This is a genomic window from Pseudomonas sp. TMW22090 (genome assembly GCF_022496665.1).
Classification (GTDB): domain Bacteria; phylum Pseudomonadota; class Gammaproteobacteria; order Pseudomonadales; family Pseudomonadaceae; genus Aquipseudomonas; species Aquipseudomonas gregormendelii.
Genome location: NZ_SCFH01000003.1, coordinates 56,749 through 510,118, shown reverse-complemented (window position 1 = coordinate 510,118; position 453,370 = coordinate 56,749). Strand labels below are relative to the sequence as shown.

The 453,370-nt window shown below is 60.4% G+C and carries 414 protein-coding genes, 1 tRNA gene, 1 other RNA gene, 5 pseudogenes and 1 riboswitch (2 of these 422 running past the window's edge); of the genes and pseudogenes, 219 read left to right on the top strand and 202 right to left on the bottom strand.

From position 1 onward, the window contains the following. Nucleotides 1-357: the final stretch of a CobW-like GTP-binding protein gene (locus tag EQV97_RS11620; RefSeq protein WP_240888954.1), read on the top strand. Its footprint begins 606 nt before the window's first position; 357 of the gene's 963 nt are visible here — the last part of the coding sequence; the start codon falls outside the window, past its left edge; the stop codon is at nt 355-357. Here the strand turns inward: EQV97_RS11620 and EQV97_RS11615 are convergent. Continuing rightward, nucleotides 354-767 carry a DUF3301 domain-containing protein gene (locus EQV97_RS11615; protein ID WP_240888953.1) on the bottom strand — a complete coding sequence of 138 codons (414 nt, stop codon included), beginning with the start codon at nt 765-767 and terminating at the stop codon, nt 354-356. The two genes, EQV97_RS11620 and EQV97_RS11615, sit on opposite strands and share 4 nt — an antisense overlap. Nucleotides 768-882: 115 nt before the next feature. Between EQV97_RS11615 and pdxY the strand changes: the two genes are divergently transcribed. Further along, nucleotides 883-1,755, top strand: coding sequence for a pyridoxal kinase PdxY (gene pdxY / locus EQV97_RS11610; protein ID WP_122840950.1), 873 nt, complete (start codon nt 883-885; stop codon nt 1,753-1,755). Nucleotides 1,756-1,888: 133 nt separating this feature from the next. On the opposite strand, the gene EQV97_RS11605 is transcribed toward pdxY, so the two are convergent. Beyond that, nucleotides 1,889-2,371, bottom strand: coding sequence for an acyl-CoA thioesterase (locus EQV97_RS11605; protein ID WP_045060843.1), 483 nt, complete (start codon nt 2,369-2,371; stop codon nt 1,889-1,891). Between the two features lie 203 nt (nt 2,372-2,574). Between EQV97_RS11605 and EQV97_RS11600 the strand changes: the two genes are divergently transcribed. After that, nucleotides 2,575-4,338 (top strand): cation:proton antiporter, encoded by a 1,764-nt coding sequence (locus EQV97_RS11600; protein WP_122840951.1) that lies wholly within the window; start codon nt 2,575-2,577, stop codon nt 4,336-4,338. 58 nt (nt 4,339-4,396) lie between these two features. On the opposite strand, the gene EQV97_RS11595 is transcribed toward EQV97_RS11600, so the two are convergent. The 3 genes from EQV97_RS11595 to uvrD all read right to left on the bottom strand — a co-directional run bounded on the left by EQV97_RS11595 (nt 4,397) and on the right by uvrD (nt 8,296). Further along, nucleotides 4,397-4,804, bottom strand: a complete 408-nt coding sequence (locus tag EQV97_RS11595) for an SMI1/KNR4 family protein (protein WP_034149364.1) — start codon at nt 4,802-4,804, stop codon at nt 4,397-4,399. A 136-nt stretch (nt 4,805-4,940) separates the two neighbouring features. Continuing rightward, nucleotides 4,941-5,813, bottom strand: a complete 873-nt coding sequence (locus tag EQV97_RS11590) for a TIM44-like domain-containing protein (RefSeq protein ID WP_240888952.1) — start codon at nt 5,811-5,813, stop codon at nt 4,941-4,943. Nucleotides 5,814-6,112: 299 nt separating this feature from the next. Further along, a complete protein-coding gene (uvrD, locus tag EQV97_RS11585; protein ID WP_122840952.1) occupies nt 6,113-8,296 on the bottom strand; it encodes a DNA helicase II in 2,184 nt (727 codons plus the stop codon). Nucleotides 8,297-8,554: 258 nt separating this feature from the next. Between uvrD and EQV97_RS11580 the strand changes: the two genes are divergently transcribed. The 3 genes from EQV97_RS11580 to EQV97_RS11570 all read left to right on the top strand — a co-directional run bounded on the left by EQV97_RS11580 (nt 8,555) and on the right by EQV97_RS11570 (nt 12,831). Beyond that, on the top strand, nt 8,555-11,422 hold the full coding sequence (locus tag EQV97_RS11580; protein WP_240888951.1) for an EAL domain-containing protein: 2,868 nt from the start codon (nt 8,555-8,557) through the stop codon (nt 11,420-11,422). Nucleotides 11,423-11,575: 153 nt separating this feature from the next. After that, complete coding sequence (gene hexR / locus EQV97_RS11575; RefSeq protein WP_122840954.1) at nt 11,576-12,442, top strand: transcriptional regulator HexR; 867 nt, start codon at nt 11,576-11,578, stop codon at nt 12,440-12,442. Between the two features lie 176 nt (nt 12,443-12,618). Beyond that, nucleotides 12,619-12,831: a hypothetical protein gene (locus EQV97_RS11570; RefSeq protein ID WP_045060836.1), complete on the top strand. Its 213-nt coding sequence runs from the start codon at nt 12,619-12,621 to the stop codon at nt 12,829-12,831. On the opposite strand, the gene EQV97_RS11565 is transcribed toward EQV97_RS11570, so the two are convergent. Then, on the bottom strand, nt 12,773-13,735 hold the full coding sequence (locus EQV97_RS11565; protein WP_122841280.1) for a LysR family transcriptional regulator: 963 nt from the start codon (nt 13,733-13,735) through the stop codon (nt 12,773-12,775). The genes EQV97_RS11570 and EQV97_RS11565 overlap by 59 nt on opposite strands. A 187-nt stretch (nt 13,736-13,922) precedes the next feature. Between EQV97_RS11565 and EQV97_RS11560 the strand changes: the two genes are divergently transcribed. Both EQV97_RS11560 and oadA read left to right on the top strand, forming a co-directional pair. Then, nucleotides 13,923-15,338, top strand: a complete 1,416-nt coding sequence (locus EQV97_RS11560) for an acetyl-CoA carboxylase biotin carboxylase subunit (RefSeq protein WP_045060835.1) — start codon at nt 13,923-13,925, stop codon at nt 15,336-15,338. 11 nt (nt 15,339-15,349) lie between these two features. Then, on the top strand, nt 15,350-17,158 hold the full coding sequence (gene oadA, locus EQV97_RS11555; protein WP_045060834.1) for a sodium-extruding oxaloacetate decarboxylase subunit alpha: 1,809 nt from the start codon (nt 15,350-15,352) through the stop codon (nt 17,156-17,158). A gap of 152 nt (nt 17,159-17,310) precedes the next feature. Here oadA and EQV97_RS11550 read toward each other — a convergent pair whose 3' ends face one another. From EQV97_RS11550 to EQV97_RS11540, 3 genes are read right to left on the bottom strand one after another with little or no spacing between them, the layout of a single operon-like run. After that, the gene (locus EQV97_RS11550; RefSeq protein WP_122840955.1) at nt 17,311-17,982 is read right to left on the bottom strand and encodes a GNAT family protein; all 672 of its coding nucleotides are present in this window, start codon (nt 17,980-17,982) and stop codon (nt 17,311-17,313) included. A gap of 17 nt (nt 17,983-17,999) precedes the next feature. Continuing rightward, complete coding sequence (locus EQV97_RS11545) at nt 18,000-18,446, bottom strand: GNAT family N-acetyltransferase (RefSeq protein ID WP_240888950.1); 447 nt, start codon at nt 18,444-18,446, stop codon at nt 18,000-18,002. 9 nt (nt 18,447-18,455) lie between these two features. Next, nucleotides 18,456-19,079 carry an FMN-binding negative transcriptional regulator gene (locus EQV97_RS11540; protein ID WP_122840957.1) on the bottom strand — a complete coding sequence of 208 codons (624 nt, stop codon included), beginning with the start codon at nt 19,077-19,079 and terminating at the stop codon, nt 18,456-18,458. Between the two features lie 90 nt (nt 19,080-19,169). On the opposite strand from EQV97_RS11540, the gene EQV97_RS11535 reads away from it, so the two are divergent. Continuing rightward, nucleotides 19,170-20,720 (top strand): PLP-dependent aminotransferase family protein, encoded by a 1,551-nt coding sequence (locus EQV97_RS11535; protein WP_225568905.1) that lies wholly within the window; start codon nt 19,170-19,172, stop codon nt 20,718-20,720. A gap of 110 nt (nt 20,721-20,830) precedes the next feature. Here EQV97_RS11535 and EQV97_RS11530 read toward each other — a convergent pair whose 3' ends face one another. The 6 genes from EQV97_RS11530 to aspA all read right to left on the bottom strand — a co-directional run bounded on the left by EQV97_RS11530 (nt 20,831) and on the right by aspA (nt 28,713). Further along, complete coding sequence (locus EQV97_RS11530) at nt 20,831-21,931, bottom strand: polyamine ABC transporter substrate-binding protein (protein WP_240888949.1); 1,101 nt, start codon at nt 21,929-21,931, stop codon at nt 20,831-20,833. Between the two features lie 13 nt (nt 21,932-21,944). Continuing rightward, entirely contained in the window at nt 21,945-22,976 is a 1,032-nt protein-coding gene (locus EQV97_RS11525; RefSeq protein ID WP_122840960.1) for a histone deacetylase family protein, read from the bottom strand. Between the two features lie 134 nt (nt 22,977-23,110). Beyond that, a complete protein-coding gene (locus EQV97_RS11520) occupies nt 23,111-24,103 on the bottom strand; it encodes an AraC family transcriptional regulator (protein ID WP_045057792.1) in 993 nt (330 codons plus the stop codon). A gap of 155 nt (nt 24,104-24,258) precedes the next feature. After that, on the bottom strand, nt 24,259-25,263 hold the full coding sequence (locus EQV97_RS11515) for an asparaginase (RefSeq protein ID WP_240888948.1): 1,005 nt from the start codon (nt 25,261-25,263) through the stop codon (nt 24,259-24,261). Between the two features lie 161 nt (nt 25,264-25,424). Beyond that, a complete protein-coding gene (locus tag EQV97_RS11510; protein WP_225568901.1) occupies nt 25,425-26,876 on the bottom strand; it encodes an alanine/glycine:cation symporter family protein in 1,452 nt (483 codons plus the stop codon). A gap of 412 nt (nt 26,877-27,288) precedes the next feature. After that, nucleotides 27,289-28,713, bottom strand: a complete 1,425-nt coding sequence (gene aspA / locus EQV97_RS11505; RefSeq protein WP_045057795.1) for an aspartate ammonia-lyase — start codon at nt 28,711-28,713, stop codon at nt 27,289-27,291. A gap of 180 nt (nt 28,714-28,893) precedes the next feature. Between aspA and EQV97_RS11500 the strand changes: the two genes are divergently transcribed. From EQV97_RS11500 to EQV97_RS11480, 5 genes are all read left to right on the top strand, one after another. Continuing rightward, the gene (locus tag EQV97_RS11500; RefSeq protein ID WP_045057796.1) at nt 28,894-29,802 is read left to right on the top strand and encodes a LysR substrate-binding domain-containing protein; all 909 of its coding nucleotides are present in this window, start codon (nt 28,894-28,896) and stop codon (nt 29,800-29,802) included. 307 nt (nt 29,803-30,109) lie between these two features. Continuing rightward, nucleotides 30,110-30,601 (top strand): 5-(carboxyamino)imidazole ribonucleotide mutase, encoded by a 492-nt coding sequence (gene purE, locus EQV97_RS11495; protein ID WP_017341565.1) that lies wholly within the window; start codon nt 30,110-30,112, stop codon nt 30,599-30,601. An 11-nt stretch (nt 30,602-30,612) separates the two neighbouring features. Next, the gene (locus EQV97_RS11490) at nt 30,613-31,695 is read left to right on the top strand and encodes a 5-(carboxyamino)imidazole ribonucleotide synthase (RefSeq protein WP_225568900.1); all 1,083 of its coding nucleotides are present in this window, start codon (nt 30,613-30,615) and stop codon (nt 31,693-31,695) included. A 107-nt stretch (nt 31,696-31,802) separates the two neighbouring features. After that, nucleotides 31,803-32,048, top strand: a complete 246-nt coding sequence (locus tag EQV97_RS11485) for a GlsB/YeaQ/YmgE family stress response membrane protein (protein ID WP_045057799.1) — start codon at nt 31,803-31,805, stop codon at nt 32,046-32,048. An 86-nt stretch (nt 32,049-32,134) separates the two neighbouring features. Then, entirely contained in the window at nt 32,135-32,671 is a 537-nt protein-coding gene (locus tag EQV97_RS11480; protein ID WP_122840964.1) for a DUF3299 domain-containing protein, read from the top strand. A 22-nt stretch (nt 32,672-32,693) separates the two neighbouring features. Here EQV97_RS11480 and EQV97_RS11475 read toward each other — a convergent pair whose 3' ends face one another. Together EQV97_RS11475 and EQV97_RS11470 are read right to left on the bottom strand one after the other, a co-directional pair. Then, a complete protein-coding gene (locus EQV97_RS11475) occupies nt 32,694-33,593 on the bottom strand; it encodes a D-hexose-6-phosphate mutarotase (RefSeq protein WP_240888947.1) in 900 nt (299 codons plus the stop codon). Between the two features lie 70 nt (nt 33,594-33,663). Next, on the bottom strand, nt 33,664-34,068 hold the full coding sequence (locus tag EQV97_RS11470) for an acyl-CoA thioesterase (protein ID WP_003176975.1): 405 nt from the start codon (nt 34,066-34,068) through the stop codon (nt 33,664-33,666). Nucleotides 34,069-34,433: 365 nt separating this feature from the next. On the opposite strand from EQV97_RS11470, the gene EQV97_RS11465 reads away from it, so the two are divergent. The 8 genes from EQV97_RS11465 (at nt 34,434) to EQV97_RS11430 (ending at nt 45,230) form a co-directional block, all read left to right on the top strand. Beyond that, the gene (locus EQV97_RS11465; protein ID WP_122840966.1) at nt 34,434-35,732 is read left to right on the top strand and encodes an MFS transporter; all 1,299 of its coding nucleotides are present in this window, start codon (nt 34,434-34,436) and stop codon (nt 35,730-35,732) included. A gap of 241 nt (nt 35,733-35,973) precedes the next feature. Beyond that, entirely contained in the window at nt 35,974-36,975 is a 1,002-nt protein-coding gene (locus EQV97_RS11460) for a phosphate ABC transporter substrate-binding protein PstS (RefSeq protein WP_122840967.1), read from the top strand. Between the two features lie 230 nt (nt 36,976-37,205). Further along, nucleotides 37,206-39,488, top strand: coding sequence for an ABC transporter permease subunit (locus EQV97_RS11455; protein ID WP_122840968.1), 2,283 nt, complete (start codon nt 37,206-37,208; stop codon nt 39,486-39,488). A gap of 15 nt (nt 39,489-39,503) precedes the next feature. Continuing rightward, a complete protein-coding gene (gene pstA / locus EQV97_RS11450; protein ID WP_122840969.1) occupies nt 39,504-41,174 on the top strand; it encodes a phosphate ABC transporter permease PstA in 1,671 nt (556 codons plus the stop codon). Between the two features lie 181 nt (nt 41,175-41,355). Further along, on the top strand, nt 41,356-42,189 hold the full coding sequence (gene pstB, locus EQV97_RS11445) for a phosphate ABC transporter ATP-binding protein PstB (protein ID WP_045057806.1): 834 nt from the start codon (nt 41,356-41,358) through the stop codon (nt 42,187-42,189). Nucleotides 42,190-42,259: 70 nt separating this feature from the next. Continuing rightward, the gene (phoU, locus tag EQV97_RS11440) at nt 42,260-43,021 is read left to right on the top strand and encodes a phosphate signaling complex protein PhoU (protein ID WP_122840970.1); all 762 of its coding nucleotides are present in this window, start codon (nt 42,260-42,262) and stop codon (nt 43,019-43,021) included. 166 nt (nt 43,022-43,187) lie between these two features. Continuing rightward, nucleotides 43,188-44,087 carry a response regulator gene (locus tag EQV97_RS11435; protein WP_122840971.1) on the top strand — a complete coding sequence of 300 codons (900 nt, stop codon included), beginning with the start codon at nt 43,188-43,190 and terminating at the stop codon, nt 44,085-44,087. A 246-nt stretch (nt 44,088-44,333) separates the two neighbouring features. Continuing rightward, nucleotides 44,334-45,230, top strand: coding sequence for a peptidoglycan DD-metalloendopeptidase family protein (locus EQV97_RS11430; protein ID WP_122840972.1), 897 nt, complete (start codon nt 44,334-44,336; stop codon nt 45,228-45,230). A gap of 102 nt (nt 45,231-45,332) precedes the next feature. Here EQV97_RS11430 and EQV97_RS11425 read toward each other — a convergent pair whose 3' ends face one another. From EQV97_RS11425 to phoB, 3 genes are all read right to left on the bottom strand, one after another. Continuing rightward, the gene (locus tag EQV97_RS11425) at nt 45,333-46,673 is read right to left on the bottom strand and encodes a hemolysin family protein (RefSeq protein WP_045057810.1); all 1,341 of its coding nucleotides are present in this window, start codon (nt 46,671-46,673) and stop codon (nt 45,333-45,335) included. 123 nt (nt 46,674-46,796) lie between these two features. Next, nucleotides 46,797-48,119 (bottom strand): phosphate regulon sensor histidine kinase PhoR, encoded by a 1,323-nt coding sequence (gene phoR / locus EQV97_RS11420; RefSeq protein WP_122840973.1) that lies wholly within the window; start codon nt 48,117-48,119, stop codon nt 46,797-46,799. 101 nt (nt 48,120-48,220) lie between these two features. After that, a complete protein-coding gene (phoB, locus tag EQV97_RS11415) occupies nt 48,221-48,910 on the bottom strand; it encodes a phosphate regulon transcriptional regulator PhoB (protein ID WP_008150066.1) in 690 nt (229 codons plus the stop codon). A 152-nt stretch (nt 48,911-49,062) separates the two neighbouring features. On the opposite strand from phoB, the gene EQV97_RS11410 reads away from it, so the two are divergent. After that, nucleotides 49,063-49,449, top strand: coding sequence for a hypothetical protein (locus EQV97_RS11410; protein WP_045057812.1), 387 nt, complete (start codon nt 49,063-49,065; stop codon nt 49,447-49,449). A gap of 126 nt (nt 49,450-49,575) precedes the next feature. On the opposite strand, the gene ubiA is transcribed toward EQV97_RS11410, so the two are convergent. Together ubiA and EQV97_RS11400 are read right to left on the bottom strand one after the other, a co-directional pair. Continuing rightward, complete coding sequence (gene ubiA / locus EQV97_RS11405) at nt 49,576-50,466, bottom strand: 4-hydroxybenzoate octaprenyltransferase (protein ID WP_122840974.1); 891 nt, start codon at nt 50,464-50,466, stop codon at nt 49,576-49,578. Further along, the gene (locus EQV97_RS11400) at nt 50,466-51,029 is read right to left on the bottom strand and encodes a chorismate lyase (RefSeq protein WP_240888946.1); all 564 of its coding nucleotides are present in this window, start codon (nt 51,027-51,029) and stop codon (nt 50,466-50,468) included. The genes ubiA and EQV97_RS11400 overlap by 1 nt, the downstream gene beginning before the upstream one ends. A 200-nt stretch (nt 51,030-51,229) precedes the next feature. On the opposite strand from EQV97_RS11400, the gene EQV97_RS11395 reads away from it, so the two are divergent. The 4 genes from EQV97_RS11395 (at nt 51,230) to EQV97_RS11380 (ending at nt 53,746) form a co-directional block, all read left to right on the top strand. Then, nucleotides 51,230-51,397 carry a rubredoxin gene (locus EQV97_RS11395; RefSeq protein WP_007954349.1) on the top strand — a complete coding sequence of 56 codons (168 nt, stop codon included), beginning with the start codon at nt 51,230-51,232 and terminating at the stop codon, nt 51,395-51,397. 19 nt (nt 51,398-51,416) lie between these two features. Continuing rightward, complete coding sequence (locus tag EQV97_RS11390; protein WP_122840976.1) at nt 51,417-52,565, top strand: FAD-dependent oxidoreductase; 1,149 nt, start codon at nt 51,417-51,419, stop codon at nt 52,563-52,565. A gap of 192 nt (nt 52,566-52,757) precedes the next feature. Further along, a complete protein-coding gene (locus EQV97_RS11385; protein ID WP_003195589.1) occupies nt 52,758-53,033 on the top strand; it encodes an HU family DNA-binding protein in 276 nt (91 codons plus the stop codon). A 329-nt stretch (nt 53,034-53,362) separates the two neighbouring features. Continuing rightward, the gene (locus tag EQV97_RS11380) at nt 53,363-53,746 is read left to right on the top strand and encodes a helicase (RefSeq protein WP_240888945.1); all 384 of its coding nucleotides are present in this window, start codon (nt 53,363-53,365) and stop codon (nt 53,744-53,746) included. A 124-nt stretch (nt 53,747-53,870) separates the two neighbouring features. Here the strand turns inward: EQV97_RS11380 and EQV97_RS11375 are convergent, their stop codons facing one another. The 6 genes from EQV97_RS11375 to exbB form a co-directional block, all read right to left on the bottom strand. Continuing rightward, nucleotides 53,871-55,271 (bottom strand): aminoacyl-tRNA deacylase and HDOD domain-containing protein, encoded by a 1,401-nt coding sequence (locus EQV97_RS11375; RefSeq protein WP_240888944.1) that lies wholly within the window; start codon nt 55,269-55,271, stop codon nt 53,871-53,873. A 78-nt stretch (nt 55,272-55,349) separates the two neighbouring features. Further along, complete coding sequence (gene recG / locus EQV97_RS11370; protein ID WP_240888943.1) at nt 55,350-57,425, bottom strand: ATP-dependent DNA helicase RecG; 2,076 nt, start codon at nt 57,423-57,425, stop codon at nt 55,350-55,352. Between the two features lie 9 nt (nt 57,426-57,434). Next, complete coding sequence (locus tag EQV97_RS11365) at nt 57,435-58,364, bottom strand: hydrogen peroxide-inducible genes activator (protein WP_045057820.1); 930 nt, start codon at nt 58,362-58,364, stop codon at nt 57,435-57,437. A 175-nt stretch (nt 58,365-58,539) separates the two neighbouring features. Continuing rightward, the gene (locus tag EQV97_RS11360; RefSeq protein WP_045057821.1) at nt 58,540-59,289 is read right to left on the bottom strand and encodes an energy transducer TonB; all 750 of its coding nucleotides are present in this window, start codon (nt 59,287-59,289) and stop codon (nt 58,540-58,542) included. Further along, a complete protein-coding gene (gene exbD, locus EQV97_RS11355) occupies nt 59,286-59,714 on the bottom strand; it encodes a TonB system transport protein ExbD (RefSeq protein WP_045057822.1) in 429 nt (142 codons plus the stop codon). The genes EQV97_RS11360 and exbD overlap by 4 nt, the downstream gene beginning before the upstream one ends. 6 nt (nt 59,715-59,720) lie before the next feature. Beyond that, a complete protein-coding gene (exbB, locus tag EQV97_RS11350; RefSeq protein WP_122840980.1) occupies nt 59,721-60,698 on the bottom strand; it encodes a tonB-system energizer ExbB in 978 nt (325 codons plus the stop codon). 189 nt (nt 60,699-60,887) lie between these two features. On the opposite strand from exbB, the gene EQV97_RS11345 reads away from it, so the two are divergent. Then, the gene (locus EQV97_RS11345) at nt 60,888-61,745 is read left to right on the top strand and encodes an SDR family oxidoreductase (protein WP_122840981.1); all 858 of its coding nucleotides are present in this window, start codon (nt 60,888-60,890) and stop codon (nt 61,743-61,745) included. Between the two features lie 106 nt (nt 61,746-61,851). On the opposite strand, the gene EQV97_RS11340 is transcribed toward EQV97_RS11345, so the two are convergent. From EQV97_RS11340 to EQV97_RS11315, 6 genes are all read right to left on the bottom strand, one after another. After that, nucleotides 61,852-62,592 carry a hypothetical protein gene (locus EQV97_RS11340; RefSeq protein ID WP_122840982.1) on the bottom strand — a complete coding sequence of 247 codons (741 nt, stop codon included), beginning with the start codon at nt 62,590-62,592 and terminating at the stop codon, nt 61,852-61,854. 70 nt (nt 62,593-62,662) lie between these two features. Next, nucleotides 62,663-63,043, bottom strand: coding sequence for a RidA family protein (locus EQV97_RS11335; protein WP_003437778.1), 381 nt, complete (start codon nt 63,041-63,043; stop codon nt 62,663-62,665). 25 nt (nt 63,044-63,068) lie between these two features. Next, entirely contained in the window at nt 63,069-65,174 is a 2,106-nt protein-coding gene (gene spoT, locus EQV97_RS11330; RefSeq protein WP_045059196.1) for a bifunctional GTP diphosphokinase/guanosine-3',5'-bis pyrophosphate 3'-pyrophosphohydrolase, read from the bottom strand. Between the two features lie 57 nt (nt 65,175-65,231). After that, nucleotides 65,232-65,495: a DNA-directed RNA polymerase subunit omega gene (gene rpoZ, locus EQV97_RS11325; RefSeq protein ID WP_007894670.1), complete on the bottom strand. Its 264-nt coding sequence runs from the start codon at nt 65,493-65,495 to the stop codon at nt 65,232-65,234. Nucleotides 65,496-65,662: 167 nt separating this feature from the next. After that, a complete protein-coding gene (gene gmk / locus EQV97_RS11320; protein ID WP_122840984.1) occupies nt 65,663-66,283 on the bottom strand; it encodes a guanylate kinase in 621 nt (206 codons plus the stop codon). 13 nt (nt 66,284-66,296) lie between these two features. Beyond that, nucleotides 66,297-67,160 (bottom strand): YicC/YloC family endoribonuclease, encoded by an 864-nt coding sequence (locus EQV97_RS11315; protein WP_122840985.1) that lies wholly within the window; start codon nt 67,158-67,160, stop codon nt 66,297-66,299. 271 nt (nt 67,161-67,431) lie between these two features. On the opposite strand from EQV97_RS11315, the gene rph reads away from it, so the two are divergent. Together rph and EQV97_RS11305 are read left to right on the top strand one after the other, a co-directional pair. Continuing rightward, complete coding sequence (gene rph, locus EQV97_RS11310; protein WP_010465211.1) at nt 67,432-68,154, top strand: ribonuclease PH; 723 nt, start codon at nt 67,432-67,434, stop codon at nt 68,152-68,154. 29 nt (nt 68,155-68,183) lie between these two features. Further along, nucleotides 68,184-68,552, top strand: a complete 369-nt coding sequence (locus tag EQV97_RS11305) for a DUF4870 domain-containing protein (RefSeq protein WP_045059193.1) — start codon at nt 68,184-68,186, stop codon at nt 68,550-68,552. 86 nt (nt 68,553-68,638) lie between these two features. On the opposite strand, the gene EQV97_RS11300 is transcribed toward EQV97_RS11305, so the two are convergent. After that, nucleotides 68,639-69,418 (bottom strand): exodeoxyribonuclease III, encoded by a 780-nt coding sequence (locus tag EQV97_RS11300; protein WP_007934608.1) that lies wholly within the window; start codon nt 69,416-69,418, stop codon nt 68,639-68,641. 82 nt (nt 69,419-69,500) lie between these two features. On the opposite strand from EQV97_RS11300, the gene pyrE reads away from it, so the two are divergent. Further along, nucleotides 69,501-70,145, top strand: a complete 645-nt coding sequence (gene pyrE, locus EQV97_RS11295) for an orotate phosphoribosyltransferase (protein ID WP_122840986.1) — start codon at nt 69,501-69,503, stop codon at nt 70,143-70,145. Nucleotides 70,146-70,246: 101 nt separating this feature from the next. Here pyrE and argB read toward each other — a convergent pair whose 3' ends face one another. The 4 genes and pseudogenes from argB to coaBC form a co-directional block, all read right to left on the bottom strand. Further along, nucleotides 70,247-71,152, bottom strand: coding sequence for an acetylglutamate kinase (argB, locus tag EQV97_RS11290; protein ID WP_045059191.1), 906 nt, complete (start codon nt 71,150-71,152; stop codon nt 70,247-70,249). Nucleotides 71,153-71,191: 39 nt separating this feature from the next. Next, a pseudogene (locus EQV97_RS11285) lies at nt 71,192-72,568 on the bottom strand (phosphomannomutase/phosphoglucomutase); the annotation flags it as partial. A 357-nt stretch (nt 72,569-72,925) separates the two neighbouring features. Further along, nucleotides 72,926-73,381 (bottom strand): dUTP diphosphatase, encoded by a 456-nt coding sequence (gene dut, locus EQV97_RS11280; RefSeq protein ID WP_045059189.1) that lies wholly within the window; start codon nt 73,379-73,381, stop codon nt 72,926-72,928. Between the two features lie 5 nt (nt 73,382-73,386). Then, a complete protein-coding gene (gene coaBC, locus EQV97_RS11275; protein WP_122840988.1) occupies nt 73,387-74,595 on the bottom strand; it encodes a bifunctional phosphopantothenoylcysteine decarboxylase/phosphopantothenate--cysteine ligase CoaBC in 1,209 nt (402 codons plus the stop codon). 135 nt (nt 74,596-74,730) lie between these two features. Between coaBC and radC the strand changes: the two genes are divergently transcribed. Beyond that, entirely contained in the window at nt 74,731-75,405 is a 675-nt protein-coding gene (radC, locus tag EQV97_RS11270; protein WP_122840989.1) for a DNA repair protein RadC, read from the top strand. A gap of 120 nt (nt 75,406-75,525) precedes the next feature. On the opposite strand, the gene EQV97_RS11265 is transcribed toward radC, so the two are convergent. Then, nucleotides 75,526-77,112 carry an ABC transporter substrate-binding protein gene (locus EQV97_RS11265; protein WP_122840990.1) on the bottom strand — a complete coding sequence of 529 codons (1,587 nt, stop codon included), beginning with the start codon at nt 77,110-77,112 and terminating at the stop codon, nt 75,526-75,528. A gap of 446 nt (nt 77,113-77,558) precedes the next feature. Here EQV97_RS11265 and rpmB point away from each other — a divergent pair, with 446 nt between their 5' ends. Both rpmB and rpmG read left to right on the top strand, forming a co-directional pair. Continuing rightward, nucleotides 77,559-77,792 (top strand): 50S ribosomal protein L28, encoded by a 234-nt coding sequence (gene rpmB / locus EQV97_RS11260; RefSeq protein WP_003176907.1) that lies wholly within the window; start codon nt 77,559-77,561, stop codon nt 77,790-77,792. A gap of 11 nt (nt 77,793-77,803) precedes the next feature. Beyond that, nucleotides 77,804-77,959 carry a 50S ribosomal protein L33 gene (gene rpmG, locus EQV97_RS11255; protein WP_007894709.1) on the top strand — a complete coding sequence of 52 codons (156 nt, stop codon included), beginning with the start codon at nt 77,804-77,806 and terminating at the stop codon, nt 77,957-77,959. Nucleotides 77,960-78,042: 83 nt separating this feature from the next. Here the strand turns inward: rpmG and EQV97_RS11250 are convergent, their stop codons facing one another. Then, on the bottom strand, nt 78,043-78,405 hold the full coding sequence (locus tag EQV97_RS11250; RefSeq protein WP_045059184.1) for a cupin domain-containing protein: 363 nt from the start codon (nt 78,403-78,405) through the stop codon (nt 78,043-78,045). A 228-nt stretch (nt 78,406-78,633) separates the two neighbouring features. Here EQV97_RS11250 and EQV97_RS11245 point away from each other — a divergent pair, with 228 nt between their 5' ends. Further along, on the top strand, nt 78,634-80,127 hold the full coding sequence (locus EQV97_RS11245) for an aldehyde dehydrogenase (RefSeq protein WP_045059183.1): 1,494 nt from the start codon (nt 78,634-78,636) through the stop codon (nt 80,125-80,127). Between the two features lie 186 nt (nt 80,128-80,313). After that, nucleotides 80,314-81,456: an MFS transporter gene (locus tag EQV97_RS11240; RefSeq protein WP_122840991.1), complete on the top strand. Its 1,143-nt coding sequence runs from the start codon at nt 80,314-80,316 to the stop codon at nt 81,454-81,456. Nucleotides 81,457-81,557: 101 nt separating this feature from the next. Here the strand turns inward: EQV97_RS11240 and EQV97_RS11235 are convergent, their stop codons facing one another. Together EQV97_RS11235 and EQV97_RS11230 are read right to left on the bottom strand one after the other, a co-directional pair. After that, the gene (locus EQV97_RS11235) at nt 81,558-83,126 is read right to left on the bottom strand and encodes a phospholipase D family protein (RefSeq protein WP_240888942.1); all 1,569 of its coding nucleotides are present in this window, start codon (nt 83,124-83,126) and stop codon (nt 81,558-81,560) included. Nucleotides 83,127-83,186: 60 nt separating this feature from the next. Further along, complete coding sequence (locus EQV97_RS11230) at nt 83,187-84,620, bottom strand: PLP-dependent aminotransferase family protein (RefSeq protein ID WP_240888941.1); 1,434 nt, start codon at nt 84,618-84,620, stop codon at nt 83,187-83,189. Between the two features lie 178 nt (nt 84,621-84,798). Here EQV97_RS11230 and EQV97_RS11225 point away from each other — a divergent pair, with 178 nt between their 5' ends. Beyond that, nucleotides 84,799-85,044, top strand: coding sequence for a hypothetical protein (locus EQV97_RS11225; RefSeq protein WP_240888940.1), 246 nt, complete (start codon nt 84,799-84,801; stop codon nt 85,042-85,044). 136 nt (nt 85,045-85,180) lie between these two features. On the opposite strand, the gene EQV97_RS11220 is transcribed toward EQV97_RS11225, so the two are convergent. Then, nucleotides 85,181-86,494: an FAD-binding oxidoreductase gene (locus EQV97_RS11220; protein ID WP_240888939.1), complete on the bottom strand. Its 1,314-nt coding sequence runs from the start codon at nt 86,492-86,494 to the stop codon at nt 85,181-85,183. A 149-nt stretch (nt 86,495-86,643) separates the two neighbouring features. Here EQV97_RS11220 and EQV97_RS11215 point away from each other — a divergent pair, with 149 nt between their 5' ends. Then, nucleotides 86,644-86,997: a YkgJ family cysteine cluster protein gene (locus tag EQV97_RS11215; protein ID WP_045059177.1), complete on the top strand. Its 354-nt coding sequence runs from the start codon at nt 86,644-86,646 to the stop codon at nt 86,995-86,997. An 18-nt stretch (nt 86,998-87,015) separates the two neighbouring features. Here EQV97_RS11215 and EQV97_RS11210 read toward each other — a convergent pair whose 3' ends face one another. Continuing rightward, nucleotides 87,016-87,504 (bottom strand): Lrp/AsnC ligand binding domain-containing protein, encoded by a 489-nt coding sequence (locus tag EQV97_RS11210; RefSeq protein WP_010465173.1) that lies wholly within the window; start codon nt 87,502-87,504, stop codon nt 87,016-87,018. 157 nt (nt 87,505-87,661) lie between these two features. Here EQV97_RS11210 and dadA point away from each other — a divergent pair, with 157 nt between their 5' ends. The 6 genes from dadA to EQV97_RS11180 all read left to right on the top strand — a co-directional run bounded on the left by dadA (nt 87,662) and on the right by EQV97_RS11180 (nt 93,860). Beyond that, nucleotides 87,662-88,966 (top strand): D-amino acid dehydrogenase, encoded by a 1,305-nt coding sequence (gene dadA, locus EQV97_RS11205; RefSeq protein WP_045059199.1) that lies wholly within the window; start codon nt 87,662-87,664, stop codon nt 88,964-88,966. After that, nucleotides 88,938-89,291 carry a RidA family protein gene (locus tag EQV97_RS11200; protein ID WP_045059176.1) on the top strand — a complete coding sequence of 118 codons (354 nt, stop codon included), beginning with the start codon at nt 88,938-88,940 and terminating at the stop codon, nt 89,289-89,291. The genes dadA and EQV97_RS11200 overlap by 29 nt, the downstream gene beginning before the upstream one ends. Nucleotides 89,292-89,378: 87 nt before the next feature. Beyond that, nucleotides 89,379-90,452 carry an alanine racemase gene (alr, locus tag EQV97_RS11195; protein ID WP_122840996.1) on the top strand — a complete coding sequence of 358 codons (1,074 nt, stop codon included), beginning with the start codon at nt 89,379-89,381 and terminating at the stop codon, nt 90,450-90,452. 128 nt (nt 90,453-90,580) lie between these two features. Next, complete coding sequence (locus tag EQV97_RS11190) at nt 90,581-91,129, top strand: cupin domain-containing protein (RefSeq protein WP_122840997.1); 549 nt, start codon at nt 90,581-90,583, stop codon at nt 91,127-91,129. Between the two features lie 182 nt (nt 91,130-91,311). Continuing rightward, complete coding sequence (locus EQV97_RS11185; protein ID WP_122840998.1) at nt 91,312-91,725, top strand: c-type cytochrome; 414 nt, start codon at nt 91,312-91,314, stop codon at nt 91,723-91,725. A 212-nt stretch (nt 91,726-91,937) separates the two neighbouring features. Beyond that, entirely contained in the window at nt 91,938-93,860 is a 1,923-nt protein-coding gene (locus tag EQV97_RS11180; RefSeq protein ID WP_205891726.1) for an acetyl-CoA hydrolase/transferase C-terminal domain-containing protein, read from the top strand. A gap of 129 nt (nt 93,861-93,989) precedes the next feature. On the opposite strand, the gene EQV97_RS11175 is transcribed toward EQV97_RS11180, so the two are convergent. Further along, a complete protein-coding gene (locus tag EQV97_RS11175; RefSeq protein ID WP_016772573.1) occupies nt 93,990-94,562 on the bottom strand; it encodes a xanthine phosphoribosyltransferase in 573 nt (190 codons plus the stop codon). Nucleotides 94,563-94,632: 70 nt separating this feature from the next. Next, on the bottom strand, nt 94,633-96,642 hold the full coding sequence (rep, locus tag EQV97_RS11170; RefSeq protein WP_122841001.1) for a DNA helicase Rep: 2,010 nt from the start codon (nt 96,640-96,642) through the stop codon (nt 94,633-94,635). Between the two features lie 264 nt (nt 96,643-96,906). Between rep and EQV97_RS11165 the strand changes: the two genes are divergently transcribed. Continuing rightward, nucleotides 96,907-98,577 carry a bifunctional diguanylate cyclase/phosphodiesterase gene (locus EQV97_RS11165; RefSeq protein WP_122841002.1) on the top strand — a complete coding sequence of 557 codons (1,671 nt, stop codon included), beginning with the start codon at nt 96,907-96,909 and terminating at the stop codon, nt 98,575-98,577. Between the two features lie 45 nt (nt 98,578-98,622). On the opposite strand, the gene EQV97_RS11160 is transcribed toward EQV97_RS11165, so the two are convergent. After that, nucleotides 98,623-100,020: a NorM family multidrug efflux MATE transporter gene (locus EQV97_RS11160; protein ID WP_122841003.1), complete on the bottom strand. Its 1,398-nt coding sequence runs from the start codon at nt 100,018-100,020 to the stop codon at nt 98,623-98,625. Between the two features lie 159 nt (nt 100,021-100,179). Here EQV97_RS11160 and EQV97_RS11155 point away from each other — a divergent pair, with 159 nt between their 5' ends. The 3 genes from EQV97_RS11155 to EQV97_RS11145 all read left to right on the top strand — a co-directional run bounded on the left by EQV97_RS11155 (nt 100,180) and on the right by EQV97_RS11145 (nt 104,678). Next, the gene (locus tag EQV97_RS11155) at nt 100,180-101,100 is read left to right on the top strand and encodes a LysR substrate-binding domain-containing protein (RefSeq protein ID WP_045059315.1); all 921 of its coding nucleotides are present in this window, start codon (nt 100,180-100,182) and stop codon (nt 101,098-101,100) included. A 185-nt stretch (nt 101,101-101,285) separates the two neighbouring features. Next, nucleotides 101,286-103,262 carry a methyl-accepting chemotaxis protein gene (locus tag EQV97_RS11150; protein ID WP_122841005.1) on the top strand — a complete coding sequence of 659 codons (1,977 nt, stop codon included), beginning with the start codon at nt 101,286-101,288 and terminating at the stop codon, nt 103,260-103,262. A gap of 204 nt (nt 103,263-103,466) precedes the next feature. Then, nucleotides 103,467-104,678 carry an aldose 1-epimerase family protein gene (locus tag EQV97_RS11145; protein WP_122841006.1) on the top strand — a complete coding sequence of 404 codons (1,212 nt, stop codon included), beginning with the start codon at nt 103,467-103,469 and terminating at the stop codon, nt 104,676-104,678. Between the two features lie 305 nt (nt 104,679-104,983). On the opposite strand, the gene EQV97_RS11140 is transcribed toward EQV97_RS11145, so the two are convergent. Beyond that, nucleotides 104,984-106,477 (bottom strand): YifB family Mg chelatase-like AAA ATPase, encoded by a 1,494-nt coding sequence (locus EQV97_RS11140; RefSeq protein ID WP_240888938.1) that lies wholly within the window; start codon nt 106,475-106,477, stop codon nt 104,984-104,986. A gap of 343 nt (nt 106,478-106,820) precedes the next feature. On the opposite strand from EQV97_RS11140, the gene EQV97_RS11135 reads away from it, so the two are divergent. Then, a complete protein-coding gene (locus tag EQV97_RS11135; RefSeq protein ID WP_122841008.1) occupies nt 106,821-107,084 on the top strand; it encodes an addiction module antidote protein, HigA family in 264 nt (87 codons plus the stop codon). 4 nt (nt 107,085-107,088) lie between these two features. Here EQV97_RS11135 and EQV97_RS11130 read toward each other — a convergent pair whose 3' ends face one another. Continuing rightward, the gene (locus EQV97_RS11130) at nt 107,089-107,610 is read right to left on the bottom strand and encodes a Bro-N domain-containing protein (RefSeq protein ID WP_122841009.1); all 522 of its coding nucleotides are present in this window, start codon (nt 107,608-107,610) and stop codon (nt 107,089-107,091) included. A 712-nt stretch (nt 107,611-108,322) separates the two neighbouring features. Beyond that, nucleotides 108,323-108,583 carry an accessory factor UbiK family protein gene (locus tag EQV97_RS11125; protein WP_122841011.1) on the bottom strand — a complete coding sequence of 87 codons (261 nt, stop codon included), beginning with the start codon at nt 108,581-108,583 and terminating at the stop codon, nt 108,323-108,325. Nucleotides 108,584-109,000: 417 nt separating this feature from the next. Between EQV97_RS11125 and glnK the strand changes: the two genes are divergently transcribed. The 4 genes from glnK (at nt 109,001) to sutA (ending at nt 111,780) form a co-directional block, all read left to right on the top strand. Continuing rightward, nucleotides 109,001-109,339, top strand: a complete 339-nt coding sequence (gene glnK, locus EQV97_RS11120; protein ID WP_002555808.1) for a P-II family nitrogen regulator — start codon at nt 109,001-109,003, stop codon at nt 109,337-109,339. 37 nt (nt 109,340-109,376) lie between these two features. Then, a complete protein-coding gene (locus EQV97_RS11115; protein WP_122841012.1) occupies nt 109,377-110,714 on the top strand; it encodes an ammonium transporter in 1,338 nt (445 codons plus the stop codon). Nucleotides 110,715-110,928: 214 nt separating this feature from the next. Then, nucleotides 110,929-111,354, top strand: coding sequence for a secondary thiamine-phosphate synthase enzyme YjbQ (locus tag EQV97_RS11110; protein ID WP_225568883.1), 426 nt, complete (start codon nt 110,929-110,931; stop codon nt 111,352-111,354). A gap of 102 nt (nt 111,355-111,456) precedes the next feature. Next, nucleotides 111,457-111,780 (top strand): transcriptional regulator SutA, encoded by a 324-nt coding sequence (gene sutA, locus EQV97_RS11105; RefSeq protein WP_045059697.1) that lies wholly within the window; start codon nt 111,457-111,459, stop codon nt 111,778-111,780. Nucleotides 111,781-111,855: 75 nt separating this feature from the next. On the opposite strand, the gene EQV97_RS11100 is transcribed toward sutA, so the two are convergent. Genes EQV97_RS11100 through EQV97_RS11075 form a run of 6 tightly spaced genes read right to left on the bottom strand, consistent with a single transcriptional unit; the run spans nt 111,856 to nt 116,469 of the window. Continuing rightward, nucleotides 111,856-112,563 (bottom strand): HAD-IA family hydrolase, encoded by a 708-nt coding sequence (locus tag EQV97_RS11100; RefSeq protein WP_122841014.1) that lies wholly within the window; start codon nt 112,561-112,563, stop codon nt 111,856-111,858. Further along, entirely contained in the window at nt 112,560-113,459 is a 900-nt protein-coding gene (gene xerC, locus EQV97_RS11095) for a tyrosine recombinase XerC (protein WP_045059695.1), read from the bottom strand. Before xerC ends, EQV97_RS11100 begins: the two co-directional genes overlap by 4 nt. Nucleotides 113,460-113,461: 2 nt before the next feature. After that, nucleotides 113,462-114,187: a DUF484 family protein gene (locus EQV97_RS11090; protein WP_122841015.1), complete on the bottom strand. Its 726-nt coding sequence runs from the start codon at nt 114,185-114,187 to the stop codon at nt 113,462-113,464. 13 nt (nt 114,188-114,200) lie between these two features. After that, entirely contained in the window at nt 114,201-115,031 is an 831-nt protein-coding gene (gene dapF, locus EQV97_RS11085) for a diaminopimelate epimerase (protein WP_240888937.1), read from the bottom strand. Between the two features lie 4 nt (nt 115,032-115,035). Beyond that, nucleotides 115,036-116,283, bottom strand: a complete 1,248-nt coding sequence (lysA, locus tag EQV97_RS11080) for a diaminopimelate decarboxylase (RefSeq protein ID WP_122841017.1) — start codon at nt 116,281-116,283, stop codon at nt 115,036-115,038. A 9-nt stretch (nt 116,284-116,292) separates the two neighbouring features. Then, nucleotides 116,293-116,469: a lipoprotein gene (locus EQV97_RS11075; protein ID WP_045059691.1), complete on the bottom strand. Its 177-nt coding sequence runs from the start codon at nt 116,467-116,469 to the stop codon at nt 116,293-116,295. Between the two features lie 329 nt (nt 116,470-116,798). Here EQV97_RS11075 and cyaY point away from each other — a divergent pair, with 329 nt between their 5' ends. The 3 genes from cyaY to rnk all read left to right on the top strand — a co-directional run bounded on the left by cyaY (nt 116,799) and on the right by rnk (nt 118,025). Then, nucleotides 116,799-117,131 carry an iron donor protein CyaY gene (gene cyaY / locus EQV97_RS11070; protein ID WP_045059690.1) on the top strand — a complete coding sequence of 111 codons (333 nt, stop codon included), beginning with the start codon at nt 116,799-116,801 and terminating at the stop codon, nt 117,129-117,131. A gap of 3 nt (nt 117,132-117,134) precedes the next feature. Beyond that, nucleotides 117,135-117,362: a DUF1289 domain-containing protein gene (locus tag EQV97_RS11065; protein WP_240888936.1), complete on the top strand. Its 228-nt coding sequence runs from the start codon at nt 117,135-117,137 to the stop codon at nt 117,360-117,362. Nucleotides 117,363-117,614: 252 nt separating this feature from the next. Then, a complete protein-coding gene (gene rnk, locus EQV97_RS11060; protein ID WP_240888935.1) occupies nt 117,615-118,025 on the top strand; it encodes a nucleoside diphosphate kinase regulator in 411 nt (136 codons plus the stop codon). 6 nt (nt 118,026-118,031) lie between these two features. Here rnk and EQV97_RS11055 read toward each other — a convergent pair whose 3' ends face one another. The 3 genes from EQV97_RS11055 to EQV97_RS11045 form a co-directional block, all read right to left on the bottom strand. Then, nucleotides 118,032-120,878 carry a class I adenylate cyclase gene (locus EQV97_RS11055; RefSeq protein WP_240888934.1) on the bottom strand — a complete coding sequence of 949 codons (2,847 nt, stop codon included), beginning with the start codon at nt 120,876-120,878 and terminating at the stop codon, nt 118,032-118,034. Between the two features lie 194 nt (nt 120,879-121,072). Next, the gene (locus EQV97_RS11050) at nt 121,073-121,318 is read right to left on the bottom strand and encodes a TIGR02647 family protein (protein ID WP_122841019.1); all 246 of its coding nucleotides are present in this window, start codon (nt 121,316-121,318) and stop codon (nt 121,073-121,075) included. A 241-nt stretch (nt 121,319-121,559) separates the two neighbouring features. Further along, nucleotides 121,560-121,844, bottom strand: coding sequence for a hypothetical protein (locus tag EQV97_RS11045; RefSeq protein WP_045059685.1), 285 nt, complete (start codon nt 121,842-121,844; stop codon nt 121,560-121,562). A 124-nt stretch (nt 121,845-121,968) separates the two neighbouring features. On the opposite strand from EQV97_RS11045, the gene EQV97_RS11040 reads away from it, so the two are divergent. Next, complete coding sequence (locus tag EQV97_RS11040; protein ID WP_122841020.1) at nt 121,969-122,628, top strand: glutathione S-transferase; 660 nt, start codon at nt 121,969-121,971, stop codon at nt 122,626-122,628. Nucleotides 122,629-122,743: 115 nt separating this feature from the next. On the opposite strand, the gene argH is transcribed toward EQV97_RS11040, so the two are convergent. Then, entirely contained in the window at nt 122,744-124,138 is a 1,395-nt protein-coding gene (argH, locus tag EQV97_RS11035; protein ID WP_045059683.1) for an argininosuccinate lyase, read from the bottom strand. Nucleotides 124,139-124,598: 460 nt separating this feature from the next. Here argH and EQV97_RS11030 point away from each other — a divergent pair, with 460 nt between their 5' ends. The 7 genes from EQV97_RS11030 (at nt 124,599) to rsd (ending at nt 131,027) form a co-directional block, all read left to right on the top strand. Next, entirely contained in the window at nt 124,599-125,345 is a 747-nt protein-coding gene (locus EQV97_RS11030) for a LytTR family DNA-binding domain-containing protein (RefSeq protein ID WP_045059682.1), read from the top strand. A gap of 138 nt (nt 125,346-125,483) precedes the next feature. Beyond that, nucleotides 125,484-126,425, top strand: a complete 942-nt coding sequence (gene hemC, locus EQV97_RS11025; RefSeq protein ID WP_122841022.1) for a hydroxymethylbilane synthase — start codon at nt 125,484-125,486, stop codon at nt 126,423-126,425. Beyond that, entirely contained in the window at nt 126,422-127,189 is a 768-nt protein-coding gene (locus tag EQV97_RS11020) for a uroporphyrinogen-III synthase (RefSeq protein ID WP_122841023.1), read from the top strand. Before hemC ends, EQV97_RS11020 begins: the two co-directional genes overlap by 4 nt. Nucleotides 127,190-127,205: 16 nt before the next feature. Further along, nucleotides 127,206-128,360 carry a uroporphyrinogen-III C-methyltransferase gene (locus tag EQV97_RS11015; protein ID WP_122841024.1) on the top strand — a complete coding sequence of 385 codons (1,155 nt, stop codon included), beginning with the start codon at nt 127,206-127,208 and terminating at the stop codon, nt 128,358-128,360. Further along, nucleotides 128,357-129,595 carry a heme biosynthesis protein HemY gene (locus EQV97_RS11010; RefSeq protein WP_122841025.1) on the top strand — a complete coding sequence of 413 codons (1,239 nt, stop codon included), beginning with the start codon at nt 128,357-128,359 and terminating at the stop codon, nt 129,593-129,595. Before EQV97_RS11015 ends, EQV97_RS11010 begins: the two co-directional genes overlap by 4 nt. A gap of 243 nt (nt 129,596-129,838) precedes the next feature. Continuing rightward, nucleotides 129,839-130,390 carry a disulfide bond formation protein B gene (locus EQV97_RS11005; RefSeq protein WP_225568878.1) on the top strand — a complete coding sequence of 184 codons (552 nt, stop codon included), beginning with the start codon at nt 129,839-129,841 and terminating at the stop codon, nt 130,388-130,390. A 178-nt stretch (nt 130,391-130,568) separates the two neighbouring features. Continuing rightward, entirely contained in the window at nt 130,569-131,027 is a 459-nt protein-coding gene (gene rsd / locus EQV97_RS11000) for a sigma D regulator (RefSeq protein ID WP_122841027.1), read from the top strand. Between the two features lie 62 nt (nt 131,028-131,089). Here rsd and EQV97_RS10995 read toward each other — a convergent pair whose 3' ends face one another. Beyond that, nucleotides 131,090-131,755, bottom strand: a complete 666-nt coding sequence (locus EQV97_RS10995) for an FKBP-type peptidyl-prolyl cis-trans isomerase (protein WP_122841028.1) — start codon at nt 131,753-131,755, stop codon at nt 131,090-131,092. 192 nt (nt 131,756-131,947) lie between these two features. Here EQV97_RS10995 and EQV97_RS10990 point away from each other — a divergent pair, with 192 nt between their 5' ends. Beyond that, complete coding sequence (locus EQV97_RS10990; protein WP_240888933.1) at nt 131,948-133,102, top strand: AlgP family protein; 1,155 nt, start codon at nt 131,948-131,950, stop codon at nt 133,100-133,102. On the opposite strand, the gene EQV97_RS10985 is transcribed toward EQV97_RS10990, so the two are convergent. Further along, nucleotides 133,099-133,563, bottom strand: coding sequence for a TIGR02444 family protein (locus tag EQV97_RS10985; protein ID WP_240888932.1), 465 nt, complete (start codon nt 133,561-133,563; stop codon nt 133,099-133,101). The two genes, EQV97_RS10990 and EQV97_RS10985, sit on opposite strands and share 4 nt — an antisense overlap. A 50-nt stretch (nt 133,564-133,613) precedes the next feature. On the opposite strand from EQV97_RS10985, the gene EQV97_RS10980 reads away from it, so the two are divergent. The 5 genes from EQV97_RS10980 to EQV97_RS10960 all read left to right on the top strand — a co-directional run bounded on the left by EQV97_RS10980 (nt 133,614) and on the right by EQV97_RS10960 (nt 139,549). Then, nucleotides 133,614-135,524 carry an ATP-binding cassette domain-containing protein gene (locus tag EQV97_RS10980; RefSeq protein ID WP_045059672.1) on the top strand — a complete coding sequence of 637 codons (1,911 nt, stop codon included), beginning with the start codon at nt 133,614-133,616 and terminating at the stop codon, nt 135,522-135,524. Continuing rightward, entirely contained in the window at nt 135,524-136,105 is a 582-nt protein-coding gene (locus tag EQV97_RS10975) for a mechanosensitive ion channel family protein (protein WP_045059671.1), read from the top strand. Before EQV97_RS10980 ends, EQV97_RS10975 begins: the two co-directional genes overlap by 1 nt. 141 nt (nt 136,106-136,246) lie before the next feature. Next, complete coding sequence (gene rhtB / locus EQV97_RS10970) at nt 136,247-136,879, top strand: homoserine/homoserine lactone efflux protein (protein WP_122841034.1); 633 nt, start codon at nt 136,247-136,249, stop codon at nt 136,877-136,879. 215 nt (nt 136,880-137,094) lie between these two features. Next, the gene (locus EQV97_RS10965; protein WP_201147870.1) at nt 137,095-138,993 is read left to right on the top strand and encodes an FTR1 family protein; all 1,899 of its coding nucleotides are present in this window, start codon (nt 137,095-137,097) and stop codon (nt 138,991-138,993) included. 100 nt (nt 138,994-139,093) lie between these two features. After that, a complete protein-coding gene (locus EQV97_RS10960; RefSeq protein WP_045059668.1) occupies nt 139,094-139,549 on the top strand; it encodes a YaiI/YqxD family protein in 456 nt (151 codons plus the stop codon). A gap of 158 nt (nt 139,550-139,707) precedes the next feature. Here EQV97_RS10960 and elbB read toward each other — a convergent pair whose 3' ends face one another. Beyond that, a complete protein-coding gene (gene elbB / locus EQV97_RS10955) occupies nt 139,708-140,376 on the bottom strand; it encodes an isoprenoid biosynthesis glyoxalase ElbB (protein WP_045059667.1) in 669 nt (222 codons plus the stop codon). A gap of 265 nt (nt 140,377-140,641) precedes the next feature. Beyond that, a complete protein-coding gene (locus EQV97_RS10950) occupies nt 140,642-141,274 on the bottom strand; it encodes a DedA family protein (RefSeq protein WP_122841040.1) in 633 nt (210 codons plus the stop codon). A gap of 208 nt (nt 141,275-141,482) precedes the next feature. On the opposite strand from EQV97_RS10950, the gene hemB reads away from it, so the two are divergent. Further along, nucleotides 141,483-142,496, top strand: a complete 1,014-nt coding sequence (gene hemB, locus EQV97_RS10945) for a porphobilinogen synthase (protein WP_122841041.1) — start codon at nt 141,483-141,485, stop codon at nt 142,494-142,496. Between the two features lie 18 nt (nt 142,497-142,514). Further along, nucleotides 142,515-144,737 carry a polyphosphate kinase 1 gene (gene ppk1 / locus EQV97_RS10940; protein WP_122841042.1) on the top strand — a complete coding sequence of 741 codons (2,223 nt, stop codon included), beginning with the start codon at nt 142,515-142,517 and terminating at the stop codon, nt 144,735-144,737. Between the two features lie 114 nt (nt 144,738-144,851). On the opposite strand, the gene ppx is transcribed toward ppk1, so the two are convergent. The 5 genes from ppx to EQV97_RS10915 form a co-directional block, all read right to left on the bottom strand. After that, complete coding sequence (ppx, locus tag EQV97_RS10935) at nt 144,852-146,354, bottom strand: exopolyphosphatase (protein WP_122841045.1); 1,503 nt, start codon at nt 146,352-146,354, stop codon at nt 144,852-144,854. Nucleotides 146,355-146,588: 234 nt separating this feature from the next. Continuing rightward, on the bottom strand, nt 146,589-147,326 hold the full coding sequence (locus tag EQV97_RS10930) for an amino acid ABC transporter ATP-binding protein (RefSeq protein WP_240888931.1): 738 nt from the start codon (nt 147,324-147,326) through the stop codon (nt 146,589-146,591). Continuing rightward, complete coding sequence (locus EQV97_RS10925) at nt 147,313-147,963, bottom strand: amino acid ABC transporter permease (protein WP_122841046.1); 651 nt, start codon at nt 147,961-147,963, stop codon at nt 147,313-147,315. The genes EQV97_RS10930 and EQV97_RS10925 overlap by 14 nt, the downstream gene beginning before the upstream one ends. Beyond that, a complete protein-coding gene (locus tag EQV97_RS10920; RefSeq protein ID WP_045059660.1) occupies nt 147,960-148,628 on the bottom strand; it encodes an amino acid ABC transporter permease in 669 nt (222 codons plus the stop codon). Before EQV97_RS10920 ends, EQV97_RS10925 begins: the two co-directional genes overlap by 4 nt. A 21-nt stretch (nt 148,629-148,649) precedes the next feature. Beyond that, entirely contained in the window at nt 148,650-149,435 is a 786-nt protein-coding gene (locus tag EQV97_RS10915) for a transporter substrate-binding domain-containing protein (protein ID WP_122841047.1), read from the bottom strand. Between the two features lie 256 nt (nt 149,436-149,691). Between EQV97_RS10915 and EQV97_RS10910 the strand changes: the two genes are divergently transcribed. The 6 genes from EQV97_RS10910 to EQV97_RS10885 all read left to right on the top strand — a co-directional run bounded on the left by EQV97_RS10910 (nt 149,692) and on the right by EQV97_RS10885 (nt 155,928). Then, a complete protein-coding gene (locus EQV97_RS10910; RefSeq protein ID WP_045059658.1) occupies nt 149,692-150,396 on the top strand; it encodes a FadR/GntR family transcriptional regulator in 705 nt (234 codons plus the stop codon). 123 nt (nt 150,397-150,519) lie between these two features. Beyond that, nucleotides 150,520-150,849, top strand: coding sequence for a thioredoxin TrxA (trxA, locus tag EQV97_RS10905; protein WP_003206727.1), 330 nt, complete (start codon nt 150,520-150,522; stop codon nt 150,847-150,849). Nucleotides 150,850-151,097: 248 nt separating this feature from the next. Next, entirely contained in the window at nt 151,098-152,357 is a 1,260-nt protein-coding gene (gene rho, locus EQV97_RS10900) for a transcription termination factor Rho (RefSeq protein WP_007942421.1), read from the top strand. A gap of 139 nt (nt 152,358-152,496) precedes the next feature. After that, nucleotides 152,497-153,963 carry a 4-hydroxy-3-polyprenylbenzoate decarboxylase gene (ubiD, locus tag EQV97_RS10895; RefSeq protein ID WP_045059657.1) on the top strand — a complete coding sequence of 489 codons (1,467 nt, stop codon included), beginning with the start codon at nt 152,497-152,499 and terminating at the stop codon, nt 153,961-153,963. Beyond that, nucleotides 153,963-154,931 carry a CDP-6-deoxy-delta-3,4-glucoseen reductase gene (locus EQV97_RS10890; RefSeq protein WP_122841048.1) on the top strand — a complete coding sequence of 323 codons (969 nt, stop codon included), beginning with the start codon at nt 153,963-153,965 and terminating at the stop codon, nt 154,929-154,931. The genes ubiD and EQV97_RS10890 overlap by 1 nt, the downstream gene beginning before the upstream one ends. Before the next feature lie 328 nt (nt 154,932-155,259). Continuing rightward, entirely contained in the window at nt 155,260-155,928 is a 669-nt protein-coding gene (locus tag EQV97_RS10885; protein WP_122841049.1) for a gamma-glutamylcyclotransferase, read from the top strand. Here the strand turns inward: EQV97_RS10885 and glpT are convergent. Together glpT and EQV97_RS10875 are read right to left on the bottom strand one after the other, a co-directional pair. Further along, the gene (gene glpT, locus EQV97_RS10880; RefSeq protein ID WP_122841050.1) at nt 155,904-157,253 is read right to left on the bottom strand and encodes a glycerol-3-phosphate transporter; all 1,350 of its coding nucleotides are present in this window, start codon (nt 157,251-157,253) and stop codon (nt 155,904-155,906) included. The genes EQV97_RS10885 and glpT overlap by 25 nt on opposite strands. A 373-nt stretch (nt 157,254-157,626) precedes the next feature. After that, nucleotides 157,627-158,604, bottom strand: a complete 978-nt coding sequence (locus tag EQV97_RS10875; protein WP_240888930.1) for an NADPH:quinone oxidoreductase family protein — start codon at nt 158,602-158,604, stop codon at nt 157,627-157,629. Between the two features lie 150 nt (nt 158,605-158,754). Between EQV97_RS10875 and EQV97_RS10870 the strand changes: the two genes are divergently transcribed. After that, the gene (locus tag EQV97_RS10870; RefSeq protein ID WP_045059652.1) at nt 158,755-159,162 is read left to right on the top strand and encodes a flagellar basal body-associated protein FliL; all 408 of its coding nucleotides are present in this window, start codon (nt 158,755-158,757) and stop codon (nt 159,160-159,162) included. Nucleotides 159,163-159,268: 106 nt separating this feature from the next. Here EQV97_RS10870 and EQV97_RS10865 read toward each other — a convergent pair whose 3' ends face one another. Then, entirely contained in the window at nt 159,269-159,718 is a 450-nt protein-coding gene (locus EQV97_RS10865) for an EVE domain-containing protein (RefSeq protein WP_240888929.1), read from the bottom strand. A 194-nt stretch (nt 159,719-159,912) separates the two neighbouring features. Between EQV97_RS10865 and EQV97_RS10860 the strand changes: the two genes are divergently transcribed. After that, nucleotides 159,913-160,065, top strand: a complete 153-nt coding sequence (locus EQV97_RS10860) for a hypothetical protein (protein ID WP_122841054.1) — start codon at nt 159,913-159,915, stop codon at nt 160,063-160,065. 108 nt (nt 160,066-160,173) lie between these two features. Here the strand turns inward: EQV97_RS10860 and EQV97_RS10855 are convergent, their stop codons facing one another. The 4 genes from EQV97_RS10855 to EQV97_RS10840 form a co-directional block, all read right to left on the bottom strand. After that, entirely contained in the window at nt 160,174-160,788 is a 615-nt protein-coding gene (locus EQV97_RS10855; RefSeq protein ID WP_240888928.1) for a 5-formyltetrahydrofolate cyclo-ligase, read from the bottom strand. 84 nt (nt 160,789-160,872) lie between these two features. After that, nucleotides 160,873-161,051, bottom strand: a non-coding RNA gene (gene ssrS / locus EQV97_RS10850) — 6S RNA. 30 nt (nt 161,052-161,081) lie between these two features. Next, a complete protein-coding gene (locus EQV97_RS10845) occupies nt 161,082-161,399 on the bottom strand; it encodes a cell division protein ZapA (protein WP_007942435.1) in 318 nt (105 codons plus the stop codon). Next, the gene (locus EQV97_RS10840) at nt 161,396-161,605 is read right to left on the bottom strand and encodes a TIGR02449 family protein (RefSeq protein ID WP_003213954.1); all 210 of its coding nucleotides are present in this window, start codon (nt 161,603-161,605) and stop codon (nt 161,396-161,398) included. Before EQV97_RS10840 ends, EQV97_RS10845 begins: the two co-directional genes overlap by 4 nt. 222 nt (nt 161,606-161,827) lie before the next feature. Here EQV97_RS10840 and EQV97_RS10835 point away from each other — a divergent pair, with 222 nt between their 5' ends. The 10 genes from EQV97_RS10835 (at nt 161,828) to gcvP (ending at nt 174,322) form a co-directional block, all read left to right on the top strand. Then, nucleotides 161,828-162,388, top strand: coding sequence for a YecA family protein (locus EQV97_RS10835; RefSeq protein WP_045059649.1), 561 nt, complete (start codon nt 161,828-161,830; stop codon nt 162,386-162,388). A 27-nt stretch (nt 162,389-162,415) separates the two neighbouring features. Next, nucleotides 162,416-163,750: a Xaa-Pro aminopeptidase gene (pepP, locus tag EQV97_RS10830; protein ID WP_045059648.1), complete on the top strand. Its 1,335-nt coding sequence runs from the start codon at nt 162,416-162,418 to the stop codon at nt 163,748-163,750. Continuing rightward, nucleotides 163,747-164,934 carry a 2-octaprenyl-6-methoxyphenyl hydroxylase gene (ubiH, locus tag EQV97_RS10825; protein WP_045059647.1) on the top strand — a complete coding sequence of 396 codons (1,188 nt, stop codon included), beginning with the start codon at nt 163,747-163,749 and terminating at the stop codon, nt 164,932-164,934. The genes pepP and ubiH overlap by 4 nt, the downstream gene beginning before the upstream one ends. Further along, nucleotides 164,927-165,412 carry a DUF4442 domain-containing protein gene (locus tag EQV97_RS10820; protein ID WP_122841057.1) on the top strand — a complete coding sequence of 162 codons (486 nt, stop codon included), beginning with the start codon at nt 164,927-164,929 and terminating at the stop codon, nt 165,410-165,412. Before ubiH ends, EQV97_RS10820 begins: the two co-directional genes overlap by 8 nt. Before the next feature lie 8 nt (nt 165,413-165,420). After that, complete coding sequence (locus EQV97_RS10815) at nt 165,421-166,638, top strand: 2-octaprenyl-3-methyl-6-methoxy-1,4-benzoquinol hydroxylase (protein ID WP_163019523.1); 1,218 nt, start codon at nt 165,421-165,423, stop codon at nt 166,636-166,638. 233 nt (nt 166,639-166,871) lie between these two features. Continuing rightward, nucleotides 166,872-167,876 (top strand): extracellular solute-binding protein, encoded by a 1,005-nt coding sequence (locus EQV97_RS10810; protein ID WP_045059644.1) that lies wholly within the window; start codon nt 166,872-166,874, stop codon nt 167,874-167,876. Between the two features lie 141 nt (nt 167,877-168,017). After that, complete coding sequence (locus tag EQV97_RS10805; RefSeq protein WP_122841059.1) at nt 168,018-169,634, top strand: iron ABC transporter permease; 1,617 nt, start codon at nt 168,018-168,020, stop codon at nt 169,632-169,634. 156 nt (nt 169,635-169,790) lie between these two features. Further along, nucleotides 169,791-170,873, top strand: coding sequence for a glycine cleavage system aminomethyltransferase GcvT (gene gcvT, locus EQV97_RS10800; RefSeq protein WP_240888927.1), 1,083 nt, complete (start codon nt 169,791-169,793; stop codon nt 170,871-170,873). 49 nt (nt 170,874-170,922) lie between these two features. Beyond that, on the top strand, nt 170,923-171,306 hold the full coding sequence (gene gcvH / locus EQV97_RS10795; protein ID WP_122841061.1) for a glycine cleavage system protein GcvH: 384 nt from the start codon (nt 170,923-170,925) through the stop codon (nt 171,304-171,306). A 142-nt stretch (nt 171,307-171,448) separates the two neighbouring features. Then, the gene (gene gcvP, locus EQV97_RS10790; RefSeq protein ID WP_122841062.1) at nt 171,449-174,322 is read left to right on the top strand and encodes an aminomethyl-transferring glycine dehydrogenase; all 2,874 of its coding nucleotides are present in this window, start codon (nt 171,449-171,451) and stop codon (nt 174,320-174,322) included. A 110-nt stretch (nt 174,323-174,432) separates the two neighbouring features. On the opposite strand, the gene EQV97_RS10785 is transcribed toward gcvP, so the two are convergent. The 5 genes from EQV97_RS10785 to EQV97_RS10765 form a co-directional block, all read right to left on the bottom strand. Beyond that, the gene (locus EQV97_RS10785; RefSeq protein WP_122841063.1) at nt 174,433-174,750 is read right to left on the bottom strand and encodes a DUF2388 domain-containing protein; all 318 of its coding nucleotides are present in this window, start codon (nt 174,748-174,750) and stop codon (nt 174,433-174,435) included. Nucleotides 174,751-174,818: 68 nt separating this feature from the next. Next, entirely contained in the window at nt 174,819-175,268 is a 450-nt protein-coding gene (locus EQV97_RS10780; RefSeq protein ID WP_122841064.1) for an NfeD family protein, read from the bottom strand. An 8-nt stretch (nt 175,269-175,276) separates the two neighbouring features. Further along, nucleotides 175,277-176,197, bottom strand: a complete 921-nt coding sequence (locus tag EQV97_RS10775; protein ID WP_045059637.1) for an SPFH domain-containing protein — start codon at nt 176,195-176,197, stop codon at nt 175,277-175,279. A 111-nt stretch (nt 176,198-176,308) separates the two neighbouring features. Next, nucleotides 176,309-178,093 (bottom strand): GspE/PulE family protein, encoded by a 1,785-nt coding sequence (locus EQV97_RS10770; RefSeq protein ID WP_045059636.1) that lies wholly within the window; start codon nt 178,091-178,093, stop codon nt 176,309-176,311. A gap of 90 nt (nt 178,094-178,183) precedes the next feature. Then, a complete protein-coding gene (locus EQV97_RS10765) occupies nt 178,184-178,522 on the bottom strand; it encodes a hypothetical protein (RefSeq protein WP_122841066.1) in 339 nt (112 codons plus the stop codon). A gap of 127 nt (nt 178,523-178,649) precedes the next feature. Here EQV97_RS10765 and EQV97_RS10760 point away from each other — a divergent pair, with 127 nt between their 5' ends. Continuing rightward, nucleotides 178,650-179,120 carry an Lrp/AsnC family transcriptional regulator gene (locus EQV97_RS10760; protein ID WP_045059634.1) on the top strand — a complete coding sequence of 157 codons (471 nt, stop codon included), beginning with the start codon at nt 178,650-178,652 and terminating at the stop codon, nt 179,118-179,120. Nucleotides 179,121-179,208: 88 nt separating this feature from the next. On the opposite strand, the gene EQV97_RS10755 is transcribed toward EQV97_RS10760, so the two are convergent. Beyond that, on the bottom strand, nt 179,209-180,576 hold the full coding sequence (locus EQV97_RS10755) for a CYTH domain-containing protein (protein WP_122841067.1): 1,368 nt from the start codon (nt 180,574-180,576) through the stop codon (nt 179,209-179,211). 156 nt (nt 180,577-180,732) lie between these two features. Between EQV97_RS10755 and argE the strand changes: the two genes are divergently transcribed. Then, entirely contained in the window at nt 180,733-181,893 is a 1,161-nt protein-coding gene (gene argE, locus EQV97_RS10750; RefSeq protein WP_240888926.1) for an acetylornithine deacetylase, read from the top strand. A gap of 245 nt (nt 181,894-182,138) precedes the next feature. Then, nucleotides 182,139-183,437, top strand: coding sequence for an amino-acid N-acetyltransferase (gene argA, locus EQV97_RS10745; RefSeq protein WP_122841070.1), 1,299 nt, complete (start codon nt 182,139-182,141; stop codon nt 183,435-183,437). A gap of 47 nt (nt 183,438-183,484) precedes the next feature. Here the strand turns inward: argA and tauA are convergent, their stop codons facing one another. Next, a complete protein-coding gene (gene tauA / locus EQV97_RS10740; protein WP_240888925.1) occupies nt 183,485-184,471 on the bottom strand; it encodes a taurine ABC transporter substrate-binding protein in 987 nt (328 codons plus the stop codon). A 351-nt stretch (nt 184,472-184,822) separates the two neighbouring features. On the opposite strand from tauA, the gene EQV97_RS10735 reads away from it, so the two are divergent. From EQV97_RS10735 to EQV97_RS10695, 9 genes are all read left to right on the top strand, one after another. Beyond that, on the top strand, nt 184,823-186,151 hold the full coding sequence (locus EQV97_RS10735; protein ID WP_240888924.1) for an OprD family porin: 1,329 nt from the start codon (nt 184,823-184,825) through the stop codon (nt 186,149-186,151). A 368-nt stretch (nt 186,152-186,519) separates the two neighbouring features. After that, the gene (locus EQV97_RS10730) at nt 186,520-187,863 is read left to right on the top strand and encodes an OprD family porin (protein WP_240888923.1); all 1,344 of its coding nucleotides are present in this window, start codon (nt 186,520-186,522) and stop codon (nt 187,861-187,863) included. 183 nt (nt 187,864-188,046) lie between these two features. Further along, on the top strand, nt 188,047-188,685 hold the full coding sequence (locus EQV97_RS10725; protein ID WP_122841074.1) for a peroxiredoxin: 639 nt from the start codon (nt 188,047-188,049) through the stop codon (nt 188,683-188,685). 281 nt (nt 188,686-188,966) lie between these two features. Continuing rightward, a complete protein-coding gene (gene ssuE / locus EQV97_RS10720) occupies nt 188,967-189,560 on the top strand; it encodes an NADPH-dependent FMN reductase (protein ID WP_201146803.1) in 594 nt (197 codons plus the stop codon). A 101-nt stretch (nt 189,561-189,661) separates the two neighbouring features. Continuing rightward, nucleotides 189,662-190,627, top strand: a complete 966-nt coding sequence (locus EQV97_RS10715) for a sulfonate ABC transporter substrate-binding protein (RefSeq protein WP_225568863.1) — start codon at nt 189,662-189,664, stop codon at nt 190,625-190,627. 25 nt (nt 190,628-190,652) lie between these two features. Beyond that, nucleotides 190,653-191,801, top strand: coding sequence for an FMNH2-dependent alkanesulfonate monooxygenase (gene ssuD, locus EQV97_RS10710; protein WP_122841078.1), 1,149 nt, complete (start codon nt 190,653-190,655; stop codon nt 191,799-191,801). An 8-nt stretch (nt 191,802-191,809) separates the two neighbouring features. Beyond that, a complete protein-coding gene (gene ssuC / locus EQV97_RS10705; RefSeq protein WP_045059748.1) occupies nt 191,810-192,592 on the top strand; it encodes an aliphatic sulfonate ABC transporter permease SsuC in 783 nt (260 codons plus the stop codon). Further along, a complete protein-coding gene (ssuB, locus tag EQV97_RS10700; protein ID WP_240888922.1) occupies nt 192,589-193,395 on the top strand; it encodes an aliphatic sulfonates ABC transporter ATP-binding protein in 807 nt (268 codons plus the stop codon). The genes ssuC and ssuB overlap by 4 nt, the downstream gene beginning before the upstream one ends. Nucleotides 193,396-193,425: 30 nt before the next feature. Further along, nucleotides 193,426-193,641, top strand: coding sequence for a TOBE domain-containing protein (locus tag EQV97_RS10695; protein ID WP_003229256.1), 216 nt, complete (start codon nt 193,426-193,428; stop codon nt 193,639-193,641). Nucleotides 193,642-193,842: 201 nt separating this feature from the next. On the opposite strand, the gene EQV97_RS10690 is transcribed toward EQV97_RS10695, so the two are convergent. Both EQV97_RS10690 and EQV97_RS10685 read right to left on the bottom strand, forming a co-directional pair. Beyond that, nucleotides 193,843-194,481, bottom strand: a complete 639-nt coding sequence (locus EQV97_RS10690) for a TetR/AcrR family transcriptional regulator (protein WP_122841081.1) — start codon at nt 194,479-194,481, stop codon at nt 193,843-193,845. Between the two features lie 223 nt (nt 194,482-194,704). Further along, nucleotides 194,705-196,081 carry a glutamine synthetase family protein gene (locus tag EQV97_RS10685; RefSeq protein WP_122841083.1) on the bottom strand — a complete coding sequence of 459 codons (1,377 nt, stop codon included), beginning with the start codon at nt 196,079-196,081 and terminating at the stop codon, nt 194,705-194,707. A gap of 278 nt (nt 196,082-196,359) precedes the next feature. Here EQV97_RS10685 and EQV97_RS10680 point away from each other — a divergent pair. The 8 genes and pseudogenes from EQV97_RS10680 to EQV97_RS10645 form a co-directional block, all read left to right on the top strand. After that, nucleotides 196,360-196,609, top strand: a pseudogene (locus EQV97_RS10680) (gamma-glutamyl-gamma-aminobutyrate hydrolase family protein); the annotation flags it as partial. Nucleotides 196,610-196,687: 78 nt separating this feature from the next. Beyond that, nucleotides 196,688-198,046, top strand: a complete 1,359-nt coding sequence (locus EQV97_RS10675) for a glutamine synthetase family protein (protein WP_045059752.1) — start codon at nt 196,688-196,690, stop codon at nt 198,044-198,046. 58 nt (nt 198,047-198,104) lie between these two features. Further along, nucleotides 198,105-199,469, top strand: coding sequence for an aspartate aminotransferase family protein (locus EQV97_RS10670; RefSeq protein WP_045059753.1), 1,365 nt, complete (start codon nt 198,105-198,107; stop codon nt 199,467-199,469). Between the two features lie 182 nt (nt 199,470-199,651). Then, a complete protein-coding gene (locus EQV97_RS10665; RefSeq protein WP_122841084.1) occupies nt 199,652-200,749 on the top strand; it encodes a polyamine ABC transporter substrate-binding protein in 1,098 nt (365 codons plus the stop codon). A 236-nt stretch (nt 200,750-200,985) separates the two neighbouring features. After that, entirely contained in the window at nt 200,986-202,083 is a 1,098-nt protein-coding gene (locus tag EQV97_RS10660; protein WP_122841085.1) for a polyamine ABC transporter substrate-binding protein, read from the top strand. Nucleotides 202,084-202,150: 67 nt separating this feature from the next. Then, the gene (gene potA, locus EQV97_RS10655) at nt 202,151-203,293 is read left to right on the top strand and encodes a polyamine ABC transporter ATP-binding protein (RefSeq protein WP_045059756.1); all 1,143 of its coding nucleotides are present in this window, start codon (nt 202,151-202,153) and stop codon (nt 203,291-203,293) included. Beyond that, a complete protein-coding gene (locus tag EQV97_RS10650; RefSeq protein WP_122841086.1) occupies nt 203,290-204,210 on the top strand; it encodes an ABC transporter permease subunit in 921 nt (306 codons plus the stop codon). Before potA ends, EQV97_RS10650 begins: the two co-directional genes overlap by 4 nt. Further along, nucleotides 204,207-205,097: an ABC transporter permease subunit gene (locus EQV97_RS10645; RefSeq protein ID WP_122841087.1), complete on the top strand. Its 891-nt coding sequence runs from the start codon at nt 204,207-204,209 to the stop codon at nt 205,095-205,097. Before EQV97_RS10650 ends, EQV97_RS10645 begins: the two co-directional genes overlap by 4 nt. A gap of 183 nt (nt 205,098-205,280) precedes the next feature. Here the strand turns inward: EQV97_RS10645 and EQV97_RS10640 are convergent, their stop codons facing one another. Beyond that, nucleotides 205,281-205,922 (bottom strand): HD domain-containing protein, encoded by a 642-nt coding sequence (locus EQV97_RS10640; protein WP_122841282.1) that lies wholly within the window; start codon nt 205,920-205,922, stop codon nt 205,281-205,283. A gap of 282 nt (nt 205,923-206,204) precedes the next feature. Between EQV97_RS10640 and EQV97_RS10635 the strand changes: the two genes are divergently transcribed. Then, nucleotides 206,205-207,170, top strand: coding sequence for a DJ-1/PfpI family protein (locus tag EQV97_RS10635; RefSeq protein ID WP_122841283.1), 966 nt, complete (start codon nt 206,205-206,207; stop codon nt 207,168-207,170). 144 nt (nt 207,171-207,314) lie between these two features. On the opposite strand, the gene EQV97_RS10630 is transcribed toward EQV97_RS10635, so the two are convergent. Next, entirely contained in the window at nt 207,315-209,720 is a 2,406-nt protein-coding gene (locus EQV97_RS10630) for a penicillin acylase family protein (RefSeq protein ID WP_240888921.1), read from the bottom strand. Nucleotides 209,721-209,833: 113 nt separating this feature from the next. Then, nucleotides 209,834-210,415, bottom strand: coding sequence for a DUF6436 domain-containing protein (locus EQV97_RS10625; RefSeq protein ID WP_045059761.1), 582 nt, complete (start codon nt 210,413-210,415; stop codon nt 209,834-209,836). 98 nt (nt 210,416-210,513) lie between these two features. Here EQV97_RS10625 and EQV97_RS10620 point away from each other — a divergent pair, with 98 nt between their 5' ends. Beyond that, nucleotides 210,514-211,461, top strand: coding sequence for an alpha/beta hydrolase (locus EQV97_RS10620; protein WP_122841090.1), 948 nt, complete (start codon nt 210,514-210,516; stop codon nt 211,459-211,461). Nucleotides 211,462-211,504: 43 nt separating this feature from the next. Here EQV97_RS10620 and EQV97_RS10615 read toward each other — a convergent pair whose 3' ends face one another. After that, on the bottom strand, nt 211,505-212,251 hold the full coding sequence (locus tag EQV97_RS10615; RefSeq protein ID WP_240888920.1) for a DUF2059 domain-containing protein: 747 nt from the start codon (nt 212,249-212,251) through the stop codon (nt 211,505-211,507). A gap of 109 nt (nt 212,252-212,360) precedes the next feature. Between EQV97_RS10615 and EQV97_RS10610 the strand changes: the two genes are divergently transcribed. Together EQV97_RS10610 and EQV97_RS10605 are read left to right on the top strand one after the other, a co-directional pair. Then, nucleotides 212,361-212,993, top strand: a complete 633-nt coding sequence (locus EQV97_RS10610; RefSeq protein WP_045059764.1) for a 2OG-Fe(II) oxygenase — start codon at nt 212,361-212,363, stop codon at nt 212,991-212,993. Between the two features lie 2 nt (nt 212,994-212,995). Next, the gene (locus tag EQV97_RS10605; protein ID WP_122841093.1) at nt 212,996-213,481 is read left to right on the top strand and encodes a DUF523 domain-containing protein; all 486 of its coding nucleotides are present in this window, start codon (nt 212,996-212,998) and stop codon (nt 213,479-213,481) included. A 111-nt stretch (nt 213,482-213,592) separates the two neighbouring features. On the opposite strand, the gene EQV97_RS10600 is transcribed toward EQV97_RS10605, so the two are convergent. Continuing rightward, nucleotides 213,593-214,180: a transporter substrate-binding domain-containing protein gene (locus tag EQV97_RS10600; protein WP_240888919.1), complete on the bottom strand. Its 588-nt coding sequence runs from the start codon at nt 214,178-214,180 to the stop codon at nt 213,593-213,595. 134 nt (nt 214,181-214,314) lie between these two features. Between EQV97_RS10600 and EQV97_RS10595 the strand changes: the two genes are divergently transcribed. Beyond that, nucleotides 214,315-214,740, top strand: coding sequence for a DUF4399 domain-containing protein (locus tag EQV97_RS10595; RefSeq protein WP_045059767.1), 426 nt, complete (start codon nt 214,315-214,317; stop codon nt 214,738-214,740). 62 nt (nt 214,741-214,802) lie between these two features. On the opposite strand, the gene serA is transcribed toward EQV97_RS10595, so the two are convergent. Further along, nucleotides 214,803-216,032, bottom strand: a complete 1,230-nt coding sequence (gene serA / locus EQV97_RS10590; RefSeq protein WP_122841096.1) for a phosphoglycerate dehydrogenase — start codon at nt 216,030-216,032, stop codon at nt 214,803-214,805. A gap of 202 nt (nt 216,033-216,234) precedes the next feature. On the opposite strand from serA, the gene EQV97_RS10585 reads away from it, so the two are divergent. The 4 genes from EQV97_RS10585 to EQV97_RS10570 all read left to right on the top strand — a co-directional run bounded on the left by EQV97_RS10585 (nt 216,235) and on the right by EQV97_RS10570 (nt 220,504). Continuing rightward, entirely contained in the window at nt 216,235-217,629 is a 1,395-nt protein-coding gene (locus tag EQV97_RS10585; protein ID WP_122841099.1) for an FAD-binding oxidoreductase, read from the top strand. A 37-nt stretch (nt 217,630-217,666) separates the two neighbouring features. Beyond that, nucleotides 217,667-218,332 (top strand): fumarylacetoacetate hydrolase family protein, encoded by a 666-nt coding sequence (locus EQV97_RS10580; protein ID WP_122841100.1) that lies wholly within the window; start codon nt 217,667-217,669, stop codon nt 218,330-218,332. Nucleotides 218,333-218,538: 206 nt separating this feature from the next. After that, nucleotides 218,539-219,468: an SdiA-regulated domain-containing protein gene (locus EQV97_RS10575; protein ID WP_240888918.1), complete on the top strand. Its 930-nt coding sequence runs from the start codon at nt 218,539-218,541 to the stop codon at nt 219,466-219,468. A 118-nt stretch (nt 219,469-219,586) separates the two neighbouring features. Further along, nucleotides 219,587-220,504 (top strand): SdiA-regulated domain-containing protein, encoded by a 918-nt coding sequence (locus EQV97_RS10570; protein WP_122841102.1) that lies wholly within the window; start codon nt 219,587-219,589, stop codon nt 220,502-220,504. Between the two features lie 125 nt (nt 220,505-220,629). On the opposite strand, the gene rpiA is transcribed toward EQV97_RS10570, so the two are convergent. Further along, nucleotides 220,630-221,304, bottom strand: coding sequence for a ribose-5-phosphate isomerase RpiA (rpiA, locus tag EQV97_RS10565; protein ID WP_045059773.1), 675 nt, complete (start codon nt 221,302-221,304; stop codon nt 220,630-220,632). 198 nt (nt 221,305-221,502) lie between these two features. Between rpiA and ilvA the strand changes: the two genes are divergently transcribed. Together ilvA and EQV97_RS10555 are read left to right on the top strand one after the other, a co-directional pair. Further along, nucleotides 221,503-223,017 (top strand): threonine ammonia-lyase, biosynthetic, encoded by a 1,515-nt coding sequence (ilvA, locus tag EQV97_RS10560; RefSeq protein WP_122841104.1) that lies wholly within the window; start codon nt 221,503-221,505, stop codon nt 223,015-223,017. A gap of 39 nt (nt 223,018-223,056) precedes the next feature. Continuing rightward, nucleotides 223,057-223,482 carry a DUF2269 domain-containing protein gene (locus EQV97_RS10555; protein WP_045059775.1) on the top strand — a complete coding sequence of 142 codons (426 nt, stop codon included), beginning with the start codon at nt 223,057-223,059 and terminating at the stop codon, nt 223,480-223,482. Nucleotides 223,483-223,533: 51 nt separating this feature from the next. Here EQV97_RS10555 and EQV97_RS10550 read toward each other — a convergent pair whose 3' ends face one another. Next, entirely contained in the window at nt 223,534-224,190 is a 657-nt protein-coding gene (locus EQV97_RS10550; RefSeq protein ID WP_240888917.1) for an HAD family hydrolase, read from the bottom strand. Between the two features lie 143 nt (nt 224,191-224,333). Between EQV97_RS10550 and EQV97_RS10545 the strand changes: the two genes are divergently transcribed. Both EQV97_RS10545 and ptsP read left to right on the top strand, forming a co-directional pair. Further along, the gene (locus EQV97_RS10545) at nt 224,334-224,813 is read left to right on the top strand and encodes an RNA pyrophosphohydrolase (protein WP_007945562.1); all 480 of its coding nucleotides are present in this window, start codon (nt 224,334-224,336) and stop codon (nt 224,811-224,813) included. Between the two features lie 22 nt (nt 224,814-224,835). Continuing rightward, on the top strand, nt 224,836-227,115 hold the full coding sequence (ptsP, locus tag EQV97_RS10540; RefSeq protein WP_045059777.1) for a phosphoenolpyruvate--protein phosphotransferase: 2,280 nt from the start codon (nt 224,836-224,838) through the stop codon (nt 227,113-227,115). 130 nt (nt 227,116-227,245) lie between these two features. On the opposite strand, the gene EQV97_RS10535 is transcribed toward ptsP, so the two are convergent. Continuing rightward, entirely contained in the window at nt 227,246-227,992 is a 747-nt protein-coding gene (locus EQV97_RS10535) for an NRDE family protein (RefSeq protein WP_122841107.1), read from the bottom strand. A 133-nt stretch (nt 227,993-228,125) separates the two neighbouring features. On the opposite strand from EQV97_RS10535, the gene EQV97_RS10530 reads away from it, so the two are divergent. The 3 genes from EQV97_RS10530 (at nt 228,126) to EQV97_RS10520 (ending at nt 230,818) form a co-directional block, all read left to right on the top strand. Next, on the top strand, nt 228,126-228,908 hold the full coding sequence (locus tag EQV97_RS10530) for a sulfite exporter TauE/SafE family protein (protein ID WP_240888916.1): 783 nt from the start codon (nt 228,126-228,128) through the stop codon (nt 228,906-228,908). 83 nt (nt 228,909-228,991) lie between these two features. Further along, nucleotides 228,992-229,798 (top strand): prolipoprotein diacylglyceryl transferase, encoded by an 807-nt coding sequence (gene lgt / locus EQV97_RS10525; RefSeq protein ID WP_045059780.1) that lies wholly within the window; start codon nt 228,992-228,994, stop codon nt 229,796-229,798. A 48-nt stretch (nt 229,799-229,846) separates the two neighbouring features. After that, nucleotides 229,847-230,818 carry a thymidylate synthase gene (locus tag EQV97_RS10520; protein WP_045059781.1) on the top strand — a complete coding sequence of 324 codons (972 nt, stop codon included), beginning with the start codon at nt 229,847-229,849 and terminating at the stop codon, nt 230,816-230,818. A 37-nt stretch (nt 230,819-230,855) separates the two neighbouring features. Here EQV97_RS10520 and cadR read toward each other — a convergent pair whose 3' ends face one another. Beyond that, nucleotides 230,856-231,305, bottom strand: a complete 450-nt coding sequence (gene cadR, locus EQV97_RS10515; protein ID WP_122841109.1) for a Cd(II)/Pb(II)-responsive transcriptional regulator — start codon at nt 231,303-231,305, stop codon at nt 230,856-230,858. Nucleotides 231,306-231,391: 86 nt separating this feature from the next. On the opposite strand from cadR, the gene EQV97_RS10510 reads away from it, so the two are divergent. From EQV97_RS10510 to EQV97_RS10480, 7 genes are all read left to right on the top strand, one after another. Further along, entirely contained in the window at nt 231,392-233,659 is a 2,268-nt protein-coding gene (locus EQV97_RS10510) for a heavy metal translocating P-type ATPase (protein ID WP_240888915.1), read from the top strand. A gap of 16 nt (nt 233,660-233,675) precedes the next feature. Continuing rightward, on the top strand, nt 233,676-234,539 hold the full coding sequence (locus EQV97_RS10505) for a LysR family transcriptional regulator (RefSeq protein WP_225568849.1): 864 nt from the start codon (nt 233,676-233,678) through the stop codon (nt 234,537-234,539). Nucleotides 234,540-234,657: 118 nt separating this feature from the next. Beyond that, on the top strand, nt 234,658-235,734 hold the full coding sequence (locus EQV97_RS10500) for a putative 2-aminoethylphosphonate ABC transporter ATP-binding protein (RefSeq protein ID WP_045059785.1): 1,077 nt from the start codon (nt 234,658-234,660) through the stop codon (nt 235,732-235,734). Next, nucleotides 235,734-237,458 (top strand): putative 2-aminoethylphosphonate ABC transporter permease subunit, encoded by a 1,725-nt coding sequence (locus tag EQV97_RS10495; protein WP_240888914.1) that lies wholly within the window; start codon nt 235,734-235,736, stop codon nt 237,456-237,458. Before EQV97_RS10500 ends, EQV97_RS10495 begins: the two co-directional genes overlap by 1 nt. Before the next feature lie 27 nt (nt 237,459-237,485). Then, nucleotides 237,486-238,511, top strand: coding sequence for a putative 2-aminoethylphosphonate ABC transporter substrate-binding protein (locus EQV97_RS10490; protein WP_225568847.1), 1,026 nt, complete (start codon nt 237,486-237,488; stop codon nt 238,509-238,511). 206 nt (nt 238,512-238,717) lie between these two features. Beyond that, complete coding sequence (locus EQV97_RS10485; RefSeq protein ID WP_240888913.1) at nt 238,718-239,848, top strand: TIGR03364 family FAD-dependent oxidoreductase; 1,131 nt, start codon at nt 238,718-238,720, stop codon at nt 239,846-239,848. A 2-nt stretch (nt 239,849-239,850) separates the two neighbouring features. Further along, nucleotides 239,851-240,411, top strand: a complete 561-nt coding sequence (locus tag EQV97_RS10480) for a phosphonate degradation HD-domain oxygenase (protein ID WP_122841116.1) — start codon at nt 239,851-239,853, stop codon at nt 240,409-240,411. Nucleotides 240,412-240,565: 154 nt separating this feature from the next. Here EQV97_RS10480 and EQV97_RS10475 read toward each other — a convergent pair whose 3' ends face one another. Beyond that, the gene (locus tag EQV97_RS10475) at nt 240,566-241,942 is read right to left on the bottom strand and encodes a GTPase/DUF3482 domain-containing protein (protein ID WP_225568845.1); all 1,377 of its coding nucleotides are present in this window, start codon (nt 241,940-241,942) and stop codon (nt 240,566-240,568) included. Beyond that, complete coding sequence (locus EQV97_RS10470; RefSeq protein WP_122841118.1) at nt 241,935-243,305, bottom strand: DUF2868 domain-containing protein; 1,371 nt, start codon at nt 243,303-243,305, stop codon at nt 241,935-241,937. The genes EQV97_RS10475 and EQV97_RS10470 overlap by 8 nt, the downstream gene beginning before the upstream one ends. A gap of 99 nt (nt 243,306-243,404) precedes the next feature. On the opposite strand from EQV97_RS10470, the gene EQV97_RS10465 reads away from it, so the two are divergent. Then, the gene (locus EQV97_RS10465) at nt 243,405-243,917 is read left to right on the top strand and encodes a dihydrofolate reductase (RefSeq protein WP_240888912.1); all 513 of its coding nucleotides are present in this window, start codon (nt 243,405-243,407) and stop codon (nt 243,915-243,917) included. A gap of 122 nt (nt 243,918-244,039) precedes the next feature. Here the strand turns inward: EQV97_RS10465 and EQV97_RS10460 are convergent, their stop codons facing one another. Then, nucleotides 244,040-245,431 carry an L-cystine transporter gene (locus tag EQV97_RS10460; RefSeq protein WP_122841120.1) on the bottom strand — a complete coding sequence of 464 codons (1,392 nt, stop codon included), beginning with the start codon at nt 245,429-245,431 and terminating at the stop codon, nt 244,040-244,042. A 240-nt stretch (nt 245,432-245,671) separates the two neighbouring features. On the opposite strand from EQV97_RS10460, the gene EQV97_RS10455 reads away from it, so the two are divergent. Next, complete coding sequence (locus EQV97_RS10455) at nt 245,672-246,727, top strand: haloacid dehalogenase-like hydrolase (protein ID WP_122841121.1); 1,056 nt, start codon at nt 245,672-245,674, stop codon at nt 246,725-246,727. 176 nt (nt 246,728-246,903) lie between these two features. Here the strand turns inward: EQV97_RS10455 and ilvD are convergent, their stop codons facing one another. The 4 genes from ilvD to EQV97_RS10435 all read right to left on the bottom strand — a co-directional run bounded on the left by ilvD (nt 246,904) and on the right by EQV97_RS10435 (nt 252,381). After that, the gene (ilvD, locus tag EQV97_RS10450) at nt 246,904-248,745 is read right to left on the bottom strand and encodes a dihydroxy-acid dehydratase (protein ID WP_240888911.1); all 1,842 of its coding nucleotides are present in this window, start codon (nt 248,743-248,745) and stop codon (nt 246,904-246,906) included. A 307-nt stretch (nt 248,746-249,052) separates the two neighbouring features. After that, complete coding sequence (locus EQV97_RS10445) at nt 249,053-250,279, bottom strand: MFS transporter (protein ID WP_240888910.1); 1,227 nt, start codon at nt 250,277-250,279, stop codon at nt 249,053-249,055. 198 nt (nt 250,280-250,477) lie between these two features. Continuing rightward, nucleotides 250,478-251,674, bottom strand: coding sequence for a class I SAM-dependent rRNA methyltransferase (locus EQV97_RS10440; RefSeq protein WP_122841123.1), 1,197 nt, complete (start codon nt 251,672-251,674; stop codon nt 250,478-250,480). Between the two features lie 167 nt (nt 251,675-251,841). Then, entirely contained in the window at nt 251,842-252,381 is a 540-nt protein-coding gene (locus EQV97_RS10435; RefSeq protein ID WP_122841124.1) for a type 1 glutamine amidotransferase domain-containing protein, read from the bottom strand. A gap of 207 nt (nt 252,382-252,588) precedes the next feature. Between EQV97_RS10435 and EQV97_RS10430 the strand changes: the two genes are divergently transcribed. Genes EQV97_RS10430 through EQV97_RS10420 form a run of 3 tightly spaced genes read left to right on the top strand, consistent with a single transcriptional unit; the run spans nt 252,589 to nt 254,634 of the window. Further along, nucleotides 252,589-253,404: an HDOD domain-containing protein gene (locus EQV97_RS10430; RefSeq protein ID WP_205940129.1), complete on the top strand. Its 816-nt coding sequence runs from the start codon at nt 252,589-252,591 to the stop codon at nt 253,402-253,404. Nucleotides 253,405-253,445: 41 nt separating this feature from the next. Continuing rightward, on the top strand, nt 253,446-254,258 hold the full coding sequence (gene mutM, locus EQV97_RS10425) for a bifunctional DNA-formamidopyrimidine glycosylase/DNA-(apurinic or apyrimidinic site) lyase (protein WP_240888909.1): 813 nt from the start codon (nt 253,446-253,448) through the stop codon (nt 254,256-254,258). 52 nt (nt 254,259-254,310) lie between these two features. After that, entirely contained in the window at nt 254,311-254,634 is a 324-nt protein-coding gene (locus EQV97_RS10420) for a hypothetical protein (protein ID WP_045059800.1), read from the top strand. Between the two features lie 23 nt (nt 254,635-254,657). Here the strand turns inward: EQV97_RS10420 and EQV97_RS10415 are convergent, their stop codons facing one another. The 5 genes from EQV97_RS10415 to EQV97_RS10395 all read right to left on the bottom strand — a co-directional run bounded on the left by EQV97_RS10415 (nt 254,658) and on the right by EQV97_RS10395 (nt 259,407). Next, nucleotides 254,658-254,909, bottom strand: coding sequence for a YfhL family 4Fe-4S dicluster ferredoxin (locus EQV97_RS10415; protein WP_028621174.1), 252 nt, complete (start codon nt 254,907-254,909; stop codon nt 254,658-254,660). Nucleotides 254,910-255,087: 178 nt separating this feature from the next. Continuing rightward, on the bottom strand, nt 255,088-255,567 hold the full coding sequence (coaD, locus tag EQV97_RS10410; RefSeq protein ID WP_045059801.1) for a pantetheine-phosphate adenylyltransferase: 480 nt from the start codon (nt 255,565-255,567) through the stop codon (nt 255,088-255,090). Nucleotides 255,568-255,682: 115 nt separating this feature from the next. Next, nucleotides 255,683-257,278, bottom strand: coding sequence for a GMC family oxidoreductase (locus EQV97_RS10405; protein WP_240888908.1), 1,596 nt, complete (start codon nt 257,276-257,278; stop codon nt 255,683-255,685). A gap of 127 nt (nt 257,279-257,405) precedes the next feature. Continuing rightward, nucleotides 257,406-257,951, bottom strand: coding sequence for a twin-arginine translocation pathway signal protein (locus EQV97_RS10400; protein WP_122841127.1), 546 nt, complete (start codon nt 257,949-257,951; stop codon nt 257,406-257,408). Between the two features lie 25 nt (nt 257,952-257,976). Next, nucleotides 257,977-259,407: a coniferyl aldehyde dehydrogenase gene (locus EQV97_RS10395; protein WP_240888907.1), complete on the bottom strand. Its 1,431-nt coding sequence runs from the start codon at nt 259,405-259,407 to the stop codon at nt 257,977-257,979. Nucleotides 259,408-259,556: 149 nt separating this feature from the next. Here EQV97_RS10395 and EQV97_RS10390 point away from each other — a divergent pair, with 149 nt between their 5' ends. Both EQV97_RS10390 and EQV97_RS10385 read left to right on the top strand, forming a co-directional pair. Next, nucleotides 259,557-260,246, top strand: coding sequence for a TetR/AcrR family transcriptional regulator (locus EQV97_RS10390; RefSeq protein WP_240888906.1), 690 nt, complete (start codon nt 259,557-259,559; stop codon nt 260,244-260,246). A gap of 15 nt (nt 260,247-260,261) precedes the next feature. Beyond that, nucleotides 260,262-261,116, top strand: a complete 855-nt coding sequence (locus tag EQV97_RS10385) for a sulfurtransferase (RefSeq protein ID WP_240888905.1) — start codon at nt 260,262-260,264, stop codon at nt 261,114-261,116. Between the two features lie 104 nt (nt 261,117-261,220). Here EQV97_RS10385 and EQV97_RS10380 read toward each other — a convergent pair whose 3' ends face one another. From EQV97_RS10380 to EQV97_RS10365, 4 genes are all read right to left on the bottom strand, one after another. After that, on the bottom strand, nt 261,221-262,213 hold the full coding sequence (locus EQV97_RS10380) for a hydrolase (protein WP_240888904.1): 993 nt from the start codon (nt 262,211-262,213) through the stop codon (nt 261,221-261,223). A gap of 62 nt (nt 262,214-262,275) precedes the next feature. Further along, a complete protein-coding gene (gene rsmD, locus EQV97_RS10375) occupies nt 262,276-262,890 on the bottom strand; it encodes a 16S rRNA (guanine(966)-N(2))-methyltransferase RsmD (RefSeq protein ID WP_122841131.1) in 615 nt (204 codons plus the stop codon). Continuing rightward, nucleotides 262,890-264,380 carry a pitrilysin family protein gene (locus tag EQV97_RS10370; RefSeq protein WP_122841132.1) on the bottom strand — a complete coding sequence of 497 codons (1,491 nt, stop codon included), beginning with the start codon at nt 264,378-264,380 and terminating at the stop codon, nt 262,890-262,892. The genes rsmD and EQV97_RS10370 overlap by 1 nt, the downstream gene beginning before the upstream one ends. Continuing rightward, nucleotides 264,373-265,728: a pitrilysin family protein gene (locus EQV97_RS10365; RefSeq protein WP_045059810.1), complete on the bottom strand. Its 1,356-nt coding sequence runs from the start codon at nt 265,726-265,728 to the stop codon at nt 264,373-264,375. The genes EQV97_RS10370 and EQV97_RS10365 overlap by 8 nt, the downstream gene beginning before the upstream one ends. A 343-nt stretch (nt 265,729-266,071) precedes the next feature. Between EQV97_RS10365 and ftsY the strand changes: the two genes are divergently transcribed. The 4 genes from ftsY (at nt 266,072) to rpoH (ending at nt 270,217) form a co-directional block, all read left to right on the top strand. Continuing rightward, complete coding sequence (gene ftsY, locus EQV97_RS10360) at nt 266,072-267,562, top strand: signal recognition particle-docking protein FtsY (protein ID WP_240888903.1); 1,491 nt, start codon at nt 266,072-266,074, stop codon at nt 267,560-267,562. Continuing rightward, nucleotides 267,559-268,230 carry a cell division ATP-binding protein FtsE gene (gene ftsE, locus EQV97_RS10355; RefSeq protein ID WP_045059812.1) on the top strand — a complete coding sequence of 224 codons (672 nt, stop codon included), beginning with the start codon at nt 267,559-267,561 and terminating at the stop codon, nt 268,228-268,230. The genes ftsY and ftsE overlap by 4 nt, the downstream gene beginning before the upstream one ends. Then, nucleotides 268,227-269,249 (top strand): permease-like cell division protein FtsX, encoded by a 1,023-nt coding sequence (gene ftsX, locus EQV97_RS10350; protein ID WP_122841134.1) that lies wholly within the window; start codon nt 268,227-268,229, stop codon nt 269,247-269,249. The genes ftsE and ftsX overlap by 4 nt, the downstream gene beginning before the upstream one ends. A 113-nt stretch (nt 269,250-269,362) precedes the next feature. Next, nucleotides 269,363-270,217 (top strand): RNA polymerase sigma factor RpoH, encoded by an 855-nt coding sequence (rpoH, locus tag EQV97_RS10345; protein WP_045059814.1) that lies wholly within the window; start codon nt 269,363-269,365, stop codon nt 270,215-270,217. A gap of 149 nt (nt 270,218-270,366) precedes the next feature. Here the strand turns inward: rpoH and mtgA are convergent, their stop codons facing one another. Beyond that, a complete protein-coding gene (mtgA, locus tag EQV97_RS10340; protein ID WP_122841135.1) occupies nt 270,367-271,089 on the bottom strand; it encodes a monofunctional biosynthetic peptidoglycan transglycosylase in 723 nt (240 codons plus the stop codon). A 73-nt stretch (nt 271,090-271,162) separates the two neighbouring features. Here mtgA and EQV97_RS10335 point away from each other — a divergent pair, with 73 nt between their 5' ends. From EQV97_RS10335 to trmB, 4 genes are all read left to right on the top strand, one after another. Beyond that, entirely contained in the window at nt 271,163-271,534 is a 372-nt protein-coding gene (locus EQV97_RS10335) for a DUF423 domain-containing protein (RefSeq protein WP_122841136.1), read from the top strand. A 185-nt stretch (nt 271,535-271,719) separates the two neighbouring features. Beyond that, nucleotides 271,720-271,920 carry a sulfur carrier protein ThiS gene (gene thiS / locus EQV97_RS10330; protein ID WP_007897898.1) on the top strand — a complete coding sequence of 67 codons (201 nt, stop codon included), beginning with the start codon at nt 271,720-271,722 and terminating at the stop codon, nt 271,918-271,920. Nucleotides 271,921-271,980: 60 nt separating this feature from the next. Further along, nucleotides 271,981-272,775, top strand: a complete 795-nt coding sequence (locus EQV97_RS10325; RefSeq protein ID WP_122841137.1) for a thiazole synthase — start codon at nt 271,981-271,983, stop codon at nt 272,773-272,775. 9 nt (nt 272,776-272,784) lie between these two features. Continuing rightward, on the top strand, nt 272,785-273,510 hold the full coding sequence (trmB, locus tag EQV97_RS10320; protein ID WP_045059818.1) for a tRNA (guanosine(46)-N7)-methyltransferase TrmB: 726 nt from the start codon (nt 272,785-272,787) through the stop codon (nt 273,508-273,510). 128 nt (nt 273,511-273,638) lie between these two features. On the opposite strand, the gene EQV97_RS10315 is transcribed toward trmB, so the two are convergent. The 9 genes from EQV97_RS10315 to EQV97_RS10275 form a co-directional block, all read right to left on the bottom strand. Next, entirely contained in the window at nt 273,639-273,962 is a 324-nt protein-coding gene (locus tag EQV97_RS10315; RefSeq protein WP_122841138.1) for a DUF3392 domain-containing protein, read from the bottom strand. Nucleotides 273,963-273,984: 22 nt separating this feature from the next. After that, nucleotides 273,985-275,190, bottom strand: coding sequence for a radical SAM family heme chaperone HemW (hemW, locus tag EQV97_RS10310; protein WP_240888902.1), 1,206 nt, complete (start codon nt 275,188-275,190; stop codon nt 273,985-273,987). Beyond that, nucleotides 275,187-275,783 carry an RdgB/HAM1 family non-canonical purine NTP pyrophosphatase gene (gene rdgB / locus EQV97_RS10305; RefSeq protein ID WP_240888901.1) on the bottom strand — a complete coding sequence of 199 codons (597 nt, stop codon included), beginning with the start codon at nt 275,781-275,783 and terminating at the stop codon, nt 275,187-275,189. Before rdgB ends, hemW begins: the two co-directional genes overlap by 4 nt. Then, nucleotides 275,780-276,214, bottom strand: a complete 435-nt coding sequence (locus EQV97_RS10300) for a DUF4426 domain-containing protein (RefSeq protein WP_045059821.1) — start codon at nt 276,212-276,214, stop codon at nt 275,780-275,782. Before EQV97_RS10300 ends, rdgB begins: the two co-directional genes overlap by 4 nt. A 26-nt stretch (nt 276,215-276,240) precedes the next feature. Next, nucleotides 276,241-276,861: a methionine biosynthesis protein MetW gene (metW, locus tag EQV97_RS10295; RefSeq protein ID WP_045059822.1), complete on the bottom strand. Its 621-nt coding sequence runs from the start codon at nt 276,859-276,861 to the stop codon at nt 276,241-276,243. Nucleotides 276,862-276,868: 7 nt separating this feature from the next. After that, entirely contained in the window at nt 276,869-278,008 is a 1,140-nt protein-coding gene (locus tag EQV97_RS10290; protein ID WP_240888900.1) for a homoserine O-acetyltransferase, read from the bottom strand. Nucleotides 278,009-278,201: 193 nt separating this feature from the next. Next, entirely contained in the window at nt 278,202-278,792 is a 591-nt protein-coding gene (locus EQV97_RS10285) for a YggT family protein (RefSeq protein ID WP_045059824.1), read from the bottom strand. 10 nt (nt 278,793-278,802) lie between these two features. Next, nucleotides 278,803-279,621 carry a pyrroline-5-carboxylate reductase gene (proC, locus tag EQV97_RS10280; protein WP_122841141.1) on the bottom strand — a complete coding sequence of 273 codons (819 nt, stop codon included), beginning with the start codon at nt 279,619-279,621 and terminating at the stop codon, nt 278,803-278,805. 24 nt (nt 279,622-279,645) lie between these two features. Continuing rightward, nucleotides 279,646-280,338: a YggS family pyridoxal phosphate-dependent enzyme gene (locus tag EQV97_RS10275; RefSeq protein WP_122841142.1), complete on the bottom strand. Its 693-nt coding sequence runs from the start codon at nt 280,336-280,338 to the stop codon at nt 279,646-279,648. 57 nt (nt 280,339-280,395) lie between these two features. Between EQV97_RS10275 and EQV97_RS10270 the strand changes: the two genes are divergently transcribed. Continuing rightward, nucleotides 280,396-281,430 (top strand): type IV pilus twitching motility protein PilT, encoded by a 1,035-nt coding sequence (locus tag EQV97_RS10270; RefSeq protein WP_122841143.1) that lies wholly within the window; start codon nt 280,396-280,398, stop codon nt 281,428-281,430. 131 nt (nt 281,431-281,561) lie between these two features. On the opposite strand, the gene EQV97_RS10265 is transcribed toward EQV97_RS10270, so the two are convergent. Then, nucleotides 281,562-282,170 carry a C40 family peptidase gene (locus EQV97_RS10265; RefSeq protein ID WP_240889003.1) on the bottom strand — a complete coding sequence of 203 codons (609 nt, stop codon included), beginning with the start codon at nt 282,168-282,170 and terminating at the stop codon, nt 281,562-281,564. 250 nt (nt 282,171-282,420) lie between these two features. Between EQV97_RS10265 and EQV97_RS10260 the strand changes: the two genes are divergently transcribed. After that, a complete protein-coding gene (locus EQV97_RS10260) occupies nt 282,421-282,840 on the top strand; it encodes a TM2 domain-containing protein (RefSeq protein ID WP_122841145.1) in 420 nt (139 codons plus the stop codon). 88 nt (nt 282,841-282,928) lie between these two features. On the opposite strand, the gene EQV97_RS10255 is transcribed toward EQV97_RS10260, so the two are convergent. The 7 genes from EQV97_RS10255 to gshB all read right to left on the bottom strand — a co-directional run bounded on the left by EQV97_RS10255 (nt 282,929) and on the right by gshB (nt 289,008). After that, complete coding sequence (locus tag EQV97_RS10255) at nt 282,929-284,200, bottom strand: dihydroorotase (protein WP_240888899.1); 1,272 nt, start codon at nt 284,198-284,200, stop codon at nt 282,929-282,931. Further along, entirely contained in the window at nt 284,197-285,201 is a 1,005-nt protein-coding gene (locus tag EQV97_RS10250) for an aspartate carbamoyltransferase catalytic subunit (RefSeq protein WP_007913665.1), read from the bottom strand. Before EQV97_RS10250 ends, EQV97_RS10255 begins: the two co-directional genes overlap by 4 nt. 27 nt (nt 285,202-285,228) lie before the next feature. Continuing rightward, nucleotides 285,229-285,735 (bottom strand): bifunctional pyr operon transcriptional regulator/uracil phosphoribosyltransferase PyrR, encoded by a 507-nt coding sequence (gene pyrR / locus EQV97_RS10245; RefSeq protein WP_240888898.1) that lies wholly within the window; start codon nt 285,733-285,735, stop codon nt 285,229-285,231. A 97-nt stretch (nt 285,736-285,832) separates the two neighbouring features. Then, nucleotides 285,833-286,270 carry a Holliday junction resolvase RuvX gene (gene ruvX, locus EQV97_RS10240; RefSeq protein WP_005792259.1) on the bottom strand — a complete coding sequence of 146 codons (438 nt, stop codon included), beginning with the start codon at nt 286,268-286,270 and terminating at the stop codon, nt 285,833-285,835. Next, the gene (locus tag EQV97_RS10235; protein ID WP_122841148.1) at nt 286,270-286,842 is read right to left on the bottom strand and encodes a YqgE/AlgH family protein; all 573 of its coding nucleotides are present in this window, start codon (nt 286,840-286,842) and stop codon (nt 286,270-286,272) included. The genes ruvX and EQV97_RS10235 overlap by 1 nt, the downstream gene beginning before the upstream one ends. A 192-nt stretch (nt 286,843-287,034) precedes the next feature. After that, nucleotides 287,035-287,934, bottom strand: a complete 900-nt coding sequence (locus EQV97_RS10230) for an energy transducer TonB (RefSeq protein WP_122841149.1) — start codon at nt 287,932-287,934, stop codon at nt 287,035-287,037. Nucleotides 287,935-288,051: 117 nt separating this feature from the next. Then, nucleotides 288,052-289,008 carry a glutathione synthase gene (gshB, locus tag EQV97_RS10225; protein ID WP_122841150.1) on the bottom strand — a complete coding sequence of 319 codons (957 nt, stop codon included), beginning with the start codon at nt 289,006-289,008 and terminating at the stop codon, nt 288,052-288,054. Nucleotides 289,009-289,353: 345 nt separating this feature from the next. On the opposite strand from gshB, the gene pilG reads away from it, so the two are divergent. The 7 genes from pilG to EQV97_RS10190 all read left to right on the top strand — a co-directional run bounded on the left by pilG (nt 289,354) and on the right by EQV97_RS10190 (nt 300,022). Continuing rightward, nucleotides 289,354-289,758, top strand: a complete 405-nt coding sequence (pilG, locus tag EQV97_RS10220; protein ID WP_122841151.1) for a twitching motility response regulator PilG — start codon at nt 289,354-289,356, stop codon at nt 289,756-289,758. A 57-nt stretch (nt 289,759-289,815) separates the two neighbouring features. After that, entirely contained in the window at nt 289,816-290,181 is a 366-nt protein-coding gene (pilH, locus tag EQV97_RS10215) for a twitching motility response regulator PilH (RefSeq protein ID WP_101209186.1), read from the top strand. 10 nt (nt 290,182-290,191) lie between these two features. Further along, on the top strand, nt 290,192-290,725 hold the full coding sequence (locus EQV97_RS10210) for a chemotaxis protein CheW (protein ID WP_122841152.1): 534 nt from the start codon (nt 290,192-290,194) through the stop codon (nt 290,723-290,725). Between the two features lie 89 nt (nt 290,726-290,814). Then, nucleotides 290,815-292,848 carry a methyl-accepting chemotaxis protein gene (locus EQV97_RS10205; RefSeq protein ID WP_225568985.1) on the top strand — a complete coding sequence of 678 codons (2,034 nt, stop codon included), beginning with the start codon at nt 290,815-290,817 and terminating at the stop codon, nt 292,846-292,848. 37 nt (nt 292,849-292,885) lie between these two features. Beyond that, the gene (locus EQV97_RS10200) at nt 292,886-298,777 is read left to right on the top strand and encodes an Hpt domain-containing protein (RefSeq protein ID WP_240888897.1); all 5,892 of its coding nucleotides are present in this window, start codon (nt 292,886-292,888) and stop codon (nt 298,775-298,777) included. Then, entirely contained in the window at nt 298,770-299,225 is a 456-nt protein-coding gene (locus tag EQV97_RS10195; RefSeq protein WP_122841155.1) for a chemotaxis protein CheW, read from the top strand. The genes EQV97_RS10200 and EQV97_RS10195 overlap by 8 nt, the downstream gene beginning before the upstream one ends. Nucleotides 299,226-299,404: 179 nt before the next feature. Continuing rightward, entirely contained in the window at nt 299,405-300,022 is a 618-nt protein-coding gene (locus EQV97_RS10190; RefSeq protein ID WP_045059841.1) for a hemolysin III family protein, read from the top strand. 82 nt (nt 300,023-300,104) lie between these two features. Here the strand turns inward: EQV97_RS10190 and EQV97_RS10185 are convergent, their stop codons facing one another. Together EQV97_RS10185 and EQV97_RS10180 are read right to left on the bottom strand one after the other, a co-directional pair. Next, nucleotides 300,105-300,824, bottom strand: coding sequence for a 16S rRNA (uracil(1498)-N(3))-methyltransferase (locus tag EQV97_RS10185; protein WP_240888896.1), 720 nt, complete (start codon nt 300,822-300,824; stop codon nt 300,105-300,107). Nucleotides 300,825-300,979: 155 nt separating this feature from the next. Then, nucleotides 300,980-302,386 carry an adenosylmethionine--8-amino-7-oxononanoate transaminase gene (locus EQV97_RS10180; protein WP_240888895.1) on the bottom strand — a complete coding sequence of 469 codons (1,407 nt, stop codon included), beginning with the start codon at nt 302,384-302,386 and terminating at the stop codon, nt 300,980-300,982. Between the two features lie 222 nt (nt 302,387-302,608). On the opposite strand from EQV97_RS10180, the gene EQV97_RS10175 reads away from it, so the two are divergent. The 3 genes from EQV97_RS10175 (at nt 302,609) to EQV97_RS10165 (ending at nt 305,882) form a co-directional block, all read left to right on the top strand. Then, entirely contained in the window at nt 302,609-304,360 is a 1,752-nt protein-coding gene (locus EQV97_RS10175; RefSeq protein WP_240888894.1) for a flavin monoamine oxidase family protein, read from the top strand. 344 nt (nt 304,361-304,704) lie between these two features. After that, complete coding sequence (locus EQV97_RS10170) at nt 304,705-305,256, top strand: cytochrome b (RefSeq protein ID WP_122841159.1); 552 nt, start codon at nt 304,705-304,707, stop codon at nt 305,254-305,256. Beyond that, on the top strand, nt 305,256-305,882 hold the full coding sequence (locus EQV97_RS10165; protein ID WP_177328554.1) for a YceI family protein: 627 nt from the start codon (nt 305,256-305,258) through the stop codon (nt 305,880-305,882). Before EQV97_RS10170 ends, EQV97_RS10165 begins: the two co-directional genes overlap by 1 nt. Before the next feature lie 187 nt (nt 305,883-306,069). Here the strand turns inward: EQV97_RS10165 and EQV97_RS10160 are convergent, their stop codons facing one another. From EQV97_RS10160 to ahcY, 4 genes are all read right to left on the bottom strand, one after another. Continuing rightward, the gene (locus tag EQV97_RS10160; RefSeq protein WP_122841160.1) at nt 306,070-307,950 is read right to left on the bottom strand and encodes a DEAD/DEAH box helicase; all 1,881 of its coding nucleotides are present in this window, start codon (nt 307,948-307,950) and stop codon (nt 306,070-306,072) included. A 223-nt stretch (nt 307,951-308,173) separates the two neighbouring features. After that, complete coding sequence (locus EQV97_RS10155; protein WP_240888893.1) at nt 308,174-308,989, bottom strand: transporter substrate-binding domain-containing protein; 816 nt, start codon at nt 308,987-308,989, stop codon at nt 308,174-308,176. Between the two features lie 189 nt (nt 308,990-309,178). After that, nucleotides 309,179-310,024, bottom strand: coding sequence for a methylenetetrahydrofolate reductase [NAD(P)H] (gene metF / locus EQV97_RS10150; protein WP_122841162.1), 846 nt, complete (start codon nt 310,022-310,024; stop codon nt 309,179-309,181). Between the two features lie 179 nt (nt 310,025-310,203). Next, a complete protein-coding gene (gene ahcY / locus EQV97_RS10145; RefSeq protein ID WP_122841163.1) occupies nt 310,204-311,613 on the bottom strand; it encodes an adenosylhomocysteinase in 1,410 nt (469 codons plus the stop codon). Between the two features lie 23 nt (nt 311,614-311,636). Beyond that, a riboswitch (S-adenosyl-L-homocysteine riboswitch) is annotated at nt 311,637-311,738 on the bottom strand. A 198-nt stretch (nt 311,739-311,936) separates the two neighbouring features. Here ahcY and EQV97_RS10140 point away from each other — a divergent pair. Both EQV97_RS10140 and EQV97_RS10135 read left to right on the top strand, forming a co-directional pair. Beyond that, the gene (locus tag EQV97_RS10140) at nt 311,937-312,329 is read left to right on the top strand and encodes a hotdog domain-containing protein (protein ID WP_045059851.1); all 393 of its coding nucleotides are present in this window, start codon (nt 311,937-311,939) and stop codon (nt 312,327-312,329) included. Nucleotides 312,330-312,591: 262 nt separating this feature from the next. Next, entirely contained in the window at nt 312,592-313,473 is an 882-nt protein-coding gene (locus EQV97_RS10135; RefSeq protein WP_240888892.1) for a formate/nitrite transporter family protein, read from the top strand. On the opposite strand, the gene EQV97_RS10130 is transcribed toward EQV97_RS10135, so the two are convergent. Further along, complete coding sequence (locus tag EQV97_RS10130; protein ID WP_122841165.1) at nt 313,474-314,736, bottom strand: sodium:proton antiporter; 1,263 nt, start codon at nt 314,734-314,736, stop codon at nt 313,474-313,476. It abuts the gene before it with no gap. 267 nt (nt 314,737-315,003) lie between these two features. Between EQV97_RS10130 and EQV97_RS10125 the strand changes: the two genes are divergently transcribed. Genes EQV97_RS10125 through EQV97_RS10115 form a run of 3 tightly spaced genes read left to right on the top strand, consistent with a single transcriptional unit; the run spans nt 315,004 to nt 318,278 of the window. Beyond that, nucleotides 315,004-316,545, top strand: a complete 1,542-nt coding sequence (locus EQV97_RS10125) for a multicopper oxidase domain-containing protein (protein WP_122841166.1) — start codon at nt 315,004-315,006, stop codon at nt 316,543-316,545. Between the two features lie 11 nt (nt 316,546-316,556). Beyond that, nucleotides 316,557-317,699 carry a hypothetical protein gene (locus EQV97_RS10120; protein WP_122841167.1) on the top strand — a complete coding sequence of 381 codons (1,143 nt, stop codon included), beginning with the start codon at nt 316,557-316,559 and terminating at the stop codon, nt 317,697-317,699. 3 nt (nt 317,700-317,702) lie between these two features. Continuing rightward, nucleotides 317,703-318,278, top strand: coding sequence for an SCO family protein (locus tag EQV97_RS10115; protein WP_201148150.1), 576 nt, complete (start codon nt 317,703-317,705; stop codon nt 318,276-318,278). Nucleotides 318,279-318,331: 53 nt separating this feature from the next. Here the strand turns inward: EQV97_RS10115 and EQV97_RS10110 are convergent, their stop codons facing one another. Further along, a complete protein-coding gene (locus EQV97_RS10110) occupies nt 318,332-319,501 on the bottom strand; it encodes an MFS transporter (RefSeq protein ID WP_122841169.1) in 1,170 nt (389 codons plus the stop codon). 35 nt (nt 319,502-319,536) lie between these two features. Beyond that, complete coding sequence (locus EQV97_RS10105; protein WP_122841170.1) at nt 319,537-319,761, bottom strand: hypothetical protein; 225 nt, start codon at nt 319,759-319,761, stop codon at nt 319,537-319,539. 46 nt (nt 319,762-319,807) lie between these two features. Between EQV97_RS10105 and EQV97_RS10100 the strand changes: the two genes are divergently transcribed. Together EQV97_RS10100 and EQV97_RS10095 are read left to right on the top strand one after the other, a co-directional pair. Further along, on the top strand, nt 319,808-320,641 hold the full coding sequence (locus EQV97_RS10100; protein WP_122841171.1) for an EamA family transporter: 834 nt from the start codon (nt 319,808-319,810) through the stop codon (nt 320,639-320,641). 39 nt (nt 320,642-320,680) lie between these two features. Further along, nucleotides 320,681-321,064: an MAPEG family protein gene (locus tag EQV97_RS10095; RefSeq protein WP_122841172.1), complete on the top strand. Its 384-nt coding sequence runs from the start codon at nt 320,681-320,683 to the stop codon at nt 321,062-321,064. 117 nt (nt 321,065-321,181) lie between these two features. Here the strand turns inward: EQV97_RS10095 and EQV97_RS10090 are convergent, their stop codons facing one another. After that, nucleotides 321,182-322,354, bottom strand: coding sequence for an MltA domain-containing protein (locus tag EQV97_RS10090; RefSeq protein ID WP_122841173.1), 1,173 nt, complete (start codon nt 322,352-322,354; stop codon nt 321,182-321,184). Nucleotides 322,355-322,481: 127 nt separating this feature from the next. Here EQV97_RS10090 and EQV97_RS10085 point away from each other — a divergent pair, with 127 nt between their 5' ends. Further along, entirely contained in the window at nt 322,482-322,931 is a 450-nt protein-coding gene (locus tag EQV97_RS10085) for a cytochrome c (protein ID WP_122841174.1), read from the top strand. Between the two features lie 82 nt (nt 322,932-323,013). Here EQV97_RS10085 and EQV97_RS10080 read toward each other — a convergent pair whose 3' ends face one another. The 4 genes from EQV97_RS10080 to EQV97_RS10065 form a co-directional block, all read right to left on the bottom strand. Continuing rightward, nucleotides 323,014-323,409 carry a DUF1090 domain-containing protein gene (locus EQV97_RS10080; RefSeq protein ID WP_045059859.1) on the bottom strand — a complete coding sequence of 132 codons (396 nt, stop codon included), beginning with the start codon at nt 323,407-323,409 and terminating at the stop codon, nt 323,014-323,016. A gap of 99 nt (nt 323,410-323,508) precedes the next feature. Continuing rightward, nucleotides 323,509-325,176 carry an NAD-dependent DNA ligase LigB gene (gene ligB, locus EQV97_RS10075; RefSeq protein ID WP_122841175.1) on the bottom strand — a complete coding sequence of 556 codons (1,668 nt, stop codon included), beginning with the start codon at nt 325,174-325,176 and terminating at the stop codon, nt 323,509-323,511. A gap of 207 nt (nt 325,177-325,383) precedes the next feature. After that, on the bottom strand, nt 325,384-326,574 hold the full coding sequence (gene metK, locus EQV97_RS10070) for a methionine adenosyltransferase (protein ID WP_045059861.1): 1,191 nt from the start codon (nt 326,572-326,574) through the stop codon (nt 325,384-325,386). Nucleotides 326,575-326,592: 18 nt separating this feature from the next. Then, on the bottom strand, nt 326,593-327,588 hold the full coding sequence (locus EQV97_RS10065; RefSeq protein ID WP_045059862.1) for a metalloregulator ArsR/SmtB family transcription factor: 996 nt from the start codon (nt 327,586-327,588) through the stop codon (nt 326,593-326,595). Between the two features lie 273 nt (nt 327,589-327,861). On the opposite strand from EQV97_RS10065, the gene tkt reads away from it, so the two are divergent. From tkt to fba, 6 genes are all read left to right on the top strand, one after another. Next, nucleotides 327,862-329,859: a transketolase gene (gene tkt, locus EQV97_RS10060; protein ID WP_045059863.1), complete on the top strand. Its 1,998-nt coding sequence runs from the start codon at nt 327,862-327,864 to the stop codon at nt 329,857-329,859. Between the two features lie 153 nt (nt 329,860-330,012). After that, nucleotides 330,013-331,077, top strand: a complete 1,065-nt coding sequence (epd, locus tag EQV97_RS10055) for an erythrose-4-phosphate dehydrogenase (protein WP_122841285.1) — start codon at nt 330,013-330,015, stop codon at nt 331,075-331,077. 17 nt (nt 331,078-331,094) lie between these two features. Further along, nucleotides 331,095-332,258 carry a phosphoglycerate kinase gene (locus EQV97_RS10050; RefSeq protein ID WP_033060390.1) on the top strand — a complete coding sequence of 388 codons (1,164 nt, stop codon included), beginning with the start codon at nt 331,095-331,097 and terminating at the stop codon, nt 332,256-332,258. A gap of 35 nt (nt 332,259-332,293) precedes the next feature. Next, complete coding sequence (locus EQV97_RS10045; protein WP_045059866.1) at nt 332,294-332,515, top strand: lipoprotein; 222 nt, start codon at nt 332,294-332,296, stop codon at nt 332,513-332,515. Nucleotides 332,516-332,571: 56 nt separating this feature from the next. Continuing rightward, nucleotides 332,572-332,901 (top strand): MliC family protein, encoded by a 330-nt coding sequence (locus EQV97_RS10040; protein WP_122841176.1) that lies wholly within the window; start codon nt 332,572-332,574, stop codon nt 332,899-332,901. A gap of 218 nt (nt 332,902-333,119) precedes the next feature. Further along, nucleotides 333,120-334,184 (top strand): class II fructose-bisphosphate aldolase, encoded by a 1,065-nt coding sequence (gene fba / locus EQV97_RS10035; protein WP_008151974.1) that lies wholly within the window; start codon nt 333,120-333,122, stop codon nt 334,182-334,184. A 129-nt stretch (nt 334,185-334,313) separates the two neighbouring features. On the opposite strand, the gene EQV97_RS10030 is transcribed toward fba, so the two are convergent. Next, nucleotides 334,314-334,982, bottom strand: coding sequence for a polysaccharide lyase family 7 protein (locus EQV97_RS10030; RefSeq protein WP_122841177.1), 669 nt, complete (start codon nt 334,980-334,982; stop codon nt 334,314-334,316). Nucleotides 334,983-335,305: 323 nt separating this feature from the next. On the opposite strand from EQV97_RS10030, the gene EQV97_RS10025 reads away from it, so the two are divergent. From EQV97_RS10025 to EQV97_RS10015, 3 genes are read left to right on the top strand one after another with little or no spacing between them, the layout of a single operon-like run. Then, on the top strand, nt 335,306-337,429 hold the full coding sequence (locus EQV97_RS10025) for an EAL domain-containing protein (RefSeq protein ID WP_240888891.1): 2,124 nt from the start codon (nt 335,306-335,308) through the stop codon (nt 337,427-337,429). A gap of 45 nt (nt 337,430-337,474) precedes the next feature. Further along, nucleotides 337,475-337,966: a M48 family metallopeptidase gene (locus tag EQV97_RS10020; protein WP_240888890.1), complete on the top strand. Its 492-nt coding sequence runs from the start codon at nt 337,475-337,477 to the stop codon at nt 337,964-337,966. 50 nt (nt 337,967-338,016) lie between these two features. Continuing rightward, the gene (locus EQV97_RS10015) at nt 338,017-338,307 is read left to right on the top strand and encodes a winged helix-turn-helix domain-containing protein (protein ID WP_045059871.1); all 291 of its coding nucleotides are present in this window, start codon (nt 338,017-338,019) and stop codon (nt 338,305-338,307) included. A gap of 119 nt (nt 338,308-338,426) precedes the next feature. Here the strand turns inward: EQV97_RS10015 and EQV97_RS10010 are convergent, their stop codons facing one another. Beyond that, entirely contained in the window at nt 338,427-338,879 is a 453-nt protein-coding gene (locus EQV97_RS10010) for a GNAT family N-acetyltransferase (RefSeq protein ID WP_240888889.1), read from the bottom strand. Between the two features lie 168 nt (nt 338,880-339,047). Here EQV97_RS10010 and EQV97_RS10005 point away from each other — a divergent pair, with 168 nt between their 5' ends. Continuing rightward, nucleotides 339,048-339,785: a transporter substrate-binding domain-containing protein gene (locus tag EQV97_RS10005; protein WP_122841181.1), complete on the top strand. Its 738-nt coding sequence runs from the start codon at nt 339,048-339,050 to the stop codon at nt 339,783-339,785. Between the two features lie 21 nt (nt 339,786-339,806). Here the strand turns inward: EQV97_RS10005 and yccS are convergent, their stop codons facing one another. Together yccS and EQV97_RS09995 are read right to left on the bottom strand one after the other, a co-directional pair. Continuing rightward, a complete protein-coding gene (gene yccS / locus EQV97_RS10000) occupies nt 339,807-341,990 on the bottom strand; it encodes a YccS family putative transporter (protein ID WP_240888888.1) in 2,184 nt (727 codons plus the stop codon). A gap of 235 nt (nt 341,991-342,225) precedes the next feature. Next, a complete protein-coding gene (locus tag EQV97_RS09995) occupies nt 342,226-343,404 on the bottom strand; it encodes an NAD(P)/FAD-dependent oxidoreductase (RefSeq protein WP_122841183.1) in 1,179 nt (392 codons plus the stop codon). A 23-nt stretch (nt 343,405-343,427) separates the two neighbouring features. On the opposite strand from EQV97_RS09995, the pseudogene EQV97_RS09990 reads away from it, so the two are divergent. After that, nucleotides 343,428-343,544, top strand: a pseudogene (locus tag EQV97_RS09990) (outer membrane lipoprotein carrier protein LolA); the annotation flags it as partial. A gap of 73 nt (nt 343,545-343,617) precedes the next feature. Here the strand turns inward: EQV97_RS09990 and dbpA are convergent. Both dbpA and mdtD read right to left on the bottom strand, forming a co-directional pair. Further along, entirely contained in the window at nt 343,618-344,955 is a 1,338-nt protein-coding gene (dbpA, locus tag EQV97_RS09985; protein ID WP_236695861.1) for an ATP-dependent RNA helicase DbpA, read from the bottom strand. A 156-nt stretch (nt 344,956-345,111) separates the two neighbouring features. Beyond that, nucleotides 345,112-346,539, bottom strand: a complete 1,428-nt coding sequence (mdtD, locus tag EQV97_RS09980; protein ID WP_240888887.1) for a multidrug transporter subunit MdtD — start codon at nt 346,537-346,539, stop codon at nt 345,112-345,114. 52 nt (nt 346,540-346,591) lie between these two features. Here mdtD and EQV97_RS09975 point away from each other — a divergent pair. Then, nucleotides 346,592-346,669 (top strand): annotated as a pseudogene (locus EQV97_RS09975) (outer membrane lipoprotein carrier protein LolA); the annotation flags it as partial. A 13-nt stretch (nt 346,670-346,682) separates the two neighbouring features. Here EQV97_RS09975 and EQV97_RS09970 read toward each other — a convergent pair. The 5 genes from EQV97_RS09970 to betI form a co-directional block, all read right to left on the bottom strand. Beyond that, on the bottom strand, nt 346,683-348,020 hold the full coding sequence (locus tag EQV97_RS09970) for a TldD/PmbA family protein (RefSeq protein ID WP_240888886.1): 1,338 nt from the start codon (nt 348,018-348,020) through the stop codon (nt 346,683-346,685). Then, a complete protein-coding gene (locus EQV97_RS09965) occupies nt 348,020-349,462 on the bottom strand; it encodes a TldD/PmbA family protein (protein WP_240888885.1) in 1,443 nt (480 codons plus the stop codon). The genes EQV97_RS09970 and EQV97_RS09965 overlap by 1 nt, the downstream gene beginning before the upstream one ends. Nucleotides 349,463-349,773: 311 nt before the next feature. Continuing rightward, on the bottom strand, nt 349,774-351,477 hold the full coding sequence (betA, locus tag EQV97_RS09960) for a choline dehydrogenase (RefSeq protein WP_122841186.1): 1,704 nt from the start codon (nt 351,475-351,477) through the stop codon (nt 349,774-349,776). 151 nt (nt 351,478-351,628) lie between these two features. Then, nucleotides 351,629-353,101: a betaine-aldehyde dehydrogenase gene (gene betB / locus EQV97_RS09955; RefSeq protein WP_045059881.1), complete on the bottom strand. Its 1,473-nt coding sequence runs from the start codon at nt 353,099-353,101 to the stop codon at nt 351,629-351,631. A 117-nt stretch (nt 353,102-353,218) separates the two neighbouring features. Further along, nucleotides 353,219-353,812: a transcriptional regulator BetI gene (gene betI / locus EQV97_RS09950; RefSeq protein WP_122841187.1), complete on the bottom strand. Its 594-nt coding sequence runs from the start codon at nt 353,810-353,812 to the stop codon at nt 353,219-353,221. Between the two features lie 380 nt (nt 353,813-354,192). On the opposite strand from betI, the pseudogene EQV97_RS09945 reads away from it, so the two are divergent. Together EQV97_RS09945 and EQV97_RS09940 are read left to right on the top strand one after the other, a co-directional pair. Further along, nucleotides 354,193-355,738 (top strand): annotated as a pseudogene (locus EQV97_RS09945) (BCCT family transporter). 44 nt (nt 355,739-355,782) lie between these two features. Next, on the top strand, nt 355,783-356,142 hold the full coding sequence (locus EQV97_RS09940) for a hypothetical protein (RefSeq protein WP_205940125.1): 360 nt from the start codon (nt 355,783-355,785) through the stop codon (nt 356,140-356,142). A gap of 198 nt (nt 356,143-356,340) precedes the next feature. On the opposite strand, the gene choV is transcribed toward EQV97_RS09940, so the two are convergent. The 3 genes from choV to EQV97_RS09925 all read right to left on the bottom strand — a co-directional run bounded on the left by choV (nt 356,341) and on the right by EQV97_RS09925 (nt 359,388). Further along, entirely contained in the window at nt 356,341-357,519 is a 1,179-nt protein-coding gene (gene choV, locus EQV97_RS09935; RefSeq protein ID WP_122841189.1) for a choline ABC transporter ATP-binding protein, read from the bottom strand. Further along, nucleotides 357,516-358,361 (bottom strand): choline ABC transporter permease subunit, encoded by an 846-nt coding sequence (gene choW, locus EQV97_RS09930; RefSeq protein ID WP_240888884.1) that lies wholly within the window; start codon nt 358,359-358,361, stop codon nt 357,516-357,518. The genes choV and choW overlap by 4 nt, the downstream gene beginning before the upstream one ends. A gap of 76 nt (nt 358,362-358,437) precedes the next feature. After that, nucleotides 358,438-359,388 carry a choline ABC transporter substrate-binding protein gene (locus EQV97_RS09925; protein ID WP_122841191.1) on the bottom strand — a complete coding sequence of 317 codons (951 nt, stop codon included), beginning with the start codon at nt 359,386-359,388 and terminating at the stop codon, nt 358,438-358,440. A 435-nt stretch (nt 359,389-359,823) separates the two neighbouring features. On the opposite strand from EQV97_RS09925, the gene EQV97_RS09920 reads away from it, so the two are divergent. Both EQV97_RS09920 and EQV97_RS09915 read left to right on the top strand, forming a co-directional pair. Further along, nucleotides 359,824-361,200 carry an L-serine ammonia-lyase gene (locus EQV97_RS09920; protein WP_122841192.1) on the top strand — a complete coding sequence of 459 codons (1,377 nt, stop codon included), beginning with the start codon at nt 359,824-359,826 and terminating at the stop codon, nt 361,198-361,200. A 540-nt stretch (nt 361,201-361,740) separates the two neighbouring features. Further along, the gene (locus EQV97_RS09915; protein WP_045059887.1) at nt 361,741-362,844 is read left to right on the top strand and encodes a GlxA family transcriptional regulator; all 1,104 of its coding nucleotides are present in this window, start codon (nt 361,741-361,743) and stop codon (nt 362,842-362,844) included. 38 nt (nt 362,845-362,882) lie between these two features. Here the strand turns inward: EQV97_RS09915 and EQV97_RS09910 are convergent, their stop codons facing one another. From EQV97_RS09910 to EQV97_RS09885, 6 genes are all read right to left on the bottom strand, one after another. Beyond that, on the bottom strand, nt 362,883-363,146 hold the full coding sequence (locus EQV97_RS09910; RefSeq protein ID WP_045059888.1) for a hypothetical protein: 264 nt from the start codon (nt 363,144-363,146) through the stop codon (nt 362,883-362,885). A gap of 370 nt (nt 363,147-363,516) precedes the next feature. After that, entirely contained in the window at nt 363,517-364,680 is a 1,164-nt protein-coding gene (locus tag EQV97_RS09905; protein ID WP_122841193.1) for a gamma-butyrobetaine dioxygenase, read from the bottom strand. 14 nt (nt 364,681-364,694) lie between these two features. Then, nucleotides 364,695-365,171 carry a thioesterase family protein gene (locus tag EQV97_RS09900; RefSeq protein WP_122841194.1) on the bottom strand — a complete coding sequence of 159 codons (477 nt, stop codon included), beginning with the start codon at nt 365,169-365,171 and terminating at the stop codon, nt 364,695-364,697. A gap of 63 nt (nt 365,172-365,234) precedes the next feature. Beyond that, nucleotides 365,235-366,200, bottom strand: coding sequence for an L-carnitine dehydrogenase (locus EQV97_RS09895; protein ID WP_240888883.1), 966 nt, complete (start codon nt 366,198-366,200; stop codon nt 365,235-365,237). Nucleotides 366,201-366,276: 76 nt separating this feature from the next. Further along, the gene (locus EQV97_RS09890) at nt 366,277-367,164 is read right to left on the bottom strand and encodes a 3-keto-5-aminohexanoate cleavage protein (RefSeq protein WP_225570266.1); all 888 of its coding nucleotides are present in this window, start codon (nt 367,162-367,164) and stop codon (nt 366,277-366,279) included. 90 nt (nt 367,165-367,254) lie between these two features. Next, nucleotides 367,255-368,199, bottom strand: coding sequence for a choline ABC transporter substrate-binding protein (locus EQV97_RS09885; RefSeq protein ID WP_240888882.1), 945 nt, complete (start codon nt 368,197-368,199; stop codon nt 367,255-367,257). 207 nt (nt 368,200-368,406) lie between these two features. Here EQV97_RS09885 and EQV97_RS09880 point away from each other — a divergent pair, with 207 nt between their 5' ends. Beyond that, a complete protein-coding gene (locus tag EQV97_RS09880) occupies nt 368,407-369,351 on the top strand; it encodes a GlxA family transcriptional regulator (protein ID WP_122841198.1) in 945 nt (314 codons plus the stop codon). 30 nt (nt 369,352-369,381) lie between these two features. Here EQV97_RS09880 and EQV97_RS09875 read toward each other — a convergent pair whose 3' ends face one another. Both EQV97_RS09875 and EQV97_RS09870 read right to left on the bottom strand, forming a co-directional pair. Continuing rightward, the gene (locus tag EQV97_RS09875; protein ID WP_045059894.1) at nt 369,382-369,798 is read right to left on the bottom strand and encodes a DUF3010 family protein; all 417 of its coding nucleotides are present in this window, start codon (nt 369,796-369,798) and stop codon (nt 369,382-369,384) included. 68 nt (nt 369,799-369,866) lie between these two features. Next, entirely contained in the window at nt 369,867-370,781 is a 915-nt protein-coding gene (locus EQV97_RS09870; protein ID WP_122841200.1) for a LysR family transcriptional regulator, read from the bottom strand. A gap of 182 nt (nt 370,782-370,963) precedes the next feature. On the opposite strand from EQV97_RS09870, the gene EQV97_RS09865 reads away from it, so the two are divergent. Beyond that, nucleotides 370,964-372,298, top strand: coding sequence for a nucleobase:cation symporter-2 family protein (locus tag EQV97_RS09865; protein ID WP_122841201.1), 1,335 nt, complete (start codon nt 370,964-370,966; stop codon nt 372,296-372,298). A gap of 62 nt (nt 372,299-372,360) precedes the next feature. Continuing rightward, a complete protein-coding gene (locus EQV97_RS09860; protein ID WP_225570264.1) occupies nt 372,361-372,870 on the top strand; it encodes a nucleoside deaminase in 510 nt (169 codons plus the stop codon). A 185-nt stretch (nt 372,871-373,055) separates the two neighbouring features. Here EQV97_RS09860 and EQV97_RS09855 read toward each other — a convergent pair whose 3' ends face one another. After that, on the bottom strand, nt 373,056-373,457 hold the full coding sequence (locus EQV97_RS09855; RefSeq protein ID WP_122841202.1) for a lysozyme inhibitor LprI family protein: 402 nt from the start codon (nt 373,455-373,457) through the stop codon (nt 373,056-373,058). Nucleotides 373,458-373,704: 247 nt separating this feature from the next. On the opposite strand from EQV97_RS09855, the gene EQV97_RS09850 reads away from it, so the two are divergent. From EQV97_RS09850 to EQV97_RS09825, 6 genes are all read left to right on the top strand, one after another. Further along, a complete protein-coding gene (locus EQV97_RS09850; protein ID WP_008033250.1) occupies nt 373,705-374,682 on the top strand; it encodes a dipeptidase in 978 nt (325 codons plus the stop codon). Nucleotides 374,683-374,760: 78 nt separating this feature from the next. Beyond that, the gene (locus EQV97_RS09845; RefSeq protein ID WP_034116150.1) at nt 374,761-375,291 is read left to right on the top strand and encodes a DUF5943 domain-containing protein; all 531 of its coding nucleotides are present in this window, start codon (nt 374,761-374,763) and stop codon (nt 375,289-375,291) included. A gap of 15 nt (nt 375,292-375,306) precedes the next feature. Next, nucleotides 375,307-377,367 carry a dimethylglycine demethylation protein DgcA gene (gene dgcA, locus EQV97_RS09840; protein ID WP_122841203.1) on the top strand — a complete coding sequence of 687 codons (2,061 nt, stop codon included), beginning with the start codon at nt 375,307-375,309 and terminating at the stop codon, nt 377,365-377,367. 143 nt (nt 377,368-377,510) lie between these two features. Beyond that, nucleotides 377,511-379,463: a dimethylglycine demethylation protein DgcB gene (dgcB, locus tag EQV97_RS09835; RefSeq protein WP_122841204.1), complete on the top strand. Its 1,953-nt coding sequence runs from the start codon at nt 377,511-377,513 to the stop codon at nt 379,461-379,463. Next, complete coding sequence (locus EQV97_RS09830; protein WP_122841205.1) at nt 379,463-380,683, top strand: electron transfer flavoprotein subunit alpha/FixB family protein; 1,221 nt, start codon at nt 379,463-379,465, stop codon at nt 380,681-380,683. Before dgcB ends, EQV97_RS09830 begins: the two co-directional genes overlap by 1 nt. Nucleotides 380,684-380,698: 15 nt before the next feature. Then, nucleotides 380,699-381,469 carry an electron transfer flavoprotein subunit beta gene (locus EQV97_RS09825; RefSeq protein ID WP_240888881.1) on the top strand — a complete coding sequence of 257 codons (771 nt, stop codon included), beginning with the start codon at nt 380,699-380,701 and terminating at the stop codon, nt 381,467-381,469. A gap of 695 nt (nt 381,470-382,164) precedes the next feature. On the opposite strand, the gene gbcA is transcribed toward EQV97_RS09825, so the two are convergent. Further along, the gene (gene gbcA / locus EQV97_RS09820; RefSeq protein WP_045059905.1) at nt 382,165-383,460 is read right to left on the bottom strand and encodes a glycine-betaine demethylase subunit GbcA; all 1,296 of its coding nucleotides are present in this window, start codon (nt 383,458-383,460) and stop codon (nt 382,165-382,167) included. 295 nt (nt 383,461-383,755) lie between these two features. Between gbcA and gbcB the strand changes: the two genes are divergently transcribed. Beyond that, complete coding sequence (gene gbcB / locus EQV97_RS09815) at nt 383,756-384,856, top strand: glycine-betaine demethylase subunit GbcB (RefSeq protein WP_045059906.1); 1,101 nt, start codon at nt 383,756-383,758, stop codon at nt 384,854-384,856. Between the two features lie 158 nt (nt 384,857-385,014). Here the strand turns inward: gbcB and EQV97_RS09810 are convergent, their stop codons facing one another. Next, a complete protein-coding gene (locus EQV97_RS09810; RefSeq protein ID WP_045059907.1) occupies nt 385,015-386,055 on the bottom strand; it encodes a low specificity L-threonine aldolase in 1,041 nt (346 codons plus the stop codon). Between the two features lie 132 nt (nt 386,056-386,187). Here EQV97_RS09810 and EQV97_RS09805 point away from each other — a divergent pair, with 132 nt between their 5' ends. The 8 genes from EQV97_RS09805 to fdhA all read left to right on the top strand — a co-directional run bounded on the left by EQV97_RS09805 (nt 386,188) and on the right by fdhA (nt 396,265). Beyond that, the gene (locus EQV97_RS09805; protein WP_240888880.1) at nt 386,188-386,904 is read left to right on the top strand and encodes a TraX family protein; all 717 of its coding nucleotides are present in this window, start codon (nt 386,188-386,190) and stop codon (nt 386,902-386,904) included. A 282-nt stretch (nt 386,905-387,186) separates the two neighbouring features. After that, nucleotides 387,187-388,440 (top strand): serine hydroxymethyltransferase, encoded by a 1,254-nt coding sequence (gene glyA, locus EQV97_RS09800; protein ID WP_122841208.1) that lies wholly within the window; start codon nt 387,187-387,189, stop codon nt 388,438-388,440. Nucleotides 388,441-388,463: 23 nt separating this feature from the next. Next, the gene (locus EQV97_RS09795; RefSeq protein WP_007947735.1) at nt 388,464-389,714 is read left to right on the top strand and encodes a sarcosine oxidase subunit beta; all 1,251 of its coding nucleotides are present in this window, start codon (nt 388,464-388,466) and stop codon (nt 389,712-389,714) included. 14 nt (nt 389,715-389,728) lie between these two features. Continuing rightward, a complete protein-coding gene (locus EQV97_RS09790) occupies nt 389,729-390,058 on the top strand; it encodes a sarcosine oxidase subunit delta (protein WP_122841209.1) in 330 nt (109 codons plus the stop codon). Beyond that, complete coding sequence (locus EQV97_RS09785) at nt 390,055-393,072, top strand: sarcosine oxidase subunit alpha (RefSeq protein WP_122841210.1); 3,018 nt, start codon at nt 390,055-390,057, stop codon at nt 393,070-393,072. The genes EQV97_RS09790 and EQV97_RS09785 overlap by 4 nt, the downstream gene beginning before the upstream one ends. Before the next feature lie 130 nt (nt 393,073-393,202). After that, nucleotides 393,203-393,835 (top strand): sarcosine oxidase subunit gamma family protein, encoded by a 633-nt coding sequence (soxG, locus tag EQV97_RS09780; protein ID WP_122841211.1) that lies wholly within the window; start codon nt 393,203-393,205, stop codon nt 393,833-393,835. A 156-nt stretch (nt 393,836-393,991) separates the two neighbouring features. Then, nucleotides 393,992-394,849: a formyltetrahydrofolate deformylase gene (gene purU / locus EQV97_RS09775; protein ID WP_122841212.1), complete on the top strand. Its 858-nt coding sequence runs from the start codon at nt 393,992-393,994 to the stop codon at nt 394,847-394,849. Nucleotides 394,850-395,065: 216 nt separating this feature from the next. Beyond that, nucleotides 395,066-396,265 (top strand): formaldehyde dehydrogenase, glutathione-independent, encoded by a 1,200-nt coding sequence (gene fdhA, locus EQV97_RS09770; RefSeq protein WP_053163059.1) that lies wholly within the window; start codon nt 395,066-395,068, stop codon nt 396,263-396,265. A 139-nt stretch (nt 396,266-396,404) separates the two neighbouring features. Here fdhA and EQV97_RS09765 read toward each other — a convergent pair whose 3' ends face one another. Genes EQV97_RS09765 through EQV97_RS09755 form a run of 3 tightly spaced genes read right to left on the bottom strand, consistent with a single transcriptional unit; the run spans nt 396,405 to nt 398,370 of the window. Beyond that, nucleotides 396,405-397,079 (bottom strand): anti-sigma factor, encoded by a 675-nt coding sequence (locus EQV97_RS09765; protein WP_122841213.1) that lies wholly within the window; start codon nt 397,077-397,079, stop codon nt 396,405-396,407. Then, on the bottom strand, nt 397,076-397,720 hold the full coding sequence (locus tag EQV97_RS09760; RefSeq protein ID WP_122841214.1) for a sigma-70 family RNA polymerase sigma factor: 645 nt from the start codon (nt 397,718-397,720) through the stop codon (nt 397,076-397,078). The genes EQV97_RS09765 and EQV97_RS09760 overlap by 4 nt, the downstream gene beginning before the upstream one ends. Before the next feature lie 56 nt (nt 397,721-397,776). Next, nucleotides 397,777-398,370: a fasciclin domain-containing protein gene (locus EQV97_RS09755; RefSeq protein ID WP_122841215.1), complete on the bottom strand. Its 594-nt coding sequence runs from the start codon at nt 398,368-398,370 to the stop codon at nt 397,777-397,779. Nucleotides 398,371-398,689: 319 nt separating this feature from the next. Between EQV97_RS09755 and EQV97_RS09750 the strand changes: the two genes are divergently transcribed. Next, nucleotides 398,690-399,247, top strand: coding sequence for a DUF2780 domain-containing protein (locus tag EQV97_RS09750; protein ID WP_122841216.1), 558 nt, complete (start codon nt 398,690-398,692; stop codon nt 399,245-399,247). 1 nt (nt 399,248) lies between these two features. Here the strand turns inward: EQV97_RS09750 and EQV97_RS09745 are convergent, their stop codons facing one another. Continuing rightward, nucleotides 399,249-400,136 (bottom strand): acyltransferase, encoded by an 888-nt coding sequence (locus EQV97_RS09745; protein ID WP_240888879.1) that lies wholly within the window; start codon nt 400,134-400,136, stop codon nt 399,249-399,251. A gap of 311 nt (nt 400,137-400,447) precedes the next feature. On the opposite strand from EQV97_RS09745, the gene EQV97_RS09740 reads away from it, so the two are divergent. Beyond that, nucleotides 400,448-400,954 (top strand): ATP-dependent zinc protease, encoded by a 507-nt coding sequence (locus EQV97_RS09740; RefSeq protein ID WP_045059918.1) that lies wholly within the window; start codon nt 400,448-400,450, stop codon nt 400,952-400,954. 194 nt (nt 400,955-401,148) lie between these two features. Here the strand turns inward: EQV97_RS09740 and EQV97_RS09735 are convergent, their stop codons facing one another. From EQV97_RS09735 to EQV97_RS09700, 8 genes are all read right to left on the bottom strand, one after another. Beyond that, nucleotides 401,149-401,778 carry a glutathione S-transferase gene (locus EQV97_RS09735; protein WP_122841287.1) on the bottom strand — a complete coding sequence of 210 codons (630 nt, stop codon included), beginning with the start codon at nt 401,776-401,778 and terminating at the stop codon, nt 401,149-401,151. Nucleotides 401,779-401,996: 218 nt separating this feature from the next. After that, complete coding sequence (locus EQV97_RS09730; RefSeq protein WP_045059919.1) at nt 401,997-402,176, bottom strand: hypothetical protein; 180 nt, start codon at nt 402,174-402,176, stop codon at nt 401,997-401,999. Next, entirely contained in the window at nt 402,173-403,303 is a 1,131-nt protein-coding gene (locus EQV97_RS09725) for a PepSY-associated TM helix domain-containing protein (protein WP_122841218.1), read from the bottom strand. Before EQV97_RS09725 ends, EQV97_RS09730 begins: the two co-directional genes overlap by 4 nt. Before the next feature lie 71 nt (nt 403,304-403,374). After that, complete coding sequence (locus tag EQV97_RS09720; protein WP_240888878.1) at nt 403,375-405,804, bottom strand: TonB-dependent siderophore receptor; 2,430 nt, start codon at nt 405,802-405,804, stop codon at nt 403,375-403,377. Nucleotides 405,805-405,952: 148 nt separating this feature from the next. Beyond that, the gene (locus EQV97_RS09715; protein WP_122841220.1) at nt 405,953-406,924 is read right to left on the bottom strand and encodes a FecR family protein; all 972 of its coding nucleotides are present in this window, start codon (nt 406,922-406,924) and stop codon (nt 405,953-405,955) included. Then, a complete protein-coding gene (locus EQV97_RS09710) occupies nt 406,921-407,439 on the bottom strand; it encodes an RNA polymerase sigma factor (RefSeq protein ID WP_122841221.1) in 519 nt (172 codons plus the stop codon). Before EQV97_RS09710 ends, EQV97_RS09715 begins: the two co-directional genes overlap by 4 nt. A gap of 112 nt (nt 407,440-407,551) precedes the next feature. Next, complete coding sequence (locus tag EQV97_RS09705) at nt 407,552-408,259, bottom strand: 3'-5' exonuclease (RefSeq protein ID WP_122841222.1); 708 nt, start codon at nt 408,257-408,259, stop codon at nt 407,552-407,554. Continuing rightward, a complete protein-coding gene (locus EQV97_RS09700) occupies nt 408,256-410,196 on the bottom strand; it encodes a putative nucleotidyltransferase substrate binding domain-containing protein (protein WP_240888877.1) in 1,941 nt (646 codons plus the stop codon). The genes EQV97_RS09705 and EQV97_RS09700 overlap by 4 nt, the downstream gene beginning before the upstream one ends. A 249-nt stretch (nt 410,197-410,445) precedes the next feature. Here EQV97_RS09700 and EQV97_RS09695 point away from each other — a divergent pair, with 249 nt between their 5' ends. Continuing rightward, nucleotides 410,446-410,892 (top strand): response regulator, encoded by a 447-nt coding sequence (locus EQV97_RS09695; RefSeq protein WP_122841224.1) that lies wholly within the window; start codon nt 410,446-410,448, stop codon nt 410,890-410,892. Nucleotides 410,893-410,978: 86 nt separating this feature from the next. Here EQV97_RS09695 and EQV97_RS09690 read toward each other — a convergent pair whose 3' ends face one another. Then, complete coding sequence (locus tag EQV97_RS09690; RefSeq protein ID WP_240888876.1) at nt 410,979-413,156, bottom strand: malate synthase G; 2,178 nt, start codon at nt 413,154-413,156, stop codon at nt 410,979-410,981. A gap of 531 nt (nt 413,157-413,687) precedes the next feature. Between EQV97_RS09690 and EQV97_RS09685 the strand changes: the two genes are divergently transcribed. Next, nucleotides 413,688-414,206, top strand: coding sequence for a glycine cleavage system protein R (locus EQV97_RS09685; protein ID WP_045059928.1), 519 nt, complete (start codon nt 413,688-413,690; stop codon nt 414,204-414,206). Nucleotides 414,207-414,421: 215 nt separating this feature from the next. On the opposite strand, the gene rarD is transcribed toward EQV97_RS09685, so the two are convergent. From rarD to EQV97_RS09650, 7 genes are all read right to left on the bottom strand, one after another. Then, the gene (gene rarD, locus EQV97_RS09680; RefSeq protein WP_122841226.1) at nt 414,422-415,309 is read right to left on the bottom strand and encodes an EamA family transporter RarD; all 888 of its coding nucleotides are present in this window, start codon (nt 415,307-415,309) and stop codon (nt 414,422-414,424) included. A gap of 132 nt (nt 415,310-415,441) precedes the next feature. Beyond that, the gene (locus EQV97_RS09675) at nt 415,442-416,416 is read right to left on the bottom strand and encodes a serine/threonine protein kinase (protein ID WP_045059930.1); all 975 of its coding nucleotides are present in this window, start codon (nt 416,414-416,416) and stop codon (nt 415,442-415,444) included. 198 nt (nt 416,417-416,614) lie between these two features. Further along, nucleotides 416,615-418,516 (bottom strand): PhoX family phosphatase, encoded by a 1,902-nt coding sequence (locus EQV97_RS09670; RefSeq protein ID WP_122841227.1) that lies wholly within the window; start codon nt 418,514-418,516, stop codon nt 416,615-416,617. 58 nt (nt 418,517-418,574) lie between these two features. After that, on the bottom strand, nt 418,575-419,339 hold the full coding sequence (locus EQV97_RS09665) for a TOBE domain-containing protein (protein WP_122841228.1): 765 nt from the start codon (nt 419,337-419,339) through the stop codon (nt 418,575-418,577). Nucleotides 419,340-419,446: 107 nt separating this feature from the next. Then, complete coding sequence (locus tag EQV97_RS09660; protein ID WP_240888875.1) at nt 419,447-420,751, bottom strand: hypothetical protein; 1,305 nt, start codon at nt 420,749-420,751, stop codon at nt 419,447-419,449. Then, nucleotides 420,741-421,238 carry a hypothetical protein gene (locus EQV97_RS09655; RefSeq protein WP_240888874.1) on the bottom strand — a complete coding sequence of 166 codons (498 nt, stop codon included), beginning with the start codon at nt 421,236-421,238 and terminating at the stop codon, nt 420,741-420,743. The genes EQV97_RS09660 and EQV97_RS09655 overlap by 11 nt, the downstream gene beginning before the upstream one ends. A 384-nt stretch (nt 421,239-421,622) precedes the next feature. Beyond that, nucleotides 421,623-422,357, bottom strand: coding sequence for a ComF family protein (locus EQV97_RS09650; protein ID WP_122841230.1), 735 nt, complete (start codon nt 422,355-422,357; stop codon nt 421,623-421,625). Between the two features lie 89 nt (nt 422,358-422,446). On the opposite strand from EQV97_RS09650, the gene bioB reads away from it, so the two are divergent. The 10 genes from bioB to EQV97_RS09600 all read left to right on the top strand — a co-directional run bounded on the left by bioB (nt 422,447) and on the right by EQV97_RS09600 (nt 434,919). Continuing rightward, nucleotides 422,447-423,502: a biotin synthase BioB gene (bioB, locus tag EQV97_RS09645; RefSeq protein WP_240888873.1), complete on the top strand. Its 1,056-nt coding sequence runs from the start codon at nt 422,447-422,449 to the stop codon at nt 423,500-423,502. A gap of 173 nt (nt 423,503-423,675) precedes the next feature. Beyond that, complete coding sequence (bioF, locus tag EQV97_RS09640; protein WP_122841231.1) at nt 423,676-424,854, top strand: 8-amino-7-oxononanoate synthase; 1,179 nt, start codon at nt 423,676-423,678, stop codon at nt 424,852-424,854. Then, complete coding sequence (locus EQV97_RS09635) at nt 424,847-425,578, top strand: alpha/beta fold hydrolase (protein ID WP_122841232.1); 732 nt, start codon at nt 424,847-424,849, stop codon at nt 425,576-425,578. Before bioF ends, EQV97_RS09635 begins: the two co-directional genes overlap by 8 nt. Next, a complete protein-coding gene (gene bioC, locus EQV97_RS09630) occupies nt 425,571-426,383 on the top strand; it encodes a malonyl-ACP O-methyltransferase BioC (protein WP_240888872.1) in 813 nt (270 codons plus the stop codon). Before EQV97_RS09635 ends, bioC begins: the two co-directional genes overlap by 8 nt. After that, nucleotides 426,380-427,060, top strand: coding sequence for a dethiobiotin synthase (gene bioD, locus EQV97_RS09625; protein WP_122841234.1), 681 nt, complete (start codon nt 426,380-426,382; stop codon nt 427,058-427,060). Before bioC ends, bioD begins: the two co-directional genes overlap by 4 nt. A gap of 107 nt (nt 427,061-427,167) precedes the next feature. Then, nucleotides 427,168-427,464 carry a pyrroloquinoline quinone biosynthesis protein PqqE gene (locus EQV97_RS09620; RefSeq protein ID WP_122841235.1) on the top strand — a complete coding sequence of 99 codons (297 nt, stop codon included), beginning with the start codon at nt 427,168-427,170 and terminating at the stop codon, nt 427,462-427,464. 277 nt (nt 427,465-427,741) lie between these two features. After that, complete coding sequence (locus tag EQV97_RS09615; RefSeq protein ID WP_122841236.1) at nt 427,742-429,547, top strand: phenylacyl-CoA dehydrogenase; 1,806 nt, start codon at nt 427,742-427,744, stop codon at nt 429,545-429,547. 230 nt (nt 429,548-429,777) lie between these two features. Next, nucleotides 429,778-431,067, top strand: a complete 1,290-nt coding sequence (locus EQV97_RS09610) for a GGDEF domain-containing protein (RefSeq protein WP_122841237.1) — start codon at nt 429,778-429,780, stop codon at nt 431,065-431,067. Between the two features lie 90 nt (nt 431,068-431,157). Beyond that, complete coding sequence (locus EQV97_RS09605) at nt 431,158-432,954, top strand: acyl-CoA dehydrogenase C-terminal domain-containing protein (protein ID WP_240888871.1); 1,797 nt, start codon at nt 431,158-431,160, stop codon at nt 432,952-432,954. 186 nt (nt 432,955-433,140) lie between these two features. Then, nucleotides 433,141-434,919, top strand: coding sequence for an acyl-CoA dehydrogenase C-terminal domain-containing protein (locus EQV97_RS09600; protein ID WP_122841239.1), 1,779 nt, complete (start codon nt 433,141-433,143; stop codon nt 434,917-434,919). A 238-nt stretch (nt 434,920-435,157) separates the two neighbouring features. On the opposite strand, the gene EQV97_RS09595 is transcribed toward EQV97_RS09600, so the two are convergent. Beyond that, the gene (locus EQV97_RS09595; protein WP_122841240.1) at nt 435,158-436,054 is read right to left on the bottom strand and encodes a LysR family transcriptional regulator; all 897 of its coding nucleotides are present in this window, start codon (nt 436,052-436,054) and stop codon (nt 435,158-435,160) included. A 169-nt stretch (nt 436,055-436,223) separates the two neighbouring features. On the opposite strand from EQV97_RS09595, the gene EQV97_RS09590 reads away from it, so the two are divergent. Further along, complete coding sequence (locus EQV97_RS09590; protein WP_240888870.1) at nt 436,224-437,507, top strand: aminotransferase class III-fold pyridoxal phosphate-dependent enzyme; 1,284 nt, start codon at nt 436,224-436,226, stop codon at nt 437,505-437,507. Between the two features lie 193 nt (nt 437,508-437,700). Then, nucleotides 437,701-437,859: a YqaE/Pmp3 family membrane protein gene (locus tag EQV97_RS09585; protein ID WP_033050408.1), complete on the top strand. Its 159-nt coding sequence runs from the start codon at nt 437,701-437,703 to the stop codon at nt 437,857-437,859. 89 nt (nt 437,860-437,948) lie between these two features. Here EQV97_RS09585 and EQV97_RS09580 read toward each other — a convergent pair whose 3' ends face one another. The 10 genes from EQV97_RS09580 to EQV97_RS09535 form a co-directional block, all read right to left on the bottom strand. Beyond that, nucleotides 437,949-439,778, bottom strand: a complete 1,830-nt coding sequence (locus EQV97_RS09580) for a S9 family peptidase (protein WP_240888869.1) — start codon at nt 439,776-439,778, stop codon at nt 437,949-437,951. After that, on the bottom strand, nt 439,744-440,886 hold the full coding sequence (pqqE, locus tag EQV97_RS09575) for a pyrroloquinoline quinone biosynthesis protein PqqE (protein ID WP_163019526.1): 1,143 nt from the start codon (nt 440,884-440,886) through the stop codon (nt 439,744-439,746). The genes EQV97_RS09580 and pqqE overlap by 35 nt, the downstream gene beginning before the upstream one ends. A gap of 4 nt (nt 440,887-440,890) precedes the next feature. After that, nucleotides 440,891-441,166, bottom strand: coding sequence for a pyrroloquinoline quinone biosynthesis peptide chaperone PqqD (pqqD, locus tag EQV97_RS09570; RefSeq protein ID WP_045059948.1), 276 nt, complete (start codon nt 441,164-441,166; stop codon nt 440,891-440,893). Continuing rightward, nucleotides 441,163-441,915, bottom strand: coding sequence for a pyrroloquinoline-quinone synthase PqqC (gene pqqC / locus EQV97_RS09565; RefSeq protein ID WP_240888868.1), 753 nt, complete (start codon nt 441,913-441,915; stop codon nt 441,163-441,165). The genes pqqD and pqqC overlap by 4 nt, the downstream gene beginning before the upstream one ends. Before the next feature lie 138 nt (nt 441,916-442,053). Further along, nucleotides 442,054-442,965, bottom strand: coding sequence for a pyrroloquinoline quinone biosynthesis protein PqqB (pqqB, locus tag EQV97_RS09560; RefSeq protein WP_122841245.1), 912 nt, complete (start codon nt 442,963-442,965; stop codon nt 442,054-442,056). A gap of 76 nt (nt 442,966-443,041) precedes the next feature. Further along, complete coding sequence (gene pqqA / locus EQV97_RS09555; RefSeq protein ID WP_009045898.1) at nt 443,042-443,116, bottom strand: pyrroloquinoline quinone precursor peptide PqqA; 75 nt, start codon at nt 443,114-443,116, stop codon at nt 443,042-443,044. Nucleotides 443,117-443,272: 156 nt separating this feature from the next. Beyond that, on the bottom strand, nt 443,273-445,699 hold the full coding sequence (gene pqqF / locus EQV97_RS09550) for a pyrroloquinoline quinone biosynthesis protein PqqF (RefSeq protein ID WP_240888867.1): 2,427 nt from the start codon (nt 445,697-445,699) through the stop codon (nt 443,273-443,275). A gap of 48 nt (nt 445,700-445,747) precedes the next feature. Next, a complete protein-coding gene (locus EQV97_RS09545; protein WP_045059952.1) occupies nt 445,748-446,542 on the bottom strand; it encodes a carbon-nitrogen hydrolase family protein in 795 nt (264 codons plus the stop codon). A gap of 11 nt (nt 446,543-446,553) precedes the next feature. Then, the gene (locus EQV97_RS09540) at nt 446,554-448,251 is read right to left on the bottom strand and encodes an NAD(P)/FAD-dependent oxidoreductase (RefSeq protein ID WP_122841247.1); all 1,698 of its coding nucleotides are present in this window, start codon (nt 448,249-448,251) and stop codon (nt 446,554-446,556) included. Between the two features lie 215 nt (nt 448,252-448,466). Continuing rightward, nucleotides 448,467-448,928: an Lrp/AsnC family transcriptional regulator gene (locus EQV97_RS09535; RefSeq protein ID WP_122841248.1), complete on the bottom strand. Its 462-nt coding sequence runs from the start codon at nt 448,926-448,928 to the stop codon at nt 448,467-448,469. A 259-nt stretch (nt 448,929-449,187) separates the two neighbouring features. On the opposite strand from EQV97_RS09535, the gene EQV97_RS09530 reads away from it, so the two are divergent. Further along, nucleotides 449,188-449,841, top strand: coding sequence for a peptidase M41 (locus EQV97_RS09530; RefSeq protein ID WP_240889002.1), 654 nt, complete (start codon nt 449,188-449,190; stop codon nt 449,839-449,841). A gap of 80 nt (nt 449,842-449,921) precedes the next feature. Here EQV97_RS09530 and EQV97_RS09525 read toward each other — a convergent pair. Together EQV97_RS09525 and EQV97_RS09520 are read right to left on the bottom strand one after the other, a co-directional pair. Then, nucleotides 449,922-449,998: transfer RNA gene (locus EQV97_RS09525), tRNA-Ile, on the bottom strand. 15 nt (nt 449,999-450,013) lie between these two features. Continuing rightward, nucleotides 450,014-453,370: the 3' portion of a bifunctional diguanylate cyclase/phosphodiesterase gene (locus EQV97_RS09520; RefSeq protein WP_122841249.1), read on the bottom strand. Its footprint extends 390 nt past the window's final position; 3,357 of the gene's 3,747 nt are visible here — the last part of the coding sequence; its start codon lies beyond the right edge, outside the window; the stop codon is at nt 450,014-450,016.

Sequence of the window (453,370 nt, the reverse complement as noted above, 5' to 3'; positions counted from 1 at the left end):
GATAACTTCATCGCGCACAAGGGGCTGGGACAGCTGCCGGCACTATGGACTGACCCTGCAACGCCGATTTGTCTCTGTCAGGAACAGCAGGGCAGCTGGAGCGTTGGCTGGCGCTGGCACCCGAGCCAGACGTTCCAATTGGCCCACGTCAGTCGATGGCTTGAGGGCATGGTGTGGCGGCGGGCAAAGCTGGTCATTCACAGCGATGCAGGTTGGGTGTCCGCCAATGCGCTGGATAACTCGCCGCTGCAATGGCGGCCCAGTGAGTGGCGCCTGGATTCGCGCATCGAGTTGATCTTTGATGCCCCAGGGGATGTGGTGACGCTACAAGAGACGTTGGCTGATTGCCTGCTCTAAGGTCTCCACTTGTTGTGATCCTGGCGCCATTGGCTCAGTTCGATCACTTCAGCGCGGGGTTTGACGATGTCGACCACCGCCGGTGATTCATCGAACGGCATCGGGTAGGGCGCCAGTTCGATCTGCGCGCTGTGGACGCCGAATTGGGTGATCGTGCCGTTATGACGGCTTTCGCCGGTTACGGTGAATTCAAAGTTATACACACGGGCCAGGCGCCGGCGGTCGTTGGCATCCTTCATGAAGCCAATTTTTTTCAGCGCGACATTGCCGTCCAGCAACTCGATACCCAGCTTGGCGCAGTGCTGCTTGACCCGCTCAAGTGCGCGTTCGCGCAAACCATGGTTATGCCATAGCCACGCGCCAGCGGTGGCCAGCAGCATCAGCACGAAGATATTTCCGAGGGTCAGCATCAACAGGGTGCTCCAACAAGATAGTGTCAGCTTAACTGTGTCCCCGGTCTGTCGTACAGGCTGCGTTTAGTCGCATACTGCGCGGCTCGAATTTCGTTTGACGGAAACTCAGCGCATGAAACGTACACCCCATCTGCTCGCCATCCAGTCCCACGTGGTATTCGGCCATGCTGGCAATAGCGCCGCGGTTTTCCCGATGCAGCGGGTCGGGGTAAACGTATGGCCGCTTAACACTGTGCAGTTCTCCAACCACACCCAGTACGGCCAATGGGCCGGGGAAGTCTTGTCGCCGCAGCAGATTCCGGCGTTGGTGGAAGGCATCGCGGCGATCGGTGAGCTGGGCAATTGTGATGCGGTGCTCTCCGGGTACCTGGGCAGTGCGGCCCAGGGACGGGCGATCCTGACCGGTGTGGCGCGGATCAAGTCGATGAATCCCAAGGCGTTATACCTGTGCGACCCGGTGATGGGTCACCCGGAGAAGGGCTGCAGTGTGCCGCAGGAGGTCAGCGATTTCCTTCTGGAAGAAGCGGCAGCCGTGGCCGACTTCATGTGCCCGAACCAGTTGGAGCTGGACAGCTTTTCAGGGCGCCGCCCGCAATCGCTGTTCGACTGCCTGGCAATGGCGCGAGCACTGCTGGCCCGTGGCCCCAAGGCAGTGTTGGTCAAGCACCTGGACTACCCCGGGAAATCGGCGGATGTGTTCGAGATGCTGCTGGTCACAGCCGAGAACAGCTGGCATTTGCGCCGTCCGCTGTTAGCGTTCCCGCGGCAGCCGGTGGGCGTGGGCGACCTGACTTCAGGGTTGTTCCTGGCACGAGTGCTGTTGGGGGACAGTCTTGTGGCGGCGTTCGAATTCGCGGCGTCGGCGGTGCATGAGGTGCTGCTGGAGACCCAGGCGTGTGCCAGCTATGAGTTGGAATTGGTACGTGCTCAGGACCGCATTGCGCATCCGCGGGTGCGGTTTGAGGCGACTGCGATCAGCCTCTGATTTTGCGTTGAACCCATTCGCGCGCAAGCCCGCTCCCACTAGAAATCTGCCGGGTGCACAAATATTGTGTCCACTGACAATCTCTGTGGGAGCGCGCTTGCCCGCGAAAGCTTTCTAAGGCCGGAACCAGACCTCAGGCGTCGCCCTTGATCTCCTGATAACGCTTTTCCAGCTCCTGACGAATCTGCCGGCGTTGCTGGGCCTGCACATATCGGCGTTTGTCTTCGCTGTTCTGTGGTTGCAGCGGTGGAACGGAGGCCGGCTTGCGGTCGTCATCTACCGCCACCATGGTGAAGAAACAGCTGTTGGTATGCCGCACCGAGCGTTCACGAATGTTCTCGGTTACGACCTTGATCCCGACTTCCATCGACGTGTTGCCGGTGTAGTTCACCGAGGCCAGGAAGGTCACCAGCTCGCCGACGTGAATGGGTTCGCGAAAGATCACCTGGTCCACCGACAAGGTCACCACATAGCGGCCGGCATAACGGCTGGCGCAGGCATACGCGACTTCGTCGAGGTACTTGAGCAGAGTGCCGCCGTGAACATTGCCAGAGAAGTTGGCCATGTCGGGGGTCATCAATACCGTCATCGACAGTTGGGCGTTTCCGGGTTCCATAGAGTGCTCACGGTTCAAGGCAGGTTATTGGGGGCGCACCTCTGCGGGTGCCTTGTCAGCTTTTTTCAAACCAACAGTTATCGGGACGCCGGGCGGGTGGCTGCCGTCACGCCCTGGCCGATCTGTTTCCATATATTGCACCGCCTTTCTGGCGGAAGTCGCGGTGTTACGCTCCAAAAGTCGACCCCAAGGAGCCCCACACCATGCATGCGATCAGTTTTATCCAGGATCTGGCAGTGATCATGTTGGTCGCCGGGGTGGTCACGGTGTTGTTCCACAGGCTTAAACAACCTGTGGTCCTGGGCTACATCGTTGCCGGCTTCATCATTGGCCCGCACACCCCGCCGTTCGGCCTTATCCACGATGAAGAAACCATCAAGACCCTGGCCGAACTCGGTGTGATCTTCCTGATGTTCTGCCTGGGCCTGGAGTTCAGCCTGCGCAAGCTGTTCAAGGTGGGCGCCACAGCGTTTATCGCAGCGTTCCTGGAAATCGTGCTGATGATCTGGATCGGCTATGAAATCGGCCGCTGGTTCGACTGGAACACCATGGATTCGCTGTTCCTTGGCGCGATCCTGGCGATTTCCTCGACCACTATCATCGTCAAGGCGCTGAACGACTTGAAGATGAAGAACGAGCGCTTTGCACAGTTGATCTTTGGCGTGTTGATCGTCGAGGACATCCTCGGCATCGGGATTATCGCCTTGCTGTCGAGCATCGCGGTGAGCGGTACCGTGAGCTCCGGGGAAGTCTTTTCTACGGTCGGCAAGCTGTCGCTGTTCATGATTGTCGCGTTGGTGATCGGCATTCTGCTGGTGCCGCGCCTGCTGGCTTACGTGGCCAAATTCGAAAGCAACGAAATGCTCTTGATCACCGTGCTGGGGCTTTGCTTCGGCTTCTGCCTGCTGGTGGTCAAGCTCGAGTACAGCATGGTGCTGGGAGCGTTCCTGATTGGCGCGATCATGGCGGAATCGCGGCAACTGCTGAAGATTGAGCGCCTGATTGAACCGGTGCGTGATTTGTTCAGCGCAATATTCTTTGTCGCCATCGGGTTGATGCTCGATCCGATGATCCTGCTGCAATATGCCTGGCCCATCGCGGTGATCACTGTTGCGGTGGTGCTGGGCAAGATGCTGTCCTGCGGCTTGGGCGCGTTTATCGCAGGCAATGACGGACGCACTTCACTGCGGGTTGGCATGGGGCTTTCGCAGATTGGCGAGTTCTCCTTCATCATCGCAGCGCTGGGCATGACGTTGCAGGTGACCAGTAATTTTCTGTATCCGGTGGCCGTTGCCGTGTCGGTCATCACCACGCTGCTGACGCCGTATCTGATCCGCGCGGCGGACCCCCTGTCGATCAAGCTGGCAGCGGTGATGCCTCAGCGACTGGGCCGGGTATTGGGCATGTATGGCGAATGGTTGCGCAGCATCCAGCCCCAAGGCGAGGGTGCGCTGCTGGCGTCGATGATCCGGCGGATTCTGTTGCAGGTCGGCGTCAACCTGGCGCTGGTGATTGCGATTTTCTTCTCGGGGGCATTTTTCGCCGAGCGCATGTCTGCCTACCTGCAGGACTGGATCAGTGATCCGAGCTGGCAGAAGGCGTTGATTTGGGGTGGGGCGTTGATCCTTTCGCTGCCATTTCTGATCGCTGCCTACCGCAAGCTCAAGGCGCTGTCGATGCTGCTGGCGGAAATGGGCGTCAAGCCGGAGATGGCGGGGCGTCATACGCAGCGGGTACGACGGGTGATCGCTGAAGTGATTCCGATCCTGTCGCTGCTGGTGATTTTCCTGCTGCTGGCGGCCTTGTCGGCGAGTATTTTGCCAACCAACAAGCTGCTGGTGTTGATCGTCGTAGTGGCGGCCGCTGTGGCTGCCGTATTGTGGCGCTGGTTCATTCGCGTTCACACGCGGATGCAGGTGGCCCTGCTGGAGACTCTGGACAATCACAAGGAATCGTCAGGCCATTGATTGAACCTGCAGCCAGCGGGCCGCTGCGCGGGCTGATGGCTGCAGAATACTGCGAGGCTCAGCTTTCCAGCCAGACGTCTCGGGCCCAGTGCCATACCGATTCCCAGGTTTCTTCGGCAATCAGCTCTTCTTCGGCTTGCCAAAGCACCACGGTGCCGTCTTCTTCGACGCAGTAGTAGTCGTCGCCGTCCTGGCAGATCGGGATCAGGCTGCGATCGACGCCCGCATCCCAGGCATTGGCCGCCACGTCCGGCAGGTAGGTGTGGGACTGCGGGTCGGTAACCGTCACCGGCTCCAGGCTGCCGTAGACCACGTCGCTGACGGTCAGCAAAAATTCTCTGAAGACGAATGGAATGTCGATGAACAGTTGCTCTTCGATCTCTACCAGCATGTCTTCGTCAGGCAGTTCCAAGGGGACTGGTACCGGTTCGTTGGCTTCACGCAGTTGTTCGATGATTTCTTCCACGTCCGGGATCCTCTTGCTGTTGGCGCGGTTTGGTTGGGGCGGTTTATACAGTAGCTTGCTATAGATGCAACCGCGAAATAGAAAACCCCAGCCGGGGCTGGGGTTTTTATTACAGCATTTTTAAAGCAGCGGGTGATCAGCCGTTCTGGCGGATACCGGCTACCAGCCAAGGCTGGTTCTCGCCTTGTGGACGTTCCATGTTCCAGCTTTCGCTGAACACTTCGCCCTGGTCGAAGCGCGAGGTCTTCGACAGACCGCTGAAGGTCAGGGTGGCGATGGTTTTGTCCGCACGGTCATCCACGCCGTCCAGTTGCACATTGAGGTTATCAATGTAGGTGGACTGGAAGCTGTCGCCCAGATCAGCGCGCTCGCGCTTGAGGAACTCCAGCAGTTGCGGGGTCACGAACTCGGCGATCTTGTCCATTTCGTTAGCGTCCCAGTGCTGCTGCAGGGACTGGAAGTGGTTGCGAGCTGCTTCAATGAAGTTGTTTTCATTGAACCAGGCTGGCGCATTGATCACCGGACGTGCGGCAACCGGCGCTGCTGCACCGCCGAAGATCGAACCCATGCCAGCAGGCTTCTGCTCGAACGCTTCACGCTGCATTGGCGCGCCGGCCGGGGCCAGGTGCTCCTGCTGCTTGCGGCGACGAGCGGCGATGAAGCGGAAGACCAGGAAGGCGATGACCGCCATGATCAGGATGTCGAAGATCTGCATCCCCTGGAAGCCGCCGCCCATGAACATGGAGGCCAGCAGGCCACCGGCAGCGATACCGGCCAGAGGGCCGAGCCAGCGCGACGCACCGCCGGCTTTGGCAGCGGCGCCAGCGGCACCGGCCGCGCCGGCAGTGGCAGCAGCGCCACCGGCAGCAGAAGAAGGAGCCATTTGGCTGGTCTGGTGAGTCGGCGCAGCGCCGGAGCTCTTGCCGCCACCAAAGCGCTTGGCGTTGGCGTCGAGGCTCATCGTCAGGCCGATGCACAACGCCATGGCGATGCTAAGAAAACGTTTCATAAAGGGAATTCCCATTTGTGGAAGGCACGCGCGCCATGTTGCACAGCTGAAGTGTTACTGGCTAGCGGCAGAGTGTTTCGGGCTTTTGCCTGACAGGTTCGGTTCAGCTTCGTCGAGGCAATAAGGTTATGTACTTTTGTCTGTAGGAAAAAGGGATAGGTTCACAGAGAAATGAAAACCTGTAGGAGCGGGATTGCCCGCGAAAGCCGTTTAGTACCTGGCATGGATGCCAGCTGATACACGGTATTCGCGAGCGAGCCGCACCGCCGCTCCCACCTGCAAGACCTGCTTGCAGGTCCCTAGACGGCTTCCAGCTTGGCGTAGCCGAGCATCAGCCATTTGCTGCCTTCGCTGAAGTTCACCTGCACCCGGGCCTGGGCGCCGGCGCCTTCGAAGTTGAGGATCACGCCGTCGCCAAAGATTGAGTGACGCACCGTCTGACCCAGGCTGAAGCCGGTTTCCGGAATTTCACTGCCACTGAACAGGTTGCTGCCACTCATCGACTGGTTGCCGCCGAAGGGCCGGCTGACGCTGTTCGACAAGCGTACTTCCTGAATAAGACCCTTCGGGATCTCACGTACGAACCGCGACACCTTGTTGTAGGTCTCGCTGCCATACAGACGGCGGGTTTCGGCGTAGGTCATCACCAGGTTCTGCATGGCCCGGGTGATGCCGACGTAGGCCAGGCGCCGTTCTTCTTCAAGGCGTCCTGGTTCTTCCAGGCTCATCTTGTGCGGGAACAGGCCTTCTTCCATGCCCACCAGGAACACATAAGGGAATTCCAGGCCCTTGGCGCTGTGCAACGTCATCAGCTGAATGCTGTCTTCGTGTTCGTCGGCCTGGGTATCCCCGGCCTCCAGCGAGGCGTGGCCGAGGAATGCGGCCAGCGGCGTGAGGTCCTCATCTTCCTCGGTGTTTTCGAAGTTGCGGGCAGCGCTGACCAGCTCCTCAAGGTTTTCCACCCGTGCCTGGCCTTTTTCACCTTTTTCCGCTTCGTGGTACGCAATCAGCCCGGACTGCTCGATCACAGTCTGGGTCATCAGGTGCAGCGGCATTTCCATGCATTTGGCGGCGAGGTTCTCGATCAGCTCGATAAAGCCTCCCAAGGCGCCGGCAGCACGTCCGGTAAGGCCCTTGTTGGCCACCAGCAGGCGCATGGCTTCCCACATCGAGACGTCGCTATGGCGCGCATGCTCGCGGATCGCTTCGACGGTTTTCTCACCGATCCCACGGGCGGGCACGTTGATCACCCGTTCCAGGGCGGCGTCGTTGCCTCGACCTTCCAGTAACCGCAAGTACGCCATGGCGTTCTTGATTTCTGCACGCTCGAAGAAGCGCTGGCCGCCATAGATGCGATACGGGATGCGTTCGCGCAGCAAGGCTTCTTCCAGAACGCGAGATTGGGCGTTGGAGCGATACAGAATTGCGATATCGCTGCGTGCCAGTCCGGTTTTCAGCGCGCTTTCGATGGTTTCGACAACGTAACGCGCCTCATCGTGCTCGTTGAAAGCCGCGTACAGGTTGATCGCCTCGCCATCGCCGCCGTCCGTCCACAGTTCTTTGCCCAGGCGCCCGGTGTTGTTGGCGATCAGGGCATTGGCCGCTTTGAGGATGCCGGCCGTGGAGCGGTAGTTCTGCTCCAGTCGGATGGTTTGCGAGTCCGGGAAGTCGGAGGAGTACTGATGAATGTTTTCGATTTTCGCGCCGCGCCAGCCGTAAATCGACTGGTCGTCGTCGCCTACAACCATCAGGCTGTCGCCGCCCTTGCCCAGCAGGCGCAGCCAGGCGTACTGCACGGCGTTGGTATCCTGGAATTCGTCCACCAGAATGTGCCGGAAGCGTTTTTGATAATGCGCCAGCAGGCCTGGGTGATCACGCCACAGGTCGAGTGCGCGCAGCAACAGTTCGGAGAAATCGATGACACCTGCGCGCAGGCAAGCGGCCTCATAGGCTTCGTAGATGCTGCGCATGGTCGCCAGGAACAGGTCGCCACTGGCCTGGATGTGCTGTGGCCGCAGGCCTTCGTCTTTTTGCCCGTTGATGAACCATTGCGCCTGGCGCGCTGGCCAGCGTTGTTCGTCCAGCCCCAGCTCGCGGATCACCCGCTTGACCAGCCGCTGCTGGTCGTCGCTGTCGAGAATCTGGAAGGTCTGGCTCAGGCCGGCTTCCTGCCAATGCGCCCGCAACAAGCGGTGCGCCAGGCCGTGGAAGGTGCCTACCCACATGCCGGCCGGGTTGATACCCATCAGCTGCTCGATGCGATGACGCATCTCGGCAGCGGCCTTGTTGGTAAAGGTCACCGACAGGATCGAGTGGGGTGAGGCGTTCTCGACCTGGATCAACCAGGCGATACGGTGCACCAGCACTCGGGTTTTACCGGAACCAGCACCGGCCAGGACCAACTGACGACCCACGGAGGCAGCTACGGCCTGGCGTTGGGCATCGTTGAGGGAGTTCAGCAGAAGGGAGAGATCATCGCGCATCGGGGCATTCTAGGGTGCGCCGTCACACCGGGCAAACCGAGCTTTGCATTAGCCGATGAAAGACGCACGGATGACGACCGGTCAGTCACTGCCTGCAAGCGCTGGCGGGGCTTGCTCTGCGGCTTTTCAAGGGGCAAGTGCAACCGCAGATTTCATGTTTTTTATAGTGGGCGGCGGTTTGGTCCAGCCACGTGCTTGTGTATGCTCCGTCGACGATTCGGGCACAAGCTCACCATTATAAGAACAAGAATATTGCCTATGACCTTCAGCATCGACCTGTCGGGCCCCTCCGTGGAGCCCCGGGTTATCCGCAGACAATACGCCATGGAAATGGCGGTGGAGCGCACGCGTCTGCTTTACCAGGGATCGCTGCTGCCTACTTTGTTCATGCTGATCAATGGCCTGGTCTGCGCCGGCCTGCTCTGGAGCCCGCAACGCTACTTTCTGGTCAGCATCTGGCTGGTGTGGTTGCTCTCACTGGTGGCGTTGCGGGTTATCCAGGTCGCGGCTTTCGACTCAGCGATCCCCAACCGTCAGGCGCATCCGGTCTGGCGCCGCATGTTCATGCTCGGCTCGGGTCTGACCGGCTTGACCCTGGCGGGTGCCGGTATCGCGCTGGTCCCGGCGGACACCTTCATCCAGCAAGCCTGGGTATTTGGTCTGATCGGGGCCGCTGCGCTGTCGGCGAGCGTGGCCTACGCCGTCAGCCTCCCGGCGTTTCTTTCCTTTACGTTGCCCTGTCTGTTGCCGGCGATCGCCTATCTGTTCTGGGGCGGCGATGAGCAAGGCCAGGGCTGGGGCTGGTTCGGCCTGATTTTGCTGGGGGCGTTGAGCGTGGTTGCCTGGCAGGTCAACCGGCTGATCGATCGCGGCTTGTTGCGTCGCTTCCAGAATCAGGCACTGATCGAGCACCTGCAGCAGGCTCAAACCAGCAGCGATCAACTGAATAAGAAGCTGGCCAGGGAGATTGAGCAGCGTAGTTGCGCTGAAGCTGAACTACGGGCCATTCAGGCCGGGCTGGAAGGCCGTGTTGCCCAGCGCAGCCTCGAACTCGACCTGGCCAACCAGGCCCTCAGTAAAAGCGAGGCGCGTCTGGCATTGGCGCTCAAAGCCAGTGAGCTGGGGTTGTGGGACTGGAACCTGCAGACGGACGAAGTCCACCACACGCAGCTTCAGGAATTGTTCGGCCTGGAGCCAGAGTTAGTGACGGCCATGCTGCGCCATCTCAAGCCACGCCTGCACCCCGAGGACGTGCCGGCGCTCAAGCGCGCATTGGTTGAACACCTGAAGGGTCGCAGCGAGGACTATCAGATCGAATACCGCGTGCGTCACTGTGACGGTCACTGGGTATGGATCGAGGACCGTGGACGGGCGGTGGAGCGCGGCGAAAATGGCCGGGTGGTGCGCATGGTCGGGACTCGGCGCAACATCAGCGTCAGCAAGCACCAGGAAGCGCAACAGCAACTGGCTGCGACGGTCTTTGAAGCGGCCAGTGAAGGTATTGTGATTTTCGATCCCAGTTACGCCCTGATCGCCGCTAATCAGGCCTTCTGCCGAGTGACCGGCTATGAGATCGACGACATGCTCGGACTGAGTGTGGTCGATCTGCCGTGCAGTCGTGACGCTCGCCGGCACTACAGCGCCATCCGCCAGGCACTGGAGCAGCATGGCAGCTGGCAGGGCGAACTGGTGGAGACGCGGAAAAATGGTGAGTTGTATCCGCAGTGGTTGCAGCTAAGTGCGGTGCGTGATAGTCGGGGAAATGTAAGTCATCTTGTAGGCTTCTTCGCTGATCTTTCGGCCAGGCGCGAATCCGAAGAACGCATGCGGTTTCTCACCCATTACGACGAGTTGACGGGCCTGGCTAACCGCTCGCTGTTCCGCGAGCGTCTGCGCGAGGCTCATCAACGGATGCGTCAGGGCGGACGCAGCCTGGCGTTGCTGCATATCAATCTGGACCGGTTCAAGTTGCTCAACGAGAGCCTGGGCCATGACATTGCCGACGAGCTATTGCAGAAAATCGCTCGCAGGCTGGTGAGTGCACTGCCCGAGGCCGATACCATTGCACGCTTGTCCGGCGACGAATTTGCCGTGCTGTTTGACAGCTACGCCAACCTCTCCAGCCTGGCCCGGGTGGCGACACGGGTGTCCGCCAAGTTGCGTTTGCCTTTGAACATCGACGGACATGAGCTGGTAGTCAGTGCGTCGATGGGCATCAGTATGCTGCCGGACAACGCCCGGGAAATCTCAGCGCTGGTCAGCCAGTCGAACATGGCCATGCAGCATGCCAAACACTTGGGCGGCAATAATTTCCAGTTCTACACCGAGAGCCTCCAGGCCAGCACCCTGGAGCGATTGCAACTGGAAAACCAGCTGCGCAAAGCGATCGATGAGAAGCAGCTCAAAGTGTTCTACCAACCCAAGCTCTGCCTCGCCACGGGGCGCCTGAATGCCGCCGAAGCCTTGGTGCGCTGGGATCATCCCGACAGGGGCAGGGTGTCGCCTGCAGAGTTCATTGGCCTGGCCGAGGAAACCGGATTGATCGGTCCGATCGGCGAGTTCGTGCTGCGTCAGGCCTGCTGGCAAGCGTGCGAGTGGCAGCGCCAGGGGCTCGAGCCGATTCGTGTGTCGGTCAATCTGTCTGTGCATCAGCTGCGTCAGGGCAAGTTGGTCAGCCTGGTTCGGCAGGTGCTGGAAGAAACCGGGCTGGCGCCGCAATACCTTGAGCTTGAACTGACCGAAAGTCAGTTGCTGGACAGCGTCGAGCACATCATTTCGACGTTCCAGCAGCTACGGGACCTGGGGGTAAAACTGGCGATCGACGACTTTGGCACCGGCTATTCGTCATTGAGTTACCTCAAGCGCATTCCGGTGGACTACGTGAAAATCGATCAGACGTTTATACGCGGCCTGGGCGAGGGGCAGATGGATGCCGCGATCACCCGCGCGATCATCGCCATGGCCCATGGCTTGTCGTTGAAAGTGGTGGCTGAGGGAGTGGAGCGGCCCGAGCAACTTGAGTTCCTGCGAGGCGAACATTGTGATGAGGTTCAGGGCTACCTGATCAGCAAGCCCGTTGAGGCGCAACAGCTTGCGAGCCTTCTGCAGTTGCAGGGCTCGAAGTAATTCCGCGGAGGCGTGATTGGCGCTACATGCAGCCATGCTCTGCTGAAAACGAGGGATTCGGTTACGGATTGAGCAGGCAAAAAGCCAATTCATGTAGTATAACTACAAGCTCGCTACATCACGGCGCCTGCCAATAACAAAGAGTCCAGACCTTTGAATCTGTTGCAACACATCGCCCAGTCACGCCACCTCTTACGCAAGTCGGAGCTCAAGGTCGCCGACCACGTGCTGCTTGACCCGGCGGCGGTGATGCACAGTTCCATGGCAGACCTGGCCCACAGCGTGGGCATCAGCGAACCGACCATCGTGCGGTTTTGCCGGGCCATCGGCTGTTCCGGGTTCCAGGACCTGAAACTCAAGCTGGCGCAGAGCCTGGCGGCGGGCGCGAGTTTTGGACAGTTCGCGATTCACGAAGACGATTCGGTCGCCGACTACAGTCTGAAAATCTTCGACACCACCCTGCATACCCTGATGGAAGTGCGCGAGCGGCTCGACCCGATCGAGTTGCAGCGCGCAGTGACACTCATGTCCCAGGCCCAGCGGGTGGAGTTCTACGGCTTTGGTGCGTCGGGCGCAGTGGCAGCAGATGCCCAGCACAAATTCTTTCGTTTGTTGCTGACGGCGGCGGCGTATTCCGACCCGCACATGCAGGCCATGTCGGCGGTGACCCTCAAACCCTCCGATGTAGCCATCTGCATTTCGCAATCCGGGCGCTCGAAGGATTTGCTGATCACGGCTAACCTGGTGCGTGAAAGCGGCGCTTCGCTGATCACCCTGTGCCCGAGCCAGACCCCGCTGGCCGAGCTGTCGACCGTCAACCTGGCGATCGATGTGCACGAAGACACCGAGATCTACACGCCGCTGACTTCACGTATTGCCCACTTGGTGGTGATCGATGTGTTGGCGATGGGCGTGGCCATGGCGCGCGGCCCGAGCCTGGTGAACCACCTCAAGAGCGTGAAGCGCAGCTTGCGCAGCTTGCGGTTGTCGCCCAAGTCGGTGAAGGCGCTGGACGATTAAGATCAAGGATCGCAGCCTTCGGTAGCTCCTGCGGGGATTCACGTACCCTGTAGGAGCTGCCGAAGGCTGCGATGTTTTGATCTGTAAATGTTCACACCCCTGTAACGCGCATGCCGCCAAACCGTCATCCCCCGCGCCTATCTTGAAACTCCCGTAATCGCCTTGGGAGACTCGAAATGGCCCAGCCCTACGAAGAACGCAACAGCGCCGTCAGAACCCGTCGTCAGCAGGAAGACCAGCGCCGCATGGAGTTTCGCCGCGCTATCGAAGACCGCTGCGAGCGCCGCCAGCTGCTGGCTGAAATCGGCGGCTTTCCTGACGAACTCGAACTCAACTACTGGCAGGCTGCGCCCGCAGCTTCCCGTCGAAACGCTCAACCAGGGCGCTGATCTGTACCCGCTCGCTGCGGATAAACGCAAGGAATGCGTGAGCCACTGGTGACAGGCGCTTCGCCTTGGCCTGCACCAGGCACCAGCTGCGGTACAGCGGTAGTTCTTCCACTGGCAGCTCGATCAGTCCGCCGGTCGCCAGTTCCAGGTTCAGGGCATGACGCGTCAACAGCGCCACGCCCAAACCTGCCAGTACACACTCGCGCTGGGCTTCGGCCGACGAGACTTCCTGGGTCTGGTTGAAGTGCACGCGCTTTTCCTTGAAGTACTCCTCGCAGGCCAGGCGAGTACCGGAGCCGGGTTCGCGCAGCAGCAAGGTATAAGGTTCCAGATCCTGCAAACGCAGCGGTCCCAAATGGCACAGCGGATGGTCCGGCGGCGCCACCGCGACTATCGGGTTGTTCAGGAAAGGCAGGAATTCGAGCCCCATGTCCTGTGGCACCATGGACATGATCACCAGGTCATCGCGGTTATCCGACAGGCGCCGAATCACCTGCCCGCGATTGACCACCGTCAGCTGCAAATTGACCTCGGGGTGTTGGCGCTTGAAGGCGGCAAACAAGTGCGGCACGAAATACTTGGCGCTGGATTCCACTGCCAGCTTGAGCTGCCCCTGCAGCGATCCCTGCATGTCCGACAGCTGCATGTCGAGGTTTTCCAGGCGGCCGAAAATGTCCCGGCTGGCTCGCTGGAGTGCTTCGGCGGCCTCGGTCATGTAGAGTTTTTTGCCAACATAATCAAACAAGGGCTGCCCGATCAGTTCTTCGATCTGCCGAATCTGCAGGCTGACGGCTGGCTGTGTCAGCGACATTTCCTCGGCTGCACGGCTGTAGGACCGTAGATCACACACCTCATTGAAGATCTGAAGTTGACGTAATGTCATTCGCATCAAGGACTTACGCATTTTTTCTTCGCTCTGACCATGGCTGGTATTCTGACTATAAGTCTTTACTTATGCCTGACCCAATAATTATTCATTTTTGTTAATCCCTTGTGAGCGCTAGTGTGGGTTCGCGACCAGATGGAAACATTTGGTCACGTCGACCTGGTCTAGCAGGTTGTGGGTACCACCGGCTCAAGGGAAATTCCAAGTGATAAAAAAGATCCTGATCGCCAACCGTGGTGAGATTGCCGTACGAATCGTACGTGCCTGCGCCGAGATGGGCATTCGCTCGGTCGCGATCTACTCCGACGCCGATCGGCACGCGTTGCACGTGAAGCGTGCAGACGAAGCCCACAGCATTGGTGCCGAACCTCTGGCCGGCTACCTGAATGCGCGCAAGCTGGTGAACCTGGCGGTAGAAACCGGCTGCGATGCACTGCACCCCGGCTACGGTTTCCTTTCGGAAAACGCCGAACTGGCAGACATCTGCGCCGAGCGCGGGATCAAGTTCATCGGTCCATCGGCTGAAGTGATTCGGCGCATGGGCGACAAGACCGAAGCGCGCCGCAGCATGATCAAGGCCGGAGTACCGGTCACACCCGGTACTGAAGGCAACGTCGCGGATATCGCGGAAGCGCTTATCGAAGGCGATCGCATCGGTTATCCGGTGATGCTCAAGGCGACCTCCGGTGGCGGTGGCCGTGGTATCCGACGTTGCGACAGCCGGGACGAACTTGAACAGGCATTCCCGCGAGTGATTTCCGAGGCCACCAAGGCCTTCGGTTCGGCAGAAGTGTTCCTGGAAAAATGCATCGTCAACCCGAAGCACATCGAAGCGCAGATCCTCGGCGACAGTTTCGGCAATGTCGTGCACCTGTTCGAGCGCGACTGCTCGATCCAGCGACGCAACCAGAAGCTCATCGAGATTGCCCCGAGCCCGCAACTGACCCCGGAACAGCGCGCCTACATCGGTGACCTGTCCGTACGTGCGGCCAAAGCCGTGGGTTACGAAAACGCCGGTACCGTGGAGTTCCTGCTCGCCGAGGGCGAGGTGTACTTCATGGAAATGAACACCCGGGTGCAGGTGGAGCACACTATCACCGAAGAAATCACCGGCATCGACATCGTGCGTGAGCAGATCCGCATTGCGTCCGGCTTGCCGCTTTCGGTGAAACAGGAAGACATCCAGCACCGCGGTTTTGCCCTGCAGTTCCGGATCAACGCCGAAGACCCGAAAAACAATTTTCTGCCGAGCTTTGGCAAGATCACCCGTTACTACGCACCCGGCGGTCCCGGCGTGCGTACCGACACGGCAATCTATACCGGCTACACCATTCCACCGTTCTACGACTCCATGTGCCTCAAACTGGTGGTCTGGGCGTTGACCTGGGAAGAAGCGATGGACCGTGGCTTGCGTGCCCTCGACGACATGCGTCTGCAAGGGGTCAAGACCACCGCCGCGTACTACCAGGAAATCCTGCGTAACCCGGAATTCCGTAGTGGCCAGTTCAATACCAGCTTCGTGGAAAGCCACCCTGAACTGACCAACTACTCGATCAAGCGCAAACCCGAAGAGCTGGCCCTGGCCATCGCCGCCGCCATCGCCGCCCACGCAGGCCTGTGAGGAATATAACAATGAGCAAGAAAATCCACGTCACCGACACGATCCTGCGCGACGCCCACCAATCGCTGCTCGCGACCCGCATGCGCACCGAAGACATGCTGCCGATCTGCGACAAGCTCGACAAGGTCGGCTACTGGTCGCTGGAATGCTGGGGCGGTGCGACATTCGACGCCTGCGTACGCTTCCTGAAAGAAGACCCGTGGGAGCGCCTGCGCCAACTGCGCGCCGCGCTGCCTAACACTCGCCTGCAAATGCTCCTGCGTGGCCAGAACCTGTTGGGCTACCGCCACTACAGCGACGATGTGGTCAAAGCCTTCGTCGCCAAGGCTGCGGTCAATGGCATCGACGTCTTCCGCATCTTCGACGCGATGAACGACGTACGTAACCTGCGCACGGCCATCGAAGCCGTGAAGGCTGCCGGCAAGCATGCCCAGGGCACCATCGCCTACACCACCAGCCCGGTGCACACCATCGATGCGTTCGTGGCCCAGGCCAAGCAGATGGAAGCCATGGGTTGCGACTCGGTGGCGATCAAGGACATGGCCGGTCTGCTGACCCCTTATGCCACTGGCGAACTGGTCCGTGCGTTGAAAGCCGAGCAGTCCCTGCCGGTGTTCATCCACTCCCACGACACCGCGGGCCTGGCTACCATGTGCCAGCTCAAGGCGATCGAGAACGGTGCCGACCACATCGACACCGCGATCTCCAGCTTCGCCTCCGGCACCAGCCACCCGGGCACCGAGTCGATGGTCGCCGCCCTTAAAGGCAGCGAGTACGACACCGGCCTGAACCTGGAACTGTTGCAGGAAATCGGCCTGTACTTCTACGCCGTGCGCAAGAAGTACCACCAGTTCGAAAGCGAGTTCACCGCCGTCGACACCCGTGTGCAAGTCAACCAGGTGCCGGGCGGGATGATTTCCAACCTGGCCAACCAGTTGAAAGAGCAGGGCGCCCTCAACCGCATGGCCGAAGTGCTGGCCGAGATCCCGCGTGTTCGCGAGGACCTCGGTTTCCCGCCTCTGGTGACGCCGACTTCGCAGATCGTCGGCACCCAGGCCTTCTTCAACGTGCTGGCCGGCGAGCGCTACAAGACCATCACCAATGAAGTGAAGCTCTACCTGCAAGGTGGCTATGGCAAGGCGCCGGGCACCGTCAATGAAAAACTGCGTCGCCAGGCGATCGGTAGCGAGGAAGTGATCGACGTGCGCCCGGCTGATCTGCTCAAGCCGGAAATGACCAAGCTGCGCGCTGAAATCGGCTCGGTGGCCAAGTCTGAAGAAGACGTGCTGACCTACGCCATGTTCCCGGACATCGGGCGCAAATTCCTCGAAGAGCGTGCCGCCGGCACCCTGACGCCTGAGGTGTTGCTGCCGATTCCAGAGGCCGGTGGCGTGACCTCGGCCGGTGGCGAAGGCGTGCCGACCGAGTTCGTGATCGACGTTCACGGTGAAACCTACCGAGTCGATATCACCGGTGTCGGCGTCAAGGCCGAAGGCAAGCGTCACTTCTACCTGTCCATCGACGGCATGCCGGAAGAAGTGGTGTTCGAACCGCTCAATGAGTTCGTCAGCGGCGGCAGCAGCAAGCGCAAGCAAGCCACGGCGCCTGGCCATGTCAGCACCACCATGCCGGGCAACATTGTCGACGTGCTGGTCAAGGAAGGCGACGTGGTGAAAGCCGGCCAGGCCGTGCTGATCACCGAAGCGATGAAAATGGAAACCGAAGTCCAGGCCGCCATCGCCGGTAAAGTCACCGCCATTCACGTGGCCAAGGGCGACCGGGTGAACCCGGGCGAAATCCTGATCGAGATCGAAGGCTGATTAACAGCCTCGGTACACCGCTTTAAACCTCGGGGGGGCATGTGCTCCCCTTTTTTTTGGCTGTCGTTTGGGCGGTTGCCGACAAGCGTCTAGCATCTGCATTACTTCGATTGCGATGGCTCACGCGCCACCGCCGGTAAGCCGATCAGTCCCTAACCCCGGCACTGCGCCAGCGTCCTCAACTGACCCGACGTCGTCTGGTTTTCATCCGACAACCACCGCTCGAAGCCCGCGCCGATGGCCGGCCACTCCGAGTCGAGGATCGAATACCAGGCGGTGTCGCGGTTCTGGCCCTTGACCACCATGTGCTGGCGGAACACCCCTTCAAAGCTGAAGCCTAGCCGCTCGGCCGCGTACTTGGAGCGAGCGTTGCCGTTGTTGCACTTCCACTCCAGGCGGCGGTAACCCAAGGCAAAGGATTCCCTGGCCAGCAGATACACAGCCTCGGTGCTTTTCGGCGAGCGTTGCATCGGTGCGCCAAAGGTCACGTGGCCGATCTCGATGCGGCCCTGGGCCGCAACGATCGACATCAGGCTGAGGATGCCCTGCACCTCACCGCTGGCGCGGTCGATCACGCTGAAAAAACAGGGGTCGCTGTGGGCCGCATGATTGTTCAACCAATCGTCGAACACGCTGCGCTCTGGAAACGGTCCGTAAGGCAGGTAATCCCACAGCTTGGGATCGGCGCCCGGACCTTGCAGGGCTTTGAACAAGCCATCGGCGTGACGGGCCGGATCGAGTTTCTCAAGGCGGATAAACCGACCTTCGATGGTTTGAACCGAGGGGGCCGGGACGCCTTTCCAGTCCGCGAGTGAAGTCGCCATGCTGTTCTCCTTGAACCTTAAAGGGCTTTACGAAACTGGATAAGACCCGGCCGCTCGGCGATACGCTCGTAGAGCTGGATCGCGGTGGCGTTGGTCTCGTGAGTCAACCAGTGGACCTTGCAGCAGCCATCGTTTTTGGCGGTGGCGTAGACGAATTCGATCAACTGGCGGCCGACGCCCGTGCCGCGGGTGTGTGGTGCCACCAGCAGGTCCTGCAGGTAGCAGGAATTCTCGATGCTCCAGTTTGATCGATGGTAGATGAAATGCACCATGCCCACCGCTCGGCCATCCGCCCAGGCCAGCGCGGCGTGGGTCGGCTCGCCTGGATCGAGGATGCGCTCCCAGGTGCTTTGGGTGACCGTTTCAGGCAGCTGGGTGTTGTAAAAATCCAGATAGGCTTGCCACAAGGGTAGCCAGGCGGCGTGATCGTCGGCGGTGACCTGGCGGATGTCGAGCTGACTCATGTTGGTTCCTTAACGCATCAAGTGAGCGAGAGCCTGATCATGCGCATCGGGGCTGGCGCCGAGCCCCTCGCGCACGCCGGCATAATCGGCGGGGCTACGGTTCTGGCCGAGTTTGCGTTTACCTTCCAGGCGCTGGATTGGCAGGGCAAAGCCGACGATGGCCTTGAGCATCCCGTCAATGTAGTCGGCCGGAGCGTCGCTCACTTTCCACGGCTGCGCGCGGGCCGCTTCATGACGATCGGTCAAGCTGCTGACCAGCTCCAGCAGGCGCCCGGAATCGCTGAACACCTCGGCAGTGCCGTACGCGTGCACGGCGATGTAGTTCCAGGTGGGCACGACTTTGCCGTGCTCGGCTTTGCTGGGGTAAAAATCGGGGCTGACATAGGCATCGGCACCGGCAAATATCACCATCGCTTCAGCACCATTGTGCAGTTCCTTCCACTGTGGATTGGCCCTGGCGAAATGACCGTAGAGCGTGCCATTGGGACCTTCGTCGCCGCGCAGCAACAGGGGCAGGTGACTGGCTTGCAAGCCTTGTTCGCCATGGGTCACGACCAGGGCGAGGCGGGTGGCGAGTATCTGCTGCTGCAGTTCGTCCAAATCGTGGATGGCAAAGCTGCTTGGGTTGTACATGGAAAAATTCCTTGGCGAATGCCTGCATCCTAGGCAGGCTATTGGTCTGTTGTAAGAGCCATTAACGACCAATTTCATAGGTCCATTACCATGAGCCAGTCGCTGCTTTCCCTGTCGTTCAATCCGGCTGGTATCGAACTCGATCGACGCCAGGGTTTGAGTCGACAGCTTTACCAGGCTTTACGACTGCGCGTGCTGGATGGACGGCTGGCCAGTGGCACCCGATTGCCTGCAACACGCGAACTGGCGTCGGCGCTGGCAATTTCCCGCAATAGCGTGGTGCGGGCGTACGATCAACTGTATGCCGAAGGGTTTATCGAGGGGCGAGTGGGAGACGGGACTTATGTCGCGCAATTGCCCCAAGCGGACTCGCTCGACAAAAAACTATCCACAAAAGTATCCACAGGGTTTTCAACAGGCTTGTCCACAGCCTTATCCACAAATTGGCAGGAATTACCTGTAATTTCATCCAGTAAAGTTATCCACAATGGTGCTTTGGAACGGGTCGAAAAGAACCATTTAGCGACACCACCCAGCGGGCCGCCTCGGGCATTTCGGGTGGGTGTGCCGGCGTTCGACCTGTTCCCTTTTGAGATATGGGCCAAGCTGAACGCGGCTTTCTGGCGTAAGCCGGACTTGCAGCAGCTGTGCTACGGGGATCCGGCCGGCGATGCGCGATTGCGAGGGATGATTGCCGCGTATTTGCGTAGCTCTCGGGGAATGCAGTGCACCGCTGAGCAAATAGTGATCACCAGTGGTGCGCAACAGGGAATTAGCCTTTGTGCACAGCTGCTGGTGGATCCGGGGGACGGGGTGGCTCTGGAAAATCCGGGGTACCGGGCAGCGGGCCATGCGTTCGCAGTGGCCGGTGCGCGGTTGCATGGGGTGGCGGTGGACAATGAGGGTATTGATTGTAACCAGCTGGCCAGCCTTGACGATTGCCGCCTCGCCTACGTAACGCCTTCTCATCAATACCCCACAGGGGTGGTGATGAGCCTGGCGCGGCGATTGGAGTTGCTGGCCTGGGCTGAGCGCAACGGAGGCTGGATCGTCGAGGATGACTATGACGGAGAATACCGTTACAGCGGCGCCCCCCTGGCACCGCTGGCGGCACTCGATCGCCACGGCCGGGTCTTGTACGTCGGCACCTTTGGCAAAGTCGCCTTTCCGGCGCTGCGCCTGGGATACCTGGTGTTGCCGCCGGCACTGGTGCAGGCGTTTTCCCAGCGTCGAGCTGTGGACGTGCGACATTCCGAGGTCAGCACCCAGGCGGTCATGGCCGAGTTCATGGCCGCCGGGCATTTCCAGCGGCACATCCGCCGTATGCGCCGCGCCGCTCTTAGCCGACGTAATACCCTCCTGGCTGGTTGGCCGCAGGCGATTGCCGGTATCGGCAGCCTGCCCGGCGTGGCCGCCGGGCTGCATCTGACGGTGGCGGTCGACTCGCCGCGCCGAGAGCAGGAGCTGGTCGAGCAGGCCGCCAGCGTCGATGTGGAGATCAATCCGCTGAGCAGCTATTGGTTGCCGGACTCTTCACCCCCCCTGGACCAGCGGGCCGGACTGGTCCTGGGTTTCGCGGCGGTTCCAGAGCAAGCCATCCGCGCTGCACTGGGCCGCCTGGAAAAGGTTTGGCGCCCGTAGCCGTTACGAGGCGGTATTCGCCAAGGGTTCCAGGTCCAGATAGAGCTTGCGCAGTGCCGGCTCATTGAGTTTGCGTAACAGGCCATCGACAGGTTCAGCTCAATGATTACTCAGGTGCCTGACTTGATTTTGGTCCAGGCACGGGTGCGTGCCCGTTCGGCATCGCGCGGCAGAGGTTGCAGGGTATAGAGCGTGCTCATCGCCGAGTCGGTCGGGTACAGGTTGGGGTTGTTGCGAATCGCCGGGTCGACCAGTTCGGTAGCGTCCTTGTTCGGGTTGGGGTAACCGACGAAGTCGCTGACCGGCGCAATCACCTGCGGCTGCAGCAGGTAATTGATGAAGGTGTAAGCGTCTTCGGAGTTCTTCGCACCCTTTGGAATAGCCAGCATATCGAACCAGATCGGTGCGCCTTCCCTGGGCAGGCGCATGTCGACGCTCACACCATTGTTGGCTTCCTTGGCGCGGTTGGCGGCCTGGGAGAAGCTGCCCGAGTAGCCGACGGCAACGCAGATGTCACCGTTGGCGATGTCGGCCATGTACTTGGAGGAGTGGAAGTAGGTGACATAGGGCCGGATTTTCATCAGCAGAGCTTCAGCCTTGGCGTAGTCCGCTGGCTGCTTGCTGTTAGGGTCCAGGCCGAGGTGTTGCAGGGCCAGTGGCAGGATCTCCGATGGCGAATCCAGCAGGGCGACTCCGCATTGCTTGAGCTTACTGATGTTTTCTTCCTTGAAGATCAGGTCCCAACTGTCGACAGGCGCCTTGTCACCCAGGGCGGCCTTGACTTTGTCCGGGTTGAAACCGATCAGGATGGTGCCGTACATGTAGGGCACCGCAAATTTGTTGCCCGGGTCGTTAGCTTCGATCAGTTTCATCAACTTGGGATCAAGGTGACTCCAATTCGGCAGTTTGCTGCGGTCCAGCGGCTGGAACACGCCTGCCTCGATCTGCTTGGCGAGGAACACGTTGGACGGCACCACCACATCGTAGCCGGAGTTACCGGTCAGCAACTTGGCTTCGAGCGCTTCATTGGTGTCGAAGATGTCGTAGACCAGTCTGGTCTGGGTGTTTTGTGCCTTGAAGTCTTCCAGGGCCTTGGGGGTGATGTAGTCGAACCAGTTGTAGACGCGCAAGGTTCGCTCTTCAGCGTGAGCTGCGCCGCCGAGCACCGTGGCGCACAACACTGGCGCAATAAGACGCTTGAGTCTGTTCATTGTTATTGTTTCCTCATTGAGCGCGTTCGAAACCTTCAAGAACGTTCACCGCATTGATGCCGATTTCCTCCACGGCATAACCGCCTTCCATCACGAACAGGGTCGGCACCCCCAGCTTGGCGATGCGCTCGCCCATCGCCAGGTAATCCGGGCTGTCGAGCTTGAATTGAGAGATCGGGTCGTCCTTGAATGTATCGACACCCAAGGACACCACAACGATGTCGGCACCGTATGTTTCGATTTCTTCGCAGGCTTGTTCCAGCGCCGCGCTCCAGGCATCCCAGCCGCTGCCAGCGGGCAATGGGTAGTTGAAGTTGAAGCCTTCGCCTGCGCCTTCACCCAGCTCGTCATCGTAGCCGAGAAAGAACGGAAACTCGGCTTCCGGATGGCCGTGGATCGAGGTGAACAGTACGTCGCTGCGCTCGTAGAAAATCGATTGGGTGCCGTTGCCGTGGTGGTAGTCGACGTCGAGGATTGCGACTTTCCCATGGCCTTGGTCGAGGAAGGCTTGGGCGGCAATGGCGGCGTTGTTGAGGTAGCAGTACCCACCCATCAAGTCGCTGGCCGCGTGGTGCCCCGGTGGGCGGCAAAGGGCAAAGGCACTGTGGGCACCGGCCTGGATCTGGGCCTGTGCGGTGAGCGCAACTTGCGCTGCGCTGTAGGCCGCCTGCCAGGTGCCGGCGGTAATAGGGGCGCCGCCGTCGAAGCTGTAGTAGCCGAGTTGGCCGTGCAGACTGGTGGGTTTGATTGCACGCAAGGTCCGCGCTGGCCAGGTGTACGGCAGCAAGTCGCCATCAGTATTAAATTCAGTCCAGCGTGTCCAGGCGCCCTTGAAGAAGTCCAGGTAGTCGCGGCTGTGGATACGGGCGATGGGGTCGATGCCGAAATCTTTCGGCGCATGCACGGGGCCGAGGTTCTGGTTCTGCACGCGTTGCAGCACGTGGTCTGCACGCGAGGGCATTTCAAAGCAGGGCTTGAGTTGCCCGTCGATCAGTTCGCAGCGGCCGTGGTGCAGGTGATGGTCGTCAGAGTAGATGGTCAGCATTTCTTGTTCTCCGCAGGCTGATTCGGTTGAACACAGTCTTGCTCGCGCAGGGCAATTCGGAGAACGGCAGGAAAGGCCAAAAGGGGATCAATATGGCCAAAAAACGTGACCGAAATTCGCCCCTAAACGATTTATCAAGGGCGGAACTGGCTTGGCGCTACGCCACTCCAGCGCACGAACGCATGTCGAAAACTGGCGGTCTCGCTGAAGCCCAGCGCTTCAGCAATCCGGTAGATCGGCATCTGGTCTTCGCACAACATGTGTTTGGCCTGTTCGAAGCGCAACTCGTCGAGCAGTTCCTGATAGCTGCACCCCAACTCCTTGAGATGGCGACGTAACGTGCGCGCCGAGCAATTCATCTGCTGCGCCAGGCCTTCGAGGCCCGGTGCGGCATTGAGCTGTGCGCGCAGCAACTGCCGGATCCGCCCCAGCCACGCCTGCCGTCCAGTGAATTCGAGATTCTGCTTGCGGCAGCGCTCGGCCATGGCCTGATGGGTGATGGTGTCCGCCAGTGGCAGGGGGTGGTCCAGCCAGCGCTTGTCGAAGGCGAATGCGTTGTCCCGCGCGTCGAAGTGCAGGGCGCAGTCGAAGTGCTCGGCGTAGATCGCCTGATAGTCAGGCGCCGGGTGTTCCAGGCGCGCCGCCAGCAACGGCAGGGGGTGCCCCAGGAGGTCGTCGCAGATGACTTTCAACGACACCAGGCAAAACTCGGCGTTGAACACCGCCAGTGCCGGATTCTCCCGGTAATCGGCGGCGACGAACCAGATGCGCTCATCGTCCTCTTCCAGGCTCAACTCGAAAAGTGTTCCCAACAGCGCCGGATAGCGCATCGCCAGGCGCAAAGCGTCACCGAAGGTGGCACTGGTGAGCAGGGCATAACCGAGCATGCCGTAGGATGAAACGTGCATTCTCCTGCCCAGTTCCAGGCCGATATCACGCTTGAGCGCGACCGCGTTGGCGCAGACCTGCATCTCCTGGTTGGTCGTGATGCGCGTGTCCGCCCGGTTCAGATCCGCCGCACTGATACCGCTGCCGGCGAGCAGTGCATCGCTGGACAGGCCTTTGGCCTTGAAGGCGTCGAGCACCAGGGAAACGGCGTTGAGGGTGGTGAGGTGGGAGTGGAGCATGGGCGGCTTCCAGCCTGGGGATGGCTGGAACGCAGCAAGTTATGTGCCCAATGATGAACCTGTGGGAGCGGGCTTGCCCGCGATGCGGCGGCACATTCAACACTGAGGTGACTGACATTCCGCTATCGCGAGCAAGCTCCCGCAGGTTTTGTATGTCAGCTGAGCTCGCCGCACAGGTCCAGCTCGACCAGCCGCTGTACCTCAGCGGTGTCCAGGCCGGCACCCAGTAACGCATGCAACTTGCCGAACGCTGCTTCTCGGGTCATGCCGCCGCCGGAAAGCACGCCAACACCGCGCAATCGGCTGCCAGCTTCGTACACGTCCAGCTCTACGCCACCTTCATGGCACTGGGTTACCGCGACCACCACCACACATTTATCGCGGGCCCGCGACAGCGCGGCGAGAAACTCGGGGTTGTCGCTCGGCCCGGTGCCGCTGCCGTAGCACTCCAGCACCAGGCCTTGAATGCCGCTGTTGAGCACGCCGTCCAGTTGCTCGGCGCCAATCCCTGGGAATAGCGGCATCACTGCCACTTTCGCCAGCTGCCTGGGTTGCTGGTAGCCAAGCTGCATCGGCACAGCAGACGCTTTCGCACCACCACCCTGACGCTCCAGACGCTTGAACGGGTGTCGACCGAAACTGCGTACTTTCGCGCAACGAGTCGGGTCCAGCAGTTCGCCATGGAAGTACAAATGCACACCTGGGGCCACGCCATGCCCAAGCGCCACCAATGCTCCGCCGAGATTTTCCCAGGCATCGCTGTCAGCGACGCCGGCCGGGAGCATCGAACCGGTGAAACATACCCGGGCCTGCAGGCCAAGCAACTGAAAGCTCATCGCCGCCGCGCTGTAGGCGAGCGTGTCGGTGCCATGCAGGATCAACACGCTGTCGCATCCCTGTACATCGACGGCGTCAACCACCGCTTCACGCAGTTGCTGCCAATACGTCGGGCTCATATTGGCGCTGTCGATCAGCGGCGACATCTCGCGAAAACGCCACTGGGGCACCACCAGCTCAGGCTGGTTGTGCAGGTATTCGCGCATTCGTGCTTCGAAACCGGACGCCGGGGCCAGGCCGTTGGCACTGGCCTGCATGCCGATGGTGCCGCCGGTGTAGAGCACCATGACGTGCTGGGCGGCAGGGTAGGAACTGGGAACCATGGGCAAATCTCCACAAGACATGACGTGTGGGCGTGAGCCTGCTCGCGATAGCGCACTGGCAGTCGACATTGCACTGTCGTAGCGCTATCGCGAGCAGGCTTGCTCTCACAGGTTTTACATTTTAACTGACGAGCGCAGGGGATGCGCCCGTCATTCACCGATCAGCGTTGCGCTGCGGGTACGCCTTGCGCTTCAGCTTCAGCCTGGGTGGCCGCGGCTGGTGGATTGGCAGGCCAGGCGTTCAGGTCGAGGTCCAGGTCCGGGAACTTGCTCGAATCGAACACCGGCGTCTTGATGCCGGCAGCGCGCTGGTCGTCGTAGTCGCGCAGGATGCGCATGCCGACGTTAAACAGCAGGAACAGCGCGATCAGGTTGACGAAGGCCAGCATGGTCATGGTGATGTCGGCGAATGCGAACACCGTGCCCAGGTTTTCGATCGCGCCCCAGAAGATCAGCACCAACACCAACGCGCGGTAACCCATCAGCGCCTTGCGGTTTTCACCGATCAGGAAGCGCAGGTTGCTCTCGCCCAGGTAGTAGTTGTAGAGGATCGAAGTGAACACAAACAGGGCCAGCGCCACGGAAATGAACATCCGGCCCCACTCGCCCACTACGGCTGCCAGCGAGTTCTGGGTCAGGGCAATGCCATCGCCTTCGAAACCAGGGGTGTAGAAACCCGAGAGCAGGATCAGCAGAGCAGTACAGGTGCAGATCACGAAAGTATCCAGGAACACACTGAACGCCTGCACCACGCCTTGTGCCACCGGGTGCTCGACCGAGGCCACCGCCGCCACGTTAGGCGCACTGCCCAGGCCGGCTTCGTTGGCGAACACGCCGCGCTTCACGCCCATGATGATCGCGCTGCCGATGAGGCCGCCGAACGCCTGGTCGAGACCGAATGCGCTTCTGACGATGGTCATCAACATGCCTGGCACTTGATCGAACTGCAGCACGATCACGTAGATGGTCACGCCGATGTACACCAGGGTTTTCACGGGAACCAGCAGGTCGGCGACCTTGGCGATACGCTTGATACCACCAATGAACACCAGGCCCAGCAGCACTGCCAGACCGATCCCGGTGTAAGTGGTGTCGAGCCCGAATGCGTTGTTCAGTGAATGGGTCACGGCGTGGGACTGCAAGCCGTTGAAGGCGAAGCCGAAGGTGATCAGCAGCAGGAATGCCATGATCATGCCCAGCCAGCGTTTCTGCAGGCCGTGCTGGATGTAGTAGGACGGACCGCCACGGTACTGGCCTTCGGAATCGCAGCGCTTGTAGAGCTGGCCGAGGGAACATTCGAAGAAGCTGCTGGACATGCCGACCAGTGCAGTTACCCACATCCAGAACACAGCGCCCGGGCCACCCAGGGTCACGGCGATGCCGACCCCGGCGATGTTGCCTGCACCGACGCGGCCGGCGAGGCTGAGCATCAGGGCCTGGAACGAACTCAATTGCCCGGCGCTGCTTTTGAGGCTGTCACGGAACACCGCGAACATGTGGAAGAAGTGGCGCAGTTGTACGAAACGCGAGCGGATCGTGAAGTAGCTACCGAGCCCGACAATGAGCACGATCAGTACTTTTCCTGAGAGGAAGTCGTTAATGACTTCGAGCATGGATTATTCCTCGCTGTTTTTTTGTGTAGGCAAATGCTGGGCGGGGCAGAAACATCGCGTTACACCGATTTGCGCACGGCAAAACAGGCGAGGCGAAGTTTTCGTCCCGGTTCCAAATCGCGGGTTTGTTATTAGTTCGGGTTTCGCATGGGTTTGGGTCTCGTTACCGACGACCGCTCACGCGAAGAGGGGCGGCACTATACCCATGCTTTTGTGTGGGAGCGAGCCTGCTCGCGAAAGCGGTTTATCCGTCCCATCTAATCCAGGTTTGCCACCGCCATCGCGAGCAGGCTCGCTCCCACGGGTTTTTCGGTAAAAAAAAGGGCCTGGGGAGCAAGTCCCCAAGCCCTCAAAAGGTGAGAGGTGTCTAGTCCCTCGACCTGGTGAGTGGTACTGCAAACAACGTGTCGGCTCAGGCTTTAAGCGGGACCAGACGCGGAGCAATCATGTTTTCCGGGCGCAGGATGTCGGCGAGCATTTCGTCGTCGAGCAAGCCTTCTTCACGTACCAGCTCCAGCACGCCACGGCCGCTTTCCAGGGCAATACGGGCGATGCGGGTGGCGTTTTCATAGCCGATGTACGGGTTCAGTGCGGTGACCAGGCCGATCGAGTGCTCGACCAGTTCACGGCAGCGTTCTTCGTTGGCGGTGATGCCGACGATGCAGTGCTCGCGCAGCATGTCCATGGCGCGTTGCAGAAGGCGGATCGAGTCGAAGATCTTGAACGCGATCAGCGGCTCCATCACGTTCAACTGCAGCTGGCCGCCTTCGGCCGCGATGGTCAGCGCCAGGTCGTTGCCGATGATCTGGAATGCAACCTGGTTCACTGCTTCCGGGATTACCGGGTTGACCTTGCCGGGCATGATCGAGCTGCCTGGCTGACGTGCCGGCAAGTTGATTTCGTTGATGCCGGTGCGCGGGCCGCTGGACAGCAGGCGCAGGTCGTTGCAGATCTTCGACAACTTGACGGCGGTACGTTTGAGCATGCCGGAGAACAGCACGAAGGCGCCCATGTCCGAGGTGGCTTCGATCAGGTCGGCAGCCGGTACCAGCGGTTGTCCGCTGATCAACGCCAGGCGCTGAACGGCCAGGTGCTGGTAGCGCGGGTCGGCGTTGATGCCGGTACCGATGGCTGTGCCGCCCAGGTTCACTTCAGTCAGCAACTCGGGAGCCAGTGTCTTCAGGCGTGCCAGGTCTTCACTCAGGGTGGTGGCGAAGGCGCGGAATTCCTGGCCGAGAGTCATCGGCACGGCGTCTTGCAGCTGGGTACGCCCCATCTTCAATACGTGGCTGAATTCTTCACCCTTGGCGGCGAACGCCTGGATCAGGCTGTCGAGGCTGGCCAGCAGTGCGTCGTGACCCAGCAGCAGACCCAGGCGGATCGCAGTCGGGTAGGCGTCGTTGGTCGACTGCGCCATGTTCACGTCGTTGTTCGGGTGCAGGTATTGGTATTCGCCTTTCTGGTGACCCATGGCCTCCAGTGCGATGTTGGCGATGACTTCGTTGGCATTCATGTTGGTCGAAGTGCCAGCGCCGCCTTGAATCATGTCCACCACGAACTCTTCGTGGAAATCACCGCGGATCAATCGTGCACAGGCTTCGCTGATGGCAGCGTGCTTGGCTTCGCTCAGGTGACCCAGCTCGCGGTTGGCGTCAGCGGCGGCCTGTTTGACCATTGCCAAGCCGACGACCAGCTTCGGGTAATGCGAAATCGGAACGCCGGAGAGACGGAAATTATTCACCGCTCGCAGGGTCTGGATGCCGTAATACGCTTGAGCAGGTACTTCAAGTACGCCAAGCAGGTCTTTTTCTGTGCGGAAAGATGCAGCGGAGGACATGATAGAAATCATCTCAATATGGACCCGGGCTGTGCCGGAACACTGCAAATGCTAGGCTTGTAGAGAGTTTTCGGCCAATGCTGTTAAACACTGACCTATGCAAATTCGGCATAATGGGAATGTGACGCTGTGTTCGAAAAGAGCGTGTGACCTAATTTGGTGCGTGTCCGGGAGGACTTGATGAATCTGGAAAGTAAATGGCTTGAGGACTTCAGTGCCCTGGCCGCTACCCGAAGTTTCTCCCAGGCCGCCGAACGCCGCTTCGTGACGCAGCCTGCCTTCAGCCGGCGCATCCGCAGCCTGGAAACGGCACTGGGCCTGCAGCTGGTCAACCGCTCGCGCACGCCGATAGAACTGACGGCGGCGGGACAGTTGTTTCTGGTCACCGCGCGAACGGTGGTCGAGCAACTCGGTGAAGTGCTGCGCCACCTGCATCACCTGGAAGGCGGGCAGGGTGAGGTCATGCAAGTCGCTGCGGCGCACTCGTTGGCCCTGGGCTTTTTTCCGCGCTGGATTGCGCAGTTGCGCAACGAAGGCCTGAACATCGCCACTCGACTGGTCGCCACTAATGTGGGTGACGCGGTGCACGCGTTGCGCGAAGGCGGCTGCGATCTGATGCTCGCGTTCTATGACCCTGACGCTGCGATGCAGATGGACCCCGAGATTTTCCCGTCTCTACACTTGGGCCAGACCGAAATGCTCCCGGTGTGTGCCGCCGATGCCGATGGCAAGCCACTGTTCGATCTCGAAGGCGAAGGCAGTGTGCCGCTGCTGGCCTACAGCGCCGGTGCATTCCTCGGGCGTTCGGTCAATATGCTGCTGCGCCAGCGGGCACTGCGCTTCACCACCATCTATGAGACGGCGATGGCCGACAGCCTCAAGAGCATGGCACTCGAAGGCCTGGGGATAGCGTGGGTGCCGCAACTGAGTGTGCGCGCCGAGCTGGCGCGCGGGGAGCTGGTGGTATGCGGCGGCCCGCAATGGCATGTGCCGCTGGAAATTCGTCTGTATCGCTGTGCGCTGGTTCGCAAGGCGAACGTGCGGTTGTTGTGGCGCAAGCTGGAAGGCGGTGCGGCGCAGGGTTCATAAACTGCGCTGTGTTTACGGACGCCAAGATCGCAACCTTCGGCAGCGCCTGCAGAGATCGGCGCAGGAGCTGCCGAAGGCTGCGATCTTTTGATCTTTTTGGCTGACCTTCAGGTCAATAAAACCGGCACTTTGCGCCGTAGGACAGATGGTCGTTTCGGGGGCTGTTTATCTGCTTCATTACGGTATACTGCGCGGCCTTTGGCCGGTTCGACCGGCCTGAATTCGTACAACAAGCCACGCCGGATTTCCCGCGTGGCTTGTTGTTTTTTGACGCGCCTGCGGGCGCCCAGAGAGAAGAGGCACGACGATGAGTGCACTGGTTGGCGTGATCATGGGCTCCAAGTCCGATTGGTCCACCCTTAGCCACACCGCCGATATGCTGGAAAAGCTCGGCATTCCTTACGAGGTGAAAGTGGTCTCTGCCCACCGTACCCCGGACCTGCTGTTCCAGTATGCCGAAGAGGCCGAGGCGCGTGGCATCGAGGTGATTATCGCCGGTGCCGGCGGCGCGGCGCACCTGCCAGGCATGTGTGCGGCCAAGACCCACCTGCCAGTGCTGGGCGTGCCGGTGCAGTCGTCCATGCTGTCGGGCGTCGACTCGCTGCTGTCCATCGTGCAGATGCCTGCGGGCATTCCGGTCGCCACGCTGGCCATCGGCAAGGCCGGTGCAATCAACGCAGCCTTGCTCTCGGCAAGCATCCTGGGCGCCAAGCACCCGCAGTTCCATGCGGTGCTGAAAACATTCCGCGCTGAGCAGACAGACAGCGTCCTGGAAAATCCAGACCCACGCATCGCCTGAGGTTGTTGACGATGAAGATCGGTGTAATCGGTGGCGGCCAGTTGGGTCGCATGTTGGCGTTGGCGGGCACCCCGCTGGGTATGAACTTCGCTTTCCTGGACCCTGCGCCGGATGCTTGCGCAGCCGCCTTGGGCGAGCATCTGCGGGCCGATTATGGCGATCAGGATCACCTGCGCCAGCTGGCAGATGAAGTCGATCTGGTGACTTTCGAGTTCGAGAGCGTACCGGCGGAAACCGTCGCATTTCTCTCTCAGTTCGTTCCGGTGTACCCGAGCGCCGAAGCCCTGCGAATCGCGCGTGATCGCTGGTTCGAGAAGAGCATGTTCAAGGACCTGGAGATACCGACGCCAGCGTTCGCCGACATCCAGTCGCAAGCCGACCTGGACGCCGCAGTGGCGTCCATCGGCCTGCCTGCCGTGTTGAAAACCCGCACCCTGGGTTACGACGGCAAGGGCCAGAAAGTCCTGCGCAAACCCGAAGATGTAACAGGCACATTTGCCGAACTGGGCAGCGTGGCCTGCCTGCTGGAAGGCTTCGTGCCTTTTACCGGGGAAGTTTCGCTGATTGCCGTGCGCGCTCGCGATGGCGAAACCAGGTTCTACCCGCTGGTGCACAACACTCATGACAGCGGCATCTTGAAGCTGTCCGTGGCCAGTACCGATCACCCCCTGCAGGGCCTGGCCGAAGATTACTCCAGCCGCGTGCTCAAACACCTGGATTACGTGGGCGTGATGGCGTTCGAGTTCTTCGAGGTTGACGGTGGTCTCAAGGCCAACGAAATCGCCCCTCGCGTGCACAACTCCGGACACTGGACGACGGAAGGCGCCGAGTGCAGCCAGTTCGAGAACCATCTGCGCGCCGTTGCCGGCTTGCCGCTGGGCTCGACGGCCAAGGTCGGTGAGAGCGCCATGCTCAACTTCATCGGCGTCGTGCCGCCGGTCGAGAGAGTGATCGCCATCGCCGATTGCCACCTGCATCACTATGGCAAGGCGTTCAAGGCTGGTCGCAAGGTCGGTCATGCCAACCTGCGCTGCGCCGACAAGGCCACGCTGGAGCAGCAGATCATCAAGGTCGAAGCGCTCATCGCCGAATAGTTTCACCTGACAGCGGCGGAACCATTCAAGGCCCGCCGTTCTCTGATGGCAGTATGCGAAAGTCTGACTAGTCTTCTGCATAGCCATTCAAATCAGAGGGAAATGTCATGGGAATTATTGGAACCATCTTTATCGGCTTGATCGTCGGCCTGCTGGCGCGTTTCCTGAAACCGGGCGATGACAGCATGGGCTGGATCATGACCATCTTGCTCGGTATCGGCGGTTCGCTGGCGGCCACTTATGGCGGCCAGGCGTTGGGCTTCTACCAGGCCGGCGAAGGCGCAGGTTTCCTGGGCGCGCTGGTCGGTGCCGTGATTTTGCTGGTGATCTACGGCCTGATCAAAAAGAACTGATTCAAGCGACAAAGCCCTCTCTGCGCGGCGTGCAGAGAGGGCTAGAATGCTCGGCGTTCCAACACTCCCCAAACCCGAGCACCTCCATGCGCCGCACTCTGTTGACTGTACTTTTATTGGGCGCCGGCCTCGTCCATGGCAGCGAGCTGCCGGAAACCGACTGGCTGGAATTGATGCCCAAGTCCGACCAGAAGGCCCTCGAGGCCATGCCGGAAATCGATCACGACTCTCCCGAAGGCGATGGCACCTTTACCGAAAAAGGTGGCATGAAGCAGAGCAAGGGCTTGCCCGCAGTGATGTATTCGACCAAAACCGTAGCGTCGATGAACGACAAAAAGATTCGTATCGGTGGTTATCCGGTGCCGCTGGAGAGCGACGCCAAAGGTCGGAGCACGCTGTTCTTCCTGGTGCCCTATCCAGGCGCCTGCATCCACGTGCCACCACCGCCGCCCAATCAGCTGGTGCTGGTGCGTTACCCAAAAGGCTTGAAGCTGGATGATATCTACACGCCGCTGTGGGTCACCGGCACGCTGAAAGTCGAGCAGGTCAATAACGACCTGGCTGATGCGGCGTATGCCCTGGATGCCGCCACAGTGCGGGTGGTGCAGGAGTCGGATTTGTAGGTGTCTGGTTAAAGCGAAGCTTTTAAAGCGGCTTGCTGGCGATGTTCACACCAAGCGTGTGACTCGACCCCGGCGCCAGCACCACCACATCGTCCATCACATTCGCCGTCTCGATGCACAGCATGCGCTGCCAGCCATCGTCAGCCATGTCGCTGAACGCTGCCGCGCGCTCAACCCACGGATTCCAGATCACCGCCGAGCGCGAACCGCTGCTGCGCAGCTCGATCCGCCGTTCCCAAGCCGGGTCAACAATGCTCAGCGTTTGGGGCGTATCGAGATAGATGCGATCAGTCTCGCCGGTGAACTGCAGGTCACCGATCTGCTTCACGGTTTTCCAGGCATCCAGCGTCTCGATGTAGTTCAAGCCATCCAGGCCCTCGACATGCACCGTGCGCACATCGCTGACCGCGAAATAGCTGTGCAATGCCTGGCTGATCGTGACGCTTGAGTTGCCGCGGTTATGACTGGTCAGGCCGATGTGCAGCTGCTCATCCAGGCGAATGCTCAGCTTCAGATCCACCTCATGCCGCCAGCCTGGAAAGCCGCCATCGGGGTTGGGCAGGGCGAACTCGACCTTCAGGCTTTCACCTTCGGTCTCGATGCCGGCCAGCTCCCAGTCCATCGCCCGGACAAACCCGTGGGCCGTCGCCGGCTCCTGGCTGGAACGCATGGCCTGAACGCTTTGCGGGTTGCGCGCCAGATTGCCGAACCATGGCCAGCAGACGGGCACACCGGCACGAATGCTCTTGCCGGTCTTGAACACTGCCTCATCGTTGAGCCAGATCAGCGGCGGTTGGCCTGCCAACTGATAGCTGAGGATTTGCGCGCCTTGCTGGGCCACCAGCAATTCGGCCCGACCGTGGCGGATGCGCCAGCAGTTCAGTTCATCCAGTTTCATGGCTTCAACGTTGGGCGTGCTCATGGGGCGACTCTCAATCTGGAACAGGGCTGCAATGGACCGCAAAACGCTCCCGGCGTTTGACGCTTTAAGGCTATCGAGCTCTGGACGGAACCGAACGGGTACGCCCACTGCCGTCGATGGCAACGAACACGAACACCGCTTCGGTGACCTTGCGCCATTCGCTGGACAGCGGATCGTCGCTCCACACCTCAACCATCATCTGGATCGAGCTACGGCCGATTTCCAGGGCCTGGGTATAGAAGGAGAGCTGGGCGCCTACCGCGACCGGTACCAGGAACGCCATGCGATCGATCGCCACGGTAGCTACACGTCCGCCCGCGACCTTACTGGCCATCGCAGTGCCAGCCAAATCCATCTGCGCCACCAGCCAACCGCCGAAAATATCGCCGAAGCCGTTGGTTTCGCGCGGCAATGCAGTGATTTGCAGGGCCAGGTCGCCTTGCGGGATTGGATCTTCTTGTTCGAGCTCTATCATGCCGGGGGTGCCTCTGACCCGTGAGTCTTCATTGGTACTTCAGGTGAATAGCCGTCCTAAGAAAAAACGATTCAGCCCCGAACATACTACGTTCGTCACGTTTTTCGAAAGGCGCCTAAAAGGGAAACTCTGCGAAATCGCCTATGTACCCCGGCAGGCGTTTTCGCACAGCAACCCAGTCAAATCGTTGCAAGATTGCGAGTATATCGGTCGGTAGACTCCGAGACGACCGTCGGGTTCTCATTTTGACCGTCAAATATGCACATCCATGTGCTTTTTCGAACAATTTGCTATCGTGCCGGACCTGCCCAAGCCTCGGCCAGAGCTGTTGAGGTTGCAGATTCGACTATAAGAGAAGCCTTGCCATGACCACAGCGCCCTCGAGCGTCGCGCAGCCAACACAACCCGCACGTCCGCTGACTCGTAATGACTACAAGACCCTGTCGCTGTCCGCCCTCGGTGGTGCGCTGGAATTCTACGACTTCATCATCTTCGTATTCTTCGCCACGGTGGTGGGCAAACTGTTCTTCCCGGCCGACATGCCCGAGTGGCTGCGGCTGATGCAGACCTTCGGCATCTTCGCTGCGGGTTACCTGGCGCGCCCGTTGGGCGGCATTGTCATGGCGCACTTCGGCGACCTGCTGGGCCGCAAGAAAATGTTCACCTTGAGCATTTTCATGATGGCGGTGCCGACCCTGATCATGGGTCTGCTGCCAACCTACGCGCAGATCGGCATGTGGGCACCGATTTTGTTGCTGCTGATGCGGGTCATCCAGGGCGCGGCTATCGGCGGGGAAGTGCCCGGCGCGTGGGTTTTCGTTTCCGAGCATGTGCCCCAGCGTCACATCGGCTACGCCTGCGGCACCCTGACCAGCGGCCTGACCGCCGGCATCCTCCTGGGCTCATTGGTTGCTACCGCGATCAACAGCCTTTACACCCCCACCGAAGTCGCTGATTACGCCTGGCGTATCCCGTTCCTGCTGGGGGGTGTGTTTGGCCTGTTCTCGGTTTACCTGCGTCGCTGGCTGCACGAGACCCCGGTATTTGCCGAGCTGCAACTGCGCAAAGCGCTGGCCGAAGAAGTGCCGCTCAAGGCCGTATTGCGTGACCATCGTGGCGCTATCCTGATTTCCATGCTGCTGACCTGGTTGCTGTCTGCCGGCATCATCGTCGTCATTCTCATGACCCCGACCGTGCTGCAGACCGTCTACCATTTCGCACCAACCGTCGCCTTGCAGGCCAACAGCCTCGCCATCGTCTTCCTGAGCCTGGGCTGTGTTGCGTCCGGTGCACTGGCGGACCGCTTTGGCGCAGGTCGGGTATTCGTGTTCGGCAGCGCCGCGTTGCTGATCAGCTCGTGGACCTTCTATCACAGCCTGTTCAACCACCCCGACTGGCTATTCCCTATGTATGCCCTGACCGGCTTGCTGGTAGGCACCATCGGTGCGGTGCCCTACGTGATGGTCAAGGCCTTTCCGGCGGTGGTGCGCTTCAGCGGGCTGTCGTTTTCCTACAACCTCGCCTACGCCATCTTCGGCGGCCTGACGCCGATGGTGGTGACCCTGCTGCTCAAGGAAAGCCCGATGGGGCCGGCCTACTACGTCGCAATTATTTGTGGAGTAGGGATAGTGGTGGGCGGGTACCTCTGGAGGAAGGGGCGCTGACGCGCAATCTTCTTCAATCTTGCCGAGCCCAACGCGAGCAGGCTCGCTCCCACACTGACTCTGTAATCACTTCAGAACCGCTGTGGGAATGAGCCTGCTCGCGATGCGGGCAACGCGGGTCTCCCTTCCGGCATCGGATGATGGCCTTTCATCCAATTGTCATATTTCAGCCATAGAGTGTTCACACGGCCTGCTAATACTTGGCTCCGACTTAACACACCCTATCTGCTAGGAGTAAGGCATGAAACTGAAGCGTTTGATGGCGGCAATGACTTTTGTCGCTGCTGGCGTTGCGACTGCCAACGCGGTTGCCGCTGTTGACCCTGCTATCCCGAGCTACACCAAGACCACTGGTGTGTCGGGCAACCTGTCCAGCGTCGGCTCCGATACCCTGGCCAACCTCATGACCTTGTGGGCCGAGAACTACAAAAAAGAATACCCGAACGTAAACATCCAGATTCAGGCCGCTGGTTCCTCCACCGCGCCACCTGCGCTGACTGAAGGCACCGCCAACCTGGGCCCGATGAGCCGCAAGATGAAGGACAACGAGCTGCAGGCCTTTGAAACCAAGTACGGCTACAAGCCAACCGCCATCCCGGTTGCCGTGGACGCCTTGGCTGTGTTCGTGCACAAGGACAACCCGATCCAGCACATGACCATGGAACAAGTCGACGCGGTATTCTCGTCGACTCGTCTGTGCGGTGGTAAAGCCGACGTTAAAACTTGGGGCGACCTGGGTGTGACCGGCGACCTGGCGAACAAGCCGGTTCAGTTGTTCGGTCGTAACTCGGTATCGGGCACCTACGGCTACTTCAAGGAAGAAGCCCTGTGCAAAGGCGACTTCAAGCCTAACGTCAACGAACAACCTGGTTCGGCTTCGGTCGTGCAGTCCATCAGCTCCTCGCTGAACGGCATCGGTTACTCGGGCATCGGTTACAAGACTGCCAGCGTGAAGACCGTGGCACTGGCCAAGAAAGGCAGCACCGACTTCATCGAAGACACCGAAGAAAACGCCCTGAACGGCAAATACCCGCTGTCGCGCTTCCTCTACGTTTACGTCAACAAAGCGCCGAACAAGCCTCTGGCCCCGCTGGAAGCCGAGTTTGTGAAGCTGGTCCTGTCCAAGCAAGGCCAGGAAGTCGTAGTGAAAGACGGCTACATCCCACTGCCAGCCAAAGTTGCCGCCAAGGCATTGGCTGACCTGGGTCTGCAGGAAGGCGGTGCTGAAGTCGCAAAAAAGTAAAACCCTGAGTCCGGGGTAACCCCGGGCTCTGTAGGAGCTGTCGAGTGAAACGAGGCTGCGATCTTTTGATCTGGCTTCGAACTGCAAGATCAGAAGATCGCAGCCTCGGTTCCCTCGACAGCTCCTACACCCCCCCAATTCCCGCTCCGCTGCCAGTTTCCACAGGCGGCGGATTTGTCGCGTCACTGCACTGTCATCTTTCTGTCATACAGGATCGCTAGGGTGTGCGAATGAATGATCTGGCCAATTCCACAATGACTACAAATCCCCCCAAGCGAATTGATTTCAATACGCCTGAGTTGCAACGCAAGCGCCGTATGCGCGCGCTCAAAGACCGCCTGACGCGTTGGTACGTCCTCATTGGCGGCCTTGCCGTGCTTGGGGCGATCACGCTGATTTTCTTCTTCCTGGGCTACGTTGTCGCGCCGCTGTTCCAAGGCGCCGACCTGACGGCCAAGGACTCGATCACGCCCGCCTGGATGCAGGACGCCGGCAAGCCGCTGATGATCTCCCTGGAAGAACAGAACAAGGTGGCCATGCGGGTGTCCGACAAGGGCCAGGCGTTGTTTTTCGACATCGACAGCGGCGCAGAGCTGCGTCGTGTCGACCTGCCGGTCCCGGCTGGTAGCCAGGTCACTTCTATCGGTGAAGACCAGCCGGGTTCCCCATTGGTTGCGGTCGGCTTTTCCAACGGCCAGGCTTTGGTGTTCCGCCACACTTACAAAGTTAGCTATCCCGACGGCAATAAGACCATCTCGCCAGCCATTGAATACCCGTATGGCGAGACCCCGATCGCGTTGAACGAAGCGGGCGGGGCGCTGGAGCATATCAGCCTCAACGCCACAGATTCGACCCTGTTGCTGGTGGGCTCCACGGGTGCGCAGCTCAACGTGTTGTCGCTCACCAGCGAAGAAAACATGATGACCGGCGAAGTCACCAGCGAGCAGAAGCGTATCGATCTGCCGCAGATGACCGAGACGGTGAAAAACATCTTCGTCGACCCGCGCCAGCAGTGGTTGTACGTAATCAACGGGCGTGCCCAGGCCGACGTGTTCAGCCTGCGCGACAAGAGCCTCAACGGTCGTTACAAGCTGCTTGAAGATGGCGAGGCGCAGATCACCGCCAGCACTCAGCTGGTGGGCGGTATCTCGCTGATCCTCGGCGATTCCAAGGGTGGCCTGGCCCAGTGGTTCATGGCTCGCGACCCGGATGGCGAACAGCGCCTGAAACAGATTCGCACCTTCCAGATGGGCACCACGCCCATCGTTGAGATCACTGCCGAAGAGCGTCGCAAAGGCTTCATCGCCCTGGATGCATCCGGCAAGCTCGGCGTGTTCCACAGCACCGCGCACCGCACCCTCCTGGTGGATCAGGTCGTCGACGGGCAGGGCATTTTTGGCCTGTCACCACGGGCCAACCGCGTGATCGTCGAGGCCGGCGGCAAGATTCAACCACTGCTGCTCGATAACCCGCACCCGGAAGTTTCCTGGAGCGCACTGTGGAGCAAGGTCTGGTACGAGAACTACGACGAGCCTAAGTACGTCTGGCAATCGACCGCCGCCAACACCGATTTTGAACCCAAGCTGAGCCTGTCCCCGCTAACGTTCGGTACCCTCAAAGCCGCCTTCTACGCCATGCTGCTGGCCGCGCCACTAGCCGTAGCGGCCGCGATCTACACCGCCTACTTCATGGCGCCGAGCCTGCGCCGCAAGGTCAAGCCGGTGATCGAGCTGATGGAAGCGATGCCGACGGTGATCCTCGGCTTCTTCGCCGGCCTGTTCCTGGCGCCCTACGTGGAAGGACACTTGCCGGGTATCTTCAGCCTGTTGATGCTCCTGCCGATCGGCATTCTGGTGGCGGGTTTCGTCTTCAGTCGCCTGCCTGAATCCGTGCGCCTGAAAGTGCCTGACGGTTGGGAAAGCGCGATTCTGATCCCGGTCATCCTGTTCGTGGGCTGGCTGTCGTTGTACATGAGCCCGTACATGGAAAACTGGTTCTTCGGCGGCGACATGCGCATGTGGATCTCCCACGACCTGGGCATCACCTACGACCAGCGCAACGCCCTGGTGGTAGGCCTGGCCATGGGTTTCGCGGTCATCCCGAACATCTATTCCATTGCCGAAGATGCCGTGTTCAGCGTGCCTCGCGGCCTGACCCTCGGTTCCCTGGCCCTCGGCGCCACGCCTTGGCAGACCATGACTCGCGTGGTGATCCTCACCGCCAGCCCGGGGATTTTCTCGGCGCTGATGATCGGCATGGGGCGTGCGGTCGGTGAAACGATGATCGTGCTGATGGCCACCGGTAACACCCCGGTCATGGAAATGAACCTGTTCGAAGGCCTGCGCACATTGGCCGCCAACGTTGCGGTGGAAATGCCCGAATCGGAAGTTGGCGGCAGCCACTACCGCGTGCTGTTCCTCTCGGCCTTGGTGCTGCTGCTGTTCACCTTCGTCATGAACACCCTCGCGGAACTGATTCGTCAGCGTCTGCGCAAGAAATACTCGTCGCTTTAAGAAAGGTAGAAGTCTGTGAAACAGAACTCCCTGAACGGATGGTTCAAGAGCGGCGCCCCGGGCGTCTGGATCAGCGGTGGCGCGGTGTCCATCGCGGTCATCATGACGATCGGCTTGCTGGCCGTGATCGCCGTGCGCGGCCTGGGCCACTTCTGGCCGGCGGACTTGATCCACGCCAGCTACGACGTGCCAGGCCAGGCCAATCACCTGGTCATCGGCGAAGTGGTGCAGAAAGAAGAAGTGCCCCGTGAGCGCCTCAAAAGCGCTGGCCTGCCGGTGCCCGAGCAGGGTCCGGAGTTCATGACCCGTGAGCTGATAAAGGTCGGCAACCGTGACTTGAACGGCAATGACTTCACCTGGATCGTCGGCGAGTGGCTGACTAACCAGAAGACGCCGCCGGAGCTGATGGCGATCGAACGCCGCGAGTGGGGCAACTTTTACGGCTACCTGGTCAACGTCAAGCAGGATGGCAAAGTCATCGCCGAAGGCGAGGCGGCGTGGCCTGAGTTGCAGGCCCGTGTCGACCGCGTGAACAAGCTGGCAAGCGAGCTCAAGACCGTGGAGAAGTCCGACATTGGCGCGATCAACGCCGGACTGGAACGCATCCGCCTGCATGGCCGCAAACTGGAACTGGACGGCAAGCTGGACGCTACCGCGCAAGCGGACATGGAGTCCGAGCGCGCCGAGCTCAATGCCCGTTATCAGGCCATCGAAGCGCGCCTGGCCGACCTGCATGCCCAGTTCAATCGCGACAGCCTGACGGCCCGCGATGCCAACGGCAAAGAGATCGAAATCGGCATCGGCAAAGTGGTTCATGCCTACCAGCCGAACGCCATGGGCACCATGACCAAGATCGGCTTCTACTTCAGCAAGGTCTGGGAATTCCTGAGCGACGATCCGCGTGAAGCGAACACCGAAGGCGGGATCTTCCCGGCGATTTTCGGCACCGTGATGATGACGTTGATCATGGCGATGATCGTAACGCCGTTTGGCGTACTGGCTGCGGTGTACCTGCGTGAATACGCCAAGCAGAACACCATGACCCGGTTGATCCGCATCGCGGTGAACAACCTGGCAGGTGTACCGGCCATCGTGTACGGCGTATTCGGCCTGGGCTTCTTCGTTTATGTTCTGGGTGGCTCGGTTGACCGGTTGTTTTTTCCTGAAGCCCTGCCGGCGCCGACTTTCGGTACTCCGGGGTTGCTTTGGGCATCCCTGACCCTGGCGCTGCTGGCGGTGCCGGTGGTGATTGTGGCCACTGAAGAAGGCCTGGCGCGGATTCCTCGCACCGTGCGCGAAGGCTCGCTGGCCCTCGGCGCGACCAAGGCGGAAACCCTGTGGAAGATCGTACTGCCGATGGCCAGCCCGGCGATGATGACCGGCATGATCCTCGCCGTTGCCCGTGCCGCGGGTGAAGTGGCGCCGCTGATGCTGGTGGGTGTGGTGAAACTGGCGCCGTCGCTGCCGCTGGACGGTAATTACCCGTACCTTCACCTCGATCAGAAAATCATGCACCTGGGCTTCCATATCTACGACGTCGGCTTCCAGAGCCCGAACGTCGAAGCCGCGCGCCCACTGGTCTACGCCACGGCGTTGCTGCTGGTGCTGGTGATTGCGACCTTGAACCTGTCGGCGGTCTATATCCGTAACCACCTGCGCGAAAAATACAAAGCGTTAGACAGTTAAGACAAACCCTGTGGGAGCTGGCTTCAGCGATGGCATTAGCGCGGTGTAACTGAAACACCGCATCGCCTGCATCGCTGGCAAGCCAGCTCCCACAGGGTCGGCACAAGCCACAGATTTTCAGTCACCCATTGGCAAGGCCAGTGGCTCAACGAACCGAATTTGTTAGCACAGGGAGCCTCCCATGCAACACGAAACACATACTCACGGCATCAACATGTCGGCCCTGGGTCGCGACAAACAGAGCCTGAACCTCGAGCAGGAAACCGTGGCTATCGAAGTGCCGGGCCTGAGCCTGTTCTACGGTGACAAGCAGGCGTTGTTCGACGTCAGCATGAACATCCCGAAACAGCGCGTCACAGCCTTTATCGGCCCGTCTGGCTGCGGCAAATCCACGCTGCTGCGTACTTTCAATCGCATGAACGACCTGGTCGACGGTTGCCGTGTGGAAGGCGCCATCAACCTGTACGGCAACAACATCTACCGTAAAGGCGAAGACGTTGCAGAGCTGCGTCGACGCGTCGGCATGGTGTTCCAGAAGCCGAACCCGTTCCCCAAGACCATCTACGAAAACGTGGTCTACGGCTTGCGCATCCAGGGCATCAACAAGAAGCGTGTACTTGATGAAGCCGTGGAGTGGGCGCTCAAGGGCGCGGCTTTGTGGGACGAGGTAAAAGATCGCCTGCACGAATCCGCACTGGGCCTTTCCGGTGGTCAGCAGCAGCGTCTGGTGATTGCCCGTACCATCGCCGTGGAGCCGGAAGTGCTGCTGCTCGACGAACCCTGTTCGGCTCTGGACCCGATCTCCACGCTGAAGGTTGAAGAGCTGATCTACGAGCTGAAATCGAAGTTCACCATCGTCATCGTGACCCACAACATGCAACAGGCCGCGCGGGTCTCCGATTACACAGCGTTCATGTACATGGGCAAACTGGTGGAATTCGGCGACACCGATACCCTGTTCACCAATCCGGCGAAGAAGCAGACCGAAGACTACATTACCGGTCGTTATGGCTAGCCATTGTGGTTGTTCACTGAACTGACGCTGCGGTCCACCGCACCTTACCGGACGCTCCAAGGACGCCAACATGATTAGTAAAGAAGGCCTTACCCATCACATCTCCGCGCAGTTCAACGCCGAGCTCGAGGAAGTGCGCAGCCACCTCCTGGCCATGGGCGGACTGGTGGAGAAGCAGGTCAATGACGCGGTCACCGCGCTGATCGAAGCCGATTCCGGCCTGGCTCAACAGGTTCGCGAAATCGATGACCAGATCAACCAGATGGAACGCAACATCGACGAAGAATGCCTGCGCATCCTGGCCCGTCGTCAACCTGCTGCGTCCGACCTGCGTTTGATCATCAGCATTTCCAAGTCGGTGATCGACCTGGAGCGCATCGGTGACGAGGCGACCAAGATCGCCCGCCGGGCCATTCAGTTGTGCGAAGAAGGTGAAGCGCCGCGCGGTTATGTCGAAGTGCGTCACATCGGCGACCAGGTGCGCAATATGGTCCGTGACGCACTGGACGCTTTTGCCCGCTTCGATGCCGACCTGGCGTTGTCGGTAGCCCAGTACGACAAGATCATCGATCGCGAATACAAGACCGCCCTGCGTGAACTGGCGACCTACATGATGGAAGACCCGCGCTCTATCTCGCGGGTCTTGAGCATCATCTGGGTGCTGCGTTCGCTGGAGCGAATCGGCGATCACGCGCGCAACATCTCCGAGTTGGTGATCTATCTGGTGCGCGGCACCGATGTGCGTCACCTGGGTTTGAAGCGCATGAAGGAAGAAGTTGAAGGCACAAGCGGCGAAACCGCTAATGTTCCGGGTGCAGCTGACGATAAGTAAGTTTGCCCAAGAGAAACGCCCGGCCTTTTGGTCGGGCGTTTTTGTTTGTGGCGTACGAATTCGAAGCAGCACCCCGCGAACGAAAAGTCCCGGCGTGACTGAGGGTTTATGGCAGTGTGCCATCAGCAAAGCGCTATGCTTGCCGGGGTTTTGGAAGGGGTGATGGATGAGTAAGGTCAGTGTTTTGGTCGTGGACGATGCGTCATTCATTCGTGACCTGGTGAAAAAATGCCTGCGCAACTACTTTCCGGGCATTCGGATCGAGGACGCCGTCAACGGCAGGAAGGCCCAGGTCTTGCTGGCCAGGGAAACGTTCGACCTGGTCCTGTGTGACTGGGAGATGCCGGAAATGTCCGGCCTGGAACTGTTGACCTGGTGCCGCGAGCAGGACCGTCTCAAGACCATGCCGTTCGTGATGGTGACCAGCCGTGGCGACAAGGAGAACGTTGTCCAGGCGATCCAGGCAGGCGTTTCCGGCTACGTCAGCAAGCCCTTCAACAACGAGCAGTTACTGACCAAGGTCAAGCAGGCCCTGAACAAGGTCGGCAAGCTCGACGCGTTGATGAGCAGCGCGCCGGTGAAGATGAGCTCCGCCTTCGGCAACGATTCCCTCAACGCCTTGACTGGTGGCCAGGCGACCGTGGTTGCCGCGCCTGCGATGCCGACGCCGACACGTGGCCTGCTCAGCAACCCGCCCCCCAAGGCCGCTGCTGCACCGTCTGCTTCGGCAGGCCGCGGCCATGGGCAGTTGCGCCTGCCCAGTGGTAACCAGCAGTGCGTGATCAAGGCCTTGAGCCTCAAGGAGGCCTTGTTGGTGGTGAAGCGTACTGACACGTTGCCGCAGGTGCTCGACAGTGCCGTGCTCGACCTGGAGCAGGGCGACAATGCCGAGATCGCGCGACTCAACGGCTACCTGCATGCCATCGTCGCCTACGAACCCAGGCCTGACAGCGAGTGGTTGCAGCTAACCTTCCGGTTTGTGGACCAGGACGCTCAGAAGCTCGATTACATATCGCGATTGATAGCACGTGGTACGGTACAGAAGCACTTTGTGCCCGGTGCTTAAATCCTTGGTGGCCTGAAGCTTCCATCGCGAGCAGGCTCGCTCCACAGGGCACTGCGCTGCAACAGAGACTCCTGTGAAAAACAGGCCCACAGAAAATCCTCTGTGGGCGCGAGCCTGCTCGCGATGGCGTCATCCTGTTCACCGCCCATCCATTGATCTGCCGATTTTGAAACATCTGCCGCCTACCCAGGTCCATTGCAGCTGCTAGGCTCCCTCCCAGGCCTCTCCTCGACAGAACCTCTGCCCATGCTCGCGCGCTTGCTGTTTTTCTGTGGTCTTTTCCTGGCCTCCACCTCGGTTGTGGCCATGACTATCTACAAGTCCAAGGACGCCAACGGCGTGGTCTCCTACAGCGACCGCCCCTCGAAAGGCGCCAAGGTATTCGTTTTCCGCGATCGCATGGTCGAGCGCCTTGAAGGCCAGGTGTACCTCGACATCAAGAAACAGCGGGGCGCTGATAGCGTATTTGTGCGCAATGACTTGTACGCGCCGGTCGAAATCGAATTGAGTTTTGCCGGTCTGAAGAACGTCAGCGGTGCGCCGAGCCGCCCGATCCGCCGGGTGCTGCCGGCACGCAGCAACCTGCGCCTGGCGTTGCTCACGGCCACGCGGGCAGGAAAGCCGCTGGTGTATACCCCGGCGTTCAAATATTCCCTGGGCGACCCTGCAGGGGCTGCCATGGCTTATCGCTACCCATTGCCCTGGCGCGGTGGGCCATTTCGGCTGAGCCAGGGTGCCAACGGCCAATACAGTCACTTCGGCGCGAAAAATCGCTACGCCATGGACATTGCCATGCCTGAAGGCACGCCGATCATTGCGGCGCGAGGCGGGATGGTGGTGAAGACCGAGAATAACCAGACCGGCCGGGGGACCGACCCATCAGGCAACTTCGTACGGGTGCTGCACGACGACGGGACCATGGGCGTGTACCTGCACCTGATGCAAGGTTCGGTCAGCGTCCGGGAAGGTCAGCGGGTTGGTGTGGGCACTGCGTTGGCGCTGTCGGGCAATACCGGCAACAGCAGCGGGCCGCATCTGCACTTTGTGGTACAGCGCAATACCGGGATGGGGCTGGTGTCGATACCGTACCGGTTCAATCAGCCGGTAGGTGCATTACCCAACTTTGCGTTGGGTAAACAGTGAGGCTCTGAAAGCAAAAGATCGCAGGCTGCGGCAGCGCCTGCAGGAAATTGCGATCCCCTGCAGGCGCTGCCGGAGGCTGCGATCTTTTGGGGTCAATGCAAATTAATCGAGCATCAACACCTTGGCCAACACAATCTTCGGCCCTTTCATCTTCTTGATGATGATCCGCAGGCCTTCGACCTCCAGGACCTCCTCCTCTTCCGGCACCCGCTTCAGGCTGTCATACACCAGCCCGGCAAGGGTTTCGGCTTCAACGTGGTCCAGGTCGATGCCCAGCAGTCGTTCCACCTTGAACAGCGGTGTATCGCCGCGTACCAGCAGCTTGCCCGGTTGATACGCGAGGATTCCGCGTTCGGCCTTGCGGTGTTCGTCCTGAATGTCGCCCACCAGCACTTCCAGCACGTCTTCCATGGTCAGGTAGCCAATGATGTTGCCGTCGGCCTCCTCAACCAGTGCGAAGTGCGAGCCACCCTTGCGGAACTGCTCCAGCAGCTGCGACAGCGGCATATGGCGCGATACGCGCTCCAGCGGACGGGTCAGCTCAGCAAGGTTGAACGACTCGGGAATATGGTCCAGTGCCGCCAGTTCCAGCAGCAGGTCCTTGATGTGCAGCAGTCCGACGAACTCCTGTGTATCACTGTCGTACACCGGATAACGGCTGAACTTGTGGCGACGGAACATCGCCAGGATTTCCTTGAGCGGCGCATTGAACTCCAGCGTCACCAGGTCTTCCCGGGAATTGGCCCAGTCAACCACTTCCAGCTCGCCCATTTCCACCGCCGACGCCAGCACGCGCATGCCCTGGTCGCTCGGGTCCTGACCGCGGCTGGAGTGCAGGATCAGCTTCAGTTCTTCGCGGCTGTAATGGTGGTCGTGATGAGGGCCGGGTTCACCCTGGCCAGCGATGCGCAGTATGGCGTTGGCGCTGGCGTTCAGCAGGTAGATGGCCGGGTACATGGCCCAGTAGAACAGGTACAGCGGCACCGCAGTCCACAACGACAGCAGCTCGGGTTTGCGGATGGCCCAGGATTTTGGAGCCAGCTCGCCGACCACAATGTGCAGGTAGGAAATGATGAAGAACGCGGTGAAGAACGACACGCCCTTGACCACTTCGGCGGACTCGACGCCTACGGCACTCAGGACCGGTTCGAGGATATGCGCGAACGCCGGCTCACCGACCCAGCCGAGGCCGAGGGATGCCAGGGTGATACCCAGTTGGCAGGCCGACAGGTACGCGTCGAGCTGACTGTGAACGGTGCGCAGGATATGTCCGCGCCAGCCGTTCTTTTCTGCAATGGCTTCGACCCGGGTCGAGCGCAATTTGACCATGGCGAATTCCGCTGCAACGAAAAAACCGTTGAGCAAAACCAGGATCAGAGCAAAAAGAATCATGCCGAAATCGGCGAAGAGTGTCGCGAGGGTCAAGCCAGGGGATGGGTCCATGATGGAGTTTTGCGGGTTCCGTGTATTCGAAAGGGGGGACAGCTGTGCACCTGAAAGGCAGGCACAAGTCAGCCAATGTAGCGGCTGACTGGGCGATTGCCTAGTGGCGCGTGCTGGCCGGTATCAGTCGGCGGCGTTGATGGTCAGGGATTTGCTGACCTGAGCTGGGGCGAAATGACAGGTAAACGTGCTGCCGTGCCCGGGTACGCTACTGATTTCCATGCGTGCACGGTGGCGCAACAGCACGTGTTTGACGATCGCGAGCCCCAGGCCGGTGCCGCCTGTATTGGAGTTGCGGCTGGAATCGACCCGGTAAAAGCGCTCGGTCAGGCGCGGCAGGTGCTTGCTGTCGATACCGATGCCCGAATCCTGGACGCTCAAGTGCGCGCCCTGTTCGTCGCCCCACCAGCGAATGCGGATATTGCCTTCGGCCGGGGTGTATTTGACGGCGTTGAACACCAGGTTCGAAAACGCACTGCGCAATTCCGCCTCGCTGCCCTTGAGCAGGATCTGCGGGTCCGCTTCGAGGGTGATGTGCTGGTTTTTCTGGCCGGACAACTGCTGTGCGTCACTTTTGATCGATTGCAGCAAAGTGTCGATAGGCACCGGTGCATTGTCCGACGGGTAATCGGTGGCTTCCAGTTTGGCCAATAACAGCAGGTCATTGAGCAGCGTCTGCATGCGCCCCCCTTGCTGTTGCATCTGCTGCAAGGCACGGGACCAGCGCGGGTTTACGTCTTCGACGTTATCCAGCAGCGTCTCCAGGTAACCGCAGATCACTGTCAGCGGTGTGCGCAGTTCGTGGGAGACGTTGGCGATGAAGTCTTTGCGCATCTGCTCCAGCTGATGAATGCGTGTGACGTCGCGCACCAGCATCAGGTGCTCGTTATTGCCGTAGCGGGTGATGTACAGCTGGATGCGTACCCGATCATTGGTGGGCGACGGGATTTCCAGCGGCTCGGAGTAACTGTCCTGCTCGAAATACTCCTTGAAGCGCGGATGGCGCACCAGGTTGGTGACGGGCTGGCCGCTGTCTTGCGGGGTCTTGAGGCCCAGCAGGGTTTCGGCGGCGCGGTTCCACCATTCCAGGTTGCCGTCGGTGTCGAGCATGATCACCGCGTCCTTGAGGGCCGCCGTGGATTCCTGAACCCGGTCTATCACCGCTTGCAGGCGCCCCCGCACGCGCTGGTCGCGGCGTTGCAGGTGGTAGATGCTGTCGAACACTTCGCCCCACAGGCCGTAGCCGTCGGGTGGTGCTTCATCGGGTTTGTGCAGGCGCAGCCACTCGTGCAGGCGCAGCAACTGCTTGAGGGTCCAGGCCAGGTACAGGGCCAGGCCTGCAGCCAGGCTCCAGCCGTAGTAGCCGGTAATCAGGCCGATCACCAGGCAGGCGGTGACCAGCAAAAGCATGTGGCGAATCAGGGTGCCATGCCAGTTTTGATTCACGGAGCGTCCTTAGCGCAGCTCAAGTTTCAAGCTGCAAGCTTCAAGTAGGGGATCGGCTGTGCTTCTGCTGGCCGCTTGTAGCTTAATGCCTGCCGCTGCTTTTATGCCTTCGTGGAAAACCGGTATCCGGTGCCACGCACGGTTTGTACCAGATTTTCGTAGGCATCGCCGAGGGCTTTGCGCAGGCGACGGATGTGCACGTCGACGGTGCGTTCCTCGACATAAACGTTGCCGCCCCAGACCTGATCCAGCAACTGGCCGCGGGTGTAGGCGCGTTCCTGGTGGGTCATGAAGAACTGCAGCAGACGGTACTCGGTGGGGCCCATCTCGGCGGGCTTGCCGTCGATGGTCACGCGGTGGCTGATGGGGTCCAGCAGCAGGCCACCGACTTCGATCGGCGTCTCGCCATCGGTCGGGCCGGCGCGGCGCAGCACGGCTTTGAGCCGCGCTACCAGCTCGCGTGGGGAGAACGGTTTGGTGATGTAGTCGTCGGCCCCGACCTCCAGCCCCTGGATCTTGTTGTCCTCTTCGCCCTTGGCGGTGAGCATGATGATCGGGATGTCCCCGGTCAGCTCGTCGCGCTTGAGGCGGCGGGCCAATTCAATGCCGGATGTACCCGGCAGCATCCAGTCGAGCAGGATCAAGTCCGGCTTGCGGTCGACGATGATGGCGTGGGCCTGCTGGGAGTTCTCAGCCTCCAGGCAGTCATAGCCGGCCATTTCCAACGCAACGGCGATCATTTCGCGAATGGGCGCTTCGTCGTCGACGATCAGAATGCTCCTGCCAACCATGCGTATATCCTCTTGTCATTTAACTGTCTTGCGCCGCATTAGATAACGGAATTATTGCAGTCGTGTGACAGTATTTTAGTCGCCCGGCGATCGCAGGGATCCTGGACTAAGCTCTAAGTCCGAATCCTGACAACCACAAAAGGAAGGTTTCCATGAAGCACATCGCGCAATCCTGGAAGGCACTATTGGTTAGCGCAGCGCTATCGCTGCCGACAATGGCCTTCGCGGCAGACCCGGGCATGGTCAAGGACGGCATGTTGGTCGACCATAAGGGTATGACGTTGTACACCTTCGATAACGACACGGGTGGCAAATCGGCCTGTACCGGTAAGTGCGCAGAAAACTGGCCGCCGCTCAAAGCGACCGAATCCGATAAGCCCGAAGGAAAATGGACCGTTATCAGCCGTGACGACGGCACGATGCAATGGGCCTTTGACGGCAAACCGCTGTACTACTTCGTTCAAGACAAGAAGCCAGGCGACATGACTGGCGACAAGAAAATGGACAAGTGGCACGTCCTTCAAGGGCCGAAGATGTAGGCCATCTTCCGTAAGAGCGAGTTTGCTCGCGAAAAACTTGAACGATGACCCGGTGTTTTCGCGGGTTCACGCGTCGATCTCGGGTTCATCGCGAGCAAGCTCGCTCCTGCAAGGGGCGTGTGTTCGTCAGCGCAACGCGTAATCCAGGACGATGCCGATAAAAATCGCCAACCCGGCCCAATGGTTGTGCAGGAACGCCTTGAAGCAACGCATGCGGTCCTTGCTGCGGGTGTACCAGAACTCCCAGGCAAAACAGCCCGCCGCCGCCAGTAATCCCAAGTGGAACCAGCCGCCCAGCTCGAATTTCGACCCGGCCAGAAGCAGGCAGCCCAGCGCCAGGCCCTGCAGCGTCAGGATGATCACCCGGTCCGCCTCGCCGAACAGGATGGCAGTGGATTTCACGCCGATCTTCAGGTCGTCATCACGATCAGTCATGGCGTAGTAGGTGTCGTATCCCACGGTCCACAGCAGATTGGCGATCCACAGTAGCCAGGCCGCAGCTGGCAACTCACCGGTCTCGGCGGTGAACGCCATCGGCATCCCCCAGGAAAATGCCGCGCCCAGCACCACTTGCGGGTAGTAGGTGTAACGCTTCATGAACGGGTAGGTGAAAGCCAGCGCCAGGCCACCCAACGATAGCCAGATCGTAGGCGCGTTGGTGCACAGCACCAGCAGAAAACTCAAACCCATCAGCAGCGCAAAGAACACCAGCGCCTCTTTCGAGCTGATTCTGCCGGCAGCCAGAGGGCGTTGTGCGGTGCGTTTGACGTGGCCATCGACCTTGCGGTCCGCCCAGTCGTTGATCACGCATCCACCCGCGCGCGTCAGCACTACCCCGAGGACAAAAATCGCGATGTTGGCCAGCGACGGCGAGCCCTTGCCGGCAATCCATAGCGCCCACAGCGTCGGCCACAGCAGCAGGTAGATGCCGATGGGCTTGTCCATTCGGGTCAGCTGAATGAAATCCCAGGCCCTGGGGTTCAGGCGGTTCAGGGACTTGAGCAGGCTCTGGTACATCAGCAGTTCTCCGGATGAGAGCGGGCGGCGGTCCACAGGCTTGGCAGAAAGATTTCGGCCACCAGCACACTCAGGGCGCCCCGGTCGAAGCGCGAGCGGCGCCCCCACAGTTGTGGTGCCCGGCACTCTTCAGGTAGCCATTGCTCAGGATAGTGACAAACCTCGATGGCACGGCGCTCAAACGCCTGGTCGCAAAACAGCAGCTCACCCAGGGAACGGCTGCCCAGTTCGTCCATGTGCAAGCCATCGCCCTGCAGCGCATTGCGCGACGCCACGCTGCGGGCAAATACCCAGGCCTCGCCGTGGCCGCGCAGGTACACCTCGCGCACCCAGCCTTCGCTGCCTTCGGCCAGGTCCAATGCGGCGCATTCATCGGCGCGCAGCGCTTGCCAGCCTTCGAACAGCGGCGTGACGCTGAAAGCGTCATTCGACAAACGGGTCAGGCGCCGGGTCAACGAGCCTTCGTCGAACAGCCAGTCGAGGGAAAAAGCGTCGGGGAGGGGAGCGAGCTGGCCTTGGGGTAGCCAGAGCGGGGCCGTTCGGGGGGTATTTGAGTGCGGCACAGTGAGTCATTATTGGCAGCAAATGAGGCGGCGAGCTTACCATGTCGGTCGGCGATTTTGATTGATCGGGCATGGCGCTGCGTCGAACAGGCTTGCATCTGCCGGGCTCGATCAGTACAAAACGCCCTGAGCCGGACGGCAGTGCTGCAACCATCGACCGTTCGTGCCGGCAAAAGCCTGAACTCTGAGGAAATACCTGAATGAAAAAGTGGCAATGTGTGGTCTGCGGCCTGATCTATAACGAAGCCGACGGCTGGCCGGACGACGGCATTGCGCCGGGCACCCTGTGGCAGGACGTGCCGGAAGACTGGCTGTGCCCCGACTGCGGCGTGGGCAAGATGGATTTCGAAATGATCGAAATCAACTAAGACATTAGGGGAGTAGAGAATGAACGCACCTGTCGTGATCGTAGGCACCGGGCTGGCTGGCTACAACCTGGCCCGGGAGTTTCGCAAACTCGATGGCGAAACCCCGCTGCTGCTGATTACCGCAGATGACGGACGTTCCTACTCCAAGCCGATGCTCTCCACCGGCTTCGGCAAAAACAAGGACGCCGATGGCCTGAGCATGTCCGAGCCAGGCGCCATGGCCGAGCAGCTGAAGGCCGAGGTGCGCACCCATACGCGCATCAGCGGCATCGACCCGGGCCACAAGCGTCTGTGGATCGGCGAAGAGTCGGTGATGTACCGCGACCTGGTGCTGGCCTGGGGCGCAGAAACCGTGCGTGTGCCCATCGAAGGGGATGCCGCAGACTGCGTGTTCCCGATCAATGACCTGGAAGATTACGCGCGCTTTCGTGCAGCCGCTGTCGGCAAGCGCCGGGTATTGCTGCTGGGCGCCGGGCTGATCGGCTGCGAATTTGCCAACGACCTGATGCTCGGTGGCTACGAGGTGCAACTGGTCGCCCCGTGCGAACAGGTCATGCCCACTTTGCTGCATCCCGCCGCCGCTGCTGCGGTTCAGGCCGGCCTGGAAAGCCTCGGTGCACGCTTCCATCTCGGCCCTGTGCTCAACCGCCTGCAACGCGTGACGGACGGGCTGGAAGCGCACCTGTCCGATGGACAGGTGATTCCCTGCGACCTGGTGGTCTCGGCCATCGGCTTGCGCCCGCGCATCGACCTGGCCGCAGCGGCTGGCGTGCAGGTCAATCGGGGCGTGGTCGTCGACCGCCACCTGCAGACCTCCCACGCCAACATCTACGCCCTGGGCGACTGCGCCGAGGTCGATGGGCTGAACCTGCTGTACGTAATGCCCCTCATGAGCTGCGCCAGAGCACTGGCCCAGACCCTGGCCGGCAATCCCACGACCGTCAACTATGGCGCGATGCCGATCACTGTCAAAACCCCCGTCTGCCCCTTGGTCGTTTCCCCGCCACCGCGCGGTGTGGAAGGCGTCTGGACCGTCGAAGGGCAGGGCGCAGACATCAAGGCACTGTGCCGCGATGCTGGTGGAAAACTGCTCGGTTACGCCCTCACAGGCGCGGCAGTCATGGAAAAATTGGCACTGAACAAAGAGCTTCCGGCACTGCTGGCGTAAATACTGGTCGTTCTGTCGGAATCACCCCGCTTTTGCCCCCACAAACGTCGCGCCGAGACTGGCGCGGCACCCCGCTGCGTGCCATTCTCACTCCCGTCTGCCGCAGAGTAGAGCACCTGCGGCGCTTTTGGCGCTGTTCCAACGAGAACAGCACGGACATAACAACAAAAAACCGTCAAAGGGGCTTCACTAATGCGTAAACCAGACCTCGCCGCAGCAATCGCTGAAAAAGCAGATCTCACCAAAGAGCAGGCCAACCGCGTCCTCAACGCCGTTCTCGAAGAAATCACCGGCGCTCTGCACCGCAAGGACAGCGTCACGCTGGTGGGCTTCGGCACCTTCCTGCAACGCCACCGCGGCGCCCGCACCGGCAAAAACCCGCAAACCGGTGAGCCAGTCAAAATCAAGGCCAGCAATACTGTTGCGTTCAAGCCAGGCAAGTCGTTGAAGGACAGCGTTAATCCGTAATTGCGACGAACTCCTTGGGTGAACCGGGAGGGGCGTTGGAAAAAGGGCATGCCGATTAGATCGGGTGCCCTTTTTTTATGGGGCGCGGGTGAGTGGGGTCGGGCATGACGGTCTGTAGTCCGGAGATCGGAAAAGCCCAAAGAGTTGTGGGGCTTAACATCAAAGGATCGCGGCCTTCGGCAGCTCCTACAGGGGGTTTTCATTAGTGACTTGGTAGTCATTGGCGTCAAAAATAGGGTCATTTTCCGCTAAAGTTACGCGATGGTGGCGTTCTTGGGTGAAGCCGCTACACTGCGCCGGCCGTTCATTTTTCTCTTGAGGCTGTGCGCATGAAATTTCGTTTTCTTCTGTGGATGCTGGGTTTGTTGATGGCCAAGGCCAGTAGGAAAAATCCTGCGTTCCAACAGCAGTTGGGGGACAAGGATCTGGTCTTTCAGCTACAGACACTGGACGGAAAAGTGGCCCGGCACTTTCGCGTGAAGGATCAGCGCATTACCAGCAAGTCCGGTGTGTATCCCGAGCCGGCGTTTGCGATTGCATTTAAAGACGCTGCCTATGGCTTCGCGACCCTGCAGGCAAAGAATAAGCAATTGGCGTTCATGACGGGGATTCAGGACAAGTCGATCCAGATCAAGGGCAACCCGGCGCTGGTGATCTGGTTCCAGGGTTTGACCAAGTACTTGAAACCGCGCAAGGCCAAAGCGAAGGTTTGAGACGCATTGATAGCTTGGGAGCGTTACAACACTTCAGACCGAGTTGAGCCCATCGCGGGCAAGCCTTGCTCCCACAGGATTGTGAATCACCCTGTGTGCGGGCAAAGCTTGCTCGCGATCGCTTTCAGGGCTGGCCGAATTGCGAAGCCAGTTCACGCAACAACACTTCCGCATCCAGCACTTTACTGGTCACATCATTGGCCTTGTCGCGGCTCAGGCCCAGGCGGTCCAGCAGGGCGTCGGGGATTTCCTCGACCGGACCTGAGCCGATGCCGCGGCTGCGCAGCAGGCGCACGGCCAGGCACACCAGGTTCGGGTACTCGGCGTAGATGCCGTCGTAGCTTGGGTCATGCTGGAAGCGCAGGGCGGTGGCCAGTTCGTCGGGCATGTCCCAGTAGCGCATCAGCCAGGCGCCGATTTGCTCGCGGGTGATGCCCAGCAGGTGTTGCTCGATGTAGCTATGGGACAGATGCGGGTTGACTTCCAGGTGGCGGCAGATCAGCGAGAAGTGCGGCGGGAATACATGTGCCAGCAGCAGATAGCCGAAGTTGTGCAGCAGGCCGGCCAGGTAGGTGAGGCCGGCTTCCGGACGCTGTGCGCGGGGCATGGCTCGGGTCAGGCCTTCGATGACGGCGGCGGTGTAGATCGACTGTTGCCAATAAGGTGTTGCTTGTTGCGGGTGATCTTTGGGCAGGCTCATGGTTTTGCCCAGGGCCAGGCCCAGCGCCAGGTTGATCACCAGGTCGAAACCCAGCACCCGCACTATCGCGTCTTCCACTGAACGAATCTTGCCCGGCGAGGCATAGTACGGCGACGCTGCCCAACTGACGACTTGCGCGGCCAGGGCCGGGTCGGTCTCTACGACGCTGGTGATGTCGTCGATGGTGGCGTTGGGGTCGACCCGCAGCTTGATGATTTTTTGTGCCGTCGAAGCCAGCGGCGGGATTTCGATGGTGGCTTCCAGTCGTTGCTGAATGCGTCGCGCCGTGAAGGCCTGGACGGCCTGGGTGATTTCCTCGCGGTCGTCGTCGGGGCGGTCGAGGTTTGGACGGATGCTGGTTAGCGCCTCACCGAAGCGGGCGGCGCTGGCCTTGCTCAGCAGGGTCTTGAAATCGTCGCAGGCTATTTCCAGCAGCACGCCCGGTACGCCCGAATTGATCAGCAACTTGGGTTCGCGCAGCAAGCTGTCTTCGTAAAGGCACGGTGCCGCAGTGAGCGAAGGCAAGCCGGGCAACAGGCTCTGGTTGTGCTTACCGAGCAGGCGCTCCAGGCGCTCAGGCGAAACCGCAGTGAGGCGGCGGCCGGTGAGCTCGGCGAGGCGATTGAGGTCCAGCAGCTGGCTTTGCGGGAACAGCATCATGAGCGAGCCGACGGCATCGTCCAGCAGCACTGCCTGCACTTTGCGCGCAGCATTCAGGCCGTGGTGGTCGAGGACTTCATCAAAGGCTATGTCCAGCTTGCCCAGCAGCAGCCGAACTGCAGACGTAGCGTGCGGGGTTTCGGGAGCGAGGGCAGCGTCGATCATGGTTTGGATCCGTTCTCAAACAGTTGCAAGAGTATAACCATCATGTTTAACACGGTGGTCCGGAAACTGCGACGGTGCTCACACTTGGCCGTATTGCTGCCCATGACGCAACCAGCGATCCAGCAACGGGTTGACGTGATCCGGCCACCGCTCAAGCAGCGCCTGCGCCGCGTCGCGCACGGCGGGAAGCAGGTCGGCATCGCGCATCAAATCGGCGACCTTGAACTGCAGCAGGCCGGTCTGGCGGGTGCCGAGCATTTCGCCGGGGCCGCGTAGCTCAAGGTCTTTTTCGGCGATGACAAAGCCATCGTTGGTTTCGCGCATGATGCCCAGGCGCTGGCGGCCGATCTGCGACAGCGGCGGGTGATACAGCAGCACGCAGTGGCTGGCGGCGCTGCCCCGGCCGACTCGACCGCGCAACTGATGAAGTTGCGCGAGACCCAGGCGCTCGGGGTTTTCAATGATCATCAGGCTGGCGTTCGGTACGTCGACGCCCACTTCAATGACCGTGGTCGCCACCAGCAACTGCAGGTTGCCGGCCTTGAATTCGGCCATGACTGCGGCTTTTTCCACAGGCTTCATGCGCCCGTGAATCAACCCGACCTTGAGCTCGCCGAGGGCGGCGGTGAGGTCTTCGTAAGTAGTTTCGGCGGCCTGGCAGGTCAGCTCTTCCGATTCTTCGATCAGCGTGCAGACCCAGTAGGCCTGCCGACCTTCGGCGCAGGCCCCACGAACCCGCTCGATCACCTCCACGCGCCGGGTGTCAGTGATCAACACAGTGTTTACCGGGGTGCGCCCGGGAGGCAGCTCGTCGAGGACCGACGTATCGAGGTCGGCGTAGGCGCTCATGGCCAAGGTGCGCGGGATCGGCGTGGCGGTCATGATCAACTGGTGTGGGCACATGCGCCCGCCGACGCCTTTTTGCCGCAGTGCCAGGCGTTGCTGCACGCCGAATCGATGCTGTTCGTCGATGATCACCAGTGCCAGGTTCTTGAACTGCACTTCGTCCTGGAACAGTGCGTGGGTGCCCACCACCATCGGGGTGCCGCTGGCGATCTGCTCCAGCGCAGCCACGCGGTTTTTGCCCTTGAGCTTGCCGGCCAGCCACGCGACTTCGATGCCCAGCGGTTCGAGCCAGCGCTTGAAGGTGATGAAATGCTGCTCTGCGAGGATCTCGGTGGGGGCCATCAGCGCGACCTGATAGCCAGCTTCCAGTGCCTGCAAGGCGGCCAGGGCGGCGACTACGGTTTTGCCCGCGCCAACGTCACCCTGGATCAGGCGCAGCATGGGCTCGGGCTGGCTGAGGTCGTAGGCGATTTCATTGCCAACTCGTTGCTGGGCCCCGGTCGGCGCGAAGCCGAGATTGGCCAGGTACCTGGCCGGCAGTTTTGTCGCCTTGGGCATCGCCGGTGCGCGCAGCGAGCGCATGCTTTCGCGCAGGCGCTGCTGGGACAGTTGATGGGTCAGCAATTCTTCGAAGGCCAGCCGGTGCTGGGCCCAGTGATGCCCTAGCGCGAGTTCGTCGACATCGGCATCGGCGGGCGGGTGATGCAGGTAGCGGATCGCGTCGGCCAGCGGGGCGAGTTGATAGTCCCGGGCCAGTTCGGTAGGCAGCCAGTCGGGCAGGCTGCTGGGTCCCAGCAGCGTCAGGGTCTGCATGCACAGTTGGCGCAGACGCTGCTGGGTCAGGCCTTCGGTGAGCGGGTAGACCGGGGTCAGGGTTTCATCGACCGGCGGCGGCTCGTCACCGGTGATGGCGCGATACTCCGGGTGGTAGATCTCCAGCCCCGAGGCACCAGGCCGCGCTTCGCCGTAACAGCGAATCCGTGTGCCACGCTTGAGTCCTTCTTTCTGGGCGTTGCTGAAATGGTAGAAGCGCAGGCTGAGTCCACCCGTTCCATCCTGCAGCCGAACGACCAGGCTGCGGCGGCGGCCCATGACCACATCGGCACCGCTGACGGTACCTTCGATCACGGCGTCCTGGCCAGGGCGCAAGTGGCCGATCGGGACTACGCGAGTGCGGTCCTGATAGCGCAACGGCAGGTGAAACAGCACGTCCTGGAGGTTCTCCAGGCCGACCTTGGCGAGCTTCTCGGCCATGGCTTCGCCAACACCCTTGAGTGCCGTCACCGACACTTGCGACAACTCGGTCATGGCAGCGGCTTAGCCGGCAACGACCGGCGCTGGCGGCTTGGCGACCGAGCACAGGCGAATCGAGTCAGCGAGGATCTCAATCGCTTTGGGACGTGGAAAGCTGGCGCGCCAGGCGATGGCTACCGTGCGGAAAGGCACCGGTGGCGTCAGTGGGCGCACTTCGAGCACGCCGGGAGCGTAGTGGTGACTGTCCACGGCCGAGAGCGGCAGGATCGAAATGCCCAGGCCGGAGGCAACCATATGGCGGATGGTTTCCAGGGAGCTGGATTCCACGGTGGTGTGTTTGGCGCCGTCCTTGCCATTGGCAAGGGTCGGGCAGGCTTCCAGCACCTGGTCGCGGAAGCAGTGACCTTCACCTAGCAGCAGCAGGCTCTTGTCGTTGAGCAGGGCGGCGTCGATGGATTCTTTTTGCGTCCATGGGTGCTGGGCCGGCATCAGGACGTAGAACGGCTCGTCGTAGAGCTGCAGGGTCAGCACGTCCGCTTCGTTGAACGGCAGGGCGATGATGATCGCGTCGAGCTCGCCGTTGCGCAGCTTGTCGCGCAGGATGTGGGTGAAGTTTTCTTCGATGTACAACGGCATCTGCGGGGCGACCCGGTGCAGTTGTGGAATCAGGTGCGGAAACAGGTAGGGCCCGACGGTGTAGATGGCGCCGACTTTCAGTGGGGCCGTCAGCTGGTTCTTGCCGGCCTGGGCCAGTTCACGGATGCCTTGTGCCTGCTCCAGCACTTTCTGCGCCTGGGCGACAATGCCCTCGCCGACTGGCGTGAGGCGCACGGCACTTTTGCTGCGCTCGAAAATCAGCACACCGAGTTCGTCCTCAAGCTTCTTCACGCCTACCGACAAGGTCGGTTGACTGACGTGGCAACGCTCGGCGGCATGGCCGAAGTGCTGCTCCTGGGCGAGAGTAACGATGTAGCGTAATTCTGTGAGGGTCATAGCAGGCGTCCATGAAGTTGCGCGCCAAGCATACCGGCTGCAATCGATAGACGCACGTTATGTAGGAGCGAGCTTGCTCGCGAAAAACCTGAGACCGCTGCGGGGTGTCAGTGTTCAAGCGTTATCGTTCGATTCCATCGCGAGCAAGCTCGCTCCTACAGGGTTTCAGGGTTGCTTAGCGGCGACCCTTTTCCAGCGAGTAGACGAAAGGCGCATAGAGTTCAATCGGGCCGTTTTTCACCATGTCCGCAGGTGGCTTGGGCAGCGGTTGGGCGCGGCGGATCATTTCCAGAGTAGCGCGATCCAGATCGGCATTGCCGGATGCACCCACCAGTTCGAATGACAACACGTTGCCTTCGGCATCTACCACGAACCGCAGGCGGTTAACGCCGGTCTTGCCCCTGGCCTGAGCGCTGGCCGGGTACTTTTTGTACTTGGCCAGGTGAGCGAGCAGGGTGTTTTGCCAGCTGGCCTTGGCCGCTTGCTGCGCCGGTGATGGTCCAGGTGCCGGTTGTGCGGATTTCTCCGTGGGTGCCTGGGTCGGTTGAGCGTCAGCCGGTTTTTCCTCGGAAGGCTTCTCCTTTGGCGGTTCCGGTTTCTTCTCCACAGGCTTTGGCGGTTGCGGTTTGGGCTTGGGTTTTACCGGCTTGGGTACGGTGATCTCGGCCTTTGGCGCTTCAGCCAGTTTCGGGATCGGCAGTTCTTCCACCGGTGCCGGTGGTTGTGGCGGCGTTATCACTTTCGGCGGGGCCGGTGGTGGCGGGGCCGGTACTGGCGCCAACTCGACCATCATTGCCTGGGGCGGCAATGGGATCGGCTGGCGCGAGGTCCAGTTCAGTGCCAGCGCGATGGCCAGCGCGTGCACGCCCAGCACCACGGCCAGGCTCCCGCTGTAACGCGTCAGCTTATGGCGCGTCGTGATCATTTTTTGGCTGCCGTCTCAAGACCCACCAGGCCAACCTTCAGGTAGCCGGCGGCGCGCAGGGCGTCCATCACGCTCATCAGGTCGCCGTAGTCCACGCCCTTGTCGGCCTGGAAGAAGATGGTCGTGTCTTTTTTGCCTTTGGTCCGGGCGTCCAGAGTGGCGCCCAGTGCTTCGGCCTTCACTTCGTCTTCGCCCAGGAACAGGCGTTGATCAGCCTTTACGCTGAGGAACACCGGTTTTTCCGGCCTTGGCGCAGGTTTTGCGCTGGAGGCTGGCAGGTCGACCTTGATGTCCACGGTAGCCAGGGGAGCGGCCACCATGAAGATGATCAGCAGCACCAGCATCACGTCGATAAACGGCGTGACGTTGATTTCGTGATTCTCGGCCAGATCGTCGTCTGCGCCTTCTTTCAAATGCAAGCCCATGGCTGATTACCCTACTTTGACCACGTGGGGTTGCGCGGAGCGCTCGGTGGTCGGCAGGTGATCGAGGTCGCGGCTGACCAGCAGCAGGACTTCAGCCGAGGCATCCGAGACTTGTGCCTTGTAACCGGCGATGGAGCGGGCGAAGACGTTGTAGATCACGACCGCAGGAATCGCTGCAACCAGGCCCAATGCCGTGGCCAGCAGGGCTTCGGCGATGCCGGGTGCCACTACTGCAAGGTTGGTGGTCTGGGTTTTGGCGATGCCGATGAAGCTGTTCATGATGCCCCACACGGTGCCGAACAGGCCGACGAATGGCGCGGTGGAACCGATGGTGGCAAGCACGCCGGTGCCGCTGCTCATGTTGCGACCGCAGGCCGCGACCAGGCGCTCTAGGCGAAACGCGACGCGCTCCTTGATACCTTCTTTTTCGCGGCTGTTGACCGACAGGCGCATCTCTTCCAGGGCGTCATGCACCAGTACATTGGCGAGCGTGCCTGGCTTGGTCGCCGTGGCGCTGGCTTCCTTGAGGGTGGTGGCCTTTTTCAGGTGGACGATTTCACTGCGCAGACGACGCTTGGCGCCCATCAGCTCGAAACCCTTGGCGATCCAGATGGTCCAGGTGATGATCGACGCGATGGCCAGGCCGATCATCACGATTTTCACGATGATGTCGGCGTTCTGGTACATGCCCCATGGCGACAGGTCGTGGGCCATGCCCAGGGTGTTGTCGGCTTCAAGTACTTCCGGAGCGTCTGCGGCTGTGGTGTCTACTGCCTGGGCCGGGTCGGTGACAACCGGTGTGGTGGCCGGGGCAGCGGGAGCCGGCGCGGCTGCAGGTGCCTCGGCGGCTGCCGGGGTGGCAGGCGACTGGGCGTCGGCGTAAGCAGCAGTGGGGACCAGCATTACGCTGAGCAACAGTGCAGCCATTGCGCTCCAGGCGCGAGGTCGTTTGGTTGGCGAAGCGGGAGATTGATTGCGTGTCATGCTGGCCGGACCTGAGAGAGAAAGACGGTAAATGTTCTTCCAGGCCTCGCGAGGCCGAGAACAAAAGTGGCGGGCATTATTGCAAGTAATTCTTGTTAACAAAAGTAATAGAGTATCTTTTTTTCCTGCATTACTAGCCGCTCGTCCTTTGCCGACGCTAGTCTGTGCCTTTGCCAGAGGAGTTTTCTGATGTCCGCGCCTTCTGTTTTGATTGCCGGTTGCGGCGATGTGGGTAGCCGCCTGGCCACGCAATTGCTGGCTCGCGGCTGGGAAGTTCACGGTCTGCGCCGGGATGTTTCTCGTTTGCCTGAGGGCGTGATTGGCGTGGCCGGTGACTTGTTTAATGAAGACTGCCCGGCGACCTGGCCGATTGGTGCGGTGGATTACCTGGTGTATTGCGCCGCAGCCACCGATCACGATGAGGCAGGCTACCGCGCTGCTTACGTGCAGGGTTTGCAGAATGTACTGAGCTGGCTGGACGACTATGGGCAGGTGCCTGATCGACTGCTGTTTGTTTCCAGTAGCAGTGTTTATGGCCAGCAGGACGGGGACTGGGTCGATGAAACGTCACCCACCGTAGCTGGCGGTTATTCCGGCCGGCTGATGCTGGAGGCGGAGCAAGTAGCGCTCCAGAGCGGCATTCCCGCGAGTGTCGTGCGCCTGACCGGTATTTATGGTCCGGGCCGTGAGTGGCTGCTGACCCAGGTTCGTCGCGGCTATCGCGTAGCGATCGACCCGCCGTTGTATGGCAACCGGATCCACGCCGACGATGCGGCGGGGTTGCTGGCGTTTCTGCTGGAGCAGGATCAGCAGGGTGTGGGTCTCGATGACATCTATATCGGTGTCGATGACTCACCGGCGCCGCTTGCCGAGGTGGTGGGCTGGTTGCGCGAGTATCTGGGTGTGACCGAATGGGCCGAGGATGCGAGCGTGCGTCGGGCGGGGAGCAAGCGGTGCAGTAATGCGCGAGCGAAAGCTCTGGGCTGGGAGCCGAAGTACCCGAGTTATCGTGAGGGGTATGCGGCGATTCTTGAAGGTCGCTGCTGACTTTGTGGGTGCCGGCTTGCTGGCGAATGCGCTGGATCAGGCAATGGGTTCATTGGCTGGACGGACGCTATCGCCAGCAAGCCGGCTCCTGCAAGGTTTCGCGGTGTTACTGCTTTTCGAGCAACCACTTGCGCTCGCCCGGTGTGAACTGGGGCATCTCGTCTTCCCTGGCAGTGTTGGTGGCCTGGAAAATCTCCATTTCCTTGCCCTTGCGCGCAAAAATCCAGGTGTTGCCCTGGCCATTCTGTTGCAGCCACATGTTGTCGTTGCCGCCGCTCATCGACGCGCAATCACCCGCCAGGCACAGGGCGTAGCGATCGGCGCCGGGCAGGCCGGCCACTTGGCCATCGGCCTGGAACTGCACGGTATTGCCTTCCCCTGGGCCACTGACGACCTGCCAGCTGCCACCCATGTAGGCGGTATACAGCGCACGCTCGAAACTGGCGCCCAGCGGTGCGCCTTCCGGCACAGGGATCACCGCGCGGTCAAAGACCTGCTCGGGTTCATTGTCGCTGGCGGCCTGGCTCAGTTGCTTGCCGTCACGCTTGAGCACGCTGGCAGAGCTGCCATAAAAATCGACTTTCCAGGCGCCGGACTCTTCGCCGAGCAACTTGCCGTCGACGTTTTCAAAACCGTTGGTGTAGCGAGCCTGTGCGGCCCTGGTGTTAACGTCCCATTCCAGATTCGGGCCATAAGCCTGGAGCGCTTCACGTAATGGGCTGCCTTTGGCGGCTGCATCGATGGCCACCTGATTGATCCAGGTGCCGCTGATGTCACGATCGGCAGGGTTGCTGGCACATCCGCCCAGGAACAGGGCGACCAGCGAGAGGGCTAGCGCATGGCGCATGGTGGAATCCTTTCAGAACGCTTTCTTTACGACATCAGCGGCGCAGCCTTGGGAGGCTGCGCCAGATGCATTACTCGATGACCAGAATGGCATCCATTTCAACCTGCGAACCCTTTGGCAGGGCGGCCACGCCAATGGCGGCGCGGGCAGGGTAAGGCTGCTCGAAGTACTTGCCCATGATCTCGTTGACCTTGGCAAAGTGGCTCAGGTCGGTCAGGAAGATGTTCAGCTTGACGATGTCCTTGAACGAACCGCCCGCTGCTTCAGCGACAGACTTCAGGTTCTCGAATACCTGAATGGTCTGGGCTTCAAAGCCTTCAACCAGTTCCATGGTTTTTGGGTCCAGCGGAATTTGACCCGACATGTAGACGGTGTTGCCAGCCTTGATCGCCTGGGAGTAAGTACCGATGGCAGCCGGGGCCTTGTCGCTGGTGATAACAGTCTTGGTCATGAATGACTCCTTGTAATAGGTTGGCTTAGGCGCGCATGCGAGTGATGCGAATCACCCCGGTCAATGCGCGCAGTTTCTTGATCACACGGGCCAGGTGCACGCGGTCGTGCACGCTGACCACCAGTTGGACCACGCTGATACGACCATCGCGTTCGTCCATGCTGATTTTCTCGATATTGCCGTCGGCCGCGTTGACGCTGCTGGCCAGCAGCGCGATCAGGCCGCGCTGGTGTTCCAGCTCGACGCGCAGCTCGACGTTGAATTCCCCGGTGACGTCCTTGGCCCACGAAAGCTGGATGCATTTTTCCGGGTTATGGCGGATTTCGCTGATGTTGCGGCAGTTGTCCAGGTGCACGACCATGCCTTTGCCCGCCGACAGGTGACCGACAATCGGGTCGCCCGGGATCGGCGTGCAGCACTTGGCATAGCTGAGTACCAGGCCTTCGGTGCCGCGGATCGCCAGCGGGCCTTCCGGGCTTGGCAATTGCTCGCCTTCGCCTAGCAGGCGTCGGGCGACTACGTAAGCCATGCGATTGCCCAGGCCGATGTCTTCGAGCAGGTCTTCGATCAGTTCGAGACGGTACTCCGTGAGCATCGCCTTGACCCGTTCGGCCGGGACTTTTTCCAGCGAGCTGTCGAAGCCGTTGAGTACCTTGTTCAGCAGGCGTTCGCCCAGGCTGATGGATTCGGAGCGGCGTTGCAGTTTCAGCGCATGGCGGATGTGCGTTCGCGCCTTGCCGGTCACCACGAAATTGAGCCACGCCGGATTCGGCCGAGCGCCGGGAGCACTGACGATCTCGACCGTGGAGCCGCTTTGCAGCGGTTCGGACAGCGGTGCGAGACGACGATTGATCCGGCAGGCAATGCAGCTGTTACCTACGTCGGTGTGCACCGCGTAGGCGAAGTCGACCGCCGTGGAGCCTTTGGGCAGCTCCATGATCCGGCCTTTGGGCGTAAACACGTAGACCTCGTCCGGGAACAGGTCGATCTTCACGCTCTCAATGAATTCCAGCGAGTTGCCGGCGCGTTGCTGCATTTCCAGCACGCCCTTTACCCACTGCCGCGCGCGGGCGTGAGTGCCTTTTGGCTGCTCGTCGCCGCTGGATTTGTACAGCCAATGGGCAGCGATGCCGTTGTTGGCCATCTCTTCCATTTCGCGGGTGCGGATCTGGATCTCGATTGGTACGCCATGCATGCCGAACAACGTTGTGTGCAGCGACTGATAACCGTTGGCCTTGGGAATCGCGATGTAGTCCTTGAAGCGTCCAGGCAGCGGTTTGTACAAATTATGAACAGCACCCAACACGCGGTAGCAGGTATCCACCTTGTCGACGATGATCCGGAACGCATACACGTCCATGATCTCGTTGAAGGCCCGACGCTTGCCGCGCATTTTCTTGTAGATGCCATAAAGGTGTTTCTGGCGGCCGCTGACTTCGCCCTGAATCTCGTCGATCGCCAGGCAATGGCTCAGCGACTCCTCGATCTTGTTGACGATTTCCTTGCGATTGCCCCGGGCGCGCTTGACCGCCTGGTAGATCCGCGCAGAACGCATCGGGTGCATGGCCTTGAAGCCGAGGTCTTCGAATTCTATGCGGATGGCATGCATGCCCAGCCGATTGGCAATGGGTGCATAGATTTCCAGGGTTTCCTTGGCGATGCGCCGGCGTTTTTCGCCGGACAGCACTTCCAGCGTGCGCATGTTGTGCAGGCGGTCGGCCAGCTTGACCAGGATGACGCGGATGTCCCGAGCCATGGCCATGGCCATCTTCTGGAAGTTTTCCGCCTGGGCTTCAGCTTTGGTCTCGAAGTTCATCTGGGTCAGTTTGCTGACCCCGTCGACCAGTTCGGCCACGGTTTCGCCGAACTGCGCTTGCAGCGCTTCCTTGGCAATACCGGTGTCTTCGATCACGTCATGCAGCATGGCCGCCATCAGGCTCTGATGGTCCATATGCATGTCGGCAAGAATATTCGCCACCGCGAGGGGGTGCGTGACGTACGCCTCGCCACTGCGTCGGCGTTGGCCGTCGTGGGCTTGTTCGGCGTAGAAATACGCTCGGCGGACCAGGTTGACCTGGTCCTTGCCGAGATAGGTCGATAAGCGATCGGCGAGGGCGTCTATGCTCGGCATGATGACTCCTGCCGTTCGTTGTGACCCCGCGCCGTGCTACGTCGACCAGGCATAGGCTTAGACGGCCTCGTTGGACTCGTCCTCGAACGCTGCGAACAGCGGTTCGTCTTCGACGATTTCAGCGTTGGCAATGAACTCGTAGCTCATCAAGCCTTCCGCGATTTCACGCAGGGCTACAACGGTAGGCTTGTCGTTTTCCCACTGGACCAGAGGCTCTTTGCCGCCGGTGGCCAGTTGACGGGCACGCTTGGTGGACAGCATGACCAGCTCAAAGCGGTTTTCCACGTGGTTCAGGCAGTCTTCAACGGTTACGCGGGCCATGGTATTCCTCGGAGCGAATGCAATATGCGCGCTGCCCGGTTGGGCGAGCGGACTCAACAGTTTAAAAAAACACCAGCGTTTAGGGAAGCGCTGATTTTTTGGCCAAGCTCTTCAACGCGCTGCAAGTGCCAATGTAAAGCCCCCGCAGCGGTTTTGGGAAGAGCTGTTTAGCCGAGCAATTCGGCCAAAAGTTTTCCATTGCGCTGCTGCTGACGCTTCTGATGCAGCTGGTTGGCCCGGAAAATCGCTTTCAAATCGTCCAGCGCATGGGCGAAATTGTCGTTAATGATGAGGTAGTCGTATTCCACGTAGTGGCTCATCTCGCTGACGGCTTCACGCATCCGCCCAGCAATAATCTCGTCACTGTCCTGGCCGCGATTGGTCAGGCGCTGGTGCAAGGCCTCCAGGGAGGGGGGCAGGATGAAGATCGAGCGCGCCTGGGGCATCAACTTGCGCACTTGTTCGGCGCCTTGCCAGTCAATCTCCAGAATCAGGTCGTGACCTGCGTCCAGGGTTTGCTGCAGATGGCTCTGCGAGGTGCCATAGAGATTGCCGAACACTTCGGCGCGCTCCAGGAAGTCACCATGTTCACCCATCTTCACGAATGCTTCGCGCGAGACGAAGTGATAGTTCACGCCGTCCACTTCACCCGGGCGCATGGCGCGGGTGGTGTGGGAGACGGAGACGCGGATATCCTGGTCGGCGTCGGTGAGGGCCTTGACCAGGCTGCTCTTGCCCGCGCCCGAAGGGGCGGAAATGATGTACAGGGTGCCGGTGCTGTGGGTCATGTCAGGGGTAGCCTTACTCAATATTCTGCACTTGTTCGCGCATCTGCTCGATCAACACTTTGAGGTTGACCGCAGCCTGCGTGCTGCGCGGGTCGAAGGCCTTGGAGCCTAATGTGTTGGCCTCGCGGTTGAGTTCCTGCATCAGGAAGTCCAGGCGCCGACCGGCCGCGCCACCGGATTTGAGCACCCGGCGAACTTCGATGATGTGAGTGCTCAAGCGGTCCAGTTCTTCGGCGACGTCGCTCTTTTGAGCGAGCATGACCATTTCCTGCTCCAGGCGCTGAGGGTCCATCTCGGCTTTCATGTCGGCGAAGCGGTCGAGGACTTTTTGGCGCTGGGTGGCGAGCATCTGCGGGACCAGTTCGCGCAGGGTCACGACGTCGCCTTCAATCGCGCTCAGGCGTTCGTTGATCAAGCGTGCCAATTCCGCGCCTTCGCGCTCACGGCCGGCCTTGAGTTCCTTGAGGCCTTCGTTGAACAGCGCCAGTGCCTCGGCGTTCAACGCTTGCGGGTCGTCCGCGTTGCCCACCAGTACGCCGGGCCAGGCCAGCACTTCCAGCGGGTTCAGCGCCGCCGGATTCTTGATCAGGCCGGCGATGGTCTCGGCGGCGGCAACCAGTTGGGCGGCGCGCTCGCGATCTACTTGCAGGGGTTTATCGGTGTTTTCTTCGGTGAAGCGCAGGGTGCACTCCAGCTTGCCCCGGGACAGGCCCTGTCGCAGCGACTCGCGGACCGCGCCTTCGAGGTCGCGGAACGACTCCGGCAGGCGCAGATGCGGTTCCAGGTAGCGGCTGTTGACCGAGCGCAGCTCCCAGCTCAGGGTACCCTGGGTGCCGGCTTTTTCGACGCGGGCGAAAGCGGTCATGCTGTGCACCATGGAGGTACCTCGCAATGCAGATCCCAGCGTTACCCAGAACCCGCTATCTATGAATTTAAGCCGACAGGCAGCAAAGGCGCAGGATTGTAGCGCAGTGGGGCGTATGGGCCCAAACACACCGCGTGACAAAGAGCTGCAGGCCGTCGGTAAAGCACTGTTCTAAGCTTGAGTCAGTGCCTCAATCGTCGGGCGGATTTTTTAGAAGTGCCCACGCCCGGCGCGCGGCTCTATAATGCTCGGCAGTTTTCCGTCCCCAGTACAGGTATTCCCTATGAAACGTCCAAGTGGTCGCGCTGCCGATCAGCTCCGCTCGATCCGCATTACCCGCAACTACACCAAACACGCCGAGGGTTCTGTGCTGGTCGAGTTTGGTGATACCAAGGTCATCTGCACGGTCAGCGTCGAAAACGGCGTGCCGCGCTTTCTCAAGGGTCAGGGCCAGGGCTGGCTGACCGCCGAATACGGCATGCTGCCACGGGCCACTGGCGAACGTAACCAGCGTGAAGCGAGCCGCGGCAAACAAGGCGGTCGCACTCTGGAAATCCAGCGTCTGATCGGTCGCTCGCTGCGCGCTTCGCTCGACATGTCCAAGCTGGGCGACGTGACCCTGTACGTCGATTGCGACGTCATCCAGGCCGACGGTGGCACTCGCACCGCATCCATCACCGGCGCCATGGTCGCGCTGGTCGATGCCCTGAAAGTCATCAAGAAACGCGGCGGCCTCAAGGGCGGCGACCCGCTCAAGCAGATGATCGCTGCCGTTTCGGTTGGCATGTACCAGGGCGAGCCTGTGCTCGACCTCGACTACTTGGAAGACTCGGCTGCCGAGACTGACCTGAACGTGGTAATGACCAGCACCGGTGGCTTCATCGAGGTGCAGGGCACTGCTGAAGGCGCGCCATTCCAGCCAGAAGAGTTGAACGCTATGCTGGAACTGGCGAAGAAAGGCATGACCGAAATCTTCGAACTGCAGAAAGCTGCATTGGCCGACTGATCGGACCCGTTCCCAGCAAGGAGGACGCCATGAGTGACGAACAACAGCTGCTTCCCGTCCCGAGCAAGGAAGTTCGGCAATGGGCGATGTTTTGTCACCTGTCCGCCCTGCTGGGGATATGGATTCCATTTGGCACGCTCATCGGCCCGCTGATTCTTTGGCAGATGAAACGTGAAATGGACCCGTTCGTCGATGCGCAGGGCAAGGAGGCGCTGAACTTCCAGATCACCGTCGCCATTGCATCGGCTATCTGTTTTCTGTTGATGGTGGTGATTGTCGGGTTTTTCCTGTTGGGGCTGGTGGCAATCGGTGCCTTGGTGCTGACGATCATTGCTGGCGTCAAAGCCAATGAAGGGCTGCCTTACCGGTATCCCTTTACCTGGCGTTTGATCAAATAACGATCAACACAGCTCCCACATCGAAAATCATTGCGCACAAAAAAGCCGACATCGCTGTCGGCTTTTTTGTGTCTGCGAAACGACGCCTAGATAGTCAGCGTCCAGTCGTAGTCCACGATCAGCGGTGCGTGCTGCGAGAACCGTGGCTGACGCGGCAGGCGTGCGCTGCGTACGAAGCGGCGTAGGCCCGGGGTCAGCAGCTGGTAGTCGAAACGCCAGCCGAGGTTGAGCATTTCAGCTTGTTCGTTGTCCGGCCACCAGCTGTACTGGTCGCCTTCGCGGCTGACTTCGCGCAGGGCGTCGACATAACCCATGTTACCGACAATCTCGTCCATCCAGGCACGCTCAGGCGCCAGGAAACCCGGGGATTGCTGGCTGTCGCGCCAGTTCTTGATATCCAGCTTCTGTTGCGCCACGTACAGCGAGCCACAATAAATGTACTCGCGACGTTTGCGCCGCTGTTTATCCAGATAACGGGCGAAATCGTCCATTAGCTTGAACTTCTGGTTCAAGTCTTCATCGCCGTTCTGCCCCGAAGGGAGCAGCAAGGTCGCGATGCTGACCTTGTCGAAATCGGCTTGCAGGTAGCGCCCGTAGCGGTCGGCCGTCTCGAAACCGAGACCGCTGATGACTGCCTTCGGCTGCAACCGCGAATACAAAGCCACGCCACCCTGGGCGGGAACTTCGGCTTCGCAGGCATAAAGGAAGTAGCCATCCAGTTGGAAGGCTGGATCGTCCAGTTCAAAGGCGGAGGCGCGGGTGTCCTGCAGGCAGATGACGTCGGCATTCTGTGCTTGCAGCCAACTGAGCAACCCTCGCTCCACTGCAGCCTGAATACCATTGACGTTCACACTGATGATCCGCATAAATGGCCCCAAAAATCGCGTGCGTGTATGATACACGGCGTCAACCTAATTAGCTAAATCCGTGGTATTTGGGGTTTTTTTCATGCAAGCGTATCAGCGCGATTTCATTCGTTTTGCCATCGATCGCGGCGTTTTGCGCTTCGGCGAGTTCACCCTGAAGTCCGGGCGCACCAGTCCTTACTTCTTCAATGCCGGCCTGTTCAATTCGGGCTCGGCCCTGGCGCAGCTGGGTCGTTTCTATGCGGCGGCCATCATTGAGAGCGGTATTTCGTTCGACGTGCTGTTCGGTCCGGCCTACAAGGGCATCCCTTTGGCGGCCACCACTGCCGTGGCCCTGGCCGAGCACCATGACCGTGACCTGCCATGGTGCTTTAACCGCAAGGAAGCCAAGGCTCACGGCGAAGGCGGTAGCCTGGTCGGTGCGCCATTGACGGGCGAAGTGCTGATCATCGATGACGTGATCACCGCCGGCACCGCGATCCGCGAAGTGATGCAGATCATCGCTTCCCAGGACGGTGCCAAGGCGGCCGGCGTATTGATTGCGCTGAACCGTCAGGAGCGGGGCAATGGTGAGTTGTCAGCGATTCAGGAAGTTGAGCGTGACTTCGGTATTCCGGTGATCAGCATCGTTTCGCTGAACCAGGTGCTGGAGTTTTTGGCGGACGACCCGCAGCTCAAGCAGCATTTGCCAGCCGTGGAAGCGTATCGCGCCCAATTCGGCGTGTAGCGCAGCTCCCGCAAAGGGTTCTACAAATCCAGCAGGGATTGCAGGCAAAAAAAGACCCCGCTCAGCCAGGCCGAGCGGGGTCTTTTTGTGTGTGCTATCGCTTACGGACGCTTGCGATTGCTGATCAGAGTGCCCACGCCAGTATCGGTGAAGATCTCCAGCAGGATGGCATTCGGCACCCGACCGTCGATGATCAGCGAACTGCCGACCCCGCCCTGGACTGCTTCCAGCGCACAGCGAATCTTCGGCAGCATGCCACCGTAGATCGTGCCGTCCGCGATCAGCTCGTCGACCTGTTGGGTTGTCAGGCCGGTGAGGACCGTGCCCGATTTGTCCATCAGGCCCGCGATGTTGGTCAGCAGCATCAGCTTCTCGGCCTTCAGCGCTTCGGCCACCTTGCCGGCCACCAGGTCAGCATTGATGTTGTAAGACTCGCCGTTGGCACCGACGCCGATAGGGGCGATCACCGGGATGAAATCGCCTTTGACCAGCAGGTTCAGCAAGTCGGTGTTGATCCCGACGACTTCGCCTACCTGGCCGATGTCGATGATTTCCGGTTGGGTCATCTCCGGCGTCTGGCGGGTGACGGTGAGTTTCTTCGCACGAATCAGCTCGGCGTCTTTACCGGTCAGGCCGATAGCGCTGCCGCCATGACGGTTGATCAGATTGACGATGTCCTTGTTGACCTGCCCGCCGAGGACCATCTCAACAACGTCCATGGTTTGCGCGTCGGTCACGCGCATGCCATCGATGAAGTGGCTTTCGATCGACAGACGCTTGAGCAGATCGCCGATTTGCGGGCCGCCGCCATGCACGACCACCGGGTTGATACCTACGGCTTTCATCAGCACGATGTCGCGGGCGAAGCCGGTTTTCAGCTCCTCGCTCTCCATCGCGTTGCCGCCGTATTTGATCACCAGCGTCTTGCCGACATAGCGGCGGATGTAAGGCAACGCTTCGGACAGGACCTTGGCGGTATTGGCGGCGGCTTCGCGTTCGAGGGTCATTCAGGGCTCCGGCACTTCGATAAATGGCGCTTCAATAAATCAAAACGGTAGTTGGAGATCAGGTGCAACACGCTTCAGCTGGACTTTGAATACGTCCTTGATGCGCTGCAGTTCAGCCTCGTCATCGGCCTCGAAGCGCAGCACCAGCACCGGTGTGGTATTGGATGCGCGCACCAGGCCCCAGCCTTTGGCGTAGTCGACTCGCACGCCGTCGATGGTGGTCAGGTCGGCGCCTTCACCCCACTTCGCGTCGTGCAATGCATCAATGATGCTGAATTTGCTCTCTTCGGTCACATGGATATTGATTTCAGGCGTGGAAATATCGTTCGGGAAGGTCGCGAACAGCTCTTCCGCCGTGGATTTTTCCTTGCTGAGGATCTCCAGCAGACGCGCGGCGCTGTAGATGCCGTCGTCAAAACCGAACCAGCGCTCCTTGAAGAAGATGTGCCCGCTCATTTCACCGGCCAACAGGGCGCCGGTTTGTTTCATTTTCTTTTTGATCAACGAATGACCGGTCTTCCACATTAACGGACGACCGCCATACTCCTTGATCAGCGGCGTCAGGCGACGGGTGCATTTGACGTCGAAGATGATCTCGGCGTCAGGGTTGCGCTCCAGCACGTCGCGGGCAAACAGCATCAACAGGCGGTCCGGATAGACGATGCTGCCGGTGTTGGTCACTACGCCAACGCGGTCGCCATCGCCGTCGAAAGCTAGGCCCAGGTCGGCGTTGGTTTCCTTGACCTTGGCGATCAGGTCGATGAGGTTTTCAGGCTTGCCCGGGTCCGGATGGTGGTTCGGGAAGTTGCCGTCTACTTCGCAGAACAGCGGGATCACTTCACAGTTCAGCGCTTCGATCAGTTGCGGGGCGATCACGCCGGCGGCGCCATTACCGCAGTCCACGACAACTTTCAGGCGGCGGGCCAGCTTGATGTCCTGGACGATTTCGGTGTTGTAGCGGTCGAGAATTTCGACCTGGGTGATGCTGCCTTTGCCGCTGGTCAGGTTGTTGGTCTTGAGGCGGTCATGCAGGGCCTGGATTTGCTCGTTGGCCAGGGTATCGCCAGCGATGACGATCTTGAAGCCGTTGTAGTTCGACGGGTTATGGCTACCCGTCAGCATTACTCCGGATTTGCCAGCCAGTACGTTGGCTGCGTAGTACAGCGCAGGCGTCGGTACCAGGCCTACGTCGCTGACGTGGCAGCCGCTGTCAGCCAGGCCTTTGATCAATTGTTCGACCAACTCAGGGCCCGACAGGCGCCCATCGCGGCCGACCGAAACATTGGGCTCGTTTTGCGCCAGGCTCTGGGCTCCGATGGCGCGGCCGAGCCAATAAGCGGTCTCAGCGTTGAGAAATTCCGGGACAGTGCCGCGAATGTCGTAGGCGCGGAAAATGCTGTCGGGGAATTTCGGTGCGACTTGGGCTGGGTTGCTCATCTGTAGAAATGCTCCATCTCGAAAGTGGCTGGACTGGCCTGCGAAATATTCGTTGGCCGGTTCAAACTGAAGGGTATGACGGCGTTTTCCACAGAGAGTTCGTGGTGCGAAAAGGCCATGCCAGCGATTTCAGTGAGCTTTTGGCCGTCCATTGCCTTGGTTTTCAGAGCGATCTGTTGCGCCGATACTGGCGCAATTCTTGTCGTGAGACCGCTGTACCGTAGGAGCTACCGCAGACTCGGGCTGCTATCTCTGATCTCAAGGACCAGAATCAAAAGATCGTCCGATCGCGGCTCGAGCCTGCGGCAGCTCCTACGGGGATGTGGCGTCATTCGATCAACGGGTACCGGTATGGCCAAATCCGCCAGCGCCGCGTTCGGTTTCCACGAATTCTTCAACCATTTCGAAGTGCGCCTGAACCACGGGCACCAGAACCAATTGGGCCAGGCGTTCGCCCACTACCATGTTGAAATCGGTCTGGCCGCGGTTCCAGCAGGACACCATCAGTGGGCCCTGGTAGTCGGAGTCGATCAGACCGACCAGATTGCCCAGCACGATGCCGTGCTTATGGCCCAGCCCGGAGCGCGGCAGAATCAGTGCCGCGAGGCCCGGATCGCCGATATAGACCGACAGGCCCGTAGGAATCAGCAGGGTTTCGCCCGGCTTGATGACGGTGTCCTGTTCCAGCATGGCGCGCAGGTCCAGGCCGGCGGAGCCTGGTGTGGCGTACTGCGGCAGCGGAAATTCGGTACCGATGCGGGGGTCGAGGATCTTGGCTTGCAAAGCGTGCATGTAAATTAAACCTGGTTCAGACGTTCGGCGATAAAAGTGATCAGCTGACGAGCAATCTTGCTCTTGCTGGTCTGGGCGAAAAGTGTTGCATGGAGCTCGCGATCGATCACGCTGCAGGCGTTTTCTTCGCTGTTGAAGCCGATGCTCGGGTTCGCAACGTCGTTGGCGACGATCAAATCGAGGTTCTTGTCCTTGAGTTTGCGCGCGGCGTAATCGAGCAGGTGTTCGGTCTCGGCGGCGAAACCGACACTGAAAGGTCGATCGGTGCGGGTGGCAATCGAGGCCAGAATGTCTGGATTGCGCACCATTTGTAGTAACAAGCCGTCGCCGCTCGTAGGATCTTTCTTAAGTTTTTGTGGTGCGACTACCTCGGGTCGGTAGTCCGCTACTGCTGCCGAGGCGATGAACAGGTCGCAGGGGATCGCCGCTTCACAGGCCGCGAGCATGTCGCGGGCGCTGACCACATCGATTCGGGTCACGCGATCAGGGGTTGGCAGGTGCACCGGGCCGGTGATCAGGGTTACCCGAGCCCCCGCTTCGACGGCCGCTTCAGCCAGTGCAAAGCCCATTTTGCCCGAGCTGTGGTTGGTGATGTAGCGCACCGGGTCGATGTTTTCCTGAGTCGGGCCAGCGGTAATCAGCACGTGCTTGCCGGTTAATGCCTGGCGCTGGAAGCAGTCCGCCGCGCACTGTACTAGGTCGTTGGCTTCGAGCATCCGTCCCATGCCGACGTCGCCACAGGCCTGGCTGCCCGAGGCGGGGCCGAAGACTTTCAGGTCGCGGCTTTCCAGAAGTTGCAGGTTGCTCTGGGTCGCAGGGTCACGCCACATGGCCTGGTTCATGGCCGGGGCAACGGCCACCACAGCGTCGGTGGCCAGCACCAGTGTGGTCAGCAAATCATCGGCAATGCCCTGGGCCAGGCGCGCGATCAGGTCCGCCGTGGCGGGGGCGATCAGCACCAGGTCGGCCCATTTGGCCAGTTCGATGTGGCCCATCGCCGCTTCGGCTGCGGGGTCCAGCAGATCCAGGTGCACCGGATGGCCGGACAGGGCCTGCATGGTCAACGGTGTGATGAACTCACTGCCACCACGGGTCATGACCACGCGCACTTCGGCGCCCTGGTCGATCAGTCGGCGAACCAGTTCGGCGCTCTTGTAGGCAGCGATGCCGCCGCCGACGCCCAGAACAATGCGTTTCCGATACAGCCGCTGCATAGGTCAGCCTTTCAATTCGTTGGTGACTGCATGGCGAAACCCCCTCCCCAGGGATGAATTCGCCCGCAAAAAAGATGGGCTAAGATATCACAGCGACCGCTATGGAACAGCGGCGCCCACAGACAGGGAGGTGCTATGAGTATTCGTGATTGGCCGGCGGCCGAGCGACCCCGGGAAAAGCTGCTTGAGCAGGGCTCGGCGAGCCTTTCGGATGCAGAGTTGCTGGCCATATTTTTGAGAACAGGTGCCGCGGGCAAAAGCGCCGTGGACCTGGCGCGTCACCTGCTGGGCAAGTTTGGCAGCCTGCGGGCGTTACTGGAGGCCGATCAGCCGGCGTTCAGTGCGGAATTGGGGCTGGGGCCGGCAAAATTTGCGCAACTGCAGGCGGTGCAGGAAATGAACCGGCGGCATCTGGCGGAACGGTTGCGTGTGCGTTCGGCGCTGGAAAACCCCCAGGCCGTTCGCGATTATCTGAAATCGATGCTGCGCCACGAGCAACAGGAAGTGTTCGGTTGTCTGTTTTTGGACTCGCGGCACCAGGTGCTGACCTTCGAAGCGTTGTTTCGCGGCTCCATCGACAGTACCGCCGTCCATCCCCGGGAGGTGGTCAAGCGCGCACTGGCCAACAACGCCGCTGCGCTCATCCTGTGCCACAACCATCCCTCGGGCAACGCCGCCCCCAGCCAGGCGGACCGCCAGCTGACCAGGCGGCTGCAGGAGGCCCTGCAGCTGATTGATGTGCGGATACTCGATCATTTCATCGTGGGCGATGGGGATCCGTTGTCGATGGCCGAGTACGGCTGGATGTAGTGGCGCTAAACCCTGTGGGAGCTGGCTTGCCAGCGATAGCGTCAGTTCAGTCAGCGAATTCATGCCTGATCCACCGCCATCACTGGCACGCCTGCTCCCACGGGGTGTGCGGTGGTGCGGTTACTTCACGCTTACCTTCGAATAATCCTGGCGACCAAACGGGCTCACCGAATACCCCTCGACGTTTTTGCGCAGCAAGGCAAAGGCGGTGGGGTGCGCCAGTGGCAGCCAGAGAGCCTGTTGCTGGATTTGCGCCTGGGCCTGTTCATACAGCTTGGTGCGCACACCCTGCTCGGACGTGGTCTTGCCGGCGCTGATCAGCTTGTCCAGGTCCTGGTTGCAGTAGCGGGCAAAGTTGGTGCCGGACTTGACCGCCGCGCAGGAAAACTGCGGTGTCAGGAAGTTGTCCGGATCGCCGTTGTCACCCGCCCAGCCCATGAACAGCAGGTCATGCTCGCCCGCCTTGGCGCGTCGGATGACCTCGCCCCATTCGATCACGCGAATCTCGGCCTGGATGCCAATTTCCGCCAGGTCCGACTGCAGCATCTGCGCGCCAAGACTTGGGTTGGGGTTCAGCAGGCTGCCGGAAGGGCGGGTCCAGATGGTGGTCTGGAAGCCATCCTTGAGCCCGGCCTTGGCCATCAATGCCTTGGCCTTCGCAATGTCGTGGGCGTAGCCCGGCAAGCCTTTGGCGTAACTCCAGGTATTAGGCGGGTAGGGCCCGGCGGCGGGTTCGGCCGTGTCTTCGAACACCGCCTTGACGTAATTGGCCTTGTCGAAGGCGAGGTTGATCGCCTGGCGCACTTCAACCTTGTCCAACGGCGGATGCTGGCTGTTGATGGCGACGAATGCCGTCATGAAGGCGTCGGTCTTTTCCACTTTAAGGGTCGGCTCTTTCAGCGCGGCCTGTACGTCCAGCGGTTTGGGTGACAGGGCGATCTGGCACTCGTTGCGGCGCAGCTTCTGCAGGCGAACGTTGGCGTCCGGGGTGATGGCAAATATCAGCGGATCAACCGAGGGCTTGCCACGGAAGTAATCCGGGTTGGCCTTGTAGCGAATGGAGGCGTCTTTCTGAAAGCGCGTGAAGACGAACGGGCCGCTGCCGATGGGCTGACTGTTGAGCTTCTCCGGCGTGCCGGCTTTCATCAGCTTGTCCGCGTACTCGGCGGAATAGATCGAAGCGAAGCCCATGCTCAGAGTCGGCAGGAAGGTCGAATCCGGGTGGTCGAGGGTGAAGCGCACTGTAAGCGGGTCCAGCGCATCGATCTTCTTGATCAGCGCCGGCAGTTGCATCGACTGTGCATGCGGGAAGCCGCTCTGCGCCACTTTGTGCCAAGGGTTTGCCGGGTCCAGCATGCGATCGAAACTGAACTTCACATCTTCGGCAGTCAGCTCCCGGGTGGGCGTGAAATAGTCGGTGCGGTGGAATTTCACCTGAGGATGTAATTTGAACACGTAGCTCAGGCCGTCCGCAGAAACTTCCCAGCTGTCGGCAAGGCCCGCAACCACTTTGCCGCTGGCCGTATCGAAGTCCACCAGGCGATTCATCAGCACATCGGCTGATGCATTGGTGGTGGTCAGCGAGTTGTATTGCACCACGTCGAACCCTTCAGGGCTGGCCTCGGTGCAGACGCTCAGGGCCGCAGCCATGGCGTGCGGGGCCAGCAGGAGAGGGGCGAGCAACAACGGTAGGGCAGCGAGGCGCATGGTCGGTTTCCTTTACAGATCGAAGGCCCATCTGCAAGTGCAGTCTGGAAAAGGCTTACCCTAGATGGCTCCTTTGCAAATGACTATCCCCATTTTCATTTTAGGGAGACTATGTGCGACTGATTTCCGTGTGCGGCGATCTGTGAAACCGCAAAACGGGCCGTCGGCTGATTCTCTGCGACGAGCGGTCAATATCCGCCACAGCCTTTATCCAAGGCGCTCAAAGCCTGAAAAACACGGTTTTTATCGACTCAAGGCACACGGAATGTTGTTGCTCTGCGGTCTTTCTGGTATAAAGCAGCGCTCTTTTCTAGGGGCCCGGTTCCTTCACTTGTAGGTGTAGCCGGTAAGACCCTTAAAGAAACGCGGCGCCTGGCGCCAAATGACTGAGAGATTAAGCGGCCAACCCATGCCGGGTTGGGCATGTGGTTTTAGAGGGCTGAGGCATGTCGAGAGTCTGTCAAGTTACCGGTAAGGGTCCGGTGACTGGGAATAACATTTCCCACGCAAATAACAAAACCCGTCGTCGTTTCCTGCCGAACCTGCAGCATCACCGCTTCTGGGTTGAAGAAGAGAAACGTTTCGTGCGTCTGCGCGTATCTGCCAAAGGCATGCGCATCATCGACAAGCGTGGCATCACTGTCGTGCTGGCCGAAATCCGCGCCGCTGGCAAGATCTAAGGGAGCTAATCATGCGTGAATTGATTCGTTTGATTTCGAGCGCCGGTACTGGTCACTTCTACACTACCGACAAGAACAAGCGTACTACTCCGGACAAAATCGAGATCAAGAAATTTGATCCGGTTGTTCGCAAGCACGTGATCTACAAAGAAGGCAAAATCAAGTAATTGATTTTCTCTCTCTTACGAAAAAGGCCCCTATCGCGAGATACGGGCCTTTTTTGTTGCCTAACCATAGGCAGCCTGAATCCTCAGGCCTTCTGTTCGAACGCTACGTAGATCTTGCGGCACGGCTCCAGCACCTCCCAGGTGCCTTTGAAGCCTGCCGGGATGACAAAACGATCTCCCGCACGCACGGTTTTGCTGTTGCCGTCATTGTCGCGCAGCACTGAAACGCCTTGAACGATTTCGCAGTACTCGTGTTCGGTGAAATTCACCAGCCACTGGCCAACTGCACCCTCCCACACACCTGCACTCAGCTGGCCGCAAGGGCTGTTGTAGTGGTTGTACACGGCTTGCTCGGGATCGCCCTTGAGGATTCTGGCGTCGTCCGGCCGATAGCGATCGGGCTGGATGTCGGCCTGGCTGAAATCGGCGATGTCCTGGATGTTCATTGTTGTAATCCCCAGTGATTGCGTTGGAAAGCCCGAAGTCTATGTTTATTAAAATGAACATCGCAAGGCCGTTTGCCGGCCTTATGTCAAATATATTGAAACTTCACCTGCCGCTGGTTTAGGGTGGCGGTTGCCTTGGGCCGAACATGCGGGATGGCCGGGCGGAATTCCTGAGAACGTCCGCGAAGAACGCAGGGCGCTCGTATTCAACAAGAGGAGGACACTCGTATGACCACCCTGACTCGTGCCGATTGGGAACAACGGGCTCGCGATCTGAAGATCGAAGGCCGTGCCTACATCAATGGTGAATACACCGATGCGGTCTCTGCCGAGACCTTCGAGTGCATCAGCCCGGTAGATGGCCGCCTGCTGGGCAAGATCGCCAGCTGTGACGCCGCCGACGCCCAGCGCGCTGTTGAAAACGCTCGCGCCACTTTCAATTCCGGTGTGTGGTCGCGCCTGGCACCGACCAAACGCAAAGCCACCATGATTCGTTTTGCCGGCTTGCTTAAACAGCACGCCGAAGAGTTGGCCCTGCTTGAAACCCTGGACATGGGCAAGCCGATCAGCGATTCCCTGCACATCGACGTTCCTGGCGCGGCGCAAGCCCTGAGCTGGAGCGGTGAAGCCATCGACAAGATCTACGACGAAGTCGCTGCCACTCCGCACGATCAACTGGGTCTGGTCACTCGTGAGCCGGTTGGCGTTGTCGGTGCCATCGTGCCGTGGAACTTCCCCCTGATGATGGCCTGCTGGAAGCTCGGCCCGGCGTTGTCCACCGGTAACTCGGTGATTCTCAAGCCGTCCGAAAAATCGCCGCTGACTGCCATCCGCATCGCGGCGCTGGCCGTTGAGGCCGGTATTCCCAAAGGCGTGCTGAACGTCCTGCCGGGCTACGGTCATACCGTTGGCAAGGCGCTGGCCCTGCACAACGATGTCGACACGCTGGTGTTCACCGGTTCGACCAAGATTGCCAAGCAGCTGCTGATCTACTCGGGCGAGTCGAACATGAAGCGCGTATGGCTGGAAGCGGGCGGCAAGAGCCCCAACATCGTTTTCGCCGATGCCCCGGACCTGCAAGCCGCTGCCGAGTCGGCGGCTGGCGCCATCGCTTTCAACCAGGGCGAAGTTTGCACCGCCGGTTCGCGCCTGCTGGTCGAGCGTTCGATCAAGGACAAGTTCCTGCCGCTGGTGATCGAGGCGCTGAAGACCTGGAAGCCGGGCAACCCGCTGGACCCTGCGACCAACGTCGGTGCGCTGGTAGATACCCAGCAAATGAACACCGTGCTGTCCTATATCGAATCCGGTCATGCCGACGGCGCCAAACTGGTCGCGGGCGGCAAGCGAATCCTTCAGGAAACCGGTGGTACTTACGTTGAACCGACGATTTTCGACGGCGTGAGCAATGCGATGAAAATCGCCCAGGAAGAGATCTTCGGCCCAGTGCTGTCGGTCATCACCTTCGACAGCGCCGAGGAAGCGGTGCAAATCGCCAACGACACGCCGTACGGCCTGGCTGCAGCGGTATGGACGGCGGACATCTCCAAGGCACACCTGACCGCCAAGGCGTTGCGTGCCGGTAGCGTCTGGGTCAACCAATATGACGGCGGCGACATGACCGCGCCGTTCGGCGGCTTCAAGCAATCGGGTAATGGTCGCGACAAATCGCTGCATGCGTTCGACAAGTACACCGAGCTGAAGGCGACCTGGATCAAGCTGTAAGTCTGTGTGGAGCCTGATGACCTATCGGGCTCCTGAACGACTCTGATCCCCTGTGGGAGCGGGCTTGCCCGCGATAGCAATCTGACAGCCAACCCATGTTGAATGTCAGGGCGCCATCGCGGGCAAGCCCGCTCCCACAGTGTTTTGTGTTGTTAGTTAAAAATAATATCCACAGGAGCGTGGACCATGCGTTGGGCGACGTATTTCGCCGTGTTGGCGTCTGTCTTGAGTGTTGGCCTGGCCCTGGGCGTCAGCATGCCGCTGGTGTCGTTTCGCCTGGAAAGCTGGGGATATGGGTCTTTTGCGATCGGTGTGATGGCGGCAATGCCGGCGATCGGCGTGTTGCTGGGGGCGAAGATTTCCAGTCACTTGGCAGCGCGTTTCGGCACGGCCAACCTGATGCGTCTTTGCCTGTGGGCGGGGGCGCTGTCCATTGGCTTGCTGGCGTTGTTGCCGAGTTATCCGGTATGGCTGGCGTTGCGGCTGATGATCGGGGTGATCCTGACCCTGGTGTTTATCCTCGGTGAAAGCTGGATCAATCAGCTGGTTATCGAGCAATGGCGCGGACGCCTGGTCGCGCTGTATGGCAGCGCCTATGCGTTGAGCCAACTGGCCGGCCCGTTGCTGCTGGGGGCCGTTGGCACCGATCATGATTACGGATTCTGGGTCGGGGTCGCCCTGCTGATGATTGCGCCGTTGTTGTTGCTGGGCCGCAGCGGGGCACCCAGCAGCGAAGCGTGCAGTGTGACTTTCAGGGACTTGTTGGGTTTTTGCCGCGGTTTGCCGGCGATTGCCTGGGCGGTGTCGCTGTTTGCAGCGTTTGAAGCGATGATTTTGACCTTGCTACCGGTTTATTGCCTGCGTCAGGGCTTCACCACGGAAATCGCCCTGGCGATGGTCAGTACGGTGGTGGTGGGGGATGCACTGCTGCAGTTGCCGATCGGTGCACTGGCGGATCGGTTGTCCAGGCGCACGCTGTTTACCGGGTGTGCGGTGATCCTGCTGGTGTCGAGCCTGGCGATTCCGTTCCTGATCGACACCCTGCTGATCTGGCCATTGTGGGTGCTGTTTGGCGCGAGCGCGGGCGGCTTGTTCACCTTGTCGCTGATCCTCATTGGCGAGCGCTATCGGGACGATGCGCTGGTGCGCGCCAATGCGCATATTGCCCAGTTGTGGGGGATCGGCTGTCTGGTCGGGCCACTGGTTGCCGGGGCCGGCAGCCAGTGGATCAGTGGTCATGCGTTGCCGCTGTTGATGGCAGCGGGAGCGTTCGGGTTGGTGATTCTGCTGTCGCGGCAGGGGGCATTTGGTGCCGTGCAACCGGCTTAGATCAAAAGATCGTCCGAACGCGGCCCGAGCCTTCGGCAGCTCCTGCAGGAAATTGCGTTTTCAATCGCATGAGCTGCCGAAGGCTGCGATTTTTTGCCGTTCTACAACATCCGCTCCAGGCCTACGGCCGTGCTGAACCATGCATTGAAGCGACGCCACCAGCTGCCAGGTTCTTTGGTCAGCACGTGCATCTTGCCGTCATCTTCGGTCACCCAGACGATCTGATCGTCCTGCAGTTTCACCTGGTAACTCAAGGCCGGCGCCATGCCCTCCAGCGCCGATTTGCGCACATGCGCAGCGAGTTCAGGGCTGTCGACCAGTACGCCGACTTCGGTATTCCACAGCACCGAGCGCGGGTCGAAGTTGAAGGATCCGATAAACGACTTCTGCTGATCGAAAATGATCGCCTTGCTGTGCAGGCTGGAGTCGGAGCCGCGGTAGGACTTGCTGGAGAAAATGTGTGGGCCGCTACCGCCGCCTTCGCCCGGCTGACGGCGTAACTCGAACAACTTCACGCCGTGTTCAAGCAACGCTCGGCGGTACGGCGCGTAGCCGCCATGCACCGCCGGCACATCGGTGGCTTCCAGTGAGTTGGTGAGCAAGGTCACCGAGACGCCCGCATCGGCCCGACCGGTCAGGTATACAAGGCCCGGCTGGCCCGGCACGAAGTAAGCCGAAATCAGGATCAGCTCCTTGCTCACCCCGTTCAATTCCGGCGCCAACTGAGTGGTCAGCAGCAGCTGCGGATCTGGCTCGCCTTTTGCCAACACCTTGCTTGGCGCATCCCACAGCGCCTGGTTCCAGGCCCAAATCAGCTCCCGGCGCCAGATGTCCATGCGCGGATTGGTGTTGTAGGTCATCAAATGCTGGTAGAGCGCGTGATTCTGCTTGCGGGTTTCTTCCAGGGATTGCTCAAGCCGGGTGCGGGTGTCTTGCAGGTCTTTGTGCGTCGGCCGGCTCGACAGGAACTGGTCGATCGGTTTGCTCAGCGCGCTGTTCCAGTACTGATCGAAGCTGTGCCCCAGCTGTTCGGCCACCGGGCCGACGCTGAGCATGTCGATGTCGGTGAAATTGAGGTTGGGCTCGGCGTCGAAGTATTCATCGCCCAGATTGCGCCCGCCGACGATGGCCACGCTGTTGTCCGCCAGCCACAGCTTGTTGTGCATGCGTCGGTGCTGTTGCGAAAGGTTGAACAGGCGGCCCATGTTGCGCGTCACGCCCGTGGAGCGGCCCAGGTGGAGCGGGTTGAACAGGCGGATCTGAATGTGCTCGTGCGCCGCCAGGGTCGCGATCACCCAGTCCAGACCATCACTGGTGGTGTCGTCGAGAAGGATTCTGACCCGCACACCACGGTCTGCCGCCTTGAGCAGCTCTTCGATCAGCATTCGCGTGCTGATACCGTCGTGGACGATGTAGTACTGCAGGTCGAGGCTGCTCTGGGCATTGCGGATCAGCTCTGCGCGCGCCATGAACGCTTCACTGCTGTTGGACAGCAGGCGAAAACCTGACCTGCCTTCATGAGGTGCTGCCTGGGCCTGGATCGACCGGCCGAACGCCGAATCGCTCGCGGTCAGGGCCTGGCTGGGTTCGCGTGTCACATCCAGGCTGGCGCAGCCTCCCAGGAGCGAGGCGAGGAGCACAAGAGCGAGCAGGGGGTGTCTGACTCTCACGTAGGATCGATCCGATTGGCGGCTGGGGACGGCATATGGACGCTGGTTTAGGCAGAAAGGTCAGTCGTGGATGTGATCAGTTTCCGCCAGCAGCCTGATCGCCGCCGCGCCGACCTTTCGCACCGCTTCTTCGATGAGCGGTGTTGGTTTGGCAGCGTAGTTCATCCGCAGGCAATTACGGTATTTGCCGGAGGCGGAGAAAATGCTGCCCACGGCAATCTGTACGCCCTGATCGTGCAAGGCGCGATTCAGTTTCAGGGTGTCGAAGCCGTCCGGCAACTCGACCCACAGCATGAAACTGCCTTGCGGCCGGCTGGCGCGAGTGCCCGCAGGGAAGTAGCGCGTAACCCAGTCGATCATGAGGTCGCGGTTGCGTTGGTATTGGCTGCGCATGCGGCGCAGATGCGGCTCGAAATGCCCGGACTTGAGAAATTCGGCGATGGCGATCTGTGGCTGCGGCGCCGTAGAACCGGTGCTGATGTATTTCATGTGGAGCACCCTTTCCAGATACCGTCCGGGCGCTACCCAGCCAATGCGCAGACCCGGCGCCAGGGTCTTGGAGAATGAACTGCACAGCAGGACGCGGCCGTCTTCATCGAAGGATTTGATGGTGCGCGGTCGCGGGTAGGTGTAGGAAAGTTCGCCATACACATCGTCCTCGATAATCGCCACGTCGAAGCGCTGGGCGAGCGTCAGCAATGCGCGTTTACGCGACTCCGGCATGATGTAGCCCAGCGGGTTATTGCAGTTGGGGGTCAACTGTATGACCTTGATTGGCCACTGTTCCAATGCCAGTTCCAGCGCATCCAGGCTGATCCCGGTGATAGGGTCAGTCGGGATTTCAAGGGCCTTCATGCCCAGGCCCTTGAGGGTTTGCATGGCGCCATGAAAACTCGGCGAATCCACCGCCACAATATCTCCCGGCTCGCAAATCGCCCGGATACTGGTGGATAACGCTTCATGGCAGCCAGTGGTGACGACCAGATCGCCAGCGCTTAGCTGACAGCCGGAATCGAGCATCAGCCGTGCAATCTGTTCGCGCAGCTCGAGTGTGCCGTGGATGTTGTCGTAATACAGGCCGGGCATGTCCTGGCGCCGGCTGATGCGTGCAAGGTTGCGCAGTAACGGTTTCATGGTCGGGGTGGTGATGTCGGGCATGCCACGCCCCAGTTGCACCACATCCTTGCGCGGTACTGCGCGAATCAGCTCCAGCACTTGGTCCCACTGGGAAATATCCACCGGCCGCTGCGCCGGCCGGCCTACCGCTGGCAGCTCCGGAAGCTCCCGGCTGGCGGGCACAAAGTAGCCCGACTTGGGCTTGGGCATCGCCAGGCCACTGTCCTCGAGGACGCGATAAGCCTGTTGAACCGTGCTCAGGCTCACCCCGTGCTCGACACTCAGCGCCCGCACCGAAGGCAGCCTATCGCCGGGGCGATAGAAGCCCTGTTCAATACGCGTGCCGAGCAATTCGGCAAGGTTGACGTAGAGGGTCATGGCGCAGTCTCGCTATGGATTGTTCGGTCGACCAGTACAGATCAGCTGAAATTCGACAATTCAGAGCCAATTCGTCCAATCTGTATGGATTTAATACCCAAAGTTTGGATCTGTCACGGTTTTGCTCGTCCGCGCATCATCAAACCTCTTGCTACCCAAGTAAACAGGAGTCAACACGATGAACGGCTTAAGCGATGTGCGGCTGACGTTACACAGTCAGGAACTGGCGAAAGGGCAGGAAAACGGCACGCGCGAGGCGAACATGCGCAACGCGCCGTCCGGCCTGAGTCGCTGGGATCTGTTCTGGCATCGTCTGCACACGCGCAAGGCGTTGCTGGGACTTTCGGCGGAGCAGCTTCGGGATATCAGGCTGAGTCCGGAGCAGGCGCGGGAGGAGGGGCTCAAACCGTTTTGGCGGATCTGAGATGTGCACTGTTCTCATCGGCCTCATCGCGGGCAAGCCTTGCTCCCACAGGTATGGAGTCAATCACATAATTGTCGCCGAACCTGTGGGAGCAAGGCTTGCCCGCGATGAGGGCCGAAAGTACACAGACAAATGATCAGACCAACTCTTTCAGCCGATGCCACAACATTCCCAACGCCAGCAACGGCGAACGCAAATGCTTGCCGCCAGGGAACGTCATGTGCGGCACCTTGGCAAACAGATCGAACCCACCCCCCTGCTGGCCGCTGATGGCCTCGGCGAGCAGCTTGCCCGCCAGGTGGGTCGCGTTCACCCCATGACCCGAATAGGCCTGGGCGTAATACACGTTCGGCTGATCCTTGAGCCGGCCTATTTGCGGCAGGCGGTTGGCACCGATGCCAATCATGCCGCCCCATTGATAATCGATCTTCACGCTCCCCAACTGTGGGAAGACCTCGAGCATCTTCGGTCGCATGTAAGCCGCGATGTCGCCTGGATCGCGCCCCGAGTAATGGCAGGCGCCGCCAAACAGCAGGCGCCGATCCGCCGAGAGCCGGTAGTAGTCCAGCGCCACCCGTTGATCACACACCGCCATGTTCTGCGGCAGCAGTGAATGAGCCTGCTCTTCGCTCAGGGGTTCGGTGGCGATGATGTAGCTGCCCGCAGGCAGCACTTTGCCGCTGAGTTCAGGGTTGAGACCGTTGAGGTAGGCGTTGCATCCCAGGACCAGGGTCTTGGCGCGGACAGAACCGTGGAGCGTGTGGACTTTGACTTGCGGGCCATACTCGATGCGGGTCACCGCCGACTGCTCAAACAACCGGGCGCCCAATTGCTGCGCGGCAGCCGCTTCGCCGAGCGCCAGGTTGAGCGGGTGCAGATGCCCGGAGCCCATATCGATGAGGCCGCCCACATACCGATTGGAGCCCACCACCGTGTGCATTTCTCCGGCTTGTAACAGCCGGGTTTCGTAGCGATAACCTAGCTCATGCAACTCGGCGGCATCTTCGGCGAAACCTTGCAGATCACCGGGCTTGTTGGCGAGGTCGCAATAACCCCAGGTCAGGTCGCACGGAATCTGGAAGCGTTCGACCCGCTGGCGGACGATGTCCACCGCCTCCAGGCCCATGAGTTTCATCTGGCGCACGCCGTCGGCGCCGATCACGTTGGCGAACTGGTCGATCCCGTGGCCCACTCCGCGAATCAGCTGCCCGCCGTTGCGGCCACTGGCTCCCCAGCCAATCTTATGGGCTTCGAGCAGCACCACATTGAAGCCGCGCTCGGCCAATTCCAGTGCCGTGTTCAGCCCTGAGAAGCCCCCGCCAACCACGCAGACGTCAGCCACCACGTCGCCCTGCAACATCGGATGATCAGGTTGCGCCAGGCTGCTGGCGGCGTAGTAAGAGCGCGTGTGCTGGTGGCTCGCGACCGGTTGCTGAGCACGGGCATTCATGTGCGTGTTCCTGATTCGGGTGTCTGGAAAATTTGACCGAGCATAAGCCGGACCTTCAAGGCCGGGCAACACTGGTCGGCTCGCGCTGTCTGGATGGGCGCTTTTGCTGCACAATTGCGCTCTATTCCGCTGCTTTGGTCACTGTTTCGATGAGCTGCAACAGTCAGAAAATTCGCGCCCTGCGCCAGCAGATACCCTCGTTCGAGTGCGTGCCCGGCTGCCATGACTGCTGTGGGCCGGTGACCACCTCGCCGGAAGAAATGTCCCGCCTGCCGCGCAAGACCCGCGCCGAACAGGACGCGGCAATGGATGAGCTCAACTGTGTGCACCTGGGCCCGAATGGTTGCACGGTGTATGGCGAGCGGCCGCTGATCTGCCGGCTGTTTGGCACCACCAAAACCTTGCCGTGCCCCAATGGTCGTGGGCCTGTGGAGTTGATTCATCCACGGGTGGAGAAGCAGATTCATGAGTACATGGCGTCGACCCGACAGGTGCTGGTTTAAACGTCGAAAGTCAAAAGATCAATCCGGAATCGGCAAACACAGGCTCTCCTTCACCTCTTCCATCACGATGTAGCTCTTGGACTCGCGCACATGCGGCAGCTTGAGCAGGATGTCTCCCAGCAGTTTGCGGTACGAAGCCATCTCGGAAATCCGCGCCTTCACCAGATAGTCGAAATCTCCTGACACCAGGTGGCACTCCAGCACGTGCGGCAGTTTCAGCACGGCACGGCGAAACTCCTCGAATGTATCTCCGGATTTGTAGTCCAGGCTGATCTCGACGAACACCAGCAGGCTCCCCTTGAGGTGCTGCGGATTCAGGCGGGCGTTATAGCCCATGATGATCCCTTCGCGCTCCAGGCGCCGGACACGCTCGGTGCAGGGCGTAGTCGAGAGCCCGACCTTCTCCCCCAGCTCGGTAAACGAGATGCGCCCGTCCGCTTGGAGGATCCGCAGGATGTTGCGGTCGATCTTGTCCAGCTCACGTTTGGTCTGAGTGTTGGTACGCATAGGGGATGCGCCTCCGTGAAAAGGGTTTTTGCCGAGAATTGTCGCCAAATATAGGCACTTATATAGTGAAAAGCACTGCCTAATCTTTTTTACACTGCGCACATCATTGCTCGAACACAACAAACGTCAGCGGCGTGCCGCGATGAGGGATATGAAAATGCGCGTTATGGTCTTGGGTAGCGGCGTCATCGGTACCGCCAGTGCTTATTATCTGGCTCGAGCCGGGTTTGAAGTGGTGGTCGTGGATCGTCAGCCGGCCGCTGCCATGGAGACCAGTTTCGCCAACGCCGGCCAGGTGTCGCCGGGTTATGCCTCGCCGTGGGCGGCACCGGGTGTACCGCTCAAGGCGATCAAGTGGCTGCTGCAACGCCACGCCCCGTTGGCGATCAAGGCCACCGCCGACATCGACCAGTACTTGTGGATGGCGCAAATGCTGCGCAACTGCACCGCCAGCCGTTATGCGGTGAACAAGGAGCGCATGGTCCGCCTTTCCGAGTACAGCCGTGACTGTCTCGACGAATTGCGCGCCGAAACAGGCATTGCCTACGAAGGTCGCAGCCTCGGCACGACTCAACTGTTCCGTACCCAGGCGCAACTGGATGGCGCGGCAAAAGACATCGCCGTCCTCAAAGAGTCCGGCGTACCGTTCGAATTGCTCGATCGCGCTGGCATCGCCCGGGTCGAACCGGCCCTGGCCAGCGTTACCGATATCCTCGCCGGTGCCTTGCGCCTGCCGAACGACCAGACGGGCGACTGCCAGATGTTCACCACCCGCCTGGCCGAAATGGCCGTGAAATTGGGCGTTGAATTCCGCTTTGGTCAGGACATCCAGAAGCTCGACTACGCCGGCGACCGCGTCAATGGCGTGTGGATCGACGGCAAGCTGGAAACCGCTGACCGCTATGTACTTGCGCTCGGCAGCTACTCGCCGCAGCTGCTTAAGCCGCTGGGCATCAAGGCCCCGGTGTATCCGCTCAAGGGTTACTCCCTGACCGTGCCGATCACCAACCCGGCCATGGCGCCGACCTCGACCATTCTCGACGAGACCTACAAGGTCGCGATCACCCGTTTCGACAACCGCATCCGGGTCGGCGGCATGGCGGAGATTGCCGGTTTTGACTTGTCGCTTAACCCGCGTCGGCGTGAAACCCTGGAGATGATCGTCAACGACCTCTATCCTCAGGGCGGCGATCTGGCCCAGGCAAGTTTCTGGACCGGCTTGCGTCCGACTACCCCGGACGGTACGCCGATCGTGGGCGCTACCCCGTTCAGCAATCTGTTTTTGAACACCGGTCACGGCACCCTGGGTTGGACCATGGCGTGCGGTTCCGGTCGCTTGCTGGCCGATCTGATGGCGAAAAAAACGCCGCAGATCAGTGCCGAAGGCCTCGATATTTCTCGTTATGGCCACAAAATTCAGGAGTCCGCAAAACATGTCAATCCAGCGCCAGCTCACCAATGAGCGCATGAGCCAAATCGTCGTCCATAGCGGTACCGTGTACCTGTCAGGGCAAGTCGGCGATGATATGAGTGCCGGGATTGAACAGCAGACCCGCGAAACACTGGCCAATATCGAGCGTTTGCTCGATCTGGCGGGGACCGACAAGAGCCGCCTGTTGTCGGTCACGATTTACCTGAAAGACATCGACGCGCATTTCGCCGGCATGAACTCGGTGTGGGACAAGTGGCTGCCAAAGGGCGTCGCCCCAGCCCGTGCCACGGTCGAGTCGAAGCTGTGCGAACCGCAAATCCTGGTTGAGCTGTCGGTGGTGGCCGCTCTGCCTTAAGCAAGATCCCTCTCCCGGTGCGACTGGCGGTGTACGCCACCAGCCGCGCCGGTTTTTCGTCCACTGACCGACCAGAAGTCTGCCGCCATGCGTCCTGCCCGTGCCCTGATCGACCTTCAAGCCCTGCGCCACAACTACCAACTGGCCCGTGAAGTCACGGGGGCCAAAGCCCTCGCAGTGATCAAGGCCGATGCCTACGGTCATGGCGCGGTACGGTGTGCCCAGGCCCTTGAAGCCGAGGCGGACGGGTTTGCCGTGGCCTGCATCGAAGAAGCTCTGGAATTGCGGGCTGCAGGCATTCGCGCGCCGGTCTTGTTGCTCGAAGGCTTTTTCGAAGCCGATGAGCTGTCGCTGATCGTCGAGCACGATTTCTGGTGTGTTGTGCATTCGCTGTGGCAACTCGAAGCCATCGAAAAAGCCTCTGTAAGTAAGCCGATCACGGTATGGCTCAAGCTTGACTCGGGCATGCACCGGGTCGGCCTGCATCCGGCGGACTACCAGGCGGCGTATCAGCGGCTGCTCGCCAGCGGCAAGGTCGCGAAGATTGTGCTGATGAGCCACTTCGCCCGTGCTGACGAGTTGCATGATCAATCCAGTGCTGAACAAGTCGCGGTGTTTGAGGCGGCCCGCCAGGGGTTGTCGGCGCAAATCAGCCTGCGCAATTCCCCGGCGGTGATGGGCTGGCCGCAGGTTCCCAGCGACTGGGTACGCCCAGGCATCATGCTGTACGGCGCGACGCCGTTCGAAGAAGCCAACACGGTGGCCTCGCGCCTGCAACCGGTGATGACCCTCGAGTCGAAAGTCATCTGCGTGCGTGAGCTTCCGGCCGGCGAGCCGATTGGCTATGGCGCCCGTTTTGTCACCCCGAGGCCGATGCGCGTTGGGGTGGTAGCCATGGGTTACGCCGATGGTTATCCGCGCCAGGCACCCACCGGCACGCCGGTCATGGTCGCCGGGCAGCGCAGCCAGTTGATTGGCCGGGTGTCGATGGACATGTTGTGCATCGACCTGACCGACGTGCCACAGGCTGGCCTCGGCTCAACCGTCGAACTGTGGGGCAGGAACGTCCTTGCCAGCGAAGTCGCAGCGGCCGCTGACACGATTCCTTACCAGATATTCTGCAATTTGCGTCGGGTGCCAAAGCTCTATTCCGGGGTTTGACGCAAGGCACGGTGTGCACAATATCGCCTCACCCAACAGGATTCAGGTCCAAGTGTTGTAAATACTGAACGCTGTCGCCATGATAACGCTCAATATTCCAACAACCTGAATTCCTGGAGGCTCCTGCATTGGACGTCGGTGAACGACTGCAATCCATCCGTAAGCTCAAGGGGCTTTCCCAGCGTGAGCTCGCCAAGCGCGCGGGTGTTACCAACAGCACCATCTCGATGATCGAGAAGAACAGCGTCAGCCCCTCGATCAGTTCGTTGCGCAAGGTGTTGGGCGGTATTCCCATGTCCATGGTCGAGTTCTTTTCCGAAGAAATCCTGCAGGAAAAACCGACCCAGATCGTCTACAAAGCCAATGAGCTGATCGATATCTCCGATGGTGCAGTGACCATGAAGCTGGTCGGCCGGGCTCATCCTAGTCGCGCCATTGCGTTCCTCAACGAAATCTACCCGCCGGGCGCCGACACCGGTGACGAGATGCTCACCCATGAAGGTGAGGAGACCGGGATTGTGCTTGAGGGTCGACTGGAATTGGTGGTCGGGCTTGAAACATTTGTGCTCGAAGCGGGCGATAGCTACTACTTTGAAAGTACCAAGCCGCACCGTTTCCGTAATCCGTTCGATGCGCCGGCGCGACTAATCAGCGCAGCGACACCGGCGAATTTCTGACGCAAGAGGCGTCCTGCCAGTACCGCCGAGGCGCCCGAAGCGTTTTAACGCCATGGAACAAGACCCCTTCGACTTTGGGGTTGTTTCAGTGTGGCGGGCTTACCGTTATACTTGCGCCCGCCTGCGAACCGTGGCCGTGGGCGTGACTAGCCACCATTGAGGGTGAACGCGTGAACCTAATTATGAAAATGCTGGCTGTACCAGCAACCGTACTGGCCCTATGGGCTGTCAGCGCTCAAGCTGCGACGAATGACGATATTGCCAAGCGCCTTGAACCCGTCGGCAAGGTCTGTGTAACAGGTCAAGAGTGCAAAGGCATGGAAGTCGCTGCTTCTGCCGGCGGCGGTGATGCCAAGACCCCTGACTCGATCATTGCAAAACATTGCAACGCTTGCCACGGCTCCGGCCTGCTGGGCGCACCAAAAATTGGTGACACTGCAGCCTGGAAAGAACGTGCGGATCACCAGGGCGGCCTCGACGGCATCCTGGCCAAAGCGATCACCGGGATTAACGCAATGCCGCCAAAAGGCACCTGTGCCGACTGCTCCGATGCAGATCTCAAAGGCGCCATCGAGAAAATGTCCGGCTTGAAATAAGCGTTCATCTTCAGCAAAAAGCCGCTTTCGGGCGGCTTTTTTGTGCCTGCAGGAGCGAGCTTGCTCGCGATGATCGTCAACGATGACGCCGGTGACCTGACGCCCCGCGCAAGCGTGCTCCGCCAATTTTCCACTGTTCCAGACTGTTCAATGCAGCAAAGAGCAGGCAAGCTCGGTCCAACCCTGACTCACGGAATGTAAGGGAAGATCAGATGGTTCAGCTGTGTTCTATCGAGCAAGCGGTCGATGACGTCCTGGCACGGTTGCCGGCGCACATTCACATGGGCCTGCCCCTGGGCCTGGGCAAACCCAACCATTTCGTCAATGCGCTGTATCACCGTGTGGCGCAGCTGCCCGAACGCCAGCTGACCGTCTACACCGCGTTGTGCTTGGGCCGACCGGTGCTGGGCGATGGCTTGCAGCGGCGCTTCCTCAAGCCTTTCATCGAGCGGGTGTTCGGCGATTATCCGGAACTGGATTTCCTCGCGGATTTGCTCAAGGACAGCCTGCCGGCCAACGTGCATGTGCAGCAGTTCTTCATGCAGCCAGGCAGCCTGCTCCACAGCGAATCGGCGCAGCAGGATTACGTCAGCAGCAACTACAGCCACGCCGCGCGGGACATCAATGCCGCCGGCTTGAACCTGATCGCCCAGCTTGTGGCCAGCCACAGCGAGCATCCCGATCGCCTGAGCCTGAGCTGCAATCCAGACATCACCCTCGACTTGCTGCCCATGGTGGAAAAACGCCGGGCAGCGGGGGAGACGATCCTGGTGGTCGGGCAGGTGCATAACGATTTGCCTTATATGCCAGGCGACGCTGAAATCGGTATCGATGTCTTCGACCTGTTGATCGATGCCAAGGACGACACCACGCTGTTCTCCACACCCAACATGCCGGTGGGCTTGCAGGACCATTTCATCGGGCTGCACGCCAGCGCACTGGTGCGCGACGGCGGTACGTTGCAGATCGGCATCGGCTCGATGGGCGATGCGCTGACCGCGGCGTTGCTCGCGCGTCAGGCCGACAGTGACGGCTACAAAGCGCTGTTGGCAGACATCAATCTCAGCCAGTGGGCGCAACTGATCGAGCGCGAAGGCGGTATCGAACCGTTCGCCAGAGGCTTGTACGGTTGCAGCGAAATGTTCGTCAACGGCCTGCTGGTGCTGGCGGATGCCGGGATCGTGCGGCGCAAGGTCTACCCGGATGTGCCGACTCAGCAACAGGCCAATGCCGGCACACTGGATGAGGCCGCACAGACCGATGGCATCTCGGTGCATGGCGGGTTTTTCCTCGGGCCGCGCAGCTTCTACGAGCGCCTGCGCGAGTTGCCGCAGAGCAAGCGGCTCGAATTCAACATGACCCGCATCAGCTACATCAATGAGCTATACGGTCAGGAGGAGCTCAAGCGCCTGCAACGCCTGGATGCTCGTTTCATCAACACGGTCTTCACCATGACCCTGCTGGGTGCCGGCGTGGCCGACCAGCTGGAGGACGGGCGCGTGCTCAGCGGCGTGGGCGGCCAGTACAACTTTGTCGCCCAGGGTCATGCACTGCAAGGCGCGCGCTCGGTGCTGATCCTGCGCAGCTGGCGCGAGGCGGGTGGGGAGGTCAGTTCAAACATCGTCTGGGAATATGGCCATTGCACCATTCCGCGGCACCTGCGCGATATCGTGGTGACCGAATACGGCATTGCCGATCTGCGGGGCAAAACCGATGCGGCGGTGATCGAGGCGCTGCTGAATATCAGCGACTCGCGCTTTCAGCCGGGGCTGATCGAGCAGGCGCAGAAGGTGGGCAAGTTGCCGAAAGACTTCCGCATCGATCCGCGATTTGCTGACAATACACCGCAACGGCTGCAGGCGATTCAGGCGCGGCATCCGCAGTTGTTCCCGGAATATCCGCTGGGGTGCGATTTCACTGAGGTGGAGCGGGATTTGTTGCGGGCTTTGAACTGGTTGAAGAGCAAGTTCAAGCTGGCGGAAATCCTGGAGCTGGGCAAGGCGGCGCTGGATGCGCCAGAGGCGTCGCAGTTTCCGGTGCACCTGGAACGGATGCAGCTGACTAACCCGGACGGATTGAAAGAGGATCTGTTCCAGCGGTTGTTGCTCACCGGCCTCAAGGCCACCTCGCAATAACGCCCCACACAAGACCCGCTGTGGGAGCCAGCCTGCTGGGGATGGCTGTCTGTCAGTCATTAAGATGTTGACTGACACGATGCCATCGCCAGCAGGCTGGCTCCCACAGAGAGAACACAATGCCGCAGGTTACTCGATGAAGGTTACAACGCCATCCTTCAGCGACTGCACGCGCGCCAGCGACTCGACGCGATAACCCTGCGAATCCAGCTCGGCCCGCCCGCCCTGGAACGACTTCTCGATCACGATCCCCAGGCCGGCCACGGTCGCACCGGCTTGCTTGATGATCGAGATCAGCGCCTGGGACGCCTTGCCGTTGGCCAGAAAGTCATCAATGATCAGCACGCGGTCGCTGCTGGTCAGGTGGCGCGGGGAGATCGCCACGGTGCTTTCGGTCTTCTTGGTGAACGAGTAAACGGTCGCTGACAGCAGGTTTTCGGTCAGGGTCAGGGACTGTTGCTTGCGAGCGAAGATCACCGGCACGCCGAGGTTCAGCCCGGTCATGATCGCCGGCGCAATCCCCGAGGCTTCAATGGTGACGATCTTGGTGATACCCGAGTCCTTGAACAGCGCGGCAAATTCGTCGCCGATCAGCTTCATCAGGGCCGGGTCGATCTGGTGGTTCAAAAAGGCGTCAACCTTCAGGACCTGATCGGAAAGCACGATGCCTTCTTCGCGGATTTTCTTGTGCAGTGCTTCCATGAAGCTTTCCTCTACTGGCGCGAGATGCGCCTAGCTTGTCAAAAAGTGTTTGGTTAAAAAGTATTCGATTCTAGCGCTTTAACATCGCCCGTATATCCGCCAATGCGGTATTGCCGCGAACGGCTTTGACTTCAACGGGGGTGTCGTCATTGCCTTCCCACGCCAGGTCGTCCGGCGGCAGCTCATCGAGGAAGCGGCTCGGCGCACAGTCGATGATCTCGCCATATTGCTTGCGCTTGGCCGCGAAGGTGAAGGCCAGGGTCTGGCGCGCGCGGGTAATGCCCACGTAGGCCAGGCGGCGTTCTTCTTCGATGGTGTCGGCTTCGATGCTGGAGCGGTGGGGGAGGATTTCCTCTTCCATGCCCATGATGAACACGTAGGGGAATTCCAGGCCCTTGGAGGCATGCAAGGTCATCATCTGCACACCTTCGGCGCCGTCTTCCTCTTCCTGCTGACGTTCCAGCATGTCGCGCAACACCAGTTTGCCGATGGCGTCTTCGACGGTCATCTCGCCTTCTTCGTCCTTCTCGAGGGTGTTTTTCAATGCCTCGATCAGGAACCAGACGTTGCCCATCCGGTAATCGGCCGCCTTGTCGCTGGAGCTGTTGGTGCGCAGCCAGTTCTCATAGTCAATGTCCATCACCATGCTGCGCAGCGCCGAAATCGGATCTTCGCCGGCACACTGCTCGCGGACCTTGTCCATGAAGCGCTTGAAGCGCGACAGGCGATCGGTGAACCGCGTGTCCAGGTGTTCGCCCAGGCCGATTTCGTCGGTGGCCGCGTACATCGAGATCTTGCGTTCGGTGGCGTAGTTACCGAGTTTTTCCAGGGTGGTCGAGCCGATTTCCCGGCGTGGGACGTTGATCACTCGCAGGAAGGCGTTGTCGTCGTCCGGGTTCACGATCAGGCGGAAGTAGGCCATCAGGTCCTTCACTTCCTGGCGCCCGAAGAAGCTATTACCGCCCGACAACCGATACGGAATCTGGTGGTGTTGCAGTTTCAGCTCGATCAGCTTGGCCTGGTAGTTGCCGCGGTACAGGATCGCGAAATCGCTGTAGGGCCGGTCAGTGCGCAGGTGCAGGGTCAGCAGTTCCACGGCCACGCGCTCGGCTTCGGCGTCTTCGTTACGGCAGCGGATCACGCGGATCTCGTCGCCGTGGCCCATCTCGCTCCACAGCTGCTTTTCGAACTCGTGGGGGTTGTTGGAGATCAGCACGTTGGCGCAGCGCAGGATGCGGCTGGTGGAGCGGTAGTTCTGCTCGAGCATGACCACTTTCAGGGACGGATAATCGTCCTTGAGCAGCATCAGGTTTTCCGGCCGCGCGCCACGCCAGGCGTAGATCGACTGGTCGTCGTCGCCCACCACGGTGAACTGGTTGCGCGTACCGATCAGCAGTTTCACCAGCAAATACTGGCTGGCGTTGGTGTCCTGGTACTCGTCCACCAGCAGGTAGCGGACCTTGTTCTGCCACTTTTCGAGGATGTCGGCGTGTTCCTGGAACAGCTTTACCGGCAGCAGGATCAGGTCGTCGAAATCCACCGCGTTGAACGCCTTGAGCGTACGTTGATAGTGGGTATAGACGATGGCGGCGGTCTGCTCCTTGGGATTGCGCGCGTTTTCCAGGGCCTCGGCAGGCAGGATGAGGTCGTTCTTCCACGAGCCGATCATGTTCTTGATCTCGTCGACGCCGTCGTCGCCCGCGTATTCCTTCTGCATGATGTCGGTCATCAAGGATTTGACGTCGGTTTCGTCAAAAATCGAGAAGCCGGGCTTGTAGCCCAGGCGAACATGTTCCTTGCGGATGATGTTCAGGCCCAGGTTGTGGAAGGTGCACACCGTCAGGCCGCGGCCTTCGCCGCCCTTGAGCAGGGTGCCGACCCGTTCCTTCATCTCGCGCGCAGCCTTGTTGGTAAAGGTCATGGCGACGATGTACTGGGCGCGGATGCCGCAGTTCTGGATCAGGTGCGCAATTTTGCGCGTGATCACGCTGGTCTTGCCGGAGCCTGCGCCGGCGAGCACCAAAAGAGGGCCGCCGACATAGCTCACGGCTTCTTGCTGCCGGGGATTGAGTCGGGACATACGGAATCAGGGAGTCGTTTGCGAAATGGGCCGGCATTTTAACAGGCTCAGCAATTTGTGCTGCTCTCTCCGACTTGTGACGCACCACGCTAACTGTATTTGCCGGTTTTGTTACTTTCACGCAGGATACGTGAGGTATTTGCGTCTAATGTTCGTAATTCCTGATACAAAAGCCACGTCTGATAACTGATGTCATTTGGTCATTGGTTGGCGGCCCGGCATAATGCCCGGCGCGTACACCACTGCAGAGTCTAGGGAGCTAGCTTGTCTACGCCTGTCGAACCCTTGCGTTTGCTGCTACTGGCAGAAGAGCCAGCGTGGACAGCGTTGTTGCGCGAGTGTCTGGCTCCAATGGGGAGCTCGGCCGTGCTCATCAGCGCTCCGAATTGGGAGTCTGTCAGCAGTCTGTTCGATGACAACCGCAGCGCGGTGTTGTTGACGATTCCTGCTTTGCAACCACTTCCCGGTCGTTGCACCTTGCCAACGGTGTTGCTGCTCGAACACGAGCCGGCGTCGCCGCCCGATGGCGTGAGTGACTGGTTGGTGCGCGATCTGCTTGATACAGGCATGTTGCAGCGCTGTCTGCGCCATGTGCGCGAACGGGGGCTGCTGGAGACCACCCTGCAGCGTCTGGCCGAGCAGGACCCCTTGACCGGCATCGCCAATCGCCAGGGTTTTCAGACTTTGCTGGCGGCCCGGCTGGTGGAAAACGATGGCCGTGGCCTGGCACTCGGGCACCTGGACCTCGACAACTTTCGTCACGCCAACGACGCGTTGGGGCATCAGGCGGGCGACCGGTTGATCCTGCAAGTCGTTGCCAGGCTCAAAAGCCAGCTTGAGGTGGGTGATCAGCTGGCGCGGTTGGGCAGCGACGAATTTGCACTGCTGATCGACACCCGCCGGGCACCCCAGCGCGCCGAGTGGATGGCCGAACGAATCACCGAAGCACTGGCCGAACCCTACTGGGTCGACGGCGAAAGCCTGTTGATCGGGTCCAGCCTGGGCATCGCCCATGCTCGCGCCCAGGCCGGCGCCGACCCGCTGATGTGGCACGCGCACATCGCCATGCAGCAGGCCAAGAGCACCCAGGGCTGCACCTTTCATATCTTTAACGAACGCATCAATCGCAATGCGCGCAGCATGGCCGACCTGGAAAGCGAACTGCGACGGGCATTGCGCCGGGATGAGCTGGAGCTGCACTACCAGCCGCGGCTGAACCTCGAAGACGGGCAGATCGTCGGCCTCGAAGCGCTGGTGCGCTGGCGTCATGCCGAGCGCGGTTTGCTGCCGCCAAGCGAATTTGTGCCCTTGGCCGAGCAGAGCGGCTTGATCGTGCCCCTGGGTTACTGGGTGATTTCCCGTGCACTGCGTGACATGCAGGCCCTGCGCGAGCGCGGGCTGCCGGCGCTGCACATGGCGATCAACCTGTCGTTTCGGCAGTTCCAGGACAGCCAGTTGCTGCCCACCCTCAGCCGCCTGATCATCGAGCGCGGAGTCGAGGCGCAGTGGCTGGAATTCGAACTGACAGAGACCGCAGTGATGCGCCGCAGCGATCTGGTCAAGCAGACCATGGATGCCCTCGGGCGCCTGGGCGTGCGCTTTTCCCTGGATGACTTCGGTACCGGCTTCTCGTCATTCGTGCACCTCAACAGCCTGCCGATCGCCTTGCTGAAGGTCGACAAGAGTTTTGTCGGCGGGATGGAAGAGCGCGAGGAGAATCGCAAACTGGTGCATGCGATGATCAACCTGGCGCACAACCTCAATCTTGAAGTGGTGGCCGAAGGCGTGGAAACCCCGGAGCAGCTGGATCTGTTGCGTGGTTTTGGCTGTGATCAGGTGCAGGGGTACCTGATCAGCAAGCCGTTGCCGTTGGTGGAGCTCGTTGAATACCTGACCTTCGGTTCCAGCCAACAGGCCGTTGTGGAGGCCATTTAAAAGATCGTCCGAACGCGGCCCGAGCGTTTGGACGATCTTTTGATCTTAATCCGGTTGAATCACCCTGAAACTTGCCTGCACCGCAGGCTCACGCCGAATCATGCGCTTCATCTTCCACTCAAACGCCAGCGTCAGGCTCACTGCCGCACACGCCAGACCCAGCGCCAGGCCCCACCAGACGCCCGTTGGGCCCCAGTCGAGATGGAATGCCATCCACCAGGCTGCCGGCGCGCCGATCAGCCAGTAGCAGGCCAATCCAACCAGGAAGGTGGTCTTGGCATCTTTGAGCCCGCGTATGCAGCCCATGGCGATGGTCTGCGTGCCGTCGAACAGCTCGAACCAGGCGGCGACGGCCAACAGGCTCACGGCCAATTCGATGACCGGGCGGAACGCTGGATCATTATGGTCCAGGAACAAGCCAATCAATTGATGCGGCAGCAGCCAGAAAACCATCGCGAAGCCGAGCATCGCCGCCGCTCCGAACACAATACCAACCCGTCCTGCCAGCCGTGCATCCAGCAGTTGCCCGGCACCGTAGTGCTGGCCGATGCGCATGGTGATAGCGTAGGACATGCCGGCCGGCACCATGAAGGCCACCGAAACGATCTGCAGGGCAATCTGGTGCGCACCCAGTTGCGTGCTGCCCATGGTGCCCATGCACAGCGCCGCGAAGGCAAACAGCCCGACCTCCACCGCGTAGGTGCCGCCGATGGGCAGGCCCAGCCGCCACAGCTCCTTCAGGTACTGACGGTTGGGCCGCGACAGGCCTTCACGCAATGGATAAGCGTCATACGCCCTATGCCGCCGAATATGCAGGGCCAGCGCCAACGCCATCAGGTTGGCGACGATGGCCGTGACCAGCCCTATCCCCACCAGCCCCATCTTGGGCAGGCCGAACATGCCGGTGATCAACGCATAGTTGAGCAGGAAGTTCGCCACCGTGCCGGCGAGGCTGATCACCATCACCGGTGTCGCCCGGCCGATCGCACTGGTGAAGCCGCGCAGGGCCATGAAGCTCAAGTAGCCGGGCAGGGCGAACGGCAGGATCATCAGGAATTGCCCGGCCATATGGACGTTGCTTTCGGTCTGGCCGAACAGCAGCAGCACGGGCTTGAGGTTCCACAGCAACAGGCCGGCGGCCAGTGCCATCAGCCACGCCAGCCACAAACCTGCCTGGGTCAGCCGGGCGGCGCCAACGATATCGCCCGCACCCTGACGGATAGCTACCAGGGTGCCGACTGCCGCAATCACCCCAATGCAGAAAATCGACACAAAAGAGTAGGTGGCCGCACCCAGGCCGCCGCCGGCAAGCGCCTCGGGGCTAATGCGCGCCATCATCAAGGTGTCGGTGAGGACCATCAGCATATGCGCCAACTGCGAGGCAATCAGCGGCCCCGCCAGCCGCAGAATGGCCCAGAGTTCAATACGCGCTGGATGCTTCATGATCATCACGCTCGATTTTCAGAGGGAACAGTAGACCGTCGATTTTCGGCGCTCTGGAGGATTTCCACAAAGGGATAAAAAGGATGGATGGCATGACTAAAACTCATCATGGATGAGTTTCTGCTAAGTTGTTGCCATTGCGCTGTAGGAGCTTTCTGAATGTCTCGTCGTCTTCCTCCGTTGTATGCCCTGCGTGCCTTCGAAGCGGCCGCTCGCCACAGTTCGTTTACCCGTGCCGCGCAAGAGCTGTCGATCACCCAGAGCGCGGTCAGTCGGCATATTCGTACGCTCGAAGAGCACTTTGCCTGCCGATTGTTTCACCGCAGTGGCCGCAACCTGCAACTGACCGAATCGGCCCGGTTGTTGCTGCCCGGCATCCGCGAAGGCTTCACCGCCCTGGAGCGGGCGTGCAACACCCTGCGCGCCGAAGATGACATCCTGCGCATGAAGGCGCCTTCGACCCTGACCATGCGCTGGTTGCTGGCGCGCCTGAGCCGCTTCCGTCACCTGCAACCGGGCAATGAGGTGCAGCTCACCAGCGCCTGGATGGACGTCGATTCGGTGGACTTCAACGACGAGCCCTTCGACTGTGCCGTGCTGTTGAGCAACGGCCATTTCCCACCTGACTGGGAGGCCAGTTATCTGTTCCCCGAAGAACTGATCCCGGTCGGTGCGCCGAACCTGCTGAGCGAGCAGCCTTGGGACGTGACGCGCCTGGCCAATACCGAACTGCTGCACCCCACACCGGACCGCCGCGACTGGCGCAACTGGCTGGAACGCATGGGCCTGGCTGAACAGGTGTCGCTCAAGGGCGGGCAGGTGTTCGATACGCTGGAGCTGGGCATGATCGCCGCCGCCCGTGGCTACGGCGTGTCGATGGGCGACTTGTTGATGGTGGCCGAGGATGTCGCTCAGGGGCGCCTGAGTTTGCCGTGGCCGACTGCCGTCGCCAGCGGTGAGAAATATTACCTGGTCTGGCCGAAAACCCGGCCGGGCGGTGAACGGATGCGCCGCCTCAGTGACTTCCTGCAGGGCGAGGTCAGGGCCATGGAGTTGCCGGACGTCGAGCACCTGAGCTGAATCGATAGAGCCTGTGCAGCGACAGGCTCCGGCAATATCCCGGTATTCGGCTCAAGTATTCAGGTTTACCGCCGAAGAGATGCAGGTGGAACCTTCGTGCAGGTTCGACGTAACCCCATTATTAGAAATGTCGCTGAGTGTGCAGCCCGATCAAGGAGGATTCGGACGCTTGGCCAGGAGCTGTCATGTCTCAACCTCGAGCCCGCATCGCCTCACAGCTGGGTATCGCGCTTGCCGTGATACTGGCGATCGTCATCAGCTGCAGCACTGTGTTTGCCCTGCGCTCGCTGGACACCGCCAACCTTGCCACCCGCGAGGAACACCTGGCCAGCGAAGCAAGGCTGCTGGCCGATCAATTGAGCACCTTCCACGGTACGCTGCGTGAGAGTACCCAGCGCCTCAGCGGCTTGTTCGAGAAGCGCTTCAGCGCCGGCCTGAGTCTGCACCCGGAGCAGCCGGTGACGGTCGCGGGCGTGCAGACCCCAGGCTTGCACCTGGGCAGCGAAGTGCTGAACAACAACTTCCAGGAAGTGGACGAGTTCAAGCAGATGACCGCCGGGGTTGCCACGTTGTTCGTGCGTAACGGCGACGACTTCATCCGGGTCAGCACTTCCCTGAGCAAGCAGGACGGCACGCGCGCCATTGGCACGCTGCTCGATCACGCGCACCCGGCTTATGCGCGCCTGATGGCGGGGCAGAGCTACGTCGGCCGGGCCCTGTTGTTTGAACGGTCCTACATGACTCAGTACACCCCCGTACGCGACAGCGGCGGCAGGGTGATTGCGGTGCTGTTTGTAGGGTTCGATTACACCGACGCGCAGAACGCGCAATTTGCCAATCTCAAACGCTTCCGCATCGGCCAGACCGGCTCCCTGGCGTTACTCGACGAACAGGGCAAATGGCTGGTCCCGATTGCGGGCGTGCAGGCGTTGGAGCAGGCGGCGCCGACCCTTGCCGCGCTGGCAAAAACGCCTGGTAAAGGTGAGTTCTGGAGCGACAAATCCGAAGACTTTTACAGCGTCGCCGTACCGTTCGAGGGTGGCCCATGGTCGGTGGTGGCGAGCATGCCCCAAGCGGAAATTCGCGCCGTGACCTGGAGTGTCGGCATTCAATTGGCGATTGGCAGCCTGCTGGCCATGCTGATCGCCGTGGGCGCGGCTGTCTGGTTGTTGCGCAGCAAGCTGGCGCCACTCGGTGATCTGGTGCGTCAGGCCGAGGCGCTGGGCGCGGGGGATCTGAGCGTGCGCCTGAATGTCTCGAGCCATGATGAAATCGGCCAGTTGGCCCGTGCCTTCAACCAGATGAGCCAGGCCCTGTCGACCATGGTCGAGCACATCCGCAAAGCCTCGCAAGAGGTCAACAGCCGTGCCCAGGCCTTGTCTGGTTTGTCCGGTGGTGCTTACGAAGGCATGGAGCAGCAGTCGGGCGAGATCACCAGCATGGCTGGCGCGGTGGAGGAATTCAGTGCCACTTCCCTGAACATCGCCGACAACATGGGCAGCACCCAGCTGCTGGCTCAGGAAAACGCACAGCAAACCCGGATCGGTCGTACGTCGATGGACGAAGCGTCTTCGTCTCTTGAACAAATTGCGGGCGCGCTGAACAGCACGGCGACGGTGATCAACACGCTGGGCCAGCGCTCTCAGGAAATTGGCGGCATCGTCGGGGTGATCACCTCAATCGCCGAGCAGACCAATCTGCTGGCACTCAACGCGGCCATTGAAGCCGCCCGCGCCGGCGAGCAAGGCCGGGGCTTTGCGGTGGTGGCCGATGAAGTGCGCAATCTGGCTTCCCGTACTCGCCAGGCGACGGATGAAATTTCGCTGATGATTCAGAGCATCCAGCAGGAAACCGGCAACGCCATCAGCACCATGGAGCAGGGCAAGGTGCTGATGCAGGAAGGCTTGTCGCGCAACGCCAATGTCGCCTCGGCCCTGGCGCGGATCGATGAGCAGAGTCGCTCGGCTGGCCAGCAGTTTTCGGCAATCACCACGGCCACCCAGGAACAAAGCAGCACCGCGACGTTGCTCAGCAGCAACCTGCAAAGCATTGCGCTGGCCAATAGCGAGCAGCGCGAGGTGGTGTCGCACCTGGCCGTGACGGCCAAGGAGCTGGAGAGCCTGGCGGCAGAGTTGCGGCACGAGGTTGACCGGTTTCGCTGAGGTGCCCCGGCTATGGCAATCGCGAGCAGGCTTGCTTTCACAGGTGTCATTGGCGTTCACAAGTTCTGCGTCTACCGACATTCCTGAGTAGGCGTGAGCCCGCTCGGTTTTATCAAGACATCGGGCCAATTGTTGGTTTTTACGCTTGATGAATCGTTTCAGCCGGTCTATAAAAACGGCACAACTCCAAGAAAGGCTTGTGCCATGACTCCGCTCAAACTCATCGTCGCCCTCGGCGCGCTGTCCGCTGCCTCCCATGCCATGGCGTGGGACTATGTTTTGCTCGACTCCGACAAAGCGGCCGCCAACTGGTCAATCACCAGTCAGCAACTCGGAGTCAAGACCGACAAACCCTTCTCCGTGACCCTGCGTACGCTGCATGGCGGTCGGCAAGAGGGCGTCAGCATCGTCGACATTGATAACGGCACGCTCAAGCTCTCGGTGGTACCGACCCGCGGCATGAACGTCCTGCAGGCCTCGGTGGGGTCTGTGCGCATGGGCTGGGATTCGCCGGTGAAAGAGGTGGTCAACCCGGCCTTTATCGAACTCAACGGTCGGGGCGGGTTGGGCTGGCTGGAAGGTTTCAACGAACTGGTGACCCGCTGCGGTTACGAATGGGTCGGCCACCCTGGCGTGGACAATGGCGAGTTGCTGACCCTGCACGGCCGCGCCGCCAACATTCCGGCCAGCAAAGTCACCTTGCACATCGACGAAAAACCGCCTTACGCCATCAGCCTGCGCGGTGAGTTGAAAGAGCAGGCGTTCAAGAAAGTCGACTTCTCCGTCGCCACCGAACTGGTCACCGAACCCGGCAGCGTGCGCTTCAGCCTCAACGACACCCTGACCAACAATGGCGACTATCCGAAGGAATACCAGGCGCTGTACCACAGCAACTTCAGTACCCCATTCCTGGAACAGGGCGCTCGATTCGCTGCGCCGGTAAAACAGGTGTCGCCGTTCAACGACAAGGCCAAGGGCGAACTGTCGGACTGGCAGACCTACCGCGGGCCGACCAAGGACTACGACGAGACGGTCTACAACGTGGTGCCGTATGCCGATGCAAAAGGCGATACATTGACCGTGCTGCACGACAAGGCCGGCAGCCTGGGCGTCTCGGTGGGTTTCAACACGCAAACCCTGCCCGTGTTCTCCCTGTGGAAAAACACCGATACCCAAGGGCAGGGCTATGTCACCGGACTTGAGCCAGGCACGAGCTTTTCCTACAACCGCCGGTATCAACGGCCACTGGGCCTGGTGCCGACGATCGCGCCAAACGAGCAGAAAGAGTTCCGCATCAGCTACAGCCTCTTGGCGGACAAAGGGGCGGTGGATCAGGCGTTGAAGCGGGTGAGCGAAATTCAGGCCGGGCGGGAAACCGAGGTGCGGCAGATGCCGTTGGTGGATTTGAGCAAGTAGTGATGCCTGAGTGGCTTGTTATTTCAGATCGCTGAAAGCTTCCTCGATTGCGCGCGCAACACGCTCCCATACGAGCGACGAGCCCTATCTCGCTGCTGACCGGAAACGGTTGTACTGGAGATATCTTGTATTCCTGAGATAGCCAGAGAGCTGATGGCGGACATAAATTCGCTTACTCGTGCTTAAAAACGGTTAAAAACACGAGATTCATCGAAAAAACAGTTACAACAATTGGATTTGGCGAGCGCTTGTAATCATATGAAGGTGAATAAAATGGCTTGTCTCGTTAAAAAAACGCTTACTGACTAGGCGGTCGACGGCCTGTATTGAAGTGCTTCAGCCAAGTGTTCGCGTTGGATGGCATCGACCTGCTCAAGGTCCGCCAAGGTGCGCGCTACCTTGAGCAGCCGATGGGCCGAGCGTAGCGACAGGGTCAATCTTTCGCAGGCGGATTCCAGCCAGGTTTCATCGGCTGTGGATAACTTGCAGTTTTTGCGCAGGCCTGGCAGGTCGAGAAAGGCGTTGGCGCAGCCCTGGCGCTTGTGCTGCCGTTCCCTGGCGTCGGCTACCAGCACTGCCGCGCTGGCGGAGTCATCGCCGGGTTTTGCTGAAGGGTTTAGCGCTGTGGCTTCCCGCGCCACGGTCAGGTGCAGATCGATGCGGTCCAGCAGCGGGCCGGACAGTTTGTTGCGGTAGCGCTGGACCATGTCCGGGGTGCATGAACACTTGCCCGTTGGCTCGCCGAGATATCCACAGGGACAGGGATTCATCGCCGCGACCAGTTGAAAACGCGCCGGAAAACGCACGCGATCCCGGGCCCTGGATATCACGATATGGCCGGACTCCATAGGCTCACGCAACACTTCCAAAACCCTGCGATCAAACTCCGGTAGTTCATCAAGGAATAGCACGCCATGGTGGGCGAGGGTGATTTCCCCGGGCTGAGGCTTTGACCCGCCACCCACCAGCGCCGGGCCCGACGCTGAGTGGTGAGGTTGGCGAAAAGGACGTTGTGGCCAGTGACTCAGGGGCGCGCAACTGGCCACCGACTGAATAGCCGCGACTTCCAGCGCCTCGCTTTCGGCCAAGGGTGGCAGCAGCCCCGGCAGTCGACTCGCCAGCAGTGTTTTGCCTGTTCCCGGTGGCCCACTGAGCAGCAGGTTGTGAGCGCCTGCTGCGGCAATCAGCAGCGCCCGTTTTGCCGCGAGCTGACCCTGTACTTCACTCAGGTCAGGGTAGGGTTTGCTGGCGTGCATCAAGCCGTCGGACACGTATGGTGCGATGGGCTGGTGCCCGTTGAAATGAGCCACGGCCTCCAGTAAATGATCCACGGCGATCACCTGCAGGCCCGATGCCAGGCAGGCCTCTTCGGCGTTCGCCCGCGGGACCAGCAACGTTCGACCCGCTTTGCGCGCCGCCAGGGCGGCAGGCAATACGCCGCGCACCGCCCGCACCGCTCCCGACAACGCCAATTCCCCCAGGCATTCCACGTCATCCAGTGTCAGCGCTGGCACCTGAACGCTGGCCGACAGAATCCCCAAGGCAATCGCCAAATCAAACCGACCCCCATCCTTGGGCAAATCCGCCGGGGCGAGATTGAGCGTGATGCGGCGCGCGGGAAACTGCAGCCCGGAATTGATAATCGCACTGCGCACCCGGTCTTTGCTTTCCTTCACTGCAGTTTCGGGCAAACCGACCATCGTCAGTGACGGCAAGCCATTGGCGAGATGGACCTCCACGGTGACGGCGGGTGCATCCACACCAATCTGGGCGCGGCTGTGGACGATGGAAAGGGACATGGTCGTTCCTTGAGCTGACGGAGACCGCTTCCTGCGGTGGTTTAAAGGGTAGACGGGGATGGTGTCTGCGGGACAGGGAAAGCTTCGCAGGATGTTGCCGGTGTCAGCTACCGCCCCGCGCAGGCGTCAAACTCACTTTCACAGCGTGCAATTGGTTGCTTTCTGGATCCATCCACAGAAGTTAGCGGAGCAAAACGAGGGGACGAAATCAGCTCCAGCACGAAGTTTTTGTAGGACCGTTCTGAAATGTTTGAAGGGCATTGCCTGAACCGTCGGGGCGCTCTTGTTTGCTGGGGGGGGTTGCTTATGATCATTGCAGATCAAGCCACCCGGAGAAGGGAAGATGGACAGTAATGGAATGCGCTCGATTTATTCCGCAGAAGCTCCAGAGCAGGAGCTTCTTGATCCATCGGATGCCGCGGGGGTTGATCTTGCAGGCCAGCGTTCAGGTTATGAGGTTGAACTGACAAGGCTTGTCGCGCAAAGCGCAGGCGTCAGTCCGGACCTGGCCAGGAAGCTGGCTGTTCACTTCGATACCACGCCCGATTTCTGGCTGAATCTGCAATCGCATTACGACGCGCTCAGCGACGATATCGAGCGTGGTTAGCTGCCTATAGCGACTGCAATGCTCGCGAGGCTTTTTTCCACCATGGCACGTTGACGACGTGTTGCACCGGTTCTTCATCAGGCAACAGATGCGGCACATCCTGCAGCCGAATCCACGGCTGGTTGTTCCAGTGCAGCAAGTTCAGCGACATCTCTGGCCAGTTCAGTCGACTCAGGATCGGGCGCTCGGTTGAGTCGGATTCCTGGGCATCCCTTAGCGCGGGCACTACTTCGTGGGTCAGCCACTCGCGCAGACTGCGGTATTCCGGGCAGTAGTGGTACACCAGCAGGGCGTAGACGCCAGATTCGCTAATGAGCAGTGTGTTTTCGATCTTGCCGTGAATAAGTATTCGCAGGGACTGGTGCTGGTCCGGGTCGAGTTTTCGCACTGCGCGTTCATCGAGGAAGATGCGCAGTAGACGGCCGAGGTCGCGGGCGCTGAACCAGGGTTGGTTTTGCAGGAGGAGGGCGTGGAGATGGAGTTTGTGGCGCGTGAAGACTTCAGGGGTTAGATAGTTTTCGTCCATTGTGTAGTTCTCGGGGGTCGAGTGAAGACTACCGCCTGTTCGTCGCCAAACGAAAAGGTGGCAGCTATGCGCGGGTTGGCGAACCGGTAATCCCCGACATCCGGCAGACCCGAGGGTCTCCCACGCAGAGCCGCCATAATTCGAGACGGGAAAATTCCCTATTCGAATGTGGTTGCGATATGTCGAGGTTTCCAGGTCGCCAAACCCGGTGCTGAATGTTCAGCAGAAGCGAGCTTAGGAGATCGTGTCGTATGGCGCAATCCGAAATCGCGCAGGCCGTGGCCGTGCCCCCGTCGCCAGCATGCGCGGAACATCCTGCAAACGAACCCACGGCAGGTTTCCAGTAAAAGAGCGCCCAGAGGGTGATTGTGGCGAGTGAAGACGTGGGGGGCAGATAAGCTTCATCGCAGTTCATTGAGGCAGCTCTTTTTGCTCAATGGGCTGCCAGCCGTCATCGCCAAACGAATGGGTGGCAGTTGTACGCGGGTTGGCGAACCGGAGCAAAAGGAACCCGGCAGACCCGAAGGTCTCCCACGCACAACCGCCATGACTGGGGTCGATGATCGTAGTGCACCTTTGGCTTCCAGGTCGCCAAACCCTGGGATCAAAAGATCGCAGCCTTCGGCCGCTCCTACGCAAGGAGGTGATTCGGGTCGGGAGGGGAGGCGGGCCTTTTCGCGAATATGCCCGCTCCCACAGGGATTTGCGGTGTTTATTCGGTTGGCGGGTTGAGCTTCGCTTCCATCTCGGCCACTTTTGCTTCGAGGCTTTCCAGGCGCGCCCGGGTCCGTGCCAGCACGACCATCTGGCTATCGAATTCTTCACGGCTCACCAGGTCCAGCTTGCTGAAGCCGCTCTGCAACAATGCCTTGAACTGGCTTTCGATTTCGCTTTTCGGCAATGGCGTGTCGCCGCTGAAAAGGCGCGAGGCGGTACCCGTGAGGGCGTCGAGGAAGTCTTTGGGCGCGAGCATGGGAAAGGTCCTGGAAACAATGGCGAGCAGTGTATCACGCAGTGTCTATAGTCAATCCCGAGCACGGGGATGCACGGTTTTCGCGCATGGGGACGAACGGCATCGCACCGTTGTTGTGCGTATACGTCGCATGTTTTTTGCCCATTCGGCTGCACGCCCGGCCAAGGGGTTGAATTCAGGCGCTTTTCAAGAGATGGCAAGCTTTCTGCTAAGAGCCTAGTAACCCATGCACTGATGCAGTCGCTGTGACGAATGCAGTGCGCCGGGCGAAACGGGGAAGTGTTTCGCCAGGAGCGGTTAACTGGCGTCGGACGGGCAGGTAGGGCCGACGATGCGTTACAAAGCCAGGCACTGCGCTTAGACTTGAGTCGGGTTTGTTTTCCTGGGGCAAGTCCACCAATTCGGGAGAGAGTTTTCATGAAGCTAGTCACTGCCATCATCAAGCCGTTCAAACTGGACGACGTGCGCGAGTCTTTGTCCGAGATCGGCGTGCAGGGCATTACCGTTACTGAGGTCAAAGGCTTCGGTCGGCAGAAGGGTCACACCGAGCTGTATCGCGGCGCGGAATACGTGGTCGATTTCCTGCCAAAGGTGAAGATCGATGTCGCCATTGACGACAAGGATCTTGATCGGGTTATCGAGGCGATAACCAAGGCAGCCAACACCGGCAAGATCGGTGACGGCAAGATCTTCGTGGTCAATCTGGAACAGGCGATTCGCATCCGTACCGGCGAAACCGATACCGACGCAATCTAAAAGCCGCCACAAACCCAACGCCCCAGGAGAAAACAATATGACTCTGCGTAAATTCGCAGGGCTAGGAGCCCTGTTGTCCCTCGTAATGCCCAGCCTGGCTATGGCGGCAGACGAAGTGGCGGCCCCAGTCCTCAATTCCGGCGACACCGCCTGGATGCTGACCTCTACAGCCCTCGTGCTGTTCATGACCATTCCCGGCCTCGCGCTGTTCTACGGCGGCATGGTTCGCTCCAAAAACATTCTTTCCGTGATGATGCAATGCTTCGCCATTACCGGTCTGATCAGCATCCTGTGGGTCATTTATGGCTACAGCATTGCGTTCGACACCACCGGCATGGAGCAGGGCGTCGTCAACTTCAACTCGTTCTTCGGCGGCATGGGCAAGGCGTTCCTCGCCGGTGTCACGCCATCGAGCCTGACCGGTCCTGCGGCGCTGTTCCCTGAGGCGGTGTTCATCACCTTCCAGATGACGTTCGCCATCATCACGCCTGCGTTGATCGTCGGTGCTTTTGCCGAGCGGATGAAATTCTCCGCCATGCTGATCTTCATGGGCATCTGGTTCACCCTGGTGTATGCACCGATCGCGCACATGGTCTGGTCCGGCAACGGCGGCCTGATGTGGGACTGGGGCGTGCTCGACTTCGCGGGCGGCACCGTGGTGCACATCAACGCCGGTGTGGCTGGCCTGATCTGCTGCCTGGTACTGGGCAAGCGCAAAGGTTTCCCGACCACGCCAATGGCTCCGCACAACCTCGGCTACACCCTGATGGGCGCTGCGATGCTGTGGGTCGGCTGGTTCGGCTTCAACGCCGGCTCTGCGGCTGCTGCCAACGGCACTGCGGGCATGGCGATGCTGGTTACCCAGATCGCTACCGCTGCCGCCGCCCTGGGCTGGATGTTTGCCGAGTGGGTCACCCACGGCAAGCCTAGCGCACTGGGTATTGCCTCGGGTGTCGTAGCCGGTCTGGTGGCTGTCACTCCGGCCGCTGGTACCGTGGGCCCGATGGGTGCCCTGGTGATCGGCCTGGCTGCAGGCGTGGTGTGCTTCTTCTGCGCTACCACCCTGAAACGCAAACTCGGCTACGACGACTCCCTGGACGCCTTTGGTGTGCACGGTATCGGCGGTATTCTCGGCGCGATCCTCACCGGTGTGTTCGCCGCACCGGCCCTGGGTGGTTTCGGCACTGTGACCGATATCGGCGCACAAGTCTGGATCCAGCTCAAAGGTGTAGGCTTCACAGTGATCTACACCGCGATCATCACCTACATCATCCTCAAGGTCCTGGACGCCGTCATGGGTCTGCGAGTGACTGAGGAAGAAGAGGCGGTGGGTATCGACCTGGCCCTGCACAACGAGCGTGGCTACAACTTGTAAGTTTTGCGCAAAAAATAATGCCCGGTTCGCCGGGCATTTTTTTGCCCCGGATTCGTCACTGGAAGGGAAGCTGAAAGGTTTTTTCCTCGAGCTTTGGCTACCTTTGTACCGAGCGATTTTGTGCGGCCAATGGCTTACAACAACGAAGGAATATTAGGGCCTTTGTTTTTTCCCAGAGCGCGCTAGAATGCGCCCCGAACGTGCGGAGAACTGTATGTGGCAACAGACTCTGATTACCTTGCGGGCGAGGCCCCGGGGCTTTCATCTGGTAACGGACGAGTTACTCGCCGGTTTGCCTGAACTCAGGGCATGCCGGGTCGGTCTGTTGCACTTGTGGCTGCAGCACACCTCGGCGTCGTTGACCATCAACGAGAACGCCGATCCGGCGGTACGTCGCGACTTCGAACGATTTTTCAATCGTCTGATCCCACAAGGAACAGACGGCTTTGAGCACAACGACGAAGGCCTGGACGACCTCCCGGCGCATTTCAAGGCCAGCGTGCTCGGCTGTCAGCTCAGTTTGCCGATTTCGGCAGGCCGACTGGCGTTGGGAACCTGGCAAGGCGTTTATCTGGGCGAGCACCGTGATCATGGCGGTGCTCGTAAAGTCCTCGCCACCTTGCATGGTGAAGGGGCATAAGCCATTGGTCATCAATGGCGGTTGAATTTTTTCTGGCAGCCGTCGACAGGCGGCAAAGCTGGGCTATAACTAATCTGCTTTTCGCAAGTCATGAGGTAGAACATGAGCGACGATGATCTGGAAAACGACGACCTCGAAGTAGGCGACGACGACGAAACCGAAGAAGGTCTGGAAGCAGCGGCGGAAGACGTCGCTGAAGACGACGGCGGTGAAACGCCCGTTCCGACCGCCAAAGGCAAGGCCAAGGCTGCGGTTTCGGTCGATGAGCTGCCGAGCGTCGAAGCGAAAAACAAAGAGCGCGATGCGCTCGCCAAAGCCATGGAAGAGTTCCTGGCCAAAGGCGGCAAGGTGCAGGAAGTGGAGGCCAATGTGGTCGCCGATCCTCCCAAGAAGCCTGACAACAAGTACGGCAGCCGGCCTATCTAGGCGCTTGCCCTTGCTTGCTGAAAAAGCCCGCCGTCGCTGCGGGCTTTTTCATGCCTGAAAATCAAAAGCCGCGCCTCAAATTTTTGTCGCACTCCACCGCGCCAGCAACGCCGGCAACTCGGTCAGGCTGCGGATTTCGGCGTCCGGGGCCTTTTCGGCTTCCCACACCTTGCCCGCCGGGTTGAACCAGATGGCCCGCAGTCCTGCCTGTTGTGCTCCGGCAATGTCGTCGCCCGGATGATCGCCGATGTGCACGGCGGTCTGCGCCGTCGCACCTCCACGTTGAAGCGCCTCATGAAACAGGCGCGCGTCGGGCTTGGCGATGCCGATGTCCTCGGCACACAAGGCGAACTTGAAATAATCCGCCAGCCCCAGCCGTCGAACGTCGGCATTGCCGTTGGTCACGACCCCGAGGGCGTAGTGCCTGGCCAGCGTCTCCAGGGTCGGCGCTACTTCGGGGAAGATTTCCAGCTGATGGCGCGCATGCAGAAACACTTCAAAACTCTGGTCAGCCAGATCTGAGGCTTCTGCGTGGGTGTAGCCAGCGTCCTCCAGAGCATGGAACAGGACACGGCGGCGCAGGGCGCTGATGCGGTGCTTGAGGCCGGGTTCGTTGCCCAGGATGCGCTCGCGAATTGCCCACAAGTGCTCGACCGGTACGGCGCCCAGGTTCGGCGCGTGTTCGGTGAGCCATTGGCGCAACACGGCTTCGGCGCTGACAATCACCGGGGCGGTGTCCCACAGGGTGTCGTCGAGGTCGAAAGTGATCAATTGGATCGTCATGAATCATCGCCCTTAATGCGTTTGGCCCGTGGGTGGGCATTGTCGTAGACCGTCGCCAGGTGCTGGAAGTCCAGGTGGGTATAGATCTGGGTGGTCTTGATGTCCGAGTGGCCGAGTAGTTCCTGCACGGCGCGCAGGTCCTGCGAAGACTCCAGCAGGTGGCTGGCGAAGGAGTGCCGCAGCATGTGCGGATGCAGGTTCTGCCCCAACTCGCGTTCACCGGCGGCTTTCACCCGAACCTGAATCGCCCGTGGACCAAGGCGCCGGCCCTGTTGGCTGACAAACACCGCGTCATCTGCGGGGTTGGCCATGGCGCGCAATGGCAGCCACAACTCCAGCGCTTCACGGGCTTTCGCGCCGACGGGCAAGAGTCGGGTCTTGCTGCCTTTACCGAGCACCTGGACCATGCCGTCGGCCAGGTCCAGTTGATCGAGGTTGAGCCCGGTCAGCTCCGACAGCCGCAGGCCGGAGGAGTAGAACAACTCCAGGATCGCCTGATCGCGGCGTGCCAGAAAATCATCTTCCACCCCACCCTCGAGCAGTTGCAATGCCCGATCGGTGTCCAGGGTCTTGGGCAGGCGACGCTCGCCCTTGGGCGGTGCCAGGCCATTGGCCGGGTCGTGATCGCACAGCCCTTCGCGGTTCAGGTAGTGATAGAGCCCGCGCACTGCCGACAGCAGGCGCGCGAGGCTGCGGGATGATTGGCCCTGGGAGTGCAGGCGGGCGATCAGGCCTCGCAGGCGCTGGATGTCCAGGGCCGCCCAGCTGGCGATGTTCTGTTTGACGCACCAGCCCAGCACTTTGTCGAGGTCGCGACGATAGGCCTGCAACGTGTGAGGCGACACCTGCCGCTCACTGCGCAGGTGTTCGCAGTAAGCGTCCAGTTGTCGCTCCACGATCAGCGTACCGAGCGCAGCGGATTGTTGACCCGTGGCAGCACGCGGCCCATGACTTCGGCGATGTAGCTGAGGAACAGCGTTCCTACCGAGCTTTTGTAGTGCTGCGGATCACGGCTGGCGATGGCCAATACGCCGTGGATGCCTTGATGGCTGATCGCGACGACAGCGGTCGAACCGATCTGCTTGCGTTGCTCCTCGCCGAAGAGGAAATCCAGCTCGTGCTCACGCAGGCTGCCGGCGACGCTCTTGTCCTCGGACAGCAACCCACCGATGGCGGCCTGGGCGTCGGCATGGGTTACCCAGCGGCCGACCGGCATCGGGTTGTCACCGAGCAGGATCAGGCTGACAAAGGGCACCTGGAAGTCCTGGCGCAGGCTGTCCTCGACGCTGATCACCACATCCTCGAGGCTGGCAGCATCCATCAGGGCGAGAATCAGGCGCCGGGTCTTGTCGAAGAGACGATCATTGTCCCTGGCCACGTCCATCAAGTGCGACAGGCGATGTCGCAGTTCAATGTTGCGGTCGCGCAGAATGGTCATCTGGCGTTCGACCAGCGAGATGGTGTCGCCGCGCTGATGCGGAATGCGCAAGGCTGGGAGCAGTTCTTCGTGCTCGATGAAGAAATCCGGATGAGCCTCCAGGTACGCGGCAATTGCCGCCGCCTCAAGGCTTTCGGAAGGGGATTCGTCGGGCTGTAGGGCGGGTACCTGGGGCTTGTCGGTCATCGGATTGACTCACTCAAAGACGTACTTGTCCTTCGTAAACACGAACTGCCGGGCCGGTCATCATCACCGGTTGGCCAGGGCCTGCCCATTCAATGGACAGGCGCCCGCCGGGCAGGTCGATCAATAGCGGCGAATCCATCCACCCCTGGCTGATCGCGGCCACTGCGGCTGCGCAGGCACCGGTACCGCAGGCCTGGGTTTCCCCGACGCCGCGTTCCCAGACGCGCAGTTGCGCGCGGTTGCGGTCGATGACCTGGAGGAAGCCGACGTTTACCCGTGCCGGAAAGCGCGGGTGACGTTCGATCTTCGGTCCCAGTTCATGCACCGGTGCATTGTTGATATCGTTGACCCGCAGTACCGCATGGGGGTTGCCCATGGACACGGCGGCCAGGTCGACCTCGGTACCGTCCACTTCGATCTGGTAGCTGAGCGCCTGCTCAGGCGCTTCGAACGGGATGTCGGCCGGCACCAGGCGCGGCGCGCCCATGTTCACGCTGATCTGTCCGTCGCTGCGGATATCCAGTTCGATGATGCCGCTCTTGGTCTCGACGCGGATCTGCCGTTTTGCGGTCAGGCGTTTGTCGAGCACAAAGCGGGCGAAACAGCGCGCACCGTTGCCGCACTGTTCCACTTCGGAGCCGTCGGAGTTGAAGATCCGATAGCGGAAATCCACGTCCGGGTTGCTCGGGGCTTCGACGATCAGCAACTGGTCGAAACCGATGCCGGTGTGCCGGTCGCCCCATTGCTTGGCGTGCTTGGGCAAAATGTGCGCGTGCTGGCTGACCAGGTCGAGGACCATGAAATCGTTGCCCAGGCCGTGCATCTTGGTAAAACGCAGCAGCATGGTCTTACTCCGGCAGCAGGCTTTCGCCAGCGAACAACTCGGCTACCGTTTCACGGCGACGCACTTCAAATGCCTGATCACCGTCCACCAGCACTTCAGCGGCGCGGCCGCGAGTGTTGTAGTTGGAACTCATGACAAACCCATAGGCGCCCGCCGAATGTACGGCCAGCAGGTCACCTTCTTCCAGGGCCAGCTGACGATCCTTGGCCAGGAAGTCGCCGGTCTCGCAGATCGGCCCGACGATGTCGTAGGCGCGGCCAGCGGTGTCGCGCGGGCGCACTGCGGTGACGTCCATCCAGGCCTGGTACAGCGCCGGGCGGATCAGGTCATTCATGGCGGCATCGACGATGGCGAAGTCCTTGTGCTCGGTGTGCTTGAGGTACTCGACCTGGGTCAGCAGCACGCCGGCGTTGGCCACGATGAAGCGGCCCGGCTCGAACACCAGCGCCAGATCGCGGCCGTCCAGACGCTCGCGCACGGCCTTGATGTAGTCGGCAGCCAATGGCGGCTCTTCATCGCGATAACGCACACCCAGGCCACCACCGAGGTCGATGTGACGCAGGTAGATGCCACAATCGCCGAGACGGTCGACCAGGCCCAGCAGGCGATCGAGGGCGTCGATGAACGGCGGCAGGGTGGTCAGCTGGGAGCCGATGTGGCAATCGACGCCGACCACTTCCAGGTTTGGCAGTTGAGCGGCGCGGACATACACGTCTTCGGCGTCGGCGATGGCGATGCCGAATTTGTTTTCCTTCAGCCCTGTGGAGATGTAGGGATGAGTGCCGGCATCGACGTCCGGGTTGACGCGCAGCGAGATCGGCGCGCGAACGCCCAGCTCGGCTGCCACGACTTGCAGCCGTTCCAGCTCGTCGGTGGATTCGACGTTGAAGCAGTGCACGCCGACTTCCAGGGCGCGGCGCATATCGTCACGGGTCTTGCCGACTCCGGAGAACACGATCTTGTCAGCGCTGCCGCCAGCGGCCAGCACACGTTCCAGCTCACCACGGGAGACGATGTCGAAACCGGCGCCCAGACGCGCCAGGACATTCAGTACACCCAGGTTGGAGTTGGCCTTGACCGCAAAACACACCAGGTGTGGCGTGCCAGCCAGCGCGTCGGCGTAAGCCAGGTACTGGGCTTCGATGTGCGCGCGCGAGTAGACGTAAGTCGGCGTGCCAAAACGCTCGGCGATGGCGGACAGGGCAACACCTTCCGCGAACAGCTCACCGTCACGGTAGTTAAAAGCGTCCATGAGGTTCCCTTATTGGTAGACGTCGTGCTTGTGGGCTTTCGACGCAGGCTGCTGCTGCGACGACTTGGCCTGCTCGACAGGATCCTGGGAATCGTCAGGCAGGTACAGCGGGCCTTTTTGCCCACAGGCCGACAGCAGGCAGGCAACCGCAGCGAGCGCAGCAAGGGAAGAGATCAGGCGCTTCATGGCGAAATCCTTGAAAATGCTTTAATTGCGCCGGAGTATACCGGCCACCCGGCAGCTTGCCTATGCGACGGCCCTCCCGTCCGGCGGGGCTGTGCACGATCCACGGAACGGTGCCGCAATGCCTGTGGGAGCGGGCTTGCTCGCGAAAGCGGTGTGTCAGTCAACAAAGATATTGAATGGGCTGGCCCCTTCGCGGGCAAGCCCGCTCCCACGGGTACAGTGTTTTATGTACCTGAATCGACCCTTGATCGTTATCCTTTGCAATCACCGGGGCTCGCCCGTATCGTGCGGCGCTTGAGCGCGAGTAGACACTTTTTGAGGTTGCCGTAATGAGTTTGACCGAAGCCCGTTTCCACGATCTGGTCGATGCCACCCAGCAAACGCTGGAGGATATCTTTGACGACAGCGACCTGGACATCGATCTGGAGAGTTCGGCTGGCGTGTTGACCGTGAAGTTCGAAAACGGCAGCCAGTTGATCTTCAGCCGTCAGGAGCCGTTGCGTCAGCTGTGGCTGGCAGCGGTGTCCGGTGGGTTCCACTTCGACTACGACGAAGAGAGCGAGCGCTGGATGTGCGACAAGAGCGAAGAGCAGCTCGGCGAGATGCTCGAGCGCATCGTCAAGCAGCAGGCCGGTGCTGAATTCGATTTCGAAGGTTTGTAAAAAGTGGCCGAGCCTGCATCTGTTCGTCCGCCCAAGCCGCTCTACAGCAACGTCAGCGGGGCAGTCCCGTCGCCGTGCAGTGGAGTCTGCCGGCTGGACGAGCAAAAGGTTTGCCTGGGGTGTTTTCGCCACGTCGAAGATATCCGCGAATGGCGCTCGGCCGACGATGATCGCCGCCGGGTTATCTGCGCCCAGGCCTCAAATCGCAAAGCCACCACCAATATCCTGTAGGAGCTGCCGCAGGCCGCGATCTTTTGATTTTGTTCTTCAGCGAACTCAGTATCGCTAAAAATCAAGATCAAAAGATCGCAGCCTTCGGCAGCTCCTACGGGGGGCAAAGCCGTCCGCCGCCACTGGCTTGTATATTTATTGAGCTGTGATAGTGTCCGGGTACGCCTCAACCCATCGAGGCTCGTGAAAACCCCGCCTTTTTGTGGCGGGGTTTTGCTTTTTTCGTGCAGAAGAAAGGAGTCTGCCCTGATCATGACCGCACCTTCCATCACCCTTACCCGTCTGGACGTGCAACGTCTGGAGCGCCTGATCGACAGCCTGGATGACACGCTGCCGGGCGTTATCGCGCTGCAAACCGAACTGGATCGCGCCGATACCCTGGTCGGACACGAAGATGTGCCTGCCGACGTCGTGACCATGAGTTCCAAAGTGCATTGCCGGGAGGAAAGCAGCGGCAAGGACTACCACCTGACCCTGGTCTACCCCAAGGATGCGAACGCCGACGAAGGCAAGATTTCCATCCTGGCACCTGTCGGCAGCGCGCTGCTGGGTCTCAAGGTGGGTCAGCACATCGACTGGCCGGCACCGGGTGGCAAGACCCTGAAGCTGACCCTGCTGGAAGTTGAATCCCAACCTGCCAATGGCGGTGATTTCCCGGAGTAAGACTCCTCAGACCTGCTCGAGCGCCTCGTTCAAGGCGCGCTCCAGGTCGGCCTTGTAACCCAGGTACACATTGCTTGAGCGCTGATCATCACCGGCCAGGCCCGACAGGTCCAGATCGGTGATGTAGCACCGATAACGTTCGGGTTCCCGGCGTTGCTCGACGATTTCCCGGGCCACCACCCTGAACAGATGATCACCATGCTCCAACTCCGAAAACTCGCGCTGATTACAGTACAGGGTGACCTGCACCCTGTCGGCCCCGGCTTTGCCAACGATGGCTTGCACGTCATAGAACGGCTGGTTCGGCGCAAGCACCGGCGCCGGTCGGTTTTCGACCCGCCGAGCCCGCGCCGGGCCTGACGGTAACACCTGGTAATACTGTAGTTCGAGGCTCGACGGCTGTACGCCACTCATGGGCAGCAAGGCTTCGCGTCGAAACCCGATGGACTGAAGGAAACGCTGCAGTGGCACCAGCAGGCTTTGATCGTCGTGATAGGGCAGACGCTGCTGCCACAAGGCGTTGAACTCATCCAATACGTAGATATCTGCCTGGTCTTCATGGACCCGGTAGAACACCTGGATGCAGGCTGGCTGGCCCATTGGCAGGATCAGCGCCAGGTCATGGTCGGCAAGGGCCATGGGGTCCAGGTGCAGCGGGCTGTAGCTCGTCTGTTGCCTGGCAAGGTAGTCGACCAGTTCGGCCAGCGTGGCCAAGGCAACATGTTTGACCTGTCCCGGCACCAGCTCCAGCACGTGGTAGTGCTGCTGGACCTGAAGCAGGTAGCGATGATTGAGGCGGCTCAGCAGCAGGTCATGCGCACTGTCGATGATCTCTTCGACCCGCTGGGCGATGAACTGCGCGCGGTTGTGACAGAAGCAGCGCACGCGCAACCGGGGTTGCTGCCGGCCTTCCGGCAAATGGTTGAGGTAGTCGCACAGGCAGTCGAGCAAAGCGTGGGGACCGTCGAAACGGTTGACCAGCACTTCGTTCCAGCTGTTGAGCGTTACCTGATCCAGGGTCAGCACCAGGTTCTCCCGCACCCCGGCGTAGCTGAGGGAGTCGGTGCGTTCGGTGGTCATCAGGATATTGAGGTCGCGATGATGCTTGAGCGGATCCACTCCCACGTTAATCAGGAGTAACACTTCGCTCGGTACGGCGGCGCGCAGCAGCGGTTCTTCGGCGACGGCGGTCAGGGGCAGGGCGATGCTCTGTTGCAGGCTGCCGAGCAGGTTGAACAGCTCGAATTCGCTGAGGTCGCTGGCGCCCGGGTGCAGCGCCAGGCGCGTGCTGTTGTCGATCACGCCGTTGCGATGGCACCAGGTGAGCAATTCCAGCAAATGGCGGCTGCGCTTGATCGGCGCGAAATGCTCCCACTCGTGCGCCGCCAGGCTGCCGTTGTACAGGCCCCATTGGGATTGCCCCGTTTCCTTCTTGCCCGGTGCGAACACCAGCGTCAACGTGTCTTCGGCCAGGTCCGGAGCAATCCCCGGATTGATGAATTCGACCTTGTTCGACTTGCGCTCGAAGGCTGCATACAGCCGGCGCCCCAGCACATTAAGGTCGCGTTTGTTAATCAGGCTGGCGGTTTGTTCATCACGGGCGAAGCGGGTCAGGAAGCGATAGCTGTAGTTGAGTTCGCTGACCAGGGCGCGGCGTTCAGTGCCGACCTGGCGCACTTTCCACTGGCTGCGGCTGTCGAGCAGGGCCAGGTGCCGGTCGTCCCAGTTCCACTCATGGGCCAGGCGTTCGAGCAGAGAACGTTGCCAGCTGCGGGTGCGATTGTTGCTGGCGGTCAGCTTGCGGGCGACCTTCAGGTACAGCGCGCGACGCACCAGCTCCAGGCGCTCCGATTCCCCTCGGGCCTTCAGGTATTCCTCGATGCGCCGATAGACCACGACGTAGGGGTCGAGCTCGTCCAGGTCGAGCTGGTTGGCGAACACCGCTTGTTTGAAGCGCAGGCTGAGGCAATTGACCCTGGGATGTTCGCTGGCGTAAACCTCGATCAATAGCAGCTTGAGCACTGATTTGTAGGGCGAGTCGATGCCCTTGAACAACTGCCACAGGCCTGCGCCGATGAATTCGCCAGGCGGGATGTACGCCATATGACCCAGGTCCAGAGTCTCGTCGGCGCGGATGAAGCGCTTGGAGATCAGCGCGTGGGTATACCGTTCGTAGTTCACCTCTTCGTACACCGGCACCAGCCACCAGATGGGGGTGCGGCCGGCCAGCCAGATGGCGGTGCGATAGAACTCGTCCAGCAACAGGTAGTGCTGAGTGGTGCCGCAGTCTTGCGAGCTGAGCTGGTTATCCCGCTCGCCGCGAACAAAGCGCGCCGCGTCGATCAGGAAAAAGTGCGCCTCGGCCCCCTGGCTCGCGGCCCAGGTTTCCAGCAACTGACACTTCTTGCGCAGCTCGGCGAGTTCGTTCTCGCCCAGATCCGTTGCGTGGCACACCCAGACATCCATATCGCTCTGGTCCGCCTGGGCCAGGGTGCCGAGACTGCCCATCAGGAACAGGCCATGGATGGGGCGTGGCGGGTTGCTGCCGTGGCGCGGCTTGTAGGAAAACGATCGGGTCAGGCGCTGGGCATCGGCGAGGGTGGTGGCGTCCGGCTCGTAATTCGACAGCCCGGCCGGTGTATTGCCCGAGACGTAGCCGGGCAGCAGCGGATGATTGACGTGAAAGAACAGTGGCAGCAGCGTCAGCACAGCCTGCTGACGGCTCGACAGGCCTTCGAGCGCACGGGCGATACGGCCTTCGTTGAGCGTTAGAAAACGTGCGCGCAGCTGGCTGAGAACCTTGCGGTCAATGCCATCGTCCAGGTCGGGGCGGATTTCATGGTTGCGGGTCATGTCAGCTCAAACCGGCTCGGTAGGCACGGGCGCAGGAGATCTCGGGATAAGCGCAGTTTAGCGCCTCGGTCCCGGGACATTTAAGCTGATTTAGGTTTTCTGGCGTCAGATTTTTATCGTGCCGCGCCGACGTATGACAGAGGGTGCCCGCGGAAATCCCGTAACAGGGGTTTCCGTGGGCGATACAGTCACATTCAGGCTGTTTCTTCGACGTTCAGGATGGTCAGTAGTATTTGGATATTTTGTGCGGCGTCACGTCCGAGGCTGGTCAGATAACCGCCGTCAGGCTGATCGATCAGCTCTTTGTCGTACAGGCGCTTGGCAGCGGCAATGGCTTTTGGGGCAGCGGTCTGATGAATTTTCAAACCTTCCTGGGAACTGTCCAGGTTGAAGAGTGCGAGGATTTCCAGTTCGGCAACCAACTCAGGGGTAAGCGACATAAGGACTCCAGACTTTCTAGGAATTGGACGATAGCGCCCCTAAGGTGAGCCGAGTTGTGCGGCATGTCCAGTGCTTGCAGTGGGGTTTTTTTGCTGCGGGAGAGGCAATAGTGATATTGCGGATGCTTTTCTGTAGGAGCGAGCGTGTTCGCGAAGATCGTGAACGAAAACGCGGTTAGCCAGATGCTCAGCGGCGCTCTTGAGTTTTTCGCGAGCGAGCTCGCTCCTACAGTGGATTGGGTTATTTCTTTTCTGGTGGCAGCTCGGGCAGGGCGCGCAGGGCCGTTTCGTACCATTCGGTGTTGAACGCGCGGTCTTCTTCGAGGATTGCGTCAATTTCTACTGCCAGCACGTGGGCCATCAGGTTAAGAATTTCTTCGCGCTCGTAACCCACCAGTGTCAGCTTGTTGAAGGTGGCCTTGGCCGCAGGCGGGTTGTCGCTTTCAATCTGGTTTTCGATCGCTTCGACCAGAGTGTTCTCGGCGAATTCTTCTTCGTCGATCTCGATATCTGTTGGCTCGCTCATGGCAGGCTCCTCAAGTTAAGACGGCCAGTTTACCTGCATTCAGCGCTGTGATGCTGCTGGCAAGAACTGCAGGGGCGTTCTATAACTGGCGCTGCCAACCCCTGCACGGCCTGGAGGCTTTGTGATGCTCAAGCTTTACGGATTTTCTGTCAGCAACTATTACAACATGGTCAAACTGGCACTGCTGGAAAAGGGTCTGCCGTTTGAGGAAGTACCGTTTTATGCCGGCACCAGTGCCGAAGCCCTGGCGATCAGCCCGCGCGGCAAAGTGCCGGTGCTGGGCGTCGAGCAGGGGTTCGTCAATGAAACCGCGGTAATCCTCGAGTACATAGAGCAGAGCCAGGCGGGCAAGCCACTGCTGCCGAGCGATCCCTTCGAGCGGGCCCAGGTGTTGGCGCTGGCCAAGGAAATCGAGTTGTATATCGAATTGCCAGGCCGCGCGTGCTATCCCGAAGCATTTTTCGGCATGCCGGTAGCGGATGCGATCAAGGAAAAGACCAAGGCGGAGTTGCTGCTGGGGTTTGCCTCGCTGGGCAGGCACGCCAGGTTCGCTCCTTACGTAGCGGGTGACAGCCTGAGCGTGGCGGATCTGTATTTCCTGTACAGCGTGCCGCTGGCGTGCGCAGTGGCGAAGAAGCTATTCGACCTGGATTTGCTGGCGGAGCTGCCGGCGGCCAGGCTTCTGCTGGAGCGGCTGGAGCAGAATCCGCATGTGCAGCGGATTGCAAAGGACAAGGAAGCGGCCATGCCGGCGTTTATGGCGATGGTCGCGTCCAAGAGGTAGGTTTTGTAGCCCTTTGAAGTCAGTCATCGCGGGCGAGCCCGCTCCCACAAGGATCCCTGTTGGCCAACGATCTGTGGCCACCAGAGAAACCTGTGGGAGCTTGCCCGCGATGTTTCTAGCGGCTGGCGAGCAGTGCCTGGCCGCGAACCACAGCCTTTTTCACCTGCGCTGGTGCAGTCCCGCCGATATGGTCACGGGCATTCACCGAGCCTTCAAGGGTCAGCACCGCGAACACGTCCTGGTCGATCTGGTCGCTGAACTTGCGCAGCTCTTCCAGGCTCATTTCCGCCAGGTCCTTGCCACTTTCAACGCCGTATTTCACGGCATGGCCAACAATTTCGTGGCAGTCACGGAATGGCAGGCCACGACGGACCAGGTAGTCGGCCAGGTCAGTCGCAGTGGAAAACCCGCGCAGGGCCGCTTCGCGCATCATGGCGTGCTTGGGTTTGATCGCCGGGATCATGTCGGCGAACGCCCGCAGCGAGTCGCGCAAGGTGTCGGCGGCGTCGAATAGCGGTTCCTTGTCTTCCTGGTTGTCCTTGTTGTAGGCCAGGGGTTGGCCTTTCATCAGGGTCAGCAGGCCCATCAATGCGCCGAATACGCGGCCGGTCTTGCCGCGAACCAGTTCGGGCACGTCCGGGTTCTTCTTTTGCGGCATGATCGAGCTGCCGGTGCAGAAGCGGTCCGGCAGGTCGATGAACTGGAACTGCGCGCTGGTCCAAAGCACCAGTTCTTCGGAAAAGCGCGACAGGTGCATCATCGCGATACTGGCGGCCGAACAGAATTCGATGGCGAAGTCACGATCGGAAACGTTGTCCAGCGAATTACCGCCGACAGCGTCGAAATTCAGCAGCTGGGCGGTGTACTCGCGGTCGATCGGGTAGGTGGTGCCGGCCAGCGCGGCGCTGCCCAAGGGCATGCGGTTGGTGCGCTTGCGGCAGTCGACCAGGCGCTCGTAGTCACGGCTGAGCATTTCGAACCAGGCCAGCATGTGGTGCCCGAAAGTCACCGGCTGCGCGGTTTGCAGGTGGGTGAAGCCCGGCATGATGCTGTCGGCTTCGCGCTCGGCCTGCTCCAGCAGCCCTTGTTGCAGGCGGGTGATTTCGGCGAGGATCAGGTCGATCTCGTCACGCAGCCACAAGCGGATGTCGGTTGCGACCTGGTCGTTACGGCTGCGCCCGGTGTGCAGTTTTTTTCCGGTCACGCCGATGCGATCGGTCAGGCGCGCCTCGATGTTCATGTGCACGTCTTCGAGGTCAATGCGCCAGTCGAATTGTCCGGCCTCGATTTCACCCTGGATGGTGTTCAGGCCATCGATGATGCTGTCGCGTTCGGCGTCGGTCAGTACGCCGACCTTGGCCAGCATGGTGGCGTGGGCGATCGAGCCCATGATGTCGTGGCGATACAGGCGCTGGTCGAAGGTGACGGAGGCGGTGAAGCGGGCGACGAAGGCGTCGACGGGTTCACTGAAGCGGCCGCCCCAGGACTGATTGGTCTTGTCAGTGCTCATGAATTCGCTCGTATCGGGTGAAATAAAGTGACGTTGGAAGCTGTGGCGGATAATAACAGGGTTGCCAAGCCTGTCGCTGACACTGGTCGACAGGAATGATTTCAGAGGCTGCCGAGCCGGGGCCGGTCCGACTTTCAATAATTCGCACAACGATATTTTTCGATTGAGCAATATCGCGCCGGCAACCGTCTACAGTTGGACAGAGGGATCAGCGCACTTCCGGGCGCTGCAACTGGCTATAAAAAGAGGGGGTGTGCATATTGTGTATCAGCAAACCCTACGGCGATGCCTCGCCAACGCGGGCCTGGGCCGATAATTGCCCGGATGATGAAAATTTAGCCGTCGTTCCAGCGGCACTTTTTGGCCCTCGCGCTAGTCTTAGCGTGGATCGCGGTGACGGACGTCACTTCACCTGTCTACGCTATCCTTGTGCGAGACTCACGCAGGAATCCAGCGCAATATGAATGTCCTGATCGTTGATGACGAACCCTTGGCCCGCGAGCGCCTGAGCCGAATGGTTGGCGAACTCGAGGGATACAGCGTCCTGGAGCCTAGCGCCACGAACGGCGAAGAGGCGTTGGCACTGATCGACAGCCACAAGCCGGATATCGTGTTGCTCGATATCGGCATGCCAGGCCTTGATGGCCTGCAAGTGGCTGCAAGATTGTGCGAACGCGAAACCCCGCCCGCCGTGGTGTTTTGCACAGGGCCCGATGAATTTGCCGTGGAAGCCTTACAGGCCAGCGCCGTAGGCTATCTGGTGAAACCTGTGCGCACCGAACACTTGCAAGAAGCGTTAAAAAAAGCCGAGCGCCCCAATCGCGTCCAGCTCGCTGCACTCACCCGTCCTGCCGCCGAGACTGGCAGCGGCCCGCGAAGTCATATCAGCGCCCGAACCCGTAAGGGCATCGAGCTGATCCCGCTGGGCCAGGTGGTCTATTTTATCGCCGACCACAAATATGTGACGTTGCGCCACGAAGGCGGCGAAGTGCTGCTCGACGAGCCTCTCAAGGCGCTTGAGGATGAATTCGGCGACCGGTTCGTGCGTATCCATCGCAATGCGCTGGTGGCTCGCGAGCGAATTGAACGCCTGCAACGTACGCCTCTTGGGCATTTCCAGCTGTACCTCAAGGGCTTGAATGGTGATGCGCTGATCGTCAGTCGCCGCCATGTGGCGGGCGTGCGAAAAATGATGCAGCAGCTTTAACTCGCGGTTCACAGGCGTTTTGTCCAGCGGCTTGCAGGACATCCGAGGCCAGGGAGGCCACTACGTTTCTGATACAAGTCAAAGTGGATTTGGCTGAGCTGTTATTATCCGCCGTATCTATTCAGTACGGATTGATCCATGTCCTCTCGCGAAATCCGCATCGCCACCCGCAAAAGTGCTCTCGCCCTGTGGCAGGCCGAATATGTCAAAGCCCGCCTGGAACAGGCCCATCCGGGACTGCTGGTGACACTGGTGCCAATGGTCAGTCGCGGCGACAAGCTGCTCGACTCGCCGCTTTCGAAAATCGGTGGCAAAGGCCTGTTCGTCAAGGAACTGGAAACGGCGCTGCTGGAAAACGAAGCGGACATCGCCGTGCACTCAATGAAAGACGTGCCAATGGACTTCCCCGAAGGCCTGGGGCTGTTCTGCATCTGCGAGCGCGAAGACCCGCGCGACGCTTTCGTCTCTAACACCTACGCCAGCCTGGACGAACTGCCTGAGGGCAGCATCGTCGGTACCTCCAGCCTGCGTCGCCAGGCCCAGTTGCTGACTCGTCGCCCGGATCTGGAAATCCGTTTCCTGCGCGGCAACGTCAACACGCGACTTGCCAAGCTCGATGCAGGTGAATATGACGCGATCATCCTGGCAGCTGCCGGCCTGATTCGACTGGGCTTCGAAGACCGCATCACCTCGGCCATCAGCGTCGACGACAGCCTGCCTGCCGGCGGTCAGGGCGCAGTGGGCATCGAGTGCCGCAGCGTCGATACGCAAATCCACGCCTTGCTGGCGCCGTTGCACCATCAGGACACGGCTACCCGTGTCACCGCCGAGCGAGCCCTGAACAAGCATCTGAATGGCGGCTGCCAGGTGCCGATCGCCTGCTACGCCGTGCTTGAAGGCGAGCAGGTCTGGTTGCGCGGCCTGGTGGGTGACCCAAGCGGCGGCCTGTTGCTCAGCGCCGAGGCACGTGCACCACGCAGCGAGGCCGAGGCCCTTGGCGTGCAAGTGGCTGAAGACCTCCTGAGCCAGGGTGCCGATGACATCCTCAAGGCGGTCTATGGCGAGGCAGGTCACGAGTGACTTGCTGGCGCCTGTTGCTGACGCGTCCAGCCGATGAGTCGATGGCACTGGCTGGCGTGTTGATGGACGCGGGAGTTTTCAGCAGCAGCTTGCCGCTTTTGGACATAGAGCCTCTTCCCGTTTCTGCCAACATGCGCGAGGTGATCCAGAGGCTGGATCGCTTCGATGCGGTGATCGTGGTCAGCAAACCCGCCGCCAGGATCGCCGTCGAGTTGCTCAGCCAGTATTGGCCAGAGCCACCGGCCTTGAAGTGGTTCAGCGTCGGCGCAGCTACCGCGCAGATACTCGATAAGCATCGTCTGGACGTCAGCTTTCCCGAGCAGGGCGATGACAGCGAAGCATTGCTTGAGCATGACGCGTTTCGCCAGGCAATCGCCGGGCCTGCTTCGCGTGTGTTGATCATGCGCGGGGAGGGCGGGCGCGAGTTGCTCGCTGAGCGTTTGCGCGGGCTTGGTGCTAGTGTCGAGTATCTGCAGTTGTACCGTCGCGAATTGCCCCACTACCCGCCGGCAACGCTGCCTGAGCGGATCTGCGCGGAACGCTTGAACGGGCTGGTGGTCAGCAGTGGACAGGGTTTTGAGCACTTGCATCAATTGGCTGGCGATTCCTGGCCGCACTTGGCGCAGTTGCCGTTGTTTGTACCGAGCCCCCGGGTCGCCGAAATGGCACGTGCTGCCGGGGCGCAAATAGTTGTGGATTGTCGTGGCGCCAGTGCCGCGGCCTTGCTGACGGCGTTACGGGAGCATCCCGAACCCGTTCTCTAATGCAAAGGATGGATACGTGAGCGAAACAGCCTTGCCAAAAGATGACGTCCAGCCAGTGCTGCATGCCCCGGTTGAAGATCCGATTGATACCGTACCTCCTGCTCCCGTGCAGCGCCGTGGCAATGGCCTGGCAATCGTCGCGCTGTTGCTGGGTGCTACCGGCGTTGCTGTCGGTGGTTGGGGTGTCTGGCAGGTGCGTCACCTGCAGGCCAATAACCAGCAACAGCTGAGCCAGGTGCAGGCCTTGAACGATCAGGCGCAGAGCCTGAAACTCAATGAGCAACGCCTGAGCGCTCGGTTGGAGCAACTGCCCCCTGCTGATGAACTTGAAGCCCGCAGCCGCTTGGTGGCTCAGTTGCAAGGCGATCAGCAGCGCCTGAACCAGCGCCTGGAGACCATCCTCGGTGCCAGCCGCAAGGACTGGCGCCTGGCTGAGGCGGAGCATTTGTTGCGTCTCGCCAGCCTGCGCCTGTCTGCTTTGCAGGACATCAGCAGCGCTCAGGCCCTGGTCCAGGGTGCCGACGAAATTCTGCGCGAACAGAACGATCCGGGCTCCTTCGCTGCCCGCGAGCAAGTGGCCAAGACCCTGGTCGCGCTGCGCAGCACCGAGCAGCCGGACCGCACCGGACTGTTCCTGCGCCTGGGCGCATTGCGCGACCAGGTGATTAACCTCACCGAGCTGGCGCCGGAGTACAAGGACCGTGGCGAGTCGTTGCTGGGCCTGACCGCCGATGGCGATGGCGCAAGCCGCTGGGCTCAATGGTGGGACCAGATCTCGCGCTACATCCGCCTCGACTTCAACGCCGACAAGAATGTTCGCCCATTGCTGGCAGGCCAGAGCCTCAGCCAGGTGCGCCTGGCGCTTAGCCTGGCCCTGGAGCAAGCCCAGTGGGCTGCACTGAATGGTCAGGCCCCGGTGTACACCCAGGCCCTGGCCGAAGCCCGGGACATACTCAAGGGCAACTTCAACCCGGACAACCCGCAGAGCAAAGTGATGCTTGAGCAGGTGGGTGAGCTGAGCAAGCAGCCGGTGACCGTGGTGACCCCGGACCTCACTGGCGCACTGAGCGCGGTGCAAGGGTACCTGGAGCGACGCAACGTCAACGCCGAGGACTCCGTCAAGCCGATGGCCAAGCCTGCCGCTGACACCGCGCAGGAGGCCACGCCATGAAACGCCTGTATGTGATCGTGTTTCTGGTGATAGCAGCTGCGGCCGCGCTGGGCCTGGCGATTGCCGAGCATTCCGGCTACGTGCTGATCGCCTACAAGAGCTTTCGTTTCGAATCGAGCCTGTGGGCTACCCTCGCGCTGGTGGCCGTTTTGTGGCTGGTGATTTGGGGCATCAAGGCGCTGATCGAACTGGTGATGACATCCAGTGGCGTGGTCAATCCCTGGTCGCGACGCAATCGCAGTCGCCGCGTGCAGGTCGCGATCGAACATGGCCAGCTGGATCTGGCCGAGGGCCGCTGGGCCAGTGCGCAGCGTCACCTGCATCGAGCTGCGGAAGCCGAGCGCCAACCGCTGCTTTACTACCTCGGCGCTGCCCGCGCGGCCAACGAACAAGGCAAGTACGAAGAGAGCGACAACCTGCTCGAGCGGGCGCTCGAGCGCCAACCACAGGCCGAGCTGGCGATTGCCTTGAATCATGCGCAACTGCAGACCGATCGAGGCGACACCGAGGGTGCCCTGGCGACGCTTCAAGCCATGCACGAGCGCCATCCGCATAACGTGCAGACGTTGCGCCAGCTGCAACGCCTGCATCAACAACGGGGCGATTGGTCGGCAGTGATCCGGTTGTTGCCGGAATTGCGCAAGGACAAGGTACTGCCACCTGCCGAGCTGGCCGACCTGGAACGCCGTGCCTGGGGTGAGAACCTGTCCCTGGCAGCGCAGCGGGAAGAGGACGGCACTGTCGGCCTGCAGTCGCTCAACAGCGCCTGGCAGAAGCTGACATCGGCCCAGCGCCAGGAGCCGCAACTGGTGCTGGCCTACGCCGAGCAGCTGCGCCAACTGGGTGCCCAGGTGGAAGCGGAAGAGGTGCTGCGCACAGCGCTCAAGCGTGATTACAACAGCCACCTGGCGCGTCTTTACGGGCTCGTGCGCGGTAGCGACCCGGTGCGGCAGCTGCAAACTGCCGAGGGCTGGCTCAAGGATCATCCGGCCGATCCGAGCCTGCTCCTGACACTGGGCCGCCTGTGCCTGCAAAGCAGTTTATGGGGCAAGGCGCGAGACTATCTGGAGAGCAGCCTGCGAGTGCAGCGTAATCCGGAAGCCTGTGCAGAACTGGCGCGGTTGCTGGCGCAATTGGGTGATACCGAACGCAGCAATCAGCTGTTCCAGGAAGGGTTGGGCCTGCTGGACGAACGCTTGCTGGCGGCACCGTTACCCGTACCGATCCACGCTTGAGTTCGAAGTAGGGAGCTCGAGATGAGGGGGCTCGCTCCCTCGTCAAAAAGTACCCTGCTGCTGTCAGATTATTCCCCTCAATGTGCCGAGTCGGCTTATTCCTACAGACGGTTACGTCAGATCCTAGCGCATCTGTCGTGGTTTCCCACCCTCGCTGTGGAACTCTCCCTGCTGTAGTACCTTGAAAGATCCGCGCGCTTTCCTCTAACGTAATTGCCTGTCTCTTACTGTTACGGAAATGCCATGTCTTTGGCCCGCACACGCTCCTTGTTCTTCATGGTTTTCGTCGCAGGTGCCCTGGCGTTAGGCATTTCCTATTACCTGCAATACGCAGTCGGCCTCAGGCTGTGCGGCCTGTGCATCCTGCAGCGCGGCTGCCTGTGGTTGCTCACGGGGGTGTGCTTGTCTGCTTGCCTGCATGGCCCTGGCCGTGCGGGTACGCTGGTGTATGGGTTGCCGGTGTTGATCAGCAGTGTGGCGGGAACGGTTACGGCATGGCGTCAAGTCGTGCTGCAGAGCGATCCGCTGCATCACCTGTCCGACTGCTCCGCGAGCCTGGCTGATGCTTTTGCCAATACATCCTGGTCGGGCGCACTGAAGCAGATGTTCGAAGGTACTTTCGATTGTGCCGAGATTTCATGGACGCTGTTCGATCTGAGCATCCCGGAGTGGAGCCTGCTGTTCTTCTTTGCAGTGACAATTGTGGTTGTTTTTCAACCGCTCGGGCTTCTGTGGCGCACCTTTCGGCGACCACTCAGCGGCGAGTCGTCGCAGGGCAGTCTGGCGCGCGATTAAACACTTGTATGAACTTTATCTCCTGCGTACCTTGAAGCCACAGTCGCGCGGGCATAATCTGGCCCGCACGTGTCATTGGAATTATGTTGCTCGAATGACGCTCTGCCTGACCGATCCTTGACCTTCAAGTGCGTGACAGGTGTAGGGCAGCATGACCCACAAGGGAAGAGAGATCACCATGCTCGAAAGTTGTCAGAATGCTCAAGAACGATGGGGTGGAGTGCATCTGCTGATCGATCGCTGGTTGCAGGAGCGTCACGAACTGGTGCGGGCTTATGACGATCTCGGCGAAAAGCCCGAGGCGCTGAGCGAGAACCGCAAGCCTTTGCAGGAATTCTGCGGTGTGCTGGTCGATTACGTCTCAGCCGGGCATTTCGAGATCTACGAACAACTGACAGGGGAGGCCAAAGCCTTCAATGACAAGCGTGGGCTGGAACTGGCCGAGACCATTTACCCGCGAATCGACGTCATCACTGAGAAGCTGCTGGCGTTCAACGACCTGTGCGATGCAGGTCAGTGCGTGGCGGAGAAGTTCAAGGAGCTCGGTGGCTTGTTGCACGAGCGCTTCGAACTGGAAGACTGCCTGATCGAAGTGTTGCACACCGCGCACAAGGAAGAAGATCCGGTTCAGGCCTGAATTTCTTTGTGCAGTACCTTAAAAAACGGTGCGCTTGGCGCGCCGTTTTTTGTGCCCGGAATTCAGCCTTTCGCGTCGCGTAATTCCACCTCGAATACCAGGGGCGTGAAGGGCGCAATCAGGTCCCCGGCACCTTCGGCGCCATAGGCTTGCGCCGATGGAATCACCAGTCGCCATTTCGCGCCCACCGGCATGTTCTGCAGCGCCGTACGCCAGCCCGAGATCACGCTGTCCAGGCTGAACCATTGCGGCTGGCTGTTTTGATCGAACACCGTGCCGTCGGGGAGGCGTCCGATGTACAGCACCTGTACCTTGCCATTCGGACCGGCCTTTGCTCCGGCACCTGGCGTCAGTTCCGTCAGCAGGATGCCGTCCTCGATTTCCCGAGCGCCAGGTCGGGCCTTTTCCGCGGTGAGAAAACGCTGTTCTTTTTCGAGGGCAATTTCGCTTTGCGGCACTGTCGGTTGCTCGGCAATTTGCGCTTCATGTTCGGCCAGGATCTGCTCGATCTGTTCGTCTTTCAGTGCCAGGGGCTTGCCCTGATAAGCCTGCTGCAAACCGTCGAGCAGTGCCTGCACTTGAAGGTCAGGTACCTCCTGGCGCAGCCGTTCGCCGAGGCTCGCCCCCAGGCTGTAGGCGAGATTGTGAGCGTCGGTTTCGGTGGTTTTTTCCGCAGCCTGAGCCACTGAAAAAAACACGCACAACGATAAAAAAAGATAACGCGACATGGGCACTCTCCGGCCTGAGATGCGGCCGATTATGCCAGTGCGAATGCAATGAACGGTGAACTGCTTTCGGGCGGGAGCAGAAGTTTTGCTGTCAGGTGCAACGCAACGCTTTCGATACTGTCAACATGGCCTAGCGGCGGTGTCTGCAGAGGTCTAGTATGAGCCGCACCCACGTAAGCCAGGAGGTAAACCATGTCGGCCACCAAGAAGCCTGTAAATACTCCGTTGCACTTACTCCAACAATTGTCGGGCAGCTTGCTCGAGCATTTGGAAACTGCTTGTTCGCAAGCCTTGGCTGATGCTGAAAAACTGCTCGCCAAACTGGAAAAACAGCGCGGTAAAGCGCAGGAAAAATTGCACAAATCCCGTACCAAATTGCAGGACGCTGCGGCGGCCGGCAAGGCTAAGGCGCAAGCCAAGGCCAAGGATGGAGTCAAGGAACTTGAAGACCTGCTCGATGCCCTCAAGGATCGTCAATCCGAGACCCGCAACTACATCCTGCAACTCAAGCGTGATGCTCAGGAAAGCCTGAAACTGGCCCAGGGTGTCGGTCGTGTTCAAGAGGCTGTCGGCAAGGCGTTGTCCCTGCGTTCGGCCAAGCCTGCTGCGGCACCTGCCAAAAAAGCCGCAGCCAAATCGACAGCTGCAAAAGCACCCGCCAAGGCTGCTGCCAAACCAGCCGCGAAAGCACCGGTGAAAGTGGCTGCTAAAAAACCAGTGGCTGCCAGTGCTGCCAAGCCGGCTGCTAAATCGGCTGCGGCAAAACCAGTTGCCAAGCCAGCGGCCAAAACTGCTGCGGCAAAACCGGTAGCCAAGCCGGCGGCGAAAACCGCTGCAGCCAAACCTGCTGCTAAATCCGCAGCGGCAAAACCAGCTGCTGCAAAAGCGCCTGCCAAACCTGCCGCTAACAAACCGGCTGCAGCAAAAAGCGCAGCAGCCAAACCAGCTGCTAGAACTGCAGCCGCGAAGCCTGCTGCCAAACCTGCTGCAGCTAAACCGGCCGCGGCGAAACCTGCTGCCAAGCCGGCCGCCAAACCTGCTGCAAAAGTGGCGACCAAGCCTGCTGCCAAAACGGCCGCTGCGAAACCTGCTGCCGCTGCCAAGCCAGCCACCGCTGCAAAACCAGCTGCTGCCAAGCCAGCTGCGAAACCTGCAGCCAAGCCAGCGGTGAAAAAACCCGCCGCTGCGAAGCCGACTTCGACCCCTGCTGCCAAGCCGGCAGCGCCTGCATCATCGTCGAACTCAGGTCCGGCTTCGCCAACCACCGGCAGCACTTCGGCCCCTGCGGCGGCGCCAACGCCAGCTGCATCGTCGAACACAGGCACTACCCCAACCAGCGCTTCCTAAGTGCCGGTCACCGCGACGCGCAGCTGATGCAGCGCGTCGCGGCCAACGTTGGTGGTGTCCGCCGCGACACCTTCCAGCCAGGCCGTTGATCCGGCCTTGTCATTCTGCGGCCACTGCTGCGCGGTTTTTTCCAGTCGCGACAAAAGAATCCGCTCGCCTTCAAGTTCCAGCGCCTTGACTTTTTCCCGCAAGATATTGAGGTCTGTATCGTCAGCTGCGGCGGCTTTCCATTGGCCGCGTAATGCACGAAGGGGCTGAATCACGCCCGCATCCCAGCCTTCGACTACTTCCCGCAGTTGCAGCAATCGCAGTTCGTTAAAGACTACCCCTCGGTGTTCCAGCCACAATCCGCACAGCAGCAGGCACACGTTCGTGCCCGCCGATTGCAGTTGCAGGCACGCCCGCTCAGCGCCGGGCCTCGCGTAAGCGTCAAGGGAAAAGCTCCACAGGTCAGAGGACATAGTGCTACTCGCGCCAGTTGCGAGCGAAGCTGGTAGACTCCGCCGCCATTATGATTCGACTTCAGAACCTGACTTTACAGCGTGGCCCGCAACGTCTGCTAGAAGACGCCGAGCTGACCCTGCACGCCGGCCACAAAGCCGGCCTCATTGGTGCCAATGGCGCCGGCAAATCGAGCCTGTTCGCCCTGCTTCGGGGTGAGCTGCACCCGGACTCGGGTGACTGCTTCCTGCCGGCCGACTGGCGCATCGCCCACATGCGCCAGGAAATCGAGACGCTCGAACGCATTGCGGTCGACTACGTGCTCGATGGCGACCTTCGCCTGCGTGAGGTGCAACATGACCTGGCGGCGGCGGAAGCGGCGCACGACGGTGCCGCTCAGGCCCGCCTGCACTCTGAACTCGACAGCGCCGATGGCTACACCGCTGATGCCCGGGCTCGCAAGCTGCTGGCCGGCCTGGGGTTCACCAACGAACAGATGGATCGTCAGGTCGGGGATTTCTCCGGTGGCTGGCGGATGCGCCTGAACCTGGCGCAGGCACTGATGTGCCCCTCGGACTTATTGCTGCTCGACGAACCCACCAACCACTTGGACCTCGACGCCATCATCTGGCTTGAGGAGTGGCTGAAAAGTTATCCGGGCACCTTGTTGCTGATCTCCCACGACCGGGATTTCCTCGATGCGGTGGTCGACCACGTGGCCCACGTCGACCAGCGCAAAATCACGCTGTATCGCGGTGGCTACACCGCGTTCGAGCGTGCCCGTGCCGAACGCCTGGCCCAACAGCAACAGGCCTACGAGAAGCAGCAGGCGCAGCGAGCGCATATGGAAAGCTACATCGCGCGCTTCAAGGCCCAGGCCACCAAGGCCCGTCAGGCCCAAAGCCGGATCAAGGCGCTGGAGCGGATGGAAGAGTTGTCTGCGGCCCATGTCGATTCGCCGTTCGACTTCGTCTTCCGCGAATCGACGAAGATTTCCAGCCCGCTGATCGACCTGTCCGATGCCCGTTTGGGCTACGGCGAGAAAACCGTGCTGGAGAAGGTCAAGCTGCAACTGACCCCTGGCGCACGGATCGGTTTGCTCGGCCCTAATGGTGCCGGTAAGTCGACCCTGATCAAGAACCTTGCGGGTGAGCTGGAGCCCTTGGCCGGTCGACTGACCCGTGGCGAAAACACGGTCGTTGGTTACTTTGCCCAGCATCAGCTTGACTCCCTGGACTCCAAGGCCAGCCCGTTGCTGCACTTGCAGCGCCTGGCGCCTACCGAGCGCGAACAGACGTTGCGGGACTTCCTCGGGGGGTTCGACTTCCGCGGTGCGCGCATCGACGAGCCGGTGCTGAATTTCTCCGGGGGCGAGAAAGCGCGCCTGGCCTTGGCATTGATCGCCTGGGACCGGCCGAACCTGCTGCTGCTCGACGAACCCACCAACCACCTTGACCTGGAAATGCGCCTGGCGCTGACCATGGCCTTGCAGGAATTCACTGGTGCGGTCCTGGTGGTCTCCCACGACCGCCACCTGCTCAAAAGCACCACTGACAATTTCTACCTGGTCGCCGATGGCAAGGTCGAGGAGTTCGACGGCGATCTGGACGACTACACCCGTTGGCTGGTGGAGTATCGCCAGCGCAATGCGCCGGTCAGCAACACGCCGGTCAATCCGGACAAGACCGACAAGAAAGCCCAGCGCCAGGCCGCCGCTGCCTTGCGCCAGCAGTTGGCGCCGCACAAGCGCGAGGCCGACAAGCTCGAAGCCGAACTGGGCAAGCTGCACGAAAAGCTGGCCAAAATCGACGTGAGCCTGGGCGACAGCGATATCTACGAGCCGGCCCGCAAGAACGATTTGCGTGACCTGCTGGCCGAACAGGCAAAGCTGAAAGTGCGTGAAGCCGAGCTCGAGGAGTCCTGGATGGAAGCCCTCGAGTTGCTCGAAAGCATGCAGGCGGAGCTGGAGGCGTTGTCCTGATGGAGGCCTTCAGGCTGCCGCTGTCTGCCATGTGGATAGAGCCGCTGTGGCTGGTGCTGCAGATCCTGCTGATTTTGCTCGCGGGTTACATCGCCCAGCGCTTTGTTGCCAAATGCCTGAACCGCCTGGGGGAGCGTTATCCGTTTCCCCCTCAGCTGCTGCTGCCGCTGCGAGGCGGCCTGCGCTGGCTGATCATGGGCAGTGCGCTGATTTTCGTGCTGGAGCGCCTGGGCGTGTCCGCGACAGTGCTGTGGACAGCATTGTCCGGTTTTGTTGCGGTCGCGGCGGTGGCGTTCTTCGCCATGTGGAGCGTGCTGTCCAACTTGCTGTGCGCGATCCTGATCTTCACCGTGGGGCCGTTTCGCATTGGCGACGTGGTCGAACTGGTCGATACCACCGACAAGCCGGGCGTGAAGGGGCGGGTGATCGCGATCAATCTGCTCTACACCACCTTGATCGAGGCCGAAGAGCTGGGCACCGGCAGTGCCATGGTGCAAGTGCCCAACAGCCTGTTCTTCCAGCGTTCGGTTCGGCGGTGGCGGGGGAGTGATGTGTTTCCTTCGAGCGGGTTCGAGAAGTAATCCTCAAGATCACAGCCTTCGGCACCTCCTACAGGAGGCGCGTTTCCATGCAGGAGCTGTCGGAGGCTGCGATCTTTTGCTTTTCCCCCCGAGCCGCATTAGCTTAGAGACCTGTCAAAAGAGTCTCGGTCGAGGTGTGCAATGGAGCTTCAAACATGGCTGGCGTTCTTTGCCGCCTGCTGGGTGATCAGCCTGTCTCCCGGTGCCGGCGCCATTGCGTCGATGTCCAGTGGTCTGCAATACGGTTTCTGGCGCGGTTACTGGAACGCCCTGGGCCTGCAGATCGGCCTGGCGGTGCAGATTGCCATTGTGGGTGCCGGTGTTGGCGCGATCCTCACAGCGTCGGCCACAGCCTTCCATGCGATCAAGTGGTTTGGCGTCGCCTACCTGGTATTCCTCGCGATCAAGCAATGGCGCGCATTGCCCAATGACATGAGCGACGATGCCGCAGTGCGCCAGATCGGCAAGCCGATGGCCCTGGTGTTCCGTGGTTTCCTGGTCAACATCAGCAACCCCAAGGCCCTGGTGTTCATGCTGGCGGTGCTGCCGCAGTTCATCGACCCCCATGCGCCACTGCTGATCCAGTATTTAGTGATCGGCGCCACCATGGTCTGCGTCGACCTGATCGTCATGGCCGGTTACACCGGCCTGGCGTCCAAGGTGCTGCGCATGTTGCGTACTCCCCAGCAGCAGAAACGCATGAACCGCACGTTTGCCGGTTTGTTTATCGGCGCGGCAGCGTTCATGGCGACGTTGCGCAAAGCCGCAGCGTAAAGCCCCGATGCTGGAAAAAAAGCGACCTGCGGGTCGCTTTTTTGTTGAATGCCCATCCGTATAACCCGAAGCCGAAAGCTGATTACCGCACGGTGCGCGGGACAAGCAATCGCAAAATAACCAGACAATCGGCATCGAGCCTGCGAACAACGCTTGAGTGAATCTCATTCGAAGTGAACAATATGTAACTTCGTATTTCCTACTGAGATTCATTCATGATTGCCCCGTCGCGATTCCTGGCCTGGCTGTTAATCCCCTTGGCAGCCTTATGCAGCACCAGACTGCTGGCCGACCCCGTGGACGGCGCCCCACAGGCGCTGCATGGGCTCGATTACATCGCAGCGGATTACCCGCAGACGGTGCAGGCAGGCAGGGTGGTCAAGGAGTCCGGTTATCGAGATCAGCTCGATTCGCTCCAGGCCGTGCAAGGCCTGATCAGTGCAATGCCGGCCAAACCGGAGCAAGCCGCTTTGCTGCAGGGCGTCAATTCGCTGCGCAACGCCATTACCGAGCGTCAGGATGGCACCGACGTGGCTCGTCAGTCCCGGCAGCTCGCGGCAAAGCTGGCAGTGGCCTATGAAATCAGCCAGGCACCGATCATTACCCCCGATCCGACCCGAGGTGCGCCGTTGTACGCCCAGCATTGCTCGGTGTGCCATGGTGATGCGGGAGCCGGCGATGGCCCGGCAGGCGTCGGCCTGACACCGCCACCGTCGAATCTGCGCGACAGCGTGCGCATGGATCACCTGAGCCTCTATGCGATCTATAGCACCCTGGGCCTGGGTATCGAGGGCACCGACATGCCAGCGTTCGCCGATCAACTGGATGATCGCCAGCGCTGGGACCTGGCCACCTACATTGCCAGCTTCAGCGCCGCCCCGGATGCTGGCGCTGTTGAAAAGACCTACAACATTGCCGACCTCGCCCGTCAGACGCCTGCCGAAGTGCAGGCTGGCGAAGGTCCGCAGGCCGCCGCGGCCTATCGTGCGCAGCGCGCTCAGCCGCCGCAGGTCAAACGTGGCCCGGCGCAACTGCTCGATTACACCGCAGCCACGCTGGACAAGAGCATCGCTGCCTACCGGGCCGGGGATCACGATCAGGCCTATGACTTGTCGGTGGCGGCGTACCTGGAAGGGTTTGAGCTGGTCGAGAGCTCCCTGGACAACGTCGACGCCAATGTACGCAAAGACACCGAAAAATCCCTGATGGCCTACCGCCAGTCCCTGCAGGATGGCTTGCCGGTGGCCCAGGCCCAGCAGCGCCTGGATACTGCGAAAGGTAAATTGAAAGAGTCTGCCGGCCTGTTGGGCAGCGATGGCTTGAGCTGGTCCCTGAGCTACATTTCCGGGTTGTTGATTTTGCTGCGCGAAGGTCTGGAAGCGATTCTGGTGCTGGCGGCGATCCTCGCATTCCTGCGCAACACCGGCCAGCAATCTGCGGTACGCAGCGTTAACGTCGGTTGGGGCCTGGCGCTGCTGGCCGGCCTTGCCACCTGGGGCCTGGCCGCCTACGTTATCGACGTCAGCGGCTCGCAGCGCGAGTTGCTTGAAGGTGCCACCGCGCTGTTCGCCAGCGTGATGGTGCTGTGGCTCGGGGTGTGGATGCACGATCGTCGCCACGCCGCGGCCTGGCAGAATTACATCAAGAGCAGCCTGGTGGGCGGCGGCGGACGGTTCGGGTTTGCAACCCTGGCGTTCTTCTCGGTTTATCGTGAGTTGTTCGAAGTGATCCTGTTCTACGAGACCCTGTGGCTGCAGGCGGGTCCTGCCGGGCATAACGCAGTGCTCGCAGGCGGTGCCACTGCGCTGGTATTGCTGGTGGGGCTGGCCTGGGTGATCCTGCGCGGCTCGGCCAAGCTGCCGCTGTCGTTGTTCTTCAGCATCAACGCCGCGTTGTTGTGCGCGCTATCGGTGGTGTTTGCCGGTCATGGGGTCAAGGCATTGCAGGAGGCGGGGATTTTCGGCACGCGTCCGGTGCCATTCTTCGAATTCGACTGGCTGGGCATTCACGCGGATGCCTACTCGTTAAGTGCCCAGATGGTGGCGATTATCGCGATAATCGTGCTGTATGGGCGTAGCTGGTTGGCGCAGAAGCGTCGGGTTCAGGTTTCCTGACCCGAGTAAACTTGGAAAGATCGTAGCCTGCGGCAGCTCCTACAGGGAGTAGGCATGTCGATGCCGGCTGCGATCTGTTCGGTTTTTCAGAGGAAATGTGATGCGCGTTTGGATAGATGCCGACGCCTGCCCACGGGCGGCCAAGGACCTGGTAGTGAAGTTCGCTCTCAAGCGCCAGTTTGAAGTGGTGCTGGTGGCCGGCCAACCGCAAATCAAGCCGGGCCTGTCACTGGTGAAATTGATCGTGGTGCCCAGCGGCCCGGATGCAGCGGACGATTATCTGGTGGAACACGCAGTGCCGGGCGAGCTGGTGATTTGCAGTGACGTACCGCTGGCCGACCGATTGGTGAAGAACGGCGTCACCGTGCTGGATCCGCGAGGCAAGGAGTTTGACGCGCAGAACATGGGCGACCGGCTGGCTGTACGTAACCTGTTCACCGACCTGCGTGAACAAGGCCAGATGAGCGGGGGGCCAGCGCCCTTTGGCGAACGTGAGAAGCAAGCGTTCGCCAATTCGCTGGACCGTATCCTGACTCGACTGTCCCGCAAGCCCTGAGCCCACCTCCAACCTGAGACGAAATCCTGTGAGCGGCCCCCTGTGGAAGCGAGCCTGCTCGCGATGACACCGGCACAGTCAACATCGCTTGCGGCGGCCACTCCGCTATCGCGAGCAGGGTCGCTTCCACACTGCCCATGCCCACACTCATGCCTGCATCACACGTCGTTTTCGTGAGTCAGTTCGAGCACGCGATCCACCAGTTTGTTAATCCCTGAGGCCGCTTCACTGATCGACTGCGCCAGCATGTACGCTGGCGTGCTCACCAGTTTGCGCGCCTTGTCTTCGACAATGTCGGTGACCGCGCACTCGGCATGGGTCGCCCCCATCTTGTTCATGGCCGCGGCGGTATCGGCATCGTTGCCGATGGTGCAGGTCACACCTGGGCCGTAGATCTTCGCCGCCAGGGCGGGCGAGATGCAGATCAGCCCGACTGGCTTGCCTGCTTCGGCAAAGGCTTCAGTCAGCGCCAGGACGTCAGGTTGCACGGTACAGCCGGCACCTTCGATGGCGAAGTTCGACAGGTTCTTCGCCGCACCGAACCCGCCAGGCACGATCAGCGCATCGAAGTCCTCGACGCTGGCCTCGCGGATGTCCTTGATGTTCCCACGGGCGATCCGCGCCGATTCAACCAGCACGTTACGCGACTCGGGCATTTCCTCGCCCGTGAGGTGGTTGATCACATGCAACTGCGAGATATTGGGGGCGAAACACTGCACCTGAGCGCCACGCTGGTCCAGCCGCAACAGGGTGATCACGCTCTCGTGGACCTCGGCACCGTCGTAGACGCCACAACCGGAAAGGATCACTGCGATTTTTTTGCTCATGGGCTTTTCTCCTTGTTCATGGCGTTAAATGTCCACTAATTCGCCACTCGTTGCCATAGGGATAATGTGCGGTAACAACCAGGGCGCGCCGCCCCAACATGGGGCTGGCCCGGAGCAGAAGGCTTTCTAAATGGATCGCAACGAAGCCAGGGTGTTCATTATTTGCGAGCGTCTGTCACGCGGCGTGGCGACGCGCGCAGGGGGGCGACGTGCGGGGGGCGCATCGGGTGAGCAGGAGCGGTCTCTACGGGGTGCAGGGACCGTTTTATTCGGTGGGCGTCTTGGGCGCTGCGGCCTTGGCCTGTTCAGCTTTCAATGCCTGCTCGTCGGCATAGACTTTTTTTGCCAGCTGGGCGTTCTTGAAGCGCCGGCGCAGCCACAGGCCCACGCCCAGGACCAGCAGGGCGCCCAGCACCCATAGCTCGTACTTCTTGACGCTGCCAAGCATGCCTTCCAACACGGCACCAAAATGATACGCGGCCGCCGCCAGTGCCGAAGCCCAGATCGCCGCGCCAATCCCGTTCAGCAACAGATAACGTCCCGGTGGATAGCCCGACAGACCGATCGCCACGGGCATTACCGTGCGTAACCCGTAGACGAAGCGGAAGCTCAGGACCCAGATGTCCGGGTGCTTGCGGATGTGTTCCAGCGCCCGATCGCCCATCAACTGCCAGCGCGGCTTGCGCGCCAGCAATTTGCGCCCGTGCTTGCGGCCAAGGAAATACCACAGCTGATCGCCCGCATAACTGCCACAGAACGCGACTATGGTGACGATCTTGATGTCCATGTAACCGCGGAACGCAAGGAAGCCCGCGAGTACCAGAATGGTTTCGCCTTCGAAGAACGTGCCGAGAAAGAGGGCGAAATACCCGAATTCCTGAAGAAATTGCTGGAGCATTGTCTGGGTGCTGGCGAAATGAACGCGCAGCCTAACCCTTCGGGCACATTCATGAAAGTGTCCAAATGTGTCTCGACGTGAACATTTCCTGCAAGGACAATGGAATGCGACTACCTGTCACAGGTGTGCACATAACTGTAATACGACGGTCATAATGGCAGCTTATAACTGTCACGCTCGCCCGCCAGCGCGGGCTCAGGAGTCTGCCGTGAGCTTTACCCCCGCCAACCGCCTGTTCCCAGCCACCCGTCTGCGACGCAATCGTCGTGATGATTTCTCGCGCCGCCTGGTTCGTGAAAACGTCCTCAGCGTCGACGATCTGATCCTGCCGGTATTTGTACTGGACGGTGAGAATCGTCGCGAAGCGGTGGCGTCAATGCCGGGCGTCGAGCGCCTGACCATTGATCTGTTGCTTGAAGAGGCCGCCAAGTGGGTCGAGCTGGGTATTCCCGCGCTGGCGTTGTTCCCCGTGACGCCGGCGGAGCTCAAGTCGCTGGACGCGGCCGAAGCCTGGAACCCGAATGGCATTGCCCAGCGCGCCACCCGCGCATTACGTGCGCAGTTCCCCGAGCTGGGTGTGATCACCGACGTTGCCCTGGATCCGTTCACTACCCACGGCCAGGACGGTATTCTCGATGAAGAAGGCTATGTGCAGAACGACATTACCGTCGATGCACTGGTCCGCCAGGCCCTGTCCCATGCCGAAGCCGGCGCCCAGGTGGTGGCGCCGTCCGATATGATGGACGGGCGCATCCAGGCGATCCGCGAGGCGCTGGAGCTGGCCGGTCACGTTAACGTGCGAATCATGGCCTACTCGGCAAAATACGCTAGCGCCTATTACGGTCCCTTCCGCGATGCGGTGGGTTCGGCGCTGAACCTGGGCAAGGCCAACAAGGCTTCCTACCAGATGGACCCGGCCAACAGCAACGAGGCGCTGCACGAAGTGGCGGCGGACTTGTCAGAAGGCGCGGACATGGTCATGGTCAAGCCAGGCATGCCGTATCTGGACATCCTGTGGCGGGTCAAAGAAGAATTCAAAGTGCCGACGTTTGTTTATCAAGTCAGCGGCGAATACGCCATGCACATGGCGGCGATCCAGAATGGCTGGTTGAGCGAAGGGGTGATACTCGAATCCCTGACCGCTTTTAAACGCGCAGGCGCCGACGGCATCCTGACCTACTTTGCCGTCCGTGCCGCTCAATTGTTACGAGAGCAAAAATAGCCCTCCCAGGAACATTCCATGAATACCGAAGGACTCACTGAAGTTGCCGTAAAAGAGGCTCAACCCGTGGTGGAGCAAGTCGCCGAAACACCGCCGGAGCTGGAGCCAGCGCCACCCGCAGTGGTCGTCGAAGCCGCGGTGGCGGCACCGGCGATTGCCATTCCCGGCCTGGATGACAGCAGCCTGTACATCCATCGCGAGCTTTCGCAGCTGCAGTTCAACATTCGCGTGCTGGAACAGGCACTGGATGAGTCCTACCCGTTGCTGGAGCGGCTGAAGTTCCTGCTGATCTTCTCCAGCAACCTGGACGAGTTCTTCGAGATTCGTGTGGCCGGCCTGAAGAAGCAGATCACCTTCGCCCGTGAGCAGGCGGGCGCCGATGGCCTGCAACCGCATCAGGCCCTGGCACGCATCAGCGAGCTGGTGCATGGTCATGTCGACCGCCAGTACGCCATTCTCAACGATATTCTGCTGCCGGAGCTGGAGAAACATCAGGTCCGCTTCATCCGTCGCCGTCACTGGACCACCAAGATCAAGACCTGGGTGCGCCGGTTCTTCCGCGACGAGATTGCGCCGATCATCACGCCGATCGGCCTTGACCCGACTCACCCGTTCCCGTTGCTGGTGAACAAGAGTCTGAACTTCATCGTCGAACTGGAAGGCATCGATGCGTTTGGCCGCGACTCTGGCCTGGCGATCATCCCTGCTCCGCGCCTGCTGCCGCGAGTGATCAAGGTGCCGGAGGAGGTGGGCGGCTCCGGTGACAACTATGTGTTCCTGTCGTCGATGATCCACGCGCACGCCGATGACCTGTTCCAGGGCATGAAGGTCAAGGGCTGCTATCAGTTCCGCCTGACCCGTAACGCCGACCTGGCGGTCGACACTGAAGACGTTGAAGACCTGGCCCGCGCGCTGCGTGGCGAGCTGTTCTCCCGTCGTTATGGCGATGCGGTGCGACTGGAAGTGGCTGACACTTGCCCCAAGCACCTCTCCGACTACCTGCTCAAGCAGTTCAATCTGCACGAGACCGAGCTGTATCAGGTCAACGGGCCGGTCAACCTGACCCGTTTGTTCAGCATCACCGGCCTCGACAGCCAGCGCGAGCTGCAATACCTGCCATTCACCCCGCAGATTCCGAAACTGCTGCAGAACAGCGAGAACATCTTCAGCGTGATCAGCAAGCAGGACATCCTGTTGCTGCACCCGTTCGAGTCGTTCACCCCGGTGGTCGACCTGTTGCGCCAGGCCGCGAAAGACCCGCATGTATTGGCCGTGCGCCAGACGCTGTACCGCTCCGGTGCCAACTCGGAAATCGTCGACGCGCTGGTGGATGCTGCCCGTAACGGCAAGGAAGTCACCGCGGTGATCGAATTGCGCGCGCGGTTCGATGAAGAGTCCAACCTGCAACTGGCCAGCCGCCTGCAAGCGGCCGGTGCAGTGGTGATCTACGGCGTGGTGGGGTTCAAGACCCACGCCAAGATGATGCTGATCCTGCGTCGCGAGGCCGGGGAGATCGTGCGGTACGCTCACTTGGGCACCGGCAACTACCACGCAGCCAACGCCCGTCTGTACACCGACTACAGCTTGCTGACCTCCGACGATGCGTTGTGCGAGGACGTGGGCAAGCTGTTCAGTCAGTTGATCGGCATGGGCAAGACCCTGCGCATGAAGAAACTGCTGCATGCGCCGTTCACCCTGAAAAAGGGCATGCTCGACATGATTGCCCGGGAAACGCAGTTCGCCCTGGAAGGCAAGCCGGCACACATCATTGCCAAGTTCAACTCGCTGACTGATCCGAAGATCATTCGCGCGCTGTACAAGGCCAGTCAGTCCGGGGTGCGCATCGACCTGGTCGTGCGCGGCATGTGCTGCCTGCGCCCGGGCATCGCCGGGGTTTCGCACAACATCCATGTGCGCTCGATCATCGGGCGCTTCCTGGAGCATACGCGGGTGTTCTACTTCCTCAATGGCGGGGAAGAGCAGATGTTCCTCTCCAGCGCCGACTGGATGGAGCGCAACCTCGACAAGCGGGTCGAGACTTGCTTCCCGGTAGAAGGCAAGAAGCTGATTATGCGGGTCAAGAAAGAGCTGGAGCTGTACCTGACTGACAACACCCACAGCTGGAGCTTGCAGTCGGACGGCCGTTACATCCGCAACACGCCTACCGGCAACCAGAACCCGCGCAGTGCGCAGGCGACGTTGCTGGAGCGGTTGGGCAGCCCGATCCTGGCAGTGCGTTAAGCCTCAAGGGGCATAAAAAATGGCGATCCCTGCGGATCGCCATTTTTTTGTCCCTGTGAAGGCAAGACTCGCCGGCAGTGGCATTCGCAAGATTGCGGCATTCCCTGTAGGGCACTACCGGACGTTGAGGGTGAAGCCCACCCGGGTAAGCCACTCCGCTTCCAGGGCAAAATCCGCCTGGGTCAGCTGGTTTTCATCCAGCCAGTTGGCCGGGAACAACACATCCAGGCTGTCGCCATTGGCCCGCAGGACCACCTGGGGCATTTCCTGGGTGCCACGGATGTGGTGGAACAGGATCGCGAAGCGCAGCAGCACGCACAGGCGGATCAGCTTGCTGCCGTCACTGCCGAACTCGGCAAACTTGTCCCGGGGAATGTTACGGCGATGGCCGCGCACCAGCAGTGCGAGCATCTGCTGGTCTTCGCGGGAGAATCCGGCGAGGTCCGAGTGCTCGATCAGGTAGGCGCCATGCTTGTGGTAATGATAGTGAGCGATGTCCAGGCCCACTTCGTGGACCTTGGCCGCCCAGCCCAGCAGTTCGCGCCAGACACCGTCATCCAGGTCCCAATCTTCGGCTACCTGGTCGAAGGCGTGCAGCGCCTTGCGTTCTACCCGCGCCGCTTGCTCCAGGTCGACGTGATAACGCTCCATCAGCGAGCTCAGGGTGCGCTCACGGACGTCTTCGTGATGATGACGGCCCAGCAGGTCGTAGAGCACCCCTTCACGCAGTGCGCCTTCACAGTGGTCCATGCGTTGCAGTTCAAGGGCGTCGAAGATGGCTTCGAGGATCGCCAGGCCGGCCGGGAAGATTGCGCGACGGTCGGGCTTGATGCCTTCGAAATCGATTTTGTCGGCGTCCCCCAGCTTGAACAGCTTGCGCTTGAGCCAGGCCAGGCCCTCGGCGTTGACTTCGCCGCTGCCATGCCCGCCGGCCTTCAGTGCCAGGCCGATCGCGCGGATGGTGCCCGAGGAGCCAATGGCTTCGTCCCAGGTCAGGCGGTGCAGAGCATGTTCAATGCTCATGATCTCGAGCCGCGCCGCCGTGTAAGCCTGGGCGTAGCGAGCCGGTGTGACCTTGCCGTCCTTGAAATAGCGCTGGGTGAAGCTCACGCAGCCCATTTGCAGGCTTTCGCGCAGCAGTGGCTCGAAGCGCTGGCCGATGATGAACTCGGTACTGCCGCCGCCGATGTCGGCCACCAGGCGCTTGCCCGGGGTGTCGGCGAGGGTGTGGGACACGCCAAGGTAGATCAGGCGCGCTTCTTCCCGGCCGGAGATGACTTCCACCGGGTGACCGAGGATTTCCTCGGCGCGACGGATGAATTCATTGCGATTACGCGCTTCGCGCAGGGCGTTGGTGCCCACGATGCGCACGGCGCCCTGGGGCATACCGTTGATCAGTTGGGCAAAGCGTTTCAGGCAGTCGAGCCCGCGCTGCATGGATTCTTCGTTGAGCTGGCGCTCTTCGTCGATACCTGCTGCCAGCTGAACCTTCTCCCCGAGACGCTCGAGAATACGGATTTCGCCGTTCTGGGCCTTGGCCACGACCATGTGAAAGCTGTTGGAGCCCAGGTCGATTGCGGCGATCAGGGACAGATTCTTGGCTTGGGATTGCGGCATGGTCTGGAGGTCTCGGTCGATAACCTCGACATCGTGCCACGATCAAAGGCTGACGCCAACGCGCAGTGTTCAAACCCTTGATCCTGCGCAACCCTGTAGATGACCGCTGCGCAGGCAATCGCGGCAAGCCCGCTCCCACAGGTTTTGGCGTCGAACACACAATCCTGTTTCAACACATGATCCTGTGGGAGCGGGCTTGCCCGCGATAAGGCCATCACAGGCCCTGCAGAACTTTCAGACTGTCGCCTCCACGGTCCCAATAAAGTTCGCCAGCTCTGCCGTCTGCGGGTTGGCAAACAAGATCTTCGGGTCTCCCACCTCATGCACCCTGCCCAGGTGCATGAACACCAACTTATCCCCAACCTCCCGGGCAAAGCGCATTTCGTGGGTGACCATGATCAGCGTCATACCGTCTTTGGCCAGTTGCCGAACCACACTCAGCACCTCATTGACCAATTCCGGGTCCAGCGCCGAGGTGATTTCGTCGCACAGCAACACCTTTGGCGACATCGCCAATGCCCGGGCGATTGCCACGCGTTGCTGCTGCCCGCCGGACAACCGATCCGGGAATGCATCAAACTTTTCCCCGAGCCCGACCCGCTCCAGCATTTCGCGCGCCAGTTCCCGGGCTTTGGCCTTCGGTACCTTCTGCACAACTTGCGGGGCGAGCATCACGTTTTCGCCAACGGTCAGGTGGGGGAACAGGTTGAACTGCTGAAACACCATCCCGACCTTCTGTCGCAGAGTGCGCAGGTCGGCACGGGCGGCGTCGAGGTATTCGCCGTCGACTTCAATCACGCCATCATTGATCGACTCCAGGCCATTGAGCGTGCGCAGCAAGGTCGATTTGCCCGAGCCACTGCGGCCGATGATGGCCACCACCTGGCCTTCCTCGACACTGAGGTCGATGCCTTTGAGCACGTGGTGATCGCCGTAATATTTATGCAGGGCGGAAATTCTAAGCAGAGGCATGCAGTCTCCTTTCCAGGTAGCGCGCACTGAGGGACAAGGGGTAGCAAAGCAGGAAGTAACCGAGGGCGACGAGGCCATAGACCATGAACGGTTCGAAGGTCGCGTTGGCGAGCATGCCTCCGGTTTTGGTCAGCTCGGTGAAGCCGATGATCGAGGTGACCGCCGTGCCTTTGACCACTTGCACCGAAAAGCCCACGGTTGGCGCCACGGCGATGCGCAGCGCTTGCGGCAGGATCACGTAGCGCAATTGCTCCAGCGGGTTGAGCGCCAGGCTCGATGAGGCTTCCCATTGGCCGTTGGGGATCGAGTCGACGCAGCCGCGCCAGATCTCCGCCAGGTAGGCACTGGTAAACAGGGTCAGTGCTACGGCCGCGGCCATCCACGCGGAGATTTCCACACCCGCCAGCGCCACACCGAAAAATACCAGGAACAACTGCATCAGCAGCGGCGTGCCCTGGAACAGTTCGATGTAGGTGCGCGCGATATTGCGCGGCAAGGCTTTCTTCGAGATGCGCATGACCATGACCAGCAGGCCGATCAGCCCGCCGCCAATGAACGCCACGAGCGACAGCGCCAGCGTCCATTGCAGGCCCGTGAGCAGGTTGCGCACGATGTCCCAGAAGGTGAAATCGCTCATTGGCTGCTCCTTGCGATGTAACGACGGCCGATCCAGTTCAGCAGCTGGCGAATCAGCAACGCCATGCACAGGTAGATCAGCGTGGTCAGGGCATAGGTTTCAAAGGCGCGGAAGTTGCGCGACTGAATGAAGTTGGCGGCGAAACTCAGCTCTTCGGTGGCGATCTGCGAGCAGACCGCCGAGCCGAGCATGACGATGATGATTTGGCTGCTCAGGGCTGGCCAGACCTTGCCCAGCGCCGGCAGCAGGATGACGTGGCGAAACGCTTCGAAGCGAGTCATCGCCAGCGCTGCGGCGGCTTCCAGCTGGCCTCGGGGGATCGCCTGAATGCCGGCACGGATGATTTCCGTGGAATAGGCGCCCAGGTTGATCACCATCGCCAGTACGGCGGCCTGCCATTCGGAAATCTGCACACCCAGTGACGGCAGGCCGAAGAAGATGAAAAACAACTGCACCAGGAAGGGTGTGTTGCGGATCAACTCGACGTAAACCCCGAAAATCACCGAGAACGGGCGAATGTTCCACGCCCGTACCAGCGCGCCGACGATGCCGAGCGCCACCCCGAATACCGCGCCAATGGCGGTCAGTTCAAGGGTGAACAACGCACCGCGCAGTAGCAGGTCGGTATTTTGCACCACCGGTAGAAAGTCGAACTGATAAGCCATGTCAAATCTCCCGAGCGACGATCAGAGATCGGCCGGCAGTGGCTCTTTCAGCCAGGTCTGGGAGTTTTTCTCCAGTGCGCCGTCTGTTTTAGCAGTAGCGAGGATCTGGTTGACCTTGCCCAGTAGCGCCGGCTCGTTCTTGTTCACCCCGACGTAGACCGGCGAATCCTTGAGCTTCACTTTCAAAGCCGGCACGCGCTTGGGGTTCTTCTCGCTGATCGCCACCATCACCACGTTGCCGCTGGCGATCAGATCGACCTGGCCGGCGAGGTAGGCGGCGATGGTCGAATTGTTGTCTTCAAAGCGCTTGATGGTCACGCCTTGCGGGGCCACCTTGGTCAGCTCGATGTCTTCGATGGCGCCACGGGTGACGCTGATGGTCTTGCCCTTGAGGTCATCCAGCGTCTCGATCGTGGCCTCTGGCGGGCCGAACACCGCGAGGTAAAAGGGCGCGTAGGCGCTGGAGAAGTCGATGACCTTCTCGCGTTCGGCGTTCTTGCCAAGGCTGGAAATCACCAGGTCGACCTTGCCGGTGGTCAGGAACGGAATGCGGTTGGTGCTGTTGACCGGGGTCAGTTCGAGTTTGACCTTGAGCTGGTCCGCCAGCAGCTTGGCAGTGTCGATGTCCAGGCCGCGAGGCTTCATGTCCGGGCCCACCGAGCCGAAGGGCGGGAAGTCCTGTGGCACGGCTACTTTGAGGACGCCGCGCTTGACCACGTCCTCCAGGCCATCGGCGTGGGCGGGCGCCTGGCTCAGCATCAGGCTGGCAAACAGGGCTGCGAGGAGGGCGCTGTAACGCTGGGTCATGGCAAATCTCCGAATCGGCGAGAAGTGATTTCTGCGGATCGACAGAGCACGGGCCATGCCAAGTATCGGTTTCGGGTGGCACAGCCCCCGGGTTTACTGGGTTTGCTCGGTCTTACTGGTCTGAACAGTTGAGCCCTGATTCGCACCCTGATAGCGCATCGTCATAACTCTGCGAACCCCCATGGGGCACGACTTGCCGGACGCTGCGAATAGCTTTAAAACTGTCCGCTCATTCATCCGGTTCGTCTGAAAAACCATGAATTCCATCTCCCGAGCCGTTCCTGAAGTGGCGCTGCAAGCCATCCGTAAACTGATCACCGAGCAGGGGTTCGGGCCGGGGGATGCCTTGCCCTCGCAACGGGACCTGGCGGTGCAATTGGGCGTGAGCCGGGCGTCGTTACGCGAAGCGCTGTCGTCGTTAAGTGCCCTGGGGCTGATCAGCATCCAGCCGGGCAAAGGGGTGTTTGTGCAGGCGCCCGTGGACCTGGCGCGGTCCGACGCGGCGTTGAGCTGGCCCTTCGCGGCACAGGCGTCGCCCCTGGACATCTTCCAGTTGCGCTATGCCCTGGAGGGGTTTGCTGCGGGCTTGGCAGCGGTGACGTTAAGTACTGTCCAGCTCGATGCGCTGGAAGACAACGTGGCCGCGATGCGCAACGAGTTGAAGGTGGGCGACTTTGAAGCGGCGGCGCGCCTTGATTTCGAGTTTCACCGGCGCATCCTGCTGGCCAGCGGCAATCAGGCGATGCTGAGTATCCTGACCGCCAGTGCCGACATCTTCCTGGAGAGCCAGAAGCTACCGTTCATCCGGGCCGAGCGCGCCATGGAAACCTGGCAGGAGCACCGCAAGATTCTCCGCGCACTGGCACGCCGGGCGTCCGGGGCCGCACAGAAGGCGATGCAGGAACACGTGCGCAATGCCGCGCTGCGCACCGGAATTGCCTTCATCGCCCCCGCCGCCTGATGAATTGAGCTATACCCAAACTCATGCGGCACCATAGCAAGAGTCAATCATCTGCAGCTTCCTGAACGAGGGAAGGGCGGCTATGATGGGCCACGTTTTTTTGCTTACAACCTGGAGACTTCCATGAGCAGCGATCTTATCAAACACGTTAGCGACGCTAGCTTCGAGGCCGATGTACTGAAGGCCGAAGGCGCTGTGCTGGTCGACTACTGGGCTGAATGGTGCGGCCCTTGCAAAATGATCGCTCCTGTCCTGGACGAGATTGCAGAAACCTACAAAGGCAAGCTGACCGTTGCCAAGCTGAACATCGACGAAAACCAGGAAACCCCGGCCAAGCACGGCGTGCGCGGTATCCCGACGCTGATGCTGTTCAAGAACGGTAACGTTGAAGCGACCAAGGTCGGCGCACTGTCGAAGTCGCAATTGGCCGCTTTCCTGGACGCCAACATCTAAGCGTCGTCATAAAGTGTCTGAAAAAAGGCCCCGCTATTTGCGGGGCTTTTTCGTTATCGAGGGCTAGACGCTCCGAAACTCAGGTGGTACATTCGGCCCCGCACTGGTTTCTCCTTTGCCCCCTGCTAGCCGTCGCCGACGCACTCCTTTTCGAATAAGTACGCGATCCTGTCGCCTTCTCTGCGGCGCGGCCTCATTAAGCCAAAAGCTTAATTTCCCCCCTCCATAAATGATTACGTCATTCCTATATGAATCTGACTGAACTCAAGCAAAAGCCGATTACCGAACTGCTCGAATTGGCCGAACAGATGGGCATAGAAAATATGGCCCGTTCGCGCAAGCAGGACGTGATTTTCTCCCTGCTCAAAAAGCACGCGAAAAGCGGCGAGGAAATCTCCGGTGATGGCGTGCTGGAGATTCTCCAGGACGGCTTCGGCTTCCTTCGCTCCGCTGACGCTTCCTATCTCGCTGGCCCAGACGATATCTACGTCTCGCCAAGCCAGATTCGTCGCTTCAACTTGCGCACCGGTGACACCATCGTTGGCAAGATCCGCCCTCCCAAGGAAGGCGAGCGTTATTTCGCGCTGCTCAAGGTCGACACGATCAACTACGATCGTCCCGAGAATGCGAAAAACAAGATTCTCTTCGAGAACCTGACCCCGTTGTTCCCGACTGTGCGCATGAAGATGGAAGCCGGCAACGGTTCCACCGAAGACCTCACCGGTCGGGTCATCGACCTGTGCGCCCCGATCGGCAAAGGCCAGCGTGGTTTGATCGTGGCACCGCCGAAAGCCGGTAAGACCATCATGCTGCAGAACATCGCAGCCAACATCGCGCGTAACAATCCTGAAGTTCATCTGATCGTGCTGCTGATCGACGAGCGTCCGGAAGAAGTAACCGAAATGCAGCGCACCGTGCGTGGCGAAGTGGTTGCCTCGACGTTCGATGAGCCGCCAACCCGCCACGTGCAGGTTGCCGAGATGGTGATCGAGAAGGCCAAGCGCCTGGTCGAACACAAGAAAGACGTGGTGATCCTGCTCGACTCCATCACGCGTCTGGCTCGTGCCTACAACACCGTGATCCCGAGCTCCGGCAAGGTACTCACCGGTGGTGTCGATGCCCACGCCCTGGAGAAACCGAAACGTTTCTTCGGTGCCGCGCGGAACATCGAGGAAGGCGGTTCGCTGACCATCATCGCCACCGCGCTGGTTGAAACCGGCTCGAAGATGGACGAAGTGATCTACGAGGAATTCAAAGGCACGGGCAACATGGAACTGCCGCTGGATCGTCGTATCGCTGAAAAGCGCGTCTTCCCGGCTATCAACATCAACCGTTCCGGCACTCGCCGCGAAGAGTTGCTGACGGCCGATGACGAGTTGCAGCGCATGTGGATCCTGCGCAAGCTGCTGCACCCGATGGACGAGATCGCTGCCATCGAGTTCCTGGTCGACAAGCTGAAAACGACCAAGACCAACGATGAGTTCTTCCTGTCGATGAAACGCAAGTAAGTCGATAGATCAGCAAAAGCCGGGGAAACCCGGCTTTTTGCTATCTGATTTTTGATCAATGGCAGTTCGTGGTTCTGAACAGCGGGGTTCGGCGCTAAACTGCCTCCCCCGAACGCCACGGCCAAAACGAGGCTCACGCATGCAGTATCGCGACTTGCGCGACTTTATCAGCGGTCTGGAAAAGCGCGGCGAGCTCAAGCGCATCCAGGTTCCGGTGTCCCCTGTGCTGGAAATGACCGAGGTGTGCGATCGCACCTTGCGCGCCAAGGGCCCCGCGCTGCTTTTCGAAAACCCGACGGGTTATGACATCCCGGTGCTCGGCAACCTGTTTGGTACGCCTGAGCGCGTGGCGCTGGGCATGGGGGCGGAAGCCGTCAGCGAGTTGCGCGAGATCGGCAAGCTGCTGGCCTTCCTCAAGGAGCCCGAGCCGCCCAAGGGCCTGAAAGACGCCTGGTCCAAGCTGCCGATTTTCCGCAAGATCATCGCCATGGCGCCAAAAGTCGTCAAGGATGCGGTCTGCCAGGAAGTGGTCATTGAAGGCGACGACGTCGACCTCGCGATGCTGCCAGTGCAGACCTGCTGGCCAGGCGACGTCGGCCCGCTGATTACCTGGGGCCTGACCGTCACCAAAGGTCCGAACAAGGACCGCCAGAACCTCGGTATTTACCGTCAGCAAGTGATCGGCCGCAACAAGGTGATCATGCGGTGGCTCAGTCACCGGGGTGGTGCGCTGGATTACCGCGAGTGGTGTGAGAAGCATCCTGGGCAGCCGTTCCCGGTTTCCGTAGCGCTTGGCGCTGATCCGGCGACCATTCTCGGCGCCGTGACACCGGTGCCGGACAGCCTGTCTGAATACGCCTTCGCCGGTTTGCTGCGCGGCAACCGCACCGAACTGGTGAAGTGCCGTGGCAATGACCTGCAAGTGCCGGCCACCGCCGAGATCATCCTTGAAGGTGTGATCCATCCGGGTGAGATGGCGGATGAAGGTCCGTACGGTGACCACACCGGCTACTACAACGAAGTCGACAGCTTCCCGGTGTTCACGGTGGAGCGCATCACTCACCGCATCAAGCCGATCTACCACAGCACCTACACCGGCCGTCCGCCGGATGAACCGGCGATTCTCGGCGTGGCCCTGAACGAAGTGTTCGTACCGATTCTGCAAAAGCAGTTCCCGGAGATCACCGACTTCTACCTGCCGCCCGAAGGCTGCTCGTACCGCATGGCTATCGTAACCATGAAGAAGTCATATCCCGGCCATGCCAAGCGGGTAATGTTGGGTGTCTGGTCGTTTTTGCGACAGTTCATGTACACCAAGTTCGTTATCGTCACTGATGACGATATCAACGCGCGAGACTGGAACGACGTGATCTGGGCCATCACCACGCGCATGGACCCCAAGCGCGATACGGTGATGATCGACAACACGCCGATCGACTACCTGGACTTCGCTTCGCCGGTATCCGGCCTGGGTTCGAAGATGGGGCTCGATGCCACGCATAAATGGCCGGGTGAAACCACTCGCGAGTGGGGCCGGGTCATCGTCAAGGACGAAGCCGTGACCAAACGGGTCGATGCCATCTGGAATCAGTTAGGAATAGATTGATGCGTGTAACTTTGCAGCCTTCCGGAGCGGTGCTACAGATTCTGCCCGGCGAGCGGATTCTCGATGGGGCGCGGCGCCTGGGCTACGACTGCCCGCAAAGCTGTCGCAACGGCAACTGTCATGTGTGCGCCGCGCTGCTGGTGGAAGGCCGCGTCGAGCAGAGCGGCGATGTGCGCGATCACGGTGAGTTCTACACTTGCATTGCGCAGCCGCTGGAAGACTGCGTCGTGCTGTGGGATGGGGTGCTCTCGCTGGGAGAATTACCTGTGCGTAGCTTGGCGTGTCAGGTCATCGAGTGCCGGGACGTGGGTGGCGACACCTGGCGCGTCAGCTTGCGAGCGCCTGCCGGCAAGCCGCCGCGCTATCACGCCGGGCAGTATCTGATGATCGAGCGGGAGAATGGCGAGAAGTCGGCCTTTTCCCTGGCCTCGGCGCCCCATTCGGGCCGGGACCTGCAAATACACGTGCTGGCGCGCGAAAGCAGTGCGCTGAGCCTGGTAGATCAGCTGCAACGCAAGGCGATGGTGCGCATCGAGATGCCATTTGGCGACACCCACCTGGCGGAGTTGCCCGACGGCCCGCTGGTGCTGATCGCTGCGGGAACCGGCATGGGCCAGATTCATAGCCTGATCGAGCACTGTCGAGCCGCAGGTTTCAAGCATCCGGTCCACCTGTATTGGGGCGTGCGTCGGCCTGAAGATTTCTATGAAATCGAGCACTGGGACGAATGGCTGAAGCTGCCCAACCTGTTCCTGCATAAAGTCGTGAGCGATCAATGCGGCTGGGAAGGGCGTTGCGGCATGCTGCACGAGGCGGTCTGCGAGGACTTCGCCGACCTGAAGCCGTTGCATGTCTACGCAAGTGGCTCGCCAGCGATGGTGTACGGCACGCTGGACGCGCTGGTAGAAGCCGGGATGGACGCGCATCAGATGCGTGCGGATGTATTTGCGTATGCGCCGCGATCTTGATCCGCGATCTTGATCCTCGATCTTGACCTGCGATTCTGACCTTGCCCTTGTAGGAGCTGCCGCAGGCTGCGATCTTTTGACTTTGCCTTGAAAATCAAAAGATCGCAGCCTTCGGCAGCTCCTACGCTTTGTATCCTTATAACCTCCTATATAGCTGATCGGTATTTATAGATTATTATAAATACCGGTAGGTTATATCTCATCAAGGCAATCATTTAAGAACTCTGCCATGGCACTTAAATTGCCTTAAAACATATGTGCCTTATTGTTACAGCGGTGCGTTCTATTAAGTAATTCTTCACTCGCGGGGAGCTGAACGCTAATCGCCATGAGCGCCATTGAATCTGCTTTTCTGAATCTGGCTTACCCTCCGCAGCTCGATCTGGGGCCGCAGCTCACTCACGAACAATTGCTCAGCTCGATGCAGTCCACCATGGCGCGCCACAAAGGTGGGCCGGTATGGCTGTTCGCTTACGGTTCCTTGATCTGGCGGCCCGAGTGCCCGGCTGTAGAGCGGGTACGCGGTCGGGTGCATGGCTATCATCGCGGTTTGTACCTGTGGTCGCACGAGCATCGCGGCACGCCTGAAGTGCCCGGGCTGGTATTCGGCCTGGATCGCGGCGGCTCCTGCAGCGGCTTCGCCTATCGCCTGCCGGAAGAACAGCTGGATGCCTCGCTGTATGCGCTCTGGCAGCGTGAAATGCCATTCCCTTCCTATCGCCCACACTGGCTCAACTGCCGTCTCGAAGACGGAAGTCAGGTCCAGGCATTGGGGTTCGTGTTGGAGCGACACTTGCCCAGCTACGCCGGCAACTTGCCGGACCACGTGCTGAGTCAGGTATTCGAAAATGCTTGCGGGCGCTACGGCACTACTCGCGATTACGTCGAGCAGACCGCCCACGCCTTGCGTAGCCACGCCATGCCAGACCGGAATCTGGAGGCGCGGCTCAAGCGCTGCAAGTCCTCAGTGGATCAGGCGACCGCTTCGCGGCTCTGACTGGCCACTTGCTTGTGCCACAGCGTGGGTGCCAGGAAGGCCATGGCCAGCAGGCACGCGCCGATCAATAGCACGAAGCCGCCGTCCCAGCCGAAGTGGTCCACCGTGTAGCCCATCGCCGCACTGGCCGCCACCGATCCACCCAGGTAGCCAAACAGGCCGGTAAAGCCCGCCGCCGTACCGGCTGCCTTCTTCGGCGCCAGTTCCAGTGCCTGCAGGCCGATCAGCATGACCGGTCCGTAGATCAGGAAGCCGATCGAAACCAGCGCGATCATGTCGACGGTCGGGTTGCCGGCCGGGTTCAGCCAATACACCAGAGTGGCCACGGTCACCAGTGCCATGAACACCATGCCGGTCAGGCCGCGGTTGCCGCGGAAGATCTTGTCCGACATCCAGCCGCACAACAGCGTGCCCGGGATACCAGCCCACTCGTAGAAGAAGTATGCCCACGAGGTTTTATCAACGGTGAAACCCTTGGCTTCCTTGAGGTAGGTCGGTGCCCAGTCCAGCACGCCGTAGCGCAGCAGGTAGACGAAGACGTTGGCCAGGGCGATGTACCAGAGCATTTTGTTGCGCAGCACGTACTTGACGAAGATTTCCTTGGCGCTGAATTCTTCTTCATGGCTGGCGTCGTAGCCTTCCGGATAATCGTTCTTGTACTTCTCGATGGGCGGCAGGCCGACCGATTGTGGCGTATCGCGCATGGTGGCAAAGGCAAATACCGCCACGGCCAAGGCTACGGCTGCTGGCACATAGAAGGCCGCATGCCAGTCATTGAACAGGCCCATGCCCAGCAGGAACAGCGGGCCGATCAAGCCGCCGCCGACGTTGTGCGCCACGTTCCACAGCGACACCACGCCGCCGCGTTCCTTTTGCGACCACCAGTGGACCATGGTCCGGCCACTCGGCGGCCAGCCCATGCCCTGGGCCCAGCCGTTGATGAACAGCAGGATGAACATAATGGTCACGCTGGACGTCGCCCATGGCGCGAAACCGAAGATGAACATGACCCCGGCCGACACCAGTAGCCCGAACGGCAGGAAGAAGCGCGGGTTCGAGCGGTCGGAGACGATGCCCATCAGGAATTTCGACAGGCCATAGGCAATGGCGATGGCAGACAGCGCCAGGCCCAGCTCGCCGCGGGTGTAACCCTCTTCGATCAGGTAGGGCATGGCCAATGAGAAGTTTTTGCGCAGCAGGTAGTATCCGGCGTAGCCGATAAAGATACCGGCAAAGATCTGCCAGCGATGGCGTCGGTAAGTACTGTCTATTTTGTCTTCAGGCAAAGGAGCCTGATGTGCGGCAGGACGAAAGAAAGCAAACATTCAAGAGCTCCAGATTCTTGTTTTGACTGCGGATGCGAATGTTACAGTTTCGTTACCGAAAATAGCACCGGTTGCCATCGACCAAACAGCGGAAATGTTCGAGATCGCATGTTCTTTTACGAACATGTCGCTCAGGCATAAATGAAGGACGTTGCAGGAAGGATTGCTTTGGCTGCGCTCACGCACTCGGGCGCACGCTTTAGCCAGGTTTCAGGAGAAATGTCCTGCGTGCGTACCGGAAGTCATTACGTTCTTTTTCGGTTTTTCGGCCTGTAAACGATGCAGGAAGCCGTTCGCGAATCGATTCATGGAGGAAGTCCGGCTGAGGAGTTGACCTGGACGGGGTGGGTCCAGGCCAGACCGCTCCAGAGCTTTAGCGAACTTGCACCACCACCTTGCCGACCGCCTTGCGCTGTCCAAGGTCATTGATTGCCTGTGCCGCATTGCTGAGCGGATACACCTGCGACACCAGAGGCTTCAATTTGCCTTCAGCGAACCAGCCAAACAGCTGCTGGAAGTTCGCCGCATTGTCTTGCGGCTGGCGTTGGGCAAACGAGCCCCAGAACACCCCGACTACCGCTGCGCCCTTGAGCAACGCAAGGTTCACCGGCAGTTCCGGAATGCGCCCACTGGCAAAACCCACTACCAGCAGGCGGCCGTTCCAGGCGATGGCGCGGATGGCCTGGTCGAACAGGTCGCCGCCGACCGGGTCGTAGATCACGTCGGCGCCCTGGCCATCGGTCAGGCGTTTGATCTCATCCTTGAGGCTGGTTTCGCTGTAGTTGATCAGCTCATCTGCGCCGGCCGCCTTGGCCACTGCAAGCTTTTCCGCGCTGCTGGCGGCGGCGATCACCCGTGCGCCCATGGCTTTGCCGATTTCCACGGCGGCCAGGCCGACCCCTCCGGAGGCGCCCAGTACCAGCAGGGTTTCACCCGGCTGCAGGTTGCCTCTTTGCTTGAGCGCGTGCATTGAAGTGCCGTAGGTCATGCTGAACGCTGCGGCGGTGTTGAAGTCCATCGACGACGGAATCAGCAACACGTTATAGCCTGGCACCGCCACCTGCTCGGCGAAACTGCCCCAGCCGGTCAAGGCCATGACGCGGTCACCGACCTTCAGATGGCTGACTTTTTCACCGACCGCACTCACTACGCCAGCCGCCTCGCCACCAGGGGAAAACGGGAAGGGCGGCTTGAACTGGTATTTGCCCTCGATGATCAGCGTGTCCGGGAAATTGACCCCGGCAGCGTGCACGTCCAGCAGGATTTCATTCTTTTTTGCGACAGGGCTGGCGACGTCTTCCAGCACCAGCGATTCGGCAGGGCCGAAGGCTTTGCACAGCACGGCTTTCATCAGGGCTATTCCTTTGGGAGTGATGGCCGATAAGTGTAGGTGTGTGAGTCAACGGGTCAACGAGCATGCCTCGCCCTGATAGTCAGCCATAAGCTTGTGCTGACGCAGCGGGTCGTTATGCTAGGCCGCAAACCGGATAAGGAGCGAATTGTGAAAGCGTGGACCGTATTGATGCTGGCCCTGTGTCTGCCGGTGGCAGCGATGGCCGAAGAAGCCAAGGAAGAAGTAGCGCCGAAGGTCAACTACATCACCCTGACCCCGCCATTTGTGGGCAACTACGGCCTGGACGGCACTCCCAAGCTCAAGGTCTACAAGGCGGATGTCGCCTTGCGCGTCACTGGGGATGAGGCGACCAAGCTGGTGAAGGCCAACGAGCCGTTGATTCGCAATCAGCTGGTGGCGCTGTTCGCGCAGCAGACGACCGAGGCGATGAACAATGTGGAGGCCAAGGAGAAACTGCGTCAGGAAGCCTTGAAGCAGACCCAGCAAATCATGAATGACGAGACGGGCAAGCCGGTGGTTGAGGATCTGTTGTTCAACAACCTTATTATCCAGTAAGCCTTTCTTTGTCTGATTTAAACCTCAAAAGATGGCAGCCAGCGGCAGTTCCTGTCTGTGAGCGCGAACGCCTGAAGGCGCTGTCGCAGGCTGCGATCTTTGTGCATTAGCGCAAAGCAATCACCGCCGCCCATTGCTCAGGGGTAACCGGCATCACCGACAGCCGCGAGCCTTTGTGCACCAGCGGCATCTCGGCCAGCGCCGCCTGCTGTTTCAGGTAGTCCAGCTTCAACACCTTGGCAAACGTCTCCACATGGGCGACATCAATCGCGCTCCAGGCGGTTTTCTCGGCCGTGGCCTTCGGGTCGTAGTAATGGCTTTCAGGCTCCAGAGCCGTAGGGTCCGGGTATGCGGCTTCAATGATCTTGCCGATCCCGGCGATCCCCGGTTCCGGACAGCTGGAGTGATAGAAGAAAAACTCGTCGCCTACCGTCATGGCCCGCAGGAAATTGCGCGCCTGATAGTTGCGAACCCCGTCCCAGCGCGCAGTGCCCAACTTTGCCAGGTCCTTGATGGACAGTTCGTCGGGCTCGGATTTCATCAGCCAATAGGCCATGGTTTTGCTCCTTGCGAAGTCAGTGGGCAAGTTGTCGGGCAATTTTATGACAAACCGACAGTCGGTTGACGCCAGCGTTTGCGTGTAGGGTCCCGTTGTCGCAAAATGCCGGCCTTCTTAGCTTGACGCTGCTGCACGGCCTACAACGGAAACCGCTGCTGTCATCGTGTTGATATGCCTTTGGGGGGCAATCGATGAAACGCAAACCGGATTTACTATGGATTTTGGTTATTTTGTTCGGCCTCGGCGTCGTGACCACCGGTTATGCCCAAAGTCTGTGGAGCAACAAGACTGACGCTCCTATGGAATTGACCCAGCAGCAACAGCCGTCGGCCTTCAAGCGCTGATCTGATTTCCGGACGCCGCACCTGTAGGAGCAAAGCTTGCTCGCGACGGCGGCGTCACATTGAACATCCAACTGCCTGAAAGATCGCTATCGTGAGCAAGCTTTGCTCCTACGGTGCGGTACCTGCGAAATACCAGCCCCTGTCCGTTACTGTTCCCTGCAGCGGCACATCCCAGCTCGCTTGAGCCAGTCGCTCGACTTTCTGACATTCATGAGCCAGCCCCAGCAGCGTCGGCTTGCGCCAGCTTTTGCGGCGTGCCAGATACGCCAGGCTCCTGTCATAAAAACCGCCACCCATGCCCAGGCGTCCGCCGACGTCGTCAAAACCGACCAATGGCAGCAGGACCAGGTCGAGCGTCCAGACTTTGCGCTGCGAAGCGAGGTTGGCTCGGGGCTCGAGGATGCGAAAGCGGTTGGGCTTGAGTTTTTCCCCGGGGCGAATTCGCTGGAACACCATGCGCGTGCGTGGCCAGGCGCTGAGCACTGGCAGGTACGTCACTTTGCCTCTTTGCTGAGCCGCACGCAGCAGCAGGCGCGGATCAATTTCACCGTCGGTGGGTAAGTAGAGCGAGATATGTTTTGCGCGGCGAAACAGCGGATGCTGGGCCAGTTGCCTATACAGCCCGCGAGCGGCCTGGCGTTGTTGACTGGGAGTCAGTGCGCGGCGAGCCTTGCGCAGCATGCGTCGAAGTTGCGGGCGGGGCAGCAGCGCAGGTTCGGTCATGAATTCGGGCTCGCGGGTCGGGTGACTAAATCGTACCCGTAAAAAAGCCGATGCCGGTAACGAAACCGGCATCGGACTGGAATCAGGCTCCCCGGATGAACCGCTGCTGACTTAGCCCTTGAACCCGAAAGTTCAAGGTGGAAGATGCAGTAGGCTTTAAGGCTTTCCGTCTAGCGGACATGCACACCAGCCCAACGTGCAACCTCCAGGGTAGTGCGAATCGGCTCAGGGACGTGGTCAACTGGCAAGCACCCCAGGGAGTGATGCGAGTATACCCCAAGCAGTCACACGAATCAGCCCTTGGTGACGTCCGGATCGGTAGCGAGCACCAGATCGACACGATCGAGCAGGTCGCGAACCTGCTCGCGGGTCGAGCCGCTGGCCTGTACATCCGGGCGTTCTTCCTTGTGCAGGAGGTCGTGCGTGATGTTCAGCGCGGCCATCACGGCAATGCGATCGGCACCGATGACTTTGCCGCTGCTGCGGATCTCGCGCATCTTGCCGTCCAGGTAACGGGCGGCGCTCACCAGGTTGCTGCGCTCTTCCTGGGGGCAGATGATCGAATATTCTTTATCGAGGATCTGCACGGTAACGCTATTGCTTGAACTCATGAGTCTTGCTCCAGGGCCTTGAGGCGCGAAATCATCGATTCGACCTTACGCCGAGCGATTTCATTTTTTTCAATGAGGTGCGCGCGTTCCTCGCGCCAGGTCTTTTCCTGAGCTAATAGGAGTCCGTTTTGGCTCTTTAGTTGCTCGACCCGGTTAATTAACAACTCGAGTCTGGCCATCAGCGCTTGCAGGTCGGTGTCTTCCATTGTCTTCACTGTCTGATGGGTGTCGGACTGCAGGAGCGAGCTTGGTCGGGGCGGCGATCCGACGATGAACCCGAGAACGCTGCGGGGGGGGCACGTACACCGCGTTATCGTTTGCGACCATCGTCGGATCGCCGCCCGGAACAAGCTCGCTCCTGCAGAGGAGTCGATGTAGGATACAAGGCCTTCATTCTAGACATAGCGCCGTCTGGCGCCTAGCTGCCCATGCCCATTCAGAATTCCCCGTACCAAGCCTTCGCCACCCTGCTGACTTCCAGCGGGCATAACGTCTCGCCCGCTGAGCTGCACGGGCTGTTGCTCGGCCGTAGCTGCGCCGGTGCCGGCTTCAATGCCGACGAGTGGCTGATCGATGCCGCCGAGCTGCTGGAAAGCGAGCCTCAGGACAACGTCCGCAACGCCTTGATCGGCTTGCAGGAGATGGTCAAAGGCGAGCTCACCGGCGACGACGTTACCGTCGTTCTGCTGCTGCCGACCGATGACGAACCACTGGCTGACCGCGCCGCCGCGCTGGGCCAATGGTGCCAGGGTTTCCTCAGCGGTTTTGGCTTGAACTGCCGTGACAGCAGCATGCTGAGCACCGAAGCCACAGAAGTGTTACAGGATCTGGCAGCCATTTCCCAGGTGCAGGACGCCCTGGAAGAGTCCGACGACGGCGAAAGCGATTACATGGAAGTGATGGAGTACCTGCGAGTAGCACCGCTGCTGCTGTTCTCCGAAACCAGGAAGCCGGATGCACCGGCTGCCGCCAAGCCGTCACTGCATTAATCGTCTGCCAGGGAAAGCCATCTGCCCATGATTCATATCCCGAAATCGGAATACAGCCGTCGCCGCAAGGCCCTGATGGCGCAGATGGAGCCCAACAGCATTGCCATCCTGCCCGCTGCAGCGGTGGCCATTCGCAATCGTGACGTGGAGCACGTCTACCGTCAGGACAGCGACTTCCAGTACCTGAGCGGTTTTCCCGAGCCCCAGGCCGTGCTGGTGCTGATGCCTGGGCGGTCACATGGCGAGTACATTCTGTTCTGCCGTGAGCGCAATGCCGAACGCGAGTTGTGGGACGGCCTGCGTGCGGGTCAGGAAGGCGCGATCCGCGACTTTGGCGCCGACGATGCGTTTCCCATTACCGACATAGACGACATCCTCCCGGGCCTGATCGAAGGGCGCGACCGGGTGTATTCGGCCATGGGCAGCAATCCGGAATTCGATCGGCACCTGATGGACTGGATCAACGTGATCCGCTCCAAGGCCCACCTGGGCGCCCAGCCGCCGAACGAATACGTTGCCCTGGATCATCTGCTGCACGACATGCGCCTGTATAAATCGGCGGCAGAAGTGAAGGTGATGCGCGAGGCCGCACGGATTTCCGCCCAGGCGCATATTCGTGCGATGCAGGCCAGTCGGCCCGGTCTTTACGAATTCAGCCTGGAAGCCGAGCTGGACTACGAATTCCGCAAAGGCGGGGCGAAGATGCCGGCTTACGGCTCGATTGTCGCCGCGGGGCGCAACACCTGCATCCTGCACTACCAGCAGAACGACGCGCTGCTCAAGGATGGCGATCTGGTGCTGATCGACGCCGGTTGCGAGATCGACTGCTACGCCAGCGACATCACCCGCACCTGGCCGGTGAATGGCAAGTATTCGGCTGAACAGAAGGCGATATATGAACTGGTGCTGGCTTCCCAGGAAGCCGCGTTCGCCGAAATAGCGCCAAACAAACACTGGAACCAGGCGCACGAAGCTACGGTGCGGGTAATCACCTCGGGCCTGGTGGAGTTGGGTCTGCTGCAGGGCGATGTCGATGAGCTGATTGCCAGCGAAGCCTACAAGGCTTTCTACATGCACCGCGCCGGGCACTGGCTGGGCATGGATGTGCATGATGTCGGCGAGTACAAGGTTGGCGGCGAGTGGCGGGTGCTGGAAGTCGGCATGGCACTGACGGTGGAACCGGGCATCTACATTGCCGCGGACAATCAGAAAGTTGCGAAAAAATGGCGCGGCATTGGCGTGCGCATCGAGGACGACGTGGTGGTGACCAAGACCGGTTGTGAAATCCTGACCAGAGGCGTACCGAAGACGGTCGCCGAGATCGAGGCCTTGATGGCTGCCGCACGGGCACAAGCGGCATGAGTCGGGCAAACCTGGCAATCATCGGGGGTGGCCTGGTCGGCGCCAGTCTGGCCCTGGCGTTGCAGGCTGGAGCCAAGGCCCGTGGCTGGAAGATCGTGCTGATCGAGCCGTTTGCGCCCGGCGACACCTACCAGCCAAGCTATGATGCGCGTTCCTCGGCGCTGTCCTACGGCGCCCGACAGATTTATCAACGGCTGGGCGTGTGGCAGGAGATTACCCGCCGCGCCGAGCCGATCAAGCAGATCCACGTCTCTGACCGCGGCCGCTTCTCTACCGCGCGCCTGTCGGCGATGGAGGAGGGCGTGCCGGCGCTGGGTTATGTGGTGGAGAACGCCTGGCTTGGACAGTGCCTGTGGCAAGCGCTGGACAAGGACGTCATCACATGGCGCTGTCCGGCGGAAGTCACCGCCATGGAGCCGCTAACCGATGGTTATCGCCTGACCCTCAACGATGAAACCACCCTGGAATGCGACCTCGCCGTGCTGGCTGATGGTGGTCGCTCCGGGCTGCGCGAGCAATTGGGCGTGGGCATCCGCAAGCGTCCGTACAACCAGAGCGCACTGATTGCCAACATCACCCCGAGTGAATCCCATAACGGCGTGGCGTTCGAGCGTTTTACCGACGACGGCCCGATGGCATTGCTGCCATTGCCGGACAACCGCTGCGCACTGGTCTGGACGCGCCAGGGGATGGACGCGCAGCGCCTGGCGGCGCTGGACGAGCGTGCATTCCTCAGTGAGCTGCAGGGTGTTTTCGGTTATCGCCTTGGCACCCTCAAGCAGGTCGGTGCGCGACATCTGTACCCTTTGACGCTGATTGAGGCCGAGGAGCAGGTGCGTCCGCACCTGGCAATTCTCGGCAATGCGGCACATAGCCTGCACCCGATTGCCGGCCAGGGTTTCAACCTGTCGCTGCGTGATGCCCAGGCCCTGGCCGATGCGCTGCTGGCGAGCGCAAAAGCCCCCGGCGATTTCGCCACCCTGCAGGCTTACCGCGAGCGTCAGCGCCTGGATCAAAACTTGACGGTCGGCTTCTCGGACCAGGTCACTCGCTTGTTCGGCAGCACCCAGCCACTGGTTTCCCTGGGTCGCAATCTCGGCCTGCTGGGCCTGGACCTGCTGCCGCCGGCCAAGCGCTGGTTCGCCCGGCAGGCCATGGGACTGGGTACCCGTCCCGATGCTTGACTGGTTGAGCAAAAATTTTGGCAAGGCACGGCTGATGCGCTGGGCGATGACCCTGTACCCGCCGTACCTCGGTGCCGGCGTCCGTGTGCAGCACATCAGCGATGACTTTCGTGACGTGCGGGTGCGCATGGGGCTGGGCTGGTACAACCGCAATTATGTCGGGACCCAGTTCGGCGGCAGCCTGTATTCGATGGTCGATCCGTTTTTCATGTTGATGCTGATGGAGAACCTCGGTCACCGGTACATCGTCTGGGACAAGGCCGCCGATATCGATTTCATTGCGCCCGGCAAGGGCCCGGTATTCGCCCGGTTCACCATTGACGATACCTTGCTCGATGAGATCCGCCGGCAAACGGCCGATGGCAAAAAATACCTGCCGCAGTTGCAGGTCGATATTCATGACGGCGCCGGCCAGTTGGTGGCGCGGGTCGGCAAAACCCTTTACGTGCGGCTCAAGCCGCAAGCGAGACAGGCATAAGCATGGAAATGCGCGCAGATCTGCTGATTGTCGGGGCCGGAATGGTCGGCAGTACCCTGGCGCTGGCGTTACAGGGCAGCGGGCTGGAAGTGCTGCTGCTGGACGGCAGCCCCATGAGCGTCAAACCCTTCGACAACCAGGCGCCGTTCGAGCCGCGGGTGAGTGCCCTGTCGGCCGCCAGCCAGCGGATTCTGGAGCGTCTGGGTGTTTGGGATGGCATCGCCAGCCGGCGCACCAGCCCCTACACCGACATGCACGTATGGGACGGCAGTGGCACCGGGCAGATTCACTTCTCGGCGGCCAGTGTTCACGCCGAAGTGCTTGGGCACATTGTCGAAAACCGCGTGGTTCAGGATGCCTTGCTCGATCGCCTGCACGACTGTGACCTTGGCCTGCTGGCCAATGCACGCCTGGAGCAGATGCGTCGTTCCGGGGATGACTGGCTGCTGACCCTGGCCGACGGTCGCACGTTGCGCGCACCGCTGGTGATCGCTGCCGATGGCGCCAATTCGGCGGTACGGCGCCTGACCGGCATGGCCACGCGCGAGTGGGATTACCTGCACCACGCGATCGTCACCAGCGTGCGCAGTTCCCACTCACATCAGATGACCGCCTGGCAACGCTTCACCGACCATGGGCCCCTGGCCTTCCTGCCGTTGGAACGCGACGGTCAGCAGGATTGGTGCTCGATTGTGTGGTCGACCACCCCCGGCGAAGCCGAGCGGCTGATGGGGCTGGACGAACAAGGTTTCTGTCGCGAACTGGAGCGGGCCTTCGAAGGTCGACTCGGCACCGTGCTGGGTGCCGATCCACGCGTATGCGTGCCATTGCGCCAGCGCCATGCCAAGCGCTATGTCGCTGAAGGCCTGGCATTGATTGGCGATGCAGCCCACACCATTCACCCGCTGGCTGGCCAGGGCGTGAACCTGGGGTTCCTCGATGCAGCGGTACTGGCGGAGGTCCTGCTGCAAGCGCTCGAGCGCGGCGAGCGCCTGGCGGACCCGAAGGTTCTGAGCCGCTACGAGCGTCGGCGCATGCCCCACAACCTGGCGCTGATGGCGGCGATGGAAGGCTTTGAACGTTTGTTCCAGGCCGATCCGTTGCCGGTGCGCTGGTTGCGCAATGCCGGTTTGAAGCTGGTGGACCAGATGCCCGAGGCGAAGGCGCTGTTCGTGCGCGAGGCGCTGGGGTTGACCGGGGATTTGCCGGCGCTGGCCAAGATCTGACCCTTTGTTGGGGCGAAGGGCAAGATCTTGCAGGAACTGCCGAAGGCTGCGACTTTTGATCTTGAATGTGTTTGGTTCGCGGAAAAGCAAAAATCAAGTCTCAGCCTTCGGCAGCTCCTACGACAGATCGCAGCCATGCAACATCTGGTAACTCCTCCACCCACTCATCGATTGAGAAGGCAAATGTGAGTCCTTATCATTTCGCCTCACACTTCAATCGAGAGAACGCTCCCATGTTGGCACCGAAGCGTCTACTGACCGCACTCGCCCTGACCCTGATCGGCAGCACCATCGCCCAGGCTGCCGATGAGGTAGTGGTTTACTCGTCGCGTATCGACGAGCTGATCAAGCCGGTTTTTGATGCCTACACCGCAAAAACCGGGGTGCAGGTCAAATTCATCACCGACAAGGAAGCGCCGCTGATGCAGCGGATCAAGGCCGAAGGCGAGAATGCCACGGCCGACCTGCTGCTCACCGTCGATGCCGGCAACCTCTGGCAAGCGGAGCAGATGGGCATCCTGCAACCGTTCACCTCCAAAGTGATCGACGCCAACATCCCCTTGCAGTACCGCTCGTCGGCCCACGCCTGGACCGGCCTGAGCCTGCGAGCGCGGACCATTGCCTATTCGACGACGCGAGTGAAACCCGGCGAGTTGACCACCTATGAAGGCCTGGCCGACAAGAACTGGGAAGGGCGACTGTGCCTTCGCACGGCGAAAAAGGTCTACAACCAGTCCCTGACCGCGACCATGATCGAAGTCCATGGCGCCGACAAAACCGAGCAGATCCTCAAGGGCTGGGTGAACAACCTGTCCACCGACGTTTTCTCCGATGACATCGCCGTGCTGGAAGCGATCAACGCCGGCCAATGCGATGTGGGCATCGTCAACACCTACTACTACGGCCGCCTGCACAAGCAGAAGCCGGACCTGGCGGTAAAGCTGTTCTGGCCTAACCAGGGGGATCGCGGGGTGCACGTCAACCTGTCGGGTATCGGCCTGACCAAGCATGCGCCACACCCGGAGGCGGCCAAGGCGCTGGTGGAATGGATGACGACCCCTGAAGCGCAAAAAATCTTCGCCGACGTGAACCAGGAATTCCCGGCCAACCCGGCTGTGCCGCCGTCCGCTGAAGTGGCGAGCTGGGGCAAGTTTGTCGCCGACACCTTGCCGGTGGAAATTGCCGGCAAGCGTCAGGCGGAAGCGATCCGGATGATGGATCGGGCTGGCTGGAACTGAGTCGGGTTCTTTAAAGATCAAAAGATCGCAGCCTCCGGCAGCACTTACAGGGTGTACATAATCCCAATGTAGGCGCTGCGGGAGGCTGCGATCTTTTTGCGTTTTCCCTACACTGCACGATTTTCCCGCGAGAGCGCTTCCTTGGCCCACCCCGCCCAACGCCGCTGGTATCCCCTGGTCTTCGCCATCGCTGCGCTGGTCCTGCTGCCCCTCAGTGTCTTGCTGTTGTCATGGAAGAGCATCGATTACCAGATCTGGTCCCACCTCTGGGACACCCAGATGCCGCGGCTGCTGGGCAATACGCTGACCCTGGTGGTCGGCGTCGGGGTCGGCGTTACGTTGCTGGGCGTCAGCCTGGCCTGGCTCACCAGCCTCTGCGAATTTCCCGGGCGTCGTTGGCTGGATTGGGCGCTGATGCTGCCGTTCGCGATCCCTGCGTACGTGCTGGCCTTTGTCTTCGTCGGGTTGCTGGATTTCGCCGGTCCCGTGCAAACCTTGCTGCGTGAATGGTTCGGCACCGGGCTGCGGCTGCCGCGAGTGCGCTCGACCGGTGGCGTTATACTGGTTCTGGTGCTGGTGTTCTATCCCTACGTTTACCTGTTGGCGCGCACTGCGTTTCTGGCCCAGGGCAAAGGCTTGATGGAAGCTGCGCGCGTCCTTGGCCAGTCCCCGTGGCAGGCGTTCTGGCGAGTGGCACTGCCCATGGCTCGCCCGGCGATCGGCGCCGGCGTGGCGTTGGCCCTGATGGAGACCCTGGCGGATTTCGGGGCCGTGTCGGTGTTCAACTTCGATACATTCACGACAGCTATCTACAAGACCTGGTATGGATTCTTCAGCCTGTCCACGGCGGCTCAGTTGGCCAGCCTGTTGCTGCTGGTAGTGATGCTGGTGCTGTACGGCGAGCGACGGGCCCGTGGCGCCAACCGGGCAAGCAACGAGCGGCCGCGGGTCAAGGCGCTGTATCACCTGCGCGGATTCAAGGCGGTCGCCGCCATGAGTTGGTGCGGGCTGGTGTTCGCCTGTGCCTTCGTCATCCCCATGCTGCAACTGGTCGTGTGGTTCTGGCAGCGGGGGCGCCTGGACCTCGATGAGCGCTACGCCGGGCTGATCGTTCATACCCTGTATCTGGGCGCCATGGCTGCGTTGATTACCGTCAGCGTCGCGCTGGTGCTGGCATTCGCCCGCCGCCTGGCGCCGACCCGGGCAATTCGTTCCGGCGTAAGCCTGGCCAATCTGGGATACGCCTTGCCCGGGTCGGTTCTGGCGGTTTCGATCATGCTGGCATTCAGTTATCTGGATCGCGAACTGGTGATTCCGCTGTCCGGTTGGCTGGGCGGGGCGGGCAAGCCGCTGCTGCTGGGCAGCCTGTGCGCGTTGCTGCTGGCCTACCTGGTGCGATTCATAGCCGTGGCCTACGGCCCCCTGGAAAGCAGCCTGGCGCGTATACGGCCATCATTGCCCGAAGCGGCACGTAGCCTCGGCGTCAGTGGCCCGCGACTGTTTTTCAAGGTGTATCTGCCGTTATTGCTCCCGGGGACCTTGAGCGCTGCCTTGCTGGTATTCGTCGACGTGCTCAAGGAAATGCCCGCGACCCTGCTGATGCGCCCGTTTGGCTGGGACACGCTGGCGGTCCGGATCTTTGAAATGACCAGCGAGGGCGAGTGGGCGAGGGCGTCTTTGCCGGCGCTGACGCTGGTTATGGTGGGACTGTTACCGGTCATCGGATTGATCAGACGCTCGGCGCATCGAAACGCCTAGGTGCCAGTCCTACACCTTGCAGCTACAATGCGCGGCATTCGGTGCGGCATGTACTACAGCTCTGGTCGCTGAAATCGGCTCAAAGCCCTCTAATTCAAGGCTTTCAGCCCATGCAGAACTTGCCCGCACCTTCGCCACGCCCGGAAGGAGAAACCCATGGGACAGCGTACGCCTCTGTATGACCTTCATCTCGCCCTCGGCGCGAAGATGGTCGATTTTGGCGGTTGGGATATGCCCCTGCATTACGGCTCGCAGGTCGAGGAACACCACCAGGTGCGCCGCGATTGCGGGGTTTTCGATGTATCCCACATGACCGTGATCGATATCAGCGGCCCCCAGGCCAAGGCCTGGCTCCAGTATTTGCTGGCCAATGATGTCGAGCGACTGCACAGCCCCGGCCGTGCCTTGTACAGCACCATGCTCAACGAGCGGGGCGGCATCGTCGATGACATGTTGGTCTATCGACTCGAGGACGGTTATCGGTTGGTGGTCAACGCTTCCACTCGCGACCAGGACCTGGCCTGGATGCAGGCGCATCTCGACGGGTTCGATGTGCAACTGGTTGAGCGCTCGGAACTGGCCATGCTGGCCATCCAGGGCCCCCAGGCTCGACACAAGATATGCGAACTCGTCTCCCAGTCCCGTGGCAACCTGATCCAGCTGCTCAAACCGTTTGAAGGTCGCAGCGATGGTGACTGGTTCATCGCCCGCACCGGCTATACCGGTGAAGACGGGCTGGAAATTGTCCTGCCCGCCAGTCAGGCGCCGGGCTTCTTCAACGACCTGGTTGGCGCGGGCATTTCGCCGATCGGCCTGGGTGCGCGCGACACGTTGCGGGTTGAAGCCGGCATGAACCTTTACGGCCAGGACATCGATCAGGAGGTTTCGCCCCTGGTTTCAAACATGGCCTGGAGCATTGCCTGGGAACCGGCCAGTCGCCTGTTCGTCGGCCGCGCGGCCCTGGAAGGCGAGCGGGCCGGAGGCATTCAACACAAACTGGTCGGCCTGGTGCTGGAAGAGCGTGGGGTACTTCGCGCTCATCAGGTCGTTCGCATAGCCGATGTTGGCGAAGGAGAGATCACCAGTGGTAGTTTCTCTCCTACGCTTAGCAAGTCGATTGCACTGGCGCGCGTGCCGATGGCCACTGCCGACCGCGCCGAAGTGGAAATCCGTGGCAAGTGGTACCCGGTTCGAGTGGTCAAACCGACCTTCGTACGCCATGGCAAAACCTTGATCTAACTTTTTTGGCGGGCAATGACCGCTGATATTTATTCCCGAGGACACAGAAATGAGCAATATCCCTGCCGACCTGCGTTTTGCCGAAAGTCACGAATGGGCCCGTCTTGAAGCCGATGGCACCGTTACCGTAGGCATCAGCGACCACGCTCAGGAAGCCCTGGGTGACGTAGTGTTCGTCGAGCTGACTGAAGTCGGTAAAGTCTTCGCCGCTGAAGATCAGGCGGGCGTAGTCGAGTCGGTGAAGGCCGCTTCGGACATCTATTCCCCGATTGCCGGTGAAGTGGTTGCAGTCAACGAAGAGTTGGGCGGTTCGCCCGAGTTGCTCAACACCGACCCGTACGGCGCTTGGATCTTCAAGCTCAAGCCAAGCAACGTGGCTGACCTGGACAAGCTGCTCGATGCCGGCGCCTACAAAGCCGCTATCGGCGAGTAAGCGTTCAGCGCCACCCCAAAGCCCCGACCTGTCGGGGCTTTTTTTCGATCTTTTGATCTTCGCGGACACCGCGACGGTGCCTGCTATGCTGGTTTGACCCGTGTTACATCGACGCCGAGCGCCACTCAAGAGAGAGCCCGTCATGTCCCAGTTACCGTCCCTGAGCCAGTTACGCGACCCCAATGCCTTCCTTCGCCGGCACCTGGGCCCCGATGCCGCCGAGCAGCAAGCCATGCTCGACAGCCTGGGCATCGGTAGTCGTGTCGAGCTGATCGAGCAGACGGTGCCGCCGGGTATTCGCCTGAACCGTGCCCTTGATCTGCCCCCCGCACTCGACGAAGAAGCCGCTTTGGCCAGGCTGCGCGGTTATGCCCGGCAAAACCAGGTCTGGACCAGCCTGATCGGCATGGGCTACCACGGCACCCTCACGCCGCCGGTCATTGTGCGTAACGTCCTGGAAAATCCAGGTTGGTACACCGCCTACACCCCTTATCAGCCCGAGATCGCCCAAGGCCGACTGGAGGCGCTGCTGAACTTCCAGCAGCTGACCATCGACCTTACCGGGCTGGAGCTGGCCAATGCCTCGCTGCTGGATGAGGCCACGGCGGCGGCGGAAGCCATGGCGCTGGCCAAGCGCGTGGCCAAGTCGCGAAGCAACCTGTTCTTCGTCGATGAAAACTGTCATCCGCAGACTATTTCGGTGGTGAAGACCCGCGCAGAAGGTTTCGGTTTCGAGCTGATCATCGCCTCGGTGGACAACCTCAGGCAGCACCAGGTCTTCGGCGCGCTGCTGCAATATCCCGACACCCATGGCGAAATTCGCGATCTGCGCCCGCTGATTGATCACTTGCATGCACAGCAGGCGCTGGCCTGCGTGGCGACCGACCTGTTAAGCCTGCTGATGCTCACAGCGCCGGGAGAGCTGGGGGCCGACGTGGTGTTCGGCTCGTCCCAGCGATTTGGCGTGCCCATGGGCTACGGCGGCCCCCATGCGGCATTCTTTGCCAGTCGCGAAGAGTACAAACGGGCGATTCCGGGGCGCATCATTGGTGTGTCCAAGGATGCGCGCGGTAACGTCGCCTTGCGCATGGCCCTGCAGACCCGCGAGCAACATATTCGCCGCGAAAAGGCCAACTCGAACATCTGCACCGCCCAGGTCCTGCTCGCCAACATTGCCAGCTGCTACGCGGTCTACCACGGACCTGAAGGGCTCAGGCGCATCGCCCAAAGGGTTCATCGCCTGACCTGCATCCTGGCGGCGGGACTTGAGCGCCACGGCATCATCCGTCTCAATCAGCACTTCTTCGACACTCTGACCCTGGAGGTCGGCGGTACACAGACGGCGATCATCGAAAGCGCCCGGGCGGCGCAGATCAACCTGCGCATCCTGGGGCGCGGGCAACTGGGTCTAAGCCTGGACGAAACCTGCGATGAAACTACCGTGGCCCGATTGTTCGATGTGTTCCTGGGTGCCGATCATGGGCTCATCGTCGAGGAAATGGACGCGCAAGCCCTGGCCAGCGGTATTCCAGAGGCGTTGCTCAGGACCTCTCCCTACTTGCGCCACCCGGTGTTCAACGCCCATCACAGCGAAACCGAAATGCTGCGCTACCTCAAGCAGCTGGAGAACAAGGACCTGGCGCTCAACCAGTCGATGATCCCGTTGGGCTCCTGCACCATGAAGCTCAACGCTACCAGCGAAATGATCCCCATCACCTGGCCCGAGTTCGCCAACCTGCATCCCTTCGTGCCGAGGGAGCAGGCGGCGGGGTATACGTTGATGATCGAGGAGCTGGAGCGCTGGCTCTGCGCGATCACCGGATTTGACGCTATTTGCATGCAGCCCAATTCCGGCGCCCAAGGCGAATACGCCGGGCTACTGGCGATTCGCAAATACCATGAGAGCCGGCAGCAGGGCGCGCGGGATATCTGCCTGATTCCCTCTTCGGCCCACGGTACCAATCCTGCTTCGGCGCAGATGGCCGGGATGCGTGTGGTAATCGTCGAGTGCGACGAGGCAGGTAATGTCGATCTCGACGACCTGAAAGACAAGGCCGCCGCAGCAGGGGACAAACTCGCCTGCCTGATGGCGACGTATCCTTCAACGCATGGTGTGTACGAGGAGGGGATCAGCGAAATTTGCGAAGTTGTCCACAGCCAGGGTGGCCAGGTGTACATGGACGGCGCCAACCTGAACGCCCAGGTCGGGCTGGCGCGCCCGGCCGACATTGGTGCGGACGTCTCGCACATGAACCTGCACAAGACCTTTTGCATTCCCCATGGCGGGGGCGGGCCGGGCATGGGGCCGATCGGCGTGCGGGCGCACCTGGCGCCTTTCGTGGCCAATCACCCCGTCGTGCCGATTGACGGGCCGCTGCCACAGAATGACGCCGTGAGTGCCGCTCCCTGGGGCAGCGCGAGCATTCTGCCGATCAGCTGGATGTATATCGCGATGATGGGGCCACAGTTGGCGGATGCCAGCGAAGTGGCGATTTTAGCGGCCAACTACCTGGCACAACATCTGTCCGGGGCTTTTCCCGTCCTCTACACCGGGCGCAACGACCGGGTCGCGCATGAATGCATTCTCGACTTGCGCCCCTTGAAAGCGTTGACCGGGATCACTGAGGAAGACGTTGCCAAGCGTTTGATGGACTACGGTTTTCATGCCCCGACCATGTCGTTTCCGGTGCCCGGGACCTTGATGGTGGAGCCTACCGAAAGCGAATCGAAAGCGGAGCTGGACCGCTTCATCGGCGCGATGCTCAGCATTCGCGCGGAAATCACCGAGGTACAGAACGGCAACTGGCCAGCTGAAGACAACCCGCTCAAGGGCGCGCCACATACGTTGGCCGATATCACCGGGGTTTGGGAGCGGCCCTATAGTATCGAGCAAGCGGTGACGCCGGATGCCCATACCAGGGCGCACAAGTACTGGCCGGCGGTGAATCGGGTGGACAATGTGTACGGCGACCGCAACCTGTTTTGCGCGTGCGTGCCGGTGGATGATTACCGCTGATAGACCCCTGGCACGTGGATAATCACAGAGGAATATCACGGGGGACGCAGAGGTACGTCAGGCAAAAAAATGCCACTCATGGGAGCGGCATTTTTGTTCAGCCAACAGGCTTACTCCGAGGCAATGGCATTCTTCGCCAAAATCGCATTGGCCAGTTCCATGTCCGTGGCCTGCAGGCCAGGATTGTCGGCGCGGACCTTCTGCATGGCGGCTTCCAGGTACGGGCCGCGGATGCCGCCGTCACTGGCGACGAAGCTACCTGCGTCATCTTGAGCCGCGACAATCAGCTTGTGATCCTTGAACGTCAGGTAAGTCGAACCGGTGGTGGCGCCGGACGAGATGACGTTACGCCAAAAGCTGTCGGCCATCGCCGATCCGACTGGAAGGGACAGCAAGGCGAGGGTAGCGACAGCACACTTGAAACGCATGATGGGTGACTCCACTGGATTAACTACCCTGTTGGATCGCCAATCTGGCAATCCAGTTCCGTGGTGGCTCACTCGGAAGGTTCAACCAGCAGGATCGCCCCTTGCTGCCCCGTCACCCGCACCCGACTGCCGGGGGCCGCATCGGGTCCGCGGGCCATCCACACGCCGTCGGCCACCTTGATCTTGCCGCGTCCGTCGACGATCGCTTCGTGCACGACAAAGGTCCTGCCGATCAACTCCTGCCCTCGCAAGTTGAGGTTCGGCTCGTCACTCTGGCGTACTGCGCTGCGCTGGCGTCGCCACCAGTACAGCGCCGTGGCGATAGAGAGCAAGCCGAACAGCAGGAACTGCACCTCCCAGGCCATTCCCGGTAGCAGGAAGGTCAGCACGCCAACAGCCGCGGCGGCCATGCCGATCCACAGCAGATAGCCGCCGGCTCCGAACACTTCAAGAATCAGCAGCAGCGTGCCGACGGCCAGCCAGTCCCAGAACGACAGATTTTGCAGGAATGCCCACATGGTATGCCTCAGGCCTTCTTGTTATCGAACGTCGCCTTGACGATTTCGCCGATGCCGCCGACCGCGCCGATCATCGAACTGGCCTCAAGCGGCATCAGGATCACTTTGCTGTTGTTGGCCGAGGCCAGTTTGCCCAGCGCATCGATGTACTTCTGCGCGACGAAGTAATTGACCGCCTGCACGTTGCCGCCGGCGATCGCTTCCGACACCACCTTGGTGGCCTGGGCTTCGGCTTCGGCTTGACGCTCCCGGGCTTCCGCTTCGAGGAATGCGGCCTGGCGACCACCCTCGGCTTCGAGGATCTGCGCCTGCTTCTTGCCTTCGGCGGTGAGGATCGCTGCTGCACGCAGGCCTTCGGCCTCGAGAATCTGGGCGCGCTTGATCCGCTCGGCCTTCATCTGCCCGGACATCGCGGCCATCAGGTCGGCAGGCGGGCTGATGTCCTTGATTTCGATTCGGGTGATCTTGATGCCCCACGGTGCAGTCGCCTCATCGACGGTGCGCAGCAGTTTTTCGTTGATCCCGTCACGCTGGCTGAGCATCGCATCCAGCTCCATGGAGCCAAGGACGGTACGGATGTTGGTCTGCAGGAGGTTGCGAATCGCGTGTTCGAGGTTGTTGACCTCATAGGCCGCCTGCGCCGTATTGACCACCTGGAAGAAGCACACCGCATCGATCTGCACCGTGGCGTTGTCGGCGGTGATGACTTCCTGCGGCGGAATATCCAGCACGCTTTCCATCACGTTGATTTTGCGGCCGATGCGGTCCATGACCGGAATGATGATGTTCAGGCCGGGCTTGAGGGTGTTGGTATAACGGCCGAATCGTTCGACCGTCCATTGATAACCCTGGGGCACGACTTTGAAACCCATGAAAAGAATGGCGACCACCAGGCCGACAAAAAGCAGGAGCACGGTACCGATCTGCATAACAATTCCCTGTTGAGTACATCAATGAATTCTCGATCGCAGAAGTGTAGCGGTGCAGGTCGTGGATATGAACCGGAACCGGGCTCTCGCATCATCAAGAGACACAAAGGATTATTTCTGCTCGCTCTGTGGCGTGACCCGCAGCACCTCTTCGATGGTCGTCAGCCCCGCCGCGACCTTCTGTGCACCGGATAATCGCAGGCTGCGCATGCCTTCCTTGAAAGCCTGCCTGCGCACCGCCAGCAAGTCGGTATCGGGACTGATCAGCGCCTTGATTCCGTCGGTCAGCTGCATGATTTCATACACCCCCGCACGTCCACGATAGCCGGTGTCACGACACTCCAGGCAGCCGATGGCGCGCTGTGCGTTACCTGGCAGCGGTGCCTGCCATGGCCTGGTCAGGGTTTGCCAGTCTTCTTCGCCCAGGGCCAGCGGCGCCTTGCAGTGCGGACAAAGGGTGCGTACCAGGCGCTGGGCCATGACGCCGAGCACCGTGGCCTTGATCAGGTAGTGCGGCACGCCCAGTTCCAGCAGGCGGCTGATGGCACTGGGTGCATCGTTGGTATGCAGCGTGGACAGCACAAGGTGGCCGGTGAGCGCCGCCTGGATCGCCATTTCAGCGGTTTCGAGGTCGCGGATCTCGCCAATCATGATGATGTCCGGGTCTTGCCTCATCAGCGCGCGCACGCCGGCGGCAAAGGTCAGGTCGATGTTGTGCTGGACCTGCATCTGGTTGAACGCCGGCTCGACCATTTCGATCGGGTCCTCGATGGTGCAGAGGTTGACCTCGGGCGTCGCCAGCTTTTTCAGGGTGGTATAGAGCGTGGTGGTCTTGCCGGAACCGGTCGGCCCGGTGACCAGGATGATGCCGTTGGGCTGGCGGGTCATGTCCTGCCAGCGGCGCAGGTCTTCGGCGGAAAAACCCAGCTGATCGAAGTCCTTGAGCAGCACTTCCGGGTCGAAAATCCGCATGACCATTTTTTCGCCGAACGCCGTCGGCAACGTCGACAGGCGCAGCTCGACCTCACCCCCGTCCGGGGTCTTGGTTTTTACTCGGCCGTCCTGGGGTTTGCGTTTTTCTGCAACGTTCATCCGGCCCAGGCTTTTCAGGCGGCTGACGATTGCCATGGTCACCTGCGGCGGGAATTGATAGACGTTGTGCAGCACACCGTCGATGCGAAAGCGCACGGTGCCCTGCTCACGCCGTGGCTCGATGTGAATATCGCTGGCGCGCTGCTGGAAGGCGTACTGGAACAGCCAGTCGACGATGTTGACGATGTGCGCGTCGTTGGCATCCGGTTCCTGGTCGCTGGCGCCAAGGTTGAGCAACTGTTCGAAGTTGCCCATGGAATTGATCTGCTGATCACCGGTGGTCGCGCCGCTGACCGATTTGGCCAGGCGGAAAAACTCCACGCTGAAGCGCTGGATGTCCACCGGGTTGGCGACCACCCGTTTGATCGGCAGCTTCAGAACATGGGTCAGGTCGGCTTCCCAGCCGTTGACGTACGGCTGGGCGCTGGCCACGGTAACGGCGTCGCGGTCGACCGAGACGGCAAGAATCTTGTGGCGCTGGGCGAACGCGTAGGACATCAGCGGCGTGATGGCCGCGACATTGATCTTCAGCGGGTCGATGCGCAGGTAGGGTTGGCCGGCCTGCTGCGACAGCCAAAGGGTCAGGCTTTCCAGGTCGAGATGTTTGCCGGGGCGGCTGAGATCATCGAGATGCTGGCCGGCGATGAACTCCAGTGGGTGCAGTTGGCCATTAGCCGCGTGGCGCCGTCTGGCATTGAGTGCGAGTTCGGCCGAGTCCTGGCTGATAAAACCTTGGGCGACCAGTTCGCGCAGCAAATCATTGAGATCCAGCCAGCGGTCCTGAATGGCGAGTTGAACGGACATGCGGGCTCCTCATGAACAACAGTGCGCAAAGGATAGACGCGCAGCCGCCAATCGTTGGGCCACTACCCGACGAAGCCGTATCGAGGGGTTTCAGCCTGCCGCTTGAGCCGCGATATTCCAGGAGGAATCGGCGTTTTGCAGATCGACCGAGCAGACGCTGATCAGATTACGCAATTTTTCCGCTATCACCTGGGCACGATGCCAGCTCAGACCATCAATGACGATATCCATCGACAACAAATCGTCGCTGCGCTGCACATTGACCTGGTGCGGGGTGAGGCATTGCAGGGCAAACAGATTGAGCGCGCGACACAGCAGGTCGGGTTCGGCTTCGCCCAGCAGCTGGTAGTGCACGCGGCAATGGGCGGTATGGACGTTCCACGCATCGGGGCGCAAGTGGGGACTTTTTACGGCTTCGAGGTGAGGCATGGGGCAGGCTCCAGGATCAATGGAGGAATTTTTACATTCGAAGCCGGGTATTTCTTATCTATGATGGACCTAATTGGCGATTCTTCGAATCGTACAATTCAATTTAGTAGGGTTAGCGGGTTTATTTATGCACAGTGATTTGGATGGCTACGACCGCAAGATTCTTGCCCTGTTGCAGGAAGATGCTTCGCTCTCCAGTGCGCAGATCGCCGAGCAGGTGGGGTTGTCGCAGTCGCCCTGCTGGCGGCGTATCCAGCGGATGAAGGAGGAGGGGATTATTCGCGGCCAGGTGACGCTACTGGATCGCAAAAAGATCGGGCTGAATACGCAGATTTTCGCCGAGATCAAGCTCAACGCCCATGGGCGCTCGAACTTCACCGAGTTCACCGAGGCGATTCGCGGTTTCCCCGAGGTGCTGGAGTGTTATGTACTGATGGGTTCGGTGGATTTTTTGTTGCGGATCGTCACGGCGGACATCGAGGCGTATGAGCGGTTTTTCTTCGAGAAGTTGTCGATGGTGCCGGGGATTCAGGAGGTGAACTCGATTGTGGCGTTGTCGGAGATCAAGTCGACGACCAGTTTGCCCGTGCTGCGGTGAAGCAAAAGATCGACCACAGCACGGCAGCTCCTGCGGAGGAGTGTGTACACCCGTAGGAGCTGCCGGAGGCTGCGATCTTTTAACGATGTTACATACGCAGCAACATTTTCCAGGCACGGTTCTGATAAACCGCAATCGCCTGCTGCTTGCGCGCATCCAGGGATTCGTCGCTAATCGGCTCGTTGGCCAGTTGCGCCAGCTGTTTCAGCTCCCCGTACAGGCGATCCATTTCCGGGATCTCCAGCACGCCGCGGGCATGGTGCAGCCAGGACTGGATGCGCTCGATGCGCGGCAGTTGCTCGGCGAGGTCTTCCGGTTGCTGCTGATAGCGCTGCAGCTGCAAGGAGGTTGCCTCTTCGCCCAGCAGGCGTGGAAGCCAGCTGCCCAGTTGCGCTGCGCCTTGGCGATTGCCACGTACGTTACGCTCGGCGGTCCAGGTACGGGCCAGCAACCAGCGCGAAGTGTTGAGGGAGAACAGACCCCAGCGCGGGTCTTCGAGCTCTTCCAGGAATTGTTCAGGCGCGGCTTTGCGCACATCCTCGTCATCCACCCCGGCCTGGACCAGTGGGCGCCAGTCTTCGAGCAACGCGTCCAGCGCGACTCGCAGGTCGTGGGTCGATTGACGCGGTGCGGCTTGCCCCAGGCTGCTGAGCAGTGCGCGCATTTCAGCCAGGTTCTCGACCCAGTCCTGCAGCAAACGCCAGTGGCCATTGAAGCGGTACTGCTCGGCCAGGCGCTGGCTACTGCCCAGCAAATGCCAGCACAGCGCGGCAAATGCGTCGTCCAGCGGCATTTCGGCGCTGATTTGCGGTGCCGGCAGGCTCAGTGAATAGCTGTTGGCGTCGTAGAGGCGATAACCGCGCTCGGCCTTGCTGATGTCACACGGCATCAACGCCAGGGTCGCGGCCAGTTCGGCAGCGAGTTCCAGCAGGGCGGCAGGTTCACCTTCGCGCAGTTCCAGTTCCAGCTCGCAGATTTCTTCTTTCTGCTTGCCGACCACTACATGGCCCAGGTCCAGCGCGGCTTCGATGACCACCTTGGTTTTGCCACGGCCCCAAGCGATTTCGGCACGTTCGCGAACGAAGTCGGTGGTGAAGATGGCTTTGAGGGTTTTCTTGTCCAGCTCGGCCAACTCTTCAGGCCAGCATTCGCCGTCGAGTTTTTTCACATCGAGCTTGGCTTTGGGCAGGTTCCAGTCGTATTCGTTACGCTCGGACAGACCGGCAACGCTGTGGCCGCGGGTCTTGAGGGTCTGAATCACTTCTTCGCCATCACGGCGCAGGCGCAGGGCAACCTTGGCGCGGGCCAGGTCGCGCTCAGGCGTGTCGAAGTACTGGTTCATCAGTTCACGGCGTTCCCAGCCACTTTTGTTGCGTTTTTTCAGTAGCGGGTGCTCGCGCAGAGCAGCGAGGGTTTCGCGGCTGACGCGGAGTTTGATTTCGGTTTCTTTCTGCATGGCCGGAAAATCCAGGATCGGGAGCGCAGCCGGTGGAATGTGTGGCTGCCAAGGCCGTGCAGTGTACAGGACTCATCCATCCTACGTGCCGCGACGGTTTATTCCTGTCGCCAGATAGCTCTATGATGGACTTCAATTCGGGAGTTGGAGTCAGCGATGCCTTTGCCGTCCATGAAAGATCAGTTCGCTGCGCTGATCGCTGCACCGTCTGTCAGTTGCACCCAGGCCAGTCTCGATCAGACCAACCGCCCGGTCATCGACCTGCTGGCCACCTGGCTGGGCGACCTGGGTTTTGCCTGCGACATCCAGCAGGTCAGCCCCGGCAAATTTAATCTGCTCGCCAGTTTCGGTTCCGGCCCTGGTGGCCTGGTCCTGGCCGGGCATAGCGACACCGTGCCGTTCGATGGCGCCTTGTGGCAGACCGATCCACTGAAGCTGACCGAAGTCGACGGCCGCTGGGTGGGTTTGGGCAGTTGCGACATGAAGGGTTTCTTCGCTTTGGCGATCGAAGCCGTCATACCCTTGCTCGACCAGCCGTTCAAACAGCCGCTGTTGATCCTCGCCACCTGCGATGAAGAAAGCTCGATGTCCGGTGCCCGCGCGCTGGCCGCAGCCGGACGGCCGCTGGGGCGCGCGGCAGTGATCGGCGAACCGACCGGCCTGAAGCCGATCCGCATGCACAAGGGCATCATGATGGAGCGCATCGACATCCTCGGGCAGAGTGGCCATTCCTCCGACCCCCGCCTGGGACACAGTGCCCTCGAAGCGATGCACGATGCCATCGGTGAGCTCCGTGGCCTGCGCTTGCTCTGGCAACGCGAGTTTCGCAACCCGCAGTTCGGCGTACCCACGCCCACCATGAACTTCGGGTGCATTCACGGCGGCGACAACCCCAACCGGATTTGCGGGCAGTGCTCTCTGGAGTTCGATTTGCGACCGCTTCCAGGCATGGACCCGAAGGCCCTGCGCGCGGAAATTCTGCACCGGCTCAAGCCGGTTGCCGAACGGCATCAGGTAAAAATTGATTACGCGCCGCTATTCCCTGAAGTGCCGCCGTTCGAGCAGGCCGAAGACGCTGAATTGGTACGCGTCGCCGAAAAGCTCACAGGTCACATGGCCGAAGCAGTAGCGTTCGGCACCGAAGCCCCTTATCTTCAGCGCCTTGGTTGTGAAACGCTGGTGCTTGGCCCTGGAGATATAGCCTGTGCCCACCAGCCGGGGGAATACCTCGAAATGTCACGTTTGCAGCCTACGGTGCATCTATTACGTCAACTGATTGAACATTACTGCCTGATGCCGGCCAAATCTGTCGGTTGAACGCTACCTCCGTAGGCGCTGCCGCAGGCGGCGATCTTTTGATCTTGTTTTCAGGAGCAACATCAAAAGATCGCAGCCTGCGGCAGCTCCTACACCGTTCGCCGTGTAAATTGCCGGTCATCAATCCCGTAGTCATGAGGAGAGCGCGCGTGTCGCCAAGCCTGTTCCGACGATAACCATCAGCCCGCTGTGCGTTGTTCCGTTTCGCCCATTTTTTGGCTGCTATTTATTACAGGCCCAGGTTCATGCCCGAATACGTTAATTGGCTTCGTCACGCTTCCCCCTACATCAACGCCCACCGCGATTGCACCTTTGTTGTCATGCTGCCCGGCGATGGCGTGGAGCATCCAAACTTTGGCAACATCGTCCATGACCTGGTGCTGCTGCACAGCCTGGGCGTGCGGCTGGTGCTGGTTCACGGCTCCCGTCCACAAATCGAAGCGCGCCTGGCTGCCCGTGGCCTGACTCCGCATTACCACCATGGGATGCGTATCACCGATGCCGCCACCCTTGAATGCGTGATCGATGCCGTCGGCCAGCTGCGGATCGCCATCGAAGCGCGACTGTCGATGGACATGGCGTCTTCGCCGATGCAGGGCTCGCGCCTGCGGGTGGCCAGCGGCAACCTGGTAACTGCTCGGCCGATCGGCGTGCTCGAAGGGGTTGATTATCACCACACCGGTGAGGTGCGTCGGGTCGACCGCAAAGGCATCAATCGCCTGCTGGACGAGCGCTCCATCGTGTTGCTGTCGCCTTTGGGCTATTCGCCAACCGGCGAGATCTTCAATCTGGCTTGCGAAGACGTCGCGACCCGCGCCGCCATCGACCTGGGCGCCGACAAACTGCTGCTGTTCGGTGCCGATCTGGGCCTGATCGACGAAAACGGACGCCTGGTGCGTGAGTTGCGTCCTCAGCAGGTGCCGGCGCACCTGCTTCGCCTGGGCAGCAATTATCAGGGCGAACTGCTCGATGCCGCCGCCGAGGCCTGCCGTGGCGGTGTAGCACGCAGTCATATTGTCAGTTATGCCGAAGACGGTGCGCTGCTGACCGAGCTGTTCACCCGCGACGGTGGCGGTACCCTGGTGGCCCAGGAGCAATTCGAAATCGTGCGCGAAGCGGCGATTGAGGACGTGGGTGGCTTGCTGGACCTGATCAGCCCGCTGGAAGAGCAGGGCATCCTGGTGCGTCGTTCCCGCGAGGTGCTGGAACGCGAGATCGAGCAGTTCAGCGTGGTCGAGCGCGAAGGCATGATCATCGCCTGCGCGGCGCTGTATCAGATTGCCGATTCGGATGCGGGTGAGCTGGCGTGCCTGGCGGTCAACCCGGAGTACCGCCACGGCGGGCGTGGCGATGAACTGCTGGAGCGCATCGAAACTCGCGCCCGGGCCCAGGGCCTGAAAACCCTGTTCGTCCTTACGACCCGTACCGCCCACTGGTTCCGCGAGCGCGGGTTCGTGCCAAGCAGCGTGGACCGGTTGCCGTCGGCGCGAGCGTCGCTGTACAACTATCAGCGCAATTCGAAAATCTTCGAAAAAACCCTGTAACGCAATCCCCCTGTAGGAGCTGCCGCAGGCTCCTACGGGGATTGCGTTTATTCCACGTATTTAGAGCTGACGTACGCCGAATAATCCGGCAGCACCGTCTCGACTTTGCCCTGTTCCTTCAGGAACTTCGCGGTCTCGCCAATCGCCTTGGCCGTGCCGCCATCCAGCAATGCGGTGGTCTGCTGTGCCTTGGCGTCCGGGAAGGCCGAGCCGGCCAGCAGTTCAGGCACATCGGCAGCATTGGCACCGGTCAATTTGGCGATTTTCTGCACCGGCACCGAATCGGCAGTCCAGCTGTCTTTATGCGCGGCGTAGTCGGCGAATGAGTCCAGGGTGACCTTGGCGAACCTGGCAATCACTTCCGGGTGCTTCTCGGCGTAATCCTTGCGCGCCACCCACACTTCGAAAGTCGGAGCGCCCCATTGGCCAACCTCGGCCGCATCGGTCAGGGTCTTGCCGGTCTTGCGGATTTCGCCCAGGGCAGGCGACCAGACGAAGGCCCCGTCAATATCACCACGCTTCCAGGCAGCAGCAATTTCCGCCGGCTGCAGGTTCACCACCTTCACTTGCGAAGTACTCAGGCCCCAATGCTTCAGTGCGCCGAGCAGGCTGTAATGAGAGGTGGAAACGAAGGGCGTGGCAATGGTTTTGCCGATCAGATCTTCCGGTTTATTGATCCCGCTCCCGTTACGGACTACCAGCGCCTCGGCGGCATTGATCTGCGCCGAAACGATGAAGGCAACGATTGGCAGGTTCCGCGAAGCTGCGGCGGCCAGCGGGCTGGAGCCCAGATTCCCGATCTGCACATCCCCGGAAGCAATGGCCGTGACCACCTCTGGCCCGCTGTTGAAGCGGCGCCAATCGATTTTCTGGCCAATGGCTTTCTCATACAGGCCGTCGGCCTGCGGCACCTTGCTCGGATCAATCCCGGTCTGATATCCCACGGTCAGGTTGGCGGCGACGGCGTTAAAAGAAATTAAAGCTGATACACAAACTGTAACAATTGGATTGGATAGTGCGCGCTTGATTGTCATGGCCAGGTCTTCGATGAGAGGAAATGCGGATTTCCGTTAAATCTAATCGATCTAAAAAACGGCCAATAAATATCTTTTGGGAATTAGCTTATAGGCTTGCGTTCAACGGACCGCGCGCTGCGTTCAGTTCCTAAAGGCTATTAAAAAACATCGGATGCTTCGTATTGGATTTATGCAAAACGGGTTTATCTGACGACGCTGGATTCACCGGGGATTAGACCATGGTCGTAGTCACATACGGTTACGATTGACTTGCAGGTCACGGTCTGGCGCTAATCGCAAATCCTAGGATCCCGGGCATTTGACCCAGGGCCAGGAATACAAAAATTAGAAACGAGAGGAGCTTAAAAAATGAACAAGTCCACCTTGGCCTTGGCCGTGGCCGTAGGGGTAATGGCGCAGCAGGCAGGCGCCGCCGGATTCATTGAAGACAGCAAGGCTTCCGTCAGTTCTCGCACCATGTATTACAACGCCGACACTCGCGAAGGTGCCGCCAACGATCAGCGCGAAACTGCTCAGGGCCTCAAGTTCGATTACCTGTCGGGCTTCACCCAAGGCACAGTCGGCTTCGGCTTTGATGCCCAGGCGCTGGTCGGCATTCATCTGGACGGTGGTCGCGGTCATCACCCGGACAACAACTCGTTCTTCCCAAGTGACACTGACGGCTCGGCATCCGATCCATGGAGCCGGGTAGCGGGTAACGTCAAGGCACGCATCTCGAAAACCGAAGCCCACCTCGGTGGTGCCTTGCAACCGAGCATGCCGGTACTGATCGCGAACGACAGCCGCCTGCTGCCACAGACCTTCGAAGGCGGCACCATCACCTCGAAGGAAATCGACAACGTCACGTTCAACGCCGGCCAGCTCGAGCACGCCGCGGGTCGAGCGTCGTCGAACACCACCGGTCTGGCAGTCGCTGGTGGCACTGAAGAAAGCAACAAATTCCGTTACGGTGGTGCTGACTGGAAGGTCACCAAAGACCTGATGCTGCAGTACTACTACGCCAATCTGGAAGACTACTACAAGCAGCATTTCCTGGGCCTGGTACACGTCTACCCGATCAGCGCCACCCAGTCGTTCAAGACTGACCTGCGCTATTTCGACAGCAGCTCCGACGGCAAGAACGGTGATGCGGGTTACCGCTTCAACAACAACGGCGGTTATGCGAAGAATGCGGGCGAGGTGGATAACCAGACCTGGAGCGCCATGTTCACCTACACCCTGGGTCCGAACGCATTCTTGCTGGGCCATCAGCGTGTCAGCGATGACGGTGGTTTCGTCTACCTGAACCAGGGCAACGTGGTCGACGGCAATGGTCGCAACGAAGGAGCCGGCGGTTCGAGCTTCTACTCGTTCACCGACGCCATGATCAACGGCTTCGTGCGTGCAGGCGAGAACACCACATTCGGTCAGTACACCTTCGACTTCGCATCCCTGGGCGTTCCAGGCCTGAAGGCCTCGGCCGCTTACCTGCGTGGCGAGGACATCAAGGCCACCAACGGCGTTGGCAAAGACCAGACCGAGTGGGAGCGCGACCTGCGCGTGGACTACGTGATTCAAACCGGCGCGCTCAAGGGGTTCGGTACGACCCTGCGTCACGGCACCTACCGCGGCGACACCAACATCTCCGCGCAAGACCAGACCCGCGTGATTTTCAACTACACCTATAGCTTCCTGTAACACCCAACACGGAAAAAGCCCTGCCAGCTGGCGGGGCTTTTTTTTGGATTATTTCTTATATTCAAATTGGGTCTTAGTATGTAATTTATTATTCTTTTTAGCTTTTAACGCGAAGCCCTAAAGTGCGTTCCTCTGGGGCCGATACCGGTGGCCTGACACGAATAAATGCCATTCCTTTATTCCTGAATGGCATTAAAAGAATGAAATTATTTTTTATCCGTTTACCATGCGGGCCCCATTCCCCTTGGTCAGACGCCCGGGGTAGACGCATCACGCGATGAACCGTGGTTTGCGGTCACCGCGCATTTCAGGATCCAGAGCATTCGACTCTGGACCGAAAAAAAATTAGAGACGATAGGAGCGAAACAATGAACAAGTCCACTTTGGCCCTGGCTGTGGCCGTAGGGGTTTTGGCGCAGCAGGCAGGCGCCGCCGGTTTCATCGAAGACAGCAAGGCCACCCTGGGCCTGCGCAACTTCTACATCAACACCGATAACCGTGACGGTACCGGCGCCAATAAAAACGAAGAATGGGGCCAAGGCTTCGACCTGCGTTTCATCTCCGGTTACACCCAAGGAACTGTTGGCTTCGGTATCGATGCCATTGGCCTGCTGGGCGTACGCCTCGATTCCGGTGGCGGTACTAACGGTGCGACGGCCACGTCCTATGGCGGCACCGTGTTCCCTAGCAAATCCAACGGTGAAGCGGTCGATAACTTCTCCAGCCTGGGCCTGACGGCCAAGGCCAAGATCTCCCAGACTGAATTGAAGCTGGGTACCTTGCAGCCGAAGAACCCGGTCATTGCCACTAACGATGGTCGCCTGCTGCCACAAACCTGGCAGGGTGGCCAGATCACTTCTGGCGAGATCAAGGACCTGACCCTGGTCGGTGGCCAGATCGAAGCCGTGAAAGGTCGTAACTCCAGCAACAACGAACAACTGAGCATCGGCGGCGCGAACACCCGTGGCACAGCCTGGCGCGACAGCAACAAGTTCATCTACGCAGGCGGTGACTACAAAATCACCAAGGACCTGACTGCCCAGTACTACTACGGCAACCTGGAAGACTTCTACAAACAGCACTTCCTGGGTCTGGTTCATAGCTGGGCAATCGGCCCTGGTGTATTGAAGTCTGACCTGCGTTACTTCAATAGCTCTGATGACGGAAAAAACGGCACAGATTCGAACTACTACAGTTCGGGCAACTACACAGGCTTGCGTAATGGGCGCGGTGAAGTCTCCAACAACCTGTACAGCGGTCTGTTCCTTTACACCGTTGCAGGGCACACCTTCGGCGGTGGCTATCAGGTCAGCAACGGCAGTAGCGACTTCCCTTGGCTGAACCAGGGCGACGGTTCGTCGAACTACACCATCACCGACATGCAGATCCAGAAATTCGGCCGTGCTGGCGAGAAAACCTGGCAAGTACGCTACTCCTATGACTTCGCTAAAGTCGGCGTGCCCGGTCTGACTGCTGGTGCTGTGTACCTCAGAGGTGGCGATATCGACACCGTGGGCACCAACGGCCAACAAGCTGCCTCGGGTGCCTCCGAGTGGGAACGCGACTTCACCCTCGCTTACGTGGTACCAGAAGGCCCGCTGAAAAACGTAGGCTTCATGTGGAAAAATGCTACCTGGCGCACCGACCTGCCTAACACCCGTTCGCAGGACGAAAACCGCCTGATCCTCAGCTATTCGATCCCGCTGTTGTAATAGCGCTCGCGTTACCGAAGTAAAAAACGCCCTGCCTGGCACCCTGCCTGGCGGGGTTTTTTGTGTTTTTTAACTGGCTTTTTATATGCATTTTAATTCTAAACAAATCGATATTTATTCTTTTTAATAGATAAAAAACGCAGGCACAGTTGAGCTCATCAAGCACTCACCAGGAGCAGCATCATGAGCCTCAGACTTGGCGACATCGCCCCCGACTTCGAACAGGATTCCAGTGCCGGCACCATTCGTTTTCATGAATGGCTGGGCAATAGCTGGGGCGTGCTGTTCTCCCACCCGGCAGACTTCACGCCGGTATGCACCACCGAGCTGGGCTTTACCGCCAAGCTGAAAGACCAGTTCGCCGAGCGGGGCGTCAAGGCGATTGCCCTGTCCGTGGACCCGGTGGATTCGCACCACAAATGGATCGAAGACATTAACGAGACCCAGGACACCCAGGTCAATTTCCCGATTCTGGCTGACGCCGATCGCAAGGTGTCGGACCTGTATGATCTGATTCATCCCAATGCCAACGACACCCTGACCGTGCGCTCGCTGTTCGTCATCGACCCGAACAAGAAGGTGCGGCTCACCATCACCTACCCAGCGAGCACTGGCCGTAACTTCCATGAAATCCTGCGGGTAATCGACTCGCTGCAACTCACCGACAACTACAAGGTGGCGACCCCCGCCAACTGGCAGGACGGTGATGAAGTAGTGATCGTGCCATCGCTCAAGGACGAGGAAGAAATCCAGAAGCGTTTTCCCAAAGGTTATCGCGCGGTGAAGCCGTACCTGCGCCTGACGCCGCAACCCAATCGTTGAAAATCAGAAGATCGCTGCCTCCGGCAGCTCCTACACGGATAGGCGGGCCCTGCAGGAGCTGCCGAAGGCTGCGATCTTTTCGAACACACCACAAAGCAGGGGATTTCAGGCCGTTTCGACGGCCTTTTTTTTCGCCTGGACATCCAGTCTCTTTATATCTCTTAATCGAATAACCAAATGAATAAATATGATTTATGGATATAACAATCAGCTGTTAAGGTCACTCCATCAAAGCGAGATCGCACACTGCGAATTGCCAAAATAGCTTAAGGAATTCCTGAATGCTGGTTGTCTCAATCGGTGGCAGTCCTAGCCAACGCTCCCGTTCCGGAGTGCTGCTGGACCACGCTCAGCGCTGGTTGCGCGAGCAAGGTGTGGAAGTGGTGAGTTACCAGGTACGGGACTTCCCGGCCGAAGACTTGCTGCATGCACGCTTCGATAGCCCCAAGGTGATCGACCTGCTGCAACAGATTGAAAACGCTGACGGCCTGCTGATCGCTACGCCGGTTTACAAGGCCTCGTTCTCCGGTGCACTGAAAACCGTGCTGGACCTGCTGCCCGAGCGTGCGTTGGACCACAAAGTGGTTTTACCCATGGCTACCGGCGGCAGTATCGCGCACATGCTGGCGGTGGATTACGCGCTCAAACCGGTGCTGTCGGCGCTCAAAGCCCAGGAAATGTTGCACGGGATTTTCGCCGTGGACAGTCAGATCGCTTACGGCGAGGGCAGCGCCCAGGCGCAGTTGGCGCCTGAGCTGGAACAACGACTCGGTGAGTCACTGGAGCTGTTTCTTATCGCCATGGCGCGACGGCCGAAACCAATCGATCCGAACCTGTTGAATGAACGTTTGCTGAGTGCTCGCTGGAGCATTTGAGCCCGCACTCAATCTACCCTGAATTTGCTTCACTCCACCTTACTCAGCCGCTAACGGCCAAGCAGGTGCAGCCAAAACCCAACTGCAAAAAGGAGAGCGCTATGCGCACTGTCATTTTGCGTCGTGGTCTGGTCGCTCTGTTTGCTGCGGCTGTCACCTTCGGCGCCATTACTCAAGCTCAGGCCGAGACACTTCGAATCGGTTATCAGAAGTACGGCACCCTGGTGCTGCTCAAGGCCAAGGGTACTCTGGAGAAACGCCTCGCCGCCCAAGGTGTGGACGTGCAATGGACTGAATTCCCCGGTGGCCCGCAGCTGCTTGAAGGCCTGAACGTCGGCTCCATCGACTTCGGCGTTACCGGCGAAACCCCGCCGGTGTTTGCCCAGGCGGCCGGTGCCGATCTGCTCTATGTCGCCTACGAACCACCAGCGCCTCACAGCGAGGCGATCCTGGTGCCCAAAGACTCGCCGATCAAATCGGTGCAGGAACTCAAGGGCAAGAAAATCGCCCTGAACAAAGGCTCCAACGTTCACTACCTGCTGGTGCGGGCTCTGGAAGACGCCGGCCTCAAATACAGCGATGTCCAGACCGTGTTCCTGCCGCCAGCCGATGCCCGCGCCGCGTTCGAGCGTGGCAGTGTCGACGCCTGGGTCATCTGGGACCCGTACCAGGCTGCGGCCGAACAGCAACTGCAGGCTCGCACCCTGCGTGACGGCAAAGGCATCGTCGACAACCATCAGTTCTACCTGGCGACCAAACCCTACGCGCAGAAAAATCCCGAGGTGATCAAGACTTTGGTGGAGCAAGTGCGCGCAGTCGGCGAATGGTCCAAGGCCAACCCTGAAGACGTGACCCAACAGGTTTCGCCACTGCTTGGCCTGCCGGCAGACATCACCCTGACTTCGGTGAAACGCCAGGGCTACGGCGCGCTATTCCTGACCCCGGAAGTGGTGGCCGCGCAACAGAAGATCGCCGACAGCTTTTACCAGCTCAAGCTGATTCCGAAGCCGCTGAGCATCAAGGACGTGATCTGGACGCCACCGGCGGCCGTTGCCAAAGCACAGTAATTTGAATTCCTAAGGAGACCACTCCATGAGCCTCAACATCTTCTGGTTCCTGCCAACCCACGGCGACGGCCATTACCTTGGCACCGCCGAAGGCGCTCGCGCCGTCGACCACGGTTACCTGCAACAGATCGCGCAAGCAGCCGACCGCCTGGGCTTTGGCGGGGTGCTGATCCCCACCGGGCGCTCCTGCGAAGATTCGTGGCTGGTGGCCGCGTCGTTGATCCCGGTAACCCAGCGCCTGAAGTTTCTGGTTGCCCTGCGCCCCGGGATCATTTCCCCGACGGTGGCCGCGCGCCAGGCGGCGACGCTGGATCGGTTGTCCGGCGGGCGTGCGCTGTTCAACCTGGTGACCGGCGGAGATCCGGAAGAGTTGGCCGGCGATGGTCTGTTCCTGACCCACGAAGAGCGCTATCAGGCTTCGGTGGAATTCACCCGTATCTGGCGTCGGGTGCTGGAAGGTGAAACCGTTGACTACGATGGTCAGCACATCAGCGTGAAGGGCGCCAAGCTGCTCTACCCACCGATCCAGCAACCGCGTCCACCGCTGTACTTCGGTGGCTCGTCGGAAGCGGCGCAGGACCTTGCCGCCGAGCAGGTCGAGATGGTTCTGACATGGGGTGAGCCGCCGGCCGCTGTTGCCGAGAAGATCGAACAGGTACGGGCCAAGGCCGCCAAGTTGGGGCGTACCGTGCGGTTCGGGATTCGCTTGCACGTGATCGTTCGGGAAACCAATGCTGAAGCCTGGCAAGCGGCGGACCGGCTGATCTCCCACGTGGATGATGAAACCATCGCCCGCGCCCAGGCGTCGCTGTCGCGCTTCGATTCGGTTGGCCAGCAACGCATGGCCGCGCTGCACGGTGGCAGTCGCGACAACCTGGAAGTCAGCCCCAATCTCTGGGCCGGCGTCGGCCTGGTGCGTGGTGGTGCCGGCACGGCACTGGTGGGGGACGGTCCGACAGTGGCCGCCCGCGTAAAGGAATACGCGGACCTGGGCATCGATACGTTCATCTTCTCCGGCTATCCACACCTGGAAGAGTCCTATCGGGTTGCGGAGCTGTTGTTCCCGCACCTGGATATCGAGCGTCCGCAGCTGCCCCAGGGTGCCAACTACGTCAGCCCGTTCGGCGAGATGGTCGCCAACGATATCCTTCCCAAAGCCGCGTCGCAGAGCTGAGGCGCGCCATGAAGAAAGTTATCCACAACCTGGCGCCCTGGGCGTTGCCGGTGCTGTTGCTGGCGGTGTGGCAGTTGTCGGTGTCGGCGGGCTGGTTGTCGACACGGATTCTGCCGGCGCCGATAGCCGTCATCGAAGCCGGCGTGAGCCTGGTGCGCAGCGGTGAAATCTGGACCCATCTGGCAATCAGCGGCTGGCGTGCTGCTTTGGGCTTTACCATCGGTGGCAGCATCGGCCTGGTGCTGGGTTTCATCACCGGCCTGTCGAAATGGGGCGAGCGCCTGCTCGACAGTTCGGTGCAGATGGTGCGCAACGTACCGCACCTGGCGCTGATCCCTCTGGTCATCCTGTGGTTTGGCATCGATGAGTCGGCGAAGATTTTCCTGGTGGCCCTGGGCACATTGTTCCCGATCTACCTCAACACCTATCACGGCATTCGCAACGTCGATCCGGCGCTGGTGGAGATGGCGCGCAGTTACGGTTTGTCCGGTTTCAGCCTGTTCCGCCAGGTGATCCTGCCGGGCGCACTGCCTTCGATCCTGGTCGGTGTGCGCTTCGCGTTGGGCTTCATGTGGCTGACGCTGATCGTTGCGGAAACCATTTCTGCCAGTTCCGGCATCGGTTACCTGGCAATGAATGCCCGGGAATTCCTGCAGACCGACGTGGTGGTGCTGGCGATCCTGTTGTACGCGGTGCTCGGCAAACTGGCCGACCTCGCTGCGCGCGGACTTGAACGAGTATGGCTGCGCTGGCATCCGGCCTATCAGGCTGCCAAGGGAGGTGCCGCATGACGGCTCAACAACCTCCACGCTTGCTGCGCGGAATTCCACTGGCGGTGCGCAAGTTGCAAAAGACCTTTGGTTCGCGGCAGGTGCTGCGCGAGATCGACCTGCACATTCCGGCCGGGCAGTTCGTGGCCGTGGTCGGGCGCAGCGGGTGCGGTAAAAGTACCTTGTTGCGCTTGCTCGCCGGCCTCGACAAACCCACTGGCGGTGAGCTGCTGGCGGGTTCGGCGCCTTTGAGCGCTGCGCTGGAAGACACCCGCTTGATGTTCCAGGAAGCGCGTCTGCTGCCGTGGAAAAAAGTTATCGACAACGTTGGCCTAGGGCTCAAGGGCAACTGGCGGTCACAAGCACTGGACGCGTTGGAGTCAGTTGGCCTGGCCGACCGCGCCAATGAGTGGCCTGCGGCGCTGTCCGGTGGGCAGAAGCAGCGCGTGGCCTTGGCCCGCGCGCTGATCCACCAACCGCGCTTGCTGTTGCTGGACGAGCCCTTGGGCGCTCTCGATGCCCTGACCCGAATTGAAATGCAGCAACTGATCGAACGCCTCTGGCAAAAGCACGGCTTCACGGTGTTGCTGGTGACCCACGACGTCAGTGAAGCGGTCGCGATTGCAGATCGGGTCATCCTGATCGAAGAGGGTGAAGTCGGCCTCGACCTCCACGTGGAACTACCGCGCCCTCGGGTTCGCGGTTCTCACCGGCTGGCGGCGCTGGAGACCGAAGTCCTTAACCGCGTGCTGTCACTGCCCGGCGAGCCGCCGGAACCGGAACCTGTTTCACCATTGCCCACGCAGTTGCGTTGGGCGCAATAACTCACCTTATCCAACGACAGGAACAACCTCATGACTATCAAGGCCATCAACGTTCGTAACCAGTTCAAAGGCTCGATCAAGGAGATCGTGCTGGGCGACGTGCTGTCGGAAATCGACGTGCAGACCGCTTCGGGCATCGTCACTTCAGTCATCACCACTCGTTCTGTCAAAGAGCTTGAGCTGGTGGTGGGCAGTGAAGTGATCGCGTTCGTGAAATCCACCGAGGTGTCGATCGCCAAGTTGTAAAGGGCGTGCACTGCGCACAACCCCGGAGGGTGTGAGCCCTTCGGGTTTTTTGTGTGCGTGATTCAGTGGAGTCAGCGGTGTGGCCATCGCGGGCAAGCCCGCTCCCACAGGTTGATGTGTCACTTACAAAATCTGTGTTCGCTGGAGATTCCTGTGGGAGCGGGCTGGCCCGCGATGAGGCCAGCATGACCTGCGCCGTAGTCAGATTGAGTGAGCGCGCTTGGGCATATAAGGCGGCAGATAAAGCCCCAGATACGCATCAAACACCCGCATCCCTTCCTCAGCCATGCGCGGCGTGATCTGCCCATGCTGCTGCACCGAACGCGCATACACCCGATCCCCCAGCTCCATCGCCAGCGCAAACACATCGACATCACTCGGCAACTTCGGCAGTTCGAAGTGATGATCGAAGAGCTTGTGCATCAGTTCGCCCAGCTCGATGTCGTGTTGGCGGTCGGCCTGGGTGACTTCGGTCAGGCCGTGCTGGGCAAGAATCAATTGTCGGGCGGCGGCGTCGTCGCTGTAGATGTCGAGCATGCGCTGCTCCACCAGGCGCGACAGGTCGCGCCAGCCGCTGAGGGCGTTGTGGTCGATGGGGGCTTGCAGGCATGCCCGGAAAGCGGCGTGGACGTCGGCCGTCAGCGCTTCGAGCAAGGACGGTACGCTGGCGAAAAAGTGATACACGGAGGACGGCGGGATTTCGGCGCGCTCGGCCACGCTGTAGATCGACAGGCTGCCCACTCCTTCGGCGGCCAGCAGCGTACGGGCGGCGTCGAGTATGGAATCGATCCGCGCCTGGCTGCGGGCGCGAGGTTTGCGGACGGTGGCGGTGCGCGTCATTGGAGACTCCTGCGGGGCAGGGGGCATTGTACGAGCCGGGTGATGTGTTGTCTTGTCGGCCGCCATCGCTGGCAAGCCAGCTCTCAAGGATTTCCAGCGAAACACTCATTTTGTGTACGGCAAGTGACTTGTGGGAGCTGGCTTGCCAGCGATCCGCCGCAGGCGGCCATAAAAAAACGCCGTCAGCTCTACCAGCCGACGGCGTTTGTTTTACTGCAACCGCTTAAACGGTATGCAGGTACCAGTTGTACTCAAGATCGGAGATGGAGTGTTCAAACTCCTCCAGCTCGCTCTCTTTACACGCGACAAAAATGTCGATGTATTTTGGATCGATGTACTTGGCCATCACTTCGCTGTCGTCCAGCTCGCGCAGTGCATCACGCAGGTTGTTCGGCAGGCTCTGCTCGTTCTGCTCGTAGGAGTTGCCTTCCACGGGCGCGCCCGGTTCGATCTTGTTGACCAGGCCGTGGTGCACGCCAGCCAGGACCGAAGCCATCAACAGGTACGGGTTGGCGTCGGCGCCGGCAACACGGTGCTCCAGGCGGACCGCGTCGGCGGAACCGGTCGGTACTCGTACCGCTACAGTCCGGTTATCCAGACCCCAGCACGGCGCATTGGGCACGTAGAACTGTGCGCCGAAGCGACGGTAGGAGTTGACGTTCGGGCACAGGAAAGCCATCTGCGCCGGTAGGGTCTCGAGCACACCGCCGATCGCGTGACGCAGTGCGGCGTTCTGCTCGGGATCCTCACTGGCAAAAATATTCTTGCCGTCTTTATCAAGGATCGAGATATGGACGTGCAGTCCATTTCCTGCCTGGCCCGGGTAAGGCTTGGCCATGAAGGTGGTGTCCATCTCATGGTCGTAGGCGATGTTCTTGATCAGGCGCTTGAGCAGTACCGCGTAGTCACACGCCTTGATGGCGTCGGCCACGTGGTGCAGGTTCACTTCGAACTGCGCCGGGGCACTTTCCTTGACGATCGCGTCGGCAGGAATGCCTTGCTCCTTCGCACCTTCCAGAATGTCCTGGAGGCAGTCGACGTATTCGTCGAGGTCGTCGATCAGGTAGACCTGTGTCGAGTGCGGGCGTTTGCCGGAGATCGGCGAGCGCGGAGGTTGCGGGCGACCGTTCACGTTCTCCTGGTCGATCAGGTAGAACTCCAGTTCGAAAGCGGCACAGATCGTCAGACCCATTTCGTCGAACTTGGCGACAACCTGACGCAGGACTTCCCGGGGGTCGGCGAAGAAGGGTTCACCTTCGAGTTCGTGCATGGTCATCAACAGTTGCGCAGTAGGGCGCTTCTGCCAAGGCTCGTTGCACAGGGTGTCAGGGATTGGATAACAGATTCGGTCAGCATCGCCGATGTCCAGGCCCAGGCCGGTGCTTTCCACCGTCGAGCCGTTGATATCCAGGGCAAAGAGGGAGGCCGGCAGGTTGATGCCTTTCTCGTAAACCTTGTGGAGGCTGGTGCGTTCGATGCGCTTGCCGCGCACCACACCATTCATATCCGCAATCAGAAGGTCAACGTACAGAACCTCAGGATGTTCCTTAAGGAACGCGTTCGCTTCGTTAAGCTGAACGGCACGCGGGGGTACCGACATGATGCAACACCTTTGTTGTTAAAAATATCAATCATTGATCTCTTCGGGTTTCAGTCAACCCGAACGGCATGCCGAAGTCAAGCGAGGCCTTTTTTGCCCTAAAAAAGCGCCCGTGAGGCTTTTTTGAGGCGCTTTGGGGCGTTTTTTTGCCCTCGGGCTTATTGCCAGCCGCAGGCTTGAGCGGGCCGTGTTGTATTTTTTACGGGGGTGTTGTGTAAAAAAATGAACAAGGCTAAGCTCGAATCAAACCCATAACAGCAATAATACCGGGGTGTTTCATGTCTCGCCTGCCGTTAATCGGCGTCACCGGCTGCTCACGGCAGACCGATCAGCTGGCAGCGTCCGATATTCTGGACGGTCTGGATGGCATTCTCTTTACCGGCTCTGCATCCAATATAGAACCGTTTTACTCCAGCGGCCCGTACTTCGTAGCGCAGACTGCCGGTAATTGTGCACGCCTCACCCATACACCTGTTGCCCCACGCTTCTTTCGAGGCGAGCATTCATGTGCCCGGCAATTGCAAGGGCAATCTGTACCACACGACGCCGATGCGTCAAACAACGCCTGACTTATCAGAGTCCGGAAACTCAGCCTAAGAGGCATTTATGAGTCACAACCTCGACCAGCTCACCGATTGGTTGAAAGACCACAAGATCACAGAAGTCGAATGCATGATCGCCGATCTGACCGGTATCACCCGGGGCAAGATTTCGCCGACCAACAAATTCATTGCGGAAAAAGGCATGCGCCTGCCCGAAAGCGTTCTGTTACAGACCGTGACTGGCGACTATGTCGAAGACGACATCTATTACGAACTGCTCGACCCGGCCGACATCGACATGATCTGCCGTCCCGACCAGAACGCGGTGTATCTGGTGCCGTGGTCCGTGGAGCCCACCGCCCAGGTGATCCACGACACCTATGACAAGCAAGGCAACCCGATTGAGCTGTCGCCGCGCAACGTGCTCAAGAAAGTGCTGAAACTCTATGCCGACAAAGGCTGGCAGCCGATCGTGGCGCCGGAAATGGAGTTTTACCTGACCAAGCGCAGTGACGACCCGGACTACCCGTTGCAACCGCCAATTGGCCGTTCCGGTCGTCCGGAAATCGGTCGTCAGTCGTTTTCCATCGAAGCGGCGAACGAGTTCGACCCGCTGTTTGAAGACGTCTATGACTGGTGCGAACTGCAGGAGCTGGACCTCGACACGCTGATCCACGAAGACGGTACGGCGCAGATGGAAATCAACTTCCGTCACGGTGATGCCCTGTCCCTGGCCGACCAGATCCTGATCTTCAAGCGCACCATGCGCGAAGCGGCACTCAAGCATGATGTGGCCGCCACCTTCATGGCCAAGCCCATGACCGGTGAGCCGGGCAGCGCGATGCACTTGCACCAGAGCATTATCGACATCGAGACCGGCAAGAATGTCTTCTCTAATGAAGACGGGACCATGAGCCAGCTGTTCCTGCACCACATCGGCGGGCTGCAGAAGCTGATCCCCGAGCTGCTGCCGCTGTTCGCACCGAACGTCAACTCGTTCCGCCGCTTCCTGCCGGATACCTCGGCGCCGGTAAACGTGGAGTGGGGCGAAGAAAACCGCACGGTGGGCCTGCGGGTGCCGGATGCCGGGCCACAGAACCGTCGAGTGGAAAACCGCCTGCCGGGTGCCGATGCCAACCCTTACCTGGCGATCGCCGCGAGCCTGCTCTGCGGTTACATCGGCATGGTCGAAGGCTTGAACCCAAGTGCGCCGGTGGTGGGACGTGGTTATGAACGCCGCAACCTGCGCCTGCCACTGACCATCGAGGACGCGTTGGAGCGCATGGAAAACAGCGCGACCGTCGAGAAGTACCTGGGCAAGAAATTCATCACTGGCTATGTCGCGGTCAAGCGGGCCGAGCATGAAAACTTCAAGCGCGTGATCAGTTCGTGGGAGCGGGAATTCCTGCTCTTCGCCGTCTGATGCGCTGCGGCGCGGTAGGAAATAACCGCGCCCTCACTGCAAACTTAGGAGAATTCGCATGACTAGTAACAATCCGCAAACCCGTGAGTGGCAAGCACTGAGCAACGACCATCACCTGGCACCGTTCAGTGACTTCAAGCAGCTGAAGGAAAAAGGCCCGCGCATCATCACCAGCGCCAAGGGCGTCTACCTGTGGGACAGCGAAGGCAACAAGATCCTCGACGGCATGGCCGGCCTGTGGTGTGTGGCTATCGGTTACGGTCGCGACGAACTGGCTGACGCAGCCAGCAAGCAGATGCGCGAGCTGCCGTACTACAACCTGTTCTTCCAGACCGCTCATCCTCCCGTACTGGAACTGGCCAAGGCCATTGCCGATATCGCGCCGGAAGGCATGAATCACGTGTTCTTCACCGGCTCCGGTTCCGAAGGCAATGACACCATGCTGCGGATGGTGCGTCACTACTGGGCGATCAAGGGCCAGCCGAACAAGAAAGTCATCATCAGCCGCAAGAACGGCTATCACGGTTCCACTGTGGCCGGCGCGAGCCTGGGTGGCATGACTTACATGCACGAACAGGGCGACCTGCCGATTCCAGGCATCGTTCACATTGCCCAGCCGTACTGGTTCGCCGAAGGCGGCGACATGACGCCTGAAGAGTTTGGCGTGTGGGCTGCCAACCAGCTGGAAGAAAAAATTCTGGAAATCGGCGTTGATAACGTCGGTGCCTTTATTGCCGAGCCGATCCAGGGTGCCGGTGGCGTGATCATTCCGCCTGAGACCTACTGGCCGCGCATCAAGGAAATCCTCGCCAAGTACGACATCCTGTTCGTGGCGGACGAAGTGATCTGCGGTTTCGGTCGTACCGGCGAGTGGTTCGGTTCCGATTTCTATGACCTCAAGCCCGACATGATGACCATCGCCAAAGGCCTCACCTCCGGCTACATCCCTATGGGTGGCCTGATCGTGCGCGACGAAGTGGTGGCAGTGCTCAACGAAGGCGGCGACTTCAACCACGGTTTCACCTATTCCGGTCACCCGGTGGCGGCTGCGGTGGCGCTGGAAAACATCCGCATCATCCGTGATGAAAAAATCATCGAGCACGTCCACGCAGAAACGGCACCGTATTTGCAAAGTCGCCTGCGGGAACTGAACGATCACCCACTGGTGGGCGAAGTACGTGGGGTAGGGCTGCTGGGGGCCATCGAACTGGTCCAGGACAAGGCCACTCGCAAGCGTTACGAAGGTAAAGGCGTCGGCATGATTTGCCGCACCTTCTGCTTCGACAACGGCCTGATCATGCGCGCCGTTGGCGACACCATGATCATTGCTCCGCCACTGGTGATCACCAAGGCGGAAATCGATGAGCTGGTGACCAAGGCTCGCAAGTGCCTGGACCTGACACTGAGTGCGCTGCAAGCCTAAGTGCTAGGCTCTGAGCGGGGTGCAAGGTTTGCATTTCGCTCAGGGCAAACAAAGGATGGGTCTTTCCTTGAAAGGCTGCCTCGGATCTTGCCAGACTACCGGTTGTTTCAGATGCCCGGCAAAGGCCGCTGAGCACGTGGTTAAAAAGAAAAATTGGAGCATTACCCATGAAGGCATTAGGTATGAAGATAGCTGGCAAGACCCTCCTGGCCATGTCCCTGATGGGCATGATGGCAGGCGCAGTTCAAGCGGACGACAAGGTTCTGCACGTATACAACTGGTCTGATTACATCGCACCGGACACCGTCAAGAAGTTCGAAGCCGAGTCGGGCATCAAGGTGGTCTACGACGTATTCGACAGCAACGAAACGCTGGAGGCGAAGTTGCTGGCAGGCAAGTCCGGCTACGACATCGTCGTGCCGTCGAACAACTTCCTGGCCAAGCAGATCAAGGCTGGCGTTTACCAGAAACTCGACAAGTCCAAACTGCCGTTGTGGAAAAACCTCAATACCGACCTGCTCAAAGCGGTATCGGTGAGCGATCCGGGTAACGAACATGCATTCCCGTACATGTGGGGTTCGATCGGTATCGGCTTCAACGACGAAAAGGTCAAGGCAGCACTGGGTGCCGATGCACCAACCAATTCCTGGGACCTGATCTTCAAGCCTGAAAATGCTGCCAAGCTGAAATCATGCGGCATCAGTGTCCTCGATTCGCCAACCGAGATGATTCCGGTGGCGCTGCACTACCTGGGCTATCCGACCGACAGCCAGGACAAGAAACAACTGGCTGAAGCTGAAGCACTGTTCCTGAAAGTCCGTCCTTCGATCGGCTACTTCCATTCGTCCAAGTACATCTCCGACCTCGCCAACGGCAACATCTGTGTGGCCATCGGTTACTCGGGCGACATCTACCAGGCCAAGTCCCGTGCGGCTGAAGCCGGTGACAAGGTGAAGGTCAGCTACAACATTCCCAAAGAAGGTGCTGGCAGCTTCTACGACATGGTCGCCATCCCTAAAGATGCCGAAAACGTTGAAGGTGCCTACAAGTTCATGACCTTCCTGATGAAGCCGGAAATCATGGCGGAGATCACCAACGCCGTGCGCTTCCCGAACGGTAACGCAGCGGCAACAGCGCTGGTTGATAAAGACATCACCAGCGACCCGGGCGTTTATCCACCAGCCGACGTTCTGGCCAAGCTGTACGCGATTGCCGACTTGCCGGCCGCTACCCAGCGAATCCTGACCCGCAGCTGGACCAAGATCAAATCGGGTAAATAAATAAACCTGTAGGAGCGAGCTCGCTCGCGAAGAACGCTGGAGCACCGTTGGGTGTCAGGCCTCCCTGGTTATCGTTGGCGACCATCGCGAGCGAGCTCCTACAGGGCTATATGCATAAAAGTTTTGCTGGAACGGTTTTTCGAGGGTAAGTTGCGCGCCGGTTTGTTGTCGGGCAGTCGAGGGCTGTCATGCAGCGCGGGGCAACTTGGGCCCAACTAATTTCAGAGGACCTCCACTTGCCTATTTCTTCTTTGTTTCGCAATGCCCTGTTGATGGCTGCCGGACTGACAGTTGCTTTCGGTGCCCAGGCTGCCGGTACGGTGCATATTTATAACTGGTCGGACTACATCGGTCAGACCACCCTGGAAGACTTCCAGAAAGAAACCGGCATCAAGCCGGTGTATGACGTCTTCGACTCCAACGAAACCCTGGAAGGCAAGTTGCTGGCCGGGCGCACCGGTTACGACGTCGTCGTGCCGTCCAACCACTTCCTGGGCAAACAGATCAAGGCGGGCGCATTCCAGAAACTCGACAAGTCGAAGCTGCCCAACTATTCGAACCTCGACCCAGTGCTGCTCAAGCGCCTGGAGCAGAACGATCCCGGGAACCTTTATGCCGTGCCGTACCTGTGGGGCACTAACGGCATCGGTTACAACGTCGATAAGGTCAAGGCGGTACTGGGTGTCGACAAGATCGATTCCTGGGCCGTGCTGTTCGAGCCGGAGAACATCAAGAAGCTTCACAGCTGTGGTGTCGCCTTCCTCGATTCGGCTGACGAAATGATGCCGACAGTGCTCAACTACATGGGCCTGGATGCCAACAGTACCAACCCGCAGGACTACAAGAAGGCTGAGGCCAAGTTGCTGGCGGTGCGGCCTTACGTGACTTACTTCCACTCCTCCAAATACATCTCGGACCTGGCCAACGGCGACATCTGCGTGGCTATCGGTTTCTCCGGCGACATGTTCCAGGCGAAAAACCGCGCTGAAGAAGCGAAGAAGGGCGTGAACATCGCCTACTCGATTCCCAAGGAAGGTGGCGCGCTGTGGTTTGACATGCTGGCGATTCCAAAGGACTCGAGCAACGTCAAGGAAGCCCACGCCTTCATTAACTATTTGCTGAAACCTGAGGTCATCGCCCAGGTCAGTGATTACGTCGGCTACGCCAACCCTAACCCTGGGTCGGACAAACTGATGGAGCAGTCCATTCGCACCGACGAAGCGGTTTATCCACCGCAGGCAGTCCTCGACAAGACCTACGTGTCCATCGAGCTGCCACCCAACATTCAACGTTTGATGACCCGCAGCTGGACCAAGGTCAAGTCGGGTAAATAGCTTCAAAACTATCCAAGGTTGGCTCACCTTGAGCGAACTGCACTCTGTTTTTTTGGGAGTTTCGTAAATGGCAGTTGCCTCCGGCGCCTACAAGAAAGCCCTCGAGGGCGACCAGACACCTAAACAGGTGCTGGTCAAAATCGACCGGGTCACGAAGAAGTTCGACGAGACGATTGCCGTGGACGATGTGTCCCTGGAAATCAAGAAAGGCGAGATTTTCGCCCTGCTCGGCGGTTCGGGATCGGGCAAGTCCACGTTGCTGCGCATGCTTGCGGGCTTCGAACGGCCTACGGAGGGGCGCATTTTCCTCGACGGTGTGGACATCACCGATATGCCGCCGTACGAGCGGCCGATCAACATGATGTTCCAGTCCTACGCCTTGTTCCCGCACATGACCGTGGCACAGAACATTGCCTTCGGCCTCAAGCAGGACAAGATTCCCGCGGCCGAAGTCGACGCCCGCGTAGCCGAAATGCTCAAGCTGGTGCAGATGAGCCAGTACGCCAAGCGCAAGCCGCATCAACTGTCTGGCGGCCAGCGTCAGCGTGTGGCCCTGGCGCGCTCCCTGGCCAAGCGGCCGAAGCTGTTGCTGCTCGATGAGCCAATGGGCGCACTGGACAAGAAACTGCGCTCGCAGATGCAGCTGGAGCTGGTCGAGATCATCGAACGAGTCGGTGTAACCTGCGTCATGGTGACCCACGACCAGGAAGAGGCCATGACCATGGCCGAGCGCATCGCGATCATGCACCTGGGCTGGATCGCCCAGATCGGCAGCCCGATCGACATCTACGAAACTCCGACCAGCCGCCTGGTCTGTGAATTCATCGGTAACGTGAACATCTTCGAAGGCGAAGTCATCGACGACGCCGAAGGCCACGCGATCATTACCTGCAAGGACCTGGACCGCAAAATCTACGTGGGCCACGGCATCAGCACCTCGGTGCAGGACAAGTCGGTCACCTACGCGATCCGTCCGGAAAAACTGCTGGTTACCGCCGACATGCCGACGTGCGAATACAACTGGTCCAGCGGCAAGGTCCACGACATCGCCTACCTGGGCGGCCACTCGGTGTTCTACGTCGAGCTGCCAAGCGGCAAGCTGGTGCAGTCATTCGTGGCCAACGCCGAACGTCGTGGCCAGCGTCCGACCTGGGGCGACCAGGTCTATGTATGGTGGGAAGACGATAGCGGCGTGGTACTTCGCTCATGAACATGCGCAAATTCAAACGCCGCCTCAATCGAATAATTCCCGGTGGCCGCCAGCTGGTCATCGGGGTTCCGTTCATCTGGCTGTTCCTGTTCTTCATGTTGCCGTTCTTCATCGTATTGAAGATCAGCTTCGCCGAAGCCGACGTGGCCATTCCGCCGTACACCGAGATCTACAGCTTCATCGACCAGAAGCTCCAGGTGCTGTTGAACCTGGGCAACTACGCGATGCTGGGCGACGACGAGCTGTACATCGCCGCGTATCTTGGCTCGTTGAAGATGGCGCTGATCAGCACTGTCCTCTGCCTGCTGATCGGCTATCCGATGGCCTACGCCATCGCCAGTGCCCGCAAAGAGATGCAGACGGTGCTGGTGCTGCTGATCATGATGCCGACCTGGACCGCGATCCTGATCCGCGTGTATGCGTGGATGGGCATCCTCAGTAACAACGGCCTGCTCAACGGCTTCCTGATGACCATGGGCTGGATCAACGAACCGCTGCAGATTCTCAACACCAACCTGGCGGTGTATATCGGCGTGGTTTATTCCTACCTGCCGTTCATGATCCTGCCGCTTTACGCCAACCTGGTGAAGCATGACAACAGCCTGCTGGAGGCGGCCTCCGACCTGGGCTCAAGCACGTTCAACAGCTTCTGGAAAATCACCATTCCATTGTCCAAGAACGGCATCGTCGCTGGCTGCATGCTGGTGTTCATTCCGGTCGTGGGTGAGTTCGTCATCCCGGAACTGCTCGGCGGTCCGGAAACCCTGATGATCGGTAAAGTGCTGTGGCAGGAATTCTTCAACAACCGTGACTGGCCGGTGGCGTCTGCCCTGGCGGTGGTGATGCTGGCGATCCTGATCGTGCCGATCATCCTGTTCAACCGTAGCCAGGCCAAAGAGATGGAGGGCAAGGAATGAAGCGCTTCCGTTTCTCGAGTTTCATGCTGGTAGTGGGACTGCTGTTCATCTACGCGCCGATGCTGATCCTGGTGATCTACTCGTTCAACGCCTCGAAACTGGTGACGGTATGGGGCGGCTGGTCGATCAAGTGGTACGTCGGCCTGATGGACAACAGCCAACTGATGGGCTCGGTGCTGCGCTCGCTGGAGATCGCCTGCTACACGGCGGTAGCGGCGGTAGCGCTGGGTACACTGGCGGCCTTCGTGTTGACCCGGATCACCCACTTCAAGGGGCGCACGTTGTTCGGTGGCCTTGTCACCGCGCCGCTGGTGATGCCCGAGGTGATTACCGGTCTGTCGTTGTTGCTGCTGTTCGTGGCAATGGCACAGATGATCGGCTGGCCCCAGGAGCGTGGCATCGTCACCATCTGGATCGCTCACACGACGTTCTGTGCGGCGTATGTGGCGGTGGTGGTGTCGGCGCGCCTGCGTGAGCTGGACCTGTCCATCGAAGAGGCCGCCATGGACCTTGGCGCACGGCCGTGGAAGGTGTTCTTCCTGATCACCATCCCGATGATCGCGCCATCGCTGGCAGCGGGGGGCATGATGTCCTTCGCGTTGTCCCTGGATGACCTGGTGTTGGCGAGTTTCGTTTCCGGGCCGGGGTCTACGACCTTGCCGATGGAAGTGTTCTCGGCCGTGCGCCTGGGCGTGAAGCCTGAGATCAACGCCGTGGCCAGTTTGATTCTGCTGGCGGTGTCGCTGGTGACCTTCCTGGTGTGGTTCTTCAGCCGTCGTGCGGAAGAGTCGCGCAAGAAAGCGATCCAGCAGGCCATTGAGGAAAGCGCTGCCGACTCATGGAAGCAACCGGACGTACGTCGCGCGCAGGCACCGGAAGCCGTTTGAGTCTGTAGGCTCGAACACCTGTGGGAGCGAGCCTGCTCGCGATGAAGGTTTAACGTTCAACGAAGATGTTGAATGTCAGTCCGCAATCGCGAGCAGGCTCACGCCGGCAAGGGCTTTTCGCTGGGTGCGGAGTCCAGGTGCGGCAGCCCCGCAGCATGAAGTCTTCCACAGGTTTTTCAGCGGTCAGGAAATCCACGGGGACTTGCGGATGATCTCAACGAAGTTCATCGGCTTGAAACCTGGCTCACTGTCCACCAGCACATCCGCATTCACCGTGCCGAAGGTGGTGCCTGGCTTGTCCTTGAAGCCGTTGGCAAAGGCACACAGGATGCACTCCTTGAACCCTTCACCCCGTGGATGCGCATGCACCACCGCCTCGCGCTGCACGGTGGAAAACGCCGCGTAATCGATGCCCAGTACATCCATCTCGACCCCGGCTGTTACCAGGGCCACGTTGGGGCGAAGGTGTTGCGGCACTCCCGGCGTGGTGTGCAAGGCAATCGATAACCACACCTGTTCGATGTCGTCATCGCTTAAGCCATAGGGCTTGAGGAAGGCTTTGGCGGCGTTCGCGCTGTCGACCTCGAAACGCTCATCGGCAGAGCGGTGGCTTTCCACCAGGCCCAGGTCATGAAACATCGCGCCGACGTAGAGGAGTTCCGGGTCGTAGGCCAACTGCTGGCGTTCGCCGCTAAGAGCGCCGAACAGGAACACCCGGCGAGAGTGGTGATAAAGCAGGTCTGACTCGACGTCGCGAATGTATTCGGTGGTGGCCCTGGCCAGGGCGCTGTCGGGGATCTGGATGCCGGCGATGTGGCTGCTCATGGGTGCTTTCCTCGTGGGGAACGCCTTGGTGGCGCTGATGGAACAAGTCTGTTCCTGCACCACACAGCGGACAATCAAGCCATGGCTGCGATCCTTGCCAATGAACATGCATATCGCGCCAGCCTCGCTTGTTACGCCGCGATTGGCTAAGTTCCTGTAGGCGCGAGCTTGCTCGCGATGGAGGTGAACGATGAAGAGGGCTGCCTGGACGAAATGGCGCCATTGAGTCCATTGCGAGCAAGCTCACTCCTGCAGGGGGCATTGAATGGGGGCAAGTCTGTCATGAGTAAAACCGTTGCCATCGTGGTCTTTGCCGGCGTTCAGTCCCTGGACGTCACCGGGCCCATGGATGTGTTTTCCGAGGCCAATCGTTTCCTGGCACGGGCCGACCACTATCGCCTGGAAGTCATTGGTGTCGAGCATGGGGTGATGGCCTGTTCCAACGGTTTGGCAGTCAATGCCCATCGGCATTACTGCGAAGCGCTGGAGGACTATGACCTGCTTCTGGTGGCCGGCGGCCCGCAGTTGCCGTACATGAATTTCGGCGCGACTTTTGATGCCTGGCTGCGCGACGCCAGCGCTCGGGCGCAACGGTTCGGCTCGATCTGCAATGGCGCATTCATGCTTGCCCGAGCCGGGCTGCTGGAAGGCAAAACGGTGACCACCCACTGGGGCGATGCGGCGGCGCTGGCCGCTTTATGTCCTGGTACGCGTGTCGAAGCCGACCGGCTGTACGTGCAGGATGGCGCGCTGTACACCTCGGCGGGAGTGACTGCAGGGATTGATCTGTCGCTGTTCCTGCTGGCCCAGGATCACGGCCCGGAAGTCGCCTTGAGCGTGGCGAAGCGCCTGGTGGTGTTCACCCAGCGCTCGGGCGGGCAGTCGCAGTTCAGTCCATTCCTCACGCCCCATGCCGAACCGACCTCGGCGGTGGCGCTGGTGCAGCTCCATGTGCTGGCCAACCTCACCGGGGACCTGACCATCGCCGACCTGGCCAACGCCGCAAACATGAGCACCCGTAATTTTTCCCGGGTGTTCGCCCGGGAAGCGAAGATCACCCCGGCGGAGTTCGTCGAAAGAGCGAGGTTGGATGCGGCGCGGGTGTTGCTGGAGAGCACCCGTGCACCACTGAAGACAGTGGCGTATCAGTGTGGTTTTCGCGATGCACAGCACATGCGCAGTGTGTTCAACCGGCGGCTGGGGGTGACGCCCCAGCAGTTCAGGCTGAATTTTGCGGTGGTGGTGTGAGGCAGAGGTCTGGGGTGTCCATGCGCGCCCCATCGCGGGCAAGCCCGCTCCCACAATGGTCGCGCCGATTACGAATTATGTGTACGGCGCAAATCCTGTGGGAGCGGGCTTGCCCGCGAAGGCGTCAGCCTAGCCAACACAAATCTACTGAGCCACTGGCACCAACTTCAAAGTACTGCGCGTATTCGCCGCCACTTCCTCCTCATTGAGGTAAGCCTGGAAATAAACCCCTTCGATATACGCCTCGGCCTGGTCGTCATAGTGGCTGTTAAAGGGCACGCCGCTCTGACCGACCGGGTTGACGGTCAGGCTGTGGGCCGGGTCGGCGAAGTCGATCAGGCGCCGGGTCGACGGGCCATAGGTGACAGGCCAGGGCGCCGGGCCGATCTTCGCCGACAGGTTGTTGGGGACTTCATGAGTGCCCGGCGCTGCGAAGGGCCCGACGTTGAAGACCTGGTCCAGCGGTTTTTGCTGCCCTACCGGATGACCATGGGTCAGGGTATGCGCCTTGCCCCACTGCCACTGCGCGAAGTCTGCGCCAAGCGTGTTCCGAAGGTGTGCCAGGCTCGCTTGCCATGCCACCTTGACCGTGTCGGCGCGGGTTTCCCTGACGAGGGTGTCGCGGTTGTCCCACCACGGTGAATCCGCGCTGGCGGCCAGGCGCGGCAGTGCGGCATCGATCACCCGGGTCGACAGCAGGGTTTCGAAAAACCCATCGCCCAGCTCGTCATGCATGGTTGCGTCAGTCAGGTTGAACAGGAACTGGTTGAACAGCGTGGCACTGGTGGAGTCCAGCGGGTAATCACCTTGCCACCGGGCCAGTTGCTCCACCAGCCGCAGTTCGGCAGGATCGCTCACCACTTCGCGTAATACCGGCAACAACGGGGCGAGCAAGCGTGGCCCGTAGCCGGTGGTGGTGCCCAGTTGCAGCTTCTGGCTGGCTTCCAGGTCCCACATGACCGCTTTGTCGCCGAGCTGGCGATTGAGCTGCTGGCCACGATCCGCCAGGTTGTAGTACCCGGGGATGTCCATGCCGGTTGGCGATACCGGCTGGAAGTTGGCCGACACGATGTAGCCCCGCGACGGATTTTCTTCCTGAGGGTTGGCGCTGAACGGGTAGAAGCCGTCCTTCTCCGCCTCGGCAGTGCTGCCATCGAGAATAAAGCCACCCCGCACCCCTGCGGGACGCTTGGGTAGCTGCGCTGCCGCCCACCAGCCGATGTCGCCCTTGGCATTGGCCCAGACGATGTTCAGGCCGGGCGCCTGGACCTTGGCTGCGGCACTGCGCGCCTTGGCCAGGGTGTCGGCGCGGTTGAGCTGGTAGAAGCCTTCGAGAATCGGATTGGGGCTTTCGAGGAAGCCCCACCACATGGCGATCGGGGTCTTGCCCACGTTCGCGCCCAGCGCATCGTTGACGATCGGCCCATGGGGCGACTGGCGCAGTACCAGGGTCACTGGGGCCTGACCCTTAACCGCGATCTGCTGCTCGCTGGAGGTCATGTCCACCCACTTGCCGCGATACCAGACCTGGTTGGGATTGTCCGGATTGACCTTCTCCGCGATCAGGTCCAGGTCATCGTTCTGGAACATGGTGATGCTCCAGCCGAAATCGTGATTCAGGCCGAGTGACGCAAACGGCATCAGCGCCTGATAGTGACCGTAAAGGTCAAAGCCGGGTGCCGAGAGCTGCGCCTCATACCATACCGACGGCGCCGAGAAGCGAATGTGCGGGTCACCCGCCAGCAGCGGCTTGCCGCTCTTGGTGCGGCTGCCGGCGACGACCCAGGCGTTGCTGCCTTCGAACTGCGGCAGGCCGTGCTCCGCCAGGGCCTGTTCACTCAGGCGGGCGAGGGCGTTGAGGTCCTTCCAGTCGACACTGGCAAGGGGCCTGGCAGCGCCACCCTGCTGACTGGCCAGCACGCCTTTGGGCTGCCAGTCGAGATCGAACACATTGAGGTAGTTCGCGCCGAGTTGATCACGCACGTAGGTCAGCAGGGGCTCGGTACGAAACGCTGCGGCGAAACTGTAGGCCATGTAGCCGGCGATGCTGATGGTGTCCTGTGCGGTAAACGGGCGCTTGGGGATGCCCAGCACGTCGAACTCCACCGGTCGCGCATGGCTGTCCTGGTACTGATTGATGCCGTCCAGATACGCCTGCATGGCGATAAACGCCGGCGACTGTTGATCCAGGCTGGCGAAGTAGGTCTCAGCGCGCTCCCGGATGCGCAGGCTACGCATCAGCTTGTCGGTATCGAGCAGTTTGGGCCCCAGCACTTCGGCCAGTTCACCTCGGGCGAGGCGACGCAGGACTTCCATCTGGAACAGCCGGTCCTGGGCGTGCACATAGCCCAGCGCGCGGTACAGGTCGGGTTCGTTTTCGGCGCGGATATGCGGGACGCCGCGTTCGTCGTAGCGCACCGTGACCGGACCCTGCAGGTGTTGCAGTTCAACCATGCCCGTGCGCGTCGGCTGTTTGCTATAGACGTACCAGCCAGCGCCGGCGGCGAGCAGCACAACCAGCAGGACGAGAACGGTCAGGAGGCGTTTCATGGTGATTCCTTGTTCTTGTTATGAGTGACAGCAATTCCCTGGCGACACTGTTTAACACGACCTGCCGCGACGGCCCATCGCCCTTAGGAGGGATTCGTATTGCCGGATCTTCCCTACTTCGTTGCCGCCACAGGCCAGGGGCAGTAACACCCCACCGCCAGTGTGTGAGTGGCGCTCACCTCACGCCCTTCGTTCAGCGCCTGCAGGATCGGTTCGATGAAGCTGTTACTGGAATTGCACGTCAGGCCTTCGCTGTAGGGGCCAAAATAGGCCAGTTTGCCGGTTCGATCCCATATCGCCACGGCGGGGCTGGCGGGGATCTGCTCGGAGCCAGGCAACACGTTGATGTTTTTCAGCCCGCCCAGGGTGCTCGGTAACTGACCGTGGCTACCGGGTTTTTGCACCGAGTAGAACTCGATGCCCTGTGGAACATAACGCTCGACCAGCTCACTGAGATGCTGCTGGTTGCCGACATTGCAGGGGCACGCAGGGTCCCAGAAGTGCACCAGGCGAATGGCCCCGGGGCCTGCAAGGTCGTCCGGCAGACGCAAGGGGTCGCCGGAGAATACTGCCGTATGTTCGCTGAATGCGCGCAGGTAGCGACCTTGAAACCAGTCGTATGCCGCCCACAGTACGACGGCGCACACGAGGGTGAGCAGGCTGGCGAGCAGTGTGGTGCGGTAGGCCGGGCGCATGGAATGCTTTCCTTGGAGGTCGGTTAGCTTGCCATGCTTGCCGGGACAGATGAATATCGCAGGCCGATAAAGTCCGTTTCACTCGCTGGAAATTGCTCATGTCTGCCACTTTCGCCCCCGATCACTTGCGCGCCAGCCTGCGGCCATTGGCCGATGCCCAGCCATTGTCGGAGCAAGCGCGGGCGTATCGGCACTTTTATGGCCTGGATTTTCCCGGGCGCGAACTGCGCACTGGCCTGGGCCGATTCGAGGCGGGTGGTTATCAGCTGGTCAGTCAGTTCTGGTGGCCGGCGCGGGCGAAAGCGACGTTGTTCCTGTTTCACGGTTTCTACGATCACACCGGGTTGTATCGGCACGTGATCGACTGGGCGCTGGATCAGGGCTTCGCCGTCATTGCCTGCGACCTGCCGGGGCATGGTCTGTCCAGTGGCGAGCGGGCGAGCATTCGGGATTTCAGCGAGTACCAGGACACGCTGCAGGGCTTGTTCGCCGAAGCGAAGTCGATTGATCTGCCGCAGCCGTGGCACTTGTGCGGGCAAAGCACCGGGGGTGCGATTGTGATTGATCATGTGCTCAACGCGGGCGCGCAAAGCCCAGCCCAGGGCCAGGTGATTTTGCTGTCGCCACTGGTTCGACCACGGGCGTGGGGTTGGTCACAATTGAGTTATCACCTGCTCAGGCCCTTCGTCAAAGGTATCGCCCGGCGCTTCAGCGAAAACTCCAACGATCCGGACTTCCTGCCCTTCCTGCAAGCAGACCCGCTACAACCGCTGCGCCTGCCCACCGCCTGGGTAGGCGCGCTCGCCCGTTGGGTCAAGCGCATCGAGGCAGCACCGCACAGCTTGCGTCGGCCGCTGATCGTGCAGGGGCAGGCGGACATGACGGTGGACTGGCAGCATAACCTTGGGGTGTTGCGGGCCAAATTCGACCGGCCGCAGGTGTTGATGCTGCCTGAGGCGCGGCATCATCTGGCGAATGAGACGCTGGCTTTGCGGGCGGAGTATTTCGGGTTCTTGACCAAGCGGATCAAGGGGCGGAATTTGTAGTGGCAGTGAAGGCCCGCGATGGCGTCATGCCAGGCACTGAAAATTATTGGCCAAGGTTAGTCTGCCCCACCGCCAACCCCGCCCGAATAGCCGCCAGCGCCGCCTGGTAATAAGCCTTGCCTTCAGTCGATTCGGCAAAGGTCGCGAACTCTTCCAGCTCGGTATCCGACAGGTCGCGATAGACGTACAACAAGGTGTTGTTCAGGTCGCTGCCGATCTGGTCCATCAGGCGCTGGCGCTGACCATTCAACATGCCCTGAGCCTGGCCGCCGCCCAGCAGACCGGGGATCATGGAGCTCAGACTGTCCGCCGCGACGCCGGCAATCGCCAGGCTGACCTCGGCGCCCGCTTCGCGCGCAGGCAGGGCCTGGGCCAGATGTCCGATGATCAGCAGGCGCGCGTCACTGGCCTCGATTTTCGGCAAGCCCTTGGCATTCTTCGCCAGCTGATCGCGGCGGGTTGCCAGCAACTCCGCCGCGACGATTTTCTTGCCCAGCGGTGACTGGAAAAAGGCCAATGCCGGCTTGGGATCGGCCAGGGTCTTGCGCAGCTGCGCTTCCGCCCGCTGATCGACCGCTTGAGGCGCAAAACGCTGATTGCTGTTGTTCACCAATGCCTGGAACACTGCCGGTGGCAGGCTGTTCTGGTAACGCTGCTGTGCCGCCGACAAGGCATCGTTAAAATGCGCGCGTTGTTCCGGCCAACCGGCGACCTTGTACAACTGGTCGTGGTCGTCTGCCCAGGCGGGTAAAACGCAGAACATCAACAGTGAGAAAAGCAAACGACGCATTAGGGACTCCTGTCAGCAGGCGACTATTCTCCGTGTGGCATTCGGACTTGTCGAGAATTCGTATCAAGCCGCTGCACGGCTCTGTCGGATTAGCAGGCACAGGAATACTATGCGCGCCATGCAAATACCCTCTGATCATCCGCTGCTGTTACGTATCGTCGACGACCTGGCCACACATGGCTGGTCGCAGCAGAATATTTTCCTGCCTCTGGGTCTGACCCGGGAACTGGCTGCTGAGTGCCATAAACGTTCAGCCGAAGGTGAATTGGCGCCTGCCGCCGTGGGTCGCGGGCCCACTTCGGAGATTCGCGAGGGCATTCGTGGTGACCGCATTCAGTGGATCGAGCCTGGCCAGGCGCTGGCGTGTGACAGTTATCTACAGCTGATGGACAGCCTGCGCGAGGCGATGAATCGGGGCCTGTTCCTCGGCCTGGAGGATTTCGAAAGCCATTTCGCGTTGTACCCGCCAGGCGCTTTTTACCTCAAGCACGTCGATCGCTTTCGCGACGACGACCGGCGCATGGTGTCGGCGGTGGTCTACCTGAATGATGCCTGGCTACCCGAGCACGGTGGCCAGTTGCGCATGTACCTGGACGAAGGCGTGCAGCATGACGTCGTGCCAACCGGCGGCTGCCTGGTGGTCTTCCTGTCCGGCGAAGTGCCCCACGAAGTCCTGCCCGCCAGCCGAAATCGCCTGTCGTTGACCGGCTGGTTCCGGCGACGCGGCAACGAGCCCTTCTGACCATGCAGAAAATTCTGGTAAGCCGCTGCCTGCTGGGTCACCGCGTTCGCTACGACGGCGGTGCCAGTGGGCCTTTCGATCAGTTGCAGCAATGGGTCGATGAGGGTCGGGTCGTGCCTTTGTGCCCCGAGGTGGCCGGCGGCTTGCCGACTCCCCGGGCTGCCGCGGAAATCCCCGGCGGGCAGGGCGGTGAAGTGCTGGATGGGGGGGCGGCGGTCATCACCACTGATGGTGCGGATGTCAGCGCCGAGTTCCTGTCGGGGGCGTATCAGGCCCTGGAACTGGTGCAAAAGCACGGCATCCGGATTGCGGTGCTGAAGGCCAACAGCCCGTCGTGCGGGAATCTGTTGACTTACGACGGGACGTTCAGCGGTGTGAAGGTCAGCGGTGAGGGCGTCACGGCGGCATTGCTGCGACGCTACGGGGTGCAAGTCTTCAGCGAGCTGCAACTGCCGGAAGCGGCCCGTGCTTTGACCGCACAAGACTAACCGCCCGAACACATCTGCTGTGGGAGCGAGCCTGTCCCTCAACACCTTAGCTGGATATGCCGGCCTCATCGCGAGCAGCTCGCGCCCCCTGGGTTATCCATCTGCCTCGGCTCAGGGCTTCGGCGCCACACTCGTATCCGCACCAAACCACTTCTGCGACAGTGCCTGCAGGCGTCCGTCCGCCTTGATCCGCCCCAGCGCATTCTCCAGGCTGGCATGAAACGCCGGGTTGCCCTTCTGGAACGGGATGGCCAGGCGCACCGGCGCAGCAGACTTGGGTTTGTCCTGCGCCAAGGTCTGTACCAGCAGCATCGAGCGCGGCTCCGGTTCTTTCTGCGCGATCAGATCTGCCTTGGCATAGCTGTAGGGTTCGGTGAAGTCGAAACGATCCTTCAGATCCGGGGTCAGTGCTATGTGGTTGATGGCGACATCGTATTTGCCGCTTTCAACCCCAGGCAACAGCTCACTGGCATCGGCAACGACGAAGTCGGCCCGCACGTCCAGCTCTTGGGCCAGCAGCTGGCCCAGTTCGACTTCAAAGCCGGCGAGCTTGCCGTCGTCCTTGAAATTGAAGGGTGGTGTATTAGCCTCAAGAGCGATGCGTAGTTCGCCACGGTCGTTGATGTCGTCAATCAACTCGGCATGAGCCAGTGGGCTCAAAAGGGGTAGCAGGCAGATCAGGCCAGGCAAAAAACGCATGGTCACTCCTTTGAATTCATTATTGCGAGGCTCTGGATCGGCTCGCTTTGCTATGGTTGTCGAGTGCCTTCGACAACAAATGGTCATGAAGTTGTCATGACTGCGCAGATTTTACGTAAAAACTGGAGAAGAGAATGAAAACCTTTATGTCACGAGCAGCATTGGCTGGCCTGTTGATGGGGGCTTCGATGCTGGCAACGGCAGCCACTCCGGCTCCCAAGGGAGCAGAAGCGTTCATCGTGTCGCCCGAAGACGGCGCCAAGGTGCCGCAGGAATTCAAGGTCAAATTTGGCGTCAAGGACATCTCCCTGGCCCCGGCTGGCGATACGACCAAACACACCGGTCACCACCACCTGCTGATCGATGTCAAAGAGCTACCAGCCGCCGGTCAGCCGATTCCGACGGACGCCAACCACATGCATTTCGGCAAGGCGCAGACCGAAGCGACCATCAAGCTGCCGCCAGGCAAGCACACCTTGCAGCTTGAGCTGGGTGACAGCGGCCACATTCCGTTCGATCCGCCGATCGTGTCGAAAAAGATCACCGTGACTGTGGAGTAACTTTTCGCAGGCAGAAAAAAGGGAGCCCCGAAGGCTCCCTTTTTTGTCGCTCAACATCGCTGTCAGAACAGTACGCGGCAACGAATGGTGCCGTTGATGTGCTGCAGCTTCTCCTGGGCGATTTCCGAGTAGTCGGCGTCGACGTCGATCACAACGTAGCCGACTTTCTCGTTGGTCTGCAGGAACTGACCGGAAATGTTGATGCCGTTTTCTGCGAAGACCTTGTTGATCTCGCTCATCACGCCCGGAATGTTCTCGTGGATGTGCAGCAGGCGGTGCTTGCCAGGGTGAGCCGGCAGGGCCACTTCCGGGAAGTTCACCGACGATACCGAAGTACCGTTGTCGCTGTACTTGACCAGCTTCTCGGCCACTTCCAGGCCGATGTTGGCCTGCGCCTCGGCGGTGGAACCACCGATGTGCGGGGTCAGGATCACGTTGTCCAGGCCACGCAGCGGGCTTTCGAACTCTTCGTCGTTGGAGCGCGGTTCTACCGGGAACACGTCGATGGCTGCGCCGATCAGGTGTTTGTCCTTGATCGCGTCCGCCAGGGCGTCCAGCTCGACCACGGTGCCGCGCGCAGCGTTGATCAGGATGCCGCCCTTTTTGATGGCGCGGATTTCCTTCTCGCCGATCATCCACTGGGTCGCAGCGGTTTCCGGGACGTGCAGGGTGACGATGTCGGACATGCCCAGCAGGTCGTGCAGGTTGCCGACCTGGGTCGCGTTACCCAGTGGCAGCTTGGTCACGGTGTCATAGAAGTACACTTGCATGCCGAGGCCTTCAGCCAGTACCGACAGTTGGGTACCGATCGAGCCGTAACCGACGATGCCCAGCTTCTTGCCGCGGATTTCGAAGGAATTGGCCGCGCTCTTGATCCAGCCGCCACGATGGCAGGAAGCGTTTTTCTCGGGGATGCCACGCAACAACAGAATCGCTTCGGCCAGCACCAGCTCGGCTACGGAGCGAGTGTTGGAGTACGGTGCGTTGAATACTGCGATCCCGCGTTCGCGAGCCGCGTTCAGGTCGACCTGGTTGGTGCCGATGCAGAAGCAACCGACAGCGACGAGCTTCTTCGCGTGATCGAAGATCTCTTCGGTCAGTTGCGTGCGGGAGCGAATGCCGATGAAGTGCGCATCAGCGATCTTTTCCTTCAGTTGGGCTTCCGGCAGAGAACCAGTGAGGTACTCGATGCTGGTGTAGCCCGCCGCCTTGAGGACGTCGACAGCCGATTGGTGGACGCCTTCGAGAAGAAGGAACTTGATCTTGCTCTTATCGAGAGAAGTCTTGCTCATCTGCGTAAACCTGTATCCCGGAGAAAAATGGCAGGAAGTCAGCAGACGCTGACCCCGGACGGCAGGAACGCCGTCGCCGCAGAATCGCCTTTGGGCACTATGCTGCGGGGTCGGTATGCTAGCATAGGCGCCCCGCTAAACACTCATTCCTGCGACGTGAAGCGTTCTCAGGATGACCATGAATTGTTCGAGAGTTCTGTCGATGACCAATCCTGCCCTGATTGATGAGCTGAAGACCCTGGTTGAGCCTGGCAAGGTGCTGACCGATGCCGACTCCCTCAATGCTTATGGCAAGGATTGGACCAAGCATTTCGCCCCGGCGCCCACCGCGATCGTGTTTCCCAAGACCACCGAGCAGGTTCAGGCCATTGTCCGTTGGGCCAACGAACGCAAGGTGGCGCTGGTGCCATCCGGCGGTCGTACCGGGCTTTCCGCCGCCGCCGTGGCAGCCAACGGCGAAGTGGTGGTGTCGTTCGACTACATGAACCAGATTCTCGAGGTAAACCTCACCGATCGCACCGCCGTGTGCCAGCCGGGCGTGGTCACCGAGCACCTGCAGAATGTCGCCGAAGAAAAGGGCCTGTACTACCCGGTAGATTTCGCCTCGGCCGGCTCCAGCCAGATTGGCGGCAATATCGGCACCAATGCCGGCGGAATCAAAGTGATTCGCTACGGGATGACCCGCAACTGGGTCGCTGGCATGAAGGTCGTCACCGGCAAGGGTGACCTGCTTGAGTTGAACCGCGACCTGATCAAGAACGCCACGGGCTACGACATGCGTCAGCTGTTCATCGGCGCCGAAGGGACCCTGGGTTTTGTGGTCGAAGCGACCATGCGCCTGGATCGCGCGCCGAAAAACCTGACTGCCATGGTGCTCGGTACCGCCGATTTCGATTCGATCATGCCGGTACTGCACGCTTTCCAGGGCAAACTCGACCTGACGGCCTTTGAATTTTTCTCCGACAAGGCCCTGGCCAAAGTCATGGCGCGCGGTGATGTTCCGGCGCCTTTCGAAACCGATTGCCCGTTTTACGCGCTGCTGGAATTTGAAGCGACCACTGAAGAAGTGGCCAACCACGCCCTGGAAACCTTCGAACACTGCGTCGAGCAGGGCTGGGTGCTGGACGGTGTGATGAGCCAGAGTGAAACCCAGTTGCAGAACCTCTGGAAGCTGCGCGAATACATCTCCGAGACCATCTCCCACTGGACTCCGTACAAGAACGACATTTCGGTCACCGTGTCGAAAGTGCCGGCGTTCCTCAAGGAAATCGACGCGATCGTCGGCCAACACTATCCGGATTTCGAAATCGTCTGGTTTGGTCACATCGGCGACGGCAACCTGCACTTGAACATCCTCAAGCCGGATAACCTGAGCAAGGACGAGTTCTTCGCCAAGTGCGCCACGGTCAACAAGTGGGTGTTCGAAACCGTCGAGAAGTACAACGGTTCGATTTCCGCCGAACACGGCGTGGGCATGACCAAGCGTGACTACTTGACCTATAGCCGTTCAGAGGTTGAGATCGAGTACATGAAAGCCGTCAAGGCAGTGTTCGACCCGAACGGCATCATGAACCCGGGCAAGATTTTTGCTGTTTGACTTTCGAACTTAAGCGCTACGAACCAGGAGCCGGTCAATGAGCTATCAGCACCAGTATGTCGACGGTACGCGTATCCACTTTCCACTGGGCAAAGTGGTCTGCATCGGTCGTAACTACGCCGAACACGCCAAGGAACTGGACAACCCGGTGCCTACCGAACCGCTGCTGTTCATCAAACCGGGCAGTTGCGTCGTGCCGCTCGAAGGCGGCTTCAGCATTCCGACCGAGCGCGGTTCGGTGCATTACGAAGCAGAAATTGCCGTGTTGATCGGCAAGCCGCTGTCGACCAAGCCAAGCCGGGAAGAAGTGCTGGATGCGATCTCCGGTTTCGCACCGGCCCTGGACCTGACGCTGCGCGACAAGCAGGCTGAACTGAAATCCAAGGGCCTGCCCTGGGAAATCGCCAAGTCGTTCGACGGCGCGGCGGTGATTGCGCCGTTCGTGTCCGGCAGCACCTTCGCCGACCTGGCCGACATCGGCATTCGCCTGACCATCAATGGTGAAGTTCGCCAGGACGGCAACAGCAGCGCCATGCTCAACCCTATTGTGCCGATGATCCAGCACATGGCCGGATGCTTCTCGCTGCAGGCCGGTGACGTGATCCTGACCGGCACGCCAGTGGGCGTTGGCCCGCTGAATGTGGGCGACGAACTGGTCATCGAATTGCCAGGCGCCAGCAGCTTTACCACCAGCGTCCGCTGACAGCACAGCCTCCCGTGGGAGCAAAGCTGCCTGTGGGAGCAAAGCGTGCTCGCGATAGCGGTCTACCATTCAACTTCAATGTTGAATTCAAATGCCTCATCGCGAGCACGCTTTGCTCCCACAGGAATTTGCTTCCACAGGAATTGCATCCCGACCGGGATTGCTCCCATGACTCCCATTCATGACTATCCGGAATCCATCCGTTAATGGCCAACCCACCGCTGCCCACGCTCAAACCTGCCCGCCGCCCGCGCTTTTTCATGCGCTGGTATTACTGGCTATTGCTGGTTGCCGCCATAACCTATGGCCTGGCCATTGCCATGCATTGGGATGACCGAGGTGCGCTCTGGTTGCAGGAACGTTTCGAAAGCCCCGCCGAGCGCCAGGAAAGTATCTGGCTGCCGAATTACACCGCAGTCATCGACGCCAAATTGCTGCCAGGCATGGAGAAGGACGAAGCGTCCGACCTGGCGTACAACCCTCAGACCAAAACCCTGTTCTCGGTTATGGGCAAGAACCCCTTTCTCGTCGAACTGTCCTTGCAGGGCGACGTGCTGCGCAAGATGCCCCTGGTCGGCTGGAGCAATCCGGAAGGCCTGACGGTGATGGGCAATGGCCTGATGGCCATCGTCGACGAGCGCGAGCACCTGCTGTCCATCGTCAAGGTCGATGCCGATACCCGGGAGCTGAACATCGGCGACTTCCCCAAGTACGATCTTGGCCCTTCGAAAGATCAGAACAAGGCGTTCGAAGCCATCGTCTGGGACTCGCGCAATCAGCAGATGTTGTTGGGTGAAGAGCGTCCACCGGCGCTGTTTACCTGGAAAAGCAGCGACGGCGTCTCGCTGGCGGGCGACAAGCAGAAGCTCGACAGTGACGAACTGGACCTGCGTAATCTGTCTGCCCTGGCCATCGACCCACGCACCGGCCATACCCTGGTGCTGTCAGCCGATTCCCACCTGCTGCTGGAGCTGGACGAGAAAGGCGAGCAGGTCAGCTTCATGACCCTGCTGGGGGGCTTCAACGGGTTGAAGAGCACCCTCCCCCGCGCCGAAGGCGTGACCATGGATGACGCTGGCAACCTGTACATGGTGAGCGAGCCGAACTTGTTTTACCGCTTCGAAAAGCACGAATGATGACGCTGCTGTGCAGGATTACGCCTGTGCAGTTGTAGGATAGGGCAAGTGGCCATTAAGCTTGAGTTCAGACAGACGTGATATTTCATCCGCCTGTCCTGAATCCGAGCCCACCAGAATGCGTCGATTTGCCCGTCCCAAACCCCTGATCCTGATCTTCGCGATGGTCGCACTGCTGGCGTTGATCGCCATGGGCCAATACCTGCGCCTGTTCGAGCGCGGCTGGTTCAACCTGCATGCGCTGTGGCAGGCCGAGAGCGCACTTTCCATTGGTCTTGATCGTTATCAGGTCACGGTCGAGGCGCGGGTGATCGATGGCCTGGATGACGACGTGTCGGCCCTGACATTCGATCCAGTGCGCAAAAGCCTGTTCACGGTCACCAACAAGAATTCCGAATTGATCGAGCTGTCCCTGGATGGCCAGATTATCCGGCGCATTTCGCTGGTGGGCTTTGGCGATCCGGAAGCGGTGGAGTACATCAGCGCCGACACCTACGTGATCACTGACGAGCGCGAGCAGCGATTGATCAAGATTCATCTGGAAAAAGACACCACCTTCCTCGACGCTGCGGACGCCGAGCAGATGACCCTTGGCGTGCATATGGCCGGTAACAAGGGCTTTGAGGGCCTGGCGTACGACTCGGTGGGCAAGCGCCTGTTTGTTGCCAAGGAGCGCGACCCGATGCTGATTTACGAAGTGCAGGGTTTTCCGCACTACAATCCGGAAAAGTCCTACGCGGTACATGTGGTCAATAACCCCAAGCGCGATGCCGGGATGTTCGTGCGAGACCTGTCCAGCCTGCAGTACGACGAACGCAGCGGCCATCTGCTGGCGCTGTCGGACGAGTCGCGGTTGATTCTGGAGCTGGACGTGGACGGGCGCCCGCTCAGTACCATGTCGCTGAGCAAGGGACGCCAGGGCCTGCAAAAGACCGTGCCGCAGGCGGAGGGGATCGCCATGGATGACGAAGGCACCATGTACCTGGTGAGCGAGCCGAACCTGTTCTACGTGTTCAGGAAGCCCGCACAAAACTAACCAGCACCCCACATCATTATGGGAGCGGGCTTGCTCGCGATGGCGGCCGGTCAGTCAACAGAATGTTGATTGTAATGGCCTCATCGCGGGCAAGCCCGCTCCCACAGGTTTATCGGTGTTTCTGGTTACTCTGCGCGCAGGGTTTTCACGCCTTCGCTTGTGCCCAGCAACAGCAAGTCCGCGGGGCGTGCAGCAAACAAACCATTGGTCACCACGCCGACGATCGCATTGATCTGCGTCTCCAGCTGCACCGGGTTGGTGATCTGCATGTTGTACACGTCGAGGATGATGTTGCCATTGTCGGTCAGCACACCTTCTCGGTAGACCGGATCGCCGCCCAGCTTGACCAGTTCGCGGGCCACATGGCTGCGGGCCATCGGGATCACTTCCACTGGCAGCGGGAACTCGCCCAGGACCGGCACCAGCTTGCTGGCGTCGGCAATGCAGATGAACGTCTTGGCCACGGCCGCCACGATCTTCTCGCGAGTCAGGGCGGCGCCACCGCCCTTGATCAGGTTCAGGTGCTCGTCGCTTTCATCGGCGCCGTCGACGTAGAACTCCAGATCGCTGACGGTATTGAGTTCGTACACCGGAATCCCGTGGCCCTTGAGGCGCGCGGCAGTGGCTTCGGAGCTGGCGACGGCGCCATCAAACGCGCCTTTGTGTTGCGCCAGGGCGTCGATAAAGCAATTGGCGGTGGAGCCGGTGCCGACCCCGACGATGCTCTTGTCATCGAGTTTCGGGAGGATGAAGTCGACGGCGGCCTGGGCCACTGCCTGTTTGAGTTGATCCTGGGTCATGCGGGCTCCGAAGTGCCGAAGAGGGGGCTGAAGGCCGGCATTATAGGCTGCGGGGCAGGGAAGGTCATGCTCAAACCTGGGGGATATCCCGGTAGGGGCAAAGCTTGCTCCCACAGGTTTGGATTGGGGTGTGGTCGTGTGGCGCGAAGCCGGGTTAGACTCGTTGGTCCTGCCCAACCCGCTCAGTGATGCTTTCCGATGCTCGAACAGTACGTCAAGAAGATCCTCACCTCGCGCGTTTATGACGTTGCCGTAGAAACCCCACTGCAGACTGCTCGCCAGCTCTCCGAGCGGCTGGGCAACAGCATTTGGCTCAAGCGCGAAGACTTGCAACCGGTGTTCTCGTTCAAGATCCGCGGCGCCTACAACAAGCTCACCCAACTGAGCGAGGAAGAGCGGGCGCGCGGTGTCGTCACCGCTTCTGCCGGCAACCATGCCCAAGGGCTGGCCCTGGCGGCCAAGGTACTGGGCGTGAAAGCGACCATCGTGATGCCCAAGACCACCCCGGAAATCAAGGTCGAAGGCGTACGCTCGCGTGGCGGCAAAGTCGTGTTGCACGGGGATTCATTCCCGGAAGCCCTGGCCTACTCGCTGAAACTGGTCGACGAAAAAGGCTACGTCTACATTCATCCCTATGACGATCCTCATACCATCGCCGGGCAGGGCACGGTGGCCATGGAGATCCTGCGCCAGCACCCGGGCCGCCTGGATGCTATTTTCGTTCCGGTGGGCGGTGGCGGGCTGATCGCCGGTATTGCGGCATACGTTAAATACCTTCGACCTGAAATCAAGGTCATCGGCGTCGAGCCGGACGATTCCAACTGCCTGCAAGCAGCCATGGCTGCCGGTGAACGCGTGGTCTTGCCGACCGTGGGCATTTTCGCCGACGGTGTGGCGGTGGCGCAGATCGGCCAGCACACATTCGACATCTGCAAAGACTATGTCGATGAAGTCATCACCGTCAGCACTGACGAAATCTGTGCGGCAATCAAGGACATTTACGACGACACCCGCTCCATCACCGAGCCCGCCGGCGCGCTGGGCGTGGCCGGGATCAAAAAGTACGTCGAACAACATGGTGTCACCGGCCATACCTTCGTGGCCATCGACTCCGGCGCCAACGTCAACTTCGACCGCCTGCGCCACGTCGCCGAGCGAGCCGAGCTGGGCGAGGGTCGCGAAGCCATCATCGCCGTGACCATTCCCGAGAAGCCTGGCAGCTTCAAGGCGTTCTGCGAAGCCATCGGCAAGCGCCAGATCACCGAATTCAACTACCGCTACAACACCGGCAGCGAAGCGCACATTTTTGTCGGGGTGCAAACGCATCCGGACACCGATCCGCGCAGCGCGCTGATTGCCAGCCTGGGCGAGCAGGGCTTTCCGGTGCTCGACCTGACCGACAACGAACTGGCCAAGTTGCACATCCGTCACATGGTGGGCGGTCGTGCCGCGCATGTGGTCGATGAAGTGATTCTGCGGTTTGAATTCCCGGAGCGCCCGGGTGCGCTGTTCAACTTCCTCAACAAGCTGGGCGGGCGCTGGAACATTTCGATGTTCCATTATCGCAACCACGGCGCTGCGGACGGCCGAGTCGTCGCGGGGCTGCAGGTACCGCATGACGAGCGTCACCTGGTGCCTGCGGCGCTGGAAGAAATCGGCTACCCGTATTGGGACGAAAGCGACAACCCGGCCTATCTGCTGTTTCTGGGCTGAGCGACTACGCTGTTGGGCAAGCCATAAGGAAATCGAACAATGGACACGTTAACCGCCCTGAAAATGGCCCACACTGCGGCGACCGCGATATTGCTGGGTTGTGCGCTGGGCCTGGGGATCTGGGTGTGGCAAACGCGGCGCGGTGGCGACGCCACGGCGGGCAGCCGCACCTTGCAGAGGCCACGGGTGTTTGTCTGGCTGCTGATGGGCCTGGCCCTGCTGAGCATGCCATTCACCGGCTGGTGGATGGTGCACCTGGTGGGCTGGCCCTTGGGACAGACCTGGCTGCTGGCCTCCAGTGTGCTTTATACCTTGGCGGCGTTGGGGTGGTTCTGGCTGCTGGTGCGGCTGAACAAATTGCGCAAGGCGCCGGGGGGTAATGGCAGATTTACTTTTGCCCTGGCGCTGTTCAGTTTTGTTTGCCTGGTCGCGATTGCGGGGTTAATGGGCGCGAAGCCGGTTTAGCCCGAAAGATCGTCCGAACGCGGCCCAAGCCTTCGGACGATCTATTGATCTTCAGTCGCGCAGGGTGATCACCGGCCAACCGCGGTTCTCGGCCTCAGCCCGCAAGTTAGGGTCCGGATCAACCGCCACCGGATTCGCCACCTGCTCCAGCAGCGGCAAATCATTCATCGAATCGCTATAGAAATAGCTGTCGTCCAACGAATGCCCGGTCTCTTGCAGCCAGCGATTCAATCGGGTGACCTTGCCTTCGCGGAAGCACGGTACGTCGGTGCTGCGCCCGGTGTAACGGCCGTCGAGCATTTCGCACTCGGTAGCAATCAGGGTTTCAACGCCCAGGCGCTGGGCAATCGGTCCGGTTACGAAACGGTTGGTCGCGGTGATGATCACCAGCTTGTCACCCGCGTCACGGTGCTTGGCCAGCAGCTCGATAGCCTTGGGTAACACGATCGGCTCAATGCAGTCGCGCATGTAGTCCTGGTGCCACTGCGCCAGCGTGGCCATTTCGGTGCGGCCCAGGACCTCCAGGCAAAAGTTCAGGTAGGCGGCGTTATCGAGCTTGCCGGCCAGGTAATCCTGATAGAACTCGTCGTTGCGTGTCTTGTAGGCAACCGCGTCGAGGAACCCGCGTTCGCACAGGTAATCGCCCCAGGCGTGGTCGCTGTCGCCGCCCAGAAGTGTGTTGTCCAAGTCGAATAAAGCCAGCCGCATTGCAGTTACTCGCTGAAAAGTCTGTAGAAAGGCGTCCAGAATACGGACTTTTCACAAGAGTGCACATAAGGTAGGCCGGCTCGTTGCTGCCTTCACAACCTTTGTGGAACAATGCGACGACATGCGTTTGCGAGGTTGTTGCCGTGATCGACCCCGATGGTTTCCGCCCCAATGTCGGGATCATTCTCACGAATGATGCCGGACAGGTGCTATGGGCTCGCCGTATCAATCAAGATGCCTGGCAGTTTCCCCAGGGTGGAATCAATCCCCAGGAGACGCCGGAAGACGCCTTGTACCGCGAGTTGAACGAAGAAGTGGGCCTGGAACGCGAAGATGTTGAAATTCTCGCCTGTACCCGGGGCTGGTTGCGCTATCGTTTGCCGCAACGTCTGGTCAGGACCCACAGCCAACCGCTGTGCATCGGCCAGAAACAGAAATGGTTTCTCCTGCGCCTGATCTCCAACGAGCAGCGGGTGCGGATGGATTTGACCGGTAAACCGGAGTTCGATGGCTGGCGCTGGGTCAGCTATTGGTATCCGTTGGGCCAGGTGGTGACATTCAAGCGCGAGGTGTATCGACGCGCTCTCAAAGAGCTTGCCCCGCGCCTTTTAACGCGCGACTGACGACGGAGTTCGACCCCGAGCCATGCTCAATACGCTGCGCAAGATCGTCCAGGAAGTTAACTCCGCCAAGGATCTCAAGGCGGCGTTGGGGATTATTGTGTTGCGCGTCAAAGAGGCCATGGGCAGCCAGGTTTGCTCGGTCTACCTGCTCGACCCCGAGACCAACCGCTTCGTCCTGATGGCCACCGAAGGCCTCAACAAGCGCTCGATCGGCAAGGTCAGCATGGCGCCGAACGAAGGTCTGGTGGGCCTGGTCGGTACGCGTGAAGAACCCCTGAACCTCGAAAACGCTGCGGATCACCCGCGCTACCGTTACTTCGCCGAGACGGGGGAAGAGCGCTACGCCTCCTTCCTCGGGGCGCCGATCATTCACCACCGCCGCGTCGTCGGCGTGCTGGTCATTCAACAGAAAGAACGCCGCCAGTTCGATGAAGGTGAAGAAGCCTTCCTCGTGACCATGAGCGCGCAGCTCGCTGGCGTTATTGCCCACGCCGAGGCCACCGGCTCGATCCGCGGGCTGGGGCGCCAGGGCAAGGGCATCCAGGAGGCGAAGTTCGTCGGCGTTCCCGGTTCGCCGGGCGCGGCGGTCGGTACGGCGGTGGTCATGCTGCCGCCGGCGGATCTGGATGTGGTGCCGGACAAGACCATTACCGACATCGATGCCGAACTTGGGCTGTTCAAGACTGCCATCGAAGGTGTGCGTGCCGACATGCGTGCCTTGTCGGCCAAGCTTGCGACCCAACTGCGCCCGGAAGAGCGCGCGTTGTTCGACGTCTATCTGATGATGCTCGACGATGCCGCGCTGGGCAACGAAGTCACCACCGTGATCAAGACCGGGCAGTGGGCCCAAGGCGCGTTGCGCCAGGTCGTCACCGATCACGTCAACCGCTTCGAACTGATGGACGACGCCTACCTGCGTGAGCGCGCATCGGACGTCAAGGACCTGGGCCGACGCCTGCTGGCTTACTTGCAGGAGGAGCGTCAGCAAAACCTGGTCTACCCGGAAAAAACCATTCTGGTCAGCGAAGAACTGACGCCGGCGATGCTCGGCGAGGTTCCGGAAGGCACGCTGGTTGGCCTGGTCTCGGTGCTCGGCTCGGGTAACTCCCACGTTGCGATTCTGGCCCGGGCCATGGGTATCCCGACGGTTATGGGCCTGGTTGACCTGCCATACGCCAAGGTTGACGGCATCGAGCTGATCGTCGACGGCAATCGTGGCGAGGTCTACACCAACCCCAGTGACGTGCTGCGCAAGCAATTCGCCGAGGTGGTGGAAGAAGAGAAGCAACTGGCCCTGGGCCTCGACTCTTTGCGAGACCTGCCATGCGTGACACTCGACGGCCACCGCATGCCGCTGTGGGTCAACACCGGCCTGCTGGCGGATGTGGCGCGGGCGCAGAAGCGTGGCGCCGAGGGCGTTGGCTTGTACCGAACCGAAGTGCCGTTCATGATCAACCAGCGCTTCCCGAGCGAAAAGGAGCAACTGGCGATCTATCGCGAGCAGCTCGCCGCGTTCCACCCGCAGCCGGTCACCATGCGCAGTCTGGATATCGGCGGTGACAAGTCGCTGTCGTATTTCCCCATCAAGGAAGACAACCCGTTCCTGGGATGGCGCGGCATTCGCGTCACCCTCGACCACCCGGAAATCTTTCTGGTGCAGACCCGGGCCATGCTCAAGGCCAGTGAGGGCCTGAACAACCTGCGAATCCTGTTGCCGATGATCTCCGGCACCCACGAGCTCGAAGAAGCCCTGCACCTGATCCACCGGGCCTGGGGTGAAGTGCGCGACGAGGGCACGGACGTACCGATGCCCCCGATTGGCGTAATGATCGAGATTCCGGCGGCGGTGTACCAGACCAAGGAGCTGGCGCGGCAAGTCGATTTCCTGTCGGTCGGTTCGAATGACTTGACCCAGTACCTGCTGGCGGTGGATCGCAACAACCCGCGGGTGGCCGATCTCTACGATTACCTGCACCCGGCAGTGCTTCAGGCGCTGCAGAACGTAGTGCGTGATGCCCATGCCGAGGGTAAGCCGGTGAGTATCTGCGGCGAGATGGCCGGTGATCCTGCGGCGGCGGTGTTGTTGATGGCGATGGGTTTCGACAGCCTGTCGATGAACGCCACCAACCTGCCCAAGGTGAAATGGATGCTGCGCCAGATCAATCTGAGCAAGGCCAAGGAGTTGCTGGCGGAGCTGATGACCATCGACAACCCGCAAGTTATCCACAGCTCGTTGCAGTTGGCGCTGAAGAACCTTGGGTTGGCCCGAATCAATAATCCGGCGACTGCCAAGGTTCTCTAAATAGCTGATGGCCTGATCGCGAGCAGGCTCGCTCCCGCAGAGTCTCTGGTGTGACCGCAATCTGTGTCACACCGCGCAACCCTGTGGGAGCGGGCTTGCCCGCGATGAGGCCGGCACAGGCAAGACAAAATCAAACCCTGATTTCCACTTCCCCCAGATGCCCGCCATACGGCCCGAAGCTCCGTTCGACCATATACCGCGTGCCATCCGCCTGCACAATCAGCGCCGTACTCGCCCGCGTTCCGTAAGTCGGGCTGGCAATGAACACACTCGACAGCAACGCCTCGGTTGCCAGCCCCACGCCGGTATCCGGCAGCTCGGCAAAGTCGGCTGTCTGCGGGTCGTTGAGGAGCGCGAGCAGAACATCAGGCTGTGGATCGTCCAGCGCTCTTTCCAGTGCCGAGCGGGCCTTGAGCAACTTGGGCCAGGGCGTGTCGAGACCGGCATTGGATAAACCATAGACACCCGGCTGCAGCATCACCGCCTCCGACTCCCGGGCGTTGAAGTGCCACATCTCATGATTGTTGCCCACCAACAGGTTAAACCCGGCATATTCAACCGAACGTCCGACAACGTCGGTTAAATAATCATCAATTGGCATGTCGCCACAGAGGAACCGCGCTACCAGCTCGCCCCGGGATTTGCGCGCTGGTGGCTGATGGGGGTCGCGAATATTGGTCAGCGCGGCGAAGCGGCCATTGGCGCCGATACCGAGCCAGGTGCCGCCGGCTTCCAGGTCGCGACCGGCATATACCTGCGGCGCTTGCGACCACTGCGCAAGGGGCAGGCTGGGACGGGCGTAGAACTCGTCGCGGTTGGCTGCCACGATCAGCGGCTGGGCATGCCCGGGTCGCCAGGCAAAAACAATCAGGCACATAAGAGGGTCCCATGCGTTTTTTTCCCACTGTACGCAGTCATCGTCCGTCGATCCATCGCCTTGCACAGTGGAGCCTTGGCCCCCGCATCCGTTACCATGCCGCTCCTGATTTCACGATGCTAGGGATATGGCCATGGAAATTCTGCTCTATCTGGCGCTGGGCGCCTGTGCGGGCGTACTGGCCGGGCTGTTCGGGGTGGGGGGCGGCATCATTATCGTCCCGGTACTGGTGTTCAGTTTCACTTTGCAGGGTTTCGATGCGTCGATCCTGACTCACCTGGCGGTGGGTACATCCCTGGCGACGATCATTTTCACCTCGGTCAATGCGGTTCGCGAGCATCATCGCCGCGGGGCCGTGCGTTGGCCGATCTTCGCGTGGATGACCCTGGGTATCCTGATGGGCGCCGGCTTTGGTGCGCTGACGGCCGAAGCGATCTCCGGGCCGAACCTGCAGAAGATTATTGGCGTATTTGCGCTGGTCATCGCTGTGCAGCTGGCTCTGGACGTCAAGCCCAAGGCCAGCCGAACGGTGCCCGGCAAAGTCGGTCTGACCCTGGCCGGCAGCGTGATCGGTTGGGCGTCGGCGATTTTCGGGATCGGCGGTGGCTCGCTGACCGTGCCGTTCCTGACCTGGCGCAGCGTGCCAATGCAGCAGGCGGTGGCCACGTCATCGGCGTGCGGCCTGCCGATTGCGCTGGCCAGTGCTTTAAGTTTCATGATTCTGGGCTGGCACGATCCGTTGTTGCCGGCCCATAGTCTCGGTTTTATTTATTTACCGGCGCTTCTGGGCATTGCCCTGACCAGCATGTTCTTCGCCCGGGTGGGCGCGCGGCTGGCTCACCGATTGTCGCCGAAGTTGCTGAAAAGACTGTTTGCCGCTTTGCTGTTCTGCGTCGGGCTCAGCTTCCTGCTTTGACGCGCTCCGCAATACTGGCTTAATCCTGGCGTGACAGCGTCGCCCGGGAATTTAGAAAGTTTCAACTCTAACGAGGAGTCGCAATGCTGCCTTACCCGCAGATCGACCCGGTGGCCTTGGCCATCGGTCCGCTGAAAATCCACTGGTACGGCCTGATGTACCTGATCGGCATCGGCGGCGCATGGTGGCTGGCGTCCCGCCGGCTGAACCGCTTCGACCCGACCTGGACCAAGGAGAAGCTCTCCGACATGGTGTTCTGGATGTCGATGGGCGTGATCGTCGGCGGCCGCCTGGGCTATGTGCTGTTCTACGATCTGAATGCCTATCTGGCCAACCCGACGCTGATCTTCGAAGTGTGGAAGGGCGGAATGTCGTTCCACGGCGGCTTTATTGGCGTGATGCTGGCGGCATTGTGGTTCGGCAAGAAGAACAACAAGTCGTTTTTCCAGCTGATGGATTTCATCGCGCCGATGGTGCCAATCGGCCTGGGTGCCGGCCGTATCGGCAACTTCATCAACGCCGAACTGTGGGGCAAGGCAACGGACGTGCCGTGGGCGATGGTGTTCCCGACCGATCCTGCGCAACTGGCGCGTCACCCGTCGCAGCTGTACCAGTTCGCACTGGAAGGCGTGGCGCTGTTTGCGATCCTGTGGATCTTTTCCCGCAAGCCACGGCCGACCATGGCGGTATCGGGGATGTTCGCGCTGTTCTACGGCATCTTCCGCTTCATCGTTGAATTCGTCCGCGTACCGGACGCGCAACTGGGCTATCTGGCCTGGAACTGGCTGACCATGGGTCAGGTGCTGTGCGTACCGATGATCGTTGGCGGGTTGTTCCTGATCTGGCTGGCGTATCACCGCGCCCCGGCTACTCCGGCAGCGGCAGTATAAAATTCGAACCCGGGGCTCGGGCCCCGGGGTCAAGGACACAGGTAACTCATGAAGCAATATCTCGAACTGGTCGCCCACGTCATCAAGAACGGCACCAAACAGGCCAACCGTACCGGTGTGAACACCATCAGTTTTCCCGGTGCGATGCTGCGTTACGACCTGCAGGAAGGTTTTCCGGCAATCACAACCCGCAAAATGGCCTTCAAATCGGCCATTGGCGAGATGTGCGGATTCTTGCGAGGGGTGAACAACGCCGCCGAATTCCGCGCCCTGGGCTGCAAGGTCTGGGACCAGAACGCCAACGAAAATGCGCAATGGCTGGCCAACCCGTTCCGCCAGGGTGAAGACGATCTCGGCGAGATCTACGGTGTGCAGTGGCGCAAATGGCCTGCATATAAACAGATCCCGGTCAGCAACCAGGCGGCGATCGAGCAGACCCTGAGCCAGGGATATCGGCAGATCGCCGCGGGCGAAGAAGACGGCGAGGCTTATGTGGTGCTGTACAAGGCGATCGACCAGATCCGCCAGTGTATCGACACCATTATCAAGGACCCGGGTAGCCGGCGCATCCTGTTCCACGGCTGGAACGTCGCGCAGCTCGATGAAATGGCCCTGCCGCCGTGCCACCTGCTGTACCAGTTCCACCCCAATGTCGAGACCAGGGAGATTTCCCTGACCCTCTTCATCCGCTCCAATGACCTGGGCCTGGGCACGCCGTTCAACCTCACCGAAGGCGCCGCGCTACTGAGCCTGATCGGCCGACTGACCGGCTACACACCGCGCTGGTTCACCTACTTCATCGGTGATGCGCACGTGTACGAGAACCATCTGGACATGCTCAACGAGCAGCTCACGCGTGAGCCGTTCCCGATGCCCAAACTGGTGATCAGCGACCGGGTGCCGGAGTTTGCCAAGACCGGTGTTTATCAGCCTGAGTGGCTTGAGTTGATCGAACCTGGCGATTTCTCGCTGGAAGGCTATCAGCACCACGCGCCAATGACCGCGCCGATGGCAGTCTAACGCCTCCGGCAGCTCCTACAGGGGATGGGTGGTGCTTTTAGTGGCCGTGGCTGCGGCCAACATGGGAGGGCTCGACTTCCGTCGCGACAACTCCGCCACTCACCTCCAGCCGCTGCAAAATCCCGCAATGCTCACTCCCTGGCCCCTCGCCGCAACGTTGGCGCAGGTCGAGAAGTTGTGCCTGCAATGCCAGCAAGCCCTCGATCCGGGCCCTGACGTGATGGATGTGCTCATCCACCAGCGCATTCACGCTCTCACACTGATCCTGCGGACTGTCGCGCAATGCCAGCAGGCTACGGATCTCTTCCAGGGTCATGTCGAGGGTGCGGCAGTTGCGGATAAACGTCAGGCGTTCGACGTGGGCCTGGGTGTATACGCGGTAGTTGCCGTCACTGCGCGCGGGCTCTGGCAGCAGGTGCTCACGCTCGTAATAGCGGATGGTCTCCACGGCGCAGTCGGTCAGTTTGGCCAGCTCTCCAATCTTCATGGCAGCAAATCTCCAAATGGGTGCTTGACCCTATAGTGGCTACAGGGTCTTTACTTGGCAACAGGCACCAACATGGACGCAAACCAATGAGCGACTCCCAGCACATCCACAAACCCGGCGCGGATCACGATCATGATCACGGCCCCAGGCTTCAGCCTGTACAAAAGCACGACCATGGCAGCCCTGGCGACTCGTGCTGTTCTTCCAAAGCCGCTGCGCCGTCGCTGATCAAGCTGAGCGAAACGCCGACCGACGGTGCGCGCCTGAGCAGTTTCCGCATCGATGCCATGGACTGCCCGACCGAGCAGACGCTGATCCAGAACAAGCTCGGTAAACTGGCAGGTGTGCAGCAACTCGAATTCAACCTGATCAATCGAGTCCTGGGCGTGACCCATGACCTGCCCAGCACTGCGCCGATCATCGAGGCGATCAAGTCGCTGGGCATGGTGGCCGAGCCGATGGAGCAGGGCGCCGAAGCGCCAGCGCCGGTCCCCGAGAAAAAGCACTGGTGGCCTCTGGCGCTGTCGGGTGTGGGTGCACTGGCAGCAGAAGTGATCCACTTCACCAACGCCGCGCCGGACTGGGTGGTGGCGATCATCGCGCTGGTTTCGATCCTCAGTGGTGGCCTTACTACTTACAAAAAAGGCTGGATTGCGCTCAAGAACCTCAACCTGAACATCAACGCGTTGATGAGCATCGCGGTCACCGGCGCGGTCCTGATTGGCCAGTGGCCGGAAGCGGCGATGGTGATGTTCCTGTTCACCGTGGCCGAGTTGATCGAAGCCAAGTCGCTGGATCGAGCGCGCAACGCCATTGGCGGCCTGATGCAGATGACCCCGGAACAGGCCACGGTGCAGCAAGCCGACGGCCGCTGGGTTGAGCAAGACGTCAAAACCATCGAGCTCGGCGCGCGAGTGCGGGTGCGTCCCGGCGAGCGAATTGGTCTGGACGGTGAAGTCGTGTCGGGCAGTTCCACCATCGATCAGGCGCCGATCACGGGCGAAAGCCTGCCGATCGAGAAGACAGTGGGCGATAAGGTATTCGCCGGGACCATCAACCAGGCAGGGTCCCTGGAATATGCCGTCATTGCTGTGGCCAATAACTCGACGCTGGCGCGGATCATCCACGCCGTGGAACAGGCGCAGGGCGCACGCGCGCCAACCCAGCGGTTCGTCGATCAATTCTCGAAAATCTATACCCCGGCAGTGTTCCTGCTGGCGTTGGCCGTTGCCGTGATTGCGCCGCTGTTCATGGGCGGCGCCTGGTTCGACTGGATCTACCGGGCGTTGGTCTTGCTGGTGGTCGCTTGCCCATGCGCGTTGGTGATTTCCACCCCGGTGACCATCGTCAGCGGCCTCGCGGCGGCGGCGCGCAAAGGCATCCTGGTGAAGGGCGGGGTTTATCTGGAGGGCGGCTACAAGCTCGATTACCTGGCGTTGGACAAGACCGGCACCATCACCCATGGCAAACCGGTGCAGACCGATTATTTGTCACTTGACCCAACCGCTGACGCCACCGCCCCGGCGATTGCGGCGGCGCTGGCCGGCCGCTCGGATCACCCGGTGTCTTTGGCCATCGCCAATGCGGCTGTGGATAAACAATCCGCGCCGCTGGTTGTGGATAACTTTGAAGCGCTGGCTGGTCGCGGTGTGCGCGGTGAAATTAACGGTCAGGTCTATCATTTGGGCAACCATCGGCTGGTGGAAGAGCTGAACCTTTGCTCGCCGGAACTGGAAGAGAAGCTGTTTGCACTGGAAAAACAGGGTAAATCGGTAGTGTTGTTGCTCGACAAGTCCGGCCCGCTGGCGCTATTCGCCGTGGCTGATACGGTCAAGGAGTCCAGCCGCGAGGCGATCCGGCAACTGCACGAACTGGGCATCAAAACCCTGATGCTTACCGGCGACAACGTCCACACCGCTCAGGCGATTGCCGCGCAAGTGGGTATCGACGAGGCCAAGGGCGACTTGCTGCCAACCGACAAGCTGCAAGCCATCGAAGCACTTTATGCACAGGGCCATCACGTCGGCATGGTCGGCGATGGCATCAACGATGCGCCGGCGCTGGCTCGGGCCGAGATCGGTTTCGCAATGGCGGCTGCTGGCACCGATACCGCCATCGAGACCGCCGATGTCGCCCTGATGGACGACGATCTGCGCAAGATCCCCGCGTTCATCCGCCTGTCGCGGCAAACGTCGAGCATCCTAAAGCAGAACATTGCCCTTGCATTGGTAATCAAGGCGATCTTTCTTGGGGTAACCTTCGCGGGGGGCGCGACCATGTGGATGGCGGTGTTCGCCGACATGGGCGTGAGCCTGTTGGTGGTGTTCAATGGTTTGCGTTTGTTGCGCAAGTAAGCGATGAGGATTGGGTGTGCTGAGTGCGGAGCTGAAGGCGTTTTATATGGTGGCCCGCCTGGGCAGCATCACCCTGGCGGCGAAAAAGCTCGGGTTGAGCCAGCCTACGGTGACCACCCAGATTCGCAATCTGGAAAGCCAGTACTCGGTTGAACTGTTCTATCGCGGTGGCCGCCGCCTCACTGTCAGCGATGAAGGGGCGCGACTGCTGCCCATGGTCAAGGCATTGATGCAGCAGGAGGCGGACATCGAGTTCTTCCTGCGCAACAGTGGTCAGGTTCAAGGCACCTTGCGCATCGCGGCTACTGCGCCTTATTACATTCTCGACCTGGTGAAGACCTTTCGCGAGCGCCTGCCCCAGGTGGAAGTGTCAGTGGAAATCGGCAACTCGCAGCAGGTGCTGGAGGCGCTGGAGGAGTACCGCGTCGACGTCGCTGCTTCCTCGCAGTTGCTGGATGATGCGCGATTGATCCGTCGAGTGCTGGGTACCGATCCACTGGTACTGGCGGTGCATCGCAATCATCCGCTGGCGGTGCATGATCATGTACCGCTCAGCGCGCTGGCCGGGCATACCCTGTTGATGCGCGAATCCGGCTCCACCACCCGGCGCCTGACTGAAGAGCTGCTGGCCAGTGCGGGCGTGGGTTTCGGACCGCTGCTGGAAATTGGCAGTCGGGAGTCGATCCGCGAGGCTGTGCTGCGCAATATCGGTATCAGCATCATTGCCCGCCAGGAAGTGCCGCATGATCCGCAACTGCGGGTGTTGACCATCGAGAATGCGCCGCAGATCCCTGAATACCTGTACTGCCTCAAGGAGCGTAAGGGCGCGCGGTTGCCGGCGGCGTTTCTCGGGTTGGCGCAAGAGATGGCGCCGGCCTGAGACTTTTGACTTCAACCCAAATCCTTGAATACCACTATCAGCCGTTTTTGCCTCACTGCCACATCACGTACGCATTACATCCCTAGGATGGCTCTCATCTGCTTGATGAGGTCTGTCCATGAACCACTCGATCGCAACTGCCCTGACCAACCCCGGCGCCCCGATGAAAGTGCGCGGCGTGCAAAAACGCTTTGGCGCGTTCACTGCACTGGATAACGTTTCCCTCGACGTGGCAGCCGGCGAGCTGGTTTGCCTGCTCGGTCCGTCGGGCTGCGGCAAGACTACATTGCTACGCTGCATCGCCGGCCTGGAGAAACAGGACAGCGGCGAGCTGTACCTGGGCGATCGCGACGTTTCCCACCTGGCGCCCCAGGCCAGGGACTACGGCATTCTGTTCCAGTCCTACGCCTTGTTCCCCAATCTCACCGTCGAGGCAAACATCGCCTACGGCCTAGCCGGCAGTGGTCGCGATGAAGTGCGTAAGCGTGTGGGGCAGATGCTGGAGCTGGTGGGCCTGATCGGCAGTGAAAAAAAGTACCCCGGGCAACTGTCCGGCGGCCAGCAGCAACGCGTCGCCCTGGCGCGGGCATTGGCGCCGGCACCGTCGCTGTTGCTGCTCGATGAGCCGATGTCGGCCCTCGACGCCCGGGTTCGCGAGCATCTGTGCACCGAGCTGCGCCAGCTGCAGCGTAACCTGGGCATTACCACCCTGATGGTCACGCACAACCAGGACGAGGCCATGCTGATGGCCGACCGCATCGCCGTGATGAACAACGGCAAGGTCGAGCAGTACGCTACCGCGCAGGAAATCTACGACCGTCCGGCGACTCCCTTTGTCGCCGAGTTCGTCGGCCAGGGCAACTGGCTGCCGTTCAGCCGCAGCAATGGCAGCCATGCCCAGGTTGGCGGGATGAACATGCGCCTGGCCGAGGGGGGCGCGAAAACCGCATCGGGGCGCTTGTTCTGCCGACCTGAAGCCATCTGCGTCAACCCGACGGTGCATGAGGAAAACCTGTTCCCGGCCAAGGTTCGCGAGATCACTTTCCTCGGCAACCGCTGCCGCATGAGTTTTGAACTCGACCAATTGCCTGGCCATGCGCTGCTCGCTGAATTGGCGCCTGAAGCCATGCCGCGTCTTGGCGCGCAGCAGATCATGGTGGCTTTGCCGCCGCGCAGCCTGCAGGTGTTCGCCTGATGAGCGCGAACATCGCCCTGCCGATGCCGCGCAAGCAGGTGCGGCAGACGTCCCGAGCCGAGATCGGCGATCGGCTGTTCGTGGTCGGCGGCAAAGTGGTTTTGCTGGTATTGCTCGGCGTCGCGGTATTGCTGCCGTTGCTGGCGATCTTCTGGCGCGGGTTCAGCGCCGAGGCCGGGCAGGGCGGTGGCCTGGTCGCCGCCCGTGAGCTGGTGACCAGTGCGAACTTCCACTGGCTGTTGGGCAACAGCCTGAAAGTTTCCCTCAGCGTGGCGGCTATTGTCGTCCCGCTGGCCTACCTGTTTGCCTACGCGCTGCAACGAACGCTGATTCCAGGCAAAGGCATCTGGCGCGGTATTTCCCTGTTGCCGCTGATGGCGCCCTCAATGCTGCCCGGAATCGCCCTGGTCTATCTGTTCGGCAACCAGGGCATGTTGCGCGGCCTGCTCTCGGACAACATCTACGGTTTCTGGGGCATTGTTCTGGGCGAGGTCATCTACACCTTCCCGCATGCCTTGATGATCCTGCTGTCAGCGCTGTCATTGGCAGATGCACGCCTGTTCGACGCGGCCTCCAGCATGGGCGCCAGTCCGGCGAAAGCGTTCCGCAGCATCACCTGGCCGGCGACGCGTCAGGCCGTGTTCGCGGCGTTCTGCCTGGTGTTCACCCTGACCATTACCGACTTTGGCGTCCCCGTGGTGGTCGGCGGCGATTATCAAGTGCTGGCACTGGAAGCTTATAAAGCGGTGGTCGGCCAGCAACAGTTCGGCCGTGGCGCGTTGATCGGCATGGTCCTGCTGCTGCCGGCACTGCTCAGCTTCGGTGTCGACGCCTGGTTGCGTCGCCGTCACGGCGACTCCATGAGCGGTAGGGCGCAAGTGTTCAAACCGCTGCCATCGCCCCTGCGAGACAGGTGTTACCTGGCAATCGTGATGCTGATCTGCGCGGTGCTGCTGCTGGTGTTCGGCATGGCGGTGTTCTCGTCGCTGGTAAAATTCTGGCCGTACAACCTGTCGCTGTCGCTCAATCACTACCAGTTCAACGACACGGCGGGCGGTGGCTGGCTGGCCTACGGCAACAGCGTGAAGATGGCCGTGTGCACAGCGCTGATCGGCAGCGTGCTGATCTTCACCGGCGCCTACCTGATGGAGAAAACCAAGGGCCAGCGCGGCCTTAACCTGACCCTGCGCATGCTCAGCTTTGTGCCGATGGCGGTGCCCGGCCTGGTGCTCGGCCTGGGTTATGTCTTCTTCTTCAATCTCACCGGCAACCCGCTGCATGTGCTGTACGGGACCATGACGCTGCTGGTGGTGTGCACCATTGCTCATTATTTGACCACCGCCCAGATGACCGCCACCACAGCGCTGCGCCAACTCGATGGCGAGTTCGAAGCCGCTGCGTTGTCGCTCAAGGCGCCGCTGTATCGGCACTACCTGCGGGTCACCGTGCCGATCTGCCTGCCCGCGCTGCTGGACATCGTGCGCTACCTGTTCGTCTCGGCCATGACCACCGTCTCGGCCGCGATCTTCCTGTACAGCCCCGACACCATCCTCGCGGCGGTGGCGGTGCTGAACATGGATGACGCCGGCAACGTTGGTGGTGCGGCCGCGATGTCGACCCTGATTCTGTTCACCTCGGCGGGCGTGTCCCTGCTGCTGGCCTGGGCCTCGCGCGGTTTGCTGCGTCGCTCCCAGGCCTGGCGGCAGACTGCACCCGGAAAATAGATCTGTCCCCATAAAAGGAGCTGCATCATGTTCAAGCCTATGGCCCTGGCCGCTGCTGTCCTCACCGCTTTCAGCCTGAACGCCTTTGCGGCGAAAACCGAGTTGACGGTGTACACCGCGCTCGAAGCGGAACAGCTCAAGACTTACAAAGAGGCATTTGAGAAAGCCAACCCGGATATCGGAATCAAGTGGGTTCGCGACTCTACAGGCATCATCACCGCCAAGCTGCTGGCTGAGAAAGCCCGCCCGCAGGCTGATGCTGTGTGGGGCCTGGCGGCATCGAGCCTGGCGATTCTCGACCAGCAAGGCATGCTGCAGAGCTACGCACCCAAGGACCTGGACAAGATCGGTGGCAACTACCGTGACGCCGCCAATCCACCCGCCTGGGTCGGCATGGATGTCTGGGCCGCGACCATCTGCTTCAACACTGTCGAGGCCGAGAAACAGGGGCTGACCAAGCCGGTAAGCTGGCAGGACCTGACCAAGCCTGAGTACAAAGGCAAAATCGTGATGCCTAACCCGGCGTCGTCCGGCACTGGTTTCCTCGACGTCAGCGCCTGGCTGCAAACCTTCGGCGAGAAGCAGGGCTGGCAGTACATGGACGACCTGCACCAGAACATCGGGCAATACGTCCATTCCGGCTCCAAGCCCTGCAAGCTCGCAGCCTCCGGCGAATTCCCGATCGGCATTTCCTTTGAATACCCGGCCGTTCAACTCAAGCGCCAGGGCGCTCCGCTCGACATCATCCTGCCGAAGGAAGGCCTTGGCTGGGAGATCGAAGCCACCGCGCTGATCAAGGGCTCGCAGCACGAAGAAGCGGCGAAGAAGCTGGCTGATTTCTCCGCCAGTCCGGCGGCGATGGAGCTGTATAAAGAGAACTTTGCAGTACTGGCTCAGCCGGGAATCGCCAAGCCACAGACCGAGCTGCCGGCGGATTACGAGCAGCGCTTGATCAAGAACGACTTTGCCTGGGCGTCGAAGAATCGCGACGAAATCCTGGCCGAGTGGCGCAAGCGCTATGACGGCAAGTCCGAGAAAGTGGCTGCCAAGTAGGATCTTTATCGGCTGACAGGGCCCCTTCGCGGGCAAGCCCGCTCCCACAGGTTTTGAGGTGTTCGCGAATTTAACGCTCACCACCCTGTGGGGCCTCGCAGCCAGTTCCGATAGGGATTGGTAGTGAACACAGATGTTGTGAACACCAATGAACCTGTGGGAGCGGGCTTGCCCGCGAAGGCGGCTTCGAATTCAGGACAAAACCCATGACACAACACAGCGACATACTGATCGTCGGCGCCGGCATTCTGGGTCTGTCCCATGCCTACGCCGCCGCCAGGCGCGGGCTCAAGGTCCGCGTTTTCGAACGCAGCGAAACACCCCTGGGCGCCTCAGTGCGCAACTTCGGCCAGGCCCTGGTCACCGGCCAGCCGCCCGGCCCGATGCTCGAACTGGCCAAGGCCAGCCGTGATATCTGGGGCCAATGGGCGCAACTTGCCGGGCTGCAGCTCAAGCGCAATGGCTCGTACCTGTTCGCCCGCACTGAAGCCGAAGAGGATTTGCTCGAAGCCTTTTGCGCCGGCCGCGCGGTGAAACACGATTACCGCGTCGACCTGCTGCGCGGCTCAGCGCTACGCGATTTGTACGGCGGTCAATTCCGCCATCACCGGGCCGCGCTGCATGGCCTGGAGGATCAGCAACTGTATTCACGGGAAGCGATCCCGGCATTGATCGACTACCTGCGCCGCGAGCTGGGCGTCGAATTTCATTTTTCGACGCTGGTGCGCGACATTGAACCGGGCCGCGTGCACAGCACTGCGGGGGTGTTCAGTGCCGGACAGATCATCGTTTGCTCCGGTCATGATTATCAGACCCTGCTGGCGGGGCCCATCGCCGAGCTCAACCCGCAAGTCTGTCGCCTGCAAATGCTGCGGGCGCGGCCGCAGGTCAACCTTAACCTGCAACATGCGCTGCTCACCGGCCTGAGCTGCGTGCACTACGGTGCCTTTGCCGATCTGCCCGAAGCTGCGGCAGTGCAGGCGCAGATGGTGCGAGAAACACCGTACTTGCACGAAAACGGCATTCATCTGCTGATCAGCCCGACGCCTTACGGCGAATTGATCATTGGCGACTCGCACCATTACGGCAACGATGCCTCACCCTTCAATGCCGAGCAGGTGGATGACTACATGATCGAACTGGCCGAGCAGACGCTGGGCTGCAAGATCAAAGTGGTGGAGCGCTGGCAGGGAGTCTACGGTTCACGGGGGCCGGCGCCCTTTTCGTTCCTGCGTCCTGCCGCCGGGCTGAGTGCAGCGCTGATGCACAGCGGGGTCGGCATGAGCGTCGGGCCGGCCATGGCTGAGCGCAACGTGGCGATCCTGCTGGGGGAATAATCATGGAGCGCAATGAGCAAGTGATCGGCGAGGTTTTCGCCCTGTACGAGCGTTACGGCGCCAGCGACTACATCGGCGAGCCGGTGTCGCAGATCGAGCATATGTCACAGGCCGCCGAACTGGCCATGGCCGAAGGTTTTGACGATGAGGTGGTGCTGGCGGCGTTCTTCCACGACATCGGGCATATCTGCGCTGCCGATGCCGCCCGGAACATGGGCGGATTTGGCGTGGTCAGCCATGAGCGGTTGGGTGCCGATTATCTGCGGCGCGCAGGTTTCAGCGAACGCCTGGCGCGGCTGGTCGAGTATCACGTTAAGGCCAAGCGTTATCTGACCCTCAGGGAGCCTGGGTACTACGAACGATTGAGTGTAGCCAGTCGCCGGACCCTGGTGCATCAGGGTGGGGTGATGTCCATTGAGGAAGCTGAGGCATTCGAGCGTGATCCCTTGTGCGCCCTGAGCCTGCGCATGCGGCAGTGGGATGAGTTAGCCAAGGAGATGGATGTTCCGGTGATTGATCTGGGGGTGTTGAAGGCCAAGGCGTTGCGGCTATTGGTGATCTAGGGCAGAAGGACCGCGTTGCTTTCTTCGTCGAACCGCCGCCCTGAGCAAGTTCGCTCCCACCTGGTTCAGGGTTGGTCACATAGTGTGTGTTCAACACCGATCCACTCTGGGAGCGGGCTTGCTCGCGAAAGGGGGCTGCACAGAAACCAGAGGTCTAAAGCTGCTGCGCCAGCACCTCTATCTGCTCCTGCCGCTCCGCCTGATTCAACTTCGCATGGGGGTTGAGCGACGACCACTGGGGATAGGCCCGGGCCTTGTTCAGTGCTTCCGGCAACTTGCCTTCGCGCCAGGTCTTGTCCTGTGGCGTGGCGACCTGGATGCTCTCCAGCGCTGCATGCCCGCGGGCATTCAGGGCCAGCAGCAGTTGGCGCTGGCGTAATGCCAACAGCCGCAGCACGCTGTCGTCGACAGTCAGTTCTCGCTGGCCCTTGACCTTGCCCAGCAGGCGGCTGCCGTAGCTGCGCGCGGTTTGCAGGGCGCCGCCGGCAATGGCGCCGGCCAGTGCCGCTGCGCCCAGCGTCAGACCACCGACCAGCAAATCCACACCGGCACCGGCGGCTGCGCCGGCGGCGATGCCACCGCCGACCCGAACGCCCAGTTGCTTGAGGGTCTCGGGATTGAACAGATCATCGCCCCAGCGGCCATCAAGCAACGGCAAGTCGCTGGCGGCGGCATCTTGCGGGCGAAAAGCGTAGAGCTTGAGCAAGGCTTCGACGCACCGCTGTTCCCGCTGGCGCACGGCCTTGCGCAGTTCGCTGATCGCCTGCTGTTCCTGCTCGGCCTGGGCGGCGACGCTGCGTCGACACGCGGCGCAGTCGATCAATAATTCGGCTATCAACCGCGCGGCGCTCTTCTGGCGGGCCAGGCGCTGGGCTTGCTGATCGGCGATCAGGCGCTCCAGTTGCGGCCGGGCGTTCTCCAGCAGCAGCGCCAGGCTTTCATACAGTCGACGTTCACCATCTTCCGGCGGGGCGACGCTGTCGAAGCGTACCAGGGCATGCAGACCCAGCCGCGCCAATGCTTCACGCCAATCCGGTTCACGATGGTTGGCGCTGCTGACGAAGTTCAGCACCGGCAGCAGGGGTTTGCCGCAACTGGCCAGCACTTCGAGCTCATCGCGGTATTTGGATAACACCGGTTCGCGGGCATCGATGACATAAAGGCCGGCATCACAGGTGAGCAACTGGCGCAGTACCTTGGCTTCCTGCTCAAAACGCTGCCGGGCCTCGCTGCCCTCAAGGAATCGGGCCAGGCGTGCCGGGCCGTCGAGGCGCTCGCCGGGGCGCTCCAGGCGCTCGAGATAATCGAGCAGGGCGATGGCATCTTCCAGGCCCGGAGTGTCGAACAGGTCAAGCAACGGCTCGCCGTCCACCGACAGGCGCGCACCTTCGACATGGCGGGTGGTGCTGGGCCGATGAGACACTTCGCCGAATCCGACATCCCGGGTCAGGGTTCGCAGCAACGAGGTTTTGCCGACGTTGGTATGACCCACCACCGCGAGTTTCAGCGGTTTTTTTTGCGAATCAGTCATGACCGTTCTCCAGCCAGTTCAATGGCGCGCTGTCGGCGAACGGCAGTTCCAGCTGTTGCAGCGCCACATGCCAATCGCCCAGGCGCTCGGCATCCAGGGCCTCGCCGGGTGGCGCCTGCAGCAGCCAGATACGTGTGGCGCTGGCGTTGCGAGCCAATTCGGCGATGAGCGCCAGGCTGCCGCGATCCGGCGAGCGGCGTGGATCGCAGGCGATGGCCAGGCGCGCGGGGGGAAACCGGCTGAGCTGCTCGAGCAGTTTGTGGCGCGATTCACGACTGTCGAGAATCCCCGCGTTGCTGACATTCTTCGGCAACTGCGGCGGCCACGGGCGTTGATCGTCCAGCTCGATAGCGACCAGTAGCGCGCCCTCGCTTTGCAAGTCGCTGGTGCTGGTTTGCACCCGAGGCAACTGCTCGGGCGCAGCATCGCTGATGCCCAGTCGTTCGCTGCTGGGCATCAGCCTTTCGCGAAGTTGCGCATAGCCGGGCAGGTTGAGGTCCAAGTGCAATTTTGCCTGGCCGGTTTTCCAGCGCCATAGGCAGAACAACGCCAGGAGCAGGCGCGGGACGACCCCGTAGACCACCAGCACGCCCACCAGCCAGGTGGCCCAGGCTTGCCGGGCGCTTTCGATGTTCAGCGCTGCGTCGCCACTGGCGCGGATCATCTCGACCGTCGGTATGTTGAAGCCAAGCAAGGCGGGCAGGGCACCCAGGGTTTGAGTCATGGCGACGAAGGTGTCGGCGCCAAGCAGCGTGGTCTCCCAGACGAAGCCGTAACGCCGGGTGGCCATCAGGGTCAGCAGCATCACCAGTGCGCTAAGCATCGCCAGCAACCACAGGCCGTTGACCAGCAAGCCGATCGCCCAGCGATTGAGCTTGTGTCGTTGCAGCAACAGCAGCAGCGCGGGCGGCAGTTGTGCGGCCTTGGCGTCTCGGGCGAGTTTTTCGCTGAGCCACAGCCACAAACGGCCGAGGCTGGCGCCGTGTTCGCCGGCGAACATCAGGCCCAGGGCCCAGCTCAGCAGCAAAATCAGATTGAGCCCGAGCAGGCTGCCCAAGGCCCAGAACACATTGACCGGCATCTGCCCGTCGCCCAGCGCGGCAAACGCCAGGCCGGCGCCGCTGATCACTGCCAGTGCCGCCAGGACAATCAGCGCCAGTCGCGCACCTTGCTGCCAATGGCTGAGGGCGCTGCTCAGCCCGTCGCGTTCCGCCAGCCACAGGGCCCGGCGTTGAATCCGTGTCGGCAGGTCGCCGCCTTCGCTGCGGGCTATTCGATTGGCTTCAAGATCGTCCAGGGCCCCGGCATGTTCTTCGCGCAGGCGGATGGTTTCAGTCAGCCAGAGGTTAGTCAGTTCAGTCACGCGGCATCCCGTCGCTTAATTGAGCCGTGAGCATAACCGCTGTAGCGCTTGTCGGGGGCCTGCGTTACGAGAAGTTGAGGCTCTGGTATCCTCGCCGACATGACTAAATCACTCCCCCTCAGCCTGATCGCAGCCCTCGGTGAAAACCGTGTGATCGGCATCGACAACAGCATGCCCTGGCACTTGCCGGGGGACTTCAAGTACTTCAAGGCCACCACCCTGGGCAAGCCGATCATCATGGGTCGCAAGACCTGGGATTCCCTGGGTCGCCCGCTGCCGGGACGATTGAATATCGTCGTCAGTCGCCAGGCCGGTCTGCAGCTGGACGGCGCCGAGGTTTATCCGTCGCTGGAGTCCGCAGTGGTTCGGGCGCAGGAATGGGCGAACCAGCAGGGCATCGATGAGGTGATGTTAATTGGCGGAGCGCAGTTGTATGCCCAAGGCATGGCGCAGGCGGATCGCCTGTACCTGACCCGTGTGGCGCTGAGCCCCGAGGGGGATGCCTGGTTTCCGGAGTTTGATTTGACGCAGTGGAAACTGGTTTCCAACATCGAAAATCCGGCAGTCGATGACAAGCCAGCGTACAACTTCGAAGTCTGGGAAAAAGCCTGAAAGCATCGCCAGCAGGCTGGCTCCCACAGTGAATGTGAGGTGAAACACAGATTGTGTGAACACCCCAAATCCCTGTGGGAGCCAGCCTGCTGGCGATGAGGCCAGATCAGACGCTAAAGAATTTAAGCGTGAGCCAACGCCGAATGCTCATCCGCGTCCAGCAACTGTTTATCCGTCTGCTGCATGATCTGGCTGGTCACCGCACCAGCTGCAATCGAACCGCTCACGTTCAACGCGGTGCGGCCCATGTCGATCAGCGGCTCAACTGAAATCAGCAAAGCCACCAGTGACACTGGCAAGCCCATTGCCGGCAATACGATCAACGCGGCAAAGGTCGCGCCACCGCCGACGCCGGCCACCCCAGCCGAACTCAGGGTAACAATCGCCACCAACGTCGCTATCCATAGCGGGTCCAGCGGGTTGATGCCCACGGTCGGTGCAACCATCACCGCCAGCATTGCCGGGTACAGGCCGGCACAGCCATTCTGGCCGATGGTCGCGCCGAACGAGGCGGCGAAGCTGGCGATGGACTGCGGGATACCCAGGCGGCTGGTCTGGGCTTCGATGCTCAGCGGAATGGTCGCGGCGCTCGAGCGGCTGGTGAAGGCAAACGTCAGCACTGGCCAGATCTTGCGGAAGAAACGCAGCGGGTTGATCCCGGCCGCCGACACCAGCACGCCATGCACCACAAACATCAAGCCCAGGCCGATGTAGGACACCACCACAAAACTGCCCAGCTTGATGATGTCTTGCAGGTTGGAACCGGCGACCACCTTGGTCATCAGGGCCAACACGCCGTAGGGGGTCAACTTCATGACCAGACGCACCAGGCGCATCACCCAGGCTTGCAGGGTGTCGATGGCGTTGATCACTTTCTGACCTTTCTCGACGTCATCCTTGAGCAGTTGCAAGGCCGCAACCCCGAGGAAGGCCGCGAAGATCACCACGCTGATGATCGATGTCGGCTTGGCGCGCGCCAGGTCAGCGAACGGGTTTTGCGGGATGAACGACAGCAGCAACTGCGGCACATTCAGGTCGGCGACCTTACCGGCGTAGTCGGTCTGGATGGTTTGCAGGCGGGCCATTTCCTGGGTGCCTGCGACCAGGCCCTCAGCGGTCAGGCCGAACAGGTTGGTGAGGCCGATACCGACAAGCGCGGCGATGGCCGTGGTGAACAGCAGCGTACCAATGGTCAGGAAGCTTATTTTGCCCAGTGACGAGGCGTTGTGCAGCCGCGCCACTGCACTGAGGATGGAGGCAAACACCAGCGGGATCACGATCATCTGCAGCAGTTGTACGTAACCGTTACCCACCAGGTCGAACCAGCCGATCGACGCCTTCAGCACCGGGTTGCCCGCACCATAAATGGTGTGCAGGGCCACGCCAAACGCCACGCCTAACACAAGCGCAAGCAGGACTTTTTTCGCCAGGCTCCAGTTGGAGTGACGGGTTTGCGCCAAGCCGAACAGCAAGGCCAGGAACACCAGCAGATTGAGGATCAGCGGCAGATTCATGAAAACTCCGAGAAAGACTTGTGCCCGCTGCCTTGCGGGGCAGCTGCGAACCGGCAAGCCTAACAGCTTGAAAACTAATGAATTAATATCAAAAACGCATGATAACTGTCGTTTTCGGAATAAGCGCATGTCGCTTCCGGGAATGCAGCTGGCGCAATGGAGACGTGAACGGTCGCAGGCGGGCGGGGAATGTCACACTTATTTGATAGCGTCGAGCTCTTTGAATCAGGGAGAACGACGATGAAGCTTGCTCCGAAATTTTTGCTCGCAGCACTCTGCCTGGGCCTTGCTGGACAGGCCTTCGCCACGGATCTGAAACATTGGCCAGCCGATCAGGCCAAGGCGCTGGACGCGATGATCGCGGCCAACGCCAACAAGGGTAACTACGCGGTGTTCGACATGGACAACACCAGTTACCGCTACGACCTGGAAGAGTCGTTGCTGCCGTTCATGGAGAACAAAGGCCTGATCACCCGCGAGAAGCTTGATCCCTCCCTGAAGCTGATCCCGTTCAAAGACACCGCCGAGCACAAGGAAAGCCTCTTCAGTTACTACTATCGCCTTTGCGAACTCGACGACATGGTCTGCTATCCATGGGTCGCGCAGGTGTTTTCCGGTTTTACCCTCAAAGAGCTCAAGGGGTATGTCGACGAGTTGATGGCGTCAGGCAAACCGGTGCCAGCCACTTATTACGAAGGCGACGTGGTGAAGACACTCGACGTCAACCCGCCGAAAATCTTCACTGGGCAAAAAGAGCTCTATAACAAGCTGATGGAAAACGGCATCGAGGTCTACGTGATGACTGCCGCATCGGAAGAGCTGGTGCGCATGGTGGCGTCAGATCCGCAGTACGGCTACAACGTCAAGCCGCAGAACGTGATCGGCGTGAGCCTGCTGCTCAAGGACGCCAAGACCGGCGAACTGACCACTGCACGCAAGCAGATTACTGCCGGCAAGTATGACGAGAAAGCCAACCTGGGCCTGGAGTTGACCCCGTACCTGTGGACCCCGGCGACCTGGATGGCAGGCAAGCAGGCGGCGATCCTGACTTACATCGACGAGTGGAAAAAACCGGTGCTGGTCGGCGGCGATACGCCAACCAGTGATGGTTTCATGTTGTTTCACAGCGTCGACGTGGCCAAGGGCGGTATTCACTTGTGGATCAACCGCAAGGACAAATACATGACCCAGATAAACGGCATGATGGCCAAGCATGCAGCGGCCCAGGCCAAGGAAGGCTTGCCGGTGACGGCAGACAAGAACTGGGTGATCGTGAAGCCTGAAGAAATCCAATAATCCCAGAGTTGCCGATCCCCCTGTAGGAGCTGCCGAAGGCTGCGATCTTTTGATCTTCAGAGGTCGCGTCCAGGAAAGATCAAAAGATCGCAGCCTCCGGCAGCTCCTACGGGGGATCTTCGGAAACAAAAATGCCCCGCGCTTGGCGGGGCATTGTTTTGTTCGACGGTTAAGCGTTACAGCCCGTCGAGCATCGCCTTGTTACGCACCGCGCCCTTGTCGGCGCTGGTTGCCAGCAGGGCATAGGCCTTCAGGGCAGTGGTCACCTTGCGGGGACGTTTCTCCACCGGCTTCCAGCCTTTCTGATCCTGCTCGGCACGCCGGCCGGCCATTTCTTCATCGCTGATCAACAGGTTGATCGAGCGGTTGGGAATGTCGATCAGCACCTTGTCGCCGTCCTGCACCAGACCAATCGCACCACCGGCTGCCGCTTCCGGCGAAGCGTGGCCGATGGACAGGCCAGAAGTGCCGCCGGAGAAACGACCGTCGGTGAGCAGGGCGCAGGCTTTGCCCAGGCCTTTGGATTTCAGGTACGACGTCGGGTAGAGCATTTCCTGCATGCCCGGGCCGCCTTTGGGGCCTTCGTAACGGATGATCACGATGTCGCCGGCCTTCACTTCGTCAGCGAGGATGCCGCGTACGGCGCTGTCCTGGCTCTCGAAGATCTTCGCGTTGCCTTCAAACACGTGGATCGATTCATCGACGCCGGCGGTTTTCACCACGCAGCCGTCCAGCGCGATGTTGCCGTACAGAACGGCCAGGCCGCCTTCTTTCGAATACGCATGCTCAACACTGCGGATGCAGCCGTTTTCACGGTCGTCGTCCAGGGTTTCCCAACGGGTCGACTGGCTGAATGCGGTTTGCGTCGGGATGCCCGCCGGGCCGGCTTTGAAGAAATGATGCACGGCTTCATCGTCGGTCTGGGTGATGTCCCACTTGGCGATGCCTTCGGCCAGGGTTTTGCTGTGCACGGTCGGCAGGTCGGTGTGCAACAGGCCGCCACGGGCCAGCGAACCGAGGATGCTGAAGATCCCGCCGGCGCGGTGCACGTCTTCCATGTGGTACTTCTGGATGTTCGGTGCGACTTTGCACAGTTGCGGCACGAATCGGGACAGGCGGTCGATGTCGCGCAAGTCGAACTCCATCTCGGATTCCTGGGCGGCGGCCAGCAAGTGCAGGATGGTGTTGGTGGAACCGCCCATGGCGATGTCCAGGGTCATGGCGTTTTCGAACGCCTTGAAGTTGGCGATATTGCGCGGCAGTACCGACTCATCGTTCTCGCCGTAGTAACGCTTGCACAGCTCGACAATGGTGCGGCCGGCCTGCAGGAACAGCTGTTCGCGGTCGCTGTGGGTCGCCAGGGTCGAACCGTTACCCGGCAACGCCAGGCCTAGGGCTTCGACCAGGCAGTTCATCGAGTTGGCGGTGAACATGCCGGAGCACGAACCGCAGGTCGGGCAGGCGCTGCGCTCGTACTCAGCGACTTTCTCGTCAGAAGCGCTGGAGTCGGCGGCGATCACCATGGCATCGACCAGGTCGAGGCCATGGGAGGCGAGTTTGGTTTTGCCGGCTTCCATCGGGCCGCCAGAAACGAAAATCACCGGGATGTTCAGGCGCAGGGAGGCCATCAGCATGCCAGGGGTGATCTTGTCGCAGTTGGAAATGCAGACGATGGCATCGGCGCAGTGGGCGTTGACCATGTACTCGACGGAGTCGGCGATGATCTCGCGGCTCGGCAGCGAGTACAGCATGCCGTCATGGCCCATGGCGATGCCGTCATCCACGGCGATGGTGTTGAATTCTTTTGCCACGCCGCCAGCGCGTTCGATTTCACGGGCGACCAGTTGGCCGAGGTCCTTAAGGTGGACGTGACCCGGTACGAACTGGGTGAAGGAGTTGGCAATGGCGATGATCGGCTTTTTGAAGTCGTCATCTTTCATCCCCGTGGCGCGCCACAGTGCGCGGGCGCCGGCCATGTTGCGGCCGTGGGTGGATGTTTTCGAGCGGTAATCAGGCATGAAGCACTCCGGGCGGCTAATCAGGTATCAAAGGGGAAGTGAGCTTCTATTGACGTCTGGAACACTCAGAAATGGCCGTGTGTCCGGAAGTTGCCGATAACTTTGCGGGATCGCCGCGCGCTTCAGCTTGAGCTCATAAACCCGCCGGGGGATGACTGGCGATGAATGAAGCGATTCTACACGGCTGGCGGCGAGAGGGAATGCCGGAACGCGCACTGGCCGCGCTCACGAGACGCGCGGCCACCCTGTAGGAGCGAGCTCGCTCGCGAAAAACCAGAGGACGCCGGGGGGTGTCAGGCTGCCAGCGTCATCGTTGACGACCATCGCGAGCGAGCTCGCTCTTGCCTGCGGCGAGGTTACTGCGGGTGATGAGCGCGTTCACCGCCAGGCCCGCTGCGCTGAGGATCAGGAAGCACGCGGCGAGGGTCGTGGTCAGGTCTGCGGATGCCAGATTTATTACCACGCTGATAACGCCACCACACATGAAAATCATCACCCCGCCGACCGAGGAGGCCGTGCCGGCATCCTGCAGGTGAATGATCATGGCCTTGGAGTTGGCGATTGGCCGGGCAATGGTGGTGCCCGCTGTGCAGATCAGCATCGGTATCAGCACGGCCGCAGCGGTGAGCCCGAACTGGCTGGCCAGCCAAAGCATCACCAGCCCCGACAACGCGATCAACCCCAGGCCGATGATGATTTGCGTATTGGATTGGAGGCGTCGATGCAGCGCACTCGCGATTATCCCGCCAATCACGTAAGCCACGCCATACAACAGCAATGCCCAGGCGAATTCGTAGGGTGTGAGCGCCAGGCGCTCCATGAAAATGATTGGCGAAATGACGATAAATGAGAAATGGCAGGCAAAGGCCAGGGCCGAAATCAGCCAATAACCCATGAAGCGCGGATCGGAACATAGCCGCCAATAGGCCGCAAAAAAGCGACCGGGCCGCACACTGCGACTCCGCGGGGAATCCTTCAGCAACACGCCAGCCTTGATCCAGACAATCGCCGCCAAAGCGATGAAGACCTGGAAACTGCCCTCCCAGCCCAGATGGATTTGCAGCCAGGTTCCGAGCAGTGGGGATATGGAGATGAACACTCCACCCCCCGTTGTCATCCAGATCCTGATTCGCTCCTGTTCCCTGCCAACGAACAGATCCTGAATCAGGGCTTGCGACAGCACGAAGGATCCGCAGCCCATGGCCTGGACGACTCGAAACAGCAGGAACCAGGTGTAATCGCGCGCCAGCAGGCACCCCATTGCGCCGATTGCGGATATGACGATGCCGATCAGCAGAAGATTTCTGCGTCCCCACAAGTCTGACAGGGGCCCGACCAGCACCACGGACAGGCCGAGGCCGATGGCGAACAGGCTTACAGACAGGGCGATGTCCGAAGCAGAGGTCTTGAAGTGCTCAGACAGCGCGGGAAACGAGGGGAGAACGACGTCCAGGGGGAAAACCCCCAGTAGCGTCATGGTCATCAATAACAGGATGAGCGAGGACTTTTTTGCGGAAGGCGGGGCAGGTCTCATCGTCAGCACTCTCGGTCCGTGAGGGGTGGTCGAGAGTTGGCTTGCTGAGCACGGAAGTCAATGTAAACGCTGTGGGATCTTTCTGAATCTATTGTAGGAGCGAGCCTGCTCGCGAAACGAGCAGATTACGCAGGGTGTCAGGCTGCCAGCGTCATCGTTGGCGACCATCGCGAGCGAGCTCGCTCCTACAGATAGTGTTTAGCTGTTTGGCAGCAACCGGCAGGTGATGCTCTTGATGTAGCGCGTCTCGGCAATTGCCGGGTGAACCGGGTGATCCGGACCCTGGCCGCCGCGTTCCAGCAGCTGGATGTTACGGTCCAGGTGACGGGCGCTGGTCAGCAGGATGTTCTGCAGGTCGTCTTCCGGCAGGTGCATCGAGCACGAAGCGCTGACCAGGATGCCGTCCTTGGTCAACAGGCGCATGGCTTGTTCGTTCAGGCGGCGGTAGGCGCCTTCGCCATTTTTCATGTCTTTCTTGCGTTTGATGAACGCCGGCGGGTCGGCCACGATCACGTCGAAACGTTCTTCGCTGGCTTTGAGTTCTTTAAGGGCATCAAACACATCGCCTTCGAGGCAGGTCATTTTCTCGGCGACACCGTTCAGCGCGGCGTTGCGCTCGACACCATCGAGGGCGAAGGCCGAAGCGTCGACGCAGAAGACTTCACTGGCGCCGAAGGCCGCTGCTTGCACGCCCCAGCCGCCGATGTAGCTGTAGAGGTCGAGTACGCGTTTGCCCTTGGCATAAGGCGCCAGGCGAGCACGGTTCATGCGGTGGTCATAGAACCAGCCGGTTTTCTGGCCTTGAATGACCGGCGCTTCGAATTTCACGCCGTTCTCCTCCAGTGCAACCCACTCAGGCACCAGGCCAAACACGGTTTCAACGTAGCGGTTGAGGCCTTCGGCGTCACGGGCGGCGGAGTCGTTCTTGAACAGAATGCCGCTTGGCTTGAGCACTTGGGTCAGTGCGGCAATCACGTCTTCCTTGTGCGCTTCCATGGTCGCCGAGGCGATCTGTACCACCAGGATGTCGCCGAAACGGTCGACGACCAGGCCTGGCAGCAGGTCGGAATCACCGTAGACCAGGCGATAGAACGGCTTGTCGAACAGGCGATCGCGCAGCGACAGGGCAACGTTGAGGCGATGCACCAGCAACGACTTGTCCAGCGGCAACTTGATGTCGCGCGACAGCAGGCGGGCGCAGATGAGGTTGTTCGGGCTCATGGCAACGATGCCCAGCGTCTTGCCACCGGCGGCTTCGAGGATCGCCTGATCGCCGGCCTTGAAGCCGTGCAACGGTGTGGCGGCTACATCGATTTCGTTGCTGTAGACCCACAGGTGGCCGTTTCGCAGGCGACGGTCGGCGTTGGCTTTGAGGCGCAGGCTAGGCAGGGACATGACGTCGCTCCGGAAAAAAGAGCGGGAGTATAGCGTGTTGGGGGTGGTGGCGGGCTTGCAGGTGATGAAACGCCGGCTCCCACAGGGCTTTGGTGCCGAATGCAAATTATGCATGCACAGCAGATCCCTGTGGGAGCGGGCTTGCCCGCGAAGGCGGCCTCGAACTATTACTCGGAAAGCGCGGCAATCAACTCCCGATTGAATGCCGGAATATCATCCGGCTGCCGGCTGCTGATCAGGTTACCGTCCTTGACCACTTCCTTGTCGACCCAATTGGCCCCGGCATTCACCAGATCGTCCCTGAGCGTCTTGTAGCTGGTCATGGTCTTGCCGCTGACCAGTCCGGCAGACACCAGCAACCAGCCGCCATGGCAAATCACCGCGATAGGCTTGCCCGCCGAAGTGCCGGTCTTGACCAGATGCTGGGCGTCCTGGTCGATGCGGATGGTGTCGGAGTTCTGCACACCGCCCGGCAGCACAATGGCGTCGTAATGGTCGGCGCTGGCACCCTTGAACGTGCCGTCGACCTTGAAATCATCCGCGGGCTCGTCGTGATTCCAGCCTTTGACCTGGCCTTGCTCGGCCGACAGGATATCGACCTGAACGCCGGCGTCCTCCAGAGCCTGTTTCGGACCTGTGAGTTCAACCTGCTCGAAACCATCGGTTACCAGAATCGCGACACGCTTGCCGTTCAGGGAATTGGACATGATTACAGCTCCTGAGGTGGGTAAATGTTTGCCCGTGGGCATTACTCAGTCCGAAGCCGAGGCGTGGATGAAAGTTCCTCCGATGTGCCCGCTGGTGTGTCGGATCCAACTTCATAAAGGTTAGAATTGCCGCCTGTCCCAGAGCGTGTACTTATGTCCCAAGAGCTGACCACCGAACAGATTCAACAGACCCTGCAAGGCATTAGCGTGCCGGCCCAGCCGCAGATCATGGTGGATTTGCAAATGGAGCAGTACATGCCGGACCCGGACCTGGAGGTGATCGCCAAGCTGATCTCCCAGGACCCTGGCCTGTCCGGTTCACTGTTGAAGATCGTCAACTCGCCGTATTACGGCCTGAGCAACAAGATCGCCTCGATCCAGCGTGCGGTGAATCTGCTGGGTAGCCGTTCGGTCATCAACCTGATCAATGCGATGTCGATCAAGGGCGAGATGAACGACGACACCATCGTCACCTTGAACCGATTCTGGGACACCGCCCAGGACGTGGCGATGACCTGCCTGACCCTGGCCAAGCGCCTCGGCGGACAGGCGGGCGACGAAGCCTATGCCCTGGGGCTGTTTCACGATTGCGGTGTGCCGCTGATGCTGCAGCGTTTCCCCGACTACATGGGTGTGCTGGAGGAGGCTTACGCCAGCGCGAGTGCGGAATATCGGGTGGTCGATACGGAAAACAGCCGGTTCAACACCAACCATGCGGTGGTCGGCTACTACACGGCGAAATCCTGGCGTCTGCCGGAGCATGTATCCCATGCGATCGCCAACCACCACAATGCCCTGGCGATCTTCAGCGATGACTCGTCGCGCAACAGTCAGTTGAAGAACCTGCTGGCGATCCTCAAGATGGCGGAACACATCTGCGCGTCGTATCGGGTGCTGGGCAATCAGAAAATCGACCATGAGTGGAACAGCATCAGTCACCTGGTGCTCGATTATGTCGGCCTCTCGGACTACGACTTCGAGACCCTCAAGCAAACCATTCGCGACCTCGGCAATCATCGCTGAGTGCTGATCCTTCTCTGACCCAGTCCTGATTCGAGTGCGCCATGCCTGAACTGCCAGAAGTTGAAACAACGCGCCGCGGGATCGCGCCACACCTTGAAGGCCAGCGCGTCAGCCGGGTGATTGTGCGTGATCGACGCCTGCGCTGGCCGATACCCGAAGACCTCGATGTGCGCTTGTCCGGGCAGCGCATCGTGCTGGTGGAGCGGCGCGCCAAGTACCTGCTGATCAATGCCGAAGTTGGCACCTTGATCAGCCACCTGGGCATGTCCGGCAACTTGCGCCTGGTGGAGGCCGGCACCCCGGCGGCCAAGCATGAGCACGTGGACATCGAGCTGGAATCAGGCCTGGCCCTGCGCTACACCGACCCGCGACGGTTCGGCGCCATGCTCTGGAGCCTTGACCCGCTCAATCACGAGCTGCTGGTACGCCTGGGGCCGGAACCGTTGACCGAGCTGTTCGACGGCGAGCGCCTGTTTCAAGAGTCCCGTGGGCGATCCATGGCGGTCAAGCCGTTCATCATGGATAACGCAGTGGTGGTGGGGGTGGGCAATATCTATGCGACCGAGGCGCTGTTCGCCGCTGGAATCGACCCGCGCCGCGAGGCCAAGAGCATTTCCCGGGCGCGCTATCTGAAACTGGCCATCGAGATCAAGCGCATCCTGATCCACGCCATCGAGCGCGGCGGCACCACCTTGCGCGACTTTATCGGCGGTGACGGCCAGCCGGGTTATTTCCAGCAGGAATTGTTTGTCTACGGCCGTGGTGGCGAGCACTGCAAGGTCTGCGGAACCGGGTTGCGGGAAGTGAAGCTGGGGCAGCGTGCGAGTGTCTTTTGCCCTCGTTGTCAAAGTTGACTGGTCCTACGGGCTATAGTCTGTGTTCACTGCTCAGCCGAAGGACCGTGCCATGAATTCGTTTCGAACCCTAGTCGTCGTGTTGTTATTGAGCGTTGCAGCGCCAGTGCTGGCAGCCAGCAATGGCAGCGGCGACCCGCGCTACACCATCCAGAATCCCCCGGCCTACGCCATGATCGGCGACTTGCTGATCGCCCGACCCTTGCTGGTGGTGGCGACGGTGATCGGTGCCGGGGCGTTTGTAGTGTCGCTTCCCTTCACCGCGCTGGGCGGCGGCATTGGGGATGCGGGGCAGGCGCTGGTGGTGGACCCGGCGCGGGCAGCGTTTGTGCGGTGCCTTGGATGCATTGGGGAGGGGTTTGAGCAGCGGGAGTGAGGCCAGTTGCAACACTCCAGAAATCAGACCTTACCGGTAATCACCCGATACTTCGCCATCAACTGCTCTTCAGTTTCCGGATGTGCCTCATCCAGCGGAATGCAATCCACCGGGCACACTTGCTGGCACTGTGGCTCGTCGTAGTGACCGACGCACTGCGTGCACAGGTTGGGGTCGATCACATAGATCTCTTCGCCTTGGGAGATGGCGGCGTTTGGGCATTCGGGCTCGCAGACGTCGCAGTTGATGCAATCGTCGGTGATGATCAGGGACATGCTAACTCCAGCCAGGGTGGAAGACCCGGGCGCTATAAACCAATGCGCGCAATTGTGCCGTATTGGCGCTGCAGGAGCCAGCTTGCTCGCGATGGACGGGAGAGCGCCAAGTTTATCCAGGCAGCCCGCGCGTCATCGTTAACGTTCATCGCCAGCAAGCTGGCTCCTGCAGCCTGCGTTATTTCTTGAAGCGCTCGGTCAGGGCATCCGCCACCGCAGGGTGCACGAATTTGGTGATATCGCCGCCCAGGGCCGCAATTTCACGGACCAGCGTCGAGGAGATGAACGAGTATCGCTCGGATGGAGTGAGAAACAGGCTTTCCACATCCGGTGCAAGCTGACGGTTCATGTTGGCCAGCTGAAATTCGTATTCGAAGTCCGACACTGCGCGCAATCCACGGAGAAAGACGTTGGCGTTTTTCTCTTTGGCGAAATGCGCCAGCAGCGTCGAGAAACCGACCACTTCCACGTTCGGCAGATGCTTGGTGACCTCGCGAGCCAGCTCCACCCGTTGTTCCAGGGGAAACAAGGGGTTTTTCTTCGGGCTGGCGGCGACGGCAATGATCACGTGATCGAACAGGCGCGAGGCGCGTTCGACCAGATCGCCATGGCCCTTGGTAATAGGGTCGAAGGTACCTGGGTACAACACTCGGTTCATCGCGTCGTCCTGGCGGGAGTCCGTTGGGGAGTCGGATGGTATCGCAGCATTCCCGGTCGGCCAAGTCGCCTGTTGGGTAAGAAAGCACTATAGACGATGGGAATAGTCCTCGTTTTCACGGATTTTTTAAACGGTCGGCGAGCGCGGTGGCCAGTTGCGCGGTCAGTCCGTACACCGATAATTGAGGGTTTGCACCAATGCTGGTGGGGAATAGCGAGCCATCATGGATCGACAGGTTGCTGATCTGGTGATGACGGCCGAGGCTGTCGGTCACGGCGTTTTTCGGCTCTTCGCCCATGGCGCAACCGCCCATCACATGGGCACTGCCCAGGCGGGTGCGGTAGAGCTCCAGGCTCAAACTGTCGATCAGCTTGCGCGCTTCGGCCAGGGTTTTGACGTGGCGAGCATCGGCATGCATCGGCATCACTGCATTGGCGCCACCGGCAAACTGGATTTCGGCCATGCTGTGGAACGCCCGGCGCAAGCCGTCCCAGGCATAGGCAGAAACCTGATAGTCGAGCACCGGGGTGTCGTCACCGCGTAATTCGACGCTGCCGCCGGGACTGTCCGGGTGAAAGCCGTCACGTAGCAGCGCCAACATGGCGTGGGTGTGCGGCAAATTCTCCATGTGTCGGGAATTCTCTTCGCCGAAGCCGCCCAGCAGCGTGGTGGCGAGCGCCGGGTGCAGCGGTGGTACTTCCAGTTTGTAGGACATCTTGCCGCTGGTACCGTCCTGCCACTGGAAGTGATCGGAGTAGATCGACTGCGGAGCGCCGTAGAACGGGTTGATCACCTCATCGAACAGGGCGGCGGACATGTTCACCAAATGCAGGAACGTGCGTTTGCCCAGGCGCTTGTGCGGATCGGGGGCCGCGGAGCGCAGCAGTAGCGCCGGGCTGTTGATTGCGCCGCCGGCCAGTACGTAATGTCGCGCCTTGACCGTGATCGTCCTGCCCGTGGGCGCAACGCAGCGCTCATCCATCGCGACACAGCTCAGGCCGATGACCTTGTCGTCCTTGATCGAGAGCTTTTCAGCGCGAGCCAGATAGAGCAATTCACCGCCTTTTTCCAGGGTGGCGGGAATGGTCGTCACCAGCATTGACTGCTTGGCATTGGTCGGACAGCCCATGCCGCAGTAACCCAGGTTCCAGCAGCCACGAACGTTGCGCGGAATCACGTGCCAGCTGTAGCCCAGTTTTTCGCAGCCTTTGCGGATGACGTCGTTATTGGCGTTGGGCGGTACCATCCAGGGGGCGACCCCGAGCCGCTGCTCCATTTTCTCGAACCACGGCGCCATGTCGGCAGGGCTGTGGCCTTTTACGTCATGTTCCCGGGCCCAGTGTTCGAGCGTCGGGGGCGGGGTGCGAAAGCTCGATGTCCAGTTGATCAGCGTGGTGCCGCCCACCGCGCGCCCTTGCAGGATGGTGATGGCGCCGTCCTTGCTCATGCGGCCGATGCCTTCCTGATAGAGGCTGGCGTAGGCCTGGTCTTCGAGCATCTTGAAGTCGCTGCTGGTCTTGAGGGGACCTTCTTCGATCAGCAACACCTTGAATCCGGCGGCGCTGAGGATTTCTGCCGTGGTGCCGCCGCCGGCGCCGCTGCCGATGATTGCCACGTCGGCTTCCAGGGTCAGGTCCTCGGTCAGTTGCGAACCGTTGTAGGTTTTCCAGCCGCGGGCCAGGCCTTCACGGAACGGATCAGGTACGGGCATGTTCGGGTTCTCGTTATTGTTTTGGTTTTGTGATGAGGCTACCGACGCCTTCGCGAGCAGGCTCGCTCCCACAGGGTTACGCGATAAAGGTGGGAGTGAGCCTGCTCGCGATGGCATTCCCCCGGTCTCAGACAGCAGGCGGCCCCGGATACCCGCAATGTGCCCACGACTCCTGCCGGCTATACCAAGCCATCATCACCAGCTGCAGCAGTGAGCTATGGCCCATGCGCAGCAGGCTTAACGAACTGTTTTCCCAGCGATCAAGGAACTGCCGGACTTCATCGGCGCTGGCATTCTCCCAACTGCCCCAAACGCCGGTCAGCGGGCCGCGAGTGACGGTCAAGCCGAGCACGTCGAACAACTGCTGGGTCAGCTTGAGCATTTGCGGCGAGAGGTGATTGAGGCCGTTGTCCAGATTTTTCAGGGTGCTATCGACGGCTTGCGGCATTTGCTCGGTAGCCACCGCGCCTTCGAGCATCACTGGAATCAGTGCTCGCAAAAACATCAGGTCCCCTCGGCGCAGGATTGCGAAACCGCTGGCCGGCGTGCTTGAGGAGCAGCCGCTGAGGCTTGCGCCCAAACCGGCCGTGGCAAGGAAAGCCGTGGCGCCCAGGCTGAATTTCAGCAGGCCGCGACGTGATAGCGCGGGTGTATCGGACAGGCTGGGATTCATTATTGTTATTACCCGGCGATGATGTTTAGCGGATGAACAGCTTCTGGATGAGCTTCTGGATGGCCTTGCCATAAGGCGGATAGATCAGCTTCGCCGCATTGAAGCGCTGCTTGATCAAAACGCCCTTGGCTTTGCTGAACGTCAGAAAACCCTCGTGGCCGTGGTAATGGCCCATGCCGGATGCGCCGATGCCGCCAAACGGCATGTCGTCCTGTGCGACGTGCAGCAGGGTGTCATTGAGGCAGACACCGCCGGAGTGGGTTTCATGGAGAACGCGCTGCTGTTCGCCCTTGTTGTAGCCGAAGTAATACAGGGCGAGCGGGCGGGGGCGCTGGTTGATGTAGGCAAATGCTTGCGCCAGGTCCATATAGGGCACGATCGGCAGCAGCGGGCCGAAGATTTCGTCCTGCATCACGGTCATGTCATCGCTGACGTTGAGCAGCAGGCTATGGCTCATGCGGCGTCCCTGACCCTGCTCGAACAGCGGTATCAGCAGCGCGCCCTTGCTGGTAGCGTCGCTGATGTAGCCGTTGAGGCGCGCCAGTTGGCGGTCATTGATGATGGCGGTGTAGTCCGGATTGTCCGCCAGTGTCGGATAAAACCCGCGGACGGCCTGGCGATAGGCTTCAACGAAGCCACCGACCCGGTCGTGCGGCACCAGCACGTAGTCGGGGGCCACGCAGGTTTGCCCGGCGTTTAGCGTCTTGCCAAAGGCGATGCGCTCGGCGGCGTCTCTGAGCGGCACATCGTGGGACACGATCGCGGGGGATTTTCCGCCCAGTTCCAGGGTGACCGGCGTCAGGTTCTCCGCTGCCGCGCGCATCACGTGCTTGCCGATACTGGTGGCGCCGGTGAACAGCAGATGGTCAAAACGCAGCCGGGAAAATGCTACGCCAACATCAGCTTCACCGAGCACGACGCAGACCAGATCCTGGGGGAAAATCCGTCCCAGCAGTTCCTTTAGCAGCAATCCGGTGGCTGGCGTGGATTCGCTGAGTTTGAGCATCACCCGGTTACCCGCCGACAACGCGCCAACCAGAGGTCCAATGGCCAGGTACAGCGGATAGTTCCACGGCACGATCACGCCGACCACGCCCAAGGGCTGGTACACGACTTTGGCTGAAGCAGGCTGGAACGCAACTCCGACTTTGCGTCGCGAGGGCTTCATCCAGCCTTTCAGGTGCTGGCTCGCGTAATGGATGCCATGCAGGCTGGGCATCAGTTCAGCGAGCAGGGTTTCATCGGCGCTGCGGTGGCTGAAATCCTGGCTGATAGCGTCGATCAGGGCCTGGCGCTCAGTGCTGAGCAAATCCCTTAACGCTTTGAGCCATTGCTGACGCTGAGCTGCAGGAGGCATAGGGTTGGCAGCGTACGCAGCGCGTTGAGCTTCAAACAGGCTGCGTAGTTCTTCCAACGGCTGCTGCAGGTTTTGCAGGTAGGCGACGTCAGCGGTCATGGTCAGCTCCGGATTTTTATTTTACTGGATAACTTTCTAGAGTTTATGCTCTATAAAGTCAACTGACATCCTGGTGCAGCTTTGTTTTATCCGGTTGCGGATAGGCCGTAAGATGCTCTCCATCGCATTCCTGAATTAAAGCTCAAGCCATGGCCCCTCGGATAAAAACCAGCGAGCGCATCGTGCAGAACAGCCTCGAGCTGTTTAACCAGCAAGGCGAACGCAGCATTAGCACTAACCACATTGCTGCCCATATGGAGATTTCTCCGGGCAACCTCTACTACCACTTCCCTAACAAGCAGGCGATCATCGCCGTGCTCTTCAGTGAGTACGAAAGCCTGGTGGACAGCTTCCTGCGTCCACCCCAGGGCCGCGCTTCCACGGTGGAAGACAAGCGTTTCTACCTTAAGGAACTGCTGGCAGCCATGTGGCGGTATCGCTTCCTGCATCGTGACCTCGAGCACCTGCTCGACAGCGATCCGGAGTTGGCCGGGCGCTACCGACGCTTTTCCCAGCGCTGCCTGATCCATGGCACGCAGATCTACGCCGGCTTCGTCGAGGCCGGGATCCTGCGCATGGATAAGGTGCAGATCGAGTCCCTGACCCTCAACGCCTGGATTATCCTGACCTCCTGGGTGCGTTTTCTCTGCACGACGCGGGAAAATTCCAATCACTTGAGTGAGCAAGCCGTCAAGCGTGGGGTGTATCAGGTGCTGGTGCTGGAGGCGGGCTTCGTCACGGATCAGGCGCGTGATGAAGTCAATGCGCTGTACGAAGAATTTTATGTGCCGCTGGGTCAGGCGCTTGAAGAAGCGCATGAGGAATCACAACCGCTTTAATCACAGGAGCCCTTTATGCCTATTGCGCAGTTGATCAGCCCGCACGCGTTGGACCTGAAGAAGGAGCAGCCGGGGCTGGTGATCCTGGATTGTCGTTTTGCCCTGGAGGATCCGGACTACGGCCAGCGCAGTTACTCGGAGGGCCATATCGCCGGGTCGAGTTTTGCCGACCTGGAGCGGGATTTGAGCGGGACTGTCGTCAAGGGCGTGACCGGCCGACATCCATTGCCAAACCCCGAAGACATGATTGAACGCCTGCAGGCATGGGGCATCAATGCCGACAGTGAAGTCGTTCTGTATGACGACGGTCCTGGTGCGTTCGCGGCGCGGGCCTGGTGGTTGCTGGCCTGGCTGGGCAAGCGTGATGGCGTGTTCATCCTTGATGGCGGACTCAAGGCCTGGCATGCCGCCGGCCTGCCACTGAGCCTGGATGCACCCGGTAAAGAGCGGGGCACCTTCACCGGTGAGCCGGACGCCTCGTTGGTGCTGAGCTGCGAACAATTGCAGCAGCGTCTCGACCAGCCGGCCATGACTTTGCTCGATGCTCGTGCCCTGGCTCGTTTCAAGGGCGAAGTGGAGCCGATCGATCCGGTGGCGGGGCATATTCCCGGGGCGCAATGCGCAGCATTCACCGATAACCTGGGCGGCGACGGGCGATTCTTGCCGGCCGATCAGCTAAAGCAGCGCTTTGCGGCGAAACTGGCAGACCGTTCGCCGACGGAGCTGGTGGCCTATTGCGGCTCCGGGGTGACGGCGTGCCATAACCTGTTCGCCCTGTGCCTGGCGGGTTATCCGTTGGGAGCGTTGTATGCGGGGTCTTGGAGCGAATGGATCAACGATCCTGCGCGAGGCGTCGCCAAAGGCGAATAATCCTGTACCTGCAGGAGCGAGCTTGCTCGCGATGGAGATGAACGATAACGCGGGAAATCAGACACCCCGCGGCGCTCTCGGGTTTCTCGCGAGCAAGCTCGCTCCTACAGGGGATTTGCCAGCCACGCTGGGATGCGCCGCTCCAGGTAGTATCCCGGTTGCCTGATCGAACCCTCGACAAACCCGACATGCCCACCTGCGGCGTGCAATTCGAACTGGATGCACGGGGATAACTCGTCGGCTCGGGGCAGGCTGTGCGGGAATACAAACGGATCGTCAGCCGCCTGGATCATCAGCGTTGGCGTTTGGATCTGCCCGAGGAAATAACGGCTCGACGCTCGGCGATAATAATCTTCGGCATCGGCATACCCGTGCAGTGGAGCGGTCACCCGGCCATCGAAGTCCCAGAAAGTGCGCATGTTCTCCAGAGAGCCCAAGGCCGCCAGGGACGCCAGCCCATCTTCGCGCCCGTCATGCTGGAACTGGCGTTGCTTGTTCTTGATGTAGGCCAGCATTTCGCGCATGAAATGCGCCTGATAGACCCTTGAAAAACCCTGGCCGATGCGATCTGCACATTGATCCAGGCGAAAGGGCACCGATACCGCCACCGCACCCTGCAAGCCACTGTCACGGCCACTTTCACCCAGGTATTTGAGCAACACATTGCCGCCCAGGGAATAACCGACTGCGTACAACGGAGCGAGTGGCCGCCTGGCGCGCAAGTGCTTGAGGGTTTCGGCCAGGTCATCGCTGGCGCCGGAATGGTAACTGCGCGGCAACAGGTTCGGTTCCCCCGAGCAGCCGCGCCAGTTCAGTGCAACGCTGGCCCAGCCCTGGGCCGCCAGCGCCTTTTGCACGCCCGCGACATAAGGTGAATTGGAAGAGCCGGTCAGCCCGTGCAGGACCAGCACCAGCGGGGTGTCGGCGCCATGCGGGCCATGCCAGTCGAGGTCAAGAAAGTCACCATCCTCAAGCCACAGGCGCTCGCGCTCGCGTCCAATGTGGATGGTTTTACGCCACAGCGGTCCCCACAATGTTTGCAAGTGCGGGTTGCCAAGGCCGAAGGCGGGGCTGAAGCGTTCTGACGGAGGGTGCACGATTACTCTCGAGGCGGCGGTGCCTGCTTCCATTGAGGCAGGCACCTTTTCAGGCGGGTCGATTAACCGGCGATCTGTGCCATACGTTGCCACAACGCGTAGTACACCCGCCCGGATTTCTGCTCCCGATGCAGGCGCCAGTTGCCTGGCAAGCCAAGGCTGGATGGCGCGTTTTCGCTCTCGGTGTAGATCCAGGCCTCGTCGGCCAGCCACTGGCGCTCCTCAAGCAGGGTGCACACGGTTGGCAACAGGTTCTGGTTGAACGGCGGGTCGAGGAATACCAGGTCGTAGGCCACGGCGGCCTGGGTTTCCAGGTAACGCAAGGCGTCGGCCGTCTGGATTTGCCCGGTGGTGCAACGCAGCGTGCCCAGGTGCTCCTTGATGCTCGACACGGCAATGTTACTGGCGTCGAGCGCCTGGCCCAGGGCGGCGCCTCGGGACAATGCCTCGAGGAACAGCGCGCCACTGCCGGCGAAGGGGTCGAACACTTTCGCCCCGGCGACATAAGGCGCGAGCCAGTTGAACAGGGTTTCACGCACCCGGTCCGGCGTCGGGCGCAAGCCTGGTGCGTCGGGGAAGCTCAGCTTTCGGCTGCCCCATTCGCCGCCGATGATGCGCAATTGGTTCACGCCGTTATGCACGTTGTGAACAGGTTTTTTAGGGCGAGAACTGGCCATTAATGCTCCGGAACCCCGAGCGGTTGCTCGGCAGGTTTATCAGTAGGGGCCGGTAACGGCTTTTGCGGCACGGTCGGGCCAGCGCTGACGATGACCATTTTGTCCGTGCTCAGGTGTTTGTTCAATGCAGCCTTGACCTGCTCGACGGTCAGGCTTTGCGACTGACGCATGAAATCGTCCAGGTAACTCAGCGGAAGGTTGTAGAACCCCATGGCGCCCAGTTGGCCGACTATGTCGGCGTTACTGGCCGTCGACAGCGGGAAGCTGCCGGCCAGTTCGCGCTTGGCGTCGTCGAGTTCTTTCTGGGTTGGGCCGGTCTTGAGGTAGTCGGCGAGGACGTCCTGCACCAGTTTCAAGGTCCCTTCGCTCATTTCGGCGCGGGTCTGCAGGTTGATCATGAATGGGCCGCGTGCCTGCATGGGCGTGAAGCCGGAGTAGACACCGTAAGCCAGGCCGCGTTTCTCCCGGACTTCGGTCATCAGCCGAGTACCAAAACCGCCACCGCCGAGAATCTGGTTGCCCATGGACAATGCGGCGTAGTCCGGATCTTCACGGTCGATGCCCAGTTGCGCGAGCATCAGGTTGGTCTGCTTGGAAGGGAACTCGATGTGCCCGATGCTGGCCTGGGGCTCTGCCGGTTGCGCAATTTTCGCCAGTGCCGGGCCTTTTGGCAGGGCGCTGGACACTTGTGCGGCAATGGCCTCGGCATCGGCGCGAGACAGGTCTCCGACCAGGGCAATGACCACGTTGCCAGCGGCATAGGCTTTCTCATGGAAGGCCTTGAGTTGCGCCAGGGTAATTGCAGGAACGGTTTTCGCCGTGCCATCGCTCGAGTGGGCGTAGGGGTGGTCGCCGTAAAGACGGGTCATCAGCTCCAGGCCTGCGAGTTTGCCAGGGTTCTGCTTCTGGTATTCGAAGCCGGCGAGCATCTGGTTCTTGATGCGCGCAAAGGAGTCAGCCGGAAAGGTCGGTTTGCCCACTACTTCGGAAAACAGCTCCAGGGCCGGCGCGCGTTTATCTGCGGCGCTGAGGCTGCGCAGCGAGGCGAGCGCCATGTCCTTGAATGCACCATTGCCAAAATCGGCGCCCAGGCCTTCAAAACCCTGGGCGATAGCGCCGACGTCCTTGCCTGCAACGCCTTCGTTGAGCATGGCATTGGTCAGCAGGGCGAGGCCTGGCGCGTCGCCGTCCTGGCTGCTGCCGGCGGCGAAAATCAGGCGCAGGTCGAACATCGGCAGCTCGCGAGCCTCGACGAACAGCACTTTGGCGCCTTCGGCGGTGTTCCAGGTCTGCACATCCAGGGAGCGGTGGCTCGGCGCCTTGCCATCGAGTTCGGCCAGGGATTGCAGCTTCTGGCTGGACTTGGCCTTGTCGAGGGCCTCGCTGGCTGTCGAGTCGTCGGGCCGCAGCAAGTAGACGGTCGCGGAGCCGATCAGCGCGACAACGACGAGGCCGATCAGCGCCAGGCGCGGTTTTTTACGCTCACTCATGAGTCGTCTCCTGTGGCAGTACGTGGGCGACGCTGAGACGTTCGCGGGTGAAATACAGCTTGGCGGCCTTCTGGATGTCTTGCGGGGTCACGCTTTCCAGGTCGGCGAGTTCGGTGTCCATCAGTTTCCACGACAGGCCTACCGTTTCCAGTTGGCCAATGGAGGTGGCCTGGCTGGTAATCGAGTCGCGCTCGTAGACCAGGCCGGCGATGACCTGTGCGCGCACCCGCTCCAGCTCTTCAGTGGCAGGTGCGGTGGTTTTCAACTGGTCGAGCAGTTTCCACAAGCCGGCCTCGGCCTGGGCGATGGTTTTGTTTTTCTGGGTGTTGGGGGTCGCCGACAAGGTGAACAGGCTGTCGCCACGGGTGTAGGCGTCATAGCTCGACGAACCGCCGGACACCAGTTCTTCACCGCGTTCCAGTTGGGTCGGGATGCGGCCGCTGTAGCCGCCGTCCAGCAGGGCCGAGATCAGGCGCAGCGCGTTGACCGAGCGCTTGTCTTCAGCCGTGGCGATGCTCGGCACATTGAAGCCCAGCATCAGGCTCGGTAATTGGGTCTGCACGTGCAGGGTGATCTTCCTTTCACCGGGCTCGGCCAGTTCCAGAGGCTGCTTGGCTGACGGCACGTCACGCTTGGGGATCGGGCCGAAATAGCGCTGGGCCAGGGTCTTGACCTCGTCTGGAGTGACGTCGCCGACCACCACCAGGGTGGCATTGTTCGGCACGTACCAGGATTGGTACCAATGGCGCAGCTCCTCGACCTTCATGCGGTCCAGGTCGGCCATCCAGCCGATGGTCGGCGTGTGGTAGCCGCTGGCCGGGTAGGCCATGGCCTTGAAGCGCTCATAGGCCTTGGACATGGGCTTGTCATCAGTGCGCAAGCGGCGCTCTTCCTTGATGACTTCGATTTCACGGGCGAACTCGTCGGGTGGCAGGCGCAGGCTGGCCATGCGGTCGGCTTCAAGCTCGAAGGCGACGCCGAGGCGATCACGGGCCAGCACCTGGTAATAGGCCGTGAAATCGTCGCTGGTGAATGCGTTCTCTTCAGCGCCCAGGTCGCGCAGGATCAGCGAGGCTTCACCGGGGCCGATTTTTTCGCTGCCCTTGAACATCATGTGTTCCAGTGCATGAGACAAGCCAGTCTGGCCTGGTGTCTCGTAGCTGGAGCCGACCTTGTACCAGACCTGGGAAACGACCACCGGCGCTCGATGGTCTTCGCGCACTACGACCTTGAGGCCGTTGTCCAGGGTGAATTCGTGGGTGGGTTGGGGATCGGCAGCCAAGGCTGAGAGTGGCAGACAAACTGTGCTGAGCAGCAGGCCTGCAGCGCGGCGGGCAAGAGCATTCATTCGTTTTTAAACCTGTTGGGCGGCCCGCTTGGTCTTAGCGTCGGCGGGCGAGAGGGTGCTAGGATACTGATCCGTTTTAGCGGCGGCCACGCCTATCAGGCCTTGATGCTTGATCAGGTTGTATGGGTTCGCGACGGGAATTCGGCATTTATTGGCAGAGTTCTGCTTTTTCGCCGATTTTGCCGCATCAGTCCTGTGTTAAATCGTTTTCCTGAGGTGTCCCGTACACCTCTACAAAATGTTGCGCGTGAACAAGCTCGATCTATTGCAGTCTGTTCAGCATTGAATATTTATTTGCCGAGGCGCCTGTGGGCGCGTCGCTACCGTGAGATAGCCGTCCTCCATGTTTGGTTCCAACGACGACAAGAAGACCCCAGCTGCGGCTGGCGAGAAGAAAGGCCTGTTCGGATGGCTGCGCAAAAAGCCGCAGGAAACCGTCGTCGAACAGCCACAGCCACTTAATGAGCCGGTTCCAGAGCCGGTACTGGATGAGGAGCCGGCGCCGATTGTCCTGCCGATCGCCGAGCCGGTGCTGCAGCCGATCGTCGAGCCTGAACCTGAAGTCGTGGCTGAGCAACCCTCGACTCCGGTTCCGGTCGCCGAACCCTGGTTAAAATTGCCCGTCGCGGAAGAACCGGTGGCGTTGGTCGAGGATGAACTGGCACCGCACCTGCCGCCGCCAATCCCGGCACCGACGGTTGTCGCGCCGGAGCCCGCTCAGGCACTGTTTGTGGAGCCGCCTGTCGCCCCGGTGGTATTGGCTGAGCCTGAGGCTGTTGCAGTGGTACCAGTGCCAGTGCCAGTGCCAGCACCCGCTCCGGCACCAGCGCCAGCGCCAGTGGTCGAGACGTCGGTTGCCATCATCGAGCCTGTTGCAGAGCCTGTGCGAACCGAAGAATCCAAGGCGGGTTTCTTCGCGCGGCTCAAGCAAGGCTTGTCCAAGACCAGCGCCAGCATTGGCGAGGGCATGGCCAGCCTGTTCCTGGGCAAGAAGTTCATCGATGACGAATTGCTCGAAGACATCGAAACCCGCCTGCTGACAGCCGATGTTGGCGTCGAAGCCACTTCGGTGATCATCCAGCGCCTGACCCAGAAGGTCGCGCGCAAGGAGTTGGCCGATGCGGCTGCGCTGTATAAATCGCTGCAGGCGGAGTTGGCCGCCATGCTCAAGCCGGTTGAGCAGCCGCTGAAAATCACCTCACAGAACAAGCCATTCGTCATTCTGGTCGTTGGCGTCAACGGTGCCGGCAAGACCACCACGATTGGCAAGCTGGCCAAAAAGCTGCAGCTCGAAGGCAAGAAAGTCATGCTGGCCGCCGGTGACACCTTCCGTGCCGCTGCGGTCGAGCAGTTGCAGGTCTGGGGCGAGCGCAACAAGATCCCGGTGATCGCCCAACACACTGGCGCCGACTCGGCATCGGTTATCTTTGACGCCGTGCAGGCCGCGAAGGCTCGGGGCATCGATGTATTGATAGCCGATACGGCCGGGCGCCTGCACACCAAAGACAACCTGATGGAAGAACTGAAGAAGGTTCGCCGGGTGATCAGCAAGCTCGATGCGGACGCGCCGCACGAAGTGTTGCTGGTGCTTGACGCGGGGACCGGCCAGAACGCCATCAACCAGGCCAAGCAATTCAACCAGACCGTTGAATTGACCGGGCTGGCGCTGACCAAGCTCGATGGCACGGCCAAGGGCGGGGTGATTTTCGCCCTGGCCAAGCAGTTCGGCTTGCCTATTCGCTACATTGGTGTCGGCGAAGGCATCGATGACTTGCGTACTTTTGAAGCAGAACCCTTTGTCCAGGCACTGTTTGCCGAGCGGGAGCGTTCATGATTCGTTTCGAACAGGTCGGTAAACGCTATCCGAACGGTCACGTCGGCTTGCACGAGCTGAGCTTTCGGGTCCGTCGGGGCGAGTTCCTGTTTGTAACCGGGCATTCCGGCGCCGGTAAAAGTACATTGCTGCGGCTGTTGTTGGCCATGGAGCGCCCGACTACCGGCAAGTTGCTGCTGGCCGGGCAGGACCTGGCCACCATCAGCAATGCGCAGATCCCCTTTTTGCGGCGTCAGATCGGGGTAGTGTTCCAGAATCACCAGCTGCTGTTCGATCGTACGGTGTTCAATAACATTGCCTTGCCGCTGCAGATACTCGGCTTGTCGAAGGCCGAGATCGTCAAGCGCGTCGACTCCGCCCTTGAGCGTGTGGCGCTTTCCGACAAGACCGACCTGTACCCGGGGGACCTCTCTACTGGTCAACAACAGCGCGTCGGCATAGCCCGGGCCATCGTCCATCGCCCGGCCTTGCTGCTGGCGGATGAACCCACCGGTAACCTCGACCCGCGCCTGGCGGCAGAGATCATGGGGGTATTTGAAGACATCAATCGCCTCGGCACCAGCGTGCTGATCGCCAGTCACGACCTGGCATTGATCGCCCGCATGCGTCACCGCATGCTGACCCTGCAGCGCGGTCGATTGATCGGTGACGGGGAGGCCGGCGTATGAGTGCGACTCGTAGTCCCAAGGTTTCCGAGCGCGTGGCCCCGAAGGCCGCCGATCCGCAACCGCAGAAGAAAAAACGCGACGACGATGACGGCCCCGATTTTGCCACGTTGTTCCATGCCTGGATCGAAAGCCATCGCGCCAGCCTGATGGACAGCCTGCGTCGTTTGGGCAAGCAGCCTATTGGCAGCTTTTTCACCTGCATGGTGATGGCGGTCGCGCTGAGCCTGCCCATGGGGCTGTCACTTCTGCTAGGTAACGTCGAGCGTCTAGGTGGTTCCTGGCAGCGTGCGGCGCAGATTTCCCTGTACCTGCAACTCGACGCCAGCGCTGAGCAGGGGGAGGCATTGCGTGAGCAGATAAAAGCTATCCCCGGCGTCGCCGATGCTGAATACGTAGGCCGCGACCAGGCGCTCGAAGAGTTTCAGCAGCAGTCAGGCCTGGGCGACGCGCTCAAGGAGCTGCCCGAAAACCCGCTGCCTGGCGTGGTACTGGTCACCCCGAATGAGGTCGACAAGCCCGCTCTTGAAGCATTGAGACAAAAACTTTCCGAGTTGCCAAAGGTGCAGCAGGCGCAACTTGATCTGGTCTGGGTCGAGCGTTTGGCCGCGATCCTGAAGCTGGGCGACCGTTTTGTCTTCGGTCTGACCGTGCTGCTGGTTTCTGCATTACTTTTGGTGATAGGCAATACCATTCGTCTTCATATTGAAAACCGCCGCACAGAGATAGAAGTGATTAAACTCGTGGGCGGCACTGACAGTTATGTACGCAGGCCCTTTCTGTACATGGGCGCGCTGTATGGCTTCGGTGCAGGGATTTTTTCGTGGGGCTTGTTGGCGTTTGGCCTGGACTGGCTGAACGATGCGGTGGTCGGCCTGGCCGGTTTGTACGGCAGTGATTTCGCCTTGGCCGGGGTACCGGTTGCCGATGGTCTGTCGCTCTTGCTTGGCGCGGTGCTGTTGGGGTATATCGGTGCATGGATTGCAGTCGCACGCCACCTGCGGGAGCTTGCGCCGAAGTAATATCATTTTGCTCGTATTGACCTTTCAGCGTTTATGGGAACTTATTCTTCGGTTTCCGGTCAATTTTCGCAGTGCTGAACTGCACGAGTTATGTAAGACGGAGGTTTTTTCGTATGACCAATTCTTTGCAACCTGCATATGCTCTGGTCCCGGGTGCGAACCTGGAGGCCTATGTGCACACGGTGAACAGCATTCCATTGCTGACGCCGGAGCAGGAGCGTGAACTGGCCGAGAGTCTCTATTATGAGCAGGATTTGGGGGCGGCTCGGCAGATGGTGCTCGCCCACCTGCGTTTTGTCGTACACATTGCCCGTAGCTATTCCGGCTACGGTCTGGCTCAGGCTGACCTGATCCAGGAAGGCAACGTCGGCCTGATGAAGGCCGTGAAGCGCTTCAACCCGGAAATGGGTGTGCGTCTGGTTTCGTTTGCCGTGCACTGGATCAAGGCGGAGATTCACGAGTTCATCCTGCGCAACTGGCGCATCGTGAAGGTCGCGACCACCAAGGCCCAGCGCAAGCTGTTCTTCAACCTGCGTGGCCAGAAGAAACGTCTGGCATGGTTGAATAACGAGGAAGTTCACCGCGTGGCGGAAAGCCTCGGCGTTGAACCGCGTGAAGTGCGCGAGATGGAAAGTCGCCTGACCGGCCATGACATGGCCTTCGACCCGGCTGCCGAAGCAGACGACGATAGTGCTTTCCAGTCGCCAGCCAACTATCTGGAAGACCACCGGTACGACCCGGCACGTCAACTGGAGGACGCTGACTGGAGTGATAACTCCAACCACAACCTGCACGAGGCGCTGGAAGTGCTGGACGACCGCAGTCGTGACATTCTTTATCAGCGCTGGTTGGCTGAAGAGAAAGCCACGCTGCATGACCTGGCGCAGAAGTACAACGTGTCGGCCGAGCGTATTCGTCAGCTTGAGAAGAGCGCGATGAACAAGCTCAAGTTGTCTATCGCGGCGTAACTCTGGCGAACGCCATGAAAAACGCCCCGATCAGCGATGATCGGGGCGTTTTTGTTCATAAGATCAAAAGATCGCAGCCTTCGGCAGCTCCTACAGATAAATGTGTACACCTGTAGCTGGCGAAGGCTGCGATCTTTTGCTTTGGGCGTTCATTGCGCCCAAGGCGGTCGACGCGAGTCGTTCAGGCCCAGCAGATAGCTGTCGCCACCCAGCTGGCCCATCTGTTGTCGAACCCATCCTGCGCGTCGCGCAACATAGCTGGTGGGATGGCTCGCGCTCCAGACTCGCGGGTTTGGCAGGACCGCCGCCAGCAGGCTGGATTGCTGACGACTGAGCCCTTTTGCGCTAACACCAAAGTGGTGCCGCGCTGCCGCCTCTGCGCCAAACACGCCCTCATCCCACTCCACACTGTTGAGGTAAACCTCAAGAATCCGCTGCTTGGGCCAGAGCACTTCTATCAACCCGGTAAACCACGCTTCCAGGCCTTTGCGCAGCCAGCTGCGGCCGGACCACAAGAACAGGTTCTTCGACACCTGCTGGCTCAAGGTGCTGGCGCCCCGAATCGAACCGCCGAGCTCGTTGTGAGCCAGGGCTTTTTGAATCGCGCCAAAATCGAATCCCCAGTGCTCCGGGAATTTCTGGTCTTCACCGGCAATCACCGCAAGCTTGAGGTCGTCGGAGATCTCATCCCAGGGTTTCCAGGTGCGTTGCAGGTCAATGGGCTCGCCGTCGAACCATGACTCGATCTTGCGCTCGACCATCAAGGCCGTTCCCGGGGGCGGCACCACGCGAAATATCAGCACCAGCAATACGCTGCCGCCCGCGAACCAGAGCACGGCCTTGGTGAATCTTCGTACAATTAAACGCAGCATAGAGATGGCTTGGCCGAACCCGTTGAGCGGGCCATTATACAGACCCTGTTGATCGAGTCTGACTGGAGTTCTCATGCTGCGTGGCTTTCTGATGCTGGCCGCTTTTTTCGGCTTTACCGGAGTTGCCCTGGGCGCATTCGCTGCCCATGGCCTGAAGAGTCGCCTGACGCCTGAATACCTTGCGATATTCCACACCGGCGTCACTTATCAATTGGTGCATACCCTGGCATTGCTGGGCGTGGCGCTGCTGGCGACACAAATGCCGGGACGCCTGGTCACGTGGGCAGGTGCTTCGTTTGCGATCGGCATCCTGCTGTTTTCCGGCAGCTTGTATGTGTTAACCATGACGGGCATCAGCAAACTTGGGATCATCACCCCGTTTGGCGGGCTGGCGTTTCTGGTGGGCTGGTTTTGCCTGGGTCTTGCCGCCTGGCGCCTGGCCTGAGGTAACCAAACCTCTGTAGGCGCTGCCGCAGGCTGCGATCTTTTGATCTTCAAAAAAGCCAGATCAAAAGATCGCAGCCTGCGGCAGCTCCTACCGGGAGGATTGTGTTTCAAGACGAATGGCTTGGGTCGATCTGGTTGATCGGGCTAGAATGCCAGCCCCTTAAAATGATGGTGGCCTGCGGCATGCGCATTCAGTTGAACGGCGAATCCCTTGAACTGCCCGACGGTGAAACCGTTGCGGCCCTGCTGACCCGTCTGGAACTTACCGGACGCCGGGTAGCGGTCGAGCTCAATCTGGACATCGTCCCGCGCAGCCAGCATGCCGAAACCACCTTGAACGACGGTGATTCAGTCGAAGTTGTGCACGCCATCGGCGGCGGCTAGTCGCCCGGCCCGCAAGGGCACAGAATTCTGCAAGAACCTCACCCCAACAGAGGATTTCCCATGAGCATCGTTCGTAGCGACAAGCCCTTCGTCCTGGCCGGTCGTACCTACCAGTCGCGTTTGCTGGTAGGCACAGGCAAGTACCGTGACATGGAAGAAACCCGCCTGGCCATCGAAGCCTCGGGTGCCGAGATCGTGACCTTCGCCGTGCGCCGTACCAACCTTGGCCAGAACCCGGGCGAACCGAACCTGCTCGAAGTCCTGTCGCCGGATCGCTACACCTTCCTGCCGAACACGGCAGGCTGCTTCGATGCCGCCGAGGCCGTGCGCACCTGTCGGCTGGCCCGGGAGCTGCTGGGCGGCCACAACCTGGTGAAGCTCGAAGTGCTGGCGGACCAGAAAACCCTGTTTCCCAACGTGATTGAAACCCTGAAGGCTGCCGAAGTGCTGGTCAAGGAAGGTTTTGATGTGATGGTCTACACCAGCGATGACCCGATCATTGCCCGTCAGCTGGCGGAAATCGGTGTGATCGCGGTGATGCCGCTGGCCGGTCTGATCGGCACGGGACTGGGGATCTGCAACCCTTACAACCTGCAGATCATCCTCGAAGAAGCCAAGATTCCCGTACTGGTGGATGCCGGTGTGGGTACCGCTTCCGACGCTACGATTGCCATGGAACTGGGCTGCGAGGCGGTGTTGATGAACTCGGCTATCGCCCATGCCCAGCAGCCGGTCATGATGGCCGAAGCCATGAAACATGCGATCGTCGCGGGCCGTCTGGCCTACCTCGCCGGTCGCATGCCGAAAAAACTCTATGCCAGCGCCTCCTCGCCGCTGGATGGTCTGATCAAGTAAGAGCCATTGATGACTGAATCAAAAGAAACGCCTATCCAGCCGGAAGAAGGCGAAGAGCGCCAACACCGTCGTATCAAGAGTTTTGTGATGCGCGCCGGGCGCATGACCGAAGGCCAGCAGAAAGGCCTGGAGCAGGGCACGCCACTGTTCGTGCTGCCGCTCGCCGATGCGCCGGTGGACTTCGATCAAGTGTTTGGCCGCTCTGCGCCGCGCTCCCTGGAAATCGGTTTCGGCATGGGCCATTCCTTGCTGGAAATGGCTGCGGCTTCGCCGGAGCAGGATTTCATTGGCGTTGAGGTGCACCGTCCGGGTGTTGGCGCGCTGCTCAATGGCGTGCTGACCCAGGGCCTGACCAACCTTCGAGTCTACGATTGCGATGCGATCGAAGTGCTCAACCGCTGCGTGGCGGATAACAGCCTTGATCGCCTGATGCTGTTTTTCCCGGATCCATGGCACAAGAGTCGTCACCACAAGCGTCGTATCGTTCAGGCGTCGTTCGCTGAGCTGGTGCGTAGCAAGTTGAAGGTCGGCGGCGTGCTGCACATGGCCACGGACTGGGAGCCGTACGCCGAGTACATGCTGGAAGTGATGAACGTCGCGCCGGGTTATCGCAACCTGGCCGAAGACGGTAAGTGCGTACCGCGCCCGGCCGAGCGGCCGATCACCAAGTTCGAACGCCGTGGTGAACGTCTTGGGCATGGCGTGTGGGATCTGAAGTTCGAAAAGCAGTCCTGAACCGTAATGCAAAATCCTGTGGGAGCGGGCTTGCCCGCGATGACGCCATAACATTCAACAACTGTGTTGACTGTCAGACCGCTATCGCGGGCAAGCCCGCTCCCACAGTTTTTGTGGCGTGTTCAGAATCAGCGGCGGTCAGCCACTACACCAATCAACACCAGCACCACGACCAGCACCGGCGCCAGGCTGTAGTTGTTGAACTGGCTCAGGCCCTTGACGATCCACGGCGTCGCATAAATCAGCGCGGCACCGCTGCCGACCATGCACAGCAAGGCCATCATCGGGACGCGCAAGGCGCCCGCGACGCTGCCCAGGCGTTGCTCGACCCAACCTTTGAAATCTGCACCAAACAACACCAACAGGCACCCCACCAGGGCCAGGGCGATTTCCGAGAGGTTGCTGCGGCTCCAGCGAGACACCGTGGCGAGGAGGTCGAGTACCAAATCCATTCGTTTTCCCTTAGGGCTGAAATCAGCTCAGAAAATTCTGCAGCAAGTCATTGAGAAACAGCTGGCCGCGTTCGGTGGCCGCCAGGCGTGACGGTTCGACCTGCAACAGGCCACTTTGTTCTGCCTCCAGCCGACCTTGCGCGAAGCTTTCCAGCGGCAGGCCGGTACGCTCAGGATAGAGTCGCGAATCCACGCCTTGTGTCAGGCGCAGGGCGTTCATCAGGAATTCGAATGGCAGCTCTTCGTTGGTCAGCGCTTTCTCGCCGGCCTGGAAATTTTTTGCCGGGTTGAGGTAATCCTTGGGCAGCCGGGTCTTCCAGGTGCGCACGATGCGCCCGTCCGGATGGCTCAGCTTGCCATGGGCGCCGGCACCGATGCCGATGAAATCGCCGAAACTCCAGTAGTTGAGGTTATGCCGCGCTGGGCGGCCAGGCTGTGCATAGGCCGACACTTCATATTGCGCGTAGCCGTGCTCGGCCATCAGCGCCTGCCCGGCCTCCTGAATGTCCCACAAGGTGTCATCTTCAGGCAGCGCAGGCGGCTGGTTCCAGAACACGGTGTTCGGTTCCAGGGTCAGTTGATACCAGGACAGGTGAGTCGGCTTAAGGGCGATAGCCTGGCGCAGGTCACTCAACGCATCGTCCAGGGACTGATCGGGCAAGCCGTGCATCAGGTCCAGGTTGAAGTTGTCGAACCCGGCCTGACGCGCCATGCCGGCAGCACGGAGGGCTTCGTCACCGTTATGAATGCGGCCCAGGGCCTTGAGTTTCTCTTCCTGGAAGCTCTGGATGCCGATCGACAGGCGATTGATGCCCAGCGCGCGGTAAGCCATGAACTTTTCCTGCTCGAAGGTCCCGGGATTGGCTTCCAGGGTGATTTCGATGTCTGCGGCGAACGTTATGCGCTGCTCGACGCCCTTGAGCAGTCGGCCCAGGGCCGCAGCGCTGAACAGGCTCGGCGTGCCACCGCCAAAGAAGATCGAACTCAGCTCGCGGCCATACACCGCGTGCAGATCCTGATCGAGATCGGCCAGCAAGGCATCGACGTATTCCTCTTCCGGAAGCACCGGGCTGGCGGTGTGGGAATTGAAGTCGCAATAAGGACATTTGCGTACACACCACGGGATGTGGATGTACAGCGCCAGGGGCGGCAGTACGGCAAGCGCTGCCCGAGGCGGTTGTGCAGCGCCGCCGTAAATCAGCGGCGATGCGGAGGAGTCGAGGGTCATTTCAGGCCCAGACGCAGGCGCAGCAGTTCCATTGCACGGGCGCGGTGGCTGATCAGGTTCTTGTCGCCAGGGCTCAGCTCTGCGCTGGAGCAGTCGCGTTCCGGCACCCAGAACAGCGGATCATAGCCAAAACCATGCTCGCCGCTGGCCTGGGTCAGGATGCGCCCTTGCCACAAGCCTTCGCAGAGTATCGGCAGCGGATCATCGGCGTGCCGCACCAGGGCCAGTACACACACGAATTGCGCGCCGCGTTCGGTTTCAGGTATGTCTTTCAAGGCGTCGAGCAGCTTGGCGTTGTTCGCCGCATCGCCTTGGCCATCAGCGTAACGGGCCGAATAGATGCCCGGTGCGCCACCGAGGAAATCCACTGCCAGGCCCGAATCATCGGCCAGCGCCGGCAGGCCGGAGATGCGCGCGGCGTTGCGGGCCTTGAGAATGGCATTCTCGACAAACGACAGGCCCGTTTCTTCAGGCTCGACATTGCTGAATTCGCCGATCGAGCGCAATTGCACCGAATCGCCGAGCATGGCCTGGAGTTCCTTGAGTTTGCCGGCATTGTGGCTGGCCAGTACGAGTTGGGTGAAGTTCATCATTGGCCGGGGAAAAGCTCTTGGTTGAAATTGATGGTGTTGATTTTATCGCCAGTCTGCACCTGAATATTAAAGGTGCGGGTCTCCTGCTGATCAACCGGGTATTGGGCGATATAGTAAATCGCACCCTGTTCGGTGATCTGGCGGAAGTTGAGCTTTACGCTCTGGCTGGTCAGGTCCTTGATGGTGCCGCTGACCTGGGCCATCAGCGGCTTGCCGTCCTTGAGCACCGAAATGTTGATCACGCCCTGGTTCTTGCTGCGGGTCAGTTCCGCGGCTTTGGCAATGTCCGGCGTCAGGAAGGTGGAATTGAAGGTGTTGTAATGCACCGTCACGTCACCGAATTTTTCCTGGCGTTCACCCTTGATGGCGTCGGCGGCCATGGCGGTCACGCTCAGGCAGGCAGTAAATAGAAACAGCGCTAGACGACCCATGTTGGTTCTCCTCGAAATGTCGTGTTTCACACCGCGATCTTGTGATCCTGCAGGCCGGGGCTGCTGACGCGGTAGATGCCGATTTCACCTAATAGATTAGGCCATAGCTTGCTGGCCCACCCGTGGCGATGCTGTTGATCGACAGCCAGCCGATCAATGACCTTGGCTTCACGTTCGCGACACAACTCTTCAAAGTCGCCGAAAGTGCAGAAGTGGATGTTCGGCGTGTTGTACCAGGTGTAGGGCAGGAAATCGGAAACGGGCATCCGCCCCTTGCTCGCGAGGTACCAGCGGCAGCGCCAGTGGCCGAAGTTCGGGAAGGTGATGATGCACTGGCGACCGACCCGCAGCATCTCGTCGAGGATTCGGTCCGGGTAGTGCACCGCTTGCAATGCCTGGGTCATGACCACGATGTCGAAACTGTTGCTGGCGAAGTTGCCCAGGCCCTTGTCCAGGTCCTGCTCGATGACGTTGATGCCTTTGGCGACGCATTCGGCAATGTTGTCCGGGTCGTTTTCCAGCCCGTAGCCGGTCACCTGCTTGTTGTCGCGCAGCCAGGTCAGCAGTTCACCGTCGCCGCAACCCAGGTCGAGTACGCGGCTGCCGGCGGGGATCCATTCCTGGATGATTTCCAGATCGGCTCTCATGATGTCCTCAAAGCGAAATTCGGTTCATGTAGTTGCTGAACGCCTGCAGGTAACGCGGAATCGGAATCAGGAAGGCGTCGTGGCCTTGCGGAGCGTCGATCTCGAGGTAGCACACGTCTTTCTTGGCGGCCATCAGCGCATCCACCAGCTCCCGCGAGCGGGCAGGGGAGAAGCGCCAGTCGGTGGTGAACGACATCACGCAGAATTTGGCCTGGGCGTTGGCGAAGGTTTTCGCCAGGTCGTCGTCGAAATTCGCCGCGGGATCGAAGTAGTCCAGCGCCTTGGTCATCAACAGATAGGTGTTGGCGTCGAAGCGGCCGGAAAACTCCTCCCCCTGGTAACGCAAGTAGCTTTCGACCTGGAACTCGACGCTGTGGAAGTCGTAGTTGAGCTTTTCACTTTTCAGGCCGCGGCCGAATTTCTCGCCCATGGAGTCATCGGACAGATAAGTTATGTGCCCGACCATCCGTGCCAGCATCAAGCCGCGCTTGGGGATTACGCCTGCTTCTTGGAACGAGCCACCGTGGAATTCGGGGTCGGTCAGGATGGCCTGGCGCGCCACTTCGTTGAACGCGATGTTCTGTGCCGACAACTTGGGGGCCGAGGCGATTGCCAGGCAGTGCCGGATGCGATCGGGGTAGGTAATGCTCCATTGCATCGCCTGCATGCCGCCCAGGCTGCCGCCGATCACGGCGGCCCATTGGTTGATGCCGAGCACGTCCGCCAGGCGTGCCTGGCTGTGCACCCAATCCTCCACCGTGAGCACCGGGAAGTCGGCTCCAAATGGCTTGCCGGTCTCCGGGTTGATGCTGCTCGGGCCGGTGGAGCCATTGCAGCCGCCCAGGTTGTTCAGGCTGACGACAAAAAATTTAGTCGTATCAATGGGCTTGCCGGGGCCGATGCAACTGTCCCACCATCCGGGTTTGCGGTCGTCGGGGCTGTGGAAACCGGCGGCGTGGTGGTGGCCGGACAAGGCGTGGCAGATCAGCACGGCGTTACTCGCCGTGGCGTTCAGCGTGCCGTAGGTTTCGTAGATCAGGTCATAGGCTGGAAGCGAACGGCCACAGGCCAGGGCCAGCGGTTCACTGAAGTGCGCCACGTGCGGCGTCACCAGGCCAACAGAATCGGCGGGAAAGGCAGTTGGCATCGACCCTGCTCTCGTTGAAATGAGGCGTAAGTCTAAAGACCGGTGGGGTTAGCGGCAAGCAAAGGCCGGGGCTGTTTGTTACTTGTCATACCGAGGCGTGGCCATCGCGGGCAAGCCTTGCTCCCACAAGTCGGCACTTTACCTGTGGGAGCGGGCTTGCTCGCGAAGAACGATGCTGCAGTGAGCCTGGGAGTTAGATGAGCAAGCGCAGGATCTGCGGCATCATCGTCATCTCGGCCAGGTTGTTGATGACCAGCATGTCGATCAGCTTCAACACCATGAACGCGAGGATCGGCGAGATATCCAGGCCGCCGAGGTTTGGCAGGATCTTGCGGAACGGTGCAAGGGCCGGTTCGCAGATCTGGTTGACCAGCTCGGCGCCAGGGTTGTGGCTACCCGGTGCAACCCACGACAGGATCACACTGATGATCAGGGCAAAGAAGAAAATCTTCAGGAACAGCGCGGTCACGCCGATCAGCGACCAGATCAGCAGTTGCAGCGGGTTGCCGGTCGTGCCGTAGGTCAGCAGCAGTGTCAGCGCCATCAGTGCCAATTGCACCAGGATCGCCAGCACCAGGGACGACATGTCCAGGCCGAACATGCTCGGGATAATCCGGCGCAGGGGCTTGAGCAGCGGTTGGGTGGCTTTTACCGCGAATTGGCAGAGCGGGTTATAGAAGTTCGCCCGCACCAGTTGCAGCACGAAACGCAACAGTACGATCAGCAGATACAGACTGCCGAGGGTTTGCAGCACGTAGACCGCTGCAGTGTTCAATCCAATCATGTAAGGCTCCTTATTGACCCAATTGTTCGGCCATTTCGGCCGAGCGGTGCGCAGCGGCGCCGAGTGCTTTTTCTACCAGCGCTTCAAAGCCGCCAGCCTGGAACGACTTGATTGCAGCTTCGGTGGTACCTGCAGGGGAAGTCACGCGGCGACGCAATTCAGCCGCGTCGACGTCACTGGCAACCGCCATGTGTGCAGCGCCCAACGCCGTTTGCATGGTCAGTTGAGCGGCGATATCTGCTGGCAGGCCGAGTTTCACGCCGGCAGCGGTCATCGCTTCAATCAGCAGAAAGAAGTACGCCGGGCCGCTGCCGGACACCGCAGTGACCGCGTCCAGCTGCTGTTCTTCGTCAAGCCACAGGGCGATGCCGACGGCGGACAGCAACTCTTCGGCTTGCTGGCGTTGCTCGGCGCTGACTTCGGCCGTAGCGAACAACCCGCTCACACCTTGGCGCAGCAGCGCCGGGGTATTGGGCATGCAGCGCACGATAGGCTGTGCGCCGAGCCAGTTGTTCATGCTGGAGCAGGTAATGCCGGCAGCGATGGACACCACCAGTTGGTTCGGCTTCAGGTTTGGGCGAATCGCTTCGCACACGGCCTTCATCGCCTGGGGTTTGACCGCCAGGACGACCACGTCGGCGTCTTTGATGGCCTCGGCGTTGTCGGCAAATACAGCAATGCCGTGTTCAGCGGCGACTTTCGAGCGGGTTTCAGCGCCCGGATCGCTGGCGCGGATCTGCGCGGCTTCCAGACCTTTGGCGCGCAGGCCGCCGATCAGGCTGGCGGCCATGTTGCCGGCACCGATAAAGGCAATACGAGTCTTGCTCATGTCAGGTCCTTACAAAGAGAGCCATCAAGGCTGCATTGGTTGAGAGCCGCGGGCGCCAAACAGGGCCGTACCGATACGGACCCAGGTGGCGCCCATGGCGATGGCCGACTCGAGGTCGTGGCTCATGCCCATGGAAAGTGTGTCGAGCGGCAGGTTCAAACTGGCTTGCAGTTGCTGTACGGCAGCAAAGGCGGCGTCCTGGGCGGCGCGATCTTCAGTTGGCTCGGGAATCGCCATCAGCCCGCGCAAGCGGATGCGCGGCAATTGGCTGATGGCTTGCGCCAGCGCCGGCAGATCTTCAGGGGTACAGCCGGATTTGCTGGCTTCACCGCTGACGTTGACCTGGATGCAGATATTCAGTGGAGGCAAATCGGCCGGACGTTGTTCGGACAGGCGTTGTGCGATTTTCAAGCGATCCACGGAATGCACCCAGGCGAAGTGCTCGGCGATAGCGCGAGTCTTGTTCGATTGAATGGGGCCGATGAAGTGCCAGATCAAGGGCAGGTCGGCCAATTCGAGCTGTTTGCCCAGGGCTTCCTGCAGATAGTTCTCGCCGAAGTCGCAGATCCCGGCGGCATGTGCTTCGCGCAACGCTTCGGCGGGCTTGGTCTTGCTCACGGCGAGCAACTGCACGCTGTGCTCGTCGCGGTGAGCGGCCCGGGCCGCAGCATGGATGCGCGAACTAACCTGTGCGATGTTGTCTGCTATCGTGGACATTCAAGAGGCGCCAGCGGTTCTGAGGTTGGCGGCATTCTACTGGAATTGAGGAGCGCTATGGATATCACTGAGCTGCTGGCCTTCAGCGCCAAACAGGGCGCGTCCGACCTGCACTTGTCCGCCGGCCTGCCACCGATGATTCGCGTCGATGGCGATGTACGCCGCATCAACTTGCCTGCCCTGGATCACAAACAGGTGCAGGAGCTTATCTACGCGATCATGAACGACACCCAGCGGGTGGATTTCGAGAAGCACCTGGAGACCGACTTTTCCTTTGATGTGCCCGGCGTGGCGCGCTTTCGCGTCAATGTCTTCAACCAGAACCGTGGCGCTGGTGCAGTGTTTCGCACCATTCCCTCGAAAGTCCTGAGCATGGATGACCTGGGCATGGGGGAGGTGTTTCGCAAAATCACCGAGGCTCCGCGCGGCCTGGTGCTGGTGACCGGGCCCACCGGCTCCGGCAAGTCGACCACCCTCGCGGCCATGATCGATTACCTGAACAACCATCGTCATCACCATATCCTCACCATTGAGGACCCTATCGAATTCGTCCACGAATCACGAAAATGCCTGATCAATCAGCGCGAAGTTCACCGTGATACCCGCAGCTTCGCCACGGCCCTGCGCTCGGCCCTGCGCGAGGACCCGGACGTGATTCTGGTGGGTGAAATGCGCGACCTGGAGACTATTCGGCTGGCGTTGACAGCGGCGGAAACCGGGCATCTGGTGTTTGGCACGCTGCACACCACGTCGGCGGCGAAAACCATCGACCGGGTGGTGGACGTGTTTCCGGGTGACGAGAAGTCGATGGTGCGCTCGATGCTCTCCGAGTCCCTGCTGGCCGTGGTATCGCAGGCGCTGATCAAGAAAGTCGGTGGCGGCCGGGTTGCCGCGCACGAGATCATGATAGGAACGTCGGCGATCCGTAACCTGATCCGCGAGGACAAGGTGGCGCAGATGTATTCGTCGATTCAGACCGGCGCGTCGTTGGGGATGCAGACGCTGGATATGTGCTTGAAGGATCTGGTCAACAAAGGGCTGATCAGCCGCGAGCATGCGCGGGAGAAGGCGCGGTTGCCGGATAACTTCTGAGGGAGATCGGTGGCGCTATCAAGTATGCCATCGCGAGCAGGCTCGCTCCCGCAGGGAAATGCATTCCAAAGTGGGAGCGAGCCTGCTCGCGATAGGGCCGTAATGTCCGGCGAAGATGTCGTGCTTTCAGATCAGCGCTGAACAACCCGCAACGCGCTCTGTTCTTTCGGCAGTACGCGCTTGGCCACTACGTAGTGTTTTTCCCAATACGGTTTTTTCAGCGTATCGATACTCACCGACTTGCCACGACGCGGTGCGTGGATGAAGCGGTCGTTGCCCAGGTAAATGGCGACGTGATTGACCCGACGGCTCTTGATGTTGAAGAAAATCAGGTCGCCAGGCTTCAGATCCTTGCGATCGACTTTCTCGCCATGACCACTGGCCATGGCGTTCGAGGTGCGGGGCAGGTCGAATGTCGCGTCGTTGAACGCGTATTTTACCAGCCCGCTGCAGTCAAACCCTTTACTTGGGCTGCTACCGCCCCAACGATAAGGAGTACCGAGCACATTCACCGCACGGCTGAGCACGTTGCTGCTTTCCTTGCTCGCCATTGGCGGGACCAGGCTGCTTCTACTGGTCAGGATTGGAGCGGTTTTTTTGCTTTTGCTCGAAGGAGCAGAAGCATGGGATTTCGGGGTGTAACCATTAACGTTAGGAAGACGTTGCTCACGATTGGTGGCGTGGGCGGCCAGTGGCATCAAAAGGCAAATGGTTAGCCATGTCTTGAAAAATGGACGCATTAGGCAGGGCTCATATTGGTTAGCGCGCAACTTTATAACAGCTTTTTTGTCCATTCCGGGTCCGTTGGTCGATTCGCAAAAGTCTCAAGGGAACCAAATTGGCGACAGATGTACGCGGGTCGTCAGGCAAATGCCTTATGCGACAAGACTTTAGAGAACGGCAGGATAACATTTGCCATTTGTCGGCCACCCGTAAAAAAGTCACAAAGAATTAAAGAATATTTATCTATCGTGTGAATCGAGGTCATTCATGAATACCTATCAACACCCTGTTCCGCATCAGGACACCCATAGCAAGCTCATTGGCTACCTGCTGTGGATCCTCGGATTTACCGGTGCTCACCGTTTTTATTACGGCAAGCCGGTGACCGGGACGATCTGGTTCTTCACCTTCGGTTTGCTGGGTATCGGTTGGCTGATCGACCTGTTCCTGATCCCGGCCATGGATCGCGAGGCAGACCTGCGCTTCACCGCTGGGCCGATCGAATACAACGTCGCGTGGATTCTGCTGACCTTCCTGGGCGTGTTCGGTGTACACCGCATGTACCAGGGGAAATGGATCAGCGGGTTGCTGTACTTGGTGACGGGCGGGTTGTTCTTCCTGGGGGTGCTGTATGACTTCTGGACGTTGAATGACCAGGTTTCCGTGCGTAACGCGCAGAGCCGTTAAGCAAGATCAAAAGATCGCACGCTTCGCCAGCTCCTACACTGGGATATGCGTTTCCCTGTAGGAGCTGCCGCAGGCTGCGATCTTTTTTTCAGGCCTGGTGGCTGATCCGTCCATCCACCAGGGTGTACCGCACCACACTCGGCAGGCTGTGGCCAATGAACGGGCAGTTCTCGCCTTTGGACAGCCAGTTTTCACCGGCTACGGTCGAGGCCGCCGGATCGAACAACACGATATCCGCCGCACCCCCTACCACCAGCTTGCCTGCCGGCAGGCGCAACGCCTCGGCGGGGCCCGCGCTCAGTCGCGCCAGCAGTGTCGGCAGGTCGAGCAACCCATCCTCCACTAACGTCATGGCCAGCGGCAGCAGCAGTTCGACGCTGCTGATGCCCGGTTCGGTCGCGCCGAACGGCGCCAGTTTGGCATCGCGCTCGTGGGGCTGGTGGTGGCTGGAGATGGCTGACACCACGCCAGACTTCACCGCCTCGCGCAGGCCGTCGCGGTCAGCACGGGTGCGCAGCGGCGGCTGGACGTGATAGAGGCTGCTGAAGTCGATCAGCGCTTCATCCGTCAGGATCAACTGATACAGGGCCACATCGGCGGTCACCGGCAGACCACGGGCGTGGGCCTGGGCGATCAGGGCTACGCCGCGGGCGCTGGTGAGCTGGCTGAAGTGCGCGCGTACGCCGCTTTGCTCGACCAGTAACAGATCCCGGGCCAGGGCCACGGTTTCGGCGGTTTCCGGAATGCCTGGCAAGCCGAGGAAGCTCGCGGTCGGGCCTTCGTGGGCCAGGCCGCCTTCAGCCAGGTCATGATCCTGGGAGTTGAAGATAACTGTCAGGTCGAACGTTGCCGCATATTCCAGTGCCCGGCACAGGGTGCGGGTGTTGCGGAAACTCTCCAGACCGTTGCCGAAGGCCACGCAACCGGCATCACGCAATGCCACCAGTTCTGCAAGCTGTTCGCCGTCCAGGCCTTTGCTCAGGGCGCCGATCGGGAAGACTTTGGTGTTGCCGGCCTCACGGGCGCGGTCGAGGATCAGTTCGGCGACGGCCGAGGTGTCCAGGACCGGTTTGGTTTTCGGTGGGCAGCACAGGCTGGTGACGCCGCCGGCAGCCGCGGCGCGGGTTTCGCTGATGATCGAGCCTTTGCGGCTGTAGCCGGGCTCGCGCAGGGCAACGTTCAGGTCGACCAGCCCTGGAGCGGCCACCAGGCCCTGGGCGTCGATGGTGTCGACTGCGACGAAACCGGCAGGTGCGGCGCCGAGGGCGACGATCTTGCAGGCTTCAATGTGGATATCGGTGACTTGATCCAGCCCGCTGACGGGATCGATGACGCGTGCGCCGAGAATGCTGAGTTTCACTGGGCGTTCTCCTGCTCGAATTGGCGCTGGGCGGTTTGCCCGCTCATGGCCATGGACAAAACGGCCATACGAATGGCAATCCCGTAGGTCACCTGGTTGAGGATGACCGAGTGCGGACCATCGGCCACTGCAGACTCGATTTCCACCCCGCGATTGATCGGGCCCGGGTGCATGACAATGCAATCGGGCTTGGCGCCGGCGAGGCGTGCGGTCGTCAGGCCGAACAGGCGGTAGAACTCGCCCTCGCTCGGCAGCAGGCCGCCAGTCATGCGTTCTCGCTGCAGGCGCAGCATGATCACCACGTCGACGTCTTTGAGGCCTTCGGTCATGTCGGTGTAGACCTTGACGCCGTATTGCTCGATGCCGATCGGCAGCAGGGTCTTCGGCGCAATCACGCGGATGTCCGGGCAGCCGAGGGTCTTGAGCGCCAGCATGTTCGAGCGCGCGACCCGCGAGTGCAGGATGTCGCCGACAATGGCCACCGAGAGGTTTTCGAAACCACCCTTGTGCCGACGGATCGTCAGCATGTCGAGCATGCCCTGGGTCGGGTGCGCATGCCGGCCGTCGCCGCCGTTGATGATCGCCACCTGCGGGCAGACGTGCTCGGCAATGAAATGCGCCGCGCCGGAGTCACCGTGGCGCACGACGAACATGTCGGCGGCCATGGCTTCGAGGTTGCGCAGGGTGTCGAGCAGCGTTTCGCCCTTGCTCGCCGAGGAAGTCGACACGTTCAGGGTGATGACATCCGCCGACAGGCGCTGGGCCGCCAGTTCGAAGGTGGTGCGGGTACGGGTAGAGTTCTCGAAAAACACGTTGCACACGGTCTTGCCGCGCAGCAGCGGGACTTTTTTTACCGCCCGGGCGCCGACTTCCAGGAACGAGTCGGCAGTGTCGAGGATTTCCGTCAGCAACTCGCGGCGCAAACCGTCGAGCGAGAGGAAGTGGCGCAGCTGGCCCTGATCATTGAGCTGCAGCGGGCGCTTGGTGTCTAGAGGCGTCATCGCGAGGGGGACTCTCAATAGGGCGGATTAAAGGGTGAAATCTTGCAGTTCCAGCACGAGCGGCGATGGCCCGGACAGTTTCACCCGTTCATGGGCGGCCAGCGACAGGGTTGCGCCAACCACGTTCGGGCGGATCGGCAGCTCACCGGCGTCGAGATCCAGCAGGCAGACCAGCGTCACGCTGGCAGGGCGGCCGTAGTCGAACAGCTCATTGAGCGCGGCGCGAATGGTCCGGCCACTCATCAGCACGTCGTCGATCAGCACCAGGTGCTGGCCTTCGATCTCGAACGGCAGGGCAGAAGGGCGTACCTGCGGGTGCAAACCGTTCTGGCTGAAGTCGTCGCGATAGAAGGAGACGTCCAGGGTGCCGAGTGGCGAGTCGCTGCCCAGTTCATCGAGCAAGGCCTGGGCGACCCAGACGCCGCCAGTGCGAATGCCGATGTAGCGTGGCTCGCTGATGCCGCGATGTTCCAGGTGCGCCTTGAGACGGGTCGCCATCTGGCTGATCAGTTCGGCGGGATTGGGCAGGCTCATGGTTGCTCCTTCTTGGGCCCGGGCCAGATTCTGCTTGAGCAATGGCCCGGGTTGCAGCTTAGAGAGTCGCGTGGCGGCTCTTCAGGATAGGGTGTGATCAGGATTCGAACAGTGCGGTATTTTCGTCAAGCCAGCCTTGCAGCAGCAGGGCGGCGGCGATGGCGTCCACCGGGTTGTCGCGGTAGCTGCCCTTTTGTCCGCCCCTATCCCGCCGCTCGCCCTTGGCCTCAAAGGTGGTCAGGCGTTCATCGTGGGTATAGAAGGGCAGGTTGTAGCGGCCATTGAGGCGGCGGGCGAATTTCTCCGCGCGCAGGCACATGTCGCTGGGCGTTCCGTCCATGTTCAGGGGCAGGCCGACCACGACAGCGTCGGGTTTCCATTCCTTGATCAGGGCTTCGACCTGGTTCCAGTCGGGTATGCCGTTCTGCGCCTTCAGGGTGCACAGCTCGCGAGCCTGGCCGGTAATCACCTGGCCGACCGCTACGCCGATCTGTTTGGTGCCGTAGTCGAAGCCGAGAATCAACCGCAGAGCCATCAGGCGTGCCCCGCCTGGCTGGTCAGCAGGCTGAGGTTGATCCCCAGGTGCCGGGCCGCCGCTTCCAGGCGCAGTTCGCTGCTGGTATTGAACAGGATGTCGGCGCTGTACGGGCAGGTCAGCCAGGCGTTGTCAGCCAGTTCCGACTCCAGTTGCCCGGCTTCCCAGCCGGCGTAACCGAGGGTGATCACGCTTTTCCCGGGACCGACCCCGTCGGCAATCGCGAACAGCACGTCCTGGGACGTGGACAGCGACAGGTCGCCTTCCAGATCAACGGTCGCCTGGTAAGTCTGGCCTGAGGGGTGCAGGACAAAACCGCGATCGGTCTGCACCGGGCCGCCCATGAAGATCGGTACGTGCTGGCACAGCGCTGGTGGTTCGATATCCGGGCGCAATTGCTCGAGTATATCGGCCAGATTCAGGTCTTGCGGACGGTTGACCACCAGCCCCATGGCACCATTGGCCGTGTGCTCGACGATGTAGGTCAAGGTGTGGGCAAAGTTCGGGTCGGCCATGTGCGGCATGGCGATCAGGAAATGATGCTTGAGGTAACTGGGGCTGACGTTTTTCATGAGCGCTAGTGTGGCGTTGGAGGGGCAAACTGACAAGCTGGGGATGCACAGGAAATACCGCAAATCTCGACAACCACTGCCCCTGTAGGAGCGAGCTTGCTCGCGAGAAACCCGAGAGCGCCGTGGGGTGTCTATTTTTCAGCGTTATCGTTGACGACCATCGCGAGCGAGCTCGCTCCTACAGGATGGGGGTCAGTTGCTGGAAAGTCTGTCGCCGCGGGCAAACTTCCAGGTGCGGATGATTTCCAGGCGGTCGATGTCCGACAGGTCCCCGGTAAACGGCGCAAACGGCGCCGCGAGCCGCACGATGCGCTGGGCGGCCTGGTCCAGCAGCGGCTGGCCGGAGGATTCCAGTACCAGCACTTCATACAGCGAGCCGTCGCGGTTGATCGAGACCATGAGGCGCAAATTGCCATAGATCTGCTTGCGTCGCGCTTCGTCCGGGTAATTGAGGTTACCGATGCGCTCGACTTTCTTACGCCATTCATCCTTGTACCAGGCACCCTTGTCGCGCATGGTGGAGGCGGCACTCAGGCGATGGATACGCGGGCGCTTGGCGTACAACTGCTGTTCGTTGGCCAGTTCAGCTTCGAGGCTGGCGATGTCACTGGACAGCTGCTCACTGTCGAACGTCGGCGCGGCCACCTTGGGTTTGGCATCGACCTTGGGCGCCTCGGTTTTTGCCGGTGCTTTCTTCGGTTTCGGCGCAACCGTGGTCACTGCGGCCTTGGGCGGCGCTTCCTGGACTTCAGGTTTGGCCGCAGGAGGCGGCGTGACTTTCTTGACCTTGTTGTCCTGGAAGGGCGCGACCTCGGTGGTCTTGGGGATCGCCTTTTTATCCAGGGTGCCACTGCCCTGCTGGTTTTCCTGGGCGAGGAAATCGGCTTTCTCGGGCTTTTTTTCACTTTTGAAAGTGGCGAGGGTGATTTCCAGGGTTTTGCTGATCTGCTTGGGCTCGACCATGGTGAAGCCGACGCCCAGCAGCAACGCCAGATGAATCAATGCTGCGAGAAACAGGGTAAATCCGAGGCGATCGGCCGGGCGCACACCGCGGTGGGCGAGTTCGGCGGGCAGATCGGACGGAAGTGTCATGGTAAAAAAACCAACATCGCGTTTTTAAGGGCTCGGCATGATAACGCAATGTTGGTTTTTAGCTTCAAGCTTGAAGTTTCAAGCGACAGGCTGCATTGAGCGAATCTCACTTGCAGCTTATGGCTTGCTCTGCAACTTCTTCTCGATTGCGTCCATCAGCAGGCCGCCAATGTCGGTGCCGAAGGCATTATCGATCTCGCGGATGCAGGTCGGGCTGGTGACGTTGATTTCCGTCAGGTGCTCGCCAATCACGTCCAGGCCGACGAACAGCAGGCCTTTTTCGCGCAGTGTCGGGCCGACCTGAGCGGCGATCCAGCGATCCTTGTCGGTCAATGGGCGGGCTTCGCCACGACCGCCAGCCGCGAGATTGCCGCGGGTTTCACCGGCGGCCGGAATCCGCGCCAGGCAGTAATCCACAGGCTCACCATCGATCATCAGGATGCGCTTGTCGCCGTCCTTGATCGCTGGCAGGTAGGCCTGGCCCATGATCTGCTGGGCGCCCAGCGCGGTCAGGGTCTCGAGAATGACCGACAGGTTCGGGTCGCCAGCGCGATGACGGAAGATCGAGGTGCCGCCCATGCCGTCCAGCGGCTTGAGGATCACGTCGCCATGCTTGGCGGCGAACTCACGCAATACGTCGGCGCGGCGGCTGACCACGGTTGGCGGGGTGCACTGGGGAAACAGTGTGGCGAACAGCTTTTCATTGCAGTCGCGCAGGCTCTGCGGTTTGTTGACGACCAGCACGCCGGCGCGCTCGGCTTGCTCCAGCAGGTAGGTGGAGTAGACGAACTCCATGTCGAAGGGCGGATCCTTGCGCATCAGGATCACGTCCAGATCGCTCAGGAGCGCGTCAGTCTCGGCCTCCAGTTCGAACCACTTCTCGGGGTTGGCGAAGACTGTCAGCGGACGCATGCGCGCCCGGGCTTCGCCTTCGCCCTGATACAGGTCGCGCTGTTCCATGTAGAACAGTTCCCAGCCGCGCTTTTGCGCGGCCAGCAGCATGGCCAGCGAGCTATCCTTTTTATAGGAAATGCTGGCAATGGGATCCATGACAATCCCGACGCGAACGCTCATGGGGTTTTCCTCGAATGGGTGGGTTGTCTCGATCCCTGCAGGAGCGAGCTCGCTCGCGATAAACCTGACAACATCGCAGGGTGTCAGGCTATCCACGTAATCGTTGACGACCTTCGCGAGCAAGCCCGCTCCCGCAATTGAATCGGGCCACAGGGCTCTATAAAAGTGGCGTCAGATTGGCTCGGGGTGTGTTTGCGGTCAAGGAAAAACCACCGTGCCAGTCACCCGATAGATTGGATTTGGAGACTGTGCTAAAAAGGCTTGGCCCTTTAACATCAAGGGTTTCGAGCCCTCAAAGATCCGGAAACGGACAATTTGATTCGCAAAGGCGACGGTAGAGCACATATGGATCAGCATTCCAGCGCCTTGAAGGTCATGGTGATCGACGATTCGAAGACGATTCGCCGCACCGCCGAAACGTTGCTGAAAAATGTGGGTTGCGAGGTGATCACGGCCATCGATGGTTTCGATGCGCTGGCGAAAATCGCCGACAACCATCCCGGCATCATCTTTGTCGACATCATGATGCCGCGTCTGGATGGTTATCAGACCTGCGCCCTGATCAAGAACAACAGCGCGTTCAAATCCACGCCAGTGATCATGCTGTCGTCCAGGGACGGGCTGTTCGACAAGGCCAAGGGGCGCATCGTCGGCTCCGATCAGTTTTTGACCAAGCCTTTCAGCAGGGAAGAATTGCTGAACGCGATCCAGGCCCATGTTCCAGGGTTTGCCGCTGTTTTGCCGCAGTAGGACACGCACAGTGACGCTCGGCCAACGGGCCCGGCGTCGACAAGAATGGGGAAGACCATGGCACGAATTCTGATCGTCGACGACTCGCCGACCGAAATGTACAAACTGACGGGCATGCTGGAAAAGCATGGTCACGAAGTGTTGAAAGCCGAAAACGGCGCCGACGGAGTGGCCCTGGCCCGCCAGGAAAAACCTGACGCGGTGCTGATGGACATCGTCATGCCCGGCCTCAACGGTTTTCAGGCCACCCGGCAGCTGACCAAGGATCCGGAAACCGGGCACATCCCGGTGATTATCATCACTACCAAGGATCAAGACACCGACAAGGTCTGGGGCACGCGCCAGGGCGCCAAGGATTACCTGACCAAGCCGGTCGACGAAGACACCCTGATCAAGACCCTGAACAACGTGCTGGCCGGCTGATCATCGGGCCATGAGCGAATCGCTGACTGCCTTTGAACTGCTGCTGCAAATCGATCAGCGTTGCCGTCTGCTGGCGGCAGACCTGCCTTCCCAGCCAACCCGCCAGGACAGCTGGAGCGGCATCGGTTTTCGATTGGGCGAGCACTGGTACGTCGCGCCCATGGGCGAGATCAGTGAAGTCTTGCACGAACCACGATTCACCCAGTTGCCCGGGGTTAAACCCTGGGTCAAGGGCGTGGCCAACCTGCGGGGGCGCTTGCTGCCGATCATGGATGTCTGCGGCTTCTTCGGCCTGGAACTGTCGGCGGTGCGCAAGCAGCGTCGGGTGTTGGTGGTGGAACACAACGAGGTGTTTGCCGGGTTGATGGTCGACGAAGTTTACGGTCTGCAGCATTTTGCCCAGGGCAGTCTGGAGCCGGTGGATAACGTGAGCGGGCCGATCGCGCCGTTCATCAAGGGCCGTTTTCAGCGCGAGCAGGATTGGCAGGTGTTCAGCCCGTTTGCGCTCGCGCAGTCCCAAGGCTTTATGCACGTAGCTGTGTAACCGCAGACCCCACCAAGAGATCTGCGGTGGGTTGGTAGATGTGAGTTAACAGGCGAGGACCGATGATAAAAGCAAAAGCAGGCAAGCCAATGGAAGGGTCGCGCAGCCGGTCGCAGATCATCGTGCTGTTCATCGCGCTGATCATCTTCATCATGCTGTTGTTCGCCAATTTCGCGTACCTCAACACCCAGGCCACGTACGATAAACAGTACATCGGCCACGCAGGCGAATTGCGCGTGCTGTCCCAGCGCATAGCCAAGAATGCTACGGAAGCCGCTGCCGGCAAGGCTGCCGCGTTCAAGCTGCTCAGTGATGCGCGCAATGATTTTGCCCGGCGCTGGAGTTATCTGAAGCAAGGCGACCCCTCTACCGGCCTACCCCCTGCGCCGTCCGCCGTGCGCCCGGAAATGCGCGCAGTGCAAACGGACTGGGAGCGCCTGCTGAAAAATACCGACGCCATTCTCACCAGCGAACAGACCGTCCTGTCGCTGCACCAGGTCGCCGCGACCCTGGCCGAGACGGTGCCGCAACTGCAGGTCGAGTATGAAAAAGTTGTCGAGATTCTGCTGCAGCGGGGCGCTCCTGCCGCCCAGGTCGCAATGGCTCAACGGCAATCCTTGCTGGCCGAGCGAATCCTGGGGGCGGTGAATACCGTGTTGTCCGGGGACGAGAATTCGCAACAGGCTGCCGACGTCTTCGGGCGTGACGCGGCACGCTTCGGCCAGGTCCTGACGGGCATGTTGCAAGGGGATCCGGCGCTGAAGGTCAGCCAGGTCGAGGACCGCGATGCCCGGGCCCGCCTGGTCGAGATTTCCGAACTGTTCGAGTTCGTCTCGGGTTCCGTCGATGAAATTATCGAAACCTCGCCTGAACTGTTAAAGGTCCGGGAGTCAGCAACCAACATCTTCGGCCTGTCGCAAACGCTGCTGGACGAAGCCTCGCACCTGGCCAATGGTTTTGAAAACCTTGCCGGCGGCCGTCACACCGACACCATCGGCGGCTATGTCCTGGGCTTGCTGGCGCTGACATCGATCATCCTGATCGGCCTGGTGATGGTGCGCGAAACCAATCGGCAGCTGCGTGAGACCGCCGAAAAGAACGAACGCAACCAGACGGCGATCATGCGTCTGCTCGACGAGATTGAAGACTTGGCAGACGGTGACCTGACGGTGACGGCCTCGGTGACGGAAGATTTCACCGGCTCCATTGCCGACTCGATCAATTATTCCGTCGACCAGCTGCGCGACCTGGTGGCAACCATCAACCTGACCGCCGGCCAGGTCGCCGCCGCCGTGCAGGAAACCCAGGCCACCGCCATGCACCTGGCGCAAGCCTCCGAGCATCAGGCGCAGCAGATATCCGAAGCTTCCACGGCCATCAACGACATGGCCCAATCCATCGACCAGGTGTCGGCCAACGCGGCCGAGTCCTCGGCGGTGGCTGAGCGGTCGGTGGAAATCGCCAACAAAGGCAACGAGGTGGTGCACAACACCATCCACGGCATGGATAACATTCGCGAGCAGATCCAGGATACCGCCAAGCGAATCAAGCGCCTTGGTGAATCTTCCCAGGAAATCGGCGACATTGTCAGCCTGATCGACGATATTGCCGATCAGACCAACATTCTGGCCCTGAACGCTGCGATCCAGGCCTCGATGGCGGGTGACGCTGGTCGCGGTTTCGCCGTAGTAGCCGACGAAGTGCAGCGCCTGGCCGAGCGCTCATCCGCTGCGACCCGACAGATAGAAACCCTGGTGCGGGCAATTCAGACGGACACCAATGAAGCTGTGATTTCCATGGAGCAGACCACCACCGAAGTGGTGCGTGGCGCACGTCTGGCGCAGGATGCCGGGGTGGCGCTGGAGGAAATCGAAGGCGTATCCAAAGTGCTCGCGGCGCTGATCCAGAGTATTTCCAATGCCGCCCAGCAGCAGACGTCCTCGGCCGGACAGATCTCCCTGACGATGAACGTGATCCAGCAGATCACCTCGCAGACCTCCTCCGGCTCCACTGCAACCGCCGAAAGCATCGGTAACCTGGCGAAGATGGCCAGCCAGCTGAGGCGTTCGGTGTCCGGTTTCACCTTGCCCGCGGCGAGCGCGCAGGCTGCTGATAAAGTATAGGGCGTGGCAGGCGCAGGTTTTTTCCAGTGGAGTGGTTATGGGTGAGCGGCACGACTACGTGGCCCTCGAGTGGGTCAAGGGCGAGATTGCCGAAACGCTGAGGCAGGCGGCGCTCCATCTGGAGAGCATGGCGATGGACGAAGAGCAGACGCCCCTGGCGCTCGCTGAATGCCTGGCGTGCATCCACCAGGTTCATGGCAGTTTGCAGATGGTCGAATTCTACGGCGCGGCGCTGCTGGCCGAAGAAATGGAACACCTGACCCAGGCTTTGCAGCAGAACCGCGTGAGCCATCGTGAAGAAGCGATCCACCTGCTGGTGCAGGCGCTGGCGCAGTTGCCTGTGTACCTTGACCGGGTGCAAGGTGCGCGCCGGGACTTGCCGCTGGTGGTGTTGGCCCTGATCAATGATTTGCGCAGTGCCCGCGGCGAGGAGCTGTTGTCGGAAACCAGCCTGTTCAGCCCGCAACTGCCGGATTTGCCCCCGCTGGACGACGCAGCGCTGGCGCAGCTGGAGCCGCCAGAGTTGGCCAATGTGTTGCGCAAGTTGCGGCAGATGCTGCAGATGGCACTCGTTGGCTTGCTGCGCGAACAGGATGACGATATTCATCTGGGTTACCTGGCAAAGGTGTTCGCGCGACTCGAAAGTATCTCCGGTCAGGCGCCGCTCAGCCCCTTGTGGCAGGTGGCCTCGGCGCTGGTGGAAGGCATGCGTGGCGGTGCGATTGCCAACAGTCCGGCGCTGCGCAGCCTGTTCAAGGAAGCCGACACGGAACTCAAGCGCTTGCTCGAAGAAGGCATGCGCGGCATCAATCAACCGGCACCACCAGAGCTGCTCAAGAGTTTGCTGTTCTACATTGCCAAGGCCGAACACCCCACCGGGCGCATGCTGACCATGAAAGATCGCTACTCCCTAGAGGACGCGTTGCCTGACAGCGCAATGGTTGATGACGAGCGCGCGCGCCTGGGCGGTCCCGACCGCGATGCGATGCGTTCGGTGCTGGTGGCGCTGTGCGAAGAGCTGGTGCGGGTCAAGGAGCGCCTGGACCTGTTCGTGCGCAGTGACCGCCAACACATCGCCGATCTCGACAGCCTGCTGTCGCCCCTGCGGCAAATCGCCGACACCCTGGCGGTGCTGGGTTTTGGCCAGCCGCGCAAGGTGATCATCGATCAGTTGGCGGTGGTCCTGAGCCTGGCCCAAGGCCAGCGTGAGCCCACGGACGCCATCCTAATGGACGTCGCGGGCGCCTTGCTCTACGTTGAAGCGAACCTGGCCGGCATGGTCGGCAACCTGGAACCGGAAAGCCATGAAGACAGCCGCTTGCCGACCACCGACCTGACACAGATTCACCAGATCGTCATCCGCGAAGCGCGCATCTGCCTGCAACAGGCCAAGGACATGATCGTCGACTACATCGACGCCGACTGGGACCGCCAACACCTGCAGCCCTTGCCTGCCTTGTTGACGCAGATCCGCGGCGCACTGGCGATGATCCCGTTGAGTCGCGCTGCCAGCCTGGTCGAAGCGTGCAACCAGTTCATCCGTGAACACCTGCTGCTGGATCCTGGCCAGCCGGGATGGCAGGAGCTCGACAGCCTGGCCGACGTGGTGACCAGCATCGAGTATTACCTGGAGCGCCTCAGCGACGACCCTGAGGCGGCCGGGGAACAGGTGCTCGACGTCGCCGAGAAAGGACTCGCCGCACTGGGTTTTTCCCCCCGCGCCCGGCATGCCCCGGAACTCGAAGAAGTGCCGGAGCCGACTGAAGCGCACCTCATGCAGGAGTTGCAGGCGTACGGTGCTCCTGAGTTGGTGCAGACCCTCGCGGACGTGCTCGCCAATCCTGTGTCTGCGGTAAATCCCCCGGCGCTGCATACCCCGGGTAGCCTGCTACCGCCGCCCGCGGGCGAAGAGCCGGTGGACGATGAACTGCGTGAAGTGTTCCTGGAAGAAACTGACGAAGTACTGCAAGTCCTTCGTGAATACTTGCCCCGCTGGACTGCCGACCCGCAGAACACTTCGGCCCTGAGTGAGCTGCGCCGGGCCTTCCACACGCTCAAAGGCAGCGGCCGGATGGTTCGGGCGCTGATTCTGGGCGAGCTGGCGTGGGCGGTGGAAAACCTGCTCAATCGAGTGCTCGAACACAGCGTAAAGCCGGGCGCTGGCGTGCAGCAACTGCTGGCTGATGTGCTGCAGCTGTTGCCGGAGCTGGTCGCGGAATTTGCCCGCAATGCCCAGCGCCAGCGCAATGATGTCGACCAGGTGGCGGCCCGTGCGCATGCCTTGGCCAAGGGCGAGCAACCGTCGGTGGATGAGGATGCAGAGGACGTCGCGGCACTCGATCCGCTGCTGCTGGAAATTTTCCGCAACGAAGCCGAAACCCATCTGGCCAGCGTCAATCGCTTCCTCGACCAGGCCGCCGAGCATGTGCCCTTGCAGGCCAGTGACGAGTTGCAGCGCGCCTTGCATACGCTCAAGGGCAGCGCCTCAATGGCCGGCGTGGTGCCGATCGCCGAACTGGCCGCGCCGCTGGATCAACTTGCCCGCGAGTACAAGGCGCACCTGCTCGCACTGGACCTGGAGGAAGTGGAACTGTTAATGGAGGCCGAAGGGCTGTTCCGGCTAGGCCTGCGTCAGCTAAAGACGGATCCGCTGGCCGAGATAACGGGCGCGCAGCATCTGATCGAGCGAACCCATGCACTGCTGGCCATGCGCCTGCAAACCCTGATGAGCGCACCCCAGAGTCGGCCACGTATCAAGCGCGACCCGCAATTGATCAACAATTTTCTGGCCCGGGGCATGGACATCCTGCTGGACGCCGAGAGCTTGCTGCAACGCTGGCAGCAACACCCCGGTGAACGCCAGGAACTCAGCGCGCTGCTGGACGAATTGACGACCTTGGGTGAAGGCGCGCACCTGGCTGATCTGCATCCGGTGGATGAGCTGTGTGAAGCCTTGCTCGATCTGTACGGTGCGGTGGAGGAAAGCAGCCTGGCGGTCAGCCCGGCGTTTTTCCATGAAGCGCAAAGTGCCCATGAAGCGCTGATCAACATGCTCGACGAGCTGGCAGCCGGCCAGGAAGTCAGCCCGCAACCGGCGCGTGTGCGAGCCTTGCGCGATTTGCTGGATGAAAGCCTGGACCCGTCGGCCACCGGCCTGATCCGCAGCGACGGCAGCCGCGCCCTGAGCATTCGCGAGCTGGGTAGCGCCACTGCCGAACTGGCGCAGGCAGAACCAGACGACGCTATCGTGTCGATCTTCCTGGAAGAGGCTGTGGATATCCTCGAAAGCTCGGGCCAGGCCCTGCAACGCTGGTTGAGCGACCCGGAAAACGCCGCACCGCTGCTGTCGTTGCAACGTGACCTGCACACGCTCAAGGGCGGGGCGCGGATGGCCGAGGTCGAGTCCGTGGGTGATCTGGCCCATGAACTGGAAGGGCTGTACGAAGGCCTGGTGGATCGCCGTTATCAGCACACCGATGCTTTGGCGCAGCTGTTGCTGCGCAGCCATGATCGCCTCGGGCAGATGCTTGAGCAGTTGCAGGACCAGCATCCCCTGGATGAGCCAGATGAACTGATCGAGGCCATCCGCGAGTTTCGCCAGAACAACCTCGGCAGCGCTGAAGTGGCTGGACCGCTGCCGGTCAGCGATCACCCAGGTCATGATCCGGAGCTACTGGAAATCTTCCTGGAGGAAGGTTTCGACATCATCGAAAACTCCGGGGCGGCGCTGGTGCGCTGGCAGGCCGACCCGGCGAATCGCCAGGAAGTGGAAAACCTGCTGCGTGATCTGCACACCCTCAAGGGTGGCGCGCGCATGGTCGAAATCGCACCGATCGGTGACCTGGCCCACGAGCTGGAATTCCTCTATGAAGGTTTGTCGGCAGGCTTACTGCATCCGACCCATGCCTTGTTCGCGCTGTTGCAGAGCAGCCATGACCGACTGGCACAAATGCTCGACGCGGCGCGCGCCGGTCAACCCATGCCGCCTGCCGATCAGTTGATCGACTCGATCCGCAATTTCAGTCACCCGGTGTTGCCGGCAGATCCTGTCACGGCACCTGCGGTGATCAGGCCCGAACCTCCTGCACCGCAGCCTGACGCCGGCGCCGACATGGTCAAGGTCTCGGCAGAGTTGCTGGATGATTTGGTCAACCTGGCCGGTGAAACCTCGATTTTCCGCGGGCGCATCGAACAGCAGGTCAGCGATGCACGGGTGGCCCTGAGCGAAATGGAAACCACCATCGAGCGCATGCGCGACCAGTTGCGGCGCCTCGATACGGAAACCCAGGGGCGGATCCTCAGCCGCCAGCAGGTGGAAGCCGAACGTCTGGGGTACGAGGAATTCGATCCGCTGGAAATGGACCGTCATTCGCAGCTGCAACAGCTGTCGCGTGCGCTGTTCGAGTCCGCGTCCGACCTGCTTGACCTCAAGGAAACCCTCGACCGGCGCAATCAGGACGCCGAAAACCTGCTGCAACAACAGGGGCGCATCAATACCGAGTTGCAGGAAGGCCTGATGCGTACACGCATGGTGCCGTTCGAACGGATGCTGCCGCGCCTCAAGCGTATCGTCCGTCAGGTTTCCGGCGAACTGGGCAAGGATGTGCAATTCATCGTCGGCAACGCCGAAGGCGAGATGGACCGTAACGTCCTTGAGCGCATGGCCGCGCCGTTGGAGCACATGCTGCGCAACGCCGTGGACCACGGCCTGGAATCCTCCGAGGTGCGTATCGCTGCGGGCAAGCCCGCTCAGGGAACGATCACCCTGGACTTGTCGCGCGAGGGTGGGGACATCATTTTCGATATCCGCGATGACGGCGCCGGCGTGCCCCTGGACGCGGTACGCCGCAAGGCGATCAAGCGTGGCCTGCTGGCGCCTGACAGCGATATCAGCGACCGCGACGTGCTGCAATTCATCCTGCAACCGGGATTTTCGACGGCGGAAAAAATCACCCAGATTTCCGGGCGGGGCGTGGGTATGGACGTGGTCCACGAAGAGGTGCGGCAGCTGGGCGGGACCATGAGTATTGACTCGGTGCCCGGGCAGGGCGTGCATTTTCGCATCCGCCTGCCGTTCACCGTGTCGGTCAACCGGGCGCTGATGGTGCAATGCGCGGAAGACCAGTATGCGATCCCGCTCAACACCATCGACGGCATCGTTCGTGTCTTGCCCAATGAACTTGAAGGCCACTATCGCCTGGATCCGCCCACCTACAAGTATGCCGGGCAGCACTATGAGTTGTGTTACCTCGGCGAACTGCTGAAAACCAGCAGCCGCCCGAAGCTGCTGGGTCAAAACCTGCCACTGCCGGTGTTGCTGGTGCAGTGCAACGAACGCCACATCGCCGTGCAAGTCGACGCCATGGCCGGCACTCGCGAGATCGTGGTCAAGAGCCTCGGCCCGCAGTTCGCTGCCGTGCAAGGTTTGTCCGGAGCAACGATCCTGGGGGATGGCCGGGTGGTGCTGATTCTCGACCTGCTGGCGCCGATCCGCGCCATGCAGACCCGCTTGCCGCGTCAGGCCCTGATGCAAGACGCCGAGCCAGAGTCGCACAAACCCCTGCTGGTGCTGGTGGTTGATGATTCGGTCACGGTGCGCAAGGTCACCAGTCGTTTGCTGGAACGTCACGGCATGAACGTACTGACCGCCAAGGATGGAGTCGACGCCATGTTGCTGCTGGAAGAGCACCTGCCCGACCTGATGCTGCTGGACATCGAAATGCCGCGCATGGATGGCTTCGAAGTGGCCACCCAGGTGCGCGCGGACGAGCGTACGCAGCATCTGCCGATCATCATGATCACCTCGCGCACCGGACAGAAACACCGCGACCGCGCCATGGCCATTGGCGTCAACGATTACCTTGGCAAGCCGTATCAGGAATCGGTATTGCTCGAAAGCATCGCCTTCTGGAGCAAACCCCATGCTTGAACATCGCACCAGCAACCTCACCGGGCTGCTGTTGCCCCTGGCCGATCGCCACCTGATTCTGCCCAATGTGGCGGTCGCCGAATTGATCGACTACCAGCCGGGCACGTTCGACCTGGACACGCCGCCCTGGTACCTGGGGCGGGTAGGGTGGCGGGACCGGCAGATTCCAATGCTCAGTTTCGAGTCGGCCTGTGGTCAGAAAATCGTCATGGGCGAGCGGGTGCGGATCGTGATCCTCAATGCCCTGGGTGGGCGCCCGGAACTGAAGTTCATCGCACTGCTGGTGCAGGGCATTCCACGGTCCTGCAAGCTCGACAGCCAGTTGAGCTATGTCGATGTGCCCTTGTGCACGCTGGAGCAAGCCGCGGTGCAGGTGGGCGATCAAGTGGCCAAGGTCCCTGACTTGCTGGCGCTGGAAGGTTTGCTGGTGGAGGCGGGGCTGGTCTGACGGGGTTCTGAAAGCATTGTGGGAAGGCTCCTGGGAGGTCGCCGAACGCTCCTGCAACCAGGTGTAGTAATGCCGCCAGCGGATTTTTAATGCGGATGATGCGGTCTGAAGCGTTGCGTTTTCAGGCTTCAAGCCGGAGCCTTGCGCACTGTCGTAATGGGTTTTGAGGTAGGCAATACATGTATCACGGGGAAAAACTCAACGCCTGGACGCATCTGGTGGGGGCGGTGGCGGCCTTTGTCGGCGTGGTATGGATGCTGGTGATTGCCAGCATGGACGGCAGTCCGTGGAAAATTGTCAGTGTGGCGATCTATGGTTTCACCTTGCTGGTGCTGTACAGCGCCTCGACCGTTTACCACAGCGTGCGGGGACGCAAGAAAGCGATTATGCAGAAGGTCGATCACTTTTCGATCTATCTGTTGATCGCCGGCAGCTACACGCCGTTTTGCCTGGTCACGCTACGCGGTCCCTGGGGCTGGACCTTGTTCGGGATCGTCTGGGGGTTGGCGCTGATTGGCATCCTGCAGGAGATCAAACCGCGGTCGGAAGCGCGGGTGCTGTCGATCGTGATTTACGCGGTGATGGGCTGGATCGTGCTGGTGGCGGTCAAGCCATTGTTAGCCGCGCTGGGTTCGACAGGGTTTGCCTGGCTGGCATCGGGCGGGGTGTTGTACACCGTGGGGATCGTCTTTTTTGCGCTGGACCACCGACTGCGGCATGCGCATGGGATCTGGCATTTGTTTGTGATCGCGGGAAGCTTGCTGCACTTTGTGGCGATTTTCTTTTACGTGCTTTGAACAACGGATCAACAGATCTCAGAAGCTCCTACAGGGAAATATGATCTCCTGTAGGAGCTGCCGCAGGCTGCGATCTTTTGATCTAGAAATCCCCCCAAAGCTGCTGAGCCACCGCCAGCGCCACAACCGGCGCCGTCTCGGTCCGCAACACACGCGGGCCAAGCCGTGCCGCATGAAAGCCCTCGCCCTTGGCCTGATCAACCTCGGCATCCGACAGCCCGCCTTCTGGCCCGATCAGAAACGCCAGCGTGGCGGGCTTGGCGTGGCTCAGCAACGGCTCGGCCACTGGATGCAGCACCAGCTTCAGCTGCGCTTGAGTCTGCTTGAGCCAATCAGCCAATAACTGCGGCGGATGAACCACCGGGACCCTCGACCGTCCGCATTGCTCACAGGCACTGATTGCCACCTGGCGCCAGTGCATCAGGCGTTTGTCGGCACGTTCGTCCTTGAGGCGCACTTCACAACGGTCGCTGAAGATCGGGGTGATCTCGCTCACGCCCAGTTCAGTGGCTTTCTGGATCGCCCAGTCCATACGCTCGCCACGGGACAAACCCTGGCCGAGGTGGATCTGCAAGGGGGATTCGACCTGCCCGGCGAAACTCTCATCGATCTGCACCACCACGCGCTTCTTGCCGACCTCCACCAGTCGGGCGCGGAACTCCTGTCCCGAGCCGTCGAACAGCTGCAACGCATCACCTTCGGCCATGCGCAGCACGCGGCTGATGTAGTGCGCCTGTGCCTCGGGCAGCTCGTGCTCACCGGTGCTCAGGGGGGCGTCGATAAAGAAGCGGGACAGTCTCATGCGGGTTCTCTGGAAAGGGAGTGAATCATAAAAGGTGGTGCCTTCTGTGGGAGCGAGCCTGCTCGCGATTCGGTCTCGCATTCGCGATGAGTGCTGGCTGGCCGATTGCTATCGCGAGCAGGCTCGCTCCCACAGTGCTTTCATTTTCCGGCCAATCAACCCGGATCGCGGAATCCCGGGTGAAAGTTTTCCGGCACCGACACACTGACGCTGTCGCGCGTTGCAATGTCGATCCCTTCGCTGGCCACTTCAGCCAGAAAGTCTATCTGATCAGGCGTGATCACGTACGGCGGCAGGAAGTACACCACGCTGCCCAGGGGCCGCAGCAGGGCCCCGCGTTCCAGCGCATGCTGGAACACTTTCAGGCCGCGTCGCTCCTGCCACGGATAGGCTTCTTTGGTGGCCTTGTCCTTGACCATCTCGATCGCCAGCACCATGCCGGTCTGGCGCACTTCCGAGACGTTCGGATGGTCGGCCAGGTGCGCGGTGGAGGAGGCCATGCGTTGGGCCAGGGCCTTGTTGTTCTCGATGACGTTGTCTTCTTCGAAAATATCCAGGGTGGCCAGCGCCGCCGCACAGGCCAGCGGGTTGCCGGTGTAGCTGTGGGAGTGCAGAAAGGCGCGCAGGGTCGGGTAGTCGTCGTAGAAGGCGCTGTAGACATCGTCGGTGGTGACGCAGGCGGCCAGCGGCAGATAGCCGCCGGTCAGGGCCTTGGACAGGCACAGGAAGTCCGGGCGGATGCCCGCCTGTTCGCAGGCGAACATCGTCCCGGTACGGCCGAAACCGACGGCGATTTCGTCGTGGATCAGGTGCACGCCATAGCGATCACAGGCCTCACGCAACAGCTTGAGATATACCGGGTGGTACATGCGCATGCCACCGGCGCCCTGGATCAGTGGCTCGACAATCACGGCTGCAACCGTGTCGTGGTGTTCGGCCAGGGTCTGTTCCATGGCCGCGAACATGTTGCGCGAATGCGCCTCCCAGCTCATGCCTTCAGGGCGCAGGTAACAATCCGGGCTTGGCACCTTGATGGTGTCGAGCAGCAGCGCCTTGTAGGTTTCGGTGAACAGCGGCACATCGCCCACCGACATCGCTGCCATCGTTTCGCCGTGGTAGCTGTTGGTGAGGGTGACAAAGCGCTTTTTGTCCGGCTGACCGCGGTTGAGCCAGTAGTGAAAGCTCATTTTCAGCGCGACTTCGATGCAGGACGAACCGTTATCGGCGTAGAAACACCGGGTCAGGCCTTCCGGCGTCATCTGCACCAGGCGCTCGGACAACTCGATCACGGGCTGGTGGCTGAAACCGGCGAGGATCACGTGTTCGAGCTGGTCGACCTGATCCTTGATGCGCTGGTTGATGCGCGGGTTGGCGTGGCCAAACACGTTGACCCACCAGGAGCTGACGGCGTCGAGGTAACGTTTGCCTTCGAAGTCTTCAAGCCACACGCCTTCCCCGCGCTTGATCGGAATCAGCGGCAGCTGTTCGTGGTCTTTCATCTGGGTGCAGGGATGCCACAGCACCGCGAGATCGCGTTGCATCCACTGATTATTCAGGCCCATATTCAGTCTCCTCGAGGCAGTCCGTGACAAACGCGGACACGCAATCGCGCAAGCCTATGCAATGACTCGCCCTGGAACAACCCATTGGGGCAATTGAGCTACATTGAATGGGGCGATAGACGTCGCTGGCGGCCATTTGATGGCTGACGTATTCTTCGCCATTCCTTGAGTCGTCTGACTCGCAAAACTGATTTTTCCTCGTGTATTTCCGGAGTTCGCTGAATGTCTGCTGGTTGGCTGCGCGCCTGTGCGCTGGTGATGTTGGGCCTGTTCAGCGTGTCTGCGCTGGCCAAGGATAAAACAGCGATCGTGATCGGCGGCGGGCTTTCCGGCCTGACGGCGGCTTACGAGCTGCAGAACAAAGGCTGGCAGGTCACCCTGCTGGAAGCCAAGCCGAGCCTGGGTGGTCGCTCCGGCATGGCCACCAGTGAGTGGATTGGCAACGATAAGACCCAGCCGGTACTGAACAAGTACGTGTCGACGTTCAAGCTTGGCACCACGCCGGCCCCGGAGTTCGTGCGCACCCCGAGCTACCTGATCGATGGCGTGTATTACAGCGCTGCCGACCTGGCGATCAAGGACCCGACCACTGCCGAAGCGCTCAAACGCTACGAGAAGACCGTCGACGACCTGGCCCGCTCGATCGAGGACCCGCAGAACCCGGCCGCGAACAACACGCTGCACGCCCTCGACCAGATCAACGTCTCCAACTGGCTCGACCGCCTGACACTGCCTGCCACGGCCCGTCAGCTGATCAACCAGCAAATCCGTACCCGCTACGACGAGCCGTCGCGCCTGTCACTGCTGTACTTCGCGCAGCAGAGCCGCGTTTACCTGGGCGTTTCCGACCGTGACTTGCGCGCGTCGCGCCTGATCGGTGGCAGTCCGGTGCTGGCACAGGCATTTGTCAAGCAACTGAAGACCATCAAGACCAGCTCCCCGGTCTCGTCCATTGTCCAGGACAAGGATGGCGTGACCGTCAAGGTCGGCAGCGTTGGCTATCAGGCTGAATACGTCGTGGTGGCTGTGCCATTGCGCGCACTGAACAAGATCCAGCTGACCCCCGCTCTGGATGCCCAGCACCTGGGCGCGATCAAGGGCACCAACTACGGCTGGCGCGACCAGATCATGCTGAAGTTCAAGACGCCTGTGTGGGAAAGCAAGGCGCGCATGTCCGGCGAGATCTACAGCAACACTGGCCTTGGCATGTTGTGGGTCGAGCCGGCGTTGAAGGGTGGCGCCAATGTGGTGATCAACCTGTCCGGCGACAACGCCCGCGTGATGCAGGCCTTCGGCGACAAGCAGATGGCCGATCAGGTGCTGATTCGCCTGCACGCTTTTTATCCCCAGGCCCGCGGCTCGTTCACCGGTTATGAAATCCGCCGCTACAGCACCGACCCTTCCATGGGTGGTGCTTACCTGGCCTTTGGTCCTGGCCAGATCAGCAAGTACTGGCGCCTGTGGGAGCGCCCGTTGCAGCGTGTAGCGTTCGCTGGCGAACACACCGACACCTTGTACCCGGGCACGCTGGAAGGCGCATTGCGCACCGGTCAGCGCGCGGCCAGCCAGGTTGAAGACCTGGCGGCAGGCAAGTCGTTTGAGCCAGTGAAGGTTGTGCCAGTGGCGGCTGCTGCGGCGGCAGGCGCGGTTGCGGCGAAGAAGGGCAATTTCTTCACCAACCTGTTTGGTGGTTCGGATGATGAGAAAAAGCCGGAACCTGCTAAGGCGCCAGCCCCCGCCGCTCCGGTTGCCCCAACCCCGGCGCCGGTACCAGCACCTGCGCCGGCTCCGGTTGAAGCGCCCAAGCCTGCGGCACCGGTGAAAGCCGAGCCTGCAAAGAAAGCACCGGTGAAAAAGCCGGCAGCCAAGACCGAGGCCAAAAAAGCCCCGGCCAAAGCCCCGGCAAAAAAGGCTGAACCGGCCAGGAAGCCAGCGGCTAAACCGGCAGCAACCACTGAGACCAAGGCTCAGTAAAATTTGCTGTTGAACAGAAGCGCGGCTCAATGGCCGCGCTTTTTTTTTGCCCGCACTATCGCCTTCGCGGGCAAGCCCGCTCCCACAGGGTTTTGTGTCGTACGTGATTTCTCGGTTTACGCATTTACTGTGGGAGCGGGCTTGCCCGCGAAAGCGTCCTCACGATTACCACTTAATTTCCGGTCTGCCACTAACATCCCGCCACGCTTTGGCCTTTAATCTTTCCTTAACTAACTCGTCTCACACTCTTGATCGTATTTCTCGATATTTCAAAGCAAAATTTTCCGCTTTAATTCGATAGATAAGTCGATAGTCTTGGTCGCAGTTCTCACAGGATTTGGGCAATGCAGCTACGTAACTCTTCTTCGCGCTATGGTTGGATCAGCGTTTTCTTGCACTGGAGTGTGGCACTGGCAGTCTTTGGATTGTTTGCGCTGGGCTTGTGGATGATCGACCTGGACTACTACAGCACCTGGCGCAAAGACGCGCCGGAGCTGCACAAGAGCATTGGCCTGGTGCTGTTCGCCGTGATGTTGCTGCGGGTGCTTTGGCGTTTCGTCAGCCCACCGCCGCCTACCCTGGAAAGCTACAGCCGCATGACGCGCCTTGGCGCCAGGTTTGGCCACTCGTTCCTGTACCTTGGTTTGTTCGCTGTGATGATTGCCGGTTACCTGATTTCCACCGCAGACGGTGTCGGGATTCCGGTGTTTGGCTTGTTTGAAGTGCCTGCACTGGTCTCCGGGCTACCGGACCAGGCAGATACCGCCGGTTTGATTCATTTCTACCTGGCATGGGCGCTGGTCATTTTTTCCGGCCTTCATGCGTTGGCAGCATTGAAGCACCACTTTATCGATCGTGATGCGACCCTAAAGCGAATGCTCGGCCGCAAAGCCTGATGTTCAACCTTGACTCCAAAGGAATAGAAAGCATGTTGAAAAAGACTCTCGCCGCTCTGGCAATCGGTTCCGCGCTGCTGTCCGCCAACGTAATGGCGGCAGACTACACCGTGGACAAGGAAGGCCAGCACGCCTTCGTCGACTTCAAGATCAGCCACCTGGGCTATAGCTTCATCACAGGTACCTTCAAGGACATCGACGGCAAGTTCAGCTTCGATGCGGCCAAGCCTGAAGACAGCAAGATCGAGTTCAATGTGAACACCGCCAGCGTATTCACCAACCACGCTGAACGTGACAAGCACATCGCCAGCGCCGACTTCCTGAACGCCAGCAAATTCGGCAAAGCGACCTTTGTTTCCACCAGCGTCAAATCCACCGGCAAAAACGCTGCTGGTCAGGAAACTGCTGATGTTGCGGGCGACCTGACTCTGGCTGGCGTGACCAAGCCAATCGTGGTCAAGGCCACTTTCCTGGGTGAAGGCAAGGACCCATGGGGCGGCTACCGTGCCGGCTTCGAAGGCACCACCAGCATCAAGCGTTCCGATTTCGGCAAGCAGAAAGACCTGGGTCCGAAGTCCGATGCAGTCGAGCTGTACATTTCGTTTGAAGGTGTGAAAGCGAAATAACATTCGCCGCTGACACAAAAAACGCCCCCGATCTCGCGATCCGGGGCGTTTTTATTGCCTGGCGCAATCCATACAGGTGGTGAAATCCATTGTGGGAGCGGGCTTGCCCGCTCCCACAGGGTTTGCGTTAGCCAGAAAAAATGCCCCGGATCTCACGATCCGGGGCATTTTTTATTGCAGCGTCAACTCAGCGATTACGAGTCAGCAGCGCTGGCTTTTCGCCGCGAGGACGGCCTGGCAATTGATCAAGCTGTTCAGGTGTCGGGAAACGATCGGTTTTCGACTCCTTGTGAATGATCTTCGGTGCCGGGCCGCGCGGGTTCTGCACCGCTGGTTCCGAGCGAGGCTGATCGTCACGCGCCGGACGGCGATTGCGACCTTCTTCGCGACGGGCTTGACCGTCACGTGGAGCACCGCTGCGTGGGCCACTGCGCTTGGCCGGCGGAGTGCCAGTGGTGGCGCCGTCGCTGCTGCGCGGACCGCTCTGGCGACCCTGTGGCTTACCGCCGTTGCGCGGTGCACCGGCACCTGCGCCGGCGGCCGCACCCGGTGCCGGAGCACCTGGACGACGGCCACGGCCCTGAGCCGGCTTGGCTTGCGGCACGTAGTCGACGCGATTACCGAAGTTATCGATGTCGTCGTCCAGGAACTCGTCCGGTGCGCGATCAGCGGAAGCACGAGGTGCCGGGCGCTGTTGCTCGCGAGCTGGCGTGCCTTCACGTGGCTTGTGCTCACGGGCCGGGCGATCGCCACGGCCAGTGGCTGCAGGTTTTTCCTTGCCGCCCTTGTCCTTGCCTTTGTCTTTACGGCCGCCGCCACCGCCGCCGCCGTTTGGACCGTCGCCGCGCGGGCCACGTGGGTTGCGTGGGTTGCGCACATCCGGACGCTCGCGCACTTCAGGCTTCTCGGCCTCTACAGCGCTGGAGTCGAAGCCCATCAGGTCGCCGTCGGCGATTTTCTGCTTGGTCATGCGCTCGATGCTTTTGAGCAGCTTTTCTTCGTCCGGAGCCACCAGCGAAATGGCCTCGCCCGAACGACCGGCACGGCCAGTACGGCCGATACGGTGAACGTAATCCTCGTCGACATTCGGCAATTCGAAGTTGACCACGTGTGGCAACTGGTCGATGTCGAGGCCGCGAGCCGCGATGTCGGTGGCAACCAGGATGCGCACTTCACCGGCCTTGAAATCTGCCAGGGCTTTGGTGCGGGCGTTCTGGCTCTTGTTGCCGTGGATGGCGACGGCGCTGAGGCCGTGCTTGTCCAGGTACTCGGCCAGGCGGTTGGCGCCGTGCTTGGTGCGGGTGAAGACCAGGACCTGTTCCCAGGCGCCTGCGGTGATCAGGTGCGCCAGCAGCGAACGCTTGTGGTTGGCTGGCAGACGGAACACGCGTTGCTCGATGCGCTCGACCGTAGTGTTCGGCGGAGTAACTTCGATGCGTTCCGGGTTGTGCAGCAGCTTGCCGGCGAGATCGGTGATGTCCTTGGAGAAGGTCGCCGAGAACAGCAGGTTCTGACGTTTGCTTGGCAGGCGAGCCAGCACCTTCTTCACGTCATGCACAAAGCCCATGTCGAGCATGCGGTCGGCTTCGTCCAGCACGAGGATTTCCACGTGGGACAAATCGACGCTACCTTGGCCGGCGAGGTCGAGCAGGCGGCCAGGGCAGGCCACCAGCACATCAACGCCACGGGACATGGCCTGAACCTGTGGGTTCATGCCGACGCCGCCGAAAATGCAGGCGCTGACAAACTTCAGGTCACGGGCATAGACCTTGAAGCTCTCATGGACCTGGGCCGCGAGTTCACGAGTAGGGGTCAGGACCAGCACGCGCGGTTGGCGCGGGCCGTGACGCTGGGATTTGTCCGGGTGACCGTTAGGGAACAACCGCTCCAGAATCGGAAGGGCGAAGCCACCGGTTTTACCAGTACCTGTCTGCGCCGCAACCATGAGGTCGCGACCTTGCAACACGGCGGGAATGGCCCGCTGTTGCACCGGAGTAGGCTCGGTATAGCCCGCCGCCTCGATGGCGCGGACTAAAGCCTCGGAGAGACCGAGGGAAGCAAAGGACATGAGTAATCCTGTTTTAGTTAGGGCTTGGCCCAATGGGAGTCTTGCCTGGCGCGAATGGCGTTTAAGAAGAACGCAATCCCGTCCGGTCCTGCTGGGTCTGAAAAGCTCGTCTGGAGCGCTCGCGCGGGCTGAAAAGCTGCGCTGTAGCGGGGTCGAGATGCCTTGAACAAGTCCGAGCGTCCGGGCGTGAGCCTGGCGGGAAGGCCGGAGTATAACAGAGCAATCACTGCGCGCCGCTTTCCTGCTGCTCAACGGTTTTGCCGCGTACGGTAGTGAGGCCGTTTGCGGGTGCTTCGACGGCAGATCCCGCGCCATATCGGGCACTCAGCTCGGCATAGGCAGGCTCGCGCTTGAAGCGCTTGAGCTCGGCGCCGAACCGCTGCACCAGCAAGTCCATGCCGGCACTGCGACGCACCGCGAGGAATTGGCTTTGTTCACTGATGATAAGCGGATTTTCAGTGATCTTGTCGCGAATGCCCAATTCATCCAGGAGGTGCTGGCCCACTCGGCGGTCGGTGATCAACAGGTCGATGCGCCCGCGCAGCAGTTTCCCGAAGTTTGCTTCATGGCTGGGTGCGGGCTCTCTGGTAAACAGCGTCGATTGGCTGAAGTCCGTGCTGTACAGGTAGCCCGGCGAGGTGCCGATGGTCAGGCCGCGCAGGGCGTCGAGGGAGGTGAACGGGTGCGGGCGGTCATTGGCGTAGAACATCACGAACTGTACTTGCGACAAGGGTTCGCTGGGGTAGAGCAGGGTGGCGTCGCGTTCGTCGCTGTGAAAAATGTCCAGCGCACCATCGGCCTGGCCTTGTTCGAGCATCGACAGACAGCGCTTCCAGGGCAGGAACTGCCACTGCACTTCAATGCCCAGGCGCTTGAAGACGATGGCGGTGGTTTCATAGTCCAGCCCCAGCGCCTTGCCGTTCTCTTCATAGACGTAAGGTGCCCAGGGCTCGGTGACAATGCGCAGTTTCTCGCCCCGGGCTGTAAAGCTCAGGCACGTGAATAAAATCACCGTCAGTAACTGTGAGATCAAAGGCATGGCCTGAGATTACGACGAGAAACCGCAAAGAGCCAGAAACTGCATGGAGAAGCTCTATCTCCGTGGATTAGCGCACAAAAAAAGGGCGCTAAAAGCAAAAGATCGCAGCCTTCGGCAGCTCGTACACCGGGTGTGTTTATTCCCGGTAGGAACTGCCGAAGGCTGCGATCTTTTGATCTTGCTCTTTGCTTAGCGCGGCAACTTCAAATTGTTCCACACCGCCAGACTCGGCTCGGCCTGGTTCAACGTGTAGAAGTGCAACCCTGGCGCGCCGCCCTGCAGCAGACGCTCGCACATCTCGGTGATGACTTGCTCACCGAAGCCCTGAATGCTGCGGGTGTCGTCACCGTAGGCTTCCAGTTGCTTGCGGATCCAGCGCGGAATTTCCGCACCGCAGGCATCAGAGAAGCGTGCCAGCTTGCTGTAGTTGGTGATTGGCATGATGCCCGGCACGATCGGGATGTTAACGCCCAGTGCCCGCACCCGCTCGACGAAGTAGAAGTAGCTGTCGGCGTTGAAGAAGTACTGAGTGATCGCGCTATCGGCGCCAGCATTGGCTTTGCGCACGAAGTTGGCGAGATCGTCTTCGAAATTGCGCGCTTGCGGGTGCATTTCCGGGTAAGCGGCGACTTCGATGTGGAAATGATCGCCGGTCTCTTCACGAATGAATTCCACCAGATCATTGGCGTGACGCAATTCGCCGCTGGCCATGCCCATTCCCGAGGGAAGGTCGCCGCGCAAGGCGACGATACGGGTAATGCCAGCCGCTTTGTACTGAGTCAGCAGGCCGCGCAGATCGTCCTTGCTATCACCCACGCAGGACAAATGCGGGGCGGCGGGGACTTTGACTTCGCTTTCGAGCTGCAACACGGTGTTGATCGTGCGATCACGGGTCGAACCACCTGCGCCGTAAGTGCAGGAGAAGAAATCGGGGTTGTACGCAGCCAGCTGGCGGGCAGTGGCGAGCAGCTTTTCATGCCCAGCGTCGGTCTTCGTAGGGAAGAACTCGAAGCTGTAGCGACGGTCTTGGGACATGGTCATATCCTTGGAAACGCGTAAGCCTGGAAGGCACCGTGCACCCTGTGGGAGCAAAGCTTGCTCGCGATTGAGACGCTGCGGTCTTCAGTGAGACCATGGCGACGCCATCGCGAGCAAGCTTTGCTCCCACAGATCTGCATTAATCCGCTCCCCATGGGGGAGCGGAGCAGGACCGATCAGTAGCGGTAAGCGTGCGGCTTGAACGGACCTTCAACAGTCACGCCGATGTAGTCAGCCTGCTGCTTGGTCAGTTGCGTCACAACACCACCAAAGCCGCGAACCATTTCCAGGGCCACTTCTTCGTCGAGTTTCTTGGGCAGTACTTCAACGGTCAGACGCTCGGCTTTCTGGGCTGGCGACAGGTCGGCGTATTTCTGGCCAAACAGGAAGATCTGTGCCAGAACCTGGTTGGCGAACGAACCGTCCATGATGCGGCTTGGGTGACCTGTGGCGTTGCCCAGGTTAACCAGACGGCCTTCAGCCAGCAGGATCAGGTAGTCATCGTTCTGGGCATCGAATGCGCCAGGACCGGTACGGTGGATCTTGTGCACCTGTGGCTTCACTTCTTCCCATGCCCAGTTCTTGCGCATGAAAGCAGTGTCGATCTCGTTGTCGAAGTGGCCGATGTTGCAGACAACAGCGCGCTTCTTCAGGGCTTTGAGCATGTTCGAGTCGCAGACATTGACGTTGCCGGTGGTGGTCACGATCAGGTCGATCTTGCCCAGCAGTGCTTTGTCGATGCTCTCTTCAGTACCGTCGTTGATACCGTCGATGAATGGCGAAACCAGTTCGAAACCATCCATGCAGGCTTGCATGGCGCAGATCGGATCGACTTCGGAAACCTTGACGATCATGCCTTCCTGACGCAGGGACTGGGCCGAACCCTTGCCCACGTCGCCGTAGCCGATAACCAGTGCTTGCTTGCCCGACAGCAGGTGGTCGGTGCCACGCTTGATCGCATCGTTCAGGCTGTGACGGCAGCCGTACTTGTTGTCGTTCTTGCTCTTGGTGACCGAGTCGTTGACGTTGATGGCCGGGATTTTCAGTTCGCCCTTGGCCAGCATGTCCAGCAGGCGGTGAACGCCTGTGGTGGTCTCTTCGGTGACGCCATGGACGCGGTCCAGGATCGCCGGGTATTTCTTGTGCAGCAACTCGGTCAGGTCGCCGCCATCGTCGAGGATCATGTTGGCATCCCAAGGCGCGCCATCTTTAAGGATGGTTTGCTCAAGGCACCACTCGTACTCTTCTTCGGTTTCGCCTTTCCAGGCGTATACCGCGATGCCGGCAGCGGCGATAGCAGCAGCGGCCTGATCCTGAGTCGAGAAGATGTTGCAGGACGACCAGCGCACTTCGGCACCCAGGGCAACCAGGGTTTCGATCAGCACGGCAGTCTGGATGGTCATGTGGATGCAGCCGAGGATCTTCGCGCCTTTGAGCGGCTGCTCGGCAGCGTATTTGCGACGCAGACCCATCAGGGCCGGCATTTCCGATTCGGCGATGATGGTTTCGCGACGACCCCAGGCGGCCAGGGACATGTCGGCAACTTTGTAATCGTTAAAATCTGCAGGCGTGATAACAGCGCTCATGAAGAGCCTCCATTCGTAATGTATGCGAATGGGCGCCGTTGTGCGTTTAGTGTCCGGTCGCTGGGACCAGGCAACGCCCCATCCGAGCCTGACAGGTTGAACCTGCTGCAGCGCCCCTCGGACAGGTGGCGGGAAAACGGTAGCGATCGATCTTTACCGTTTTGAAACGGTGGCGATTATAGCGGGCTATGCTGATCTTCCAAAGCCTTTCTGCAGGTCAATGTCTGAACGGTAATCGATGCCATAGTCGATGGTGAATAGAGCTCTAGCCCGGGCTCTGCCATGATGGTTACCATCATTCGGCAAGACGCTCAGGAGTGAATATGAATTTCCACACCCGCAAATGGGTAAAACCCGAAGACCTCAACCCCAACGGCACGCTGTTCGGTGGCAGCCTGTTGCGCTGGATCGACGAAGAAGCGGCCATTTACGCCATTGTCCAGCTGGGCAACCAGCGCGTGGTCACCAAGTACATTTCGGAGATCAACTTCGTCAGTGCCTCGCGCCAGGGTGACATCATTGAATTGGGCATTACCGCCACCGAGTTCGGCCGCACGTCCATCAGCCTGACCTGCGAAGTGCGTAACAAGATCACGCGCAAGAGCATCCTGACGGTGGAGAAAATGGTGTTCGTGAACCTCGGCGAAGACGGCTTGCCTGCGCCGCACGGCCGGACCGAAATCAAATACGTCAAAGATCAGTTCCAGGACGAGTAACACGAGTTCTTGGGAGCCGGCTTGCCGGCGATGCCGTCGTCAGCATCACCGCAAAAAATCCGAGTTCATCTCGGTTCCCGGTGTCGCTAATGACCCCGTCGCGGGCAAGCCTTGCTCCCACAGATTGATGCTCCCACAGGCGCCACACATGGCTCCCACAGGCCGCACTGCCACAGGGCTGATGTTTCGTTAGTGTGAGCAGTGAACAGCTCCGAACCGCGCCTGTCGTACGTACATCTCACGCCACCGGTTCCGGAGCACTATGGACACGCAAAAAGACGGCAAGACCCCGAACCTTTCGGCCCAGGAAAAACACGACGTCGACAAAAACCAGCCGCCGCGCGCCGCCGTGCTGCATGAAATCATCCGCACCCAGGGTGATCAGGAGCTGGAACGCAGCGTCGCCGCCCTTTGGTGGTCCGCCCTCGCTGCCGGCCTGACCATGGGCTTGTCCCTCATGGCCATGGGCTTGCTCAACTCTCGCCTGCCGGACGCAGAAGGATTCAAGGTAATCGCCAGCTTCGGTTACTGCGCCGGCTTCCTCGCGGTGATCCTTGCCCGTCAGCAGTTGTTTACCGAAAACACCCTGACGGCAGTGCTGCCGGTCATGACCAAGCCGACCCTTAACAATTTCGGGCGGCTGCTGCGGCTGTGGACGGTGGTGCTGGTGGGCAACCTGTGCGGTACCTTGCTGGTGGCTTATGTGATGCTCCACCTGCCGATTTTCGACACCAAGACCGACATGGCCTTTCTCGACATCGGGCGCAAGGTGATGGAGAACGACGCGAGCAAGATGTTCGCCAAGGGCATCGTCTCGGGCTGGATGATTGCCACCATGGTCTGGATGATCCCTTCCATGGAAAGCGCGAAAATGTGGATCATCATTCTGATCACTTACCTGATGGCGCTGGGGGATTTCACCCACATCGTGGTCGGCTCGGCCGAAGTGTCGTACCTGGTGTTTGCCGGCGAGTTGTCGTGGAGTGATTTCTGGCTGGTGTTTGCCGGGCCGACGCTGGCGGGGAATATCATCGGAGGCAGCTTCATTTTTGCACTGCTGAGCCATGCGCAGATTCGCAGCGAAAGCGGGCCGCCCAAGCAGGATGCGGATCAGCAGCCTGATCCGCAAAAGCTCAGAAAGTAATCAGTGATGAGCCTGTGCCGCTGGCGCAGGCTCATCACGGGTGACGTGCTTGACCAGTTTGCCGATGCTCAGGCCCTGCAGCAGAATTGACGACAGCACCACAATGTAGGTGATGCTCAGCAACAGATCGCGCTCCGGCCCCAGCGGCAGCGCCAGCGCCAAGGCTACCGAAACCCCCCCACGCAGCCCGCCCCAGGTCAGAATCCTGATCGTCCCGCGCGGGACTGTGCGCCAGCGTCGCAGCAGCAGGATGGCCGGCGCCACGGTCAGCAGGCGCGAGAGCAAAATCGCCACGGCCAGCAAACTGGCTGCCAGCACGTGCAGCCAGTTGAATGGCAGCAGCAATAGCTCCATGCCGATCAGGGCAAACAGCAGGGCGTTGAGCATGTCGTCGAGCAGCTCCCAAAAACCGTCCAGGTACTTGCGGGTCATGTCGTTCATCGCCAGGTTGCGGCCCAGGTTGCCGATGATCAGGCCGGCAACCACCATCGCGATCGGCGCGGACACGTGCAACTCCGAGGCCATCGCCGAACCACCGATCACCAGCGCCAACGTCAGCATTACTTCGATCTGATGCTGCTCGATGCTCTTGATCATCAGGTACACCAGATAACCGATCAGCCCGCCAAACAGCACACCGCCAACAGCTTCATGCGCGAACAGCATGGCGGTTGCGCCGACGGTTGGCGTCTCACCCAGTTGCGCGATACCCAACAGTACGGTGAACACCACCACCGCCGTGCCGTCGTTGAATAGCGACTCGCCGACGATTGTTGTTTTCAGCGGCTTGGAGGCGTTGGCCGTCCGTAATACGCCAAGCACCGCGATTGGATCTGTCGGCGAAATCAGCGCGCCGAACAGCAGGCAGTACAGGAAGCTCACGTGCCAGCCGAACAGGGCAAAGATGTAATAGGCCAGGCTACCGATCACTGCGGTGGCAATCAGGACGCCGAAAGTCGCGAGCAGGCCAATGGGCCAGCGATAGCTGCGCAGGTCATTGAGATTGACGTGCAGGGCGCCGGCAAACAGCAGGAATGACAGCATCCAGTTCATCAGCAGATCGCCGAAGTCGATCTGTCCAATCAGTTGTTGAATGCGTTCTTCAAGACCGGGATAACCCAGGAAGCTCAGTCCCTGCAGGAGCAGGGAAAACAGTAGGGCGGTGACCATGACACCGATGGTGGGTGGCAGGCCGATAAAGCGGAAATTGACGTAGGTGAGCAGCGAGGTAAGGCAGATAAATGCAGCGACAAGCTCAAGCATCCGGGGTCCTTTGGCAGGAGGTGGAAAGACTGTTTAAAAGGAAAGCGTGATCGAAATCAGACCGATTATCGCCTGGATGGCGTTCCTGGATCCGAAAACTTGCGCGAAACTAGACATGTCCTAAACTCCAAAAGTTGCACGAAAATGACCGAAAGCCTTGTAGAGCTTGGCTTTGAGCGGTTAGGGATGTGCCCTGTCATCTTCGGTAACGCGCAGGCGGATTGAATTACATGTGTCATCCCAGCCACGCCACTGAAGGTCGCGATCATGCCTCGAGCCACCAGCGTCCGTCCCTTTTCGCTTTACGCGAGCCTGGTTGTCCTGGCGTTGGCCGGTTGTGCGAACCACAGTGAAAACGAACCAGTCTCCCAGCCGCTACGCAAAAATCCGGAGTTTTCCTACGATGCCAGCGGCGTCACCCACGCGACGCTGACGGCGGCTGAGCAGCAGGTCAATGTGGGCAATGAGCGCTACGTGTCACTGGTGTTCAACGGCGATTACGATTCACCGCTGATTCGCACGCGACCGGGCGGAACCATGGCGATCCGCCTGGATAACCGCATGGACGAGATCACCAACCTGCATTTCCATGGCATGCAGGTTTCGCCCCTGGACACTGGCGACAACATCTTCCGCATCACCAGGCCGCATCAGGTCGGCGAATACAACGTCAAGCTGCCGATGGCCCACAGCCCCGGGGCGTACTGGTACCACAGTCATTTTCACGGCGGCTCCCAGCGTCAGGTCTCGGCGGGTATCGCGGGGCCCATTCTGGTGGACGGCATGCTCGATCCGTTTCCCGAACTCAAAGGCATCAAGGAACAGGTGCTGGTGCTGCGCAACTTCCAGAAAACCCTGACTGGCAAGGTAGCGAGCGAAATCATCACCAGCGCCCCCTCGATCCGCACCGTCAACGGCCAGGAAGTGCCCACCATCGACATCAAGCCGGGCGAAACCCAGCTCTGGCATTTCATCAATATCGCCGCCAACCAGTATTTCCGCATTCGTATCAATGGCCAGACCATGCAGATCCTGTCCCGGGACGGCAATACCGTGACCCGCCGCGTGGATGATGACGAAGTACTGATTGGGCCCTCGGCGCGTTTCAGTGTGCTGGTGGTCGGGCCGCCGGCGGGTTCCTACAATATTGAGTCGGGCGACGCTGACACCGGGCCAGCGGGTGATAGCTATCCCGCAGCCAGACTGGCCATCCTGCGCTCCAGCGGGCAGCCGGTCGCCACCCGCCAGATCACCAGCGCCTATCCGCCTGCCGAAGACTTCAGCAAACAGGCGGTGAACAAGACCCGGCAGTTCGTGTTCCAGGACTCCGCCACAGACTCCAGCGCGTTCCTGATCAATGGCACCCGCTTCGAGCTGGATCGGGTCAATACCACGGTGAAACTCGGTGACGTCGAAGAGTGGCGACTGCTCAATCCGTCCCAGGAACTGCATCAGTTCCATATCCACCAGGTGGACTTCCAGGTCACCGAGATCAACGGCAAGCCAGTGCAGTTCAGCGGCTACCGGGACAATGTTTTCATCCCGGCGACCGGTTCAATCACCGTGCGCATTCCGTTCCGGGACCCGGTGATTCTTGGCAAGTTCGTCTACCACTGCCACATCCTCGAGCATGAAGACGGCGGCATGATGCAGGCGATTCAGGTGGTCAGGCCGGTGGATTATGAGCAGGCGGTCAAGCTCGAACCCCTGGGCGGACTTTATGGTGAAAACAACCAGTTGTGCACCTACCTGCGCAACACCGGACAGGACCCGAAAACGTCCAGCCCGCTGGTCCCGTCAGCTAAATAAGAGGGGGCGCCATGAGTAACTATCGATTGGCTGTCGTGCTGCTGGGGTCGGTGTGCGGCGGCGATCTGGTGTCGGCCGATGACGGGCAGTATCCCAATGTTGGCATGGATTACGACGCAACCTTCCAATATGACCATGTGCATGGCGACTCGCCCCAGGGTGGCAATCGCAACAGCACGGATGCCTACCCGGATATCAACAGCACGTTTTACTTTCGCTTGACCCATGACCAGCAGATCCAGCTGTCCACCGAGATCAATCCGGTCCAGGGGCCCGAGCCAGGTCAAAAGCGTTTTTTCGAGGACGTGGGCCTGGTCATCAATGACCTCAACTACTACCAGAACAATGCCAATTCCGCGTTCATGATCGGCAAATACCACGTGCCGTTCGGACGCGCCCAGGACCAGGCGCCAGGCCTCTACACCGAGGATTTCGTCAGCACCTACGACCTGGACGGCATGCTCGGTGGCACAGTGGCCTATCGTTTCTTCGATCAGCAACTGGGGATGATCGAGCCCAATGTCAGCCTCTATACCGCTGACAATTCGTTCCTCGGGCGACCCTACCTGCGCCATGGTGAGAAGCTGCAGCGTTCTGACGGCGGTCCCTCGAACACCGGCAAGCTCGATTCGTATGCCGTGTCGGTAAACTGGCTGGCGATACCGGCTATCCCGTTCCTGGAAATGCAGGTTGGCTACATGCTCAACAAGGCCGGGGATGATGTGGAGCAAACCTCGCCACCCTTTGGCGGTGCGGCGGATGAGAAAATCAAGATCGCCTCCGCTCGCTACATCTGGGCCTATGCGCCGAGCACCGAGCTGGCACCGACGCTGGCCGGTCGCTACTTCGATATCGTGCCCTTTATCGAGTTTGCCGACGTCGATAACGAAGACGCGATCGAGGGCAATGACACGCGCTACCTGACCACTTCCCTGACCTTCGATTTCGGCGACTGGGCGGTGGGTGCGACGCGCACCGATAAGCATCGGCCTTCCACGGGCGGCGCGAGTCGCCAGGATTACCTCAACGAACTGAGCGTGACCTACGACATCACCGGCCAGATCAAGCTCGGGTTGTCCGCCGGCACGCAGAAACAGGACGGTGAAATGTCCGAACTGGTGGGCCTGGCGCTGACTTATTCGGGAGGGTTCTGATCAATGAAGCTGTTAATGGCGGCCGGCGTCCTGCTGCTGATGGGGCTCACGGCCGATGTAGTTGCCGCAGCCCGAACCGACATCGGCGGGCCCTTTCAACTGACCAATCAAAATGGCCAGCGGGTCACCGAAAAGAGCTTTGGGGCGCCGGTACTGCTCTACTTCGGATTTATGACCTGCCCGGCCATTTGCCCTACCGATCTGGCGAAAATGGCGCGTATCAGTCGGCAGCTGCAGCAGGAGCAGGGCATCAAGGTGCGCCCTGTTTTCGTGACGGTGGATCCGGAGCGCGACACGCCGGACAAGCTCAAGGTGTACGTGAAATATTTTGCCAATGACTTTGTCGGCCTGACCGGAACGTCGCAGCAGATCGCAAAAATCACCGACGCCTACCACGTCTACTACAAGAAAGTGCCGTCTGGCGATAAACCGGACCAGTACATGATGGACCACTCGACCATCCTGTTTCTGCTGGACAGCCAGGGCCGCTACCTCAAGCATTTCGGCCGCGGGCTCGATGAGCGGGACATCGAGCGGCAGGTGGCGGCCGCGTTGGCTGAGTCGAGCGCTGGGCGGTAGTCGGTTTTTCGGTGAGTTCGTGCAGGGATTTGTTCGGCTGAAGACTCCCGTTATCAGCTGGTGGCGTTGGCCAGCCGGACTTCACGTCGTTGCCGATAGATGAAGTACAGCGCCATCACCACTGTCAGGCCACTGACCAGCGCGCCGGTCCAGGGCAGGTCGGCAAGGTCGGCGCCGCTGGCGACCACCAGCCCGCCGATCCAGGCGCCGGCGGCGTTGCCCAGGTTGAATGCGCTCTGGTTCAGGGTCGAACCCAGGTTCGGTGCCTCATGGGCCTGGTCGATGATCAGCAGTTGCAGGATCGGGCACAGCGCGAAAGCGAAAATGCCCCACAACACCAGCGTGATGGCTGCCGGGATGACCGAGTGGCTGGTCTGCGTGAAAGCTGCAAGCACCACCACTACCGCCAGTGCCATGCCCACCAATGACGGCAGCAGGCGGCTGTCCGCCAGCCGGCCGCCGAGCATGCTGCCTGCCGTGAGGCCGACGCCAAACAACAGCAGCATGATGGTCACGCCATGGGGGCTGACGCCAGTGATGTCCTGCAGGATCGGCGCAATGTAGGTGAACACACTGAACAGACTGGTTGACGCCAGCACGCTCATGCCCAGCGCCATCAACACATTGGCCTTGCCCAGCACCTTGAACTCGCTGGCAAGGTTGGCCTTGTCCATGGCGATGTCCTTAGGCAGCCACGCCCACTGGGCGATGGCCGCAATCACACCAATCACCGAGACTGCCCAGAACGTCGAACGCCAGCCGGCGTATTGTCCGAGGGCGGTGCCCAGTGGTACCCCCAGCACATTGGCCAGAGTAAGGCCGGTAAACATCATGGCAATCGCCTGGGCACGTTTGTTCGGTGCTACCAGGCCGGCGGCGACCACCGAACCAATGCCGAAAAACGCCCCGTGGCACAGGGCCGTGACCACGCGAGCGGCCATCAGCGTCGCGTAGTTCGGCGCCAGGGCACACAGAATGTTGCCGAGGATGAACATCAGCGTCATGCCCAGCAGCGTCGCCTTGCGCGGCATGTTGGCGGTGCCGATCGCGAGGATCGGCGCGCCGAACACCACACCCAGGGCGTACCCGGTGATCAGCAGGCCGGCGTGAGGGATGCTTACCGCAAGGTCGCGGGCGACGTCGGGCAGCAGCCCCATGATGACGAATTCAGTGGTGCCGATGCCGAATGCGGCAACAGCGAGGGCGAATAAGGCGAGTGGCATGCGCAAGTTCTCTGTCGGTAGTCTTGACGCTGTGATCAGGCATACGCATGCCAGAGACCGCTCTGGAACAGAGTGGGGCGCGGGCAAAAATTATTGGAATTAGTCTGTGCGCAACTGAGTGCGGCGTGGTCGCTTGCAGTATAAACAGCTGCTGACATATGGCGAATCAATTCTCCCGTTTCCCTTAGGAGAGGCTTGCTCGCAAAAAAAATGATGGCGATGCGTTGATCCAGAAGGCGCGCGTTATCGTTGACGTCCATCGCGAGCTCGCTCCTACAGGGGAGTGGGTAACAAAAGGAGCATGCCGTGCTTGCAACGGCTTTGGTGTTAGTGGCGGCGCTGTTGCACGCGGCGTGGAATACATTGATCAAATTCAGCGCCGAACGGCTGCTGGTAGTTGCCTGTATGGACAGCGTGGCCCTGTTGTTCGTGGCCGTCATGTTGCCTTTCGTGGAGTGGCCGCCGCAGGAGATCTGGCCTTGGATTCTTGCGTCGGCGGCCTTCGAGTTGCTCTATCGTTATCTGCTGATCCAGGCGTACAGGGTCGGTGACCTCGGGCTGGTGTATCCACTGATGCGCGGATTGTCGCCGTTGGTGGTGCTGGCGCTGACACTGATTTTCGCCGGAGAGGTACTGACCCATCAGCAGATCTTCGGCATCTTGCTGATCCCGCTCGGCATGCTGTGCCTGCTGTGGCAAGGCGGAGGCGGGGCGCGGCTGCCGTGGTCGATGTTGCCGGTGGTGGCGTTGATCGGCCTGTGTATTGGCTGCTACACCTTCATCGACGGCCAGGCTTTGCGGCGCTGGTCACATCCACTGGATTACCTGGTGTGGGTGACGCTGATCAGCGCCTGGCCTTTTCCATTGCTGGCACTGGTGCGCAAGCGACCGACGTTCATGCTGTTCTGGCGCGAACAATGGCGGCTGGGATTGGCTGTCGGATTCTGCGTATTGTTCAGCTACGCTCTGGTGCTGTGGGCCATGCAGCTGGGCTCGATTGCCGAAGCGGCGGCGTTGCGCGAGATCAGTGTGATCCTGGTGGTGCTGTTCGGCATGCGCTACCTGAAAGAACCTTTCGGCCGGCCGCGGCTCTTAGCCTGTGGGCTGGTACTGATCGGCATGCTGGTGATGAAGTTTTAACGCTGATAACAATTCTGGAACTTGAAAAGGGACTGCTTTATGACGGTTGCTCTGTGGTGCATCTTGATCGCGATATTTCTGCCCTACGTCTGCGTCGGCGTGGCCAAGATCAGTGGTGGGTACAGGTTGAAAGACAACCACGACCCTCGGGACTTTCTTGAATCGTTGAATGGGTTTGGTCGACGCGCGCACGCGGCGCAACTGAACAGCTTCGAAGTGACCCCAGCGTTTGCAGCTGCGGTGATCGTGGCGCACCTGGCCGGCAATGCGGAACTGGTGACGATCAATGTGCTGTCGGTGTTGTTTATCACCAGCCGCTTGCTCTACATCATCTGCTACCTGGCAGATTGGGCGATCTTGCGGTCGTTGGTGTGGTTTGTGGGGATGGGCCTGATTATCAGTTTGTTTGTGGTGTCGGCGTAAGATCAGGAGATCGCAGCCTCGTTGCCCTCGACAGCTCCTACGCAGATCCCTGCAGGAGCTGTGTAGGAGCTGTGTAGGAGCTGTCGAGTGCAACGAGGCTGCGATCTTTGTCATCGTCTAGAGTTTGTCAGCCACCTGAGGCACCTGCGGCAACGCCGCGCCCTTGGGCCATAACATCCAGATCTGACCCTGCTGTTTCATATCCCCGGCCAACTGCCCGGCAGCTTCACCGGTGCCCCAGAACAGGTCCGCGCGTACTTCGCCGGCAATCGCTCCGCCAGTATCCTGTGCCGCTACCGGTCGAACCAGCGCCGTTCCGTCAGGTCGGGTGGTGGAAAGCCACAACAGGCTGCCCAGCGGGATCACCTTGCGATCAACCGCCGCGCTGTAGCCGGCGGTGAGCGGTACGTTGAGCGACCCGCGAGGGCCTTCGTTGCTGTCCGGATTGCGGGTGAAAAACACGTAGCTCGGGTTGCTGCCAAGCAGCTCCGGTATGCGAGCCGGATTGGCCTTGGCCCAATCACTGATGGCGCCCATCGTCACATCTTCTTTTTTCAGCTCGCCCTGTTCCACCAGCCAGCGGCCGATCGGTCGATAGGGGTGGCCGTTTTGATCGGCGTAAGCAATGCGCAACTGACGGCCATCATCGAGCTGGATGCGACCCGAACCCTGGATCTGCAGGAATTGCAGATTCATCGGGTCGGTCAGCCAGGCCACGACGGGTGCCTTCACCCCTTTGGTTTCGATGGTGGCTGCATCGTCGTAGGGCTTGAGTACGCGACCTTCGAGCCTTCCGCGCAGGCGTTTGCCTTTGAGTTCCGGATAGATGCTGTCCAGCGAGACAATGATCATGTCCTCCGGCACGCCGTACACCGGAATATTCGCCACTGCAGTCTGAGTCAGGCTGCCAGGGTAGACCGGTTCGTAATAACCGGTGATCAGGCCGTTGGGGTTGTCATTGGCAGCGCGCAAGCCGTAGACGTCCAGGTGTTGCTTGAGGAATCCGCGGATTTCGTTGGCGGTTGCCGGGACGTTGGCGGAGGCCGCACAAGTGGCGCCCCAGACCGCGTCGGCCTTGAGTCGGTTACAGGCGCTGCGCCACGAACCGAAGCCGGCGATCAAGTCGTTGTCCGACACCGTTGGCAACGCTTCCCAAGTGGCACTGGAGTAAGTCGCCAGCGCGTGGGTTTTGGGTGGGGTGTTTTCGCCTCCGGTGCAGCCGGCGAGCACGGCGACTATCGGGAGAGTCCAGGACAGGCGAGGGCGCCATGCCTTGATGCAGCTGATCATGGAGTAATTCCTTTGCCGGTTGCCTGAGTGCTCCATGCGCTCGAACAACCCATATTGATAATAGGGCTATTGGTCTTTACGGATGACGCGAGGATACTGGCCGCCGTTCCCGTAACCAGAAGCCACCATGACTCTTAAAAGACTTTCCGTTGTATTGCTGGCCTGCCTGACGTTGACTGCTTGTGGCGGCGTCGACCCGGATTCGCCGCTGGGCCAGCGCAAGGCGATTTTCAAACAGATGCTCAAGACCGCTGAAGACCTGGGTGGCATGTTGCGGGGTCGCATTGCATTCGATGGCGCGAAGTTCGCTGACGGTGCCGTGAAGCTCGATGCCTTGTCCCATGAGCCCTGGAAACATTTCCCGCAGGTGCGCGAAGAAGATCACACCAGCGCCAAAGATGATGTCTGGCAGAAACAGGCACGCTTCCAGGAAATGGCTCGCACCCTTGAAGCCGCCACCGGTGAATTGGTGGTTGCCAGCAAGGTTCAACCCTACAAGGCCAGCAACCTGGGGCCGGCGGTGCAGAAAGTCGAAGATGCCTGCAGTGCGTGCCATAAAGAATTTCGGGATCATTGATTTGCAGCGCTCTGGCTGACGATTCGACTTGATCGCGAAGAGGCCAGTCAGAGCAACCGAAAGCTTCGGTCATTCCTTATATTTATTTATCCAGCTCATCCAGCGCTTCCTGCAATTCCTTGCGGGACTCGGCGAGCTTGTCTTTGCGTTTGTTGATCTTCTCCGGGTCGCCTTTCTTCATGGCCTTGTCCAGGTCTGCCTGGCGCTTGCTGACTTCATGCTTGGCGTCCAGCACCTTGTTTTCCCGTTCTTTCTGCAGCGATGCGTCGGTGCAGTGGGTGGTGACTTCGCTCAGGGCTTTTTCCAGGCCGGCCTGTTGATCAGCATTACCGTGGGACTTGGCCAGTTCGATCTGGTTGATGATGCCCTGTTTCTTGGCCGCGCAACCGGTCAGGCCGGGAGCCTCTTCAGCGGCCATCAGTGGAGCGGCCATGACGCTGCAAAGCGTCAACAGGGCGAGTGGAGAAAGAAATTTCATAAAAGCTCCATGTTTAAAGGCAATCGTGTCGGTGTGACGACGGGCCGTTTGAGCCGGATCGGCACCTATGGGTTCCCGTATGCACGGTATTGCCGGCCGCTAAAATCCGTCAACTCCCGCCATACGTAATGTTTCGCTCAAGGCCAGGACCTGCGGGTCACGGAAAAACGCGCTTAATTGCGCCGCGCGTCCCGGGCCTATACCGGCCTGGGCCTGCCATTGTTCGGTTTCACGTTGCGCCAGTTCCCGCCACGAATCAGCAAGCTGTGCCTGACCGATTGGCGGCATGCCCAACGCATTGAGCCAGCGTGCGAACGGACGTTGTCGGGCGCTGTTGAAGCTGTTTAAAAGCTGAGCCGTGCTGCGCTCGCCGAAACCGTTAATGTTAGCAAGCTCTTGAGCATCGAGGGTCAACCAATCCAGCAGTCCCTTCAGTCGGCCTGTTTCCAGAAGTTTCTCCCAGGTGCCCGGGCCGATGTTTGGCATGTCCAGCCCTTGCTTGCCGCTGAGCCAGGTCAGTCGCGCGAGAAACTGGCTTTGACAGCCCTGAGTGGGTTGCCAGCAACTGAGCTGATGAAAATCCGCAGCTTCTGGAACCTCCATGTGAACGCGCTCGACGCTACGCAGTATGACGCCGTCCAGCCTTGGAATGGTCAGGCCGGCCAGGCTGATGGACACCTGGTCGCCAGGGCGGATATCCAGCGCTTGCCAGCGTGGCAGGGAACTGACGCTGACGCGCTTGATCTGGCGATCATCGAGCCATATCGGCGATACATCCAGCACTGGAGTGATCCGGCCAGTGCGTCCGATGTTGAAATGGACCTTGCGAACTTCGGCCAGCGCCTGGGCGAAAGGGTATTTCCAGGCCGCGATCCAGTAGGGCGCCTTGGCTTGCCAGCGATCGGCAGAGGGGCGCTCGTCCTGGCGCAGGACAATGCCATCGCTGGCGAAAGGCAGGGGTGAGCGGTACCAATGCTCACGCCAGCGCACGACGTCGGCCAGTTCCGCGATCGGGTGGCTCAAGGGCGCGGTGCTATCGAATCCCAATGCGTCCAGGGCGGCAATGCGCGCGGAAAGACTGGCTGGGCCTTCTGGCCATTCCCACACGAACAGGCCGATGCCTGCGGCGTCCTGCGCGCTTAGTTGTTTGCGCGCCATCAGCCCGGCGACGTTGCCCCGAGCATTGAGGCTGCCGGCACTGGCTTGAACGTGGCCATCCAGGCGCCAATACAGTTCACCTTGCACCACCAGGTCCCGGGGTTGCGAAAGCTGTTGCGGGATGCCGCCAATCCGCCGCGCCGATGCGGTCCAGTCCTTGCCCTGCACCCCGTTGCCGCGACTGATCGCGCGCACCAGTACACCTTTCTCATACACCAGGCTCACTGCCACGCCATCGACCTTGGGTTGAACCCAGACTTCGTTACGATTTTTCAGCCAGTCTTCAATGGCTGCGACATCAATCAGTTTGGCCAGGCCGGTGTGCGGGATGGGATGGGTAATCGAGCCGCCAGCCGTGCGTAGTGGATCTGCCGGCGCGTCCAGATTGAAGCATTGCTGCCAGTTGGTCAGTTGAGCGCGGGCTTGATCGTAAAGTTCGTCGGCGACCATGGACTGGCCTTGGCGATGGTAGCTGTCGTCCCACAGGTCGATCTGTTTTTGCAGGGCGCTGATTTCTTCCTGGCCTCGCCCGGGGGGCCAGTCGGGGCATTGGGCTGCGTGGACGGAGAGCGAAAGGAAGGTCAGGAGAATAGCGATCAACAAGCGCATCGTGAGCGTCCTTGCTCATTGGGGGTTGTTGAAGATTAGTCAGTATTGCCAGGCCCGGAGGGTGAGTGTTTTGCCTGGTATTTCCCGCGGTGAATGGGCCTGCCCCATCGCGAGCAGGCTCGCTCCCACAGTGCTGAGCTAGAGACACAGCCAAAAAAAAGCCCCGCACGGCGAACCGTGCGGGGCTTTGGTACCGCCGGGGAAGTCTTACAAACCAGCAGCGGAACGCAGGGCGTCGGCGCGGTCGGTTTTTTCCCAGGTGAACGTGGTGAAGGTGTCTTCGCCCACGGTCTTGGTTTCCGGGGTACGGCCGAAGTGGCCGTAAGCGGCGGTCTCCTGGTACATCGGGTGCAGCAGGTCGAGCATGGTGGTGATGGCGTAAGGACGCAGGTCGAACACTTCACGCACCAGGTTGATGATTTTCTCATCGCTGATCTTGCCGGTGCCGAAGGTGTTCAGCGAGATCGACGTAGGCTGGGCCACGCCGATTGCGTAGGAAACCTGAATCTCGCAACGCTCGGCCAGGCCAGCAGCCACAATGTTCTTGGCCACGTAACGACCGGCGTAGGCGGCCGAACGGTCAACCTTGGAAGGATCCTTGCCGGAGAACGCACCGCCACCGTGACGAGCCATGCCGCCGTAGGTGTCGACGATGATCTTGCGACCGGTCAGGCCGCAGTCGCCAACCGGGCCACCAATGATGAACTGGCCAGTCGGGTTGATGTGGAACTGGGTGTCCTTGTGCAGCAGCTCGGCAGGCAGTACATGCTTGACGATCAGCTCCATCACGCCTTCGCGCAGGTCTTTGTACGACACTTCAGGGTTGTGCTGGGTCGACAGGACCACGGCATCGATGCCCACGACTTTGCCGTTTTCGTAACGGCAGGTGACCTGGGACTTGGCGTCCGGGCGCAGCCACGGCAGCAGGCCGGATTTGCGCGCTTCAGCCTGACGCTGTACCAGCTGGTGAGAGAAGGTGATTGGTGCCGGCATCAGCACGTCGGTCTCGTTGCTGGCGTAGCCGAACATCAGGCCCTGGTCGCCGGCGCCCTGATCTTCAGGCTTGGCACGGTCGACACCCTGGTTGATGTCAGGGGACTGCTTGCCGATGATGTTCATCACGCCGCAGGTCGCACCGTCAAAACCAACGTCGGAGCTGGTGTAGCCGATGTCGGTGATCACATCACGAACGATCTGCTCCAGGTCAACCCAGGCCGAGGTGGTGACTTCGCCGGCGATGATCGCCACGCCCGTTTTCACCAGCGTCTCGCACGCCACGCGGGCGAACTTGTCTTCAGCAATGATTGCGTCCAGCACCGCATCAGAAATCTGGTCGGCGATTTTGTCCGGATGCCCTTCAGACACGGACTCGGAGGTGAAGAGGGAGTATTCGCTCATCTCGATGTTTTCCTGAATTTACCGATGGTGAGTGTCGCCAGCCGGCCGCTGAAAGTGGCGGACCTGAATCTGGAAACCATTACGTAAGCCTACATAGAGGCTTTCCCCGGGAACGAGTCCCGCAGCGGTGGCCCAACGGGCCAGATCGTCCTGTTCAAACCCCAACCAGAGATCACCGCAGGCCTCCTTGGCCCAACTCTGGTTGTGGCTACATAACTCTGTCACTAACAGGCTACCGCCTGGTTTCAGCAAAACGGCCATGTGCCTCAGGGCATCAGCCGGTGCGGCAAAATGGTGCAGTACCATGTTCAATACAACGCAATCAGCCGTGAGGCTGACGCCGTTCAACGCATCGGCGAGCTGCAGGCTGACATTGCCCAGGGCTTCGCGTTCACAGACCTGGCGTGCCAGTTCAAGCATGGCCGGGCTGTTATCCAGTGCCGTTACGTGCATGAAACGCCGCGCCAGTTCCGGCAGGAAGGCGCCGTCACCGGGGCCCACTTCGATCGCCGTGGCGCTCTCGCCGAAACCCAGCTTGTCGAGCAGTGCCACCACGCTGTCGCGGTACTGCGGCAAGCCGGCAATCAGGTCCTGCTGGGCGCGAAATTTTTCCGCGACCCGCGAGAAGAAGTCCTGGCTGGCAGCTGCTCGTTGCCCATGGACCTGACCGATCCGCGACTGCACATCGGCAGGCAGGGTCAGGTTATCCACTTCTTCGAGCAGGGCGGCATGCAGCTTGCCGCCCAGCAGTTCAGTGTGGGGCAGGGCGCGACGATAGAAAATCGCATTGCCTTCACGGCGAGTCGCCACCAGTTCGGCCTGGGCCAGTACTTTGAGGTGGTGACTCATGCCCGACTGACCCATGCCGAAAATCTGCGCCAGTTCCAGTACGCCAAACGAATCGTTGGCCAGCACGCGCAACACATTCAGGCGCAAAGGATCGCCGCCGGCCTTGCAAAGGGCCGCCAGCTCGTCGCAGTCGTCATGTTGAATGGATGGCACGCGTAAATTCATAAGGCCGGCAGTCTAGTCACGGGTCGAAAACACCGCAAGAGCAATATCAAAAAGTTTTGATATTGCTCGATAGATGGCACTTCCCGGCGACTGCTTTACTCTACAAACGTACAGCGGAAAGGTTTCACCAAGCGAAACCGCCGCCTGTCATGGGAAAAACGTCCTCATATGACTATCTGTCATTGCCCCGAGGCCGGTCGGTGAGGGAAAATGCTCGCCTTTTTTCCGATTCGTTTTATTCACTCTCGATTCAATATCCGCAGGAGAACAGCGATGCCCAGCCGTCGTGAGCGTGCCAACGCCATTCGTGCCCTCAGCATGGATGCCGTGCAAAAAGCCAACAGCGGCCATCCCGGTGCCCCTATGGGTATGGCGGATATCGCCGAAGTACTTTGGCGTGACTACCTGAAGCACAACCCGAGCAATCCATCGTTCGCTGACCGTGACCGCTTCGTGCTGTCCAACGGCCATGGCTCGATGTTGATCTACTCGCTGCTGCACCTGACCGGCTACGACCTGTCGATCGATGACCTGAAAAACTTCCGCCAACTGCACAGCCGCACCCCGGGCCACCCGGAATTCGGCTACACCCCTGGCGTTGAAACCACCACCGGTCCACTGGGCCAAGGCCTGGCCAATGCCGTTGGTTTCGCCCTGGCAGAAAAAGTTCTGGCGGCGCAATTCAACCGTCCGGGCCACAACGTTGTTGATCACCACACCTACGTATTCCTGGGTGATGGCTGCATGATGGAAGGCATTTCCCACGAAGTCGGCTCACTGGCCGGTACTTTGGGCCTCGGTAAGCTGATCGCCTTCTACGATGACAACGGTATTTCCATCGACGGCGAAGTCGAAGGCTGGTTCACCGACGACACGCCAAAGCGTTTCGAAGCCTACAACTGGCAGGTGATCCGCAACGTCGATGGTCACGACCCTGAAGAAATCAAGACGGCCATCGACACCGCTCGCAAAAGCGACCAGCCGACGCTGATCTGCTGCAAGACCACGATCGGCTTCGGTTCGCCGAACAAGCAGGGTAAAGAAGACTGCCACGGTGCCCCGCTGGGTGATGCGGAAATCGCTCTGACCCGCACCGCGCTGAACTGGAACCACGGTCCCTTCGAAATCCCGGCTGACATCTACGCCGAGTGGGATGCCAAGGAAGCCGGTCTTGCCGCTGAAGCCGAGTGGGATCAGCGTTTTGCCGCCTATTCCGCTGCCTTCCCTGACCTGGCCAACGAACTGGTTCGTCGCCTGAGCGGTGAATTGCCAGCTGACTTCGCCGAAAAAGCCTCGGCCTATATTGCTGAAGTCGCGGCCAAAGGCGAGACCATCGCCAGCCGCAAGGCCAGCCAGAACGCCCTGAATGCCTACGGTCCGCTGTTGCCTGAACTGCTGGGCGGCTCCGCTGACCTGGCCGGTTCCAACCTGACCCTGTGGAAAGGTTGCAAAGGTGTCACCGGCGAAGACGCCAGCGGCAACTACATGTACTACGGCGTTCGTGAGTTCGGCATGAGCGCGATCATGAACGGCGTCGCCCTGCACGGCGGCCTGGTGCCTTACGGCGCGACCTTCCTGATGTTCATGGAATACGCACGCAACGCAGTGCGCATGGCGTCGCTGATGAAAAAGCGCGTGGTGTTCGTCTACACCCACGACTCCATCGGCCTGGGCGAAGATGGCCCGACTCACCAGCCAATCGAGCAACTGACCAGCCTGCGCAGCACCCCGAACCTCGATACCTGGCGTCCAGCGGATGCCGTTGAATCGGCGGTTTGCTGGAAACTGGCAATCGAGCGCAAGGACGGCCCTTCGGCGCTGATCTTCTCGCGTCAGAACCTGCAGCATCAGGATCGTGATGCCGGCCAGATCGCCGACATCGCCCGTGGCGGCTACGTGTTGAAGGACTGCGTGGGCGAGCCTGAGCTGATCCTGATTTCCACTGGTTCGGAAGTGGGCCTGGCTGTTCAGGCGTACGACAAGCTGACTGCGCAAGGTCGCAATGTGCGTGTGGTGTCTATGCCTTGCACCAGCGTGTTCGATGCCCAGGATGCCGACTACAAGCAATCGGTATTGCCGTTGCAGGTCAGCGCCCGTATCGCCATCGAAGCCGCGCATGCGGACTACTGGTACAAGTACGTGGGCCTGGAAGGCCGCGTCATCGGCATGACCACCTACGGCGAGTCGGCGCCTGCCCCTGCCTTGTTCGAAGAGTTCGGTTTTACCCTGGAAAACATCCTGGGTCAGGCTGAAGAGCTGCTGGAAGACTGAGTGCAGGTGATGTATTGCCTGTTCTGACGCCATCGCGGGCAAGCCCGCTCCCACAAGGATCTCCATCGGTCCTGTGGGAGCGGGCTTGCCCGCGATAGCGGTCGATCAGGCAACGGTGCAATGAAAGGATTCACCACAGTAATCGAGAACCCCATGCCCCAACCGCGTCCTTACAAAGTTGCACTCAACGGCTACGGCCGGATTGGTCGTTGCGTCTTGCGTGCGTTGTTCGAGCGAGGCGACAAGGCCGGGTTTGAGATTGTCGCGATCAACGATCTGGCCGACATGGCCAGCATCGAATACCTGACACGCTTCGACTCCACGCACGGGCGTTTTCCCGGCGAAGTGAAAGTCGACGGCGATTGTCTGCATATTAATGGCAACTGCGTGAAGGTCCTGCGCAGTGCTACGCCCGAAGGCATCGATTGGGCGGCACTGGACGTCGATCTGGTGCTCGAATGCTCTGGTGCCTACCACACCCGCGAGGATGGCCAGCGTTTCCTCAATGCCGGCGCGCCGCGAGTGCTGTTTTCCCAGCCGATGGCCAGCGAGGCCGACGTTGACGCCACTATCGTCTACGGTGTGAACCAGGATTGCCTGACCGGCGCCGAGCTGCTGGTGTCCAACGCGTCCTGCACCACCAACTGCGGCGTGCCGCTGTTGCGCCTGCTGGACAAGGCCATCGGCCTGGATTACGTGTCGATCACCACCATTCACTCGGCGATGAACGATCAGCCAGTGATCGACGCCTATCACCACGAAGACCTGCGCCGCACCCGTTCGGCGTTTCAGTCGGTGATTCCGGTGTCCACTGGTCTGGCGCGTGGCATCGAACGCCTGTTGCCGGAACTTGCCGGCAGAATTCAGGCCAAAGCCGTGCGGGTGCCGACGGTAAACGTCTCCTGCCTCGACATTACGATGCAGACCGCTACCGCTACTGATGCCACCGAGATCAACCGGATCCTGCGGGAGGCGGCCACCAGCGGTCCGCTCAAGGGCTTGCTCGCCTATACCGAGTTGCCTCACGCAAGCTGTGATTTCAACCACGACCCACATTCTGCCATCGTCGATGCCAGTCAGACTCGGGTCTCCGGCCCCAAGCTGGTGAACATCCTGGCCTGGTTCGACAACGAATGGGGTTTTGCCAACCGAATGCTGGACGTTGCAGAGCACTATCTGCAAGCAGCTTCTCCACTCTCTGCTTCTCAAAAGCCGTAACTCAGGAAATGCGACCCATGACCGTGTTGAAGATGACCGACCTCGATCTGCAAGGTAAGCGCGTACTGATTCGCGAAGACCTCAACGTCCCAGTCAAGGACGGTGTTGTCACCAGCGATGCGCGAATCCTGGCTTCGCTGCCGACCATCAAGCTGGCCCTGGAGAAAGGTGCAGCCGTGATGGTCTGCTCGCACCTTGGCCGTCCGACCGAAGGCGAGTTCTCGGCCGAGAACAGCCTCAAGCCAGTCGCCGATTACCTGAGCAAGGCCCTGGGCCGCGAAGTGCCACTGGTTGCCGATTACCTGGGCGGCGTTGACGTCAAGGCCGGCGACATCGTGTTGTTCGAAAACGTGCGCTTCAACAAGGGCGAGAAAAAGAACGCTGACGAACTGGCCCAGCAATACGCCGCACTGTGCGACGTGTTCGTGATGGACGCCTTCGGCACCGCTCACCGCGCCGAAGGCTCGACCCATGGCGTGGCCAAATTCGCCAAAGTCGCCGCTGCAGGTCCGCTGCTCGCTGCTGAACTGGACGCTCTGGGCAAAGCCCTGGGTGCACCGGCCCAGCCAATGGCCGCCATCGTCGCCGGCTCGAAGGTGTCGACCAAGCTCGACGTACTCAACAGCCTGAGCCAGATCTGCAACCAGCTGATCGTCGGCGGCGGCATTGCCAACACGTTCCTGGCCGCAGCCGGCCATCCGGTTGGTAAATCCCTGTACGAGCCGGACCTGCTGGACACCGCTCGCGCAATCGCCGCCAAGGTAAGCGTGCCGCTGCCGGTAGACGTGGTGGTGGCCAAGGAGTTCGCCGAAAGTGCGACCGCCACCGTCAAGCTGATCGCCGACGTGGCCGCCGATGACATGATTCTGGACATCGGCCCGCAGACCGCGGCGAATTTCGCCGAGTTGCTGAAATCGTCCAAAACCATCCTGTGGAACGGCCCGGTGGGCGTGTTCGAGTTCGACCAGTTCGGCAACGGCACCAAGGTCCTGGCCCAGGCCATCGCCGAAAGCTCGGCCTTCTCCATCGCCGGTGGCGGAGATACCCTGGCCGCTATCGATAAATATGGCGTTGCCGACCAGATCTCCTACATTTCTACCGGCGGCGGTGCGTTCCTCGAATTCGTCGAAGGCAAAGTGCTGCCGGCGGTTGAAGTCCTGGAAAGCCGGGCAAAGGCCTGAGGTCTGCTCTGTTGACCAGGAAAGGGAGTGTTCAGATGGTCAAGACACTGGCGCTGTTGGTCGTCGTGGCATCGCTGGCCGCCTGCGGGAGTAATCCCAAGGCCAAGCCGGAGCCTGCACCGTCCGAGGTGGAAAAAGGCTGTTACCAGGCTGACTGGCAGGCCGAGACCAACCCGGTGATCAACAAGCGTTCCGGGCCTGATGGCCTGGAGAAATATGAGACCCGGACCCCGGCCAAGGAACATGGTTGCCCTTGACGGGTCTGACTCTTTACCCAGCGCTGGCGGCGCGTGCCGCCAGTCGAGGAACATGGATGAAAGGTTTTATCGCCGTTACGGCATTGGCACTGCTGGCAGGTTGCTCGAACTTCAACCTGTTCACGCCTGCCGAACCGACTGACAGCTGGACGAGCTGGACCTGTGACAGCCAGGCCAAGGTGCTGTGGCGCTATACCGATGCCAGCCGTGAGGCGGTGGATGTGCGCCTCGGCGGAGCCGATCAGGTCTATCGCCTGAAGCAGGAACAGGGCGCCTCGGGTGCGCTGTACAGCAACGACATGCTGGCGTTTCACATGAAAGGTGAGGAAGGCCTGGTGTACTGGGTCGCCACCAATGATTTGATTGGCCGCGGTTGCCATCTGTAGGAGCGAGCTTGCTCGCGATGGTCGTTAACGATAACGCTGGGTGCCTGAGTGCCCGCGCTGTCTGGGCCATCTTCGCGAGCAAGCTCGCTTCTACAGGGGGCCGATGCAACACCGAATTCGCAGGCAGGGCCAACCCCCGATCTGCAATAACTTGAATAGCCGCCGCCGCTACGGCAGGCTGGCACGATTAACGACCCAAACCGGGAGAGACACACACAATGGCACTTATCAGCATGCGCCAGATGTTGGACCACGCAGCCGAGTTCGGCTACGGCGTTCCAGCCTTCAACGTCAACAACCTTGAGCAGATGCGCGCCATCATGGAAGCCGCTGACAAGACTGACTCCCCGGTGATCGTCCAGGCTTCGGCCGGTGCTCGCAAATACGCCGGCGCGCCGTTCCTGCGTCACCTGATCCTGGCGGCTATCGAAGAATTCCCGCACATCCCGGTGTGCATGCACCAGGACCACGGCACCAGCCCTGACGTCTGCCAGCGCTCGATCCAGCTGGGCTTCAGCTCGGTGATGATGGACGGCTCCCTCGGCGAAGACGGCAAGACCCCAACTGACTACGACTACAACATTCGGGTCACCCAGCAAACCGTTGCCATGGCTCACGCCTGCGGTGTTTCGGTTGAGGGCGAGTTGGGTTGCCTGGGCTCCCTGGAAACCGGCATGGCCGGTGAAGAAGACGGCATCGGCGCCGAAGGCGTACTGGATCACAGCCAGATGCTGACCGACCCGGAAGAAGCTGCTGACTTCGTCAAGCGCACTCAGGTCGACGCCTTGGCAATTGCCATCGGCACCAGCCACGGCGCCTACAAGTTCACCAAGCCGCCTACCGGCGACGTGCTGGCGATCGACCGTATCAAAGAGATCCACAAACGCATCCCCAACACTCACCTGGTGATGCACGGCTCGTCTTCGGTGCCTCAGGACTGGCTGGCGATCATCAACCAGTACGGTGGCGACATTAAAGAAACCTACGGCGTACCGGTTGAAGAAATCGTCGAAGGCATCAAGCACGGCGTGCGCAAGGTCAACATTGACACCGACCTGCGCCTGGCTTCCACCGGTGCGATGCGTCGCCTGATGGCTACCAACCCAAGCGAGTTCGACCCGCGTAAATTCTTCGGCGCTACCGTCACCGCCATGCGCGACGTGTGCATCGCGCGCTACGAAGCCTTCGGCACTGCCGGCAACGCTTCGAAGATCAAGCCGATCTCCCTGGAAGGTATGTACCAGCGTTACCTGAAGGGCGAGTTGAACGCCAAGGTCAACTGAGTCCGGCTTCAGTCAGCATTGAAAAACCCGCAGCGATGCGGGTTTTTTTTGCCTGTCGTTCCGAGGTTCCGGGATGTCCTGCACTCAAGCGCACGCAAGGCCGCCGGCACAACACAGAATGTGTTCGCGCTACTTGTCGTGATCGATATCCAGTTTGCTGAACGTCACCTTGGCACCTTCGCTGGTGTATCCCGTATTGTCCTGGACATAAACACCCGCCTTGAAATACAGCGGCTTGTCGCGCCAGGTGGCGCTGATGTTGGTGTCCCATTGATATCCCGCAGCACTGATACCCAATGCGCCGCCGGGGCTGAGGTGAATCAGGTAGGAAAACTGCCGGTCGAGCTTGATGCCGGTCGCCAGGGTAATGACCCGGCCTTCGCCGTCATCCGGGTGCATGCGCACTTTGGCAACGATATTCCCGGTTTGCGTCTTGGTCTTGTACTGGTATTCGAGTTTCACCATGGGTTTCTGGCTTTCGTAGGCATGGATCTGACCGATGACCACTTTGCCTGAGCTGGGCACCTGATTGACCGCCAGGGTTGCGCGCAGGGAGTTGTCGGCGTCGGGGTAGTACCAGTTGCGAAGCGTGCCATTGCTATAGGTTTCACGAAGTTCAGTGCGCGGGTATTTGGCATTTTCGGTGCGTGAACCGGTCACCGGGGACCAGAAAAATAATGTGCCGGTGTCGGAGTGGAAGTATTGATCCTTGAACCCCTTCACCAATTTGGCTGTTTCAACGGTGTAGGGCGGATTGCCGACAGGAACACTCAGGTTCCAGGTTGCGAGATCGATCATAGACAAAGCTTCCACAGTTTTCTTGCACGCACGTACCAGACGCTCTGGCACGCAGCTCGGAGGTGGGTCTTTATAAGCGCGTAAGCCCTCCTTGTTAACGCAAAACTGACAGATGGGTGACGTCAAAATCCTGTCAAAAAGCCATCTTCCCCGGTTTCAGCGGGCTACAGCCGTGACCGTTAGTCGGTGAATTAACGCTTTAGTTAGATGATGGCGCTCTGACAGCTACTGCTTTGTTGGATCCAGGTCTAGAGTGAGGGCTTAGTATTTGTCCGGTTTTTCCAAAAACAACCGGCCTGACTCCCCGAACGAAGAGAAGCAGCATGGAATGCGGGCCACTTACGCCAGGTGAAGGCAATTCGATTCTGTTAATCGTCGATGATTACCCGGAAAATCTGATTAGCATGCGGGCCTTGCTCGAACGTGAGGATTGGCAGGTCATGACCGCCACCTCGGGTTTCGAGGCATTGGGGTTGATGCTGGAGCATGATGTCGACCTGGTGCTGCTGGATGTGCAGATGCCAGGCATGGACGGTTTTGAGGTCGCGCAGTTGATGCGGGGCAGTCAGCGAACCCGTCTTACCCCGATCATCTTCCTCACGGCCAACGAACAGTCTCAGGACGCCGTGCTCAAGGGCTATGCCAGCGGCGCGGTGGATTACCTGTTTAAGCCCTTCGACCCGCAGATCCTCAAGCCAAAAGTTCAGGCGCTGCTCGAGCATCAACGCAATCGCCGGGCGCTGCAACGCCTGAGCCATGATCTGGAGCTCGCTCGCGCGTTTAATGCGTCGGTGCTGGATAACGCCGCCGAAGGCATTCTGGTGGTCGATGAGGGGGGGCTGATTCGCTTTGCCAATCCGGCGATGTCGCGGATGCTCAGTGCTACTGTGCAGGAACTGGAGGGCAAGGAGTTTCTGGATTTCCTGCAAAAACCGCATATTCCCCTCTGGGCCGACTCCGAACTGCTGGCCGGCTACATGCGCGGTGAAACCCTGCGTCTGCACGATGCGCTGCTGCGAACAGCCCCCAATCAGCAGGTGCCGGTTGCGCTGTCCTGTGCACCATTGCCTCCTGAACAGCGCGCTATGGTGGTGACGGTGCTCGACATGTCAGTGGTGCGCCATCTGCATCAGCAACTGGAGTTCCAGGCCATTACCGACCCCCTTACCGGGCTGCTTAATCGTCGAGGTTTCTATCAGACGGTTGAGAATCTGCTGCTGCGCGGTGAGCGCTCCGACAGCGCCTGGGTGTTGTTGTACCTGGACCTTGATGGCTTCAAGCGGGTGAACGATTCGCTCGGTCATGATGCCGGGGACAGGGTGCTGCGCTGGGTTTCCGAGCAATTGAAGGCCTGTTTGCAACCCTTGGATATTCTCGCCCGCATGGGCGGCGACGAGTTCACCGCGCTGCTGGACCTGGAGTTTCCCGAGCAGGCAGCGCGGATTGCCGAAAAGCTGATCGAGCGGGTCTCGGTCTGTCAGCAGATTGATGGACTGGACGTCGCGCTGGGTGCCAGTATCGGCATCGCCACGTTCCCGGACTGCGGTTCCAACCTTGATGGTTTGTTGCGTGCGGCGGACATCGCCATGTACGAAGCCAAGCGTGCCGGTCGCCAGCAGTACCGCTTTTATGACCATGAAATGAACGGCCGCGCGCGCTCACGATTGATGCTTGAGGAGAGCGTGCGCGATGCCATCGAGAACCGTGATTTCAACCTGGTCTACCAGCCCCAGGTGGCCATTAACGGTGGGCAGATTCGCGGGTTCGAAGCCCTGTTGCGCTGGCAGCACCCCAGCGTTGGTGACGTGCCGCCGGGGCTGTTTTTGCCGTTGCTGGAAGAAGCGCGGCTGATCAGTCGCCTGGGCAGCTGGATCTACCAGTGCGGTGCGGGACAGCGCAAGGCGTGGGAAACCTTGTTTGCCGAGGACCTGGTACTGGGCGTGAGTTTGAGCAGTACCCAGTTCGGCATGCCGAACCTGGCCACCGAGTTGCGCCAGGTGCTGGAGCGTCATGGGCTCAAGCCTCGCCATCTGGAAGTCGAAATCACCGAGGCGGCGTTGGCACAAAACCCCGAGGAAACTCGCAAGCAACTGCGCTTGCTGCGCAACCTGGGGGTGCGGGTCGCTTTGGATGACTTCGGCTCCGGAGCTTGTTCGTTGTCGCATCTGCGCGACCTGGAGCTGGACACCTTGAAAATCGACAGGCACCTGATCGCCCGGTTGCCGCAGTCGTCCCGGGATGCGGCATTGGTGAGTAATGTGATTGATTTGTGCCGCCAGTACGGGATTCTGGTCATCGCCGAAGGCGTGGAAACCGTTGCGCAATATGAATGGCTGCAGGCGCACGGTTGCGAATATGTGCAGGGCTTCCTGGTAGCGCGACCGATGGTGGCCGAGGACGTCGGCGAATTTGTCCTGCCGTTCGACTGGAACACGCTGGCATCGTGAATTCGCTACACTGGCGGCCTGTTCGTCATTGATGTTGCCCTTTTCATGACCGCGTTGAAATACCTCCAGGCCTATCCCGCCGCGCTGCAGGATCAGGTTCGCCAGCTGATCGCCGAGAAGCGGCTGGGCGAGTACCTGACCCGGCGCTATCCGGACAAACATGGTGTGCAGAGCGACAAGGCGCTGTACACCTATGCGCTGGACCTCAAACAGGCATACCTGCGTAACGCCCCCGCGATCGACAAGGTGCTGTTCGACAACCGTCTGGACCTGACCCATCGCGCCCTCGGTCTGCACACCACCATTTCCCGGGTGCAGGGCGGCAAGCTCAAGGCGAAGAAAGAGATCCGGGTGGCTTCGTTGTTCAAGGAGGCTCCGTCCGAGTTCCTGAAGATGATCGTGGTGCACGAACTGGCGCACTTCAAGGAATCGGATCACAACAAGGCTTTCTACAAGTTGTGCGAACACATGTTGCCAGGGTATCACCAGGTGGAGTTTGACCTGCGGGTGTACCTGACTTGGCGGGATATGCTGTAGGAGCTGCCGAAGGCTGCGATTCTCTGATCTTCTAACAACAAGGACCGAACGTGAGCAAGACCAAAACCAGTTTCTACCGCCGCCTGTATGTGGCCTACCTGATCGACAGCGGACTCGCCAGCAGCGTTCCGGCGCTGACCGAGTCAACAGGCATGCCCCGGCGTACGGCGCAGGACACCATCGCAGCGCTGGCCGACCTGGATATCGTCTGCGAGTTCGAGCAGGAGGAGGGCGCGCGCAATCATGCCGGCCGCTATCGCATTCGCGATTGGGGGGCGATTGATCGGGGGTGGATTGAGCGCAATTTGCAGCAGGTCAAGGCGGTGCTTGAGTATCCCTGAATGTGCGGTGCTGGTGCTGAACTCCTCGCGAGCAAGCCCGCTCCCAAAATGATGTGCGCAACGCCGCAGATCCCGAACCCTGGCAAAAAACTGTGGGAGCGGGCTTGCTCGCGACTATCCTAAGGACGACGCATGCCTATGTGTGGAATGTCATCCTCCAGGTATTCTTCACCTGCCACCACAAACCCGTACCGCCCGTAATACCCCTGCAAATGCGCCTGGGCCGACAGATAGATCGGCACATCCGGCCAATGCTTTCCTGCCTGTTTCAGCGCCTGGGCCATCAGGTCATGACCCAGCCCGGTGCCGCGCACCTGAGGTGCAATGATCACCCGCCCGATCACTACATCGCCGCCCTGCAGCTCCGGGTCGAGCAGGCGCAGATAGGCCACCAGTCGGTCCTCGCTCCAGGCCATCAGATGGCGGGTGTCGCCTTCAAGGTCCTGGCCATCGATGTCCTGGTACACACACTTCTGCTCGACCACGAAGACTTCCGCCCGCAGTTGCAAGATGGCGTACAGCTGCTCTTTACCCAAATCGCTGTGGTGTTTGCAGACCCATTCAACTGTCATCTTCAAATTCCTTGTTCAACATTGCTCTGATACTAAGCGCCCTGAGGGAAGATGTCTTGATGACGCAGAATTCTGTGACAAAGGCCAAAATGCCATCATTCAATTCGTGCGGCTCACTCTTCTTTGTGTAATCTTCGATGACAGCCCGCCCGCCAAGGATTTTCCAGCATGCCGCGAGTGCCTCATGCCTTTGCTCTGATCGGATTGCTGTTGTTGTTTCAGAATGCTCAGGCGGAAAAGCTGCGGCTGGTGGCGGATGCCTGGCCGCCGTTTACCGATGCCACGCTGATCAATGGCGGCTTGGCCACAGACATTGTCAGCACTGCACTGGCGCGCGCCGGTTATGCCAGCGACTTCGAGCAGGTGCCGTGGGCGCGGGCCATGCTCGGGGTTGGCGAGGGGCGTTATGACGTGCTGGTCAATGCCTGGTACAACGAGGAACGCACCCGGATCGGGCAATTCTCCGGTGAGTATCTGTTGAACCGGGTGCGCTTCATCAAGCGCAAAGACGCCCCCATCGAATACAACAACCTGCAGCAGCTTCACACCTACCCGATCGCGGTGGTGCGGGGTTACGCCTATTCCACGGCATTCGACGACGATGTGTCGTTGCAGAAAGTCCCGGTGCACAGCTTTGCCATGGCGGTGCGGATGCTCGTTGCCGACCGGGTAAAACTCACGCTGGAAGATGAATTCGTGGCACGTTACTACCTGTCGCGCGAATCCGCCAAGGTACGCAACTCAGTGGAGTTCCTGCCCAAGCCTTTGAGCGAGAACAGCCTGCATATCCTGGTCAGCCTGAAGAACCCCCAGCATGAGCAAATCGTCGCGGGATTCGATCGGGAGATTGCGGCAATGAAAGCGGATGGAAGCTATGCGCGGCTGTTCAAGCAGCATGGGATGTGAAGGGGGAAGCCGCTCCAGGCTTTAAACTTCGCTGCCGTCCTTGATCAAATGCGCCGCCAGGGTCCGTAACGGCCCGAGCTGACGGCAGATCAGTGCCAATTGAGTCTGCACCAGGCGCTGCCCTTCATCGATCTCGTCCGGCATCTGTTCGAGCTCATTGGCCAGCGCCTCTTCTTCATCGCTTTGAATAGCGATGGGCGTCTTGCTTGCCAGACCCTGGGCGATTTCGTCGATGCTGGCGGCCAGCTTGATGCCGGCGCCCTCGATCAAGTACTCGCGCATCTCCGCCGGCAACTGCGTCTCGCGGTGGGCGCCGAGGCCGGACAGATAACTGAGCAAGGTGTGCGAGAGCACCAGGAAGCGGAAGCCGACATCGGCCTCCTTCCGGAAATGCCCAGGCTCCATCAGCATATTGGCCAATGTCGTGGACAGGGCCGCATCGGCGTTGTGGGCATTGCGTCGGGCCAGGCGATAGGCCAGGTCATCGCTCTTGCCGGCGGCATACTGCTGCATGATCTGACGCAGATAGATGCTGTTGCAGGTGAGAGTGTTGGCCAGGACTTTGTTCAGGCGTCGACCCTGCCAGTCCGGCAGGAACAGGAACACCGCCAGGCCGGCGATCAGGCTGCCCAGCAAGGTATCGAACAGCCGGGGCAGGAACAAACCGTAACCGTCGCCGACCTGATTGAAGCAGAACAACACCATCAGGGTGATCGCGGCGGTTGCCAGGGTGTAGCGGGTGGTGCGGTTGATAAAGAACACCACGCCTGCGGCGATCGCGAAGCACGACTGCACCAGCGGGTTGGGGAACAGGTCGAACAGCGCCCAGGCTACGGTGAGGCCAATGGCAGTGCCGATAATCCGCTGGCCGAGCTTGCGCCGGGTGGCGCCATAGTTGGGCTGGCAGACAAACAGTGTCGTGAGGATGATCCAGTAACCCTGGGACGGGTGGATCAAATGCACCATGCCGTAGCCGATACTCAAGGCCAGGGGCAATCGCAAGGCGTGGCGGAACAGCAACGAGGTGGGTGTCAGCTGCGTGCGCAGGCGAATCCAGACATCCTTGAGGCTGCGGGGCGAACGGTCGAGCAGGCTGCTGTCGGTGGCGTCGGCCAGGGCGTCGGGATTACTCGCGTCGCTGAGCAGGCGGTCGAGGGTGCCGAGATTGGCCGCCAACGCCCGCAGCGAGCGCAGCAGGCCGCGCCAGGCCGGGTTGCTCTGCACTCGCAGGTGTTCGAGAGAAGCGTGCAGGTCGCTCAGGGCCTCGGCGAAACTGGAGTCGTAGACGAACGGCTGGCGCATCTGGATCGACTCGGCCAGGGCGCGGCAGGCTTTGCCTTGCTGGCGCAGCAGACGCTGGCAACGGAACAGCACGTCGCTGTGGAAGAACGCGTCCGCCAGGGCGTTGTAGGGATAATGCGAGGAACTGGCGCGCTCGTGGATGTCCTGCGCGAGGAAGTACAGCTTCAGGTAGCGACTGACTTTCGAGCCGGGGCGACCATTGCCGACCCGATGCAGGATGATTTCCTTGGCGGCATTGAGGGCGGCGACCACCCGGCCATTCTGCTGTGCCAGCTCCAGGCGACGAGCTTCCACGTCCATTTGCCGTATCGGTTCGAACAGCGAAGATTTCAGCTTCAGGTAGAAACCCAGTTCACGGAACAGTCGCGCCAGGCTCTGTTGCACCGGCTGATTGGAAAACATCGCCTGCCACAGCACCGAGAGCAGGCCGTACCATGCCGCACCGGCCACCAGCAGCAGCGGTTCATGCCAGAAATCGGTGACCGCGCCCCCGCGCTGGTCCACGCCGATCATGGTGTAGACCGACAGAATCAGGGTCGCCGAGGCAATCGCCCCATAGCGTTCGCCCAGGGCGCCGAGCATGGTCAGGCCGAAGCTGGCGAGGGCCAGGGCGATGACAAAGACGATGGGATAGGGGAACAGCAGCTCGACCGAGAGTGCGGCAACACTGAAGCACACCAGCGTAACCGCCAGAGCATTGAGGCGGCCTTGCCAACTGTCGTCGGTCTCGGCCAGGGCGCTGGCGATGATCCCCAGGAACAGCGGAATCAGCAGGCCCATTTCATCCTGATACCAGCACAGTGCCATGCTGCCGGTCAGGGCAATGAACACCCGCACGCTGTAGCTGAATTTATCCAGTGCCCAGAGGCGGCGCAGAGACTGACGAAATGAACTTGATGGCATGAAGTGCGAAGGCCTTCCGAGGCAATGACGCTAAATTGAGCCAGTAATGACGTAGACGCAATGGCGTCGATCACATCTGACAGCAAAATCTGTTCCTTGTCCGGCAGAACACGGTCCCGTAGGAGCTGCCGAAGGCTGCGATCTTTTGATCTTGATCTTGAAGATCAAAAGATCGCAGCCTCGTTTCACTCGACAGCTCCTACGCAGCTCCTGCAGGGTGCGTCGCGCGGTGTTTTCAGACGTACTGCGCGGCGGCGTAGCCTGAAGCCCAGGCCCACTGGAAGTTGAAGCCGCCCAGGTGGCCGGTGACATCCAGCACTTCACCGATGAAATACAGCCCAGGGCTTTTCAGTGATTCCATGGTCTTCGACGACACCTCGTGGGTGTCGACGCCGCCCAGAGTCACCTCTGCCGTTCGATACCCTTCGGTCCCTGCCGGTACCACCTTCCAGCTGGCCAGTTTCTCGGCAATCTCGGCCAATTCTCCATGGGTGTACTGCTTCATCGGCTTGGAGACGAACCAGTTGTCGGCCAGCAGGTTGGCCATCTTCTTGGTGAAGATTTCCCCCAGCAAGGTCTTCAGCTCACTGTTCGGGCGTTCGGCTTGCTGTTGCTGCAACCAGGCCGGGACATCATGGTCGGGCATCAAGTTGATCTCGACGGCGTCGCCAGACTCCCAGAACGAGGAAATCTGCAAAATCGCCGGCCCGCTGAGGCCGCGATGGGTGAACAGGATGTTCTCGCGAAAGCTTTGCTCGTTGCAGCTCACCAGGCAATCCACCGACGTGCCGGACAGCTCGGTGCACAACTCCTTGAGCTGATCGGTGATGGTGAAGGGCACCAGGCCGGCGCGGGTAGGCAGTAATTCGTGGCCGAATTGCCTGGCCACCTGATAACCGAAACCGGTAGCACCCAGCGTCGGAATCGACAGGCCGCCCGTGGCGATGACCAGGGACTGGCAGCTCAACTGGCCCAGCGTGGTGTCCAGCAGATAGCCGCTTTCGATTTTCTCGATGGTCTGGATCGAGGTGTCCAGGTGCAGGCTGACGCCGACCTGGTCGCACTCGTTGAGCAGCATCTCGAGGATGTCACTGGATTTGTTATCGCAGAACAGCTGGCCGAGCTTTTTCTCGTGGTACGGCACGCCGTGCTTGGCGACCATGGCGATGAAATCCCACTGGGTGTAACGCGCCAGTGCGGATTTGCAAAAATGGGGATTCTGGGACAGGAAATTGCCCGGTTCCGTGTACATGTTGGTGAAATTGCAGCGACCACCGCCCGACATCAGGATTTTCTTGCCGGCCTTGTTCGCGTGGTCCAGCAACATCACTTTGCGCCCGCGCCCGGCGGCGGTCAGCGCACACATCAAACCTGCGGCGCCAGCGCCAATGATCACGACTTCGGTAGAGCGCAAAACGGTGTCCTCACAATTTTCAGATTCGACGTTGCCCTGTAGGAGCGAGCTTGCTCGCGATGGAGGTCAACGATAACGCTGGCGTCCTGATTCAACGCGGTGAGCTCAGGTTTTTCGCGAGCAAGCTCGCTCCTGCAGTAGAGGGGCAGACAATGCGGTCGATCCACCGACCGCGCTATCGTTCGTCGCCAGCAACCGGCTCCTGCAAGGTAATCAGAGGATACGCACGCGCAGCGAGCGGCCTTTGATCTTGCCGTCGTTCAAGCGCTGCAAAGCCTGCTTGGCAATGCCTCGTTCCACTGCCACGTAGGCCTGGAAATCGAAAATGGCGATCTTGCCGACCTGGGCGCCGGGGATGCCGGCGTCGCCTGTCAGTGCGCCCAGAATGTCACCAGGGCGAACTTTGTCTTTACGGCCTGCGCCAATCACCAGCGTGCTCATCACCGGCAGCAGTGGGGCGCCGCCCTGGGATTTGAGGTTGTCCAGCTGATCCCAGCTCAACGGCGATTTCTGCAGTTGTTCGATGGCTTGGGCGCGGTGCGCTTCGGACGGAGCGACCAGGCTGATTGCGATACCCTTCTCGCCAGCACGACCGGTACGGCCAACACGGTGAATGTGGATTTCCGAGTCACGTGCCAGCTCGACGTTGATCACCATGTCCAGTGCATCGATGTCCAGGCCGCGTGCGGCGACGTCGGTGGCAACCAGTACCGAAGTGCTGCGATTGGCGAACATCGCCAATACCTGGTCGCGATCGCGCTGTTCCAGGTCGCCGTGCAGGCCGACGGCGGAGATACCTTTGGAGGTCAGGTGATCAACCGTTTCCTGAACTTGCTGCTTGGTGAAGCAGAAGGCTACGCAGGAAGCCGGACGGTGATGCGCGAGGACTTTGACGACCGCGTCCATACGCTCTTCCGGGGAGATTTCGTAAAAGCGCTGCTCGATCTGCGTGTCGTCGTGGAATGCCTCGGCCTTCACTTGCTGAGGGTTGCGCATGAACTTGGACGCCAGCTGCTTGATGCCGACCGGGTAGGTAGCCGAGAACAGCAGGGTCTGGCGACGTTCCGGGGCCTGCATGATGATTTCTTCGATGGAATCGTAAAAACCCATGTCCAGCATGCGGTCGGCTTCGTCGAGAATCAGCGTATTCAGGCCATGCAGCACCAGCGAGCCCTTGCGCAGGTGCTGCTGGATGCGACCCGGTGTGCCGACGATGATGTGCGCGCCGTGCTCCAGCGAGCCGATCTGCGGGCCGAAAGCCACGCCGCCGCACAAGGTCAGGACTTTGATGTTGTCTTCGGCACGGGCCAGGCGACGGATTTCCTTGGCCACCTGGTCGGCCAGCTCGCGAGTCGGGCAAATGACCAGTGCCTGGCAACCGAAGAAGCGCGGATTGATCGGGTTCAACAGGCCGATACCGAAGGCTGCGGTCTTGCCGCTGCCGGTCTTGGCCTGGGCGATCAGGTCCATCCCCTTGAGGATCACCGGCAAGCTTTGCGCCTGGATCGGCGTCATCTGGGCATAACCGAGGGAGTCGAGGTTAGCCAGCATGGCGGCGGACAGCGGCAAAGTATTAAAAGCGGTGGCGATGGTGGTCACGGGACTGGCCTGCAAAACAAAATGTCGCGTAGTGTATCAGTCCCGTGGCTACTGGCCTGTATTTTCCGGACGGAAAGTCGCCAGGCGCAGCCACTTGTCGTCCGCAAACTAAGGTTCGATGTGCTCCTCTGGACGTTTGACACGCCGTCCGTCTTCCTTTGATAGCTGCGAGAAGATGGCAGCCGCCAGCATCGCCATGATTCCCACGGTGACGAAGGTCAGCTGGAAGGCGCCCAGCACTGTGTCCACGCCGTCATTGCCGACTTCGGCGGTGAAGCCGCCGAGCAAAGCGCCGGCGCAAGCAACTCCCAGGCTCAGGGACAATTGCGCAACCACGGACAGCAAGCTGTTGCCGCTGCTGGCGCTGGCATCGTCCAGGTCGATCAGGGTCACGGTGTTCATTGCAGTGAATTGCAGCGAGTTGATTGCACCCAGGATCGCCAGCATGCCCAACAGCAGCCAATAGGGCGTCTGCTCGCTGACCAGGCCCATGCTCGCGAGCATCACCCCCAGAGCCAGGGTGTTGCCGGTCAGCACGATGCGATAACCCAGGCGTTCGATCAGCGGCCGAGCCACCGACTTGGCCACCATGGCTGCGGCGGCCAGTGGCAACATGCTCATGCCGGCCTGGGAGGGCGAGTAGCCCAGCGCCACTTGCAGCAGCAGCGGTACAAGGAACGGCAAGGCGCCGCTGCCGAGGCGGGCGAACAGATTGCCGAGGATGCCCACGGCGAAGGTCCGGGTCTTGAACAGCGAAGGCGCAAACAGCGGATTATCGATGTGCCCGGCTCTTAGCCAATACGCAGCGAGGCAGGCCATGCCGGCGAACAGCAGCAACATCACGCGCAGGTGCGGCAGGTGCAGCTCGCCCAGGCCTTCCATGGCGATGGAGATCAGCACCATCGCGGCGCCAAACAGCAGGAAGCCAAGGCTGTCGAAGCGGGTACGCTCGGTGCCGCGCAGGTCGGGAATGAATTTCCACACGGCGTAGCAACCGATGACACCCACCGGCAGGTTGAGCAGGAAGATCCAGTGCCAGGACAAATACTCAACCATCCAGCCGCCAGTGGTGGGGCCCAGCAGTGGGCCGAGCAAACCGGGGATGGTGATAAAGCCCATGATCCGCACCAGCTCTGACCGCGGATAGGCGCGCAGCACTACCAGGCGTCCGACCGGCAGCATCAGCGCGCCGCCCAGGCCCTGGATGACCCGGGCGCCGATCAGCATGCCCAGGCTATTGGACAGTGCGCACAGCAACGAACCGATGCTGAACAGCAGGATGGCGCCGAAGAATATCTTGCGGGTGCCAAAACGATCGGCGATCCAGCCCGAAGCCGGGATCAGCAGGGCGACGGTGAGCATGTAGGCAATGATCACGCCTTGCATGCGCAACGGATCTTCCGCCAGATCGCGGGCCATGGCCGGCAGTGCGGTGTTGAGGATGGTCCCATCGAGGGACTGCATGAAAAAAGCGATGGCCACCACCCAAGGCAGCCAGCGGGCGGTGACGGGATCCAGAGGCGGGCGATTGGGCATGGGACCTCTTGTCAATTGGAACAACGCACCTGTAGAAGCGAGCTAGCTCGCAATGGTTGTCAACGATAACGCGGGGCATCTGATGCCCCTCAGCGCTCTCCGGTTATTCGCGAGCAAGCTCGCTCCTACAAGGATTTGTGGATTTACAGGGTCAGGGTTAACCGACTGATCAGCGCGCCCGGCAACAACGCCGAGGCCGTTGCCCGCTGACTATAGGTGCTGGCGGACAGCAGGAGTTCCCGCTCCTGCGTCAACGCTTCCAACTGAGAGCCGAGCAAGCTGTAGGCCGTGTCATCAAAGCGCATGGTGCTCACCGGTGCCTGTATCTCGCCGTTCTCGACCCAGAAGGTGGCGAACCGTGTCATGCCGGTCATGCGGGCACCTGGCTGGTCCGAGTAATTCAGATACCACAGGTTGCTGATGTACAGGCCGGTCCCCAATTGCTTGAGAATGTCGGCGTCCGGCAACGACCCTGCCGCCATGTTCACGGCGCTGGGCGATTCACCGCTGCCGGCGCCGTTGGCGGCCAGGCCATATTCGGCGGCGCTGCGTGAGCCCACCAACTGCTCGCCCGCCCGGCCTTCGACGATCAGCTTCAGGTCGCTGCGCGGATAACCTTCGCCGGAAAACGCCGGGCTCAACGAACCGCTCACGTGTTCATCCAGCGACACTAGCGCACTGAATGCCTGGTCGCCGGCATAGAGCTTCTGCAGCGGGCTGCTCTTGCTGGCAATCGACTGCGCGGAAAACCCGCCCCAGCACAGCATGCCGATGATTTCTTCCAGCGCAGCAGGTGCGAGGTAGGCGCGGTACTGACCCGGCGCCAGGGTGCGTAGCGGGCGGCCGAGAAATTCAAGTTGCTCGCGGGCTTGCTCGAAGCGTTTGGCAAAACCCTCGCTGTTCCACTCATGCCCGGCATAGCTGGCTTTTACCGCCTGGCCGTTTTCGTGAAACAGGCTGAAATCGAAATTGAAACTGTTCGCCTGATGCCAGCCGAACGCTCCCGAAGAGCTGGCGAAACCGCGGCTGATCGGACCCGCTGCATAAAAGCCCACAAGGTCCAGGCCTGCCGCCGCGCGGGTGATTTCAGCCACGGCCTGTGTGGTCTCCGGTAGCGGATGATCCTGCACGTTCTGGCTCTGCCAGTCGTTGAAGTTGAGCAGCAGGTACGGGTCTTCGGGCAACAGCGGCAGGGTCTCGCGCAGCTGCTGCAGGCCCTCGGCCAGACGCTGGATATCTGCCCGGGGGTCATCCGACAGGGTGATGTCCAGGTCGGCGTGGCGCCCCTGGTCGATCAGCTTGAAGCCGATACTGGCCTGCTGCACCTGTCCGGCCTGGCGCACCTTGCCTTGGTTGAAGCGAACGAAAGCCGAGGACTCGGCGGCGTAGCTCAGGGTGAACTGTTCCGGCTCGCGAATGGCGCCCTGCAGCCAGGACACCAGTGCCCTGAACGACTCGGCCTGATTGACTGGAATACTCATCAGGCGTCTCCCCCGAATACATCCACGTTGCTGAATACACAGGCGGGCGAGGCATGGCCTACGCGGATCACCTGATTCGGTTCACCTTTGCCGCAGTTCGGTGTGCCTAATACCTTGAAGGTGCTGGCGTCGCCGACGGCGCTGAGGTTTTTCCAGAACTGTGCGGAGATTGCCCGGTAATTAGGGTTTTTCACCACGACCTTGAGTTCGCCATTCTCGATCAACTGGCCCCACTCGCAGCCGAACTGGAATTTGTTGCGTGCATCGTCGATCGACCAGGAGCGGTTGGTGCTCATCAGGATGCCGTGCTCGATAGTGCCGATGAGTTGCTCCAGCGGTTGATCCCCAGGCTCAATGTTCAGGTTGGCCATGCGATCGATCGGCGGACGGTTCCAGCTACAGGCGCGACTGTTGGCTACGCCCTCCATGCCCGCACGAAACTGCGAGAGAGCACCACCCAATGGCCGCAGCAACAAACCTTGCTTGATCAGAAACTGCTTGCTGGCGGCGCTGCCATCGTCGTCATGCCCGTAGCTTGCGAGTTGTTCGGGAATGTCCGGGTCGAAGGTCACGTTGAGCAGGTGCGAGCCGTACTGCAGTTGACCGAAGTCTTGCGCCTTGACGAAGCTGGTGCCCGCGTAATTGCGTTCATCGCCCAGGATGCGGTCCAGTTCCAGGGGGTGACCGATGGACTCGTGGATTTGCAGCATCATCTGGTCGGGCATCAATAGCAGGTCACGCGGGCCTTGCGGGGTGTTGGGTGCCAGCAGCAACTGCAGGGCCTGATCTGCTACTTGCGGACCGGCGCCGACCAGTCCGCAGCGGCTGATCACGTCGGCACTGCCCTGCTGGCCAAAGTTCTCGCGGCCCAGGCTGCGGGTCTGGCTGTCGTTCCCATCGTAGGCAGTGACGTCGAGGCCCGGGTAGACGAAGCGCTGGGCCTGGCGCAACTCGGCGCCGGCGCTGTTGAGGTAGATCTGCTCGACGTGGGTGACGCCGATGCTGACCTGCCAGTTCACCAGCCGCTCATCCTTGGGCACAGCGGCGGATTCGGCGCCGAGCAACTGATAGCAATCACTGAGCGAGGGGAAGGGCTGGTCGAGATTGGGCGAAAAATAGTCGGCGCGATCACTGGAAACGGCCTGCTCGCGAAGGTCGAGCAAGGCATGGGGCTTGAATAGTCGGGCCTGTTGCTCGGCTTTTTCGAGTGCTGCTTGCAGGCCTGGTTGCGACAGGTCGTTGGTCGCCGCATAGGCTTCAACGCCATTGACCCGTACCGTCAGCATCGCCCCTTCGTCACGGCTCAGGCTCGGCGGTTCGGCGACGTTCTTGCGCACTGACAGGTACTGGCCGGACTCGCGCACATAGCGTAGCGAAAAGAACTCGGCGCCCGTGCGCAAGGCAGCAAAGCGCTGCTTGAGCTGGGGGTGGAAATCGAACATTCGGGAACCTCCCTGGATGGAGTGGCGGTGACGCGGTGTGGCGAAGGGGGTGAAACGTTTGCGTGGCGCTAGATTAGGCCTGGGCGTGGGGTAGATCAAGGGCGGGGGCGCAGAGGGCAGGGGTTGCCGGGTGTATCAGGGTGCAGATGGGTGGTTGGGCCGGGCCCTTTCGCGAGCAAGTGGAACGTCGCACCGCCGCTCCCACATTGGATATTCAGTGAGCACAGATTATGTGAACACCCGAGATCCCTGTGGGAGTGGCGGTGCGACGTTCGACTTGCCCGCGATGGCCGCGCCGCAGTCTGACTGTCTTACTGAGCAGTCAGGCTCACATCCCGCATCGGCTTGCCACGTACCGGTGCATCGCCGGCCACATAGTAATCCGCCGTGCTGCGCGGCAGAGGCTGGCGGCCGCGGATCTTGTCGGCGATTTTCTCGGCGATCATGATCGTTGGCGCATTCAGGTTACCGGTGGTGATGATCGGCATGATCGAGGCATCGACCACTCGCAGACCCTGCATGCCATGCACGCGGCCTTCGCCATCGACCACAGCCATTTCGTCGGTGCCCATCTTGCACGAGCAGGACGGGTGGAACGCGGTTTCAGCGTGTTCGCGGATGAACTTGTCGAGCTGCTCATCGGTTTGCACTTCGATGCCCGGGCTGATTTCGCGGCCACGGTACTGGTCCAGCGCCGGCTGTTGCATGATTTCACGGGTCAGGCGAATGCCGTCGCGAAATTCCTGCCAGTCCTGCTCGGTGGCCATGTAGTTGAACAGAATGCTCGGGTACTCGCGCGGATCCTTGGACTTGGCCTGGATGCGACCGCGGCTCGGCGAACGCATGGAACCCATGTGTGCCTGGAAACCGTGCTCTTTCACACCGTTGCTGCCGTTGTAGTTAATCGCCACCGGCAGGAAGTGATACTGGATGTTCGGCCAATCGAAATCTTCGCGGGTACGAATGAAACCGCCGGCTTCGAACTGGTTGCTGGCGCCGATGCCGGTGCCGTTGAACAGCCACTCGGCACCGATGGCTGGCTGGTTGTACCAGAGCAGCGATGGGTACAGCGAAACCGGTTGAGTGCAAGCGTACTGCAAGTACAGCTCGAGGTGATCCTGCAGGTTTTCGCCAACACCTGGCAGGTCGTGGACCACCGGGATGTCGAGCTTGTTCAGCAGTTCGGCCGGGCCGACGCCGGAGCGTTGCAGGATTTGCGGCGAGGCGATGGCGCCGGAGCACAGCAGCACTTCCTTGCGGGCGCGGGCTTCAACGCGTTCTTCGGCGGCGCCGATCAGGTAACGCACGCCGACCGCACGCTTGCCTTCGAACAGGATCTTGTCGGTCAGGGCGTGGGTGACGATGGTCAGGGTCGAACGCTTCTTGGCCGTGTCCAGGTAGCCGCGAGCGGTGCTGGCGCGACGACCGTTCGGCGTGACGGTGCGGTCCATCGGGCCGAAGCCTTCCTGCTGGTAACCGTTCAGGTCTTCGGTGCGCGGGTAACCGGCTTGCACGCCTGCTTCAACCATCGCGTGGAACAGCGGGTTGTTGCCGGCCTTTGGCGTGGTCACGCTGACCGGGCCATCGCCACCGTGGTAGTCGTTCGGGCCGATGTCACGGGTTTCCGCCTTGCGGAAATACGGCAGGCAGTTCAAGTAGTCCCAGTCTTCCAGGCCAGGCAGCTTGGCCCAGTTGTCGTAATCCATGGCGTTGCCGCGGATGTAGCACATGCCGTTGATCAACGAAGAGCCACCCAGGCCCTTGCCGCGACCGCATTCCATCCGGCGACCGTTCATGTGTGGTTCAGGATCGGTTTCGTAGGCCCAGTTGTAGCGACGGCCTTGCAGCGGAAACGCCAGGGCGGCTGGCATCTGCGTGCGGAAGTCCAGACGGTAATCCGGGCCACCGGCTTCGAGCAGCAGGACGGTGACGCCTTCGTCTTCAGTCAGACGGGTCGCCAGGGTGTTACCGGCAGAGCCGGCACCGATGATGATGTAATCGAATTCTTGGGACATTGAATGCACCCTCTTTGAAGTAGGTCAGGTCAGACCGTTGCGAGTGCTGCGCACTCGATCGCCAGCAGGCTGGCTCCCACATTGGAATGCGTACTCCTGTGAGAGCCAGCCTGCTGGCGATGACGGCCTCGCAGGCGAAGCAGATGCCGCCTTAGAACACCGAGGCGTAATCGCCCAGTTCGACCTGTACCGATTTGATGCGTGTGAAGTTGTTCAGCGAGCTAATGCCGTTCTCACGACCAACACCCGACTGCTTGTAGCCACCCACCGGCATCTTCGCGTCGGACTCGCCCCAGGCGTTGATCCAGCAGATACCCGCTTCCAGTTGATGAATCACGCGGTGAGCGCGGTTCAGGTCCTTGGTGACGATGCCGGCGGCCAGGCCGAAGTCGGTGTCGTTGGCACGACGGATCACTTCTTCTTCGCTGTCGTAGGTCAGGATCGCCATCACCGGCCCGAAGATTTCTTCGCGAACGATGGTCATCTCGTCGGTGCAGTCGGTGAACACGGTCGGTGCCACGAAGGCGCCTTTGGCGAATTCGCCTTCGGTCAGACGGCTGCCGCCGCACAGAACGCGAGCACCTTCTTCTTTGCCCTTGGCGATGTAACCCAACACGCTTTCCATGTGGGCGAAGCTGACCAGCGGGCCAAAGTTGGTGTTCTCGTCTTCCGGATTGCCGATGCGGATGCGCGCCACACGCTCGGCGATCTTGGCTTCGAACGCAGCTTTCAGATGGGTCGGTACGAACACGCGAGTGCCGTTGGTGCAGACCTGGCCGGAGCTGTAGAAGTTGGCCATCATCGCGGTGTCGGCGGCGCGATCGAGGTCGGCGTCGTCGAAAATGATCAAGGGCGATTTGCCGCCCAGCTCCATGGTCACTTCCTTGAGCGACGAGCTCGAAGCGCTGGCCATGACTTTCTTGCCGGTGTCAGTGCCGCCGGTGAAGGACACTTTCTCAATGCGCGGGTGCTCGGTCAGCCAGGTGCCGACTTCACGGCCGCTGCCGGTCAGAACGTTGAACACGCCAGCCGGAACGCCGGCTTCAGTGTAGATTTCGGCCAGTTTGAGGGTCGTCAGGGAAGTGACTTCACTTGGCTTGAAGATCATTGCATTGCCGGCTGCCAGGGCAGGGGCAGACTTCCACAGGGCGATCTGGATCGGGTAGTTCCACGCGCCAATACCGGCCACTACGCCCAACGGCTCGCGACGGGTGTACACGAAGGAAGTGTCGCGCAGCGGGATCTGCTCGCCTTCGATGGCCGGTACCAGGCCTGCGTAGTATTCCAGCACGTCCGCACCGGTGACGATGTCGACGTACTTGGTTTCGGAGAACGATTTGCCGGTGTCGAGGGTTTCCAGGGCCGCCAGTTCATCGTTGCGCTCGCGCAGGATGTCGACGGCGCGACGCAGGATGCGCGAACGCTCCATGGCGGTCATCGCGGCCCAGATTTTCTGGCCCTTTTCGGCGCTGACCACGGCGCGTTCCACGTCTTCCTTGGTCGCGCGCTGCACGTTTGCGAGGACTTCACCGTTAGCCGGGTTGATGGCTTCGAAGGTGGCGTCGCTGCTGGCATCGCTGTAGCCGCCATCAATGTAGAGTTTTTGCAGTTCGAAACGGGCCATAAAGTCCTCGCAAGAGCATAAGTGGGTTGGCGGTAACCACCGCTGGTGTAGCCAGTTCCCTAAGGTTGTGGCAACACCGGTCAGTAGCAGTTCAGGGGTTGAGCGTTTATGTGTGCTCTAACTCACCTGCTTGGCCAATTGGAAATCCATGTATTCGTAAGCGATCTGGTGCGCCTGGGCAGTGTCGAAAGCATCTCCGGACAACGCACCGCGCAACCACAAACCGTCAATGAGCGCCGCCAGGCCGCGGGCTGCACTGCGCGCGTCATCCAGCGGCAGTACGCGGCGGAACTGGCAACACAGGTTGGAATACAGGCGGTGATCGTTGATCCGCTGCAACCTGTGCAATGACGGGTGGTGCATGCTGGTGGCCCAGAAGGCCAGCCAGGTTTTCATTGCCGGGCCATTGACCTGGCTGGCGTCGAAGTTGCCTTCGATGATCACCTGCAGATGTGCCCGCGGGCTGTCATCTGCCAGCGCCTGACGGCGCGCGGTGACGTTCTCGCTGAGGACACTCATCAGATACTGCGCCGTGGCAGCGATCAGGCCGTTCTTGTCCTGAAAATAGTGACTGATGATGCCGTTCGAGACACCGGCCAAACGGGCGATCAGCGCAATGCTGGCGTCCCCCATTCCAACCTGATCGACAGCCTGCAAAGTGGCTTCGATCAACTGCTGACGGCGGATGGGTTGCATACCGACCTTGGGCATCTTGCACATCTCCTTAGGCCTTCCGGCAGACGTGGAACGTCTATCGGATTGAAGGCCAGTCTATTTTGTTTTGATTGAACGTTCAATCAATAAAGAATAAGCTCTGCGACAAATCGTCGCTATTTACAGTTTTTTGCCTGCGTGTAAATGGCGATAAACCGACATCCAAAATCGCTCGAAACATGTGCGCCCCGGTGCTTGCGGACTTTCAGGCATTTTCGGGGTGTCTTTATATCACCCGCTGGTCGGCTGCCAACTAACCGATTGGTCGGGTACCGCTTTGCCTTGTGTTCTTCTCTCGCACTGCCCGGAGCATCTGTGCCATGAGTTCTGCCTCTCTTATAAAGACCCCACCCGAGAAGGTGACGGTCAACGGTTGGGTGTTCTACACCTCTACCGCGCTGATCCTGTTGTTGACCGCCATTCTGATCATTGCCCCGCAAGAGGCCGGCAGATTGCTCGGCATCGCCCAGGCCTGGTTGTCCCGCAGCTTCGGCTGGTACTACATGGTGGTGATTGCCGCTTACCTGGTGTTTGTCATCGGCCTGGCGTTCTCGTCCTACGGCAAACTCAAACTGGGCAGCAAGGACGACACCCCGGACTTCAGCTATGGCGCCTGGGCGGGCATGCTGTTCTCGTCGGGTATTGGCATCTCGCTGTTGTACTTCGGCGCTTCTGAACCGCTGGATCACTACTTCAACCCGCCGGAAGGCGTGGCCGGCAGCAACATGGCTGCACGTCAGGCGGTACAGCTGACGTTCCTGCACTGGGGCCTGCATGGCTGGGCGATTTATGCGCTGGTCGGCCTTGCCGTGGCGTACTTCGCCTACCGTCATAACCAGCCGCTGGCGCTGCGTTCGGCGCTGTATCCACTGGTGGGCGAGCGCTGGGTCAAGGGCGCGGCCGGTCATGCGGTGGATGGCTTCGGGATGTTCGTGACCCTGCTGGGCCTGGTGACCAATCTGGGGATCGGGTCGCTGCAAGTGTCGTCGGGACTGGAAAACCTGTTCGGCATGGAGCACAGCAACACCAACCTGCTGATTGTGATCATCGTGATGAGCACCGTGGCGACCATTGCTGCCGTGTCGGGTGTGGAGAATGGCATTCGTCGGCTGTCCAACCTGAACATCATCCTGTTCAGCGGCCTGTTGATCTTCGTCCTGCTGTTCGGCCCGACGCTGCACCTGCTCAACGGTTTTGTGCAGAACATTGGCGACTACCTCAACGGCGTGGTGCTGAAAACCTTCGACCTCTATGTGTATGAGGGCGACGCTGACAAGACCGAGCGCTGGATGGGCCTGTGGACCCTGTTCTATTGGGCCTGGTGGATCTCCTGGGCACCGTTCGTGGGCATGTTCATCGCGCGTATTTCCCGTGGGCGCACGGTGCGTGAACTGGTGGCCGGCGTGTTGCTGATTCCTCTGGGCTTCACCCTGGCGTGGCTGTCGATCTTCGGTAACTCGGCCCTGGACCTGGTGATGAATCATGGTGCAGTGGAGCTCGGCAAGACCGCGCTGGAACAGCCGTCCATGGCGATCTACCAGCTTCTCGAGCACTACCCGGCGTCGAAAGTGGTGATCGGCGTGTCGATCTTCGTTGGTTTCGTGCTGTTCCTGACGCCAGCGGATTCCGGCGCGGTGATGATGGCGAACCTGTCGTGCAAGGGTGGCAACGTTGATGAAGATGCGCCGCACTGGTTGCGGATCTTCTGGTCTGCGGTGATCACGCTGGTGACCATCGGCCTGCTGTTCGCCGGTAACTTCGAAGCCATGCAAACCATGGTGGTGCTGGCTGGCCTGCCGTTCTCGGTGGTGCTGGTGTTCTTCATGTTCGGCTTGCACAAGGCCATGCGCCAGGACGTGCAAATCGAACAGGAGCAGGCGGAGCTGGCAGCCCGTGGTCGGCGCGGTTTCAGCGAGCGCCTGACCCAGCTGGACCTGCAACCGAACCAGTCGATCGTTCAACGTTTCATGGACAAACAGGTGACCCCGGCGCTGGAAGAGGCGGCGGTTCTGTTGCGTGGCCAAGGCCTGGATGTGCAGACATTGCTGGGCAAGGCCAAGCGCTGCATGGGCCTGCGGATCGAGATGGAAGAGGGTAACCCGTTTGTCTACGAAGTGAGCCTGGATGGCTACCTGGCGGCGGCAAGCGAGACGGTCTCGGCTGAAAGTGTCGATGAACCCCGGGCACGCTACTACCGCGCCGAGGTTTACCTGCACAATGGCAGCCAGGATTACGATCTGATGGGTTTCACTCAGGATCAGATCACCCGTGACGTGCTCGATCAGTTTGAAAGCCATCGGCAGCTCCTTGGCCGGGTCTATAGCTGAGTAGTCAAGTAAGCGGTGTTGCTGTCTGAAGCACCGCATCGGCTTTATCGCCAGCAGGCTGGCTCCCACAAGAGCATGCATTCCAATGTGGGAGCCAGCCTGCTGGCGATGGGGGCTTCTACTTCAACGACTGCATCACCCGATATCCCATAAACGAAAACGCCGCGATCCTCTCGCGGCGTTTTTGTGTCTGTTGTGTTACCCCAGGTTCTTGCCGAGCAGCGCGTGGTATAGCTCGCTGTCACCGAGGATCCCTACCACCTGGTTGTTGTCATGCAGCACCAGTTTGTTGCCGGTCTGGTAGCGAATCTGCAGCGCATCGCGCATGCCGATATTGGAGTCCACCAGGGTCGGCCGACGACCCAGGCCGTCCACTGCCTGCCCGGGTGCCCAGTTCTGCAGATCCAGGCTCGCACCGTTCTGGCGGGCGCCCTTGATGGTGTTGCCTTCGGCCAGGTCCAGCCATGAATCGCCGCCCGGGTCGAGGCAGACCGAACCGTTAATGCGTTTGCACTTGTCCAGGGTGCGCATCAGGCTGCGGCCGCACAGCACGTTCAGCGGGTTGGTGTGGGCGACGAAGGTGCGCACGTAATCGTCCGCAGGGTTCAACACGATCTCTTCCGGCTTGCTGTACTGGATGATCCGGCCGTCTTTCATGATCGCGATGCGACTGCCCAGCTTCAGGGCCTCATCAAGGTCATGACTCACGAAGACGATGGTCTTGCTGAGCTTGCTCTGCAGTTCCAGCAATTCATCTTGCAAGCCCTGGCGAATCAGCGGGTCGAGGGCCGAGAAGGGTTCATCCATTAGCAGAATGTCGGCGTCCATGGCCAGCGCGCGCGCCAGGCCGACGCGTTGCTGCATGCCGCCGGATAGCTCGTCGGGCTTTTTATTGCGCCACTGGGTCAGGCCGACCAGCTCGAGTTTTTCATCGACCAGCTTCTTGCGCTCCTTCTCCGGACGCCCCTGCATTTCCAGGCCGAAGCTGATGTTTTCCCGCACCGTCAGCCAAGGCATCAGGGCGAACTTCTGGAACACCATGGCGATGCGCTTGGTGCGCATCATCTTCAGCTCTGCCGGGGTACAGGAAGCGATGTCGATCTGCTTGCCTTCGTGTTCGACGAACAGCTTGCCACGGCTCACGGTATTGAGGCCGTTGATGCAACGCAGCAGGCTGGATTTGCCGGAACCGGACAGGCCCATCAATACGCAGATTTCACCTTTGTCGACATCCAGGCTGGCTTTTTCCACGCCGACGATTTGCCCGGTTTTTTTCAGGATCTGGTCGCGGGTCATGCCCTGATCGAGCAGCTTGAGCGCCTCGCGCGGGTCCTTGGAAAAGATTACGTCGACGTCTTCGAAGCGAATAATGCTCATGCGTCACCCCCTACTTTAGCGTCGGGTTGTTTGCAGATACGGTCGAGCATGATCGCCAGCAATACGATCGCCAGGCCCGCTTCGAAGCCCAGGGCGATATCAGCAGTGTTCAGTGCGTTGACCACGGGTTTGCCCAGGCCATCGGCGCCCACCAGTGCGGCAATCACCACCATCGACAACGACAGCATGATGCACTGGGTGATACCGGCCGCAATGCTTGGCATCGCGTGGGGCAGTTCAATCCGTGAGAGCAATTGACGACGCGAGCAGCCGAAGGCTTTGCCGGCGTCCATCAGTTCCTGTGGAACATCCCGGATACCCAGGTAAGTCAGGCGGATGGGCGCGGCGATCGCGAACACCACCGTGGAGATCAGCCCCGGCACCACGCCCAGCCCGAAGAGGGTCAGGGTAGGAATGAGGTAGACGAAGGTCGGCACGGTCTGCATCAGATCGAGCACCGGACGCATCATGGTGTAGAACATCGGCTTATGCGCGGCAACAATGCCCAGCGGCACGCCGATGACCACGCAGACCAGGGTGGCGAACAACACCTGGGCGAGGGTTTCCATGGTTTCCTGCCAGTATCCCAGGTTGAGGATCAGCAGGAAGGAGACGATGACGAAAACTGTCAGTCCCCACTTTCGTTGAATGAAATGCGCAAGTAGTGCGATAAGGCCGATCAATGCCAGCGGGTTGAACCAGGTCAGCGCAAAAGTCACGCCGTGGATCATCGTTTCCAGAGACACGGCGATGGCGTCGAAGGTGTTGGCGCCATGTTGCGTCAACCATTCGACGAAGCCCGCAATGTACTGGCCTAAAGGGATTTTCTGATCAATCAGCATGGTATTGAACGTCCGCATGCAAGGAAATAACAGCCCGGGTGAGCACGCTCACCCGGCATAAACGATGCTCCTGAACTCAAGGCTGCGCGAGCTTGGCTTTCACGGCCTCCAGGCCTGGTTTACCGTCAATGGTGGTTACGCCAGCGAGCCAGGTATCGAGCACCTGTGGATTCTTTTTCAGCCAGGCCCTGGCAGCCGCGTCAGGCTTCATCTTGTCGTCCAGGACGTTGCCCATCAGCGTGCTTTCCATGTCGAGGCTGAACACCAGGTTCTTGAGCAGCTGACCAACGTTGCTGCATTCCTGGGCGTAGCCCTTGCGGGTGTTGGTGAAGATGGTCGCCTGGCCGAAGTTGGGGCCGAAGTAATCGTCGCCGCCGGTCAGGTACTTCATCTTGAAGCGCGTGTTCATCGGGTGTGGTTCCCAGCCCAGGAATACCACGGCGGTATTGCGCCGCTGCGCGCGATCGACTTGCGAGAGCATGCCTGCCTCGCTGGACTCGACGACCTTGAAGCCGGCTTCCTTGAGGCCGAAGGCGTTCTTGTCGATCATGCTCTGGATCAGACGATTGCCGTCGTTGCCAGGTTCGATGCCGTAGATCTTGCCATCGAGCTCTTTCTTGAACTTGGCGATGTCGGCGAAATCTTTCAGCCCCTTGTTATACAACTCTTCGGGAACGGCGAGGGTGTATTTCGCGTTTTCCAGGTTGGCGCGCAGGGTTTCCACGGTACCGGCATCACGATAGGCCTTGATGTCGTTCTCCATGGTCGGCATCCAGTTGCCCAGGAACACGTCCATGTTCTTGCCATCTGCCAGCGACTTATAGGTCACCGGCACGGAGATCATTGTAGTTTTGGTCTTGTACCCCAGTGCGTCGAGCACGACGCTGGTGGTAGCGGTGGTGACGGTGATGTCGGTCCAGCCGACATCGGAGAAGTTTACAGTGCTGCACTGGGCCGGTTCTGCAGCTTGCGCCAGAACCGGCAGACTAAGCATGGCGGCCAACAACAACGACGGGGAACCTTTCATTGACTGACTCCTTGGTGTTTTTTTCGGCAGTGTTCCGACTGGACCACCGCACTTATAGGTTGCGGTTGGATGGCGTTTTCAGACAGCTCTACCACGGCGCCTTGCAATCGAGTCGATACGATCATGTACCAGTGAAAATCTGACGCCTACAGGGTGCGTCGTAACCAGTACAGGGATGGTCGCATCCAGTGTCGGTGACGTCGTTTACAGCTTTTTTCTGCCCTGTTTGTCCCTCTGCGCCGTAAAAAAACGGCGGAACCATAGCGTTGGCGACTCGCGGCGTTGGTGGACAAGAGTGCGTCGGTTCGAGACGTCGAACGACCGGGTAAAAGCCTGATGATGCAGCCATATCGGCGGATTGCAGCTTGAGCGTAGCAGCTCCGTCACTGGGCGCTTTTGCGTCTGGAGTTGGGCATATCCAGGAGTTCGGCAGTAATGGCTATCAGCGTTTTCGACCTGTTCAAAATCGGCATCGGCCCTTCCAGTTCGCACACGGTGGGGCCTATGCGTGCAGCCGCACTGTTTGTGCAGGGCCTGCGAGAGAAGGGGCTGCTGGATCAGGTCCGGCGCGTCGAAGTGCAGCTGTATGGTTCGCTGTCGGCCACCGGCATCGGTCACGGTAGCGACAATGCGGTGATCATGGGCCTGATGGGTGAGTGGCCGGACGCGATCGATCCGTCGCAAATCGGCATTCGTATCGCCACCCTGCGCGAAACCGACGAGTTATTGCTCGATGGTCATCTGCCGGTGCCGTTCATCTGGGCCCGGGACATGCGCCTGATCGATGAAAACCTGCCGTTCCATCCCAATGCCATGACGTTGATGGTTGAAGGTGATGCGGGAGAACTGCACCGCGATACCTACTATTCAGTGGGTGGCGGTTTTGTCGTGGATCAGGCGCAGGCCAGTAGCGGCGTGGTGGACATGGATCGCACCGAGTTGCCTTACGATTTTTCCAGCGCGGTCGAGTTGTTGAGCTTGTGCCAGAAGCACAACCTGCGAGTTGCCGAACTGATGATGGCCAACGAAAAGGTCTGGCGCAGTGAAGACGAAATTCGTGCCGGCCTGATGAAGCTCTGGCGAGCCATGCAGGACTGCGTCGAGCAAGGCCTCAAGCATGAAGGCATCCTGCCCGGTGGCCTGAATGTGCGACGTCGCGCCGCCAGATTGCACCGCAGCTTGCAGGAGCTGGGCAAGCCGAATGTGATCGGCTCGACGCTCAGTGCCATGGAATGGGTCAACCTGTTCGCCCTGGCCGTCAACGAAGAGAATGCGGCGGGTGGGCGCATGGTCACGGCGCCGACCAACGGCGCGGCGGGGATCATTCCTGCGGTGCTGCATTACTTCATGAAGTTCAGCGAAGCGGTGACTGACGCCAATGTCGTCGACTATTTCCTGAGCGCGGCGGCTGTGGGGATCCTGTGCAAGAAGAACGCTTCCATCTCCGGGGCCGAAGTCGGCTGCCAGGGTGAGGTCGGTTCGGCCTGCGCCATGGCGGCGGCGGGGTTGGCGGAGATCCTCGGTGCCACGCCGGAGCAGCTGTGCAACGCGGCTGAGATTGGACTCGAACACAACCTGGGGCTGACGTGTGACCCCGTGGGCGGACTGGTGCAGGTGCCTTGCATCGAGCGTAATGCAATTGCTGCGGTGAAGGCGATCAATGCGGCGCAGATGGCGTTGCGCGGTGACGGGCAGCACTTTATCTCGCTGGACCGGGTGATCCGGACCATGCGTGATACCGGGGCGGACATGCATGACAAATATAAGGAAACCTCGCGCGGTGGATTAGCGGTCAGTGCGGTGGAGTGCTGATATCGGGTTGATCCCATCGCGGGCAAGCCCGCTCCCACAGGATTTGTCGTGCAACCGAGAAGTGGAGCACACCACAAATCCCTGTGGGAGCGGGCTTGCCCGCGATGTTGCCAGATCAGTCAAAACTGCGCGCAAAGTGAACACACCTTCCCTGATACGCCACCTTTTGGCGCGTCGCTTACAGATAAGCGACTTCAACAGGATCAGGGATCCCAATCGCCGCTGACCGCCTGTCACCTGTGCTTGTGGTGACACTCTTTCAATGCACGCCGCAGCCCTGTTCCCACAAGTGCTACCGATTTGCTCACACGCTAAGGGACAGAGCCCTTGCTGCTATTGATGGCACTTATATCCCCCCACTCTACGCGGTCATATACAGACACATTCCGACGTCGTTTTCAGGAGTTATTGAACGCGCATTCAATTTTAGGCATGGCAATTGCTCTGTCATTACAAAGCCCGTCTCCCACGCGAGAACGATGGCAATAACAAGAGCCTCCGCCTGAGGCCATCACCCGCTTTGTGTGAGGAGATATTGCGATGACGACGTTCAACTCCGGGACTCAACCCCAGAACCGTGCGCCTCAATCCATCGGCTTTCTGCTGCTGGACAATTTCACGCTGATTTCTCTGGCGTCCGCAGTGGAACCACTGCGCATGGCCAACCAGTTGTCCGGTCGCGAGCTGTATCGCTGGACCACACTCACCGTCGATGGCGGGCAGGTCTGGGCCAGTGACGGCCTGCAGATTACCCCCGATTGCTCCATGCACAAGGCTCCCGCGCTGGACACCATCATTGTCTGCGGTGGTATCGGTATCCAGCGCACGGTCACCCGCGAACACGTTTCGTGGCTACAGAGCCAGGCGCGCCAGTCGCGCCGTCTCGGCGCAGTGTGCACGGGTAGCTGGGCCCTGGCGTGCGCCGGGCTGCTGGACGGTTTTGATTGCAGCGTGCACTGGGAATGCCTGGCATCGATGCAGGAAGCTTTCCCGCGCGTGGCCATGAGCACCCGGTTGTTCACCCTCGACCGTAATCGCTTCACCAGCTCTGGTGGCACTGCGCCGCTGGACATGATGCTGCACCTGATCAGCCGTGATCACGGACGCGAACTGTCGGCCGCGATCTCGGAAATGTTTGTCTACGAGCGCATCCGCAATGAGCAGGATCACCAGCGTGTGCCGCTCAAGCACATGCTTGGCACCAACCAGCCGAAGTTGCAGGAAATCGTCGCGCTGATGGAGGCCAATCTGGAAGAGCCGATCGACCTGGATGAGCTGGCGGTATACGTCGCGGTGTCGCGTCGTCAGCTGGAGCGGTTGTTCCAGAAGTACCTGCATTGTTCGCCGTCGCGCTACTACCTGAAACTGCGCCTGATCCGCGCCCGGCAGTTGCTCAAGCAAACACCGATGTCGATTATCGAAGTGGCGTCGGTATGTGGCTTCGTGTCCACTCCGCACTTTTCCAAGTGCTATCGCGAATACTTCGGCATTCCGCCGCGTGACGAGCGCGTAGGGTCCAACACCACGCAACAAGTGGCGATGATGCCGCTGCCGCAAGCATTGGTGCTGTCGCCGTTGTCCGGGCCGTTGTCGGCATTGAGTCAGGCGCGTAATGAGTCGACTTTTGCCAGTGTAAGGCTCTAAACAAAGATCGTCCGATCGGACGATCTTTTGATTTTTGCTCAGGCGCTACGGCTCTGCTGGTACGCCGCCAATGCCGGCAGCAATTGCCTGTCGATCGCCTGGCGCACAGCCGGCAGGATGGTAGCGCTGCTGGTGTACATCTGCTTGACCATTGTCCGTAGCGTTATCGCCCGTTCATCGTTCAAACCGCGCACCGCGCATTCGCAAGCCTGCTCGGCTGTAGAGCCGCTGGGTACTTGAAAACCCAATGATTTCAGCTGGCCCAGCAGGTCTTCCTGGTCAATCAAATCGGCGTGCATCATGACGCAATCCTTCTTCAGGGAACGGTGTCGTGTCTCGATTCTCATCGGGGGGCGCGGTGGCGGCAAGGGCGATCTGTCGTAATGGCCGCGATACCTATGAACAGGTCGTTTTCGGCTAATTGCGTTCACAGAGGAGTGGGCACACTGGTTACAGCTGACTTCACGAAGGTTGGTCACCCTCGCGCAACGGCTCCTCAACAGTACCCACCTCTGCCTCGATCCTGTCACGGCTTGATCGGGGTTTTTTTTGCCTGTGAATCAGCGAAGGATGTGGTGCGTGGGCTGAGGCCTTCGCGGGCAAGCCCGCTTTCACAGACTTACGCATTCCATTGTGGGAGCGGGCTTGCCCGAGATGAACGATGATGCGGTTTCAGCGCTGCAATACCAGGATTCTCGACAACAGCTCATCCCGATCGACATAACAGCCCTGGAAATGCCGGGCACCGGTGGCGGGATCGAAAGCATTGCGCGCATGCAGGGTGCGGCGGTTGTCGAAGCACCAGAGCTCGCCGGGATTTAGCCTTTGCATCAGGCGAAATCGGGCCTCGCGCGTCATGGCGATAAAGCGCCGGTAGGCGCGATAGAGCCTGGGCATCTGCTCCACCGACGCATCGAACGGACCGCGCAAGAAGTTGGCCATGCGAATCTCCGACACTTGCCCCAGGTTGTTCAGGGCAATGACCGGTGCCAGGCATCGATAGTCGCTGTGCCGATCCTTGTTGCGGAACTCCACGGGGATTTCACACAGGGCGTTGAACGACTCGGGATCTTCCTCACGCAATGCCTGGGCGATGGCAAAACCATCGACGAAAATACTCTCGCCGCCCTCGGCATCATTGACCAGGCAATGGAGGAATTGCAGCCCGGGTTGCAGCTCTCGGGTCGGCAAGTCGCTGTGCAGCGGCAGGTTGAAAGCGGTATAGGCGTTGCTGTCGGCATCGGCCTTGGATTGCACGTTGAACAGCACGCCGAAGTTACTCTCGCGGATAAAGGAAATGCGCTGGGCGATCAGCTTCAGCGAGCCGGGTTCGGTGGGCACGCCGCGCACTTGGGTCAGGCCAATATCGCGCACTGCCAACAGCCACTGCAGCAAGGCGTTGTTGTCGGTCATCAGCGCTGCATAGTCGAACACCGGCAGCTGCAGGTCACTGCGCCAAAGGCTGGCTTGGGGTTTACCGGCTCGACGCTCGGCACGGGATTCGTCGTCGTAGGCATGGGCGCGTAACCAGCCCGGGTCGAAGCGGCTGCGATGGCCTTCCTGCCAGACGACACACAGGCAACCGTCGGCATCGATGTGCACCTCGCAGGGTTGCAGGTCATGGGCGACGTCGACGATCTCCAGCACCTGTTCGCGGGTCACCGTGTAGACGCACAGCGGACACGGGCAATTGTCCCGCAGCCACTGGAAGTGAAAAGGGCTGATGCGCCCGTCAGCCCACGTTACCTGAACTCGCTCCGCCAGGGTTTGCACGGCGGTCAACGCGCTGATCAGTGGATAGGTTCGGAAGTCGGCAAAAGCGGCGGCAGTGTTCAACGGCGGTCTCCTGGTTATTTTTTTGCGGGTAATGCGATCACTCGGCCGATGTACTGGGGCGGCGGCACGTCGGCTTGCTCGGCGAGGAGGGCTTGCAGCCTCGCCAGGGTGTCTTCGCCGAATGGCGCGGATCGGGGGCCGGCGAGGTCGACGTGCAGCAGCATTTGCTCATTACCCGCGAGCTCCTTGTCATCACCTGCGAAGTACAAGCTGTGATAGAGATGCAGGCGCTTGCTGTCATGGCCGATGATCCGGGTGTGTACTTCGACCTCGGCGTCGAGCTTCACTTCGTGCAGGTAATTGAGGTGCAGTTCGAGGGTGAAGAGCGAGCAGCCGCTGGCTCCGCGGTGGCTGCTGTCCATGCCGAGGCGATCCATCAGGGCGTCGGTGGCGTAGCTGAAGATCAGCAGGTAGAACGCGTCGCGCAGGTGGCCGTTGTAGTCGACCCAGTCCGGGATGATTGTGGTTTGGTAGGTGGTGAGCGTAGGCATGGTTCTGGTTCCGATGATGAGGGTGACGGGGCTGGCCCCATCGCGAGCAGGCCTGCTGATGCTTTACTCGCTAAAAGCCATCCCGTGCTTCTGCTTGGTGGTTTTCACCGCTTCCAGCACCGCCAACAGGCAATCATCACGATAGCGCTCCAGCGCTGAAATACTGTGGGTACCCAATTGATCACTGGTCCCGTCGACCACATCGTCAATCAACTTGTCGGTCAGTTCCGGCGCCGGCAGGTAGGTCCACGGCAACTGCAACGCCGGGCCAAACTGCGCCATGAAATGCCGCATGCCGGCATCGCCGCCTGCAAGGGTGTAGGTCAGGAAAGTACCCATGAACGACCAGCGCAGGCCCGCGCCAAAGCGAATGGCATCATCGATTTCACCGGTGGTCGCCACACCATCGTTCACCAGGTGCAGCGCTTCACGCCAAAGCGCTTCGAGCAATCGGTCGGCGATAAAACCAGGTACTTCCTTACGCACATGCAGCGGACGCATGCCCAGGGATTCGTAGACTTTCATCGCCGCTTGAACAGCTTCCGGAGCCGTGTTTTTACCGCCCACCACTTCCACCAGGGGCAGCAGGTAAACCGGGTTGAACGGGTGGCCAACAACGCAGCGTTCCGGATGGGTCGAACTCTCGTAGAACTCGCTGGGCAACAGGCCCGAAGTGCTGGAGCCGATCAAGGCGTCGGGTTTGGCTGCTGCACTGATCTTGCTGTGCAATTCGAGCTTCAGGTCCAGGCGCTCGGGGGCGCTTTCCTGAATGAAATCGGCATCGCGCACACACTCTTCGATGGTCGCGACAAAGCGCAGGCGATCCTGCGAAGCGCCCGGGGCCAGGCCTTGTTTTTCCAGGGTGCCCCAGGCGTTGGCGACGCGTTTGCGCAGGGCGGCTTCAGCACCAGGCGCGGGGTCCCAGGCCACTACGTCGAGGCCGTGGGCGAGGGCGCGGGACACCCAGCCGCTGCCGATGACACCGCTACCCAGGGCAGCGAAGGTTTTGATTTCGGTGATGAACGTCATGGCGACTTCCTAAAAAAATTCGGTGATCCCCTGTAGGAGCAGCCTTCGGTAGCTCCTACAGGGGATATGTGTGGGCTCAGCCGCGCTTGGTCAGGCCCATTTTTGCCCGGCCTTCGGCTGGGGTCAGGACACGGGCGCCGAGGCGGCTGAGGATTTCGCTGGCGCGCTCCACCAGCTGGCCATTGGTGGCCAACACGCCTTTGTCCAGCCAGATGTTGTCTTCCAGGCCGACCCGCACGTTGCCGCCGAGCAGTACCGCTTGCGCAGCCATCGGCATCTGCATGCGTCCGATGCCAAAGCCGGCCCAGACCGCGTTGGCTGGAAGGTTGTCGACCATGGCTTTCATGGTGGTGGTATCGGCCGGTGCGCCCCACGGAATGCCCAGGCACAGCTGGAACAGCGGATCATCGAGCAAGCCTTCCTTGATCATCTGCTTGGCAAACCACAGGTGCCCGGTGTCGAAGATTTCCAGCTCGGCCTTGACGCCCAACTCTTGTATGCGCTTGGCGCCCGCGCGCAGTTGCGCCGGTGTGGATACGTAAATGGTGTCGCCATCGCCGAAGTTCAGCGTGCCGCAATCCAGGGTACAGATTTCCGGCAGCAGCTCTTCGACGTGGGCCAGGCGTGTCAGGGGGCCGACCAGGTCAGTGTTGGTGCCGAATTCCATCGGGTTTTCGCCAGCGCCGATTTCCAGGTCGCCGCCCATGCCGGCGGTCAGGTTGACGATGATGTCGACGTCCGCTTCGCGAATGCGCTCCATCACTTCGCGGTACAGCGCCACATCCCGGCTGAACTTGCCGGTTTCGGGATTGCGCACATGGCAATGCACCACGGTGGCGCCCGCCTTGGCGGCTTCCACGGCAGCGGCTGCGATTTGCTTCGGGGTGACCGGTACGTGTGGGCTCTTGGCGGTCGTGTCGCCAGCACCGGTAAGTGCGCAGGTGATGATGACGTCGTGGTTCATGAGGCAGGTTCCTGTTCTGTAGGGGAATGGCGGGCGTGATGAGTCCGTTCGCAGCCCGTTGGGGGCTGCGATTCGGCGTTCGGTCAGGGTTTATTTACTGGTCAGTTTCAGGTGTTCAGCTGCCGGTTTGCCGTCGAAGGTGGTCACGCCTTCGAGCCAGCGCTGTTTGTCCTGGGGGTGATCATTGAGCCACTGTTTGGCCGATTCGAACGCGTCCTTGTGATCCAGCAGCGGCTGCATCATCCGGCTCTCGTCTTCGGCGGAGTAGGTCAGGTTACTGAGCAGGCGGCCGATGTTCGGGCATTGCTGGGCATAGTTCGGCGAGGTAACGGTCCAGACGGTGGCCATGCCTTCGTTCGGGCCGAGCGCATCGTCGCTGCCGGTGAGATAGGTCATCTGCACATTAACGTTCATTGGATGCGGCGCCCAGCCGAAGAACACCACGGCTTCCTTGCGCCGCACGGCACGATCTACTGCCGCGAGCATACCGGCCTCACTGGACTCGACCAGCTGGAATTTGCCCAGGCCGAACTGGTTCTTGGCGATCATCGCCTTGATCTGGGTATTGGCACCCGAGCCTGGCTCGATCCCGTAGATCTTGCCGCCCAGTTCTTTCTCGAACCTGGCGATGTCGGCGAAAGTCTTCAGGCCTTTGTCTGCCAGGTAGGTCGGCACGGCAAGGGTCGCGCGGGCGTCTTTGAGGCTTGGCGCATCAAGCACCTTGACCTGTTTAGCGTCGACGAAAGGAGTGATGGTCTGGGTCATCAGCGGGTTCCAGTACCCCAGGAACAAGTCCAGGCGCTGGTCGCGGATCCCGGCGAAGATGATTTGCTGGGACGCGCTGGTTTGTTTGGTTTTGTAGCCGAGGCCGTCTAGCAGCACCTGAGTCATGGCGCTGGTAGCGATCACGTCGGTCCAGTTCACCACGCCCATGCGTACGTTCTGGCAAGAAGCGGGTTCGGCCGCCATGACGCTGGCGCTCAGGAAAGCGGTACCGCTCAGTGCAAGAACACAGCTGCTGATGAGTCGTTTCATGTCGGGTTCCTCGGCAGACGTTATTGTGGGTTCCGGTGTCTATGTGCACCGGTGATGCCAAGTTACGCAGCTAAGCCCCCGCCAACACGCACTATGGCGACCAGCTCTTGCACTGGAGCGACCTGCCCCTTGAATGCCGCTTGCAACTGGCGTATCAACGTCCACACGCTTCCCGCCCTCTCGTTACCTGCCAGTCGAGTGCGCTCCATGTCCCAGGATTTCTACTTCTTGTTGATGCCGGGTTTTTCGGCCATCGGGTTTATCTCGGCCATCGAGCCTCTACGGGTGGCCAATCGCTTTCGCGGTGAACTCTATCGCTGGCATGTGCTGAGCGCCGATGGCGGTGCTGTTCTGGCCAGTAACGGCATGTCGGTCAACGCCGATGCCGCGCTGGAGCCGCTCGGCAAAGGGGCGACGTTGCTGGTAGTCGCCGGCTTCGAACCGCTGAAATTCGCCACGCCTGCGCTTGAGCATTGGCTGCGCCGGCTGGACAGCGACGGCGTGACCCTGGGCGCCATCGACACCGGCAGCTTCGTCCTCGCCGAGGCAGGGTTGCTTGAGGGCCATCGCCTGACCCTGCACTGGGAAGCCATCGACGCGTTCAAGGAATACTATCCGCTGCTCAGCGTCACCCAGGAGCTTTTCGAGATCGACCGCAGGCGCATTACCTCGGCGGGCGGCACGGCGTCAATTGACCTGATGCTCGACCTCATCGGCCAGGCCCACGGTCCGGAACTGGCGATTCAGGTCAGCGAACAATTCGTACTCGGTCGCATCCGCCCGCGCAAGGATCACCAGCGCATGGAAGTTGCCAGTCGGTACGGTATTCGCAACAAGAAACTGGTGCAGGTGATCGGCGAGATGGAACAGCACAGTGAGCCGCCGTTGAGTACGCTGGCCCTGGCCGAATCGATCAAAGTGACGCGGCGCCAGCTGGAGCGCCTGTTTCGCTTGCACTTGAATGACACACCGAGCAATTTCTATCTGCGGTTGAGGCTGGAGAAGGCGCAGCAGCTGTTGCGCCAGACGGACATGAGCGTGCTTGAAGTGAGCATTGCGTGCGGGTTTGAATCGCCGTCGTACTTCACTCGCAGCTATCGAGCGAAGTTTGAGCGGTGCCCGCGGGAAGACCGACGTACCGCAAAAGCATGAACACAGAAAATGTAGGATCTGCGTGCGCTATTACTTCTTCATCAGCGCAGAACACGCCGCCTTGTAGGCCTCATGCTGATATTTGTTCAGCGTCCCCGGCAGTTCAAAATTGTGCTTTTTGGCCTGGGCATTGATCGTCTGTGGCGACAGCAGCGTCACCTCACAGCTGTCCAGCAACTGAAAAACCCCCTCGATCTTGAAGGTGGTCGGCCCACCGGCAAACTCGCCTTTCTTGCTGCGCTTCTTGATCACGATCCGGTCGATTGAGTTCTCCCGAATGAACGATGCCACCTGTGCGGCAAACACTTTGACGTTGGCCGCTTCGTCGTCATCGTCCAGGGCGATTTTCTTGGTGGCCAGGGGCAGGTGGCTGAGCGCCTGATTGTCGAGGGACGCGACGGCGATGATGGCTTCACTGCCTTTGATTTCAATGCCACAGATTTTCATTTCGTGCGCTTCCAAGTCGGTAAAGTGTGATGGTGGCGCAGCCTTGAGGTGAAGTCACGGCATGAGTGTTACAGGGTGGTGGACTGCCCCCGACGATCCAGTTCAAACACTTTGTTCTGTTGCAGGCGCGTCTTCAGCCAGCGTTCGGCTTTGCCCATCTTGCGGGTACGGGCCCAGAGCAGGTCAACACCCACATGCCAGTCGGTGTGGGGATACGCACCCAATTGCAGTTCGACCAGTTCGCCATTGGCCAGTTCACGCTGGATCAACTGGCGCGGCAACGTGGCCCAACCGAGGCCGGCACGGACCATTTCCAGCAGCGCCAGGTAGTTTTCGGCCTGCCAGATCCGAGTGGAACGCAGGTACTCGCTGCTGGGCAGCTTTTCGGCGTGTGCGCTAAACGCCAGGCGGCGGTGCACGTGCAGGTCTTCGAAAGTCACGCTGCTCAATTTCGCCAGCGCATGTGCGGGGTGACAGACGTGCAGCATGATCAGCTTGCCCATCTGCTGGAATTCGAGCTGCGGCGGGTACTGCGGCTGGGAGAAGGCGATCCCCAGCACGGCCAGGCCCTGAGCTACGAGTTCGCTGACATCCCCATATACGGGGTGCCTGATCACCAGATCGACATAGGGGAAAGCCTCTTCGAACTCCAGCAGCACCGGCATGACGGCGTTGTAGGGCGTTTCAATGGCCAGTGACACGCTGGGTTCGATCGCGTCGGACAGGCAATCCGCATGGGCCTGGAGGGTCAGGCAACGTTCCAGCACCGACTGCGCCTGCAACAACATTTTCTGGCCGGCCTGGGTCAGCACCGGGTTGCGATTCGAGCGATCGAACAGTTCCACGCCCAGGTCCTGTTCCAGATTGGAAATCGCCACGCTCACGGTTGACTGAGTCTTGCCCAGCTTGCGCGCGGCCGCTGAGAACGATCCGCTGTGCACGGCCTGGACGAATGTTTGCAACTGGTCCAGAGAGAACTGCATGGGCGTGACCTCAAGCGACTTTAGCTATCGTTAAAATCGATGGTTGCTCATTTGCTCCATCGTTTACAAGCAGAGAATATCGGCCCTGAAACGAGCTCTTCTGCTGCATCGATTTGCGCTGTGCCTGGCCTGTGGACGCCTCCCAGGACTACAAGAAAAAAGCACTTCAGGAGACATTCGATATGAGCAATTCACAGGTTCATCCGGTGGACGTAATTCTGCCGGTTCGCCAGTTGGTGACATTCGGTTTGCAGCATGTGCTGGTGATGTATGCAGGTGCGGTGGCGGTACCACTCATATTGGGCAGCGCACTGGGGCTGACGTCGGCGCAGGTAGTGACGTTGATCAATGCGAATCTGCTGACGTCGGGCATCGCCACGATGATTCAGACCCTCGGCTTCTGGAAGTTCGGGGCGCGCCTGCCGCTGATTCAGGGCTGCTCATTCATTGCGCTGGCACCGATGATCATGATCGGCAAGGAGTTCGGGCTCACTGAAGTGTTCGGCGCGGTGATCGCGGCGGGGGCGATCACAATTGCCATGGCGCCCGTGTTCAGTAGGTTGCTGCGGTTCTTTCCGCCCGTGGTGATCGGCAGCCTGATCACCATCATCGGCATTTCCCTGATGCCTGCCGCGGCAATCTGGCTAGGTGGCGGCAATCCTGATTCCGCAGATTTCGGTGCGCCATCGAACCTGCTGCTGGGGCTGGCCACGGTCATCGTTACATTGGTGATCTATGCCAGGTTTTCCGGCTTCATTGGCAACCTCAGCGTATTGATCGGCTTGTTCGTGGGCAGCCTGATCGCGGCAGCGTTCGGCATGACGCACTTTGGGCAGGTGAGCAGCGCAGCCTGGTTCGAGCTGAGCCCGCCCATGGCATTCGGCATGCCGCAGTTTTCCCTGATGCCGATACTGGTCATGACGTTAGCGATGTTGGTGATCATGGCCGAAACCACCGGTAACTGCCTGGCGATCGGCAAATTGACCGGCAAGACCATCACACAAACAACCCTTGGCAATGCATTCCGTGCCGATGGGCTATCAACAATGCTCGGAGGGTTGTTCAACAGCTTCCCCTACAACGCTTTTACCCAAAACACCGGCCTTATCGCGCTCTCCAACGTCAAGAGCCGTTATGTCGTGGCTTCCGCTGGGGCAATCATGGTGCTGATGGGCCTGTTCCCCAAGCTGGGTGCGCTGATCGCAGCAGTGCCGACGCCGGTGTTGGGCGGTTGCGCCGTGGTGATGTTCGGCATGACCACGGTGGCCGGTATCCAGGAGCTCTCACGGGTGACATTCGAGGGGACTCGCAACGCAATCATCGTTGCCGTATCGATCAGCGTCGGTGTGCTGCCGATGTCGTTCCCGGCGCTGTTCGAACACGCCAGCGGCACTCTCAAACTGGTACTGGAAAGCGGAATCTTCCTCGGTGCGATCACTGCAATCGTGCTCAATATCCTGCTCAATCCGCAGAGCAGGCGCGAGCCGGTGGCACCAGCCGCCGAGCTGGCCGACTGACAGGTGTTTAGCCCCTGGCCGACGCGGTCAGGGGCACAGTTGAAAATAATAAGGAGTTTCACATGACAAGCTTCACTTGCGCTTTACCTGCCGGCATCACCGAACTTGATCTGCAACTGCTGCGCCGCTCACTCGAACTGGCAGAGGACTCAAAAGCCCGTGGTCGTCATCCGTTTGCTGCACTGGTCGCGGATGGGGCCGGCAACATCATTGCGGCGGCGGGCAATAATTCCATGCCGCCGGAAGGCGATCCCACCCAGCATGCCGAACTTGCTGCAGCCGCGCAGGCTGCCAAGCTGCTAAGCCCGGCAGACCTGGCGCAATGCACGCTCTACACCAGTGCCGAACCCTGCTGCATGTGTGCGGGGGCGATTTACTGGACGGGCATTGGCCGAGTGGTCTACGCGCTGTCCGAGCATGCCTTGCTGGGGCTCACGGGTGGCCACCCGGAAAACCCGACGTTCTCGTTGCCGTGCCGGGAAGTGTTCGCGCGCGGCCAGCGACAGATTCCAACATTCGGGCCGATGTTGGAAGCAGAGGCTGCGCGCGCGCATGAAGGGTTCTGGACGTGACTGGGTAGGGCGGTTTTTGCTGAGTGGAGGCGGGGCTGCCTCCCTTGGCTTTGGGGTTTGATGCTGGGGTTTAATGGTCGAAAAGATCGCAGCCTCGTTGCACTCGACAGCTCCTACACAGCTCCTACACAGCTCCTGCACCGCTGCTGCACCGCTGCTGTATGGGCACTTTCCGGATTTCTGACTCACTCCTGCCCGATCGACTCCAAAAACTCCGACCTTTCATCACTCATGCGTGCAATGCAGTCATTTTGCGCAATGGTGAACGCCTTGCTGCCACTCGTCGCCGGGAACGCTTCGACTGCGCAATCGGCGTCTCGCGTCTTCAGCCATTGTTGCTGCGCCGCTTTGATTTTTGCGGTGATGTCTGCCAGCTGGGTCGGGTTCTTGCCGTAGAGTATTTGCATGCGCTCGGCCAGGGTCTGGTAGTTGTCCTTGAGCAGGTCTTCGGCGGCGGTTCGGCCATAAACCGAGCATTCGAGGGTCTGGACGTCGTTTTCGACAGCGTCGCAGGGGGTGGTCTCGGATTCTTCTTCCGCGTGTACGCCCGTGGCGGTCAATGCCAGAACCAGAAAGATCATTTTCATTGCGCTGCCGTCCCTCATTCCAGTTGAACCTCAGTGAAGCATCCAGTCGTGCAGCGGATTCTGGCTCAACCTGACGGGCTTGAACAGGCGGGCGAGCAGGGGTGGCGACGACCCTTTGTCGCGGATTGACGCTTTCGGCAATTCCCCTGTCGTTTTTGCACCCGGCTGTCCCGGTGCTCAGGCATATGCTGGCTCCAAAGCGCCGGCACACGATTCGGCGCATGAATCGACAATAGGGGACAGCCTGATGAGCCCAGCCGAACTGCACGCCGACAGCATCGTTATCGACGGGCTGATTATCGCCAAGTGGAACCGTGAGCTGTTCGAGGACATGCGCAAAGGCGGCCTGACGGCGGCCAACTGCACCGTGTCGGTGTGGGAGGGCTTCCAGGCCACTGTCAACAACATCGCCGCCAGTCAGAAGCTGATTCGTGAAAACAGCGACCTGGTCATTCCGGTTCGCACCACCGCCGACATCCGCAAGGCCAAGGAGCAGGGCAAGACCGGTATCCTCTTCGGCTTCCAGAATGCCCACGCCTTTGAAGACCAGATCGGCTATGTCGAGGTGTTCAAGCAGCTCGGTGTCGGTATTGTGCAGATGTGCTACAACACCCAGAACCTGGTCGGTACCGGTTGCTACGAGCGCGATGGCGGCCTGTCCGGTTTCGGTCGTGAAATCGTCGCCGAGATGAACCGAGTTGGCGTGATGTGCGACCTGTCCCACGTCGGATCGAAAACCTCTGAAGAGGTGATTCTCGAATCGAAGAAACCCGTCTGCTACTCCCACTGCCTGCCGTCGGGCCTGAAGATTCACCCGCGCAACAAATCCGATGAAGAACTCAAGTTCATTGCGGATCACGGCGGCTTTGTCGGCGTGACCATGTTCGCGCCGTTCCTCGCCAAGGGCATCGATTCGACCATCGACGACTACGCCGAAGCCATCGAATACACCATGAACATCGTCGGCGAAGACGCCATCGGCATCGGCACCGACTTTACCCAGGGGCACGGCCAGGACTTCTTCGAGTACCTGACCCATGACAAGGGTTACGCCCGCCGCCTGACCAGCTTCGGCAAGATCATTAACCCGCTGGGCATCCGCACCGTCGGCGAGTTCCCGAACCTCACCGAAACCCTGCTCAAGCGCGGCCATAGCGAGCGCGTGGTGCGCAAGATCATGGGCGAGAACTGGGTCAACGTGCTCAAAGACGTCTGGGGCGAATAAGCCGCCGCACTTCTGAATCCTTACCTGCGGCCATCCGCGCCGCAGGCAACACCCCAATTTTTCTGGAGTTAAGTTTCCATGGCCAAGATCGCCCCGCAATTGCCTATCGAAGTCGACAGCGAAACCGGTGTCTGGACCTCCGATGCCCTGCCGATGCTGTACGTGCCACGTCATTTCTTCGTCAACAACCACATGGGCATCGAGGAAGTGCTGGGCGCCGACGCCTATGCCGAAATCCTCTACAAGGCCGGCTACAAGTCCGCCTGGCACTGGTGCGAAAAAGAAGCCGAATGCCACGGCCTTGAAGGCGTCGCGGTGTTCGAGCACTACATGAAGCGCCTGTCGCAACGTGGCTGGGGCCTGTTCAAAATCCAGGACATCGACCTCGATAAAGGCACCGCCAGCGTCAAGCTCGAGCACTCCGCCTTCGTCTACGTGTACGGCAAGGTCGGGCGCAAGGTCGACTACATGTTCACCGGCTGGTTTGCCGGTGCCATGGATCAGATTCTGCAAGCCCGCGGCAGCCAGATCCGCACGGTTGCCGAGCAAGTCTACGGTGGCTCCGAAGAAGGCCACGACGACGGTTTGTTCACCGTCAAGCCGTTGTAAGTCGAGGAACCCGCCATGGCTTTCGAAGCAATGTTCCAGCCGATCCAGATCGGCAAACTGACCATCCGCAACCGCGTGCTCAGCACCGCGCACGCCGAGGTCTACGCGACCGACGGCGGTATGACCACCGACCGGTACGTCAAGTATTACGAAGAGAAAGCCAAGGGCGGGATCGGCCTGGCCATTTGCGGCGGTTCTTCAGTGGTGGCCATCGACAGCCCGCAGGAGTGGTGGAGCTCGGTGAATCTGTCCACCGACCGGATCATTCCGCACTTCCAGAATCTCGCTGACGCCATGCACAAGCACGGCGCCAAGATCATGATCCAGATTACTCACATGGGCCGGCGTTCGCGCTGGGACGGCTTCAACTGGCCGACCCTGATGTCGCCGTCCGGGGTGCGTGAGCCGGTACACCGTGCTACTTGCAAAACCATTGAGCCGGAAGAAATCTGGCGGGTTATCGGCAACTACGCGCAAGCGGCACGCCGTGCCAAGGCCGGTGGCCTGGACGGCGTCGAATTGTCCGCCGTGCACCAGCACATGATCGACCAGTTCTGGAGCCCGCGCGTCAACAAGCGAACTGATGAGTGGGGTGGCAGCTTCGAGAACCGCATGCGTTTCGGCCTGGAAGTATTGAAAGCCGTGCGCGCCGAAGTCGGTCCCGATTTCTGCGTCGGCATCCGTCTCTGCGGCGATGAATTCCATCCGGATGGTTTGTCCCACGAGGACATGAAGCAGATCGCCAAGTACTACGACGACACCGGCATGCTGGACTTCATTGGCGTGGTGGGCTCGGGTTGCGACACCCACAACACCCTGGCCAACGTGATCCCGAACATGAGTTATCCACCGGAGCCGTTTCTGCACCTGGCAGCCGGTATCAAGGAAGTGGTCAAGGCCCCGGTTCTGCACGCGCAGAATATCAAGGACCCGAACCAGGCGACGCGCATTCTCGAAGGCGGTTACGTCGACATGGTCGGCATGACCCGCGCGCACATCGCCGACCCGCACCTGATCGCCAAGATCAAGATGGGCCAGATCGACCAGATCAAACAGTGCGTCGGTGCCAACTACTGCATCGACCGGCAATACCAGGGCCTGGATGTGCTGTGCATCCAGAACGCAGCGACTTCCCGTGAATACATGGGCGTTCCGCACATCATCGAAAAGACTACCGGGGTCAAACGCAAGGTCGTAGTAGTGGGTGCCGGGCCTGCCGGTATGGAGGCAGCGCGCGTGGCCGCCGAACGCGGCCACGACGTGACCCTATTCGAGAAGAAGGAATTCATCGGCGGGCAAATCACCACGGCGTCGAAAGCGCCGCAGCGCGACCAGATCGCCGGCATTACTCGCTGGTATCAGCTGGAACTGGCGCGTTTGAAAGTCGACCTGCGCCTGGGTGTGGCGGCCGATGCGCCGACCATTATGGATTTGCGCCCGGACGTCGTCGTGCTCGCCGTCGGCGGTCATCCCTTCCTGGAGCAGAACGAGCACTGGGGCGCGGCTGAAGGCCTGGTGGTCAGTAGCTGGGACATCCTCGATGGCAAGGTTGCACCGGGCAAGAACGTGCTGGTGTACGACACTATTTGCGAGTTTACCGGCATGTCGACCGCCGACTTCCTCGCGGACAAAGGCAGCCAGGTCGAGATCGTTACCGACGACATCAAGCCAGGCGTGGCAATTGGCGGCACATCGTTCCCGACCTACTACCGAAGCATGTACCCCAAGGAAGTGATCATGACCGGGGACATGATGCTGGATAAGGTCTACCGCGAAGGCGACAAGCTGGTGGCGGTGCTGGAGAACGAGTACACCGGCGCCAAGGAGGAGCGGGTGGTGGATCAGGTAGTCGTGGAAAACGGCGTGCGCCCGGACGAAGAAATCTATTACGCGATGAAGGAAGGTTCGCGCAACAAGGGCCAGATCGACGTCGAAGCCCTGTTCGCGATCAAGCCTCAGCCTTGTCTGGAACAGAGCGGCGATGGCTACTTGCTGTTCCGCATAGGCGACTGCGTAGCCCAGCGCAACGTGCACGCGGCGATCTATGACGCATTGCGGTTGTGCAAGGATTTCTAAGTTTTTGACGTCACCTGCGTAGGAGCTGCCGCAGGCTGCGATCTTTTGCTCGTGTTTTTCAAGATCAAGATCAAAAGATCGCAGCCTGCGGCAGCTCCTACGCCGAACGCGTTTCTCCAAGATGTACTGGTGGGAGCTTCACCATGTTGAACACCCTTCTTCCAATCCTGTTGTTCGCCGCCTTGGGCCTGGCTGTCCTTGGCGCGTTGCGGCGGGTGGCCATGTGGCGTCGGGGCCGGGCTTCCAAAGTCGACCTGATCGGCGGCCTGCTTGCCATGCCAAAGCGCTACATGGTCGACTTGCACCACGTGGTGGCGCGGGACAAATACATCGCCAATACCCACGTCGCCACCGCCGGTGGTGCGGTGGCTTCCGCCGTGCTGGCGATCCTGGTTCACGGTTTCGGCCTGCATAACCGCTTCCTCGGGTATGCACTGCTGCTGATGACTGCCGTGATGTTCGTGGGGGCGATTTTCGTCTACCTGCGCCGACGCAATCCTCCGGCCCGTTTGTCCAAAGGCCCGTGGATGCGCCTGCCGAAAAGTCTCCTGGCGTTCTCCGCTTCGTTTTTCCTGGTGACCCTGCCAGTCGCAGGCATCCTCCCGGAAAATTTCGGCGGCTGGATCCTGGCGGCAATCCTGTTTGTCGGCGTGTTGTGGGGCGTCTGCGAGTTGTTCTTTGGCATGACTTGGGGCGGCCCGATGAAGCACGCCTTTGCCGGTGCCCTGCACCTGGCCTGGCACCGTCGCGCCGAGCGCTTTGGCGGCGGTCGCTCCACCGGTTTGAAACCGCTGGATCTGAACGATCCGACCGCGCCACTGGGTGTGGAAAAGCCCAAGGATTTCACCTGGAACCAGTTGCTCGGCTTCGACGCTTGCGTACAGTGTGGCAAGTGCGAGGCTGCGTGCCCGGCATTTGCTGCCGGCCAGCCGTTGAACCCGAAAAAACTGATTCAGGACATGGTCGTTGGCCTGGCCGGTGGCACCGATGCCAAGTTTGCCGGCAGCCCATACCCAGGCAAGCCCATCGGTGAGCACGCCGGCAATCCGCATCAACCGATCGTCAACGGTCTGGTGGACGCCGAAACCCTATGGTCCTGTACCACTTGCCGCGCCTGCGTTGAAGAGTGCCCGATGATGATCGAGCACGTCGATGCCATCGTCGACATGCGCCGCCATCTGACCCTGGAAAAAGGCGCGACCCCGAACAAGGGCGCTGAAGTCCTGGAAAACCTGATTGCCACCGACAACCCCGGCGGCTTCGCCCCGGGAGGCCGGATGAACTGGGCGGCGGACTTGAACCTCAATCTGATGAGCGAGAAAAAATCCGTCGACGTGCTGTTCTGGGTCGGCGACGGAGCCTTCGACATGCGCAACCAGCGCACCCTGCGTGCGTTTGTCAAAGTGCTGAAAGCGGCCAGGGTCGACTTCGCGGTTTTGGGCCTTGAAGAACGCGACAGCGGAGACGTGGCACGGCGACTGGGTGACGAAGCGACGTTCCAGCTGTTGGCCAAACGCAATATCCAGACCCTGGCCAGGTACAGCTTCAACCGCATCGTCACCTGTGACCCCCATAGCTTCCACGTGTTGAAGAACGAGTACGGCGCCTTCGACGGCAACTACCTCGTGCAGCACCACAGCACCTACATGGCAGAAATAATTGCTGCCGGCGCCCTTAGCCTCGGCCAGCACAAAGGCAGCAGCGTCACCTATCACGACCCGTGCTACCTCGGTCGATACAACGGCGAGTACGAAGCGCCCCGTGAAGTGCTGCGTGCCCTTGGCATCGAAGTCAAAGAGATGCAGCGTTCAGGTTTCCGTTCCCGTTGCTGCGGCGGTGGTGGCGGTGCGCCGATCACCGACATCCCGGGCAAGCAACGAATCCCCGACATGCGCATGGAAGACATTCGCGAAACCGGCGCCGAACTGGTGGCAGTCGGTTGTCCACAGTGCACCGCGATGCTTGAGGGCGTGGTCGAACCGCGACCGCTGATCAAGGACATCGCTGAACTGGTGGCCGACGCGCTGCTCGAAGAGGCGGTGCCGAACAAGCCCAATGCACCGGTGCAACATGAAGAACCTGCGGAGGCCCACTGATGAGCGACATTATCCGCCGCGATCCGCGCGCCGAATGGATCGCCCGCAACCGCCTGCACCCGCTGCACGCGGCCATGCAACCGGCGCAACACAGCTGGATGGGGCCTAACGGGGTCATCCGCAAGAACCCCCACGGCGTCGGCTTTATCGGGCCCAACGGGCTGAAGCGCATCGACCGTAGCGGGGCCCAGCAAGGTGGGGCGACCAAGCGTACCGCCGCTGTAGAAGTACAATTGCCGCTGCATCAGGTGCCTGCGCCGGCGTTCTATATTTGCGTGGTCCCGGACATGGTCGGTGGCCGCCTGAGCAGTCACGACCGTGACTTGCTGGGGCTGGCTCATCAATTGGCCGGCTCGGACGGCGCGGTATTGGCGGTGGTGTTTGGTGAACACAAGGAAAGCACATTTGCCACCGCTGGCGTGGATCGCCTGTTGGTGCTGGACGGCGAGGAATTCAGCGGTTATGCACCGGAACAACGAGTGCAGGGCCTGCGGGCTGTGGATAACCAGTTCAATCCGCATCACTGGTTGTTGCCGGACAGCCGTACCGGTGGTGGCGAACTAGGCCGTCGCTTTGCCGCAGCCTTGGGCGAACGCCCCGCAACAAGGGTCTGGCAGGTCAAGGATCAGGAGTGCATCGGCCGCGCCGGTGCTGGCCTGCAGGATCTTGCCCGACCGGTTGCGCGCCTGATTCTGGCTGCCGTCGAATGTGCCGAACCGGTCAGTGAAAGCCGTCATGAAGTCTTGCCGGTGGAGTTATCCACAGCCGTGGCGCGCAGCCTTTCGCGCATCGAAGATCTGGGCGCAGTGGCTGTCGATCCGGCAGCGATTCCCATGGCCGAAGCGGAATTCATCTTCTCTGGCGGGAACGGCGTCAAGGATTGGGGACTTTTCCACAGTACCGCCCAAGCGTTGGGCGCTACCGAAGGCGCATCGCGGGTAGCGGTGGACGACGGCTTCATGGCGCGCGACCGTCAGGTCGGTGCGTCCGGCACCTGGGTCACCGCACGGGTCTATGTAGCGGTGGGGATTTCCGGGGCGATCCAGCACCTGCAAGGCATTGGTGCCTGTGACAAGGTGGTGGCGATCAATCTCGACCCCGGTTGCGACATGATCAAACGGGCCGACCTGTCGGTGATCGGCGAGAGTGCCGAGATTCTACAAGCCTTGATCGATGCGGTAGCGGCTTACCGGAACGACGCCAAGCGCGATGCGGCTTAAGGGAAGGAAAAGGTCATGAGCACGAAAATCATCAGCCTGGTGTCCATCGGCGCCCACCCGACCTCCGGCCGGCCACGTCGCGCTGAGCAGGATGCGCGCGCGGTAGAACTGGGCCTGCAACTGGCTGGGGATAACTTGCAAGTCCTGCACGCAGGCGACGTCGCCGAGCCTGCCTTACGTGCCTATCTGGGTATGGGCCTTGAGCAACTGCATGTGCTGGAACAACCGGAGGGCGCCGATGCATTGCCCGCATTGACCGCCTACTTGCGTGAAGCCGGCGCCCAGGTGGTACTCACCGGCAGCCAGGCGGAAACCGGCGAAGGGTCGGGCATGCTGCCGTTCCTGCTGGCTGAAAGCCTTGGTTGGCCGCTGGTAGTGGGGCTGGCACAAGTGGAATCCATCGACGGTAATTGCGCACTGGTGCTGCAGGCATTGCCGCGAGGCCAGCGTCGTCGCTTGAAGGTTCGCCTGCCGTTCCTGGCGACTGTGGATAACGCTGCGCCAAAACCACGGCAAAGCGCCTACGGCCCGGCGCGACGCGGCTTGTTGCAGGCGGACGAAGTCGAGGTATTCGACGATGAGTTACTCGCAGTAGCGACCCTGCAACCGGCCAAGCCACGGCCGAAACGCTTAAAGGTGATCAAGGCCAAAAGTGGCGCTGATCGCATGAAGGCCGCGACGGCCAAGGCCAGTGGCGGGGGCGGGCAGGTTTTGAAGGGATTGACTGCGCAAGCCGGCGCCGACGCGATCCTGAAGTTGTTGATCGAAGAAGGCGTCGTTCGCTAAGGCTTGCCATCCATCGCACGCGAGCCGCGAGCTCTAGCCGGAGGATGCTGTGGCTTCAATACGTCAAACGATTTAGTTAATCCGGTGCTTGCTACTTGCCCACAATCGCTGTTGGCGCTTTTGTGGATAAGTTGTTTGCTGTCGGCTACGGGCCCCATAAACCGGGCCTCTAAAGCGTTTGATTAAAAAATAGCCAATCTGTCATTGTCTACTTGAATATCCTTCGAAATCGCTGATTTGGCGCGGTCTCCCCGGGTTTTCCACAGATCTCCAATAGTTGCCCCCAAAGTCTGTTGGCGCTTCTGTGGATAAGGTGTTTGCGATCCGCTGCGAGCCACGCAGGGCGTGGCTTTGAAGCATTAGATCAAAAAATGACCAGCTGCTTCGAGAAATGCAGGTTTCGGATAAGTCACGGATTTTATTTAGTTTATGCGCAGATGATTTGCGCCTATCCACAGTTGTCCCCAATTGCTGTGGGTGGAGATGTGGATAACTTGTTGGCGGAAGGCCACGAGCTGCGCACCGTATAGCGCTAAACGCAATTGATCATATTTCGTACAGTTATAACTTGGGTCGGGTGTTGTCGTTAAATATCGCAGCCTGTGTCAGCGCCTGCAGTGACGTGTGCACCGATAATTTTATCGGACACAACAAAACTGCAGGCGCTGGCGCAGGCTGCGATCTTTTGACTTTGATCAACCTTGAACGGGAACGCCTTTGAGATACGGCGCAGGCTCAGCCCCCAGATTGTTCAGCAGGCGTTCGCTGTACCAGTCCACAAAGTTCACCACACCGAACTCATAGGTCTTGGAATACGGCCCAGGCTGGTAGGCCGTGGAGTTGATCCCGCGCTGGTTCTCTTCCGCCAGGCGACGGTCCTGGTCGTTGGTGGCATCCCAGACCTGGCGCATGCGATCAACGTCGTAGTCCACGCCTTCAACGGCGTCCTTGTGCACGATCCACTTGGTGGTGACCACGGTTTCCTGGGCACTGATCGGCCACACTGTGAACACAATGATGTGATCGCCCATGCAGTGGTTCCATGAGTGCGGCAGGTGCAGGATGCGCATCGATCCCAGATCGGGGTTCTTGATGCGGCCCATGAGTTTTGCGCAGCCCTGTTTGCCGTCCAGGGTCATCGAGACGGTGCCCTTGAGCAGCGGCATGCGCACGATGCGGTTACGCAGGCCGAAGCTGGCGTGGGCGTAAGGGATCTTCTCGGCTTCCCAGGCAGCGGCCGAGGCGGCCACGTGGTCCTTGAACCCCTGGTCGGCGCGCGGGTCGGTGACGTCGTCCCATTCCAGCAGGGTTTTGAGCAGTTCCGGGTGCGAGGCGTTGCAGTGGTAGCACTCGCGATTGTTTTCCAGCACCAGCTTCCAGTTGGCTTTTTCAACCAGGGTGGTGGTAATCGCCACCTTGGTGTTCTCCATGTCGTAGGGTTCCATGTAGTGATTCAGCGTCGACAGGAAGTCATCGATGGCCGGCGGATTTTCCGCCAGGCTGATAAAGATGTAGCCGCCCGCAGTCTTCACGTTCACCGGCTTGAGACCGTACTGCTTCATGTCGAAGTCGGCACCCATTTCGGTGCCGGCGAACAGCAGGCGACCGTCCAGCTCGTAGGTCCATTGGTGGTAGTGACAGACCAGCTTGGCGACCTTGCCTTTTTCGCTGGTGCACAAACGCGAACCCCGGTGACGGCAGACGTTGTGGAACGCATGCACCACACCCTCGGCACCGCGGATGACGATGATCGGGTTCTTGCCGATCTGCAGGGTCAGGTAGTTGCCCTTGGTCGGGATCTCGCAGGTCATGCCGGCGATCAGCCACTCCTTCTGGAAAATTTCCTGCATGTCGATATCAAACAGCCGCTCGTCAGAGTAAAACGGCTGCGGCAGCGAGAAAGTGCGCTCGCGCTCTTGCAGCATCTGTGCGGTGGCCTTGCGTGCGGGTTCCAGCGGATCGCCCAGGCTGATTTTTGCGGTGACGTCCATCGATTTGATCCTCAAGGCCATTCTGTGTGGCCGGCGAAAGTGGCTATGTGGCCGGTTTAGCGGGTTTGCTACGCAAGGTGTAAAGAATCTGTCTTTGTGTGGAGCGAGTGTGGGGCCGGCGCTGCCCAGAACCTTATCCATGGGCGACATGGCCCAATCTGTTCCCGACGCGCAACCCCCGGTAACCAAGGGCTGGTCGCGATAAGTATGTGAATGTCGCAGATAGGTAAATGGGTGTTCCGCGCTATACGCAGAATCGCCAACATAAGGCCGACCATCGGCGGTGGAGAACAGCATGTCCAACAGCTTCCTGAACCCGGTAACCACGCAGACCTGGGCCAATGGTCGACACATCGTGCGTTGCGTCAAAGTCATCCAGGAAACCTGGGACGTGCGCACCTTCTGCTTTATGGCGGACCAGCCGATCCTGTTCTTTTTCAAGCCGGGGCAGTTCGTTACCCTTGAGCTGGAAATCGAAGGCGTGCCGATCATGCGTTCGTACACCATTTCCAGTTCCCCCTCGGTGCCGTACAGCTTTTCCGTGACCATCAAGCGCGTGCCGGGGGGCAAGGTGTCGAACTGGTTGCACGACACCCTGCACGAAGGCCAGGAGCTTGCGGTACACGGGCCGGTCGGGCTTTTCAACGCGATGGACTTCACCGCGCCAAAGGTCTTGTACCTCAGCGGTGGGGTCGGCATCACGCCAGTGATGTCCATGGCGCGCTGGTTCTACGACACCAACGGCAACGTCGACATGGTGTTCATTCACAGCGCCCGTTCACCCAAGGACATCATCTACCACCGTGAGCTGGAACACATGGCGTCGCGGATCGACAACTTCAGCCTGCACCTGATTTGCGAGAAGCATGGTCTGGGTGAGCCTTGGGCGGGGTATCGCGGTTACCTGAACCACAAGATGCTGGAACTGATGGCACCCGACTTCATGGAGCGCGAGGTGTTCTGCTGCGGCCCGACGCCGTACATGAATGCGGTCAAGCGCATGCTTGAAGCGGTCGGCTTCGACATGTCGCGTTATCACGAGGAATCCTTCGGCGCGACGCCACCGGAAGCCCGGGCGGATGCGGTGGAGCAGGCGGAAATTGCTGCCGACGCGCCGGAAGTCGATTTGGCGGACCTGCATCAGGTCGAATTTATCTCGTCCGGCAAGAGCATTCGTGTGGCACCCGGTGAAACCGTGCATGCGGCGGCGGCCAAGCTCGGTTTGCTGATTCCGAAGGCCTGCGGGATGGGTATTTGCGGTACGTGCAAGGTGTTGAAATTGGGGGGCGAGGTGGAGATGGACCACAACGGCGGAATTACCGAAGAGGACGAAGCGGAAGGGTTCATCCTGTCGTGCTGCAGCGTGCCGAAAGGGGACGTGCGCATTGAGTTTTAATCGGTATTGGTGATGACTGCTGATTGCCCCTGCGGACCATGGGTGACGAAACCTGTAGGAGCTGCCTCGTTGCACTCGACGGCTCCTACGGCTCCTACGGCTCCTACAGGTGCGCAGGTCCACAAGCAAGTAGCTCCGCAGGCCTGCACAGGGAAAGCTTAGCGGGACATGACCTCGCGAATGTCCGCCGCCAATTCACGTACCCGTTCCTCCTCGGTGTCCCACGAGCACATGAAGCGCGCGCCGCCGTTGCCGATGAAGGTGTAGAAGCGCCAGCCCTTGGCGGTCAGTGCGGCGATGGCCGGTTCCGACAGTTGCAGGAACACGCCGTTGGCCTGCACCGGGAACATCAGTTCCACTCCTGGAATATCGCTGACCAGCTCGGCCAGCAATTGCGCACAATGGTTGGCGTGGCGGGCGTATTTGAGCCAGGCGTCGTTTTCCAGGATCCCGACCCAGGGGGCCGAGAGGAAGCGCATTTTCGAGGCCAACTGCCCGGCCTGCTTGCAGCGGTAGTCGAAGTCTTCGGCCAGTTTGTGGTTGAAAAACAGGATCGCTTCACCCACCGCCATGCCGTTTTTCGTACCGCCAAAGCACAGCACGTCGACACCGGCCTTCCAGGTCAGGTCCGCTGGAGAGCAGCCGAGAAAAGCGCAGGCGTTGGAGAATCGCGCGCCGTCCATGTGCAGGTTCAGGCCGAGCTCCTTGCAAGTGGCGCTGATGGCACGGATTTCTTCAGGGGTGTAGATGCTGCCGACTTCAGTGGCCTGGGTCAGGGTCACGACCCGGGGTTTTGGGTAGTGAATATCCTGGCGCTTGAGAGCGACTTCACGAATGGATGCCGGGGTCAGCTTGCCATTTTCGGTGCGCGCAACCAGCAGCTTGGAGCCGTTGGAGAAGAATTCCGGCGCGCCGCATTCGTCGGTCTCGACGTGGGCGGTTTCCGAGCAGATTACGCTGTGGTAACTCTGGCAAAGCGACGACAGGGCCAGGGAGTTGGCAGCAGTGCCGTTGAAGGCGAAGAACACTTCGCAGTCGGTTTCGAACAGTTTGCGGAATTGATCGGACGCGCGTGCGGTCCATTCATCGTCGCCATAAGCACGCTGGTGGCCGTGGTTGGCCTGCTCCATGGCCGCCCAGGCTTCAGGGCAGATACCGGAATAGTTGTCGCTGGCGAATTGTTGGCTCTTGTCGGTCATGGCCGGCTTCCGTGATCGAAGCTCTTATGGTGAAGAGCATTCGTGGTCAATGATGGTGCGCACTTTACCGAAGATCGTCCGGGGAGCACACGGGATGCTGCTTTCGAAAAAATACAGCGTTGGCGGACAATTATGCACATGACTCGGCGCGATGGTGCACTCGATCTGCTCAAGTGGCTGGCGCTTTTGAGCATGGTGCTCGATCACCTGCGATATGTCGGCTATTCCATTGATATCCTGTTTGCGCCGGGGCGATTGGCGTTCCCATGGTTCTGCCTGGCAATGGCTGCGAACCTGGCGCGCATGGGCGTATCCCGCGCCGGCACTCCGTGGCGGTATCTGCTGTGGTTGGTGGTGTTCAGCGCCATCAGCGAGATCCCGTATCGGCTGTTCATGCCGGCGCCCGACACGCTGAACGTGCTGCCCACGCTGGTCCTGGGGTTGTTGGTGGCGCGCGGTTGGCAGCAGCAAACGCTGGAATCGCGTCTGCTCGCGCTGGGTGCATTGGTACTGGCTGCATTGTTCCCGGAACGACTGATGTTCGGGTTCTTCGGCGTGCTGTTGCCGCTGGCGATGCTGCTGGTGATCAGGCGGCCCTGGTATTACAGCCTGTTGCCAGGGGTGGTGGGCCTGGCGGCGAATCAATGGCAGGTGCTATATCCGGCGGCGCAGTTTGGCAATGTCGCCGCCATCTGGGGCATTGTCACTTGTCTGATCGCGCCATGGCTGGGTATGGTCTTGTTGCGACATGCCAAACATCTCAAGCCTGTGCCAATGCGACGCTGGCCGTATGCGTTGTATCCGCTGCATTTCCTTGTGCTGTTACTCGTCCGCGAAATCATCGCTTAACCCTGTGGGAGCTGGCTTGCCAGCGATAGCGGCGTCACATCCAGCATTGATGGCGGCTGACACACCGCCATCGCTGGGACGCCAGTTCCCACAGGGTTTTTCGTTGATTTGAGGATCGTGTTCGGCATGCCATCTGCGCCCATGTCGTAAACGCACCTTTGCGTGGCGTCCGTAGGCATTTGGCCTGTCTGCGCCGGTCATACCATCGCATCAAAGGGCACTGTCGCAACACCAGTGCCTCACCGAGACGAATGGCGCACAGATGCCGCTGGGAGAGACGCGATGTTCAGCAAGCAAGACCAGATCCAGGGTTACGACGATGCACTGCTGGCGGCGATGAATGCCGAGGAGCAACGTCAGGAAGATCATATCGAGCTGATCGCGTCCGAAAACTACACCAGCAAGCGCGTGATGCAAGCGCAAGGCAGCGGCCTGACCAACAAATACGCCGAAGGCTACCCGGGCAAGCGCTACTACGGTGGCTGCGAGCACGTCGACAAGGTTGAAGCGCTGGCCATCGAGCGCGCCAAGCAACTGTTCGGTGCCGATTACGCCAACGTCCAGCCGCATTCCGGCAGCCAGGCTAACGCCGCTGTCTATCTGGCCCTGCTGAACGCAGGCGATACCGTGCTGGGCATGAGCCTGGCCCACGGCGGTCACCTGACTCACGGCGCCAAGGTCAGCTTCTCCGGCAAGCTCTACAACGCCGTGCAGTACGGCATCGACACCACCACCGGCCTGATCGACTACGACGAAGTCGAGCGCCTGGCGGTCGAGCACAAGCCGAAAATGATCATCGCCGGGTTCTCCGCCTACTCCAAGACTCTGGACTTCCCGCGCTTCCGCCAGATCGCTGACAAAGTCGGTGCCTACTTCTTCGTCGACATGGCGCACGTCGCCGGCCTGGTCGCTGCCGGGCTGTACCCGAACCCTCTGCCATACGCCGACGTGGTCACCACCACCACCCACAAGACCCTGCGCGGTCCAAGGGGTGGCTTGATCCTGGCCAAGGCCAACGAAGAGCTGGAAAAGAAATTCAACGCTGCCGTGTTCCCCGGCGGCCAGGGCGGCCCGCTGATGCACGTGATCGCCGGTAAGGCGGTGTGCTTCAAGGAAGCGCTGGAGCCAGGTTTCAAGGCGTACCAGCAGCAAGTGATCGACAACGCCCAGGCCATGGCCGGCGTATTTATCAATCGCGGCTACGATGTAGTGTCCGGCGGCACCGATAACCACCTGTTCCTGGTCAGCCTGATCCGTCAGGGCCTAACTGGCAAAGAAGCGGATGCAGCACTCGGCCGCGCTCACATCACCGTGAACAAGAACGCTGTTCCGAACGATCCACAGTCGCCGTTCGTGACCTCTGGCCTGCGCATCGGCACTCCGGCGGTGACGACTCGCGGCTTCAAGGTGACGCAGTGCGTCACGCTGGCCGGCTGGATCTGCGACATCCTCGACAACCTCGGCGACGCCGACGTAGAAGCAAATGTTGCCCAGCAAGTGACGGCCCTGTGCGCGGACTTCCCGGTTTATCGCTGAGCGCGGTTTTGGAGTAAATGACTATGCAACGGTATTCGGGCTTCGGCCTCTTCAAACACTCCCTCAGCCATCACGAAAACTGGCAGAAAATGTGGCGCACGCCGACCCCTAAAAAGGTCTATGACGTGGTCATCGTCGGCGGTGGCGGGCATGGTCTCGCGACCGCCTACTACCTCGCCAAGGAACACGGCATCACCAATGTGGCCGTGGTCGAGAAAGGCTGGCTGGGCGGCGGTAACACGGCGCGCAACACCACCATCGTTCGTTCCAACTACCTGTGGGACGAGTCGGCGCACCTGTACGAACACGCGATGAAACTGTGGGAAGGCCTGTCACAGGACCTGAACTACAACGTGATGTTCTCCCAGCGCGGCGTCTACAACCTGTGCCACACCCTGCAGGACATCCGTGATTCCGAGCGTCGGGTCAGCGCCAACCGCCTCAACGGCGTGGACGGTGAACTGCTCGATGCCAAGCAAGTGGCCGACGAGATTCCGTACCTCGACTGCTCGAAAAACACTCGCTACCCGGTGATGGGCGCCACTGTCCAGCGTCGCGGCGGCGTGGCCCGTCACGATGCCGTGGCCTGGGGCTTTGCCCGTGCCGCCGATGCACTGGGTGTGGACCTGATCCAGCAGACCGAAGTGATCGGCTTCCGCAAGGAAAACGGCGTATGCATCGGCGTGGAAACCAACAAGGGCTTCATCGGCGCCAAGCGCGTTGGCGTGGTGACAGCCGGTAACTCCGGACACATGGCAAAGCTGGCGGGTTTCCGTCTGCCGATCGAATCCCACCCGCTGCAAGCGCTGGTATCCGAGCCGATCAAGCCGATTATCGACAGCGTGATCATGTCCAACGCCGTACACGGTTACATCAGCCAGTCCGACAAGGGCGACCTGGTGATCGGCGCCGGTATCGACGGCTACAACGGCTACGGCCAGCGCGGTTCGTACCCGGTGATCGAGCACACCATCCAGGCCATCGTCGAGATGTTCCCGGTGTTGTCCCGCGTGCGCATGAACCGGCAGTGGGGTGGCATCGTCGACACCACGCCGGACGCCTGCCCGATCATTTCAAAAACTCCGGTGCCGAACATGTTCTTCAACTGCGGTTGGGGCACCGGTGGCTTCAAGGCAACACCCGGCTCGGGCAACGTATTTGCCGCGAGCCTGGCCAAGGGTGAAATGCACCCATTGGCTGCACCTTTCTCCATCGACCGTTTCCACAACGGTGCGTTGATCGATGAACACGGCGCTGCTGCGGTTGCCCACTAACAGGAGAAATACCCATGTTGCATATCTTCTGTCCTCACTGCGGCGAGCTGCGCTCCGAAGAGGAATTTCACGCATCCGGCCAGGCGCACATACCGCGTCCACTGGACCCGGCCTCCTGCACCGACGAGGAGTGGGGCGACTATATGTTCTTCCGCGATAACCCTCGCGGCCTGCACCATGAGCTGTGGATTCACGCCGCCGGTTGCCGTCAGTACTTCAACGCCACCCGCGACACCGTGACCTACGAAATTCTCGAAACCTACAAGATCGGCACCAAGCCACAATTCACCGACAAGACCGACAGCCCGAAAGCGGCCGCCACGGCTCTGGGAGAGAAGGTATGAGCCAGATCAATCGCCTGTCCAACGGCGGACGCATCGACCGCAACAAAGTGCTGAGCTTCACGTTCAACGGCCAGAGCTACAAGGGCTATGAAGGTGACTCCCTGGCCGCCGCGCTGATCGCCAACGGCGTGGATATCATCGGTCGCAGCTTCAAGTATTCCCGCCCACGCGGCATCTTCGCCGCAGGCGCTGAAGAGCCGAACGCAGTGCTGCAGATCGGCGCAACCGAAGCCACGCAGATCCCCAACGTACGCGCCACGCAACAGGCGCTGTATCAAGGCCTGGTCGCCACCAGCACCAACGGCTGGCCAAGTGTGAACAACGACATGATGGGCATTCTGGGCAAGGTCGGCGGCAAGCTGATGCCGCCGGGCTTTTACTACAAAACCTTCATGTACCCGCAATCGTTCTGGATGACCTACGAGAAGTACATTCGTAAGGCCGCAGGTCTTGGTCGCTCGCCGACCGAGAACGATCCGGACACCTACGACTACATGAACCAGCACTGCGATGTGCTGATCGTTGGCGGTGGCCCTGCTGGCCTGGCCGCGGCACTGGCGGCTGCGCGCAGCGGTGCCCGGGTGATCCTGGCCGATGAACAGGAAGAGTTCGGCGGCAGCCTGCTCGATTCCCGCGAAAGCCTGGACGGCAAGCCTGCCGTGGAATGGATCGCCAGCGTCATCGACGAACTGAAGAATACCCCGGACGTGCTGCTGTTGCCGCGTGCCACGGTCAACGGTTACCACGACCATAACTTCCTGACCATTCACGAGCGCCTCACCGATCACCTCGGCGATCGCGCCCCGATCGGCCAGGTGCGTCAACGCATTCACCGCGTCCGCGCCAAGCGCGTGGTGCTGGCGACCGGTGCTCACGAGCGTCCGCTGGTCTACGGCAACAACGACGTGCCGGGCAACATGCTTGCCGGTGCCGTCTCGACTTACGTTCGTCGGTATGGCGTCGCACCGGGCAAAAAGCTTGTCCTGAGCACCAACAACGACCACGCCTATCGCGTGGCGCTGGATTGGCTCGATGCCAGCCTGCAGGTCGTGGCTATCGCTGATGCGCGCAGCAATCCGCGCGGCGCGCTGGTGGAAGAGGCGCGCGCCAAAGGCATTCGCATCCTGACCGGCAGTGCCGTGATCGAGGCTCGCGGCACCAAACGCGTGACTGGCGCGCGCATTGCTGCCATTGACGTCAAAGGGCACAAGGTCACCAGCCCCGGCGAATGGCTGGACTGCGACCTGGTGGTCAGCTCCGGCGGCTACAGCCCGGTGGTGCACCTGGCGTCGCACCTGGGAGGCAAGCCGACCTGGCGTGAAGACATCCTCGGTTTTGTACCGGGCGAGGCACCGCAAAAACGCGTATGCGTCGGCGGTATCAATGGCGTCTACGGTCTGGGTGATTCCCTGGCCGATGGCTTTGAAGGTGGCGCCCGTGCCGCCAGCGAAGCCGGTTTCGGGGTGGTCGAAGGTACTTTGCCTAAAGCCCTGAGCCGCCTCGAAGAGCCAACCCTGGCGCTGTTCCAGGTGCCCCACGAGAAGAATTCGGCCCGTGCGCCCAAGCAATTCGTCGACTTCCAGAACGACGTCACCGCCGGTGGCATCGAACTGGCGACCCGCGAAGGTTTCGAGTCGGTGGAGCACGTCAAACGCTACACCGCACTGGGCTTCGGCACCGATCAGGGCAAGCTGGGTAACGTCAACGGCCTGGCCATCGCCGCCCGCTCGCTGAACGTCACCATCCCGCAGATGGGCACCACGATGTTCCGTCCCAACTACACGCCGGTGACTTTCGGTGCCGTAGCCGGTCGTCACTGTGGGCACATCTTCGAGCCTGTGCGTTTCACTGCATTGCATCACTGGCATGTGAAAAACGGCGCCGAGTTTGAAGACGTCGGCCAATGGAAACGCCCATGGTATTTCCCGAAAAACGGTGAAGACCTGCATGCCGCGGTCAAGCGCGAATGCAAGGCCGTACGCGACAGCGTCGGTCTGCTGGATGCTTCGACCCTGGGCAAGATCGACATCCAGGGCCCGGACGCCCGCGAATTCCTCAACCGCATCTACACCAACGCCTGGACCAAGCTCGATGTGGGCAAGGCGCGTTACGGCCTGATGTGCAAAGAAGACGGAATGGTGTTCGACGACGGCGTGACCGCTTGCCTGGCCGACAACCATTTTGTGATGACCACCACCACCGGCGGCGCCGCCCGGGTACTGCAATGGCTGGAAATTTACCAGCAGACCGAATGGCCAGACCTGAAGGTGTACTTCACTTCAGTGACTGACCATTGGGCAACCATGACCCTGTCCGGCCCGAACAGCCGCAAGCTGCTCAGCCAGGTCACGGACATCGACTTGAGCAACGAAGCCTTCCCGTTCATGACCTGGAAAGAAGGCGTAGTCGGCGGCGTGCCGGCGCGGGTGTTCCGGATTTCGTTCACCGGCGAGCTGTCGTATGAAGTCAACGTGCAAGCCGACTACGCGATGGGCGTGCTGGAGAAAATTGTCGAGGCGGGCAAGCAATACAACCTGACCCCGTATGGCACTGAAACCATGCACGTTCTGCGGGCCGAGAAGGGCTTCATCATCGTCGGCCAGGACACCGACGGTTCGATGACCCCGGATGACCTGAACATGGGCTGGTGTGTCGGTCGCACCAAACCGTTCTCGTGGATCGGCTGGCGCGGCATGAACCGCGAGGACTGCGTGCGCGATCAACGCAAACAGCTGGTTGGCCTGAAACCGATCGATCCGACCAAATGGCTCCCTGAGGGTGCGCAGCTGGTGTTCAACACCAAGCAGGCGATCCCGATGAGCATGGTCGGCCACGTGACCTCCAGCTACGCGCACAACTCCCTGGGCTATTCGTTTGCCATGGGCGTGGTCAAGGGCGGCCTGAACCGCATGGGCGAGCGAGTGTTCGCCCCGCTGGCGGATGGCAGCGTGATCGAGGCGGAAATCGTTTCTTCGGTGTTCTTTGATCCGAAAGGGGATCGTCAGAACGTGTAACACCACAGTACCTGTGGGAGCGTGGCTTGCCCGCGATGAACGATAACGCGGTGCTTCAGGCAGAACGCGTCGCTCCCATCGCGGGCAAGCCCGCTCCCACAGGGCACACGAATTCAGGAACAGGTGCTTTATGACCGCAGCCAATGTGTACCAACAACGCCCAACCACCGGCGCCAAGGCCGAGTCGTCGTTGCATCATGCCGACCTCGCCAGCCTGGTAGGCAAGGGTCGCAAGAATGCCGGCGTGATCGTGCGTGAGAAGAAACTCCTCGGCCACCTGACCATCCGTGGCGATGGCCACGATGCCGCGTTTTCCGAAGGGGTGCACAAGGCCCTTGGCATTGAATTGCCGGGCGCTCTGAGCGTGATCGTCAAAGGCGAGACCAGCCTGCAGTGGATGGGACCGGATGAATGGCTGCTGATCGTGCCAACCGGTGAAGAATTTGCCGCCGAGCAAAAGCTGCGTGCAGCGCTGGGTGATTTGCACATCCAGATCGTCAACGTTAGCGGCGGCCAGCAGATCCTCGAACTGAGCGGCCCGAATGTGCGCCAGGTCCTGATGAAATCGACCAGCTACGACGTGCACCCCAACAGCTTCCCCGTGGGCAAGGCCGTGGGCACGGTGTTCGCCAAGTCGCAACTGGTGATCCGCCATACCGCCGAAGACACCTGGGAGCTGCTGATCCGTCGCAGTTTCTCCGATTACTGGTGGTTGTGGTTGCAGGATGCCGCAGCCGAGTACGGCCTCAGCGTCCAGGCTTGATCACAACCGCTCACCTGTAGGAACGAGCTTGCTCGCGATGGACTTGAGGACGACGCGTTAACCCAGGCGGTACGCGTTATCGTTGGCGCCCATCGCGAGCAAGCTCGCTCCTACAGAGGTAGCGTCGTTTACCGATACCTCAGGAGTCACTGCACTATGAGCCGCGCCCCAGACACATGGATTCTGACCGCCGACTGCCCTAGCGTCCTCGGCACCGTGGACGCGGTGACGCGGTTTCTTTTCGAGCAGGGCTGCTACGTCACCGAGCACCACTCCTTCGATGATCGGCTCTCGGGACGATTTTTCATCCGGGTGGAATTCCGTCAGCCTGACGGGTTCGATGAACAGTCATTCCGCGCCGGCTTGCAGGAGCGCGGTGAAGCGTTCGGCATGATCTTCGAACTGACTGCGCCGAACTATCGGCCAAAAGTGGTGATCATGGTGTCCAAGGCCGATCACTGCCTAAACGATCTGCTTTATCGCCAACGCATTGGCCAACTGTCCATGGACGTGGCCGCAGTGGTCTCCAATCATCCGGACCTCAAGCCCCTGGCCGACTGGCACCAGATTCCTTACTACCACTTCCCGCTCGACCCGAACGACAAGCCATCCCAAGAGCGTCAGGTGTGGCAAGTGATCGAAGAGTGCGGTGCGGAGCTGGTGATTCTTGCGCGCTACATGCAGGTCCTGTCACCGGAGCTGTGCCGCAAGCTCGATGGCAAGGCGATCAATATCCATCACTCCCTGTTGCCCGGTTTCAAGGGCGCCAAGCCGTATCACCAGGCCTATAACAAGGGCGTGAAACTGGTGGGCGCCACGGCGCACTACATCAACAACGACCTGGACGAAGGGCCGATCATTGCCCAAGGCGTGGAGGCCGTGGATCACAGTCACTATCCGGAAGACCTGATCGCCAAGGGCCGGGATATCGAAGGGCTGACCTTGGCGCGAGCGGTGGGTTATCACATTGAGCGGCGAGTGTTCCTGAACGCCAATCGCACCGTCGTTCTTTAAATCGCTATCGCTGGCAAGCCAGCTCCCACAGGGCTGAGGTCGCTCAGGAAATGTGCACGACCCTGACCTTGTGGGAGCGGGCTTGCCCGCGATGAGGCCTTCAAACACAACACAAGACACAAGACACAAGACACACAGGCAATAACCCGAGCAATCAACGCGCCGCCGCTAAAAGGCGACGTGAGTGCTACATAAAAACAATAGCGAGGTGAAAGCATGTCTGGCAATCGTGGTGTGGTGTATCTCGGCGCTGGCAAGGTCGAAGTACAGAAAATTGACTATCCGAAAATGCAGGACCCGCGCGGCAGGAAGATCAACCACGCTGTGATCCTGCGCGTGGTGTCCACCAACATCTGTGGTTCCGACCAGCACATGGTGCGCGGTCGGACCACCGCTCAAACCGGCCTGGTGCTGGGGCACGAAATCACCGGTGAAGTGATCGAGAAGGGCAGCGACGTCGAGAACCTGCAAATCGGTGACCTGGTGTCCGTCCCGTTCAACGTGGCTTGCGGGCGCTGCCGTTCCTGCAAGGAAATGCACACCGGTGTCTGCCTCAGCGTTAACCCGGCACGTCCGGGCGGTGCTTACGGTTATGTCGACATGGGCGACTGGACCGGCGGCCAGGCTGAATACGCCTTGGTGCCTTACGCCGACTTCAACCTGTTGAAACTGCCTGACCGTGATCGCGCAATGGAAAAAATCCGCGACCTGACCTGCCTCTCCGACATCCTGCCGACCGGTTACCACGGCGCAGTCACTGCCGGCGTTGGCCCGGGCAGCACCGTGTACATTGCAGGCGCGGGTCCAGTCGGCCTGGCCGCTGCAGCTTCCGCTCGTCTACTGGGCGCCGCTGTGGTCATCATCGGCGACGTCAACACCGTGCGCCTGGCACACGCCAAGGCCCAGGGCTTCGAAATCGCTGACCTGTCCCTGGACACCCCACTGCACGAACAGATCGCTGCACTGCTGGGCGAGCCCGAAGTGGACTGCGCCGTCGACGCCGTGGGCTTCGAAGCGCGCGGTCATGGCCACGACGGGGTCAAGCACGAGGCCCCGGCCACGGTGCTCAACTCGTTGATGGGCGTGGTTCGTGTAGCCGGCAAAATCGGTATTCCGGGCCTGTACGTGACCGAAGATCCCGGTGCAGTGGATGCCGCAGCGAAAATGGGTAGCCTGAGCATTCGCTTTGGTCTGGGCTGGGCCAAATCCCACAGCTTCCACACCGGCCAGACGCCTGTGATGAAGTACAACCGCCAGCTGATGCAGGCGATCATGTGGGACCGTATCAACATTGCCGAAGTGGTGGGCGTGCAGGTGATCAGCCTGGATCAGGCGCCGGAAGGTTACGGCGAGTTTGATGCAGGTGTGCCGAAGAAGTTTGTGATCGATCCGCACAAGTTGTTCAGCGCGGCGTAAGCGGTTACGCAAAACAAAACGGCGACCTCCGGGTCGCCGTTTTTACATCAGAAGATCGCAGCCTTCGGCAGCTCCTATGCCGAACGCGTAACCCTGCAGGAGCTGCCGAAGGCTGCGATCTTTTGATCTTTTCGTTTGCTCACAACACCGCCAACGACCCTTGATACAACACCGGCCCCGTCGGCTGCCCGGTCGGCGAGCCACCCTTGGGCTCCAGGCTCACCGCCAACGCAATCGGTTTACCGATCAGCACCTTTTGCGCATCGCTCAGCTCAACCTTGCCCTTGCCGCTCGCCGGAATCACGCCGAGGGACATCGGTTTGCCGTTCGCCGGTATCGCCCACAACTCCAGGCTGCGTTCCGGATCAACCGCAGCCAACGCCAGCGGCTCCACTTGCAGATAGTTGTCGTGGGCCAGAACCCTTAGCGCCGGTTGCGAATCGGCCGTCAGCAATGTCGCGCTGTATCGCGCCTCATCACGGTTGTAGAGCACGCTCAGGAACACGATGACCACCAGCGAACACAACGCCGCCGTCACCCGCATCCAGTTCCAGAAGGAACGCTTCTGTGGCACATGCAGTTTTTGTGGGTCGATACGCGCCGTGATGCCTTGCCACACGCGTTCCGGCACCGGTTGCTCGGGCAACGCTTCGGTCAGGCTGGCGAGACTGTCCTGCCAGTGCGCCAGTTCTGCGCGTAATGCCGCGTCTTCCAGCAGCAACTGTTCAAAGCGCCGACGAGCTGCTGCGGGCATCACGCCAATGGCGTAGTCGGCGGCGAGGGTTCGGCGCAGGCTCGGGGTTTGATAGTTCATGATTCAAGGCACCTGCGCAGGCGCTCCATGCCACGGCGGATCCAGGATTTGACCGAGCCCAGCGGCGCGGCCAGGTGTTCTGCCAGTTCCGAGCAGGACAGCCCTTGAAAGTACGCCACGGTAATCGATTGGCGCTGCCTGCCTTCGAGGCTTTCCAGGCAGCGGTTCAAGGCGTTGGCCTCGCGGGCGGTGTTCAATAATTCGTGGGCGGATGGGCTTTCATCCACGAGCGCCAGTTCTTCCTGATCGGTCAACGGCCGGTCGCGGTGTTTGCGCAACTGGTCGATGGCTTGATTGCGGGTGATGTTGATCATCCAGGTCAGCGGTGCCGACAGGTTCGATTCATAGCGCGAGGCGCTGTTCCAGATGCGCACGAAGCTTTCCTGTAGCACTTCTTCGGCCAGGTCTTGACGCCCCATGAATCGCAGGGCAACACCATGCAAGCGCGGGCCGACACTGCGGTAAAGCGTCTCGAATGCGCGGCGGTCACCCAGCGAACACTGGGCCAGAAGCTGCCTGAGCTGATCGGTGTCGGCAATGGAAATAACGGTTCTCCAATCAGTCGAGGTGGTGAGGTGAGGCTGCGTGCGGTGCCGGTTGCAGGCAGAGGTTAGTTCACGGCGCGCAGTTGTTCCATTCACGGGCAGACACCTCGGAAAAATCCGCCGACCCCGATGCGCAGGGCCGGCGGTACAACTTAACCTTTCGGCATCAGTACTTTGTCGATGACCTGAATCACGCCGTTTGACTGGTACACGTCGTAGGTGGTGATGTCGGCGACATCACCTTTTTCATCTTTGATGGTGATGTTGTGCGGGCCGTTCATCATCGCCCAGAGCTTGCCGCCCGCCACGGTGGTGAGTTCGGTCTTGCCGCCACCGGCCTTGATCTTCTCGGTCAGGGTCATCATGTCGAGTTTGCCGGCGACGACGTGGTAGGTGAGGATTTTGGTCAGGGTGGCCTTGTTTTCAGGTTTGAGCAGCGTATCGACGGTGCCGGCGGGCAGGGCGGTGAAGGCCGAATTGACCGGTGCGAACACAGTGAATGGGCCTTTGCCTTTGAGGGTGTCGACGAGGCCGGCGGCTTTCACGGCGGCGACCAGCGTGGTGTGGTCTGAGGAGTTCACCGCGTTATCGACGATGTCTTTGCTCGGCAGCATGCTTTGGCCGCCGACCATCACCGCGTCATGGCTCATGGTTGCCGCTTGCACGATGTTCAGGGCGGATCCGCCGCCAAGGGCCAGGGTCAGCAGGCTGGCAATCAACGGCGTTTTCATCGAAGTGCGTTTCATGGTAGTGATCCTTGAGGATGGAATCGGCCAGGAATGTCTGTCCGTGCTTGATATACGCGGCGGGGTCCAGACTGGATGCACCACGAAGAAACTATTTTTGAGGGGCACAACGCCGGACCCTGCAGGAGCCTGCAATCTTTTGATCTTGATTTTGGGCGGGCTTGAATGCGCTGAAAATCGAAAGATCGCAGCCTTCGGCAGCTTCTACAGAAGCTGCGACAGGCTTACAGATGCGGGAACAATCCTCCGGGAATCCAGTCGAACGCACAGTTTTTCGCCGTTCATGGGTGGGCGGTTTATGCCTAAAGAGGTTGTCTCGATGAAGATTTCACGCGGTTTTGCACTGGCTTCGCTCATGACCCTGGCGGCCAGCCCGGTGTTCGCCGGGTTCAGCCTGGACGATCTGACCAAAGCGGCGTCGAGCATGCAGGGCGGTGATGCGGCCACGAATGCGGCGCCGACCTCGGAAACGGCGGGTCTGCTCGGCGCGTTGACTTCGCAGTTGAATGTAAAACCCGAGCAAGCCGTCGGCGGCACCGCGGCGATGCTCGGCCTGGCGAAGAATCAGCTGAGTTCGACCGACTATTCCGAACTGGCCAAAAGCGTTCCGGGGATCGACAAGTTGTCGGGCGGTGGTGAGCTGGGCGCGTTGGCCGGTTTGCTCGGCTCGAACGGCAAGGCGGCAGGGCTGGACAATGCCCTGGGCACCGTCAAAGACACCAACGACTTGAACAATGCGTTCAGCGCCCTGGGCATGGACACCGGCATGATCGGCCAGTTTGCCCCCTTGATCCTGCAATACCTCGGTCAACAGGGCGTGGGTGGTTCGCTGCTGCAAAGCCTCGGCGGCATCTGGGGCGCAGGTACCGGCACCTGATTCAGCGGCGCCCGGCGCGCAAGGCGTCGATGCGCTGATCTTTTTCGATCCAGAGCTGGTTGACCCAGTTCTGGATTGTTTCGCGAAAAACCGGATCGTTCTCGTAATCGCCATGCCACAGCGCGGGGTCGAGTTCGCGGGTGTTGATGTCAATGATGACCCTCGGCAAGTTGCCGCTGATCAGGTCCCAGAAGCCCGGGATTTTCTGCTGCGGATAGACCACGGTGACGTCGAGAATCGCATCCAGCTGCTCGCCCATCGCCGCCAGAACAAACGCCACACCGCCCGCCTTGGGTTTGAGCAGGTGGGTGAACGGTGATTGCTGATGGGCGCTTTTCGCGGCAGTGAACCGGGTACCTTCCAGGTAATTGACCACTGTCACCGGCTGGCGCTTGAACAGCTCGCAGGCCGCCTTGGTGATTTTCAGATCCTGGCCGGCCAGCTCCGGGTTCTTCGCCAGGAAGGCTTTGGTATAGCGCTTCATGAACGGGTAATCCAGTGCCCACCACGCCAGCCCCAGGAAGGGCACCCAGATCAGTTCTTTCTTGAGGAAAAACTTGAAGAACGGCGTGCGCCGGTTCAGCGTCTGAATCAGCGCCGGAATATCGACCCAGGATTGATGATTGCTGATCACCAGGTAGGACGTGTCAGTGCGCAAGTTATCGCCGCCACGGATGTGCCATTGCGTGGGGATGCACAGCCGGAAGATCAGCTTGTCGACTTCCGCCCAGGTCTCGGCGATCCACATCACCGCCCCCGACGCGTAGTCGCGCAGGCGCCCTGGCAGCACCAGCTTGAGCAAGGCAAACACCATCAGCGGCCCGAACAGGACCAGGGTGTTGAGCAACAGCAGCAGGGTAACGAAACAGCCGGTGAGCAGTCGGCGCATAAGTCACTCTTGAAATCATTTGGGCGCGTCATGATAAGCAGCTTCGGACTCGAGGCCAAATCGGCGATGACAAATGTTTCACCTTGCTGGCGGTATGCTTGACCTCAATAACGGTCCTCAGGTCTTGTGGTGATTGATCAGACCTCTTCGCGGGCAATCCCGCTTCCACAGTAGATTGAGGTGTGCAAGATTTTTTGAACCACCCAAAACCCTGTGGGTGCGGGCTTGCCCGCGAAGCGATCGTAAGAACGAACGAATTGCCCACTGGCTGTCTAAAATTGCGCTGCCCACTTTTCAAGGATGCCCACTACGTGAAATCCCTCTTTGCCCTGCTGACCTTGGTGGCCCTGCCAGTGATGGCCGCCGAGCCGACCCTGTACGGTCGCTACGAATACATCGCGCTGCCGGAAATCGGCGGCGAAGTGCTCAAGGCCAAAATGGACACCGGCGCCCTGACCGCGTCGCTGTCGGCCAAAGACATCGAGACCTTCACCCGTGACGGTGATGAGTGGGTGCGTTTCCGCCTTGCGACCAAGGACGCGAGCAACAAGGTCTACGAGCACAAGATTGCGCGGATCAGCAAGATCAAGACCCGCTCGGAAGAGGATGCGGACGATGATGAGTCGGCGGCGCCGACCAAGCGTCCGGTGGTGGATCTGGAGCTGTGCCTGGGTAACGTCAAGCGCACGGTCGAGGTCAATTTGACGGATCGCAGCAGTTTTAACTATCCGTTGTTGATTGGGGCAAAGGCGCTGCGTGAGTTTGGTGCGGCGGTGAATCCGGCTCGGCGTTTTACCGCGGATAAGCCTGATTGCTGAGCATTGGCTGCCGATTGACGTCATCCACCATGGTTCACCGTTCGCCCACTTAACTGACGGGCTCGCACGCCATGCCCCATATCCTGATTGTCGAAGACGAAGCCGCCATCACCGATACCCTGATATTCGCGTTGCAACAAACCGTTGAGCCCCCAATCGGACGATTTTTTGAGGCCATTGCTTTGAACTGAAATTCAAACCTTGGGCATTGTGGCCAACATCGAAGGCCGCTGGCTCACCTCGAAATACCACGCTGCCAGCTGCGGATTCGCCTCGCGCCAGGCCAGGTCCGGATGGCGCAGATCCAGATAACCGAGGGCACAAGCCACACTGATCGCCGCCACATCAAAATGACTGGTCAGCTCGGCGATGGCATCCGTTTCAAGCAATGCGAGGGCGCGGCGGATTTTGTCGCGCTGGCCGTCCAGCCAGGCATCCCAGTGTTTCTCCGGGGCGCGCAGGGCGACTTCGTAGCGCGTGAGCACGGCGGCGTCCATGATGCCGTCGGCCATGGAGGCGAGAGTCAGGCGGCGCCAGCGGGCCGAGCCTTCGCGGGGGATCAGCGGATTACCGACGTGCTGGTGATCGAGGTAATCGAGGATCACCCGGCTGTCGTGGATGACGTTGCCGTCGGCCAGGCGCAGGGCGGGGATTTTGCTCAGGGGGTTGTCGTTGATCAGGCTCGGGTCTGGGTCGACTGGGGAGAGCACGCAGTTCTGCAGGGCGACTCGGTCCTGTTGACCGGTTTCGTGCAGCAGCACCATGACTTTGCGTACGAAAGGCGAGAGGGAGTTATGGTAGAGGGTCATGGTCGGGGTGGACATGGCGGCGTCTCGTTCAGTGGTGGTGGAGGGCAACTGTGGGAGCAAGGCTTGCCCGCGATGACGGTAGCACATCTGAAATTGATGTGGCTGATGCACCGCCATCGTTGTATCAGCCAACTTGGATGCCTTGGATATGCCGCTTTCGTGAGCAAGCCCGCCGCCCCAGGTTGCGCGTTTTCAGGTGGCGGGCTGCGGCAGCTCCTACCGGAGACGTCGCGTTATCGGCGCTGCAGCAGGCCTCGCAGGGCGAAGGCGGCGGGAATGCCCAGGCCCAGCCAGCTCAGGGCATCCCACACGCCATCGCCCAGCAACGCCGCGAACAACCCGGCGGCGGTGAACAGGCCGATGACCGTGGGAATGGCAAAGACTTTCCAGAAATTCGACTGGCGCGGCCTCATGCTTGAGCCTCCGCAGTTTCAAGCACTGGCTTTGCCGCTTTGCGCCGCACGACCCACAGGTACACCCCGCTGCCGAGCACGATGATGGTCAGCACATCCAGGGTCGCCCACAGGATTTTCATCGGCATGCCGCCGTAATCACCAAAGTGCAAGGGCTGCGACATGCCCATGACGTCCATGTACCACGGCCGCTCCGCCACGGCGGTGACTTGCAGGGTGCTGGCGTCAATCAGCACTGGCGTCAGCAGGTGGGAGGTCAGGTGCGTGTTGCCTTTCATGAATACGGCGTAATGGTGCTCGCTGGAGAACCGCGTGCCGGGGAAGGCGATGAAGTCGGGTTGCATGTCCGGTGCGACCTCGCTGGCGATGTCCAGCAGGCGAGTCGGTGGCGCGAGCTGCGTCAGCGCGGGTGCGTCGGCATAGGGCGCGATCATCGCGCCCAAGGCCTCATTGCGCCAGGCCGCAATCAGCAGGTCGGCACAGGCGCTGATCACTCCGGTGACACCGACCACCAGCATCCAGGTCAGGGCCACGACGCCGATCAGGTTATGCAGGTCGAGCCAGCGCAGGCGGGTGGATTTATCCTGGCGCACGGTGGCGAATTTCAACCGGCGCATGAACGGCAGGTACAGCACTGTACCGGACACGATGGCTACCACGAACAGAATGCCCATGAACGCCAGGAACAGCTTGCCCGGCAGGCCGGCGAACATGTCCACGTGCAGTCGCAGCATGATCATCATGAAACCGCCGTTCGCCGAAGGCATTTCCAGTGCTTCACCGGTGCGGGCGTCGAGCATGAACGTATGGGACGAATTCGGCTCGGTTCCGGCAGTAGCCGCCATGATCGCGAACGCGGCATTGGGGTCTTCTTCGTCGAAACCGAAGTACTGCATGACTTCGCCCGGCCGATGTTTTTCCGCCGCCAGCACCAGTTGCTGCAAGTTCAGCCGCGCAGTGCCGGCGGGCATTTCCTTGAGCTCGGGTGCATCGCCCAGGAGATGGTCGATCTCGTGGTGAAAAATCAATGGCAAGCCGGTCACTGCCAGCATCAGCAGGAACACCGTGCAAATCAGGCTGGTCCAGGTATGGACGAAGGACCAGCGGCGGATCGTTTTACTCTTCATTTGCAGCCCTTCAGAAATACCAAAGCCGTCCTCGAAGGACGGCCCGGTGTTGGGTGTGTCAGGTCAAGCGTTTACCACTCGTAGGTCGCACTGGCGACGACACTGCGCTGGTCGCCGTAGTAGCAATAGAAACTGTCACAGGTGGAGATGTAGTCCTTGTCGAACAAGTTGGTTGCGTTCAGTGCCAGGGACGCGCCTTTGAGGCTGTTGTCCAGGCGGCCGAGATCGTAGTGGACAGCGGCGTCGAACACGGTGAAAGCGTCCGCCTTGCCCAGCTCGGTGTTGGCCTGGTCGCCATAGGTATTGCCGGTGTAGCGAACGCCGCCGCCTACGCCAAAGCCGTCGAGCACACCGGTGTGCCAGGTGTAGTCGGTCCACAGCGAAGCCTGCTGGTTGGGCATCAGTTGCAGGCGATTGCCCTTGAACGCGCCGTCCTGTACCTCGGATTTGGCCAAGGTGTAGGCCGCGATGACCTTGAGGTTTTCGGTCACGTCGGAGACGGCTTCCAGTTCCAGCCCTTTGACTTTCACTTCGCCGGTCTGGCTCGTGATCGAGACATTATTGGAGTTGGTGGTGGTGACGGAGACGTTCTTCTGCGTCAGGGTATACACCGCAGCGGTCAGCAGGGTGTTGCTCCCAGGCGGTTGATACTTGATACCCAACTCCCATTGCTCGCCTTCGGTAGGCTTGAACGAATCGGTGGGCGAGGCCGTGGCGTTGCTGGTTGGCTGGAACGATTCGGCGTAGGACAGGTAGGGCACGATGCCGTTGTCGAACACGTAGCTGATGGCCGCATTGGCGCTGAACTTCTTGTCGCGCTCGGTGTTGGTGGCATCACCTTTGTTGAAAAATTTGGTACCGGTGTGCACCCAGTCTTCACGACCGCCCAGCGTCAGGCGCCATTGATCGATGTACATCTGGTCCTGCACATACAGGCCGGTCTGGTAGGTCTTCTGATCGTAGTCGTAGAACGCATCGGAACGCGGCGGGCGCACGATGGGCAGTCCATAGATGGGATTGTTGACGTTGGTGGTCAGGCCATCGCCGAAAATCGAGGTGTAGTTGGTGTTGGTGCGCTGGTGATCGAGGCCGATCAACAAGGTGTGACCTACATCACCCGTGGCGAAATCGGCCTGGAAGTTGTTGTCCACGGCGAACTGGCTGATGTCTTCGTCGACACTGGTGCTCGAACGACCGACATTGCCTTGGGCGTCCACTTGGGTGAACGGGTAGGCGCCGGGGGTAAGCGCCTGGAACGACAGGTCTGATTTGGTGTAGCGCAGGTTCTGCTTGAACTGCCAGACATCGTTCAGGCGATGCTCGAAGGCATAACCCAAGGCGTAGTAGGTGCGGTCGTAGTATTCCCAGTCTGGATCACCGAGGTTCTTGTGATGGGAAATGTCACCCAGTGGCGAGCGGATTTTGGTGCCCTGTATCGGCAGGAACTGGCTGGTGATGCCGGTATCGTCGCGGGTGAACTGCGTCAGCAGGGTAAATTTGGTGTCGTCGTCGATGTTCCAGGTCAGGCTAGGCGCAATGTTGTAGCGCTTGTTATCGACGTGGTCGATTTGCGTGCCGCTGTCGCGCACGACTGCGCTTAGGCCGTAGAGGAACCGACCGTCTTCGTCGATCTTGCCGGTGCTGGCAAAGTTGATCTGGCGATGATTGTCACTGCCATATTCCACCTGGATTTCACTGCTCGACTCGGCGCTGGGGCGGCGGCTGACCATGTCCAGCATGCCGCCCGGTGGGGTCTGGCCATACACGGAGGAGGCCGGACCGCGCAGCAGGGCGAGCCGATCGAGGTTCCAGGTTTCCTGTTTCGGGTTGGCGTATACGCCTTTTGGCAGCGGCAGGCCGTCGAGGAACTGGGTCGGTTCGAAGCCGCGTACACGCAACCAGTCGGCACGGGTGTCGCTGCCGTAGCTGCTGGCGACGATGCCGGGCATGTAGCGCACGGCGTCATCAATATTCTGTACGTTGCGGTCGTCCATCTGCTGGCGAGTGGCGACCGAGATCGAGCGCGGTGCTTCCACCAGGGCAGTGTCGGTCTTGGTGCCGGCAGCAGTGCGAGTGGCGAGGTAGCCGTCAACCGGGCCCCAGGCGCTCTCGGTGTTTTCCACCCCTGTCACATTGGTCGTCGGCAGGGCCAACACGTCCTCAGGCACGGCCACCAGGCTGAACGTGCCCGCGCTGCTTTGCTCCAGTTGCAAGCCGGTGCCACGCAAGGCTTCGCGCAAGGCGCCGGTGGCGTCGAACTGGCCCTGGACGGGTGCCGAGGTTTTACCGGCGGCCAGCGAGGGGTTCAGCGACAGCGCAAGGCCCGCCTGGCTGGCGATCTGGTTCAAGGTGCTGGCCAGGGGAGCCGCCGGCAGGTTGTAGGCGCGCACGCTGGAGGCCTGCTCGGCGGCCAATACCGGGCCGCTGGCCATGGGGGCGCTGAGGGCAATGGCCACGGCCAACAGGCTGGGGCGCAACAAGGTGTCTAGCGTAAGGGACATAACGCGGCTCCTGAAAGGGAATACTTCTCAATTGCCTAGGTGCCGAACGAAAATCCAAAAGTGATAGGGCCAGGTGAAAATAATGTTGATTCAGGTTTTCCGGTGAATCGGCTGGCCTTATCGCGGGCAAGCCTTGCTCCCACAGGTTTCAAGGCTCCGCCTCAGCCTTCGCCACCGTCACCCACCACGGCGTGTGCTGCTCAATCTGCACTGGCAGTGTTGGCAGCAATGCGCGCAAGGCCTTGTCGGTATCCTTCAACGGGAAACTGCCGGTGATCCGCAGGTCTGCAATTTCGGACGCTACGCCCAGATAACCCGGCCGGTAACGACTCAGTTCATGCACCAGGTCTTCCAGGCGCGCGTTGTCCACCACCAGCATGCCGCGAGTCCAGGCGTCGACGCCGGGCTTGAGCGCGACCACCGGGCCCAGGCCGTTGTTGCGCATCAGCACCTGCTGGCCTTCGCGCAGAATCTGTTCGTCGCGACTCGCCTGCGGGTGGGCGGCCACTGCAGACTTCAACACGCTCAGGCGTGTGCCATCCTCTTCGCGCTTGACCAGGAACCGCGTTCCCAGTGCGCGCAGGCTGCCTTCGCGAGTTTCGACGATAAACGGCCGGGCATCGCCGTGGCCGGTTTCAACGAGGATTTCGCCGTCCTGGAGAATCACCCGACGCTGCGTCTCGTCAAACCGCACGTCCACGGCGCTGTGGGTATTGAGGTTGATCACGGTGCCGTCGCTCAGGCGCAAGGTGCGCTGCTCGCCAGTGGCCGTGCGCTGATCGGCCAGCCAATAGTCGAGCGGCAGGTAACGCTCGCCCGCAAACAATGCCAGGCCAATCACCGCCACGATGCTGGCCAGGCCGCTGCCCAGCTTGCGCACGCGTCGGCGGATGCCCTCACGCGATTGCAGCAACGCGGCGCGGGCCGGGCCACTGGCGACACTGAAACGCTGGTCAAGCATGCCCAATTGACGCCAGGCGCGCGCGTGCTCTTCGTGGGCGGCGTGCCATTTGGCGAACTCTTCGCGCTCCACCGGGTTGGCGCAATCCAGTGACAGCTGCCAGGCAATCGCCGCGTCCAGTACCTGGGCCGAGACCGGTTTGGAGCTCACGGGGCTCATGCGGGCTCACCGTACAGCGCGATGTAGCACTGGCGAATGCCTTGGGCCAGGTATTGCCTGACCCGGGGTACCGACACCCCGAGACGCTGGGCGATTTCTGCGTGGCTGAGGCCGTCGAGACGGTTATACAGAAACGCCGCACGCGCCTTGCTCGACAGTTTGCCGAGCAGGCGATCGATGTTTTTCAGGTCTTCGAGAATGAGTTGCTGCTCTTCCACCGAGGGGTGTTCGCCCTCGGGAATGAGCATCAGCTCGGTCAGGTAGGCCTGCTCCAGGGCGGCGCGGCGGAAGTAGTCGAACAGCAGACCCTTGGCGATTGCCACCAGAAACGCCCGGGGTTCGCGGGGCTCGTGCAGTTCGCCACGCCCCAGCAGTCGTACGAACGTGTCCTGGCTGAGGTCTTCGGCCCGTTGCGGGCAGGCGACGTTGCGGCGCAGCCAAGCCAATAGCCAGCTGCGATGGTCGCGATACAGCGCACCGACGAGCTCACTGTGGGGGCTTTGGACTGACGGCACGCAGCATCACCGATTGGGAAGAGTTAACTAACGAGAATTGTTCGCGATTGTGGCAGAGGCGGGGGAGGTAAGCAATTGGCGCTGGTCGGGTGGTTTAGTCAGGCGCCGTCTATCAGAAGGAGGGAGACTGCTGCCGCCGCTTCCACTGACTCAGCCGCTGCTGCAGATTCAACGGGCTGTGAATCTGCTGCTGGCGTGCCCGGCTGAACAGGATCAGTGCCAGTTCGGCGGTGGCCAGCGCGTCGGCACTGGCGTTATGGCGCTCGAACACTTCGAGTTTGAACCAGTCTATCCACTCGTCCAGTCCGGCCTCGCGGATAGGCGCCTGTGGGCACAGCAGCGGGGCGATGTCTGCCACATCGAGAAAGGTATTCTGCAACTTGTACCCCAGATGATCCTTCAGTGCCCGGCCGAGCATGTGCTGATCGAAGGGAGCATGAAAAGCCAGCACCGGGCTGTCCCCCAGGAACTCCATGAACTCCAGCAACGCCTGCGCCGGATCGCTGCCGGCCGCAATGGCGCTTGGGCCAAGGCCATGGATCAGCACACTGGGGGCCAGTTTCATGTCGGCGCACTGCAGGGTTCGTTCGAACTGCTGACTGAAGTCGATGGCCCCGTCCTCGATCACTACCGCACCAATCGACAACACCCGATCCTTGTTCAGATTAAGCCCCGTGGTTTCCAGGTCCAGCACCACCCAGCGTTGTTCGCGAAGGCTGCATTCGCTCAGCCCGATCGCCGGCGGCAAGTGACCCAGACGTTGCAGTATTTCGCCAGACAGCGCCGGGCCGGCGGGGCGCAACCAGGAAAACAGGCTCACAACTGATATCTCAGTGTGAGGCTGCTTTGCAGACGCTGGGCCTGGCGCAGGGATTCACGCAGGATTCGCCGATCCAGCTGATTGAGGCTGTCGGGGTCGACCCGGTTGGAGTAGGGCAGGTTCTCCCGGGTCTGTAGCTGATGCTGCTGCATGCGGGTTTGCTGGATGAAATGATAGGCCTCTTCGTAGGCCGCACCGTCCAGCCGGTCGATGACCTCTTTATCAACCAGTTGGCGAAAGCGTTCCAGGGTGTTGTTGGTCTCGATTCCGTTGGCCAGCGCCAGCAACCGGGCGCCGTCGACGAAGGGCGTAAGGCCCTGGACTTTCAAATCCATCGTGGCTTTCTCGCCATGTTTGCGTGCCAGCACGAATTCGCGGAAGCGTCCTACAGGTGGGCGGTTGCGCAGGGCGTTGTCGGCCATCATGCGCTGGAACAAACGATTGTCGGCGACCTGGTCGAGAATGCCCCTGCGCAATTGTTCACAGCCTTGCTCATCGCCCCAGACCACGCGCAGGTCGAAATAGATACTCGAACCCAGCAGGTTTTCCGGCGTGGCCTCGCGGATGAACGCCGAGAAACGTCGCGCCCATTCAGCGCGGGACAAACACAGCTCGGGGTTGCCGGCCATGATGTTGCCCTTGCACAGGGTAAACCCGCACAGCGCCAGGCTCTGGTTGATCTGTTGGGCGATGGGTAGCAATTTGCCGCGAATTTCTGCCGCATGGGCGGCATCCCTCGCCTCGAACAGAATGCCGTTGTCCTGGTCGGTGTGCAGCGTCTGCTCGCGACGGCCTTCGCTGCCGAAACATAGCCAACTGAATGGCAGGCCCGGGTCGCCTTTCTCGGCCAGTGTGAGTTCGATCACCCTGCACACCGTGTGATCGTTAAGCAGGGTGATGATATGGGTGATCTGGGTGGAAGACGCGCCGTGGGCCAGCATGCGCTCCACCAGTTGGCCGATCTCGCCGCGCAGCGCCACCAGGCTTTCCACGCGCTGGGCACCGCGGATAGTCCGCGCCAGGTGCACCAGATCGACCCGCTGCAGGGAAAACAGGTCACGTTCCGACACTACACCGCACAGGCGGTGGTCCTTGACCAGGCAGACATGGGCAATGTGCCGCTCGGTCATGGCGATCGCTGCATCAAATGCACTGTGGTCCGGGGTTAAAAAGAATGGTGCGCGGGTCATGTGCCGTTCTATGGCTTCATTGAAGTCATTGGTGCCGCCTGCCACCACGTGCCGCAAGTCGCGCAGGGTGAAAATCCCCAGCGGGGCCTTATCGCCATCGACCACCACAATGCTGCCGACCTGTTGTTCATGCATCAGGGTCACGGCTTCGCGCAGTGGCGTGACCGGGCTGCAGGTCACCGGATGACGCATGGCCAACTCGCCCAGGCGGGTATTGAGCGAGTATTGGGTGCCCAGGGTTTCCACGGCTTTTTGCTGGACTTGCTGGTTGACCTGATCCAGCAGGCTGCTGACGCCACGCAGGGCGAAATCGCGAAAGGTGTGGGAAAGCGCGAACAGTTTGATGAACGCCAGCTTGTTCAGTTGCAGGCAGAAGGTGTCTTCAGCCGCCAGGTGCTCGGTACGAGTGGCCCGCTCACCCAGCAACGCTGCGAGGGGAAAGCACTCGCCGGTGGTGATTTCGAAGGTGGTTTCGGTGCCGCCTTTGGCAGTGTGCGGGCGCTCACCCACGACGCGGCCTTGTTTGACGATGTAGAAGTGCTCAACAGGGCCATCGTCAGGCTTGATGATGCTCTCGCCGGGTCCGTAAAAGCGCAGCTGACATTGCTCGACCAGATACGCCAGGTGAGCGTGTTCCATGTGATTGAACGGCGGGAAGCGCTGAAGGAACTGCAAAGTGCCCTGGATGTTTTGCAACACCGCAGTCTTCCCTGCCTGGGTGAAGGCGTCCGCTTTACTCATAACCATTACCGCAGTCGTTTGGAATTATTGTTGTCGGATGACTTCAACATGGTCGGCCCATGGGCGCAGGGTGCCCATTGGACGTAAGTCTAGGTAGGCAACGACCGGATTACCTATCGGAAGAGTCCGACGCAACGTTGGGAAAAATCCCACTCAACACCTATTGGAAATAAATCCGACGAAGTGCACATTGAACCGCTGGCTGGCGATGTCTCACGAGTGGGCCAGGAACGATTTGTAACCTTTGAGAAAGCCATGTCCGACCAAGATATCCTGAGTGACGCCGAGCGCGAGGCGCTAAGTGCGGTCATGCTCGAACCCGATCTACCGCCCCAGCGTGTGTTGATCGTCGATGATGACAAAGATGCACGTGAATTATTGTCGGAGATCCTGGCGCTGGATGGTATTCGCTGCCTGACCGCAGCCAGCGGTGAAACCGCACTGAAGATGCTGGACGAGAAACCCTCGATTGGCCTGGTGATCACCGATTTGCGGATGGGGCATGTCGATGGCCTGGACCTGATCCGCCAGGTTCGTGAATCGGTGCGGGCGGCGATGCCGATCATCATTGTGTCCGGCGATGCCGATGTGAAAGACGCCATCGCAGCGATGCACCTGAGCGTGGTGGACTTTCTGCTCAAGCCCATTGATACCGTGAAGCTGCTGGGTTTGGTGAAGCACGAGTTGGGGATGGAGCCATAGCCAACTCCCACAAACTGTCTCATTCATATGCAAAAAGGCCCTGATCCGAAGATCAGGGCCTTTTTTTGTTCGCCGCCAGCGTTTACTCAGAGGCCATTGGCAGCCTTGAACTCACGGCGACGACGGTGCAGGACCGGCTCGGTGTAGCCGTTCGGCTGCTTCGTACCTTCCACCACCAGTTCGACCGCCGCCTGGAAGGCGATGTTGCTGTCGAAGTCCGGAGCCAGCGGGCGGTACAGCGGGTCGTTGGCGTTCTGACGGTCAACCACCGGCGCCATGCGCTTGAGGCTTTCCATCACTTGCTCTTCGGTGACGATGCCGTGACGCAGCCAGTTGGCGATGTGCTGGCTGGAGATACGCAGTGTCGCACGGTCTTCCATCAGGCCGACGTCATTGATGTCCGGCACCTTGGAGCAACCTACGCCCTGATCGATCCAGCGCACCACGTAGCCGAGAATGCCCTGGGCGTTGTTGTCCAGTTCGTTCTTGATCTGCTCCGCAGTCCAGCTCGGGTTCACGGCAAGCGGAATGGACAGGATGTCGTCCACCGAAGCTCGGGCACGCTTGGCCAGTTCCACCTGACGAGCGAACACGTCTACCTTGTGGTAGTGCAATGCGTGCAACGCCGCTGCGGTTGGTGACGGTACCCAGGCGGTGTTTGCACCGGCCAGAGGGTGAGCGACTTTCTGTTCAAGCATCGCCGCCATCAGGTCGGGCATTGCCCACATGCCTTTACCGATTTGCGCACGACCTTGCAGGCCGGTGCTCAAGCCGATATCGACGTTCCAGTTCTCGTAGGCACCGATCCATTTTTCAGCCTTCATGTCGGCCTTGCGCACCATCGGGCCGGCTTCCATGGAGGTGTGGATTTCATCGCCCGTGCGATCGAGGAAGCCGGTGTTGATGAACACCACGCGCTCGGCCGCTGCCTGGATGCATGCCTTGAGGTTGACCGTGGTGCGGCGCTCCTCGTCCATGATCCCGACCTTGAGGGTGTTGCGCGGCAGGTCCAGCACGTCTTCGATGCGACCGAACAGCTCGTTGGTGAACGCGGCTTCTTCCGGGCCGTGCATCTTCGGCTTCACGATATAGACCGAGCCCGTGCGGCTGTTCTTGCGCGAATTGTTGCCGTTGAGGCTGTGGATCGCGGCCAGGCACGTTACCAGGCCGTCGAGAATGCCTTCCGGCACTTCGTTGCCGTCCTTGTCGAGGATGGCGTCGATCGTCATCAGGTGCCCCACATTACGCACGAACAACAGGGAGCGGCCATGCAGGCTCAGTTCCTTGCCGTCGACGCCGGTGTAGGTGCGGTCGGCGTTCATGGTGCGGGTGAAAGTCTTGCCGCCTTTGACAACTTCTTCCGCCAGGTCGCCCTTCATCAGGCCGAGCCAGTTGCGGTAGATCACCACCTTGTCGTCAGCATCGACAGCCGCCACGGAGTCTTCGCAGTCCATGATGGTCGTCAACGCGGCTTCCATCAGGATGTCTTTGACGCCGGCCGCGTCCGTCTGGCCGACGGGGGTGCTGGCATCGACCTGGATTTCGAAATGCAGGCCGTTGTTCTTCAGCAGGATCGCGGTGGGTGCCCCGGCATCGCCGTGGAAGCCGATGAGCTGAGCGTCGTCGCGCAGTCCGGAATTACTGCCGCCTTTGAGGGCGACCACCAGTTTGCCGTCAACAATCTTGTAGCTGGTGGAGTCTACGTGCGAGCCGGCAGCCAGGGGGGCCGCTTCGTCGAGGAAGGCGCGGGCGAAGGCAATGACCTTGTTGCCGCGGACCTTGTTGTAGCCTTGGCCTTTTTCCGCACCGTCGGCTTCGCTGATGGCATCAGTGCCGTACAGCGCGTCGTACAGCGAACCCCAGCGGGCATTGGAGGCGTTGAGCGCGAAGCGCGCGTTCATCACCGGCACCACGAGTTGCGGGCCGGCCATGCGGGCGATTTCGTCATCGACGTTTTGCGTCGTTGCCTGGAAATCGGCCGCTTCTGGCAGCAGATAACCGATGTCTTGCAAGAAGGCTTTATAGGCCACCGCGTCATGTGCATGGCCGGCACGCGCTTGGTGCCAGCCATCGATACGAGCCTGGAAATCATCGCGTTTGGCGAGTAGGGCTTTGTTCTTCGGCGCCAGGTCATGAATGACCTTGTCGGCACCGGCCCAGAACTTATCGGCGGTGAGGCCGGTACCGGGAATGGCTTCGTTGTTCACGAAGTCGAACAGGACTTTGGCGACCTGCAGGCCACCGACTTGAACGTGTTCAGTCATTGCTTGCCTCACTCTGCTCAGCTATTTCGCTTTTCAGCTCTTCAATTATGACAATGAAGCCTCTGGCCATTTAAACCACAAACCCTGGCGCCAGTACATGCCCTTGCGGGCGGCTGGGGTTGGTCCAATCAACGGCTTGAAGCCTTGCTGATGGGGCTTTCAGGGGTTGCGACTGCGCCTTGGCAGACATCGATCCAACGTTATGTAGTGCGCGCTGCGGCATACTACATGATGAATTGCGGTTGTGAAAATTAGACTAATTGCGTCGTTCTGCGACCCCATGACGCATTGCGGTCGCGACGGGGAACGGGATGTTCTCAAAAAAGTGATGGATTGTTCCAGCTAAATATAAAAAGTTGTACACGATTTGTGCTTTTCAGGTTTTTCGAGGGTGACCCAATCGCGAGCAGGCTCGCTGCCACAGGACGCAATCCGGGTGGGAGTGAGCCTGCTCGCGATGACGGCAGACGATTCAACACAGAATCTCCCCTTGCCTATACTTCCTTTTCTATAACAAAAGAGGGCTGCGCCATGGACCACCTCGTACTCACAGTTTTCGCTCCGGACAAGCCAGGGCAGGTCGAGCGCATTGCCCAGTGCATTGCCGAGCACGGCGGTAACTGGCTGGAAAGCCGAATGTCGCGGATGGCCGGGCAGTTCGCCGGGATCCTGCGGGTGGGGGTGCCGGCCGAAGCCTATGACGAATTGGTCGATGCGCTGCAAGCTTTGTCCGCACACGGGATCCGTGTGCTGATCGCCGAAAGTGGCATTGAACAGTCCTGCACCTGGAAGCCGATCGCCATGGAGTTGGTGGGCAATGATCGTCCGGGGATCGTGCGCGACATCACTCGCCTGCTGAGCGAGCAGGGCGTGAATCTCGAGCGGCTGGTTACCGAGGTACGTCCTGCACCCATGAGCAGCGAACCGCTGTTCCACGCCGAGGCGATTCTGGCGGTGCCGCTCACGCTGTCGCTGGATGTATTGCAGTCGCGCCTGGAAACGTTGGCCGATGATCTGATGGTGGAACTGGTTCTGCGCAGTGAGGCTTGAGAAGGTTATCCAAGTTAAACGTGCACCTGCCTGTGGATAACCTGTAGAGACAGCCCGCCAGCCCAGGCGGGCCGGGCCTCTTCAAGAGTTGATCAAAAAACCAGCAGTTTCAATAACTTGCGCACAATCGCAGGGGATCACGCTGTGGATAACCTTGGGGCAGTTGGTTGCAGGCCACGAGCGTCGTGGCCTACAGAGGTTTGAGTGTTTTTTGATCAGCTGCGCCGGCGCAAATTTATCACGGCATCGACGCTGTAAACCGCCAGGCCTGCCCAGATAAAGATGAAGGCCACCAGGGTGCTGGAAGACAGGTGCTCATCAAACAACAGTACCGCCTGCAGTAGCACCAGCGTTGGCGCCAGGTACTGCAGGAATCCCAACGTTGTGTAGGGCAAGTGGCGTGCGGCGGCGTTGAAGCATACCAGCGGTATCAGCGTCACCGGCCCGGCAGCCACCAGCCACCAGGCTTCGGACGTGGTCCAGAACTGTGCTTGCGCACTGCTTGCCGCGGGGTTGAACAGCAGCCATGCAACGGCGATTGGCACCAGCATCCAGGTTTCCACCACCAGGCCGGGCAGGGCCTTGACCGGCGCCTGCTTGCGAATCAAGCCGTAGAAACCGAAGGTCAATGCCAGTACCAGCGATACCCAGGGCAGGCTGCCGACTTGCCATACCTGTTGTGCCACGCCAACCGCCGCGAGTCCCACCGCCAGCCACTGCATGCGTCGCAAGCGCTCGCCGAGGATCAGCATGCCCAACAGCACGTTTACCAGCGGGTTGATGTAGTAACCCAGGCTGGCTTCGAGCATGCGCCCATTGTTTACCGACCACACGTAGGTCAGCCAGTTGGCCGCAATGAGCGTACCGCTCAAGGCCAGTATCGCCAGCCGTTTAGGGTTGTCACGCAATTCGCGCCACCAGCCCGGGTGCTTCCAGACCATCAGCAGCAAGGCGCCGAATAGCGCCGACCAGAGCACGCGGTGGATGATGATCTCCACGGCGGGGACGCTGGCGATGGCTTTGAAGTAGAGCGGGAAAAGTCCCCAGATGATGTAGGCACTCAGGCCCAGGATGTACCCGCGACGCGGGTTGGCGGCTTGCATGCAGAATCCTTGCTTAGGCAGCTAACAAAGAGGGGATTGTAGGGCGGTTGTATAGATGTGTCGTGTCGGAAAACAAAAAGATCGCAGCCTTCGGCAGCGCCTACAGCTGCCAGAGGCTGCGATCTTTTGATCTCAAAAAAGCTTCAGCGGTTCTTCGTTGAGCGCCGACAGTTGTTCACGCAGTGCCAACACCTGATCGCCCCAATACCGCTCGGTGCCGAACCACGGGAAGCTGTGGGGGAACGCCGGGTCATCCCAGCGCCGGGCCAGCCAGGCGCTGTAGTGCATCAGGCGCAGCGCACGCAACGGTTCGATCAGCGCCAGTTCCCGTGGGTCGAAGTCGTGAAACTCGTTATAGCCGTCCATCAGTTCCGACAACTGGCCCAGGCATTCCTGGCGATCGCCGGCAAGCATCATCCAGATGTCCTGCACTGCAGGGCCCATGCGGCAATCATCGAGGTCGACGATGTGAAACATCTCGTCTCGACACATCATGTTGCCGGGGTGGCAATCGCCGTGCATGCGGATGTTCTGGTGTGGAGTGGCCTTATAGACCTCTTCAACGCGCTTGAGCAGGTCCCTGGCCACTGACTCATAGGCGGGCAGCAGGCTCTTGGGAATGAAATTACCTTCAAGCAACGTCGCCAACGAGGCATGGCCGAAGTTCTGCACGCCCAATGCCTCGCGATGTTCGAACGGTTTGGTTGCGCCCACGGCGTGCAGACGCCCGAGCAATTGGCCCAGGCGGTACAGCTGATCGAGGTTGCCCGGCTCCGGCGCGCGGCCCCCACGGCGCGGGAACAGGGTGAAACGAAAACCGTTGTGCTCGTGCAGGCTGGCACCGTTATGAATCATTGGCGCCACCACGGGCACATCGCATTCGGCGAGCTCGAAGGTGAACTGGTGCTCTTCAAGAATCGCTTCGTTGGTCCAGCGCTGTGGGCGGTAGAACTTGGCGATCAGCGGTTCACCGTCTTCGATGCCGACTTGATAGACACGGTTTTCGTAGCTGTTGAGGGCCAGGATGCGGGCGTCGCTGAGAAAACCGATGCTTTCGACGGCATCGAGCACAAGATCTGGGGTGAGGGTTGCAAACGGGTGGGCCATGCTGACTCCTGCGCGCAGCAGGCTGCCGCGTCCGGCCAAGCATGGTAGCGCAGACGGGGCTTGTTTAGGGGGTGGGGTTGAGATGTGTGTCGTCCGGGCGGACACTATCGCGGGCAAGCCAGCGCCCACAGGGTAGGCGCCGACTCTAAAGTGACGCATGGAACTGTGGGAGCAAGGCTTGCCCGCGATGAAGTTTTATCAGGCGCCGACTACGCCGCCATCTTCACGGCTGATAGCCATTACCGAGGACCGTGGCTTGCCGTTCGGCAGATGCTCGGGAAAGGTCGAACCGCCGTTCTCCCCAGGATGCTGGATGCCGACAAACAGGGTTTTATGGTCTGGCGAGAAGCTGATCCCGGTGACTTCGCAGCCGACCGGGCCCACCATGAACCGGCGTATTTCGCCCGTCACCGGGTCGGCGCAGAGCATCTGGTTGTTGCCCATGCCCGCGAAGTCGCCGGCATTGCTCGAATCGCCATCGGTAAGAATCCACAACCGGCCGGCATCGTCGAATCCCAGGCCGTCCGGGCTGTTGAACATGTTCTGCGGCGTGATGTTCGACGAGCCACCCTTTGGCGTACCGGCATGAACGCCCGGATTACCGGCAACGACGAACAGGTCCCAGGCAAAACTGTTGGCGCCGTGATCATCGCGATCGGTGCGCCAGCGCAGGATCTGCCCGTAGACATTCTTCTCCCGCGGGTTAGGGCCGCCCACCGGCTGGCCCTCTTCGCCACGCTTGGCATTGTTGGTCAGGGTGCAGTAGACCTGGCCGTCCTTGGGGCTGACGACGATCCATTCCGGGCGGTCCATGCGGGTGGCATGGACCACGCTGGCAGCCAGGCGTGCATGGATCAGCACGTGCGCCTGGTCGGCAAAACCGCTGCTGGCATCGATCCCGTTCTTGCCGTGGGTCAACTCGATCCACTCACCATGACCTTTTGGATGATCTGCATGGCTGTCGCCGGCGTCGAACCGTGCGACGTACAAGGTGCCGTGATCCAGCAAGTCGCGGTTGGCCTTGGCATCTGCATGATTGATCTTGTCGCGGCTGACGAACTTGTAGATGAACTCGCCGCGCTCGTCATCGCCCATGTAGACCACGGCGTGACCGTCGGCAGTTTCTGCCAGCGCAGCGTTTTCATGCTTGAAGCGGCCCAGGGCCGTGCGCTTCTTCGGCGTCGATCGGGGGTCGAACGGGTCGATCTCCACCACCCAGCCGTGACGGTTGAGCTCGTTGGGATTCTTCGCCATGTCGAAGCGCGGGTCGTGGGGGTGCCAGTTGATTTCCTTGCTGGCGGCGACCACGCCATAGCGTTTTTGCGCGGCATCGAACGGCTGCCCGGCATCGCTGCTGCCAAAGCAGTCAGTGAAGTTTTCTTCGCACGTCAGGTAAGTGCCCCATGGCGTCTTGCCGTTGGCGCAGTTCTGGAAAGTACCAAGGACATGTTTGCCCTGTGGGTCTGCGCTGGTTTTCACCAGCGCATGCCCGGCTGCAGGACCGCTCAGGTCGATGGGCGCGTTGCCATGGATGCGCCGGTTGTAGCGCGAGCCCTGGACGAAGTGCCATTGGCCGCCCTTGCGCTGCACTTCGATCACCGACACGCCTTCGCAGGCCAGGGCTTTGTGCACGTCGGCCGCCGATTGCGGCATACCGCCGTGGGGGTAGAGATAGCGGTAGTTGGTGTATTCGTTGTTGATCGCCATCAGCGCGCGGTCTTTTTCGCCTGGAAACTCGAACAGGCTCATGCCGTCGTTGTTGTCGCCGAACTGCATTTCCTGTTGCTCGGCGGTGCCGTTGCCGCTTGGATCGAAGGCCGGTCCGTCCTTGTGCAGTGGCTGTCCCCAACTGATCAGCACCGAAGAGCGGTAGCCCGCTGGCAGGCTGATGGCGTCGTTGGTCGCGGCAGGGATGCTCTCGAAACCCAGCAGCTGGCTGGTGCCGGCGCTGACGCTGGCGGCCAGGACGCTGCGGCTCAGCAGGCTACCGCCCATGAACATGGCCGCGCCGCAGAGGGCGCCGGCGCTGATAAAGCCGCGGCGGCTGAGGCCGACCATTTTTTCGAGGTCAGTGGGCTGGTTTTCTTCTAGTAGGTTCACATCGGGCTCCCTGCAGGATTTTGCAGCCACCTTAAAGCGCATTAATGACGCTAATGTTTCAGAGCGGCGTACCCAGCAGTACGTTGGAGGGAGCAAATTGCACCTGTACCGGTTTGCCGACGACCAGGCCCAGTGTTCGCAGGTGCAGCGGCTCGGCCAGCGCGCAGAGGGTCTGGCCGTTGGGCAGGCTGATGCGCACTTCACTCGGGCCGTCCTCGGCGTCGAATATTGCTTCGATCCTGCCCTGCAGGCAGTTGGTGCCGGGTGTGGGCTGTTGATTCATGCCCAGCAAATCAAGCCAGCCGGCCTTGATCAGCGCCACCACCTCGGTGCCGGTCTGCAGTTCCAGGCGCAGGGTGCTGTCGTGGGTGATCTGCGTGTCGATGACCAGTCCTGCGGCCAACTCCAGGCGGATCCGGTCATTGCGCCCCTGGGCGTTGATCGCAACGACTTTGCCGTGCAGTTGATTGCGCGCGCTGGTCCTGAGCATCAAGCGACCGAGCAGGTTCAGGTCGCTGGCTTCCTCAGCCGTTTCCAGCACCTGGGCCTGCACGACCTGGAGCTTCTGATACAGGCGCAACACCCGCTCACCTTCGCTGGAAAGCCTGGCGCCGCCACCGCCCTTGCCGCCGACGCTGCGTTCCACCAGGGGTTTTTGCGCCAGGTTGTTCAGCTCATCGATGGCGTCCCAGGCAGCCTTGTAACTGAGCCCGGCGCTTTTCGCCGCGCGGGTGATCGAGCCCTGTTCGGCAATGTGCTGCAGCAGGGCGATGCGCTGCGGGCGTCGGACGATGTGCTGGGATAACAGTGTTGGTAGAGACATCGAGTGATCTTTTCATGGAAGGCGTTGACGTCGAGTGTAAGTGAAATGTTTCTAACGCGAGACCTGACGCCACAAACTGGTGGGAGGCCGCTTGCCCTCTTGAAGCGTTACTCCGTTGCTTGCTCCATTGCCAACAAGACACTAGCCAATTTTTTGTCGCGCCGGTGAACAAAAAGAATCCTCATATTCAACAATAGAAAACCTGCGCCTGCCGCTGCGCTTTGAAGCAGCAAGAACGTCTCAAGGTCTGCAGTGTTGTAATGAAAACCGTAGAGGATGGGCGTCAAAATCAACAGCATGATTGCATTCGTCGATAATTGCGGGAGGAAGGTCTCCCCCCGGGCTCGAAGGTGGGAAATGGCCAGCGACAGCAATGAACTGCAGGTGAGGAACATTAATAACGTGAAGTAAAGCTTCATGGTGTAATCGAAGATGGATCCTCCGACGGCAAGAAATATATAGCTGGCAAAAAAATACAAAAGGGTGCCGCTTAGTATCATCATCCCGATTATCCAACTCAATCCAGCCCGATAGAATTGTGAGGAATATTTAACCTGCCGACTGACTTCCAGGCTATGAATTTGGCTGAGGGCCAGCGATGGAATGATGAGCAGCCCAACTACTGTCATAAATACGGATAGCTGGGCGACGAGCTGCGTATCGATTCGCGCCAGTCTTTCAGTCAGCAGGTAAAAATATAGTTTTTGCCCGCTCAACCCTGCTGCGATCGGAAGGCCTGTGCCCAAAAAAAAGCGCCACACTTTTTTTGCTGAGTTTAAAGAGTAATAATTTTGGTCTTTAGTCAGGCTTATTAGATACAATGAAGTAAGTAGTTCAGAGCCTAGAAAATAGGATGTGGCATAGTATTTAAAGTTGCTGTCGCTGATGATCGAAACAAGGGTTGTCAGTAAAATGCATCCAAGTAAAGTTATGGTGGTTTTTGCTCTTGCGCAGCTAGAAGCCTGTCCTATGGCTTCAAGGAAAAGCTGTAGATAAGTATTGATTACTAACAGCGGAGTACAGGCTATATAGATAAGCGCGAGCGTCCAGTAAGCGTCTTTGTCCAAGCCTTGTAGTCCGTCTGCTCGACTGATGAAAAAAGTTGCTGAAAAACACGCTAAATACGTTATCATTGCAATGATCAATGCAAGTGTAAAACCGCCGGTAAATACTTCACGTTGTGCCGCAAGATTGTGTGCTAGAGAAGCTGCCCTATTACCAATAGTGGCCAGTATTAAAGAGAAAAATACTGATATTATCGTAGCGGCAGCAAGCACATAAGAAAAAACTGGTAAATCATCAGCGCTTTTATGCGCCATCAGCACAAAGACGGTTGAAATTCCAATCGCGGGCGTCAAACGACCTACCGTAAATGCGAGTAGTGATTTCCTGACTGCCTCACTATAGTTCACGCTCGGCACTCCATATATTCAACATTTTGCTTCCGAATTCAGATTCGTGAAGTTTTTGGGTTAATTGAAAAGCTGTGTCGAGATTTGCAGTGTCGGCGTGATTTCTAGTGCCGAAGTATGGGTAATGATGAAAGTAGTAACCAAATATTTGGTTGCAATCATTGATGTATTGGCGGGTGTCCAGTATGTGATGGTGCCAAATTTCATCGACTTCGAGCATCGGTGGAATAATTGGAAATTCATCAAGATATTTTTTATTTAAGAATAAAAAATTTTTGTAATATTGAAGAGCTACCTCTGCTTCTGCGGGTGACCATTTTCTGCACAGCAGTGGGTCTGCCGAGCACAGTTTTTCAGCAATAGAAGAGAAGTCAATATTATTTATGTAGTTTACTGCTTCTTCCAATGTCGGATGGTTCGCGTCGTTCGTTGGAGGCTCCATGCTGTGCGGTAAAGTTTTCGCTATATTTTTGTATTGATTGTTCATTGCGGGTCCTTGTTTTATCATCTGGAGCTGCCAGATTTAACTGGCAGCTGTTTAATGAAATTTTACCAGCCGCCGCCACCTTGGCAGTGACCGCCACCACCATTGTTATTGCGTTGACTCAACAATTTTTTTGCTTCAGCTGAAAGTTTCTGAATGGGTTTGATGGTGGGTTTTTTGTTGGTTTTGATTAGCCTGGGTTTCTCCGATGTTTAAGTAGTTATATCTTTGTGTTGCCGTATCGATGGTAGTTTTTAAATATTCGGATGCAATACTTTTTCGAAAAAACAGTAAGGGACTACATCCTTTTCTTCATGCGGTGTAGGAAAAGTCTCGAAATTAATATCTGCATTTAAAAACGCTCCAGCATCGGGTACCACCTGATGATCATTCTTCTGGCTTCGCCGTCCGTCCCAAGCAATACACGTCGACCCGCCACGCGCCGGCCTCGATCAACAGACGAGAGATAGCCTCAGCGGTGGAGGCGGTGGTAAGGACGTCATCGATAAGTGCTACATGGCAGCCTTGGACCTGCTCTGCGTTGACCAGGGTGAATGCACCGCGCAAGTTATGCTTCCGGGCTTTGGCGTTTAAGCCTTGCTGCGCAGGTGTTTCCTTGGTTCTCGTTATTAATTGTTCGTTGACTGGCAGACTCAAGAACGTGCCCAGCCAGTTTGCCAGCATGCCCGCCTGGTTAAAGCCGCGCTGACGCAGGCGTTTTCTGGCGAGGGGCACGGGCACCAGGTAGTCGGGGCGCGGCAAGCCTTCGTCAAAGCGATGCTGCAGGTAGTGTGCGAGAAGTTCGCCGAGCAGGCGCCCATATGGCCATTTTGCGCTGTGTTTGAAGCGGGTGATCAGGCTGTCAACCGGGAAGTCGTAGAGCCAGGGCACAGCGACCTGTTGAAAGGCTGGCGGTTGCTTCAGGCACTGCCCGCAGGTCATGCCTGGCGCGAACAAAGGCAGTGCGCAGGTCTGGCATTGATCGCCCAGCCATGGCAGCTCGGTTTCACAGGCCATGCAGATCGGGGCGGTCTCTTCGACATCTTCCTGGCACAGCAAACAAGGCTGTTTGTTTTTTAACCAGATGTAAACCGGTCCATCGTAACGTGGTTGACAGCGCATCGCTCTTCCTTAAATATGCCGAACATCCGTGTCGCGCCTGTGGTTATTCCATAACCGGCGCCTGCCAAGCATAAAACAAGGAAACGCCCATGAGCGCCAGCACCACTGCAAACCTGCGTCATGATTGGTCTTTGGCCGAAGTCAAAGCGCTCTTCGTGCAGCCATTCAATGACCTGCTGTTCCAGGCGCAGACGGTGCACCGCGCGCATTTCGACGCCAATCGCGTCCAGGTTTCCACGCTGTTGTCGATCAAGACGGGTGCCTGCCCGGAAGATTGCAAATATTGTCCGCAGTCGGGTCACTACAACACCGGGCTGGAAAAAGAAAAGCTGATGGAAGTGCAGAAGGTCCTCGAAGAGGCCGCTCGCGCCAAGGCCATCGGATCGACGCGATTCTGCATGGGCGCGGCCTGGAAGCATCCTTCGGCCAAGGACATGCCCTATGTGCTGGAGATGGTCAAAGGTGTGAAAGCCATGGGCCTGGAAACCTGCATGACCCTGGGACGTCTCGATCAGGACCAGACCGAGGCGCTGGCCCAGGCGGGCCTGGACTATTACAACCACAACCTCGACACGTCGCCGGAGTTCTACGGCAGCATCATCACCACCCGCACCTACGGCGAGCGCCTGCAAACCCTGGCCAATGTGCGTGATTCGGGGATGAAGATCTGTTCCGGCGGAATCCTGGGCATGGGCGAGTCCCTCGATGACCGCGCCAACCTGCTGATCCAGCTGGCCAACCTGCCGGAGCATCCGGAGTCGGTGCCGATCAACATGCTGGTGAAAGTCGCCGGCACGCCGCTGGAAAATGCCGAGGACATCGACCCCTTCGACTTCATCCGCATGCTGGCGGTCGCGCGCATCCTCATGCCGCAATCCCACGTGCGCCTGTCTGCAGGCCGTGAGGCGATGAACGAGCAGATGCAGGCCCTGGCATTTTTCGCCGGCGCCAACTCGATTTTCTACGGCGACAAGCTACTGACCACAGCCAACCCGCAGGCTGACAAGGACATGCAGTTGTTCTCGCGCCTGGGGATTCTGCCGGAAGCGCGTGAAGAGCATGCCGATGAGGTGCATCAGGCGGCGATCGAGCAGGCGCTGGTGGAGCAGAAGAGCAGCGAGCAGTTCTATAACGCGGCCGTTTGAAGATCCCGCTGCCGCTGATTGGAATACAAACCCTGTGGGAGTGAGCCTGCTCGCGATACGTTAGACCACCCAGTCGACATCGATATCGAGTGTTCTGGCCTTATCGCGAGCAGGCTCGCTCCCACAGGGGGCGTGCTCACATTGTTTTATGGGATTTGACCTTCGAGGCCTGCATGTCTTTTGATCTCGCCGCACGCCTGGCAGCCCGTCGTGCCGAAAACCTCTACCGCCTCCGCCCGCTGCTCGAAAGCCCCCAGGGCCCGCAAGTGGTGGTCGATGGCCAGCCGTTGCTCGCCTTCTGCAACAACGACTACCTTGGCCTGGCCAATCACCCCCAAGTGATTGAAGCCTGGCGTGCTGGCGCGTCCAAGTGGGGCGTGGGGGGTGGTGCCTCGCATCTGGTGATCGGCCATAGCGGGCCGCACCATGCACTCGAAGAAGCCTTGGCTGACCTGACTGGTCGCCCCCGCGCCTTGTTGTTCACCACCGGTTACATGGCCAACCTGGGCGCAGTGACCGCGTTGGTGGGGCAGGGCGATACAGTGCTGCAAGACCGCCTCAATCATGCGTCATTGCTGGACGCTGGCCTGTTGTCCGGCGCGCGCTTCAATCGTTACCTGCATAACGACCCGACAAGCCTGGCCAGGCGGCTCGAAAAAGCCACCGGCAATACCCTGGTGGTCACCGACGGCGTGTTCAGCATGGATGGCGATATCGCCGACCTGCCTGCCCTGGCGCGTGAAGCCCGGGCCAAGGGCGCGTGGTTGATGGTCGACGATGCCCACGGTTTTGGGCCGCTGGGTGCCAACGGCGGTGGGATCGTCGAGCATTTCGGCCTGAGCCAGGAGGATGTTCCGGTGCTCGTCGGCACGCTGGGCAAGGCCTTCGGCACAGCGGGAGCCTTTGTTGCCGGCAGCGATGAGCTCATCGAAAGTCTGATCCAGTTCGCGCGCCCCTATATTTACACCACCAGTCAGCCTCCCGCCCTGGCATGCGCCACCCTCAAAAGCCTCGAGCTGCTGCGCAGCGAACACTGGCGGCGGGCGCACTTGAAGACGTTGATCGGCCAGTTCCGCCAGGGGGCGCAGCAGATCGGCCTGGAGTTGATGGACAGCTTCACCCCCATCCAGCCGATCATGATCGGTGACGCCGGGCGTGCGGTTCGCCTGTCACAAATGCTGCGCGAGCGCGGCCTGATGGTGACTGCAATTCGCCCACCCACTGTGCCTGCCGGCAGCGCCCGGTTGCGGGTGACCCTGACCGCTGCGCACAGCGAAACGCAGGTGCAGCTATTGTTAAACGCACTGGCAGATTGTTTTCAACAATTGGGAGCTGAGCCAAGCCATGCGTAATCGACTGATTCTGCTGCCAGGCTGGGGCCTCGGAATTTCGCCCCTGGAACCGTTGGCTGCGGCGTTGCACGGGCTGGATGAACACCTGAATGTCGAGATCGAGCCGCTGCCGGAGCTGGATTCGAGTGATCTCGACGACTGGCTGGATGAACTCGACTCCACCGTACCTCAAGACGCCTGGCTGGGCGGCTGGTCGCTGGGCGGCATGCTGGCGGCCGAATTGGCCGCCAGGCGCGGTGATCGCTGTTGCGGCCTGCTGACGCTGGCGAGCAATCCTTCGTTCGTTGCCCATGAACAATGGCCCAGTGCGATGCCCGGTGAGACCTTCGATGCTTTTTTGGCCGGTTGCCGCGACGATCCGCGAACGACCCTCAAGCGTTTTTCGCTGCTGTGCGCCCAGGGCGCCGAGGATTCGCGCGGTCTGTCACGGCTGTTGCTGGGCGGTGCTCCGCACAGCTCGCCAGCGGTGTTGATGAGCGGCCTGGAGTTGCTGGCGCAACTGGATACCCGCCAGGCATTGCAAGCTTTTCGCGGTCCGCAGTTGCACCTGTTCGCTGGCCTGGACGGGCTGGTACCCGCTGAAGCGGCAGGCGACTTGCTGGCGCTGCTGCCGGATGTGGAAATCGGTCTGATTGAACAGGCCGGTCACGCTTTTCTTCTGGAGGACCCGCACGGAGTGGCCGGGGCGATCCAGGCCTTTTTGCATGAGAGCGGCGATGACTGATTTGTCCCTTCCCAACCTGTCCGGCGGTTTGCCGGACAAGCGCCAGGTGGCGGCCTCCTTTTCCAGGGCCGCGGGCACCTACGACAGCGTGGCCGAATTGCAGCGCGATGTTGGTAGCGAGTTACTGCGCCGCTTGCCGGAAGACTTTTCTGCGGGTCGCTGGTTGGACCTGGGCTGCGGCACTGGCTACTTCAGTCGTGCACTGGGCGAACGCTTTACCGGCGCGCAGGGTGTGGCGCTGGACATCGCCGAGGGCATGCTCGCGCACGCTCGGCCTCTGGGTGGCGCAACGCATTTCATCGCCGGTGACGCAGAGTGCCTGCCGCTGCAGGATGCGAGCTGTGACCTGATCTTCTCCAGCCTGGCGGTGCAGTGGTGCGCAGACTTCGCCTCGGTGCTCAGTGAAGCGCGGCGGGCGCTCAAACCGGGGGGCGTTTTCGCGTTTGCTAGTCTGTGTGTGGGCACGTTGTTCGAGTTGCGCGACAGCTGGCGCCGGGTGGACGGCATGGTGCACGTCAATCGCTTCCGCGAACTGGGCATCTATCAGCATTTGTGCACCGACAGTGGATTGCGTGTCGCGAGCTTGCAAACCCGTGCGCATGTACTGCATTACCCGGATGTGCGCAGCTTGACCCATGAACTCAAGGCGTTGGGTGCCCACAATATCAATCCGGGTCGGCCTGGTGGTTTGACCGGTCGGGCGCGGATCCTCGGCTTGATCGAGGCTTATGAGCAGTTTCGTCAGGCCGAAGGTCTGCCGGCGACTTATCAAGTGGTCTACGCGGTCCTGGAGAAACCCTTATGAGTGCAGCCTATTTCATTACCGGTACGGACACCGATGTGGGCAAGACCACCGTAGCCGCAGGCTTGCTGCATGCCGCGCGGTCGGCGGGCATGAGCACGGCAGCGGGCAAGCCGGTAGCCTCCGGCTGTGATGTGACACCCAAGGGGTTGCGCAATGCCGATGCCCTGGCATTGCTGGCGGAATGTTCCATGCCGTTGACATATGTGCAGGTCAACCCGGTAGCGTTCGAGCCCGCCATTGCCCCCCACCTGGCCGCCCGCGAAGCGGGCGTGGCGTTGACCGTGCAATCGCTGTTCATTCCCATGCGGCAGATTCTGGACATGCAGGCGGACTTCACCTTGATCGAAGGCGCCGGCGGCTGGCGGGTGCCGCTGGCAGACCAGGACAACCTGTCGGACCTGGCGAAGGCGCTGAACCTGCCGGTGATCCTGGTGGTAGGTGTGCGCCTGGGCTGCATCAATCACGCGCTTTTGACAGCCGAAGCGATCGCCCGCGACGGCCTGCAGCTGGCTGGCTGGGTGGCCAATATCATCGATCCGAAGACTTCGCGCCTGGAGGAAAATCTCGCGACACTGGCCGAGCGAATCCCTGCGCCTTGCCTCGGCCGGGTCCCAAAACTCAAGCTGGTGAGCGCTGAAGCCGTGGCCGAGCATCTGCAGCTGGATCTGCTGGACTAGGTTTTGCCTATGACAAGGCACTGTGCCATTAGTGTTTTTGTCGGGTCTTTTGCCGGCAGGTCTGCTTCAATGAGGGTTGTTGATCCTGCACAAGGACGGATTCTGCGATGGAAATCTCAGGTAACAGCGCTTTTTATGCCGGACTGGGTACGGTTCAAGCCGGGCAGAACCGCATCGACCAGGCTGCCGGGCAAATTGCCAACACCAGCCTCGAGCGGTCGGCGCTCAGTCAGTCTTCCGAACTCCAGGCCGGGCGCCTGCGTTCGGTCGATAGCAGTCAGCAGTCGGATCTGGCCAGCAACCTGATCGAAATGTCCCAAGGCAGGCTTCAAGCCGAACTGGGTATGAAGGTGGCCAAGGCTTCCGATGAAATGCTCGGAACGTTGATCGATACTTACGCCTGAATCGCCCCTCCTGCTACCAGCCTGACGCCGCGCCTGCGCGCGGCGTTTTTGTGCGTAAGTCCTTCTCCCTCAACTAATCTTTCATGTAACACGCTGCAATGCGCCAGCGGCCGGGTTCGGCTGCGTGTTGAAAACGTCGTAGCCATGATGACGAACGGCAAAAGATCGGCGCTTGACAAGTTTTGGTCGTAAACGTATGTTTCAAACAACTGTTTGACCGCCACAACAAATCAACGCGGTCGTTCATCCCCGGTTACATCAGCAGAGGTTTATCGCTATGCCTGACTACAAGGCCCCCTTGCGTGATATTCGCTTCGTTCGTGACGAGCTGCTCGGCTACGAAGCGCACTATTCGAGCCTTCCGGCTTGCGCAGACGCGACTCCGGACATGGTTGACGCCATTCTCGAAGAGGGCGCCAAGTTTTGTGAGCAGGTACTGGCTCCGCTGAACCGCGTGGGTGACACCGAAGGCTGCACCTGGAGCGAGTCCGGCGTGAAGACCCCGACTGGCTTCAAAGAGGCTTACAAGCAATTCGTCGAAGGCGGCTGGCCGAGTCTGGCTCACGACGTGGAGCACGGCGGCCAAGGCTTGCCGGAGTCACTGGGCCTGGCAGTCAGCGAAATGGTCGGCGAAGCGAACTGGTCGTGGGGCATGTACCCTGGCCTTTCCCATGGCGCGATGAACACCATTTCCGAGCACGGCACGCCTGAGCAGCAAGAGGCTTACCTGACCAAGCTGGTGTCCGGCGAGTGGACCGGTACCATGTGCCTGACCGAACCACACTGCGGTACTGACCTGGGCATGCTGCGCACCAAGGCCGAACCTCAGGCCGACGGTTCCTACAAAGTCTCCGGCACCAAGATTTTCATCTCGGCCGGCGAACACGACATGGCCGACAACATCGTCCACATCGTGTTGGCACGCCTGCCGGATGCACCGGCTGGCACCAAGGGCATTTCGCTGTTCATCGTTCCCAAGTTCATGCCGAACGCTGACGGTTCAATCGGCGAACGCAACGCTGTGACCTGTGGTTCCCTGGAACACAAGATGGGCATCCACGGTAACGCCACCTGCGTAATGAACTTCGACGCGGCTACCGGCTTCCTGATCGGCCCGGCGAACAAAGGCCTGAACTGCATGTTCACCTTTATGAACACCGCACGCCTGGGTACCGCGCTGCAAGGTCTGGCACACGCCGAGATCGGCTTCCAGGGCGGCCTGAAATACGCTCGCGATCGTTTGCAAATGCGCTCGCTGACTGGCCCGAAAGCGCCGGAAAAAGCCGCGGACCCGATCATCGTGCACCCTGACGTACGTCGCATGCTGTTGACCATGAAGGCTTTCGCTGAAGGTAACCGTGCAATGGTTTACTTCACTGCCAAACAGGTCGACATCGTCAAATACGGCGTAGACGAAGAAGAGAAGAAGAAAGCCGACGCACTGCTGGCGTTCATGACCCCGATTGCCAAGGCCTTCATGACTGAAGTCGGCTTTGAATCGGCCAACCACGGCGTACAGATCTATGGCGGCCACGGCTTCATCGCCGAGTGGGGCATGGAGCAGAACGTTCGCGACAGCCGCATTTCGATGCTGTACGAAGGCACCACCGGTATCCAGGCCCTCGACCTGCTGGGCCGTAAAGTGCTGATGACCCAAGGCGAAGCCCTCAAAGGTTTCACCAAGATTGTCCACAAGTTCTGCCAGACCAACGAAGGCAACGAAGCCGTTCAGGAGTTCGTCACCCCTTTGGCTGCACTGAACAAAGAGTGGGGCGAGTTGACCATGAAGGTCGGCATGGCCGCCATGAAGGACCGCGAAGAAGTCGGCGCCGCTTCGGTGGATTACCTGATGTACTCCGGTTACGCCTGCCTGGCCTACTTCTGGGCTGACATGGCGCGCCTGGCTGCTGAAAAACTGGCTGCCGGCACTTCCGACGAGGCGTTCTACACCGCCAAGCTGCAGACCGCGCGCTTCTACTTCCAGCGCATCCTGCCGCGTACTCGTACGCACGTGGCAACCATGCTGTCGGGTGCTGGCAACCTGATGGACATGAAAGAAGAGAACTTCGCGCTGGGCTACTAAGCTTCGGGCGGGTCTGACAAAACCGCTGCTTCCTCGGGAGCAGCGGTTTTTTTATGCCTGTCATTTGCCGGGAGCAGCCAAGGGACGCATAAATATTTGCCCCGATCCATCAAGAAATACACCTTTGCGGCCGTTATAGAAGATGGCCATATGACATCCCATTTGGCGCTGTGTTTTACTGCAATCATTCACGCGCACTGCCATCAACCTTAACAGGCTGGAACTTACCCTTGCCGCGTCCATCCGCTGTACGTCTCAGCCATTTCCTGCCTTCATTGCTGCTCTTGATTGCGGGGCTCTCGGCTGCTTACGTCAAGGATCTCAACGTCTTTTTCACTTCGCTGTTCAATGTGTTGCCAACCCTGGTATTGCTGCTCGGCGGCGCCTATTGCGCGGTCTATCGGCGCCAGCGCGAATTGTTCCTGATGTTGACGGTGTACATCGCCTACTATCTGCTCGACACTCAGACCGACTACTACCGCGACAACGGCAAAGTCCGCGATGATGCGGCGGTGGTGTTTCATCTGTGCTGCCTGTTACTGCCGCTGCTGTTCGCAGTATTCGCCGCCTGGCAGGAGCGCACTCATCTGTTCCAGGACATGCTGGCGCGCTTCGCGGTGTTACTGGCCGTTGGCAGTGTCGCGCTGGCGCTGGAGCAAAGTTATCCCCAGGCCCTGCTAATGTGGCTGGCGGAAATTCGCTGGCCCGCCGTGCACGGCGCCTGGATGAGCCTGATCCAGTTGGCGTATCCGGTGTTTATCGCGGCTTTCCTGCTGCTGGCGTGGCAATACTGGCGTCATCCCAGGCCTCTGCATGCCGCGCAATTGGTCGGCCTGCTCGGCCTGTTCTGGATGTTGCCGGAGACGTTCATCCTGCCGTTCACCCTGAACATCATGTGCAGCCAGGTGATGCTGATGATCGCGACGGCGGTGGCCCATGAAGCCTATCAAATGGCCTTTCGCGACGAGCTCACCGGCCTGCCGGGTCGGCGCGCCCTGAACGAACGCATGCAACGCCTGGGGCGCAATTATGTGCTGGCGATGAGCGACGTCGATCACTTCAAGAAATTCAACGATACCCATGGCCACGATGTCGGCGATCAGGTGCTGCGGCTGGTGGCCAGCAAGCTGTCGAGGGTCGGCGGTGGCGGGCGGGCGTATCGCTATGGTGGCGAGGAATTTGCCGTGGTGTTCGCCGGGAAAACCCTGGAGGAATGTTTGCCGCACCTGGAGCTCATCCGCGAATCCATCGCCACCTACAATATCCATCTGCGTAACCCGGACAGCCGCCCCCAGGATGATCAACAAGGACGCCAGCGGCGTGCGGGGGCGGGCACGTCGAGTGTGTCGGTGACGGTCAGCATCGGCGTGGCGGAACGGCTGGAGCAGCGCACGCCAGATCGCGTGCTCAAGTCGGCGGACGAAGCGCTTTACAGCGCCAAGGGCGCGGGGCGCAACTGCGTCGTGGTCTTTGGGCAGAACCGCCGGGGCGCGGTGCGCATGGAAGCCGCTACGGATTGAGTGATGGTGGCGCATTCAGCGTCTGGACTGTGATTGTCCGGCGGGTTCGGCGGCAGTAGGTTGCAATGATCTGCTGCCGGAGAAATGACCATGCCCGAGTACAAAGCTCCCCTGCGCGACATGCGCTTTCTGATCGACCACGTCTTCGACTTTCACAGCAACTACGCGGCCCTCGGCGCCACCGACGCCAGCCCGGACATGGTCAGTGCGATCCTCGAAGAGGGCGCGAAATTCTGCGAGAACGTGCTCGCACCGCTCAACCGCAGCGGTGACGAAGAAGGCTGTCATTTCGACAAGGGTGTGGTGACCACGCCGGCAGGCTTCAAGCAAGCTTTCGCGCAATATGTTGAAGGTGGCTGGCATGGCCTCGCGGCAGATCCGGCATATGGCGGCCAGGGTTTGCCCAGCTCCCTGGGGCTGGTGATCAGCGAGATGGTCGGTTCCAGCAATACGTCCTGGGGCATGTACCCGGGGCTGACCCATGGCGCCATGTCGGCGATCCACGCCCACGGCACTCAAGAGCAGAAACAGACCTACCTGAGCAAACTCACCGCAGGCCAGTGGACCGGCACCATGTGCCTGACCGAAGCCCACTGCGGCACGGACCTGGGCATCATCAAGACCCGCGCCGTGCCTGCGGCGGATGGCAGCTATGCCGTCTCTGGCAGCAAGATCTTCATTTCAGCCGGCGAGCATGACCTGAGTGACAACATCATTCACCTGGTACTGGCCAAGCTGCCGGATGCACCCGCCGGCACCAAAGGGATCTCGCTGTTCATCGTGCCCAAGTTCCTGCCCGATAGCCAAGGCGAAGCCGGCGAGCGCAACGGTGTCACCTGCGGTTCGATCGAGCACAAGATGGGCATCAAGGCCTCGGCCACCTGCGTGCTGAACTTCGATGGCGCCACGGGTTACCTGATCGGTGAACCTAACAAGGGCCTCAACTGCATGTTCACCATGATGAACCATGCCCGCCTAGGCACCGGCATGCAGGGGTTATGCCTGGGAGAAGCGAGTTTTCAGGGGGCGATCAAGTACGCCAACGATCGTCTGCAGATGCGCTCGCTGACCGGACCCAAAGCACCGGACAAGCCCGCCGATCCGATCATCGTGCACCCCGATGTACGCCGCATGCTGCTGACCATGAAGGCCTTCAACGAAGGCAATCGGGCACTCACCTATTTCACCGCGCAGTTGCTGGACGTCGCGCACTTGAGCGCGGACGCAACGGCGCGACAGGACGCCGAGGACTTGCTGGCGTTCCTGACCCCCATCTGCAAAGCGTTCATGACCGATACTGGCCTGGAGGTGACTAACCTCGGCATGCAGGTGTACGGCGGCCACGGGTTTATCCGCGAGTGGGGCATGGAGCAGTTGGTGCGGGACTGCCGCATTGCGCCGATCTATGAAGGCACCAACGGCATCCAGGCGCTGGACCTGCTGGGGCGCAAAGTGCTTGGCAGCCAGGGCAAGTTGCTGCGGGGCTTCACCAAGGTCGTGCACAAGTTCTGCGTCGCCAACGCCGCGCATCCTCAGTTGTCCAGCTACGTGGCGCAGTTGAACGATTTGAACCGGCAATGGGGCGAGGTGACCACCCAGGTGGGCATGGCCGCCATGAAAAACCCCGACGAAGTCGGCGCCGCCTCTGTGGATTACCTGATGTACAGCGGCTACATCATCCTTGGCTATCTGTGGTTGCGCATGGCGCTGGTCGCGCAGGCGCAGCTGGACGAGGGCGGCGGCGATGCCGATTACTGCCGGGCTAAACTGGCCACCAGCGAGTTCTACTTCAAGCGATTGCTGCCGCGAACATCGGCTCACCGGGCGGCTATCGAGGCGGGTAGCGACTGCCTGATGAAGTTGCCGGCACAATTGTTTGCGCTATAAGTCGTAAAGATCGCAGTCTTCGGCAGCTCCTGCGGGGGCAGGCGGTGTCTGCGATGTTGTTTTCAGTGACCAAAAATTACAAAACAGTCACAAGCTGACGCTATGTGTCGTAAAAGTTGTTGGGTTACACTCGATTCACCGAAGTACTTTCCGTGAATCAACTGTAAAGATCCTGCGAGGTTTGCCATGGCTGACTACAAAGCGCCCCTGCGCGATATGCGCTTCGTTCTCAATGAAGTGTTCGAGGTCGCCAAACTCTGGGCCGAGTTGCCTGCGCTGGCCGACACCGTCGACGCGCAGACTGTAGAGGCCATTCTCGAGGAAGCCGGCAAGGTCACCAGCAAAAGTATCGCACCGCTCAGTCGCGCGGCCGATGAAGAAGGTTGCCATTGGGCGGACGGTGCCGTCACCACACCGGCAGGTTTCCCCCAGGCTTATCAGACGTACGCCGAAGGCGGTTGGGTCGGTGTAGGCGGTGATCCGGCCTATGGTGGCATGGGCATGCCCAAGGCGGTGTCGGCTCAGGTCGAAGAGATGGTCAACTCTGCCAGCCTGTCCTTCGGGCTGTACCCGATGCTGACCGCCGGCGCCTGCCTGTCTATCAATGCCCATGCCAGCGAAGAGCTCAAGGCGGCCTACCTGCCGAACATGTACGCCGGTATCTGGGCAGGCTCGATGTGCCTGACCGAACCGCACGCCGGTACCGACCTGGGGATCATCCGCACCAGGGCCGAGCCTCAGGCCGACGGCTCCTACAAGGTCAGCGGCACGAAGATCTTCATCACCGGTGGCGAACACGACCTGACCGAGAACATCATCCACCTGGTGCTGGCCAAACTGCCGGACGCACCTGCGGGGCCCAAGGGTATTTCGCTGTTCCTGGTGCCCAAGTTCATGGTCAATGCCGATGGCAGCCTGGGCGCGCGCAACCCGGCCAATTGCGGGTCGATCGAACACAAGATGGGCATCCAGGCCTCCGCGACCTGCGTGATGAACTTCGACGAAGCCGTGGGTTATCTGGTCGGCGAGCCGAACAAAGGCCTGGCGGCGATGTTTACCATGATGAACTACGAGCGCCTGGGCGTCGGCATTCAAGGGCTGGCCACAGGCGAACGCTCCTACCAGAACGCCGTTGAATACGCTCGCGACCGCCTGCAGAGCCGTTCGCCGACAGGCGCGCAAAACAAGGACAAGGTGGCTGACCCGATCATCGTCCACCCGGACGTGCGGCGCATGCTGCTGACCATGAAAGCCTCGAACGAAGGCGGCCGTGCGTTCTCCACCTACGTGGCGATGCAACTCGACACGGCCAAGTTCAGCGAGGAAGCGGTCACCCGCAAGCGCGCAGAAGACCTGGTGGCGCTGCTGACCCCGGTCGCCAAGGCGTTCCTGACCGACCTGGGGCTGGAGACTACCGTGCATGGCCAGCAGGTCTTTGGTGGCCATGGCTACATTCGCGAATGGGGCCAGGAGCAACTGGTGCGCGACGTGCGGATCACGCAGATCTACGAAGGCACTAACGGCATCCAGGCACTGGATCTGGTCGGCCGCAAGATCGTCGGCAGCGGCGGGGCGTTTTATAACCTGTTCGCTGACGAGATCCGTCACTTCACCGCGACGGCGAGCGCCGACCTTGCGGAGTTCACCAAACCGCTCAACGATGCCGTGACAACACTCGACGAGCTGACTGCCTGGCTGCTGGATCGTGCCAAAAGCAACCCTAATGAAATTGGTGCCGCCTCGGTCGAGTACCTGCAGGCCTTTGGTTATGTAGCCTACGCCTATATGTGGGCGCTGATGGCCAAGGCCGCGTTCGGCAAGGAAAATCAGGATGATTTCTACGCGAGCAAACTGGGCACTGCGCGTTTCTACTTCGCACGTCTGCTGCCGCGTATTCATTCGTTGAGCGCTTCGGTGAAGGCCGGCAGCGAGTCGCTGTTCCTGCTGGATGCAGCACAATTTTAGAGATGTAACGCCATGTAAGCATTTGCTTACACGACGTGCTGCCGATCTGCCCTATGCGAAAATTGGATCCAGAGCTAATCTACTTCACATGGACGTCGCGCAGGAAGCGCAAAGCAACAACACGGACACGTAGGATTCTGCCAGGACGGCGGAGCGAAATGGATGTCAGGGAAACAGTCTGCAAAGCCCCGCTTCGGCGGGGTTTTCTTTGTCCGCAAGAAAATGCCGGGCTGCGCGCCTAACGCTCGACCGGACCATTGATGACCTCTTCCAGCAGTGTACGCAACAAGGCCAGCGAGGCTTGTTGACGCTGTACATCCCGACACACCAAGCCTACCTTCAACGGCACCCGCGGCTCGGTCAGCGGTTTCCATAGCAGTTCGTCGTTGCCCAGGGCCTTTTGTGAGCGTCCCGGAAGTACCGTGGCCAGGCGGGTGTGCGGCAGGCTGTCGAGAATCCCCGCCATATTATTCAGTTCCGCCTGCACTTGCGGGCGCCGTCCAAGATTGGCTAGCTGTGTCTGCCAGATCTGCCGCACCTGAAACTCCTCCCCCAGCAATAACATTGGCAGTTCGGCGGCCTGGCTCATCGAGACTTTCTTGAATTCACGCAACGGGTGATCCGCCGGGATGACCAGCGTCAGTTCATCTTCGTACAGCAACACCCCGTGTAAACCTGGCTGGCGGGGCGGCAGGTAGCTGATGCCGATATCCAGCGATCCATTGAGCAAGCGTCGTTCGATTTCCAGGCCGGTCAATTCATAGATCTGCACCACCAGGTGCGGTTGGGCCTTGCGCACCCGTTCGAGCATCTGCGGCACCAGGCTGGTGTGGACGGTCTGCAATACGCCGATGGCCAGGGTGCGCAGGGCCTGGCCCTTGAAGCTGCCCAGTGCTTCACGCGCGCGCTGCAAGCCATCTAGCAAGGGCAGGGCGTGGTTGTACAAAGTGTGAGCGGCCAGGGTTGGCAGCAGGCGCTTGCTGCTGCGCTCGAACAGGCTGACGTCGAGGTTTTCCTCAAGGTGGCGGATCTGCTGCGACAGTGCGGGCTGCGAGATAGCCAGACGCTCTGCCGCCCGGCCCACATGACCTTCTTCGTAGACCGCGACGAAATAACGTAATTGCTTGAAATCCATAAGTAACTCTTATCGAAAATACTGCTAAATCGAAATGGTCGAATGTTGCGCATCCGCCTAGTCTAACCGCAATCAGAAGGCTTACAGGGCCCGCGCGGACGATGAACACCGATTACGTCGAAGTCATTTACATAGGCAATACAAAAAACCTCCACCGAGGTGAAATCTGATGAATCTGTTCAAAATGCGTCGTGGTCTCCCGGACCTTGACGACCTCGCCCTGGACGCGATTGCGCCATCTACAACGGTTAACCCCTCCCGCGAGTACCTGATGCCCAGCGTCGAGCGCCCTCAGCAAGTATTCGTGCGCGGCCAGGGCTCCTGGCTGTGGGACAGCGCCGACCGGGCGTATCTGGATTTCACCCAGGGGCGAGGTGCCAACAGCTTGGGGCATAGCCCTTCAGCGCTTGTAAGTGCGATTGCCGAGCAGGCGCAGGCGCTGATCAACCCCGGCTTTGCCTTGCACAACCGCGCCATGCTCAGCCTGGCCGCACGACTATGCCAGCTCACCGGTAGCGACCAGGCGTACTTGCTCAACACCGGCACCGAAGCCTGCGAAGCGGCAATCAAGCTGGCGCGTAAATGGGGGCAGCGGTACCGTGCCGGAGCCTCGCGCATCATCGTGGCCAGCAATGCTTGCCATGGCCGCAGTCTCGCGACTATTTCGGCGTCGGACAGCTCGACGCTGACCAATCGGTTCGAACCGCAACTGCCAGGCTTCAGTCACGTTCCGTTCAACGACCTCGCGGCCCTGCATGCGGCTGTCGACGCCAGAACGGTGGCGATTATGCTTGAGCCGATCCAGAGCGAAGCAGGCGTCATCCCGGCCACCGCGAATTACCTCAAGGGCGTCGAGCGTTTGTGCCGCGAGCTGGGTATTTTGCTGATCTTCGATGAAGTGCAGACCGGTCTCGGCCGATGCGGCCAGCTACTCGTGGAACAATCCTGTGATGTCCGTGCCGATATCGTCGTGCTGGGCAAAGGCTTGGGCGGGGGAGTACCGCTGGCCGCCTTACTCGCCCGGGGCACTGCCTGTTGTTTCGACCCGGGTGAGCTGGCGGGGACCCATCACGGTAATGCGCTGATGAGCGCTGCGGGCCTGGCAGTAATGGATGCGCTGCAGGACCGGGGATTTCTCGAGCATGTCGCCACGGTCGGCCAGCACTTGCGCGAAGGCCTGGCGCGTCTGGCGCACCGTTACGGCCACGGCGAACTGCGCGGGCAAGGGCTGCTTTGGGGGTTGGATCTGTCCGACGACTCGGCCGAGGCAGTGGTCAAAGCCGCGCTGTACGAAGGCTTGCTGATCGACGCCCCGCAACCGGCTTGCCTGCGCTTCACCCCGGCACTCACGGTGAGCAAAGCCAACGTCGACGAGATGCTCCTGCGCCTGGCCCGTGCGTTCTCTCGCGTGCGCACCGCGCAACTGCAGTGCCGCAAAGGGATTGCCGTCTGACCAGACCCTTCCTGCAGGAATTTCCGAACCGTCTCGCGGTATAACGCATCGCCCCAGGCCTGATTTTTTTGGCGTGGGGCGTTTTTTTGCCTGTATGGATGCGCTAAACGTGGGAAGCAGTGAACCCTGACGAACGGCGCGGGTCGATTAGGTGTGCGGCTCACCGGAGCCTACTTCAATCAGGAGCTGACCCATGGATATCATTCGAATCATCATCGCCATTCTGTTGCCGCCACTGGGTGTGTTCCTGCAGGTCGGTTTCGGCGGGGCATTCTGGCTGAACATTCTGCTGACGCTGTGCGGGTATATTCCAGGGATCGTGCATGCGGTTTATATCATCGCCAAGCGTTGAGATGTGTTGCGTCAGCTAGATTGCAATCGCCATCCAGCCAGCTCCTGCAGGTGTAGGAGCTAGCTGGCGGCGATGCTGGCACTGCGGTGTCAGCACATGTCCAGCCCCAGCACCCGCCGATAGAACAACCACTCCTGCTCCAGCGCGTGCGCCTGGTTGCTCGCCTTGCGAAAACCGTGGCGCTCGTCCGCGTAGTAATGCGCTTCCACCGCAATGCCGTTGTCCTGCAACGCCTTGACCATGTCACGGGTCTGCTGCGGTACCACCACGGCATCCAGTTCACCCTGGAAAAAAATCATCGGCACACCAATGTTGCCCGCATGCAGCAAAGGGGTTCGTGCGGCGTAGCGTTCGGCATCCTGCACCGGGTCGCCGATCAGCCAATCGAGGTAGTCACCTTCGAACTTGTGAGTGGCGCGGCCAAGGGCCACGGGGTCGCTCACGCCGTAAAGACTGGCGCCTGCGCGGAAGACGTGGTGAAAAGCCAGCGCACACAGGGTGGTGTAGCCACCGGCGCTGCCGCCGCGGATGAATGCCTGGTCACCGTCAATCAACCCGCTGTCGGCCAGATGGGAAACGACGGCACAGGCGTCTTCGACGTCCACTTCGCCCCAACTCAAGTGCAGCGCCTGACGATAGGCTCGGCCATAACCGCTGCTGCCACGATAATTCAGGTCGGCCACGGCGAAGCCGCGTTGCGTCCAGTACTGGATTCGCGGATCGAGCATCGGATAGCAGGCGGAAGTTGGGCCGCCGTGGATGAACACTACCAGCGGCGGCTTCGCCTCAGCGCTCATCGCCGGATAGAAGAAGCCATGGGCTTCACCCGATCCGCTGGGATAGCGCAGGGTTTGCGCAGTGCTGATCTGATCGGCAGGCAGTGGCGCGATGCCTCCGGCCAGCACGTTGAACTCGCCGGTGGCGCGATCGACGGCGATCACGGCTGATGGGCTGACCGGCGAAGCCGCGATGCAATAGATGAACTGCTCATCAAGGGCGAGATGCCGAAAGCGACTGTAGCCGCCCGTGAAATCTTTATCTTGATTGCCTGCCAGGCCCAGTTTGCCAAAACCTTCTTCGGTCCAGCTTGCCAGGTAGCTGTCGTCGGCCAGGGGCAGCCAGGTACAGCCACCGAGCTGCCACGGCGCGGGGGCGTGGTCGGCAGCGGCTGCGGGAAGCGGGCGCAGCCCGTCTTCGGCCTCGATCCAGGGCTGCCAGTAGCCGGCGCGATCGGTCAGGCAGGAGAGGCGACCACGGGTATCGAAGCGCGGTTGCTGGAGTGATTCGTCGTTGCGCTGACCGGCCACGCAGCGCGGGGTGTTGAAACCGCCATCACTGTCGCGCTCGGCGACCATCAATCGGGTAGCCGTCCAGGGTTGATGTGGTCGGCTCCATTCGATCCACGCCAGGCGCCGGGCATCTATGCTCAGGGTCGGCGCGGCGTAGAAGTCGGCACCTTCTGCCAGCAGGTGACGGCTGCCGTTGGCAATATCGATGGCGACCAGTCGATGGCAGTCCCGGTGCTCCTCGACGGCCAGGACCTGACCATCGGCGAATTGCAGGTCACCATAACGGCATTCACCTGAAGTCAGCCCGACCGGAGTTTCACCGGCCAGCGACTGTCGATACAGTTGCTGGTCAGCCTCGTTGACGAAAACAATCCCGTCATCGGTCAGGCAGAACGCGCCGCCGCCATATTCGTAGACACGACTGCGCACGCTGAACCCGGCAGGCGTCAGGCAGCGGGCCTGACTATTGCGCCAATGCCAGATGCGACACGCGCCATCCTCGGGACGGTACTCGTTCCAGAACAAACCCTGGGAGCCAAGCTGCAGCTCAGCAAAGTCGACACCGGCGGCGACGGCCCTGGCGGCGCTGAAAGGCTCAACTTTTGGCGATGAGGCGTGAGTTTCGTTCATTGCGAAAGGCCAGTTGTTCAATGGTCTGGGTCGCGTGCTCGGCTTCTTCGCGGGCCTTGAGAATCACGCCGTGGTGTTGCGACTTGCTGCAAACCGGGTCGGCATTGCTCGCGTCTCCGGTGAGCATGAAGGCCTGGCAGCGGCAGCCGCCGAAGTCCTTTTCTTTCTCGTCGCACGAGCGGCACGGTTCAGGCATCCAGTCGTAACCGCGAAAACGGTTGAAGCCGAACGAGTCGTACCAGATGTGCTGCATGCTGTGATCGCGCACGTTGGGGAACTGTACAGGCATTTGTCGCGCGCCGTGACAGGGCAGGGCGGTGCCGTCCGGGGTGACCGTCAGGAAGATACTGCCCCAGCCGTTCATGCAGGCTTTCGGACGTTCTTCGTAGTAGTCCGGCGTGACGAAGATCAGCTTGCACGGATGCCCTTCGGCCTCCAGTTTGGCCCGGTATTCGTTGGTGATGCGCTCGGCACGCACCAGTTGTTCCCTGGTTGGCAACAGGCCGACCCGATTGAGCTGCGCCCAGCCGTAGAACTGGCACGTCGCGAGCTCGACGAAATCGGCCTCGAGGGCGATGCACAGCTCGATGATGCGGTCGATCTTGTCGATGTTGTGCCGATGGGTCACGAAGTTCAGCACCATCGGGTAGCCATGGGCTTTCACTGCCCGGGCCATTTCCAGCTTCTGCGCGAAGGCCTTTTTCGAGCCGGCCAGCAAGTTGTTCACTTGCTCGTCGCTGGCCTGGAAACTGATCTGAATGTGGTCCAGGCCAGCCTTCTTGAAGTCGCTGATTTTCTGCTCGGTAAGCCCGATGCCTGAGGTAATCAGGTTGGTGTAGAAGCCCAGTTTGCGCGCTTCTGCGATCAGTTCGGCGAGGTCCTGGCGCACCAGGGGTTCACCGCCGGAAAAGCCCAGCTGAGCGGCGCCCATTTCCCGCGCCTCGCGAAATACCTTGATCCACTGCTCGGTGCTCAGCTCTTTGCCCTGCTCGGCGAAATCCAGGGGATTGGAGCAGTAGGGGCATTGCAGGGGGCAGCGATAGGTCAGCTCGGCCAGGAGCCAGAGAGGCAGGCCGATTTCAGGCTTGGGCGGTAACTTGTCCGACACGCTGTCAGGCAAGTTCGATCCAGTGCTGAGCACGGGCGACCTCCATGAATTGCTCAATGTCTTCACTGAGCTCGGGCACACCCGGGAACTGTGCGTCCAGCTCGGCGATGATCGTTGCCACGTCGCGCTCGCCGTCGATCAGGCCGCCAATCAGGGCGGCGCTGTCGTTGAGTTTGATCATGCCTTCGGGGTAAAGCAGCACGTGGCCTTTCTGCGCCGGTTCATATTGGAAACGGTAGCCCGGGCGCCAGGTGGGGGTTTTGCTGCGATCAAAACTCATAAGATGATTCCTTTATGCCAGACCCGTTGTGCGGTCACGCTGTGATATGGCGGGCGGTTCAGTTCGTAGGCCATGCTCATGGCATCGAGCATGCTCCAAAGAATGTCCAGTTTGAACTGGAGAATTTCCAGCATGCGCTCCTGGCCTTCCCGCGTCGTGTAGTGCTGCAGGGTAATGGTCAGCCCGTGCTCGACATCGCGCCGTGCCTGGCCCAGGCGGGTACGAAAATATTCGTAGCCGGCAGGGTCGATCCACGGGTAGTGCTGCGGCCAGCTGTCGAGGCGCGACTGGTGGATCTGCGGTGCGAACAGTTCAGTCAAGGAACTGCTGGCGGCCTCCTGCCAACTGGCCCGGCGGGCGAAATTGACGTAAGCGTCCACGGCGAAGCGCACGCCGGGCAGCACCAGTTCCTGGGAGCGCAGTTGGTCCGGATCGAGGCCAACGGCCTGGCCCAGGCGCAACCAGGCTTCGATCCCGCCGTCTTCACCGGGGGCGCCGTCGTGGTCGAGCAGGCGTTGTATCCACTCGCGGCGGATTTCGCGGTCCGGACAGTTGGCGAGGATCGCCGCATCTTTCAGGGGGATGTTCACCTGGTAGTAGAAGCGGTTGGCGACCCAGCCCTGAATTTGCTCGCGGCTGGCGCGACCTTCGTACATCGCCACGTGGTAGGGGTGGTAGATGTGGTAGTAGGCGCCCTTGGCGCGCAGGGCGGCTTCGAATTCGGTGGGGGACATCGGGGTGTCGGGCATTTCGGTTCTCCGGGGCATCACCGTAGAGTTGTAGCGTCTGTACCGGCCTCATCGCCAGCAGGCTGGCTCCCACAGGGGAATGCGATCAACTGTGGGAGCCAGCCTGCTGGCGATAGACCGCGCAGCGGTCTCGATTTCTTACAGCACAATACTCATGCCGTCATAGGCCACTTCAACCTTGCGCCGAACCAGCTCCGCACGCTGCGGCGAATCTTCATCGAGAATCGGGTTGGTGTTGTTGATGTGGATAAGCACCTTGCGCTGATCAGGCAGCTGTTCCAGCACTTCGAGCATGCCCCCCGGGCCGTTTTGCGCCAGATGGCCCATTTCCCGACCGGTGCGAGTACCAACGCCGCGACGCTGCATCTCGTCGTCATCCCACATCGTGCCATCGACCAGCACGCAGTCGCTGGAGGCCATGATCTCCAGCAACGGCGCATCCACCTTGCCCAGGCCTGGCGCATAGAACAGCTTGCCGCCGGTATTCAGATCTTCGACGATCAGGCCGATGTTGTCACCCGGATGCGGGTCGAAGCGGTGCGGCGAGTAAGGCGGTGCCGCACTGCGCAAAGGCAGCGGAGTGAAGCGCAGGTTCGGGCTGGAGGGAATACTGAAGCTGCGGTCGAGCTCGATGCGGTTCCAGCTCAACCCTCCGTTCCAGTGGGTCAGCATGGTGAACAACGGAAATCCTGTGCTCAGGTCCTCATGAACCATGTCCGTGCACCACACCTGGTGCGGGCAACCTTCGCGCAGGCTGAGCAGGCCGGTCGTGTGGTCGATCTGGCTGTCCATCAGGATGATCGCGCTGATGCCCGTATCGCGCAGTGCACGGCCCGGTTGCATCGGGGCGAAGCTCTGGAGCTGGGCGCGTATGTCCGGCGAGGCATTGCACAGCACCCAATTGACGCCGTCATCGGATATCGCGATGGACGACTGGGTACGCGCGGTGGCCTTCAGGCTGCCGTCGCGAAAGCCTGCGCAGTTCGCGCAGTTGCAGTTCCACTGGGGGAAACCACCGCCAGCGGCGGAACCTAGAATCTGGACAAACATGGCCGCTCCAACATTTCAAATCCGAAAAATAAAAACGCCCCGGTGAACCGAGGCGCTGAACCGCGAGAACAACTTATTAGCGGCTGGCGAAGTACATGGTGACTTCAAAGCCGATACGCAGGTCGGTGTAAGCAGGCTTGGACCAGGACATGGGAGTGCTCCTTCAGGTGGTTGGGACGGTTGAGATCTATACATATAGTCCACCTCCAGCTGGAGATGTTCAGATAGTTAGGTGGCTATGTTACTCAAAATTACAGAACTCTTGCCCGTGAAACTTTGAGAAAGCTCTTTGCAGCCTCGGTAATGATCATTTTGCCACTTGCCAGGGCAGGCCGGGAGACACAGCGCTGGCCAGGCAGCGCCACCCGCCGGTGGCCTCATCAAGACGGCGGGCTGCATCTAGCAGGGCCTGTAAGTCTGTAGTTAAAAGTGCCCGTTGCAACTGCACCAGATAATCCGACGAGTGGCCGCCCAGTTTGCCCTGCCACAGTAGTTCGCTGGCTTGGGACTGCTCCAGTGCAGTGATGTCGAACTGAGCCGCCAAGGCCTGGCGCTGGGTGTCGATGGCTGCCTCGTCGATGCCCTCAAGCATCGCCGGCAGGTCGCTGATGAAGGTCTCGATGTGCTTGAGCAGCTCATGCGCAACGACGCTCGGCGATTGCACCCCGAAGACGATGCCCACCTGGCCATGCAGCTGCCGCAGCGCACTGAACACCGCATAACCCAGCTGCTGTTCCACGCGAAGCCGCTGGTAGAAGGGCGTCTGGCACAGGTGCGCGAGCAGGCGCCAGGCTGCCTCGTCAGCGATCTGCCGGGTAGCGACCGGACAGAACAGCAGCAGAGCGTGTTCACTGGAGGCTGTATCGATCGTTGTCCACAGGTGCTGGGTATTGATCGAAGCGGGTGCGGTCAATTGGGTGTCCGCCATGCCTGGCACGCGACTCAAGGGCAGGCCCATTGCCGCCTGGGTCTGGCTGGAAAGACCGGTGGCCAGCCCGTCCCAGCGCGCTCCCGCCCAGAGGTGCTGCAAATCTGCAGATTCCTCGACTGGCTCCAGGCATTGCTCGGGCAACGCCTCGAGCAACTGTCGAATAGGCATCAGCGCCAGGCGCTTGGGCAGTTCCCGTGGAACATCGGTCTCGGCCTTTGTCAGTTCTTTCAGCGCATGCTCGAGGATGATCGGCATGGGGTCCTGCAGGCCGGTCATTTTCAGGCGCCATTGATTGCCGCAGGCACTGAAGGAGCAATCCACACCCGCCTGGCGCGCGTCTTCACGCAAGGTCAGAAGACGCTGCTCCAGGTTTGCCTGAAGCTCAGGCCGAGGGCTGGCTGGCAGCCGCCAGCGCAGATGGATCGCGCCTTCATCCGTATTGTCCGGCAACGCCTGGCTGAACTGCATGGGCGATTGTTCGCGGCGACTGCGCAAGCGATCCTGGGCAAAGGTACGCAGGCCGCGATGCTTGCTGGTCTGCCCACGAATCAGTCCGGCGCTGGGCGCTGCAGTTTCTGTGTGCAGGAACGGGTTGGGAGGTGGCAGTTGCCATGGGCCGCTGAACTTATCCACAGCGCCGATTTGAGCGAGGATTTGCTCAAGCGCGAGCGCTTCGTGGTCGCTTGTCCCGGCCTGTTCGCTGTCCAGTTGCGCCAGGCGCAGGGCGCTGCTGATTCGCTGCTGGCGTTGCAGCAGGGCGCTGAATTCGTCGCGCCATTGCGGCTGATGCTGCTGGGCGGCAAAAAAGCCCAGCCAGTCCTGCAGTTTCTCGCGAAGCACGAGCACCTGGTGCGGTTGAGTGGTCGTGAAGCCCAGGTGCAGCAACGCTTGTCCGGCGAATTGATACAGCGGCCTGGCGGTCAATTGTTCCGCCAGCCCAGCCTTGCGCAACTCTGCGAGGAACCCTGCGGGTTTGACCGCGTTTAACCAGTGACACAGGAACGCCAGCGCTTCGCGGGACGAACCAGGCAGTGCCTCGAACGCGAACAGCAGATCTGCACGCCCGTCACCGGCCAGTCGATAACTGTTGCTTGCCGATTGCATCAGGGCGGCAGGAGCTGTTTGCGGGACTTTTTCACCTTTGGCAACAGGTTGGGCGAACACCTCGGCCAACGCCTTCAAATCCTCGAGACTTTGCGGCCCCGCCAGGCTCAATGTCATTTGCCCGGCTTGGTAGAAATGCTGATGGAAGTCCTGCAGGGCGCGCTGAAACTCGGGCCGCTCGACCGCCAGGCTGTCGCGATTGCCCGCATGGAATCCCCGCAACGGGTGAGTGGCCGACAGTCCTTCGAACAGCGCATGTTGTTGTTGCGCCGTCGCGTCCTGGGACCAGGCGACATATTCCGCGTGCAGCACTTCGCGTTCGCGCAACTGTTCGTCCAGGTTCATACGCGGGTGAGCGAGCATGTCCGACAGGCGCTCCAGCCCACCGCTGAAAAGTGCTGGCGGCAGTTCGACGAAAAAATCGGTGGTACGTTCGTTGGTGCGCGCATTGACCTGGCCGCCATGCCCTTGCACGTAGGCCATCAAGCCCTGGCCTGCGGGAAAACGCTCGGTGCCCAGAAAAAGCAGGTGTTCGAGAAAATGCGCGAGCCCAGGCCACGCCAGTGACACGTCGTGACTGCCCGCATTCACCCGCAGCACTGCGGCGCAGCGCTTGAGATGCGGCGCGTGGCGCAGCGTCACCCGCAGGCCGTTGGCAAGGGTTTCAGTGTGGGGGCGGGAGGGATTCGACGCAGGCATGAGCACTTCCAGTACAGAGAAGCGCTAATGCTAGCGGATAACGGTGGATCAGCGCTTGTTCAGGTCGCCATAAAGCTCGGGACGACGATCGATCAGGTATCGATTGGCCGCCCGGGATTGGAGCATCAACTGGCGATCCAGCTCGCCGACGATCAAGGCTTCATCCAGACCGGCCTGGGCCACGCGGCTACCATCCGGCGCAGCAATGCTGCTCTGGCCGCAGTAATGGATGTCGCCTTCTGCCCCGCAGTAATTGGCATAGGCCACGTAGCACTGGTTCTCGTAGGCCCGTGAGCGGACCGTGACGTCGGCGATGAAGTCGTAAGGAATCATGTTCGCCGTCGGTACCAGGATCAACTCGGCACCTGCCAGGGCCAGGCGGCGAGCATTTTCCGGGAACTCCAGGTCGTAGCAGATCAGAAAGCCGAGCTTCCAGCCGTTGAGCTCCACCACCGGGAAGTCGTTGCCGCCGGCATTGAACATCGAGTGATCGAGGTCGCCGAACAGGTGCGTCTTGCGGTAGTTGCACAGGCGCTCGCCGTGGGCATCGATCAATTGCACCGAGTTGTAGATCTGCCCGTCCTCGGTGCGCTCGGGATAGCCATACAGGATGGCAATGCCGGCGGTTTTAGCGATGCGCGCGATTTGCTGCGCCGATTCACCATTGTGCACTTCGGCCAGTACGCTGACGGCATCAATGCCAATGTTGTAGCCGGTCAGGAACATCTCCGGCAGTACCAGCAAATCTGCACCCTTGGCCTCCAGTGCCAGTTGATGCAGACGCTGCAGGTTGCCGGCGACATCCAGTGGCAGTGGCGGGCATTGGTATAGAGCTACGCGCATTTGAACTCCTTTTACTCGGGCAGGGCGATCGGACCGATCTCGTTGAACACATCTCCTGGACCCGGGTTCTCGGCGTGAGTTTCACCGCCGAAGTGTTTCATGATGCCCCACACCGCATTGAGCGAGGTCTGCACTGCCCCTTCGACCCACGCCGGCGTCCACGACACGTCATCACCGGCGATGAAGATTCCGCGCTGCTCAGGGGGCATGTCGTCCTGCATGAAATGGGCATACATGCGCTGGTTGTAGCGGTAGTGACCGGGCAGGGCGCCTTTGAATGCGCCGAGGAAATGCGGGTCGGCTTCCCAGGACACGGTAATCGGGTCGCCAATGATGCGCGCGGCAATGTCGACTTTCGGGTAGATCTTCTTCAGGGAGTCCAGCGCCAGCTTCACGCGCTTCTCCACCGGGTGCGGGAGCATCTTCAGGGCATCGCTCATCCATGAGTACGAGAGGCAAATCACCCCAGGCTTGTCGACGCCATTTTCATACTGGCCGTTGTCGAACAGGTAGGTGCCGCGGGTCAGTCGATCGGTGAGCGTCATGCTCATCAGGTCGCGACCGGTCTGCGGGTCCTTGTCCTTCCAGAATGGCCGGTCGACCATCACAAAGGTTTTCGAGGATTGCATGTAGCGGGTGCGGTCCAGGGCCATCCACATTTTCTGCGAGAACAGGCTTTCGTCGCACTCGATCTGGGTGGTCAGCAGCCAGCTCTGGCAGGTGGTCAGCACCGCTGCGTACTCGCGGGAGTCGCCATAATTGTCGGTGACGGTGAAACGCCCGTTCGGCGCGTGGGCAATCTTTTTCACCCCCGAACGCGGAGCGCCGCTGTGCAGTGAGCTGAGGCTGGTGCCCTGGGGCCAGTGCACGCAGCGTTCCGGCACATGGCGCCAGATGCCCAGCGGTACCTGTTCCACGCCGCCCACCACCAGGTGCTGGTGGTCGTCGCAGTTGGTCATGACCACGCGGAAGATTTCCAGCATCGAGTTGGGGAAGTCCGAATCCCAGCCGCCTGTCCCGAAGCCGACCTGGCCAAACACTTCCCGGTGGTGGAACGACAGTTTGGCGAACGCCTTGGAAGTGGCGACGAAGTCGTAGAAGGTGCGGTCATCCCACAGTGGCACCAGGGTATTCCACAGCTCCTTGAGGCGCGGTACGTCGCGGTCGCGGATGGCTTGCTGGATATCGGAAAACTGCGAGCCGGCTTCCAGCGCATCCGCCCAGGCGTCAGCCACTTCCTGGAACAGTGCAGGAAGGTCCGCGAGTTTCTGCGCGTAATGGGTTTTGCCTTCCAGATCGATCACCGTGCTGCCTGACGCCGGGGTCAGCGGGTTCGGGAACGGTTTGGTCTGCAGGCCGAGCTTGTCGACATAGTGGTAGAACGCCGTGGACGACACGGGAAAACGCATGCCGCCCAGCTCGGCGACGATGCCGTCAGCGCCGTTGAACGCCTGGGAGCGCAAACGCCCGCCCATTTTCGAGGCTTCATAGACAACGGGCTTGAGGCCCAGCTTCATCAGCTCATAGGCCGCCACCAGGCCGGCGATGCCCGCACCGACGATCGCTACCTCAGCACCGTGATTGTGTTCAGGAATGCTGCCCAGGCCGGCCGGATGTTCGATCCAGTCGTCAAAGGCAAACGGGAAATCCGGGCCAAAGATGGTGACTGGTTTCTTACCGTCTGCAGGATGGCGATTGTTCTTGTTCATGGCTGACCTTGCTGGCGACCCGACGCGGAATGCGCATCTGAGTATAGGAAAAGATGCAGCCATTCTAGAGAGCGCTGAATACGTTAATAAGACGCAATGTGTCGTCGTTTTGATAGTTTATAGATCACTATGACGACCTAAAGCTTCATATCGACCATCTGTGGGAGCAAGGCTTGCCCGCGATGAGGCCAGCAGGATCGCCGCACTTCTAAAACTCATACCGGCTGCCCGCGATCAATCTTGCTGCTCAAAATGATTGAAGTCGTGGTTTTCTCCACCCCATCCACACTGCCGATCTGATCCAGCAACTGATCCAGCTGCTCCGGCGAATCCGTCCGCAACCAGGCCACATAATCAAATTCACCACTGACCGCACACAGTTGCTGGACCTGCGCCATCGCACTGAGACGGCGCAGCACTTCCTTGCCTGAACGCGGTTGCACGGTGATCCCCACATACGCCTGAAGTCCGCCGTCAACCACACGCTGGCCCAGACGCACGCCATAGCCGGTGATGACCTTGGCCTTCTCCAGCCGTGCCAGCCTTGAAGTCACTGTAGTGCGGGCAATGCCCAGTTGCCTGGCGAGCATGGCCACGCTTTCGCGGGCGTTGATCTGCAGCGCGGCGATCAATTGGCGGTCGATTTCGTCAAGGACAGGCGGGCGAATGTCGGACAAGGGGCGTCTCCAGCGGCATGGATCATTGGGGCTGCATGTTACAGGCCCGCCACACATCGCGGATGTTTCATCCAGGCTCAACACTGTCCCGGTGAAGACGGTGCAGCACACCGGCCCGCTGGTCATTCGCATGCACCTGCCGATCCGGCTCGGCGTGCCCACTTTGGGCGCCTCCCTGGCCACCCAATCCGGCCTGCTGGATGGACAGCTGCTGTCGCTCGTAGTCGAATGCACTGTCCATGGATGCGAGGCGATAAAAATGACCAGCAAGTTGCCCCCGGTCATCCGGGAACGCGCACTGCAGATTGCGCATCACGAAATGGGGCACTACGTGGTGGCCCGAGCGTTGGGGTTTGCAACAGGTGGAGTGACCTTGTCCGTGACCATGGACTTGCGCCACCAAGGCGGTGCTTCGATCACCCTGTCGCGCCCGATTGCCTCCATGGAGGCGATGAAAACGCATCTGGAGGCCAGGCTGATGGTCCTTCTGGCTGGGGCCATGGGGCAGACCTTGTCTTCAACTCATTCGATTGCCAGGCGGGTCGACAAGGCGCAAGCCGTAAGCATTCTCAAGGGCGCGCAGGGCGCTGAGCAGGACTACGCAAAAGTCAAAGAGCTTCAGCATCTGCTGCGCAATATCGCCTGCCCTGATACCCATCCAGTGTCATCCGACCAGGTAGCGGCGCAGCTCAAGGTGATAACAGACGACTTGTGGGTCCGGACTCAGAAAATCGTAGAAGAACGGGCCGAAACGATTTCCGGGTTAGCAAGCGTGTTGGTGGATGGCATGGCTATCGTGGAGCAGTGGGGCCGCCCGGGGGATACGTATGAGGTGGTGTTGCCTGCGGCGACGCTGGAGCGGTTGGGGGTGGTGCGGGGTATTCCATTGGTTCTGGCCGCACCACCACACTGAAGTGTGCGGTGAGGTTCTGACTGGAATCAAGCCTGGAAGAGAAAAACGCAAAAGCCGCGCAAAGCGCGGCTTTTTTTGTTTGGTGGGCCCACACGGACTTGAACCGTGGACCAAAGGATTATGAGTCCTCTGCTCTAACCAACTGAGCTATAGGCCCTCAGTAGGTCGCGGATTATAACGATGGTTTCTCGGCTGTGCTATCCGAAAAGCTTGAAACTGTTGTACGAAGAAATGTCGCGGCGAATTCGTCGGGTGGCAGGGGCAGGCTGACGATGTAACCCTGGATCTGGTCGCAGCCTTCGGCAGCGAGGAATTGTTGCTGGGCCTGGGTCTCGACGCCTTCGGCGATCACGGTGAATTGCATGCTGCGGCCCAGGGCGATGATTGCGCGAACGATGGCCACGTCGTGCGGGTCGTCCGGCAGGCCGCGGACGAAAGACTGGTCGATTTTGAGGATGTCCAGCGGGAGCCGCTTGAGGTAGCTCAGGGATGAATAGCCTGTACCGAAGTCATCGATTGCTAGTTGCACGCCCAGGTTTTTGAGCTGGTGCAGCACTGCCAGCGCTTCTTCCGCCTGGCTCATGATGAAGTTTTCGGTAATTTCCAGTTGCAGTAGATCCGGTCTGAGGCGGTTGTCCTTGAGCAGTTGTTCGATGCGCCCGAGCAGGTTGGGCTGGCGCAGCTGGGCGCCTGCCAGGTTTACCGACAGCGGGCCCATGCTTTGGTAGAGCTGATTCCACTCGAACATCTGGCGGCAGGCGGTTTCCAGTACCCAGTCGCCGATTTGCAGGATCATGCCGTTTTCTTCGGCCAGGGCAATGAAGTTCTCTGGTGGCACATCACCGAAAGTCGGGTGGTGCCAGCGGATCAGTGCTTCGGCGCCGACCAGGCGATGGTCGTCGAGGCTGATCTTCGGCTGGTAGTGCAGGTGTAGTTCATTGCGCTCGATGGCGCGGCGCAACTCGTGTTCCAGCGCTACCCGCTCACTGGCCTGGGCGGTCAGGTCGCGGGTGTAGCTTTCGACGCGGTTGCGGCCCTTGGCCTTGGAGCGGTACATCGCGGCGTCGGCATTCTTGACCAGCGTGGCCACGTCACTGCCGTCACGGGGATAGAGGCTGGTGCCAATGCTGGCGCTGATGAAGAACTCATGTTCACCGGCCTGGAACGGCGCCGAGAAGCAATTGAGCAACTTGTTGGCGATGTAGTCGGCATCGCTGGGTTGTTGAAGGCCTGGAAGCAAAATGATGAATTCATCGCCGCCGAGTCGTGCCACGGTGTCGATGTCCCGCAGCTGCTCTTTGAGGCGCACGGCAATGCCCTTGAGCAGCAGGTCGCCGACCGGATGGCCGAGGCTGTCGTTGATGTGTTTAAAGCGGTCCAGGTCGAGGAACAGTACTGCGCCCTGGCCGCCGTTTTCCTGCTGGTTGTTCAGCGCAGTCAGCAGCCGGCTTTCGAACAATGTGCGGTTTGGCAGGCCGGTCAGTGGGTCGTGGTGCGCCTGGTAGTCGAGCTTGGCCTGGGCGTGCTTGAGGCTGGAAATGTCAGCGAACACGGCAACAAAATGGGTAATGAATCGATCGCGGTTGCGCACTGCACTGATGGTCAGCCAGCTGGGGTACAGCTCTCCATTTTTACGGCGGTTGGAAATCTCCCCTTGCCAATGGCCTTCGGCGGTCAGTTGATGCCACATGGCGGCATAAAACGCGCTGTCATGCAGACCTGATGCGAGCAGGCGAGGGGTGTGACCCAGTGCTTCGCTTTCGCTGTAACCGGTGATTTCGGTGAACGCGCGATTAACCGCGCTGATGTGCTGCTGGGTGTCGGTGATCAACACGCCCTCGGCGGTGCTCTCGAACACGGTAGCGGCCTGTTGCAGCTTCTCCTGCATCAGGTGGCGTTCGGTAATGTCCCGGGCGATGGTCAACATGCAATCTTCATTGCCGATCGGCAGCGGCCGGCTGGACACTTCGCAAAGGCGAATCTGCCCATCGCTGCGGCGGATGTGGCAACTGAAGTCGCGAACAAAACCATCGCGGTTGAGCAGGTCGAGCATCTGCTTGCGCTCGTTGAGGTTGACCCAGATGCCCAGTTCCAGGGAGGAGCGATCGACCGACATCGCACTGTTGAAGCCGGTGATGCGGCTGAAGCCATCGTTGACCTCCATCAACAGGCCATCGCTTTGGCGCGACAGCAACAAGCCGTCCGGGGAAGCGTGGAATGCCTTGGCGAATTTCTCCTCGGAGATTTGCAGCTGCTGTTGGGTCTCCTTGAGCTGGCTGATGTCACGAACGACAACGACCAGCGCCGGGGTGGCATCCAGGTCGAAGGGTTCGGCGGAGATCAGGCCGGTGAACACTTGGCCGTTGTTGCGGCGAAAGGGCATCTCGAGATTGCGGATGCTGCCTGCCTGCAAGCGCTGCAGCAGGCCCGGCCCGACGCCGGGGATGCCCCAGATGTTCAGGTCAGTGGCGGTTTGGCCGATGACTTCCTCGGCGCTGAGGCCGATCTGCTCCTCAAACGCTTCGTTGACCTCCAGCAGGCAGCCATCGGACAACCGCGCAATCACCAGAATGTCAGGGCACTGCTGGAAGACCGAGGCGAACTTCTGCTCGGACAGGCGTAGCGCTTCTTCGGTGCGTTTGGCGTCGCTGATGTCGATCATCAGGCCGCGCAGCACCGGCTCGTGCCCATGCTCGATCAGGCTGACGATGTCGCGTACCCACAGGCAGCGACCGTCGGCGGTGATCACGCGGTAATCGACCGTGTGATCACGCCCGGCCAGGACTTCGTGGTCGCAGAAGGTTTGGGCTCGGGTCAGGTCTGCAGGGTGAATGATGTTGCGCCAGAACCCCGGGATCAGCCAGTGTGAGAGCGGGTAGCCGAGCAGTTCTTCGGCATGCGGCGACACGTAGCTGTAGGTGAAGTCGCTGATCCGCGCTTCCCAGGCAATGGCCGAAAGGCTCTCGACCAGGCCGCGGTAGTGATACTCGCTGCTGCGCAATTCCTGTTCGAGATCGACCCGGCGGGAAATTTCCGAGCTCAGTCGGCGATTGATCCTGATGACGACCGCCAGCACGGTGATCAGCAGCAATAATCCCGGCAGGCCGTAAACCAGCAGGTCGGACCAGAATGTACGGTGGTCCAGCACATTGCCGACCCAATGCTCCTGAATGGCGCTGATTTCAGCCGGGCTCATGTCCGCCAGGACCTTGTCCAGGATGCCAACCAGTATTTTGTTGTCCTTGGGCACGGCCATGGCCAGTTGATAGCGGTAGGGCGTCTCGCCGCTCACATACAGGCCGTCGAGCTTCAATTGGCGCAGGCTCCAGACGCTGGAGGCGAGATCGCCGACCACGGCGTCCACTTCATCCGTCGCCAGCGCTTGCAGCGCCGAGCTGACGTTGGGCATGGCCACCAGGTTCAGGTCGGGATGATGGGTGCGCAGCAGTTCATGGGGGGCGTAGTTGTCCACCACGGCGATTTTCAGCCCGTACAAGTCCGCGATTTTGCGCGGCTGGGCGCCCCCCAC

What these genes read in the sequence shown, in the direction of transcription:
- EQV97_RS09655 (WP_240888874.1), bottom strand. Translation starts at nt 421,238, where the DNA reads ATGAACAATCAATACAAAAATATAGCGAAAACTTTACCGCACAGCATG.
- EQV97_RS11125 (WP_122841011.1), bottom strand. Translation starts at nt 108,583, where the DNA reads ATGCTCGCGCCCAAAGACTTCCTCGACGCCCTCACGGGTACCGCCTCG.
- EQV97_RS10585 (WP_122841099.1), top strand. Translation starts at nt 216,235, where the DNA reads ATGACCAATCCTGCCCTGATTGATGAGCTGAAGACCCTGGTTGAGCCT.
- EQV97_RS10040 (WP_122841176.1), top strand. Translation starts at nt 332,572, where the DNA reads ATGAAAGGTTTTATCGCCGTTACGGCATTGGCACTGCTGGCAGGTTGC.
- EQV97_RS11435 (WP_122840971.1), top strand. Translation starts at nt 43,188, where the DNA reads ATGAGTAAGGTCAGTGTTTTGGTCGTGGACGATGCGTCATTCATTCGT.
- EQV97_RS10875 (WP_240888930.1), bottom strand. Translation starts at nt 158,604, where the DNA reads ATGAAAGCCGTGCTGTGCAAAGCCTTCGGCCCTGCCGAATCGCTGGTG.
- ssuD (WP_122841078.1), top strand. Translation starts at nt 190,653, where the DNA reads ATGAGCCTCAACATCTTCTGGTTCCTGCCAACCCACGGCGACGGCCAT.
- EQV97_RS09900 (WP_122841194.1), bottom strand. Translation starts at nt 365,171, where the DNA reads ATGCCTACGCTCACCACCTACCAAACCACAATCATCCCGGACTGGGTC.
- EQV97_RS11005 (WP_225568878.1), top strand. Translation starts at nt 129,839, where the DNA reads ATGTCTTTGGCCCGCACACGCTCCTTGTTCTTCATGGTTTTCGTCGCA.
- EQV97_RS11475 (WP_240888947.1), bottom strand. Translation starts at nt 33,593, where the DNA reads ATGAGCACGCCCAACGTTGAAGCCATGAAACTGGATGAACTGAACTGC.
- EQV97_RS10165 (WP_177328554.1), top strand. Translation starts at nt 305,256, where the DNA reads ATGTTCAACCTTGACTCCAAAGGAATAGAAAGCATGTTGAAAAAGACT.
- cyaY (WP_045059690.1), top strand. Translation starts at nt 116,799, where the DNA reads ATGAGTTTGACCGAAGCCCGTTTCCACGATCTGGTCGATGCCACCCAG.
- EQV97_RS11360 (WP_045057821.1), bottom strand. Translation starts at nt 59,289, where the DNA reads ATGATCACGACGCGCCATAAGCTGACGCGTTACAGCGGGAGCCTGGCC.
- EQV97_RS09735 (WP_122841287.1), bottom strand. Translation starts at nt 401,778, where the DNA reads ATGTCCACCCCGACCATGACCCTCTACCATAACTCCCTCTCGCCTTTC.
- EQV97_RS09850 (WP_008033250.1), top strand. Translation starts at nt 373,705, where the DNA reads ATGAGCCCAGCCGAACTGCACGCCGACAGCATCGTTATCGACGGGCTG.
- EQV97_RS09910 (WP_045059888.1), bottom strand. Translation starts at nt 363,146, where the DNA reads ATGATGCACGCCGATTTGATTGACCAGGAAGACCTGCTGGGCCAGCTG.
- EQV97_RS10440 (WP_122841123.1), bottom strand. Translation starts at nt 251,674, where the DNA reads ATGTCCCTGCCTAGCCTGCGCCTCAAAGCCAACGCCGACCGTCGCCTG.
- EQV97_RS10950 (WP_122841040.1), bottom strand. Translation starts at nt 141,274, where the DNA reads ATGCTCCAGCAATTTCTTCAGGAATTCGGGTATTTCGCCCTCTTTCTC.
- EQV97_RS10155 (WP_240888893.1), bottom strand. Translation starts at nt 308,989, where the DNA reads ATGCCTTTGATCTCACAGTTACTGACGGTGATTTTATTCACGTGCCTG.
- EQV97_RS10390 (WP_240888906.1), top strand. Translation starts at nt 259,557, where the DNA reads ATGGCCCCTCGGATAAAAACCAGCGAGCGCATCGTGCAGAACAGCCTC.
- EQV97_RS10490 (WP_225568847.1), top strand. Translation starts at nt 237,486, where the DNA reads ATGTTCAAGCCTATGGCCCTGGCCGCTGCTGTCCTCACCGCTTTCAGC.
- EQV97_RS10030 (WP_122841177.1), bottom strand. Translation starts at nt 334,982, where the DNA reads ATGATCGATCTCGCAACCTGGAACCTGAGTGTTCCTGTCGGCAATCCG.
- EQV97_RS11030 (WP_045059682.1), top strand. Translation starts at nt 124,599, where the DNA reads ATGAATGTCCTGATCGTTGATGACGAACCCTTGGCCCGCGAGCGCCTG.
- EQV97_RS09940 (WP_205940125.1), top strand. Translation starts at nt 355,783, where the DNA reads ATGGACAAACAGGTGACCCCGGCGCTGGAAGAGGCGGCGGTTCTGTTG.
- EQV97_RS10250 (WP_007913665.1), bottom strand. Translation starts at nt 285,201, where the DNA reads ATGACGCCTCTAGACACCAAGCGCCCGCTGCAGCTCAATGATCAGGGC.
- EQV97_RS11220 (WP_240888939.1), bottom strand. Translation starts at nt 86,494, where the DNA reads ATGAATGCCCGTGCTCAGCAACCGGTCGCGAGCCACCAGCACACGCGC.
- EQV97_RS10775 (WP_045059637.1), bottom strand. Translation starts at nt 176,197, where the DNA reads ATGCAGATCGGTACCGTGCTCCTGCTTTTTGTCGGCCTGGTGGTCGCC.
- EQV97_RS09805 (WP_240888880.1), top strand. Translation starts at nt 386,188, where the DNA reads ATGCACATGACTCGGCGCGATGGTGCACTCGATCTGCTCAAGTGGCTG.
- EQV97_RS10755 (WP_122841067.1), bottom strand. Translation starts at nt 180,576, where the DNA reads ATGCAGAAAGAAACCGAAATCAAACTCCGCGTCAGCCGCGAAACCCTC.
- EQV97_RS11240 (WP_122840991.1), top strand. Translation starts at nt 80,314, where the DNA reads ATGCGTTGGGCGACGTATTTCGCCGTGTTGGCGTCTGTCTTGAGTGTT.
- EQV97_RS10575 (WP_240888918.1), top strand. Translation starts at nt 218,539, where the DNA reads ATGGCCAACCCACCGCTGCCCACGCTCAAACCTGCCCGCCGCCCGCGC.
- EQV97_RS10065 (WP_045059862.1), bottom strand. Translation starts at nt 327,588, where the DNA reads ATGAATTTACGCGTGCCATCCATTCAACATGACGACTGCGACGAGCTG.
- EQV97_RS09920 (WP_122841192.1), top strand. Translation starts at nt 359,824, where the DNA reads ATGGCTATCAGCGTTTTCGACCTGTTCAAAATCGGCATCGGCCCTTCC.
- EQV97_RS10195 (WP_122841155.1), top strand. Translation starts at nt 298,770, where the DNA reads ATGCTTGAACATCGCACCAGCAACCTCACCGGGCTGCTGTTGCCCCTG.
- EQV97_RS11185 (WP_122840998.1), top strand. Translation starts at nt 91,312, where the DNA reads ATGAAAATGCTGGCTGTACCAGCAACCGTACTGGCCCTATGGGCTGTC.
- EQV97_RS11530 (WP_240888949.1), bottom strand. Translation starts at nt 21,931, where the DNA reads ATGAACAGACTCAAGCGTCTTATTGCGCCAGTGTTGTGCGCCACGGTG.
- gcvH (WP_122841061.1), top strand. Translation starts at nt 170,923, where the DNA reads ATGAGCAATATCCCTGCCGACCTGCGTTTTGCCGAAAGTCACGAATGG.
- EQV97_RS10405 (WP_240888908.1), bottom strand. Translation starts at nt 257,278, where the DNA reads ATGCCCGTACCTGATCCGTTCCGTGAAGGCCTGGCCCGCGGCTGGAAA.
- EQV97_RS11590 (WP_240888952.1), bottom strand. Translation starts at nt 5,813, where the DNA reads ATGAAACGTTTTCTTAGCATCGCCATGGCGTTGTGCATCGGCCTGACG.
- EQV97_RS09895 (WP_240888883.1), bottom strand. Translation starts at nt 366,200, where the DNA reads ATGACGTTCATCACCGAAATCAAAACCTTCGCTGCCCTGGGTAGCGGT.
- EQV97_RS11160 (WP_122841003.1), bottom strand. Translation starts at nt 100,020, where the DNA reads ATGAAGCATCCAGCGCGTATTGAACTCTGGGCCATTCTGCGGCTGGCG.
- EQV97_RS09650 (WP_122841230.1), bottom strand. Translation starts at nt 422,357, where the DNA reads ATGCGCTGTCAACCACGTTACGATGGACCGGTTTACATCTGGTTAAAA.
- EQV97_RS09750 (WP_122841216.1), top strand. Translation starts at nt 398,690, where the DNA reads ATGAAGATTTCACGCGGTTTTGCACTGGCTTCGCTCATGACCCTGGCG.
- EQV97_RS10835 (WP_045059649.1), top strand. Translation starts at nt 161,828, where the DNA reads ATGCCCATTCAGAATTCCCCGTACCAAGCCTTCGCCACCCTGCTGACT.
- EQV97_RS10185 (WP_240888896.1), bottom strand. Translation starts at nt 300,824, where the DNA reads ATGAGACTGTCCCGCTTCTTTATCGACGCCCCCCTGAGCACCGGTGAG.
- EQV97_RS10975 (WP_045059671.1), top strand. Translation starts at nt 135,524, where the DNA reads ATGGAGGCCTTCAGGCTGCCGCTGTCTGCCATGTGGATAGAGCCGCTG.
- EQV97_RS11215 (WP_045059177.1), top strand. Translation starts at nt 86,644, where the DNA reads ATGAGCTGCAACAGTCAGAAAATTCGCGCCCTGCGCCAGCAGATACCC.
- tauA (WP_240888925.1), bottom strand. Translation starts at nt 184,471, where the DNA reads ATGACAATCAAGCGCGCACTATCCAATCCAATTGTTACAGTTTGTGTA.
- EQV97_RS10210 (WP_122841152.1), top strand. Translation starts at nt 290,192, where the DNA reads ATGAGCGAATCGCTGACTGCCTTTGAACTGCTGCTGCAAATCGATCAG.
- EQV97_RS10860 (WP_122841054.1), top strand. Translation starts at nt 159,913, where the DNA reads ATGAAACGCAAACCGGATTTACTATGGATTTTGGTTATTTTGTTCGGC.
- EQV97_RS11110 (WP_225568883.1), top strand. Translation starts at nt 110,929, where the DNA reads ATGTGGCAACAGACTCTGATTACCTTGCGGGCGAGGCCCCGGGGCTTT.
- EQV97_RS10420 (WP_045059800.1), top strand. Translation starts at nt 254,311, where the DNA reads ATGAATTCGTTTCGAACCCTAGTCGTCGTGTTGTTATTGAGCGTTGCA.
- pdxY (WP_122840950.1), top strand. Translation starts at nt 883, where the DNA reads ATGAAACGTACACCCCATCTGCTCGCCATCCAGTCCCACGTGGTATTC.
- EQV97_RS09890 (WP_225570266.1), bottom strand. Translation starts at nt 367,164, where the DNA reads ATGAACCACGACGTCATCATCACCTGCGCACTTACCGGTGCTGGCGAC.
- EQV97_RS10005 (WP_122841181.1), top strand. Translation starts at nt 339,048, where the DNA reads ATGCCGCGAGTGCCTCATGCCTTTGCTCTGATCGGATTGCTGTTGTTG.
- recG (WP_240888943.1), bottom strand. Translation starts at nt 57,425, where the DNA reads ATGACCGAGTTGTCGCAAGTGTCGGTGACGGCACTCAAGGGTGTTGGC.
- EQV97_RS09725 (WP_122841218.1), bottom strand. Translation starts at nt 403,303, where the DNA reads ATGAAGAGTAAAACGATCCGCCGCTGGTCCTTCGTCCATACCTGGACC.
- EQV97_RS09925 (WP_122841191.1), bottom strand. Translation starts at nt 359,388, where the DNA reads ATGAAAGGTTCCCCGTCGTTGTTGTTGGCCGCCATGCTTAGTCTGCCG.
- phoU (WP_122840970.1), top strand. Translation starts at nt 42,260, where the DNA reads ATGATTAGTAAAGAAGGCCTTACCCATCACATCTCCGCGCAGTTCAAC.
- EQV97_RS09675 (WP_045059930.1), bottom strand. Translation starts at nt 416,416, where the DNA reads ATGGCCCACCCGTTTGCAACCCTCACCCCAGATCTTGTGCTCGATGCC.
- EQV97_RS10810 (WP_045059644.1), top strand. Translation starts at nt 166,872, where the DNA reads ATGTTGGCACCGAAGCGTCTACTGACCGCACTCGCCCTGACCCTGATC.
- EQV97_RS11460 (WP_122840967.1), top strand. Translation starts at nt 35,974, where the DNA reads ATGAAACTGAAGCGTTTGATGGCGGCAATGACTTTTGTCGCTGCTGGC.
- lysA (WP_122841017.1), bottom strand. Translation starts at nt 116,283, where the DNA reads ATGGACGCTTTTAACTACCGTGACGGTGAGCTGTTCGCGGAAGGTGTT.
- EQV97_RS10690 (WP_122841081.1), bottom strand. Translation starts at nt 194,481, where the DNA reads ATGACGCGCACCGCCACCGTCCGCAAACCTCGCGCCCGCAGCCAGGCG.
- EQV97_RS11425 (WP_045057810.1), bottom strand. Translation starts at nt 46,673, where the DNA reads ATGGACCCATCCCCTGGCTTGACCCTCGCGACACTCTTCGCCGATTTC.
- ilvD (WP_240888911.1), bottom strand. Translation starts at nt 248,745, where the DNA reads ATGCCTGATTACCGCTCGAAAACATCCACCCACGGCCGCAACATGGCC.
- argE (WP_240888926.1), top strand. Translation starts at nt 180,733, where the DNA reads ATGCCTTTGCCGTCCATGAAAGATCAGTTCGCTGCGCTGATCGCTGCA.
- EQV97_RS11040 (WP_122841020.1), top strand. Translation starts at nt 121,969, where the DNA reads ATGCTCAAGCTTTACGGATTTTCTGTCAGCAACTATTACAACATGGTC.
- dgcA (WP_122841203.1), top strand. Translation starts at nt 375,307, where the DNA reads ATGGCTTTCGAAGCAATGTTCCAGCCGATCCAGATCGGCAAACTGACC.
- EQV97_RS11135 (WP_122841008.1), top strand. Translation starts at nt 106,821, where the DNA reads ATGGACAGTAATGGAATGCGCTCGATTTATTCCGCAGAAGCTCCAGAG.
- EQV97_RS10120 (WP_122841167.1), top strand. Translation starts at nt 316,557, where the DNA reads ATGAGTAACTATCGATTGGCTGTCGTGCTGCTGGGGTCGGTGTGCGGC.
- EQV97_RS11390 (WP_122840976.1), top strand. Translation starts at nt 51,417, where the DNA reads ATGAACGCACCTGTCGTGATCGTAGGCACCGGGCTGGCTGGCTACAAC.
- EQV97_RS11175 (WP_016772573.1), bottom strand. Translation starts at nt 94,562, where the DNA reads ATGGAAGCACTGCACAAGAAAATCCGCGAAGAAGGCATCGTGCTTTCC.
- potA (WP_045059756.1), top strand. Translation starts at nt 202,151, where the DNA reads ATGGCAGTTGCCTCCGGCGCCTACAAGAAAGCCCTCGAGGGCGACCAG.
- EQV97_RS10670 (WP_045059753.1), top strand. Translation starts at nt 198,105, where the DNA reads ATGACTAGTAACAATCCGCAAACCCGTGAGTGGCAAGCACTGAGCAAC.
- EQV97_RS09600 (WP_122841239.1), top strand. Translation starts at nt 433,141, where the DNA reads ATGGCTGACTACAAAGCGCCCCTGCGCGATATGCGCTTCGTTCTCAAT.
- gmk (WP_122840984.1), bottom strand. Translation starts at nt 66,283, where the DNA reads ATGACCCACAGCACCGGCACCCTGTACATCATTTCCGCCCCTTCGGGC.
- EQV97_RS11455 (WP_122840968.1), top strand. Translation starts at nt 37,206, where the DNA reads ATGAATGATCTGGCCAATTCCACAATGACTACAAATCCCCCCAAGCGA.
- EQV97_RS11525 (WP_122840960.1), bottom strand. Translation starts at nt 22,976, where the DNA reads ATGCTGACCATCTACTCTGACGACCATCACCTGCACCACGGCCGCTGC.
- mdtD (WP_240888887.1), bottom strand. Translation starts at nt 346,539, where the DNA reads ATGCCCAATCGCCCGCCTCTGGATCCCGTCACCGCCCGCTGGCTGCCT.
- EQV97_RS11315 (WP_122840985.1), bottom strand. Translation starts at nt 67,160, where the DNA reads ATGGTGCACAGCATGACCGCTTTCGCCCGCGTCGAAAAAGCCGGCACC.
- EQV97_RS10570 (WP_122841102.1), top strand. Translation starts at nt 219,587, where the DNA reads ATGCGTCGATTTGCCCGTCCCAAACCCCTGATCCTGATCTTCGCGATG.
- EQV97_RS10460 (WP_122841120.1), bottom strand. Translation starts at nt 245,431, where the DNA reads ATGAATCTGCCGCTGATCCTCAATCTGCTGGTGTTCCTGGCCTTGCTG.
- EQV97_RS10920 (WP_045059660.1), bottom strand. Translation starts at nt 148,628, where the DNA reads ATGGCTTATCAGTTCGACTTTCTACCGGTGGTGCAAAATACCGACCTG.
- EQV97_RS11115 (WP_122841012.1), top strand. Translation starts at nt 109,377, where the DNA reads ATGACTCTGCGTAAATTCGCAGGGCTAGGAGCCCTGTTGTCCCTCGTA.
- EQV97_RS09965 (WP_240888885.1), bottom strand. Translation starts at nt 349,462, where the DNA reads ATGTTCGATTTCCACCCCCAGCTCAAGCAGCGCTTTGCTGCCTTGCGC.
- EQV97_RS10605 (WP_122841093.1), top strand. Translation starts at nt 212,996, where the DNA reads ATGCAGAAAATTCTGGTAAGCCGCTGCCTGCTGGGTCACCGCGTTCGC.
- EQV97_RS10290 (WP_240888900.1), bottom strand. Translation starts at nt 278,008, where the DNA reads ATGCCAACTGCCTTTCCCGCCGATTCTGTTGGCCTGGTGACGCCGCAC.
- EQV97_RS11075 (WP_045059691.1), bottom strand. Translation starts at nt 116,469, where the DNA reads ATGAAGCGCCTGATCTCTTCCCTTGCTGCGCTCGCTGCGGTTGCCTGC.
- EQV97_RS10485 (WP_240888913.1), top strand. Translation starts at nt 238,718, where the DNA reads ATGACACAACACAGCGACATACTGATCGTCGGCGCCGGCATTCTGGGT.
- EQV97_RS11380 (WP_240888945.1), top strand. Translation starts at nt 53,363, where the DNA reads ATGAAATTTCGTTTTCTTCTGTGGATGCTGGGTTTGTTGATGGCCAAG.
- EQV97_RS09755 (WP_122841215.1), bottom strand. Translation starts at nt 398,370, where the DNA reads ATGAAACGCACTTCGATGAAAACGCCGTTGATTGCCAGCCTGCTGACC.
- EQV97_RS10695 (WP_003229256.1), top strand. Translation starts at nt 193,426, where the DNA reads ATGACTATCAAGGCCATCAACGTTCGTAACCAGTTCAAAGGCTCGATC.
- uvrD (WP_122840952.1), bottom strand. Translation starts at nt 8,296, where the DNA reads ATGCGCGATGATCTCTCCCTTCTGCTGAACTCCCTCAACGATGCCCAA.
- rdgB (WP_240888901.1), bottom strand. Translation starts at nt 275,783, where the DNA reads ATGATGAACTTCACCCAACTCGTACTGGCCAGCCACAATGCCGGCAAA.
- EQV97_RS10475 (WP_225568845.1), bottom strand. Translation starts at nt 241,942, where the DNA reads ATGACTGATTCGCAAAAAAAACCGCTGAAACTCGCGGTGGTGGGTCAT.
- EQV97_RS09845 (WP_034116150.1), top strand. Translation starts at nt 374,761, where the DNA reads ATGGCCAAGATCGCCCCGCAATTGCCTATCGAAGTCGACAGCGAAACC.
- EQV97_RS10050 (WP_033060390.1), top strand. Translation starts at nt 331,095, where the DNA reads ATGACCGTGTTGAAGATGACCGACCTCGATCTGCAAGGTAAGCGCGTA.
- EQV97_RS11045 (WP_045059685.1), bottom strand. Translation starts at nt 121,844, where the DNA reads ATGAGCGAGCCAACAGATATCGAGATCGACGAAGAAGAATTCGCCGAG.
- EQV97_RS11145 (WP_122841006.1), top strand. Translation starts at nt 103,467, where the DNA reads ATGACTCCGCTCAAACTCATCGTCGCCCTCGGCGCGCTGTCCGCTGCC.
- EQV97_RS11230 (WP_240888941.1), bottom strand. Translation starts at nt 84,620, where the DNA reads ATGACCCTCTACGTCAACCTTGCCGAATTGCTCGGCACGCGTATTGAA.
- EQV97_RS10115 (WP_201148150.1), top strand. Translation starts at nt 317,703, where the DNA reads ATGAAGCTGTTAATGGCGGCCGGCGTCCTGCTGCTGATGGGGCTCACG.
- EQV97_RS09665 (WP_122841228.1), bottom strand. Translation starts at nt 419,339, where the DNA reads ATGTCTCTACCAACACTGTTATCCCAGCACATCGTCCGACGCCCGCAG.
- EQV97_RS11305 (WP_045059193.1), top strand. Translation starts at nt 68,184, where the DNA reads ATGAGTGACGAACAACAGCTGCTTCCCGTCCCGAGCAAGGAAGTTCGG.
- rph (WP_010465211.1), top strand. Translation starts at nt 67,432, where the DNA reads ATGAAACGTCCAAGTGGTCGCGCTGCCGATCAGCTCCGCTCGATCCGC.
- ubiA (WP_122840974.1), bottom strand. Translation starts at nt 50,466, where the DNA reads ATGTACCAGAGCCTGCTCAAGTCCCTGAACCGCCTGAACCCCAGGGCC.
- EQV97_RS09915 (WP_045059887.1), top strand. Translation starts at nt 361,741, where the DNA reads ATGACGACGTTCAACTCCGGGACTCAACCCCAGAACCGTGCGCCTCAA.
- EQV97_RS10620 (WP_122841090.1), top strand. Translation starts at nt 210,514, where the DNA reads ATGTCTGCCACTTTCGCCCCCGATCACTTGCGCGCCAGCCTGCGGCCA.
- EQV97_RS09885 (WP_240888882.1), bottom strand. Translation starts at nt 368,199, where the DNA reads ATGAAACGACTCATCAGCAGCTGTGTTCTTGCACTGAGCGGTACCGCT.
- EQV97_RS10025 (WP_240888891.1), top strand. Translation starts at nt 335,306, where the DNA reads ATGGAATGCGGGCCACTTACGCCAGGTGAAGGCAATTCGATTCTGTTA.
- pqqB (WP_122841245.1), bottom strand. Translation starts at nt 442,965, where the DNA reads ATGTTTGTCCAGATTCTAGGTTCCGCCGCTGGCGGTGGTTTCCCCCAG.
- pilH (WP_101209186.1), top strand. Translation starts at nt 289,816, where the DNA reads ATGGCACGAATTCTGATCGTCGACGACTCGCCGACCGAAATGTACAAA.
- metF (WP_122841162.1), bottom strand. Translation starts at nt 310,024, where the DNA reads ATGTCCCAAGACCGTCGCTACAGCTTCGAGTTCTTCCCTACGAAGACC.
- EQV97_RS10990 (WP_240888933.1), top strand. Translation starts at nt 131,948, where the DNA reads ATGTCGGCCACCAAGAAGCCTGTAAATACTCCGTTGCACTTACTCCAA.
- EQV97_RS10675 (WP_045059752.1), top strand. Translation starts at nt 196,688, where the DNA reads ATGAGTCACAACCTCGACCAGCTCACCGATTGGTTGAAAGACCACAAG.
- ppx (WP_122841045.1), bottom strand. Translation starts at nt 146,354, where the DNA reads ATGCCGCAATCCCAAGCCAAGAATCTGTCCCTGATCGCCGCAATCGAC.
- EQV97_RS09785 (WP_122841210.1), top strand. Translation starts at nt 390,055, where the DNA reads ATGAGCCAGATCAATCGCCTGTCCAACGGCGGACGCATCGACCGCAAC.
- alr (WP_122840996.1), top strand. Translation starts at nt 89,379, where the DNA reads ATGCGTCCTGCCCGTGCCCTGATCGACCTTCAAGCCCTGCGCCACAAC.
- EQV97_RS10190 (WP_045059841.1), top strand. Translation starts at nt 299,405, where the DNA reads ATGTATCACGGGGAAAAACTCAACGCCTGGACGCATCTGGTGGGGGCG.
- betI (WP_122841187.1), bottom strand. Translation starts at nt 353,812, where the DNA reads ATGCCCAAGGTCGGTATGCAACCCATCCGCCGTCAGCAGTTGATCGAA.
- EQV97_RS09700 (WP_240888877.1), bottom strand. Translation starts at nt 410,196, where the DNA reads ATGGTTATGAGTAAAGCGGACGCCTTCACCCAGGCAGGGAAGACTGCG.
- rarD (WP_122841226.1), bottom strand. Translation starts at nt 415,309, where the DNA reads ATGCAAGCCGCCAACCCGCGTCGCGGGTACATCCTGGGCCTGAGTGCC.
- EQV97_RS10365 (WP_045059810.1), bottom strand. Translation starts at nt 265,728, where the DNA reads ATGAATGCTCTTGCCCGCCGCGCTGCAGGCCTGCTGCTCAGCACAGTT.
- EQV97_RS10925 (WP_122841046.1), bottom strand. Translation starts at nt 147,963, where the DNA reads ATGAGCGATTTCACCTTCTGGGACATCGTGCGCAACCTGCTCACGGGC.
- dgcB (WP_122841204.1), top strand. Translation starts at nt 377,511, where the DNA reads ATGTTGAACACCCTTCTTCCAATCCTGTTGTTCGCCGCCTTGGGCCTG.
- betB (WP_045059881.1), bottom strand. Translation starts at nt 353,101, where the DNA reads ATGGCCCGTTTCGAACTGCAAAAACTCTACATTGATGGCGGCTACAGC.
- EQV97_RS11410 (WP_045057812.1), top strand. Translation starts at nt 49,063, where the DNA reads ATGAAGCACATCGCGCAATCCTGGAAGGCACTATTGGTTAGCGCAGCG.
- hemC (WP_122841022.1), top strand. Translation starts at nt 125,484, where the DNA reads ATGTCCTCTCGCGAAATCCGCATCGCCACCCGCAAAAGTGCTCTCGCC.
- EQV97_RS09855 (WP_122841202.1), bottom strand. Translation starts at nt 373,457, where the DNA reads ATGAAAATGATCTTTCTGGTTCTGGCATTGACCGCCACGGGCGTACAC.
- EQV97_RS11570 (WP_045060836.1), top strand. Translation starts at nt 12,619, where the DNA reads ATGGCCCAGCCCTACGAAGAACGCAACAGCGCCGTCAGAACCCGTCGT.
- rpmG (WP_007894709.1), top strand. Translation starts at nt 77,804, where the DNA reads ATGCGTGAATTGATTCGTTTGATTTCGAGCGCCGGTACTGGTCACTTC.
- EQV97_RS11565 (WP_122841280.1), bottom strand. Translation starts at nt 13,735, where the DNA reads ATGCGTAAGTCCTTGATGCGAATGACATTACGTCAACTTCAGATCTTC.
- glpT (WP_122841050.1), bottom strand. Translation starts at nt 157,253, where the DNA reads ATGTTTGCTTTCTTTCGTCCTGCCGCACATCAGGCTCCTTTGCCTGAA.
- proC (WP_122841141.1), bottom strand. Translation starts at nt 279,621, where the DNA reads ATGAGCAAGACTCGTATTGCCTTTATCGGTGCCGGCAACATGGCCGCC.
- EQV97_RS09745 (WP_240888879.1), bottom strand. Translation starts at nt 400,136, where the DNA reads ATGCGCCGACTGCTCACCGGCTGTTTCGTTACCCTGCTGCTGTTGCTC.
- EQV97_RS09825 (WP_240888881.1), top strand. Translation starts at nt 380,699, where the DNA reads ATGAGCACGAAAATCATCAGCCTGGTGTCCATCGGCGCCCACCCGACC.
- EQV97_RS10400 (WP_122841127.1), bottom strand. Translation starts at nt 257,951, where the DNA reads ATGAATCCCAGCCTGTCCGATACACCCGCGCTATCACGTCGCGGCCTG.
- ruvX (WP_005792259.1), bottom strand. Translation starts at nt 286,270, where the DNA reads ATGGCTCTGCGGTTGATTCTCGGCTTCGACTACGGCACCAAACAGATC.
- EQV97_RS10235 (WP_122841148.1), bottom strand. Translation starts at nt 286,842, where the DNA reads ATGAAAAACGTCAGCCCCAGTTACCTCAAGCATCATTTCCTGATCGCC.
- spoT (WP_045059196.1), bottom strand. Translation starts at nt 65,174, where the DNA reads ATGCCGAGCATAGACGCCCTCGCCGATCGCTTATCGACCTATCTCGGC.
- EQV97_RS10600 (WP_240888919.1), bottom strand. Translation starts at nt 214,180, where the DNA reads ATGCGTTTTTTGCCTGGCCTGATCTGCCTGCTACCCCTTTTGAGCCCA.
- EQV97_RS09595 (WP_122841240.1), bottom strand. Translation starts at nt 436,054, where the DNA reads ATGGATTTCAAGCAATTACGTTATTTCGTCGCGGTCTACGAAGAAGGT.
- EQV97_RS09790 (WP_122841209.1), top strand. Translation starts at nt 389,729, where the DNA reads ATGTTGCATATCTTCTGTCCTCACTGCGGCGAGCTGCGCTCCGAAGAG.
- EQV97_RS10480 (WP_122841116.1), top strand. Translation starts at nt 239,851, where the DNA reads ATGGAGCGCAATGAGCAAGTGATCGGCGAGGTTTTCGCCCTGTACGAG.
- gbcA (WP_045059905.1), bottom strand. Translation starts at nt 383,460, where the DNA reads ATGGACGTCACCGCAAAAATCAGCCTGGGCGATCCGCTGGAACCCGCA.
- EQV97_RS11200 (WP_045059176.1), top strand. Translation starts at nt 88,938, where the DNA reads ATGTCAATCCAGCGCCAGCTCACCAATGAGCGCATGAGCCAAATCGTC.
- radC (WP_122840989.1), top strand. Translation starts at nt 74,731, where the DNA reads ATGAGTATTCGTGATTGGCCGGCGGCCGAGCGACCCCGGGAAAAGCTG.
- metW (WP_045059822.1), bottom strand. Translation starts at nt 276,861, where the DNA reads ATGAGAGCCGATCTGGAAATCATCCAGGAATGGATCCCCGCCGGCAGC.
- EQV97_RS10445 (WP_240888910.1), bottom strand. Translation starts at nt 250,279, where the DNA reads ATGAGACCTGCCCCGCCTTCCGCAAAAAAGTCCTCGCTCATCCTGTTA.
- EQV97_RS11130 (WP_122841009.1), bottom strand. Translation starts at nt 107,610, where the DNA reads ATGGACGAAAACTATCTAACCCCTGAAGTCTTCACGCGCCACAAACTC.
- gshB (WP_122841150.1), bottom strand. Translation starts at nt 289,008, where the DNA reads ATGAGCGTTCGCGTCGGGATTGTCATGGATCCCATTGCCAGCATTTCC.
- EQV97_RS10910 (WP_045059658.1), top strand. Translation starts at nt 149,692, where the DNA reads ATGAATTCCATCTCCCGAGCCGTTCCTGAAGTGGCGCTGCAAGCCATC.
- bioC (WP_240888872.1), top strand. Translation starts at nt 425,571, where the DNA reads ATGACTGATTTGTCCCTTCCCAACCTGTCCGGCGGTTTGCCGGACAAG.
- EQV97_RS10685 (WP_122841083.1), bottom strand. Translation starts at nt 196,081, where the DNA reads ATGTCGGTACCCCCGCGTGCCGTTCAGCTTAACGAAGCGAACGCGTTC.
- gcvP (WP_122841062.1), top strand. Translation starts at nt 171,449, where the DNA reads ATGTCCCAGTTACCGTCCCTGAGCCAGTTACGCGACCCCAATGCCTTC.
- EQV97_RS11140 (WP_240888938.1), bottom strand. Translation starts at nt 106,477, where the DNA reads ATGTCCCTTTCCATCGTCCACAGCCGCGCCCAGATTGGTGTGGATGCA.
- EQV97_RS11265 (WP_122840990.1), bottom strand. Translation starts at nt 77,112, where the DNA reads ATGCGCCTCGCTGCCCTACCGTTGTTGCTCGCCCCTCTCCTGCTGGCC.
- EQV97_RS09635 (WP_122841232.1), top strand. Translation starts at nt 424,847, where the DNA reads ATGCGTAATCGACTGATTCTGCTGCCAGGCTGGGGCCTCGGAATTTCG.
- EQV97_RS10140 (WP_045059851.1), top strand. Translation starts at nt 311,937, where the DNA reads ATGAATTTCCACACCCGCAAATGGGTAAAACCCGAAGACCTCAACCCC.
- EQV97_RS11375 (WP_240888944.1), bottom strand. Translation starts at nt 55,271, where the DNA reads ATGATCGACGCTGCCCTCGCTCCCGAAACCCCGCACGCTACGTCTGCA.
- EQV97_RS09715 (WP_122841220.1), bottom strand. Translation starts at nt 406,924, where the DNA reads ATGAGCCCCGTGAGCTCCAAACCGGTCTCGGCCCAGGTACTGGACGCG.
- EQV97_RS09865 (WP_122841201.1), top strand. Translation starts at nt 370,964, where the DNA reads ATGAGCAATTCACAGGTTCATCCGGTGGACGTAATTCTGCCGGTTCGC.
- EQV97_RS10645 (WP_122841087.1), top strand. Translation starts at nt 204,207, where the DNA reads ATGAAGCGCTTCCGTTTCTCGAGTTTCATGCTGGTAGTGGGACTGCTG.
- EQV97_RS11535 (WP_225568905.1), top strand. Translation starts at nt 19,170, where the DNA reads ATGAGCCAGTCGCTGCTTTCCCTGTCGTTCAATCCGGCTGGTATCGAA.
- glnK (WP_002555808.1), top strand. Translation starts at nt 109,001, where the DNA reads ATGAAGCTAGTCACTGCCATCATCAAGCCGTTCAAACTGGACGACGTG.
- EQV97_RS09690 (WP_240888876.1), bottom strand. Translation starts at nt 413,156, where the DNA reads ATGACTGAACACGTTCAAGTCGGTGGCCTGCAGGTCGCCAAAGTCCTG.
- EQV97_RS10615 (WP_240888920.1), bottom strand. Translation starts at nt 212,251, where the DNA reads ATGCGTCGTTTGCTTTTCTCACTGTTGATGTTCTGCGTTTTACCCGCC.
- rnk (WP_240888935.1), top strand. Translation starts at nt 117,615, where the DNA reads ATGACCGCACCTTCCATCACCCTTACCCGTCTGGACGTGCAACGTCTG.
- choW (WP_240888884.1), bottom strand. Translation starts at nt 358,361, where the DNA reads ATGCTGATTGATCAGAAAATCCCTTTAGGCCAGTACATTGCGGGCTTC.
- EQV97_RS11430 (WP_122840972.1), top strand. Translation starts at nt 44,334, where the DNA reads ATGCTCGCGCGCTTGCTGTTTTTCTGTGGTCTTTTCCTGGCCTCCACC.
- EQV97_RS09870 (WP_122841200.1), bottom strand. Translation starts at nt 370,781, where the DNA reads ATGCAGTTCTCTCTGGACCAGTTGCAAACATTCGTCCAGGCCGTGCAC.
- EQV97_RS09620 (WP_122841235.1), top strand. Translation starts at nt 427,168, where the DNA reads ATGGAAATCTCAGGTAACAGCGCTTTTTATGCCGGACTGGGTACGGTT.
- EQV97_RS11225 (WP_240888940.1), top strand. Translation starts at nt 84,799, where the DNA reads ATGAACGGCTTAAGCGATGTGCGGCTGACGTTACACAGTCAGGAACTG.
- EQV97_RS10455 (WP_122841121.1), top strand. Translation starts at nt 245,672, where the DNA reads ATGAAGCTTGCTCCGAAATTTTTGCTCGCAGCACTCTGCCTGGGCCTT.
- bioB (WP_240888873.1), top strand. Translation starts at nt 422,447, where the DNA reads ATGAGCGCCAGCACCACTGCAAACCTGCGTCATGATTGGTCTTTGGCC.
- EQV97_RS10820 (WP_122841057.1), top strand. Translation starts at nt 164,927, where the DNA reads ATGCTTGACTGGTTGAGCAAAAATTTTGGCAAGGCACGGCTGATGCGC.
- EQV97_RS09615 (WP_122841236.1), top strand. Translation starts at nt 427,742, where the DNA reads ATGCCTGACTACAAGGCCCCCTTGCGTGATATTCGCTTCGTTCGTGAC.
- EQV97_RS11600 (WP_122840951.1), top strand. Translation starts at nt 2,575, where the DNA reads ATGCATGCGATCAGTTTTATCCAGGATCTGGCAGTGATCATGTTGGTC.
- EQV97_RS10125 (WP_122841166.1), top strand. Translation starts at nt 315,004, where the DNA reads ATGCCTCGAGCCACCAGCGTCCGTCCCTTTTCGCTTTACGCGAGCCTG.
- rsmD (WP_122841131.1), bottom strand. Translation starts at nt 262,890, where the DNA reads ATGGCCAGTTCTCGCCCTAAAAAACCTGTTCACAACGTGCATAACGGC.
- rho (WP_007942421.1), top strand. Translation starts at nt 151,098, where the DNA reads ATGAATCTGACTGAACTCAAGCAAAAGCCGATTACCGAACTGCTCGAA.
- EQV97_RS11055 (WP_240888934.1), bottom strand. Translation starts at nt 120,878, where the DNA reads ATGACCCGCAACCATGAAATCCGCCCCGACCTGGACGATGGCATTGAC.
- mutM (WP_240888909.1), top strand. Translation starts at nt 253,446, where the DNA reads ATGCCTGAACTGCCAGAAGTTGAAACAACGCGCCGCGGGATCGCGCCA.
- EQV97_RS10385 (WP_240888905.1), top strand. Translation starts at nt 260,262, where the DNA reads ATGCCTATTGCGCAGTTGATCAGCCCGCACGCGTTGGACCTGAAGAAG.
- rpoZ (WP_007894670.1), bottom strand. Translation starts at nt 65,495, where the DNA reads ATGGCCCGCGTAACCGTTGAAGACTGCCTGAACCACGTGGAAAACCGC.
- yccS (WP_240888888.1), bottom strand. Translation starts at nt 341,990, where the DNA reads ATGCCATCAAGTTCATTTCGTCAGTCTCTGCGCCGCCTCTGGGCACTG.
- serA (WP_122841096.1), bottom strand. Translation starts at nt 216,032, where the DNA reads ATGAGCAAGACTTCTCTCGATAAGAGCAAGATCAAGTTCCTTCTTCTC.
- purE (WP_017341565.1), top strand. Translation starts at nt 30,110, where the DNA reads ATGAGTGCACTGGTTGGCGTGATCATGGGCTCCAAGTCCGATTGGTCC.
- EQV97_RS09795 (WP_007947735.1), top strand. Translation starts at nt 388,464, where the DNA reads ATGCAACGGTATTCGGGCTTCGGCCTCTTCAAACACTCCCTCAGCCAT.
- EQV97_RS11385 (WP_003195589.1), top strand. Translation starts at nt 52,758, where the DNA reads ATGCGTAAACCAGACCTCGCCGCAGCAATCGCTGAAAAAGCAGATCTC.
- tkt (WP_045059863.1), top strand. Translation starts at nt 327,862, where the DNA reads ATGCCCAGCCGTCGTGAGCGTGCCAACGCCATTCGTGCCCTCAGCATG.
- EQV97_RS10105 (WP_122841170.1), bottom strand. Translation starts at nt 319,761, where the DNA reads ATGGACGTCAACGATAACGCGCGCCTTCTGGATCAACGCATCGCCATC.
- coaBC (WP_122840988.1), bottom strand. Translation starts at nt 74,595, where the DNA reads ATGCAGCGGCTGTATCGGAAACGCATTGTTCTGGGCGTCGGCGGCGGC.
- ftsE (WP_045059812.1), top strand. Translation starts at nt 267,559, where the DNA reads ATGATTCGTTTCGAACAGGTCGGTAAACGCTATCCGAACGGTCACGTC.
- soxG (WP_122841211.1), top strand. Translation starts at nt 393,203, where the DNA reads ATGACCGCAGCCAATGTGTACCAACAACGCCCAACCACCGGCGCCAAG.
- EQV97_RS10760 (WP_045059634.1), top strand. Translation starts at nt 178,650, where the DNA reads ATGCACAGTGATTTGGATGGCTACGACCGCAAGATTCTTGCCCTGTTG.
- EQV97_RS09605 (WP_240888871.1), top strand. Translation starts at nt 431,158, where the DNA reads ATGCCCGAGTACAAAGCTCCCCTGCGCGACATGCGCTTTCTGATCGAC.
- purU (WP_122841212.1), top strand. Translation starts at nt 393,992, where the DNA reads ATGAGCCGCGCCCCAGACACATGGATTCTGACCGCCGACTGCCCTAGC.
- argH (WP_045059683.1), bottom strand. Translation starts at nt 124,138, where the DNA reads ATGAGCACTGACAAGACCAATCAGTCCTGGGGCGGCCGCTTCAGTGAA.
- pqqC (WP_240888868.1), bottom strand. Translation starts at nt 441,915, where the DNA reads ATGCCCGACACCCCGATGTCCCCCACCGAATTCGAAGCCGCCCTGCGC.
- glyA (WP_122841208.1), top strand. Translation starts at nt 387,187, where the DNA reads ATGTTCAGCAAGCAAGACCAGATCCAGGGTTACGACGATGCACTGCTG.
- EQV97_RS10980 (WP_045059672.1), top strand. Translation starts at nt 133,614, where the DNA reads ATGATTCGACTTCAGAACCTGACTTTACAGCGTGGCCCGCAACGTCTG.
- ligB (WP_122841175.1), bottom strand. Translation starts at nt 325,176, where the DNA reads ATGCGCTTGTTGATCGCTATTCTCCTGACCTTCCTTTCGCTCTCCGTC.
- rpiA (WP_045059773.1), bottom strand. Translation starts at nt 221,304, where the DNA reads ATGACCCAGGATCAACTCAAACAGGCAGTGGCCCAGGCCGCCGTCGAC.
- EQV97_RS11340 (WP_122840982.1), bottom strand. Translation starts at nt 62,592, where the DNA reads ATGCGCCATGCGCTAGCCCTCTCGCTGGTCGCCCTGTTCCTGGGCGGA.
- EQV97_RS10325 (WP_122841137.1), top strand. Translation starts at nt 271,981, where the DNA reads ATGAGCATCGTTCGTAGCGACAAGCCCTTCGTCCTGGCCGGTCGTACC.
- EQV97_RS10270 (WP_122841143.1), top strand. Translation starts at nt 280,396, where the DNA reads ATGGATATCACTGAGCTGCTGGCCTTCAGCGCCAAACAGGGCGCGTCC.
- EQV97_RS09730 (WP_045059919.1), bottom strand. Translation starts at nt 402,176, where the DNA reads ATGAGGCCGCGCCAGTCGAATTTCTGGAAAGTCTTTGCCATTCCCACG.
- EQV97_RS10135 (WP_240888892.1), top strand. Translation starts at nt 312,592, where the DNA reads ATGGACACGCAAAAAGACGGCAAGACCCCGAACCTTTCGGCCCAGGAA.
- pqqD (WP_045059948.1), bottom strand. Translation starts at nt 441,166, where the DNA reads ATGAGTTTTGATCGCAGCAAAACCCCCACCTGGCGCCCGGGCTACCGT.
- betA (WP_122841186.1), bottom strand. Translation starts at nt 351,477, where the DNA reads ATGTCCCAAGAATTCGATTACATCATCATCGGTGCCGGCTCTGCCGGT.
- EQV97_RS10535 (WP_122841107.1), bottom strand. Translation starts at nt 227,992, where the DNA reads ATGTGCCTGATTGTTTTTGCCTGGCGACCCGGGCATGCCCAGCCGCTG.
- argB (WP_045059191.1), bottom strand. Translation starts at nt 71,152, where the DNA reads ATGACCCTCGAACGCGAAGCCGCCGCCAATACCGCCAAGGTCCTGTCC.
- EQV97_RS09720 (WP_240888878.1), bottom strand. Translation starts at nt 405,804, where the DNA reads ATGTCCCTTACGCTAGACACCTTGTTGCGCCCCAGCCTGTTGGCCGTG.
- pqqF (WP_240888867.1), bottom strand. Translation starts at nt 445,699, where the DNA reads ATGCCTGCGTCGAATCCCTCCCGCCCCCACACTGAAACCCTTGCCAAC.
- EQV97_RS10230 (WP_122841149.1), bottom strand. Translation starts at nt 287,934, where the DNA reads ATGACACTTCCGTCCGATCTGCCCGCCGAACTCGCCCACCGCGGTGTG.
- EQV97_RS09810 (WP_045059907.1), bottom strand. Translation starts at nt 386,055, where the DNA reads ATGACCGACAAGAGCCAACAATTCGCCAGCGACAACTATTCCGGTATC.
- EQV97_RS10130 (WP_122841165.1), bottom strand. Translation starts at nt 314,736, where the DNA reads ATGCTTGAGCTTGTCGCTGCATTTATCTGCCTTACCTCGCTGCTCACC.
- EQV97_RS10640 (WP_122841282.1), bottom strand. Translation starts at nt 205,922, where the DNA reads ATGAGCAGCCACATCGCCGGCATCCAGATCCCCGACAGCGCCCTGGCC.
- EQV97_RS10465 (WP_240888912.1), top strand. Translation starts at nt 243,405, where the DNA reads ATGACTAAATCACTCCCCCTCAGCCTGATCGCAGCCCTCGGTGAAAAC.
- EQV97_RS10730 (WP_240888923.1), top strand. Translation starts at nt 186,520, where the DNA reads ATGAACAAGTCCACTTTGGCCCTGGCTGTGGCCGTAGGGGTTTTGGCG.
- EQV97_RS10815 (WP_163019523.1), top strand. Translation starts at nt 165,421, where the DNA reads ATGCGCGCAGATCTGCTGATTGTCGGGGCCGGAATGGTCGGCAGTACC.
- ubiD (WP_045059657.1), top strand. Translation starts at nt 152,497, where the DNA reads ATGCAGTATCGCGACTTGCGCGACTTTATCAGCGGTCTGGAAAAGCGC.
- EQV97_RS11335 (WP_003437778.1), bottom strand. Translation starts at nt 63,043, where the DNA reads ATGACCAAGACTGTTATCACCAGCGACAAGGCCCCGGCTGCCATCGGT.
- aspA (WP_045057795.1), bottom strand. Translation starts at nt 28,713, where the DNA reads ATGTCCTCCGCTGCATCTTTCCGCACAGAAAAAGACCTGCTTGGCGTA.
- EQV97_RS10985 (WP_240888932.1), bottom strand. Translation starts at nt 133,563, where the DNA reads ATGTCCTCTGACCTGTGGAGCTTTTCCCTTGACGCTTACGCGAGGCCC.
- EQV97_RS10650 (WP_122841086.1), top strand. Translation starts at nt 203,290, where the DNA reads ATGAACATGCGCAAATTCAAACGCCGCCTCAATCGAATAATTCCCGGT.
- EQV97_RS10930 (WP_240888931.1), bottom strand. Translation starts at nt 147,326, where the DNA reads ATGCCTCTGCTTAGAATTTCCGCCCTGCATAAATATTACGGCGATCAC.
- EQV97_RS11465 (WP_122840966.1), top strand. Translation starts at nt 34,434, where the DNA reads ATGACCACAGCGCCCTCGAGCGTCGCGCAGCCAACACAACCCGCACGT.
- gbcB (WP_045059906.1), top strand. Translation starts at nt 383,756, where the DNA reads ATGTCCAACAGCTTCCTGAACCCGGTAACCACGCAGACCTGGGCCAAT.
- EQV97_RS10020 (WP_240888890.1), top strand. Translation starts at nt 337,475, where the DNA reads ATGACCGCGTTGAAATACCTCCAGGCCTATCCCGCCGCGCTGCAGGAT.
- rsd (WP_122841027.1), top strand. Translation starts at nt 130,569, where the DNA reads ATGCTCGAAAGTTGTCAGAATGCTCAAGAACGATGGGGTGGAGTGCAT.
- EQV97_RS10595 (WP_045059767.1), top strand. Translation starts at nt 214,315, where the DNA reads ATGAAAACCTTTATGTCACGAGCAGCATTGGCTGGCCTGTTGATGGGG.
- EQV97_RS10275 (WP_122841142.1), bottom strand. Translation starts at nt 280,338, where the DNA reads ATGTCCACGATAGCAGACAACATCGCACAGGTTAGTTCGCGCATCCAT.
- trxA (WP_003206727.1), top strand. Translation starts at nt 150,520, where the DNA reads ATGAGCAGCGATCTTATCAAACACGTTAGCGACGCTAGCTTCGAGGCC.
- EQV97_RS11545 (WP_240888950.1), bottom strand. Translation starts at nt 18,446, where the DNA reads ATGAGTCAGCTCGACATCCGCCAGGTCACCGCCGACGATCACGCCGCC.
- EQV97_RS10175 (WP_240888894.1), top strand. Translation starts at nt 302,609, where the DNA reads ATGTCTGCTGGTTGGCTGCGCGCCTGTGCGCTGGTGATGTTGGGCCTG.
- EQV97_RS10510 (WP_240888915.1), top strand. Translation starts at nt 231,392, where the DNA reads ATGAGCGACTCCCAGCACATCCACAAACCCGGCGCGGATCACGATCAT.
- argA (WP_122841070.1), top strand. Translation starts at nt 182,139, where the DNA reads ATGCCCGAATACGTTAATTGGCTTCGTCACGCTTCCCCCTACATCAAC.
- pstB (WP_045057806.1), top strand. Translation starts at nt 41,356, where the DNA reads ATGCAACACGAAACACATACTCACGGCATCAACATGTCGGCCCTGGGT.
- EQV97_RS11210 (WP_010465173.1), bottom strand. Translation starts at nt 87,504, where the DNA reads ATGCGTACCAACACTCAGACCAAACGTGAGCTGGACAAGATCGACCGC.
- EQV97_RS09580 (WP_240888869.1), bottom strand. Translation starts at nt 439,778, where the DNA reads ATGAACGAAACTCACGCCTCATCGCCAAAAGTTGAGCCTTTCAGCGCC.
- EQV97_RS10995 (WP_122841028.1), bottom strand. Translation starts at nt 131,755, where the DNA reads ATGTCGCGTTATCTTTTTTTATCGTTGTGCGTGTTTTTTTCAGTGGCT.
- EQV97_RS10300 (WP_045059821.1), bottom strand. Translation starts at nt 276,214, where the DNA reads ATGGGTCGTCTAGCGCTGTTTCTATTTACTGCCTGCCTGAGCGTGACC.
- exbB (WP_122840980.1), bottom strand. Translation starts at nt 60,698, where the DNA reads ATGACACGCAATCAATCTCCCGCTTCGCCAACCAAACGACCTCGCGCC.
- choV (WP_122841189.1), bottom strand. Translation starts at nt 357,519, where the DNA reads ATGAGCATTATTCGCTTCGAAGACGTCGACGTAATCTTTTCCAAGGAC.
- EQV97_RS10765 (WP_122841066.1), bottom strand. Translation starts at nt 178,522, where the DNA reads ATGCCTCACCTCGAAGCCGTAAAAAGTCCCCACTTGCGCCCCGATGCG.
- EQV97_RS11300 (WP_007934608.1), bottom strand. Translation starts at nt 69,418, where the DNA reads ATGCGGATCATCAGTGTGAACGTCAATGGTATTCAGGCTGCAGTGGAG.
- ppk1 (WP_122841042.1), top strand. Translation starts at nt 142,515, where the DNA reads ATGAATACCGAAGGACTCACTGAAGTTGCCGTAAAAGAGGCTCAACCC.
- EQV97_RS10530 (WP_240888916.1), top strand. Translation starts at nt 228,126, where the DNA reads ATGGAAATTCTGCTCTATCTGGCGCTGGGCGCCTGTGCGGGCGTACTG.
- EQV97_RS11515 (WP_240888948.1), bottom strand. Translation starts at nt 25,263, where the DNA reads ATGGTTCCCAGTTCCTACCCTGCCGCCCAGCACGTCATGGTGCTCTAC.
- EQV97_RS09765 (WP_122841213.1), bottom strand. Translation starts at nt 397,079, where the DNA reads ATGAACTATCAAACCCCGAGCCTGCGCCGAACCCTCGCCGCCGACTAC.
- EQV97_RS11605 (WP_045060843.1), bottom strand. Translation starts at nt 2,371, where the DNA reads ATGGAACCCGGAAACGCCCAACTGTCGATGACGGTATTGATGACCCCC.
- EQV97_RS10435 (WP_122841124.1), bottom strand. Translation starts at nt 252,381, where the DNA reads ATGTCCAATTCCCTGAACGGCAAGCGTGTCGCGATTCTGGTAACCGAT.
- EQV97_RS09585 (WP_033050408.1), top strand. Translation starts at nt 437,701, where the DNA reads ATGGATATCATTCGAATCATCATCGCCATTCTGTTGCCGCCACTGGGT.
- mtgA (WP_122841135.1), bottom strand. Translation starts at nt 271,089, where the DNA reads ATGCTGCGTTTAATTGTACGAAGATTCACCAAGGCCGTGCTCTGGTTC.
- EQV97_RS11395 (WP_007954349.1), top strand. Translation starts at nt 51,230, where the DNA reads ATGAAAAAGTGGCAATGTGTGGTCTGCGGCCTGATCTATAACGAAGCC.
- rhtB (WP_122841034.1), top strand. Translation starts at nt 136,247, where the DNA reads ATGGAGCTTCAAACATGGCTGGCGTTCTTTGCCGCCTGCTGGGTGATC.
- EQV97_RS09880 (WP_122841198.1), top strand. Translation starts at nt 368,407, where the DNA reads ATGTCCCAGGATTTCTACTTCTTGTTGATGCCGGGTTTTTCGGCCATC.
- EQV97_RS10735 (WP_240888924.1), top strand. Translation starts at nt 184,823, where the DNA reads ATGAACAAGTCCACCTTGGCCTTGGCCGTGGCCGTAGGGGTAATGGCG.
- sutA (WP_045059697.1), top strand. Translation starts at nt 111,457, where the DNA reads ATGAGCGACGATGATCTGGAAAACGACGACCTCGAAGTAGGCGACGAC.
- EQV97_RS10395 (WP_240888907.1), bottom strand. Translation starts at nt 259,407, where the DNA reads ATGACCGCTGACGTCGCCTACCTGCAAAACCTGCAGCAGCCGTTGGAA.
- EQV97_RS11010 (WP_122841025.1), top strand. Translation starts at nt 128,357, where the DNA reads ATGAAACGCCTGTATGTGATCGTGTTTCTGGTGATAGCAGCTGCGGCC.
- EQV97_RS11090 (WP_122841015.1), bottom strand. Translation starts at nt 114,187, where the DNA reads ATGACCGACAAGCCCCAGGTACCCGCCCTACAGCCCGACGAATCCCCT.
- exbD (WP_045057822.1), bottom strand. Translation starts at nt 59,714, where the DNA reads ATGGGCTTGCATTTGAAAGAAGGCGCAGACGACGATCTGGCCGAGAAT.
- thiS (WP_007897898.1), top strand. Translation starts at nt 271,720, where the DNA reads ATGCGCATTCAGTTGAACGGCGAATCCCTTGAACTGCCCGACGGTGAA.
- dut (WP_045059189.1), bottom strand. Translation starts at nt 73,381, where the DNA reads ATGCACGCTTTGCAAGCCAAGATCCTCGACCCCCGCATCGGTACCGAA.
- EQV97_RS11345 (WP_122840981.1), top strand. Translation starts at nt 60,888, where the DNA reads ATGTCCGCGCCTTCTGTTTTGATTGCCGGTTGCGGCGATGTGGGTAGC.
- EQV97_RS11365 (WP_045057820.1), bottom strand. Translation starts at nt 58,364, where the DNA reads ATGACCCTCACAGAATTACGCTACATCGTTACTCTCGCCCAGGAGCAG.
- rep (WP_122841001.1), bottom strand. Translation starts at nt 96,642, where the DNA reads ATGTCCCGACTCAATCCCCGGCAGCAAGAAGCCGTGAGCTATGTCGGC.
- ilvA (WP_122841104.1), top strand. Translation starts at nt 221,503, where the DNA reads ATGCTCGAACAGTACGTCAAGAAGATCCTCACCTCGCGCGTTTATGAC.
- EQV97_RS10080 (WP_045059859.1), bottom strand. Translation starts at nt 323,409, where the DNA reads ATGAAATTTCTTTCTCCACTCGCCCTGTTGACGCTTTGCAGCGTCATG.
- elbB (WP_045059667.1), bottom strand. Translation starts at nt 140,376, where the DNA reads ATGAGCAAAAAAATCGCAGTGATCCTTTCCGGTTGTGGCGTCTACGAC.
- rpoH (WP_045059814.1), top strand. Translation starts at nt 269,363, where the DNA reads ATGACCAATTCTTTGCAACCTGCATATGCTCTGGTCCCGGGTGCGAAC.
- EQV97_RS09875 (WP_045059894.1), bottom strand. Translation starts at nt 369,798, where the DNA reads ATGAAAATCTGTGGCATTGAAATCAAAGGCAGTGAAGCCATCATCGCC.
- pilG (WP_122841151.1), top strand. Translation starts at nt 289,354, where the DNA reads ATGGATCAGCATTCCAGCGCCTTGAAGGTCATGGTGATCGACGATTCG.
- metK (WP_045059861.1), bottom strand. Translation starts at nt 326,574, where the DNA reads ATGAGCGAATACTCCCTCTTCACCTCCGAGTCCGTGTCTGAAGGGCAT.
- EQV97_RS10045 (WP_045059866.1), top strand. Translation starts at nt 332,294, where the DNA reads ATGGTCAAGACACTGGCGCTGTTGGTCGTCGTGGCATCGCTGGCCGCC.
- EQV97_RS11500 (WP_045057796.1), top strand. Translation starts at nt 28,894, where the DNA reads ATGAATCTGGAAAGTAAATGGCTTGAGGACTTCAGTGCCCTGGCCGCT.
- EQV97_RS11615 (WP_240888953.1), bottom strand. Translation starts at nt 767, where the DNA reads ATGCTGACCCTCGGAAATATCTTCGTGCTGATGCTGCTGGCCACCGCT.
- lgt (WP_045059780.1), top strand. Translation starts at nt 228,992, where the DNA reads ATGCTGCCTTACCCGCAGATCGACCCGGTGGCCTTGGCCATCGGTCCG.
- EQV97_RS10265 (WP_240889003.1), bottom strand. Translation starts at nt 282,170, where the DNA reads ATGCGTCCATTTTTCAAGACATGGCTAACCATTTGCCTTTTGATGCCA.
- EQV97_RS11150 (WP_122841005.1), top strand. Translation starts at nt 101,286, where the DNA reads ATGTCTCAACCTCGAGCCCGCATCGCCTCACAGCTGGGTATCGCGCTT.
- EQV97_RS10110 (WP_122841169.1), bottom strand. Translation starts at nt 319,501, where the DNA reads ATGCCACTCGCCTTATTCGCCCTCGCTGTTGCCGCATTCGGCATCGGC.
- epd (WP_122841285.1), top strand. Translation starts at nt 330,013, where the DNA reads ATGCCCCAACCGCGTCCTTACAAAGTTGCACTCAACGGCTACGGCCGG.
- EQV97_RS11100 (WP_122841014.1), bottom strand. Translation starts at nt 112,563, where the DNA reads ATGACGATCCAATTGATCACTTTCGACCTCGACGACACCCTGTGGGAC.
- EQV97_RS10520 (WP_045059781.1), top strand. Translation starts at nt 229,847, where the DNA reads ATGAAGCAATATCTCGAACTGGTCGCCCACGTCATCAAGAACGGCACC.
- EQV97_RS10885 (WP_122841049.1), top strand. Translation starts at nt 155,260, where the DNA reads ATGAGCGCCATTGAATCTGCTTTTCTGAATCTGGCTTACCCTCCGCAG.
- EQV97_RS11580 (WP_240888951.1), top strand. Translation starts at nt 8,555, where the DNA reads ATGACCTTCAGCATCGACCTGTCGGGCCCCTCCGTGGAGCCCCGGGTT.
- EQV97_RS11550 (WP_122840955.1), bottom strand. Translation starts at nt 17,982, where the DNA reads ATGGCGACTTCACTCGCGGACTGGAAAGGCGTCCCGGCCCCCTCGGTT.
- EQV97_RS10550 (WP_240888917.1), bottom strand. Translation starts at nt 224,190, where the DNA reads ATGCGGCTGGCTTTATTCGACTTGGACAACACACTTCTGGGCGGCGAC.
- EQV97_RS11470 (WP_003176975.1), bottom strand. Translation starts at nt 34,068, where the DNA reads ATGATAGAGCTCGAACAAGAAGATCCAATCCCGCAAGGCGACCTGGCC.
- EQV97_RS10665 (WP_122841084.1), top strand. Translation starts at nt 199,652, where the DNA reads ATGAAGATAGCTGGCAAGACCCTCCTGGCCATGTCCCTGATGGGCATG.
- EQV97_RS11245 (WP_045059183.1), top strand. Translation starts at nt 78,634, where the DNA reads ATGACCACCCTGACTCGTGCCGATTGGGAACAACGGGCTCGCGATCTG.
- EQV97_RS11510 (WP_225568901.1), bottom strand. Translation starts at nt 26,876, where the DNA reads ATGCTCGAAGTCATTAACGACTTCCTCTCAGGAAAAGTACTGATCGTG.
- EQV97_RS10580 (WP_122841100.1), top strand. Translation starts at nt 217,667, where the DNA reads ATGAGCTATCAGCACCAGTATGTCGACGGTACGCGTATCCACTTTCCA.
- EQV97_RS10010 (WP_240888889.1), bottom strand. Translation starts at nt 338,879, where the DNA reads ATGACAGTTGAATGGGTCTGCAAACACCACAGCGATTTGGGTAAAGAG.
- EQV97_RS10715 (WP_225568863.1), top strand. Translation starts at nt 189,662, where the DNA reads ATGCGCACTGTCATTTTGCGTCGTGGTCTGGTCGCTCTGTTTGCTGCG.
- pyrE (WP_122840986.1), top strand. Translation starts at nt 69,501, where the DNA reads ATGCAAGCGTATCAGCGCGATTTCATTCGTTTTGCCATCGATCGCGGC.
- EQV97_RS10865 (WP_240888929.1), bottom strand. Translation starts at nt 159,718, where the DNA reads ATGGCCTATTGGCTGATGAAATCCGAGCCCGACGAACTGTCCATCAAG.
- EQV97_RS10770 (WP_045059636.1), bottom strand. Translation starts at nt 178,093, where the DNA reads ATGTCCGTTCAACTCGCCATTCAGGACCGCTGGCTGGATCTCAATGAT.
- EQV97_RS10095 (WP_122841172.1), top strand. Translation starts at nt 320,681, where the DNA reads ATGACGGTTGCTCTGTGGTGCATCTTGATCGCGATATTTCTGCCCTAC.
- ftsY (WP_240888903.1), top strand. Translation starts at nt 266,072, where the DNA reads ATGTTTGGTTCCAACGACGACAAGAAGACCCCAGCTGCGGCTGGCGAG.
- EQV97_RS10780 (WP_122841064.1), bottom strand. Translation starts at nt 175,268, where the DNA reads ATGTGGGCATTCCTGCAAAATCTGTCGTTCTGGGACTGGCTGGCCGTC.
- trmB (WP_045059818.1), top strand. Translation starts at nt 272,785, where the DNA reads ATGACTGAATCAAAAGAAACGCCTATCCAGCCGGAAGAAGGCGAAGAG.
- EQV97_RS10180 (WP_240888895.1), bottom strand. Translation starts at nt 302,386, where the DNA reads ATGGGCCTGAATAATCAGTGGATGCAACGCGATCTCGCGGTGCTGTGG.
- EQV97_RS11490 (WP_225568900.1), top strand. Translation starts at nt 30,613, where the DNA reads ATGAAGATCGGTGTAATCGGTGGCGGCCAGTTGGGTCGCATGTTGGCG.
- gcvT (WP_240888927.1), top strand. Translation starts at nt 169,791, where the DNA reads ATGGGACAGCGTACGCCTCTGTATGACCTTCATCTCGCCCTCGGCGCG.
- EQV97_RS11520 (WP_045057792.1), bottom strand. Translation starts at nt 24,103, where the DNA reads ATGCTCCACTCCCACCTCACCACCCTCAACGCCGTTTCCCTGGTGCTC.
- dapF (WP_240888937.1), bottom strand. Translation starts at nt 115,031, where the DNA reads ATGCTGCTGCGTTTTACCAAGATGCACGGCCTGGGCAACGATTTCATG.
- rpmB (WP_003176907.1), top strand. Translation starts at nt 77,559, where the DNA reads ATGTCGAGAGTCTGTCAAGTTACCGGTAAGGGTCCGGTGACTGGGAAT.
- ptsP (WP_045059777.1), top strand. Translation starts at nt 224,836, where the DNA reads ATGCTCAATACGCTGCGCAAGATCGTCCAGGAAGTTAACTCCGCCAAG.
- ssuE (WP_201146803.1), top strand. Translation starts at nt 188,967, where the DNA reads ATGCTGGTTGTCTCAATCGGTGGCAGTCCTAGCCAACGCTCCCGTTCC.
- EQV97_RS10630 (WP_240888921.1), bottom strand. Translation starts at nt 209,720, where the DNA reads ATGAAACGCCTCCTGACCGTTCTCGTCCTGCTGGTTGTGCTGCTCGCC.
- EQV97_RS09860 (WP_225570264.1), top strand. Translation starts at nt 372,361, where the DNA reads ATGACAAGCTTCACTTGCGCTTTACCTGCCGGCATCACCGAACTTGAT.
- coaD (WP_045059801.1), bottom strand. Translation starts at nt 255,567, where the DNA reads ATGAACCGAGTGTTGTACCCAGGTACCTTCGACCCTATTACCAAGGGC.
- EQV97_RS09590 (WP_240888870.1), top strand. Translation starts at nt 436,224, where the DNA reads ATGAATCTGTTCAAAATGCGTCGTGGTCTCCCGGACCTTGACGACCTC.
- EQV97_RS10855 (WP_240888928.1), bottom strand. Translation starts at nt 160,788, where the DNA reads ATGACCGAACCTGCGCTGCTGCCCCGCCCGCAACTTCGACGCATGCTG.
- EQV97_RS09830 (WP_122841205.1), top strand. Translation starts at nt 379,463, where the DNA reads ATGAGCGACATTATCCGCCGCGATCCGCGCGCCGAATGGATCGCCCGC.
- EQV97_RS10085 (WP_122841174.1), top strand. Translation starts at nt 322,482, where the DNA reads ATGACTCTTAAAAGACTTTCCGTTGTATTGCTGGCCTGCCTGACGTTG.
- ssuB (WP_240888922.1), top strand. Translation starts at nt 192,589, where the DNA reads ATGACGGCTCAACAACCTCCACGCTTGCTGCGCGGAATTCCACTGGCG.
- phoB (WP_008150066.1), bottom strand. Translation starts at nt 48,910, where the DNA reads ATGGTTGGCAGGAGCATTCTGATCGTCGACGACGAAGCGCCCATTCGC.
- bioF (WP_122841231.1), top strand. Translation starts at nt 423,676, where the DNA reads ATGTCTTTTGATCTCGCCGCACGCCTGGCAGCCCGTCGTGCCGAAAAC.
- EQV97_RS10555 (WP_045059775.1), top strand. Translation starts at nt 223,057, where the DNA reads ATGGACACGTTAACCGCCCTGAAAATGGCCCACACTGCGGCGACCGCG.
- EQV97_RS09545 (WP_045059952.1), bottom strand. Translation starts at nt 446,542, where the DNA reads ATGCGCGTAGCTCTATACCAATGCCCGCCACTGCCACTGGATGTCGCC.
- fba (WP_008151974.1), top strand. Translation starts at nt 333,120, where the DNA reads ATGGCACTTATCAGCATGCGCCAGATGTTGGACCACGCAGCCGAGTTC.
- EQV97_RS10315 (WP_122841138.1), bottom strand. Translation starts at nt 273,962, where the DNA reads ATGGATTTGGTACTCGACCTCCTCGCCACGGTGTCTCGCTGGAGCCGC.
- EQV97_RS10610 (WP_045059764.1), top strand. Translation starts at nt 212,361, where the DNA reads ATGCGCGCCATGCAAATACCCTCTGATCATCCGCTGCTGTTACGTATC.
- EQV97_RS11540 (WP_122840957.1), bottom strand. Translation starts at nt 19,079, where the DNA reads ATGTACAACCCAAGCAGCTTTGCCATCCACGATTTGGACGAACTGCAG.
- ftsX (WP_122841134.1), top strand. Translation starts at nt 268,227, where the DNA reads ATGAGTGCGACTCGTAGTCCCAAGGTTTCCGAGCGCGTGGCCCCGAAG.
- EQV97_RS10200 (WP_240888897.1), top strand. Translation starts at nt 292,886, where the DNA reads ATGGGTGAGCGGCACGACTACGTGGCCCTCGAGTGGGTCAAGGGCGAG.
- EQV97_RS09685 (WP_045059928.1), top strand. Translation starts at nt 413,688, where the DNA reads ATGGACCACCTCGTACTCACAGTTTTCGCTCCGGACAAGCCAGGGCAG.
- bioD (WP_122841234.1), top strand. Translation starts at nt 426,380, where the DNA reads ATGAGTGCAGCCTATTTCATTACCGGTACGGACACCGATGTGGGCAAG.
- EQV97_RS10785 (WP_122841063.1), bottom strand. Translation starts at nt 174,750, where the DNA reads ATGCGTTTCAAGTGTGCTGTCGCTACCCTCGCCTTGCTGTCCCTTCCA.
- EQV97_RS10960 (WP_045059668.1), top strand. Translation starts at nt 139,094, where the DNA reads ATGCGCGTTTGGATAGATGCCGACGCCTGCCCACGGGCGGCCAAGGAC.
- EQV97_RS10500 (WP_045059785.1), top strand. Translation starts at nt 234,658, where the DNA reads ATGAACCACTCGATCGCAACTGCCCTGACCAACCCCGGCGCCCCGATG.
- EQV97_RS10890 (WP_122841048.1), top strand. Translation starts at nt 153,963, where the DNA reads ATGCGTGTAACTTTGCAGCCTTCCGGAGCGGTGCTACAGATTCTGCCC.
- EQV97_RS11050 (WP_122841019.1), bottom strand. Translation starts at nt 121,318, where the DNA reads ATGTCGCTTACCCCTGAGTTGGTTGCCGAACTGGAAATCCTCGCACTC.
- oadA (WP_045060834.1), top strand. Translation starts at nt 15,350, where the DNA reads ATGAGCAAGAAAATCCACGTCACCGACACGATCCTGCGCGACGCCCAC.
- pepP (WP_045059648.1), top strand. Translation starts at nt 162,416, where the DNA reads ATGATTCATATCCCGAAATCGGAATACAGCCGTCGCCGCAAGGCCCTG.
- EQV97_RS09970 (WP_240888886.1), bottom strand. Translation starts at nt 348,020, where the DNA reads ATGAGTATTCCAGTCAATCAGGCCGAGTCGTTCAGGGCACTGGTGTCC.
- EQV97_RS10260 (WP_122841145.1), top strand. Translation starts at nt 282,421, where the DNA reads ATGAATACCTATCAACACCCTGTTCCGCATCAGGACACCCATAGCAAG.
- dbpA (WP_236695861.1), bottom strand. Translation starts at nt 344,955, where the DNA reads ATGCTGGCTAACCTCGACTCCCTCGGTTATGCCCAGATGACGCCGATC.
- EQV97_RS10625 (WP_045059761.1), bottom strand. Translation starts at nt 210,415, where the DNA reads ATGCGCCCGGCCTACCGCACCACACTGCTCGCCAGCCTGCTCACCCTC.
- EQV97_RS10335 (WP_122841136.1), top strand. Translation starts at nt 271,163, where the DNA reads ATGCTGCGTGGCTTTCTGATGCTGGCCGCTTTTTTCGGCTTTACCGGA.
- ssuC (WP_045059748.1), top strand. Translation starts at nt 191,810, where the DNA reads ATGAAGAAAGTTATCCACAACCTGGCGCCCTGGGCGTTGCCGGTGCTG.
- ubiH (WP_045059647.1), top strand. Translation starts at nt 163,747, where the DNA reads ATGAGTCGGGCAAACCTGGCAATCATCGGGGGTGGCCTGGTCGGCGCC.
- EQV97_RS10845 (WP_007942435.1), bottom strand. Translation starts at nt 161,399, where the DNA reads ATGAGTTCAAGCAATAGCGTTACCGTGCAGATCCTCGATAAAGAATAT.
- EQV97_RS10170 (WP_122841159.1), top strand. Translation starts at nt 304,705, where the DNA reads ATGCAGCTACGTAACTCTTCTTCGCGCTATGGTTGGATCAGCGTTTTC.
- EQV97_RS10205 (WP_225568985.1), top strand. Translation starts at nt 290,815, where the DNA reads ATGGAAGGGTCGCGCAGCCGGTCGCAGATCATCGTGCTGTTCATCGCG.
- fdhA (WP_053163059.1), top strand. Translation starts at nt 395,066, where the DNA reads ATGTCTGGCAATCGTGGTGTGGTGTATCTCGGCGCTGGCAAGGTCGAA.
- EQV97_RS09540 (WP_122841247.1), bottom strand. Translation starts at nt 448,251, where the DNA reads ATGAACAAGAACAATCGCCATCCTGCAGACGGTAAGAAACCAGTCACC.
- EQV97_RS09695 (WP_122841224.1), top strand. Translation starts at nt 410,446, where the DNA reads ATGTCCGACCAAGATATCCTGAGTGACGCCGAGCGCGAGGCGCTAAGT.
- EQV97_RS10635 (WP_122841283.1), top strand. Translation starts at nt 206,205, where the DNA reads ATGAGTAAAACCGTTGCCATCGTGGTCTTTGCCGGCGTTCAGTCCCTG.
- EQV97_RS09530 (WP_240889002.1), top strand. Translation starts at nt 449,188, where the DNA reads ATGACCAGCAAGTTGCCCCCGGTCATCCGGGAACGCGCACTGCAGATT.
- EQV97_RS10725 (WP_122841074.1), top strand. Translation starts at nt 188,047, where the DNA reads ATGAGCCTCAGACTTGGCGACATCGCCCCCGACTTCGAACAGGATTCC.
- EQV97_RS11155 (WP_045059315.1), top strand. Translation starts at nt 100,180, where the DNA reads ATGTCTCGTCGTCTTCCTCCGTTGTATGCCCTGCGTGCCTTCGAAGCG.
- EQV97_RS10965 (WP_201147870.1), top strand. Translation starts at nt 137,095, where the DNA reads ATGATTGCCCCGTCGCGATTCCTGGCCTGGCTGTTAATCCCCTTGGCA.
- EQV97_RS11250 (WP_045059184.1), bottom strand. Translation starts at nt 78,405, where the DNA reads ATGAACATCCAGGACATCGCCGATTTCAGCCAGGCCGACATCCAGCCC.
- ahcY (WP_122841163.1), bottom strand. Translation starts at nt 311,613, where the DNA reads ATGAGCGCTGTTATCACGCCTGCAGATTTTAACGATTACAAAGTTGCC.
- EQV97_RS10160 (WP_122841160.1), bottom strand. Translation starts at nt 307,950, where the DNA reads ATGTCCTTTGCTTCCCTCGGTCTCTCCGAGGCTTTAGTCCGCGCCATC.
- EQV97_RS10090 (WP_122841173.1), bottom strand. Translation starts at nt 322,354, where the DNA reads ATGATCAGCTGCATCAAGGCATGGCGCCCTCGCCTGTCCTGGACTCTC.
- EQV97_RS10285 (WP_045059824.1), bottom strand. Translation starts at nt 278,792, where the DNA reads ATGATTGGATTGAACACTGCAGCGGTCTACGTGCTGCAAACCCTCGGC.
- EQV97_RS10915 (WP_122841047.1), bottom strand. Translation starts at nt 149,435, where the DNA reads ATGACCCAGCGTTACAGCGCCCTCCTCGCAGCCCTGTTTGCCAGCCTG.
- hemW (WP_240888902.1), bottom strand. Translation starts at nt 275,190, where the DNA reads ATGACCCTCGACTCCTCCGCATCGCCGCTGATTTACGGCGGCGCTGCA.
- EQV97_RS11480 (WP_122840964.1), top strand. Translation starts at nt 32,135, where the DNA reads ATGCGCCGCACTCTGTTGACTGTACTTTTATTGGGCGCCGGCCTCGTC.
- EQV97_RS10370 (WP_122841132.1), bottom strand. Translation starts at nt 264,380, where the DNA reads ATGAGTGAGCGTAAAAAACCGCGCCTGGCGCTGATCGGCCTCGTCGTT.
- cadR (WP_122841109.1), bottom strand. Translation starts at nt 231,305, where the DNA reads ATGAAGATTGGAGAGCTGGCCAAACTGACCGACTGCGCCGTGGAGACC.
- EQV97_RS10840 (WP_003213954.1), bottom strand. Translation starts at nt 161,605, where the DNA reads ATGGAAGACACCGACCTGCAAGCGCTGATGGCCAGACTCGAGTTGTTA.
- dadA (WP_045059199.1), top strand. Translation starts at nt 87,662, where the DNA reads ATGCGCGTTATGGTCTTGGGTAGCGGCGTCATCGGTACCGCCAGTGCT.
- pyrR (WP_240888898.1), bottom strand. Translation starts at nt 285,735, where the DNA reads ATGAGCCTGCCCAATCCCGCCGAACTGATCAGCCAGATGGCGACCCGT.
- EQV97_RS10495 (WP_240888914.1), top strand. Translation starts at nt 235,734, where the DNA reads ATGAGCGCGAACATCGCCCTGCCGATGCCGCGCAAGCAGGTGCGGCAG.
- EQV97_RS11485 (WP_045057799.1), top strand. Translation starts at nt 31,803, where the DNA reads ATGGGAATTATTGGAACCATCTTTATCGGCTTGATCGTCGGCCTGCTG.
- EQV97_RS11180 (WP_205891726.1), top strand. Translation starts at nt 91,938, where the DNA reads ATGGTTCAGCTGTGTTCTATCGAGCAAGCGGTCGATGACGTCCTGGCA.
- EQV97_RS10415 (WP_028621174.1), bottom strand. Translation starts at nt 254,909, where the DNA reads ATGTCCCTGATCATCACCGACGATTGCATCAACTGCGACGTCTGCGAG.